Source organism: Micromonospora zamorensis (genome assembly GCF_900090275.1).
In the GTDB taxonomy this organism is placed as follows: Bacteria; Actinomycetota; Actinomycetes; order Mycobacteriales; family Micromonosporaceae; genus Micromonospora; species Micromonospora zamorensis.
The window spans coordinates 57,672-519,044 of the sequence record NZ_LT607755.1 but is presented as its reverse complement, the minus strand read 5'-3'; the positions used below and the strand labels follow the sequence as shown (position 1 = coordinate 519,044).

413 protein-coding genes, 6 tRNA genes, 1 other RNA gene and 6 pseudogenes (2 of these 426 running past the window's edge) are annotated in these 461,373 nt (G+C 71.0%); 159 read left to right on the top strand and 267 right to left on the bottom strand.

Translation table 11 applies throughout. From position 1 onward, the window contains the following. The 5 genes from gatB to ligA all read right to left on the bottom strand — a co-directional run. Positions 1-1,166 carry the 5' portion of an Asp-tRNA(Asn)/Glu-tRNA(Gln) amidotransferase subunit GatB gene (gene gatB / locus GA0070619_RS02370; protein ID WP_088946531.1) on the bottom strand. It extends 334 nt beyond the left edge of the window, so 1,166 of the gene's 1,500 nt are visible here — the first part of the coding sequence; the start codon lies at positions 1,164-1,166; its stop codon lies off the left edge, out of view. Positions 1,167-1,179: 13 nt separating this feature from the next. Then, on the bottom strand, positions 1,180-2,655 hold the full coding sequence (gene gatA, locus GA0070619_RS02365; RefSeq protein ID WP_088946530.1) for an Asp-tRNA(Asn)/Glu-tRNA(Gln) amidotransferase subunit GatA: 1,476 nt from the start codon (positions 2,653-2,655) through the stop codon (positions 1,180-1,182). Beyond that, positions 2,652-2,957: an Asp-tRNA(Asn)/Glu-tRNA(Gln) amidotransferase subunit GatC gene (gene gatC / locus GA0070619_RS02360; protein ID WP_088946529.1), complete on the bottom strand. Its 306-nt coding sequence runs from the start codon at positions 2,955-2,957 to the stop codon at positions 2,652-2,654. The genes gatA and gatC overlap by 4 nt, the downstream gene beginning before the upstream one ends. Positions 2,958-3,114: 157 nt before the next feature. Continuing rightward, a complete protein-coding gene (locus GA0070619_RS02355) occupies positions 3,115-5,697 on the bottom strand; it encodes a putative bifunctional diguanylate cyclase/phosphodiesterase (RefSeq protein ID WP_088951507.1) in 2,583 nt (860 codons plus the stop codon). 158 nt (positions 5,698-5,855) lie between these two features. Continuing rightward, positions 5,856-7,991: an NAD-dependent DNA ligase LigA gene (gene ligA, locus GA0070619_RS02350; RefSeq protein ID WP_088951506.1), complete on the bottom strand. Its 2,136-nt coding sequence runs from the start codon at positions 7,989-7,991 to the stop codon at positions 5,856-5,858. Positions 7,992-8,139: 148 nt separating this feature from the next. Here ligA and GA0070619_RS02345 point away from each other — a divergent pair, with 148 nt between their 5' ends. Beyond that, positions 8,140-8,703 carry a type II toxin-antitoxin system PemK/MazF family toxin gene (locus GA0070619_RS02345; RefSeq protein WP_231927239.1) on the top strand — a complete coding sequence of 188 codons (564 nt, stop codon included), beginning with the start codon at positions 8,140-8,142 and terminating at the stop codon, positions 8,701-8,703. 189 nt (positions 8,704-8,892) lie between these two features. On the opposite strand, the gene GA0070619_RS02340 is transcribed toward GA0070619_RS02345, so the two are convergent. From GA0070619_RS02340 to GA0070619_RS02310, 7 genes are all read right to left on the bottom strand, one after another. After that, positions 8,893-9,903, bottom strand: coding sequence for an ADP-ribosylglycohydrolase family protein (locus GA0070619_RS02340; RefSeq protein ID WP_172861963.1), 1,011 nt, complete (start codon positions 9,901-9,903; stop codon positions 8,893-8,895). Between the two features lie 30 nt (positions 9,904-9,933). Beyond that, positions 9,934-10,299 carry a VOC family protein gene (locus GA0070619_RS02335; RefSeq protein ID WP_172861962.1) on the bottom strand — a complete coding sequence of 122 codons (366 nt, stop codon included), beginning with the start codon at positions 10,297-10,299 and terminating at the stop codon, positions 9,934-9,936. A 36-nt stretch (positions 10,300-10,335) separates the two neighbouring features. Then, a complete protein-coding gene (locus GA0070619_RS02330; protein WP_088946526.1) occupies positions 10,336-11,340 on the bottom strand; it encodes a methionine synthase in 1,005 nt (334 codons plus the stop codon). 37 nt (positions 11,341-11,377) lie between these two features. Continuing rightward, positions 11,378-12,451: a tRNA 2-thiouridine(34) synthase MnmA gene (gene mnmA / locus GA0070619_RS02325; RefSeq protein WP_088946525.1), complete on the bottom strand. Its 1,074-nt coding sequence runs from the start codon at positions 12,449-12,451 to the stop codon at positions 11,378-11,380. Positions 12,452-12,519: 68 nt separating this feature from the next. Then, positions 12,520-13,695: a cysteine desulfurase family protein gene (locus GA0070619_RS02320; protein WP_088946524.1), complete on the bottom strand. Its 1,176-nt coding sequence runs from the start codon at positions 13,693-13,695 to the stop codon at positions 12,520-12,522. A gap of 101 nt (positions 13,696-13,796) precedes the next feature. Then, positions 13,797-14,450: a class F sortase gene (locus tag GA0070619_RS02315; protein ID WP_088946523.1), complete on the bottom strand. Its 654-nt coding sequence runs from the start codon at positions 14,448-14,450 to the stop codon at positions 13,797-13,799. Beyond that, the gene (locus tag GA0070619_RS02310) at positions 14,447-15,277 is read right to left on the bottom strand and encodes a DUF4397 domain-containing protein (protein ID WP_088946522.1); all 831 of its coding nucleotides are present in this window, start codon (positions 15,275-15,277) and stop codon (positions 14,447-14,449) included. Before GA0070619_RS02310 ends, GA0070619_RS02315 begins: the two co-directional genes overlap by 4 nt. Positions 15,278-15,507: 230 nt before the next feature. Here GA0070619_RS02310 and GA0070619_RS02305 point away from each other — a divergent pair, with 230 nt between their 5' ends. Then, positions 15,508-16,110: an RNA polymerase sigma factor gene (locus GA0070619_RS02305; RefSeq protein WP_088946521.1), complete on the top strand. Its 603-nt coding sequence runs from the start codon at positions 15,508-15,510 to the stop codon at positions 16,108-16,110. Then, on the top strand, positions 16,064-16,945 hold the full coding sequence (locus tag GA0070619_RS02300) for an anti-sigma factor (RefSeq protein WP_088946520.1): 882 nt from the start codon (positions 16,064-16,066) through the stop codon (positions 16,943-16,945). Before GA0070619_RS02305 ends, GA0070619_RS02300 begins: the two co-directional genes overlap by 47 nt. A gap of 96 nt (positions 16,946-17,041) precedes the next feature. Here GA0070619_RS02300 and GA0070619_RS02295 read toward each other — a convergent pair whose 3' ends face one another. The 4 genes from GA0070619_RS02295 to GA0070619_RS02280 all read right to left on the bottom strand — a co-directional run bounded on the left by GA0070619_RS02295 (position 17,042) and on the right by GA0070619_RS02280 (position 20,191). Beyond that, positions 17,042-18,001, bottom strand: coding sequence for an electron transfer flavoprotein subunit alpha/FixB family protein (locus GA0070619_RS02295; protein WP_088946519.1), 960 nt, complete (start codon positions 17,999-18,001; stop codon positions 17,042-17,044). Between the two features lie 15 nt (positions 18,002-18,016). Beyond that, positions 18,017-18,796 (bottom strand): electron transfer flavoprotein subunit beta/FixA family protein, encoded by a 780-nt coding sequence (locus tag GA0070619_RS02290; RefSeq protein ID WP_088946518.1) that lies wholly within the window; start codon positions 18,794-18,796, stop codon positions 18,017-18,019. A 187-nt stretch (positions 18,797-18,983) separates the two neighbouring features. Continuing rightward, positions 18,984-19,391 (bottom strand): hypothetical protein, encoded by a 408-nt coding sequence (locus GA0070619_RS02285; RefSeq protein WP_088951504.1) that lies wholly within the window; start codon positions 19,389-19,391, stop codon positions 18,984-18,986. A 2-nt stretch (positions 19,392-19,393) separates the two neighbouring features. Further along, entirely contained in the window at positions 19,394-20,191 is a 798-nt protein-coding gene (locus GA0070619_RS02280; protein WP_088946517.1) for a GNAT family N-acetyltransferase, read from the bottom strand. Positions 20,192-20,232: 41 nt separating this feature from the next. On the opposite strand from GA0070619_RS02280, the gene GA0070619_RS02275 reads away from it, so the two are divergent. From GA0070619_RS02275 to GA0070619_RS02265, 3 genes are read left to right on the top strand one after another with little or no spacing between them, the layout of a single operon-like run. Next, positions 20,233-20,625 (top strand): YidH family protein, encoded by a 393-nt coding sequence (locus GA0070619_RS02275; protein WP_088946516.1) that lies wholly within the window; start codon positions 20,233-20,235, stop codon positions 20,623-20,625. Continuing rightward, positions 20,622-20,927 carry a DUF202 domain-containing protein gene (locus GA0070619_RS02270; protein ID WP_088946515.1) on the top strand — a complete coding sequence of 102 codons (306 nt, stop codon included), beginning with the start codon at positions 20,622-20,624 and terminating at the stop codon, positions 20,925-20,927. Before GA0070619_RS02275 ends, GA0070619_RS02270 begins: the two co-directional genes overlap by 4 nt. A 27-nt stretch (positions 20,928-20,954) precedes the next feature. Then, the gene (locus GA0070619_RS02265) at positions 20,955-21,371 is read left to right on the top strand and encodes a PLD nuclease N-terminal domain-containing protein (protein ID WP_088946514.1); all 417 of its coding nucleotides are present in this window, start codon (positions 20,955-20,957) and stop codon (positions 21,369-21,371) included. 50 nt (positions 21,372-21,421) lie between these two features. On the opposite strand, the gene GA0070619_RS02260 is transcribed toward GA0070619_RS02265, so the two are convergent. Beyond that, complete coding sequence (locus tag GA0070619_RS02260) at positions 21,422-23,044, bottom strand: acetolactate synthase (protein WP_088946513.1); 1,623 nt, start codon at positions 23,042-23,044, stop codon at positions 21,422-21,424. A gap of 117 nt (positions 23,045-23,161) precedes the next feature. Then, a complete protein-coding gene (locus GA0070619_RS02255) occupies positions 23,162-23,935 on the bottom strand; it encodes an enoyl-CoA hydratase/isomerase family protein (protein ID WP_088946512.1) in 774 nt (257 codons plus the stop codon). 98 nt (positions 23,936-24,033) lie between these two features. Between GA0070619_RS02255 and GA0070619_RS02250 the strand changes: the two genes are divergently transcribed. The 3 genes from GA0070619_RS02250 (at position 24,034) to GA0070619_RS02240 (ending at position 25,738) form a co-directional block, all read left to right on the top strand. Further along, positions 24,034-24,513, top strand: coding sequence for a DUF6232 family protein (locus GA0070619_RS02250; RefSeq protein ID WP_088946511.1), 480 nt, complete (start codon positions 24,034-24,036; stop codon positions 24,511-24,513). A 377-nt stretch (positions 24,514-24,890) separates the two neighbouring features. Beyond that, the gene (locus GA0070619_RS02245; RefSeq protein ID WP_088946510.1) at positions 24,891-25,370 is read left to right on the top strand and encodes a DUF6232 family protein; all 480 of its coding nucleotides are present in this window, start codon (positions 24,891-24,893) and stop codon (positions 25,368-25,370) included. Further along, entirely contained in the window at positions 25,370-25,738 is a 369-nt protein-coding gene (locus tag GA0070619_RS02240; protein ID WP_088946509.1) for a DoxX family protein, read from the top strand. The genes GA0070619_RS02245 and GA0070619_RS02240 overlap by 1 nt, the downstream gene beginning before the upstream one ends. A gap of 52 nt (positions 25,739-25,790) precedes the next feature. Here GA0070619_RS02240 and GA0070619_RS02235 read toward each other — a convergent pair whose 3' ends face one another. Next, complete coding sequence (locus GA0070619_RS02235) at positions 25,791-27,389, bottom strand: dienelactone hydrolase family protein (protein WP_088946508.1); 1,599 nt, start codon at positions 27,387-27,389, stop codon at positions 25,791-25,793. A gap of 90 nt (positions 27,390-27,479) precedes the next feature. On the opposite strand from GA0070619_RS02235, the gene GA0070619_RS02230 reads away from it, so the two are divergent. Beyond that, complete coding sequence (locus GA0070619_RS02230) at positions 27,480-28,208, top strand: hypothetical protein (protein WP_088946507.1); 729 nt, start codon at positions 27,480-27,482, stop codon at positions 28,206-28,208. A gap of 24 nt (positions 28,209-28,232) precedes the next feature. Here GA0070619_RS02230 and GA0070619_RS02225 read toward each other — a convergent pair whose 3' ends face one another. Next, positions 28,233-28,691 (bottom strand): rhodanese-like domain-containing protein, encoded by a 459-nt coding sequence (locus GA0070619_RS02225; RefSeq protein WP_088946506.1) that lies wholly within the window; start codon positions 28,689-28,691, stop codon positions 28,233-28,235. A 76-nt stretch (positions 28,692-28,767) separates the two neighbouring features. Between GA0070619_RS02225 and ftrA the strand changes: the two genes are divergently transcribed. Next, a complete protein-coding gene (gene ftrA, locus GA0070619_RS02220) occupies positions 28,768-29,793 on the top strand; it encodes a transcriptional regulator FtrA (protein WP_088951503.1) in 1,026 nt (341 codons plus the stop codon). Positions 29,794-29,803: 10 nt separating this feature from the next. Here ftrA and GA0070619_RS02215 read toward each other — a convergent pair whose 3' ends face one another. Continuing rightward, the gene (locus tag GA0070619_RS02215) at positions 29,804-30,700 is read right to left on the bottom strand and encodes a ribokinase (RefSeq protein ID WP_088946505.1); all 897 of its coding nucleotides are present in this window, start codon (positions 30,698-30,700) and stop codon (positions 29,804-29,806) included. Positions 30,701-30,724: 24 nt separating this feature from the next. Next, positions 30,725-31,576: an ABC transporter ATP-binding protein gene (locus GA0070619_RS02210; RefSeq protein WP_088946504.1), complete on the bottom strand. Its 852-nt coding sequence runs from the start codon at positions 31,574-31,576 to the stop codon at positions 30,725-30,727. Between the two features lie 119 nt (positions 31,577-31,695). Here GA0070619_RS02210 and GA0070619_RS02205 point away from each other — a divergent pair, with 119 nt between their 5' ends. Together GA0070619_RS02205 and GA0070619_RS02200 are read left to right on the top strand one after the other, a co-directional pair. Further along, a complete protein-coding gene (locus GA0070619_RS02205; protein ID WP_088946503.1) occupies positions 31,696-32,697 on the top strand; it encodes an ABC transporter ATP-binding protein in 1,002 nt (333 codons plus the stop codon). Next, complete coding sequence (locus GA0070619_RS02200) at positions 32,694-33,707, top strand: ABC transporter permease subunit (RefSeq protein ID WP_088946502.1); 1,014 nt, start codon at positions 32,694-32,696, stop codon at positions 33,705-33,707. The genes GA0070619_RS02205 and GA0070619_RS02200 overlap by 4 nt, the downstream gene beginning before the upstream one ends. Positions 33,708-33,828: 121 nt before the next feature. Here GA0070619_RS02200 and GA0070619_RS02195 read toward each other — a convergent pair whose 3' ends face one another. After that, a complete protein-coding gene (locus GA0070619_RS02195) occupies positions 33,829-35,004 on the bottom strand; it encodes an ROK family transcriptional regulator (protein ID WP_088946501.1) in 1,176 nt (391 codons plus the stop codon). Between the two features lie 168 nt (positions 35,005-35,172). On the opposite strand from GA0070619_RS02195, the gene GA0070619_RS02190 reads away from it, so the two are divergent. The 4 genes from GA0070619_RS02190 to GA0070619_RS02175 all read left to right on the top strand — a co-directional run bounded on the left by GA0070619_RS02190 (position 35,173) and on the right by GA0070619_RS02175 (position 38,483). Continuing rightward, entirely contained in the window at positions 35,173-36,627 is a 1,455-nt protein-coding gene (locus GA0070619_RS02190; RefSeq protein WP_088946500.1) for a glycoside hydrolase family 3 N-terminal domain-containing protein, read from the top strand. Between the two features lie 134 nt (positions 36,628-36,761). Beyond that, positions 36,762-37,331: a hypothetical protein gene (locus GA0070619_RS02185; RefSeq protein ID WP_231927238.1), complete on the top strand. Its 570-nt coding sequence runs from the start codon at positions 36,762-36,764 to the stop codon at positions 37,329-37,331. Further along, a complete protein-coding gene (locus GA0070619_RS02180) occupies positions 37,328-37,822 on the top strand; it encodes a thiol-disulfide oxidoreductase DCC family protein (protein ID WP_172861959.1) in 495 nt (164 codons plus the stop codon). Before GA0070619_RS02185 ends, GA0070619_RS02180 begins: the two co-directional genes overlap by 4 nt. Further along, positions 37,785-38,483, top strand: coding sequence for a TetR/AcrR family transcriptional regulator (locus tag GA0070619_RS02175; protein ID WP_088946499.1), 699 nt, complete (start codon positions 37,785-37,787; stop codon positions 38,481-38,483). The genes GA0070619_RS02180 and GA0070619_RS02175 overlap by 38 nt, the downstream gene beginning before the upstream one ends. A 220-nt stretch (positions 38,484-38,703) precedes the next feature. On the opposite strand, the gene GA0070619_RS02170 is transcribed toward GA0070619_RS02175, so the two are convergent. After that, positions 38,704-39,366, bottom strand: coding sequence for a GNAT family N-acetyltransferase (locus GA0070619_RS02170; protein ID WP_088951500.1), 663 nt, complete (start codon positions 39,364-39,366; stop codon positions 38,704-38,706). Between the two features lie 171 nt (positions 39,367-39,537). Between GA0070619_RS02170 and GA0070619_RS02165 the strand changes: the two genes are divergently transcribed. Next, positions 39,538-39,732 carry a DNA repair protein gene (locus GA0070619_RS02165; RefSeq protein WP_088946498.1) on the top strand — a complete coding sequence of 65 codons (195 nt, stop codon included), beginning with the start codon at positions 39,538-39,540 and terminating at the stop codon, positions 39,730-39,732. A 133-nt stretch (positions 39,733-39,865) separates the two neighbouring features. Beyond that, a complete protein-coding gene (locus tag GA0070619_RS02160; protein ID WP_088946497.1) occupies positions 39,866-40,384 on the top strand; it encodes a hypothetical protein in 519 nt (172 codons plus the stop codon). A gap of 10 nt (positions 40,385-40,394) precedes the next feature. Here the strand turns inward: GA0070619_RS02160 and GA0070619_RS02155 are convergent, their stop codons facing one another. From GA0070619_RS02155 to GA0070619_RS02140, 4 genes are all read right to left on the bottom strand, one after another. Then, complete coding sequence (locus GA0070619_RS02155; RefSeq protein WP_088946496.1) at positions 40,395-40,856, bottom strand: hypothetical protein; 462 nt, start codon at positions 40,854-40,856, stop codon at positions 40,395-40,397. Positions 40,857-40,890: 34 nt separating this feature from the next. Further along, positions 40,891-44,193 carry an ALF repeat-containing protein gene (locus GA0070619_RS02150; RefSeq protein ID WP_231927237.1) on the bottom strand — a complete coding sequence of 1,101 codons (3,303 nt, stop codon included), beginning with the start codon at positions 44,191-44,193 and terminating at the stop codon, positions 40,891-40,893. Between the two features lie 291 nt (positions 44,194-44,484). Beyond that, on the bottom strand, positions 44,485-45,234 hold the full coding sequence (locus tag GA0070619_RS02145; protein ID WP_088946494.1) for a Clp protease N-terminal domain-containing protein: 750 nt from the start codon (positions 45,232-45,234) through the stop codon (positions 44,485-44,487). Between the two features lie 63 nt (positions 45,235-45,297). Beyond that, positions 45,298-46,317 (bottom strand): glycosyltransferase, encoded by a 1,020-nt coding sequence (locus GA0070619_RS02140; RefSeq protein WP_088946493.1) that lies wholly within the window; start codon positions 46,315-46,317, stop codon positions 45,298-45,300. A gap of 117 nt (positions 46,318-46,434) precedes the next feature. Here GA0070619_RS02140 and GA0070619_RS02135 point away from each other — a divergent pair, with 117 nt between their 5' ends. Beyond that, a complete protein-coding gene (locus tag GA0070619_RS02135) occupies positions 46,435-47,250 on the top strand; it encodes a DUF72 domain-containing protein (RefSeq protein ID WP_197699651.1) in 816 nt (271 codons plus the stop codon). A gap of 9 nt (positions 47,251-47,259) precedes the next feature. Here GA0070619_RS02135 and GA0070619_RS02130 read toward each other — a convergent pair whose 3' ends face one another. After that, entirely contained in the window at positions 47,260-49,095 is a 1,836-nt protein-coding gene (locus tag GA0070619_RS02130; RefSeq protein WP_088946491.1) for a glycoside hydrolase family 15 protein, read from the bottom strand. Between the two features lie 157 nt (positions 49,096-49,252). Between GA0070619_RS02130 and GA0070619_RS02125 the strand changes: the two genes are divergently transcribed. After that, on the top strand, positions 49,253-49,678 hold the full coding sequence (locus GA0070619_RS02125) for a VOC family protein (RefSeq protein WP_088946490.1): 426 nt from the start codon (positions 49,253-49,255) through the stop codon (positions 49,676-49,678). 52 nt (positions 49,679-49,730) lie between these two features. Here GA0070619_RS02125 and GA0070619_RS02120 read toward each other — a convergent pair whose 3' ends face one another. From GA0070619_RS02120 to GA0070619_RS02105, 4 genes are all read right to left on the bottom strand, one after another. Beyond that, positions 49,731-50,948, bottom strand: a complete 1,218-nt coding sequence (locus GA0070619_RS02120; protein WP_088946489.1) for an FUSC family protein — start codon at positions 50,946-50,948, stop codon at positions 49,731-49,733. Between the two features lie 64 nt (positions 50,949-51,012). Further along, the gene (locus GA0070619_RS02115; RefSeq protein WP_088946488.1) at positions 51,013-51,309 is read right to left on the bottom strand and encodes a DUF6582 domain-containing protein; all 297 of its coding nucleotides are present in this window, start codon (positions 51,307-51,309) and stop codon (positions 51,013-51,015) included. A gap of 124 nt (positions 51,310-51,433) precedes the next feature. Continuing rightward, positions 51,434-54,109 carry an RICIN domain-containing protein gene (locus tag GA0070619_RS02110; protein ID WP_231927236.1) on the bottom strand — a complete coding sequence of 892 codons (2,676 nt, stop codon included), beginning with the start codon at positions 54,107-54,109 and terminating at the stop codon, positions 51,434-51,436. 628 nt (positions 54,110-54,737) lie between these two features. Further along, complete coding sequence (locus GA0070619_RS02105; RefSeq protein WP_088951499.1) at positions 54,738-57,722, bottom strand: glycoside hydrolase family 3 protein; 2,985 nt, start codon at positions 57,720-57,722, stop codon at positions 54,738-54,740. A 305-nt stretch (positions 57,723-58,027) separates the two neighbouring features. On the opposite strand from GA0070619_RS02105, the gene GA0070619_RS02100 reads away from it, so the two are divergent. Beyond that, entirely contained in the window at positions 58,028-61,147 is a 3,120-nt protein-coding gene (locus tag GA0070619_RS02100) for a hypothetical protein (RefSeq protein ID WP_157743880.1), read from the top strand. Between the two features lie 66 nt (positions 61,148-61,213). Here the strand turns inward: GA0070619_RS02100 and GA0070619_RS02095 are convergent, their stop codons facing one another. Next, on the bottom strand, positions 61,214-62,584 hold the full coding sequence (locus GA0070619_RS02095) for a serine hydrolase domain-containing protein (RefSeq protein WP_088946485.1): 1,371 nt from the start codon (positions 62,582-62,584) through the stop codon (positions 61,214-61,216). A gap of 53 nt (positions 62,585-62,637) precedes the next feature. On the opposite strand from GA0070619_RS02095, the pseudogene GA0070619_RS02090 reads away from it, so the two are divergent. Then, positions 62,638-62,952, top strand: a pseudogene (locus tag GA0070619_RS02090) (XRE family transcriptional regulator); the annotation flags it as partial. 6 nt (positions 62,953-62,958) lie between these two features. Here the strand turns inward: GA0070619_RS02090 and GA0070619_RS02085 are convergent. From GA0070619_RS02085 to GA0070619_RS02075, 3 genes are all read right to left on the bottom strand, one after another. Next, a complete protein-coding gene (locus tag GA0070619_RS02085) occupies positions 62,959-63,630 on the bottom strand; it encodes a YdcF family protein (RefSeq protein WP_088951498.1) in 672 nt (223 codons plus the stop codon). Between the two features lie 207 nt (positions 63,631-63,837). Then, positions 63,838-63,913, bottom strand: a tRNA-Lys gene (locus GA0070619_RS02080). 55 nt (positions 63,914-63,968) lie between these two features. Next, entirely contained in the window at positions 63,969-67,052 is a 3,084-nt protein-coding gene (locus tag GA0070619_RS02075) for a VWD domain-containing protein (RefSeq protein WP_088946484.1), read from the bottom strand. A 250-nt stretch (positions 67,053-67,302) separates the two neighbouring features. Between GA0070619_RS02075 and GA0070619_RS02070 the strand changes: the two genes are divergently transcribed. After that, the gene (locus GA0070619_RS02070) at positions 67,303-68,967 is read left to right on the top strand and encodes a Na+/H+ antiporter (RefSeq protein WP_172862160.1); all 1,665 of its coding nucleotides are present in this window, start codon (positions 67,303-67,305) and stop codon (positions 68,965-68,967) included. A 3-nt stretch (positions 68,968-68,970) separates the two neighbouring features. On the opposite strand, the gene GA0070619_RS02065 is transcribed toward GA0070619_RS02070, so the two are convergent. Beyond that, positions 68,971-71,652, bottom strand: coding sequence for a DUF4132 domain-containing protein (locus GA0070619_RS02065; RefSeq protein ID WP_088946482.1), 2,682 nt, complete (start codon positions 71,650-71,652; stop codon positions 68,971-68,973). After that, complete coding sequence (locus tag GA0070619_RS02060) at positions 71,652-71,960, bottom strand: hypothetical protein (RefSeq protein WP_172861958.1); 309 nt, start codon at positions 71,958-71,960, stop codon at positions 71,652-71,654. Before GA0070619_RS02060 ends, GA0070619_RS02065 begins: the two co-directional genes overlap by 1 nt. A gap of 209 nt (positions 71,961-72,169) precedes the next feature. Between GA0070619_RS02060 and GA0070619_RS02055 the strand changes: the two genes are divergently transcribed. Next, positions 72,170-73,768: a sigma-70 family RNA polymerase sigma factor gene (locus GA0070619_RS02055; protein ID WP_231927235.1), complete on the top strand. Its 1,599-nt coding sequence runs from the start codon at positions 72,170-72,172 to the stop codon at positions 73,766-73,768. A 90-nt stretch (positions 73,769-73,858) separates the two neighbouring features. Here the strand turns inward: GA0070619_RS02055 and GA0070619_RS02050 are convergent, their stop codons facing one another. Further along, positions 73,859-74,590 (bottom strand): SDR family oxidoreductase, encoded by a 732-nt coding sequence (locus tag GA0070619_RS02050; RefSeq protein WP_088946479.1) that lies wholly within the window; start codon positions 74,588-74,590, stop codon positions 73,859-73,861. A 103-nt stretch (positions 74,591-74,693) separates the two neighbouring features. Here GA0070619_RS02050 and GA0070619_RS02045 point away from each other — a divergent pair, with 103 nt between their 5' ends. Then, positions 74,694-75,542, top strand: coding sequence for a LysR family transcriptional regulator (locus tag GA0070619_RS02045; RefSeq protein ID WP_088946478.1), 849 nt, complete (start codon positions 74,694-74,696; stop codon positions 75,540-75,542). A gap of 84 nt (positions 75,543-75,626) precedes the next feature. On the opposite strand, the gene GA0070619_RS02040 is transcribed toward GA0070619_RS02045, so the two are convergent. Then, a tRNA-Lys gene (locus tag GA0070619_RS02040) sits at positions 75,627-75,702 on the bottom strand. A 188-nt stretch (positions 75,703-75,890) separates the two neighbouring features. On the opposite strand from GA0070619_RS02040, the gene GA0070619_RS02035 reads away from it, so the two are divergent. Both GA0070619_RS02035 and GA0070619_RS02030 read left to right on the top strand, forming a co-directional pair. Further along, positions 75,891-77,162, top strand: coding sequence for a L,D-transpeptidase (locus GA0070619_RS02035; protein WP_088946477.1), 1,272 nt, complete (start codon positions 75,891-75,893; stop codon positions 77,160-77,162). Positions 77,163-77,412: 250 nt separating this feature from the next. Further along, on the top strand, positions 77,413-78,702 hold the full coding sequence (locus GA0070619_RS02030; protein WP_088946476.1) for a L,D-transpeptidase: 1,290 nt from the start codon (positions 77,413-77,415) through the stop codon (positions 78,700-78,702). A 117-nt stretch (positions 78,703-78,819) separates the two neighbouring features. On the opposite strand, the gene GA0070619_RS02025 is transcribed toward GA0070619_RS02030, so the two are convergent. Further along, positions 78,820-78,892, bottom strand: a tRNA-His gene (locus GA0070619_RS02025). A 112-nt stretch (positions 78,893-79,004) separates the two neighbouring features. After that, positions 79,005-79,595, bottom strand: coding sequence for an oligoribonuclease (gene orn / locus GA0070619_RS02020; RefSeq protein WP_088946475.1), 591 nt, complete (start codon positions 79,593-79,595; stop codon positions 79,005-79,007). Between the two features lie 72 nt (positions 79,596-79,667). On the opposite strand from orn, the gene GA0070619_RS02015 reads away from it, so the two are divergent. Beyond that, on the top strand, positions 79,668-80,957 hold the full coding sequence (locus tag GA0070619_RS02015) for a glycosyltransferase 87 family protein (RefSeq protein ID WP_088946474.1): 1,290 nt from the start codon (positions 79,668-79,670) through the stop codon (positions 80,955-80,957). 162 nt (positions 80,958-81,119) lie between these two features. Here the strand turns inward: GA0070619_RS02015 and GA0070619_RS34010 are convergent, their stop codons facing one another. The 3 genes from GA0070619_RS34010 to GA0070619_RS02000 all read right to left on the bottom strand — a co-directional run bounded on the left by GA0070619_RS34010 (position 81,120) and on the right by GA0070619_RS02000 (position 84,720). After that, the gene (locus GA0070619_RS34010; RefSeq protein ID WP_088946473.1) at positions 81,120-82,148 is read right to left on the bottom strand and encodes a hypothetical protein; all 1,029 of its coding nucleotides are present in this window, start codon (positions 82,146-82,148) and stop codon (positions 81,120-81,122) included. Positions 82,149-82,297: 149 nt separating this feature from the next. Then, the gene (locus GA0070619_RS02005; protein WP_088946472.1) at positions 82,298-83,038 is read right to left on the bottom strand and encodes a YcnI family copper-binding membrane protein; all 741 of its coding nucleotides are present in this window, start codon (positions 83,036-83,038) and stop codon (positions 82,298-82,300) included. A gap of 17 nt (positions 83,039-83,055) precedes the next feature. Further along, positions 83,056-84,720: a copper resistance CopC/CopD family protein gene (locus GA0070619_RS02000; protein ID WP_088946471.1), complete on the bottom strand. Its 1,665-nt coding sequence runs from the start codon at positions 84,718-84,720 to the stop codon at positions 83,056-83,058. A gap of 202 nt (positions 84,721-84,922) precedes the next feature. Here GA0070619_RS02000 and GA0070619_RS01995 point away from each other — a divergent pair, with 202 nt between their 5' ends. Genes GA0070619_RS01995 through GA0070619_RS01980 form a run of 4 tightly spaced genes read left to right on the top strand, consistent with a single transcriptional unit; the run spans position 84,923 to position 87,888 of the window. Continuing rightward, positions 84,923-85,513: a sigma-70 family RNA polymerase sigma factor gene (locus tag GA0070619_RS01995; protein ID WP_088946470.1), complete on the top strand. Its 591-nt coding sequence runs from the start codon at positions 84,923-84,925 to the stop codon at positions 85,511-85,513. A 32-nt stretch (positions 85,514-85,545) separates the two neighbouring features. Next, positions 85,546-86,070: a MauE/DoxX family redox-associated membrane protein gene (locus GA0070619_RS01990; protein WP_088946469.1), complete on the top strand. Its 525-nt coding sequence runs from the start codon at positions 85,546-85,548 to the stop codon at positions 86,068-86,070. Then, entirely contained in the window at positions 86,063-86,779 is a 717-nt protein-coding gene (locus GA0070619_RS01985) for a DsbA family protein (protein ID WP_088946468.1), read from the top strand. The genes GA0070619_RS01990 and GA0070619_RS01985 overlap by 8 nt, the downstream gene beginning before the upstream one ends. Further along, the gene (locus GA0070619_RS01980) at positions 86,776-87,888 is read left to right on the top strand and encodes a hypothetical protein (RefSeq protein ID WP_088946467.1); all 1,113 of its coding nucleotides are present in this window, start codon (positions 86,776-86,778) and stop codon (positions 87,886-87,888) included. Before GA0070619_RS01985 ends, GA0070619_RS01980 begins: the two co-directional genes overlap by 4 nt. Here the strand turns inward: GA0070619_RS01980 and GA0070619_RS01975 are convergent. From GA0070619_RS01975 to GA0070619_RS01960, 4 genes are read right to left on the bottom strand one after another with little or no spacing between them, the layout of a single operon-like run. Then, positions 87,872-88,630 (bottom strand): energy-coupling factor ABC transporter ATP-binding protein, encoded by a 759-nt coding sequence (locus GA0070619_RS01975; protein ID WP_088946466.1) that lies wholly within the window; start codon positions 88,628-88,630, stop codon positions 87,872-87,874. The two genes, GA0070619_RS01980 and GA0070619_RS01975, sit on opposite strands and share 17 nt — an antisense overlap. Continuing rightward, a complete protein-coding gene (cbiQ, locus tag GA0070619_RS01970) occupies positions 88,627-89,397 on the bottom strand; it encodes a cobalt ECF transporter T component CbiQ (RefSeq protein WP_088951497.1) in 771 nt (256 codons plus the stop codon). The genes GA0070619_RS01975 and cbiQ overlap by 4 nt, the downstream gene beginning before the upstream one ends. A 16-nt stretch (positions 89,398-89,413) precedes the next feature. Further along, complete coding sequence (locus GA0070619_RS01965) at positions 89,414-89,887, bottom strand: PDGLE domain-containing protein (protein WP_231927234.1); 474 nt, start codon at positions 89,885-89,887, stop codon at positions 89,414-89,416. Beyond that, positions 89,884-90,609, bottom strand: coding sequence for an energy-coupling factor ABC transporter permease (locus GA0070619_RS01960; RefSeq protein WP_088946465.1), 726 nt, complete (start codon positions 90,607-90,609; stop codon positions 89,884-89,886). Before GA0070619_RS01960 ends, GA0070619_RS01965 begins: the two co-directional genes overlap by 4 nt. Positions 90,610-90,936: 327 nt before the next feature. On the opposite strand from GA0070619_RS01960, the gene bcp reads away from it, so the two are divergent. The 4 genes from bcp (at position 90,937) to GA0070619_RS01940 (ending at position 92,735) form a co-directional block, all read left to right on the top strand. Then, on the top strand, positions 90,937-91,413 hold the full coding sequence (gene bcp / locus GA0070619_RS01955; RefSeq protein WP_088946464.1) for a thioredoxin-dependent thiol peroxidase: 477 nt from the start codon (positions 90,937-90,939) through the stop codon (positions 91,411-91,413). Positions 91,414-91,443: 30 nt separating this feature from the next. After that, the gene (locus GA0070619_RS01950; RefSeq protein ID WP_197699587.1) at positions 91,444-92,040 is read left to right on the top strand and encodes an HNH endonuclease signature motif containing protein; all 597 of its coding nucleotides are present in this window, start codon (positions 91,444-91,446) and stop codon (positions 92,038-92,040) included. Continuing rightward, positions 92,031-92,104 (top strand) — tRNA-Leu (locus tag GA0070619_RS01945). Before GA0070619_RS01950 ends, GA0070619_RS01945 begins: the two co-directional genes overlap by 10 nt. A gap of 103 nt (positions 92,105-92,207) precedes the next feature. Then, a complete protein-coding gene (locus GA0070619_RS01940; RefSeq protein WP_088951496.1) occupies positions 92,208-92,735 on the top strand; it encodes a GNAT family N-acetyltransferase in 528 nt (175 codons plus the stop codon). 4 nt (positions 92,736-92,739) lie between these two features. On the opposite strand, the gene GA0070619_RS01935 is transcribed toward GA0070619_RS01940, so the two are convergent. From GA0070619_RS01935 to GA0070619_RS01925, 3 genes are all read right to left on the bottom strand, one after another. Next, positions 92,740-93,729, bottom strand: a complete 990-nt coding sequence (locus GA0070619_RS01935) for an expansin EXLX1 family cellulose-binding protein (RefSeq protein ID WP_172861957.1) — start codon at positions 93,727-93,729, stop codon at positions 92,740-92,742. Positions 93,730-93,841: 112 nt separating this feature from the next. Then, positions 93,842-94,660 (bottom strand): MOSC domain-containing protein, encoded by an 819-nt coding sequence (locus GA0070619_RS01930; RefSeq protein WP_088946462.1) that lies wholly within the window; start codon positions 94,658-94,660, stop codon positions 93,842-93,844. A 4-nt stretch (positions 94,661-94,664) separates the two neighbouring features. After that, positions 94,665-95,498: a class I SAM-dependent methyltransferase gene (locus GA0070619_RS01925; RefSeq protein WP_088946461.1), complete on the bottom strand. Its 834-nt coding sequence runs from the start codon at positions 95,496-95,498 to the stop codon at positions 94,665-94,667. 119 nt (positions 95,499-95,617) lie between these two features. Between GA0070619_RS01925 and GA0070619_RS01920 the strand changes: the two genes are divergently transcribed. Then, complete coding sequence (locus GA0070619_RS01920; RefSeq protein WP_088946460.1) at positions 95,618-96,685, top strand: LCP family protein; 1,068 nt, start codon at positions 95,618-95,620, stop codon at positions 96,683-96,685. A 172-nt stretch (positions 96,686-96,857) separates the two neighbouring features. Continuing rightward, positions 96,858-98,333, top strand: a complete 1,476-nt coding sequence (locus GA0070619_RS01915; RefSeq protein ID WP_088946459.1) for a sugar transferase — start codon at positions 96,858-96,860, stop codon at positions 98,331-98,333. On the opposite strand, the pseudogene GA0070619_RS34005 reads toward GA0070619_RS01915, so the two are convergent. Both GA0070619_RS34005 and GA0070619_RS33230 read right to left on the bottom strand, forming a co-directional pair. Continuing rightward, positions 98,281-98,466 (bottom strand): annotated as a pseudogene (locus tag GA0070619_RS34005) (hypothetical protein); the annotation flags it as partial. The gene GA0070619_RS01915 and the pseudogene GA0070619_RS34005 sit on opposite strands and share 53 nt — an antisense overlap. 122 nt (positions 98,467-98,588) lie before the next feature. Further along, positions 98,589-98,713 (bottom strand): annotated as a pseudogene (locus GA0070619_RS33230) (GDP-mannose 4,6-dehydratase); the annotation flags it as partial. Between GA0070619_RS33230 and GA0070619_RS33225 the strand changes: the two are divergent. Beyond that, a pseudogene (locus GA0070619_RS33225) lies at positions 98,712-98,918 on the top strand (dTDP-4-dehydrorhamnose 3,5-epimerase family protein); the annotation flags it as partial. The pseudogenes GA0070619_RS33230 and GA0070619_RS33225 sit on opposite strands and share 2 nt — an antisense overlap. Before the next feature lie 35 nt (positions 98,919-98,953). Here GA0070619_RS33225 and GA0070619_RS01900 read toward each other — a convergent pair. From GA0070619_RS01900 to GA0070619_RS01860, 9 genes and pseudogenes are all read right to left on the bottom strand, one after another. After that, a complete protein-coding gene (locus tag GA0070619_RS01900) occupies positions 98,954-101,089 on the bottom strand; it encodes an acyltransferase family protein (RefSeq protein ID WP_088946458.1) in 2,136 nt (711 codons plus the stop codon). A 353-nt stretch (positions 101,090-101,442) separates the two neighbouring features. After that, a complete protein-coding gene (locus GA0070619_RS01895; protein ID WP_157743879.1) occupies positions 101,443-102,813 on the bottom strand; it encodes a hypothetical protein in 1,371 nt (456 codons plus the stop codon). A gap of 24 nt (positions 102,814-102,837) precedes the next feature. Continuing rightward, positions 102,838-103,209: a hypothetical protein gene (locus GA0070619_RS01890; RefSeq protein ID WP_088946456.1), complete on the bottom strand. Its 372-nt coding sequence runs from the start codon at positions 103,207-103,209 to the stop codon at positions 102,838-102,840. A gap of 618 nt (positions 103,210-103,827) precedes the next feature. Then, positions 103,828-105,309 (bottom strand): oligosaccharide flippase family protein, encoded by a 1,482-nt coding sequence (locus GA0070619_RS01885; RefSeq protein ID WP_088946455.1) that lies wholly within the window; start codon positions 105,307-105,309, stop codon positions 103,828-103,830. Continuing rightward, positions 105,306-106,736, bottom strand: coding sequence for a hypothetical protein (locus GA0070619_RS01880; protein ID WP_088946454.1), 1,431 nt, complete (start codon positions 106,734-106,736; stop codon positions 105,306-105,308). The genes GA0070619_RS01885 and GA0070619_RS01880 overlap by 4 nt, the downstream gene beginning before the upstream one ends. A gap of 1 nt (position 106,737) precedes the next feature. Continuing rightward, the gene (locus GA0070619_RS01875; RefSeq protein ID WP_088946453.1) at positions 106,738-107,934 is read right to left on the bottom strand and encodes a glycosyltransferase family 4 protein; all 1,197 of its coding nucleotides are present in this window, start codon (positions 107,932-107,934) and stop codon (positions 106,738-106,740) included. A 5-nt stretch (positions 107,935-107,939) separates the two neighbouring features. After that, the gene (locus tag GA0070619_RS01870) at positions 107,940-108,932 is read right to left on the bottom strand and encodes a glycosyltransferase (protein ID WP_157743878.1); all 993 of its coding nucleotides are present in this window, start codon (positions 108,930-108,932) and stop codon (positions 107,940-107,942) included. 89 nt (positions 108,933-109,021) lie between these two features. Continuing rightward, the gene (locus tag GA0070619_RS01865; RefSeq protein ID WP_172861954.1) at positions 109,022-110,170 is read right to left on the bottom strand and encodes a glycosyltransferase family 4 protein; all 1,149 of its coding nucleotides are present in this window, start codon (positions 110,168-110,170) and stop codon (positions 109,022-109,024) included. A gap of 181 nt (positions 110,171-110,351) precedes the next feature. Beyond that, positions 110,352-110,598: pseudogene (locus GA0070619_RS01860) on the bottom strand (sugar transferase); the annotation flags it as partial. Positions 110,599-111,193: 595 nt separating this feature from the next. Between GA0070619_RS01860 and GA0070619_RS01855 the strand changes: the two are divergent. Next, entirely contained in the window at positions 111,194-112,573 is a 1,380-nt protein-coding gene (locus GA0070619_RS01855) for a right-handed parallel beta-helix repeat-containing protein (RefSeq protein ID WP_088946450.1), read from the top strand. A 19-nt stretch (positions 112,574-112,592) separates the two neighbouring features. Here the strand turns inward: GA0070619_RS01855 and GA0070619_RS01850 are convergent, their stop codons facing one another. From GA0070619_RS01850 to GA0070619_RS01830, 5 genes are all read right to left on the bottom strand, one after another. Beyond that, on the bottom strand, positions 112,593-113,816 hold the full coding sequence (locus GA0070619_RS01850; protein ID WP_088951495.1) for a hypothetical protein: 1,224 nt from the start codon (positions 113,814-113,816) through the stop codon (positions 112,593-112,595). Between the two features lie 5 nt (positions 113,817-113,821). Continuing rightward, a complete protein-coding gene (locus GA0070619_RS01845; protein WP_157743876.1) occupies positions 113,822-115,303 on the bottom strand; it encodes a hypothetical protein in 1,482 nt (493 codons plus the stop codon). Next, positions 115,300-116,478: a glycosyltransferase family 4 protein gene (locus GA0070619_RS01840; RefSeq protein ID WP_231927233.1), complete on the bottom strand. Its 1,179-nt coding sequence runs from the start codon at positions 116,476-116,478 to the stop codon at positions 115,300-115,302. The genes GA0070619_RS01845 and GA0070619_RS01840 overlap by 4 nt, the downstream gene beginning before the upstream one ends. 3 nt (positions 116,479-116,481) lie before the next feature. Beyond that, entirely contained in the window at positions 116,482-117,555 is a 1,074-nt protein-coding gene (locus GA0070619_RS01835) for a glycosyltransferase (RefSeq protein WP_269458549.1), read from the bottom strand. Positions 117,556-117,751: 196 nt separating this feature from the next. Beyond that, on the bottom strand, positions 117,752-118,975 hold the full coding sequence (locus GA0070619_RS01830; protein WP_231927231.1) for a hypothetical protein: 1,224 nt from the start codon (positions 118,973-118,975) through the stop codon (positions 117,752-117,754). 247 nt (positions 118,976-119,222) lie between these two features. Between GA0070619_RS01830 and GA0070619_RS01825 the strand changes: the two genes are divergently transcribed. From GA0070619_RS01825 to hutH, 6 genes are read left to right on the top strand one after another with little or no spacing between them, the layout of a single operon-like run. Beyond that, entirely contained in the window at positions 119,223-120,074 is an 852-nt protein-coding gene (locus GA0070619_RS01825; RefSeq protein WP_088946445.1) for a MurR/RpiR family transcriptional regulator, read from the top strand. 16 nt (positions 120,075-120,090) lie between these two features. Next, positions 120,091-121,749, top strand: coding sequence for a urocanate hydratase (gene hutU, locus GA0070619_RS01820; RefSeq protein WP_088946444.1), 1,659 nt, complete (start codon positions 120,091-120,093; stop codon positions 121,747-121,749). A 53-nt stretch (positions 121,750-121,802) separates the two neighbouring features. Further along, positions 121,803-123,005 (top strand): allantoate amidohydrolase, encoded by a 1,203-nt coding sequence (locus GA0070619_RS01815; RefSeq protein WP_088946443.1) that lies wholly within the window; start codon positions 121,803-121,805, stop codon positions 123,003-123,005. Beyond that, on the top strand, positions 122,996-124,363 hold the full coding sequence (locus GA0070619_RS01810) for a formimidoylglutamate deiminase (RefSeq protein ID WP_088946442.1): 1,368 nt from the start codon (positions 122,996-122,998) through the stop codon (positions 124,361-124,363). Before GA0070619_RS01815 ends, GA0070619_RS01810 begins: the two co-directional genes overlap by 10 nt. Then, positions 124,360-125,556, top strand: a complete 1,197-nt coding sequence (gene hutI / locus GA0070619_RS01805; protein WP_088946441.1) for an imidazolonepropionase — start codon at positions 124,360-124,362, stop codon at positions 125,554-125,556. Before GA0070619_RS01810 ends, hutI begins: the two co-directional genes overlap by 4 nt. Then, positions 125,553-127,091, top strand: a complete 1,539-nt coding sequence (gene hutH, locus GA0070619_RS01800) for a histidine ammonia-lyase (RefSeq protein WP_088946440.1) — start codon at positions 125,553-125,555, stop codon at positions 127,089-127,091. The genes hutI and hutH overlap by 4 nt, the downstream gene beginning before the upstream one ends. A gap of 95 nt (positions 127,092-127,186) precedes the next feature. On the opposite strand, the gene rdgB is transcribed toward hutH, so the two are convergent. The 9 genes from rdgB to GA0070619_RS01755 form a co-directional block, all read right to left on the bottom strand. After that, entirely contained in the window at positions 127,187-127,804 is a 618-nt protein-coding gene (gene rdgB, locus GA0070619_RS01795; RefSeq protein WP_088946439.1) for an RdgB/HAM1 family non-canonical purine NTP pyrophosphatase, read from the bottom strand. A gap of 52 nt (positions 127,805-127,856) precedes the next feature. After that, entirely contained in the window at positions 127,857-128,582 is a 726-nt protein-coding gene (gene rph / locus GA0070619_RS01790) for a ribonuclease PH (protein WP_088946438.1), read from the bottom strand. A 66-nt stretch (positions 128,583-128,648) separates the two neighbouring features. Beyond that, positions 128,649-129,392: an MBL fold metallo-hydrolase gene (locus GA0070619_RS01785; protein WP_088946437.1), complete on the bottom strand. Its 744-nt coding sequence runs from the start codon at positions 129,390-129,392 to the stop codon at positions 128,649-128,651. A 224-nt stretch (positions 129,393-129,616) separates the two neighbouring features. Further along, positions 129,617-130,582: a PLP-dependent cysteine synthase family protein gene (locus tag GA0070619_RS01780; protein ID WP_088946436.1), complete on the bottom strand. Its 966-nt coding sequence runs from the start codon at positions 130,580-130,582 to the stop codon at positions 129,617-129,619. Positions 130,583-130,593: 11 nt separating this feature from the next. Continuing rightward, positions 130,594-130,986, bottom strand: a complete 393-nt coding sequence (locus tag GA0070619_RS01775; RefSeq protein ID WP_088946435.1) for a MoaD family protein — start codon at positions 130,984-130,986, stop codon at positions 130,594-130,596. 65 nt (positions 130,987-131,051) lie between these two features. Then, a complete protein-coding gene (locus GA0070619_RS01770) occupies positions 131,052-131,540 on the bottom strand; it encodes a M67 family metallopeptidase (RefSeq protein ID WP_088951494.1) in 489 nt (162 codons plus the stop codon). A gap of 52 nt (positions 131,541-131,592) precedes the next feature. Next, positions 131,593-132,093, bottom strand: coding sequence for a DUF2017 domain-containing protein (locus tag GA0070619_RS01765; protein WP_088946434.1), 501 nt, complete (start codon positions 132,091-132,093; stop codon positions 131,593-131,595). Then, the gene (gene clpS / locus GA0070619_RS01760) at positions 132,090-132,380 is read right to left on the bottom strand and encodes an ATP-dependent Clp protease adapter ClpS (protein WP_088946433.1); all 291 of its coding nucleotides are present in this window, start codon (positions 132,378-132,380) and stop codon (positions 132,090-132,092) included. Before clpS ends, GA0070619_RS01765 begins: the two co-directional genes overlap by 4 nt. A gap of 148 nt (positions 132,381-132,528) precedes the next feature. Beyond that, the gene (locus GA0070619_RS01755; protein WP_088946432.1) at positions 132,529-134,079 is read right to left on the bottom strand and encodes a P-loop NTPase family protein; all 1,551 of its coding nucleotides are present in this window, start codon (positions 134,077-134,079) and stop codon (positions 132,529-132,531) included. A 195-nt stretch (positions 134,080-134,274) separates the two neighbouring features. Here GA0070619_RS01755 and GA0070619_RS01750 point away from each other — a divergent pair, with 195 nt between their 5' ends. The 4 genes from GA0070619_RS01750 to GA0070619_RS01735 are packed head-to-tail and all read left to right on the top strand — an operon-like array spanning position 134,275 to position 140,178. Further along, positions 134,275-136,953 (top strand): LuxR C-terminal-related transcriptional regulator, encoded by a 2,679-nt coding sequence (locus tag GA0070619_RS01750; protein WP_088946431.1) that lies wholly within the window; start codon positions 134,275-134,277, stop codon positions 136,951-136,953. Between the two features lie 16 nt (positions 136,954-136,969). Further along, positions 136,970-138,256, top strand: coding sequence for a nicotinate phosphoribosyltransferase (locus GA0070619_RS01745; RefSeq protein ID WP_088946430.1), 1,287 nt, complete (start codon positions 136,970-136,972; stop codon positions 138,254-138,256). Between the two features lie 49 nt (positions 138,257-138,305). Continuing rightward, on the top strand, positions 138,306-138,887 hold the full coding sequence (locus tag GA0070619_RS01740) for an isochorismatase family protein (protein WP_088946429.1): 582 nt from the start codon (positions 138,306-138,308) through the stop codon (positions 138,885-138,887). A gap of 40 nt (positions 138,888-138,927) precedes the next feature. Then, a complete protein-coding gene (locus GA0070619_RS01735; RefSeq protein ID WP_088946428.1) occupies positions 138,928-140,178 on the top strand; it encodes an MFS transporter in 1,251 nt (416 codons plus the stop codon). 313 nt (positions 140,179-140,491) lie between these two features. Here the strand turns inward: GA0070619_RS01735 and ctaD are convergent, their stop codons facing one another. Beyond that, positions 140,492-142,252 (bottom strand): aa3-type cytochrome oxidase subunit I, encoded by a 1,761-nt coding sequence (ctaD, locus tag GA0070619_RS01730; RefSeq protein ID WP_088946427.1) that lies wholly within the window; start codon positions 142,250-142,252, stop codon positions 140,492-140,494. Between the two features lie 130 nt (positions 142,253-142,382). Beyond that, on the bottom strand, positions 142,383-143,489 hold the full coding sequence (locus tag GA0070619_RS01725) for an FAD-dependent monooxygenase (RefSeq protein ID WP_088946426.1): 1,107 nt from the start codon (positions 143,487-143,489) through the stop codon (positions 142,383-142,385). Positions 143,490-143,789: 300 nt separating this feature from the next. On the opposite strand from GA0070619_RS01725, the gene GA0070619_RS01720 reads away from it, so the two are divergent. Then, the gene (locus GA0070619_RS01720) at positions 143,790-144,911 is read left to right on the top strand and encodes a GH12 family glycosyl hydrolase domain-containing protein (RefSeq protein ID WP_088946425.1); all 1,122 of its coding nucleotides are present in this window, start codon (positions 143,790-143,792) and stop codon (positions 144,909-144,911) included. A 73-nt stretch (positions 144,912-144,984) separates the two neighbouring features. Here the strand turns inward: GA0070619_RS01720 and GA0070619_RS01715 are convergent, their stop codons facing one another. From GA0070619_RS01715 to GA0070619_RS01705, 4 genes are all read right to left on the bottom strand, one after another. Then, a complete protein-coding gene (locus GA0070619_RS01715; protein WP_088946424.1) occupies positions 144,985-145,575 on the bottom strand; it encodes a hypothetical protein in 591 nt (196 codons plus the stop codon). A gap of 159 nt (positions 145,576-145,734) precedes the next feature. Further along, positions 145,735-146,706 carry a golvesin C-terminal-like domain-containing protein gene (locus tag GA0070619_RS01710; protein WP_088946423.1) on the bottom strand — a complete coding sequence of 324 codons (972 nt, stop codon included), beginning with the start codon at positions 146,704-146,706 and terminating at the stop codon, positions 145,735-145,737. Continuing rightward, positions 146,706-146,858 carry a hypothetical protein gene (locus GA0070619_RS32635; RefSeq protein WP_172861953.1) on the bottom strand — a complete coding sequence of 51 codons (153 nt, stop codon included), beginning with the start codon at positions 146,856-146,858 and terminating at the stop codon, positions 146,706-146,708. Before GA0070619_RS32635 ends, GA0070619_RS01710 begins: the two co-directional genes overlap by 1 nt. Positions 146,859-146,984: 126 nt before the next feature. Further along, on the bottom strand, positions 146,985-147,773 hold the full coding sequence (locus GA0070619_RS01705; RefSeq protein WP_088946422.1) for an aldo/keto reductase: 789 nt from the start codon (positions 147,771-147,773) through the stop codon (positions 146,985-146,987). A 94-nt stretch (positions 147,774-147,867) separates the two neighbouring features. Here GA0070619_RS01705 and GA0070619_RS01700 point away from each other — a divergent pair, with 94 nt between their 5' ends. Continuing rightward, positions 147,868-148,911 carry a DNA polymerase ligase N-terminal domain-containing protein gene (locus GA0070619_RS01700; protein WP_088946421.1) on the top strand — a complete coding sequence of 348 codons (1,044 nt, stop codon included), beginning with the start codon at positions 147,868-147,870 and terminating at the stop codon, positions 148,909-148,911. 14 nt (positions 148,912-148,925) lie between these two features. After that, positions 148,926-150,116, top strand: a complete 1,191-nt coding sequence (locus GA0070619_RS01695; protein ID WP_088946420.1) for a threonine synthase — start codon at positions 148,926-148,928, stop codon at positions 150,114-150,116. 52 nt (positions 150,117-150,168) lie between these two features. Here GA0070619_RS01695 and GA0070619_RS01690 read toward each other — a convergent pair whose 3' ends face one another. From GA0070619_RS01690 to GA0070619_RS01675, 4 genes are all read right to left on the bottom strand, one after another. Then, positions 150,169-151,536, bottom strand: coding sequence for a pectate lyase (locus GA0070619_RS01690; RefSeq protein WP_088946419.1), 1,368 nt, complete (start codon positions 151,534-151,536; stop codon positions 150,169-150,171). A 241-nt stretch (positions 151,537-151,777) separates the two neighbouring features. Further along, entirely contained in the window at positions 151,778-153,577 is a 1,800-nt protein-coding gene (locus GA0070619_RS01685; RefSeq protein WP_088946418.1) for a glycoside hydrolase family 15 protein, read from the bottom strand. A gap of 48 nt (positions 153,578-153,625) precedes the next feature. Continuing rightward, positions 153,626-154,018 (bottom strand): cupin domain-containing protein, encoded by a 393-nt coding sequence (locus GA0070619_RS01680; protein ID WP_088946417.1) that lies wholly within the window; start codon positions 154,016-154,018, stop codon positions 153,626-153,628. Positions 154,019-154,288: 270 nt separating this feature from the next. After that, the gene (locus GA0070619_RS01675; protein ID WP_088946416.1) at positions 154,289-155,176 is read right to left on the bottom strand and encodes a sulfotransferase domain-containing protein; all 888 of its coding nucleotides are present in this window, start codon (positions 155,174-155,176) and stop codon (positions 154,289-154,291) included. Positions 155,177-155,267: 91 nt separating this feature from the next. Here GA0070619_RS01675 and GA0070619_RS01670 point away from each other — a divergent pair, with 91 nt between their 5' ends. Continuing rightward, positions 155,268-156,383 carry a beta family protein gene (locus tag GA0070619_RS01670; protein ID WP_172861951.1) on the top strand — a complete coding sequence of 372 codons (1,116 nt, stop codon included), beginning with the start codon at positions 155,268-155,270 and terminating at the stop codon, positions 156,381-156,383. 7 nt (positions 156,384-156,390) lie between these two features. On the opposite strand, the gene GA0070619_RS01665 is transcribed toward GA0070619_RS01670, so the two are convergent. Then, positions 156,391-156,672: an adhesin gene (locus tag GA0070619_RS01665; RefSeq protein WP_088946415.1), complete on the bottom strand. Its 282-nt coding sequence runs from the start codon at positions 156,670-156,672 to the stop codon at positions 156,391-156,393. 193 nt (positions 156,673-156,865) lie between these two features. Continuing rightward, positions 156,866-157,939 carry an NAD(P)-binding domain-containing protein gene (locus GA0070619_RS33730; RefSeq protein ID WP_088946414.1) on the bottom strand — a complete coding sequence of 358 codons (1,074 nt, stop codon included), beginning with the start codon at positions 157,937-157,939 and terminating at the stop codon, positions 156,866-156,868. Between the two features lie 109 nt (positions 157,940-158,048). Between GA0070619_RS33730 and GA0070619_RS01655 the strand changes: the two genes are divergently transcribed. Further along, the gene (locus GA0070619_RS01655; RefSeq protein WP_088946413.1) at positions 158,049-158,765 is read left to right on the top strand and encodes an MIP/aquaporin family protein; all 717 of its coding nucleotides are present in this window, start codon (positions 158,049-158,051) and stop codon (positions 158,763-158,765) included. Positions 158,766-158,831: 66 nt separating this feature from the next. Next, on the top strand, positions 158,832-160,415 hold the full coding sequence (gene dacB / locus GA0070619_RS01650; protein WP_088946412.1) for a D-alanyl-D-alanine carboxypeptidase/D-alanyl-D-alanine endopeptidase: 1,584 nt from the start codon (positions 158,832-158,834) through the stop codon (positions 160,413-160,415). A 45-nt stretch (positions 160,416-160,460) separates the two neighbouring features. Here the strand turns inward: dacB and GA0070619_RS01645 are convergent, their stop codons facing one another. The 3 genes from GA0070619_RS01645 to GA0070619_RS01635 all read right to left on the bottom strand — a co-directional run bounded on the left by GA0070619_RS01645 (position 160,461) and on the right by GA0070619_RS01635 (position 162,649). Beyond that, a complete protein-coding gene (locus tag GA0070619_RS01645; protein ID WP_172861950.1) occupies positions 160,461-160,790 on the bottom strand; it encodes a hypothetical protein in 330 nt (109 codons plus the stop codon). Between the two features lie 113 nt (positions 160,791-160,903). Continuing rightward, complete coding sequence (locus GA0070619_RS01640) at positions 160,904-161,857, bottom strand: hypothetical protein (protein ID WP_172861949.1); 954 nt, start codon at positions 161,855-161,857, stop codon at positions 160,904-160,906. Between the two features lie 198 nt (positions 161,858-162,055). Continuing rightward, positions 162,056-162,649 carry a pentapeptide repeat-containing protein gene (locus tag GA0070619_RS01635; protein ID WP_088946411.1) on the bottom strand — a complete coding sequence of 198 codons (594 nt, stop codon included), beginning with the start codon at positions 162,647-162,649 and terminating at the stop codon, positions 162,056-162,058. 98 nt (positions 162,650-162,747) lie between these two features. On the opposite strand from GA0070619_RS01635, the gene GA0070619_RS01630 reads away from it, so the two are divergent. Continuing rightward, the gene (locus tag GA0070619_RS01630; protein ID WP_088946410.1) at positions 162,748-163,980 is read left to right on the top strand and encodes a serine hydrolase domain-containing protein; all 1,233 of its coding nucleotides are present in this window, start codon (positions 162,748-162,750) and stop codon (positions 163,978-163,980) included. 320 nt (positions 163,981-164,300) lie between these two features. Here the strand turns inward: GA0070619_RS01630 and GA0070619_RS01625 are convergent, their stop codons facing one another. Both GA0070619_RS01625 and GA0070619_RS01620 read right to left on the bottom strand, forming a co-directional pair. Further along, positions 164,301-164,765, bottom strand: coding sequence for a PPOX class F420-dependent oxidoreductase (locus GA0070619_RS01625; protein ID WP_088946409.1), 465 nt, complete (start codon positions 164,763-164,765; stop codon positions 164,301-164,303). 42 nt (positions 164,766-164,807) lie between these two features. Continuing rightward, complete coding sequence (locus tag GA0070619_RS01620; protein ID WP_088951490.1) at positions 164,808-165,446, bottom strand: DUF6642 family protein; 639 nt, start codon at positions 165,444-165,446, stop codon at positions 164,808-164,810. A 304-nt stretch (positions 165,447-165,750) separates the two neighbouring features. Here GA0070619_RS01620 and GA0070619_RS01615 point away from each other — a divergent pair, with 304 nt between their 5' ends. Beyond that, entirely contained in the window at positions 165,751-166,524 is a 774-nt protein-coding gene (locus tag GA0070619_RS01615; RefSeq protein WP_088946408.1) for a D-Ala-D-Ala carboxypeptidase family metallohydrolase, read from the top strand. Positions 166,525-166,636: 112 nt separating this feature from the next. On the opposite strand, the gene GA0070619_RS01610 is transcribed toward GA0070619_RS01615, so the two are convergent. The 4 genes from GA0070619_RS01610 to GA0070619_RS01595 all read right to left on the bottom strand — a co-directional run bounded on the left by GA0070619_RS01610 (position 166,637) and on the right by GA0070619_RS01595 (position 170,752). Continuing rightward, a complete protein-coding gene (locus GA0070619_RS01610) occupies positions 166,637-167,068 on the bottom strand; it encodes a hypothetical protein (RefSeq protein WP_231927230.1) in 432 nt (143 codons plus the stop codon). Between the two features lie 145 nt (positions 167,069-167,213). After that, positions 167,214-168,533: an ATP-binding protein gene (locus GA0070619_RS01605; RefSeq protein ID WP_331716860.1), complete on the bottom strand. Its 1,320-nt coding sequence runs from the start codon at positions 168,531-168,533 to the stop codon at positions 167,214-167,216. Between the two features lie 201 nt (positions 168,534-168,734). Continuing rightward, positions 168,735-169,517, bottom strand: a complete 783-nt coding sequence (locus GA0070619_RS01600; RefSeq protein ID WP_088951488.1) for a response regulator — start codon at positions 169,515-169,517, stop codon at positions 168,735-168,737. Further along, on the bottom strand, positions 169,496-170,752 hold the full coding sequence (locus GA0070619_RS01595; protein ID WP_088946406.1) for a sensor histidine kinase: 1,257 nt from the start codon (positions 170,750-170,752) through the stop codon (positions 169,496-169,498). The genes GA0070619_RS01600 and GA0070619_RS01595 overlap by 22 nt, the downstream gene beginning before the upstream one ends. A gap of 132 nt (positions 170,753-170,884) precedes the next feature. Here GA0070619_RS01595 and GA0070619_RS01590 point away from each other — a divergent pair, with 132 nt between their 5' ends. Genes GA0070619_RS01590 through GA0070619_RS01575 form a run of 4 tightly spaced genes read left to right on the top strand, consistent with a single transcriptional unit; the run spans position 170,885 to position 173,920 of the window. Further along, a complete protein-coding gene (locus GA0070619_RS01590) occupies positions 170,885-171,781 on the top strand; it encodes an ABC transporter ATP-binding protein (protein ID WP_088946405.1) in 897 nt (298 codons plus the stop codon). Further along, positions 171,778-172,572 (top strand): ABC-2 transporter permease, encoded by a 795-nt coding sequence (locus tag GA0070619_RS01585; RefSeq protein ID WP_088946404.1) that lies wholly within the window; start codon positions 171,778-171,780, stop codon positions 172,570-172,572. The genes GA0070619_RS01590 and GA0070619_RS01585 overlap by 4 nt, the downstream gene beginning before the upstream one ends. Before the next feature lie 2 nt (positions 172,573-172,574). Continuing rightward, a complete protein-coding gene (locus GA0070619_RS01580) occupies positions 172,575-173,324 on the top strand; it encodes a YqeB family protein (RefSeq protein ID WP_088946403.1) in 750 nt (249 codons plus the stop codon). Between the two features lie 32 nt (positions 173,325-173,356). Next, on the top strand, positions 173,357-173,920 hold the full coding sequence (locus GA0070619_RS01575; protein WP_088946402.1) for an SOUL family heme-binding protein: 564 nt from the start codon (positions 173,357-173,359) through the stop codon (positions 173,918-173,920). Position 173,921: 1 nt separating this feature from the next. Here GA0070619_RS01575 and GA0070619_RS01570 read toward each other — a convergent pair whose 3' ends face one another. From GA0070619_RS01570 to GA0070619_RS01560, 3 genes are read right to left on the bottom strand one after another with little or no spacing between them, the layout of a single operon-like run. Further along, a complete protein-coding gene (locus GA0070619_RS01570) occupies positions 173,922-174,923 on the bottom strand; it encodes a hypothetical protein (protein ID WP_088946401.1) in 1,002 nt (333 codons plus the stop codon). A gap of 48 nt (positions 174,924-174,971) precedes the next feature. Then, positions 174,972-177,386, bottom strand: coding sequence for an ABC transporter permease (locus GA0070619_RS01565; protein ID WP_231927229.1), 2,415 nt, complete (start codon positions 177,384-177,386; stop codon positions 174,972-174,974). Further along, positions 177,380-178,144 (bottom strand): ABC transporter ATP-binding protein, encoded by a 765-nt coding sequence (locus GA0070619_RS01560; protein ID WP_172861947.1) that lies wholly within the window; start codon positions 178,142-178,144, stop codon positions 177,380-177,382. Before GA0070619_RS01560 ends, GA0070619_RS01565 begins: the two co-directional genes overlap by 7 nt. A 169-nt stretch (positions 178,145-178,313) precedes the next feature. On the opposite strand from GA0070619_RS01560, the gene GA0070619_RS01555 reads away from it, so the two are divergent. The 4 genes from GA0070619_RS01555 (at position 178,314) to GA0070619_RS01540 (ending at position 181,728) form a co-directional block, all read left to right on the top strand. Continuing rightward, positions 178,314-179,471, top strand: a complete 1,158-nt coding sequence (locus GA0070619_RS01555) for a sensor histidine kinase (protein ID WP_231927228.1) — start codon at positions 178,314-178,316, stop codon at positions 179,469-179,471. After that, entirely contained in the window at positions 179,468-180,136 is a 669-nt protein-coding gene (locus GA0070619_RS01550) for a response regulator (protein ID WP_088946398.1), read from the top strand. Before GA0070619_RS01555 ends, GA0070619_RS01550 begins: the two co-directional genes overlap by 4 nt. Before the next feature lie 31 nt (positions 180,137-180,167). Beyond that, entirely contained in the window at positions 180,168-180,707 is a 540-nt protein-coding gene (locus tag GA0070619_RS01545) for a DUF1697 domain-containing protein (protein ID WP_088946397.1), read from the top strand. Positions 180,708-180,777: 70 nt separating this feature from the next. After that, positions 180,778-181,728: an NADP-dependent oxidoreductase gene (locus GA0070619_RS01540; protein WP_088946396.1), complete on the top strand. Its 951-nt coding sequence runs from the start codon at positions 180,778-180,780 to the stop codon at positions 181,726-181,728. Between the two features lie 48 nt (positions 181,729-181,776). On the opposite strand, the gene GA0070619_RS01535 is transcribed toward GA0070619_RS01540, so the two are convergent. Further along, positions 181,777-182,754: an MBL fold metallo-hydrolase gene (locus tag GA0070619_RS01535; protein ID WP_088946395.1), complete on the bottom strand. Its 978-nt coding sequence runs from the start codon at positions 182,752-182,754 to the stop codon at positions 181,777-181,779. A gap of 154 nt (positions 182,755-182,908) precedes the next feature. Next, positions 182,909-183,823 (bottom strand): serine hydrolase, encoded by a 915-nt coding sequence (locus tag GA0070619_RS01530; RefSeq protein WP_088946394.1) that lies wholly within the window; start codon positions 183,821-183,823, stop codon positions 182,909-182,911. A 51-nt stretch (positions 183,824-183,874) separates the two neighbouring features. Between GA0070619_RS01530 and GA0070619_RS01525 the strand changes: the two genes are divergently transcribed. After that, positions 183,875-184,840 (top strand): LysR family transcriptional regulator, encoded by a 966-nt coding sequence (locus tag GA0070619_RS01525; protein ID WP_088946393.1) that lies wholly within the window; start codon positions 183,875-183,877, stop codon positions 184,838-184,840. Between the two features lie 100 nt (positions 184,841-184,940). Beyond that, on the top strand, positions 184,941-185,792 hold the full coding sequence (locus tag GA0070619_RS01520) for an aldo/keto reductase (RefSeq protein ID WP_088946392.1): 852 nt from the start codon (positions 184,941-184,943) through the stop codon (positions 185,790-185,792). Between the two features lie 114 nt (positions 185,793-185,906). On the opposite strand, the gene GA0070619_RS01515 is transcribed toward GA0070619_RS01520, so the two are convergent. Beyond that, a complete protein-coding gene (locus tag GA0070619_RS01515; protein ID WP_231927227.1) occupies positions 185,907-186,191 on the bottom strand; it encodes an MmyB family transcriptional regulator in 285 nt (94 codons plus the stop codon). A 14-nt stretch (positions 186,192-186,205) separates the two neighbouring features. Here GA0070619_RS01515 and GA0070619_RS01510 point away from each other — a divergent pair, with 14 nt between their 5' ends. After that, the gene (locus GA0070619_RS01510) at positions 186,206-187,192 is read left to right on the top strand and encodes an aldo/keto reductase (RefSeq protein WP_088946391.1); all 987 of its coding nucleotides are present in this window, start codon (positions 186,206-186,208) and stop codon (positions 187,190-187,192) included. A gap of 25 nt (positions 187,193-187,217) precedes the next feature. Here the strand turns inward: GA0070619_RS01510 and GA0070619_RS01505 are convergent, their stop codons facing one another. Then, complete coding sequence (locus GA0070619_RS01505; RefSeq protein ID WP_088946390.1) at positions 187,218-187,733, bottom strand: GNAT family N-acetyltransferase; 516 nt, start codon at positions 187,731-187,733, stop codon at positions 187,218-187,220. Between the two features lie 144 nt (positions 187,734-187,877). On the opposite strand from GA0070619_RS01505, the gene GA0070619_RS01500 reads away from it, so the two are divergent. The 3 genes from GA0070619_RS01500 to GA0070619_RS01490 are packed head-to-tail and all read left to right on the top strand — an operon-like array spanning position 187,878 to position 190,327. After that, the gene (locus GA0070619_RS01500) at positions 187,878-188,432 is read left to right on the top strand and encodes an NADPH-dependent FMN reductase (RefSeq protein WP_172861946.1); all 555 of its coding nucleotides are present in this window, start codon (positions 187,878-187,880) and stop codon (positions 188,430-188,432) included. A 27-nt stretch (positions 188,433-188,459) separates the two neighbouring features. Further along, entirely contained in the window at positions 188,460-189,473 is a 1,014-nt protein-coding gene (locus GA0070619_RS01495) for an ATP-binding cassette domain-containing protein (protein WP_088946388.1), read from the top strand. After that, positions 189,470-190,327 carry an ABC transporter permease gene (locus tag GA0070619_RS01490; RefSeq protein ID WP_088946387.1) on the top strand — a complete coding sequence of 286 codons (858 nt, stop codon included), beginning with the start codon at positions 189,470-189,472 and terminating at the stop codon, positions 190,325-190,327. The genes GA0070619_RS01495 and GA0070619_RS01490 overlap by 4 nt, the downstream gene beginning before the upstream one ends. A gap of 87 nt (positions 190,328-190,414) precedes the next feature. Here the strand turns inward: GA0070619_RS01490 and GA0070619_RS01485 are convergent, their stop codons facing one another. Beyond that, positions 190,415-191,320 (bottom strand): AraC family transcriptional regulator, encoded by a 906-nt coding sequence (locus tag GA0070619_RS01485; RefSeq protein ID WP_088946386.1) that lies wholly within the window; start codon positions 191,318-191,320, stop codon positions 190,415-190,417. 157 nt (positions 191,321-191,477) lie between these two features. Between GA0070619_RS01485 and GA0070619_RS01480 the strand changes: the two genes are divergently transcribed. After that, positions 191,478-191,783 carry a putative quinol monooxygenase gene (locus tag GA0070619_RS01480; protein ID WP_088946385.1) on the top strand — a complete coding sequence of 102 codons (306 nt, stop codon included), beginning with the start codon at positions 191,478-191,480 and terminating at the stop codon, positions 191,781-191,783. Positions 191,784-191,833: 50 nt separating this feature from the next. After that, positions 191,834-192,802 (top strand): alpha/beta hydrolase, encoded by a 969-nt coding sequence (locus tag GA0070619_RS01475; RefSeq protein ID WP_088946384.1) that lies wholly within the window; start codon positions 191,834-191,836, stop codon positions 192,800-192,802. Positions 192,803-192,852: 50 nt separating this feature from the next. Here GA0070619_RS01475 and GA0070619_RS01470 read toward each other — a convergent pair whose 3' ends face one another. Continuing rightward, complete coding sequence (locus GA0070619_RS01470) at positions 192,853-196,221, bottom strand: ATP-binding protein (RefSeq protein WP_088946383.1); 3,369 nt, start codon at positions 196,219-196,221, stop codon at positions 192,853-192,855. A 124-nt stretch (positions 196,222-196,345) separates the two neighbouring features. On the opposite strand from GA0070619_RS01470, the gene GA0070619_RS01465 reads away from it, so the two are divergent. Both GA0070619_RS01465 and GA0070619_RS01460 read left to right on the top strand, forming a co-directional pair. Beyond that, positions 196,346-196,798 (top strand): helix-turn-helix domain-containing protein, encoded by a 453-nt coding sequence (locus tag GA0070619_RS01465; protein WP_088946382.1) that lies wholly within the window; start codon positions 196,346-196,348, stop codon positions 196,796-196,798. Beyond that, entirely contained in the window at positions 196,791-197,159 is a 369-nt protein-coding gene (locus GA0070619_RS01460) for a DUF4180 domain-containing protein (protein WP_088946381.1), read from the top strand. The genes GA0070619_RS01465 and GA0070619_RS01460 overlap by 8 nt, the downstream gene beginning before the upstream one ends. Before the next feature lie 4 nt (positions 197,160-197,163). On the opposite strand, the gene GA0070619_RS01455 is transcribed toward GA0070619_RS01460, so the two are convergent. Further along, positions 197,164-197,799, bottom strand: coding sequence for an 8-oxoguanine DNA glycosylase OGG fold protein (locus GA0070619_RS01455; RefSeq protein WP_088946380.1), 636 nt, complete (start codon positions 197,797-197,799; stop codon positions 197,164-197,166). A gap of 190 nt (positions 197,800-197,989) precedes the next feature. Here GA0070619_RS01455 and GA0070619_RS01450 point away from each other — a divergent pair, with 190 nt between their 5' ends. Beyond that, positions 197,990-198,832, top strand: a complete 843-nt coding sequence (locus GA0070619_RS01450; RefSeq protein WP_157743874.1) for a YwqG family protein — start codon at positions 197,990-197,992, stop codon at positions 198,830-198,832. Between the two features lie 102 nt (positions 198,833-198,934). Further along, on the top strand, positions 198,935-199,816 hold the full coding sequence (locus GA0070619_RS01445; RefSeq protein ID WP_088946378.1) for a fibronectin type III domain-containing protein: 882 nt from the start codon (positions 198,935-198,937) through the stop codon (positions 199,814-199,816). A gap of 157 nt (positions 199,817-199,973) precedes the next feature. On the opposite strand, the gene GA0070619_RS01440 is transcribed toward GA0070619_RS01445, so the two are convergent. Both GA0070619_RS01440 and GA0070619_RS01435 read right to left on the bottom strand, forming a co-directional pair. Further along, positions 199,974-200,276, bottom strand: a complete 303-nt coding sequence (locus GA0070619_RS01440; RefSeq protein ID WP_197699584.1) for a PHP domain-containing protein — start codon at positions 200,274-200,276, stop codon at positions 199,974-199,976. After that, a complete protein-coding gene (locus tag GA0070619_RS01435) occupies positions 200,273-201,373 on the bottom strand; it encodes an FAD-binding oxidoreductase (RefSeq protein WP_231927226.1) in 1,101 nt (366 codons plus the stop codon). Before GA0070619_RS01435 ends, GA0070619_RS01440 begins: the two co-directional genes overlap by 4 nt. A gap of 219 nt (positions 201,374-201,592) precedes the next feature. Here GA0070619_RS01435 and GA0070619_RS01430 point away from each other — a divergent pair, with 219 nt between their 5' ends. The 4 genes from GA0070619_RS01430 (at position 201,593) to GA0070619_RS01415 (ending at position 206,465) form a co-directional block, all read left to right on the top strand. Beyond that, complete coding sequence (locus tag GA0070619_RS01430; RefSeq protein WP_088946377.1) at positions 201,593-202,111, top strand: flavoprotein; 519 nt, start codon at positions 201,593-201,595, stop codon at positions 202,109-202,111. A gap of 112 nt (positions 202,112-202,223) precedes the next feature. After that, positions 202,224-203,741, top strand: a complete 1,518-nt coding sequence (locus GA0070619_RS33210; RefSeq protein WP_231927225.1) for a helix-turn-helix domain-containing protein — start codon at positions 202,224-202,226, stop codon at positions 203,739-203,741. Beyond that, positions 203,738-204,292: a GNAT family N-acetyltransferase gene (locus GA0070619_RS01420; RefSeq protein WP_088946376.1), complete on the top strand. Its 555-nt coding sequence runs from the start codon at positions 203,738-203,740 to the stop codon at positions 204,290-204,292. Before GA0070619_RS33210 ends, GA0070619_RS01420 begins: the two co-directional genes overlap by 4 nt. 391 nt (positions 204,293-204,683) lie before the next feature. Then, positions 204,684-206,465: a DNA methyltransferase family protein gene (locus tag GA0070619_RS01415; RefSeq protein ID WP_157743873.1), complete on the top strand. Its 1,782-nt coding sequence runs from the start codon at positions 204,684-204,686 to the stop codon at positions 206,463-206,465. Positions 206,466-207,646: 1,181 nt separating this feature from the next. Here GA0070619_RS01415 and GA0070619_RS32105 read toward each other — a convergent pair. Continuing rightward, entirely contained in the window at positions 207,647-208,165 is a 519-nt protein-coding gene (locus GA0070619_RS32105) for a hypothetical protein (protein ID WP_157743872.1), read from the bottom strand. 734 nt (positions 208,166-208,899) lie between these two features. Continuing rightward, the gene (locus GA0070619_RS01410) at positions 208,900-211,338 is read right to left on the bottom strand and encodes an ATP-binding protein (RefSeq protein ID WP_157743871.1); all 2,439 of its coding nucleotides are present in this window, start codon (positions 211,336-211,338) and stop codon (positions 208,900-208,902) included. Between the two features lie 287 nt (positions 211,339-211,625). Here GA0070619_RS01410 and GA0070619_RS01405 point away from each other — a divergent pair, with 287 nt between their 5' ends. From GA0070619_RS01405 to GA0070619_RS01395, 3 genes are all read left to right on the top strand, one after another. After that, the gene (locus tag GA0070619_RS01405; RefSeq protein ID WP_088946373.1) at positions 211,626-214,709 is read left to right on the top strand and encodes a DEAD/DEAH box helicase; all 3,084 of its coding nucleotides are present in this window, start codon (positions 211,626-211,628) and stop codon (positions 214,707-214,709) included. Between the two features lie 76 nt (positions 214,710-214,785). After that, positions 214,786-215,154 carry a VOC family protein gene (locus GA0070619_RS01400; protein WP_088946372.1) on the top strand — a complete coding sequence of 123 codons (369 nt, stop codon included), beginning with the start codon at positions 214,786-214,788 and terminating at the stop codon, positions 215,152-215,154. 21 nt (positions 215,155-215,175) lie between these two features. Next, positions 215,176-215,613, top strand: a complete 438-nt coding sequence (locus tag GA0070619_RS01395) for a VOC family protein (protein WP_088946371.1) — start codon at positions 215,176-215,178, stop codon at positions 215,611-215,613. 67 nt (positions 215,614-215,680) lie between these two features. Here GA0070619_RS01395 and GA0070619_RS01390 read toward each other — a convergent pair whose 3' ends face one another. Next, positions 215,681-216,895 (bottom strand): hypothetical protein, encoded by a 1,215-nt coding sequence (locus GA0070619_RS01390; RefSeq protein WP_157743870.1) that lies wholly within the window; start codon positions 216,893-216,895, stop codon positions 215,681-215,683. A gap of 161 nt (positions 216,896-217,056) precedes the next feature. On the opposite strand from GA0070619_RS01390, the gene GA0070619_RS01385 reads away from it, so the two are divergent. Continuing rightward, on the top strand, positions 217,057-217,752 hold the full coding sequence (locus GA0070619_RS01385) for a hypothetical protein (RefSeq protein ID WP_088946369.1): 696 nt from the start codon (positions 217,057-217,059) through the stop codon (positions 217,750-217,752). Positions 217,753-217,823: 71 nt separating this feature from the next. On the opposite strand, the gene GA0070619_RS01380 is transcribed toward GA0070619_RS01385, so the two are convergent. The 3 genes from GA0070619_RS01380 to GA0070619_RS01370 form a co-directional block, all read right to left on the bottom strand. Next, positions 217,824-218,954, bottom strand: coding sequence for an epoxide hydrolase family protein (locus tag GA0070619_RS01380; RefSeq protein ID WP_088946368.1), 1,131 nt, complete (start codon positions 218,952-218,954; stop codon positions 217,824-217,826). Positions 218,955-219,083: 129 nt separating this feature from the next. Then, entirely contained in the window at positions 219,084-219,611 is a 528-nt protein-coding gene (locus GA0070619_RS01375; RefSeq protein ID WP_088946367.1) for a WapI family immunity protein, read from the bottom strand. Between the two features lie 45 nt (positions 219,612-219,656). Further along, positions 219,657-220,817 carry a hypothetical protein gene (locus GA0070619_RS01370; RefSeq protein ID WP_088946366.1) on the bottom strand — a complete coding sequence of 387 codons (1,161 nt, stop codon included), beginning with the start codon at positions 220,815-220,817 and terminating at the stop codon, positions 219,657-219,659. 160 nt (positions 220,818-220,977) lie between these two features. On the opposite strand from GA0070619_RS01370, the gene GA0070619_RS01365 reads away from it, so the two are divergent. Continuing rightward, positions 220,978-222,540 carry a gluconokinase gene (locus GA0070619_RS01365; protein WP_231927224.1) on the top strand — a complete coding sequence of 521 codons (1,563 nt, stop codon included), beginning with the start codon at positions 220,978-220,980 and terminating at the stop codon, positions 222,538-222,540. 24 nt (positions 222,541-222,564) lie between these two features. Here GA0070619_RS01365 and GA0070619_RS01360 read toward each other — a convergent pair whose 3' ends face one another. Then, a complete protein-coding gene (locus GA0070619_RS01360) occupies positions 222,565-222,849 on the bottom strand; it encodes a putative quinol monooxygenase (RefSeq protein ID WP_088946364.1) in 285 nt (94 codons plus the stop codon). Between the two features lie 154 nt (positions 222,850-223,003). On the opposite strand from GA0070619_RS01360, the gene GA0070619_RS01355 reads away from it, so the two are divergent. Next, a complete protein-coding gene (locus GA0070619_RS01355; RefSeq protein ID WP_157743869.1) occupies positions 223,004-224,299 on the top strand; it encodes a serine hydrolase in 1,296 nt (431 codons plus the stop codon). Positions 224,300-224,303: 4 nt separating this feature from the next. Here the strand turns inward: GA0070619_RS01355 and GA0070619_RS01350 are convergent, their stop codons facing one another. From GA0070619_RS01350 to GA0070619_RS01305, 10 genes are all read right to left on the bottom strand, one after another. Further along, positions 224,304-225,074, bottom strand: coding sequence for a hypothetical protein (locus GA0070619_RS01350; protein WP_157743868.1), 771 nt, complete (start codon positions 225,072-225,074; stop codon positions 224,304-224,306). 91 nt (positions 225,075-225,165) lie between these two features. Next, positions 225,166-225,924, bottom strand: coding sequence for a MerR family transcriptional regulator (locus GA0070619_RS01345; protein WP_088946361.1), 759 nt, complete (start codon positions 225,922-225,924; stop codon positions 225,166-225,168). A 50-nt stretch (positions 225,925-225,974) separates the two neighbouring features. Further along, on the bottom strand, positions 225,975-228,296 hold the full coding sequence (locus GA0070619_RS01340; protein WP_231927223.1) for a putative bifunctional diguanylate cyclase/phosphodiesterase: 2,322 nt from the start codon (positions 228,294-228,296) through the stop codon (positions 225,975-225,977). 188 nt (positions 228,297-228,484) lie between these two features. Further along, positions 228,485-230,686 carry a trypsin-like serine protease gene (locus tag GA0070619_RS01335; protein ID WP_088946360.1) on the bottom strand — a complete coding sequence of 734 codons (2,202 nt, stop codon included), beginning with the start codon at positions 230,684-230,686 and terminating at the stop codon, positions 228,485-228,487. A 282-nt stretch (positions 230,687-230,968) separates the two neighbouring features. Continuing rightward, positions 230,969-231,202, bottom strand: a complete 234-nt coding sequence (locus GA0070619_RS01330) for a zinc-ribbon domain-containing protein (RefSeq protein ID WP_088946359.1) — start codon at positions 231,200-231,202, stop codon at positions 230,969-230,971. A gap of 123 nt (positions 231,203-231,325) precedes the next feature. Next, complete coding sequence (locus GA0070619_RS01325; protein ID WP_088946358.1) at positions 231,326-231,607, bottom strand: hypothetical protein; 282 nt, start codon at positions 231,605-231,607, stop codon at positions 231,326-231,328. Between the two features lie 140 nt (positions 231,608-231,747). Then, a complete protein-coding gene (locus GA0070619_RS01320; RefSeq protein ID WP_088946357.1) occupies positions 231,748-232,617 on the bottom strand; it encodes an SRPBCC family protein in 870 nt (289 codons plus the stop codon). Next, the gene (locus tag GA0070619_RS01315) at positions 232,610-233,167 is read right to left on the bottom strand and encodes a winged helix-turn-helix domain-containing protein (protein ID WP_088946356.1); all 558 of its coding nucleotides are present in this window, start codon (positions 233,165-233,167) and stop codon (positions 232,610-232,612) included. Before GA0070619_RS01315 ends, GA0070619_RS01320 begins: the two co-directional genes overlap by 8 nt. Positions 233,168-233,267: 100 nt before the next feature. Beyond that, positions 233,268-234,611: a class I SAM-dependent methyltransferase gene (locus GA0070619_RS01310; protein ID WP_088946355.1), complete on the bottom strand. Its 1,344-nt coding sequence runs from the start codon at positions 234,609-234,611 to the stop codon at positions 233,268-233,270. Further along, positions 234,608-236,005, bottom strand: a complete 1,398-nt coding sequence (locus GA0070619_RS01305; protein WP_088946354.1) for an FAD-binding oxidoreductase — start codon at positions 236,003-236,005, stop codon at positions 234,608-234,610. Before GA0070619_RS01305 ends, GA0070619_RS01310 begins: the two co-directional genes overlap by 4 nt. A 93-nt stretch (positions 236,006-236,098) precedes the next feature. On the opposite strand from GA0070619_RS01305, the gene GA0070619_RS01300 reads away from it, so the two are divergent. From GA0070619_RS01300 to GA0070619_RS01290, 3 genes are read left to right on the top strand one after another with little or no spacing between them, the layout of a single operon-like run. Then, positions 236,099-236,569, top strand: a complete 471-nt coding sequence (locus GA0070619_RS01300) for an aminoacyl-tRNA deacylase (RefSeq protein WP_088946353.1) — start codon at positions 236,099-236,101, stop codon at positions 236,567-236,569. A 39-nt stretch (positions 236,570-236,608) separates the two neighbouring features. Next, on the top strand, positions 236,609-236,893 hold the full coding sequence (locus tag GA0070619_RS01295; protein ID WP_074317101.1) for a DUF427 domain-containing protein: 285 nt from the start codon (positions 236,609-236,611) through the stop codon (positions 236,891-236,893). Positions 236,894-236,939: 46 nt separating this feature from the next. Then, entirely contained in the window at positions 236,940-237,644 is a 705-nt protein-coding gene (locus tag GA0070619_RS01290; protein WP_088946352.1) for an RICIN domain-containing protein, read from the top strand. Positions 237,645-237,674: 30 nt separating this feature from the next. On the opposite strand, the gene GA0070619_RS01285 is transcribed toward GA0070619_RS01290, so the two are convergent. Continuing rightward, a complete protein-coding gene (locus tag GA0070619_RS01285; protein ID WP_231927222.1) occupies positions 237,675-239,030 on the bottom strand; it encodes an MFS transporter in 1,356 nt (451 codons plus the stop codon). A gap of 1 nt (position 239,031) precedes the next feature. Here GA0070619_RS01285 and GA0070619_RS01280 point away from each other — a divergent pair, with 1 nt between their 5' ends. Beyond that, positions 239,032-240,039, top strand: coding sequence for a GlxA family transcriptional regulator (locus tag GA0070619_RS01280; RefSeq protein WP_088946351.1), 1,008 nt, complete (start codon positions 239,032-239,034; stop codon positions 240,037-240,039). Between the two features lie 111 nt (positions 240,040-240,150). Here the strand turns inward: GA0070619_RS01280 and GA0070619_RS01275 are convergent, their stop codons facing one another. Genes GA0070619_RS01275 through GA0070619_RS01265 form a run of 3 tightly spaced genes read right to left on the bottom strand, consistent with a single transcriptional unit; the run spans position 240,151 to position 244,059 of the window. Then, positions 240,151-240,615 (bottom strand): hypothetical protein, encoded by a 465-nt coding sequence (locus GA0070619_RS01275; protein ID WP_088946350.1) that lies wholly within the window; start codon positions 240,613-240,615, stop codon positions 240,151-240,153. 28 nt (positions 240,616-240,643) lie between these two features. Then, positions 240,644-242,596, bottom strand: coding sequence for a vWA domain-containing protein (locus GA0070619_RS01270; protein ID WP_088946349.1), 1,953 nt, complete (start codon positions 242,594-242,596; stop codon positions 240,644-240,646). Positions 242,597-242,598: 2 nt separating this feature from the next. Continuing rightward, complete coding sequence (locus GA0070619_RS01265) at positions 242,599-244,059, bottom strand: sigma 54-interacting transcriptional regulator (RefSeq protein WP_088946348.1); 1,461 nt, start codon at positions 244,057-244,059, stop codon at positions 242,599-242,601. A 209-nt stretch (positions 244,060-244,268) separates the two neighbouring features. On the opposite strand from GA0070619_RS01265, the gene GA0070619_RS01260 reads away from it, so the two are divergent. Together GA0070619_RS01260 and fxsT are read left to right on the top strand one after the other, a co-directional pair. Then, positions 244,269-245,543, top strand: coding sequence for a TIR-like protein FxsC (locus GA0070619_RS01260; RefSeq protein ID WP_172861944.1), 1,275 nt, complete (start codon positions 244,269-244,271; stop codon positions 245,541-245,543). Then, positions 245,527-249,579: an FxSxx-COOH system tetratricopeptide repeat protein gene (fxsT, locus tag GA0070619_RS01255; protein WP_088946346.1), complete on the top strand. Its 4,053-nt coding sequence runs from the start codon at positions 245,527-245,529 to the stop codon at positions 249,577-249,579. The genes GA0070619_RS01260 and fxsT overlap by 17 nt, the downstream gene beginning before the upstream one ends. Here fxsT and GA0070619_RS01250 read toward each other — a convergent pair. The 8 genes from GA0070619_RS01250 to GA0070619_RS01215 all read right to left on the bottom strand — a co-directional run bounded on the left by GA0070619_RS01250 (position 249,548) and on the right by GA0070619_RS01215 (position 257,688). Then, positions 249,548-251,458 carry an HEXXH motif domain-containing protein gene (locus GA0070619_RS01250; RefSeq protein ID WP_157743867.1) on the bottom strand — a complete coding sequence of 637 codons (1,911 nt, stop codon included), beginning with the start codon at positions 251,456-251,458 and terminating at the stop codon, positions 249,548-249,550. The two genes, fxsT and GA0070619_RS01250, sit on opposite strands and share 32 nt — an antisense overlap. Next, positions 251,455-252,630 carry an FxsB family cyclophane-forming radical SAM/SPASM peptide maturase gene (locus GA0070619_RS01245; protein ID WP_088946344.1) on the bottom strand — a complete coding sequence of 392 codons (1,176 nt, stop codon included), beginning with the start codon at positions 252,628-252,630 and terminating at the stop codon, positions 251,455-251,457. Before GA0070619_RS01245 ends, GA0070619_RS01250 begins: the two co-directional genes overlap by 4 nt. A 23-nt stretch (positions 252,631-252,653) precedes the next feature. Then, positions 252,654-252,827 carry an FxSxx-COOH cyclophane-containing RiPP peptide gene (gene fxsA, locus GA0070619_RS01240; RefSeq protein ID WP_088946343.1) on the bottom strand — a complete coding sequence of 58 codons (174 nt, stop codon included), beginning with the start codon at positions 252,825-252,827 and terminating at the stop codon, positions 252,654-252,656. Positions 252,828-253,101: 274 nt separating this feature from the next. Beyond that, positions 253,102-254,178, bottom strand: a complete 1,077-nt coding sequence (locus GA0070619_RS01235) for a hypothetical protein (RefSeq protein WP_088946342.1) — start codon at positions 254,176-254,178, stop codon at positions 253,102-253,104. A gap of 76 nt (positions 254,179-254,254) precedes the next feature. Then, positions 254,255-254,905, bottom strand: coding sequence for a response regulator transcription factor (locus tag GA0070619_RS01230; RefSeq protein ID WP_088946341.1), 651 nt, complete (start codon positions 254,903-254,905; stop codon positions 254,255-254,257). Further along, a complete protein-coding gene (locus tag GA0070619_RS01225) occupies positions 254,902-256,149 on the bottom strand; it encodes a histidine kinase (protein ID WP_088946340.1) in 1,248 nt (415 codons plus the stop codon). The genes GA0070619_RS01230 and GA0070619_RS01225 overlap by 4 nt, the downstream gene beginning before the upstream one ends. 55 nt (positions 256,150-256,204) lie before the next feature. Then, on the bottom strand, positions 256,205-256,711 hold the full coding sequence (locus GA0070619_RS01220) for a hemerythrin domain-containing protein (RefSeq protein WP_088946339.1): 507 nt from the start codon (positions 256,709-256,711) through the stop codon (positions 256,205-256,207). Then, positions 256,708-257,688 carry an aldo/keto reductase gene (locus tag GA0070619_RS01215; protein ID WP_088946338.1) on the bottom strand — a complete coding sequence of 327 codons (981 nt, stop codon included), beginning with the start codon at positions 257,686-257,688 and terminating at the stop codon, positions 256,708-256,710. The genes GA0070619_RS01220 and GA0070619_RS01215 overlap by 4 nt, the downstream gene beginning before the upstream one ends. Before the next feature lie 70 nt (positions 257,689-257,758). On the opposite strand from GA0070619_RS01215, the gene mgrA reads away from it, so the two are divergent. After that, a complete protein-coding gene (mgrA, locus tag GA0070619_RS01210) occupies positions 257,759-258,754 on the top strand; it encodes an L-glyceraldehyde 3-phosphate reductase (RefSeq protein WP_088946337.1) in 996 nt (331 codons plus the stop codon). A gap of 28 nt (positions 258,755-258,782) precedes the next feature. Here mgrA and GA0070619_RS01205 read toward each other — a convergent pair whose 3' ends face one another. Beyond that, positions 258,783-259,700, bottom strand: a complete 918-nt coding sequence (locus GA0070619_RS01205) for a lytic polysaccharide monooxygenase auxiliary activity family 9 protein (protein WP_088951483.1) — start codon at positions 259,698-259,700, stop codon at positions 258,783-258,785. Between the two features lie 124 nt (positions 259,701-259,824). Here GA0070619_RS01205 and GA0070619_RS01200 point away from each other — a divergent pair, with 124 nt between their 5' ends. Beyond that, positions 259,825-259,947, top strand: a complete 123-nt coding sequence (locus tag GA0070619_RS01200; protein ID WP_030490864.1) for a 50S ribosomal protein L36 — start codon at positions 259,825-259,827, stop codon at positions 259,945-259,947. A gap of 133 nt (positions 259,948-260,080) precedes the next feature. After that, the gene (locus GA0070619_RS01195) at positions 260,081-260,341 is read left to right on the top strand and encodes a YciI family protein (protein ID WP_088946336.1); all 261 of its coding nucleotides are present in this window, start codon (positions 260,081-260,083) and stop codon (positions 260,339-260,341) included. A 73-nt stretch (positions 260,342-260,414) separates the two neighbouring features. On the opposite strand, the gene GA0070619_RS01190 is transcribed toward GA0070619_RS01195, so the two are convergent. Further along, positions 260,415-260,487 (bottom strand) — tRNA-Ala (locus GA0070619_RS01190). Positions 260,488-260,574: 87 nt separating this feature from the next. Continuing rightward, positions 260,575-261,165 carry a YqgE/AlgH family protein gene (locus tag GA0070619_RS01185; protein ID WP_088946335.1) on the bottom strand — a complete coding sequence of 197 codons (591 nt, stop codon included), beginning with the start codon at positions 261,163-261,165 and terminating at the stop codon, positions 260,575-260,577. Between the two features lie 320 nt (positions 261,166-261,485). Here GA0070619_RS01185 and mdlC point away from each other — a divergent pair, with 320 nt between their 5' ends. Beyond that, entirely contained in the window at positions 261,486-263,081 is a 1,596-nt protein-coding gene (mdlC, locus tag GA0070619_RS01180) for a benzoylformate decarboxylase (RefSeq protein WP_088946334.1), read from the top strand. A 9-nt stretch (positions 263,082-263,090) separates the two neighbouring features. On the opposite strand, the gene GA0070619_RS01175 is transcribed toward mdlC, so the two are convergent. The 10 genes from GA0070619_RS01175 to pruA all read right to left on the bottom strand — a co-directional run bounded on the left by GA0070619_RS01175 (position 263,091) and on the right by pruA (position 271,915). Then, positions 263,091-264,047 (bottom strand): hypothetical protein, encoded by a 957-nt coding sequence (locus GA0070619_RS01175; RefSeq protein ID WP_088946333.1) that lies wholly within the window; start codon positions 264,045-264,047, stop codon positions 263,091-263,093. A gap of 39 nt (positions 264,048-264,086) precedes the next feature. After that, entirely contained in the window at positions 264,087-264,632 is a 546-nt protein-coding gene (locus tag GA0070619_RS01170) for a hypothetical protein (RefSeq protein ID WP_231927221.1), read from the bottom strand. Positions 264,633-264,803: 171 nt separating this feature from the next. Beyond that, positions 264,804-265,481 (bottom strand): hypothetical protein, encoded by a 678-nt coding sequence (locus tag GA0070619_RS01165; RefSeq protein WP_088946332.1) that lies wholly within the window; start codon positions 265,479-265,481, stop codon positions 264,804-264,806. 73 nt (positions 265,482-265,554) lie between these two features. Continuing rightward, positions 265,555-265,930: a transfer-messenger RNA gene (gene ssrA / locus GA0070619_RS01160) on the bottom strand. 104 nt (positions 265,931-266,034) lie between these two features. Further along, positions 266,035-266,514: an SsrA-binding protein SmpB gene (smpB, locus tag GA0070619_RS01155; protein WP_007455863.1), complete on the bottom strand. Its 480-nt coding sequence runs from the start codon at positions 266,512-266,514 to the stop codon at positions 266,035-266,037. A 151-nt stretch (positions 266,515-266,665) separates the two neighbouring features. Beyond that, entirely contained in the window at positions 266,666-267,541 is an 876-nt protein-coding gene (gene ftsX, locus GA0070619_RS01150) for a permease-like cell division protein FtsX (RefSeq protein ID WP_088946331.1), read from the bottom strand. 67 nt (positions 267,542-267,608) lie between these two features. Beyond that, on the bottom strand, positions 267,609-268,289 hold the full coding sequence (gene ftsE / locus GA0070619_RS01145; protein WP_030331491.1) for a cell division ATP-binding protein FtsE: 681 nt from the start codon (positions 268,287-268,289) through the stop codon (positions 267,609-267,611). A 118-nt stretch (positions 268,290-268,407) separates the two neighbouring features. Further along, complete coding sequence (gene prfB / locus GA0070619_RS01140; RefSeq protein WP_088946330.1) at positions 268,408-269,529, bottom strand: peptide chain release factor 2; 1,122 nt, start codon at positions 269,527-269,529, stop codon at positions 268,408-268,410. Positions 269,530-269,593: 64 nt separating this feature from the next. Next, positions 269,594-270,109 carry a PadR family transcriptional regulator gene (locus tag GA0070619_RS01135; RefSeq protein WP_088946329.1) on the bottom strand — a complete coding sequence of 172 codons (516 nt, stop codon included), beginning with the start codon at positions 270,107-270,109 and terminating at the stop codon, positions 269,594-269,596. A 177-nt stretch (positions 270,110-270,286) separates the two neighbouring features. Beyond that, positions 270,287-271,915 carry an L-glutamate gamma-semialdehyde dehydrogenase gene (gene pruA, locus GA0070619_RS01130; protein WP_088946328.1) on the bottom strand — a complete coding sequence of 543 codons (1,629 nt, stop codon included), beginning with the start codon at positions 271,913-271,915 and terminating at the stop codon, positions 270,287-270,289. 383 nt (positions 271,916-272,298) lie between these two features. On the opposite strand from pruA, the gene GA0070619_RS01125 reads away from it, so the two are divergent. After that, positions 272,299-273,390, top strand: a complete 1,092-nt coding sequence (locus tag GA0070619_RS01125) for a hypothetical protein (protein WP_231927220.1) — start codon at positions 272,299-272,301, stop codon at positions 273,388-273,390. Positions 273,391-273,408: 18 nt separating this feature from the next. On the opposite strand, the gene GA0070619_RS01120 is transcribed toward GA0070619_RS01125, so the two are convergent. Then, on the bottom strand, positions 273,409-273,918 hold the full coding sequence (locus tag GA0070619_RS01120) for a DUF6912 family protein (RefSeq protein WP_088946327.1): 510 nt from the start codon (positions 273,916-273,918) through the stop codon (positions 273,409-273,411). A 206-nt stretch (positions 273,919-274,124) separates the two neighbouring features. Here GA0070619_RS01120 and GA0070619_RS01115 point away from each other — a divergent pair, with 206 nt between their 5' ends. Both GA0070619_RS01115 and GA0070619_RS01110 read left to right on the top strand, forming a co-directional pair. Beyond that, positions 274,125-274,352 (top strand): helix-turn-helix domain-containing protein, encoded by a 228-nt coding sequence (locus tag GA0070619_RS01115; protein ID WP_088946326.1) that lies wholly within the window; start codon positions 274,125-274,127, stop codon positions 274,350-274,352. 234 nt (positions 274,353-274,586) lie between these two features. Beyond that, positions 274,587-275,180, top strand: coding sequence for an Rv3235 family protein (locus tag GA0070619_RS01110; RefSeq protein WP_088946325.1), 594 nt, complete (start codon positions 274,587-274,589; stop codon positions 275,178-275,180). Positions 275,181-275,422: 242 nt separating this feature from the next. On the opposite strand, the gene secA is transcribed toward GA0070619_RS01110, so the two are convergent. Then, on the bottom strand, positions 275,423-278,350 hold the full coding sequence (gene secA, locus GA0070619_RS01105) for a preprotein translocase subunit SecA (protein ID WP_088946324.1): 2,928 nt from the start codon (positions 278,348-278,350) through the stop codon (positions 275,423-275,425). Between the two features lie 168 nt (positions 278,351-278,518). Here secA and GA0070619_RS01100 point away from each other — a divergent pair, with 168 nt between their 5' ends. Both GA0070619_RS01100 and GA0070619_RS01095 read left to right on the top strand, forming a co-directional pair. After that, positions 278,519-279,670 (top strand): GNAT family N-acetyltransferase, encoded by a 1,152-nt coding sequence (locus GA0070619_RS01100; RefSeq protein ID WP_088946323.1) that lies wholly within the window; start codon positions 278,519-278,521, stop codon positions 279,668-279,670. After that, entirely contained in the window at positions 279,667-280,779 is a 1,113-nt protein-coding gene (locus GA0070619_RS01095) for a GNAT family N-acetyltransferase (RefSeq protein WP_088946322.1), read from the top strand. Before GA0070619_RS01100 ends, GA0070619_RS01095 begins: the two co-directional genes overlap by 4 nt. Before the next feature lie 59 nt (positions 280,780-280,838). On the opposite strand, the gene hpf is transcribed toward GA0070619_RS01095, so the two are convergent. From hpf to efeU, 8 genes are all read right to left on the bottom strand, one after another. Further along, a complete protein-coding gene (gene hpf / locus GA0070619_RS01090) occupies positions 280,839-281,483 on the bottom strand; it encodes a ribosome hibernation-promoting factor, HPF/YfiA family (RefSeq protein ID WP_088946321.1) in 645 nt (214 codons plus the stop codon). 247 nt (positions 281,484-281,730) lie between these two features. Continuing rightward, the gene (locus tag GA0070619_RS01085; protein WP_088951481.1) at positions 281,731-282,405 is read right to left on the bottom strand and encodes a ComF family protein; all 675 of its coding nucleotides are present in this window, start codon (positions 282,403-282,405) and stop codon (positions 281,731-281,733) included. A gap of 37 nt (positions 282,406-282,442) precedes the next feature. Further along, a complete protein-coding gene (locus GA0070619_RS01080; protein WP_088946320.1) occupies positions 282,443-284,260 on the bottom strand; it encodes an LpqB family beta-propeller domain-containing protein in 1,818 nt (605 codons plus the stop codon). Then, on the bottom strand, positions 284,257-286,011 hold the full coding sequence (mtrB, locus tag GA0070619_RS01075) for an MtrAB system histidine kinase MtrB (protein WP_088946319.1): 1,755 nt from the start codon (positions 286,009-286,011) through the stop codon (positions 284,257-284,259). Before mtrB ends, GA0070619_RS01080 begins: the two co-directional genes overlap by 4 nt. Before the next feature lie 12 nt (positions 286,012-286,023). After that, positions 286,024-286,713: an MtrAB system response regulator MtrA gene (mtrA, locus tag GA0070619_RS01070; RefSeq protein ID WP_030331519.1), complete on the bottom strand. Its 690-nt coding sequence runs from the start codon at positions 286,711-286,713 to the stop codon at positions 286,024-286,026. A 182-nt stretch (positions 286,714-286,895) separates the two neighbouring features. Next, positions 286,896-288,173 (bottom strand): iron uptake transporter deferrochelatase/peroxidase subunit, encoded by a 1,278-nt coding sequence (gene efeB / locus GA0070619_RS01065; protein ID WP_088946318.1) that lies wholly within the window; start codon positions 288,171-288,173, stop codon positions 286,896-286,898. A gap of 25 nt (positions 288,174-288,198) precedes the next feature. Continuing rightward, positions 288,199-289,332, bottom strand: coding sequence for an iron uptake system protein EfeO (gene efeO / locus GA0070619_RS01060; protein WP_088946317.1), 1,134 nt, complete (start codon positions 289,330-289,332; stop codon positions 288,199-288,201). A 23-nt stretch (positions 289,333-289,355) separates the two neighbouring features. Beyond that, positions 289,356-290,258 (bottom strand): iron uptake transporter permease EfeU, encoded by a 903-nt coding sequence (gene efeU, locus GA0070619_RS01055; RefSeq protein ID WP_231927219.1) that lies wholly within the window; start codon positions 290,256-290,258, stop codon positions 289,356-289,358. Positions 290,259-290,428: 170 nt separating this feature from the next. On the opposite strand from efeU, the gene GA0070619_RS32630 reads away from it, so the two are divergent. After that, positions 290,429-290,587: a hypothetical protein gene (locus GA0070619_RS32630; protein ID WP_172861943.1), complete on the top strand. Its 159-nt coding sequence runs from the start codon at positions 290,429-290,431 to the stop codon at positions 290,585-290,587. A 74-nt stretch (positions 290,588-290,661) separates the two neighbouring features. Here the strand turns inward: GA0070619_RS32630 and ahcY are convergent, their stop codons facing one another. The 13 genes from ahcY to GA0070619_RS00995 all read right to left on the bottom strand — a co-directional run bounded on the left by ahcY (position 290,662) and on the right by GA0070619_RS00995 (position 305,313). Further along, positions 290,662-292,161, bottom strand: a complete 1,500-nt coding sequence (gene ahcY / locus GA0070619_RS01050; RefSeq protein WP_088946316.1) for an adenosylhomocysteinase — start codon at positions 292,159-292,161, stop codon at positions 290,662-290,664. A gap of 278 nt (positions 292,162-292,439) precedes the next feature. Continuing rightward, the gene (gene manA / locus GA0070619_RS01045) at positions 292,440-293,603 is read right to left on the bottom strand and encodes a mannose-6-phosphate isomerase, class I (protein ID WP_088946315.1); all 1,164 of its coding nucleotides are present in this window, start codon (positions 293,601-293,603) and stop codon (positions 292,440-292,442) included. A gap of 3 nt (positions 293,604-293,606) precedes the next feature. Further along, a complete protein-coding gene (locus tag GA0070619_RS01040) occupies positions 293,607-294,596 on the bottom strand; it encodes a cation diffusion facilitator family transporter (RefSeq protein WP_088946314.1) in 990 nt (329 codons plus the stop codon). 67 nt (positions 294,597-294,663) lie between these two features. Next, positions 294,664-295,860 carry an SIS domain-containing protein gene (locus GA0070619_RS01035; RefSeq protein WP_088946313.1) on the bottom strand — a complete coding sequence of 399 codons (1,197 nt, stop codon included), beginning with the start codon at positions 295,858-295,860 and terminating at the stop codon, positions 294,664-294,666. Continuing rightward, positions 295,857-296,042, bottom strand: a complete 186-nt coding sequence (locus tag GA0070619_RS01030) for a Trm112 family protein (protein ID WP_030490836.1) — start codon at positions 296,040-296,042, stop codon at positions 295,857-295,859. Before GA0070619_RS01030 ends, GA0070619_RS01035 begins: the two co-directional genes overlap by 4 nt. A gap of 61 nt (positions 296,043-296,103) precedes the next feature. Continuing rightward, complete coding sequence (locus GA0070619_RS01025; RefSeq protein WP_088946312.1) at positions 296,104-297,489, bottom strand: phosphomannomutase/phosphoglucomutase; 1,386 nt, start codon at positions 297,487-297,489, stop codon at positions 296,104-296,106. Between the two features lie 70 nt (positions 297,490-297,559). Continuing rightward, entirely contained in the window at positions 297,560-298,618 is a 1,059-nt protein-coding gene (locus GA0070619_RS01020; protein WP_157743866.1) for a hypothetical protein, read from the bottom strand. Positions 298,619-298,848: 230 nt separating this feature from the next. Then, entirely contained in the window at positions 298,849-299,514 is a 666-nt protein-coding gene (gene nfi, locus GA0070619_RS01015) for a deoxyribonuclease V (RefSeq protein ID WP_231927533.1), read from the bottom strand. A 137-nt stretch (positions 299,515-299,651) separates the two neighbouring features. Beyond that, entirely contained in the window at positions 299,652-299,945 is a 294-nt protein-coding gene (locus GA0070619_RS01010; RefSeq protein ID WP_088946310.1) for a hypothetical protein, read from the bottom strand. Positions 299,946-300,123: 178 nt separating this feature from the next. Then, positions 300,124-300,375: a hypothetical protein gene (locus GA0070619_RS32100; RefSeq protein ID WP_157743865.1), complete on the bottom strand. Its 252-nt coding sequence runs from the start codon at positions 300,373-300,375 to the stop codon at positions 300,124-300,126. 34 nt (positions 300,376-300,409) lie between these two features. Beyond that, entirely contained in the window at positions 300,410-304,546 is a 4,137-nt protein-coding gene (locus GA0070619_RS01005; protein ID WP_088946309.1) for a toxin glutamine deamidase domain-containing protein, read from the bottom strand. Positions 304,547-304,561: 15 nt separating this feature from the next. Further along, positions 304,562-304,894 carry a hypothetical protein gene (locus tag GA0070619_RS01000; RefSeq protein WP_088946308.1) on the bottom strand — a complete coding sequence of 111 codons (333 nt, stop codon included), beginning with the start codon at positions 304,892-304,894 and terminating at the stop codon, positions 304,562-304,564. Next, the gene (locus tag GA0070619_RS00995; protein WP_088946307.1) at positions 304,891-305,313 is read right to left on the bottom strand and encodes a YbaB/EbfC family nucleoid-associated protein; all 423 of its coding nucleotides are present in this window, start codon (positions 305,311-305,313) and stop codon (positions 304,891-304,893) included. The genes GA0070619_RS01000 and GA0070619_RS00995 overlap by 4 nt, the downstream gene beginning before the upstream one ends. Positions 305,314-305,392: 79 nt before the next feature. Here GA0070619_RS00995 and GA0070619_RS00990 point away from each other — a divergent pair, with 79 nt between their 5' ends. Then, entirely contained in the window at positions 305,393-306,634 is a 1,242-nt protein-coding gene (locus tag GA0070619_RS00990) for an SUKH-3 domain-containing protein (protein WP_088946306.1), read from the top strand. Positions 306,635-306,644: 10 nt separating this feature from the next. Here GA0070619_RS00990 and GA0070619_RS00985 read toward each other — a convergent pair whose 3' ends face one another. The 6 genes from GA0070619_RS00985 to GA0070619_RS00960 form a co-directional block, all read right to left on the bottom strand. Then, on the bottom strand, positions 306,645-307,316 hold the full coding sequence (locus GA0070619_RS00985; RefSeq protein ID WP_088946305.1) for an RlpA-like double-psi beta-barrel domain-containing protein: 672 nt from the start codon (positions 307,314-307,316) through the stop codon (positions 306,645-306,647). Positions 307,317-307,374: 58 nt separating this feature from the next. Further along, on the bottom strand, positions 307,375-308,052 hold the full coding sequence (locus tag GA0070619_RS00980; protein WP_088946304.1) for a M15 family metallopeptidase: 678 nt from the start codon (positions 308,050-308,052) through the stop codon (positions 307,375-307,377). Further along, positions 308,049-309,179: a D-alanine--D-alanine ligase family protein gene (locus GA0070619_RS00975; RefSeq protein ID WP_088946303.1), complete on the bottom strand. Its 1,131-nt coding sequence runs from the start codon at positions 309,177-309,179 to the stop codon at positions 308,049-308,051. Before GA0070619_RS00975 ends, GA0070619_RS00980 begins: the two co-directional genes overlap by 4 nt. Then, positions 309,176-310,201: a threonine ammonia-lyase gene (locus tag GA0070619_RS00970; protein ID WP_088946302.1), complete on the bottom strand. Its 1,026-nt coding sequence runs from the start codon at positions 310,199-310,201 to the stop codon at positions 309,176-309,178. Before GA0070619_RS00970 ends, GA0070619_RS00975 begins: the two co-directional genes overlap by 4 nt. Positions 310,202-310,273: 72 nt before the next feature. Next, complete coding sequence (locus GA0070619_RS00965; protein WP_231927218.1) at positions 310,274-311,338, bottom strand: sensor histidine kinase; 1,065 nt, start codon at positions 311,336-311,338, stop codon at positions 310,274-310,276. Continuing rightward, positions 311,335-312,000, bottom strand: coding sequence for a response regulator transcription factor (locus tag GA0070619_RS00960; protein ID WP_088946301.1), 666 nt, complete (start codon positions 311,998-312,000; stop codon positions 311,335-311,337). Before GA0070619_RS00960 ends, GA0070619_RS00965 begins: the two co-directional genes overlap by 4 nt. A gap of 238 nt (positions 312,001-312,238) precedes the next feature. On the opposite strand from GA0070619_RS00960, the gene GA0070619_RS00955 reads away from it, so the two are divergent. The 3 genes from GA0070619_RS00955 to GA0070619_RS00945 are packed head-to-tail and all read left to right on the top strand — an operon-like array spanning position 312,239 to position 315,411. After that, positions 312,239-313,522 (top strand): GAF domain-containing protein, encoded by a 1,284-nt coding sequence (locus GA0070619_RS00955; protein WP_088951479.1) that lies wholly within the window; start codon positions 312,239-312,241, stop codon positions 313,520-313,522. 39 nt (positions 313,523-313,561) lie between these two features. Further along, positions 313,562-315,067, top strand: coding sequence for an aldehyde dehydrogenase (gene adh, locus GA0070619_RS00950; RefSeq protein WP_088946300.1), 1,506 nt, complete (start codon positions 313,562-313,564; stop codon positions 315,065-315,067). Then, the gene (locus tag GA0070619_RS00945; RefSeq protein WP_370452959.1) at positions 315,067-315,411 is read left to right on the top strand and encodes a DUF779 domain-containing protein; all 345 of its coding nucleotides are present in this window, start codon (positions 315,067-315,069) and stop codon (positions 315,409-315,411) included. The genes adh and GA0070619_RS00945 overlap by 1 nt, the downstream gene beginning before the upstream one ends. Before the next feature lie 140 nt (positions 315,412-315,551). Here GA0070619_RS00945 and GA0070619_RS00940 read toward each other — a convergent pair whose 3' ends face one another. From GA0070619_RS00940 to GA0070619_RS00905, 8 genes are all read right to left on the bottom strand, one after another. Further along, positions 315,552-316,343: a G5 domain-containing protein gene (locus GA0070619_RS00940; protein WP_088951477.1), complete on the bottom strand. Its 792-nt coding sequence runs from the start codon at positions 316,341-316,343 to the stop codon at positions 315,552-315,554. 257 nt (positions 316,344-316,600) lie between these two features. Continuing rightward, positions 316,601-317,410 (bottom strand): ABC transporter permease, encoded by an 810-nt coding sequence (locus GA0070619_RS00935; protein WP_231927217.1) that lies wholly within the window; start codon positions 317,408-317,410, stop codon positions 316,601-316,603. Further along, positions 317,407-318,315 carry an ABC transporter permease gene (locus tag GA0070619_RS00930; protein ID WP_088946299.1) on the bottom strand — a complete coding sequence of 303 codons (909 nt, stop codon included), beginning with the start codon at positions 318,313-318,315 and terminating at the stop codon, positions 317,407-317,409. Before GA0070619_RS00930 ends, GA0070619_RS00935 begins: the two co-directional genes overlap by 4 nt. Then, complete coding sequence (locus tag GA0070619_RS00925; protein WP_088946298.1) at positions 318,312-319,466, bottom strand: ABC transporter ATP-binding protein; 1,155 nt, start codon at positions 319,464-319,466, stop codon at positions 318,312-318,314. The genes GA0070619_RS00930 and GA0070619_RS00925 overlap by 4 nt, the downstream gene beginning before the upstream one ends. Before the next feature lie 5 nt (positions 319,467-319,471). Beyond that, positions 319,472-320,656, bottom strand: coding sequence for a polyamine ABC transporter substrate-binding protein (locus GA0070619_RS00920; protein WP_088946297.1), 1,185 nt, complete (start codon positions 320,654-320,656; stop codon positions 319,472-319,474). A 231-nt stretch (positions 320,657-320,887) separates the two neighbouring features. Beyond that, the gene (locus tag GA0070619_RS00915) at positions 320,888-321,082 is read right to left on the bottom strand and encodes a DUF397 domain-containing protein (protein WP_088946296.1); all 195 of its coding nucleotides are present in this window, start codon (positions 321,080-321,082) and stop codon (positions 320,888-320,890) included. Further along, positions 321,073-321,816, bottom strand: coding sequence for a Scr1 family TA system antitoxin-like transcriptional regulator (locus GA0070619_RS00910; protein WP_088951475.1), 744 nt, complete (start codon positions 321,814-321,816; stop codon positions 321,073-321,075). The genes GA0070619_RS00915 and GA0070619_RS00910 overlap by 10 nt, the downstream gene beginning before the upstream one ends. A 376-nt stretch (positions 321,817-322,192) precedes the next feature. Then, the gene (locus GA0070619_RS00905; protein ID WP_088946295.1) at positions 322,193-322,564 is read right to left on the bottom strand and encodes a DUF3499 domain-containing protein; all 372 of its coding nucleotides are present in this window, start codon (positions 322,562-322,564) and stop codon (positions 322,193-322,195) included. A 153-nt stretch (positions 322,565-322,717) separates the two neighbouring features. Here GA0070619_RS00905 and GA0070619_RS00900 point away from each other — a divergent pair, with 153 nt between their 5' ends. Next, positions 322,718-323,167 (top strand): metallopeptidase family protein, encoded by a 450-nt coding sequence (locus GA0070619_RS00900; RefSeq protein ID WP_074316962.1) that lies wholly within the window; start codon positions 322,718-322,720, stop codon positions 323,165-323,167. Between the two features lie 159 nt (positions 323,168-323,326). On the opposite strand, the gene GA0070619_RS00895 is transcribed toward GA0070619_RS00900, so the two are convergent. The 6 genes from GA0070619_RS00895 to GA0070619_RS00865 all read right to left on the bottom strand — a co-directional run bounded on the left by GA0070619_RS00895 (position 323,327) and on the right by GA0070619_RS00865 (position 329,950). Continuing rightward, a complete protein-coding gene (locus GA0070619_RS00895) occupies positions 323,327-323,584 on the bottom strand; it encodes a WhiB family transcriptional regulator (RefSeq protein ID WP_007455784.1) in 258 nt (85 codons plus the stop codon). A 458-nt stretch (positions 323,585-324,042) separates the two neighbouring features. Continuing rightward, positions 324,043-324,372 carry a phospholipase gene (locus tag GA0070619_RS00890; protein WP_088951474.1) on the bottom strand — a complete coding sequence of 110 codons (330 nt, stop codon included), beginning with the start codon at positions 324,370-324,372 and terminating at the stop codon, positions 324,043-324,045. Positions 324,373-324,392: 20 nt separating this feature from the next. After that, a complete protein-coding gene (locus GA0070619_RS00885; protein ID WP_088946294.1) occupies positions 324,393-325,790 on the bottom strand; it encodes a DUF4331 domain-containing protein in 1,398 nt (465 codons plus the stop codon). Positions 325,791-325,841: 51 nt separating this feature from the next. Then, positions 325,842-326,120 (bottom strand): hypothetical protein, encoded by a 279-nt coding sequence (locus tag GA0070619_RS00880; RefSeq protein ID WP_088946293.1) that lies wholly within the window; start codon positions 326,118-326,120, stop codon positions 325,842-325,844. Positions 326,121-326,282: 162 nt separating this feature from the next. Continuing rightward, on the bottom strand, positions 326,283-328,793 hold the full coding sequence (locus tag GA0070619_RS00870) for a bifunctional FO biosynthesis protein CofGH (protein WP_088946291.1): 2,511 nt from the start codon (positions 328,791-328,793) through the stop codon (positions 326,283-326,285). 161 nt (positions 328,794-328,954) lie between these two features. Next, positions 328,955-329,950 (bottom strand): hypothetical protein, encoded by a 996-nt coding sequence (locus GA0070619_RS00865; protein ID WP_088946290.1) that lies wholly within the window; start codon positions 329,948-329,950, stop codon positions 328,955-328,957. A gap of 98 nt (positions 329,951-330,048) precedes the next feature. Between GA0070619_RS00865 and cofD the strand changes: the two genes are divergently transcribed. After that, positions 330,049-330,996, top strand: a complete 948-nt coding sequence (gene cofD / locus GA0070619_RS00860; RefSeq protein WP_088951473.1) for a 2-phospho-L-lactate transferase — start codon at positions 330,049-330,051, stop codon at positions 330,994-330,996. Beyond that, entirely contained in the window at positions 330,993-332,078 is a 1,086-nt protein-coding gene (locus tag GA0070619_RS00855; protein WP_088946289.1) for a coenzyme F420-0:L-glutamate ligase, read from the top strand. Before cofD ends, GA0070619_RS00855 begins: the two co-directional genes overlap by 4 nt. 12 nt (positions 332,079-332,090) lie before the next feature. On the opposite strand, the gene GA0070619_RS00850 is transcribed toward GA0070619_RS00855, so the two are convergent. Both GA0070619_RS00850 and GA0070619_RS00845 read right to left on the bottom strand, forming a co-directional pair. Continuing rightward, entirely contained in the window at positions 332,091-333,089 is a 999-nt protein-coding gene (locus GA0070619_RS00850; protein ID WP_088946288.1) for a winged helix-turn-helix domain-containing protein, read from the bottom strand. A gap of 283 nt (positions 333,090-333,372) precedes the next feature. After that, positions 333,373-334,419: a hypothetical protein gene (locus GA0070619_RS00845; RefSeq protein ID WP_088946287.1), complete on the bottom strand. Its 1,047-nt coding sequence runs from the start codon at positions 334,417-334,419 to the stop codon at positions 333,373-333,375. A gap of 54 nt (positions 334,420-334,473) precedes the next feature. Here GA0070619_RS00845 and GA0070619_RS00840 point away from each other — a divergent pair, with 54 nt between their 5' ends. Then, positions 334,474-335,076, top strand: coding sequence for an NUDIX hydrolase (locus GA0070619_RS00840; RefSeq protein ID WP_088951472.1), 603 nt, complete (start codon positions 334,474-334,476; stop codon positions 335,074-335,076). Here GA0070619_RS00840 and GA0070619_RS00835 read toward each other — a convergent pair. After that, complete coding sequence (locus GA0070619_RS00835) at positions 335,045-336,136, bottom strand: mannose-1-phosphate guanylyltransferase (RefSeq protein WP_088946286.1); 1,092 nt, start codon at positions 336,134-336,136, stop codon at positions 335,045-335,047. The genes GA0070619_RS00840 and GA0070619_RS00835 overlap by 32 nt on opposite strands. 63 nt (positions 336,137-336,199) lie before the next feature. Next, complete coding sequence (locus tag GA0070619_RS00830; RefSeq protein WP_088946285.1) at positions 336,200-337,345, bottom strand: glycosyltransferase family 4 protein; 1,146 nt, start codon at positions 337,343-337,345, stop codon at positions 336,200-336,202. Positions 337,346-337,497: 152 nt separating this feature from the next. Between GA0070619_RS00830 and GA0070619_RS00825 the strand changes: the two genes are divergently transcribed. Next, a complete protein-coding gene (locus tag GA0070619_RS00825) occupies positions 337,498-338,187 on the top strand; it encodes a TIGR03089 family protein (RefSeq protein ID WP_088946284.1) in 690 nt (229 codons plus the stop codon). A gap of 25 nt (positions 338,188-338,212) precedes the next feature. On the opposite strand, the gene GA0070619_RS00820 is transcribed toward GA0070619_RS00825, so the two are convergent. Both GA0070619_RS00820 and GA0070619_RS00815 read right to left on the bottom strand, forming a co-directional pair. Further along, positions 338,213-340,222 (bottom strand): acetoacetate--CoA ligase, encoded by a 2,010-nt coding sequence (locus GA0070619_RS00820; RefSeq protein WP_088946283.1) that lies wholly within the window; start codon positions 340,220-340,222, stop codon positions 338,213-338,215. Positions 340,223-340,364: 142 nt separating this feature from the next. After that, the gene (locus GA0070619_RS00815; RefSeq protein ID WP_088946282.1) at positions 340,365-340,883 is read right to left on the bottom strand and encodes an acyl-CoA thioesterase; all 519 of its coding nucleotides are present in this window, start codon (positions 340,881-340,883) and stop codon (positions 340,365-340,367) included. Between the two features lie 23 nt (positions 340,884-340,906). On the opposite strand from GA0070619_RS00815, the gene GA0070619_RS00810 reads away from it, so the two are divergent. Further along, on the top strand, positions 340,907-341,578 hold the full coding sequence (locus GA0070619_RS00810) for a hypothetical protein (RefSeq protein ID WP_088946281.1): 672 nt from the start codon (positions 340,907-340,909) through the stop codon (positions 341,576-341,578). Positions 341,579-341,632: 54 nt separating this feature from the next. Here GA0070619_RS00810 and GA0070619_RS00805 read toward each other — a convergent pair whose 3' ends face one another. Further along, the gene (locus GA0070619_RS00805; RefSeq protein WP_414855651.1) at positions 341,633-342,931 is read right to left on the bottom strand and encodes a multidrug effflux MFS transporter; all 1,299 of its coding nucleotides are present in this window, start codon (positions 342,929-342,931) and stop codon (positions 341,633-341,635) included. Positions 342,932-343,252: 321 nt separating this feature from the next. Between GA0070619_RS00805 and GA0070619_RS00800 the strand changes: the two genes are divergently transcribed. The 6 genes from GA0070619_RS00800 to GA0070619_RS00775 all read left to right on the top strand — a co-directional run bounded on the left by GA0070619_RS00800 (position 343,253) and on the right by GA0070619_RS00775 (position 349,282). Beyond that, positions 343,253-343,807, top strand: coding sequence for an RNA polymerase sigma factor (locus GA0070619_RS00800; protein WP_197699583.1), 555 nt, complete (start codon positions 343,253-343,255; stop codon positions 343,805-343,807). After that, the gene (locus tag GA0070619_RS00795) at positions 343,804-344,601 is read left to right on the top strand and encodes a zf-HC2 domain-containing protein (RefSeq protein ID WP_172861939.1); all 798 of its coding nucleotides are present in this window, start codon (positions 343,804-343,806) and stop codon (positions 344,599-344,601) included. The genes GA0070619_RS00800 and GA0070619_RS00795 overlap by 4 nt, the downstream gene beginning before the upstream one ends. A gap of 34 nt (positions 344,602-344,635) precedes the next feature. Beyond that, positions 344,636-345,436, top strand: a complete 801-nt coding sequence (locus GA0070619_RS00790; RefSeq protein ID WP_088951469.1) for an ABC transporter ATP-binding protein — start codon at positions 344,636-344,638, stop codon at positions 345,434-345,436. Then, positions 345,433-346,818: a hypothetical protein gene (locus tag GA0070619_RS00785; protein ID WP_088946279.1), complete on the top strand. Its 1,386-nt coding sequence runs from the start codon at positions 345,433-345,435 to the stop codon at positions 346,816-346,818. Before GA0070619_RS00790 ends, GA0070619_RS00785 begins: the two co-directional genes overlap by 4 nt. Beyond that, positions 346,815-347,429 carry a hypothetical protein gene (locus GA0070619_RS00780; protein WP_088946278.1) on the top strand — a complete coding sequence of 205 codons (615 nt, stop codon included), beginning with the start codon at positions 346,815-346,817 and terminating at the stop codon, positions 347,427-347,429. Before GA0070619_RS00785 ends, GA0070619_RS00780 begins: the two co-directional genes overlap by 4 nt. Positions 347,430-347,653: 224 nt before the next feature. After that, entirely contained in the window at positions 347,654-349,282 is a 1,629-nt protein-coding gene (locus tag GA0070619_RS00775) for a GAF domain-containing sensor histidine kinase (RefSeq protein WP_231927532.1), read from the top strand. A gap of 3 nt (positions 349,283-349,285) precedes the next feature. Here GA0070619_RS00775 and GA0070619_RS00770 read toward each other — a convergent pair whose 3' ends face one another. Continuing rightward, complete coding sequence (locus GA0070619_RS00770) at positions 349,286-349,924, bottom strand: response regulator (RefSeq protein ID WP_088946276.1); 639 nt, start codon at positions 349,922-349,924, stop codon at positions 349,286-349,288. 202 nt (positions 349,925-350,126) lie between these two features. Here GA0070619_RS00770 and GA0070619_RS00765 point away from each other — a divergent pair, with 202 nt between their 5' ends. Both GA0070619_RS00765 and GA0070619_RS00760 read left to right on the top strand, forming a co-directional pair. Next, positions 350,127-351,095 (top strand): Acg family FMN-binding oxidoreductase, encoded by a 969-nt coding sequence (locus tag GA0070619_RS00765; RefSeq protein ID WP_247667668.1) that lies wholly within the window; start codon positions 350,127-350,129, stop codon positions 351,093-351,095. Positions 351,096-351,256: 161 nt separating this feature from the next. After that, positions 351,257-351,850: a DoxX family membrane protein gene (locus tag GA0070619_RS00760; protein WP_088946275.1), complete on the top strand. Its 594-nt coding sequence runs from the start codon at positions 351,257-351,259 to the stop codon at positions 351,848-351,850. 88 nt (positions 351,851-351,938) lie between these two features. Here the strand turns inward: GA0070619_RS00760 and GA0070619_RS00755 are convergent, their stop codons facing one another. Next, positions 351,939-353,108: an acyl-CoA dehydrogenase family protein gene (locus GA0070619_RS00755; RefSeq protein ID WP_088946274.1), complete on the bottom strand. Its 1,170-nt coding sequence runs from the start codon at positions 353,106-353,108 to the stop codon at positions 351,939-351,941. Between the two features lie 251 nt (positions 353,109-353,359). Between GA0070619_RS00755 and GA0070619_RS00750 the strand changes: the two genes are divergently transcribed. Both GA0070619_RS00750 and GA0070619_RS00745 read left to right on the top strand, forming a co-directional pair. Further along, positions 353,360-354,787 carry a UDP-glucose dehydrogenase family protein gene (locus GA0070619_RS00750; RefSeq protein ID WP_088946273.1) on the top strand — a complete coding sequence of 476 codons (1,428 nt, stop codon included), beginning with the start codon at positions 353,360-353,362 and terminating at the stop codon, positions 354,785-354,787. Between the two features lie 150 nt (positions 354,788-354,937). After that, a complete protein-coding gene (locus GA0070619_RS00745; RefSeq protein ID WP_088946272.1) occupies positions 354,938-359,833 on the top strand; it encodes an SCO7613 C-terminal domain-containing membrane protein in 4,896 nt (1,631 codons plus the stop codon). Positions 359,834-359,941: 108 nt separating this feature from the next. Here the strand turns inward: GA0070619_RS00745 and purE are convergent, their stop codons facing one another. The 6 genes from purE to mca form a co-directional block, all read right to left on the bottom strand. Continuing rightward, positions 359,942-360,433, bottom strand: coding sequence for a 5-(carboxyamino)imidazole ribonucleotide mutase (gene purE / locus GA0070619_RS00740; protein WP_088951467.1), 492 nt, complete (start codon positions 360,431-360,433; stop codon positions 359,942-359,944). A gap of 26 nt (positions 360,434-360,459) precedes the next feature. Continuing rightward, on the bottom strand, positions 360,460-361,635 hold the full coding sequence (locus tag GA0070619_RS00735) for a 5-(carboxyamino)imidazole ribonucleotide synthase (protein ID WP_088946271.1): 1,176 nt from the start codon (positions 361,633-361,635) through the stop codon (positions 360,460-360,462). 122 nt (positions 361,636-361,757) lie between these two features. Continuing rightward, on the bottom strand, positions 361,758-363,851 hold the full coding sequence (locus GA0070619_RS00730) for a thioredoxin domain-containing protein (RefSeq protein WP_088951466.1): 2,094 nt from the start codon (positions 363,849-363,851) through the stop codon (positions 361,758-361,760). A 166-nt stretch (positions 363,852-364,017) separates the two neighbouring features. Then, positions 364,018-366,549, bottom strand: a complete 2,532-nt coding sequence (locus GA0070619_RS00725; RefSeq protein ID WP_088946270.1) for a putative bifunctional diguanylate cyclase/phosphodiesterase — start codon at positions 366,547-366,549, stop codon at positions 364,018-364,020. A gap of 179 nt (positions 366,550-366,728) precedes the next feature. Then, on the bottom strand, positions 366,729-367,022 hold the full coding sequence (locus GA0070619_RS00720) for a hypothetical protein (RefSeq protein WP_088946269.1): 294 nt from the start codon (positions 367,020-367,022) through the stop codon (positions 366,729-366,731). A gap of 48 nt (positions 367,023-367,070) precedes the next feature. Continuing rightward, a complete protein-coding gene (gene mca, locus GA0070619_RS00715; RefSeq protein WP_088946268.1) occupies positions 367,071-367,952 on the bottom strand; it encodes a mycothiol conjugate amidase Mca in 882 nt (293 codons plus the stop codon). A 203-nt stretch (positions 367,953-368,155) separates the two neighbouring features. On the opposite strand from mca, the gene GA0070619_RS00710 reads away from it, so the two are divergent. Further along, entirely contained in the window at positions 368,156-368,596 is a 441-nt protein-coding gene (locus GA0070619_RS00710; RefSeq protein ID WP_088946267.1) for a DUF4307 domain-containing protein, read from the top strand. A gap of 156 nt (positions 368,597-368,752) precedes the next feature. Further along, positions 368,753-369,250: a transcription elongation factor GreA gene (greA, locus tag GA0070619_RS00705; RefSeq protein WP_088946266.1), complete on the top strand. Its 498-nt coding sequence runs from the start codon at positions 368,753-368,755 to the stop codon at positions 369,248-369,250. 61 nt (positions 369,251-369,311) lie between these two features. Here the strand turns inward: greA and ilvA are convergent, their stop codons facing one another. The 5 genes from ilvA to GA0070619_RS00680 form a co-directional block, all read right to left on the bottom strand. Continuing rightward, positions 369,312-370,532: a threonine ammonia-lyase gene (ilvA, locus tag GA0070619_RS00700; protein ID WP_088946265.1), complete on the bottom strand. Its 1,221-nt coding sequence runs from the start codon at positions 370,530-370,532 to the stop codon at positions 369,312-369,314. Continuing rightward, positions 370,529-371,428 carry a DUF4328 domain-containing protein gene (locus tag GA0070619_RS00695; protein ID WP_088946264.1) on the bottom strand — a complete coding sequence of 300 codons (900 nt, stop codon included), beginning with the start codon at positions 371,426-371,428 and terminating at the stop codon, positions 370,529-370,531. Before GA0070619_RS00695 ends, ilvA begins: the two co-directional genes overlap by 4 nt. 44 nt (positions 371,429-371,472) lie before the next feature. Beyond that, positions 371,473-372,882 carry an amidase gene (locus GA0070619_RS00690; RefSeq protein WP_088946263.1) on the bottom strand — a complete coding sequence of 470 codons (1,410 nt, stop codon included), beginning with the start codon at positions 372,880-372,882 and terminating at the stop codon, positions 371,473-371,475. A gap of 12 nt (positions 372,883-372,894) precedes the next feature. Next, positions 372,895-374,037, bottom strand: a complete 1,143-nt coding sequence (locus GA0070619_RS00685; RefSeq protein ID WP_088946262.1) for a cystathionine gamma-synthase — start codon at positions 374,035-374,037, stop codon at positions 372,895-372,897. 101 nt (positions 374,038-374,138) lie between these two features. Beyond that, positions 374,139-375,188, bottom strand: a complete 1,050-nt coding sequence (locus tag GA0070619_RS00680) for a hypothetical protein (RefSeq protein WP_157743863.1) — start codon at positions 375,186-375,188, stop codon at positions 374,139-374,141. Positions 375,189-375,306: 118 nt separating this feature from the next. Between GA0070619_RS00680 and GA0070619_RS00675 the strand changes: the two genes are divergently transcribed. The 4 genes from GA0070619_RS00675 to GA0070619_RS00660 all read left to right on the top strand — a co-directional run bounded on the left by GA0070619_RS00675 (position 375,307) and on the right by GA0070619_RS00660 (position 378,289). Then, the gene (locus tag GA0070619_RS00675; RefSeq protein WP_088946260.1) at positions 375,307-375,729 is read left to right on the top strand and encodes an HIT family protein; all 423 of its coding nucleotides are present in this window, start codon (positions 375,307-375,309) and stop codon (positions 375,727-375,729) included. A gap of 75 nt (positions 375,730-375,804) precedes the next feature. Continuing rightward, complete coding sequence (gene msrA / locus GA0070619_RS00670) at positions 375,805-376,467, top strand: peptide-methionine (S)-S-oxide reductase MsrA (RefSeq protein ID WP_088946259.1); 663 nt, start codon at positions 375,805-375,807, stop codon at positions 376,465-376,467. 386 nt (positions 376,468-376,853) lie between these two features. Continuing rightward, the gene (locus GA0070619_RS00665) at positions 376,854-377,783 is read left to right on the top strand and encodes a ribonuclease Z (protein WP_088946258.1); all 930 of its coding nucleotides are present in this window, start codon (positions 376,854-376,856) and stop codon (positions 377,781-377,783) included. Further along, complete coding sequence (locus GA0070619_RS00660; protein WP_088946257.1) at positions 377,780-378,289, top strand: GNAT family N-acetyltransferase; 510 nt, start codon at positions 377,780-377,782, stop codon at positions 378,287-378,289. The genes GA0070619_RS00665 and GA0070619_RS00660 overlap by 4 nt, the downstream gene beginning before the upstream one ends. Before the next feature lie 145 nt (positions 378,290-378,434). On the opposite strand, the gene GA0070619_RS00655 is transcribed toward GA0070619_RS00660, so the two are convergent. Together GA0070619_RS00655 and GA0070619_RS00650 are read right to left on the bottom strand one after the other, a co-directional pair. Continuing rightward, positions 378,435-379,805: a cystathionine beta-synthase gene (locus tag GA0070619_RS00655; RefSeq protein ID WP_088946256.1), complete on the bottom strand. Its 1,371-nt coding sequence runs from the start codon at positions 379,803-379,805 to the stop codon at positions 378,435-378,437. A 71-nt stretch (positions 379,806-379,876) separates the two neighbouring features. Continuing rightward, positions 379,877-380,233, bottom strand: coding sequence for a YkvA family protein (locus GA0070619_RS00650; protein WP_088946255.1), 357 nt, complete (start codon positions 380,231-380,233; stop codon positions 379,877-379,879). A 150-nt stretch (positions 380,234-380,383) separates the two neighbouring features. Here GA0070619_RS00650 and GA0070619_RS00645 point away from each other — a divergent pair. The 3 genes and pseudogenes from GA0070619_RS00645 to GA0070619_RS00635 all read left to right on the top strand — a co-directional run. Continuing rightward, positions 380,384-381,462 (top strand): annotated as a pseudogene (locus tag GA0070619_RS00645) (SGNH/GDSL hydrolase family protein); the annotation flags it as partial. Next, positions 381,454-382,242, top strand: a complete 789-nt coding sequence (locus GA0070619_RS00640) for an SGNH/GDSL hydrolase family protein (protein WP_414855650.1) — start codon at positions 381,454-381,456, stop codon at positions 382,240-382,242. The pseudogene GA0070619_RS00645 and the gene GA0070619_RS00640, both read left to right, overlap by 9 nt. A gap of 77 nt (positions 382,243-382,319) precedes the next feature. Next, positions 382,320-383,582, top strand: coding sequence for an acetyl-CoA C-acetyltransferase (locus tag GA0070619_RS00635; protein WP_088946252.1), 1,263 nt, complete (start codon positions 382,320-382,322; stop codon positions 383,580-383,582). Between the two features lie 2 nt (positions 383,583-383,584). Here the strand turns inward: GA0070619_RS00635 and GA0070619_RS00630 are convergent, their stop codons facing one another. The 4 genes from GA0070619_RS00630 to GA0070619_RS00615 form a co-directional block, all read right to left on the bottom strand. Beyond that, on the bottom strand, positions 383,585-383,905 hold the full coding sequence (locus GA0070619_RS00630) for a hypothetical protein (protein ID WP_088946251.1): 321 nt from the start codon (positions 383,903-383,905) through the stop codon (positions 383,585-383,587). 46 nt (positions 383,906-383,951) lie between these two features. Beyond that, positions 383,952-384,710, bottom strand: a complete 759-nt coding sequence (locus GA0070619_RS00625; protein ID WP_088946250.1) for a Bax inhibitor-1/YccA family protein — start codon at positions 384,708-384,710, stop codon at positions 383,952-383,954. A gap of 309 nt (positions 384,711-385,019) precedes the next feature. After that, on the bottom strand, positions 385,020-385,835 hold the full coding sequence (locus GA0070619_RS00620) for a Bax inhibitor-1/YccA family protein (RefSeq protein ID WP_088946249.1): 816 nt from the start codon (positions 385,833-385,835) through the stop codon (positions 385,020-385,022). A 108-nt stretch (positions 385,836-385,943) separates the two neighbouring features. Continuing rightward, positions 385,944-386,024 (bottom strand) — tRNA-Leu (locus tag GA0070619_RS00615). Between the two features lie 101 nt (positions 386,025-386,125). Between GA0070619_RS00615 and GA0070619_RS00610 the strand changes: the two genes are divergently transcribed. Beyond that, positions 386,126-387,985, top strand: a complete 1,860-nt coding sequence (locus GA0070619_RS00610) for a hypothetical protein (protein WP_172861938.1) — start codon at positions 386,126-386,128, stop codon at positions 387,983-387,985. 83 nt (positions 387,986-388,068) lie between these two features. On the opposite strand, the gene GA0070619_RS00605 is transcribed toward GA0070619_RS00610, so the two are convergent. The 13 genes from GA0070619_RS00605 to GA0070619_RS00545 all read right to left on the bottom strand — a co-directional run bounded on the left by GA0070619_RS00605 (position 388,069) and on the right by GA0070619_RS00545 (position 400,063). Beyond that, positions 388,069-389,400, bottom strand: coding sequence for an NAD(P)/FAD-dependent oxidoreductase (locus tag GA0070619_RS00605; protein WP_088946248.1), 1,332 nt, complete (start codon positions 389,398-389,400; stop codon positions 388,069-388,071). Positions 389,401-389,502: 102 nt separating this feature from the next. Next, on the bottom strand, positions 389,503-390,063 hold the full coding sequence (locus GA0070619_RS00600; RefSeq protein ID WP_414855649.1) for a hypothetical protein: 561 nt from the start codon (positions 390,061-390,063) through the stop codon (positions 389,503-389,505). Between the two features lie 103 nt (positions 390,064-390,166). Continuing rightward, positions 390,167-391,609 (bottom strand): DUF58 domain-containing protein, encoded by a 1,443-nt coding sequence (locus tag GA0070619_RS00595; protein ID WP_088946246.1) that lies wholly within the window; start codon positions 391,607-391,609, stop codon positions 390,167-390,169. Continuing rightward, on the bottom strand, positions 391,609-392,616 hold the full coding sequence (locus GA0070619_RS00590; RefSeq protein ID WP_088946245.1) for an AAA family ATPase: 1,008 nt from the start codon (positions 392,614-392,616) through the stop codon (positions 391,609-391,611). Before GA0070619_RS00590 ends, GA0070619_RS00595 begins: the two co-directional genes overlap by 1 nt. Next, a complete protein-coding gene (locus GA0070619_RS00585; protein WP_088946244.1) occupies positions 392,616-393,200 on the bottom strand; it encodes a hypothetical protein in 585 nt (194 codons plus the stop codon). The genes GA0070619_RS00590 and GA0070619_RS00585 overlap by 1 nt, the downstream gene beginning before the upstream one ends. A gap of 57 nt (positions 393,201-393,257) precedes the next feature. Further along, positions 393,258-394,043 carry a DUF4129 domain-containing protein gene (locus GA0070619_RS00580; RefSeq protein ID WP_088946243.1) on the bottom strand — a complete coding sequence of 262 codons (786 nt, stop codon included), beginning with the start codon at positions 394,041-394,043 and terminating at the stop codon, positions 393,258-393,260. 19 nt (positions 394,044-394,062) lie between these two features. After that, entirely contained in the window at positions 394,063-394,803 is a 741-nt protein-coding gene (locus GA0070619_RS00575; RefSeq protein ID WP_414855620.1) for a uracil-DNA glycosylase, read from the bottom strand. After that, positions 394,796-395,482, bottom strand: coding sequence for a dienelactone hydrolase family protein (locus GA0070619_RS00570; RefSeq protein WP_088946241.1), 687 nt, complete (start codon positions 395,480-395,482; stop codon positions 394,796-394,798). Before GA0070619_RS00570 ends, GA0070619_RS00575 begins: the two co-directional genes overlap by 8 nt. A gap of 199 nt (positions 395,483-395,681) precedes the next feature. Next, a complete protein-coding gene (locus GA0070619_RS33725) occupies positions 395,682-396,410 on the bottom strand; it encodes an LppU/SCO3897 family protein (RefSeq protein ID WP_269458545.1) in 729 nt (242 codons plus the stop codon). Between the two features lie 130 nt (positions 396,411-396,540). Next, positions 396,541-397,578: an HAAS signaling domain-containing protein gene (locus GA0070619_RS00560; protein ID WP_088946239.1), complete on the bottom strand. Its 1,038-nt coding sequence runs from the start codon at positions 397,576-397,578 to the stop codon at positions 396,541-396,543. Then, positions 397,575-397,907, bottom strand: coding sequence for a PadR family transcriptional regulator (locus GA0070619_RS00555; RefSeq protein WP_074316865.1), 333 nt, complete (start codon positions 397,905-397,907; stop codon positions 397,575-397,577). Before GA0070619_RS00555 ends, GA0070619_RS00560 begins: the two co-directional genes overlap by 4 nt. A 160-nt stretch (positions 397,908-398,067) precedes the next feature. After that, on the bottom strand, positions 398,068-399,000 hold the full coding sequence (locus tag GA0070619_RS00550) for a Ppx/GppA phosphatase family protein (protein WP_088946238.1): 933 nt from the start codon (positions 398,998-399,000) through the stop codon (positions 398,068-398,070). A gap of 22 nt (positions 399,001-399,022) precedes the next feature. Further along, complete coding sequence (locus GA0070619_RS00545; protein WP_088946237.1) at positions 399,023-400,063, bottom strand: ArsR/SmtB family transcription factor; 1,041 nt, start codon at positions 400,061-400,063, stop codon at positions 399,023-399,025. A gap of 98 nt (positions 400,064-400,161) precedes the next feature. Between GA0070619_RS00545 and GA0070619_RS00540 the strand changes: the two genes are divergently transcribed. After that, positions 400,162-401,052 (top strand): CE1 family esterase, encoded by an 891-nt coding sequence (locus GA0070619_RS00540; RefSeq protein ID WP_231927216.1) that lies wholly within the window; start codon positions 400,162-400,164, stop codon positions 401,050-401,052. Position 401,053: 1 nt separating this feature from the next. Here the strand turns inward: GA0070619_RS00540 and GA0070619_RS00535 are convergent, their stop codons facing one another. Genes GA0070619_RS00535 through eno form a run of 4 tightly spaced genes read right to left on the bottom strand, consistent with a single transcriptional unit; the run spans position 401,054 to position 404,127 of the window. Next, positions 401,054-401,590 carry an amino-acid N-acetyltransferase gene (locus tag GA0070619_RS00535; RefSeq protein ID WP_088946236.1) on the bottom strand — a complete coding sequence of 179 codons (537 nt, stop codon included), beginning with the start codon at positions 401,588-401,590 and terminating at the stop codon, positions 401,054-401,056. Next, positions 401,587-402,144 (bottom strand): DUF501 domain-containing protein, encoded by a 558-nt coding sequence (locus GA0070619_RS00530; protein ID WP_088946235.1) that lies wholly within the window; start codon positions 402,142-402,144, stop codon positions 401,587-401,589. Before GA0070619_RS00530 ends, GA0070619_RS00535 begins: the two co-directional genes overlap by 4 nt. Before the next feature lie 28 nt (positions 402,145-402,172). Further along, complete coding sequence (locus GA0070619_RS00525) at positions 402,173-402,811, bottom strand: FtsB family cell division protein (protein WP_088951463.1); 639 nt, start codon at positions 402,809-402,811, stop codon at positions 402,173-402,175. Between the two features lie 32 nt (positions 402,812-402,843). Further along, a complete protein-coding gene (gene eno / locus GA0070619_RS00520; RefSeq protein WP_088946234.1) occupies positions 402,844-404,127 on the bottom strand; it encodes a phosphopyruvate hydratase in 1,284 nt (427 codons plus the stop codon). A 213-nt stretch (positions 404,128-404,340) separates the two neighbouring features. Here eno and GA0070619_RS00515 point away from each other — a divergent pair, with 213 nt between their 5' ends. After that, positions 404,341-405,033, top strand: coding sequence for a hypothetical protein (locus GA0070619_RS00515; RefSeq protein ID WP_088946233.1), 693 nt, complete (start codon positions 404,341-404,343; stop codon positions 405,031-405,033). A gap of 135 nt (positions 405,034-405,168) precedes the next feature. Here GA0070619_RS00515 and GA0070619_RS00510 read toward each other — a convergent pair whose 3' ends face one another. From GA0070619_RS00510 to mfd, 4 genes are all read right to left on the bottom strand, one after another. Then, a complete protein-coding gene (locus tag GA0070619_RS00510; RefSeq protein WP_088951462.1) occupies positions 405,169-406,788 on the bottom strand; it encodes a DUF885 domain-containing protein in 1,620 nt (539 codons plus the stop codon). A 99-nt stretch (positions 406,789-406,887) separates the two neighbouring features. Beyond that, positions 406,888-407,898 carry a nucleoside triphosphate pyrophosphohydrolase gene (locus GA0070619_RS00505; RefSeq protein ID WP_088946232.1) on the bottom strand — a complete coding sequence of 337 codons (1,011 nt, stop codon included), beginning with the start codon at positions 407,896-407,898 and terminating at the stop codon, positions 406,888-406,890. A 2-nt stretch (positions 407,899-407,900) separates the two neighbouring features. Continuing rightward, the gene (locus GA0070619_RS00500) at positions 407,901-408,749 is read right to left on the bottom strand and encodes a hypothetical protein (RefSeq protein ID WP_157743862.1); all 849 of its coding nucleotides are present in this window, start codon (positions 408,747-408,749) and stop codon (positions 407,901-407,903) included. A gap of 76 nt (positions 408,750-408,825) precedes the next feature. Next, on the bottom strand, positions 408,826-412,482 hold the full coding sequence (gene mfd / locus GA0070619_RS00495) for a transcription-repair coupling factor (RefSeq protein ID WP_088946230.1): 3,657 nt from the start codon (positions 412,480-412,482) through the stop codon (positions 408,826-408,828). 546 nt (positions 412,483-413,028) lie between these two features. Here mfd and GA0070619_RS00485 point away from each other — a divergent pair. Then, positions 413,029-413,943, top strand: a complete 915-nt coding sequence (locus GA0070619_RS00485) for a cyclase family protein (protein WP_088946228.1) — start codon at positions 413,029-413,031, stop codon at positions 413,941-413,943. A gap of 75 nt (positions 413,944-414,018) precedes the next feature. Here the strand turns inward: GA0070619_RS00485 and GA0070619_RS00480 are convergent, their stop codons facing one another. Further along, positions 414,019-415,059: a S66 family peptidase gene (locus tag GA0070619_RS00480; RefSeq protein ID WP_088946227.1), complete on the bottom strand. Its 1,041-nt coding sequence runs from the start codon at positions 415,057-415,059 to the stop codon at positions 414,019-414,021. A gap of 71 nt (positions 415,060-415,130) precedes the next feature. Here GA0070619_RS00480 and GA0070619_RS00475 point away from each other — a divergent pair, with 71 nt between their 5' ends. Both GA0070619_RS00475 and ppc read left to right on the top strand, forming a co-directional pair. After that, complete coding sequence (locus GA0070619_RS00475; RefSeq protein ID WP_088946226.1) at positions 415,131-416,183, top strand: hypothetical protein; 1,053 nt, start codon at positions 415,131-415,133, stop codon at positions 416,181-416,183. Between the two features lie 129 nt (positions 416,184-416,312). Beyond that, the gene (gene ppc, locus GA0070619_RS00470; protein ID WP_088946225.1) at positions 416,313-419,099 is read left to right on the top strand and encodes a phosphoenolpyruvate carboxylase; all 2,787 of its coding nucleotides are present in this window, start codon (positions 416,313-416,315) and stop codon (positions 419,097-419,099) included. A gap of 70 nt (positions 419,100-419,169) precedes the next feature. Here the strand turns inward: ppc and GA0070619_RS00465 are convergent, their stop codons facing one another. Next, complete coding sequence (locus GA0070619_RS00465; RefSeq protein WP_088946224.1) at positions 419,170-419,991, bottom strand: hypothetical protein; 822 nt, start codon at positions 419,989-419,991, stop codon at positions 419,170-419,172. Between the two features lie 54 nt (positions 419,992-420,045). Between GA0070619_RS00465 and rmuC the strand changes: the two genes are divergently transcribed. Both rmuC and GA0070619_RS00455 read left to right on the top strand, forming a co-directional pair. Next, positions 420,046-421,206 carry a DNA recombination protein RmuC gene (rmuC, locus tag GA0070619_RS00460; protein ID WP_088946223.1) on the top strand — a complete coding sequence of 387 codons (1,161 nt, stop codon included), beginning with the start codon at positions 420,046-420,048 and terminating at the stop codon, positions 421,204-421,206. A gap of 149 nt (positions 421,207-421,355) precedes the next feature. Next, on the top strand, positions 421,356-424,652 hold the full coding sequence (locus GA0070619_RS00455; RefSeq protein ID WP_088946222.1) for a S8 family serine peptidase: 3,297 nt from the start codon (positions 421,356-421,358) through the stop codon (positions 424,650-424,652). A gap of 66 nt (positions 424,653-424,718) precedes the next feature. On the opposite strand, the gene GA0070619_RS00450 is transcribed toward GA0070619_RS00455, so the two are convergent. Continuing rightward, positions 424,719-425,162 (bottom strand): hypothetical protein, encoded by a 444-nt coding sequence (locus GA0070619_RS00450; RefSeq protein WP_088946221.1) that lies wholly within the window; start codon positions 425,160-425,162, stop codon positions 424,719-424,721. Positions 425,163-425,202: 40 nt separating this feature from the next. Next, positions 425,203-426,189 carry a 4-hydroxy-3-methylbut-2-enyl diphosphate reductase gene (locus GA0070619_RS00445; protein ID WP_088946220.1) on the bottom strand — a complete coding sequence of 329 codons (987 nt, stop codon included), beginning with the start codon at positions 426,187-426,189 and terminating at the stop codon, positions 425,203-425,205. Between the two features lie 143 nt (positions 426,190-426,332). On the opposite strand from GA0070619_RS00445, the gene xseA reads away from it, so the two are divergent. After that, the gene (xseA, locus tag GA0070619_RS00440; protein ID WP_088946219.1) at positions 426,333-427,547 is read left to right on the top strand and encodes an exodeoxyribonuclease VII large subunit; all 1,215 of its coding nucleotides are present in this window, start codon (positions 426,333-426,335) and stop codon (positions 427,545-427,547) included. 45 nt (positions 427,548-427,592) lie between these two features. Then, positions 427,593-427,814, top strand: coding sequence for an exodeoxyribonuclease VII small subunit (locus tag GA0070619_RS00435; RefSeq protein ID WP_030328827.1), 222 nt, complete (start codon positions 427,593-427,595; stop codon positions 427,812-427,814). A gap of 40 nt (positions 427,815-427,854) precedes the next feature. On the opposite strand, the gene GA0070619_RS00430 is transcribed toward GA0070619_RS00435, so the two are convergent. Further along, the gene (locus GA0070619_RS00430) at positions 427,855-428,706 is read right to left on the bottom strand and encodes a hypothetical protein (protein WP_088946218.1); all 852 of its coding nucleotides are present in this window, start codon (positions 428,704-428,706) and stop codon (positions 427,855-427,857) included. Between the two features lie 209 nt (positions 428,707-428,915). Beyond that, positions 428,916-429,563, bottom strand: a complete 648-nt coding sequence (locus tag GA0070619_RS00425) for a DUF4245 domain-containing protein (protein WP_088946217.1) — start codon at positions 429,561-429,563, stop codon at positions 428,916-428,918. 159 nt (positions 429,564-429,722) lie between these two features. Here GA0070619_RS00425 and glpX point away from each other — a divergent pair, with 159 nt between their 5' ends. After that, on the top strand, positions 429,723-430,754 hold the full coding sequence (gene glpX, locus GA0070619_RS00420) for a class II fructose-bisphosphatase (protein ID WP_088946216.1): 1,032 nt from the start codon (positions 429,723-429,725) through the stop codon (positions 430,752-430,754). Between the two features lie 2 nt (positions 430,755-430,756). After that, on the top strand, positions 430,757-431,722 hold the full coding sequence (locus GA0070619_RS00415) for a DMT family transporter (protein WP_374223726.1): 966 nt from the start codon (positions 430,757-430,759) through the stop codon (positions 431,720-431,722). Positions 431,723-431,784: 62 nt separating this feature from the next. On the opposite strand, the gene GA0070619_RS00410 is transcribed toward GA0070619_RS00415, so the two are convergent. From GA0070619_RS00410 to GA0070619_RS00385, 6 genes are all read right to left on the bottom strand, one after another. Next, positions 431,785-432,753 (bottom strand): NAD(P)/FAD-dependent oxidoreductase, encoded by a 969-nt coding sequence (locus GA0070619_RS00410; protein ID WP_088946214.1) that lies wholly within the window; start codon positions 432,751-432,753, stop codon positions 431,785-431,787. A gap of 105 nt (positions 432,754-432,858) precedes the next feature. Then, positions 432,859-433,512: a rhomboid family intramembrane serine protease gene (locus tag GA0070619_RS00405; protein WP_088946213.1), complete on the bottom strand. Its 654-nt coding sequence runs from the start codon at positions 433,510-433,512 to the stop codon at positions 432,859-432,861. Positions 433,513-433,626: 114 nt separating this feature from the next. Beyond that, complete coding sequence (locus tag GA0070619_RS00400; protein ID WP_088946212.1) at positions 433,627-434,307, bottom strand: aggregation-promoting factor C-terminal-like domain-containing protein; 681 nt, start codon at positions 434,305-434,307, stop codon at positions 433,627-433,629. A 274-nt stretch (positions 434,308-434,581) separates the two neighbouring features. Further along, a complete protein-coding gene (locus GA0070619_RS00395; RefSeq protein WP_088946211.1) occupies positions 434,582-435,997 on the bottom strand; it encodes a PhoH family protein in 1,416 nt (471 codons plus the stop codon). 412 nt (positions 435,998-436,409) lie between these two features. Then, positions 436,410-436,745 (bottom strand): hypothetical protein, encoded by a 336-nt coding sequence (locus tag GA0070619_RS00390; RefSeq protein ID WP_088946210.1) that lies wholly within the window; start codon positions 436,743-436,745, stop codon positions 436,410-436,412. 31 nt (positions 436,746-436,776) lie between these two features. Next, positions 436,777-437,121 (bottom strand): hypothetical protein, encoded by a 345-nt coding sequence (locus tag GA0070619_RS00385; RefSeq protein WP_088951461.1) that lies wholly within the window; start codon positions 437,119-437,121, stop codon positions 436,777-436,779. Positions 437,122-437,385: 264 nt separating this feature from the next. Here GA0070619_RS00385 and GA0070619_RS00380 point away from each other — a divergent pair, with 264 nt between their 5' ends. From GA0070619_RS00380 to otsB, 3 genes are all read left to right on the top strand, one after another. After that, on the top strand, positions 437,386-437,829 hold the full coding sequence (locus tag GA0070619_RS00380; protein WP_088946209.1) for an XRE family transcriptional regulator: 444 nt from the start codon (positions 437,386-437,388) through the stop codon (positions 437,827-437,829). A 162-nt stretch (positions 437,830-437,991) separates the two neighbouring features. After that, the gene (locus GA0070619_RS00375) at positions 437,992-438,345 is read left to right on the top strand and encodes a hypothetical protein (RefSeq protein WP_088946208.1); all 354 of its coding nucleotides are present in this window, start codon (positions 437,992-437,994) and stop codon (positions 438,343-438,345) included. Positions 438,346-438,412: 67 nt separating this feature from the next. Then, positions 438,413-439,237 carry a trehalose-phosphatase gene (otsB, locus tag GA0070619_RS00370; protein ID WP_088946207.1) on the top strand — a complete coding sequence of 275 codons (825 nt, stop codon included), beginning with the start codon at positions 438,413-438,415 and terminating at the stop codon, positions 439,235-439,237. A 35-nt stretch (positions 439,238-439,272) separates the two neighbouring features. Here otsB and GA0070619_RS00365 read toward each other — a convergent pair whose 3' ends face one another. The 4 genes from GA0070619_RS00365 to GA0070619_RS00350 form a co-directional block, all read right to left on the bottom strand. Further along, the gene (locus GA0070619_RS00365; protein ID WP_088946206.1) at positions 439,273-440,043 is read right to left on the bottom strand and encodes an isoprenyl transferase; all 771 of its coding nucleotides are present in this window, start codon (positions 440,041-440,043) and stop codon (positions 439,273-439,275) included. A gap of 31 nt (positions 440,044-440,074) precedes the next feature. Next, positions 440,075-441,217 (bottom strand): NAD(P)/FAD-dependent oxidoreductase, encoded by a 1,143-nt coding sequence (locus GA0070619_RS00360; protein WP_088946205.1) that lies wholly within the window; start codon positions 441,215-441,217, stop codon positions 440,075-440,077. Between the two features lie 488 nt (positions 441,218-441,705). Then, positions 441,706-442,563 carry a hypothetical protein gene (locus GA0070619_RS00355; protein ID WP_088946204.1) on the bottom strand — a complete coding sequence of 286 codons (858 nt, stop codon included), beginning with the start codon at positions 442,561-442,563 and terminating at the stop codon, positions 441,706-441,708. A 37-nt stretch (positions 442,564-442,600) separates the two neighbouring features. Next, entirely contained in the window at positions 442,601-444,445 is a 1,845-nt protein-coding gene (locus tag GA0070619_RS00350) for a phosphoenolpyruvate carboxykinase (GTP) (RefSeq protein ID WP_088946203.1), read from the bottom strand. A gap of 438 nt (positions 444,446-444,883) precedes the next feature. Here GA0070619_RS00350 and GA0070619_RS34000 point away from each other — a divergent pair, with 438 nt between their 5' ends. The 3 genes from GA0070619_RS34000 (at position 444,884) to GA0070619_RS00335 (ending at position 446,967) form a co-directional block, all read left to right on the top strand. Further along, positions 444,884-445,420: a GtrA family protein gene (locus tag GA0070619_RS34000; protein ID WP_088951460.1), complete on the top strand. Its 537-nt coding sequence runs from the start codon at positions 444,884-444,886 to the stop codon at positions 445,418-445,420. Positions 445,421-445,483: 63 nt separating this feature from the next. Continuing rightward, positions 445,484-446,188, top strand: coding sequence for a GtrA family protein (locus GA0070619_RS00340; RefSeq protein ID WP_088946202.1), 705 nt, complete (start codon positions 445,484-445,486; stop codon positions 446,186-446,188). After that, complete coding sequence (locus GA0070619_RS00335; protein ID WP_088946201.1) at positions 446,185-446,967, top strand: MaoC/PaaZ C-terminal domain-containing protein; 783 nt, start codon at positions 446,185-446,187, stop codon at positions 446,965-446,967. Before GA0070619_RS00340 ends, GA0070619_RS00335 begins: the two co-directional genes overlap by 4 nt. Before the next feature lie 45 nt (positions 446,968-447,012). Here GA0070619_RS00335 and GA0070619_RS00330 read toward each other — a convergent pair whose 3' ends face one another. Further along, positions 447,013-447,585: a PH domain-containing protein gene (locus GA0070619_RS00330; RefSeq protein WP_088946200.1), complete on the bottom strand. Its 573-nt coding sequence runs from the start codon at positions 447,583-447,585 to the stop codon at positions 447,013-447,015. A gap of 174 nt (positions 447,586-447,759) precedes the next feature. Next, positions 447,760-448,635, bottom strand: a complete 876-nt coding sequence (locus tag GA0070619_RS00325) for a biotin--[acetyl-CoA-carboxylase] ligase (RefSeq protein ID WP_088946199.1) — start codon at positions 448,633-448,635, stop codon at positions 447,760-447,762. Between the two features lie 84 nt (positions 448,636-448,719). On the opposite strand from GA0070619_RS00325, the gene GA0070619_RS00320 reads away from it, so the two are divergent. Beyond that, positions 448,720-450,303 (top strand): acyl-CoA carboxylase subunit beta, encoded by a 1,584-nt coding sequence (locus tag GA0070619_RS00320; protein ID WP_088946198.1) that lies wholly within the window; start codon positions 448,720-448,722, stop codon positions 450,301-450,303. 160 nt (positions 450,304-450,463) lie between these two features. Here GA0070619_RS00320 and GA0070619_RS00315 read toward each other — a convergent pair whose 3' ends face one another. The 4 genes from GA0070619_RS00315 to GA0070619_RS00300 form a co-directional block, all read right to left on the bottom strand. Then, positions 450,464-451,318, bottom strand: a complete 855-nt coding sequence (locus GA0070619_RS00315; protein ID WP_088946197.1) for a hypothetical protein — start codon at positions 451,316-451,318, stop codon at positions 450,464-450,466. Continuing rightward, positions 451,311-451,811 carry a SigE family RNA polymerase sigma factor gene (locus tag GA0070619_RS00310; RefSeq protein ID WP_088946196.1) on the bottom strand — a complete coding sequence of 167 codons (501 nt, stop codon included), beginning with the start codon at positions 451,809-451,811 and terminating at the stop codon, positions 451,311-451,313. Before GA0070619_RS00310 ends, GA0070619_RS00315 begins: the two co-directional genes overlap by 8 nt. A gap of 62 nt (positions 451,812-451,873) precedes the next feature. Next, a complete protein-coding gene (locus GA0070619_RS00305; protein WP_088951459.1) occupies positions 451,874-452,857 on the bottom strand; it encodes a ketopantoate reductase family protein in 984 nt (327 codons plus the stop codon). A 122-nt stretch (positions 452,858-452,979) separates the two neighbouring features. Further along, positions 452,980-453,723 (bottom strand): M50 family metallopeptidase, encoded by a 744-nt coding sequence (locus tag GA0070619_RS00300; protein ID WP_088946195.1) that lies wholly within the window; start codon positions 453,721-453,723, stop codon positions 452,980-452,982. Between the two features lie 100 nt (positions 453,724-453,823). Between GA0070619_RS00300 and GA0070619_RS00295 the strand changes: the two genes are divergently transcribed. Together GA0070619_RS00295 and GA0070619_RS00290 are read left to right on the top strand one after the other, a co-directional pair. After that, on the top strand, positions 453,824-454,369 hold the full coding sequence (locus tag GA0070619_RS00295; RefSeq protein ID WP_088946194.1) for a Uma2 family endonuclease: 546 nt from the start codon (positions 453,824-453,826) through the stop codon (positions 454,367-454,369). 126 nt (positions 454,370-454,495) lie between these two features. Beyond that, on the top strand, positions 454,496-455,248 hold the full coding sequence (locus GA0070619_RS00290; protein WP_088946193.1) for a GH25 family lysozyme: 753 nt from the start codon (positions 454,496-454,498) through the stop codon (positions 455,246-455,248). A gap of 82 nt (positions 455,249-455,330) precedes the next feature. Here the strand turns inward: GA0070619_RS00290 and GA0070619_RS00285 are convergent, their stop codons facing one another. Both GA0070619_RS00285 and GA0070619_RS00280 read right to left on the bottom strand, forming a co-directional pair. Continuing rightward, the gene (locus GA0070619_RS00285) at positions 455,331-455,558 is read right to left on the bottom strand and encodes a hypothetical protein (RefSeq protein ID WP_088946192.1); all 228 of its coding nucleotides are present in this window, start codon (positions 455,556-455,558) and stop codon (positions 455,331-455,333) included. A 65-nt stretch (positions 455,559-455,623) separates the two neighbouring features. Then, the gene (locus GA0070619_RS00280) at positions 455,624-457,648 is read right to left on the bottom strand and encodes a serine/threonine-protein kinase (protein ID WP_088946191.1); all 2,025 of its coding nucleotides are present in this window, start codon (positions 457,646-457,648) and stop codon (positions 455,624-455,626) included. Between the two features lie 90 nt (positions 457,649-457,738). Between GA0070619_RS00280 and GA0070619_RS00275 the strand changes: the two genes are divergently transcribed. The 4 genes from GA0070619_RS00275 to GA0070619_RS00255 all read left to right on the top strand — a co-directional run. Next, positions 457,739-457,933, top strand: coding sequence for an acyl-CoA carboxylase subunit epsilon (locus GA0070619_RS00275; protein ID WP_088946190.1), 195 nt, complete (start codon positions 457,739-457,741; stop codon positions 457,931-457,933). Positions 457,934-458,022: 89 nt separating this feature from the next. Next, complete coding sequence (locus tag GA0070619_RS00270) at positions 458,023-458,481, top strand: hypothetical protein (protein ID WP_088946189.1); 459 nt, start codon at positions 458,023-458,025, stop codon at positions 458,479-458,481. Positions 458,482-459,931: 1,450 nt separating this feature from the next. Continuing rightward, entirely contained in the window at positions 459,932-461,032 is a 1,101-nt protein-coding gene (locus GA0070619_RS00260; RefSeq protein ID WP_088951457.1) for a S8 family serine peptidase, read from the top strand. Positions 461,033-461,180: 148 nt separating this feature from the next. Further along, positions 461,181-461,373, top strand: partial view of a Maf family protein gene (locus tag GA0070619_RS00255; protein ID WP_088946188.1) — the beginning only. Its footprint extends 476 nt past the window's final position; only the first 193 of its 669 coding nucleotides appear in the window; its start codon is at positions 461,181-461,183; its stop codon lies off the right edge, out of view.

Here is a 461,373-nt window from a genome sequence, read left to right as displayed (position 1 = left end):
GGAGTGGCACCGATCTCGGCCAGCTCCACACCGCTCTCGTTGGCCCGGCGGGACAGCTCACCCAGCCACCACTTGCGGGCCGCCGCCGGGGTGGTGCCAGCGGCCACGGTGGCCTCGATCAGCTCGACCGCGCCGGCGTTCAGCACCGACTGCATGTCCAGGTCGGAGAGCCCCCACTGCTTCTGGAGCCGACGCCGGTGCACCCGGGGCAGCTCCGGCAGGGCGGCCTTCAGCTCGGCGACCCACGCCGGGTCCGGGGCGATCGGCACCAGATCCGGCTCCGGGAAGTACCGGTAGTCGGTGGCCGTCTCCTTCGAACGTCCCGGGGTGGTGTCGCCGGTGTCCTCGTGGAAGTGCCGGGTCTCCTGCGTGATCCGGCCGCCCGCGTCGAGCACCGACGCCTGCCGCAGCATCTCCGAGCGGACCGCCCGCTCCACCGACCGCAGAGAGTTGACGTTCTTCGTCTCCGTACGGGTGCCCCACTCCTGCCCCGGCAGGTTGAGCGAGGTGTTCACGTCACAACGCAGCGAACCCTCCTCCATCCGCACGTCCGAGACACCGAGGGTGCGGATCACGTCGCGCAGCTCGGTGACGTACGCCTTGGCCACGTCGGGGGCGAGCGCGCCGGTGCCCGGGATGGGCTTGGTGACGATCTCCACCAGCGGGATGCCGGCCCGGTTGTAGTCGACCAGCGACTCCGTCGCGCCGTGGATGCGGCCGGTGGCACCACCGACGTGCAGCGTCTTGCCGGTGTCCTCCTCGAGGTGCACCCGCTCGATCTCGATCCGCACCGTCTCGCCGCCCACCTCGACGTCCAGGTAGCCGTCGACGCAGATCGGCTCGTCGTACTGGCTGATCTGGAAGTTCTTCGGCATGTCCGGGTAGAAGTAGTTCTTCCGGGCGAACCGGCACCACTCGGCGATCGAGCAGTTCAGCGCCAGGCCGATCCGGATGATCGCCTCGATGGCCGCCTTGTTGGCCACCGGCAGGGAGCCGGGCAGGCCCAGGCACACCGGGCAGACCCGGGTGTTCGGCTCGCCACCGAAGTCGGTCGGGCAACCACAGAACATCTTGGTGTTCGTGCCCAGCTCGACGTGGGTCTCCAGGCCGATCACCGGTTCGTAGCGTGCAACGACCTCGTCGTACGCGGGCAGTGTCGTCGTCATCAGGGCTCCTGCCTCACAGTGCCGGTGGCGTGAACGTGCCGATTGCGGACTCCAACGCGGCGGCGACCCGGTACATCCGGTCGTCGGCCATCGTCGGGGCCATCACCTGCAGGCCGACGGGCAGCCCTTCGGAGATGCCACAGGGCACCGAGATGCCCGGCCCGCCGTACAGGTTCGTCGGGATCGTGTACAGGTCGGCCAGGTACATCTGGTACGGGTCGGCGGTCCGTGCGCCCATCGGGAACGCCACCGACGGGGTCGTCGGCGAGATCAGCGCATCGACCCGCTCGAACGCGGCGGTGAAGTCCCGGGTGATGAGCGTCCGGACCTTCTGCGCCTGCCCGTAGTACGCGTCGTAGTAACCCGACGACAGCGCATATGTGCCGATCATGATGCGACGCTTGACCTCCGGGCCGAAGCCGGCCTCGCGGGTCAGCGACATGACCTCCTCCAGCGACCGGTTGCCGTCGTCGCCGACCCGCAGGCCGAACCGGACGCCGTCGAACCGGGCCAGGTTGGAGGAGCACTCGCTCGGGGCGATCAGGTAGTACGCCGGCAGCGCGTACGCGAACGTCGGGCAGGACACCTCGACGATCTCCGCGCCCAGCTTCGCAAGAGCGTCGACCGACTCGCGGAACGCGGCCATCACACCCGGCTCGGCGCCCTCGCCGACGAACTCGCTGACGATGCCGAGCCGCACACCGGTCAGGTCGCCGGTCGCGCCGAGCTTCGCCGCCGCCACCACGTCCGGCACCGGCTGCGGGATCGAGGTGGAGTCACGCGGGTCGTGCCCGCCGATCACCTGGTGCAGCAGGGCCGCGTCGAGCACGTTACGGGCGCACGGGCCCGGAGTGTCCAGCGACGAGGAGAAGGCCACCAGCCCGTACCGGGAGGTGCCGCCGTAGGTGGGCTTCGCACCGACGGTGCCGGTGACCGCGCCGGGCTGGCGGATCGAGCCGCCGGTGTCCGAGCCGATCGCCAGCGGCGCCTCGTACGCGGCCAGCGCGGCAGCGCTGCCACCGCCCGAGCCACCCGGGATCCGGCTCAGGTCCCACGGGTTGTGCGTCGGGCCGTACGCCGAGTATTCGGTGGAGGAGCCCATCGCGAACTCGTCCATGTTGGTCTTGCCGAGCATCACCGTGCCGGCCTCGCGCAACCGCTGCACGATCGTCGCGTCGTACGGCGGGCGCCAGCCCTCCAGGATCTTCGAGCCCACGGTGGTCGGCACGCCCCGCGTGGCGAGCACGTCCTTGACCGCGACCGGCACACCCGCGAGGGGGCCAAGCTCCTCGCCGGCGGCCCGGCGCTCGTCCACCGAGCGGGCCGCGGCGAGCGCGCCGTCGGTGTCGACGTGCAGGAAGGCGTGCACCCGGTCGTCGACCGCGGCGATCCGGTCGAGGTGCGCCCGGGTCACCTCGACGGCGGAGGTCTCGCCCCCGGCGACCAGGGACGCGATCTCCGTCGCGGTCATTCTCGTCAGGTCACTCACGAGGCCACATCCTCACTCAGGATCCGCGGTACGCGGAACCGCTGGTCCTCGGCGTCGGGTGCGCCCGACAGCGCCTCCTGCGGGGTCAGGCACGGCGTGACGACGTCCTCGCGGAAGATGTTGGTCAGCGGCACCGAGTGCGAGGTCGGCGGAATGTCCGCGGCGGCGACCTCGCCGACCTGAGCGACCGCCTGGAGGATCACGTCGAGCTGGCCGGCGAACATGTCCAGCTCCTCCTCGGTGACGGCGAGCCGCGACAGGCGCGCCAGGTGCGCGACCTCCTCGCGGGAGATGGCGGCCATCCGTGCCCCCTTCTGATGTCCTGCTGGTCGGGCGGTGTGCCGGCCGCGCGACGGGTGGAGCGTGACGCGCGGTGACCGGAGCGAGTCTATTGTTCCGCTCCGGTGCCGCGTCCCCGACTCCCCCTCCGGCAGCCGGAATGCCATGCCGGCGGAGGGGTCAGCGGGTGGGGCGGCGGCCGATGTCCGACTGCGGGGGCCCGCTCGGGCGCACCGGCCGGTACCGGGCCAGCCAGGTGACCAGCTCCTGGGCCGGCATGGGCCGAGCGTAGAACCAGCCCTGGGCGGCGTCGCAGCCGGCGGCGTGCAGCATCCGCCAGGTCCGCTCGTCCTCGACGCCCTCCGCGACCACCCGCAGGCCCAGCGCGCCCGCCAACTCGATCATCGATCGGACGATCGCCGCGTCGTCGGCGTCCTCGGCCATGCCGAGCACGAACGACCGGTCCACCTTCACCTCGGACAACGGCAACCGGCGCAGGTGTTGCAGCGAGGAGTAGCCGGTGCCGAAGTCGTCCAACGAGATGGCCACCCCGATCCGGTGCAGTTGGGAGATGGTGGCCAGCACCCGGCGCGGGTCGGCCATCAACGCACCTTCGGTGATCTCCACCTGCAGCCGGTCGGCAGGCACCCCGTAGCGGGCCAGCCGGTCGGCGATCTGGTCGGCGACGTCGCCGGTGTGCAGGTCGCGCACGCTCACGTTCAGCGCCGCGCGCAGGCCGATGCCGGCCGCCGACCACTTGGCGAGTTGCTCCACTACGTCGTCGACCACCCGCCGGGTGAGCAGTCGCATCACCGCGCTCTGCTCGGCGACCCGGATGAGTTCCTCCGGGTCGACCATGCCCCGCCGGGGATGCCGCCACCGCAGCAGGGCCTCGACACCGACCACCTCGCCGGTCGCGATGGCGATCTGCGGCTGGTAGTACATGGTGATTTCCCCGGCGTCTTCTGCCGTGTCACCGTCCGCGTGCGCCCACCCCGTCGATTCGACCGGGTGGCCCGGGCCTCCTGTCCCGATGTCACGCCGCCGTCCGAGGCCGCCGTTGCCCCGCGCGGGGACCGTGCTCCCGTTCGGTGACCGGCGGCCGTTGCCGGCTCCCGCGCGTCGCTCCCGGGTCAGGCCCGAGCGGGTCCCGGTGACCGTGGAACGGGAGCCACGGCCCCGGATCGGGTCGGCGCCCGTCGCGATCCGGTTGATCAACTCATCGGCGTGCACCAGCTCGGCGTCGTTGCGCCGACGGCGCCCCCACCACCGGTTGGTGGTCGGCGGTGCCGTGGCGACCGCCGGTGCCGGGTCTGCGTGGGGTGCGGCCTCGGCCGGGGACCCGACGGGCAGCGCCGCGCCGTCACCGCCGCGCACCTCCGCCGTCGCCGCAAGGGGTACGTCGACAGCCCCGTCGGCCTGGTCCGCCGGGTCGGTGTCGAACAACTCGCTCGACGGGCTGGATTCCAACACCCGGCGCAGGTCGGCGAGGAGGCCGAGGCGCTCGGCGGAATTGTGGTCGGACTCGGGGGCGTAGACGGCCACCGTGTCGTTGCGGTGCTTGGCGTCGTACATCGCCACGTCGGCGTGGCGCATCAGGGTGGCGAAGTCCTCGCCATGCTCGGGGAAGAGGGCGATCCCGATCGAGCCGCCCACGTCCAACGGCAGCCCGTCGAGTGGCACCGGCTCGGCCAGCGCCTGGACCACCTGGTCGGCCAGCTCCCTGGCCTGACCGACGTCGGTCAGGCCGGTCATCACGATGGCGAACTCGTCGCCGCCGAGCCGGGCGATCATCTGTGGTCGGGGCTGCACGTCGGTGAGCCGGGCGCTGACCTCGACCAGCAGCCGGTCGCCCACGGCGTGCCCGAGCGCGTCGTTGACGTTCTTGAAACGGTCCAGGTCGATCAGCAGCAGCGCCAACTGCCCGTCGGGTTCGCCGCGGGCCGTCCGCTCGGCGTGCAGGTGCACCTGCTCCGCCACCTCGGCCAGCAGCGCCTTGCGGTTGGGCAGACCGGTCAACGGGTCGGAGGCGGCGAGGTGCTGCTGCTCGACGGTCAGCCGGGCCATCCGGTAGACCGCGAAGAGCGGCACCAGCACCAGCGGGATCAGCGCCGCGCTGACCCGCGCGGCGGCAACCAGCACCGGGGCGAGCAGCAGCAGTGAACCGGTGGAGAGCAACTCGAAGCCGAGGCCCCGGCGCAGCGTGGGCCACCACCGGTCGCCGAAACGCAGCCGCACCGCCCAACTGACCAGCCCGTAGTTGACGACGAACCACGCCAACGTGGCACCGCCGACGGCAACGACGTCGGTCCAGTGCAACCGCCCGCCGGAGAAGATGGTGCCCGAGCCGAGCTGGATCACCCCGTACGCGGCGGCGAGGGCGCACACGTACTGGCCGACGTTGAACGCCGTCCGCCAGGCTGCGTGCCGCATCCGCCAGCCCGAGACGATCACCCCCATCGCCTGCACCACCACCGCGGGGCCGAGGCCCCACCCGAGCAGGATCGCGAAGGTGAAGCAGGTGGACGGGAACACCGCGGAGGTCTGCCGACGCCCCGGCGGGACGAACGGCCGGGCGTCGCAGACCACGGCGAGGGCGGCCATCGTCCAGAACGCCACCGGCAGCCGGGACACCTCGTCCGGGAGGGACGCGAGGGGTACGGCGGCGGTCAGCGCCGCGACCACCAGGATGCCGACGACGAAGGTGGCGAACGGTGTGGCCCGTCCCGGCGGGAGCGAGTTGCGTGGATCCGCGACCTCCACCACACCTCCCGACCGACAGTCGGCGTGCCGGTGCGGTACGCCGTGACCCAATGAAACGCCCTCGGCCCCCAGTTTCCCGGTATGACAGTCACGAATCGGTCGTAGTCGTAATTAAGTTGGTATACGCGGTCAGTCGCCGCCGCAGGCCGCGACCGGGATCACCCGCCCGGCTGGGCGACCTCCCGCGCGGCGTCCGGGCCCGCGTCCAGCAGCAATCGGAACCCGTCCTCGTCCAGCACCGGCACCTTGAGGCTGGCCGCCTTGTCCGCCTTGGACCCGGGGTTGTCCCCGACGACCACGAAGCTCGTCTTCTTGGAGACCGACCCGCTGAGCTTGCCGCCCCGGCTCTGCACGGCCTCGGCGGCCTGGTCGCGTGAGTAGCCGGCAAGCGTGCCGGTCACCACCACTGTCAGCCCCTCCAACGGGCGCGGCCCCTCGTCGACAGCCTCCTCGGCCATCCGTACGCCCGCCTCGGCCCACTTGCGGACGACCTCGCGGTGCCAGTCCACCGCGAACCACTCCCTGATGCTGGCCGCGATGGTCGGCCCGACCCCGTCGACAGAGGACAGCTCCTCCTCGCTGGCCTCGTCGATGGCCTCCATCGAGCGGAAGTGTCTGGCGAGCGCCTGCGCGGCGGTGGGGCCGACATGGCGGATGGAGAGCGCCACCAGCACCCGCCACAGGTCACGCTCGCGGGCGACGGCCAGGTTGTCCAGCAGCTTGGCGGCGTTGCTGCCCAGACTGCCGTCCTTGTTGACGAAGAACGGGGACCGGGACAACTGCTCGGCGTCGAGCTGGAACAGGTCACCCTCGTCGGCGATGACCTGCGCGTCCAGCAGGGCCGCAGCTCCCTTGTAACCGAGCGCCTCGATGTCGAAGGCCCCGCGACCGGCGAGGTGGAACACCCGCTCGCGCAGCTGGGCCGGGCAGCTACGGGTGTTGGGGCAACGGATGTCGACGTCGCCCTCCTTGGAGGGCGCGAGCGGGGTGCCGCAGGCCGGGCAGGTGGTGGGCATGACGAACGGTCGGGCGTCGGCGGGCCGCAGGTCGACCACCGGGCCGAGGACCTCGGGGATCACGTCGCCGGCCTTGCGCAGCACCACCGTGTCGCCGATCAACACCCCCTTGCGCTCCACCTCACGGGCGTTGTGCAGGGTGGCGAGCGCGACGGTCGAGCCAGCCACCCGCACCGGCTCGAGGACGGCGAACGGGGTGACCCGCCCGGTGCGGCCCACGTTGACGTCGATGTCGAGCAGCTTGGTGGTGACCTCCTCCGGCGGGTATTTGAAGGCGATCGCCCACCGCGGCGCGCGGCTGGTCGAGCCGAGCCGACCCTGGATGGACACCGGGTCGACCTTGACCACCACTCCGTCGATCTCGTGCTCGACGTCGTGCCGGTGCTCGGCGTAGTACGCGATGTATTCGGCCACGCCGCTCAGATCCGGGACGACCCGCCACCGGTCACTGGTCGGCAACCCCCACGACCTGAGCGCCGCGTACGACTCGGACTGGGCCGTGGGCTGGAACCCACGGCGGGCACCGATGCCGTGCACCACCAGCCGCAGCGGCCGAGAGGCCGTGACCCGCGGGTCCTTCTGCCGCAGGCTGCCCGCCGCGGCGTTGCGCGGGTTGGCGAACGGCGCCTTGCCCTGCTCCACCAGGCCCGCGTTGAGGTCGGCGAACGCGGCGACCGGGAAGTAGATCTCCCCCCGCACCTCCACCAACTCGGGCACGTCCGGGAAGTCGTCGGACGGGGTGAGCTGGCCGGGCACGTCCCGGATGCTGCGGACGTTGGCGGTGACGTCCTCACCGGTGCGGCCGTCACCCCGGGTGGCCGCGCGGACCAGCCGGCCGTTCTCGTAGGTCAGGTTGATCGCCAGCCCGTCGACCTTCAGCTCGCACAGGTAGGGCACCGCGCCACCGGCGTCCCGCTCGACCCGCTCGGCCCACGCCGTCAACTCCTCGTCGGCGAAGGCGTTGTCGAGGGAGAGCATCCGCTCGGCGTGGGTGACCGGGGTGAAGTCGGTGGAGAACGTGCCGCCCACCCGCTGGGTCGGCGAATCCGGCGTACGCAATGCCGGGAACTCCGCCTCCAGTGCCTCCAGCTCGCGCAACTGCTTGTCGAACTCGGCATCGGTGATGATCGGCGCGTCCAGCACGTAGTAGCGGTATTGATGCTCGGTCAGCTCCTGGCTGAGCGTGGCGTGCCGCTCGCGGGCCTGCGGCGTGGGCTCGGCCCCGGCCGCCGCCTCCTGAGCCGGGCTGACCTGCTGACCGATCTGTTCCTCGGACACACCGCCACCTTCGGACACGCCTGCGACCTCCCTGATCACGCTACTCCGGCACCGTATCGGGCCGGTGGGACAATCCGTCGCCCACCCGCGCCGGGTTGGCGGGCGGCACGGGCGGCGGCGTGCGAGGATCGCCGGACGGTGCGACCCGGTGGGTCGCCGAGAGGCGGAGGTACGAATGCCCGAGGCGCTGCTCTGGGCGGTGGCGATCCTGCTGGCGGTCGCCGCCGGCTGGGCGTGGAACAGTTGGCGACACCGGGTGGCCAACCGCCGTCCGGGCACCCGGCCGGGTCGAGGCGGCCGCCCCGGCCGTCGTTCCACGGCACCGAGGCCACGCGGCGCCGATCGACCGGCCACCAAGCCGCGCTCGCGCGACACCGGACGGCCGGCCGGTGCTCCGGCACCGGGCGACATCTGGTGGGCCGACGTGCCGTACGCCGACGGCACCGGATCGAAGGTACGTCCCTGTCTGGTGCTGCGCGCCGACTCCCGGGGCGCCGACGTCCTGAAGATCACCAGCCAGGACAAGAGCGACCGGGACGACCACGTGCGGATCCCCACCCGCGACTGGGACCCCGGCGCGGAGCACGACAGCTACCTGAGCCTGACCGAGCCGATCCGACTCAACTCGGCGGCCTTCGAGGACCACGCCGGGCGTTGCGACGCCGACCTGTGGAAGAAGGTCCGCAGCCTGCGTCACCTGCCCACCCCCTGACCAGCCGCTGCGTCGTCGCTGCCTGGTCGCACTGGCCACGAGAGTGATCGACTCGGGTTCCTGAAAAGCGCGGCGTCCGAGACCGTGGGACACCCCGACTTCCAGGAACCCGAGTGGATCATGCCCGCTGGGCAGGGCCGGGCGGGGCCCAGGCAGGGCGGGGCCGGAGCAGGGCCGGGGCCGGGCGGGTCAGTCCCAGGCTTCGGCGAGGGTGGCGAGTTGGTCCGCGTACTCGATGCGATCGGCCCACCCGCTCGGCCAGGCGCTCATCCCGGCGGCCGCGCCCACGAACGCGCCGGCCAGGGCGGCGATCGAGTCGGAGTCGCCGGCGGTGGTCGCGCCCCGGGCCAGTGCCGCGACCGGGTCGTCGGCGTGCCGTACGGCGCAGAGCAGCGCGGTGGCCAGCGCCTCCTCGGCGACCCAGCCCTCCCCCGTGGCCCGGCACGGGTCACCGCCGTCGTCCGGCTGGTTCAGGGCGTTGGTCAGTCGGCCCAGCACTGCCAGGCACTCGTCCCAGCCGTGGGCGATGAACTCCTGCGGGGAACGCGAGTCGGCGCGCTGCCAGAGGTCACCCAGCCACCGCTCCCGGTAGATCAGGCGTTGGGCGAGCGCCCGCTCGGTGAGCAGCGCGGGAAGCTCGGGCAGCGTGGCGCCCGCGCGCAGCGCGAAGACCGCGTACGCGGTCAGCTCGCTGGCGGCCAGCCCGGTCGGGTGCCCATGGGTCAGCCCGGCCTGCAGCTGGGCCAGGCCGGCGAGCGTGTCCAGGTCGACGTCGAGCAGCCCGACCGGGGTGACCCGCATGTTGGCGCCGCACCCCTTCGACCCGATGACGGTGGCGTCCTGCCAGCGCACCCCCCGGGTCAGCTCGGCGCAGGCGCGCAGGCAGGTCATGCCCGGGGCGCGGTTGTTGTCCGGGCTGACCGCCCAGGCCAGGAAACGCTGCCGCAGCAGTGGCTCCACCGCCTCCGGGGTGAGCGAGGGCGCCTCGTGCAGCGCCCAACCCACCGCGAGAGCCATCTGGGTGTCGTCGGTGACCAGTGCCGGCTCGCCGGACAGCTCCCGTGGACCGGTCGGACCATAACGGTGCTGGATCTCGGCGACGGTCAGGAACTCGGTCGGCTTGCCGAGCGCGTCACCGTAGGCGAGGCCGAAGAGTGAGCCGGAGGCGCGCAGCGGAGAGGTAGGGATCACGGCGGCCATGATGCCCGGCCGCCGCAACCCCCGTCAGGCTCAGTCCCAGCAGAGGCAGAACGGGTGGCCGGCCGGATCGGCGTAGACCCGGAAGCCCTCGCCCTCACCGGGCAACCGCCGAGCACCGAGCGCGAGTGCGGCCTTCTCCGCACTCTCGATGTCGTCCACCGTCACATCCAGGTGGAACTGCTGAGGACGCTCCGGGTCCGGCCAGGCCGGCGGCCGTAGGTTGAGTGCCTGCTGGAAGGCGAGACGCGGCTGGTGACCGGGCGGCCCGCCCAGCACCACCCAGTCGTCGTCCGTGTCACCCTCGGCGAAAGGCACACCGAGCAGCTCGGAGTAGAACGCTGCCAACGCCCGCGGGTCCGGGCAGTCGATCACCACTGAACGTAGCTGTCCAATCATGACCGTCATCCTGCCCACCGGGTACGACAGAAAACCTCAGTCTTCGGCGAGCCGCCGACCGGCCTCCCGACAGGCCGCGAGCACCGCGCGCGCGTACTCCGGGGTGGCGTCGGCGAGACCGCAGGCCGGGGTGATCACCACCTGCTCGGCCAGCTGCCGACGAGGGAAGCCGAGGCGGTCCCAGACCTGGCGTACGCGATCGGCGATCTGCGCGGAGGTCGGCGCGCCACCGGCCGACGGCGGCCGGGTCGGTGCGGCCCCGGCCAGCAACCCGAGGCCGGCGTCGATCGCCTCGCCCAGCGGGTCCAGTTTGGTGACCAGGTCCAGGTCAAGGGCGACCGCGACGGCGCCGGTGGAGCGGATCAGCTCCAGCGGCACGTCCGGGGCGCAGCAGTGCACCAGCGTCGGCACCCCGACCGCCTCGACGACAGTGCGCAGCAGAGCGGCAGCGTCCACCGGGTCGACCGCCCGGTACGCGCCAAGCCCGCTCTCGGTCGGCACCCGCCCGGCCAGCACGGTCGGCAGCGACGGTTCGTCCAGCTGGAGCAGCACCGACGCCTGGGGCAGCCGTCGGGCCACCGCCGCCACGTGCGCGCGCAACCCTTCGGCGAGGGAGCCGGTCAGATCGCGGACCGCGCCGGGGTCGCGCAGCAGACGGCCACCGATCGGCAGCTCCAGCGAGGCGGCCAGGGTGAGCGGACCGGCGGCCTGCACCTTGATCGGCCCGGCGTACTCCTCGGCCTGCTCGGCGAGCTGGTCCAGGTCGCGTTCCATCAGGTCACGGGCCCGGCGCAGGTCGCGGCCCGGGCGTGGGGCGACCCGCCACCGCCCGGCGTACACCTCGACGGGCAGCTCGACGAGCAGCCCGGCGGACCGGCCGATCATGTCCGCGCCGGGACCACGGGCCGGCAACTCGGGCAGGTGGGGCAGCTCGGGCAGCTCACCGAGGATCACCCGCTGCGCCTCGCCGATGTCGGTGCCGGGCAGCGAACCAATTCCGGTTGCCGCGCCGGCCGGCCAGGGCCACGCCTGATCTGTCACGGCCGAAGGCTATCCCGCGAACACCCAGGCCGTGCGGTCAGCCGGTGATGGTCGCGGAGCCGAGGACCACGTCGCCGGCCGGGTCCGCCCGGTACGCGACCACGGCCTGACCGGCGGCGACGCCGCGTACCGGCTGGCGCAGCTCGGCGTGCATCGTGTCGCCGTCGAGGGCGACGGTCGCCGGCACCACGCTGCCGTGGGCGCGTAGCTGCACCTCGCACTCCACCGGGGCGTCCGGGCGTGCGCCGCCGGTCCAGACCGGACGGACGGCGCGAACCTCGGACACCTCCAGCGCCTCGGCGGGGCCGACGGTCACCGTGTTGGTCTTCGGGGTGATGGAGAGCACGTAGCGCGGTCGGCCGTCCGGGGCGGGCCGGTCCAGGTGCAGGCCGCGACGCTGCCCCACCGTGTACGCGTACGCGCCGCTGTGACTGCCGACCACCGCGCCGGTGCTCGCGTCCACCACGTCGCCGGGCGCCTCGCCGAGCCGACCGGCCAGGAAGCCGCGGGTGTCACCGTCGGCGATGAAGCAGATGTCGTGCGAATCCGGCTTGTCGGCCACCGCCAGGCCACGCTCGGCGGCCTCCGCGCGGACCTGCGCCTTGGTCGAGTCGCCCAGCGGGAAGATCGACCGGTCCAGCTGCTCGCGGGTGAGCACGGCCAGCACGTACGACTGGTCCTTGGCGATGTCGACGCTGCGGCGCAGCAGCCCGTCCGGGCCAAGCCGGGCGTGGTGACCGGTGACCACCGCGTCGAAGCCCAGGGCCACCGCCCGGTCCAGCACCGCCGCGAACTTGATCTTCTCGTTGCAGCGCAGGCAGGGGTTCGGCGTGCGACCGGCGGCGTACTCGGCGACGAAGTCGTCCACCACGTCCTCGTGGAAGCGGTCGGCCATGTCCCACACGTAGAAGGGGATGCCGATCACGTCGGCGGCCCGCCGCGCGTCCCGGGAATCCTCTAGGGTGCAGCAGCCCCGCGCCCCGGTCCGATAGGTCTGTGGGTTGCGGGCCAGGGCCAGGTGCACGCCGGTCACGTCGTGCCCGGCCGCCACCGCCCGCGCCGCCGCCACGGCCGAGTCAACCCCGCCCGACATAGCCGCCAGAACCCTCACCAGCCCACTCCCTTCCCCGTCCCCACGACAACCCTATCCACCAGCTCGGAAAACCCCCCGGAGCCGGGTCAGCGGGGGGTGCGGAGGGCGGCAGCTCGGCGGGCTCGGTCCACCGCCGCCGGGAGGGCCGCCACCACGGCGTCGATGTCGGCCTGGGTGCTCGTGTGACCCAGGGTGAAGCGCAGCGAGGAGCGGGCGCGGTCGTCGTCGGCACCCATCGCCAGCAGCACGTGCGACGGCTGGGCCACCCCGGCCGAGCAGGCCGACCCCGTCGAGCAGGCGATCCCCTGCGCGTCGAGCAGGAGCAGCAGGGCGTCACCCTCGGAGCCCGGGAAGGAGAAGTGCGCGTTGCCGGGCAGCCGGTCGGTCGGGTCACCGTTGTAGATCACCTCGGGCACCGCCCGACGGACCCGCTCGATCAGGTCGTCCCGGAGCGCGGCCACGCGGGCCGCGTACTCCTGTTGGCCCTTCACCGCCGCCTCGACGGCGACCGCGAAGGCGACGATGCCGGCGGTGTCCAGGGTGCCGGAGCGTACGTCGCGTTCCTGCCCGCCGCCGTGCAGTAGCGGCGTGGCCGCGACGTCCCGGGCGAGCAGCAGCGCACCCACCCCGGTCGGGCCGCCCAGCTTGTGCCCGGTCACGGTCAGCGCGGCGACGCCACTGGCGGCGAAGTCGACGGGCACCTGACCGACCGCCTGGATGGCGTCGGTGTGGAACGGCACACCGTGCTCGGCGGCGACGGCGGCCAGCTCGGCGACGGGCTGGATGGTGCCCACCTCGTTGTTCGCCCACATCGCGGTGACGACGGCCACCCGGTCGGCGTGCGCGGCCAGCTCGGCGCGCAGATCCTCCGGGTCGAGCCGACCGGCGGCGTCCACGGGCAGCCAGCCGATTTCGGCGCCCTCGTGCTGGGCCAGCCAGTCGACCGCGTCCAGCACCGCGTGGTGCTCGACGGCGCTGGAGACCACCCGGCGGCGGTCGGAGCCGGCTCCCCGGCGTGCCCAGAAGATGCCCTTGACCGCGAGGTTGTCACTCTCCGTGCCACCACCGGTGAAGATCACCTCAGACGGCCGGGCGCCGAGGACAGCGGCCACCCGTTCGCGCGACTCTTCGACCCGGCGACGGGCACGGCGACCCGCCGCGTGCAGGGAGGACGCGTTGCCGACCTCGCGGGCGGTAGCGACGTACGCCTCCAGTGCCTCATCGAGCATCGGAGTCGTCGCCGCGTGATCCAGGTAAGCCATCACCGTTCAGCCTACGGCCGACACCTCAGGCGCCGAATGCCGGAGGGGACTCCGCCGACGGCCGGGGTGGGAATCCCCACCCCGGCACGTCGTGGTCCTCGTCAGGCGGGCACCGCGGTGACGACGATGTTGTCGCGGTACTTGCGGGCCTTGGCGTCGAACGGCCCACCGCAGGTGATCAGGGTCAGCCGCGGCTTGCCGTCCCGGGCGAAGTACCGGTCCAACGGGATCTTGGTCTTGGCGTACTCCTCCCGGGCGACGACCCGGTACTGCCGGGCCTCACCGTCGCTGCCGGTCGCGGTCAGGGTGTCGCCCTGGTCCAGTTCCCGCAGGCGGAAGAACGCGCCCTTGCCCTGCTTGGCGCTGTCCACGTGACCGGCGATGACCACCGAGCCGGCGTCCGTTTCCAGGCCGGGGCCGTAGCGGTACCAGCCGATCTGGTCGACGCTCGGCGGCACCTCGAACTCGTTGGTCCGTTCGTTGATGCCGACCGCGTTGACGGTGGCGGTGACGTCGATCCCCGGGATCACCAGCCGGACCGGCGGGACGATCGCCGCGTCGGCCGGCAGCTCACCGACGGTCACCGGGACCGAGGGAGCGCTGGTGGCGGTCGCCGGAGTGCTGGCCAGCGTGCTCGCCTCGTCGGCGCCCACGTTCTCGGCCGGTTGGGAGCCGCACGCCACCAGGGTGGAGACGGTGAGCGCGGCAACGCCGGCGGCCAGGGCCGCCAGCGCGCCGCGGTTGCGCACCGTCACTTGCGACCGGTCCGCGCGGTCGCCATCCGCACCCCACCACCGAGCAGCAGGAGTACGCCGGCACCGGTGAGCGCGTACCACCAGGTGTTCACGCCCGTGCCGGCCTGACCACCGTCACCGCTCGGCACGCCGCCGGGAGCGGAGTGCAGGCCGGTGATGGTCTGCGCCACCACGTCGAGCGTCTTGCCCTCGGCGGAGCCGATCGCGTAGACGATCGTCGCGGTGCCCTCCTTGAGGTTGAGGTCCGCCGGGCCGATGGCCACGGTGTCGGTTCCGGCCAGCACCACGTCCGCCTTCACGTTGCCCGCGTCGACGTCGCCCTTGGCCTCGTTCGGGTTGGTGAGCCCCTTGAAGACCGGGGTGCCACCGGCCCGCACGTCCACCTCGGGGGCGGCGGCGGTGTGCCGGACGATGAGCCGGGCCTTGCCGGCGGCGACCTTCGAGACGTCGTTCACGAACGGCGTGATCTTCGGCTGGCCGGCGGCGTCGAGGTGGGCCGCGATGCTGATGTTCGCCCCGCCCGGGACGGCCGCGTTGTCGACCTTGAGGATCGCGCTGCCGATCGGCTCGCCGGGCTTGGTGAGCGCGATGTCGTAGTCGCCCTCCTCCAGGTTCAGCGGGCCGGCGACGTCGCCGGGCTTGAAGTTGTCCAGCGTCTTCTTGCCGTTGACGTAGACGTCGACCGGGGTGTCCGGGATGCCGTGCACGACGGAGACCTTCGCCGTGGCGGCGTACGCGGGGGTGGCGGTGAGCGCGCCGACGCCGGCGAAGGCCAGCGCGGCGACGGCGCCGCCCGCGGCGACCCGACGGAAGTACGAAAGCTGCATGTCTGCCTCCTGCTGATTACTGCTGATTCGTCAGGCCTTGCTTGCAGAAGGGGTTACGCCGGCTCTCCGACGGGTGGATGCGCTCGGGCGCACTTTTCTTTTTCCGGCCTCGATCGCATCCGGACCGGGCCTGGGACACGAAGAGCAGGTGAGATGACATCGACCGGGAGAGTGGGGCGGGGACTGTGGCAGCTACAGTCGGGTATGCCCCATCGAAGGCGAGCCGCCCGATGACGGCCATACGACAGGAACCGGACCCTCCGGTGGACGACCTCGATCTCCGCTTCCGGGCGGGCGACGACGTGGCCCTCCGCGAGGCGTACGACCGGTACGGTCGCGCCGTGCTCCATCTGGCCACCTCCATGCTGGCCAACCGCAGCGACGCGGAGGACGTGACCCAGGCCACGTTCGTCGCCGCCTGGCTGGGTCGGGACACCTTCGACCCGGCCAAGGGATCGCTGATCGGCTGGCTGCTCGGCATCGGCCGGCGAAAGGTGATCGACCGGATGCGCGCCTCCGCCCGGGAGACCCGGGTGGTGGAGACGGTCCGCCAGCTGCCCGAGCCGGCGCCGACCGGCCCGGACCCGGATCGCGTGGTGGATCGGCTGGTCATCGCCGACGAGCTGGCCCGTCTCCCGGACGACCAGCGACGCATGCTGGAGTTGGCCTTCTACGACGACCTGACACACCAGCAGATAGCCGCGGTGACCGGAGTGCCGTTGGGCACCGTGAAGAGCCACATCCGGCGCGGCATGGCGAGCTTGAAACGCAGATGGGAGGTGGACGGTGCAGCACCTGGACCACGACCGGCTGGTCTTTCTGGCACTCGGTGAGAGCGAGGCGGACAACGCCGAGAGCACCCACCTCGGCACCTGCGCGCTCTGCCGTGCGGAGGTGGCGACCTTTCAGCAGGTGGCCGGGCTCGGCACCGAGACGCAGGGCCTGGCTGACCTACCCGACCCGCCGGAGCACATCTGGCAGGGCATCGCCGCCCAGGTCAGAGCGGCCGAGGCCCAGCAGGCCCAGGCCGAGACCCGTTGGCAGCAGGTCCCTGGGCAGGGCGTCGGCACCCTGACCGGGCAGACCAACGACACGCCGTTCGGACGGGCCACCGGCACGACGGCCACGCCATCCGCCGGCACGACGGGCGAGCAGGCCACCGGCACGACGGCCCGGCCGACGGTCACCCGGCTGGATTCGGCGCGCCGGTCCCGTCGGGGCTCTGGCTGGTCACGCTGGGCGGCCACGGCGGTGACCGCGGCAGCCGCCGCGGCGGTCGGTGTGCTGGGCACGGCCTCCGTGCTGCGGCCGGACGACCCGACACCGGCTCCGACGCAGGTGGTGGTGGCGAGCGCGCCGCTGGCGGCGTACGGATCGACGCCACCGGCGGCCAAGGGCGACGCCCGGGTTCTGCGGGACGGCCAACTGCATCTGCATGTGGCGAATCTCCCGCGCGTCCCTGGGTACTACGAGGTCTGGCTCATCAATCCGACGACGATGGAGATGTTCTCTGTGGGCACCCTGGGTGGCGGTTCGGACGCGCTGCTGCCCCTGCCCCCGAATGTCGACCTCACGAGCTATTCGGTGGTCGACGTCTCCGCCGAGCAGTACGACAACAACACCCGCCACTCCGGCGACAGCCTGCTGAGGGGCACCCTGACGGGCTGATCGGTGGGCCGGCTCAGCTCCCCGGCCCGCCGATCAGCTCCCACCGACGAGAAAGTGGCCGCCCCCATCGGGGGCGGCCACCGTCTCATTGCCCTGTCACTTGCGCTTGCGGATCTCCTCGGCGGCCTGCGGGACGATCTTGAACAGGTCGCCCACCACGCCGAAGTCGGCCAGCTCGAAGATCGGCGCCTCGCCGTCCTTGTTGACCGCGACGATGGTCTTCGAGGTCTGCATGCCGGCCCGGTGCTGGATGGCACCGGAGATGCCGAGCGCGACGTAGAGCTGCGGGGAGACCGTCTTGCCGGTCTGGCCCACCTGGAACTGGTGCGGGTAGAAACCGGAGTCGACGGCCGCGCGGGACGCGCCGACGGCGCCGCCGAGCAGGTCGGCCAGCTCCTCGACCAGCTTGAAGTTGTCGGCGTTGCCGACACCGCGACCGCCGGAGACGACCACGCCGGCCTCGGTCAGCTCGGGGCGGGAGCCCTTCTGCTCGGCGACCCGCTCGACGACCTTGGCCAGCTTGTCGGTGTCGGTGACCGACACGGTGAGCTGCTCGATCGCCGGGGTGGCGGCGGCCGGGCTCGGGGTGACCGAGTTGGGTCGCACGGTGACCAGCGGCAGGCCCTTGGTGACCTTGGCCTTGACGATGGTGGAGCCGGCGAAGGCGACCTGGGTCGCGGTGCCGTCGGCGTCCAGGCCGACCACGTCGGTCAGGATGCCGTTGTCCAGCTTGACGGCGAGGCGGGCGGCGATCTCCTTGCCCTCCTGGGCCGAGGCCAGCAGCACGGCTGCCGGCTGCACCCGCTTGACCAGTTCGGCCAGCACGGTGGCCTTGGGGGCCACCAGGTAGCCGTCGATCTCGTCACCCTCGGCGGCGTAGATCTTCTCCGCGCCGTACTCGCCCAGCTTGCCGCTCAGCGCCTCGGCGGCGCCGGCGCCACCGAGCACCACCGCGCTCGGGGTGCCCAGCTCACGCGCGAGGGTGAGCATTTCCAGGGTGACCTTCTTGACGCCGAATTCCTTGGTGGCTTCGACGACGACGAGAACCTCAGACATGTCAGAACCCCCCTCTCACACGAACTTCTCGGTGGCGAGGAACTCGACCAGCTTGACGCCGCCCTCGCCCTCATCGGTGATCTTGGCGCCGCCGGAGCGCGGCGGGCGCTTGGTGTGCTCGACGACGGCACTGGTGGCGCCGTCGAAGCCCACCTCGGCGGGAGCGACACCGAGCTCGGCCAGCGAGAGCGTCTGCACCGGCTTCTTCTTCGCGGCCATGATGCCCTTGAAGGAGGGGTAGCGCGGCTCGTTGATCGTGTCCCAGACGGAGACCACGGCCGGGGTGGAGGCGGTGACGACCTCGTAGCCCTCCTCGGTCTGCCGCTCGACGGTCAGCGTCGCGCCGTCGACGGTGAGCTTGCGGGCGCCGGTGAGCGCCGCGACGCCCAGCCGCTCGGCGATCATGTGCGGCATGACCTGGACCCGACCGTCGGTGGACTCCGCGCCGCAGATGACCAGGTCCGCATTCAGCTGACCGAGGGCTGCGGCGAGCACCTTCGAGGTGGCGATGGCACAGGAGCCGTGCAGGGCGTCGTCCAGCACGTGGACGGCCTTGTCCGGGCCCATGGAGAGCGCCTTGCGGATCGACTCGGTCGCCCGGTCCGGACCCATGGTCAGGATGGTGACCTCGCCGCCGTGCGCCTCCTTGATCTTCAGCGCCTCCTCGATGGCGTACTCGTCCATCTCATTGATCACGTTGTTCGCCGAACCGCGGTCGACGGTGTTGTCGTCACTGCGCAGGTTGCGGTCCGCGCCCGAATCAGGCACCTGCTTGACGAGTACGACGATATTCATCGCGCTTCGACGACCCTCCTGTGTGGTGTTGCTATTTGCTCGCCCGGTCTGGGGCGCAGCGTCGCGCGTCGGTCGACGCCAGGTCAACCGGGGGCTGCTGTGCAGTTGCCCACGGCGCAATGTTACCTGCCAGTAGGTTGCGCTCCCGAGGCACCGAGAGTGACACAGCTCACCGACGCGCGGTCGTTCAGGTCGGCTCGGAGAGCGCCACCCGGATCTGGTCGATGGCCGCAGCCTCGGACGCTGCGATCCCGTCGTGCGCCCGGGCCACCCGGTCCGCAGCGGTCAACACCACCGAGCGGTACGCCTCGACGTCCGCCGGTGACTTGTCGCGCAGGATCAGCACTGCCTGCCGCAACGCCGGCAGCACCACCGACTCGATCTCCAACTGTGAGTCCCGGGGAAGCCACGGCAGCGGACCGGTGGTCAGCGCCTCCTTGACCGCCCCGCTGGCGTCGGCGAGCGCGCCGGACGCCGCGATGCTCTCCCGGATCACCCCCAGCACCCCGGGATCGGCGTTGGAGACCAGGAAGACGGCACCGAAGGCACCGGTCTTGATGGTCAACCGCTCCTCGTCCGTCAACCGCTGCTCCATGATCACGGAGTGTAGACGTACGGGGTGGTGGTGGTGACCGCGACGAGGCCGAGCCGCTGCAGGATGGGCCGGCTGTCCTCGGAACAGTCGACCTGCATCAGCGTCCGGTCCCGCTGGTCGGCCAGCCGCGCGCGGTAGGTGACCAGCGCCCGGTAGATGCCCTTGCGACGCCACTGCGGGAGGGTGGACCCACCCCAGAGGCTGGCGAAGCCGGTGTTCGCCGGGAAGCGCACCCAGCCGGCGCTCACCACCCTGTCGTCCACCTCGGCCACCACCACGGTGATCGAGTGCGGGTCGGCGTCGATCTCCTTCGCCAGCCCCCAGACCAGGTGCGAGCGGTCCTCCTGCCAGACCTCCTCCTCCATGGCGGCGATCCGCTCCAGGTCGGCGCGGGAGGTCACCTCACGCAGGCGTACCCCCTCGGGGATGACCGGCAGCGCGGCGGCCAGCGGCGCGACCGGCCCGACCACGACGGTCTCCCGGTCCTCCGCGACGAAGCCGGCGGCGCGCAGACGGTCCGCCAGGTCCGCCGGTTCGTCGTGCTCGTTGAGCTTCCACTCCGCCGACTCGCCCCGCTCACGGCACAACCGCACCTGCCGGGCGATCAACTCGTCCAGCGCGTCGCCGGTCAACCCGCCCAGATCGCGGTAGGTGATGAACCCACCGGCGTCGAGCCCGGTGATCCGGACCAGCGGCCCGTCCCGCTCCACCGTCACCCCGGCCGGAACCGGGTCGGGGATCTCCGGGCGGAGCTGGTTGTCGTAGGCGGTACGCAGCGTCAGGATGTCGAGATCAGTCACCGGCCCAGGCTAAGCGGGATGGGAAGCGGATAATCGGCTCCGTGTGGGAGGCGATCAGGCGATGGTTCGACCCGGCGGAGCTGCGCTCGGTCGGTGAACCACCGGACTACCGGTTCTCCCTGGCCAACGAACGGACGTTCCTCGCCTGGCTGCGCACCGGGCTGGCGCTGGTCGGCGGCGGGTTGGCCACCGCGCAGTTCCTGCCGCCCCTGCCGATGAGCCACCTGCGGGAGGTGATCGCGGTAGCGCTGCTGCTGCTCGGCGGCGCGGTCGCGATCCGTGCCGTGGACCACTGGGCGCGTACCGAACGGGCCATCCGGCTCGGTGAGGAGTTGCCCGCGTCCCGGTTTCCCGCCATCCTCGCCCTCGCCGTCGGTGCCGGGGCGGTGCTGCTGGTGGTCGCCGTCCTGGCACGGGCGATCGGCGGGCCGTGAGCACCGGCCGCGACCCGGGGCTGCAAGCGGAGCGGACCCGGCTGGCCTGGCGGCGCACCCTGCTCACGGTGACCGTGGTCACCGCGCTGGCGGTCCGGCTGGCGTCGGCCGGAGGCCCGGTCGGGGCACTGGTCGCCGGCGTCACCGTCCTGCTGTGGGGCGCTCTGCTGGTGCTCTGCTGGCCCCGGGGCACCGGCACCGGTCCGGCCCGCACCGGCGGCCGGACACTGCCCCTGGTCGCGCTCGGCACCGTGGGGCTCGCACTACTGGGAGTGCTGCTGGTTCTTCGCGGACTAGGGTGACGCGATCCGGTGAGTCATCATGGGTGCATGGCCCGGCTTGGCGTACTCCTCTTCCTGGTGCAGATTGTCCTCGCCGTCTGCGCGCTGATCAGTTGTCTCTCCGCCGAGGAGGGCAAGATCCGTGCCCTTCCCCGGATCGCCTGGGTGCTGATCATCCTGTTCTTCCCGCTGGTCGGCTCGATCGCCTGGTTCATCGTCGGCCGGCAGCCCAGCTCCGGCGCCAGCAAGGGCTGGCCCGGCGGCACCTCGTCCCCCGAGCGGCAGCGCCCCCGGCCGGTCGCGCCGGACGACGACCCGGAGTTCCTGCGCTCCGTGCAGGACCGGGCCAAGCAGCAGGACCAGGAGCTCTTCCGCCGCTGGGAGGAGGACCTGCGCCGACGCGAGGACGACCTGCGCCGACGCGACGGTGACCCGCCCCGCGAGGGTGACCGACCGGAGGTGTGAGCGCGCCGCCGCCGCCGCCCGGGCGGGGCGACGGCGGCGCCGGGTGCGACTCAGGCCAGGTTCGACGACCGGGGGTACGCGTCGGTCGGGTCGGTGAGCACGTTCACCAGGTACGGCACTCCAGCGTCGAACGCCCGCTTCAGGGCCGGACCCAGGTCGGCCGCCTTGGCGACCGTCTCCCCCGCGCCGCCGAGCGCGCTGACCACCGTGTCGTACCGCAGCTCCGGCTGGAGGTCGGCGGCCACGTCGTAGCCGTACATGGCCCGCATCGGGTGCTTCTCCAGCCCCCAGATGCCGTTGTTGCCGACGACGATCACCACAGGCAGCTTCTGACGGACCAGCGACTCGACATCCATCAGCGAGAAGCCGGCCGCGCCGTCGCCCATCAGCACACAGATCTGCCGGTCCGGGTGACTGACCCGGGCACCCATCGCGTAGCCCATGCCGGTGCCCAGGCAGCCGTACGGGCCCGGGTCCAACCAGGTGCCGGGCTGGGCCGGCTCCAGGTAACGCCCGGCGTACGACACGAAGTCACCGCCGTCGCCGATGGTGATCGCGTCGGGGGCCAGCACGCGCCGCAGCTCGCCGTAGATCCGGGCGGGACGGATCGGGTCGGTCTCGGCGGCCATCTCCGCGGCGTCCCGCGCCTTCGCCGCGTCCTCGGCGACCCGCAGGTCGCCGATCCAGTCGGAGTGGTCGGTCCGGTCGCCGGCGTGGTCGGCCAGCGCGGAGAGAATCAGACGCAGGTCGCCGGCGGGGGCGACGGCCGGCTGCACGTGCGTCGCCCGCTGGCTCGGCGCGTCCACGATGTGCACCACCTTGGCCTCGCCGAAGTCACCGAAGCTGAGCCGGAAGTCCAGCGGGGTGCCCACCACCACGACCACGTCGGCGCCGGAGAGCGCGGCCCGGCGGGCCTTGGCGAACGCGAGCGGGTGCTCCGGCGGGAGCGAACCCCGCCCCATGCCGTTGGTGAAGACCGGCACCTGCAGTGCCTCGGCCGCCTCGCGCAGTGCGGCGACCGCGTCGCCCGCGTACACGTCGGAGCCGGCGATGATGACCGGTCGCTGCGCCGCGGCGATGAGCATCGCGGCGCGGCCGACCTCCTCCGGGTCCGGTACGACCGGGTCGACGCCCGTCACGGCGGGCAACTCGACCTCGGCGACCGAGAAGACCGTCTCCAGAGGAAAGTCGAGGAAGGCCGGGCCGCGGTGCGGGGTGAGCGCGGCGTGCAGCGCCGCACCCACCGCGCGCGGGATGTCGTCGGTGCTGAACACCGTCTCGGCGTGCTTGGTGACCGGGGCGACCAGCGGCAGGTGGTCCATCTCCTGGAGGCTGCCGGAGCCCCAGCGGAACGCGGGCGCGCGGCCACCGAGCACCAGCACCGGCGAGGCGTTGAAGAAGGCGCTGGTCATGCCGGAGATGCCGTTGGTGACACCGGGCCCGGCGGTGAGCACGGCGAGACCGGGCCGGCGCTGCAGCTTGGCCACCGCCTCGGCGGCGAAGACCGCGGACTGCTCGTGCCTGACGTCGTAGATCGGGAAGTCGGTCTTGTGCGCGGCGTCGTAGAGCGGGAAGACGTGCCCGCCGGAGAGTGTGAACATCTCCCGTACGCCGTGCGCGCGTAGTGCCGCGAGCGCCAACTCGCCGCCGTGACCCTCGATCCGCTCCGTCATCGCCGCTCCTTCTCGTCGCTCATGACCGAAGCCACACGCTACTGGCCGGTAGGCACAATGTGAACAATTCTCGGCTCGCCGTCGGGGCCGGCGGCGCGAGCCGCCGGCCCCACCCGGTCAGCGGCCGGTGAAGTCCGGCTTGCGCTTCTCGACGAAGGCCGCCATGCCCTCACGCCGGTCGTCGGTCGCGAACAGCGCCGCGAAGAGCTGACTCTCCCAGGCCAGACCCGAGTTCAGGTCCATGTCCAGGCCGCCGTCGACCGCCAGCTTCGCCGCGCGCAGCGCCTGCACAGGACCCGTCAGGTACGGGGTGATCAGCGCGACGGCCGTGTCGTACACCTCGGCGGCCGGGGCGACCCGGTCGGCCAGACCGATCCGCAGCGCCTCCTGCGCGTCCACCATCCGGCCCGACATGATCAGGTCCTTGGCGCGGGCCGGGCCGACCAGGCGGGCCAGCCGCTGCGTGCCGCCGGCACCGGGGATGATGCCCAGCTTGATCTCCGGTTGGCCGAGCTTGGCGTCCTCGGCGACGACCCGCCAGTCGCAGGCCAACGCCAGCTCGCAGCCGCCACCGAGGGCGTACCCGGTGATCGCGGCGACCACCGGCTTGGGGATCCGGGCGATCGCACCGAGCGCGCTGGACAGATTCGCCGCACGGTCGGCCATGTCGACATAGGACATCTCGGCCATCTGCTTGATGTCCGCGCCGGCGGCGAAGACCTTCTCCCCGCCGTACACGATGACGGCGCGGACCTCAGGATCGGCGGTGGCCGCCGCGGCGGCGGCGCGCAACTCCTCCTGCACCTGGGTGTTGAGCGCGTTCATCGGCGGCCGCTCCAGCCGGATCGTGCCGATGCCGTCCTTGGTCTCCAGCCGAACGAACTCGCCCACGCTGCCCTCACTTCCTCGTCGAAGTCGCGTGCCAACCTTACGACCCGGCTCGTTTGGGTAAGTAGTGTGGTGTCAGCCCCGTGGGCGGGAGTCCAGCCATGACGACGTACTACGACGACAGGTCGGTGCAGGTCACCTCCACCACCGTCCGCGTCGACGGCCGCGCCTACGCGCTCGCCGACATCACCATGATCTGGCACCGCCGGGGCACCCGCTCGTGGCGCGTGCTCGTCGGGCGGGGCGCGATCGGTGCCGCACTCGCCGGTCCGCTGGTCGCGGCGGTGCTCGGCATCGGCGTGGCCGTCTGGCTGCACCGCTCACCGACCGTGACGATCGCGATCGTCGGCGCGTCGGTGCTGGTCGGGTTGGCCGTCGGGCCTGTCGCCGACTTCCTCTTCGAACACCTGGACCGCTCGTACTCCCGGGGCAGCCGCCAACTGGAGATCTGGGCCCGCTGGCGCGGCCAGCCGGTGCGGCTGCTGCGCACCGGCGACGCGCTGCGCTTCGGGCAGATCTACCGGGCGGTGCAGCGCGCGGTCGAGCACAGCCAACCGGGGCGCCCCGTCACCCGCCGCTAGCCATCCCTGGTTCCGTTCACGTCCCGCCCGGCCAGCCCGATCGCCGCCGGCGGGACCAGCGGCGCGACCCGCGCTCCCGCGGTCGCCTGCGTCAGCCTGGTCGCTGCGAGGGCAGCGGTATACCGGCGGACCCTTTGGAGCTGATGTCGCAGACGAATCGGTCCCCACGAGGCCCCGGAGCGGCCGTGCGGCTATCCAGCGATCGGAAGATCCGGCGCGCGCGACGAGGCGCGATGACCCAAACGATTCAGGTCCATAGGAACACCGAAGCATCACTCCAGACCCCTCGATTCGACCCCCGTCGAGCTCTCGGTGACGAGGTCGAGCGGGGACGGTCCGAGGGAGGCGAAGTTGCCGGCCGGTGGTTAGGCTTAGTGATGACCCTCTATTACCGGGACGACGCGGTGCAGGTGACCTCCGAGTCGATCCGGGCGGGTGGTCACGTGATCGCCCTGTCCGACGTGACGTTCGTGTGGCACGCGCGCGGGCAGAAGACCCTCGCCGTACGCGGCCGGGTGCTGGGTCGCGGTGTCCTCGTCCTGCTGCTCTCGCTGCCGCCGCTGATCGCCGTGGTCTGCGTGCTGTCACTGGCCTGGTCCGCGCAGGACCGGGGCAACTGGAAGCTGGCGCTGATCATCCTCGCGGCCTGCGCGGTGGGGGCCCTGGTGTCGCTGCCGTTCCTGGAAATCCCGTTGGGTTGGCTGGACCGCTCCTACGAGCGCGGCAGCCATGTGCACGAGTTGTGGGTGCAGCACCACGGTCGGGAGGACCTGCTGCTGCGCACCCCGGACGCGCTACGGTTCGGGCAGATCTACCGGGCCGTGCAGCGCGCCGTCGAACAGCAGGGGGACCATTGATGAGCAACCGCCGCGAGGCCGCCGCGCTGGCCGGGCTGCTCGCCGTGGCCGGCGTTACCCACCTGGTGCGCCCCGGTTTCTACGACCCGATCGTGCCGGGCGCGCTGCCCGGCCCGGCCCGATTCTGGACGTACGCCAGCGGGGTCGCCGAGCTGGCGGTGGCGGCGGCGGTGGCCAACCCGGCCACCCGACGGGCCGGCGGTCGGGCCGCAGCCGCCCTCTTCGTGGCCGTGCTGCCCGCCAACGTGAAGATGGCGGTGGACTGGCGGCACCGCCGCCCGACGAAGCGGGCCATCGCGTACGGCCGGGTGCCGATGCAGGTGCCGCTGATCTGGTGGGCTCTGCGCGTCGCCCGCGCCGGCCGGTAGGCCCCGGGCCGGTCAGCTCGACGGCAGGCTGGTCAGCTCAGCGGCAGGCCGGTCAGCTCAGAGGCAGGGTGGTGGCGAGCGGCCAGCCCACCAGTGCGGCGCCCAACACGGCCGGCAGCCAGCGCGGGCCGGCGTAACGGCGCAGCACTGTCGCCCAGGCTGCCTGCCAGCCGAGCAGCAGCGCGAACAGCGGCACCACCAGCACGACGAAGCCGGGTGCCAGACCAACCATCGTCGATGCGGTCAGCACGACAACGGTGACCGCGACGACCAGCAGGTGTCGCCCCGTCCGCCCGGCGGCGACCAGTTCGACGCCCAGCAGGAACAGCAGGCAGGCGCCCGCGACCAGCGGAAGCAGCCACCAGCGGGCGCCGACCGGCAGCGCCGAGGTCAGGCCCAGGTGGATCGGCAGGGCGACGGCGAGGACGGCGTACCCGGTCAACGCCAGCGTCGTGACGGCGGTTCGTGCCGTCGCCCGCCGGGACGCCGACACGGGCGTGCCGGGCGGTGGTTGCGATACGCCGAACCAGCCCGGCAGCCAGCGCTGACCCGCGACCAGCAGAACGCCGGTGAGCAGCAGGAAACCGGCGACGTGACCGCCGACCGCCAGCGGCAGACGGGCCGTCGGCAGCACCGCGGCGACGGCCGCGCCGACGACGGCCGCCAGCGCCGCCAACCCGAACAGCAACAGACCACCGAACGGCACCTGATCCCCCGACAGCGCTGGGCTGTCGGTCTGCGCCGGGGCGTCGGGTTCCCGGCCGGAGGGTGGGTCGGTCGGTCGGCGGCCGGTCGCCCGGCGCGGCAGGAGCAGGGCCGCCAGCGGGACCACGCCGATGCCGAAGGCGAACACCAGCAACGCCGCCCCGGCGAGCCGGGCGATCGGTCGCGGCCGGGTGGTGCCGTCGCCGCCGGGCAGCCAGTCGGCGATCTCCCGGTGGGTACGCGCGGCGAACAACACGGAGATGTGCTCCACGCCGGGCACCACGACCGCTGATCGCCGGCCCGTTGACGCGCCACGTCGGGCGGCGTCGTCGGCCGCCCTGCGGAAGGCGGGAAACTCCGCGCCTCCCACGATCAGCAGCAACTCCGTCGGCCGGCCCGGGGGCAGCTCGCCCGCCTCGGGCAGCGAGATCGCCACGGTCCGGGCGATCTCCGGATGGCCGGTGGCGTACCGGGTGACGGCGCCGGCGCCCATCGAGTGCCCCACCAGGACGATTCCGTCCGCGTCGACGTCCGGCCGGGAACGTAGGTAGCCGACGGCGGCGTCCAGGTCGGCGTCGAGCGTGGCGGCGGACGTGTTCGAGCCCGCGCCGGGCAGCCGAGCCGGGTTGGCACCGTGTCCGGCGAAGTCGAACAGCAGCGCGACCGCTCCGCGCCGGGCGACGGTGTCGGCGATCGGGCGCATCAGCTGGGCCGAGCCGGCGAAGCCGTGCGCGATCACCACACCGGGTCGCCGGACGCCGGGCGTCGGCGGACCGGCGCGTACCTCGGTCATCGGCACCCCGCCGACGCTGACCTGCCGGGCCGTGAGGCCGGCGTCCGCCCGGACCAGCACCAGCGTGCCCAGCCCGGCGGCGACCGCCGCCAACACGGCGAGCAGGACGGCGATGCGGGTGCGGGGTGGGCGGTGCGGCGAGGGTGCCGACATGCCGGCACCCTACCGCCGCGCGCCCCTCCCGAGCGCCCGCCGACTGAGGCCGTCGGGCGGTTGTGGTGCGGCCGACGCACACTTGATCCCATGGCGATTCCCCTCCCCACCCCGACCGCCGTGGTCGGCCTGACCCGATCCGCTCTCGACCAGGCACTCGGCTCGGCCGCCTCGTTCGCCGCCGTGCCCGCCCGCGCGTTCGCGGTGCTGGACGGGGTGGAAGCGCTGCTGGCCCGGATCAACGGCGTGGTCGACCGCATCGAGACGACCCTGGACCGGACCGATCAGGTGCTCACCGACGCCGAGGAGGCGGTCCGTGAGGTGGCCGTCATCAGCGCCGCCGCGACCACCGCCATCGACACCGCCACCGAGGTGGCCACTGCCGCCGCCGTGGTGGTCGCCGACGCCGACCGCGTCGCCCGGACCGCCGCCACGGTGGTCGCAAAGGCCGAGGGCGTGGCCGGCCGGGCCGCCGTCACCGTGGGCACCGCGACGGAGGCCGCCGCCACGGCGGCTGAGCTGCTGGCGGCGTACGAGCCGGCGCTGCGCCGGGCCGCGCCGATGGCGGCGAGGTTCGTCGAGGAGCTGAGCCACGAGGAGATCAGCGCGGCGATCCACCTGATCGATGAGCTGCCCAAACTCAAGCAACACCTGACGGCCGACATCCTGCCGATCCTGGCCACACTGGACCGGGTCGGGCCCGACCTGCACGACCTGCTCGACGTGACCCGCGACCTCAAGCTCGCCGTGGCCGGCATCCCCGGGCTGGGCATGCTGCGCCGACGCGGCGAGAAGCTCGCCGACGAGCCCGTCGGCTGAGCCCTCCCCGCGTGCGTGCGGGGATCAGCAGTCGCAGGTGATCGTCGCGGTCGGCGCGGTCAGGTCGTCGACCGGGCGCCGGGTCAACCCGGTCTCCGTCACCACCGGCAGCCCCTCGCGTACCCAGTACTCGAACCCGCCGAGCATCTCCTTGACCGGGTAGCCGAGCAGGGCGAACTCCAGCGCCGCGCGGGTCGCGCCGTTGCAGCCCGGCCCCCAGCAGTAGGTGACCACCGCCGAACCGGACGGGATCAGCTCCGCCGCGCGGGTCGCGATCTCGGCGGTGGGCAGGTGCACCGCGCCCGGCAGGTGCCCCTGCGTCCACGCGGCCACGCCCCGGGAGTCGACGACCACCAGAGCTGTCGTACGCGCAGACAGGTCGGCGCGCACGTCGCTGACGTCGGTCTCGACGCTGAGGCGGGCGCGGAAGTGGGCGACGGCGGTGGCCGGATCGGCCGGCGGAATGGCGAAGGTGAAGGTCATGCACTGATCCTCGCCAGTCCGCGTGGCCGCAGCGAGTGGCGGAGACGACGTCCTGCGCTAACATCCCGCCATGCCGATGCGGCCCACCACGACCACCGGCCCGCGCCTGCTGCCGACGCCTCGACGGCCGGCAGCCGCCCACCGCGTGGCAGTGCTCGCGTACCCGGGAATGTCGGTGTTCGAGACCGGCATCGTCACCGAGGTGTTCGGGCTGCCCCGACCCGAGTTCGACGTCGACTGGTACGACCTGGTGGTCTGCGCCGAGCGGCCGGGGCCGGTGCCGGTGGTCGGCGGGGCGAGCCTGCACACCCCCTACGGCCTGGCCGAGCTGGCGGAGGCGCGGACGGTGATCGTGCCCGGCGTGCCGGACGTGACCGGTGACCCGTCACCCGAGCTGGTGACCGCGCTGCGCCGAGCGCACCGACGCGGTGCCCGCATCATGTCGATCTGCTCGGGCGCGTTCGCGCTGGCCGGCGCCGGGCTGCTCGACGGCCGGCGGGCCACCACCCACTGGCAGTACGCCGAGCTGCTGGCGCGGCGCTACCCACTCATCGAGGTGGACCCGGACGTGCTCTACCTCGACGACGGCGACCTGCTCACCAGCGCCGGCAGCGCCGCCGGGCTGGACCTCTGCGTCCACGTGGTCCGGCGCGACCACGGCGCGGCGATCGCCAACGCGGTCGCCCGGCGGCTGGTGATCCCGCCACACCGCGACGGCGGGCAGGCCCAGTTCGTCGAGGCGCCGGTGCCCACCGACCCGGACGACGACCGGATCGCCGGCAGCATCGACTGGGCACTCGCCCATCTCGCCGAGCCGCTGAGCGTGGCGCAGCTGGCCGGGCAGGCGCACATGTCGCCCCGCACCTACCTGCGGCACTTCGCCCGGGCCACCGGGACCAGCCCGATCCGCTGGCTGATCGACCAGCGGGTCCGCGCCAGCCTCACCCTGCTGGAGGAGACGGACGCCCCGGTCGAGCAGGTCTCCCGCTCGGTGGGTTTCGACACGCCGGTCACCTACCGGCACCACTTCGGTCGGCTCATGCTGACCTCGCCGTCGGCGTACCGCAGGGCCTTCCGGACGGGCGCGGGCCGGCCGGCGTGACGCGGGTGGATCAGACCGGCGCGTACAGCTCGTCGATCTCGGCGCGTTGCGGGAGCGCCACCGACGCACCGAGCTTGCGTACGCAGGCAGCGCCGGCCGCCGACGCCCAGCGCACCGCGTCGACCAGATCACGTCCCTCGCCCCAGCCGACGGCCAGCGCGGCGGTGAACGCGTCACCGGCGGCGGTGGAGTCGACCACGTCGACGCGTACCGCCGGCACGTGCACCTCGGCGCCGTCGCGGTCGACGTACCAGGCGCCCTCGCCGCCGAGAGTGAGCACGGCCCGGGGGGCCAGGTCGAGCAGAGCCCGGGGCTCCTCCCGACCTCGGCCGGCAAGTGCCTGCGCCTCGCCCTCGTTGACGACCAGCAGGTCCACCGATGCGAGCAGTTCGGGTGGGAGGTCCCGCGCCGGGGCGGCGTTGAGGATGACCCGGGTGCCGGCGGCGCGGGCGGCCACCGCCGCGGCCGTCACGGTCTGCACCGGGATCTCCAGTTGGGCGACCAGGACGTCCGCCGCGCTCACCGTGGCCAACTCCTCCTCGGTGAGGCCGACCAGCGCGTCGTTGGCGCCGGGGGTCACCATGATGGCGTTCTCCCCCTGCGCGTTGACCATGACCAGCGCCACCCCGGAGGTGCCGTAGACCACGCGCAGCTGGCTGGTGTCCACCCCGGCGGCGGTGATGCGGGCCCGGAGGGTGACACCGAAGGCGTCCGAGCCGATCGCGCCGAGGAAGGCGCAGGACGCTCCGGCCCTGACCGCGGCGACGGCCTGGTTGGCGCCCTTACCGCCGGGCACCATCACGAAGTCGGTGCCGAGCATGGTCTCGCCCGGTCGCGGCAGCGCGGGTGCCATCGCGACCAGGTCCATGTTGGCGCTGCCCACCACGGCAACCCGGGTCTGCGGCACTGTCGTCTCCGCCCTGGCCGACGCTCAGGCGGCCCGGGCGGTGTAGCGGTCGCCCCGGCGCTCGACCACCAGCGGCAGGCCGAAGGTCTTGGAGAGGTTGTCGCCGGTCAGCGTCTCGCCGAGCAGGCCCTGGGCGACCACGCCACCCTCGCGCAGCAGCAGCGCGTGGGTGAACCCCGGCGGGATCTCCTCGACGTGGTGGGTGACCAGCACCATCGCCGGGGCGTCCGGGTCGTACGCCAGCTCGGCCAGTCGGGCGACCAGGTCCTCCCGACCACCCAGGTCGAGGCCGGCGGCCGGCTCGTCGAGCAGCAGCAGCTCCGGGTCGGGCATCAATGCACGGGCGATCTGCACCCGCTTGCGTTCACCCTCGGAGAGGGTGCCGTAACGGCGCTCGGCGAGGCCACCGACGCCGAGTTGGCTGAGCAGGGCCAGCGCCCGCGCCACGTCCCCGCGCTCGTAGCTCTCGCGCCAGCGGCCGACCACGGACCAGGCGGCGGTCACCACCACGTCGCTGACCTGCTCGTCGGCGGGCAGTCGCTCGGCCAGCGCGGCGGTGGTCAGGCCGATGCGGGTGCGCAGCTCGTTGACGTCGGTGCGGCCGATCCGCTCGCCGAGCACGTGCGCCACACCGGTGGTGGGGTGCAGCCGGCCGGCGGCGAGGTTGAGCAGTGTGGTCTTGCCGGCGCCGTTGGAGCCGAGCACGACCCAACGCTCGTCCAGCTCGACCCGCCAGGTCAGGTCCTGGAGGAGGGCGGTGCCAGAGCGGCGTACACCGACGCCGTCGAGGCTGACCACCAGATCCGGGTCCACAGGAGCGGCGGCAGGCGCGGCGCCGGCAGCGCCGGGGATCAGGTCAGTCACCGCTCCATCCAACCACGCAGCGTCGGGGCGCCCCCCATGGGCGGCGCCTCGGCAATAGGGTGAAGCGCCGTGTCGTTGATCACCAAGTCCGGAGGACGGTCCATGCCCCGTCGAGGTACGGAGCCGCGCGGATGAGCGCGGTCATCGAGATCGAGGGTCTGCGCAAGACCTTCCACAGCATGCGCAACGGCCGGCGGGTGGCGGTGGACGGGTTCGACCTGCTGGTGGAGGCGGGCCAGGTTCACGGCTTCCTCGGCCCCAACGGTTCCGGCAAGACCACCACCCTGCGTGCCCTGCTCGGGCTGGTACGCGCCGACAGCGGCCGGATGAGCGTGCTGGGCGAGCCGTCGCCGGAGCTGCTGCCCCGGGTGGCGGGCCAGGTGGGTGCCATCGTGGAGAGCCCGCAGTTCTTCGGCAACTTCACCGGGTACCGCACCCTGCGGTTGTTGGCCCGCGCCGGCGGCGTACCGGTCTCGCGGGTGGACGAGGCGCTGGAGCTGGTGGGCCTGCGCGATCGGGGTGACGAGCGGGTGAAGGGCTACTCGCTGGGCATGAAGCAGCGTCTCGCGGTGGCGTCCGCGCTGCTGAAGGACCCGCGGTTGCTGATCCTGGACGAGCCGGCGAACGGGTTGGACCCGGCGGGCATCCGGGAGATGCGGGACCTGATGCGGTCGCTGGCGGCGAGCGGGGTGACAGTGCTGGTGTCCAGCCACATCCTGGGTGAGATCCAGCTGATCTGCGACCACGTCACGATCATTTCGCAGGGACGTCGGGTGGCGACCGGCCGGGTGGACGAGGTGCTGGCGGGCTACGACCGGCACGAGTTCCTGGTGCGGGTGGCCGACCCGGAGCGCGCGACTGAGCTGCTGCACGCGGCCCAGCTGACGGCGGTCGTCGATGGTGAGGCACTGGTGGTGAGTGGGACGAGCGACCCGACGGTGATCAGCCGGGTGCTCGGCGAGCAGGGGCTGTGGGTCGGCGAGCTGACGCCGCTGCGGCCGGATCTGGAGAGCGTCTTCCTTGAGCTGACGGGTGCGCACCCGTCGGTGCCCCGCCAGGTCGACGACTCGGCGCTGCCGTACGCCGGTCAGGGCGATGCGGTGATCGATCTCGATCGGGGAGTGGACGCGTGAACCTGGTTCGTGCCGAATTGGAGCGACTGGCCGCCCGTCGCTTCGTGCAACTCATGGTCGTCCTGCTGGCGTTTGCGTTCGCGGTGACGGCGGCTACCACCCTCGCGGGTTCCCACAAGCCGAGTGCGAGTGAGCTGAACTCGGCGCGCGCGCAGGCCACCGAGGCCCGGCAGAGCATGGAGACCGCGTACCAGGAGTGCCTGGCCCGCCAGGGCGGCTCGCTGCCGACGGAGGACAGCGGGTTGTACCTCCCCGCCGACTGCTCGGAGATCGACCCGATCCGGCAGTCCCGGCTGCCGATCGCCGCCGACTTCCTGCCGGGGGTGTTCAGCTTCGCCCAGCAGGCGCGGCCGCTGGTCTTCTTCCTCATCGCGTTCCTGGTGCTGTTCGGGTTCCTGGTCGGTGCCTCCTACATCGGTGCTGACCTGAACTCCGGCGGTGTGGTGAACCTGCTGCTCTGGCGGCCACGCCGGTTGACGGTGCTCGGGGCCAAGTTGGGCACCCTGCTCGGCACGGTGCTGGTCCTGGCCCTGTTGGCGTCGGTGGCCTACCTCGCCACGTTCTGGGTGATCGGGCAGACCGCCGGGCTGCCCAGCCAGTTGAGCGGTGAGTTCTGGCGCGAGCTCGGTGCGCTGCACGGACGTGGTCTGGTGCTGGTGCTGCTGACCACCGCGGCGGGCTTCGCGATCGCCACGCTGGGTCGGCACACCTCGGCGGCTCTCGGCGCGCTCGCCGCGTATGTGGTGGTCTGGGAGTTGGGCGCCCGGCTGGTCCTGGAGATCATCGACGCCCCGCAGTCGGACCTGTTCATGCTCTCCAGCTACATCGGCGCGTGGCTGAACGGCGAGGCGCGTTTCTACGACCCACGGATCTGCACGGGCAACAGCGTTGGCACCTGCGAGGGGTTCTACACCCTGACCTGGTTGCCGTCGCTGTTGGTGCTGCTCGCCATCACCGGCGGAGTGACCGCGGCGGCGTTCGCCGTGTTCCGCCGACGCGACCTGATCTGAGGTTTCGCCGGGTCGCCCGTCCACTCGCGGGCGGCCCGGTGAAACCAGGGCGTCGACGGCAAGGGCTTGCAGCAGGCCGACCGGCGGTGAAATATTTCTTCACGTGACCGCCGCAGCGGGCTCAGCCGACGGTGGAGCCGAACACCTCGTCGCGCACGGCGTCCAGCGCGGTGCGCAGCGCGCCGCGCAGGATCGGCTCCTCGGTCAGCCCGGTCGGCACCACCCGAGGTTGCACCAGGGTGATCGCCGCGACCTCGTGCTGCACCCGGTCGGCGAGCGCGGCGCCGCCGGCCTGACCCACCTCGCCGGCAAGCACGACCAGCGGCGGGTCGAGCACCACGCAGGTGCTGGCCACACCGAGCGCGAGCCGGCGGGCCAACTCGTCGAGCATCGGGCCGCCGTCGGCGCCGGCCGCGACGGCCGCGCGGACCGCCTCGGCGGCGTCGGCGTCCGGGTACCCGTGCTCACGGGCCACCGCGCGCACCGAGTCCGCGCCGACCAACTGCTGGAAGGCCGGCTTGGCCCGACGGGAGACGTCGCGCGGAATGGGCGCGCCGGGCACCGGCAGGTAGCCGATCTCACCGGCCGCACCGCTGCTGCCGTGGTGCAGCCGGCCGCCCAGCATGATCGCCAGGCCGACACCGGCTCCCACCCAGACCAGCACGAAATCCGCCAGGCCCTGAGCGGCGCCGGACTGCGCCTCGGCCACCGCGGCCAGGTTGACGTCGTTCTCGAAGACCACCGGGGTGTCCAGGTCGTCGCGCAGCGCGGCGAGCAGGCCGCTGTGCCAGCGCGGCAGGTTGAAGGCGAAGGTGATGTCGCCGGTGCCGGGATCGACCAGGCCCGGCGTGCCGAGCACGATCCGCCGTACGCTGCTCAGCTGCGCCTGGGCACTGCTGGCGGCCTGCACCACGGCGTTGTGCACCACGCCCACCGGGTCGTCGGTGTCCCTGGTCGACTGCTCCACCCGGCCGATGACGGCGCCGGTGATGTCGGCGCAGGCGGCAACCACCCGATCCGGTCCGACGTCGACGCCGACCACGTGCGCGCTGCTCGGACGGACGGCGTAGAGCTGGGCGTTCGGCCCCCTCCCGCCGGCCTGCTCGCCGACCCGGGCGACGAGGCCGCGTTCCTCCAGCCGCTCGACCAGCTGGGAGGCGGTGACCTTGGACAGCCCGGTCAGCTCGCCGAGCCGGGCCCGGGTCAGCGGACCGCGTTCGAGGAGCAGTTCCAGCGCGGCACGGTCGTTGAGCGCCCGCAACAGGCGGGGGGTGCCGGGTAGCCGGGTCGCACTCATGACACGTCCTCTAGTTTTAGTAAACTTTGCTAACTGTAAACCGACCTGCGAACGGGTAGCCGTAGCGTAACGGCCACCCGAAGGTGGGGCGCTCGGCCGACTCGGCAGGGCGAACACCCCCACCGGTACGACGTTCCGTACCCGCCGGGCACCGAAGGGGGAGATCACGTGGGGCTGGATCCAGGACTGCGCCGGCTGGCGCTCGGCACGCTGCTGGCCGCGTACCCGGGGCCTGCCCCGCCGGACTGGGCGGTCGACCTGCTGGCCGACGGGCTGGCCGGACACACGCTGTTCGGCACCAACGTGCACGACCCCGCGCAGGTCGCGGCGAGCACCGCCGCGCTGCGCGCCGGCCGGCCGGACGCGCTGATCGCCATCGACGAGGAGGGCGGCGACGTGACCCGGCTGGCACACGCCACCGGCAGCCCGTACCCCGGCAACGCCGCCCTCGGCGCGATCGGCGACGTGGCGCTCACCCGACGGGTCTACCAGTCGATCGGCGCCGAGCTGGCCGCGCTCGGCATCACCGTCAACCTCGCCCCGACGGTGGACGTCAACACCGCCGACGACAACCCGGTGATCGGCACCCGGTCCTTCGGGGCGGACCCGGTGCGGGTGGCCGCCCACTCGGCCGCCGCCGTGACCGGGTTGCAGGCCGCCGGCGTCGCCGCCTGCGCAAAGCACTTCCCCGGGCACGGTGCCACCGTCACCGACTCCCACCACGAGCTGCCCACCGTGGACGCCCCGCTGGCCCTGCTGCGGCAGCGGGACCTGCCGCCGTTCGCGGCGGTCGTCGCCGCCGGGGCCCGCGCGGTGATGACCGCGCACATCCGGGTGCCCGCACTGACCGGCACCGACCCGGCCACCTTCAGCCGGGCCGTCCTGGTCGACCTGCTCCGCGCCGAGTACGGCTTCACCGGCACCGTCATCACCGACGCCCTGGAGATGAAGGGCGCCGCGGTGGCTGCCGGCGGCGTCGGGCCGGCCGCGGTCCGGGCCCTGGCCGCCGGCGCCGACCTGCTCTGCATCGGCGCGAAGGTCGACGCCCAGCTCGTCGAGCGGGTCGCCGCCGAGATCGTCGACGCCCTCACCGACGGCCGGTTGGCGACCACACGGGTCGAGGAGGCAGCCGGCCGGGCCGCCGACCTCGCCGCCTGGACCCGGGCCGCCGTCGGGTCGACGGCCGCCAGCGACACCGAGCTGGGGTACGCGGCAGCACGCCGCGCGGTCCGGGTGGACGGCGTGCTCAACGGCCTGGACCGAGCACTGGTGGTGCAACTGCACACCGAGTCGACGATCGCCGAGGGTCGGGTGCCGTGGGGTCTCGGTCCACACCTGAGCGGGGTGCAGGAGCTGCGGGTGATCGCCACCGAGACCGACCCGTCGAGGCTGGGCGAGCTTGCCGGGGACCGGCCCATCGTGCTGGTCGGGCGGCACCTGCACCGGCTGCCCGGCGGTCCCGAGCTGATCGCCGGCCTGGCCGCCCAGCATCCGGTGACCGTGGTGGAGATGGGGTGGCCGGCACAGTGGCGCCCGCAGGGCGTACGCGCCTTCGTCACCACGTACGGCGCGAGCCACGCCAACGGTCGGGCGGCGGCCGAGGCGCTCGGTCTGACCGGCTAGGCCATGGCGTCTTCCGGCCGGGCTCCAGGCCCGGCCGGGTCGGCGCGCCGCAGCGTCCGCCTCAGTGTCCACAGTCACTGGTCGCCTTTTCTTGAACATGTTCAATATGTGCCCTAGGCTGACGGCGTTGGTAGTTGAACACGTTCAAGAAGGGCGTCCACATGGACATCAAGGTCTGGATGTACGTGATCTACCTCGCGGTCAGCGTCGGCCTGACCATCTGGGTGGCTCGAGCACTGTCCCGCAACGGGCAGGTCTTTCTGGAGGAGGTGTTCGCCGAGGAACGGCTCGCCCGAGCGGTCAACAGTCTCCTGGTGGTCGGCTTCTATCTGCTCAACCTCGGCTACGTCACGGTGGCGATGAAGCACCCCGACCCGGTGGAATCGACCAGCCAGGCCATGGAGGAGTTGTCTCTCAAGATCGGCTTGGTGCTGCTGGTGCTCGGCGCGCTGCACTTCTTCAACGTCTTCGCACTCGGCCGTTACCGCCGGAGCCGACTCCGCCAGCTCGCCACCCACCCCCCGCTGGCCCCGATCGGTCGACTCCCCATGCCCCCCATCCAACCCGGGGCGCAGCTGGTCGGCGCGTACCCGGCAGGACCCCACCCGACCGGCGCGTACCCGGTAGGACCCCAGCCAACCGGTCCGCGGCCGGGCGGACCGCAGCCGGGCACCGGACCGACGAGCAACCCGCCGACCCGATGACCATGCCCCCGACCGATGGCGTCGGCCGGCTCCCGGACCCCACCGCTCACGTCGGCGGTGGGATGCGGGGGTTCACCGTCCTGTTCGATGCGGCCTGCCCGCTCTGCCGGGCCGCCCGCCGCTGGTTGTCGTCCCGCGCCCAACTCGTACCCCTGGAGTTCGTGCCGGCCGGGTCCGCCGAGGCCCGGCGGCGCTTCCCCGGCCTGGACCACGACGCGACGCTGCGCGACCTCACCGTGATCGCCGACACCGGCGAGGTGTACGCGGGCGACGGCGCCTGGTTCGCCTGCCTCTGGGCACTGGCCGACCATCGGCCCATGGCCGAGCGGCTGGCCCGGCCGGCCCTGCTGCCCCTCGCCCGGCAGACGGTGGCCGCCGCCTCGGCGATCCGGGAACGGATCCGCGACCCGTCGGCCGAGCCGATCGACGAAACGGCGGGATACGGTGGCCCCGATGACCGAGCAGCCTGCGCAGACGACCACTGCGGGTGACCCTGCCACCGCCCGAGGCGAGCAGACCCGGCAGCTGATCCGGGACACCGCGATGCGGCTGTTCCGCGAACGCGGCTACGCCCAGACCACCATGCGGGCGATCGCGCAGGAGGCCGGCGTGGCGGTCGGCAACGCCTACTACTACTTCGGTTCCAAGGACCACCTGATCCAGGAGTTCTACGCCCAGTCCCAGGTCGAGCACCGGGCCGCCGCGCAGCCCGTGCTCGACCGGGAGGAGGCGTTCGGTCCGCGGCTCGCCGGAGTGCTGCACGCGGGGATCGACGTGTTGACGCCCTCGCACGAATTCGCGGCGACCTTCTTCAAGACGGCGGCGGAGCCCACCTCCCCGTTGAGCCCCTTCTCGGCGGAGTCCTCCGGCCCCCGAGAGGCGGCCATCGACCTCTTCGGCGAGGTGTTGACGGGCTCGACGGCCAAGGTCGACGCCGAGCTGCGCCCACAGCTGCCCGAGCTGCTCTGGCTCGCGTACATGGGCGTGATCCTCTACTGGGTGCACGACCGATCGCCGGGCCAGGCCAAGACCCGCCAGCTGATCGACGGAGCCGTACCACTGGTCGACCGGCTCGTGGCGCTGTCCCGGCTCCGGGTCCTGCGGCCGGTGACCCGACAGGTGCTCGAGCTGATTCGCACGCTCCGTCACTGAGCCGGCCGGCACCGCTCGACCGCGAATAAGCAGGTCAAGTCCGCTTTTCGACACTCCGAACCGACAGCTCACCCCTTGCCGAGCGCCTGATCGATACGTAGCGTGATCGACATGTCCCGGCCCGCGCAGAGCGCGACCGGCACACCCGGAACCGGGGCCTGGGGGGAGGTTGCGGACCGTGGATCCGGCCCGGGGTCCACGGTCCGCGCCCGTTGTGAGCTCAGCGCGGATAGACCCCGTAGGCGCGCCAGCCCCGGTCCGGGAAACCGGCCGCGTCAGCGACCCGGGCGGAGGCCTGATTGTCCCGCTCGTGCAGGTACGTCGGCACCGCCCCCTCGTCGAGGACCCGCCGCGCCGCCTGCGCCACGAGTCGGCGGGCGAGGCCGCGACCCCGGGCAGCAGGCGCGGTGCCGATGGCCAACTCGTGCCCGTACGCGTCATGCCGTTTGATCCCGGCACCGGCCAGGTAGCTGCCGTCCGGGTCACGGACCACCAGCACCTGCCGGTCGAAGAGCCGCAGCCAGGGCGGCAACCCGGGAGCCGTCGGCTCGGTCCACTCCCCCACGTCGGGAAGCGGCGCGGGGGCCACGCTCCACCGGAAGGGGCCGTCGTGCACGCACCAGTCGGGCAGCCCGACGGCCTCCGGCAGCGCGGCGAGCAGCCGATCCGGTGTACGCCGGACCAGCGAGCGGATCGCCGCCACCCGATCCGGCGCCACGGAGAGCACTGCGCTCCGCCCGGTGTCCACGGCGAGCGCGGGGCGCAGTCGGCCGTCCCAGGCCGGCCTGGTCCGCCGATGCGAGGCGACCACGTGCAGCCCCGGCCCGGCCGGCCACTGGCCGAGCCAGGTGGCCAGGTGCAGCTGGAGCCGCCGGTCGAGCATGCAGACCTCCCCCGTCACCCCGGCCGTCGTGGATCACCGTACGCCGGGCGGCCGGGCCGGGCGGACGAACCGTCAGGGCCGGAGCCGGACGAACGCCGGGGAACCAACCTCACCTATCGACCGTCATATGTATTTCCATACCTGGACACCTTTATTTGGGACGGTAGGCGCATGCCGATTCAGCCGAACGACCACTACCAGCAGGACCCCGAGCGACTCTGGCAGGCAGCGGAGAGCGTTGGCGGCGTCCCGCCCCAGCCGCGCTACCGGAACCCCCGGGCGATTGGCCGCGGCACCCTCTCCTGGTCCAGGCTGAACAAGCTGTCCGTCGGCAGCTCCGGCAGGCACCGCCTGAACAACCACTGACACCGGTCGAAGGGCCGCTGACGAGTTCAACCCGACGGCGACACACCGGGGAGGTCCAGCGAGGGCTTTCGCACACCTGTCGGGTAATTTCTTGTGGTCCGCCATCCGGCCAACGACAGGAGAAGCTCCGCGCATGGGCAAGAAGACGATCCACGTCTCCGACTTCAGCGGCACGGTCCTACAGCAGGACGACGAGGTGGTCCGCGTCGTCGTGCTGGAGCACCCGGACCTGGTCGCCGGGCCCGTGCAGTTGGACGCCACCCCGACCGAGGTGGAGAACCTCGACGACGCCGCCCTGGACGTGGCGGTGGTGGAGATCCACGACCGGCACGGCGGCGGCGAGCCCCGCCGGGTGGTGTTGACCGCCAGCGAGTTCGACGCGATGGCCACCGACGTGCCGATGGCGCAGCTGTTGAAGACCGCCGAGCGGGTCCGCCCGCCCAAGGCCCGCAAGAGCACCGAGAAGATCGACTACGGCACGCTGGAGCACGCCGGCAAGCCGCACCGGGGACGGGTCACCGAGGATGAGGCCCGACTGGTTCGCGAGCAGCTCGACGAGGTCAACAAGCGCCTCGCCGACGCGGGCGTGCGCCAGATCGACCCCGCCGACCCGGAGCACGCCCTGCGCTACGGCTTCCCTGACGTTTCCTGACCCAACGGCGTCAGCAGGCCTTCTTCGCCCGATCACGGAAGGCGGTCTCGGTGACCGCCTTCCGCTTCGTGCCGCCATCGCTGACGAGAACCTGATCCGGCCCGAGCCCGGTCACCTCGGCCAGGGTGAAATCAATGGAATCAGCATCGTTCTGATCGCCGTGGGCGGTGACCGCATACTCGATGTCGGGCTCGAACGCGGCGAGTGACTGCTCGGCCACATTCCAGCCTGGCGGTGGCTGCAACAGGGTCACCGCCGCAAGCTGCTCGGTGCCTGCACGTTCGATTGCCCATTTCGCGGGCGGCGCGGGCTCTTCGGTGAAGACGGCGATCCTGGTCGCCGTGAAGACGGCACACTCCGCCACCACCAGAACCGGCTGTCCGTTGACGACTCGTAGCGCAGTCAGCGGCTTGTCTGCCGGGGTGCATGCAGCGAGCCCCGCCAGGGCGGCGAGCGTCACCAGGACGCCCACCGCCCGGACCCTTGCTCTGGTCAACAGTTCTCGCCTAACACCAGACGATGATCCAACACTTGGACCAGTCAATGATTGGCTTGCCGTATGTCCAGTATGCGCCCTTGTACGGGTTGGCTCCGATCTCCCAGGGGTTGCCATCGCCGTCGGTTCCCGTCAGGAGGTAGGAGGCAGCTGTTCCGAGGTAGTACAGGGTGAGGAACTGAGTCGGCGGTAAATATTGCCACTGGTCGGAATGCCGCGCCTCGTGTTCGAGGAGGTCAGGGCCGTAGGTGCTCGCGTCCACGCCCGCTGCTCGCAGTCTGGCCCGCTCTGCGGTCTCGTCCTCCAGTAGTTCGTCGAAGATTCTGCGGGAGTCCGGATAGAGCAGGTAGTCGCCAACCGTGATCGGGCGACCATTCGGCGTGTCCACATCGGTGCAGATGATCTGCTTGGCGCCGGTGAAACAGTTGCCGCCCCAAAGTGCCAGCGCCGCCTGAGCCAGGGCGTTGTTGCCCAACAGCTGGTTCCCCAGTCGCCTGGGGTCCTCCCCGGTCGGCTGGTCCAGGCGCGGCCCCTCGGGCGGCCCACCCGGGCTCTGGGCCGCCTCCTGTCGCTGCAGAGCGACCGCAGCGGCCAACGCCGCCGAGGCCTCCGCGGCGGCCTGGTCCGCGCTGCGTCCGGCGGCCAGCGCCGAGGCGCGGGCACGGTCCGCGGCATCGTAGGCGGCGCTGGCGTAGGAACTCGCCCGCGCCGCAGCGTCGTTGGCCTGGGCGGCCGACGCGGCGGCGTTCCGTGCGCTCTGCCTCGCGGAGGCGGCCGCCGCCTTGGCGATCTGGGCCGACTGCGCCGCCTGGATCGCCGATGCCGCTGCCGCCTGAGCCGACTGGAGCGCCTGCGTGGCATAGCCGGCAGCCTGGTTGGCCGCCTGCTGGGCCTCCTGTGCGTAACGCGCCGCGTCCTCGGCAGCCTTCCGGGCCACCGCCGCGACCCGTGCTGCCTCGGCGGCGTCCTTGCGCGCGTTGGCGGCGTAACCGGCCGCCTCGGCGACCAGGCCACGTACCCGCGCCACGTGGGTGACCGCTTCCAGGTCACGTCGCTGCGCCCGGAACTGCCCGTCGGTGAGGAAGTCCTTCAGGAACGCTCGTGACCCTTCCAGTGCCACCTGCGCGGCCGACTTCACCTCGGGGCCACCGGCGGACATGATCTGGCCGACCTTGATCCGGTCGTCGATCTCGGCCGCGGCGTACTGCCCGGTCATCAGGAACGCGTGCCGGTCGGCCTCCGTGCCGTTGAGCGCCGCCTGTCCCCTGGTCTTCATGGTCGGCCCACCTGCGGTGATCAACTGGCCGATCTGGATGCGGTCGTCCTGCTCCTTGCCCACGTAGTTCCGGGTTCCGAGGAACTGCACGACATCATCGTGGTCCCCGGCCAGAGCTGCCTTGGCCGCGTCGAGAAGGGCCGGCTTACCCAGGGCACCGATGTGCCGTACCCGCGCGCGGTCGTCCTCGTCCGCCGCCACGGCTCGGCCGGTGGCAAGGAAGGCCCGCAGGTCAGCCTCGGAACCCGCGAGGGCCTCAGCGGCTGCCTTCTGGGTCCACTGACCACCGGTGCGGGCGAGTCGCGCGGCCGCGAGACGGCCGCTGGAGAGGACGGTCGCCGAGGGCGCCCCCGGCGCGCCTGCCTCGGTCAACCACTGCCGCGTCTGCGCGTCCAGTCGGGCCTCCTCGGCCGCGTCGTCCGCAGCCTGGGCCAGCTCCGCCTGCTCGGCGAGCCGGGCTTCCTTCGCGTCCTGTACGCCGTACTCCGTCTGGGCCGCCAGCCGCTCCACGTCCGCAACCCGCGCGGCCTCCTCCACCGCCGTGGCCTGGGTCGCCGCCGCCGTGGCGGTGTTGGCCGCGGCCAACGCACCGGCCGCGTGCTGGGTCGACTTGGCCGCTGCGGTAGCGGCGTCACCGGCGTGCGCCGCGGCGTCGTCGGCCGCGGCCGCAGCCGCGGTGGCGTGCGCTGCCGCGTCCATCGCCGCCTGGTACGCCTGGTTGGCGGCCTGCGCCGACTGCCGGGCGAACCGCTCCGCCTCGTTGGCCGCACGGGTCGCCGCAGCGGCGTTACGTTGCGCGGCCGCAGCCGCGGCGCGGGCCCGCGCCGCCTCCGCCGCCGCCACGTTGGACTGCCCGCCGGCGGCGGCAGCGGCGGATGCCGCTGCTGCCGCATTCGCCCCGGCGTTGGCAGCCGAGACCGCTGCCCCACTGGCAGCCAGCGCCGCATTGCCCGCCGCCTTCGAGGCGTCGGCCGCCTTGCGCGCGTCCGTCGCGACCTTGCGCGCCGTTGCGGCGGCCTGGCGGGCCGCCTCGGCCTTGTTCGCATCGGTTGCCGCCGCAGCGGCCGCGCCGAACGCCTTGGATGCCGCCTGGCCGGCCAGGGTCGCGGCCGAGGCGGCCCGGGATGCGGCGTTCGAGGCGAGTCGGGCGGCATTGTTCGCTGCCCTCGCCGCGCTGACCGCCGTCCGTGCCGCGTCCGCAGCGCGTGCCGCCGCGTCGGCCGCCCGGGCCGCAGCCCGTGAGGCCCGCTCGGCGGAGTTCTGTGCGGCCTGGGTCTCGGCCTTCGCGCGCTCGGCGGCCTCCTTGGCCAGCCGGGAGGCTTCGACCGCCTGAGCCGAGGCGATCTTGGCGGCCTCGGTCTCCTCGGCCGCCAGCTCACCCGCCTCCTTGGCACGGCTCACCAACAGGGACAGCGAGCTGACCTCCTGGTCGCGTGCCCGCGCCACGTGTTGCCCGGCGATGAGGAACTCGCGCAGGTCCTGCCCGGTGCCGCCGTTGAGGGCCTGCTGGCCGGCCTCCCGCACGCCCGGGCCGCCAGCGGAGATGATCTGCGCGATCCGAATCCGGTCGTCGAGGGTCCGGGCCTGGTCAAGCCCGAGGTAGAAGAACTTGAGGATGTCCTGCTGACTCCCGTTGAGCGCGGTCTGACCAGCGGCCTTGACCTGCGGCCCGCTGACGGCGATGACCTGACCCAGCTTGATCCGCAGGTCGATGTTCATCGGTTCCTCGTAGCCGCTGTCGAGGAAGGCCCGGACGTCCTCGGGTGAGCCGGCCAGGGCAGACTCGGCGGCGGCGCGAAGGGTGCTGCCGCCAGCCGCCTGATACTGCGCTACCTGCACCCGGTCGTCGTGCGCGCGAGCGGCTACCAGCCCGGTGTCCAGGAAGGCCCGCAGGTCCGCGTCCGAGCCGGTCAACGCCAGCTCAGCGGCGCGGGCGACCTCTGGGCCGCCGGTCAGCAGAAGGTCGACGCAGCGCTGCCGGTCGGCCGGAGTCGGTGGGTCGGCATGCGCTGGCGCGGCGAACATTCCGCCCGCCACGGTCAGTACGACAGCGGCCGCCAGGGCACGCCGTACTAACTGTCTAAAGGATTTCCTCAACTTGCTCCCCCGTTCACGAATGCCCATGCGTCGATTCGCGCTGGCTACCCGAGGCTAGGGGAGGGCCGTCCGGCGTGCGGACCCGTGACGGCATATACAACTTTCCGGACTTACAACCCGGATCGGCGCCGTCGACGAGCAATCCCACGCCGGCCCCATGTCGCACATTGGGGGGAACGCCGCGCCGCCCGGCGAGAACATCGGCACTCGCGGGACGGCGCGGGATGGTGGCTACTGGGCGTCGTCGCCCTTCGAGGCGGCCTTGACCACCGCGGCGAGGGCGGTCGCGAGGTCGGCCTCGACCGACGGCTTCGTCAGGCCGAGGTTGGTGAGCACACCGGCGCCGTCCTCCTGCTCCAGCAGGGCGAGCAGGATGTGCTCGGTGCCGATGTAGTTGTGCCCGAGGCGCAACGCCTCCCGGAAGGTCAGCTCCAACGCCTTCTTGCCGCGCGCGTCGTACGGGATGAGGTCCGGGACCTGGTCGACCCGCGGCGGCAGGGCCGCGCCGACGGTTTCCCGCACCGCCTCGGGAGTCGCGCCCCGACCGGCCATCACCCTGGCGGCCAGCCCTTCCGGCTCCGCCAGCAGACCCAGCACCAGGTGCTCGGGCCCGATCTCGGCGTTTCCGCTGGCCCGGGCCTCCTCCTGCGAGGCGATCACCACGTTGCGGGCCCGGGGGGTGAACCGGCCGAAGCCGTCGTTCGGGTCGAGCGGCGACCCGTCGGTCGCCTTCGACACGAAGCGCTTCTGGGCGGCCTGCTTGCTGACTCCCATGCTGCGGCCGATGTCGGTCCAGGAGGCGCCCGAGCGCCGAGCCTGGTCGACGAAGTGACCGATCAGGTGGTCGGCGATCTCGCCGAGGTGGTCGGCGGCGATGACCGCGTCGGTGAGCTGGTCGAGGGCGTCGGTGTGTGCCGTCTTGATCGCCTGGATCAGGTCGTCGAGCTTGACCCGACTGCTCATCTGGGTAGGTTCCGTCATGCGTCAACCATAGGTTGACGCAGCCTCATCGTCAACCCTGAGTTGACGATCTAGTTTCTGCGCTCACGCTCCCGAGCCGGCGTACTCCGGTAGTCGCTCGGCCACCGTCGCCGGCGACGGCATGCGGGCGATCTCCTCGGCGACCACCCGGGCCGCGTCGCGGTGCTCGGCGTTGCCGTGCTGCGGCAGCAGACGGTGCGTCCGCTCGGCGACGGCGTCCGCGTTCACCTCCTCGGGAAGCAGCCGCACTGCGACACCGGCGGCGTCGAGGGCGTCGGCGTTGGCGAACTGGTCGGCACCCTGGGGCAACACCACCTGCGGTACGCCAGACGCGAGCGCACCGAGGGTGGTGCCGCTGCCCCCGTGGTGCACCACCACGTCGACGAGCGGCAGCAATTCCGCCTGCGACACCCAGGGGTGCACGGTGACGTGGTCGGACAGCTCGCCAAGCTGCTCCGGAGGCACCCGGCCCGCCGCGACGACCACCTGCGCGTCCAGCGTCGCCAGACCGGCGATGACCGTGCGGAACAGCTCCGGTGTGCCGAAAGCCGTACCGAGGGTCAGGTAGATCAGCGGCCGGGACGTCCGACGGCTCACCCACGCCGGTAGCGGGGTCGGTGTCGAGAACGGGACCGGTCGCAGCTCGATCCGACGTTCGGTGGCGAGGAAGTTCGCGTCCTGGAGCGAAGGCGGGCAGATGTCGAGGTGCGGTCGGCCGACTACCTCGGTGTTGCGGGTGGGAAGGTCGAGGCCGATGCCGTCGGGGAACATCCGCCCGAAGCCGTGCCAGAGGCCCGGGATGCCGGCCCGATGAGCGGCGACGGCCGCCCCCGGCAGCCCCCACTCGTGCACCACCAGATCGGGCCTCAGCCGCGCCAGTTCCGGTTCGAGATCCTCGACGTACACCTCGTAGAAGGCGTCGCCCGGGCGGAACGGCCGCAGGCCGTTCGCGGCCAGCGGCGCGTGCACCGCCGGGCCGGCGGCGAAGTGCACCTCGTGACCGGCGTCCCGGGCGGCGATCGCCAGCGGGATCAGCGGATAGGTGTGACCGACGGACGCAAGACTGGCGAACAGCACACGCATGGCGCCGGACGCTACCCGTCGCTCGGGTCGCGTCTGGTGGCGCGTATACGGTGGCTGCGGTCAGGGCGCGGTTCACTGGCGGAAAGGGCGGTCATGCGTCTGCACGTGGGGTGCGCGATGTGGAGCCACCGGTCGTGGCCGGGTCACCGGCTGCCCTCCGCGGAGCGCCTGCGGCACTACGGCAGCTGGTGCGACGCCGTTGAGGGCAACACGACGTTCTACGCGACCCCCGCCCGGGACACCGTGGAGTCGTGGGCCGCGCAGACCGAACCCGAATTCCGGTTCGTCCTCAAGCTTCCGAAGGTCATCACGCACGAACGTCGGCTCACCGACGTCGGCGAGCCGTTGCGCGCCTTCCTGGACGCGATCGAGCCGCTCGGCCCGCGTGCCCACGCTCTCTGGATCCAGTTGCCCGGCTCGTTCGGTCCCGCCGACGTTGCGACCCTGACCCGCTTCCTGGCCCGACTTCCCCGATCACACCGGTACGCGGTGGAGGTGCGCCATCCCGCGTTCTTCACCGACGACCGCGCGACCCGCCTGCTGGAGGCGACCCTCACCGCCGCATCCGCCGAATGGATCCCCTTCGACACGACCACCTTCTTCGCGAGCCCACCGACCAACGACGCGGAGCGGGACGCCTGGACAAAGAAGCCCCGGGTGCCGCTGCGGTCGCTGGCGCTGACGGACCGGCCGATCGTCCGCTACCTCGGCCGCGACGACTCGACGCGCACCGTCGAGGGGTGGCGACGCTGGGTCGACGTCACAGTGGCCTGGCTGCGGGAGGGTCGCTCACCGACGATGTTCGTCCACACCCCGGACAACGCCGATGCGCCCGTGCTCGCCCGCCGGTTCCACGACGAGGTACGCGCACGCGTACCCGAGCTGGACGCGCTGCCCGAGCCGATCCCGGTCGAGCCGCTGACGCTGTTCTGACCGGGCGGGTCAGCACTGCTCCTTGTCGAGCAGGTCGTCGAGGTGGGCAGCAGTGCTGATCAGCGAGAGATGGCTGAACGCCTGCGGGAAGTTGCCGATCTGCTCACCGGTCGGGGCGATCTCCTCCGAGTAGAGACCCAGCGGGCTGGCGTAGGTGAGCATCTTCTCGAAGGTCAACCGGGCGTCGTCGAGCCGACCGGCCTGGGCGAGCGCCTGTACGTACCAGAAGGTGCACATGTTGAAGGTGCCCTCGGTGCCGGCGAGGCCGTCCGGGGAGGCCTTCGGGTCGTAGCGGTAGACCAGGCTGTCGGAGGCCAGTTCGGCGTCCATCGCCCGCAGCGTCGACTCCCACATCGGGTCGGTCGGCGAGATGATGTTCAGCCCGGGCATCGCCAGGAGCGAGGCGTCCAGGATGTCGGACCCGTAGTGCTGCACGAATGCGCGACGCTCCTGGTTGAACCCGCGGGTCATGACCTGCTGGTAGATGGCGTCCCGTTCGGTGGCCCACCGGGCGGTGTCGCCTGGGCGCCCTCGGCGGTGCGCGATGCGGATCGCACGGTCGAGTGCGACCCAGGACAGCACCCGCCCGTAGGTGAAGTCCTGCCGGCCGGACCGGGTCTCCCAGATGCCGTCCTCGGGCTGGTCCCAGTGCTCGCAGAGCCAGTCCACCAGAGCCGCCGTCTTCTGCCACCCCTCGTACGGCGGGATCAGCCCGCTCCGGTCCGCGAGTTCCAACGAGAGGAGCGCCTCGCCGTAGATGTCGAGTTGCAGTTGGCCGGCCGCGCCGTTTCCGATCCGCACCGGAGAAGAGCCCCGGTATCCCTCCAGGTGACCCAACACCTCCTCGTTGAGGTCCGGTGAGCCGTCGATCCGGTACATCACCTGAAGGGGCAGGCCGCCGTCCCGGGCCTCGCGGATGCGCTCGTTCAGCCAGAACAGATACTTCTGGGCCTCGTCGGTGAAGCCCAGCCGCAGCAGCGCGTGCACGGAGAAGGACGCGTCCCGGACCCAGGTGTAGCGGTAGTCCCAGTTCCTCTGCCCGCCGATCTGCTCCGGCAACCCGGCGGTCGGTGCGGCGACCAGGGCGCCGGTCGGCGCGTACGTCATCAGCTTGAGCGTCATCGCCGACCGCTCGACCACCTCCCTCCAGCGGCCCTTGTAGCGGGAGCCGCCCACCCACCGCCGCCAGTAGTCGCGGGTCTCGGCGAGCAGGTCGCACGCCTCCTCGGTGCTCATCGCGCGGGGCGCGTGCGGGCAGGCCGTCTCCAGGACGACCCCGCCGATGTCACCCGCGTGCAGGGTGAACGACGCGGACACGCCGTCCGCGTCCCGCCGGATCCCCGTCGCGTCGAATGTCCGTTCCGAGTCCTTGAACGCGGCGAGGGTGAGGGTCAGAGTCGGGCTCCGGAAAACGTCGCCCTCGGGGTGCACCTCAAGCTCGTACGGGTCACGCCCGTAGTTGAACCGTGGACGGCAGTCGAAGCGGAACCGCATGCTCCCCCGGACCATCCGCACCAGCCGGATCAACCGGTGCTGGTCGGTGGCGCGTTCGCCGGTGACGGGCATGAAGTCCAACAACTCCCCCACGCCGTCGGCGCTGTGGAAGCGGGTGATCAGGATCGGCGTACCGGGTAGGTACAGCTGCTTGCTCGTGTAGTCGATGCCGTCGGGCGTGAGCCGGAAGTGGCCGCCCTTGTCATGGTCGAGCAGCGCAGCGAAGACGCTCGGTGAGTCGAAACGGGGCGCACAGAACCAGTCGACCGCGCCGTCCGCGCTGATCAGCGCGGCGGTCTGCAGGTCACCGATCAGACCGTGCGCCTCGATCGCCGGATACGTCGCTTCCACGTTGGTCCCCCGCCGCTCGTGATGGCAACGGCGGCGACTACCCGGGGAAGTCGCGGGCTACACGCGAACTCCTCCGAACCCGCTGGTCATTGCGGAAGCAAACCTTCCGCAATCGCCGATAGCGTCCTTGTTGACGACATCGACGAAGGGACACCTGATGAGCCTGCGAGGATTCGCCACACTCAACATCTGGGCCGACGACGTGGAGGCGGCAACCGCCTGGTACGCGAACTTCCTCGGGGTCGAGGCGTACTTCATGCGCCCGGGGCCCGACGGGCGCCCGGCCTACACCGAGTTCCGGATCGGCGACTACCAGGCCGAGTTGGGCATCATCGACCGCAGGTACGCGCCGCCCGGGGCCGCGACGGGGCCCGGCGGCGCGGTCATGCACTGGTGTGTCGACGACCTCGACGCCACCGTCGAGCGGCTGCTGGCACTGGGGGCCACGGAGTACCAACCGATCACTCCGCACGGCGACGAGGGGTTCGTCACGGCAGCGGTGGTCGACCCGTTCGGCAACGTGCTGGGCGTCATGAGGAACCCGCACTACCTCGACGTCCTCGCGTCGCTGAAGGCGACGTGACGCACTGGGCTTTCCCGACGCGGCGGCGGTGCCCGCCGCAGGCCCCGCCTGCTCAGTCCCGACCGGCCCGATCCAGTGTCTGCCGTACCAGCTCTCCCGCCTCGTCGGTGCCCATCGCGCTGGCCATGAGAAGGTCGTGGGCGGCCGTGTGGAACTCACCCGCGGCGATCATTCCTGAGTAGCCCAACCGGTGGGTGTGCGGACGGGTGGGATCCCGCGCGGGTTTTCCCTGCGCCTTTCCGACCAGCTCGACAGCGGTGATGATCTGCCGGCGCGCGTCCTGAGGGTCCGCACGCTCGGGGGTGGTGACGCGTCTCAGCGTCTGCACGCTGGTGGCCAACAGGTCGATGGCAGCCGCGAACTCATCCGGTATCGGCTCATCGTCCCGGAGAGCCTTGGTGAGTCTCCTCGCGACGGCCCGACAGCCGTACAGGCTGCGCTCGAGATGGTGGATGGCCCGGGTGTAGTGGGCCAGAATCTTGCGTTGGTGCCACCGTAGTGGCGCCAGTCGCACCACTTCCTGGGCAGCCCCGAGCCCCTCGTCCAGCGCGGTCATCCGTGATCCAAGAATCCGCAGACCGGTCAGACTCTGCTCGGCGCCGCCAAGGTCCCGACGACGCAGCGCCGCGGCCAGGTTGTGCAGGGCGGCGATGGTCGGGTCGAGGACCGGTTCGGCCAGCCGCTGCACCGTCCGCTGCGGGTGGATCGGCACCAACAACAGGCCGACCGCCAGACCGATGAGCCCGCCGACTGCAGAGTCGACGAAGCGAGGGACGGACAGCTCACGCACGGGCGGTTCCAGGGTGGCGATGAGCACCGCGGTGCCGCCGGCCTGGGCGAGCAGGGATCCACCGCCCTTGAGCAGCACGGCGACGATGATCGCCAGCACCACGACCAGACCGGTCTGCCAGGGCCCGATGCCGAACATCGACATGAGTGCGTCGCCGACAGCGAGGCCCAGGACCACCCCGACCAGCAGCTCGACGGTGCGCCGCAGGCGCGTGCCCATCGACGCGGCCACGATGCCGACCGCGGTGGTGGGCGCGAGGACCGGGGAGGGATTGTCCAGGAACTGGGCTCCCACGAACCAGGCGAGCGACGCCGCGACGCCGGCCTGCACGGCGAGCAGCCCGAAGAGGCGGAACCGCCAGACGCGGGCCTTTACCGCGTGTCGTAGCCGCGCGCGCAGGCCGGCGACCGTCCGGTCGGTCCGGGACGCCTCACCCGATGCCGGGTCGGAGTGGGGTGCCGGCTCCTGATTCGCGGGCATTCGCGCCGCTTACCCGCCGAAGGCGAACCTATCCGGCGGTAGCGCCATCTCGCGTGGGGTTGCCTCAGTGGGCGGGATTCGGCGTGTGCGGCAGTCGACCGAGTTGGCGCCAGTCGGTCTCCGCGACGTCGACGCCGTAGTGCTTGGCGGCGGCGAGGATGTTCTGGAAGGCCAGGTCCCGGTCCGCGTCGGTGACGCCCTGCACCTGGTCGAACCGTGCGATGGCGTTACGGACGTGACCCGCGTCGGTCATGGGTTCCTTGCGCTCCTTGGGGAACGCGAAGACGGTCTCCGGCAGCTCGCGCTTGTCCTTGCTCGACAGGCCACCGTGCTTCTCGTGGGGTTTCCAGGTTGAGGTCATCGCCCACCATTACCCACTCGTTGTCCGGCAGCACCTCCGCTCACCGGAGAGAGGCTCCCGCTTCAAGGAAGGTTCAAGTAGCCCGGGGCCAGGCCCGTGTCGGCCTGGCCCCGGGTCCGGTCGGTCAGCTACGCAGCGTCCACTGCTGGTTCGCGCCGCCGTTGCAGGACCAGAGGATGAGCTTCGTGCCGTTGGCGGTGGCGGCGCCGAAGGCGTCGAGGCAGAGCCCGGACTGGGCGTTCGTCACGGTGCCGTTGGTGTTGACGTTCCACTGCTGGTTGAGCCCGCCGTGGCAGTCCCAGATGATGACCGCCGTGCCGTTGGCCGTGCCGGCCCCGGAGGCGTCCAGGCACTTGTTGCCGTACACGGTCAGCTGCTTGCTGGAGGTGTGGGTCCAGCGTTGGTTGGTGCCGGTGGAGCAGTCCCAGAGTTGCGTCTGGGTGCCGTTGGTGGTCGAGGCGTTGGGCACCTCGACACAGCGGCCGGACTGGCCACCCACGAGCTGTCCGTTGCCCGTACCGCTGCCCCCGCCCTGCTGCTGCCGGACGATCGCTGTCGACTCGGCCGACCGGTTGCCCTGTGCGTCGACGACGTAGAGCCGGTACTCGCCCTGGGTGGCCGGCACGGCGATGGACGTGGCGGTGCCGGCTGCCCTGGTCATGGTCGCCCCGGCGGTGAAGGTGGTCGTGCCGTACGGGGCCAACCAGACCGACCTGGTGGCGTCGCCGATGCTCCGGATCGGGATCGACGCCGTGGCACTGGTGACGAACGTGCTGGCCGGCAGCACGTAGTTCGGTGCGGAGAAGGTGCTCGCCGGGATGATGTCCCGGTACGCGTCCTCAAGGCCGGAATTCGTGGCGATGCCGTACGCCGCCGCCGGCCAGACATAGTCGGAGGAGACGAGGATGTCGCCGATCGTGCTGTTCGGCAGGTTCTTGTTCGAGACCTTGTTGATCGGGCCGTAGATCTGCGTGATGCTCAGATCGTGCTTCCGCCCGAAGTCGTCTGAGTTGATCATCCAGGTGACGTTCTTGTCGATACTCAGCACGTTGTCGCGGAACGTGATGAACGCCGACCCCTCGTCCGGGTGCAGCCCATACTTGTGACCCGACGGGACGCCCTGGAGATAGTTGTTGGTGATGGTGGTCCCCGGCTGACTGCCCAACGTGTAGATCGGCGCGGTGTCACTCAGCCGCTGCACCGTGTCGATGATGTGGTTGTAGCTGATGGTGTTGTTTCTCGCCGTCGTGGTCGGTCGGTTCGGCACGATCGAGCCCGACGATCCGTCGAAGTTCCACCAGCCCCAGCCGAGCGTGATGCCGGACCACGGGGTCTTCTCGATCCGGTTGCGCTGGATGGTCAGGGTGTCGGCGAGATACGCCGAGATGGGGCTGTGCCCGTTGAACAGCACGGCACTGTCGTACAGATAGTTGTTCTTGATGTCGATGTTCTTCGGCAGCCCCTCGACCTGTGCGGAGAACTTCTCGCGGTTGGTCGAGGTGCCGTCTCCGATGTAGACGTGCTGCGGATGGCCCACGGTGATGGCGGACCCGGCGATGTCGTTGGTGTGGTTGCCGATCAACTGCGTGCCCTGCACGTCGTTGATCATGTTGATCCCGTCGGCGCCGGTGTGCTGGATCCGATTGCGTTGCAGGAGGATCCCGTCCGCGTTCTGGATCTGGATGATGCCGGGCGTCACATCCACGTTCCGGTAGTGGTAGACGTGGAAGTTGCCCTTCGCGTACACCTGGGCACCGAGGTTGCCCTGCTGCGCCTGCTTGAAGGACGCGCCGGCGACGTTGAACAGGTTCCAGTCGGAGTGCTGCACCGTCAGCCCGGAGAACGTGATGTTGCGCGCGTGGCTGCTGGTCGAGGTGCCGGCGACCCGCAGCAGGTTGGTGACGTTGTTCGGCGCGTAGACCGTCGCGGTCGACATGTTGTCGGCACTGGCCTTGTAGTAATAGACCGTCCGGGTGCCCTTGTCGAAGTAGAACTCACCGGGCGCGTCCAGGAACTCGTAGGCGTTCATGAGCTTGTGGGTGCCGCCCACCTGGGCGTTGCCGTTGAACGCGCCCTGGGCGATGGCAGCGCCCGGTTGCTGGAAGAGGGCGACCCGGTTCGCGCCGTCGGAACTCGTGGTCACCTGGCGGACGCCCACGATGGCCGTGGTCCAGGTCGTGCCCGTCTCGATCTCGATGTCGTCCTGGTTGCGGGCGATGGCCGGGAAGTCGTTCAGGCTGTATTTGGCGCCGTCGCACTGCGACCCCGACTCCCAGGCCCACGCGGCCTGGTTGGCCGTGATGTTGTACGTCCCGTAACAGCCCGCCGAGCTGATCGTCTTCGACGCCATGTACGCGCGCTTGTCGTTGACGTAGAGCGCCCGCAGCTTGTTGGAGCGGTCGAGCGGGGCCTTCCAGATGTTGCCGCTGTGCTGGGTCCACCCGGTCACCTGGACACCGCCGTCGAGAACCGGCTTCTCGTTGGGGTAGGCGCCGTAGATGACCCGGTAGCCGTTGGTGCCGGAGTCACCGGCACCAAATTCGACAGTGCTGCTGATCGGATAACTGCCACCGCGGAGATGCACGTTGATGTCGCCGGTCATGTTCGCATTCACCGTACGGACGACGTCCCGTGCGCGTTCCAGACTCTTGAACGGCGATTGGATGGTGCCCGGATTGGTGTCATTTCCGTCCGGGGCGACATAGTAGGTCGCCTGGACTGCGGCGGAGGCCGGTAGCTGGTTTGTCAGCACGGCCGGCAGCGTGGCGGCGACAAGCGCCGCCACCGCCAACACTGACATTCGAGCGGTGGATATGGCTGACTTCACGTCTGTTCCTCTCACTGGCCGTCGATGTAGTGCCCAAAGTGCGTATCGAGCGACGAGTACGGAACAGCGACGCCACTAAGGGCCGGCGGGGACTTCCGTCGCCCCGACCGCACTCTTTGTTAACCGCCCCGAAATTCTTACTGGGAGCGTAGGTCACACGTCTGACCAATGCAACAGGCAATTGGAGGGCGTCTATGCCGAAATTTCCGCTGAACCGTCGCGAGTAGATCAGGGCCCCCGGGGCCGCCGGCCAGGGGGCGCAGGTGGGGTGGCGCTCCTTTGGAGCTGAATCGCCTACGACATCACCGCCACGGGTCCTCTCGCCTGATTCGTTTGCAGCATCAGCTCCATAGGCACCGCAGATACTGAGCCCCGCCCCCGCCCACGCTGGCGGTCATGGGACTCTGAGCGGCTCACCCCCGGGCCGGACCGGCGATCCACCCACCCTGGCCCCGATCAACAGGGCCCTGGTCGTCGCCTACCGGGGTTCAACGTCGGCGTCCTCGCGGTGGCGAGCCCGCTGAGCGCCAGGGACGTCGGTCCCGGGCTCGGGGCAACGGCCCGGGGTCGGGTCGATGATCGACCCGACCCCGGTCGCCGGTCACCTGATGGAGAAGTCCGCCACGCGCAGCGCGGAGTCGAACACCAGGTACACGTCCTGCTTGCCGGCGGCCCCGGCCAACTCGGTGCTGGTGCTGACGTACCGGTAGTCGTCGCCGGTGCTGGGCACGGTGGCCGTGCCGAGCAGTCGGCCGGTGGGCGATCCCAACCGGACCTCGACGGCGCCCGCTCCCGCACCGGCCCTGGCGAAACTCGCTGTGAAGGTCCGCGCGCCGGGACGCAACGCCGAACCGTCGAAGGAGATCCACTGACCGGCGGCGGTGGCCCCGACGGCCGTACCCCGGACCTTCGTCTCGTCGACGAGCCGGACCCCGGCATACCGGTCGAAGTTCTCCGCCCGGGTGGGCCGGGACAGGTCCCGGGCCGGGATCGTCTCACCGCGCACCCGCACCGCGGTCCGGGCCCGGATGTCCTGCGCGGACGCCCCGACCATCACGTCGTAGGTGGACGACTCGACCACCCACCGGCTGCGGGTGACGTCCCAGTGCGCCAGGTCGGCGGCGGGCAGTCGGAGCGTCACGGTCCGGGTCTGCCCGGGCGCGAGTTGCACCCGCTGGAACGCCTTGAGCTGGCGGATCGGGGTCTTGTCCCGCGAGGTGCGCTGATGGGTGTAGAGCTGGACCACCTCGGAACCGGCCCGGGCGCCGGCGTTGGTCACGTCGACGCTGACCGCGATCGTGCCGTCGGCCGCGACCGAGTGGGCACCGGTACGCAGCTGGCCGTACCGGAAACGGGTGTACGACAGCCCGTGGCCGAACGGGTAGAGCGGCTTCGCGCGGTTGTACAGGTAGGTCTGGCCGGACGAGATGATGTCGTACTCCAGCAGGTCCGGTGGCAGTTGTGAGTCCGAGCGGTACCAGGTCTGGGTGAGCCGGCCGGACGGGTTGCGGTCACCGAAGAGGACGTCGGCGACGGCGTGCCCGGTCTCGGCGCCCGCGTGGGTGGTCCAGACCACGGCAGGCACGCGCTCCTGCTCGGAGGCGATGGTGACGGGGTAGCTGCTCTGGAGCACCACAACGGTACGCGGGTTGGCTGCGGCCACGGCCTTGACCAGCGCCGACTGGCCGGCGCTCAGGGCCGTGGAGGTACGGTCGTGTGCCTCGCGGCCGTTGATGAACGGGTTGCTGCCGACCACCAGCACGGCGGTGTCGGCCGCCGTCGCGGCCGCGACGGCACGGTCGATCCCGCTGCTGACCACCTCACGACTGAAATGGGTCGCGTCGGCCGCTGTCGACGCGCCGAGAGTGAGGGCACCGTCTGCACCGACCGTCACGTACCGGTCGGGGCCGAACCAGCTCTCCTTCGTCTCGTAGCCGACGTAGCGCAGCGCCACCGTGCCGTCGGCCTGCGGCTCCAGCTTGAACTGCTGCTGGACGTACCAGCCGTTCGGCTGCTCGTCGCGGGTGACGAACGGCCCCCAGTTGTAGCCGAGGTAGCGGCCGTTGGCGGCGTTGCGCAGGGTCACCACGTCCTGGCCCCAGTCCACCACGTCGAACTGGGCGGCGAGTTCGGCGCTGGCACCGGTGGCGGCGACCGGGTCGGCGTCGGTGGTGCCGGTGGCCGTGACGTACCGGCCGGTCGCCGGGTCCTTCAGGGCGATCCGGTCCGCCCCGTCGAGCCCGCTGACACTGGCGGAATCGCCCAGCCGCTCGCGGATGCCGTCGAGCGCAGTCACCTCGTACGGCAGATCGCCGCCGTACCAATCGGAGTAGAGGGTGTCGGCCAGCGGCCCGAGCACTGCCACCTTGCGGGTCCGGGCGGGGTCCAGTGGAAGCGCCTGGCGCGCGTTCTTCAGCAGCACCATTGCCTCACCGGCGGCCTGGCGGGCGAGTCGTTGGTGTTCGGGGCTGTTGATGACGTCCGGGGTGATACCCCCGAACCGGCCCCCGCCCGGGTCGAACTCACCCAGCCGGAGCCGCACGTTCAGGGTCTCCCGGATCCGGGCGTCGATGTCCCCCTCGGTGAGCAGACCGGTGGCCAGCGCCTGCTTGATGGCGGTGACGGTCGGCTGCGCGTTGGTGTCGTCGGTGATGAAGCTGTTCAGGCCGGCCTTGACGATCGCGGCGTTGCCCTCGGGGAGGGTGGCGTAGTAGCCCTGGGAGCCGATGAGGTTGTTCGGCGCCCAGGCGTCAGTGACGTTGAGCAGCGGCTGATCGGTCCAACCGCGGACCTCGGTGGCCAGGTCCGGATCCACTGTGGCCGGACGACCGTTGACCAGGTTGTACGACGCCATCACCCCGGTCGCCGCGTCGGCGGCGATGGCCGGTTTGAAGGCGGCGCGGTCGTACTCGTTGAGCACCCGTGGTGGCACGTTCGACGAGGTCACGTCACGCCGGACCTCGTTGTTGTAGGCCAGGTAGTGCTTGAGGGTCGGCGCGCTCTTCAGGTGGTCCGGGTCCCCGCCGGTCATCCCCGAGCCGTACGCGGTGGAGATGGCCGCGGTGAGCGTCGGGTCCTCGGAGTAGCCCTCCTCGTTGCGGCCCCACCGGGGGTCGCGCAGCAGGTTGACCACCGGTGCCCAGAGGTTGAGACCCCAGACCCGGGGGTTCTGCGCGTGGTAGCCGCGCGCCTCGTCGCCGACGGCGGAGCCGACCTGCCGGATCAGGTCGGTGTTCCAGGTGCTCGCCATGCCCACCGGTTGCGGGAAGACGGTGCCGCGAGCCTTGACGACCGCGCCGTTGTTGTCGATGTCGGTCGACCAGGCGACGCCGTGCAGGGCCTCGGTGCCGGTCTTGAACAGGCCGATTCCCAGCCGGGGGATGGCTGGCTGGTACTGGTGCAGCATCGAGATCTTCTCGTCCTGCGTGAGCCGCCCGAGCAGGTCGTCGACCCGGGCGCTCACGGGCAGATGCGGGTCCCGGAACGGGTAGGTGGGTTCGGCGAGTGCGGTGCCGGGGACCGCCGGCAGGGCCAGAAGGGTGAGCGCGAGCACGGTGAAACCGCGCCGAAGGCGCCGGTTGCGCATGTGGATCTCCTCGTGTCGTTCGGCAGACGCCCAGCGGGGCGCCGAGACCGACGTGACCAGGCTCGACACCCGGCTGACGGGCCTGAACGACGGGTCGTCGAAGCGCTTCGACGATGTGGCCGCGTCATCACGGCCAGGATTGTGGTGATCCCCGCAACCATAGATGCGCGCCTATTGGCGGGGCAAGGTCGGCCCGGCGGGAGGTTCAACGTCGGTTGGCCGACGAGTGGCCTGAGATCGGCGGCTGACCCGCACGCGTCAGCGCGGTTTCAGGGCCCTTTCCGGCTGCTCAATACGTTCGCGACATGACAATCAAACGTTCCACGCGTACGAGGCGCGGGACTGCGGTGGTGGCGATGATCGCAGTCACCGCGGCAGGTGTGCTGTTCGGCGAACCCGCGTCGGCCGATCCCGTCCCCGTCCCCATCCCTCAGGCGGCGCTCACCGATCGCGCCTTCGGTCAGGTCGCTGAGATCCACTTCCGGGGCGCCGATCGGATCAGGGCCGTCGTGCTGTCGGCCGAGTTCGTCCAGTGGCACCGGCTGCACCCGAACGCCACGGCCGGGCAGGCACAGACCCAACTCACGGCGCGCAAGCAGCTGCTCGACAGCTCGCTGACCGCGTACGACGTGTTGGTGCCCGAGCAGGACCTGCTGCTCAGGTCCGTCGACATCCTGCTCGGCGCGCCCGGCGGCGACACCCGGACCTCGCCGGAGATCACCGGGCTGGTCGGGGCCGTGATCGGAAAGACCGTCGAACCGTGGGACACCCGCGAGGAACTCGCCTCCGGCGCCCTGCGTACCGCCCAGTGGCTGCGCGGTCGTGACGACGGCCTCGCCGCCGTCTGGTCCGCGGTCCGACAGGCGGGGGCAGGCAGTGCTCCGGTCGCCACCGCCTGGAACACAGTGCTCGGTGCACCGGTCGGGGTGGACGTGACCAGCACCTACGAGGAGCTCACGCAGGATCCCGGGCTTTCGCACGTGGACCTCGACGCGATCCTGGCGCTGCGGGACGACCCGGTGGCGTACGTCGCGGCGGCCAAGCAGCAGCTCGCCTCGCTGCACGCGCAGCTGCTCGGGCTGAGCTTGGAGATCCGTCTTGAGATCGGCGAGAACAACCGCAAGTGTCCGCCGGAGGGGCCGCCGAGCGCCGAGTGCACCGCGGCGGCCAGGAAGGCCGCCGAGGACCGGGACAAGGCGCGGCAGCAGACGATCTCCGACGTCAAGGCCGGGGTGGGTATGGTGTCGACCATCATCGGGTTCGCCGACCCCGACGCCGGCAAGAAGTCCAAGGTGATCGGCGAGGCGGTCTTCACCACGATCAGCGCCATCTCCAAGTACGCGGCGGCGATCGCGGGCCGCGGGCTGGCGGGGTCGATCTTCAGCACCGCGACGTTGGCGATGACCGGCAACGTCTTCGGTGCCGTGATGTCGATCGTCGGGCTCTTCGGCAGCAGCGGACCGTCGCTGGATGCGCAGATCCTCGCCCAGGTCAAGGCACTGCGCGACGAGGTGCGGGCCCTCGGCGACGAGATGCGCGCCAGCTTCGCGCGGGTCGAGGCCCAGATCAACACGGTGTACGCGAACATGATGGCCCAGTTCGACAAACTGAACGCGGCGATCGCCGGCAACACCGCGCAGATCACCCTCGTGCAGCAGCAGGTCGCCCAGCTCGGCCTCCGCCTGGAGGACATCGCCGCAACGGTCCTGGCCGCGATCGGCGACGCCACCCTGCACGACGCCCGCGCCGACATCAACCAGTACATCGGCTACCTGGAGAACTTCGGCCAACCGATCCCCACGTACGGCGAGTTCGTCGGCCCGGAGAACGAGTTCCACCTGACCGCCACGCAGTTGGCCAGCGGCAGCGCCTTCGTGGTGCCCAGGACCGACGCCGACAACCCGGCGCTCGACCCGACCACCGTGCTCAACAGCTTCGGCGAGGCCCGGTCGATCAACTACCTGGCTCGGGTGGCCAGCGGGCGTGACCCGTCGATGGTCGAACCGGCGACGCCGGTCGGCAACCCGACGGTGTGGAACCTCGGCGCGCAGGCGTACTCCATGTTGATGCTGCAGAACCCGACGTACGCCGCCCAGGTCAGCACCAGCCGCGCGGCGCAGATCGAGGCGGAGGGCACCCGCATCGCGGACCTCGCGGCCAGCTTCGGTCGGCCGGTCGACGGCAACGCCAACAGCCTGATCAGGGGCCTGATCGACGAGTACGTCGCCGCCACCAACGAGCTGTCGACCGCGCTGGCCGCCTTCCGGACCAACGAGATCCAGGCCCGCTGGGAGCCCGACGCCAATGGCGTGCAGGTCAAGGTGCTCAAGAACTACGACCTGTTCTGGGACACGGACAAGCCGCTCGCCCCGGCACCAACGAAGGTCGACGAGGCGACGGTGCCGGCGTGCGACGGCTCCCGGCAGATCGACCGACCCAGCAACGTCCGCTACCACCTGATGTCGAACATGGTGCAAACGCTCCAGTACGCGTACACGCCGCGCCTCGGCGAGCCGCCGGCGGGCGTACGGGAGTTGCCCGAGGTCGGCTACTGCTACACGCCGAGCTGGGTCCACACCCGGACGACGGACAACGGAGGCGTGATCCGCTCCTACGGCAAGCTGCGGTTGCAGATCCACAGCCGGTTCCGGCTGAACTCGTCCACGGCCTGGCAGAACTCACGGACCGCCGACTACACCTGGCCCGGCGAGCAGGTCTACCACGTCTACTGCGAGTTCTTCAGCTGCAACAACGAGACCACCCCCGAGCAGGCCCTGACCCAGAAGTGGCCCTCCGGCCGTTACGCCTTCGCGAGCGCCGCCACGGCCATCAACAACACGGCCCTGGACACCTCGCTCACGCCGACCCTGCGCGGTTTCCTGCAAGCCCGACAGAAGTCCCTCTACGACCGCGTACGCGAGCTGAGCACCCAGGTCAACGGGCCGGTGCCCACCGCGCTGAAGAAAATGAACACGTCCGCGCGGCTGCTCCAGGCGTACACCCGGTTGGGTCTGCCCAACGCCCTCGACTCGGACGACGTGTTGTCCGCGAACCTGTTCGGCCAGTACCAGATTCCGGTGAACATGCCGACGGACGCCAAGATCGGCAACGCCTACGCGAAGGCGGGCGGGAACTACGCGCTCTGCGGGCCCGCACCGTGTTCGCCCGACACCAGCCGCCCGCTGCGCGACCAGGTCAGCCTCAAGCTGCCCTGCGAGCCCGCTGTCGACTCGTCCAACCTGCCCGGTGACCCCCTCGGCGACTGCCTGATCACCAGCGCGCGGTCGCGTGCCAACGCGCTCACCCAACGGTACGAGACCTGGGCGGACCAGATGACCGCCGGGCTGCACCGCGAGCGGGTGCCGTGGCTGAACGACACCCTCACCGGTCTGCGCATCACCACACGCCTGACCCACGCCAACTGACACAAGCGTTGCCGGCGCCTCCGGGCGCCGGCAACGTGCCGGTTCATCGACGGGGCTCCCCAGCAGTCAGTCGTTGCGTACGGTCCGGTTGCTCGCGGTTTGCGTGACTCCTTCCTGCCGCAGCTCCAGGACGCGATGGTGGTCGTCGGTCTGCACGAACCGGACCTCCAGATCGAGCCCCGGGTGCAGGTAGCGACCGCCCGGCTCCGCCAGCAGGACGACCGGCTCCTGGGCGGCCGCGGAGAAGGTCAGGTGGCCGTCGCTGACCGCGATGTCGATCGGGTAGTCGTCGCGCAGGACGTAACGGCCCGCCACGTCACCAAGCGGTTCGTCGGTGACATCGGTGGCGTAACAACGGTCGCCGGCGGCACGGATGCTGGCCAGCAACTCCCACCCATCCTCGGAACTGGTCATCGCGGCGACCGCGGTGCCGCTGTCGGGCCAGACGTAGGAGAAGCAGGTATAGCCGACGTTCTGCCCGGTGTGCCCGAACCGTCGGCAACCGGCCTGGTCGGCGAGCTCGGTGCCGAGCCCGTAGACGCCGCCAGGGATCTGCGGTGTCCACATCTCGGTGGCCAGGTCGCGGCTGAGCAGCTTCGAGTCCCCCGAAGCCGCCCGGGCGATCTCCAGGTCGAGCCGAAGCAGGTCGGTCGGGGTGCTCCACAACCCAGCTGCCGCCGTCTCCGGCTGCACCCGCCAACCGCCGGGCACCCCGGCGCCGCCCCCATGATGGCCACGAGCCACCGGATGCTGTCGCTGGTGCGGAAACTGCTGGTCGAAGCTGCTGTCGGCCATGGCCAGCGGTTCCAGGACCAGCGATCGCATGAGGTCCTCGAACGGGGTCCCCGTCACGTCCGCCATCAACTGCTGGAGCACCGAGTAGTGGCTGCCCGAGTACCGGAAACGGCTGCCCGGCAGAAGGGTCGACCGAACCGGTGGGGTGGTCGTGGAGCCGCCGCCCTCCAGGACCTGCAACAGCGAGGGGGCGCGATCCGCGGCGTAGCCGCGATACCAGGTGTCGGACAAACCGGCGGTGTGCGCCAGCAGTTGTCGTACCGTCACCCGAGTTCGCTGACCCGCGCGGTCGAGCAGTTGCCACGAGGTGAGGTACCCGCTGATGTCGGCATCCAGATCCAGCACACCGTCCTGAACCAGCAGCAACGCCCCGAACGCGGCGACATGCTTACTGATCGAACAGGCCGCGAACGCGGTGCCTGCGGTCACCGGCGTCGACGCCTCACCACCCGTGACGCCGTAGCCGGTCGCCCACAGCCGCCCGCTCACGTGCCCGACGGCGATGCTGACCCCCGGCACCTGGTAGGTGCGCATCAGATCGGACAACGTCGCCGTGTCCGGCGAGAGCCGCCCCGAAGACACGTGCCGGTCAAGTTCGCCCAGCAACAGGGCCCATTCCTGCGACAGATCCACGTCCTCCACGGCATCGATTCTCGACCACCCGTGCTGCCCGATCAACGCAGCGGTGAACAGCGACGACAGTGGCGATGGAACTCGGCGACGTGCAACGCGCCATCGCCATCGGCGCCCCACTCGACACCAGCACCGTGCCCGTAGAGCGGCAGGTCCGGCACGCCATCGAAACCGCCCGAGCCCTTGCCCGGTGGAACCGCATCGACGACGCGCTCGCGGCGCTCCTGCAGGCCGAGGTCATCGGCCCTGATCAGGTGCGCTACCACCAGCTCTCCCGCGACCTCGTCCGCGACATCCTCACCCGCCCCCGGCCACCTCGACTGGCCGTTGAACTCAGCGACAGGATGGGCGTTCGGTCGGGAGGACCGCGCTGGTAGCTGGGCTCAAATCAGCCGGCTCGTGTAGCCAGCCGCGACCAGGCGCTCGAAGGCCGCCCGTACCTCGTCCGGCATCTCCTGCGGGATCGCCAACCCGCGCTCCGCGTACACCTCGATCCGCTGCGTGTCGCCTACCAGCATGTCCACCACCCGTCGAGGGTCACCGATGCTGCTCACGTAGTCGTCCAGTTCGAGTGGGTTCGACGCGCACACCACATCGACCTCCGGCCACATCAGCCTGCAGGTGGCGTAGGCCCGACGCTGTTGGTAGGGCCGAGACATGATCAGCACCGACTTCACCGGGATCCGGTGTTCGGTCAGGAGCTGACGCGAGTACTCCAGGTTCTGGGCGGTGTTCGTGGCACGCGGCTCCACGAGAATCGCTTCCGGGGGCACACCCTGCTCAACGGCGTACTCGCGGTAGTGCACTGCTTCTCCACGCGGGAACCGCTCGACGGTCGTCGGGGCGTTCGCGCCGGTGAACACGATCCTCGGGAACAGTCCCTCGTGAAACAAGCGCGTCGCGATGACGGCCACGCCGAGATCGTGACTGCCCAACCCGATCCCCACGTCGCACGGGCGCAACTCGTGACGCATGTCGTGGTAGCGCCACAGCGTCTCCACGTCCGCCCGGATCGCATCAGGGATCGCCGCGGCCGACGCCATGCGTGGGTACATCAATGACACCACAATCTATTTCGACCAAGCCCTGCCATGTCCACAGGGTAGGGGCCGCCGCGCGAGTGCCGAGGCGAGGTGCGAGGGCGAGCCGCCGCAGACCATCGAAGAGTCAGAGCCGGCTGTCCATCTGCTCGACGCGCCCCAGAATGTCCACCCACAGATTTCAGGGCCGGTCGTCGTGACCGGCCCTGGAGGTGTTACTGCTGGTGCGCCGCCAGGGACTCGAACCCCGAACCCGCGGATTAAGAGTCCGCTGCTCTGCCAGTTGAGCTAGCGGCGCTCGCCGGCAACGGGACGAGACGGTAGCACGCCCCGGACGCGGCCCCGAACAAGCATTACCGCAGCGTCAGCGTGACCTGCCCGGTCGCGATCCCGGACGGGTCCACCACCAGGGAGTACGTGCCAGAGGCCGGCAGCACTGTCGGCGCGATGTCGCCGGCCCCGTTGACCACGCAGCCGCTGGTGATGGGGCTGCCATCGGGGGCGCGTAGCTCCAGCACGCCGCACTGGTCGGGTAGGTCGGAGGCGGTCGCGGTCAGCCTCACCGACGTGCCGGCGTTGGCGGTGAACCGGTAGGTGGTGACCGCGCCGGGTTGGTCGACGGTGGCGACGACCTGCGGCCCGCCGACGGTGATCGTCGCCGCCCGGTCGCGGCTGCTGACGAGCCGCAGTGTGGTCGCGCCGGTGCCGCGTCCGCTGGGGTCGACCACCACGGTGTACGTCCCGTCGGCGGGCAGCAGCGTGCCGTCGATCTCGCCGACGCCGTTGATCACGCAGCCGCTGTGCAGCAGCCGGCCGTCGGTGTCGCGCAGTTCCAGCGGGGAGCACTGGTCGGTCAGTGTGCTTGTGGGCACCTCGACGAAGACGCGCTCACCCTGCCGCCCGGTGAACCGGTACCGGGCGCGTGCGCCGGGCTGTTCCAGTGTCGCGGTGACCGCCGGGCCGTTCGCTTGCAGCGTGCCGTCGACGTCGCGAGCCGCGTACACCAGGATGGCGGCTCGTCCGGTGTCGCCGGGGGCGGCGGTGACCCGCACGGCGTAGTTGCCGGTGGCGGTGAGGTCGACGCGGTCGATGTAGCCGACGCCGTTGATGGCGCAGCCGCTCGCGATCTCCCGGCCGGTCGGGTCGGTGAGCGTGTACGGCGAGCAGCGGTTACCCATCCCGGGCGCGGTGGCGTCGACGAAGACGACGTCGCCGGCCCGGCCGGGGAATGTCAGCGGCTCCCCGCCGGGGGTCAGGCTGGCGGTCGCCACGGGTACGGCGGTGATCGGCGTGTTGGCGGGCGGGGCGACCCGCTCGGTGGTGGCGCCGGCCACCGCGAACTCGGGGCGACCGCTGACCGCGACGTCGAAGACGCACTCGGCGAGCTGGGCGGGGGCGGTGACGCCGGCCCACCGGCAGACCTGCTCGGCGGTGGCGCGGCGGGCCGGGTCTAGGTCGCCGACCGTGACCTCCCGTTCGGGGAAGGCGCGGTCGGTGAACGTGCCGGTGTCCTGCCCGTCGTCGTAGTGCAGCAGCGAGCGGTCCGGGGTGACCCGCCAACTGTCCGCGTACGTCGGATAGAGCTGCGCGAACGGCACCGGCTGGGTGAGCGCGGTCCCGGAGGAGGGCGCGATGTCATCGGTCGGGTCGCCGTCGAAGTCGCCGAGCAGGCCGCGTACCTTCCCGGCCCGGCCGTCGGCGAGCTTGATCAGGACGCGGTAGCCGTAGTGGCCGATCTGGTCCACCGCAGCCGCAGAGCCGTCCGGCCATGTCACGTCGTACCCGTTGGTGGGTCCGGTGTCGGAGGGGCGGCGGGTGAGGGCACCGCCGCCGGGCAGGTCGGTGCGTTCCGGCGGCCCGGCCAGTGGCGCGCCGTCGACGTGCACCCGGGTGCCGCCGTCGGTGAGCGTGAGCGCGACCCGGTGGGCGCCGATCCGGAACGCGACCGCCGAGTTGACCGAGGCGGTCCGGGTGCCGGCCATCGGCGCCTGTCGCACCTGCACCTCCAGCGGGTCGTTGCCGGTGGCGGTGACCAGCGTGAACTCGCCCACCGCCTGGAAGTCGTAGGCGACCCGGTCGAATGTGACCAGGTGCGGGTCGCCGTTGCTGCCGCCGCAGTTCGCGCCCTCCTCGCAGAGCTTCACCGGACCCTTCGGCGGGGGCGTCTTCTTCGCCGGTTTCTTGCACTCGTCGAGGTTCTTCGGCAGCGGCTTCCCGTCGTACTCGGTGCGCGGCGGCAGGCCCTTCGCCGTCCGATAGCGGTTCTCCGCGAGTGTCGCCTTCACCTCGGCGGTGCGGATGCCGGTGCTGCCGCAATCGCCCTGCGGAACCTTGCTCCGGGAGATGTCATCGGCGTGGTTGAGCTCGTGGTAGAGCGCGGCACAGGGGTCCCGGGTCACGCCGTCGCCGTACGGGTCGACGGAGGTCGGATTCCAGGTGACCGTCGAGGAACCCTTCCCGTCGGGGCTGTCCGGGGTCTCGAACGCGCCCGAGCCACCGGGGGTCGGAATGATCCGCACCCGGGGGGACTTCTTGTCGCGCAGCCGCGGCAGCACGCCGGACGGGTCCCCTCCGGGCCCGGCGAACCCCTTCAGGCAGTTGTCGACCGCGCCCTGGAAGTCGACGCCGCTGACCGGCACGCCGCCGGTCGGGTCCACCGCGTAGTCGGCCCGGGCCGGTCGGGAGCCGCCGACGACCAGCGCGCCGACGGACACCAGCAGCAGGGCCACAGCGGCGGCGCTCGGCCGGCGGCGGCGTGCCCGCAGCAGCACCACCACCAACGGGACACCGAGCAGCGCCAGCAGCAGCCCTCCGCCGGCGAGCCACAGCCAGCGCTGGCCGGTCACGCCACCGCCGTCGCCAACGGTGAAGGTGATGGTCCGCAGCGTGGTCCCGCCCGCGCAGACGCTGGTCGCGCCGGTCACCGGCAGTGGCAGGTAGCCGGCGGTCACCTCGTACCGGCCGGGGGCGCCGACCGGCCAGAGCGTGTCCAGGCCACCGCCGTCCGGGGTGGCGGCCACCGAGCGGAGCACCACCGCGTCGGGCGTGTCACCGTCATGCAGGCGTACGCCGGTCAGGCTCACCGTCGTGGTCGCACCAGGCTCCACGGTGGTGAGGCCGGCGGTGGCGGCAGCACCGATGCCGTCGTCGTGGAAGCTGCGGGCCAGCGTCGGCGTGAGGTCGCGCCCGTCGAGGCGTACCCCGGTCACCTGGACGGTGCCGACGGCGCTGGTCGGCAGCGCGCACGCCGCGTCGGTGGTGTTCGTGACCGTGAGGTCGAGGCGGACCTGGTCGCCGGCCCGGTAGTCGGCCTGGCCGGGCCGCATGGCCAGGCCGAGGCCGCCGTCGGCGGGCGCCGCGGCGGCGCTCACCGCGCCGGCCGCCAGGGCGGTCAGCAGTACGGGAAACGTGGCCGCGAGTCGCACCGTCCACCTCATGGTGCGGACTGTAGGGGCGCGACGGCCGGTCTCCGCACGCTCTGTCGGGGACCGGTCCCAGCCGGGGCGCGGTGGCCGTGTCCAGCAGTCCGCCAGGCCCGGTTGATCAAGCGGGTACGCTCGTTACCGCTGCATGCTGCGCTGCCCGGCGCCAAAACGGTGCCGAACGGCCGGCTCGGCCGCGAGCCGCAGTGGATCCGAGGAACCTCGCGCCGCTCCAGGGGGAAGTAACCAGGTGAGCACCCACTCGATGTTGTTGTTCGTGCTCGCCGCTGTCGCGGTGATCGTCGTCGTGCGGTGGGTGGCGGCCCGCACCGGCCTGCCGGCCGCGGCGCTTCTGCCGCTCATCGGCATCGCGTACGCGTTGCTCCCCGGGCCCAACATCGGTCTTGATCCCGACCTGGTGCTCATGATCGTGCTGCCGCCGTTGCTCTACAGCGCCGCACTGGACTCCTCGCTGTTGGACATCCGCCGGAACCTCCGCATCGTGGTCAGCCTGTCCGTGGTGCTGGTGCTCCTCACCGGGGTGCTGGTCGGCATCGGTTTCCACCTTTTCGTCGCCGGGGCGACGCTCGCTGCCGGGATCGCGGTCGGCGCCGCCATCGCGCCGCCCGACCCGGTGGCCGCCCTGGCGGTGGGCCGCCGGGTCAACCTGCCGCCGAAGATGGTCACGATCATTCAGGGCGAGGGGCTGCTCAACGACGCCACCGCGCTGACGATGCTCAGCGTCGCGGTGGCCGCCGCCGTGGGTGGTGAGTTCTCGTTCCCGTCCGCCGTGGGCCAGTTCGTGCTGGCGGCGGTCGGCGGGGTCGCCGTGGGAGCGGCCGTCGCCTGGCTGGTACGTCTGGCCCGACCGTTCACCGCGGACCCACTGTTGTCGAACGCCATCTCGCTCGCGACACCGTTCGTGGCCTACCTGTTGGGCGAGGAACTGCACGTCTCCGGGGTGCTCGCCGTGGTGATCGCCGGGCTGATCGTCGGCCACAAGACACCCCAGCTCACCTCTGGCGCCGCCCGGCTGCAGACCAGCGCGGTGTGGCGGCTGGTCGACTTCCTCCTCGAAGGCTTCGTCTTCCTGCTGATCGGCCAGCAGCTTCCCGAAGTCGTCAAGGGCCTGCGTCAGTACGACACGTCGACCATCGTCATCGCCGTCGCGGTGTCGGTCGGCGTGGTGCTCCTGCTGCGCCCCGCGTGGCTGGTGATGACCCAGTCCCTCCCCCGGTCGTTGCACACCCGGCTGGGCGGCATTTCCGAGCAGGACGACCCGGACGAACCCGGGACTGCCCGGCAGATCGAGCGCGCTGACCGCAACGCCCGCCGACTCACCTCCCGTGAAGTGGTGGCACTGAGCTGGTCCGGCACCCGTGGCGTGATCAGCCTGGCCGCGATCTTCACCCTGCCGCTGACCACCGACAGCGGCGCACCCTTTCCCGACCGTGACCTCCTGCTGTTCTGCACCTTCGTGGTAGTCCTGGTGACACTCGTCGGGCAGGGCATGACGTTCGCGCCGCTCGTGCGGATGCTGGGCCTGCGCGCCAACGAAACAGACCAGGCCCGCGTACGCAACGAGGCCCGCTCGGCGGCGGTCGAGGCCGCCCTGGCCCGCCTCGACGAGGTTGCCGCCGCGGAGCCGGACAGCACGGTGGCCGTCAACACCATCCGTACGCAGCTGCTGGCCCGACTGGCGCGCTACCGCGGGCGGCTGGACCATCTGGAGCAGAGCGGCTCATCCGAGATGCCCACCTCACCGGAGTACGAGACGGCGCTTCGTGTCCGGCGGACAACCATCGACGCGCAGCGCGAGGAACTCGTGCGCTGGCGCGACTCCGGCCGGCTGCCGGATGAGGAGCTCCGCGTCCTGGAACGGGAACTCGACCACGAGGAACTGCTGCTCCCGAAGCGGACCTCCAGCTGACCGTCACCGCGCCAACTGGCGCAGGATCACCGGGTCCTTGATCTTCTCGTCGGCGGCCAGCAGCAACGCCTTGCTGATGATTTCGCCGAGCCGGCTGTCGCCCTCGAAGGGCAGGTACATCTCCGGCTGCTTCGCCTTCGCCGAGTCGGGGATGATGCACAGATACCGGTCCTCCGGGGCGATCAGGATGTTGCCCGAGCCGCAGTGGATGCGGTAGGTGTGCAGATCACCCCGCACTTCGAGGAACCGGTCGGTGAACGTGCACCGGTCGGCGATCGCCAGCCGGGGAATCAGCTCGGCCAGCACATCCCGGCGCGTCCGAGCGGGCGGGCTGAGGTCGCCGAAGCTGTTCTGCGACCAGTAGTCGCGGTACCGGCCCTGGGGACCACCGTCGTACCAGTTGGGGTCGTTGCCCACCCCGGCCGCGGCAACGAACAGGTCGACGTCGCGCATCACCTCGCTCAGCACGACCGCCGGAACCTCCTCCAGCGGCACCGGCGTGCGTTCCCCCCGGAGGAACACCAGTTGGTCGGTCCCCATCGTGTCGAACATCAGGTCGTCGCCCTGATCCTCGATCCCGGCGATGTGCAGCACGGCGCGCAGCTCCCAGTCCGGAAGAGCCAGCCAGGGGTCCTGGTAGCTGGCGCCGTCGTTGCGGTGTCGAACGTGCGACCAGCCGCGCCGGGACAGCAGCGCGATGAGACGGTGCTGGCGCACGATGTGCGCGGCGAAGCGGTTGGAGTACGTGCCGGTGGCCCGCTCCGCGTCGGTCAGCAGGTACTGCTCGCGGTGCGCCTGCTTGAACGGCTGGGTGATCGTGTGCCGGGCCAGGAAGTCCCGCCAGGCCAGGACCGTGGTCGGATCGTCGACCGGGTGCCACAGCCGCACCGTGGCGTCGCAAGCGGGCTCGAACACCGTGTCGTCCACGGTCCGCAGGGCGTCGGAGCCCCAGCAATAGGCAACGCCGTCGACGGTCCAGATCAGCCGTCGGGCCAGGGTCCGGGCCAGCGGGTGGTCCAGGAACCGTTCTTGCCACTGCTCGACGGTCCACGCGCGGTCGCGCCGCAGCAGCCCCTCAAGGCGGTCGCGGGTCCCGATCAGCGTCGCGCCGATGTCCGCGACTGTCGCCTTCAGCTCCTTCAACTCCTCGCCGTGGTCCTTGCGCACCTGAGCCGGAGGAGTCTTGACCACCTTGCCGTCGGAGTTGCGCCACACCACTGTGGCGTCGACACCGCGCACCTCGACCTCGTACGAGCTGTCACCCAGCTTGTCCGCGAGTGGCAGCCCGAAGCCGGGCAGCGCCATCTCCTCGACGTCCTCACGGCCGATGCCGAGCGCCTCGGCGTGCGTGGTCAGGCCCTTCTCGACGATGCGGAGCGTGCTCTTGTAGGTCAGCCGCGACGCCAGCCTGGCGAGCTGCGCGAGGGCGGCGGGGTGATCGGTGTCGACGAGCACCGCGACCGCGACGTTCGCCAGCTTCGGGCTCGACGGACCGTGCCCGGGAACCTTGCGGGCGGCCCGTTCCGCGATGTGGCCGAGACTGCGCAGGGTCTCCTCCGACGGCGGGCACATCGCTCGCGCCCAGAGCAGGCCCCACAGCACCCCGACGTTGTGCCGGTCGACCAACCGGGGCGGGTAATCGTCGACGTGACCGGGGCAGCACGTGGTCATGCCCAGCGGCAGACTGCGCGGCAGACCCACCAGCGGAAGCCAGTCGTCGAGCCGCTCGGTGAACTCGTCGACGCCGACCGCGTCGAGCAGAACCCGGGCGCTCTTCTGCCAGACGGCCGTCGGCCGCGCCTTGTCCGCGCCGAGCAGGCAGTGGGCAAGCAACGTCTGCCACCCGGATCGGCGCCCCTCCGGCATCGCCTCGATGTCCGCGACGGCCCGGTCAGCCCACTGCTCACCGACGTTGACGAGCGGCCACATCGCCAGGTCGTCCTCACCCATGAGGGAGTATGCGCGCTCGATCCGCGTCCGACGCCACGTCGCCAGCGCCGCCGGATGCGAACGCCCGGCGAGGTGCTCGGCCTGTAGCGACTCCCGGGTGAAGCTCACCAGCGACGTGCTCCACCGACCGAATCCCAGCCACGCCTGGCCGCCCAGCCGGTCCAGCCAGGCGGCGCCGTTCAGCCCACCGCCCGAGAGCAGAACACGGATGAACGTGGTCAGCCCATCCCTGTCCTGCCCGGGCACGACCAACGCGTCGAACACCCTCTGCCGGACCTGCACCGGTTGCGCGGCCAGGATCTGCTCAACCCGCTCCCACATCTCGCGGCAGGCGGCCCCCCATGAGGATTCCCTGGTGATGTTGTGGTGGCGTGGCAGGCTTCCGATCACCGTCATCGCCGCGGCGACACGACGCTCGTGATCCGCCTCGGCGCCGTCCAGCGCCTCGGCACCGTCCAGCGTCGCGATGGCGGAGCTGAGCAGCTCCGCCTGGCACGTCGCCTCCGGCAACAACTCGATCTGCGGCGAAGCAAGGTCGTACGGGCCGTTCGGATCGTTGAGCGCGGCGAGCAGCGTCCGGCTCGTGCTGGCCGGCGCCCAGCCGCACACCACGGCCACCTGATCGACGAAGTCCCGCTGATCAGTGTCGTTGAGAGCGTTTTCCCAGCGCTCGGACCGCCTCCTGAAGGCGGTGACCACGTCGCGCAGCGCCTGCTCCGGGTCGAACGTGTCCATCAGCCACCCACCAGCGGGACGAGCTTGAGGAACGTGACCCGGGAGCCTGCGTGCAGGTGGACCGTGTCGTCCAGGCTGGTGACCTGACGGTCGTCGACCAGCACCACGAAACCGTTGCGGCCGAACGCCTTGAGCGTCGCCCGGGTCCGTTCCTCCGGATCGACGCCCGCGCCGGACTCGGCGACTTCCAGGACCACTCGCCGGCGGATCAGCTCGTCGAGACGGACTGTCTCGTCGAAGATTTCCATTGTCCACTCGGCAACGCTCGGCCCACCGGTCGCTTCATCGGCGATTGTGATCATCGGCATGGCGGAGACCGTAGCGTGGACCCCGGACATGCTGGGTGACGCGGAAGCGATCAGCGCCGCGACCTGGAACGCCTGTCGTTGGCCGACCGCCGGAGCCCCGTACCGTCAGGGCGTTTCGACGGTGACGACGCCAGTTTGTGTGACCTGGACGGGTGCCAACCAATCTCCCACGGTGTACGGCGATTTTTCGTGAAGGCGAGGTTGTGAGCGTGACCGATCACGCGTACCCGAACAGGACTGACCTGTCGGCGGTGGTGGACGCGGCACGCCGCGGGGACCAGGCGGCGATGGACGAGCTGGTCTCGCACTATCTGCCACTGGTGTACAACATCGTGGGTCGGGCACTGAACCGATCAGCGGATGTGGACGACGTGGTGCAGAACACGATGTTGAGCGTCGTGCGAGGGCTGGCGGGCGTACGCGATCCGGGTGTCTTCCGGTCGTGGCTGGTGGCCGTCACCATGAACGAGGTCCGTGCACACCAGCAGTTCCGGCACACCACACCGGCACCGCCGGAGGACATCGACAACCTGATCGACCCGGGATCCGACTTCGAGGACCTGACCCTCACCCAGCTTCGCCTGTCCGATCAGCGCCGCGAGGTCGCCCTTGCCACGCGCTGGCTGGACGACGACCACCGCCACCTGCTGTCCCTGTGGTGGCTGGCCGAAGCCGGTCACCTCTCCCGCGCCGACCTGGCCGAGGCCCTGCAACTGGACCCACATCACGTGACCGTCCGCGTGGCCCGCATGAAGGCGCAATTGGACACCGCTCGGCTGGTGGTGCGAGCCCTCACCACGCGACCCGGCTGCGGCGGCCTGCTCGACATGGCGTCCGACTGGGACGGCCGACCGGCGCCGGTGTGGCGCAAGCGGCTGGCGCGGCACATTCGGACCTGCGCGCACTGCCCGGATGCCACGTTCGATCTGGTACCGGCCGAACGGCTGCTGGCCGGCATGGCGCTCACGCCGTTCCCGCCCGACCTCGCCTCCCGCGTCACACATCAGGTGCACGGCATCACCGGCGCGCAGCAGGGCATCTCGTCGGCGGGCGCGTCACACGGCGTCGCCTCGGCGGGCCCGTCACACGGCGTCGCGTCGGCGGGCACACGCGCGAAGATCGTCGGGTTGCCGCAGCAGGCCCGCGTCGCGGTCCTGTCCCTGCCCAAGGCCCTGGTCGGCGCGTTCGCGGCCGTCGCCCTGGTCGGAGGGGCGGGGATCGTCGTCGCCGGTTACAAGGCCGGGCCGAGCCAGCAACCGGCGAGCGTGACAGCCGCCCAGCCCTCGACCGCGATCACCGCATCCGCCTCCGAGACACCCGGGTCCGCACTCGATTCACCTTCCCCGACGGCGCTCGACGCGTCCCCGACCACCTCGCGCCCGGCCTCCGCCCCCACCAAGTCGCCGGCGCCAACCAAGTCACCGACCAGGCCGCCGACTCCGACCAGGTCGCCGACCAAGCCTGCCAGCACGTCCACCGGCGTGTCTGCCGCGGAACAGCGTCTGCTGGTGCTGCTCAACGAGCGGCGCCGCGCGCTCGGACTGCCCGCTGTCGAGCTGCGCACGACGGAGCAACGCGCTGCGGAAACCTGCGTGAAGCAGAACCTGGATACGGGCGCCTTCGAGCACTGCGGCCATGAGGTTCTGTGGGCGTCCTCGGGCAACTCATCCCCCGAGCAGATGATCAACGCTTGGTTCAACAGTCCCGGGCACAAGCAGGCGCTGACCTACGCCAGCTCCCGTTTCGCCGGCCCCGCCATCGTCTTCAACGGCACCCGTCAGATCGCTGCCATCAACATCGATTACTGAAGCTCTCCGCAGGTGAGAGTGGCGCAGCGTCGACTGCGCGCCCGGCCCGAAGCCGATCGGCGTCGGGCCGGGCGTGAGAGCCGCGAGCCGTTACCAGGGCACCACACCGGCGTCCTCGAAAAAGCCGCCGGTGGGGCCCCCGTCGGGCAGTGTGGCCAGGCGGATGGCGGTCGCCGCGCCCTCCTGGGGAGTACGCACGCCACGGAAGCCGTTGAGGTCGGTGGCGACGAAGCCCGGGCAGGCGCAGTTGATGAGGATCTTCGTGTCCGCCAGTTCCCGGACGTACTGAAGGGTCACCGCGTTCAGGAACGACTTCGAGGGCGCGTAGGCCACAGAGACCGGACCTGTGGTGGTGTCACCGTCGGGGCCAGACTGCCGGGTCAGAGAACCGACGCCGCTGGACATGTTCACGATGCGCGGTGAGGTCGAGCGGCCGAGCAACGGCAGCATCGCGTTCGTCACCCGGATGACGCCGATGACGTTGGTCTCCACCACAGTGCGGAGGACGGCCAGATCGGCACTGCTCGGCTGCTGCTGTCCGCCGCCGGTGATCGCGGCGTTGTTGACCAGGGCATCGAGGCGTCCGGCGTGTTCGGCGATCAGATCGGCTGCGGCGGCGACACTACGGTCGTCGGTGACATCCAACGGGACACCGAAGGCGTCGACGCCGGCGTCCCGCAGCCGTGCCACCGCCGTGTCCCGCCGGGTCTGGTCGCGCGCGCCGACACCCACGCTCCAGCCCAGCGCACCCAGGCCTGCCGCAATCTCGTACCCAATGCCCTTGTTGGCCCCGGTGACCAGGGCAATCTTCTTGTCACTCATGTCTTCGACTGTGGGTCACGGCCCGCGAGTCGTCCAAGACCACCTGAGTCATGGGCGATACCCGGAAGGTATCGCCGCCTCCGTTGCGGGCTAGGCTGGACACGTGGAGACACGAGAGCTGCGGTACTTCGTCGCCGTGGCCGAGGAACTGCACTTCGGCCGCGCGGCGCAACGCCTGGGCATGGCCCAGCCGCCATTGTCGCGGGCGATCAGTCAGCTCGAACGCCGTCTGGGTGCCACCCTGCTGAAGCGTGACAGCCGCTCGGTGACCCTGACCGAAGCCGGTGCGGTCCTGCTGCACGAGGGACGAGCAGCGCTGGACGCTGTGGAAGCTGCCGAACATCGCGCCCGACGCGCAGCTCTCTCCGTCACCGGTCACGCCAGCGTCGTCCTCGCGACCAAGGCCGGAGCGTCCAGCGAGTTGCTCGCGAAGCTGCTGCACGCCTACTCCACCGAACCCGGATCGGTCGACGTCGACGTGGTGCTGTGTGGCCCCGGCGAACAGGAACGACTGTTGCGGACCGGCCGTGCCGACGTCGCGATCCTTCACCACCCGTTCGACGACCTGACGGGGCTCGACACCGAGGAACTGCTCACCGAGGGCCAGGTCGCCATCCTCCCGGCCGGCCATCCCCTCACCACTCGCGAGAGTGTGCAGCTGAGCGAGGTGACCGAGCTGCCGGACCTGCCTCTACCGCGCTGGCCGGCGCATGACGGCACCTATCCCGACGGCCCCGGTCCTGAGGCCCAGAGCCACTCCCAACTTTTCCAGCTCACCGCCCTTGGCCGGACCTTGCTGGTCGTGCCCGAGTCCGCCCGATCCCAGCTGAACGAAGATCTCGTCGCCGTGCCGATCGTGGACGCGCCGGAAGTCACCACAGTCATCGCCTGGCCTCCGCACAGCCGTTCCCGAGCTGTCGCCGATCTTGTCAGGGCCGCACTCCGCCTCTAGCCGCCGATATCGCGCCTCGTCGCACCGGCGTACGCGAAAAAGGCCCTGACCGGCAGGGATCTGCCAGGTCAGGACCTTCATCGTTGGTGCGCCGCCAGGGACTCGAACCCCGAACCCGCGGATTAAGAGTCCGCTGCTCTGCCAGTTGAGCTAGCGGCGCTCGTTCGGCAACGGAGAGAACATTAGCACCCCCGAAACCCGGGCTCCAATCCGGTTACCGGGCTCCCCCCTTCGGTCGAGCTTTGCCGGCAAAAAGCCCCAAACCGGCCAGCCGGCTCAAGGCAGGGACGTGGGTTGCGGCGTCGATGCGGCACGATGTCCGCCAGGTACGCGAGAACAGAGGTGGGGATGACACGGTTCACGCGAGCCGGGGCGGTGGTGGGCGCTCTGGCTCTGGTGGCGTCGCTGGCACTGACCGGGTGCGGCGACGAGAAGAAGCCGGAATTCGTTGGCGGGACGTCGCCGGCGGGCGCGGGTGCCGAAGCTGGCTCGTCCGCGCCCTCGGCACCGACCACCCCGAGCACGCCGAGCGGACCGACGCTCACGCTGAGCCCGGCCGACGGCACGAAGGACCGGCCGGCGAGCACGGAGATCAGCGCGAAGCTCCCGAACGGCGGAAAGGTGTCCGCGGTCACGCTGACGGCGGACGGTGGGGGCTCGGTGGAGGGCAAGCTGCGCACCGACGGTTCGGCCTGGGTGCCGTCCGCCCCGCTGAAGTTCGGCACCCGCTACACCGCCACGGTGACGGCGAACGGGTCCGACGGCACGAGCAGCCAGGGCACCAGCAGCTTCACCACGATGGCCAAGCCGAAGTCGACCATCGGGTCCGGCCTGTATCTCTTCGACGACAAGAGCTACGGGGTGGCCATGCCGGTGGTCGCCGAGTTCCACCCGGGCATCCCGAAGAAGGACCGGGCGGCGGTGCAGAAGCGGATGTTCGTCCGCACCGACCCGCCGCAGCCGGGGGCATGGCACTGGGTCGGCAACGGCACGCAGGCCTACTACCGGGCCCCGGAGTACTGGAAGCCCGGCACGACCATCACCGTGCGGATCGCCCTGGCCGGGATGCCGCTGAGCAACGGCAAGTACGGCGACATGGACCGTAAGGCGACCGCGAAGATCGGCCGGTCCTTCGAGATGAAGGTCGACAACGCCAACAAGAAGATGCTGGTGTACGAGAACGGCGCGCTGGTGCGCACCATCCCGGTGAGCCTGGGCAAGAAGAGCACGCCGTCGTCCAGCGGCACGATGGTCGTGATGGAGAAGAAGGAAGCCACGACCTTCGACACCCGCGACGACCCGGACCCGGCCAACCGCTACGTCACCGACATCCAGTTCGCCCAGCGGCTCACCTGGGGTGGCGAGTACATCCACGCCGCACCGTGGTCGGAGCACGTGCAGGGGCGGCAGAACGTCTCGCACGGCTGCGTGAACGTGTCGATGGTGAACGCCCGGTGGTTGTTCGAGAAGACGCGGATCGGTGACCCGATCACGGTGAAGGGCACCGAGCGCAAGATCGCCGCCGGCAACGGCTGGACGGCGTGGAGCCTGAGCTGGTCGGCGTTCATCAAGGGCAGCGCACTACCCGTACCCAAGGGTGGGGCCGGCCCGGCGCTCTGAGCCGCCCGGCATCGATGCGCCGGCCCTGCCGATGGCCGGGCCGGCGCGTACCCTTGCATTCCCGCGCTGCGACGACGCCGCGGCGACCCCTCAGTCCCGGTACGGAGACGAGCCAGGCTCACGAAACGCCGGATATTAGCAAAAATCCGGCATCATCGTCGGCGTGTTTCGGTTCACCCTCCGCAACCGGGGCCGGCTCTGGCGCGTCAGTAGGAGACGATGGGGCAGCGACCACGACTGTGAGGGAATCATGCGAGCTAGCCAGGACCAGCTGATCAGGCGCGGTGGGCGACGCCGCGTGTTCGCGGCAGGGCTCCTCGCCGTGGCGCTGGCCTTCACCTCCGCCTGCACCGACGGCGACGGCGGCAAGCCGTCCTCCTGGCAGGGCGGCGACGAGGCTCCGGCACCGAAGGCGGCGGCGACCATCAGCGAACCGGCGGCCGATGCCAAGGACGTGCCAGCGTCCACCGGCATCACCTTCACCACCAAGGACGCCGTGAAGACCGCTGTCGAGCTGAAGGACGCGGCCGGCAAGGCCGTCGAGGGCACCCTCGCGGCAGATGGCAGGACGTGGCTGCCGGCCGGCGCACTGGAGTACGGCACGGCCTACACGGCGACCGTCACCGCCACCGGCGACGACGACCGTCCGGCCACCGCGACCAGCACCTTCACCACGATGGCCAAGCCGAACAACCAGGTACGGGTGACGAGCTTCCTCGGCGACAACCAGGTGGTCGGGGTCGGCATGCCGCTGATCGTGAAGTTCAGCCGGAACATCCCGGAGGACTACCGCGACGACGTGCAGCGCCGCATGACGGTGACGTCGACGCCGGCGCAGGAGGGCATCTGGCACTGGGTCAGCCCCACCGAAATCCGGTACCGGCCGAAGGAGTTCTGGAAGGCCGACAGCAAGATCTCCTACCGGGTGCAGGCCGGCGGTCTGCCGATGGGTGAGGGCTGGTACGGCCGCGCCGACCTCAGCGTGGACGTCAAGATCGGCGCTGCGACGGTCATGACGGTGGACAACAAGACCAAGCGGATGACGGTGACCCGCAACGGCTCCGTGATCAAGACCATCCCCGTCAGCCTGGGCAAGAAGAGCACCCCGTCGTCCAGCGGCACCATGGTCGTGATCGAGAAGCTGCGCAAGACGGTCTTCGACACGTTCGAGGAGCTGGGCCCGGAAGAGGGCTACCGCACCAAGATTGACTTTGCGCAGCGCCTCACCTGGGGTGGGGAGTTCATCCACGCGGCGCCCTGGTCCGAGGGCCAGCAGGGCAGCGTGAACGTCTCGCACGGTTGCGTGAACGTGTCGATGGCCAACGGCGACTGGCTGTTCAAGAACACCCAGATCGGTGACCCGATCACGGTCAAGGGCACCGAGCGCAAGCTGCAGAACGGCAACGGCTGGACCGACTGGAACATGAGCTGGGACGAATACGTCAAGGGCAGCGCCCTGCCGTACGAGCCTCCCGCGGACCCGGACACCACGCCGACGCCGGACGGCGCGGTCACCCCGTCCCCCACGCCGACCGCCTGACCCGAACGACGAAGCCCTCTCCCACGCGGAGAGGGCTTCGTCGTGGATGCCCCTATCGGGCCCCTGGAACGACTCAGGCCCCCTCCGAGGAGGGGGCCTGAGCAGCACAACCAACTGGGTGACTGATGGGAATTGAACCCACGACAACCGGGACCACAACCCGGTGCTCTGCCAACTGAGCTACAGCCACCACGCCGCCGTCGCCCGGTCGATAGCCCCGGGCGGGGTGCGGACCAATAATAGCCACATCGCGGCGTGCCTCGTCCAGCGGGTTCCCCGGTCCCCGTACGAGCCGCCGCGGATCAGAGTTCGGCGGCGATCGCCTTGGCGGTCTCGACGTCCGGGCCGGGCAGCGGCACGAAGACCGTACGCCGGTAGTACTCCAACTCCCGGATGCTCTCCCGGATGTCGGCCAGCGCCCGGTGCGCGAGGCCCTTCTGCGGCTGGCCGAAGTACACCCGCGGGTACCAGCGACGGCAGAGTTCCTTGATCGACGACACGTCGATCAGCCGGTAGTGCAGGTGCGCGTCGAGTCGGGGCATGTCCCGGGCGATGAAGCCCCGGTCGGTGGCGATCGAGTTGCCGCACAACGGCGCCGTACGCGGATCCTTGACGAAGGTGCGGACGTAGTCCAGGACCAGGTCCTCCGCCTCGGCGAGGGTGACCGCCGAGCGGCGGACCTCCTCGGTGAGGCCGGACTTGGCGTGCATCGTCTGGACGATCTCCGGCATCGCCTCCAATGCCGCCTCATCGGCGTGGATCACCACGTCGACACCGTCACCCAGCACATTGAGGTCGGGATCGGTGACCAGTGCCGCAACCTCGATCAGTTTGTCCCTGCCAAGGTCCAACCCGGTCATTTCACAGTCGATCCAGACAAGGAGATCAGCCACCGGGACAGCCTACGCGCAGCCCACGACCCGCGGCTGCGCGCTCTCGGCCGACCGGACCGCTAGGGTTTCGGGGTGCCAGCAGAACCCGTCGCACCGCCCGCCGTCACGGACGACGATCCCGGCGGCCGTACGGTCCGTCGCCTGGTCGCGGTGGTGGCTCTTGTCGCCGTGCTGCCGGCGCTCTACCTGCGCGGCCTCGTGCACAACTTCTTCGACCTCAAGATTTACATGTCGGCCATGGACTGGTGGCGCGTCGGCCACCCGCTCTACGACTACGTCCAACCCGACCGGGTGCAGGGCGAGCTGTACTTCACGTACCCGCCGTTCAGCGCGCTGCTGCTGTGGCCGTTCGGTCTGCTGCGACTCGGCGCCACCGTGACGATCTTCACGGTGCTCACGGTGGCGGCCGTGGTGCTGACCACCCGGTGGGTGGTGATGCCGCTCATCGACCGGCACCACCTGCCGCGAACGTTCACCCTGGTCGTCGCCGTGCTGCTGGTGCTGGCTGTGGAGAGCACCCGCGAGACGATCACCTTCGGTCAGATCAACATGCTGCTGGTCGTACTCATCCTGGCCGACCTGCTGTACGCGGTGCCGCAGGCGCGACGCTGGGCCGGGGTGGGCGTGGGGCTGGCGACGGCACTCAAGCTCTTTCCCGGCATCTTCATCGTGTACCTGTTGGCCACCCGGCGGTGGCGGGCTGCGGCGGTGGCCAGCGCGACCGCGGCGGCGGCGACCCTGCTCGCGGCGGCGATCGCCCCGAGCGACTCGTGGCGGTTCTGGACGCACGAACTGTGGGCCACCGATCGGGTGGGGCGCACCGACTACGTCGGCAACCAGTCGCTCTTCGGCCTGCTCAGCCGGTTCACCGCGCCGGCGAAGCCGGACCAGCTGCTCTGGCTGTTGTTGGTCGCCGTGGTCGCCGTCTACGGGCTGTGGCGGGCCGCCCGCGCTGCGCGGGCCGGTGACGCGTTGACGGGCCTGACGCTGACCGGGCTGGTCGGCTCGCTGGTCAGCCCGATCACCTGGACCCACCACATCTACTGGTTCGTTCCGGCGGTGGTGCTGCTCGCGGACGCGGCGTTGAGTGCCGACCGGCCGGACGAGGCACGCCGGCGTCGGTGGTTGGCCGGGCTCGCGCTGGGCATCACCGCGGTGATCGTCTATGGCGTGGTGACGTTCCAGGCCTGGGGCGTGGAACCGGTCCGCACCGAGAACCCGGCGGACTTCGTCGTGCAGAACGCCTACGTGCTGATCAGCGTGCTGCTGCTGGTGGTCCTACCGGTGCCCGCGCGGCGCGCTGAGGAAGACTCAGGCCACCGCGAGGAAAAATCGCGCCAAATGGACAGATCTCCCCAGTAGCCGCCATCAGCGCTAATCTGACCTCATCTACCTCAAGCGTCGCTCAGGTAGCACCGATCCCCCGGTGAGGGTGGCCCTCCGCGTCGGCAGCGCGGAGGGCCACTCGCCGTTTCGTCCCCCGCCGGCCAGGGTCACCACCAGCGGATCCCATCGGCCGCGTAATCAGCGGCCGGGCACCACAGGCGGGGCGTCCACCGGCCGGGTCGCCACCGGCGGGACCTCCACCGGCTGGTCCGTGGCCTCCGTACCGGCCGGCGGCCACGCGAGACTCAGCGTCACCTCCGGTGGGCGCGGCAACCGGGCCGGTTCGTCCAGGTCGGCGAGGGTGACCGGCCGGGACGGTTCGGTGCCGATCGCCGAGCGGAGCCGCTCCCCCGCACCCGAGCCGACCGGGGTGAGCTGCCGGACGGCCGGCAACGGCGGGGTCGAGCCCGGCTCCCGGGAGCCCAGGCCACTCAGCGAGGTGACACCGAGCCGGCCGGCGAGCACCGGCACCTGATCCGGCTCGACCACGAAGATCACTTCACGCGGGCGCAGCGGCCGCAGCAGGAGCAGCACCGCACACACCACCAGCAGGACGCCCACGGCCAGCAGACCCCAGGTGGCCGGCCCGGTCCACCCGGCGCGCAACTCGGCGCGCAGGTCCAGCGCCAGATCCGCCCCGCCGTCGGGGCGCATCACCACGAGGCTCATCGGCTCACCGGCCAGGTCCCCGACACTCCACTCCAGCGAGCCGATCCCCTCGCGTACCCAGAAGGGCCGCCCCAGCGGCGTGACCGCCTCAGCTGCGGTCGGGGTGCCCACGGCCGGACCGGCCGCGTCCAGCCGGACCGGCAGCGGGCCCTGGGCCAGCGCCACCCGGCGAACCGAGGCGTGCGGCGCCGACTCCAGCCAGCGGCGTACCTCAGCGGTGGGCGCCAGCCCGACGAAGGCCGGGCCGTCCGCGGTGCGGGCGTCCAGTCGCAGCCGGGTCTGCGCGGTACGCGCGAACGGCGCCTCCTGCCGCAGCAACCGGTCGAGGTCGGTGACCACGACCGCGTGACCGGGCGTGCGGACCGTTTCGAAGCGGGCGGCGAAGGCCCCGTCGGGGTCGGCGTGGCGGGTCACCAGCCACAGCGCGCCTCCGGCGAACAACGCCGGAATCCCCACGACCAACAGCAGCACTCCGGCGATCATCCGCACGAACCGCATCCGCACCGTCCCCCTCCGTAGCCAATTACCCGGCCGACCTTACCGACGCAGACCGTCTGATCAGCGGATATCCACGGCACGGGCGGTGCCGACTCCAGAAAGCGCACTGGCCCGCCGGATGGTCCGGCGGGCCAGCGGTGTGACGGGGGTCAGGACTTGGCGACCGGCTCCCGACGGGTCCGCGTGAACGCCAACCCGCCCAGCACCAGGCCAGCCAGACCAGCGACGAGACCGGCCACACCGAGGCCCACCGCGAGGCCGTTGCCGTCCTCGTCGTCGTCGTCATCGTCGGGTGCCGCGACGGCGGCGGCGGAGGCCGGTGCGGCCGAACCACCCGGCGCGGCGGCGGTCAGGGTGAGCACCGGAGCCGGGCTCTCGGGCTCCTCGCCGCCCGGTGCCTGCTCGTCGATCCAGCGCGAGATGTTGCCGTCGGAGTAGGTCTGGAGGGTCTTGAAGACCATCGACTCGACCTTCGGCAGCGGCCCCATCGAAACGGGGAACTCCTGGAACTGGCCCGGCTTCACCCCCGCGTCACCGGTGGCCGTCCAGGTGATCTTGGAAACCGCCTCGGTGAGCTGGCTGCCGTGCACCTCGATCGGCGGGTCCACCTTGCGCTTCTCCGTCGCGACCGTCCAACCGGGGACCGGCATCGTCGACACCGAGCCGACCGGGGCGTTCTCCGGGAGGACCACCTCCAGCTTCGTGGTGGAGGCGGTGTCACTCTCGTTCGGCACCCGGAACGCCACCCGGGCGTAGCCACCCTGAGTCGCCTCCTTCGGGTTCACCGTCACGTGGGCGGACGCCGGTCCGGCGAAGCCGAGCACAGCGGTGGCGGCGGCGGTGAACGCCAGTGCGGCAGCGGCGGTTGCGGTACGCCGGATTCGGGTCATGGGTTTCGCGGACCTCTCTAACGGATCGGCACGGTGGCGGTCACCGTGGCCTGGTCGATGTCGGTCGTTCGGGCGGTGATCTTCAGTTGCCAGTCGCCGGCTGCCGGCAGGCTGATGTCGCCGTAGGCGTGGTTGTCCGTCAACGGCAGCAGCGGGACGTCGATCGGTTCGATCCCGGCCGAGGGCAGCGCGGCAGTCGCCTTCCACTCCACGACCGGCAGCGGCAGGTTGTCCTTGCCGTACGCGTACAGGTGCACCGAGTTGTTGCCCCGCTGGGCCGGGCTCACCTCGATCTGCATCTCGTAGAGCGGGCTGGACAGCCTGGTGCTGAACAGGCCGGCCTCGGTGCTGGACGGCCCGGCGACGGCGGTGCGGGCGGGCGTGGTCTGCACGAGCGTGGCGGACAGGCCCAGCACCACCACGGTGACGGCCAACTCCACCCAGACCGCCCGGCGTACCGGCGCCGGTCGCTGCGCGGCGACACGCCGACGGACCAACTGCCGGGAGTACGCGGCCACGGCGATCACCAGCGCGAACAGCCCGATCTTGGCGAGCAGCAGCCGCCCGTAGGTGGTGTCGAACAGCGCCTGCGGGGTGGCCACCTCGATCAGCGCCTGGACGGTGCCGGCCAGCAGCAGCGCCGACACGGCGAGCGCCGCCCAGCGCGACCAGATCGGCAGGATCGCGCTCAACTCCCGCTCGTCGGCCTGGCGCAGCAGGAAGCCGGCGAGCATGAGCAGACCGCCCAGCCAGACGGCCATGCTGCCCAGGTGCACCGCGTCGACCACCACGGAGACCGCCGGCGCCGGGGAGGCGGCCGGGTGCCCGGCCAGGGGCCAGGTCAGCAGGGTGGCGCCGCCGAGCACGGCCAGGATGATCGCGTCGGCGCGGCCGGTCGGTCGGGCCAGCAGCGGCCGGAGCAGGAAGACGGACGCCGCCAGCAGACCGAGCCGGACCAGGTGGGCGGCGCCGAAGGCGCTGCCGAACACGCTGCCGAAACCCTCGCCGGTGACGTCGAAGAGGCCACCGCCGGCGGTGTAGGGCACCTGCAACCACAGGTCGGCGAGGGTGGCGACGGCCACCAGACCCAGGCCGGTCCACGCCAGGCGGGTCGGCCCCCGGCGGGAGAGCCGGCGGGGCCAGAGCGCGGCGAGCACCAGCGCCGGCCCGACCAGCAGCACCAGGCCGGCGTAGCCGAGGAAGCGGGCCACCTTCACCGCCGTACCCACCACCGGGTTGGCGCGGCTGTCCGAGCCGGAGTCGACGGGTGGCGTCGAGGGTGCGCCGACCGAGTAGGTGAACGCCCCGGAGACCGGGTGGCTGTCGGCGGAGATCACCCGGAAGCTGACCAGGTAGGTGCCTCGGCCCCCGGCCGGGTCCACCGGAATGGTCACGACACCGCCGGCGAAGGACGGCTCACCCCGGTCGGCCCGGGCCCCGTCGGGCGCGATGACCCGGATCTTGCCGGGAACCTTGCGGACCGACTCGCTGAACGTCAGCACCACCTCGGACGGCCCGCTCGGCACGATGGAGGAGGCGGCCGGGCTGCTGCTCTCCAGCACCGCGTGGGCGCTCGCGGAGGTGGCCGGCGCGATCAACAGGGCGACGACGGTGACCAGCAGGCCGGCGGCTGCGGCCAGCCGGGCGAACCAGCGGCGGGGGGCGACAGTCATGCCAGCCATGGTCGCCGACCGGTGTGGATCTCGGCGACCCGAGTCGGGCGAAGGGCTCAACTCTGCTCAGCCGCCAGTGCCGCGCGGGAGGGATCGCGTGTCATGAGCAGGTAGTCGGCTCGCGTTGGGAAAAAGTTCCCGACGTGGTGCAGAACATCCAAGGGCCGAAGGACCCTGACGCTGCGACGGGCGCCGCGTAACCTGGTTTTTCGTGATCCCCGTCCCGCGTGACACCGGTGCCGCCGGTCCGGCAGAGCCGGCCGGCGACGTCGCCCGGGACCCGGCCACCGAGTGGGCGCTGATCGCCCGCGACGGTGACCCGAGCGCCCAGGCGGCGTTCGTCCGGCTGACCCAGGTCGAGGTCTGGCGGTTCGCCGCCGCCCTGGTCGACCCGGACAGCGCCGACGACCTGACCCAGGAGACGTACCTGCGCGCGTTTCGGGCGCTGCCCGCGTTCGAGGGTCGCTCCAGCGCCCGCACCTGGTTGCTCGGCATCGCCCGGCGGGCCTGCGCCGACCACCTGCGCACGGTGATCCGCCGTCGGCGGCTGGACGAGCGCCTGGCGGCGAACGCGTACACCGACCGCCCCTACCCGGACCCGGCCGGCCAGCTCGGGGCCGCCGACCTGGTCCGCCGGCTCAGCGCCGAGCGGCGTGCCGCCTTCGTGCTCACCCAGTTGCTCGGCCTGTCGTACGCCGAGGCCGCCGCCGTCGAAGGGGTGCCGGTGGGCACCATCCGTTCCCGGGTCGCCCGGGCCCGCGACGACCTGGTCGAGGCGGCCGGCGACGCGCTGACCGGCTGAGCGCGGAACTTCCGGCGGAGACGGGACGACAAATGAGCGTGACTGCACCTCCCTCCGGGGCTGGCCGTTGGCCTGTCGTCCGGCCCTGGCTCGGCACGGCGGCCCGGCTCGGCCTCGCCGCCGTCTGGCTCGTGGCCGGCGCGTCGAAGGTCGGCGACCTCGCCGCCTCCGGGCGTGCCGTCAACGCGTACCAGGTGATGCCGTACGACGTGGCGAGCGTGATCGGCGCGGCCCTGCCCTTCGTCGAGCTGGCGCTGGGCGTGCTGTTGCTGCTCGGGCTGGCCACCCGGCTCGTCGCCGGGGTGTCCGCCGCACTCCTGGTGGTCTTCATCGCGGGGATCGCCTCGGCCTGGGCGCGGGGGTTGGCCATCGACTGCGGCTGCTTCGGCAGCGGTGGGCAGTTGGCCGAGGGACAGGCCCCCAGTTACCTCCCGGAGATCCTTCGGGACCTGGGATTCTTGGTACTGGCCGGATTTCTGCTGATCTGGCCACGTACGCCCATCTCGGTGGACGGATGGTTGTCCGGCGAGCCCGTTGTGGAGGACGAGGATGAGTAGTCGCAAGGGGCAGCGGGACGCCGCCCGGGTGGTCCGCGAGCAACTCGCCCGAGAGCGGCGACGCAGGCGCACGATCTGGGTCTCGGCCGCGGCCGTCGTCGTCCTGGTCATCGCCGGTGTCATCGGCTGGGCCGCCTGGTCCAGCCAGCGCTCCGACGAGTTCACCACCCCGCCCGGCGCCAACGCGGCCGGCACCGGCATCGTCACCGGCGGCGGGCCGGTCACCGTCGACGTCTACGAGGACTTCCTCTGCCCGGCCTGCAAACAGTTCGAGCAGACCAGCGGGGCGACGCTCGAACAGTTGGTGGCCGAGAACAAGGCGAAGGTGGTCTACCACCCCGTCGCGTACCTGAACCGCTTCTCGACCACCGAATACTCGACCCGGTCGTCGGCCGCCTCCGGCTGCGCCGCGGCGGGCGGCAAGTACCACGAGTACGCCAAGGCGCTGTTCGCCCAGCAGCCGCCGGAGGGCAGCGCCGGGCTCACCGACGACCAGCTGATCGACATCGGTGTCGGCGTGGGCCTCGACCGGGGCTCCTTCGGCACCTGCGTGAAGGACAAGACCTACCGGACGTGGACCGAACACGTCACCGACGACGCCAGCCGGAGCAACGTCACCGGCACGCCGACCGTCAAGGTCAACGGCAAGTCGGTCGACAACCCCACCCCGGACGCTCTCACCGCAGCCGTGGCGGCGGCCGGCAAGTGATCCGTACCCTGCTGGCCCGGGCCGGCCTGGTCGCCACCGCAGCCTGCGCGGCCACCCTGCTCACCGCGGCGCCCGCCGCCGCGCACGGCGCGGACGCACCCGACGGCACCGACTACCGCACCCGGACCACCGGGGTCGCACCGGCACGGCCAGGGCTGGAGGTACGCGTCGTCGAGGCGGGCGCCCGACTGGAGCTGACCAACCGCACCGGCCGCGCCGTCGAGGTGATCGGCTACTCCGGCGAGCCGTACCTGCGGGTCGGCCCGGACGGGATCTTCGAGAACAGCCGCTCCCCCGCCACGTACCTGAACCGCACCATCACCGGGGACACCGCGCTCCCGGCCGAGGCCGACCCGGCCGCCCCGCCGAACTGGCGGCGGATCGACGACGGGCCGACGGCGCGCTGGCACGACCAACGCGCACTGTGGCAGGAGTCGGCACCACCGCCGGCGGTACGCGCCGCACCGGACCGGGAGCACCGGGTCCGCGACTGGACGGTCCCACTGCGCGACGGCGCCGACCCGGTGGTCATCGGCGGCACGCTCGACTGGGTGCCGCCGCCGGACGCGTACACCTGGTGGACGGTGACCATCGTGGGCCTGCTCGCGGTGGGCGCGCTCGGCCTGGTCGCCGCCGCCGCGCCGGCCGGCGCCCGCGCGCTGTCCGCCGTCGGCGCGTTGCTGGTCGTCGGCGGCGCACTGACCGTCGTGTACCCGGTGGGGCGGGAACTGGACGCGGGCGCGCAGGGTGTCGGCGGAGTGCTGGTCGGGCTGTTGTCCGGGCAGATCTGGTCGCTGCTCACCGGCCTCGGCGCGGTCGCCGCCGGTTGGTACGCGCTAGCCCGCCGCCCGGCCGCCGACTTCGCGGTGGCGCTGGCCGGGGCCTGCCTGGCGCTCTTCGGCGGCGCGGCGAACGCCGCCGTGTTCGCCCGGTCCATCGCCCCGGTGCCCTGGTCGCCCGAGGTCGCCCGCGTCATGGTGGCGGTGGTGCTGATCACCGGTGCCGGCGCGACGGCCGCAGGAGTCCTCCGCCTGCACGCCGCCTCCCGGGCCGCCACCGCAGCACCCCGGGCCGACGACGCCGAACGCGGAGCTACGGCCGCGGGGTGAAACCGTAGGGAAGTTCCAGGCGGTGGCGGGCCAGCAGGGCCTCGTCACGCAGCAGGTCTCCGGTGCGGGCGTCGGCGACGATCCGGCCACCGTCCAGGATCACCGAGCGTTCGCACAGCTCCGCCGCGTACGGCAGGTCGTGCGTGACCATCAGCAGGGTCACCGGCAGGTCGCGCAGGATCTCGGCCAGCTCACGGCGGGCCGCCGGGTCCAGATTCGACGACGGCTCGTCGAGCACCAGGATCTCCGGGTGCATGGCGAGCACGGTGGCCACCGCCACCCGGCGGCGCTGCCCGAACGACAGATGCTGCGGGGCCCGCTCCCGGTGCTCACTCATCCCCACCGCCGCGAGCGCCTCGTCCACCCGCGCGGCCAGCTCCGCCCCGCGCAGGCCCAGGTTCGCCGGCCCGAACGCCACGTCCTCCGCCACCGTGGGCAGGAACAACTGGTCGTCCGGGTCCTGGAAGACGATGCCCACCCGGCGACGCACCTCGCCCAGGGTGGCGCGATCCGGCGTCACGGTCAGCCCGCCGACGCTCACGCTGCCCTCGGTCGGGGTGAGGATGCCGTTGAGATGCAGCACCAGCGTCGTCTTGCCGGCCCCGTTGGGCCCGAGCAACGCCACCCGATCGCCGCGCGGCACGCTCAGGTCCACCCCGTGCAGGGCGACATGCCCATCCGGGTACGCGTAGCGAACGCCACGAACGTCCAGCGAGACAGCGGTCTGCACGACACCGATCATGACAGCACGACGGCGGTGGCGGCGATGGAGGCCGCCAAGACCGGCACGGTGGCCGCGACCAGCCACTGGCCGGTGGTCGCCGCGCCCTCGCTCTGCCACACGGCGGGCATCCGCCCGGTGTAACCCCGCGACAGCATCGCCAGGTAGACCCGCTCACCCCGCTCGAAGGCGCGCAGGAACAGCGCCCCGATCCCGGCGGCGAAACCGCGCAACTGCCACAGGAAACGCGGGTCGTCACCCCGGGAGATCCGGGCCACCCGCATTCGCCGCGCCTCGCCGATCAGCACGTCGAGGTAGCGCAGCATGAACGTGGCGATCTGGGTGAACACCTGCGGGCAGTGCAGCCGGTCCAGCCCCACGATCAGGTCCCGGGTCGTGGTGGTCGCGGCGAGCAACAGCGAGGCGAGCACGCCCAGGGTGCCCTTGGCCACGATGTTCCACGCGCCGTGCAGGCCGTCCTCGGACAGCCGCAGGCCCAGCACCTCGACCCGGTCGCCGCTGCCGAGGAACGGCAGCGCCACCGCGAACAGCACGAACGGCAGCTCGATCAGCGCCCGGCTCAGCAACCACCGCGGCCCCACCCGGGCCAGCGCCGCCACCACCGCCACCAGCAGGGCGTACGCGCCGAAGGCCCAGAACGCCGTACGCGGGGTGGCCACCACGGCGATGGTGAAGACCACCATCGCCACGATCTTCACCTCGGGCGGGAGCCGGTGCACCGGCGAGTCCGACTCGCGGTACAGCACGTGCCCGTGACCGGCACCCATCTGCGCGTACCCCTGCTCAGCTGGCCGCGTCGGCGCGGCGCCGGACATCGTCGGACGTCGCGGGGTCACCGTCGGTCGGGGTGGTGCCGTCGGTCGGCGTGGTGCCCTTGGTCGGCGTGGTGCCGTCGGTGGGCGTCGTGCCGTCGGTCGGGGTTGTGCCCCGGCGGCGCAGCAGCCAGAAGCCACCAGCGCCGATCGCGAAGGTCACCAGCACCCCGAGCACCCCGGAGAGGCCGGTGGAGACGAAGCTGTTCCGCACGCCGCGCACGCCGTAGTCGGCCAGCGGGCTGTCGGCCAGCTCGTGGTCACGGGCCTGCTGGGCGGGGCAACTGCCGCCGACGATGTTGTCGTCGGCGTCGACGGTGCAACCCTTGAGCAGGGACGAGTCCAGCCCGTCCGGGTGGGACGAGGCGTAGTTGCTCACCACACCGGCGAGCAGCAGGGCGACCAGCAGGCCACCGGCCAGGAAGGCCCAGGAACGGTTCTTCATCGGGCACCTCCGGCGACCGGGACAGCGGGGGCGGCAGGGGCGGCGGGCGTGCGCAGGGAGCGCAGCGCGTACACCAGGTCGGGGCGCACCTTCGCGACGGTGAGCACTGTGGTCGCGGTGATCAGGCCCTCGCCGATGCCGATCAGCAGGTGGACGCCCGCCATCGTGCCGGCCAGGCCGGTCAGGTTGTTACCCAGGTCGGTGGTGCCGCCCAGCCAGTACTGCAGGACGAAGCCCTGCGACGCGACCACCACGCTGAGCGTGGCGGCGACGAACGCCGTCACGGCCAGACCGGCCCGCGTACGGGGCAGCACCCGCAGCAGCACCGCGATCAGCACGTACGCCGCGGCGGTGCCGAGCAGCGCCATGTTCGTGATGTTGAGGCCGAGCATCGCCACGCCGCCGTCACCGAAGATCAGTGCCTGCACCACCAGCACCACGGCCACGCAGAGCGCGCCGACCCACGGGCCGACCAGCATGGCGGCGAGCGCGCCACCGAGCAGGTGGCCGCTCACGCCGGCCGTGAAGATCGGGAAGTTGAGCATCTGGACGGCGAAGATGAACGCCGCCACCAGGCCCGCCATCGGGGCCAGTCGGTCGTCCAGGTCGCGCCGACCGCGCAGGACGCAGACGGTGAGCGCGGCAAGGGCCAGCGCAGCGAAGATGGCTGCGACCGGACCGTCGATGATCCCGTTCGAGATGTGCATCGCCAGTGTTTCCACGCGACCTCCCACGCGTCCGCAGCCCCGACCGGGGCGGCGTGGGTCAGCCTATTTCCCAAACCTCGTTGTTGCCAGAGTCTTGCAACAACGGATGAGCTTGATCACCTTCCAGGTCAGGTGCGGCGTCGGCGCGTCCCGGTGATCGGTTCGGCTTCCGTGAACGTCGGGGTGCCCGCTGGGTGATCGACTCGCCTTTCTTGATGTCGGGGTGTCCGCGGGTCGGGGATGCCCCGGTTTCCAGAACCACGAGTCGATCTTCACCCGCCGGCGCGGACCCGCGCGGCTCGCCGATGACGGCACCGGCCAACCCAGCGGTATCGTCGGGCCATGACCGCGCCCGACCGTCTCTCCGCCGGTGACCCCGCCCCCGAGTTCACCCTCGCCACCGACACCGGCGACCAGCTCTCCCTCGCCGACCTGCGAGGCCGCAAGGTCGTCCTGTACGCCTACCCGTCGGCGATGACCCCCGGCTGCACCAAGCAGGCCTGCGACTTCCGCGACTCGCTCGCCTCGCTCCAGGCCGCCGGCTACGAGGTCGTCGGCATCTCCCCGGACAAGCCGGAAAAGCTGGCGAAGTTCCGCGAGCGCGACGCGATCACCTTCCCGCTGGTGTCCGACCCGGACAAGGCGGTGCTGACCGCCTACGGCGCGTACGGCGAGAAGCAGCTCTACGGCAAGACCGTCACCGGCGTGATCCGCTCGACGTTCGTGATCGACGCCGACGGCAAGATCGAGCGGGCGCTCTACAACGTCAAGGCCACCGGCCACGTCGCCAAGCTCCGCCGCGACCTCGGCCTGGACTGATCTGTCGTACCGGGCCGCTACGTTCCGTCAGTGGTTCGATACAGATACACGCCCGAAGCGTTGGCCGCCGCTGCCGCCGCCGCGCGCAACATCACCGAAGTGATGCGGTTGCTCGGCGTTCGCGTCAGCGGTGGCTCGCACGCGCACATCAGTCGGCAGCTCAAGAGATTCGGCATCGACACGTCGCACTTCACCGGCAGCGCGCACAACCGGGGCGTGCGTTGGCGGCGACTGTCCCCCACCGAGTTGCTGGTGGTGCTCCCCGAGGGTTCTCGCCGGATCCCGGGCATCCGCCTCAAGCGCGCCCTGGCGACCATCGGCCTTCCTGACAACTGCGAGGTGTGCGGCACCGGCTCGACGTGGCAGGGCGCCAAGCTGACGCTCCACGTCGATCACATCAACGGCGACTTCCTCGACAACCGGCCACACAACCTCCGACTACTATGCCCCAATTGTCACAGCCAGACCTCCACGTACGCTGGTCAGCGACGGCCTGCGCTCGTCGAGCCCGAGGTGGTCTACGATCCTGATGCGGTGACTCCGACCGGCTTTCGGATAGGCAGGCGGCTGCCTCGTCGACAAGAATGGCCGTGGACGCTGGTCGAGTTCAGCTTCAAGGGGCCGTAGCCCAACGGCAGGAGGCATGCGGTTTAGGTCCGCACCAGTGCGGGTTCGAATCCCGTCGGCCCCACCCCATCGCTGGCCTGACAAGGCGGCGCAGCTCGACGGCGTCGATTGTCGGGCGCGTCACTGTCGTGGGTCGCGGGCCTGGTCAGCGGGTCAGGATGGCGGGCGTGAGTCTGCACTTCGTCCTCGACCCCGACCTGACCCCGCAGCTGCGCGCCGAGATCGTCGACCTCTGGGCGGACGTCAGCAACGCCGGCGGCGCGGTCGGTTTCGTGCCGCCGGTCACCGCCGCTGACGTTCACGTCCTCGCCGACCCGACCTTCGCCGGTATCGCCGACGGTCCGGACCGGCTGCTGGTCGGCTACTCCGGAGACCGGCTGGTGGCGGTACTGATCTTCAGTGACAACCGTTTCCCGCTCAAGGCGCACTGGTGTGTGTTGAAGCGGGTGATGGTCCACCCGGACACTCAGGGCGCCGGCTACGGCGCCGCGCTGATGGTCGAGGCGGCCCGGTTGGGGCGGGAGTTCGGCCACGAGGCGTTGCACGTCACGGTGCGCGACGGGTTGGGGTTGGACACGTTCTACGCCCGTCTCGGTTATCGGGAGATCGGCCGGCTGCCGCGCGCGTTGCGGGTGGCGCCCGGTGACGACCGCGACGAGATCCTGATGTGGCTCGACCTGACGCCGGTCGACTGAGCGGTCAGCCTGCGCACCAACGGGCGTTCACTCCGGCCGGCTGGGTGGTCGGCGTACCGGTGGTTGGTGTGCTCGCCTTCGCCACCTCGACCGGACGGCGGGCCGGGGTCGGCGTGACAGCGGGTCGACTGCCGGGCGGCCGGACCGATGTGGAGGCGCGCGGGGTGGCCGCCACGGCCCCGCGCCCGTACATCCGGACCACACTGTTCTGCACCTGACCGGGTGCCAGGCGGACGCCGCCGACGGTGGCCCGGTTTCCGTAGACGTCGCTGGTGCGGATGCTGAACGGGCCGGGCCCGGCACCGGAGTCGATCAGCCAGTAGTTGTAGTCCTGCCGGGCGGCCGACTGCCACACACCACTGTCGCCCTGCCGGACTTCGACGGACCGCAGCGGGTTGCCGTGGTTCCCGACCCGGAGGGCGAACCACCACTGCGACGCGCCCTCCTTCATCCGGAAGGTGAGCGGTCCGGGCAGCGGCGGGTTGACCACGGCGCGGTAGGTGACGGGGACGAGGCCCTGGACCGGGTCGGCGATCCGGGCGAACGCCTCGCGGGACAGATCGAGGTGCCCGGGCGCGCACTCCGGGCACTGGTCCATGATCAGCACTCGAACGGTGCCCTTCGGGCCGGTCACGTCGAGGAATCCGCCGCAGGCGGCAGCCGCGGAGTATTCGCTCGGGCCGAGCGCCACGTAGAGCCGGTTGGCCGGGGCGGCGGGGTTCGAGCAGTTGCCGCCGGCACCCTTCGAGTCGTAGAAGGTGGCCTTGCCGCTGTGTGTGGCGTTGCCGGTGGGTGGCGCGGCGGCGAGCGGCAGGGCGGCGGCGCAGGCCGGGGCGGAGCCGGACCGCAGGGTCAGGGTGAGGCCGAGCGCCGCCGCGACAACGGTGACGCCGGTCGCCACCAGCCAGGGCACCGGACGGGACGACGACGCGGGCCGCTCCTCGGGAGCATGGTCCAGGTCGATGGTGATGTCGACAGCGCTCTCGTCCGTCACGACGGCGATGCTGCCGGACCCGGGCGCGGGCGGACAAGCCGGCTAAGCCAAAGCTAAGACAGCATCGACGGACGGTGATCGCCGCGTTCCGGTCGTGGGTCGGGCCCGCCCGTCAGGTCGCGAGGACGACCGGGGCTCCCACGGTCAGGGGTCCACTGTCGATCGGCACCAGGTGCAGTCCGAAGAGGAGCTTCTGCTGGACGTTGCGGTGTCGGCCGAGTGTGCGCAGCGGTTCCTTCGTGCGTACCCCGGTCTCCTGGTCCGTGGTGGTCACCACGCACCGGTCGCACGGCCCGGCGGCGCGAAACCGCAGGTCACCGATGTGCAGCGACCGGCCGGCCCAGTCATCCTCGGCCCAGGACGGTGCCCCGTCGACCACCAGGTTGGGCCGGAACCGGGTCATCGGCACCGGTTCCTCCCCCGCCTCGGCGAGCCAGCCGTTGAGGGCGTCGAGGGAGGCGGTGTTGGCCAGCAGCAGCGGGTAGGCGTCGGCGAAGCTGACCTGGTCACCGGTGTCGTGTTCACGGTCCCCGGCGGCCAGGTGGCGGGTCGGCTGACCCAGCCAGACCAGCCGGACCGGTCGGCCGAGCAACGCGCCGAGCCAGTCGTCGGCCGCCGCGCCGGCCAGCAGCGCCGGGACCGGGAGCTTGCGGCTGCGGAAGGTGCGCACCGCGACCGGTGCACCGTCGGCCGGTTCGGGCACGTCGAGGTCGGACTGCCCGTCGGCGCTCAGCACCAGACCCCCGGGGCGCACTGTGGCGCGCAGGCCGACCAGCCGGGTGGTCTCGCGTTGGGTGACGCCGACGCCGTCGGCGTCCACGACCATCCAGCGTCGGTCGCCGGCCAGGCCCCACGGCTGCACGAACGCGCCGTCGTGGTCGAGCCGGTGGCAACCCTTGACGGGGTACGTGTGAATCGAGGTCAGCCGCACCCGGTCACCATGCCACGCCGATGCCGTCTCCCGGGTACCAGTGGTTGGCGGGGCTCTCCCGGTAGGCGAGGAACCGCCGGCCGGTGCGCTCGGCGTGCTCGGCGAGCACATTGGTGCTGGTGACGTTGTCGGTGAGCAGGATGGCGCCGGGGGCGAGCTTCGGCTCGACGGCGTCGAACTCGCGTTTCTCGTGGGCGCGACTGTGGTCGCTGTCGTGCAGGAAAAGGTCGACCGGGCGGTCCAGTGCGCCGATCGAGGCGATCGAGTCGCCGATCACCAGGTCGACGACCTCCGACCAGGGCTCGCTGGCGGCCAGGTAGCCGGCCTCGGGGTTGATGTCCAGCGACGTGACCCGACCCGGGTGACCCTCCTGCGCGTTGCGGAGCAGGGCGGACGCCAGGACGCAGGTGCCCAACCCCTTGTCGACGCCGGTCTCCACCACGTGTGCGGGACGGGTGGCGCGGACGATCGCATACCACCCCACGCGTCGGGCGTAGTGGACGTGTTTGTCGGCGAGACCGCGGCGGGTGGCGGTGGCGGTGGCCCGTTCGATGTGGTGCCGCAGCACGTCGTCGGACTCGATTTCGGCGACGTAGCCCCGGACCTGCTTGACCGGGATGTCGCAGACCACGCTGACGAACCAGGCCAGGTGGTGACGGCTGAGCTTGGTCAGCTCGTACGTGTAGTTGTGATGTTCCCGGGAGGTGACCAGCCACCGAGCCGAGATGCGCAGCACCTTGGCGTCGTGGCGGGCGACCCGGGCGAGCCGCTTGGGAAATGCGGCGACGGGGGCGAGCGGGGTACGGGCGATGGCCCGGCGCATCTGCGTGGCGTCCACCGCTGCTTCATACCAGGTTCGGGCGAACGTCTGGGCGGAAAGTCTTTTGGTCAGGATCTGAAACCATACGGCCCAGACGGGGGCACGTGAGCGTAACCCGCAATCAGTAGCATCGCGGCATGCAGTATCGCCAAGAGTACGCGGAGCCCGAGACCCAGCTCATCGCGGCGCAGCAACCATCGGAGCCGACCAAGCAGGCGCGCAAGAAGCGTCCGCGGTGGCAGAAGGTCGCTTTGATCACCTTCGTGGTCCTGGCATTGCTCGGCGGCGGCGGCATGATCGCCGGTGGGTTGTACTTCCGGTCGATCAACTCCGGCATCGAACGCGTCGACGCCTTCGAGGGTGTACCCGAGGCCGAACGCCCGCAGGTGGGTGAGGCGGGCAAGGGTGCCATGAACATCATGATGCTCGGCAGCGACTCACGCGATCCGGACAACGAGTCGGGCTCCCGCACCGACACCATCATCGTGGCCCACCTGCCGAAGGACCGTTCCAGCGCCCAGCTCATCTCGATCCCCCGGGACACCTGGGTCAGCGTGCCGAAGTCCGCGACGGGCCGGGGCGGTAAAGAGGCGAAGATCAACGCATCGTTCGCGTGGGGTGGCGTTCCGTTGATGGTGCAGACGGTGGAGAAGTTCACCGGCGTACGCATCGACCACGTGGCGATCGTCGACTTCGGAGGCTTCAAGGAGATCGTCGACGCGCTGGGCGGCATCAACGTGGACGTGGAGAAGGGCTTCACGACGCTGTACGGGCTCAACGGCCACCGGACGTTCAATGCCGGCAATCAGAAGATGGACGGGGCGACCGCGCTCGACTACGCACGCGAACGCCACGCCTTCGCCGACGGCGACTTCGCGCGGATCCGGCACCAGCAGCAGGTGATCAAGGCGATCCTGGACAAGGCGGCGTCCGGTGGAACGCTCGCCAACCCGGCCAAACTCAACTCCTTCGTCAAGGCGACGGCGGACGCGGTCGCCGTGGACAAGTCGCTGAACCTGCTGGACCTCGCGTCCGAGATGCGTGATCTGCGCAGCGGCAACCTGACGTTCCTCACCTGCCCCACAAAGGGCACCGGGATGATGGGCAACGAGAGCGTGGTTCTGGCCGACAAGCCGAAGGCCGCCAAGGTCTTCGAGGCGGTCCGCAACGACAACGTTCCGGAAATCCTGTCCGCCGCAAAGTAGGAGTAGGAACTGGCTTGCCGGCCATGGTGGCGCGCCTCGGCCGATCGTAGAGTTCGGTCGCCTTCTGGTCGGGATGCGTGACCGAGGGCTTTCACGGGGAGGTCCACTAGTGTCAGGCCAGCCGGCGACAAGCCATTCGTCCACGCCATCATTCGGCGGGGAAGAAATTGATATGCCGGGCGACGGGGCCCGCCTGTACGGCGGCGCCCCACCCGTCCCTCAGGCCCGGGAGCCGGAGGTTCGGGGCGACGCCAAGGTCGAGGTGCCCGGCCTTGGCACCACCGCCGTTCTGCCGTACGCCAGGTCCCGCACCTCGTCGCGGACCCGGTGGCTGCGGGCCTGGATGATGATCGCGCCCGTCGACGCCGTCGCGCTGCTCGCTCCGCTGCTGCTGAGCCAGAGCTACTGGCGCGGGACCCTGGCCAACGCCGCCCTGACGGTGACCCTCTTCGCAGTCGGTGGCCTCTACCGGCCGCGCCGCCACGTGAGCATCCTCGACGAGCTGCCAAGTCTCTCCGGGCGCCTGCTGGCCGCCGCCTCGTTGGTGGCCATCATCGGGGCGGAGCGGCACGCCTCGGTCGCGTACATCGGCGGGTTCATGAGGGACGTCGCGCTGTCGGCGCTGCTCGTGATCCTCGGGCGCGCGGCCAGCAGGGCGTTCACCGTCCTGTCCCGCAAGCGTCGGTGGGCGGAGCACAACGCGCTCATCGTCGGCGGCGGCCCGGTCGGCCTCGAACTCGCCAGGCTGCTGCGCCGCTACCCTCAGTACGGTCTGCGGTTCGTCGGCTGCGTCGACGCTTCGTCCCGTCAGGGCAACGCCGCGCTTCCGCTGAGCGGGACGCTGACGGACCTCGAACACCTCGTCCGGCTGACGGAGTGCGAGGTCCTGATCATCGCCGACCCGGACTGCCACGAGTCCACGCTCATGGAAACCCTGCTACAGCCCCGCAGCTCGCGCTGTGACCTCTGGGCCGTACCGCGCCTGTGGGGTTCACGATCGCACAGCGGTTACCCCGACCACATTGGCGCCTTCCCGATCGTCAAGATCGGTGACATCTCGCTGACCGGCCCGCGGTGGGCCATCAAGCGGGCGTCGGACGTGCTGTTCGCCGCGGTCGCTCTCCTCCTGTTGAGCCCGGTGCTGCTGCTCTGCGCCATCGCCACGTTCATCGACGGTGGCCGTGGAATCTTCTTCTACCAGGAGCGGATCGGCCGGTACGGTCAGCCGTTCAAGGTCATCAAGTTCCGGTCGATGCGTCCGGTGAACGAGCAGGAGTCCCAGACCAACTGGTCCATCGCGCACGACAACCGGGTCAGTCCGATCGGCCGGTTCATTCGCCGGACCTCGCTGGACGAGCTGCCCCAGTTGTGGAACATCCTGCGCGGCGACATGAGCGTGGTCGGGCCTCGGCCGGAACGTCCGTACTTCGTCGAGAAGTTCTCCGCCGAGTACCCGAACTACGCGGCACGTCACCGCGTCCCCGTCGGGCTCACCGGCCTCGCCCAGGTCAGCGGCCTGCGGGGCGACACCCCGATCTCCGACCGGGCCCGGTTCGACAACTACTACATCGAGAACTGGTCGCTCTGGCTCGACATCAAGATCGTTCTGCGTACGGTGGCCGAGGTATTCCGCGCCGGGGGCCGCTGACGGCAGGCCGAGGGGACCTCGGACGGTACCGCGTCAGCCGGCGTCCCGGACGGGGCGCGGGCCGGCGGAACCGGTCGCTGGTCGTCGGCCGGATACGGTCGGGATCCAGGTCGCGCAGAGCGAACACGGCGCGGGTGAGGCCGTACCAGGTGGTCTCGCCCGACGCGGTGCCGTGATAGACGCCCGGAGCGGCGCGGCCGGCTGGTCATCCACCACGTCGAGCCACTCCCGCTCGCCGGCAAGCCGCAGCATCGTCGCGACGACGGTGGGGTCCGAGCCGGCCTTGGACGCCGAGTACGGGGAGTTCGGCGACAGCGGCCAGGCCTCGGTCCAGGAACCCTCGTCGTGGATCCGTACACCTCGTCGGTGGAGACATGCACGCCCACCTTCGGGCAGCGGGAGGCGGTGCGACTCGACGACGTCGACCGGCGTGCCGTCTACCTCAGCGAAGGCCTGGGGCATGGGTTCTGCGCGACCGACGACGCCACCCTGAGCTACCTCTGCTCCACCGCGTACAACCCGACAACCGAGCACGCCGTGCACCCTCTCGACCCGCAACTGGCGATCGACTGGCCGGGTGGATCGCGCGCGGCAGGTCGGCTCCGGTGTGTCAGCGAACGTTACGAGGCGCCAATGACACGGTTGAACTCGGACCAGAGCCTCGGTGTGAGCGTCTCGGCATACTGCCACGTAAGGTGGTTCGTGTCTCTATAGACAATGACGTTGCCCGCGACACCATAACAGTACGTCTTGTCACAGAACCCGTCGCTGAGATCGATCACGCGCACGTTCGGGTCGCCCGCGTTCAATGCGCTCTGCACGAGTTGGTCGTACGGCAACGCCGCTTCGCGCGGAAGCGCGCACTTGTGCAGATTATTCATGTTCGCACCCACGCATTCAGGGATAGAGACCAGATTGGTAGACGGCGTATCCCGGATGACAACGACTTTCTTTCCGGAGGAGGTGATCTTCTTGAAGGCAGATCCGAATGCCTCATCCGCTCGTTCGCGACCGTCCTGCCCGTCGTGGGAGGGAAGGAACTTGTATTCCAAAGTGTTCGCCGTGACAATTACGGCGTCGAGCCCGTCATCCTCGATGAGACGCCGCGTCACCTCCTGCCCCCACTCGGCACAGTTTCGCCAGTACTCCATCGAATGGCTCGGGAGATCCCGCACTCCTTCGGCGAGGGCGCAGGACGTCTTGAAGAATGTCGTCGCATGCCAGCGTCCTTGACCCGCCAGATTTTCGATGGCGCCCAACCACTGCAGCGCATGCGAGTCGCCGACGAAGGCCACTCTCACCGCAGAGTCTCGCTGCCCGAACTCGCAGGTACGAATCTCCTTGGTGTCAACCCAGTTGGAGCAACGTTCGTATTCGGGGTTGGACTGGTCCTTGACCGCAAGCGAGGCCGGCATGATCGGCCCCTCACCGAAGACGGTGGGGCACGAGGTGCCGTCATCGAACACCGCGGCGCCATAGCACGGCCTACCGACCGCGCTCGCGAACCTCTCCTCTGCGATGTCGATCCGTACGTCCACGATCGCCCAAGCAGCCACGGCCGCCGCCAGCATCGTCGCGACGCCTCCTGCGGCAATCGCCAGTGATGGCCATCGTCTGGAGCGGAGGAAGTTGTTCTGCCGGATGGGGGTTTCGAACAGGTGGGTGGTCAGCCAGGAGATGACGATCGTCGCGGCCAGGATCGTCAGCCGCAGCGGCATCGACAGATCCTGCTGTATCGCGATCGGCACCAGTATGAGCAGGGGCCAATGCCACAAATAAATGGCGTACGAGATGTCGCCGAGCGTTGTCGCTGGACGCCGACCGAGCCACCACGACACGGAGACCGGTGAAGGCCGCCGTGCTCCCAGAATGACCGCTGCCGCACCGAGGGTCGGCAGTAGTGCGGCGTGGCCCGGGAACGATGTCGTCTTTGTATAGAAACAGGCGGAAAATATTATCGCGCCGAGACCGAGCCAACCGAGCACGATGCGAGACTTAACCCACCGATTCTCGTCGAGAACGAGCAGAGCGCACATCGCACCGATGGCGAACTCCCAGACTCGAGTGGGGGTGACGAAGTATGCCAGGTTCGGCGCGGCTGCGGTCTCGTACACCGAATAGGCAAGGGATGCGATGAGCAGCAGACCCAGTGCCACCATGACCGAACGCCGGCGAGCGACCTCTGAAACGCCAGCCCGAGAACGGGTGACTAGCCACAACGTGGCTATGATCAGCAAGGGCCAGACGGCGTAGAACTGCTCCTCGACTGAGAGCGACCAGAAATGTTGCACCGGGCTGTCCGCCGCATCCTGCAGCAGGTAGTCGGTCTCATTCCGGGCGAGCTGCCAGTTCTGGACGTAGGCGGCGCTCGCTACGATCTGCTTGAAGGTATTTCCCCATCGCCCGTCGGGGAGGATCAGGAGAGACGCGACGGCTGTGCAAGCAAGTACCAGGAGCGATGCTGGGAGCAGTCGCAACGCCCGGCGTGCGTAGAAAGACCGCAGAGCGATCCTCCCGCGGTCTTTCGCCTCACGCCACAGGTGACTGGTTATCAAGTACCCGGAAATCACAAAGAAAACATCAACGCCGACGTAGCCGCCGCTCAAGCGGTAGGGCCACAGGTGGTAGAGAACAACCACTCCAACCGCGACGGCCCGGAGCCCCTGAATGTCGGGGCGGAACCGATCGACTTGCGTCGGATGTGGGTGTGCCGCGCTCGTCTCAGTTCTTCGGGTTTCGGCGAGCGCTAGTTCCATCGTTCTCCGTTCAGGGCAGGCTGACGCGGAGCGGACGCTAGCGCAGGTCGCCTGGATCGGCAAGCGTGGGGCATGAATCTGGCATACCGCTCATCTTGTCAATTTGGTGAAGGTCATTAGAAATCAACATCGAAGTAATCGAGTATGGTGCCGGGCGCGGCCGCTAAATGTAGTCGATGATGCGGAGGCTGGCAGGACGGTGCCCCCGCGCCTCGGACGCCGTCTTCACCGTCCGCACGTACGCCACAGCCGCCACGGTAGCTCGACCCGTCTAGTGCGTATCTCCCGCCACAACACTTAAGGTCACAGCCCCGCAGACCCCAGAATCAGCCAACCGTGAGCCAGGTCGGTCGTCACGATTGGTGAAATGCGCCTCCGGCCTTGGCGGAAGCGAGATGGTGAGCAGCGTGGGAAGCGTCCACCGCGCTGACGGACGTTTCGACACGGCGCCGGACGGTGCTCACGCCCCAGCAGGCGGCGCTCACACACGCCATGAGGATGAGTGGCAGGCTGACCCGGTCGACCGAGGATCCAAGATGCCAGGAGAGGTCGTAGGGGGTTACGAGATACGTCAGGACCAGGCTGGCTGCGTACGCGACATTGACGGCCCACAGCCAGAGGTCGGAGCCGATTCCCAACTCGCGGCGTGTCGGCCGGAGGAAGAGCGCACCGAGCAGCGCTACCCCGAGCGCGAGTGCGACGGCGGCACCGCTGACGCGCGCCATCGCGATCAAAATCTGCGGGAACCGATCGAGCATCACCGGATCCCCGGCCAGCAGTTGGCGGAACTGACCGCCGGCAAGGAGATCGGATTGGGCACCGAGGAACCGGGCGATCACGCTCCAGGACAACCCCGCGGCGACGGGCAGCCAAACCTGCCACGCCACACGCAGATTGCGACGTTCCTTGAAAGTCGCCACGGCAGCCAATACGACGACCATCACAAAGCCTTCGTTCTTGGACAGACCGGCAACGGTCAGCAGCAGCAACGGGAGCGCGGGACGGCTCAGGCCGTTCGCCACGAACAGCAACAGCACCGCCCCGGCGACAAACGCGGCCGCCCACAATGCGTCGCTGTATCCGCCGGCCACGTTCTGCCCGGAGACTGACCAGGAGGCAAGGCCGACACCGACGCCAGCCAGCCGGGACACTGCCACGGGAGCCTCGCCGGTGGCCCGCCGAACGGCGTAGGCGAGCATGGCGATCGACGAAAAGGTGACGAGCGCGGAGACGAACTGCGCGACATGGAAGTCGTAGCCAGGAAAGACGGCCCACACCGCGGCAACCGGTGCTGAGGGCAGGGGTGGGTAGTCGGTGTGCGAAAAGGCGTACGGCGGGTTCACGATGGCCGCTTGGGCGACGTCGCTCCCCTTCGTGAAGTACGCGGCATGCAGCCACCAGATGGAGTGCGCGTCCCACTTCATCGGCAGGTCCAGCACCAGCAGCAGCGGGGGCAGCAGGGGCCCGACCAGCCACAGGACATCGGCGCGTGACCCGTACGGCAGCGGCTCGATCACGCGTTTACGAAGGACGGGGATGAGCGCGTACTGCCCCAGCAGCAATGCCACGGTCCAGAGCAGCAACGGCCCGCCGACCAGCAACATGATGATCGTCGCCGCAGTGGTGGTGAGCGCGGCGATCAGCGGTGCGATCAACGCCGCGAGCAGGGGTTTGCGGGTGAGCACAAGGGCGAGCGGAAAGCCCACGGCCACCACCAGCAGCACCGCGACAATCGGAGCCATCGCTGGTCACACTCTTTCAATGACGAGGCGGATGCCACTACCGTCGGTGGCGTTCTCGTCGTCGACGACCGTGACTACGACGTCAGCCTGGCTCCGATCGTCGACCACGACAACGTCGTAGATAACAGCTAGTTCCATGACGCGCTGGTACCGCCAGTCGTCTTCGGGCGTGCGGACAATCTGGCCACTGAACATGCGGGTGCCTGCGGGTACTTCGTGACGAAAGGCGGTCCGCAGCGCCTCGAACTTCGGGTCGGTCTGACGCACCGGTCCGGATCCAATGAGCAACCGGAGGCCCGACTCGGTCGCGTCGAGCGCGCCGGCGCTGCTCAGCACGAAGACGACCAGCACCAGGGCGACGACGAGCGGGCGGATCACGAAGGTTCCTGTACATGCCAGCGGACGTCGGCTGGCGGCTCCGCCCAAGGCTGTATCGCCGCCACGCTCCTCAACGTCGCCGTCATCTGTGACGTCAAGTCGCACGGCATTCCCCCGCTCTTGTGGTCGGAGCGACGTTACCGGGCCGCATCCGACAACCATCGGCCTCCTTGGACGATTGCCAGTCATGACGCGGCGCGGAGACCGTCGGGCGGCAACCCGCGGCTACAACGCAGGAGAAGGTAAGGGCCGGAAAGGACATTTCGCCGTCGACGCCTGCAGGCTGACGCTTGCCGTCCTGATCCTCAGTGGCCACGTGCAGCACCGCGACGACATCCGGCCCATTGTGGTGGTTGCCAGCGCGGAGCCGTGGCCGAGGACGGCTGGCTCGGCCGGCGGATCCGGATTGGGGCCGTCGTCTTCCACGCGGTCAAGCCGTGCCGCTGCGGGTGACCAACGGCAGGTCAGGCCGGCGGCGGGGGTGAAGTTGTTGCGGCCCTGCCACCCCGGGAGGGGTGAGGGCTAGTGCCAACCACTCCTCCCGCGTCGTCGACCTGATCACAGTCCCTGGCCGCGACCAAGGCCGACCTGCTGATCCGCTGCAAGAACAGCCGCCGCCTACCGATGATCCACCGCCACCGCGACGGGAGAGTCCGGCTCGGCAAAGCCGCCTCCCTGGTCAGCCGGCTCGGCGGAGGCGCTCCCGGCCGAGCGTGGATGTAGCAGGCCCCGGCGGAACGCCATAACCATCACGAGTAGGAACAGGGCCACGGCGATGGCGGCCTGCACCAACGCTCGCTGCGCCGGGTCACGAAGCAGGAAGCCGACCAGCAGGACCGGCAGCGCGACAGCGGCAGCGACCGGAACACCGGAGAAGACGGCAGCGAGGGTCCGCGCCGGACGCAGCCCGAGCGTCCGCGAGCCGACGGTCGACATCGCCGGCGCCAGAGCCAGGGCGATCAGGGCGTACCCGGTCGCGATCCCGACCGCACCCCAGTTCGCCGCAACCAGATAGACCGGAAGGCTGACGGCGAACATCGCAACAGTCAGGAGAAAGTACGGCTTCACGGCGCCGACAGACCACATGGCCGGCCGGACGAAACCGACGGAAACCTGGGCGGCGCCGACGACACAGAGGATCTGGGTCACCGGGACGGCCGACCCCCACTGCTCGCCGAGCACCACCGGCACAAGCCACGGCGCCACAAAAAAAGCCATGGTCAGGGTGGGCCAGATCGCGACGCTCAGCGACTTGGTCCGTGACAGGAGCACCGGACCGAGGCTCTGACCGGCGCGATGCCGCTCCGAGAACTCCGGCAACGCCACCCGTACGATCACCTCGCCGAGGAACTGGACGGGCGTCACGAGGAACCGCACACCGACCGAGTACACCGACAACTGGGCGGCCCCGGCCATCCAGCCCACGATGATGGAGTCGATGTTCCTGCTACTCACCGCCAGGGCGTCGGAGCCGAAACTCTTGGAACTGAAGGACCAGAGCTCCCGGAAGCTCTCCCGATCCCACCGCGGCCACGGGAACGGTCCCGACAGCCAGATCCAGGCGATGGTGAGGGCCACATCCGCGGCAAGGACCGACACCACGTACGCGAACTCCCCAAGACCCAGGACGAGTGCGACCACGCAGCAGACGAGCGAGATGAGCGCGACGCCGGTCTCGGCCATGCCGATCAGGTGCTGCCGCTGCTCCCGATAGAGGCGCGACTGCGATACCAGACCGATCGACCGGATCAGGGGCGCCACGCTGAGCATGCAGAAGAGCAGCATCGTCGTCGAGCCGAGCGGGCCTGCCAGGCCGGCGAGGCACGCCGCGACGGTGCCGACCGCGAAGAGGGAACCGCAGGCCCAGCTCATCAGGGCCGCGGTACGGAGGTGGCGTGAGGTTAGCGACGGGCGTTGGATGATGGCGGAGACGAGGCCGAGGTCGACGCTGAGTGACACGTACGTCATGAATACGGCACCGGCCGCGATCGGTGCGAACTTCGTCGGCCCGAGGATCCGGGCGAGCATTAGGGCGACGACAATCCGCGACAGTTGCGAACTAGCCAGCCCGATGCTCGCCCACGCGACCGCCCGCCTCATGCCGTGACCCGCTCGCTACGGGTCCCTGCTCTCGATGGGCCCAATAGCCACCGCTTCCCGAGGGCGTGTCGAACCGGAATCCGTCCGGTCGGGAGCGTCAGGTTGGGTCCGTCGTTGCGGAGCATGTGTGGTACTCCGAGCAGCGCGCCCAGGATAAAGGCCTGTTCCCAGGCGTAGATGCTGGAGAAGTACGAGGCGGCTGTTACGGAAAGGGCGAGAGCCGCGGGACCGACCATGAAGTACCCGGCCCGCCAGGCGTCAGCGACTCTCCGGCCGATGGCCAACCATATGGCGATCAGCGCCAGCACGCCGGCCGCCCCGAAATAGACGCCCAAGAGGCTCGGCATGGTCTTGGGCGAGAAGCCGTAGCTGCCGTCGGCGTTGAGCTGATCGTTCAGCTCGGTGAAGTCCGAGGGTGAAAAGCTGTCGTCGAACTGGTCCATGGAAGCCCGGACGTAATTGGGCAACCATTCCAGCGGAGCGGAGAATCCCATCCCGACCGGATGGTCCAGCGCGGCGTCCATGCTGGCGTCACCCCACACCGAGCGCACGGCGTCCGAGCTGGAGTACGACATGCCGGCCCACTGGGGCGCGGTGACCAGAGCACCCAGCCCGAATCCGCCGAGTAGCGTCACGACCACGAGTACGCCGCCCGGTGCGACGTTCGCCCAGCGTCCCACTCGGGGCACCAACCAATGCAGCAAAATGGCTCCGAAGATGGCCGCGCAGAAAGCCATCCCAGCCACCAGCGTTCCCCGGCTCGGCATGAGGTACGCCAGCACGCCGGCCACCACGCCGATGCCGAGCGCCCACGCCTTGTTTCGGACCCGGAGAGTAGCCGTGGCCAACGCGACCAGCACTCCGGCACCGAGGGCGGAGGCCTCGAAGCGTCCCCCTCGGGCACGCTGGTTGAGATTCTCGATCCCGTGCAGGAACCACACGTCGTTGCGAGGGATGACGCCGAGCAGGTCCAACGCGCCGAACAGCACGAGCGTCCCGAGGCTGACCAAGCCGAAGAGTGTGATCAGTGAGGGCCGGTAAGCCGCGAGTCTCCCGGCGACGACCATGATGGCGAAGAAGACCGCGATCGGGATCCCGACAGCGAGGGCCTTGAAGTAGAGATTGACGCCTTTGCTCTCGCTGGGAAGGACGAAAAACGTGATCGCCGTGACGATCACGCCCGTACCGAAAAGCACGATGAGGGCTCTCGGCCACATGCTGTCCCGGTCCTGAGGCAGCAGGAGGGCGCAGAGCAGCAACGGGACCCAAGCGAGACTCGCCCCGAAGGTTCCCGCGAGCGCCCGGAGCGGGGCGATGTCGTCGAAGGCGACGAGAACACCGGCCACACAGACAAGCACCGTGATGACGGCGTGCCGGCGTTCGCCCAGTCCGAACCACCGGCCGCCGCTTCGCTCCCCGTTACGCACGCTACGCCCCCGCCACGCTCGGGCGCGCGGCGTGCTCGGCGACCGCCGCGTTCAGCAGCGCACCCACGGATGCCGCCGAATACGCGTCGCGGCGGGCCACCAGGCTGTCCTTCGCTTCACGCCAGGCACGATCGTCGCTGAGAAGCGTGGCGATCCGTTCTGCGAACGCTTCCGGTGTGTCGGCGAAACTGAGCGCCCCGCTCAACGCACTGAGACCACGTCCTCCCACCGTCGTCGTCACGACCGGGATCGCCCACCGCATAGGGTCACCCAGTTTCAGATTGACGCCACTACCGGCGAAGACGGGGTTCACAAAGACGCGACTAACGGCGAGGAACTGGTTGATGTCCTCAGGACTGACGACCAGCGTCACGTTCGGGGTGGCGGCGGCGGACCGGATAAGTTCCGCCACCGGCCGTCGTCCCGCGATCGTGAGTGTCGCGTCGGGCACCCGGGCCAGCACCTTCGGCCACGTCTCGGCCAGGAACCACTGAAGGCCCTCGATGGCATGCGGGATGTCGAGAGAGCCGATGAAGGTGACGGTCCGGGCCCGGTGCACGTTCAGGTCGAGCCCGTCGGAGATCGGCACGTCGAACATGATGGGCGGGATGATCGTATGGGGGATGCCGCCGAAACGCGGTGCGACGTCGTCCGGTGACATGAACCAGATCTTCGTGATCGGGAAGTCGCGGACGGCGCGGAAAAACTTCCGGATCCGGACGTACTCCGCGAGCAGGTACGGCGCCCGCACCCCCTTCGCCGCTCGCAACAGGTCCCGGAAGTACCGGACCTCGTCGTTGTGTGCCCGCAGCACGACGGGCAGCGGACCCAACTCCTCCCTCAGCCGGAACGCCACCGGAAGGGTCCACTCGTGGTGACTGACGATCAGGTCAGGCTTCCAGCTGCGGACCTCGGCGAGGCTGCTGTCGTCCTCGAGACGGCTGGACACCTGGTACGGCAGGAGGGGGTTGCTCAAGGTAGCGCGAACCAGGGTCCTCCGCGGGACCGGTACAAAGGCGTTGACGAAGTCCTCGTTCGCCGACCGCGTGCCGGGGGTCAGGTCCTCCTCGTGATGGAAGCCGAGCACAAAAACCTCGTGACCGGCGGCCCGCATCGCCGCAACCTCGTTGCGCATCGCCACCCGTCCGCCATGTACCGCGGGGAGCGGGAGGTCGTCGCAGATGTGCAGGACCCTCATTTGGCCTACGCCTCCCCGCGCTGACTCTGGGCACTTGCCGTTTCACGCTCAACCGGGAAATCGGCGCCGACCGGCCGGCCGGCCGCGTTCCGCTCGCCCCTGAACGGGGACGACGGGGGTTTTCCACCGATCCCCTTGCGCCCGTCCTGCAGCCCGCGCCACGCCCAGAGGATCCCGCTCAGCCGCCGGTTCCGGATCGCGATGGCGCAGGTACGGACGAAGTCCAGCAGGCTGAACCGGAGTCGCAGGTCGAAGTAGTGCGGAAAGATCGAGAGGAACAGGATCCGATTGCGGACGCGGAGGTATGGCGTGTAGTTGCCCGGCTCCTGGGCGCATACCGCATTGGGCACGAGGCGCACCGTCCACCCCTGCAGGCGCAGCCGCAGCTGAAACTCGACCTCCTCGAAATAGAGGAAAAAGTCCTCCCGCAGGTGGCCGACCGCCTCAAGCGCGCTCTTACGTACCAGCAGGAAGGCTCCGTCCGCCCAGGCAACGTCGAAGTCCGGTTGGCCGACCCATTGGCTGGCCGCGGCGCGGTACCCGCCGTGATAGGTACGCCCCTTGGCGTCGAGCATCCCGCCGGCGGAGAACACCTGTTCCGGGTTCGACCGGAAGAGCAGCAGCGGCGCGGCGACTCCGGCCTCGGGATGTGCCTGCAGGCAGCGCAGCAGACTCTCGACCGCGACCGGCGACGCGGACGCGTCCTGCGTCGCCAGGAGGACGTGCTCGGATCCGGAGTTGTGCAGGTAGCGAAGCCCGGCGTTGACTGCCGCGGCGTAGCCCGGGTTTCCCGGGGAGTTCACCACGTCAACACCGACCGCCCTGAGCGCGGCGGGTGCGGCCGCAAACTCCCCGCTGTTGTCGACGACAACGACGTGCCGGGGAGCGTGCGACCAACCGCGGATCTGGCCGACCAGCTCGGTCACCTGGGCCACGTTCCTGTAGTGAACGATGACTATGTCATAGCCCGGCTCGCTGCCAGGGCGCGAGTCAGCCATCCTCGGTTCTCCTCGATTTCCGAAACTAGGCCGCGTCACGGTGTGAGACGGCGGGAGGTAAGGCCATGGCCGCGGGGATTCCATCGCGCTCATGTCGTGCTGAGTTGATACAACTCTGCCAAGGCGCTGCGCTGAGCTGCGAGGCTGAACCTTTCACGAACCTCCCGGCGGCACGCTTCCGCGAGTTGGTCGAGACCACCGGTGGCCAAAAGGTCCTGGACTGCTGTTGCCGCCTGGCGCGCGTCCTCGACAAGAGGTATCGAAGTGATATCGGCCACGCTCGGGATACGGCGCGCCACGACCGGGACTCCTACGCTCATTGCCTCAAGGAGAGCGAGCGGGGCCCCTGCTTCATAATGTGCGCCGTGCACGAGAACGACTGCCCGTTCCTTGATGAACCGCATCAGGGCGTCGCGGTCCATCCAGCCCGTAACCGTTACTCCAGACTCTTGCAGCAGGCGGGTGTACTTCTCGTCGCCGGCACCGATCCAGAAGAACCGTAGCGGCCTGCCGTCCGGCCCGACGGTACCGGCCAACCGCTTGGCCGCCTCGGCGAAGAACGCAGGGTTCTTCTGGGTGCAGACACGGCCGACCGTGACGACCGCATCGGGCGTCCTCGGCTCGACCTGCTCAGGAACCGGAAGGAAATGGCGGACGATGGTGATCTTCGAACCGGGTATCCCGAGCCTCTTGAGTTGATCGGCCTCGTGGCTGCTCACGGCGCCATAGGCATCCGCCCGCCCACGCAGTGCCCATTCCATCGCACGCGTCCAAGATCGCACCTCATACCAACGTTTGGCGCTGTACGCGAGGGCGTGCGGACTGTAAACGATGCGCGCGCCGGACGGGCGCTTGGCCGTGCGTACCGCTACACCAGCCCAGGAAGAGTGGCAGTGAATGACTTCGGACGTGCTCTCCAGACGACGGTAACGCCGCGAGAGTTCGCCGAGGTTTTCGAGGATCGTGACCTGCGCGAAGGGATCCATGATCTGGCTTGAGACCACCTCGTCCCGGGCAGAGACGAGTGCCTCGTGCTTCAGCTCAGGCAGGGAGGCTGCATACTGCGCCATCGCCGTCGCGACTCCGGCGCCGAAAGCCTGGGTCACATGGAGAACGGCCGGCTGCGAGATCGCGTATCGCGCTGTTACGGCGTCGTTGACCGCGGTGCCGAGCGCCGTGTCGCCACCGGCTCGGGGCCCCGTGCCACGCACGCTTTGTTGCTTCAACAGGCCAGACACGGGCAGAGAGTACTGCACTACGGAACCTCCAGTCCTAGCGGTACGTGTTGCCGTGGCCGACCCGATCGGCCTCGTTGCGTGAGCCAGTATCGAACTGACTGAACGCCTTCCGAACTCCTCACACCCGAGATCGTCGTGCACCATGCCGAACCTGACGCACCGAGCGCCCCGGTGGAACCGCTCAGCGACCACCACCACGGAAGACCTCCGCGACCGTCCGCAGCAGCACTTTGATGTCCAGCCAGAGCGACCAGTTCTCGACGTAGTAGTTGTCGAACCGCGCCCGGTCGGAGATCGGGGTGTCGCCGCGCAGGCCACTGACGCTGCGCGAGCCCGGTGAGCCCGACGGGTACGCGGTGGCGAGCCGCGTAGGTCGGGTACTCGGCCGAGAACTTCTCGACGAAGTACGGCCGCTGGCATTTTCTACCGGAACGCTGCGTGACCCGCAATCGCCCGATGGGCTCTATGCACGGCCCCGGATCCGTTCTGCCCACCGCGTCCCGGTTGGTGGAGCCGCCGCCTTGCCGACGGCTACCGGCCGGGCAACGAAATTGCATGCCGTCAGGTGTGTTCTCCCCGGTGGGCGTGACGCTGCTGCACGAGGGTCAGCGACCTGCGCAAACCGGTCCAGCAAGCCCGAAGACGGCGAATCGGCACCGATGGAGACAGCGGCGGCGTGACCCACCCCGGCGCTCGCTCCTCATCCGGGCACGGGCCCCCAGAACAAGATCAGACCAAACAGGACATTCGCGGACTACTCCGGGGGCCTGCCGTCCTGGAGAAGAGAAGCACGAGGCTCGGAGAGCACGCCACAACCTCACTGTCTCTCCCGGCTCGCCTTGGCCGTTCGAGTTGTCCAGCAGTTGCGTCCCAGCCAAGGCGGAGTGGCTCCAAACAATGGGATTCCCTTGACCGCCTGCCATGCGGTCGCGGACCGGGGCCTGTCGCGTGGGCGGGCACTGCCTGTCCGGCCACACCCTCCACGTGGGATCATCGTCCACCGAGGCAGGCGGAGGGGGAGCCATGGCCGACGAAGGCAGGGCCGTACGACTCTACGCTGCGGCTGTCACGCGACGCACCGCCCTGCTTCGGGGTGGCGCGGTCGCCGCCGGGGTGGGTACCGCAGCGCTGGGTGGCGCCGCCGCCGCGAACGGTCTCTCGTCCGGCGACGGCGCGGTGACCAACGTCCACGACCACGGGGCCCGGGGCGACGGCGCGACGGACGACACCGACGCGCTCCAGGCCGCCATCGACCATGTACGCGCCAGCGGTGGAATCGTGTTCTTCCCGCCCGGCGTTTACGTGACACGCCGGCTCACCCTGTACTCGCGGGTGCACCTGCGCGGCTCCGGCGGCGACTCGACGATCCTGCGGCTGCGCGCCGGCGCGAACTCGGCGATCCTCGAGTCAGAGAACTTCGCCCGGCTCACCGGCACCGCTCCCGAGGCGGGCATCACCCTGTTCAGCGTCCGCGACCTGACCCTCGACGGGAACAAGAGCCAAAACCAGAGGGCCGGCTACGGATTGCGGGTCTACGGCTACGGCTACGAGCTCACCGAGGTGATCGTCTTCAACTGCCGCAACGACGGCATTGTCAGCGAGTGGGGGCCGACCGGCGCGCTTCCCACGCCGTCGCATCAGATGGAGGCCCGGATCACGGCCGTGCGTACGCACGACAACGACGGCCACGGCGTCAACTTCCAGGGTCCCCACGACTCGATGTTCCTCAACTGCCTGGCCTTCGAGAACGGGGCCGCCGGCTTTCGACTCAGCGGCGAGTCCAAGGGAACGCTGATGGTCAACTGCCACGCCTGGGGCATCCGGCAGGACCTCGCGTTCGACCTGGCGGCGACCGGCATCGGCTGCATGAACTGCTACGCCGACCTGAACGGTGGGGTGGGCGTACGGATCTCCCGAAACGACTGTCGCTGGCTGGGCGGAGTGGTGCTCGGCTACAACAACATCGATCCCCACCCGGAGATCGGCGTGCAGTTCGTGCCGGGGGTCCAGCCGGACGAACCATCTGGCTGCCTCGTCGAGAGCAAGGTCATCAACTGCGGCACGGCAGCGGTGGATTTCGGGGCCGACCGGGGGCTGTCGACCGTACGGATTAGTCTGTCGCAGCCCGGCGTCAGGGACGAGGACGGCCAGGTGGTCCCCGGATCCGGCCAGGGCTGGATCGGCACACCAGCCCGCACCACGCAGGTGGAGATCACCCAGGGCCTTGGCCATCCGGAGAAGAACCTGGTGATCCATCCCGCCTTCGACCTGCGGGCCCAGACCGACCCCGCCCCTCCGGGTGAAGACTCGGTGCGCCTGTTCGCCCGCACCGTCGACGGTCAGACCCAACTCTGCGCGAGGTTCCGCAACGGGGCAATCCAGGTGTTGGCAAGCGAATCGTGACCGCTCGCCTGGGCAGAGGCTAGGAGCCCACCGAGCTGGCGGCGGGAATGTCGGCTCGGTCGGCGGGGCCACTCGGCGGTGTCGGCCGGGTCAGCCGCATCCGGCCGAGGAACCAGCACACCACCAGAGCCTCGCACAGCAACAACTGCAGGGCTAAGCCGCCCACCGCGTCGACCCAGACGGCCGACGCGGCGAGCCCACCGAAGGCGATCGCCCGGGAGCCGACCGCGGAGATCAGGAACCGCCGAGACGGCGACCAGATCATGTGTCGCGTCGCCAGCCAGGTGGCCACCGCCAGGACTGCCTTATATCCGCAGTAGACAGCCACGACTGTCGTGCCGACCGCGGCCAGATCGGCGGCGAGCAGGTCGCGGAGCCGTTCGCTGGCGAGCACCGTCGCCGAGACCAGCAGCAGCGCCACGACCGCGGCGGCACGGGTGCCGGTCCGCCAGCGCGTGTCCCGACCGGCGATGATGTCCTCGCGGGTGCTCGCCGACAGCGCGACGTGGAACGGCCCGAAGGCCAGGTCCAGGGCGCGCAGCACGACAACGGCGGTCTGGCCGGCCACCGCGCCGGCGATGGACGGGAGAGCCAAGGCGTAGGCCAGGTCCACGATGGCCGCGCCGCAGTACGCGGAGCCGACGCGGACACTCGCCCACAGCCCGGGCCGGGTCAGGCCCGGTACCGCCCGTGCGGCGGTCAGCAGCACCCAGGCGAGGACGGCCACCTGGGCCGGCACGGCGGCCACGTCGACGCGGACACCCGTCGCGGCGAACGCCAGCCCGGTGAGGATGGTGCCAACCGCCACGAGCTGCAGTATCAGATTCGCGCGCTGCGACGACCGGCGGCGCGCGGTGGACCAGAACAGCGCCTCCAGCGGTAGCTGTAGCACCACCGGCGCGATCATGAACAGGCGGTCGCCAATGCTGATGCCGGGTAGCGCGACGGAGGCGGCGAGGAAGGCAGCCATGGCGACGGGCAGCATCGTGACCGCGGCGACCCGGCGGGCCCAGGATTCCGGGGACCAGTTGTCGGGCACCAGGCCGGCGGAGAGGGGCCGGCCCACCAGCGACTCCATCAGCGTGTATGGCAGTGCGAGCAGCGTGCCCTGAAGCGCGACGAGGGCCAGCCGCTCGGTGTCCGCCCAGGAAGCCAGGAGGAAGATCACGACGCTGCTCAGCCGAGCGAGCGCCTGCACCGACAGTTGAGACTGCTGCAACCGCCGCCCCAGGCCGAGGGCCATCCGGATCATCGGGCAGTGGGCCGATCGATCGTCGTCGGGATGGTCGGCGGCACTGCCGGTTCCGCGGTGGGCTCGGCCGTCGCATCCGTCGCACCGTCGGGCGGCAGGCCGGCGGCGTCGAGGTGCCGCCCGTACGCGGCGAAGATGCCCAGGCACATCATGCCCCCCGGGTACTCCCACGCCTCGATGACGAGGAAGGAACAGGCGAGACCGGCGAGCAGGGCGACGAGGAGCACCGACCCGGGTCGTTCGGCGGTACGCCGCCACAGTTTCCACAGCAGGTACCCGGTCACCGCCACCAGGGCCACTCCGAGCACCGGGCCGAACTGCAGGGCGACGCTGACGAAGTAGTTGTCGATGAAGATCTGCTGGCTGCTGGTCACCCGCGAGGTCGTGGCGGCACCGACGCCGCCGATGCCCAGCCCCCACAGCGGGAGGTCGGTGGCGAGGAGCTTCGCCCACACGTCGAACCGTTGGAAGAGGCTGCTGGCGCCGGCCATCCCGAGCGCCACGAAACCGGCCACGACGGCTGCCACCACGCCCAACCCGACGATCCGGGCCCGTCGACGTCCGGCGGCGCCGCCCGACCGGTTGAGCACCACAGCGGCGACCAACCCGCCGGCGACCAGGAACGCGCCGGAACGACTGGTGCTCAGAACGAGGCAGAGGACGCTGGCGGCCGCGCCAGCGTGCCAGGACAAGCGTTTCGGCCGCGCCATCGGCGTCAGCCACAGCGCCACGTAGCCCAGCAGGTACGCCCCGGCGAGCATGCCGAGTTCGGCGTTGAACGAGGTCAGCCCGGGCACCCGGAAGGTGTCCCCGATGTACCTCACGGCCGTGTCCTCCTCGAAGCCCCACTGCACGAGGCGGGCGGGTCCGACCGCGAGCTCGCCGACGCTGGCCACCGCGTTCGCGATGAGCACCCACGCCAGCACCGTCATCAGGGGGAGCACCTGCCGCCGGGTGAGCGAGCAGAGCACCACGAGCAGCAGTACCGGCAGCACGGTGAGCCGGACACCAACCAGGGTCTGCGCCACACCGTGGTGGGCGAAGCCGATCAGACTCCAGACCCCGACGGCGAGCAGCGCGGCGCTCGCCCCGATGAGCTGGCGACGAGTCCAGCGATGCAGCACGACGGTCAGCGTGAACAGCACGCACACCACCACCGCGGCGGAGAGCCCGAGGGCATAGTCCCGCCCACCGAAAGCGTCGCCGACCACCCCCTCCGCGCCGAGGAACCACAGGCCCAGCGGAGTGTTGAGCACGACCAGCGCATAACCGAGGCCGACCACCGGACTGACCGCGAGGAGGGCGAGCAGCGCCAGGAAGATCGGCAGCAGCGGCGACAGACCGGTCAGCAGACAGGCCACCACCGCGAGGAGCAGGATGACCGTCCCGGCGACGGCCAGCCGCCTGGACAGGCGTACGCCGATGAGCGGCAGCCCGCGGGGCGGGGCGACGGCTGGGCCGACGATCCATGACATCATCGCGTGGTCACCCTGATGGAGGACCGCCCGTCGGCCGGTGCCGCCATGACCGACTCGTAGCTCTGAATGATGGTGTCGACGTGCCGATCCCAGTCGAGCCGGCGCCCGTCCTCGATGGCCGAGGCAGTCATCGCGTCGTACTCCCCGTCCGGCATCGAGGCCGCGCGCCGCAACAGCTCGGCCAGTTCCTCGGGCTCGCGAAAGAGCAGAACGGACCCGTCTGAGGCCATCGGCGGGGCGGCGATCGAGTTGGCGATCACTGGGCGTCCCGCAACCAGCGCCTCCGCGCAGACCAGGCCGAATGTCTCCGCGCCCCGGCTGGGAAACACCAGCCAACCAGCCGACGCGAAGGCAGCCTCCTTGCCCGCCTCGTCGAGGTGGCCGAGGTACCGGACCGACGGCATGTCCTCGGCCAGCCGCTCGACCTCGGCCCGCAGGGGGCCGTCACCGCCGATCAGCAGCGTCCCCCCGGTCGGCGAGCCCGCGTCCCGCCACGCTTCGAGCAGCAGGTCGAGGCCCTTGTGCGCGGCAAGAGCACCGAGGTAAAGGAAGACGTTGCGGCCTCCGTACGGCATCTCCCGGCAGCGGGGCGGCGTCGGCATCGCCAGCGGCACCACCCGGTCGGTGACCCGGCGGACCCCGGGGGCGCTACCCAGGACACGCCGCCGGGTCCGCTCGGAGGGAAAGAGCAGCACGGCCGGACTCAACCGCCGCATCACCCAACCCGAGCGCAGACGCAGCAGCCGGTCGAGGCCCGGTGAACGGCCCAGGTTGCCGAGCGCGTTGTTCGGATCGCAGACGGCGTGGTCGTGGACCGAGTGCACGCTCGGGTACGCGCGGACCAGCCTGCCGACCGGCAGGGTGCCGAGACCCTGCCAGTTGTGCACGTGCACCACGCCTGGCGCGAAGTCACGCAGCGCGTCGACCCGCAGCCCGGTCGGGTCGACCAGGTCGCCCAGGTGCGTCAGGACCTTGCCGGTGCGCGTACCGGGCTGGCCCAGCCGGGCCGCGACCCGGGGCCGGATCGGGACGTCGTCCGGCAGGCTGTGCGCTGACGGGCCGCTGAAGACGCGCACCTCGTGCCCGCGCTGCATCAGCGCGGCGGAGAGGTTCCGGACGTACTGTTCGGCGCCACCACGGATCGCGAACGACGAGTGGACCATGGCTATCCGCACGACTCAGACCTGCCTAGGGATGGATCGGGTGGCCGGTGCCTGGCGGTCGTGCCCGTTGTCGGCCGCCAGCAGGTCGGCGAGGTGGAGCGTCGCCTCCCGCCAGGATCGCCCGGTCGCGCCGGCGGGCGGACGGGGAGCACCGGTCGCCTCGGTCACGGCCCGCACCAACGCCCCGGCCGTCCAGGTCGTCATGCGGACGGCCCGTCCGTCGGTCGCCTCGTGCAAGGCGGGGTCGGGTGAGATCACGGTTGGGGTGCCCAGCCGCAGCGCCTCGGCCGCGGGCAGCCCGTACCCCTCGAAGTGGCTGGGCATGAGAAAGGCGGCGGCGCCGGCGATCGTGGCGGCGTAGTCGTCGTCGGACAGCTGGTCGAGCAGGAGCACCCGGTCGGCGGCCGGGGACGCCGCGACCGCCGCCTCGAACCGTTCGATCCGCTGCCCGCTGGTGAGCACCGCGAGCACGTGGCCGGAAATGTCGGGCAGCGCCTCGACGGCGAGTTCGACCCCCTTGTGCTCGGCGTGCCCGGCAACCACCAGGTACGGGCGGCCGGCGGCGGCGGCGCGTACCTGTGCCTGCGGCCCGCCGGGGGCGACGTGCACGTCGCTGCCGGGCTGCCAGACGACCGTCCGGTGCTCCGGCACGCCGTAGACGCCGAGCAGATCGTGTCGGGTGCGCGCGCTGACGCACAGCAGCCGTCGCGACCGGTTGATCGCCGTGCCGTAACTGGCCCGGCGGTACTGCCGCACCGCGGACGGCAGCCCGTGCGGCCAGAGCTTGAACGCGAGATCGTGGACGACGGTGGTGACCGGCAACCGACTGCCGAGGACGGCGATCGACGGGCTGAGCGAGAGAACGGTGACCAATCCGGCCTTCGTCCTGCTGGTGGCCTTCCGCAGGGCGTTGGTGGCGGCCGCGAGGGCTCGGGCACGATCGCCGGCCTGGCGGCTCACCACGTCCACGTCCGCCGCCGACCCGGCCGGTGGGTCCCAACCTGACGGTACGGCCACCAGCCGGAGGCGCCCAGAGGGCCAGTGCCGCGTGATCTCGGTGAGCACGCGGGTGATCCCGCCGGGGCCCACCCCGCTGCAGTCCACGACCGTGGTCGGGTCGGCGGGTCTCCTGTGCGGCCCACCTCGCCATCCGGGGCGGTGTACAGCTTTGCCGGGATGGTTCGCCGCTGGCTTGGCCGGACGGACGTCATCCACCGATGTCATGATGTCTCGCTCACGTCGATGCTTCGCAACAGCTCGACCGGGGCACCGGCCGGAGCCACGGTCAGCTGTTGCGGCGCCAGAGGTCCCGCAGTGCGTCCCAGTTGCCGGCGATGCCGGCCTCGCAGAGCGTCTCGATGTAGAAGGCGCCATCGATGTTATCCAGGTCCCACCAGACACCGCAGATCGTGCGTCCATCCTCGGTCCCGAAGGCGTACTCGACGTAGCTGCCGGCTGCGCCGGTCACGCCGCCGGCCGTGCGGGTCGCCTCGTGCAGCCCCGGTGCCAATGCGCCGCCGGCGAGGTTGAGTTGTTGGCGGTACGCACGCGCCGAGTCCTTCTGTGCCCTTTGTGGATAGAGCGCGAAGTGCACGGATGCGCCGCCGTAACGGCAGAAGACATGCCGTTCCTCATCGGCCGGCAGCGCTGGGCCACCCACCTCACCGTTGGCCGCGCAGCCGCCGATCTTTGCCAGCCAGGGCCCGGCCAGGGGCGCCAACTCGCCCTCGAACTTGGTCTTGTTGATGGACAACTGCGTCGCCTCGTACGGCGCGAGAGTCGCTTCGGCCGGCGGTTTCGGCTCCTCGGCTCCACCGCCGCTGCCACTGTGGCCAACGAAGAATCCCGCAGTGCCAGCGACCAGGGCGAGCACCAGCGCACCGGCGATCAGGATCCAGTTGGGCCGTTTGGGCTTCGGGGCCACCGGAGCGATCCGCCGGCCACCGGAGGTGGAGATCGGATCGAAGGGCGGGACCGTTGCGGTAGTGGCGGCAGCGTCCGGGGAGTGCGGGGCGGCGGAGACCGGCCCCGTCAACGGCGATGCGGGCGAGGCCGAGACCGGCTGGGGGGACCCCGATACCGGCTGCCCGGAGACCGGGGCCATGTGCATCGCCCAAGGGAGTTGCGGCATGGGCACCCCCAACTCCGGGGCTACGGCAGCCGACTTCGGTGGCCCGCTGACCTGTTGCGGCACGCCGGACACCGGCGGGGCAGCGTCGGGGGATGCGGAGGAAGGCGGGGCCGAGGCGGGGGGTGCGGAGGCAGGCGGGGCCGAGCTGGGTGGTGCGGAGACCGGCAGGTCGGGCACCGGCTGGTAGTTCATGCCGAGGGTCTGGAAGAGCCGCTGAGGCGCGTGCCCCTCGTTGGCCTGGTAGGCCACCCAGGGGTGGGCGGCGGACAGGTCGGCGGCCGCGTAACGGTGGCCGCCAGCGGCCTGCGCCAAAGCATTGGCCGCGTTGCCGAACGCGTCGCGCCAGCGCTGGTCAGACGCGGCGACGCCGTCCAACACGGCGACGGTGGCAAACTGGCCCTGCCCATCCACCGCGGCCCAGGCCTTGCCAACCTGACATGCGCCCAGCAAATGGGTGTACCTGTATGGGCTCTCCGGCTGCATCCCACTCCTCTGCTCAACCGCCGTGCGGATCCTACAGAGCCCGCGCCACCTCAGCGGCCCGCCGGTAGGCCGGCGACAGCGACCTGGACGGGTGGTTCCGCAACGCTTGCCGATTGAAAGTTTTGATGCATAGAGTCACGCCGTGAATGAAGAAGCGGCTGCGGCGTCGGTCGAGCAGGTGCTCGACCTGTTCGACGGGGTGCGGCTCACCCCCACCCAGCGCCGCATCGCGCACTGCCTTGTGCAGCACGCACCCGCCGTGGCGTACCTGTCCGCCGCCGAGGTCGCCGAGCTGGCCGGGGTCAGCCAGCCGTCAGTCACCCGGTTCGCCGTCGCACTTGGCCACGACGGCTACCCCGCGCTGCGCCGCAGGCTGCGCGACCTCACCGTCGCAACGCCAACCGGATCGACGGACGGCGGAAACGAACTCCAGCAGGCGGTACGCGCGGAGATGGGAAACCTGGACCGGCTGGCCGCTCAGCTCGCCGACCGGGACCGGATCGCCGAGACCGGGCGACTGCTCGCCGAGAGTCGGCCGCTGCCGGTGCTCGGCCTACGCGCCGCCGCGCCACTTGCCGCGTACTTCGCCTACTTCGCGGCCAAGGTGCACCCGGACGTACGGGTGCTCGACGACGGCGGCAGCCTGCTCACCGACCGCCTGGAGCAGGCGGCCGAGGCAGGTGCGTCCGCCGTGCTCGCCTTCGTGCTGCCCCGCTACCCACGGGAGACCCTGGACGCGCTGCGCGACGCCCGCGCCGCCGGGCTGACCGTGGTGGCGATCACCGACTCACCGGTCAGCCCGGCCACCGAGCACGCCCACGTGGTGCTGCCCGCCGCGGTTGGCGCGCAGCTCGTCTTCGACCTGCACACCGCCCCGATGACCCTGGCCATGGTGCTGTTGCAGGCGATCTGCGACGCCGCGCCGGCCGACACCCAGCGCCGACTGGAGGCGTTCGAAGCCTCCGCGGCCCGCCGACAGTTGTTCCTCGGTTGACCGGAGGAGATCAGAGATGACCCAGCCCATTCGTGCCGCACGGGGCAGCCAGCTCACCACCCGCGGGTGGCAGCAGGAGGGCGCCCTGCGGATGTTGATGAACAACCTCGACCCCGAGGTGGCCGAACGCCCCGACGACCTGGTGGTCTACGGCGGCACCGGCAAGGCGGCGCGGGACTGGCCGTCGTACCACGCGTTGGTCCGCACGCTGACTGACCTGCGTGAGGACGAGACGATGCTGGTGCAGTCGGGTCGCCCGGTCGGGGTGATGCGTACGCACGAGTGGGCACCCCGGGTGCTGCTGGCCAACTCGAACCTGGTGGGCGACTGGGCGACCTGGCCGGAGTTTCGCCGGCTGGAGCAGCTGGGCCTGACCATGTACGGGCAGATGACCGCCGGTTCGTGGATCTACATCGGCACCCAGGGCATCCTCCAGGGCACCTACGAGACGTTCTCGGCGGTGGCCGCCAAGCGGTTCAACAGCACTCTCGCGGGGACGCTGACGCTGACCGCCGGCTGTGGTGGGATGGGCGGCGCGCAGCCCCTCGCGGTCACCATGAACGGCGGCGTCTGCCTGATCGTCGACGTGGACCGCACCCGGCTCGACCGTCGGGTGCACGACCGCTACCTGGACGAGGTCGCCGACTCCCTGGACGACGCGGTCGCGCGGGTCCTCGCCGCGAAGCGGGATCGCCGGGCACTGAGCGTCGGCGTGGTCGGCAACGCCGCCGAGGTCTTCCCGGAGCTGCTCACCCGTGGCGTCGAGATCGACATCGTGACCGACCAGACCAGCGCGCACGACCCACTGGCGTACCTGCCGGTGGGGGTGGACCTGGCCGACGCCCGGGACTACGCCGCGGCGAAGCCGGCCGAGTTCACCGACCGGGCCCGGGCGTCGATGGCGAAGCACGTCGAGGCGATGGTCGGCTTCCTCGACGCCGGAGCCGAGGTGTTCGACTACGGCAACTCGATTCGCGGTGAGGCGCAGCTCGGTGGCTACCAGCGCGCCTTCGACTTCCCCGGTTTCGTGCCCGCGTACATCCGGCCGTTGTTCTGTGAGGGCAAGGGGCCGTTCCGGTGGGCGGCGCTCTCCGGCGACCCGGCCGACATCGCGGCCACCGACCGGGCGATCCTGGAGCTGTTCCCGGAGAACGAGTCGCTGGCCCGTTGGATCAAGCTGGCCGGCGAGCGGGTCGCCTTCCAGGGCCTGCCGGCCCGGATCTGCTGGCTCGGTCAGGGCGAGCGGGACAAGGCGGGTGTGCGGTTCAACGACATGGTCGCCTCCGGCGAGCTCTCCGCGCCGGTCGTGATCGGCAGGGACCACCTGGACACCGGCAGCGTCGCCAGCCCGTACCGGGAGACCGAGGGCATGGCCGACGGCTCCGACGCGATCGCCGACTGGCCGCTGCTCAACGCCATGGTCAACACCGCCAGCGGCGCCTCGTGGGTGTCCATCCACCACGGCGGTGGGGTGGGCATCGGCCGGTCGATCCACGCCGGGCAGGTCTGCGTGGCCGACGGCACCGCCCTGGCCGGCCAGAAGATCGAGCGGGTGCTCACCAACGACCCGGCGATGGGCGTCATCCGGCACGTCGACGCCGGCTACGAGAGCGCCCGCGAGGTCGCCGACCGCACCGGGGTCCGTGTGCCGATGACGGAAGGCAGCCCGGCGTGAGTGCGAGGAGTGCAGCGCAGCGGAGCCCCGCAGTCGCGAACAGCAGAGGTGCCATGAGCGACGACCTTGCTGCCCGGTTCCGGGAGTTGTGGGACGAGATCGCGCCGGTCGGGCGGGACACCGACAGCGGCGGCTACCTGCGGTACGCCTTGACCGCCCCGGAGATCGAGCTGCGCGGCTGGTTCCGCGCACAGGCTGAGCAACGTGCCATGCCGGTCACCGAGGACGGCAACGGCAACCTCTTCGCCCACTGGGGTGACCCGGAGGGCGAGGATGCCGTGCTCACCGGCAGCCACTTCGACTCGGTGCCGCACGGCGGGGCGTACGACGGGCCGCTCGGCATCGTCAGCGCGTTCCTCGCCGTGGACGAGCTGCGCGCCGCCGGGGTGACCCCGGACCGGCCGCTGGTGCTGGCGGCGTTCGTGGAGGAGGAGGGTGCGCGCTTCGGCGTACCGTGCCTGGGGTCGCGGCTGCTCACCGGGGCGCTGCCGCCAGAGCGCGCGGCCGGCCTGCGCGACGCGGCCGGGGTGAGTTTCGCCGAGGCGCTCGGCGACAAACCGGCGGGCGCCCGCCCGGAGTTGCTGGGCCGGTTCGGCGCCTTCGTGGAGTTGCACGTCGAGCAGGGCCGCGCGCTCGTCGACACCGACGCGCCGGTCGCGGTGGCCAGCGCGATCTGGCCGCACGGCCGGTGGCGCTTCGACGTCGACGGCGAGGGCAACCACGCGGGCACCACCCGGATGGCCGACCGCCGCGACCCGATGCTGACGTACGCGTTCACGGTGCTGGCGGCCAACAAGGAGGCCCGGCTGCGCGGCGCGCACGCAACAGTGGGTCGGGTCTCCGTCGAACCCAACGCCACCAACGCCATCCCGTCGCGGGTGACCGGTTGGCTGGACGCCCGGGCCGCCGACCCGGAGACCCTCGCCGGTCTGGTGGAGGCGGTGCGCGGCAAGCTCGCCGAGCGGGCGCGGCGCGACGGTACGGCGGTGACAGTCACCGAGGAGTCGGCGACCCCGCTGGTCGCCTTCGACGGCGGGCTGGCGCAACGGCTGGCCGCGCTGCTCGACGCGCCGGTGCTGCCCACCGGTGCGGGGCACGACGCCGGTGTGCTCGCCGGGCACCTGCCCACCGCGATGCTCTTCGTGCGCAACCCGACCGGGGTGTCGCACTCCCCCGCCGAGGCGGCCACCGACGACGACTGTGCCGCCGGGGTCCGGGCGCTGGCCCGGGTGTTGAAGGAGCTGACATGCCTGTGACACCGACCCGCTGGCTCGCCGAGTACGCCTGGCTGCCCGAGCACGCCGAACCCACGCCCGACGTGCTGATCGAGGTCGAGGACGGCCGGATCAGCGCAGTGACGCCACTGACGCCCGAGAGTCAGCCACCGGCCGGGGTCGAGGTGCACGCCGACGCGGTGCCGCTGCCCGGCCTGACCCTGCCCGGCCTGTCCAACGTGCACTCACACGCCTTCCACCGAGCGCTGCGCGGACGCACCCACGGGGGTCGGGGCGACTTCTGGACCTGGCGGGACCAGATGTACGCGGTGGCGGACCGCCTGGACCCCGACACCTACCTCGCCCTGGCCCGTGCGGTCTACGCCGAGATGGCGCTCGCCGGGATCACCTGTGTGGGCGAGTTCCACTACCTGCACCACCGGCCCGACGGCGGCGCCTACGACGACCCGAACGAGATGGGCGCGGCGCTGGTCGAGGCCGCCGCGCACGCCGGGATCCGATTGACCCTGCTGGACACCTGCTACCTGACCTCCAGCGTGGACGGTCAGGCGCTCGCCGGGCCACAGCGGCGGTTCGGCGACGGCGACGCGGCCCGCTGGGCGCAACGGGCATCGGCGTTCCAACCGACGGACTCCCACGTCCGGGTCGGCGCGGCCGTGCACTCGGTGCGGGCGGTCCCGGCCGACCAGCTCCGCACGGTCGCCGACTGGGCCCGGGAACGGCGAGCACCTCTGCACGTGCACCTCTCCGAGCAGCCCGCCGAGAACGACGAGTGCCGGGCCGTGCACGGGCGTACGCCCACCGCACTGCTCGCCGAGCACGGTGTGCTCGGGCCGGACACCACCGCCGTGCACGCCACCCATCCGACCAGCGCCGACCTGACGCTGCTCGGCGACAGCCGGACCGGGGTGTGCCTCTGCCCGACCACCGAGCGGGACCTCGCCGACGGCATCGGCCCGGCCCGCCTGATGGCCGACGCGGGGATCCGGCTGAGCCTGGGCAGCGACAGTCACGCGGTGGTCGACCTGTTCGAGGAGGCCCGGGCGGTGGAGCTGGACGAGCGCCTGCGGACCCGCCGACGCGGCCACTTCGCGCCCGTCGACCTGCTGACGGCCGCCACGTCCGCCGGGCACGCCGCGCTGGGCTGGGCCGACGCCGGGAGGATCGCCGTCGGCGCCCGCGCCGACCTGGTGACGGTACGGCTGGACACCGCCCGCACCGCCGGAGTGCCGCCGGTGGGTGTGTTCTTCGCGGCCTCCGCGGCAGACGTCGAACAGGTCGTCGTCGACGGTCGGGTGGTGGTGGCCGAAGGCCGGCACCTGAGCGTGGACGTGCCGGCCGAGCTGTCGGCGTCGATCGAGGCGGTCACGCCTTCATGAGCAGCATGCTGGTCGACAACATCGGGGAGCTGGTCACCAACGGTGCCGGTGAGGGCCCGCTGGGCATTCGCCGGGACGCGGCAGTGCTGGTCGAGGAGGGCCGGGTGGTCTGGGTCGGGCCGTCCGCGTACGCGCCGGCGGCTGACCGGCGACTCGACGCCGGCGGGGCGGCCGTGCTGCCCGGCTTCGTGGACAGCCACGCCCACCTGGTCTTCGCCGGGGATCGCGCCGCCGAGTTCGCCGCCCGGATGGCCGGTGAGCCCTACACCGGCGGCGGCATCCGGACCACTGTCGGAGCGACCCGGGCCGCCACCGACGACGAGCTGCGGGCCACCGTGCGCCGGCTGCGCGGGGAGGCGCTGCGCCAGGGCACCACGACCATGGAGATCAAGAGTGGGTACGGGCTGACCGTCGCCGACGAGGCCCGCTCACTGCGGATCGCCGCCGAGTTCACCGAGGACACCACCTATCTCGGCGCGCACGTGGTCCCCGCCGAGTACGCCGACCGCCCGGACGACTACGTGGGGCTGGTCTGCGGGCCGATGCTGGCCGCCGCCGCGCCGCACGCCAAGTGGATCGACGTGTTCTGCGAGCGGGGTGCCTTCGACGTGGACCACGCCCGGGCGATCCTGGCCTGCGGGCAGGCCGTCGGGCTCGGTGTGCGGGTGCACGCCAACCAGCTCGGCCCCGGACCGGGCGTGCAGCTCGGCGTGGAGCTGGGCGCGGCCAGCGTGGACCACTGCACCTACCTGTCCGACGCCGATGTCGACGCGCTCGCGTCCTCCCTGGTCGACTGCATGTGCCATGAGGGTCCGCACACCAGCACCGTCGCGACCCTGCTTCCCGGCGCGGAGTTCTCCACCCGCTCGCCGTACCCGGACGCCCGCCGGCTGCTCGACGCCGGTGTCACGGTGGCGCTGGCGACGGACTGCAACCCCGGCTCCTCGTACACCTCGTCGATGGCGTTCTGTGTGGCCCTGGCGGTCCGCGAGATGCGGATGACCCCGGCGGAGGCGGTCTGGGCCGCGACCGCCGGTGGCGCGCGGGCGCTGCGCCGCGACGACATCGGTGTCCTCACCCCCGGCGCACGGGCCGACCTCGTGGTCCTGGACGCGCCGTCCTACCTGCACCTGGCCTACCGGCCCGGTGTCCCCTTGATCCGCCAGGTAATGCGCAACGGAGTAACGCCATGACGACCGTGACCATCCAACCCACCGGAATCTCCGCCGACGACGTTCTCGCGGTGGCCCGCGGCAGCGCCACGATCGTCCTCGACCCGGCAACCATCGACGCGATGGCGACCAGTCGGGCCATCGTGGACGGCATCGAGTCGTCCGGCCGTCCCGTCTACGGGGTCTCCACCGGGTTCGGGGCGCTGGCCAACACCTTCATCGCCCCCGAGCGACGGGCTGAGCTGCAACACGCGCTGATCCGGTCGCACGCCGCCGGGGTGGGTGCCCCGATGCCGCGCGAGGTGGTCCGGGCCATGATGCTGCTGCGGGTCCGGTCGCTCGCCCTCGGCCGCTCCGGGGTCCGGCCGCTGGTCGCCGAGGCCCTGATCGACCTGCTCAACCACGACATCACCCCGTGGGTGCCGGAGCACGGCTCGCTGGGCGCCTCCGGTGACCTGGCGCCGCTGGCGCACTGCGCGCTGGTGCTGCTCGGTGAGGGCTGGGTCCTCGGCCCGGCCGGCGAGCGGCAGGACGCGGCCGACGCGCTGACCGCCGCCGGGCTCAAGCCGATCGAGCTGGCCGCCAAGGAGGGGCTGGCGCTGATCAACGGCACCGACGGCATGCTCGGCATGCTGCTGCTGGCCATCCACGACGCGGCGCACCTGTTCGCCATGGCCGACGTGACGGCCGCGCTGGCCATCGAGGCGATGCTCGGCTCCGAGCGACCGTTCCTGCCCGAGCTGCACGCCATCCGGCCGCACCCCGGCCAGGCCGCGTCGGCGGCGAACATCCACCGGCTGTTGCAGGACTCCCGGGTGATGGACTCGCACCGCGACGACCTGGCGCACGCCGTGCAGGACGCGTACTCGATGCGGTGTGCCCCGCAGGTGGCCGGCGCGGCCCGCGACACCCTGGACTTCGTCCGCACGGTCGCGGGTCGGGAGCTGGTGTCCGTTGTGGACAACCCGGTGGTGCTGCCGGACGGGCGGGTCGAGTCGACAGGTAACTTCCACGGCGCGCCGCTCGGCTTCGCCGCGGACTTCCTGGCCATCGCCGCGGCCGAGGTGGGCGCGATCGCCGAGCGTCGGGTGGACCGGCTGCTCGACGTCACCCGTTCCCGGGAACTGCCGGCGTTCCTCTCCCCCGACGCAGGGGTCAACTCCGGGCTGATGATCGCCCAGTACACGGCGGCAGGGATCGTCGCCGAGAACCGTCGACTGGCCGCCCCCGCCTCGGTGGACTCCCTGCCCACCAGCGGCATGCAGGAGGACCACGTCTCGATGGGCTGGGCCGCGGCCAAGAAGCTGCGCACCGTGCTGGACAATCTCACCAGCCTGCTCGCGGTGGAGCTGCTGGCCGGCGTACGCGGTCTGCAACTGCGCGCCCCGCTGGAGCCGTCAGCGGCCGGGCGGGCGGCCGTCGCGGCGCTCGGCCCGGCGGCCGGCGAGCCCGGCCCGGACGTGTTCCTCGCCCCGGTGATGGAGGCGGCCCGCGCCGTTGTCGCCGGGCGGGAGTTGCGCGCCGCCATCGAACGGGAGGTCGGCCCGCTGGGCTGACCTCCGCCGGGTCGCTGTCGTCCGCCGCGGGTCAGGCGGCGGACGGCAGCACCTGGTGCGCCCCTCAGGCGGCGGGCGGCAGGACCTCGCGCCCGTCAGTTGGCGGGCGGCAGGACCTTGGCGATCAGCTTGGCCAGCTCGCGCAGCGCCTTGCCGCGGTGGCTGATGGCGTCCTTCTCCGCAGGGGTCAGCTCGGCGTTGGTCCGGTCCTGTCCGTCGCCCAGGAAGATCGGGTCGTAGCCGAACCCACCATCGCCGCGCGGGGCACGCAGCACCCGCCCGGACTGCCGGCCGTCGACGAGATGCTCCTTGCCGCCGGGCAGCACCAACGCCACGGTGCAGACGAACGACGCCGCCCGCTGCTCGTCGGGCACGTCGCCGATCTGGTCCAGCACCAGCTGAAGGTTGGCCTGGTCGTCGCCGTGTCGGCCGGACCAGCGGGCGCTGAACACCCCCGGCATCCCGTTGAGCGCGTCGACCGCGAGGCCGGAGTCGTCGGCGATCGTCGGGAGCCCGGTCTGCCGGCACCCCTCCCGCGCCTTGATCAGCGCGTTCTCGCCGAAGGTAAGACCGGTCTCCGGCAGCTCCGCGTACTGCTCGACGTCGTCCAGCCCGAGCAGGGCGATCCGGTGCGCGCCGAGCGCGCCGTCCAGGATCCGCTGAAGCTCCACCAGCTTCTTGCGGTTACGGGTGGCGAGCAGGACCTTGTTCATGCTGAGACACCTTTGTTCGCGACTGCGGGGCTCGCAAGCTCACTCCTCACGCTCACCCGAGTGCCTTCCGCTGGGCTTCGGCCAACTCGGCGCAGCCGGCGACGGCCAGGTCGAGCAGGGCGTCGAGCTGGTCGCGGGCGAACACGCCCGCCTCACCGGTGCCCTGCACCTCGACGAAGTCGCCCGCGCCGGTGCACACCACGTTCATGTCCACCTCGGCGGCGACGTCCTCCTCGTAACAGAGGTCGAGCCGCGCCTCGCCGGCGATGATGCCCACGCTGACCGCGGCCACCGACCGGTGCATCACCTTCTCCGGCTTACCCGCCAACGACTTCCGGGCGGCGAGCCAGCCCACCGCGTCGTGCAGCGCGACGTACGCGCCGGTGATCGCCGCCGTGCGGGTGCCACCGTCGGCTTGGAGCACGTCGCAGTCCAGCACGATCGAGTTCTCGCCGAGAGCCTTGAGGTCGATGCTGGCCCGCAGGCTGCGGCCGATCAGCCGGGAGATCTCGTGGGTGCGACCACCGACCCGGCCCTTGACGCTCTCCCGGTCGGAGCGGGTGTTGGTGGCCCGCGGCAGCATCGCGTACTCGGCGGTGACCCAGCCGAGCCCGGAGCCCTTGCGCCAGCGGGGCACCCCCTCGGTGACGCTCGCCGTGCAGAGCACCCGGGTGCCGCCGAACTCGACGAGCACCGAGCCCTCCGGATGGGTGCTCCAGCCTCGGGTCAGGGTCACCGGTCGGAGTTGAGAGGGCCCTCGCCCGTCAGGTCGCGCCATACCTGCACCCTATGCGGTGCGACGGTCCACCTCCGTCGGGGTGTCCCGCCGGCAAGGCGCGGGAGGTCAGACGTCGTAACTCGCGCCGGGCCGGACCACGTCGATCGGTCCGGTGTACGCGGCGGCGGCCGACTCCAACGTGTGCGCCTCGCTGCCCCAGGCCGCGACCAGGTGGGTGAGCAGCAGCCGACCCACCGCGGCTTTGGTCGCCGTCTCGCCGGCCTCCCGGCCGGTCAGGTGCAGATCCGGTGGGTTGTCCACCCCGTCGAGATAGCTGGCCTCGCAGAGGAAGACGTCGGCGTTCTGGGCCAGCCGCAGCAACGCGTCGCAGGACGCCGTGTCCGACGAGTAGCACAGGGACCGACCGTCGTGCTCCAGCCGCACCCCGTACGTCTCCACGGGGTGGTTGACCCGGTCGACGGTGACAGTGAACGGGCCGATCGGGAAGGTGCCCGGCTGAAGGGCGTAGAACTGGTACACGTCCTCCACGGTGCCCTCGTCGCCGTAGGCGGCACTGAGCCGGTCCGGTGCGCCGGAGGGCGCGTACACCGGAAGCGCCGGGTAGGGGCCGTCCGGGGCGTACCGGCGGACCACCACGTACGTCACGGCGTCGAGGATGTGGTCACAGTGCAGGTGGGTCAGCAGGATCGCGTCCGGGGCGTGCAGCCCTGCGTATCGCTGGAGGCTGGACAGCGACCCGGAGCCGAAGTCGACCAGGAGCCGGAAACCGTCGGCCTCGACGAGGTAGGCCGAGCACGGTGACTCCGGGCCGGGAAAGCTGCCGGCGCAGCCGAGGACGGTCAGTCGCATCGAGTTGTCTCGCTGTTACTGTCAGTAGCATCCGTGGCGGCCGTCGCCCCAGCCATGATCTCTACCGACGCGTGCGTCACGCTGCGCAGCCTACGCCGGGGTGCCCGGCAGCAAGAATGATCCAACCGAAGTTGTCACGAACGTGACACCTGCTCACGGTGCCGTGGACAAGGCACGGGCCGCCGACACAGATCGGCGGCCCGTGCCCGGGAAGACCACGTCGGTCAGGCCCAGAGCTGCCCCTCCAGGGCGTCCTCGGCATCCGACAGCGTGCCCCCGTACGCGCCGGTGGACAGGTACTTCCATCCGCCGTCGCAGACCACGAAAGCCACGTCGGCGCGCCGGCCGTCGCGGACCGCCTCGTGCGCCACCGCGAGCGCGGCATGCAGGATGGCCCCGGTGGAGAACCCGGCGAAGATGCCCTCGACCTCCACGAGCTGCCGGGTACGCAGCACCGCGTCCCGGGTGCCGACCGAGAACCGCCGGGAGAGCACCGAGGCGTCGTACAGCTCCGGCACGTACCCCTCGTCGATGTTGCGCAGGCCGTAGACCAGCTCGCCGTACCTCGGCTCGGCGGCCACGACCTGAATGCCGTCGACCTTCTCCCGCAGGTAGCGCCCGGTGCCCATCAGCGTGCCGGTGGTGCCCAGCCCAGCCACGAAGTGCGTGATGGTGGGCAGGTCGTGCAGCAGCTCCGGCCCGGTCGTCTCGTAGTGCGCCCGAGCGTTGGCCTCATTGCCGTACTGGTAGAGCATCACCCAGTCGGGGTGCTCGGCGGCGATCTGCTTGGCGGTGGCGACCGCCTGGTTGGAACCACCCGCCGCCGGCGAGAAAATGATCTCGGCGCCGTACATCCGGAGCAGTTGGACCCGCTCCGTGGAGACGTTCTCGGGCATCACGCAGACCAGTCGGTAACCGCGCAGCTTGGCCACCATCGCCAACGAGATGCCGGTGTTGCCACTGGTCGGTTCGAGGATGGTGTCACCGGTGCGGAGCCGTCCGGCCTCCTCCGCCGCACGGACCATGAACAGCGCCGCGCGATCCTTGATGCTGCCGGTCGGGTTCCGATCCTCCAGCTTGGCCCAGAGCCGCACCGGCGGCGCCCCGTCGGGCACCGTCGGCGAGAGCCGGGGCAGGCCGACGAGCGGCGTACCCCCGCAGGCGTCCAGCAGACTGTCGTACCGCGCCATGGCGGACGACCTCAGCGAGCCGCGACGGCGCTGCGCTGGCTGATCGCCGCAGCGGCGGCGCCGTGCGAGCTGATCGCCGCAGCCGCGGCGCTGTGCGAGCTGATCGCCGCAGCCGCGGCGAAGCCGAACGCGCCGCCGGCCACGGCCGGCAGGATGGTCACACTGTCGCCGTCGGAGAGCTTGGCGTCCAGCGCACCGAGGAAGCGGACGTCCTCGTCGTTGACGTAGACGTTGACGAAGCGGTGCAACGTGCCGGTCTCGGTGATCAGGCGGCCGCGCAGACCGCCGTGGCGGGAGTCCAGGTCGGTGAGCAGATCGGCGAGGGTGTCGCCGCTGCCGTCGACGACCTTGGCGCCGCCGGTGTAGCTGCGCAGGATGGTGGGGATGCGAACCTCAATGGCCATGATGTCGAGCTCCTCGATCGGGTGTGCCTACGGTGACGGGACGAACGGGTGCGGGCGCTGACGGGTCAGCGGTCGGAACACTCGTAGTCGACCGTCGCCGGGCTCTGCCCGAACATGTAGGACTGGACCGCATGCGGGTCGACGCCCGCCTCCACGACCTGGACCGGCTCCTCGGCCACCACACCGTCGACGATCCGGAAGGACCGGATCTCCTCCGAGTCGGGCTCACGGGTCGAGACGAGCAGGTAGTGCGCGCCCGGCTCGCCTGCGAAGGAGACATCCGTCCGTGACGGGTATGCCTCGGTGGCGGTGTGCGAGTGGTAGATGATCACGGGCTCCTCGTCCCGGTCGTCCATCTCCCGCCACACCCGCAGGTGCTCCATCGAGTCGAACTCGTAGAAGGTCATCGACCGCGCGGCATTGTCCATCGGGATGTGCCGGGTGGGGGTGTCGCTGCCGACGGGACCAGCGACGACGCCGCACGCCTCGTCGGGGTGGTCCCGCCGCGCGTGGGCGACGATCGCGTCGATGATCGACCGGTCGATGCTCAGCACGAGCACCAGCCTAACGCCTGATGAGCACGGGCCGAAGTGGTGCCGGTCACGCTTAGTCGATCAAGGCGTTGAGCAGCGACTCCTGCAAATATCCGAGGTACGCGTAGACCGACAGTTGGAACACCCTGCTGGAGGCCGGATCCTCGGCGACCGCGTCGTCCAGCTCTTCGCCCAGGTCCGTACCGTCCTTGATCTCCAGCCGGACGCCCATCGCGAGCCGGGCGTCGTTCAACGCCCGCAGCCACGCCTCGGCCGCCTCGGCGTCCAGCCGCACCTCACCGCCGGCCTCGTCGGGAAGCGCGGCGAGGATCGCCCCGGCCTGATCGATCTTCGCGGTCTTCAGGTCGCCCTCGGTGTAGCGGCGGAACTCGGCGGTGCCTGGGGCGTCCTTGGGATAGACCGCCGGGAAGAGCCGACCGACGACCGGGTCGGTGTGGTCGAAGCCATCGGTCAGCAGGCCGACCACCTCGGAGGCGACCTTGCGCAACACCCGCACCTCGTCGACGGCGAAGGTGGCGACATAGCGGCCGGACTGGCGACGGAACATGCTCATGATCTGTCCACCGTCGCCCACAGCCCGTACGCGTGCAGCTGCGACGCGTCGTGCTCCATCCGCTCCCGGGCACCGGTGGAGACCACGGCCCGGCCCTTGTGGTGCACGTCCAGCATCAGCTGCTCGGCCCTCTCCCGGCTGTAGCCGAAAAGCTTCTGGAAGACCCAGGTCACGTACGTCATCAGATTGACCGGGTCGTCCCACACGATCGTCACCCACTGCCGGTCGGACGCCGGCACCTCGTCAGTGTCCGGCGTCTCGACCGGTGCAACCTGCGGAGCCGCCATGCCCCCCATCGTGCCACCGGTTTCCCGGAACCGAGGAACCGGAACGCCGGCCCGGCGTGGATCGCCCACCCCGGGCACCCCTGACTCGCCCCGAACGCCGTCGGGCGCGCGGTGCGAGGCGGACCCCAACCGAGGGGTCGCCACGCCGTCAGGCGAGCAGGATGCCGTGATCGACTGCATCGGAGAGCACCGCGCCCAGCGAGAGGCGGATCACCTCGAACCGTCGGGAGATCTCCCGGGACAAACCCAGCTCGACCTCCCGCACCGCCCGCTGGGACCAGGCCCGCGCCGCGCTGTGGTCGTTGTTGCCGGGCGTACGCCACTGCTGCCAGCAACCGCCGGAGAGCGCCACGGCGACCGGCGGGAGCACCTCGGAACGGGCCGCCGCCGGGTAGCTGGACAGGGCGTCGATCGCCTCCGGGCCGGTCAGCCCGGCGACCCCGGCTGTGCTGGTGATCAGCAGCACCTTGTCCAGGTCCTGGCCGGGCCGGTCGTCGACCAGGCCGTACTGCACGGCGGTGGCGATCCGCCGGTGCACGCCCTCGGTCGGCGGCGCGCCGAGCACCCGGCTCGCGGCGTCGGTGATGATGCCGCGCACGGCCTGGTCGCACTGCGCCGTGGCCAACAACGACAACGCCGCCATCTCCCGGTCGAGCAGATCCGGCAGACCGGCGCAGCCGACCCCGAACACGATCTCCTGGACCGCCCGCAGGTGGATGTTCGCCAGCTCCAGGGCGAGGTGCTGGCGGATCCGCTGGGAGCACGAGCGGGTCTGCCGGTCGAGCCGCTCGGACCAGTCGCCGGGGTCGGCGGCCACCGCGATCCGGTCGTGCTGACCCGGCAGCACCGGCGGGTTGACACTGGCCCGTTGCAGTCCTTCCCGCGACGACCAACCCACCAGGGCCCGCCGCAGATCGGCGGCGGAGTCGGCGTCGTCGACCGGGAACCACCGCGCGCCGGCCAGCGCCGGCACCGCCGCCAGCAGCGCCGCCCGGTGTGCCGCGACGGTCACCGCAGCCGCGGTGGCCTCCGTCGCTCCGCTCCCGGCTGGCGGGACGGACGCCCCCGCGTCCTCCGTAGTCGCCGCGCCGTCCGCCAGCGGGGCCCAGCCCGCCGCGCCGGGGGTGACCGCGAAGACAACCTCCACCGAGGTCGGGGCGACCTCGGCGAGCAGGTTCAGCTCCGTGGCGGTGAACGCCTGGTCGGCGGCGATCACGAAGAGCAGCGCACCGGCACGGCCCACCGCTTCGAGCAGCACCCGGTTGCCGGCCACGCCGAGCGTGGCGGTGTCCGGAACGTCGATCAGGGTGAAGTGCCGCAGCAGCGGCTCGGGCACGCTCAGCTCGACCCGCCGGGGCGGACGGGCCAACGCCGGACCGGCGGCGTCCCGGTCCGCGCCGTACGAGTGCGGTTGACGGTAACCGGGCACGAACGCCGCCCGGGTGGGCACCTTGGCGTTGCGCACCACCAACCAGCTGCCCGCCGGCACGGTGAGCATCACCGGGTCGAGCTTGAGCAGAGTGGCGAGCACGGCGCGCCGCTCGGCACCGGCCGGGCCGACGGCGACCACGCCGAGCGGCTCCTCCGGTGCGGGACCGGTGACGCCGACCCGCGTGGGCAGCGGGCCGCAACTGGGCAGGTCGGTCGGGCCGGTCATGTCGTCCGGCGAATCGACCGAGGGGAGAGGGCCCTGCTTCATCAGGTGCCTCCCGTTGCAGGTGACCGGTTGCCCGGTCGCGTGAACATTCCAGTGGAGCAACCCCGGATGTCGAAGACTACGGGCGAGCCGACGACCGGGCGGAACACCTCCGATACTCACCGGTAATTGTGCCGCTACTCAACTTCGTTCGGTGACGGTGCGGGCGCGCACGGAATTCATCGATATGCTGCCCGGATGAGTCGATGGGAGTTCGTCGGCCGAACAGATGAGCTCAACCGCCTGCTCGCGGCGGTGACCGGTGAGGCCGGCCGGGGGCTCTTCTTCAGCGGCAGCGCTGGCATCGGCAAGAGCCGGTTGCTGCGTGAGGGCGTGAACGCGTTGCCCACCGACCGGTTCGCGATCTGGTCCATCGCGGCCAGTGCCACCACGGCCGCGCTGCCGTTCGGCGGGCTGGTGCAGGTGCTCCCCGCCGAGCAACCCCAGGGCCTCTCCCCCGCCGGCATCCTGCGCTGGGCGCTCAACCTGCTGCAACAGCAGGCGGCCGGCCGACGCATCGTGCTCGCCATCGACGACGCCCACCTTCTCGATCCGCCCTCGGCGGCGCTGGTGCACCTCGTCGCCCGCGCGGAGAACGCCACAGTGCTCGGCACCCTGCGCGACGGCGAGCAGATCCCGCTGCCGATCCGTGCACTCTGGACCGACGATCTGGTCGAGCACGTCGAGCTGACCCCGATGCCACCGGAGGAGACCGCAGGCCTGCTGGCGGCCATCCTGGAGGGCCCGGTCGACGCCGGCTCCGCCGACCGGCTCGGCCAGCTGTCGGCCGGCAACCCGCTGCTGCTGCGCGAGCTGGTGCACGCCGCCACCGGCAGCGCGGAGCTGAAGCGCACCTACGGCATCTGGAAGTGGACCGGCCGACTGGAGCTGGCACCGAGCCTGACCGACCTGATCGACACCCGGGTCGGCAAGCTCACCGACGGCGTCCGCGCGGTCGTCGAGCTGGTGGCGTTCGGCGAACCACTCGGTCTGCACCTGCTCAAGCAGGCCGCCGACCAGGCAGACGTGGAGACCGCCGAGGAACGCGGTCTGATCAGCGTGATCCAGCACGACCGGCGGACCAACGTCCGGCTGGCCCACCCGCTCTACGGCGAGGTGATGCGCCGCCGCTGCCCGGTCAGCCGCACCCGCCGCCTTCAGGCGCACCTCGCGGAGCTGCTGGAGCAGGTCGGCAAGCGCCGACGCGACGACCTGCTGCGGGTGGCGGTCTGGCGACTCGACTCGGGCACCGCACAGGACCCGGCCATGCTGCTCGATGCCGCGGTGCAGGCCTTCACCCGCTACGACGTGCCGCTGGCCACCCGCCTGGCGCGCGCCGCGCTCAACGCCGACGGCGGCTCCGACGCGGCAGAGCTGCTGGCCACCATCCTGATGTTCGCCGACCGGCCGGAGGAGGCGATCGGCGTCCTCGACGCGGTGCCACCCGAGCCCGGCGACGAACGACGACTCTGCCGCTGGCTGACAGTGCGCGGGATGGTGAGCTACTGGGGGTTGAGCCGCCAGTCCACGGTGGATGAGCTCGCCAGCCGGGTCAAGCAGCTCGGTGACTCCGCGGACCAGTCCCGGGTGCACGCCTTCGAGGCGATCATGCGCCTGCACGGGCTCGACACGACGAAGGCGGTGCGGCTCAGCCAACGCGTACTGGACCGGCCGGCGGCCGGCGTCGCCGCCCGCGAGCTGGCCCGATCCACCATCGCGTACGTCCAGGCCGCACAGGGCCAGCTCAACCGCAGCGGTACGGCGATCGCCCAGGTGCACTCCGCCGCAGGCAGTTGGCGCACCGACATGCCGTACCTGCAGTTGGCACTGGAACTGGCCCGGGGCACCAGGCTCATGCTCACCGGTGACCTGGCCGGGATCGACGCGATCGTCGCCGACGAGTTCGCCGACCTCGCCGGTGCCGGCGACTTCCGGCTCGGCACCGGCTACCTGGCCATCCTCCAGGCGTACGCGGCCCGGATGCGTGGGCAGAGCGACGCGGCCATGCGGACCTCCCTGGGTGCCTGCGCGGTGCTGGCCACCAGCCGGGTCTACGCCGGTCTGGCCCAGGCCGAGCGCGCCCAGTCGGCGGCCCTGCGTGGCGACTCGGCGCAGGCCACCGCGGCGATGGCCGAAGCGGACCGCACCCATGCGCCGGGCATGGCGGTGCTCTACCCGTGGCTTGAGCAGGCCCGGGGCGCGGCGCTCGCCGCATCGGGCGACCTGCCGGGCGCGGTCAAGCACCTCGACGACCTGGTCGACCGCCTGCGATCGGATGGTTTCGCCGGGCACGAGGTGCACGTCCTGCACGATCTGGTGCGGCTGGACCAGGCGGGCATGCCGGTCGGTCCCACCTGCTCCGACGGTGGCCGCCGCACCGTCGCGCAGCGCCTCGCCGAGCTGTCCGAACGGGTCGACGGGGCGCTTCCGCCGCTGCTGGCCCGGCACGCCCACGCGGCGGTGACCGACTCCGCCACGGATCTGCTCGCGGTCGCCGACGACTATGCCGCGTTGGAGCTGACCGTGTTCGCGGCGGAGGCCACCTCCCAGGCCGTTCAGCGGTTGCGCCGGCAGCACTCGCCCGCGGCCAACGATGCCCGCGAGCGCCTGGCCGGGCTGCTCGGGCGTTGTGATCTGATCCGCACACCGGCACTGCAGGCGGGCGCGCCGGTGCTCACCGAGCGGGAGTGGCAGGTGGCGCGCCTCGCCGCGCACGGCGCACCCAGCAGGGCCATCGCTGAGCGGCTCTACCTCTCGGCCCGCACCGTGGAGAACCACCTTCAGCGCATCTACGCCAAGCTCGGCGTGACCGGTCGCGCCGAGCTGTGGGCCGCGCTGCGCTCGATCCCGGGCCACGACGGCGGCGACGCGGGCTGAACCTTAGGCTGGGGCGGTGAGCACCCACCGCCCCGCGCTGCTGACCGACCACTACGAGCTGACGATGGTCAGCGCGGCACTGAAGGACGGCACCGCCGACCGCCGGTGTGTCTTCGAGGTGTTCAGTCGCCGGCTGCCGAGTGGCCGCCGCTACGGCGTGGTCGCCGGCACCGCCCGGCTCATCGAGCTGATCCGCGACTTCCGGTTCGACCCCACCGAGGTCGACTTCCTGCTGCGGACCGGGGTGGTCGACGACGCGGCCGCGGCCTGGCTCACCGACTACCGCTTCACCGGCGACATCGACGGGTACGCCGAGGGTGAGCTGTTCTTTCCGGGCTCGCCGATCCTCACCGTCTCCGGCGGCTTCGCCGAGTGCGTGGTGCTGGAGACGGTGGCGCTCTCCGTGCTCAACCACGACTGCGCCGTGGCGGCAGCGGCGGCGCGGATGGTGACCGCGGCGCGGGGCCGGGCGCTGATCGAGATGGGGTCGCGTAGGGCACACGAGGAGGCGGCTGTGGCCGCGGCGCGGGCCGCGTACCTGGCCGGGTTCCGGTTCACCTCCAACCTCGCCGCCGGTGAGCGCTACGGCATCCCGACGGCGGGCACGGCTGCGCACGCGTTCACCCTGCTGCACGACGACGAGCGGGCGGCGTTCGCCTCGCAGGTCGCCACGCTGGGCAAGGACACCACGCTGCTGGTCGACACGTACGACATCAGCCAGGGCATCCGCAACGCGATCGCGGTGGCCGGCCCGGAGCTGCGGGCGGTACGGATCGACTCGGGTGACCTGGCGGTGATCGCCCAGCAGTCCCGGGAGCTGCTCGACTCGCTGGGCGCCACCGAAACCAAGATCATTGTTTCCGGTGACCTCGACGAGTACTCGATCGCCGCGCTGGCCGCCGAACCGGTGGACATGTACGGCGCCGGCACGGCCGTGGTCACCGGCTCCGGTGCGCCGACCGCCGGGCTGGTCTACAAGCTCGTCGAGGTCGAGGGACGCCCGGTGGTGAAGCGCTCCGAGCACAAGGCCACCATCGGCGGCCGGAAGGTCGCGGTCCGCCGCCACAAGCCGACCGGCACCGCCACCGAGGAGATCATCGTCCCGCAGGGTGTGCCGGACCGGAAGCCCAACGACCGGATGCTCCAGCGCTCGTACGTGGTGGGGGGCGAGCCGGTCTCGCTACCCTCTCTCGACGAGTCACGGGAGCACCTGCGCGAGTGCCTGATCTCCATCCCGTGGGAGGGGCTGAAGCTCTCGGCCGGCGACCCGGCGGTGCCGGTCACCGTCGTACCCTCCGACTGACCTCGACCCAGATCGCCCGCGCAGGCCGGATCACGAGAGGAACCCCCGAATGGCCAACGCTCTGATCATCGTGGACGTGCAGAACGACTTCTGCGAGGGCGGCTCACTGGCCGTCGCGGGCGGCGCGGGGGTGGCCTCGGGCATCTCCCGGCTGCTGGCCTCCGAGCCGGACCGGTGGTCCCACGTGGTCGCCACCAAGGACTACCACGTCGACCCGGGTGCGCACTTCGGCGATCCGCCGGACTTCGTGGAGTCCTGGCCCCGGCACTGTGTGGTCGGCACCAGCGGCTCCGAGTTCCACCCCGAGCTGGACACCGGCCGGGTCGAGGCGATCTTCCACAAGGGTGAGCACGCGGCGGCGTACTCCGGTTTCGAGGGGCACGCCGACGACGGCGAGTGCCTGGCCGACTGGCTGCGCCGGCACGACGTCGATCAGGTCGACGTTGTCGGCATCGCGACCGACCACTGCGTCCGGGCGACCGCGCTGGACGCCGCCCGGGAGGGCTTCGCCACCACCGTGCTGCTCGAGTTGACCGCCGCCGTCGCTCCGGCGACCACCGACGTGGCGCTGCGCGCGATGGACGGTGCCGGGGTGACCCTGCACGGCGAGCCTGTGATCAGGGCCGCATGAGGGCGTAATTGGTTGGCCATCGGGCCGCCTCCGGTCGAGGATGTCGCCGGAGGTACGGACCCACGTGAACATGAAGCCTTACCGGCAAGCGCTCGCCCTGCCCGGCCTGCGGTCGCTGCTGCTGGTCGCCGTCCTTGCCCGCATCCCGCTCACCGCGACCGGGGTGACGCTGACCTTCCACGTGGTGTTCGATCTTGATCGCGGTTACGGGGCCGCCGGTCTGGTGGGCGCGGCCGTCACCGTGGGCGCGGCGATCGGTGGGCCGCTGCTCGGCCGACTGGTGGACCGTCGCGGCCTGCGCCCGGTCCTGGTGGTCACCGGCACCGCCGAGGCGATCTTCTGGTCCACCGCGCCCACGCTGCCGTACCCCCTGCTGCTGCCGGCCGCCTTCGTGGCCGGCTCCCTGGCCCTGCCCATCTTCTCCGTGGTCCGTCAGTCCATCGCCGCGCTGGTCCCGGAGGCGCAGCGCCGCCCGGCGTACGCGCTGGACTCCATGTCGGTCGAGCTGTCCTTCATGATCGGGCCGGCGCTTGCGGTGGCCCTGGTCACCGCGATCTCCGCGCAGACCACCATGTACCTGGTCGGCGGCGGCATCGTCGCCGCCGGGATCGCCCTGTGGGTGGTCAACCCACCGATCCGGGGAGCCGCCGAGCCCAGCGGCCCACCGCGGCGGGTGCCTCGCCGGGAGTGGCTGACCCCCCGACTGCTCGCCGTGCTGGCGCTCAGCGCCGCCGCGACCCTGGTGCTCGGCGGCACCGACGTGGCGGTGGTCGCCGTGCTGCGCGCCAGCGGCGAGGTCGGCTGGACCGGCGCGGTGCTGGCCATCTGGGCGGTCGCCTCGCTGTTCGGCGGGTTCGCCTACGGAGCCGTGAACCGCTCGTTCTCCCCGTTGGCGCTGACCGCCGCACTCGCCCTGTGCACCATCCCGGTCGGGCTGGGCGGTGCGCACTGGTGGCTGCTGTGCCTGGCGCTGATCCCGGCCGGCGCGCTCTGCGCGCCGACCATCGCGGCCGGCTCCGACGCGGTCAGCCGCCTGGTCCCAGCCGAGGTACGCGGTGAGGCGATGGGCCTGCACGGGTCGGCGGTCACCGTCGGCATCGCGATCGGCGCGCCGCTCGCCGGCGCGGTGATCGATGCCAGCTCGCCACTCTGGGGCTTCGTGGTCACCGGAGCGCTCGGCGCGCTGGTCACCCTCGTGGTACTCCCGATCGAGCTACGCCGCCGCCGCACCGCTGACGCGGCCAACCCCGCGCAGCCCGTCGAGGCCGACCTCGCCCCCACCGCCCGCTGACGGCTGCACCCACACCGCGGCCGCAGCGGTGAGCTGCGCCCGATCAACTGCCACTGGCGGACCGCTGGTGGCACCCATGCTGCTGCCCGCTATACCTCTGAGTCATAAATATGCCCCAGAGGTATAGCGCTCTTCAGCACCTGCGGGGGCCTGGAGATGCCCGCTGCCAAAACGGCCCGATCAGCCAGGCCAGGCCGGACACGCCAGGTACGACCAGGCAGGCCAGGTCTGGGCAGGCCTGTTCGGACATGGCGACGGGCGCCGCTCCCGGTGGTCCCGGGGGGCGGCGCCCGTCGTACAGCTGGGTTGAGCGTCAGTGCCGGTCGATGTCGCTGCCGGTGTCCTCGCGGTAGCTGGCACCGCCGTCCGACTCACTGGTGAGCGGCTTGGAGCCGCCCTCCGGCGGGCCGGCCAGGCTCTGGCCGCCAGCGGCCAGTTCCGGGAACTTCTCGTCGAACGCCGGCCGCTCGGAACGGATGCGGGGCATCCGGTCGAAGTTGCGCAGCGGCGGCGGGCTGCTGGTCGCCCACTCCAGCGAGTTGCCGTGACCCCAGGGGTCGTTCACCTCGACCACCGGGCCGGTCTTGTACGACTTCCAGCAGTTGTAGATGAAGGGCAGCGTGGAGATACCGGTGATGAACGCACCGATCGTGGAGATCATGTTCAGCGTGGTGAAGCCGTCGCTGGGCAGGTAGTCGGCGTACCGACGGGGCATGCCCTCGTTGCCGAGCCAGTGCTGCACCAGGAACGTGGTGTGGAAGCCGATCATGGTGAGCCAGAAGTGAATCTTGCCCAGCCGCTCGTCGAGCATCCGGCCGAACATCTTCGGGAACCAGAAGTAGATGCCGGCGAACACCGCGAACACGATCGTGCCGAAGAGCACGTAGTGGAAGTGCGCCACCACGAAGTACGAGTCCGACACGTGGAAGTCGATCGGCGGGCTGGCCAGCAGCACACCGGTGAGACCACCGAAGAGGAAGGTGACCAGGAAGCCGACCGCCCAGAGCATGGGCGTCTCGAAGCTGATCTGGCCCCGCCACATGGTGCCGATCCAGTTGAAGAACTTCATACCGGTCGGCACGGCGATCAGGTAGCTCAGGAAGCTGAAGAACGGCAGCAGCACCTGACCGGTGGCGAACATGTGGTGCGCCCAGACGCTCATCGAGAGCGCGGCGATCGCGACGGTCGCGGCGACCAGACCCTTGTAGCCGAAGATCGGCTTGCGGGAGAAGACCGGGATGACCTCGCTGATGATGCCGAAGAACGGCAGCGCGACGATGTAGACCTCGGGGTGGCCGAAGAACCAGAACAGGTGCTGCCAGAGCATCGGCCCGCCGGTTGCGGGGTCGTACACGTGGGCGCCGAGGATGCGGTCCGCGGCGAGCGCGAACAGCGCAGCGGCCAGCAGCGGGAAGACCAGGATCACCAGGAGGCTGGTGACCAGGATGTTCCACGTGAAGATCGGCATCCGGAACATGGTCATGCCGGGCGCGCGCAGGGTCAGGACCGTGGTGATCATGTTCACCGCGCCGAGGATGGTGCCCAGGCCGGAGATGGCCAGACCCATGACCCACATGTTGGCCCCGACGCCGGGCGAGTGCTCGACGCTGCTCAGCGGCGCGTACGCGAACCAGCCGAAGTCAGCGGCACCACCCGGGGTGATGAAACCGGCCGTCGCCATCGTGCCGCCGAACAGGAACAGCCAGTAGGCGAAGCTGTTGAGTCGGGGGAAGGAGACGTCGGGTGCGCCGATCTGGATCGGCACGATGTAGTTCGCGAACGCGAACACGATCGGCGTCGCGAAGAACAGCAACATGATCGTGCCGTGCATCGTGAAGAGCTGGTTGTACTGCTCGGGCGACAGGAACTGCAGCCCGGGTCGGGCCAGCTCAGCCCGCATGATCAGGGCCATCAGGCCGCCGATCATGAAGAACGCGAACGCGGTGACCATATACATGATCCCGATTTGCTTCGCGTCCGTGGTTCGCAGCAGCCGCGCGATGGCCGACCCCTTGACCGGCTCCCGGACCGGCCAGGGCCGGGTCACGACCGGCTTGGGTGCGACGGTGGTCACGAGTGGCCTCCGGTTCTCGGTTGTCCCGCTCGGCACACGCTGGTTATCGGCGGGCCGTCATCCGCAAGGAGGATAGTCCCCGGCAGGTCGCAGCGCCGCGTGGGGTGGCGTGACACGATCTACTACGGGCCTACAGCGGGCCGAGCAAGAGCCGGTAGTGCTCCCCGAAGATGCGGCCGCCGCGTCCGCGCAGCAGGGGGTCGCGCAGCGCCGGCGGCACGTCCCTGGTGCGGTTGCGGTCCCGGGTCCGGTCGCGCACCCAGCGCGTACGCGGCCGGCGACGACTCTCGTACGCGACCAGGGCCGCGTCCACGCTGCCGGCGGCACGCAGCGACTCGGCCAGCACCACGGCGTCCTCCAGTGCCATCGCCGCGCCCTGCGACAGGGTCGGCGCGGTGGCGTGCGCGGCGTCACCGATCAGCAGGACGCGACCCCGGTACCAGCGGCCCAGCTCCACCTCGTCAGTGATCCCGACGTGCACCTCGTCGAGCGCCGCCAACACCTCGGGCACCGGGCCGCGGTAGTCGGCGAAGAGTTCGCGCAGCCGGGCCAGTGGCTCGGCCGGCTCCTCGGTGCCGGCCTCGTCGGCGTACAGGTGCAGTCGCCCGGCACCGATCGGCACCATCAGGAACCCGGAGCGCTGGCCGAGCAGGGCGGTCCACTCGGCGACCGGCGGGCCGTCGCGGAGCACGGCCCGGTAGACCACCTGCCCGACGGGGCGCGGCGGCCCACCGAGCGCGGCGAGGGCCCGCACCGAGGAGCGCGGCCCGTCGGCGCCGATGACCAGGTCGTACTCGGTGGTGGTGCCGTCGGTGAAGGTGACGCCGACGGCGCCCGGGAGCAGGTCCAGGGTGCGCACCTCGGCCCCGTGGCGGACGGCGCCGCCGGCGCCGCTGAGCAGCACCCGGTGCAGGTCCGCCCGGGGCAGCGCCCGGCATTCGCCGACGCCGGCCCAGAGGGTGTCGAGGTCGACGTCGCAGAGCTTCGCACCAGCGGCATCGAAGAAGTGCTGCCGGTGGATCACCTGCCCGAGTGGACGGACCGGGTCGTGCAGATCGAGCCGGTGCAGTGCGCGGGCGGCGTTGCCGGGCAGGTAGAGGCCGGTCTCGGTGGACTCCCCGGGCGGCAGCCTGTCGGTGACGTCCGGCCGGAAGCCCGCCAGGCGCAGTGCCCGGGCCACGGCCAGACCGGCGATGCCCGCGCCGACGACGAGGATGCGCAGGGGGGAGCCACCCATGGTGGTGTACGCCTCCGGAGGGGGAGCGGAACGCGTTGGAGGCAACACGCTACTCGGAGCTATTCGCCCACACCAGGCCCCAATCGGCCGGCTCGGCGGCGCTCGTCGGCGGCGCGCGTCGCTTAGCTGGCCGTCAGGCGACAGCCGTCCGGGGGGTGGTGGCAATCCTCACAATTCACCAGTTTGACGCGCGCGGTTGCGGATGAGTTTCAGACATGTGAATGTGTCATTGAGCGTGGGAGCGCTCCCGCACAGCCCCACCACATCCGGCGCCCGGCACGCGCCGAGTCAAGGAGCGTCATGAAACGTCAACTTCGAGCCCTGGCCGCCGCCGGTCTGCTGCTCGGCAGCTCGCTCGTCGCCGTGGCCCTCGGCGGCAACGCCTCCGCCGACACCCAGATCTGCGAACAGTACGGCTCGACCGTCATCCAGAGCCGGTACGTGGTGCAGAACAACCGCTGGGGCACCACCGCCCAGCAGTGCATCAACGTCACCGGCAGCGGCTTCGAGATCACCACCCTCAACGGCAGCAGCCCCACCAACGGCGCACCGACTGCGTACCCCTCGGTGTTCTTCGGTTGTCACTACACCAACTGCTCCCCCGGCACGAACCTGCCCATCCAGGTGAGTCAGATCAGCAGTGCCACCAGCAGCATCTCCTACCGGTACGTCAGCGGCGCCACCTACAACGCGTCGTACGACATCTGGCTGGATCCGTCACCCAAGCGGGACGGGGTCAACCAGATGGAGATCATGATCTGGCTCAACCGGCAGGGCCCGATCCAGCCCATCGGCTCCGTGGTCGGCACGACGAATCTGGCCGGTCGGACCTGGGAGGTCTGGCGGGGCAGCAACGGCTCCAACAACGTCATCTCGTACGTCGCGCCGTCGGCGATCTCCAGCCTGAACTTCAGCGTGCTGGACTTCATCAACGACGTCCGTAACCGGGGCGCGATCACCAACTCCTGGTACCTGACCAGCATCCAGGCCGGCTTCGAGCCCTGGCAGGGCGGCGTCGGCCTGGCCGTGACGTCGTTCTCGGCCTCCGTCAACGGCGGCGGCAACCCCACCACCCCGCCGCCGACCACCCCGCCGCCGGGCAATGCGGCCTGCGCGGTGAAGTACACCGCGAACTCGTGGAACAACGGCTTCACGGCCGACGTGCAGATCACCAACACCGGGTCCAGCGCGATCAACGGTTGGACGCTCACCTACAGCCTGCCCAGCGGCCAGCAGGTGACCAACGCCTGGAACGCCACGGTGAGCCAGAGCGGGTCGACGGTGACCGCCCGCAACGCCGGCCACAACGGGTCCGTCGCACCCGGTGGCACGGCCAGCTTCGGCTACCAGGGAACGCTGAGCGGGTCGTACTCGTCCCCGACCAGCTTCTCGCTCAACGGGGCCACCTGCTCAAGGAACTGAGGGGCATCACCAGGCTGCGGGGGCGTGACCTGAACGGTCACGCCCCCGCGGCGTCTGTCAGTGCCGGACCTGCTCAGGCGGCCGGCGGGATGGTCCGCGTCCGGGACAGTTGGCCGAAGCTGGTAGCTGGATCGTCGTAGGTGCTGCCGAACCCGCTGCCGGAGACGGTCGTCCACGCGGACGTGCTGATGTGCACGCTGCCGTCCTCACCCGTCCACCGCTCGCGCCGGAGCGGCTCATCGAGAGCCACCCAGGTGACCTTGAGGGTGGTGCTGCCCGTGCTTTCCTGCCGCTCGCCGCAGATCTCGTCCCCGTCGACGAAGTCGCAGTGCTGCTGAGACTCCTGATAGGGCACCGTCGCGGTGAGGTTCGCACCCGTCAGCGAGAACGAGAAGCGGGTGACCGCCACGTCGTACGCGCGGCGGGAGACGCTGTCGCAGCCGCGCACGCCGTCGGTGACGGCGCAGACGCTCTTCTGCCACTCGACGTCGACGACGGTGTCGCCGACCGCTGGCCGGGTCACGTCGACGAACATGCTGCCATCGCCGTCGAAGTGGGCGTGCGCGGTCCGGTTGACGGTGTCGGCCTGCGCCGGGCCGGCGACCAGCGTGACCGTGGCGGCGGCGGTGATGCCGACGGCCAGGACGGTGCGAAAGCGAATCACTGTGCTCCCTTACTGAGGTGGAGTGATGATCTTAGATCAATCCACCGACATCCGGCGCACGGTTCTGATCCACTCGGAGTTCCCGGAAGGCGGGGCGTCCTCGCACCCGGACACCCCGACTTCCGGGAAGTCGAGTCGATCAAGCGCGGGCGGCCGAGGTCAGACCCGGGTGAGGCGTACGGCGTCGGCGACAATCAGACCCGTCGCGCTGCTCCACCGGCTCACGCCCACCCGGTTGGCGTCGCCGGCCGGCAGCGTGAACGTGCCGAGGGACCGCCACTGCCCACCGGTGGCCCGCTGGTCGACGATGATCGTCCGGTTGCCGGTCGTGGTGGAGACGACGTACGGGGTGGCACCGTTGTAGCCGGAGGTCGCCGGCCACCACGCATCGACGCGGTAGTTGGCCGTCGCCGGGACGTTGAACCTGTACCAGGCGACGTCGCTGGCCGCGACGGGTTCCGCGTAGCGGTAGTCGGCGCCGTACCGCTGCCCGGAGTACGTCGACACACCCCAGTTGGCGCTGGCGGTGAACCGACCGGAGGTGGTGTTGTCCACGATGGAGGACCACGCCGGGGGGTTCCCGCCGCCCGACATCTTCGCCGCCACGTCGGCGCGCATGACGTTCAGGTCGATGAAGGACGGGTCGATCTTGCCGCTGGTGCTGGTCTCCCGGTGCCCCCGGGCGTAGCTGCTGTCCCGGCCCAGCCGGGTGAGCACGGCGGCGGTGGCGGCGATCGACGCGTTGTACTGCGCGGCGGTCATCTCCTGGTTGACGCCGTTGTAGTCGATCTCCCACCCGATCATCAGGGTGTTGCCGTCCCCGGCCGGGATCGGCCCACTGCCGCCGCTGGTCCCGGCGTGGTTGCAGCGGCCGGCGGAGATGACGTGGAAGACACCGTTGTAGTCGACGAGCGCCTGACAGAGCGGGCCGGCCAGATCCGACCGGCCGTTGATGCAGATGCCGAGCGCCGGGTGCGGGTTACTGGCGCTGGAGGTCGCGGCGGTGTGGTGCCAGAGCACCCCGATCGGGTCGAAGGAGCCGGGCCGCATCCGGTTGAGCCAGTCGCCCTCGACGACGACCTGGACCCCGGCACCGCGCAGCACGTCCACGAGCCAGGGAATGGTGGCCATCAGGCGTCCTGGAGCAGGTCGGCGAGGCACTCGGCCTTCGGCGCGGCGCTGGCCGGGGCGGGTCGGGCGACGACTGTCAGTGCGGCGACAACCAGGGCGGGGATGCCGAGCACCCCTCGGCGGTGCAGACGGATGGACGGTGTGCGGGCCATGGCGATCCTCCAGCGACAGGGGGACACGAACGGATCGACGATCGTGATGACGGGACGCTATACCGTCACGTACGTCGATGTCGATACCCTTCATTGCCGAGTCACGGAGTGAAGAAAACCGCCGGTTCAGACCTCGCCGAGCGCGTCGATGTCGCGCATCTCCTCCGCCGTCAGAGAAAAGTGGAAGACGTCGAAGTTCGCGGTGATCCGCTCCGGGGTCACCGACTTCGGGATCACCACGATCTCGTGGTCGATGTGCCAGCGCAGCACCACCTGCGCCGGGGAGACACCGTGCGCGCCGGCGATCCTGGTCAGCACCGGGTCGCTCAGGTCGCTGGTCTTGAACGGGCTGTAGCCCTCCAGCACCACGCCCCGGTCCCGGTGCTCGGCGTGCCGCTGCCGGTCGTACAGCGACGGGCTCCACCGGATCTGGTTGACCGCCGGGTTCTCCTCGGTGGACTGGATCAGCTCGTCGATCTCCGCGGTGCTGTAGTTGCTCACCCCGACCGCCCGGACGAGGTTCTCGTCCCGGGCGGCGAGCAGCTCCCGCCACAGCGGGATGCTGTCCGCGGCCGACGACGGCGGCCAGTGGATCAACCAGAGGTCCACCTGGTCGACCCCGAGCGCCTCCAGGCTGGCCTCCAACGTCGCGCGCTCCCGGCCCACCCGGTCCGGCGGGAGCTTGGTGGTGATGAAGACGTCCTCCCGGCGCAGCCCGCTCTCGCGCACCGCCCGGCCGACCTCGCGCTCGTTGCCGTACATGGTGGCGGTGTCGAGGTGCCGGTACCCGGTGTCGAGCGCGGCCAGCACGGCGTCGTAGCCCGCCTGGCCGGTGGCCTGCCAGGTGCCGAAGCCGAGCAGGGGCATCCGCACGTCACCGGGGAGCAGGGCGGTGGGCTGGTCGGTGTGGTCCATGAGGTCCGTTCTACCCCGCCGCGCCCCCGGCCGCCGAGCGAACCGGACACTCCGGCATCCAGCGCGGTGGTCCGGTTTATCGGAGAATGCGGGTGTGACCGACCGGCTGGAGGAGTACCGGCGACGACGGGACGCGGCCCGTACGCCGGAGCCGGTGCCGGAGCAGAGCCCCACGGCGGCCGGCACCGACACCGGCCGCTTCGTCATCCAGCAGCACCACGCCCGCAGCCTGCACTGGGACCTGCGCCTGGAGCACGAGGGGGTGCTGGCCTCCTGGGCGGTGCCGCGTGGCCTCCCCCGCGACCCGGGCCGCAACCACCTCGCCGTGCACACCGAGGATCACCCGATGGAGTACCTCGACTTCTCCGGCGAGATCCCGGCGGGCGAGTACGGCGGGGGCCGGATGCTGATCCACGACCGGGGCACCTACCGGTGCGAGAAGTGGCGCGACGACGAGGTGATCGTGACGCTCTCCGGTGACCGGACCGCCGGTCGCTACGTCCTGTTCGCCACCGGCGGCCGGGACTGGATGGTCCGACGTACCGACGCGGCGCCGCCGGGTTGGACACCGATGCCCGACCTGGTCCGCCCGATGCACGCCACGCCGGCCGCCAGGCTTCCCCGCGACCGCGCCGCCTGGGGGTACGAGCTGCGCTGGGACGGGGTCCGGGCGATGGCGTACGTCTCCGGCGGGCGGCTGCGGTTGCTCTCCGAGACCGACGAGGACATCACCGGCGGCTATCCGTGGCTGCGGGCGATGGCCGAGGCGCTCGCGCCCACCGAGGCGGTGCTCGATGGTGTGCTGGTGCGCATCGACGGTGCCGGCCGGGTGCGTCCGGTCCGTCAGAGCACGGGCAGCCGGGTTCCCGCAGGCGCGCAGTACCTGATCGTCGACCTGCTCTGGCTGGAGGGCGTCAGCAGCGTCGACGTGCCGTACGCGCAACGCCGGGAGCTGCTCGATGGGCTGGCCCTGGCCGGTGCGCACTGGCAGACTCCGCCGTGGTTCCCCGGCGCGGGCGACGAGGCCCTGCGCGCCGGGCAGGAGCAGGAGCTGCCGGGCGTGGTCGCCAAGCGGCTGGACTCGGTCTACGAGCCGGGGCGGCGCAGTCGACGCTGGCTGAGCGTCGACGCGGTGTGACGGCGAGGAGCGACGTGTACCTGACCCACCTGGACTGCCCGCGCTGCGGCAAGGAGCACGCCGCCGAGGTGTTGCAGAACCTCTGCGAGTGCGGTTCCCCGCTGCTCGCCCGCTACGACCTGCCTGCGGTGGCGAAGGCGGTCACCCCGGAACGGTTTCCGCTGCGCCCGGCCGACCTGTGGCGCTACCGGGAGCTGCTGCCGGTCGCCGACCCGCGGCACGTCACGACGCTCGGCGAGGGCTGGACGCCGCTGCTGCGCACCCCGGCGTACGGCGCCGAGATCGGCATCACGGACCTGATGGTCAAGGACGAGGGGTTGATCCCGACCGGCTCGTTCAAGGCGCGCGGGGCGGCGGTCGGGGTGAGCCGGGCCCGTGAGCTGGGCGTCGAGCGGATCGCGATGCCCACCAACGGCAACGCCGGGTCGGCCTGGGCCACGTACGCCGCGCGGGCCGGAATGGGCGCGACCATCGTCATGCCGCTGGACGCTCCGAGCATCTGCCGTCGCGAGTGCGTCGCCGCCGGCGCCGATCTGCGCCTGGTGGACGGGCTGATCAGCGACGCCGGTCGGCGGGTCGCCGAGCTGATCGCCGCGTCCAACGGGTCGATCTTCGACGCCGGCACGCTGCGCGAGCCCTACCGGCTCGAGGGCAAGAAGACGATGGGGTACGAGATCGTCGAGCAGCTCGGCTGGCAGACGCCGGACGTGATCATCTACCCGACGGGCGGCGGTGTCGGCCTGATCGGCATCCACAAGGCGCTGCACGAGCTGCGCGAGCTGGGCTGGATCGGCGACAAGCTGCCCCGGCTGGTGGCGGTGCAGTCGACGGGCTGCGCGCCGATCGTGCGGGCGTTCGCCGCCGGTGAGGATCGGGCGCAGCCGTGGGTGGACGCGCACACTGTGGCGTTCGGCATCACCGTGCCGACGCCGCTCGGTGACGAGCTGATCCTGGCGGCGCTGCGAGAGTCTTCCGGCACGGCCGTCGCCGTCGACGACGCGGAGATCCTTGCCGACCTTCGGGACTTCGCCGCTCGGGAGGGGCTGCTGCTCTGCCCGGAGGGGGCGGCCTGTCTGACCGCGGCCCGACACCTGCGCGCCGGTGGGTGGATCCGGGCCGGCGAACGGGTGGTGGTGCTCAACACCGGCGCCGGGTTGAAGTATCCGGACACCGTGGACGTGTCCGGCGTACCCCTGATGGGTTGAACGCGCGAGCACCCCGCGGACGTGGTGGTCCACAGGGTGCCGGCGTGTCGATCTACTGGTAGGTGATGTCCGAGGGTGAGTAGAGGCAGTTGACGCCGTCGGCGCCCTCGCCGATCTCGGTCGGCTCGCTGCCCTTCGGCACACCCTTGTACTTGACGCAGATGGAGGTCTCCCGGTCCGGGTCGCCGATGATGGTGATCCGGCTGAACCGGGCGGTGTCACCCCAGTTGGTGTTGATGCCGGCGATCGCGTCGGTGTCCCGGACGATCACGTTGTCGATCACCACGTGCCGCTGGTACGACGTCGAGCAGTTGCCGCAGGCCCGGTAGAGCTTCCCGGCGTTCTCCACCCGGAAGTTCTTGATGTAGACGGTGCCCGAGCCGTTGTGCTGGAAGACCTTGTCGCTGGCCGAACGGGCGCCGCCGCCGTCGACCGTGTACGTGGTGCCGCCCCGGAAGGTGGCCGCGTCCTCGCCGACGTCCTCCCACCAGACGTTGATCAGGGTGCAGTTGCCCTCGCAGTGCACGCCGTCGCCGGCCGGCGCACCGATGATCACGTTGCGGAGGGTGGCGCCGGCGGCCAGCTCGAACATCGGGTCCTGGCTCTCGCTCTGCCCGCCGTCGCCGATGCCGTAGTAGCGCTTGAGCCCGCCGTCGAACGTGCCGGAGACGGCGATCGTGGCGTCGACCTTCTGGCTGCCGGTCGGCGTCGGCCAGCCAGCCGGCGGCGGAGTGGTGGTCGGTGGCGGAGTGGTCGGCGGCGGCGTGGTGGTCGGTGGCGGCGTGGTCGGGGTGCCGCCACCGGACGAGTCGACAGTCACGTCGTCGAAGCCGCCACTGGCGTACGCGGTGACCAGGCCGATGCGGCCCGCGCCGGTAAGGCTGTTGCTGCCGGAGGCGATCTGCGTGCCGTTGACGAAGCCCCGGATGGTGCTGCCGCTGGTCTCGATGCGCAGGGTGTACCAGGTGCCGGTGCCGACGCCCAGCGCCGCCGAGCCGATCGCGGTGACGCTGCTGCCGTTGACCGCCTGGAGCTCGGCCCGACCGGAGCCTAGCAGGGCCAGCCGGTACATCTTGGTGCTGCTGGTGGACCGCGCGGCCAGGCCGACCAGGGCGCTGGAGGAGCCGAAGCTCGCCGGCCTGACCCGGGCCTGCACGGAGTAGTCGGTCCAACTGGTCTGGCCGGCGAACTGCCGGGCCAGCTCACTGCCGGCGTTGGACTGGTTGAGCACGCCTGAGCCGTCGACCGTCCAGGTGCCGCCCGACTTGGACCAGCCGGAGGTGTTGCCGTCGTTGAAGTCGTCACTGAAGACGGTGGCCGCGAAGGCCGAGGTCATGCCGGCGGTGAGGGCTGCCGCGGTCACGCCGGCGCCCACCGCCAGGAGTAGTGGTCGGCGGCCGGAGAGTCGTCTCTTCTGCACAGTTGTCCTCCTTGACGCATGTGGTGGCGATCCCTCGGCGCCCACTCGGGGACGTGTCGGCACGGCATTCGGCCGTTGCCTGGGATCGGTGCGCGCCCCCGTCGGATGCCCGGACCGAAGCGGGGTGAAGCGGGATCAAAGGCCCTGGGAAAGGGCTTTCCCGCTCCTTCGAGGCTAGGACTGCGCACGCATCGACGTCAATGCCTGGCGTTTGCAGGTCTGTTGCAGGATTTCGGGGTGATCAGTAACTGTCCGGCTTGGTCAACCGCCACGCCGCATTGATCAGCCCGATGTGCGAGAGCGCCTGCGGGATGTTGCCGAGCTGCGCACCGGTGGCCAGATCGATCTGCTCGCTGAACAGGCCCACGTCGTTGGCGTACCCGACCACCCGCTCGAACAGCGCCTCGGCCCGCTTCGACTCACCCGCCATCACCAGACACTCCACCAGCCAGAACGAGCACAGCAGGAACCCAGCCGGGTCCGTCGTCCACCGCCGCAGCAGGCCCTCCTCGGTGCCCAACTCCCGCTCGACCATCGCGATGGTCGAGCGCATCCGCGGGTCGGTGGCCGGCAGGAAGTGCGTCACCGGCAGGGCGAGCACCGAGGCGTCCAGCTCCGCCGACCCGAACGCGCCGGTGAACGCCCCGATCCGGTCGTTCCACCCCTCGCGCAGCACGGTGTCGTGGATCTCGTCGCGCACACGGGCCCAACGACCAGGATCGGCCCGATCTCCGAGCCGGTCGGCGAGCCCCACCGCCCGGTCCATCGTCAGCCAGCAGGACACCTTCGACGAAAGGTAGTGCCGCTCCTCGTCCCGGGTCTCCCAGATGCCCCGGTCCGGCAGGTGCCACGTCGCCGCCACCTGCTCGGTCAGCCCGAGCACCATCTCCCGCAACTCCTCCTCGAACGTCGCGCCGAGATAGTCGCGCAGCCGCCACACCGCCGACACGACCTCCCCCGGCACGTCCAGCTGCCGCTGCCGCCAGGCGTCGTTGCCGATGCGGACCGGCCTGCTGTCGCGGTATCCGCTCAGCTGGTGACAGTGGTGCTCGGAAAGGTCGCGCTCGCCCTCCACGCCGAAGAGCACCGGCACCGGTTCGTCGCCGATCCGGCCGATCGAGCGGGTCGCCCAGGCGAACAGCCGGGACGCCTCGTCGGGGCAGGCCGCCACCCAGAGGGCGCGCATCGTCAACGAGAAGTCCCGCAGCCAGGAGTAGCGGTAGTCGTAGTTCCGGTCGCCGCCGATCTGCTCCGGCAACGACGTGGTCAGCGCGGCGGCGACCGCGCCACTGCGGGCGTACGTGAGGCCGGTCAGCACTGTCGCGCTGCGCCGCACCAGCTCGGGATACCGACCGGAGTACCCGTGCGTCTCCCGGTACGCCTCCCACGCCCGCGTGGTCTCGGCGAGCATCGCCACCGGGTCCATCCGGACCGGCGGATCGCCGTAGACCTCGCCGAAGGCCACGTCCATCCCGACCACCTGGCCGGCGGACACCTCGAACTCGTGGGTCACCCGGTCGCGGCCCGCCCGCAGCTGCAGCCCGTTGGCGCGCAACACCAGCACCACCGGGCCCGCGCGGGCCAGCACCCCACCGTCGGCCTGCTCATGCAGGTACGGCGTGAGCAGGCCGTACTCCGGGCGGGGTGCGAAGTCCAGGCCCATCCGGACGCGGCCGGACAGCCCTTCCACCACCCGGATCAGCACGGCGGGTGAGTTTCTGCCCAGCTCGTGGGCGCGGGCGCCGATCTCGGCGGCCAGGGCATCGGTGACCGCCACGCTGCCGTGCGGCGTGTGGTGCACCGTCCGCAGCACCAACGTGTCCGGCCGGTACGCGCGTTCCACCCGGAACCTCGGGCCGCCGACGCCGACCGGCGCCAGCTTGAAGTGCCCGGCGCGCGGGTCGAGCAGCCGCCCGAACACGGAAGCTCCGTCGAAGCGGTGCGGGCACCACCAGTCGATCGAGCCGTCCTTGCCGACCAGGGCACCCGAACGGGAGTCCGAGAGGAACCCGTAGTCGGAGATCGCCGGCTGCTGCTCCACCCGCCGCGGTTACCCGTGGCGGCCCGGATCAGGCCGCCGCCGGGCCGGTCAGGCGGTCGGTGGCTCGTCCTTGCCCGCCGCCTCGGCCGCGTCGGCCTCCTCCTTGGTCTTGTGCACGGCCTGGTCGGCGTGCTCCGGCGGACCGTAGACCGTGTACAGCACCAGCGGGTTGGGGCCGGTGTTGACGAAGTTGTGCTTGGTGCCCGCCGGCACGACGACCAGGTCCCCCGCGACGACCTTCCGCTTGGCGCCGGCAACGCGAGCCTCACCGATGCCACTGACGAAGGTCAGGATCTGGTCGATGTCCTCGTGCACCTCCTCGCCGATCTCCCCACCGGCGGGGATGGTCATGATGACCAACTGGGTGTGCTCACCGGTCCACAGCACCCGCCGGAAATCCGGGCTCTTCTCGGCGACGGTTGCGATCGTGAAATGTTCCATGCCCACGCTCATACCCCGTTCTGCGGCGCGCCACGCCGGGACTCGCGAATGGTGGAATTCCCCACGGTCGGCAGGTTTGGATCCGGGCGGACCGGGGATCGACAACGCGGACCGGCACGAACAGCCGGTCGAGCCAGGTCCCCGCCGGCGTACCGCCGAACGGCTGCGGTGGTGGGAGACGGCCAGAGCGCGGCGACGCTCGACCACGGTCGAGCGGCGCCGCGCGCTCTTGTGAGCCGCCCCGTCTCCACGATCGACGAGGGCCGGGCCCTAGCGGTGCAGCCAGGTGAGCAGGTCGGGTGGGGCCAGCGCCGAGACCCGCTCCTGGTAGCGGGCCCGCGCGGCCGCGTCCAGCAGGTCGCGCCCCTGGCCCGAGCCGCCCTGGCGGAAGAAGGCACGGCGGTCGCGCAGCACGCCGAGCGTGTCCGGGGCGAGCCGGTCGGCGCGCTCCCGCATCCGCCCGAAGGTGGCCGCCTCGACCAGCTCCGGCCAACGCTCGGCGGCGACCGGGATGCCCCACCGGTCGGCGAGCCGCCGCATCTCACCACCCAGGTCGGCCAGCAGATCGTCGTAGTGCACCAACTCGACGTTCGGCTCGTGTCGACGGGCCCAGGCGTCACGCAGGTGCAGCATCACCCCGGGCAACGAGTCCAGGTCGGTACGCGGATCCACCTCCCGGTCGACCCAGCTCGGCAACCACTGCTCCACCGGAAGGCGCTTTCTCGGCGGCCCGGTCGGGGCGGGCTGGCCGGTCAGCTCGGCGAGGCGTACCCGGTCGAGGTTGCCGGCCTGGTGGTAGAGGGAGACGGCCATGTCCAGCGGATGCCGGGCCACCACCACGTAGTGCACCCGGGGGTCGAGCGGCACCCCGTCCAGGGGGGTGTGCGTCTTGATGAACCGCCGGTGCGGCTGCGCGGCCAACCGGTCGTACACCGCGTCCTGCGGCTCGGCCAACCAGTCCAGCCACGGCGACAGCACGTTCAGCGGCGCCGGCAGCTCCGGGGTGCCCAGCACCAGCAGCGCGCAGATCATCTGCATCCAGGTCGTGCCGCTCTTGGAGCGGGTGCTGATCACGATGTCGCCGTCGCGGAAGGGAAATCCGACCCACCGGGCGCTGTCCTCGTCGTCGGAGCGGTAACGATGGGCTGGCGTGGGCATCGGGAAATCGTAGTCGCGCAGCCGACAGCGGAGCAGCCGAATTACGACTCCACGGCCTGTGAGACATGCGCATGCCTGGCTAGATTGAAGTATGGTGCCCGCCCACGGGAGCCGGGCGGCGGAACCGGTCTACCGCCCCATTCTCGCCTGCCGACGAGGCGAGCTGGACGCTCTGAGCCACCTCGACTCCACAGCCGCCGCACTGGTCGCCCCGATCCTGGAGATCGGCACGATCGACAGGTCCACCATGGACACTCTCCGCCGGCTACCGCCCGGACTCCTGCCGGCCGTCGACGTCAGCGCGCTGCCCGACACCCCTGCGACAGAACTGGGCCGTTGGGACGTACCGCTGATGCCGGTGATCGGGCTCGCGGAGAGCGACCACCGGCTGGCCGCGCACGGCGCGGCGGCGCGGACGCACGGCCGGCGGGCGCTGGTCCGCCTGCGGGCCGGTCAGGACCGGGCCGGGCCGGACGGGAGCACGACCGCCGTGGAACGGGTCTGGCGGTGCACCGCTCTCGCCCCCGAGGAGTGCGACCTGCTGGTGGACGCGGGAGACGTGTGCTGCCCGGCGGATGTGCGGTCAGCCGAGCCTCGGGTGCGTCGCCTGCTGGACTGGGCGCGCCGGCACGCCTGGCGGTCCGTGACGGTGGCAGCGGGCGGGATGCCACCGACGTTGTCCCGGCTGCCCACCGACGAGCCAATCCGGCTCGACCGCTGGGACTGGCAGCTCTGGCAACGGCTGGCCGACGTCGGTGTCGACTACGGCGACTACGGGGTACACCCGGCCGTGCCCGGCACCGGCGACCCCGGTGACCGGCTGCCGACGGTGCGATACACCGACGACGGCAGCTGGTGGGTCTACCGCTGGGCGCGGCGAGGTGGCCGCAGCGAGGAACGGTTCGCCGACCTGTGCCGCACGCTGGTGTCCGCGCCGCACTGGCCAAGCACCGGCGCGGCCTTCTCCTGGGGCGACCACGAGCTGCTGCGCCGGGCCCGTCGGGGCGCCGGCGCCGGCTCGGCCGCCAACTGGGCGGCGTGGAGCACCTCCCACCACCTGGCGTACGTGCTCGCGACGCTGTCGCGCCCGGTTGCCGGCCTTGACGATGCCGGAGCTGACGAAGACGCCCTCCGCCCGGACGACGACATCGCGCCGAGCTGGCGCCCCCGGCCGGGTCCGCCGCAGCGGGGGCGAACGCCTCGGTGAAACCGTGCTACTGCCTCTCGGTGAAGCCGAACTGGATGATGCCCTCGTCGTCGACGGTGGCGTCCACCGACGCGTCGCCGAGCAGCTCGGCGGCATCCTCGTCCAGGAAGATCCGGGCGCCCTGGTTGTCGACCACACGGTCGCCCTGCGCCGGCTCGGGCACCAACTCCACGGTGAGCGAACCAGCCTCGGTGTCGGCGGCGATGCGGACCCCGCCGTCCTGGGCGACGTCCTGCTGGTTGGCGAGGTCACGGATGACGAGCACAGCGTTATCGGTCATGGTGAGCATGAGCGGAACTCCTCGTGGATTCTCGGCTCGCGGTCGGATGACGGGCAGACCGGACAGTCGGCCCGCGTACGAGCACACGTGGGAGGCGACAGGAGGGGCGAGCGGTCATCGCCGTCGCATCGGATCGGGGCAGCTGACGGCCCCGTCACCTCCACCGTGCCCGCTGGTCGGCGATCCGTCAAATAGAGCCAGGTCAGTCGAGAGCGGGGGCCGGGGCCAGCAGTGCGCGAATCTCGTTGACCGCCGCGCGGCCGGCCCGGTTGGCGCCGATCGTGCTGGCCGAGGGGCCGTACCCGACCAGGTGAACGCGCTCGTCGGCGACCACCCGGGTGCCGTCCATCGTGATACCGCCGCCCGGCGCGCGCAGGCCCAGCGGGGCGAGATGGTCGATGGCGGCGCGGAAGCCGGTGCACCACAGGATCACGTCCGCCGACACGTGTCGGCCGTCCGCCCAGGCCACCCCGTCGGGTGTGATCCGGTCGAACACGGGTAGCCGGTCGAGGACGCCCCGCTCACGCAACCGGCGTACCTCCGGGGTGACCGGCAGCCCGGTCACGCCCACCACGCTGCCCGGTGGGCGGCCGGCCCGGACCGCCTCGTCCACCCGGGCGACAGCGGCACGGCCCAGCTCCGCGCCGAACTCCTCGTCCCGGAACTCCGGCGGCCGGCGGGTGACCCAGGTGGTGGCTGCGGCGACGGTGGACACCTCGCCGAGCAGTTGCACGGCGGAGGTCCCGCCACCGACGACCACGACCCGCAGGCCGGCGAACTCGGTCGGGCCCCGGTAGTCGGCGGTGTGCAACTGCCGGCCGCGAAACGAGGACCGACCCGGGTAGTGCGGCCAGAACGGCCGGGTCCACGTGCCGGTCGCGTTGATCAGCGCCCGGGCGATCCACCGGTCCTGGTCGGTCTCCACGTCCAGCCGGCCGTCCGGCCGGGAGCGCACCGCACGTACCCGCACCGGCCGTCGCACCGGCAGCTCGAATGCCCTCTCGTACGCGGCGAAGTAGGCGCTCACCTGCTCGGCCGCCGGGCGCTTGGGCTCGGCGGGCGGGAGCGGCAGCCCGGGCAGGTCGTGGAAGCCGTGCACCCGGTCGAAGACCAGTGTGGGCCAGCGGTGCTGCCAGGCCCCGCCCGGCCCGTCGTCGCCGTCGAGGATGACGAAGCCGCTGCCGGGCGGGAAGCCGGTCCGGCGCAGGTGGTAGCCGGCGCTCAGGCCGGCCTGACCGGCGCCGATCACCACGACGTCCGCGGAGTGGGTGTCCACGCGGTGTACAACGCTGCGCCCGGCACCGCTGTGCCCGCTTTCGACCGTCGCGCCGATCACAGACCGCCATTCCGGCGACTGTCACCTGACCTGCGCTTACGCTGAGCGAATGAGCGACTTCCGTCGGTACGCGGCAGAGTTTCTCGGCACCCTGCTGCTGGTCTTCTTCGGAGTGGGCAGCGCGGTGGCCGCGCGGGTTCAGGGCGGCGTGGTGGTGGTCGCGTTGGCCTTCGGCTTCGTGATGCTCGCCCTCGTCTACACGATCGGCCCACTCTCCGGCAGTCACGTCAACCCGGCGGTGACGCTCGGTGTGCTGCTGTCCGGCAAGATCTCGGTGGTCGGTGCGATCGCGTACTGGATCGCCCAGTTCGTCGGCGCGACGGTGGCCGCCTTCCTGCTCTGGGGGCTGACCCGCTGGGGCGACGTCGCGGACCAGACCGGTGCACTGGGCTCGAACGGGTACGGCGCGCACATCAACCGGGGCGGCGCGGCGGTGCTGGAGATCGTGCTGACCTTCCTCTTCGTCCTGGTCGTCCTGGTGGTGACCAGCCGAAGCGAAAATCCGGGGACCGCCGGGGCGGCCATCGGGCTGGCCCTCGCCGCCACCCAACTCGTGGGCGTGACGCTCACCGGCGCCGCGGTCAACCCGGCCCGAGCGTTCGGCCCGGCGGTCTTCGAGGGCGGTGTGGCCCTGCGGCAGCTCTGGGTGTTCATCGTCTTCCCGCTGCTCGGCGGTGCGCTCGCCGCCCTGGTCGCTCCAATGGTGATGGGGGCGCAGCGGCACTACTGGGGTGGGCACGAGAAGTCGGTCGGCCGGCCGACGTAGCTCACGTGGCAGTAACTTTCGCGCGCTGCTCTTCTCCGGCGAATACCTTCGTGGCAGCATCAGCGCATGCATCGCCGTCACTTTCCCCGAGCCCTCGCGCTGCTCACGCTGGTCGCCACCGTGGCCACCGTCGGCGCGCCCGGTGCCACGGCCGAGTCGCCCACCCCCGCGACGACCCGACTGCACGCCACCATCGACACGATCCTGGCCGACACCCGACTCGCCGGCGCTCAGGCGTCGGTGGTCGTGGTCGACACCGGCACGGGACAGACGCTCTACGACCGCAACGGTGACCGCAGGCTGGTCCCGGCCTCCAACACCAAGCTGATGACCTCGACGGCGGCCCTGGAGCTGCTCGGCCCGGGGCACCGCTTCACCACCGACGTGCGCACCAGCGGCAAGCGCCGCGCCGGCCTGCTCTCCGGCAACCTCTACCTGCGCGGTGGCGGTGACCCGACCATGCTCGCCGCCGATTACGACGCGCTCGCCGCGCAGGTCGCCGCCGACGGCGTACGGGTGGTCGCCGGCAACCTGGTCGCCGATGACACCCGCTACGACCGCACCCGGCTCGGCCCCGACTGGACCTGGGACGACGAGCCCTACTACTACGCCGCGCAGGTCTCCGCGCTGACCGTGGCCCCGGACACCGACTACGACGCCGGAACCGTGATCGTGCAGGCCGCCCCGGCCGGTCGGGCCGGTGCCCCGCCGGTGGTCAGCACCACCCCGGCCACCGGGTACATCCGCGTCGACAACCGGGCCGAGACGGTCGCCGAGGGCGAGACCTCGATCTCGATCGAACGCGAACACGGCAGCAACACCGTCGTGGTGACCGGCCAGATCGCCGTCGGTGACGAGCCTGCCAGCGACTGGGTGACCGTCTGGGAGCCCGCCGGCTACGCGGCCGACGTGTTCCGGTCGGCGTTGCACCGGCACGGTGTGCGGGTGCTCGGCCGGACCGTGCTCGGCCAGCCCACACCGGAGACGGCCGACCCGGTGGCCCGGCACGACTCGATGAGCCTGGGCGAGCTGATGACGCCGTTCCTCAAGCTCTCCAACAACGGGCACGCCGAGGTGCTGACCAAGGAGATCGGCCGGGTGCTGTCCGGCGAGGGCACCTGGGCGGCCGGGTTGACCGCGATCAGCGAGTACGTCGCCGACACCGGAATGGACACCGGTCGGCTGCGTCAGCGCGACGGCTCGGGGCTGTCCCGGCGCAACCTGGTGCCGGCTACGGAGTTCGTCGACCTGCTGGCCGCCGTGCGCGCCGAACCGTGGTTCGAGACCTGGTACGCGGCCCTGCCGATCGCCGGGCAACCCGAGCGGTTCGTCGGCGGCACCCTGCGTAGCCGGATGGCCGGCACCGCGGCGGCGGGCAACGTGCACGCCAAGACGGGGAGCCTGACCGGTGTCTCCGGACTCTCCGGCTATGTCACCAGCGCCGACGGCCGCCTGTTGGCGTTCTCGATCCTGTTGAACAACTACCTGACGGCGTCGGTCAAGTCGCTGGAGGACCAGATCGCCGTTGCCCTGGCCGGGTTCCGCGAGGATGCTGCGACGGCGGCGCGGATGGCACCGCCAGCGGTGCCGGAGACGCCGCGGACCCCGGAGGGCGTCGAGTGCTCCTGGGTCAAGCCGATCACCTGTTGAGCTGTGGCCGGGAGGCACTGGTGTGCCTCCCGGCCGGGCGCGCGCTCAGGCCGGTCGGTCCGGTGGGGGGACCACCGCCGTGGGGTCGCCACGCTCGATGAGCGCGTCGATCTCGGCGGCCCGCAACCCGCGCAGCGCCAGCACCCGGGTGCCCCAGCGGTGCAGGCGGCACGGGTGCGGGCTGGCATCGTTGCGGCAGACCACTCCCCCGGACCACCGCCGGGGGGCGTGCACCACCACCGCCCGCACCGCGAACTGGGTGTCCTCGCCCGTCACGTACGGCGGCAGGGGGATGTCGCGGAGCACCTCCCCGGACGCTTCACCGGCACCGGACGAAGCGGCGCCACGGACGCGGTGGGCGGTGCTACTGCTCATCTCCGCTGCCTCCACACTGGATGGTCGGGTGGGAACAGCAGAAAGTTACGACCATATCGACGGTCCGCGACGGACAAACTGTCCCGCTGTGCCATCGCGCAGCGGTCGGCTGGTCAGCGCACCGCCACGGCCTGGAGGCCGACGTTGCCGCAGTGTGAGGTGAAGACCTTCTCGACGGTCCAGGTCAGGAGCAGTTTGGCGCCCTTCGGCACCGTGAACCGGACGGTGAACTGAGCGCTCTTACCGGTGTACGGGTCCTCCAGCACGGCGGTCCTGACAGCTCCGCCGGTGGACAGTCGCGCGTCCAGGCGCCCCCGGGCCATCCACGTGCCGGCATAGAGCTGGACCGTGCGCGACTCACCGCTGCCGGCGACGGCGAGGCGGAAACCGTTGCCGGCGCCGCAGGTGTAGACGCCGTTGGAGCTGTCGCTCGCCGACCGCTGGGACGAGCCGTCGGACCAGCGGACGTGCTCCTGGTTGCCGTCCCAGCCGACCCGCCTGCCGGCACCGCCCTCGTCGGCGATCTCCCCGGAGCCGGCCCGCTTGCGGACCGTCGAGGTGCCGCCGCGCTCCCCCCAGTGCATCCAGTCCCGGGCGCCCACGGCGGTGAGGTCGACCTCGGCGGGCATCTCTGCCTGGGTGACCGACAGCGCCGACGCCTCAGGTGATGGCGGCGGTGGGGCCGGTGCGCTGGCCGACGGTGTCGGCTCGGGCGAGGGTGGACGCTGGCGCGGACGCAGGCCCGGCATCGCCGGCCCCGCCTCACCGGTGCGCCCGTCGGTGGCCGGGAGACCGGGGGAACGGGCGGCGCCCGCGGTCACATCGCCGGAGCGACCACCCTGGCCGTCGCCGGGCTCCGGGTCCGACCGGCTGCCGAGGTAGGCGACCAGCACCACCAGACACGCGAGTACGGCCGCACCCTCCACCGCCCAACGTCGCCGCCGCCGGACACGGGCGACACGGCGCAGCACGGCGAGGGTCTGCCCGAAGGTGCCGGCGCCCGAGCGGTGCTTCGGCGGCGCGTCCCCGGCACCCGGATCCGCCCGCGTGCGGTCTTCGTCCGACACCGACCCCTCCAACTCCACCACCCGGCCGCCGTCGACCGCCGCGCGTCATACCGTCCACTGTGGGCCGTTTCGCGTTCGTACCGGCGTGGACGACACGCTAGATCCGGACTGCCTGACGTGTCCAGCCCGCAACCGGACGCTGCCGGACAACCCGCCCGCGCGAACCGGCACTTCGGCAGGCCACGAACGCCGCTCGCGTCAGCCGATCCGGAAGCCGAGGAGTTGCGCGATGACCACGGCCTGCCCGACGTCGATGACGGCTCCGGCCCGCTCGACGGCCGTCGGGTCGAGCGCGGTGAGATCGCTGCCGCGCAGGTCGGCGCCGCCCAGCTTGACGTTGAGCAGCTGCGCGCCGGACAGATCGACGCCAGCCACGGTGGCCCCGGTGAGATTGGCCCGGGTCAGGTCCACCTCGCGCATCCGCACCCCGGTCAGCCGAACACCCCGCAGGTCGGCGCCGGGCAGGGCGACGAAGGACCAGTCACCGCCGTCGACGGTCAACGGTCGCAGGTCGCACTCGAAGAAGGTGCTGCCGACCAGCTTGCAGCCGGTGAACTCGGCCTCGAAGAAGTTGCACCGCCGGAACACGCAACGGGTGAAGGCCGAGTCGACGTGCCGGGACGCGTTGAACCGCACGTTGCCGAACGTGCACCCGGTGAAGACCGCTCCACGGCTCACCGCCTCGGTCAGGTCCACGTCGAAGAACTCACAACCCACGAAGTGTCGGTCGGTCAGCTCCTCGCCATACCAGTCCTCGTTACGGTAGGTCACGTCCTCGGTCAGCTCCGGCATCCGGCCAGGCTAGTGGCCAGCAACGACAGCCGCGCAGCCGACGTGGCCCGCTGTGACCCCCTTCCGGTACGGGCGAACCGGCGAGTAGGTTCGGCGACGTGAGTGTGGCTCGGAGCAAGGACCCGGATCAGATCGGTTTCGACCCGGCGCGGTTGGCGCGGATCGACGAGCACTTCGGCCGGTACGTCGACGACGGCCGGCTGGCAGGCTGGCAGGTGGTGGTCACCCGTCGCGGCGAGGTGGCGCACTCCTCGACGTACGGGCTGCGGGACCGGGAGTCGGGCGCACCCGTCGAGGCCGACACGCTCTGGCGGATCTACTCGATGACCAAGCCGGTCACCTCGGTCGCGGCGATGATGCTGTGGGAGGAGGGCCGGTTCGAGCTGACCGACGAGATCAGCCGCTGGCTTCCGGAGTTCGCCGACCTACGGGTCTACTCCAAGGGGTCGGTGCTCAAGCCGTACACCGTGCCGGCGACCGAGCCGATCCGCGTCTGGCACCTGCTCACCCACACCGCCGGCCTGACGTACGGCTTCATGCAGACCTCGGTGGTCGACGGGCTCTACCGGGCCGAAGGCTACGACCTGTACCCGCCGGCGGACGTCGACCTGGCCGGCGCCTGCGCGGTCTTCGGGAAGCTGCCGCTGCTGTTCCAGCCCGGTTCGGCCTGGGGCTACTCGGTCGCCACCGACGTGCTCGGTCGGCTCGTCGAGGTGATCTCCGGGCAGAGCCTCGACGCGTTCTTCGCCGACCGGATCTTCGGCCCGCTGGGCATGACCGACACCCGCTGGTGGGTGGAGGGCGAGGAGGCGGACCGCCTGGCCGCGCTCTACGTCCCGGACCCGCGCAACGGGCGGGCCGTCCGCTACGACAGCCTCGGCTCGCTCGCGTTCAACAAGCCGGCACTGCTGTCCGGCGGCGGTGGCCTGATCTCCAGCGCCGCCGACTACCACCGCTTCACCCAGATGTTGCTGCGCGGCGGCGAGCTGGACGGGGTTCGGCTGCTCGGGCCGCGCACGGTGCGGTTCATGACCCGCAACCACCTGCCCGGCGGGCAGGACCTGGGCACCCTGTCCACCGGCGGCTTCGCGGAGTCGACCCTGGACGGGATCGGCTTCGGCCTGGGCTTCGCGGTGACCGACGATCCGATCCCCAGCCGGGTGCCGAGCAGCGTCGGCGAGTACTACTGGGGTGGAGTGGCCAGCACCGCGTTCTGGGTGGACCCGACCGAGGAGATCACCGCGCTGCTGTTCACCCAGCTGATGCCGTCGAGCACCTACCCGCTGCGCTCCCAGCTGCGCCAACTCGTCTACGCCGCCCTGCTCGACTGAGGCGGTACGACCGCCGCGCCGCTCGGCCCTGACCTCCGCGGACCCGGCGGCAGCGACGCCGGGAGGTCAGGCCGCCGACCCGACCCGTGTGTCGCCGCCGCTGTAGAGCTGCCCCAGATTGGGGGCACGCGGCGGCAGCTGTCCCGGTAAGCACGCCGCACCCCAAGCACGGCCGGCGACCTGCCGCCTCCGGCCGCCCCATATCCGGGGCAGCTCTACAGCACGGCGGCCCCACCCCATGACCTCCGCCTCGGGTGTCCGCGGTCGTCGGTGGTCGAGGTGGTCGGGTCGCCGCGCTGGCCTACCGGGCGCGATCGACCTCAGTCGGCGAGGCGGGCGGGGAAGCCGCCGGTGGCGATCGGGCCCCAGGCGTCGATGGTGACCCGGATCAGCGACTTGCCCTGGCGCACCATCGCCGCCCGGTAGTCGTCCCAGTCCGGGTGTTCGCCGGAGATGCTGCGGAAGTATTCGACAAGCGGCTCCAGCGCCTCGGGCAGGTCGAGCACCTCGGCGGTGCCGTCGATCTGCACCCAGGGGCCGTTCCAGTCGTCGCTGAGCACGCACGCCGAGACCCGCGGATCGCGGCGGATGTTGGTCACCTTGGCCCGCTCGGGGTAGGTCGAGACGACGAGCCGGCCCTGCCCGTCGATCCCCGCCGAGACCGGGGAGGACTGCGGGCGACCGTCGGACCGGGTGGTCAGCAGCAGCACGCGGTGTCGCGGCCGGAGGAAGTCGAGCAGGCTGTCCCGGTCGACCCGGGTGTTCCGTGCGATGCTGCGCGCCATTCCTCGTTCCTACCAGGGTGCGGGCGGGGCGGCGGCAGCGGGTCAGCGGGGCCGGGCCGTGGAGCGGTGCACCGCCTGGGTGGGCACCCGGGGGCGGCTGGACGGGCGCCAGGCCCGGCCATTGGCGTAGATCACCCGAAAGCCGAGGTACGACGCCAGCGGCGCCCAGTGGGCCGAACCCATTCGCAGCTCGGCGGCATTGTGCCGCTGGCCGTTGGCGAGCACGTCGAGGAGGACGGTTTCGAAAGCCGCCGATTCGACCCAGTCGACTTCTCGGGTGAAACCGCAGATCAGAGCAGCTCCGGTGACCTCGAGGAACTCGCGCAGGACCGCGTCGGAGGCCCGCAGGACGGAGCAACTGCCGAAATAGAGTCGCCGCCCCTCGGCCCGGCCGGCCATCAGGTCGGCCACCTCGTTCAACTCCACGGACTGCCAGTCGGTGAGGCACAGCCGGCTCGGTTCGCCGTGCATCGCGAAGAAGCCGACCCGGTGGTCCGCGTACTGCTTGAGCAGCCAGCGGTCCAGGAAGTAGAACAACTCGTCGCGGGTGGCCGCGTCCTTGTGGATGAAACGGATCTTGCCGAGCCGCTCCAGCAGCTCAAGGGTGGGCAGGACGGAGCCCCGCTCGTTGAGGTCGCGGTGCCACTGACCCTCGACACAGAAGACGCCACCGCGTGCCACGTGCACCTCCGCCAGTCCACAGCCCGAGGCTGACGTTACCGGCCGCCAGCAGCCAGGGAACATCACCCTCGGTGTGGCAGATTGCGACGTTCGGTGCGCTTGATCCCGCAAGGGCCGATCGGCGATCAATGGCTGTTTCGCAAATCAGCCTAATTCCCAGCCAATACCCAGGGACCGCAGATTGTGAGGACGATTCTCGTTAATCGCCTCCAACCACACCGATAAGTGTCAAGGTGGAGATCGCGGGACTTCTCGGTCGATGTCCCGTGGCCACCCCATTCGCTCTCCTATCGGGAGGACTTCTGTGCGCGTAAACACCTTGAAGCGTGCTGCCATCGCATTCGCCCTGGCGTTGCCCGGGGCAGCGATCGCTGCGGTGGTCGCCGCGCCAGCGGCGTATGCGGACGGCTGCTACACGTGGAACCGCACCCTGGCCCAGGGGCGCTCCGGCGACGACGTCCGACAGCTGCAGATCCGGGTCGCCGGCTGGGCCGGCAACCGGAACATCGTGGAGAACGACGGCCGCTACGGACCGAAGACGGCCGCCGCGGTCAAGCGGTTCCAACAGGCGTACGGGCTGCGCGCCGACGGTGTCGCCGGCCCGCAGACCTACGCGAAGCTGTACCAGCTCCAGGACAACGACTGCACACCCGCGCACTTCAGCTACAACGAACTCGACAACGGGTGCGGCGGAAGTGGGTGGAGCGGCGGTCCGCTGTCGGCGGCCCAGACCAAGCAGAACGCGCTGCGCACCATGTGGAAGCTGGAGGCGCTGCGCAAGAGCCTCGGCGACAAGCCGCTCAACGTGTCCAGCGGATACCGCAGCCGCGCCTGCAACAACCAGGTCGGCGGCGCGTCGGACAGCCAGCACCTGTACGGCAACGCGGCCGACGTCACCTCACGGACGTCGTCGCTGTGCCAGGTCGCCCGCGGCGCCCGTAACAACGGCTTCAGCGGGATCTACGGGCCGGGTTACCCGGACCACGACGACCACGTGCACGTCGACTCGCGTCGGGAGAACAACAGGGACAACAGCTCGAACACGACGAACTGGTCCGCGCCGGACTGCGGGATCTGAGCCGGCGACGACCGACTCATCTGTTGGGCGCGACGTCGGCCCGACGCGGAGGGGGATCTCCGCGTCGGGCCGACGTGGTGTCGCCCCGGGTCGGGTGGGCGGAGGGGTGCGCTCAGCTCGCCCGGGGCCAGCGCGGCGCGGTGACGGGGGGAGTCACCGGCCGGCCAGCAGCGGTGGGCCGTACACCCGGTGGGACGACCCGCGCGGCCTGCTGCCGCGCCGGCAACCCACCGGTACGCCCGGCCGGCGCCTGGTAGCCGGTCGTCGCCGGCCGGCTACCGGCGGGACGTGCGGGAGACGGCCCGGTCGCCGTGAACGGGAACGGTACGTGCACGAACGGATTGCCGTGCCGGATCAACGCCTCGATCTGGCGTTCGTTGAGCCCGTGTGTCTCCAAGACCCGTCGCCCCCAGCGGTGCAGGCGGCACGGGTAGGAGGCGCCGTCGTTGCGGCACAGCGGCCCGGTGGGCCACTCCTCGGCGGTGTGCACGACCACCGCCCGCACCGCCAGCCGGACATCTTCCGGGGTCAGCGATGCCGGCATCGGCACCTCACCCAGTACCTGATCGATGGGATCCGTCGACTGCTCACCAACTCGCACGGCAGGCCTCCCGCAGTTCGGCAGCGGTACGGCGGACCCACCGCACCGACATCCTCGGCCATGGGTACGGCCGGCACCGGACGAAAGTTCAATTCTGGTACGCGGTAAGCAGATCCTCCGGCGACAGCACTCGGATCCCCTCGACGACGGTGCCGCTGCGCGACACGGCAACGGCCGGCACCGCGTCGTCGGCACCGGGCAGCCGGGACCGATGCAGCAGCAGCCGACCCAGGTCATGCGCGTCGAAGGGCCGGCTCTCCTGCCATTTGATCGAACCGACGAAACTGATGCGCTGAGCGACGGGCCCCCGGTCAGCGCCAACCAGGTCGATCTCCGGGTCGTTGGTCCGGGTCCAGTAGCTGCCGATCACCGCTGCCTCCTCCGGCAGGTGGTCGCCGCTCAGCCGGCGCAGCGCCTCTCGGACGACAGGTTCAATGGCCCGTCCCCGCCAGGACGCCCACGACCGGACGATCCGGTCCAGGGTCAGGTCACCTCGCCCGCGCTCGATCTCGGACAGGTGAGATCCCAGGAATGACAGCCAGAAGCGCAGGTACGGGTCGGCCACCGCATAGCGGGTTTCCCGCGACGGCTTGGTCGACAGCGGAACGGCGACCTCCACGGCCCGCTTCTGGGCCAGCAGGCGCAGGGCGCGGTTCAGGGACGCCTGTGGAAGATCCCCCGCAGCGCGGGAGATCAGCGAGAAGGTCCGCTCACCGCTGCCGATGGCCCGCAGCACCAGCCCTGCCTGGGACTGGGGCGGAAACTCCGCCGCCAGTGCTCGCTCGCCGCTGACCAGCAGAGCGGAGGTCGAATCCCGTACCGCCTCGCTCAGATAGTCGTGGACGGATGCGCCGTTCGGCCACTCGTCGAGGATCAGCGGCAGACCGCCGGACACCAGGTAGGCGTCGAACGCGTCGGCGGCGGACAGGTCGAGCATGTCGCGGACGTCGGCTGGGCTCAGCGGCGGAATGACCATCTCGGTGGCTCGCTGGTGGAACGGCCGGCCGTAGTCGTTCAGGGCCTCCATCATCGCCAGATCCGAGCCGACGCAGATCAGCAGGACGGGCCGCCGGGACAACTCGCGATCGAAGACCTTCTGCAACGTTCCCTCGAAGCCCGGGTCACTCGCGATGAGGTACGGCATTTCGTCCAGGACGACGACGCTCGGTCGGTCGGACGGCAGCGCGGCGGCGAGCAGGGTCAGAGCGGCGTCCCACGTCTGCGGTTGCTGCTCACGAAGGATCTGCGCCCCCGGCAGCGTCGAGGCGGCCGCCGTTTCCACGAAGAGTGCGAGGTCGGCTGCGACGGTCGGCTGCGCGGAGGCGGTGAAGAAGAGATACGGCACGTCGGCCCGCTCGACGAACTCCTCCACCAGTCGGGACTTGCCTACCCGCCGGCGACCGCGCATGAGAAGGGCCCGCCCAGGCCGACCAGCACGACCACCTCGTTGCACCCGAGAAAGCATGCCGCCGAGGAGGTGGAGTTCACGGTCCCGTCCGACAAAGCCATCCACGATCACTCCTGACACAACCAACAATGGAACAACCAAAAATGAGTGTAACCTCATCCGTGTTGGTATGCCTGGCCATCTGGCCCAGCGAACGGCTCGTCAGACCAGGCCGGCGTCGTGCACGAGCAGGGCCACCTGGACCCGGTTGTTGAGGTCGAGCCGGGTCAGCAGCCGGGAGACGTACGCCTTCACCGTCGCCACGCTCATGAACAACTCCCCCGCGATCTCCGCGTTGGTGTGCCCGCGGCCCAGGGCGACCGCCACCTGCCGCTCCCGCTCGCTGAGCCCGGTGAGCAACCGCAGCGCCCGCTCCCGCCGCGGGTCGGGGCCGGCCGGGCCGGGGGTGGCGGCGGTCACGTGGGCGATCAGTGTGCGGGTCACCGTCGGGGACAGCGTCGCCTCACCGGCCGCCACCCGGCGCACGGCGTGCACGATCTCCGCCGGCGGGGTGTCCTTGAGCAGGAAACCGGCAGCCCCGGCGCGCAACGCCCGCAGCACCTGCTCGTCGGCGTCGAAGGTGGTCAGCACCAGCACCTCCGGCGGGTGTGGCTGGGCACGCAGGGCCTCGGTGGCGGTCAGCCCGTCCACCCGGGGCATCCGGATGTCCATCAGCACCACGTCCGGGGCGTACGCGGCGACGGCGGCGGGGACCTCACCGCCATCGGCGGCCTCGCCGACCACGGTCAGGTCCGGCAGACCGCCGAGGATCATCGAGAGCCCGGCCCGGACCAGCGCGTCGTCGTCCACGATCAGCACGCGCACCGGCGACACTGCCGACTGCGGCACCGCCGCACCGGAAGGGCCGGCCACACCGGAGGCGTTGGCGGCGCCGGAAGGGCCGGTCACGCCGGAAGGGCCGGTCACGCCGGCCACGGCAGCCAGGCGGCCAGCCGGAAGTCGCCTGCGTCGTCGCGACCGTAGGCGAGCTGGCCACCGGCGAGGGTGACCCGTTCGCTGATGCCGACCAGGCCGGTGCCGGCGCCGGGCAGAGCGTCGCCGGCCGGTGCGCCGACCGGCCAGCGGTTGCCGATCGCCACGGTCAGGCCGCTGCCCGGGCCGCCCGCGACGTCCACGGTGACCGCCGCGCCGGCCGCGTGCTTGCGGGCGTTGGTCAGCCCCTCCTGCACGATCCGGTACGCGGCCCGGCCCAGCGCCGCCGGCACCTCCCCCGGGCTGGCGACGCTGTCGCTGACGTTGACGCGCACCCCGGCTGCCCGCGATTCGGCGATCAGGGCCGGCAGGTCGGCGAGTGTGGGTTGCGGCGGCTCCGGGGAGTCGCCGTCGTCGCTCTCGGCCCGGAGCACCCCGATCACCTCCCGCAGGTCCTGAAGGGCGGCGTGGGCGCTGCCCCGGATCACCCCGGCGGCCCGGGCCACCTCGTCCGCGGGAGCGTCCGGGCGGAACTCCAGCGCCCCGGCGTGCAGGCTGAGCAGGGAGATCCGGTGGGCCAGCACGTCGTGCATCTCCCGGGCGATCCGGGTGCGTTCGAGGTGGCGGGCCTGGGCGACCCGGAGCTGCTGCTCGGCTTCGGCCCGCTCGGCCCGATCCCGCAGCGACACGATCAACTGCCGTCGGGCCCGGACGAACATCCCCCAGGCCAGCACGGTGAGAGTGATCACCACACCCCAGGCGACGGTGGCCCAGTAGGGCATGACCGGATCCGGACGAGTCCAGCTGTAGACCAGGTTGGTAATGAGACCGACGCCGGTCACCGCCACCGCGACTGCGGTGCGCCGGTGCACCACCACGGTGAAGTAGAAGATCAACAGCGGGATGGAGGCGGCCATCGAGAACAGGTTCAACGGCAGGGTCGCCACCATCAACCCGAGCGGCCACCGCCTCCGCAGCCAGAGCAGCCCGCAGCAGACCAGCCCGATCAGCGCGTCCACGCCGACCATCCAGTCGTGCGGCAGCGCGACCGCCGTCTCCGGGTTGGGCGACAGGGCGTCCGCCGTGGAGTACAGCACCCAGAGCAGGCTGATCAGGAAGGCCAGGGTGTCGACCGCCCAGTCCCGGGTGGTCCGCCGCGGCCGGCGGGTCGCCGTCTCCGGGCTGGTCGCGCCGGCCAGTGCCCCGGGCAGCAGCCAGGGGTGTTCCGGCACGGCGAGGCTGGTCACGGCACCATGCTAGGCAGCCGAAGGGCGCCACGACCAGCTACCAAAGTCGAGACCCGCCGGTCGACCAAGGTCGGTACGGCATCGACCGGCGGCCGCAGCGGATGGCCGGGCGGCGCGGGCAGGCTCGACCACATGATCACCGTGGAGAACCTCACCAAGCGATACGGGCCACACCCGGCGGTGGACGACGTCTCGTTCCACTGCGAGCCGGGGACCGTCACCGGCTTCCTCGGCCCCAACGGCGCCGGCAAGTCGACCACCATGCGCATGATCTGCGGGCTCACCGCGCCGACCGCCGGCCGCGCCACCGTCTCCGGGCGCCCCTACCGGGAGCTGCCCAACCCGGGGCGCGAGGTCGGGGTGCTGCTGGACGCCTCCGCCCAGCACGCCGGGCGGACCGGCCGCGAGGCGTTGACGCTGTCCGCGTACACCATGGGTTTGGACCGGCGCGAGGTCGCCGCGAAGCTCGACCTGGTCGGGTTGAACGCGGTGGCCGCGAAGCGCCGGGTCCGGGCGTACTCGTTGGGCATGCGCCAGCGCCTCGGCCTGGCGCATGCGCTGCTCGGTGACCCCCGGGTGCTGATCCTCGACGAGCCGGCGAACGGCCTGGACCCGGAAGGGATCTTCTGGATGCGCGGCCTGCTGCGCGACTTCGCCGACCGGGGCGGCACGGTGCTGCTCTCCTCCCACCTGCTGCGCGAGGTGGAGGCGGTCGCGGACCGGCTGGTGGTGATCGGGGGTGGCCGGATCGTGGCCCAGGGCAACAAGAACGAGCTGCTGGCCGGCGGCGGCACTGTGGTCCGGGCCCGCGACGGCGCGGCGTTGCGCCGGGCGCTGGAGGTGGCCGGGCTCAGCGCCGCCGACAGCTCGGAAGGACTGCTCGTGCAGGCCGACGCCGAGGCGGTCGGCCAGGCCGCCGCCGATGCCGGCGTCGCGCTGGCCGAGCTGCGCCCCGCCAGCGGCGGTGGCCTCGAACAACTCTTCCTCACCCTGACCGCCGGCGAATCCACCAAGGAGGCCGTCCGATGACCACCACCGCGCCCGCCGCGAGCGCCGTCGCGCCCCAGCAGCACACTCCGGTACGCCGACCGCCGCTGCTCCGGCTCACCGTCGTGGAGCTGCGCAAACTCGTCGACACCCGGGCCGGCCGCTGGCTGCTGATCACCATCGGCCTGATCGCCGCAGTGGTCGTCACCCTCCAGTTGATCTACGCGGACGACGCCGACCAGACGTTCTCCAACTTCTTCGTCCCCTCGCTGCTGCCGGTGGGGGTGCTGTTGCCCGTGCTCGGCATCCTCTCGATCACCAGCGAGTGGTCGCAACGGACCGCCCTCACCACGTACGCCCTGGTGCCCCGCCGGGAGCGGGTGGTGACCGCCAAGCTGGTCGCGGTCATGGTGGCGGCACTCGCTTCGGTGCTGGCCAGCCTCGCCCTCGCCGCCGTCGGGACGCTGGTGGCCTCCGCCATCGGCGGCGCCGGCACCTGGCAGCTCGACGGATCGCTGATCGTGAACGCGGTGATCCTCCAGGTCACCAGCGTGCTGATGGGCGCCGCCTTCGGTCTGCTGCTGCTCAACCCGCCGGTGGCCATCGTCGGCTACTTCCTGCTGCCCACCATCTGGGGAGTGCTGGGCGAGATGGTCCGGCCCCTGCGCGGCCCCTCCGAATGGCTCGACACCAGCAAGACGATGGAACCGCTGTTCAGCAGTGACGCCCTCACCGGGGGGCAGTGGGGACGGATCGTGGTATCCCTGCTGGTCTGGATGGTCCTGCCACTGGCCGCCGGGCTGTTCCGGACGCTCCGCCGCGAGGTGTCCTGACCATGGACATGGCCGGCTACCGACCACGCACCGTGGTCAGCGGCGGCCCGGTGGAGCTGGCGGTCATGTGGGGCGGCTTTCCGCTGCTCGGCGCGGGCGTGGGATGGCTCCTCGCGGCAACGACGGGTTGGCTCGCCCGGCTGCCCTGGGTGCCGTTCGGCGATCTGATCGAGTGGCTGGACCGGCTGCCCGAGCCGCAGGCCACCGCAGGCACGATCGCGGTGGGCGTCCTGGGCGGTCTGGTCATCGCCGGGATCGGCACCGTCGAGCGGCTGATCGTCACCGTCGACCCGGCGCAGGTCCGGCTGCGCCGCTCCGACCAGGACCGGACCGTCGCACGGGCCGACGCACGGGTGGTCTTCCTCACCGACGGACACCTGGTGCTGCTCGACGCCGACGGCGCGGAACTCGTCCGGGAGCCGACGGACCTGCCGGCCAGCCAACTGGCTGCGGCCTTCCGGACGCACGGCTGGGGTTGGGCGGACGACGACCCGCACCGGTCGGCGTACCGGCTGTGGGTGCCCGACCTGCCCGGCCTGCCCGCCGGCGCGGACGCACTGCTGCGGGCCCGCGAACGGGCGATCGAGCGGGACCGCCGCGACGACGCCCGGGAGCTGCGCCGGGAGCTGGGTCTGATCGGTGTGGTGCTGCGCGACGAGAGCAAGCGGCAGTACTGGCGGCTGACCGCGCGAGCTGTCGCCTCGGGGCCGGAGCAGTCGACTTCGGCCGAGCGGGAGCCGGACGGGCGGTAGCGTCTGTCCCAGCAGACCCTGGGAGCCGCGCGATGACCGAACAGCAGCCGTACCGGGTGGTGTCCCGACACCCCGGCTTCGAGCTGCGTCGGTACCCGGCCCACCTGGTGGCCGAGATGCAGATCCAGGCGTCGTTCACCAGGGCGCCGATCGAGGCGTTCCGGCCGCTGGCCGCGTACCTCGCGGGTGCCAACCGGGCTCGGCACCCGATCGGGTCGAACACGCCGGCGACGTCCGCGTCCGACGGCTCGGAGAAGATCGCCATGACGGTGCCGATGGTGCAGGTGGAGGGTGAGTGGCCGGGCGCGTACCTGCTCCAGTTCGTCATACCGGCCACCTTCACCGCCGCCACAGTGCCCGAGCCGGTGGACGCCCGGGTGCGGATCCGCGAGATTCCGGCGCAACTGGCTGCGGCCATGCGCTTCTCCGGCCGGTGGACGGAGCAGGCGTTCAGCCAGCGGGCAACCATGCTCGGCCGGTCGGTCACCGCCGCCGGGCTGCAACCCACCGGCGCGATCCGGTACGCACGCTTCGACCCGCCGTGGAAACCGTGGTTCCTGCGCCGCAACGAGGTCGTGCTGCCGGTCGTCGAGTGAGCTACCGGCGGTCAGTGACCGCCGGGCGGGCCAGCAGCAGGGCCATCGCGAGCCCGGAGAGCAGCCCGCACAGCGAGACCAGCAGGTCGGAGTCGGCCGCGTTGATCGGGCTGTTGCCGGCCAGCTCGGTGAACGTCGCCCCGATCGGCAGCAGGATCATCATGGGGATCGCGGTGGCCAGCAGGAATGCCATCGGACCCAGCAACGCGGCGAGGGCGGCCAGCGCGTGGTGCCGCCAGATCGGCCGACCGCCCGGCCAGTCCCAGGCCAGCAGGGTGACGCCGGTGAGCAGCACCGCACCGAGGGCCGTCTCCGGCAGGAGTCGCGTGCCGGGCCCGACGGCCCGGACCAGCCCGACGCCGACCAGCGCCGCCACGGCGAGGCCGGCAGCCAGCCCGACGCGGGCCCGGCTACGTGCCGGGGCCGCCGCCAGCGCTGCACCGACGGCCAGAACGACCAGCAGCGCCGCCGTGGCGAGGGCGCCCTGGTTCAGCTCCGGCTCCCGGTCGGTCGGTGACTCGATGCCGGCCGCCACGAGCGTCAGCACCCCGGCCACACAGGCCGCGCCGGTCAGCGTCCTCCGCTCGGCGGCTGACGGCGCCTCACCGCCCTGGGCTGACGGCGCGCCGCGCTCCCGCCACCACAACGCAGCCGCGAGCGCACCGAGCACGGCGCAACCGCCGACGGCGAGCAGCACCGTCGCCCGGACACCGATCGGGTCGACCCGGTCGATCGCCACGTCGGCGGCGACCCAGCAACCACCGAGCAGCACCGCCCACCGACTCCACCGCAGGCGCCCCCGGCCGGCCAGCACCAGTCCGACGACCACCGCCATGATCGCCATGAACCGCAGGTCGCGGGCCCAGTAGGCGTTGTTGCCCGGCAGCCTCTCCGACCACGGGCCGATCGGCTCGGTCAGCGGTTGCAGCACTGTCACGCCGTACGCCCAGAGCACCACGGCGGCGGCGGAGAGCAGCAGCCCGACCGGACGCGCGAATCGCATCCATGGACGGTAGCGGCCCGGCCGCTTCCTCGGGGGGCGGGGACGCGGTCATCCGGCGACCCCGACCGAGGACCGCGCGGGGCGGTGTCGCAGCGACCGCCACGTCGGCAGCACGCTCGCCAGCACCGCGAGCAGCAGGCACAGCCCCAACACCCCGGCGACCACCGACCACGGCACCACCAGGTCGACGGGGGCACCGACCTGCTCGGCGAGGCCGGCGCGGATGCTGAGCAGACCGACGAAGGCGACAGCCCCACCGAGCAGCGCACCGATCAGCACCACCAGTGCGGATTCGGCAGTGACCAGCCAGACGACCTGTCGCCGGGTCGCACCGGCCATCCGGATCAGCCGTAGGTCCGCGGCCCGGCCGGCGGCGGCCAGCAGCAGCGTGTTCGCCACCGCGATGGCCCCGTAGCCGGCCGACACACCGATCAGCAGCAGCGTGAAGAGCCAGACGAGTCGGTCCTCGGCGGCGTCCGCCTCGGCCGCCCAGGTGGTGACGTCGACGATCCGCGCGCCGACCGGAGGAGCGATCCGGTCCCGGACGTACACAGTGGACGTCAGCGCCGACGGGTCGTGCGTACGCACCACCGCCCGGGGCACGAGCAGGTCCCCGGGGAGCGAGGCGTCGGTGACCACGGCGACGACGCGCAGCGACACCAGCGTCCCGTCGGCGAAGACCACCGCGTACGGCTCGGACGGCCGCAGGTTCGCCGAGGCGGTCACCACCACGGTGTCGTCACCGCGCAGGTCGTCGAGGGAGCCGGCGACGACGGTGAGCGCCCGGTTCGCGGCGGCGAAGCCGGCCGGGTCCACACCCAGCGCGGTCAGCGGCCGGTCCGCCGGCGCTGTTCCGGGATCGGTGCGGAAGACAGTGGTCGGCAGGAGGGCGGTGCCACCGGTGGCGGCGACGGCCTGGTCCGACAGACCGGGTGCCCGGTCGGGCAGCACGATCCAACCGGCGTTCACGTTGTCCGCCCGTCCTGCCGCGTAGGCGGCGGTGGTGGTCCGCACCATCCCGGACACCAGCACCGCGAAGGCGACGGTGAGCAGCACCGGGGCGGCAGTGGACGCGGTCCGCCGCGTCGCGGTCAACGCCCCGCCCCGGACCAGCATCCCGATCGCGCCACCACGTCGCCGCACCGGAGACCGCAGCAGTCGCACCACCGGTCCGACCACCGCCGGGGAGAGCACTGTTGCGCCGGCCACCAGCGCCATCACCGCGTACAGGGCGTACTGCCCAGCGACGCGGGCCTCGTCGGCTGTCGCCGTCCCGACGCTGAGGGCGACGCCCACCGCGACGAGCAGCGCGCCGGTGGCGACGCGCAGCCGCCCGATCGGTCGCTGCTCCACCGCCGCCTCGCGCAACGCCTCCAACGGTCGAACCCGCGCCGCACGCCGGGACGCCGACCAGACGGCCAACAGCGAGATCACCGGCCCGGCGACGAGCGAGAGCGCCACCGGCCAGGGCTCGTACCCGACCCGGAAGGTCGATGGTTCGAAGCCGGCGTCGACGAGAAGCCAACCGAGCAGCGGCGCGAGCCCTCCGCCGACCAGCAGGCCGACGATCCCGCCCGAGGCGCCGACGACGAGCGCCTCGCCGTACACCATGCGGCGGACCTGCCGCCCGGTAGCGCCGACGGCGCGCAGCAGGCCCAGCTCACGGCGGCGTTGCGCGATGGTGAACGCGAAGGTGGAGGCGACCACGAACACCGTGACGAACCCGGCGAGGGCCGCCGTGGCGGTGAGCACCTGCATGCCGATCCAGCGGGTGCGGGCGTCGTTGCGCGGCTCCAGCACGCCACGCGCGTCTCCGGTGAGCACCCGTCCGTCGGTGCCGACGATCCCGCGAGCCGCCGTGGCGACCCGCCCCGGGTCGGCGTCCGCCGCCAGCACCAGCCCGATGGCCCGTACGCCGGGCGCGAACGTCGCGGCGACCTCGTCCGCGACATGGACGCCGGGCCTGTCGACCAGACCGGTGACGGTGTACGACTCCGCACCCACAGCCGTCAGCAGGGTGACCGGCGCGCCGGTGCGCAGCCCGAGCGCGCGGTCGACGACCACCTCGCCGGGCCTGCGCGGCGGCTCGCCGGCCGTGAGGCGCAGTCCACCGAGCTGGGCGCTGGACCAACCGTGCCCCTCGTGGGTGTCGCTGGCCGCGGGTCGACCATCGATGAGCGGCTGGGCGTAGAAGGTCCGGTCCGGCACCGCCGCCGCGACACCGGGCAGGGCCGCCAGCCGGCCGACGAGTCCCGCCGTCGCGGTGGCGGACCAGGGCCGGGTCGGCACGAACGAGTCGGCCGACGCGCCCGCTTCGGGGCTCTGCACCACGACCGCCGCCCGCGCGAGCCGGTCCGGCACCTGTGGGCGCCCGGAGGCGAGGAGCAGGGTGGCCGCCGCGACCAGCGTGACCCCGATGGCCACGGCCACGAACGCGCTGACCGACCGCCGGATGCTCACCACGACGGCCCCGCGGCCGTCTCCGCAGGAGCCGTCTCCCGTTCGGCGATCCGGGCGGCGACCACCGCCGCGGTGATCCCGCCCTCCAGCTCGTCGACGACGCGGCCGTCGGCGAGCAGCAGGACCCGATCGGCGTACGCGGCGGCGGCGGGATCGTGGGTCACCATCACGACGGTCTGCCCGTGGTCGTCGACGAGCCCACGGAGCAGTCGGAGCACCTGTCGGGACGCCGCGCTGTCCAGCGCCCCGGTCGGCTCGTCGGCGAAGACCACAGCCGGGCGGGTGATCAACGCGCGGGCCACGGCGACGCGCTGCTGCTCGCCGCCGGACAGCTCACTCGGCCGGTGCCCGGCCCGGTCGGCCAACCCGACAGCGTCGAGCGCGGCGACGACGTCCCGAGCCGGCGGGCGGCGGCCGGCCAGGCGCAACGGCAACTCGACGTTCTGCGCGGCGGTCAGCGTGGACACCAGGTTGAACGCCTGGAACACGAACCCGATCCGGTCACGCCGCAGCCGGGTCAACTCGTCCTCGCCGAGGTCGTCGAGGCGGGTGCCGTCGATCGTGACGGTCCCCTCGGTCGGGCTGTCCAGCCCCGCCGCGCAGTGCAGCAGGGTGGACTTCCCCGAGCCCGAGGGGCCCATCACCGCCGTGAAGGTGCCGCTCCCGAAGCTGGTCGTCACGCCGTCGAGCGCCGCCACCCGCCGGGTCCCGGTGCCGTACACCGCGCGCAGCCCCGTCAGGGTCACCGTGTCTGTGGTCATGACCGCCACGGTGCCCGGTGCGCGGCGTGCAGCGCGTCGTGCCGGCGCGGGCACTTTCCAGCCCTCCCCCGGGTGGAGGCGAGGGCCCGGAACCGCCAGTACGTCGTCCTGCGGGATGACCGCCCGTGGGTGGACGCGGCCGACCCGGCTGGCCGCTACCGTCTGGCAGGTGACCGCTCCCCTGCTGACCCGGCGGCTGCGACCGGTGGACCTGTACATCGTGGACGCCGTGCTGGCCGTGGCGGTCGGTGGGCTGCTCTGCCCGTACGCGGCGCTGGAGTCGCCGCTGCACGGTGGGGTACGCGAGCCGCTCTGGGTGTCCGTGCTCGTCGGGATGGTCCTCGGGCTGCCGTTGGCCGTCCGGCGACGGTGGCCGATCCCCGTCGCCGTCGTGATCAGCGGCAGCACCGCCGCGACCCTGGTCACCGGTGTGATCCCCAACTTCGCCGCTGCCGCGCCGGCGGTCGCCATCGGTCTGTCCTTCTACACGGTGGCCGTGTCGACGACCACGCGCCGCTCGCTGCTCAGTGCCGCCGGTTGTCTCGCCCTGGTGAGCGTCGCGCTGGTGCTGACGGCTGGCGATCTGTGGTCACGCACCGGTGCCGTCGTCTACGCCACCGTCATGATCGCGCCCGCCTGGGTGATCGGCTGGCTGCTCCGCGAGCGACGCGCCCTCGCCAGCCGGCAGAGTGACCAACTGGTCCGTCAGGCCGCCACCGAGGAACGACTGCGGGTGGCCCGTGAGCTGCACGACGTGGTGGCGCACACGCTGAGCCTCATCGTGGTGAAGGCGGCCGTCGCCAACCACGTCGCCGAGGCCGACCCACGGGAGGCGGGGGCCGCCCTGCGGGTGATCGAGGAGACCGGCCGCACCGCGCTCACCGACGTCCGTCGGGTGCTCGGCGTCCTGCGGGAGGGCACCCCGTACGCGCCGACGCCCGGGCTGGACGAGTTGCCCGTGCTCGCCAAGCAGGCGGCGATCGGCGGTGTCGACGTCCGGCTCGACGTCCGGCGGGAGGAACCGGCCGGCGCGGTCCCGGAGTCGGTGGGCCTCGCGGTGTACCGGATCGTGCAGGAGGCGGTGACCAACGTGGTGAAGCACGCGGCGCCGGCCGCCTGCCGGGCTACGGTGACCGTCACCCCCGACGAGGTGCGGGTGGAGGTGACCGACGACGGTCGGCGTCCGGTGCTGATCGGCGGGGAGGGGCACGGGTTGATCGGCATGCGGGAACGGGTCGCGTTGCACGGTGGGGAGTTCCGGGCCGGGCCACGCTCCGATGGCGGCTTCGCGGTGACGGCCAGCCTGCCCTACCGGGTGGCCACGTGATCCGGGTGCTGATCGCCGACGACCAGGCGCTGCTGCGCGGCAGCTTCCGGCTGCTGGTGGATCTCGCCGGGGACTGCACGACTGTCGGCGAGGCGGGCACCGGTGTGGAAGCCGTCGCGTTGACCGAACGGTACCGTCCGGACGTGGTGCTGATGGACGTCCGGATGCCGGAGATGGACGGCATCGAGGCGACCCGGCGGATCTGCGCCGACCCGGCGACGGCCGGCACCCGGGTCATCATTCTGACCACGTTCGACCTGGACGAGTACGTCTACGGGGCGTTGCGCGCCGGAGCCAGCGGCTTCCTGCTCAAGGACACCCCACCGGCGGACCTGCTGACCGGGATCCGGGTGGTCGCCGCCGGTGAGGGGCTGCTCGCGCCGACGGTGACCCGCAGGCTGATCGACGAGTTCGCCCGGCAGCCGGAGCCGACCCGGCCGCTGCCCCGGCAGCTCGACGGGGTGACCGAGCGGGAACGGGAGGTGCTCGCGCTGATCGCCCGGGGCCTGTCCAACGCGGAGCTGGCCACGCACCTCAACCTCAGCCAGGCCACCGTCAAGACGCACGTCGGGCGGCTGCTGACCAAGCTGGCCGTACGCGACCGGGCGCAACTGGTCATCGTCGCGTACGAAACGGGACTGGTGGGACCGGGCGGCCTACGCTGAGCCGGTCGGCCGCGAACCCCCAGGAGGAGCCATGACCCGGTACGTCGCCCTGCTGCGCGGGGTCAACGTCGGCACCACCAGGCTGGCGATGGCCGACCTGCGTCGGATCGTCACCGGCCTCGGGCACGAGGACGTCAAGACGTACCTGCAGAGCGGCAACGTGGCCTTCGGCAGCACCGTGCGCGACGCGGAGAAGCTGGCTGCCGGCATCGAGCGGGCCCTCGCCGACGAGCTGGCGTTGACGGTGCCGGTGCTGGTGCGCAGTGGCCGGGAACTGGCGGCGGTGGCCGGCGGCAACCCGTACGCCGACCGGGAGGACGACCCGACGAGGCTGCTGGTGGCCTTCCTCGCCACCCCGCCGAAGAAGTCCACGGTGGACGCGCTGACCGTGCCCGGTGGGGAGAACGTGTCGTTCACGGTGACCGGCCGGGAGGTCTTCCTGCACTTCGTCGACGGCGGTTACGGGCGGTCAAAGTTCACCAACGCGTACCTGGAGAAGAAGCTCGGCGTGGTGTCGACCAGCCGCAACTGGAAGTCGGTGCGGGCCCTGGCGGAGATGACCGCCGCCTGACCCCGGCGCGTCTGTCCGCGGGTCGGGTGAAAGAGCCGCCACCGGCGGGTTCGGCAGGCAGTCTGGGAGGATGCGCGCAATCCAGCAGGACCGCTACGGCGGGCCGGAGGTGCTCCGTCTCACCGAGGTGCCCGACCCGGAGCCGATCCCGACGGAGGTGCTCGTCCGCATCGTCGCCGCGGGCGTCAACCCGATCGACGGCAAGACCCGCTCCGGGGGCGGGTTCGCCCCGGTCGTCGGGCCGCCGCCGTTCATCCCCGGCTGGGACCTGTCCGGGGTGGTGGCTGAGACCGGGTACGGGGTGACCAGGTTCCGCCCCGGCGACGAGGTCTACGGCCTGGCGTTCTTTCCCCGCCGCGCGGGCACGTACGCCGAGTACATCAGCGTGCCGTCCCGGCAGCTGGCCCGGAAGCCGGCCACGGTCGGGCACGTCCCGGCCGCCGCCCTGCCGCTGGTCGGGCTGACGGCCTGGCAGCTCGTCGAGGCCGCCGACGTGCAGCCGGGCCAGCGGGTGCTCATCCACGCCGCGGCCGGCGGCGTCGGTCACCTCGCCGTGCAGATCGCGAAGGCCCGGGGCGCGTACGTCATCGGCACGGCTCGCACCGAGCGGCACGCGTTCCTGCGCGAGTTGGGCGCGGACGAGACAGTCGACTACACCACCATCCGCTTCGAGGACGCCGTCGACCAGGTCGACGTGGTGGTCGACCTGGTCGGCGGGGACACCCGGGTGCGTTCGTTGGATGTGCTTGGCCGCGGCGGGTTGCTGATCCCGGTGCCGCGCGGTGAGCCGGACCCGACCGGACCGGCGGCCAGGCGGGGCATCCGGGTGCTGCCGATCATCGTGGAGCCGGATCACGTCGGGCTGGCCGGGTTGGCCGCCATGGTCGACGCCGGCGCGCTGCGGGTCAGCGTCACGGCGACCCGGCCGCTGGCCGAGGCCGCCGACGTGCATCGGGCCATGGAGGCCGGTGGTGCGGTCGGCAAGACCGTCCTGGTCGTCGATCCCGCGCTGGCCGGCTGACCGGGTGGGGGTCGCGACGGCCAGGCCGCGACCGCCCACCCGGACCGGTCAGAAGTGGTACGCGGTCTCGTACTCGGGCACCAGCACCCGGCTGCGCGGCGAGATCCGGCGCACGGCCGCGATCATGTCGTTCAACCGGGTGCGGTCGGTCGGGGCGACCGGCGGCGGGTTCTGAAGCGCCGTCTCGAAGTTGTCGAAGTGCACCGGCACCACGACCTTCGGGTAGTCGAGGCCGGCCAGCAGACGCGGCAGGTAGTCGCCGGTGGTGGTGGCGTTCTGCAGGGCCACCATCGCCACGTCGGGCGACAGGCCGGTGAGGTTCCGCTCGGCGACGTCGCTGGCCCCGGTGAAGTACACCGACGGGCCGCCGTCGACCCGCAGCAGGTAGCCCAGCGTGTCGCCCTCCGGCAGGTCCGCGATGGTCGCCGGCTGCGCGGGCTGGCTCACCCGCACCCCCGGAAAGGCCAGGGAGTACGACGGGTTGCGGCTGTGCAGCGAGCCGACGACCTCGACGGTGTGGTCCCCGAAGTCCAGCACCTCCCCACCCTTGACCGGGCTGAGCTGCGTCGACGGCACCCCGTAGGCCAACCCCAGGTGGTACGCGGTCAGCGTGCCGAACACCCGCGCGCCGGTGCGCTTGGCGATGTGGGGCACGTCCATGAAGTGGTCCCAGTGGGTGTGCGTGACCAGCACCGTCGTGGCCTTCTCGACGCGCGGGTCGATCGCGTCGGCGCGCACTGTCAACGGGGTGTCGGTCCTGAACGCGCCGGTGAACAGCCCGGTGTCGATCCGGCTGAGGAACGGGTCGACGAGAACGGTGCGGTCAGCGATGTCGACGCGCCAGCCGGCTGTACCCCACCAGCGGAAGCTGACCGCGCCCCTGCGGCGGGCGGTCGGGGTGGGTGCGGCGGCCGGCGTCGCGGCGTGGACCGGGGTGGCGGCGCCGGCGGCGAGCCCGCCGGTGGTCACCAGGGCGGTGGTGGCGGCGGTGTCGCGCAGGAAACGTCGGCGGTCGAGACTGGGCATGCGGCTCTACTCCCCGTGGTCGGGCGGTTGGTCGACCACGAGCCAACCAGCGCCACCGGGCTCCGGTCCAAGATCGAAGACGACCGGCTCCGATACGTCAGCGGATATCGGGCCAGCTCAGGTGCGGCACGCCGAGGCTGCGGCGGGTGCGGAATCAGTCGCCGCGCAGCGCCTCGACTGCCGTCCGGGCGGCCTCCCCCATCGCCAGGTCCACGTCGATCCGCCGCGAGGCCAACCGGTCGGCACGGGCGAAGACGGCGATCGCGTACCGGCCGCCGTCGGGATATTCGGCAACCCCGGCCTCCAGGTGCAGACCGGGCAGGGTGCCGGTCTTTCCGGAGACCCGGACGCCCGGCGGGAACCCGGCGGCCAGCCGGGTCCAGAAGATCTGCCGGGCCATCCAGGTGCGGACCATCGCGCAGGCGGCAGGCGACCCGGCCTCGTCCCGCCAGATCAGCGTGAGCAACCGGGTGATCTCCCGGGCGGTGCTGGAGGTGGTGTGCTCGGGGTCGAAGACCCGCATCGCCCGGACCCGTTCCTCCGGCAACGTGGGGAAGATCCGGGCGAACTCCGCCTCCGTGCGTGCGCCCACGTCGGCGAGCATCAACTCGACCAGGTCCCGAGGGCCGCCGAGGACGCGGGTACGGCTCAGCCCCAGCTCGGCGGCGAGCATCGGCAGCAGGTCCGGGCCGACCCTGCGCAGCAGCAGGTCGGCGGCGGTGTTGTCGGTGACCGACATGGCGAAGTACGCGAGGTCGCGCAGCGACACCTCGGCGTCGTCGGTGCAGCCGGCCAGACCCCACCCACCGAGCCGGTCGTCGGCGGTGACCAGGACCCGTTCGGTCGGGTCCAGTTGACCGGCCTCGACCTGCCGGGCGAACTCCAGCACCAGCAGGACCTTGAAGATCGAGGCGATCACCACCTGGTCGTCGGCCCGCACCCCGATCTCCGGAACGCCGTCGGCGGTGCCGCCGGGGGTCGCGTCGGTGGCGTCCACGTCCACCACGTGCAGGCTGGCCGTCACCCCCACGGCGGCGAAGATGGCCTCGATACGCGCGCTGACGTCCACGCCAGCACGGTATCCAGCGGCCCTACGCCAGCGCTGGCGTAGGGTCCGGCCGTGGATCTGCTCCGGCACCTGCGGCACTTCGTGGTGGTCGCGCACGAGCTGCACTTCGGGCGGGCCGCGGAGCTGCTCGGGATGGCCCAGCCGCCCCTGAGCCAGTCCATCCAGCGGCTGGAACGGGAGCTGACCGTCGAGTTGTTCGACCGGTCCCGCCGCCAGGTACGCCTCACCACCGCCGGCGAGCTGCTGCTCGGCGAGGCGGAGGACCTGCTCGCCGGCGAGGGTCGGCTCCGCAACCTGATGGGGCAGGTCCGGGCCGGTGAGCTGGGCGTACTCCGGGCCGGGGTGCCACCGGAGACGCCCGCGGTGACGCTGCGCGCGCTGCTGGACGGGCTCACCACCCGGGCAGCCGGCCTGGACGTGGAGCTGCACGAGCTGACGACCGCCGAGCAGGTGCGGATGCTCGCCGAGCGGACCCTCGACGTGGGGCTCGTGCACCACCCGGTGGCGGCGGACGGGCTGCGCTTCGGCGCCCCGGTGGACGTACCCCTGGGGGTGTTGCTGCCCCGCACCTCGCCGCTGGCCCGCGACCGGGAGGTGGCACTCGCGTCGCTGGCCGGTCTGGATCTGGTGGCCGCGCCCCGGGCTACCGCTCCCGGCTGGCACGACCACCTGCTGGCGGTGTGCCGGCAGCAGGGTTGGCGACCTGCCCGGGTGCGCCCCGCCCGCAACCCGGAGTTCCTCTTCGGCCTGGTGCTGGCCGGCGGCGGTGTGGCCGTGGAACCGGCGACGGTGGCGCGACGGGAACCCCGCGTCGCCTGGCGACCGATCGCCGGCGCGCCGCTGGCCAAGCGGACGTCGGCGGCCTGGCCGGACCGGTCGGCGCACCCGGCGGCGTCGATGTTCGGGCAGCTCGCCGCCGAGGTGCTGGCCGACGCCGAGCCCGCGCCGCCCGCGCCGGCCGGAACCTCGCCGCCGGCGGCACGGCCCTGGCCTGTGCTCTTCGACACGACCGGGTGAACAGTCCCGGCGTTGCGCTCGTCACCTCGGTTTGGGCGGTGCACCGACCGCACACCCGGGTATGGATGACAGGCAACGAAGATGACGCGAAGGAGCCGCAGTGGCAATCACCATTCCCGACATCAGCCTGAACGACGGCACCACCATTCCGCAGCTCGGCTTCGGGGTGTTCCAGATCGAGCCGAAGGACACCGTCGCGGCGGTGACCACGGCCCTTGAGACGGGCTACCGGCACATCGACACCGCCGAGATGTACGGCAACGAGGCCGAGGTCGGCGAGGCGGTCCGGATGTCCGGCCTCGACCGGGGTTCGGTGTACGTGACCAGCAAGCTGAACAACGGCTTCCACCGCCCCGACGACGCCCGCAAGGCGTTCGACTCGACGCTCGCGGCGCTGAAGATGGACCACATCGACCTGTTCCTGATCCACTGGCCGTTGCCGACCCTGTACGACGGCGACTACGTCTCGACCTGGAAGGTGCTGGAGGAGTTCCAGCGCGACGGCCGCGCCCGCTCGATCGGCGTGTCGAACTTCCAGGTGGCGCACCTGGAGCGGCTGGCCGCCGAGGCGGACGTCGTGCCGGCGGTCAACCAGATCGAGGCGCACCCGTACTTCACCAACGACGAGGTCCGCGCCTACGGCCGCGAGCACAACATCCTCACCGAGGCGTGGTCGCCCATCGCGCAGGGCAAGGTGCTGGACGACCCGACGGTGGTCGACATCGCCGGTCAGCTCGACCGGACCCCGGCGCAGGTGGTGCTCCGCTGGCACGTGCAGCGTGGCGACATCATCTTCCCGAAGTCGACCACGCCGAAGCGGATCGAGGAGAACACCCGGATCTTCGACTTCGAGCTGGACGACACGGCGATGGAGCGGATCACCGCGCTGAACAAGGGCGAGGCCGGGCGGCAGGGCGCCAACCCGGACACCTTCGCCTACGTCCCCCGCTGACCTGAGGCCGCCGCTCGGCGGGCGGGTCTCCTGAATGCGTGATGCCTCAGAGTCATCTTGATGACCTGAGGCATCACTCTGTTCCCGGCGGATCAATCACGCTGTTCCCGGTGCTCAGGAGCCGACGCGCTCGGCGATCCGGCGGAACACCGCGTGGGTCGACGACCCGGGCTCGGGAACGTAGACGATCATGCGCTGGTCGGTCTCCGGCACCAGCAGGACGCGGCACTCGAACTCCAAGGGCCCCAGCTCGGGGTGCGGCACCCGTTTGACGACCGGTCGGCGTTCCTCGACGTCGTGCTCGGCCCAGAGCCGGGCGAACCGGGGTGAGGTCCCGCGCTTGACCTGGAGTGCGCTCCAGCCGGCAGGGTGACCCGTGCGCCCACCGGTAGGGCGCACGAGAGGAGATCCCCATGCGGTACCGCACGATCGGCGCTGACCCGGCGACCCGGCGCGAGGTCAGCGTGCTGAGCCTCGGCGCGATGCTCTTCGGCAGCGCCACCGACGAGGCCACCTCGTACGCGATCCTCGACCGGTACGTCGAGGCCGGTGGCACGTTCATCGACACGTCGGACAACTACGCGTTCTGGGTGGACGGCGGGCAGGGCGGGCAGAGCGAGGAACTGCTCGGCCGTTGGCGGCGCAGCCGGGGCGTCGGTGCCGAGATCGTCATCGCCACCAAGCTGGGCGCTCGACCGCTGGCCCCGGGGACCAGCTACCTGGACAACGCCGAGGGGCTTTCCGCCAAGGTGATCCGCGAGTCCGCGGAGCGCAGCCGGGAACGGCTCGGGGTGGAGCGACTGGACCTGCTCTACGCACACATCGAGGACCGGACCGTGCCGCTCCAGGAGACCGTGGAGGGCTTCGCCGAACTGGTCGCCGAGGGCACGGTGGGCCTGCTGGGCGCGAGCAACCACCGGGCCTGGCGGGTGGAGCGGGCCCGGGCGTTGGCCGCCGCCGCAGGCCTGCCGGGGTACGAGGTGCTCCAGTACCAGCGCAGTTACCTGCCGAACCGCACCGACCTGATCAGCGAGTTGGACCCGGACGGCGAGCCGGGTGGCGTCAGCGGTGACCTGCTCAGCTACCTGCGTGCCGAGCCCGACTTGACCCTGGTGGCGTACTCGCCGCTGCTCAAGGGGGCGTTCACCCGGGCGGACAAGCCGCTCAGCTCGGCGTACGACCTGCCGAGCGCGCCCCGGCGACTGGCCGCGCTGCGGGAGGTGGCCGGGCAGAGCGGCGCGACGGTCAACCAGGTGGTGCTCGCCTGGCTGCTGGGCGGTGAGCTGCCGTCCATCCCGCTGGTGGGCGCCTCGTCGGTGGCGCAACTGGAGGAGAGCCTGGCAGCGGTCGAGCTGGAGCTGACCGCCGAGCAACGGCACCGCCTCGACACCACCTGGTGACCGGTCACCGGCCGCCCCGCCGACCTCAGCTTGCGGTCGGTGGGGCGGTCAGGTCGAGCTGCCAGTCGTTGGCGCGCATCAGCTGCCCCGGCGGGTATTCGAAGTCCGTCTCGCCGAGCAGTGTGAAACCGGCCTTGCGGCAGACCGCGTTCGAGGCGGGATTGTCGACCGAGGGGTAGGCGTGGGCGTAGCGCCGGTCCTGCCGAGCGCGCAACACGTCGATGACCGCCCGCACCGCGACGGTCGCCAGCCCCTGCCCCCGGTGAGAGGGCAGCACCGCCCAGCCCAGCTCGTAGACCGGTCGGTCGTGCCAGTCGCGGCCCCAGTAGCCGACACTGCCGGCCCGCACGCCGTCCGGCAGCACCAGCGTGAACATCGCGCCCTGTCCGGTCCCGGCGAAGTGCACGTACCGGTCGTGCCGGGCGAGCACCTGCTCGTCGGTCTCCGGGCCGCCGGTGTGCTTGCGGGTGTCCGGTGAGTTGAGCTCCCGCAGCAGGTCGAGGTCGTCCTCGTCCCACGGTGCGATGCGTACCTGTGCCATGCCCACTCCCCTGTCCGTCGACCACAGTCAAGCCGACCCCACTGACATTCCGCCCCGAAACGCCGCCCGCTAGATCCGATCTAGCGGGCGGCGTGCTGCTTTCTCGCGCCGAAGAGGTGGAACCGACAACTCGGGAGGGGGATGATGACACCGCTCAGGATCGCCGTGATCATCGGCAGCACCCGGGAGGGGCGGGCCGGCGACCGGGTCACCAGCTGGTTCACCGAACAGGCCGCGCGGCACGACGACCTGGCGGTGACCGTCGTTGACCTGACCGAGTACGACTTCCCGGCCAGCTACCCCGCCGAACCGACCGCGTCGATCCGGGCGTTCGTCCGCGAGGTGGGTCGAGCGGACGCGTTCGTCGTGGTCACCCCCGAGTACAACCACAGCTTCCCCGCACCGCTGAAACAAGCCATCGACTACGCGTACGACGAGTGGCAGGCCAAACCGGTCGGTTTCGTGTCGTACGGCTGTCGGTCCACCGGCCGGTACGCGGTCGACCAGCTCCGCACCGTCTTCACGGCGCTGCACGCGATGACGGTGCGTGACGTCGTCGGGATCGACCTGCTCGGCGGCGAGCCGACACCGCAGTGCACCGACGAGCTACGCCGGGACGCCAGCGTCCTGCTCGACCAGCTCCGCTGGTGGGGTCTGGCCCTGCGCGACGCCCGGGCGGCTCGACCGTACGTCTCCTGAACACGTCCAACACGAAAGGTAAGGATCATGAGTAGACGCACCACCGGCCTGGCCATCGAGGCCGAGGGGCTCACCCGCTCGTTCGGGGACACCCGGGCTCTGGCCGGGATCGACCTTCAGGTGCCCGCCGGCACCGTCTACGGTCTGCTCGGCCCCAACGGGGCGGGCAAGACCACAGCGGTCCGGGTGCTCGCGACGTTGCTGCGCCCCGACGGCGGTTCGGCCCGGGTCTTCGGCCACGACGTGGTCACCGAGGCCGACAAGGTCCGGTCCCGGGTCAGCCTCACCGGCCAGTACGCCTCGGTCGACGAGGACCTGACCGGTACGGAGAATCTGGTGCTCCTCGCCCGCCTGCTCGGTCTGCGCAAGCCGGCCGCCCGGGAGCGCGCGGCGGCCCTGCTCGCCGCGTTCGGACTGACCGAGGCGAGCGACCGCCAGGTGAAGAAGTACTCGGGTGGGATGCGGCGGCGCATCGACATCGCCGCCAGCATCCTGAACACGCCCGACCTGCTCTTCCTCGACGAGCCGACGACCGGCCTCGACCCGCGCAGCCGCAACCAGGTGTGGGAGATCGTCCGGGCGGTGGTGTCGCACGGCACCACGGTGCTGCTGACCACCCAGTACCTCGACGAGGCCGACCAGCTCGCCGGTCGGATCGCGGTCGTCGACCACGGCCGGGTGATCGCGGAGGGCACCCCGGGTGAGTTGAAGTCGTCGATCGGCTCCGGCACCGTCCACCTGCGACTGCGCGATCCCGGCCAGCGGCCGGAGGCGGAGAGGGTGCTCCGGGAGGCGCTCGGCGTGCCGGTGCAGCTCGCCGCCGACCCGGTGGCGTTGACCGCCCGCGTCGGTGAGGCCGGCACCGACCTCGACGCCAGCGCCCAGGCCTCGCGCGCGCTCGGCGAGCTGGCCCGTGCCGGCATCGTCGTGGACAACTTCTCCCTTGGCCAGCCGAGCCTCGACGAGGTCTTCCTGGCCCTGACCGATCACCCCGCCGTGCCGGCCGGCGAGCCGGACAACGAGCTGGAGGCAGCCCGATGAGCGACACCACGACCACCACGACCGAACGGGCGCCGTCCGTCTACGTCCCGTCCGCCGACGCGCTGGCGACAGTGCTCGCGCCCGGCACCCGACCGCCCCGACCCAGCGCGCTGGGCGCGTCGCTCACCTTCGGCTGGCGGGCCATGCTGAAGATCAAACACGTGCCGGAGCAGCTCTTCGACGTCACCGCGTTCCCGATCATCATGGTGCTGATGTTCACGTACCTGTTCGGTGGCGCCCTCGCCGGCAGCCCGCGCGAGTATCTGCAGTTCTTCCTGCCCGGCATCATGGTGACCAGCGTCGTGATGATCACCATGTACACCGGCGTCGGCCTCAACACCGACATCGAGAAGGGCATCTTCGACCGGTTCCGGACACTGCCCGTCTGGCGTCCGTCCGCCCTGGTCGGCATGATCTTCGGCGACGTACTGCGCTACATCCTCGCCGCCCTGGTGATCCTGGGCCTGGGGCTGGCGCTCGGCTTCCGGCCCGCCGGCGGGGTCGTCGGCGTGGCCGTCGGGATCGGGTTGCTGGTGGTCTTCTCGTTCGCCTTCTCCTGGGTGTGGACGTTCTTCGGGCTGATCCTGCGCAGCGAGAAGTCGGTGATGGGCGTCAGCATGATGGTGCTGTTCCCGCTGACGTTCCTGAGCAACGTCTTCGTCGACCCGAGCACGATGCCCGGCTGGCTCCAGGCGTTCGTGAAGGTCAACCCGGTGACGCAGCTGGTCGCGGCTATCCGTGGGGCGATGAGCGGCGATTCGGACCCGTCGGCCACGATGTGGTTGCTGGTCTGGAGCGCCGGCTTCCTGGTCGTCTTCGGCACCCTGACCATGCACCGGTACAACCGCCGCTGACCCGGCCCCGACCCGTTCGACGGGCGCCGCCACGGCTGTGGCGGCGCCCGTCGGCTGTCGTCTGGGCGCCCAGGTGAACGCTGACGGTCAGACGACCGCCGGCACCTCGGCTCGGATGGTGCCCCGCAGGCGGGTGGCGTCCTGGCTGGGAGGCGCGCCGAACTGACGACGATATTCGCGGCTGAACTGTGACGGGCTCTCGTAGCCAACTCGGATGCCCACCCCGGTGACGTCGTTGGGGTGCGTGGCGAGCAGGAGCCGCGCCTCCTGCAGTCGGATCTGCTTCTGGAACTGGATCGGACTCATCGCGGTCACTGCCTGGAAGTTGCGATAGAACGCCGACACGCTCATTCCGGTCAGCCGTGCCAGATCCTCCACCCGGAACGGCTGCGCAAAGTGGTCGCGGATCCACCGGACCGCCCGGGCGATGTGACTGAGGCTGCTGTCGGCCAGACCGAGCTGCCGTACGGCCGCACCCTGCTCCCCGGTGAGCAGCCGCCACAGGATCTCCCGCTTGATCAGGGGCGCGAGCACCGTGACGTCCCTGGGTCGGTCCAGCAGGCGAAGCAGTCGGATCACCGCGTCGCCGAGCTCGTCGGGAGCGTCGCTGACCAGCAGCCCCGACGGCGTCGGCCCAGCCAGGGGCGGAAGGTCGCCGGGCGCCGCCTGCAGCAGCAGCTCCGCGACCATGGCCGGGTGTAGCACCAGCCCGAACCCCAGAGCCGGCGCGTCGGCGCTTGCCTGCGTGAAGCGGCCGGTGACCGGCAGGTCGACCGACGCGACAAGGTACTGGCCGGCGCGGTACTCGTACACGCGGTCGCCCAGCGCCATCTGTTTGGCGCCTTGAGCGATGAGTGCCAGCACGGTGCCCGACATCGACGTGGTCGGTGCCGTCTGCTGATCGACCCTTGAGATCAGCACCCCCTCGATGGTGGTGCTCATGTCCGGTCGCGCGTGCCGGGCCAGCAGTGCCCGCAGCTCGTCGAGGTCCACGACCCGATTGAAACACAGGACCGATCCTCGCCACAACGAGAGGATCAGGCAAGTGTTAGCGAGCATCCTTCTAACGTTTCTGCTGGTAAATGCGCTTCCATAGGAGTGTCAGTTTCCCAAAGAGCGCAGCGCAGCTCGACGATTAGGAGTATCCACGATGTCTGTCCACCACGGGTTCCAGGCCACCATGACCGCTCAGCCGGGCAAGGCGGACGAGCTGATCCAGTTGTTGCTGGACGCACCGTCCCTGCCGCACGACGACTGCGTGGTCTTCCTGGTGTCCCGCTCGGCGTCCGACCGCGACGTCGTCCACGTCATCGAAGGCTGGACCAGCGCCGAGGCGCACAGCGCGTTCTTCGCCGGCGAGCAGGCGCAGGCCCTCGTCGCGAAGCTTCAGCCGCTGCTGGCCGGCGACTCGGCGTACACCGACGCGGTGCCGGTCGGCGGCAAGGCGACCTTCTGAACCGGCGACCGCACCGATCAGCCCTGACCGTGTCAGCGAAAGGATCCGCGATGAACCTCCCCCGACCCGGCATCGACCCCGAGTTGCTCGTACCCCTGGCCGAACTGCCGCCGATGCCACCCCTCGGCCCCGAGGTGATCGAGCAGCTGCGCCACTTCCCCCAACCGTCGATCGACAGCCAACTGGAAGGCCGTGCGGTCGAGCGGCGCGAGGTCACCGTTCCCGCCAGTGACGGGACGCCGATCCCGCTGTCCATCCTCAGCCCCACCGATCGCGCCGCCGGCGCTCCCTGCGTCTACTGGATCCACGGCGGCGGAATGATGTGGGGCGACCGCTTCTCGAACATCGATGTCCCGCTGGAATGGCTCGACCGGTTCGGCGCCGTCGTGATCACTGTGGACTACCGGCTGGCGCCGGAGGCAACCGGTACGACGCTGGTCGACGACTGCTACCAGGGCCTGCTCTGGGTCGCCGAGAACGCCGTGGACCTCGGCATCGACCCGGCTCGCATCGTCGTGGCCGGCGCCAGCGCCGGGGGTGGCCTGGCGGCAGGAGTCACGCTGATGGCTCGCGACCGCAACACCCCGACCATCGCCGCGCAGTTGCTGTCGTGCCCCATGCTCGATCACCGCAACGACACCACCTCCAGCCGTCAGTACAGCGGGCTGGACGGCGTGTGGACCCGGGAGATGAACGAGTTCGGGTGGCGCAGCGTCCTCGGCGGGCACACCGACCAGAACGTCTCCGCGTACGTCTCACCCGCGCTGGCGGACGACCTGTCCGGTCTGCCGACCACCTACATCGACGCCGGGACCGCCGAGGTCTTTCGCGACGAGGACGTCAGCTACGCGACCCGGATCTGGGCCGCCGGTGGCCAGGCCGAGTTGCACCTGTGGGCCGGGGGCTTCCACGGATTCTCGGCGCTGTTCCCCGAGGTCCGCGTGTCGGCCGCGGCACGGCGCGCCCAGACCGACTGGCTCGCCCGGGTCCTGGACCCCAGCCCCGACCTCAAGGACTGAGCCGCGGGGCCCGTGGTCGGCGCTGACCAACCGACGCGCCGACCATGGGTTCAGAGCCGCCAGCGCACCGGCTCGGGCGGCAGGTAACGGCAGGTGCTGCCGGTCGAGACGGCCTCGCGCAGGTGGCCGGCGAGGGCCGGGTGCCGCTCGTCGAGCTTGCGCAGTGAGTCCCTGATTCGCGCGGTCACCGTCTTACGGGCCCGCTCGGCCTCGTCACCCAGGCGGCGGCTCCGACCGGCCAGCCCCGCCGCGGCACGTAGCTCGTCGAGCAACGCACCCCGCTCGGCGTCCAACGCGGCCACCTTCCGGTCGTCGTCGCGGGCGGCGGCCCGGTCGATCTCCTCGTCGAGGCGTGCCAGGTGCCGCCGGTAGCGGGCCTTCGCCTCGTCGTCGAGGACCGGGTCGGCGCCCATCCGCCGGGCGGCGACCAGCTCCGGCCCGGCAGCCGGGTCGAGCAGCTCCACTGCGGGCACGTCGCTGCCCGGTCGGCTGAGCAGCAGGTGCAGGTCGTGCAGACCCTTGGCGTCGGGCAGATGCACCACGACACCGGCGTACGCGAGTTGCCAGACCGGCCCGTCGCGCCGAAACTCGTACCCCTCGCCGGCTGGGGCGACCGCCGTGGCCTGACCGGGCGCGAAAGCCTGGCCTGGCCCGGCGTTGGCCGGCCCGACACCCTGGCCCGCCGCCGTAAGCTGGCCTGGCCCGGCGGCGGCCGGCGCGACGGCTTGGCCCGGCGCAACGGCCTGGCCCGGCGCGACGGCCTGGCGTGCGGTGGCGGTCTGCTCGGCCGCTTCGGTGGGGGTCGGTTCGGCGAGCCGGTGCAGCACCTGCGTCATGCCCAGAGCCGTTGCCTGTTGGACGGTGGTGGCGCGCAGCGCGGCGAGTGTCGCGGCGTCGCCCGGGTGGCCCCGGCCGGCGAGGGCGTCCACGAGGCCGGCACGGGCGATGAGCGACCAGGTACGGGCACCCAGCCGGTCGGCGGACTCACGGGCAGCGGTGAAGCCGGCGATGGCGTCGTCCCAGCGTTGCTGGGCGGCGTCGATCATTGCCAGCCAGTGGTCGACCGGGCCGCTGACGTCGCAGCCGAAGAGCGCCACCATCCACTCTCCCCGGTGCGGGGCGAGTGCGGCCCGTGCGGCGTCACAGCGCTGCGGGTCGGCGGACGCGGCGGCGGCCTGCGCGCGTAACCGTAGCCAGATCGGCGACACCGGGCGCGGATAGCGGATGGCGGCGTCCTCGATGCCGGCGGTCAGCCGGACCGCCGTCTCGCCGTCGCCCCGCTCCGCGGCCGTGATCGCCCGCAGCAACTCCTGGTAGGGGTAGTCGATCGGGGCCAGCGCGTCCAGCAGGGTGTCGGCCTCGGCGAACCGACCCTGGAGCAGCAGCCGGGACCAGCGCAGGTGATGGCCCATGAACCCGAACTCGGCATGGCCCGGGTCGGAGAAGTCGCTGAGGACGGTGAACCGCTCGTCGGCCTCGGCGAAGTCACCCCGGAAAGCCGCGATGATCCCGCTGTCGATGGCCGCCGAAATCTGGTGCCGGCTGAGGTCGCCGTGCCGGTCCGCGCCGACGAAGGTGGTGAGCTCTTCGTTGAAGTGCGGGTCGCCCAACTCCAGTAGCGCCACCCAGCGCAGCGAGGTGGCCCACAGCTCGGTCTCCCGGTCTCCCGTGCGGCGGGCCACGTCCCGGATCTCGGCGGTCAGCGCGGCGCGGGCCGCCGCGGTGCCCAATCCCCAGGTGGTGTCGTGGCGAGCCCAGAGGCTGAACGTCAAAGCCTCGTCGTCCTGCCCTCGCCGGGCGATCGTCTCAGTGGCGGTGATCAGGTCGGCGACCAGCGCGCCGACCGACGCGTCGGCGTCCGGTTCGCCGATCAGCTTCCGGTACGCGTCGCGCACCAGTTCCGCCGCGTCGATCGGCTGAATGGCCTCCACCTGGCGGGCCCGGTTCACGATGAGGGCGACGCGGGCCAGCAGCACCGGGTCGTCGAGTGTGCGAGCCAACGCCCCGGCCTCGGCGAGCAGTGCGGCGGACTCCTCCCGGCCGGCGTGGTGATATTGCGCCTCGCCGAACTCGATGAGGATCCGTACGCGTTGCTCCCGGTCCTCGACGACCTCCAGCGCCCGGCGGAAGTGCACCGCCGCCTCGTCGGCTGCCAGCCGGACGAACGCGTCCCGCCCGGCGGCGACCAGCAGCGTGGCCACCCGCGCGCGGTCGAGTGCGGGGCCGGCCAGGTAGGCGTGGCGGGCGAGGTCGGCCGGGACCAGCTGATCGGTGAGCTCCCGCAGGTCGTCGACCGCCCGGACGACCGCGCCGTGCCGCGCCTGCCGCTCGTCGGGGGACAGCCCGTCGTAGATGGTCTCCCGGACCAGGTCATGGGCAAAGACGAACCGGCCGCCGCCCCTGGCGACCACCAGCCGGGCGGTCACCGCACGGTCGAGCAGCCGGTCGGCCTGCGCCACCGGGGCGGCGCCGCAGGCCGCCAGGACCTGGCGGTGGAACTCGCGCCCCAGCACGGCCGCGACGGTGAGCGCCTCGACCACGGCCGGCGGCAACTGGGCCAGGCGGCGGCGCACCGCTTCCCGTACGCCGGGTGCGATCGTGCCGGCCGCGTCGTCGGCGTGCCATAGCCGGGCGGTCTGCTCGATGAAGAACGGGTTGCCACCGGTGCGCCGGTGCACCTCGTCGACGAGGTCGGCGTCGGGTTCCCGCCCGGCGGTGCGTGCCATCAGCGCGGCCACCTCGTCGCGGGCGAGGCCGGTGAGGGTGATCGTGGTGGCCTTCGTGACCAGCGGCATCAGCAGGGGGCGCAGCGGGTGTTCGCCCGACTCGACCTCGGCGTCGCGGTAGGTGCCGACCAGCAGCAACCGCTCGAACCAGGTGTGCTGGGCGGCGAAGCTCAGCAACCGCAGTGAGGCCGGGTCGGCCCAGTGCAGGTCGTCGAGGACGACCACGACCGGCCGCTGCTGGGAGACCGCGACCAGCGCGGCGGTCACCGCGTCGTACAGCGCGAACTCTTCCTGGTCGGCGCTGTCCGTGTCGACGCCGGCCCAGCTGGTGAGCCGGTCGGCCTGCTGCTTGCTGGGGTCGGCCTCGCCGAGCAGTGCCGCGAGGGCCGGCTCGGCGTCCGGCCGTGCCACCGCCCAGTCGTCGGCGGAGCGCCGCAGGCCGCGCAGCACCTGCACCCACGGCCAGTAGCCGGGGGCGCTGTCGGAATCCCAGCAGGCGGCGCCGAGCACCAGCGCGCCGCGTTGCCGGGCCTCCCGGGCGGCCGACGTCACAAGGGTCGTCTTGCCGATGCCCGGCTCACCGGTGACCAGGACCAGACCGCCGTGGCTGGTGGCGGCGCGGTCAAATTCGGCGCGCAGCAGACCTGCGGGGTGATCCCGCCCGATGATGGCGTCGCCGCGCCGCGCGTCCATGGTTTCCAGACGGTACTGGAACCGTCCGACAGCGCGAGCGAGTTAGCCGGCCGACCCTCTTTCTTGATCTTGAAAGCGCACCCACCTGTTCCTAACCTTCCCTATCTGAGTAAGATGGGGAACGATGACGGAAGACATGTACTCAGTTGAGCAGGTCGCCGACCGGCTTGGGCTGCACGTGCGGACGGTGCGCAGCTATATCCGCTCGGGCCGGCTGCGCGCGGTGCGGATCGGCAAGCAGTACCGGATCGCCGCCAGTGATCTCGACGCGCTGACCGGTCAGGCCCCGGTCGCGCCCAGCGTCGCCCGGCAGGCGGAGGTGTCGAGCATCGTCCAGATCGACGGCGTCGACAGAACCGCCGCCGACCGGCTCGGCACGCTCGTGCTCACCAGCGCCAACACCGGCCACGACCAGGCCAACCCGCTGCGGGTGCAGACGGTGTACGACGAGCAACGCCACCGCATGAAGATCATCGTCCTGGGTGACCCGGCCTCCACCGCCGAGTTGCTGCACCTGCTCGACGCCGTGCTCAACGCCGACAACGGCCTGCTCGACCGGGAGGTCAACGATGCCTGACGAGATCCAGGAACGCGCCGGAGTGCCGGTGCTGGTCTGTGACCCCAACGGCCCGCCGCTGACCACCGAGCAGGACGCGCTGGACCTGATCGGGGCGGCGTTCCTCGGCGCCCAGGTGGTCGCCGTGCCGGCCACCCGACTCGACGCACGCTTCTTCTCGCTGGGCACCCGCTTCGCCGGCGACGTGATGCAGAAGTTCGTCAACTACCGGCTGCGGCTGGCCGTCGTCGGCGACATCTCGGCGCAGCTCGCGGAGAGTTCCGCGTTGCGCGCCCTGGTGCACGAGTCGAACCAGGGTGGACACATCTGGTTTCTCCCCGACCTCGACGCGCTCGACGCCCGCCTCCGCGCGGCGCGATAGCCCATCACCCGCCGCCGGCAACCGTCATCTCCACCTCGTCCGCCTCGACCGCCCTCACCTGGGCCTGCTCGGCCGCCCACCGCAGGTAGGCCAGCCACTCCTCGGACGACCAGCCGTTGCGCCGGCCGACACCCGCCTCGGCGGGGAGCAGGCCGGCCACGACACGGTCCAGGATCAGGGGCTGCACGCCGCCCACCCCACGCCGGTAGCCGATGAAGTAGAGGACCTTCGTGAACAGGCCCGGCCCCAACCAGGGCAGGCGAGCATGGTCGGGGTCGCCGAAGCGGCGGTACGCCGTGCACAGCGCGTCCTCGTCGGGCGTTGGCGTGGACAGCTCTTCCAGCGCGTACGCCAGGCGTTTGCCCTCCGGGTCGGCGTCGAGCGACCTGGTGGCGCGCCACGGGCCGTACCCGATGGGTCCGTAAGCCCAGACCAGCACGGCGGTCAGCAGTTGCCGTGGGCTCGCGGAGCCGGCCCGGTACGCCTCGGCGACCGCGAAGACGTCGCGCCGCCCGATCTCCCCGCTCGCCGGCAGGGGGTCGGGCCACGCGTCCGGTGGTAGCCCCGCCCGCCACCTGTCCATGTTGACTCTGACCGGAGCCCGCTCCCCCGGTAACACCACACCCTCGGCCGCCTGCATGGTCGCCTCCCCAGATCGCGCGCTCGCGGAACTCCGTGGTTCGGACGCTATGGTCGGGCGCTCCCGCATACCGCCCGCCGACGGCAAATCGCGGTATCGACTGCATGGTGCCTGCCTACTGGGCCGCCAACAGCGACACCGCATCGCTGCGGGATCGAGAAACGTCGCACGGTTGATCTACGGTGCTCCCGTGCTTCCCCGAAACGTGAAAATCATCGATCAGGTCCGCGCCGAGGCGCTCCGCCGCGGCATCCCCGCCGCCGACGTGGAGCGCTGGCTGGAGCTCGCCCGCCCGTCCGCCTTCCTGACACAGGGGGGTGACGGGCCCGCCGTGGGCGCCATCCGTGGACCCTTGATGCTTCCGGCCGACGCCCAGGACCCCGAGTATCCCTTGATCGCCACCATCGACTGCGCTGCCCTTCCGGCAGACGTGACCGACCTTCCACTACCGTCCGACGGCCAACTGCTGCTGTTCGGCTGGCCCGAGGAAAGCGGCTGGGGCGAGGTCAGGTACGTGCCGGCAGGCGTGGCGGTCGAGGAGCGAGAGCAGTATCCGCCTGGCTTCCCTCCAGACGACGAGGAGTGCGCCGAGGTCTATTACTTGATCGGGCAGGGCGATCTGCACCTCACTGTCGACATCTCGCTGCCCTACGTCAAGACGATCCCGGGGCCCCCGTACTCTCCGCCACTGCCGGGAGATCCCCCGTTCGAAGAGCTGACCGAGGTGTGGAAGGAAGTCCTGGATAAGGCGCCGGACGGCCCGTTCTCCCCTGGAGGCTGGACGTCGCCGCTGCTGTTGGGCGGCTACGGCACTGAATGCAACGGTTTCAACCCCGCGTGGTTGGCGGCGTCCGACCAGGACGGGTCGGTGCGAGGGGTTGATGGGCCACCCGACCATGGTGACTGGGTTGTGCTGGCCGAGTTCCACGGCGGCAGACAAGGCGGCGCGAGCATCCACTGGGTGATCCAGCGTGCCGACCTGAAGGAACGACGCTTCGACCAGGCCAGTGTCCTCGTCTACTGGAATCCGTGAGGCCGGACGAGCACTGACGGAACAGGTGATTCGGCGGGCGCTCAGCCACCAGCCAGTGGGATCATTCATCGACGCTGATGAGTGTCACCTACGATTCGTGTCATGAGTGCCCGCCGTGTCGCCGCCGTCGTCGCCCTCGCCGCGCTGGCGAGCCTGCTCGCCGTCAACGCCGCGAGCGCGGACGGCCCGGCCATCAGCACCCCCGGCAACCCGGTGGTGGTAGCCAACGAGCCGCACCAGCTCACCCTCAGTTGGGCGCCCTCGACCTGGATCGGCGATCCGGCGGCGGAGCAGCCGATCAACTACGAGGTGCAGGCACCGCTGGGCCCCAACACGTACCGCTGGCTCGGCACCACGCTCGACACCACCATCACGCTGACCGATCTCGCACCCGGCACGACGTACCGGATCGCGATTGCCGCCCGCGCGCTCGGCGGCTATTCCGACAGCTCGCCCGGCATCACCGTGCGCACCGCCAGCGGCCGCGCGACGGTCAGCTACCTCAACCTGGACTGGTCCCCGACGAACAACCAGATCCAGCACCTCCTCAAGGTCACCAACACCGGCACCGGGCCGCTCGACCTGAGCGCGGTGAGGGTGCGCTACCACCTGCGCTTCGAGGGCGGCAACACCTCACTGGTGCCGAACTGCGACTGGGCCGCACTGGGCTGCGACCGGATCCGGCAGACCGTGCAGTTCTTCATCCCGCCGGGCGGGCCGTCCGCGTTGTCGACGCCGGCGCCAGGCAACCCGATCCCGGGCACCACGACCCCCGGCTGGGTGGAGCTGACCTTCACCGGCGGGATGCTCGAACCTGGCGCGTCGACCGGGCCGATCCAGCTACGGCACCACCGGCACAGTTGGAGTGACATCGAAGAACGCGACGACCCGAGCTGGCTCGCCGCCACCAGCCAGTGGACCGAGAACGACAAGATCACGCTGGACGTCGACGGGGTACGCGAGTTCGGCGACCTCTCCTCCTGACCGCGTCCGGCGACCGGCGAGAGCGGTGCCCGGCCGGCGATGCCCTGACGAGCGGTATACCTGTGAGTCATATTTATGCCTCACAGGTATCAACCACTTCGAGCAAGGTGCCACCACAAGCTCCCCGAGCCGCTGCCGCGCTGCCGTATCCAGCAGGTCACGCATCCGCGATGTCCGGCTCGGCGATCGTGAGCGTGGAGCGGGAGCGCCCGTGCGCGAGCCTGGCCCACTGGGTGTGCCAGGTGCGCAACGCGTCTTTGATGCGGTGGTTCTCAGCTCGGACGAGGTCGAGTTGGCGGCCCTGTTCGTGCAGCTCGTGAGCGAGGCGACAGAGCAGCGCCTGCACGTGCTCCGGCTGATAGCCACGGCGGCCGAACCGGGTGCGGGGCAGGTCCAGCGCGGCGATCCGGTCGGGGGTCAGCGGCCCGGTCAGGGTGTGTCGACTGCGGTAGACCGTCATCGCGTCACGGGCAGGTGGATGCGCGCGGCGGGGACACCGAGGGCGAGCAGTCGTGACCGGGCACCGGCCAGCATCGTGGGTGGGCCGCAGAGGTAGATCTCCTGGCCGGGCCGGTGGTGGTCGAGGGCGACAGTCAGGGCCTCACCCCGTTCGGCGGGTTCGGCGCAGGGGTCGTCGGAGAAGGCCGGCACGATGGTCAGCCAGTCGTGGGCGCATTGCAGCTTGTCGAGGCTGACCGAGTCGTACAGGTCGGTGAACGTGCGCGCGCCGACGACCAGCGTCACCCGCCGGCCGTCCGGTGCGGCGGCGACCTGCTCGACCAGGGAGCGCAGCGGCGCCAGGCCAGTGCCACCGGCGACGAGCAGCAGATCGTTCGTGCACGCCGGGTCGAGGCGCAGACCGGTGTCGACGGGTGGGCCGAGCCAGAGCAGCTCGCCGGGGCGTACCTCATGGACCAGGCGGTGGGAGACGGTGCCGGCGGGTACGGCGCGGACGTGCAGCTCGACGGTGCCGTCGGCGCGTGGGGCGTTGGCCGGCGAGAGCCAGCGCCAGTGCCCCGGCAGGCGCGGCGTGCAGACCGGCACGGCCTGACCTGGTTGGAAGGGCAGTCGCCGCCAGGGACGTACCGTCAGGATGGCGATGTCGGGCGACGGCCGGTCGTGGCCGATCACCTGGACGTGCCGCCAGGCCCGGCCGTCGCCGGCCTGCGCGGCGGCGCGCCGCACGGCGTGCGTGGCGCGGCACAGGGCGCGCTCCGCGGCCAGGGCGAGCTGCGGCGTCCACAGTGGTCGGGCGTGGCGGGCCACGGTGGCGAGCAACGCGTCGCCGATGGTGGTGGCGTGCGGGAGCAGGTCGAAATGACGGTACGCGCGGCCGAGCACCAGAAGCAGCGCCGCCCGGCTCGCCGGGTCGTCCCCGCCGACCATGAGGCGGCCCAGCGCGGTGAAGAACAGTGGCGCGTCGCGGTGTGGGAGCAGGCCGGGTCGGCGGTCTTCGAGTGTGCACCAGAAGTCGCCGGCGGCCCGCACGTCGACCGACGCCCAGGCGGCGGCCAGGCTCACGCGAGCCGGAGGGTCGTCGTCAATCAGGGTGGGCATGCCGGCTCCGAAACGTTGACGGATCGAGAGGCACCGGGGCGGGCGGGACGCGGCTGCGCCGTTGAGGGCCGGCGCAACTCCGAAACCAGCACCCGCCCCGGGCCATGGGTCGACTCTCGCGCTTGACCAGGCAATACGGCATGTCACAGTGATCGTCGACGGCATGCGCGGCCCGTATGCGGTCAACCAGGCGCCACCCTGGTCGGGCAGACTGCGGGCATGATGGAACACCCGGTGCTGTATCTGGTCGTCTGCGCCGCGGGTCCGGCGGAATACATCGACGAGCTGGTCGATGTGCTGATCGCCGACGGGTGGCGGGTGTGCATGATCGTCAGTCCTACCGCCGCTCCGTGGCTCGACCGGGAGGCGTTGCAGGACAAGACCGGCCATCTCGTACGCGTGGAGTGGCGCATGCCCGGCGACCCTGAGCCGCACCCGCCGGCCGATGTGGTGGTGGCCGCCCCGCTCACGTTCAACACAGTGACGAAGTGGGCGCTGGGCATCAACGACACCCTGGCGCTCGGGGTCCTCAACGAGTCGCTGGGCGCAGGACTGCCGATCCTTGCCTTCCCACACGTCAAGGCGGAGTTGGACGCCCATCCGGCGTACGCCGGTCACCTGGCGGTGCTGCGCGCTGCCGGCGTTGTCGTCGCCAAGGGGAAGGTGCTCAATCCGACGGACGAGAAGGATCGTTGGGCCATGGTCATCGAGGCGCTGCGGTTGCTTCGCCCAGTCTGAGCATCTGCTCCCTTGTTCGGCAGTCCTTGAGATATGCGTCGTGCGTATACCAGCGCTCCACGCAGCGTGTTCAATGGATACGCTCGATCAGGCGAGACGGACGGAGCCGCCGGTGACCCACGCGAACTGTCCTCGGTGCGGCGGACGGCTGGCCCGGGACAACCACAGCGGACGGTGTACGCCGTGCCAGGCCGCCGAGCGGGATCGGTTGAGCGCGCCGCCGGTGGTGCCGGCGAGCTTCTGGGAGCACGAGCCGGTGCGGCGGGCCCTGGCGGAGCGGCATCTCGGGCGGGTGATCAGGGCGTATCGCTGCCATCCGTACCACGGGCGGGTCGCCTTGCCGCAGGCCGTGGTGGCGGGGTGGTTGGGGATCACGCAGGCGCAGTTGAGTCGGGTGGAGAACGGGCCTCCGCTGGTGCACCTGGACCGACTGTCGCACTGGGCGCAGGTTCTGCGTGTGCCAGCAGAACGTCTTTGGTTCCGCCTCCCTGATCAAGCTTGCTGGAGCGATCCGAGCCTCGTCGCAGACGGCATCGACCGCGCAGATGGTGAGGATCAGCCAACCGAGCAAGGCGGGCGGGCCGCCGCGGCGGTTAGCGTGGAGGAGGCATCAAGCCAAGGGGGTGGCGCTACGGACCGCCGACGATTTAACGTACTGGCCGCGCTCACGGGACTCGCTGCGAGCGGTAACACGTACCTGCTCGCAGGGCCCTCCGAGGTGCCCAGGACCATCGGCATGGAGCAGGTGCAGCTCGCCAGCTCCCTGGTCGACGACCTCCGGCGGGCAGACGCGGTAGCAGGCGCAGACCTGCTCTGCGACGTCGCCATCCAAGTGCACACCAAGCTGTCGGCTTGGGCGGCGCGGGCCAACTACAGCAGAGAGGTCGGCGACGCGCTCCAAAGCGCCCTGGCCGATCTCTCCATCGAGGCGGCCTGGCTGGCCATCGACGCCGAGCGCCGGCCTGAGGCGAGGCCGTACCTCAATGAGGCAATCACTCGTGCCCGAATCGCGGATGACCCGCGAGTGGAAGTTCGCGCCCTCACGCATCTGTCCCTACTGATCCGCGAGAGCCAACCTGGCGAGTCGCTGCACTGCGCCGAAGCGGCTTTACGGGTGTCCGCCGGGTGGGCCACACCTCGACTCACCACGTTGCTGCACCTGCGCAGAGCGCACGCTTACGGCGTTCTCAGGGATACCAGTGGTTTCAGTCGCGAGATGACCAAGGCGCGCCGGGAGTTGGACCGAGGCACTCACGAGGATGACCAGGGTTTCGTCCACTTCGTGAACCACCAAGAGTTGATCGGGATCGAAGGGCTCTCTTATCTGGCCCTCGACAGGCCCGAGCGCGCTGTTCAGTCGTTGCGTGCGATCACGACCAATCCGTCACCTGGACATCGACGAAACCAGGTCTACTACGCGGTGCGGCTCTCGGAGGCGGCATACCGGCAGGGCGACGTCAACGAGGCGGCACGTGTCGCTCTGGACGTCCTGCCCGCCGTGACCCAGATCAACTCGAAGCGGGTGAGTCAGCATCTTGCGCAGGTACGCCGGAATCTGGCGGCGCCACGGCAGGCAACCGCGACAACCCGTCAGTTCGTCGACGCCTACGACCAGGCGGTGAGCGTGTGATCGAGGGCTTGCGACTTCGTCACCACAACGCCGACGAGGCGAAGGGAATCCTCGATCAGCTTGTGGACCTCTACCTGGAGGTCTACGCGGGCGGCGGCGAGTTCTACAGTGAGGACCGCTACCGGCGCCAGCTCTCCCTGCACATGCAGCGGACTGGCTGGGAGCTGGTCACCGCAACGGTTGACAGGGTTCTGGTTGGCTACATCTACGGCTTTCCTCTACCTCCACAGACGCGTTGGTGGGACGGCATCCACGAGCCTGTGTCGCCAGGGTTCACAGAGGAGGACGGGACGCGCACCTTCGCCGTCAGCGAACTGCTGGTGCACGCCGCCTGGCGACGCCAAGGCGTCGCGAGGGCGCTACATGACGAGCAAGTCGCGAGCCGGGCTGAGCCGCGAACCACGCTCTTGGTCCGTCCTGACAACGTTGGTGCTCAGACCGCATACCGGTCCTGGGGCTGGAGCAAGGTAACCAAGCTCCACCCGAACTGGGAAGGGGCGCCGATTTTCGATGTCCTCGTTCGCACTCCTCAAATCCGCTCCTCTCCTTAGCTCGTTGCGGCAATCCTCGCTCGCTAACATGCAGAGCGCCACGAGCTATAGCGGCTGACCCAGGACGGCAATAGCGGTTGGAGCGCCGCGCTACGACCCGGAAGTGATCAGTTCTGCCGGTCGCTCGACGAGCTGCAGAGACTATTGAATCGAAAGTTTCGCCAAGATCGGTAGCGTTGTCGAACTCAACGAAACGGCCATGTCTATCAGGCAACTCACCAATACTCCCCAGATCCAATTAACGGACAGCCGAAAGCAGGTCTAGCGATCACTCACCCGAAGAGATCCGGTCACTGGAGGGGCTGGGTCGCCGCGAGAGGCACCGGGGCCCGCCACCCGTAGCCACGAGCGCAGGACGTTCCGTGACTGGGGCATGCACTACGATACTCACGTGTCACGCCTCCCCGCCGGCCTCTCCAGACTCATCGCCGAAGTCATCAGCTGGATCGACGCCAATAAGGCTCAAGCCCTCCCGTCTGACACGGTGCCTGGCGCATCCGCCGAAGAACTCCAACGACTTGCCACCCTCGGGGCCGTTGCCAGGGCCCTCGCCACAGACGCCGTACCCAAATGGCCAGCAAGCCTCGCTCGTTGGGCACAGGCACCCGACGTAGAGTTCCCAGCAGAGCTGACCGCCGCTTCCAAAGAAGCGATCGACGCGGAGGGTTTCGATTTCCTCGCGAAGATATATGAGTTATTGGTGAGCGGGCGAAATAGACGCCGCCTCGGGACTTTCTTTACCCCGCCGCCAATTGTCACATACATGGTTGGGCAGGCAACAGCGCTTGGCAAGGAGCAGCCAGCATGCGTCGTTGATCCAGGAGCTGGTGTAGGTGCATTCACTACTGCTGCGCGAGACACGTGGCCAGACGCCCAAATATTGTCCGTTGATTTAAACGTTGTCACACTGGGTCTACTCGCCACCCGTGACGCAGTGGAGAGAAGTAGTGACGACAGTCGCTCACCACGCAATAACGTTGAATTGATACATAAAGACTACCTTGCATGGCTTAACGACGACTGGCCAGAGGCAACGCCTCCGCGTCTAATCCTAGGAAATCCACCGTACACAAGACACCAGGAGATGCCCGCGGCAAGCAAAGCTGCCGCCAGAATTGCAGCCGGCGCACTAATCACCAGCGGCCTAGCCGGACTTTCCGCTTATTTTGTCGCTGCCACGCTTCTCAGTCTAGGAAAAAGCGACAGAATGGTTTTACTGCTTCCAGGATCCTGGCTGGAGACGAGATACGGTCGAGAGATTAGGGAATGGCTGTGGTACTCCCGCCGCCGCCGTGTCGAGCTGGACCTTTTTCCAAGCCAGGTCGAGGTGTTCCCTGGGACCCAGGTGACGGCAATGATCCTCTCGGTTGGTCCGGAACGCCGTAGCAAGCAGCCATTCATGGCAAGAACAGTGGACCTTCGAACTGGCAGCGGAGGCGTCGCAGTGGAGCGACTGGCAGAGGTGCGGCCCGAAAGGGACGCATCGTGCCCGTCAACGTTTACCCGCTTCCTCGGGACGCATCAAAAACCGCAACAGCACGACATCTTAAACCTGGGAAGCGTTGCTAATATCCGGCGAGGTGTTGCGACTGGGGCAAACCATTTCTTCTTCTTATCCGATTTGAAGAGACAGGAACGAGGTCTCACAGAGAGGGTGCTTCGCCCCGCTCTCGTAAAAGCTGCACACTGCCCAGGCGCGATTCTGACAGATGTCGCGCATAAAGCGCTTGACAGCAGCGCCCTGCCTCGCTGGCTACTCGATTTAAATGGCTGCAACATTGAGCACGAGGACGCGCTGAAGGCCTACCTCGAAGAAGGGATCGCGGCCGAGGTGCCCCGCGCTCATCTAGCAATAAAGCGGCGCGTCTGGCATACAGTAGAGGTGGTTCAACCCCCGGACATCTTCATCGCCCCAGTCGGCAAGGGAAATCATCGAGTAATTGTCAACGAAGTTCGAGCAGTCGGAAGCAACAATCTCTACGGAATCTACTTGAAAGAAAACGCACCGTGGAATGCAGAGTATCTGGCTAATTGGTTAATGGGGCCAACGGGTCAAGCCTCACTCAGAGCACTTGCTAGAGAGTACCAAGGGGGGTCGTCGAAGATCGAGCCCAAATCGCTCCGGTCACTGGAAGTTCCAGAAAAACTGCCCCCGCCGCCTACTATCGCCTAGCGACCCCGGTAGCTACTTCCGACACATCAATTGGCTAGGGGCTTCCAGTTGACCAAAGACTCATACCTAGCAATTTTGAGCGAGCGCGAGGCAATTCGATGGGTGCTGACGAACAACAAGCTTGCATTCACTTCCGCTGCCTCCCACAAGGAGGCCAAGGCACTTAAGCCAATGGATGAGATGTTCCTATACGTCACGCGAGGAGCCTGGCACAATCCAAAAAGGCATCGAGGGCAAATCGTTGGCTACGCGTCGGCAACTTCGAGACAGCTTCAGTTTGCCGAGCCACTTTGGATTCAAGGTCGAGTGTTTTTGACATACGTCGATATCCGCGTTGAGCGTTTAGTTGGATTGCATCAGGGCTTAGACCTACAGCCGCTAGCGAAGGAGTTAGAGGCTTTCCCCAAACCATTGGCGTGGTACACCTACTTACGCCGCTCGCTCCTACCGCTCACTAAAGCAGACGCAACTACGCTCAGGCGACTCATCCCTGGGTATGCCGACGCGCCAGCGAGCATATACGCCACATACTTCTGATGCTTAAGCGTTGCCGGGCCGCCTCTGTCGTGGAGCCAGGTCTAAAACACTGGTGATTCGCGCTCCGGGATCAATATCCACAGCTTGGATATCAAGAATACACCGAGCGATCTCGTTTACGTTGGCCCCTTGCGCTACTAACCATCTCGCAAGGTCAATCACCGTACCAGCTGGCACACCTACCTCTCTTGCGACCCTTTTCGCATCCCTATCGTGCGCAAGAAGTGTGTGCCCATTGGCATGCGCATAAAGAATACTCTCGGCCTCGCCCAGGTTTGCCTTAGGGTGGGTCTTTGCCCTTACTCCTTTCAACGCCGCTTTCTGCAGCTCAAGCTCCTTCAATCGAGCAAGCAAGGCATCCAACTTCGGGGTGTCTGCCACCTCGACGGGCGGGGCAGCGATTAACCAGCGAGCAGCCGGGCCACCATAGTACTGAGCTGCTTTTCCTTTAGCGTCGTAACCTTTGGCATGACGGGCCAACTCTTGCCGGACCGAGTCGACCCAATGAGTCCTGCGCCCCCATCGACGCTTGACATGATCCCTCAAAGACTTTGAATGACCCAAGCAGAGTAAGGGCCCGGTGTCCGCAACGTACTGCCCGTCTTCTGTGACCACCGGCGAATTGCGACGGACTTGGTCATTAATCATCGACCACCTCCCATTGCAGCATCGATCCCATTCTCTTGACCTAGAGAATCGCCTTTCAGCTCCGATGAATGAAGGCGCCAACGATCGGATGAGACGACTAGGGCTAACAGCTCGGGATCCTCGCCATCAAGGCGACTGCGTCCGGCCCAGGCTTCGTCGGCATATGGCGGCCAATCGTCCGGCTGAAGCCGCACCGCGTCTAGAGCGCTAATCGGATCAGGAGCTATGGAGTAGTCAGACTGGACTTCCAATACCGGATCGATGACAGAGACCCTTTCAAGCCGTCGACCATGGATCGAGGAGGCGGCAGCGGCAACCGCTTCGAGATCGTGGTCATCCTCTAGGTCGAACTCACCTAGAAGCTGTTCAACAACATAGCTAACTCCCGCGCGCCACCAACGTCTGCCCATGAAAGACATAAGCGGCCCCTGGTATTGGGTTGCTCCGATCATCTGGCTAAGCCTGCTCGCAGAGGAGAGAACCTCCTCTGCGGCATCGACCGTTACTCCGAGCATGACAGCGACCTTCTGTATATCGATTAGGAAGGTCGGATAGGGAAGAACTCGCTGGAGAAACCAGCGAAGCCACGCCCGTCCCGCAGTACGCTGCGCGACCACATGCTGTGGTGGCCTACATTGTTCTACCTGCCAGCATGCGTCTTCAGCCCAAGCGGTCGTAGGTAGACCTAGCCATCTAAGTCCTGGATCTCCGGTTCCCGCACTCCAGTCGCTTGGCAACCTTGCGGTAGCTAATGCCAACTCGGCCACCCGCTGCGCCGTCGAAGGCGTTTCTCCACTACGCACGCTTGACTTGTCGAAAACCCACTCGAGATTGTATTGCGATGCTAGTAGATGCTGCCGGGCTGCAGAGGGAAGTCCAGCACCAATCTTATCTACCTCACCTGTCCTCAGCACGAATGCTACGGCGCTCGGTGGCGGGCCTTGCCGATCGCCGCTGCCCTCGACCCGTGACCTAAGCACAGACGTTAGGCTTAGACCATCAGGGACCTTGAGGGCGATCGGCACGGAATCTTGGTTGCGGCCTGGCCAGTCATCAAGATATTGGTCTACGACTACAGTTGTCGCTTGGCGAAGGATTGACTCTTCTAGCTCATCCGGCGGCAAGTACATGGCGTCGACACCTAGATCCTGCAGCACCTCAGAGAAAGCCGTCTGGTCCTCGTCATCAATGATGAGAACTAGAGGGGGAGCGGCGTCATGTGCCGGCATAGCAGACGGGTTATGTAGGCTCATCGGCGCTCCTGGGGGTCAGGCAGATCTATACGTATACTCGTGGCATAGCCAGTCGGTGGTTCGACGAAGTCGATGTCACCGCGGTAGTCTTCAACAAGGGCCTTAGTAATCGGAAGCCCTAGGCCAAGCCCTTGCCCCAAGACTTCGTCAACGTCGGTTGTTGTTGTTTCAAAGGGGAGGAACCAACGATTAGACTCGCTCAAGTCGACAGCGACACCAGTGTTGTGGATTAACAACGTAATCCCTCGTCGACCAAACTGCCGCCCTTCGACCCTGATCTTGCCGGGTGAACCCGCATTCTTGACAGCGTTTGTTAGGAGATTCGTAAGAAGAACGCCCAGTTCTGCGGGAAAAATAGGAGGGGACAGGAGATCCTCGGGCAACGCATCGTCAATGACGACTTTGCGCTGCACTAATTGATTGTGCAACAGTCTCTCAACCACCGCCAGCCGCTCCTTTATCTTTTGCCGGGAGCGACGGCGGCGAGGATCTGTTATTAGAACATCGGTGAGGTAACTGCTTTGACGGGCCAGCGAGTGCGCGAGCTCGTCGAGTGCTTTTACAACTCTTCTTACCCGCTGAGCTCCGCTCCTTGATAATTCTGGATCTGACAGAAGAGGCTCAAGTAGTTGACGAACAGTGCCGGCCTGCCCCAGCATGCCGTTGACGTCGTGGACAAATGCGCCAAGTTGTAAACCAACACTAGCAAGAATACGCAGGTCTGGCTGCAAGCTCTGGAGGCGTTCCAGCTCCGTCTCGACAACCCGGAATCCCGCGAGCAGCTTCTTAAGTTCGATTGACTCTGCGACAGGGTAATTCGAACCGCGCAGATTTTGGGCGACAGTGCGGGCGTCGCGAATTACGGCCTCGGCCCGAACATGCACCACAACGGGGGTCAGTGCATCGGAAGTGCGGGTTGGATTGCCTTCCCGCCCCTCCGAACTCCACCCGTTCCCAGGCGCATCCGTCTGCTCTTCCTCAGGCTTAACGATTCGCGGCGACGCGGTCGGGCCGGTCGTCGGGGTATCGGCTGCATCGGTCTCCGCGTCACAAACTGCGTCAGCGTCAGCCTGCGCTCGCTCGCGCTCGGCGACCCGATTTGCCACCGCCCGCCGGACCCTGACACTAAGACGGATTCCAGTTTTGACAAGGTCGACGAGCGACTGGAATGTCGAGTCAGGCACAAACCCTTCCCGATTAACGAGGCTCTTCAAACCGCCACTGTTGTCTTCGGTAAGGAAAACTGCGCCGAAGTAGCCGAGGTTGCTAGTAGCAGCCAGAGCCTCTTTCTTATCCTCTTCCAACGCGTCACTGGCGTCTTGGTCGATATCAATCTCATAGAATCGCGGACCGGTCCGGTAATCCCGGTCGATCCCTAGCCAATCATCCCCATGCTCACCGTAGGGCAGTACGCGAAAACCTTCCAGGTAAACCCGGACGCCGCTATTCGACCGGACAAAGCCAGCCAGTGGCCCTCGTCGGGTGGAAGAGTTCGGATGAGTGAAAATGCGGGCCTGGAATCGGGGCCTTTCTGATCCGGGATCCAGTTTTTCGAAGTAATAAGAACGGGCTTCCGGTTCTTGCTGTGCATACGACTTCAATGGAGAGATTTTGTAGCGCACGGCCTCGCCAAGGCCGTCGATTTCAATTAGCCATCTAAAATTTGATCCTGCCTGTGACCACAGGTCATCTCCGACATCTAAGTCACCGCTGTACGTGACGTTAAAGCCCGGGTCTTTCCGGTCTCTCACGTCCCGTACTAGCGGTCTCTGGATGATGCTTTCGCCCACTATTGCGCCCGGCGGCCAATCTGGATCCCTGAGCGCTGAAGGCGGCTGGGCCGTCCGGAGCTCACCCACAAAAGTTGCAAGCTGACTGCTGCTCCATTTCGATCGGAGTCGGCCAAGCTCGACAGAGGTGCCGCCATTTCGTGCGCCTCCCGCATTTTCGACGACCTCAGTTGCAATGCCGCCCTTGAGGTCGTCTAACGTCGCCTGCGACTCAATCACATCCCAGTCGAGGAATGCAGAGACTCCAAAGTTGTTCCCCTCGCCGTGGACCTCTGCACGGGGCACACTTACAACCTCGAGTGTCGACGCGAGTTTATGAGCAGCTAGGCGGCCGATGCCCTTTTGGCCCGTATATCGCCGACCATACTTGGGCGATCTACGAAATTCGCCCTCTTTGTCGCGCCCGGCAATGCGCAAGAATGCACTATGGAAGCGGTCATACGTCATGCCGTTGCCATTATCTACAATCCGGATGACAGCGTCTTCCGAGTTGAGTTTATCGGCATGAAGAATCACTTGCGAAGCGTCTGCGTCATAGGCGTTCTTGATTAGCTCTAGGAGCGCGGTGCTGTCGCGCCCAACAAGAAGCTCACCCAGTTCGCGCAGTAGGTGGGTATCAACGGTGAACCCTGTAACTGGACCCACCTCCTTGCTAGCTGGATTCTTGGCTCGACGATCGTAATATGTTGGGCTACCTGCGACCACTCTGCTAGCCAAAGCCGGCCGGATCGGAGCAGCCCCTCGAGGCTACATCGTGGGGGACATCAGTGGGAGCCCTGCAGCGCCTAGCCTTGGCCACCAGGCGCGCATCCAACTCAGAGGTCTTTTACGATTGCCAGTCCAGATGCATACTTGACTTCACTCGAATTCACTGTCGAGAAGCTGACAAGCCAAGGATTGCTCCATCGTTGTGCCGTAGGTACGGTCCGCTGATGACGGATCTTGAGCGGGGGCTTTACGAGCACCTGATCACCCGCGAGCTGGCCGACCGCCTCCAGCACGTCGATCCCGCCCTGGTCCAACACCACAAACTCGACCCCGCCGACGCTCACCGCACCCTCGCCCGCCACATCGCCACCCTGGCTGCCCGCGCTCTCCAAGCAGTTCCCAACAGTGACGACAAGCTCCACCACCAGATCGCAATGGCGAACCAGATCGCCGAGGCCATCGCCGCCCTGAGTCCAATGGCAGCGACCGAACAGGACCAGGTGACCGACGCCAAGCACCTGCTCCACGCCATCGCCGCCCCACCAACACCGCCCGCGCTACCAGCCTTCCCGCAGCGCCCCACCACTCCCCTCTCCACCGGCGCGCTGCTGGTCAACGGCCGCCACCAGCCCCACATCGGCCACGAGGTCAACCACGAGATGGCGTCGGCCGAGAGCGTCGACCTGCTCTGCGCGTTCATCAAGTGGTACGGCCTACGCATCGTCGAGCCAGCCATCCGCGAGCTGATCGCCCGTGGCGGCAAGGTCCGCGTCATCACCACCACCTACCTCGGCGCCACCGACCAAAGAGCCCTCGACCGACTCGCCGAGCTGGGCGCCGAGATCAAGGTGTCGTACGAGACGAGGACCACCCGCCTGCATGCCAAGGCGTGGCTGTTCCGCCGCAACAGCGGCACCACCACCGCGTACGTCGGCTCGTCCAACCTGTCCAAGACCGCGCTGGTGGACGGCGTGGAGTGGAACGTCCGCATCTCGAACATGGAGCAGCCGCACGTCATCGACACGTTCACGGCGACGTTCGAGGACTACTGGAACGATCCGGCGTTCGAGGCGTACGACGCGGCTAGGGACGCCGAGCGCCTACGGCACGCGTTGAGCGGGGAGCGCCGCGACGATGCGCCGAACGGGATCTCGAACCTGGACGTGCGTCCGTACCCGTATCAGGCCGAGATCCTTGCCGACCTGGACGCCGAGCGGCTGGTGCACGGGCGCTGGCGCAACCTCGTGGTGATGGCGACCGGCACCGGCAAGACGGTGGTCGCCGCCCTCGACTACCGCCGGCTACACAAGGCGGGACGAGCAGACTCGCTGCTCTTCGTCGCTCATCAGGAGCAGATCCTGCGGCAGAGCCTGTCCACGTTCCGGCAAGTCATGGGCGACGGCAGCTTTGGCGAAGCCCTCGTGGCAGGCGAGAAGCCGAACGGCTGGAAGCACGTCTTCGCCTCCATCCAGTCGCTGCACCGACGGGAGGTCGACCCCGAGGCGTACGACATGGTGATCGTGGACGAGTTCCACCACGCGGAGGCACCGACGTACGCGCGGCTGTTGGATCGGCTGCGCCCTCGCGTACTCCTGGGCCTGACGGCGACCCCCGACCGGGCCGACGGCGGCGACGTGCGCCGGTGGTTCGACGGGCGCGCGGCCGTTGAGCTGCACCTGTGGGAGGCGTTGGAGCGGCAGTTGTTGGCTCCGTTCCAGTATTTCGGGCTGCACGACGACGTGGACCTGTCGCAGGTGACCTGGAAGCGCGGGCAGGGCTACAACCTGGCAGAGCTCAACGGCCTCTACACCGGCAACCACGCGCGAGCGCGGTCGGTGCTGCGAGCGGTCAGCGACAAGGTGGACGTCGGGCGGATGCGGGCGCTCGGGTTCTGCGTGAGCATCGGGCACGCGGAGTTCATGGCGGATTGGTTCAAGCAGCACGGTGTCGAGGCGGCGGCGGTGACCTCGCGGGCCGGCACCGATCGGGCGGGGCTGTTGCGGGACTTCAAGGCCGGCAAGCTGCGGGTGCTCTTCACGGTGGACCTGTTCAACGAGGGGGTCGACCTCCCGATGGTCGACACGATCCTGATGCTGCGGCCCACCGAGAGCGCCACGATCTTCCTGCAACAGCTCGGCCGTGGCCTGCGCTTGGACGACGACAAGCCCTGCCTGACCGTGCTCGACTTCATCGGCGGGCAGCACGCCAACTTCCGCTTCGATCTGCGGTGGCGTGCCCTGACCGGGGTGAGCCGGCGGGCGATCACCGAGGCAGTGCGCGATGACTTCCCGAGCCTGCCGAGCGGCTGCCACGTCGAGCTGGACCGGGTGGCGAAGGAGGTCGTGCTCGCCAACCTGCGATCAGCGTTGCCCACCTCCAAGGCCGGCCTGGTGTCTGAGCTGCGGCAACTCGGCGACGTCAGCCTGGCGACGTTCCTCCGCGAGACCGGCCTGGAGATCGAGGACGTGTACCGGTCGGCCAGCATCGGCGGCTGGACCGGGCTGCGGCGGCTGGCCGGCATCGAGACGTCTGCGCCCGGCCCGGACGACCGGGAGCTGGGCCGGGCCATCGGTCGCATGCTGCACACCGACGACATCGACCGGCTGGAGCTGCTGACCCGGGTCGCGGCGGGACCGCCCGCGCCAGGTCAGCAGGTGTACGCGGGGAACGGCCGACTGCTGGACATGCTGCACTTCAGCCTCTGGGGGCCAACCGCACCACTAGCGACAAGCGACGAGCGGCTGGTCCGACTCTGGAAGGATCCGGCCCGCTGCGCCGAGTTGCGCCAGGTCGCCGAGGTGCTGCGGGACCGCATCCACCGGGTCACGCCCACTGCCGCTCTGGGTGCGGTGCCGTTGCGGGTGCACGCCCGGTACAGCCGCAACGAGGCGTGCGCCGCCTTCGGGATGACCAACCCGGGATCGCTGCGCGAGGGGGTGAAGTGGTTGCCCGACGCCCAGGCCGATCTGTTCTTCGTCACCCTGGTCAAGTCGGAATCGCACTACTCCCCCACCACCATGTACGCCGACCGGGCCATCACCGAAACGCTGTTCCAGTGGGAGTCGCAGAGCACCACCTCGTCGGCGTCGGCAACCGGGCAGCGCTACACGTCGGGCGGCTCGACGGTGCACCTCTTCGTTCGTGAAACCCGGATCGCCGACCGCGACCTGGGCGCACCGCCGTACCTGTACGCCGGCACCATGACGTACGAGTCGCACACCGGTGACCGACCCATACGCGTCCTGTGGAAGCTCCACCACGCCCTACCCGCCGACGTATACGCCACCGCTCGAACGATCGCTGCTTAGTGCCATCGGCGGCCTGGTGTCACACCCCGCCGTTAGCGTGACGTCCGCCCTGAACCCGTGACTGGAGGAACCCGCGATGATGGATCATCTGTCCGTGCAGGTCCGCGACGTGACAGCCAGCGCCGCCTTCTACGACGCGGTGCTCGCCCCACTCGGCGGTCGCCGCCTGTTGGAGTTCCCGAACGTCGTCGGCTACGGCACGGATCGCCCCGAGTTCTGGCTCGGCCCCACCGACACCTCCGGCGAAGCTCGGGAGCTGCACCTGGCCTTCACCGCCGATGACCGCACCACCGTCCAGGCGTTCCATGACGCCGCCGTCAAGGCCGGCGCGGAGGTCCTGCATGCGCCCCGCGTCTGGCCGGAGTACCACCCGACGTACTTCGCCGCGTTCGTCCGCGACCCGGATGGCAACAACGTCGAGGCTGTCTGCCACGCCCCTGAGTGATCACGCGTTAGGTTGAGGAGCATGGAGCAGCGCATCAGCCTCGTCACCCTGGGCGTCTCGGACGTAGCCCGTGCAAAAGCGTTCTACGAGCAGCTCGGCTGGCACGGCCAGGAGGTCGAGGAGACGGTCTTCCTCCAGGCCGGCGGTCTGGCCCTCGTCCTCTGGAGCAGGCAAAAGCTGGCCGCCGACGCCGGCATCAGCGATCGGCGCACCGACGGCTTCGGCGGGGTGACCCTGGCTCAGAACGTCCGCTCGCGGGAGGAGGTCGACGAGCTGATGGCGACGGCGACCAAGGCTGGCGGCACGGTGACCATGCCGGCGAGGGAGACGTTCTACGGCGGCTACGCCGGCTATTTCGCTGACCCGGACGGTCACCTCTGGGAGATCGCCTGGAACCCTGGCTTCACCCTCGCCGCGGACGGCACCCTGACCGTCCCCGACTTCAGCGCCATGGACTGACCACACCCAGACGACCACACGCCGCACGAAGCATGCCGGCACTAAAGCGCGCGAGCACGTACACCGATCAGGGTGCCGGAGACGGGCAGAGCAACGGGTCCAGCAACGGAAGTTGAAGAGGATCCAGGCAGACCTTCAGCAGACCAGGTGACGGCGTCCCACTCGGAGTGGGCGAGGCCGGCGGCGTCGGTGGGGCCGGCGTGGGCGGACCCGTGGTGGGGACCGGGCCAGGTGTCGGCACCGAACTGGCGGACGGTGCCGGGACGACGGACGGCGTGACGACCGGCGGCGGAGCCAGCGCGGCAGACGGTCCCACGACCGTGGAGACAGCCACCGGTCGGTTCGGGGCGGCATTCGGCCTGCTCTGCGCGGCACCGCTGACCGATCCGGTCCTGGCCTTGGGCGCCACCGGCCCGACGGGACGTACCGAAATGAGGGCGGCCTCCAGGGCGACGATCTCCGCCCGCTGCACCGGAGCGGTCTGCTCCGACCGCAGGACGCGAGGCCCCACAGCACCAGGCCCCAGAGCGCCAGGGCCCAACGCACCGGGACCCAGAGCGCCGGGACCCATCGTCGCGAACACCACCGCCGCGACCGCGGCAGCACCGAGCGCCCGGCGGTCGGGTCGTACCGCCGTCAGCGGTGCCTCGTCAGGTGATACCAAGACAGAGGGCGAAGGCCGGGCGGCCCGGTGGGCGGCCAGCAGAGCGTCGACCTGCGCGGTGACGGTGGCACGGTCGTCGGCGACCGCGAGGGTGAGGTAGAAGCGGAAGTTCACCACGGCGTTGGCTGGGACGAGCAGCCCGGCGAGTCGACTGTGGTCGGGCAGCAGGGTGACCGGCACGTCGGGGTGGTGCGCGGGGCCGACCAGGTCGGCGTACCGCCACTCGCGTCGGCGCTCTCGGCCGGCGAAGGCCACCCGGTGGCTGGTCACGACGGCCATGCCGGTGTCGACGACCCGCAGGCCCGCCGGCAGCGCTTCGCCCGACACCTCCGCGAAGGCACAGGGGCCGCCCGGGGTGGGCAGCCCGGGAATGTGCCGGGCCTCGGCCTCGACCAGCTCGGCGACGGGGAGGACGCGGAAGACGAGTTCGTCATCGTCGAGCTGCACGGGGAGGCCGGTGCGTGGCTGCGTACACCCGAGGAAGCTGGCGGCTTCGATGCGGAGCCGGGCCAGGTGGTCGTCGCGGCGCAGCCAGGCGTCGGTGGCGTCGCGGTACGCGCGCTGCCGGCGCTCGTTCTCGCGCTCGGCCCAGGCGATCCGCCAGGGAGCGCTGGCCACAGAGGTCACGGTCACACGCGGTACAACCGCTCACGTACGTGACAGGCAACGCGGGCGAGATCGATGCATCCCGTTGCGCCCGAAAGGAGAGTATTGACGGACACCAGCGTCGGTGCCCGGGAGTTAGCCTGCCCGGGACCCCCTGGCCGAGGAGCTTCCTGATGCTTGATGACATGCGCGTGCTGCGTGACGCGGTACGCGACTATCGCCTCGCGGCGGCGGCGGCCGGCCTCGACTGGCCCGACCAGCCCGAGTCACCGGCCGGACAACCGCCGGAGCAGGTCCGCCGGATCTTCGGCGTGGAGCACATCGCGGAGCAACTGACCTGGTTGCAGGCGCAGCGATGGCCCGACCATCAGTTGCTGCCCAACGTCGGATGGCGGATGCCATGGCCGGAGGGCGGGGAGGCACTGGACTATCTGGGGTTGTCGATCGGCACGCCGTTCCCTTGGCGGCAACAACTGCCGCTGTTCTTCTTCGATGCCCTCCTCTACACGTTCGTCCTGGCCGGCGACCACGAGGGTGAGATCTGGCGCTACGAGATCTCGCCCGACGCCTGGGACTCGGTCCGTGCCGCCACCAGCCTGGCCGCGCTGTTCAACCAGTGGACCAGGGGGATCTCCGCCGGGGTGGTCGTCTACGACGAGCACAGCAAGTGGCTCCTGGTCGACGACCTGGGCTCCGCTCCCGGTCTCGACCCGCTGGCGTTCCCGGTGACCCCGGTGGAGGAGACGCTGCTACGAGCGCGGCAGCGCGAATGCGGGGTCAACATGGCCATCGTTGAGGACGGCTTCCCGTACAACGAGGAACTGTCCGACGCCATCGACGCCGCCAAGGCGTCGCTCGGCGGCGCGTAGCCCGGTGCCGGCGGCCGCTCAGGGAAATCAGAGCAGCCGCCGGGCAGGACAGGACAGGCGAACTACAGCAACTACGCGCGCAGCGAGGTGAAGAACTGCCTCATCTCACTGGCCAGCAGATCCGGCTCCTCCAGCGGCATGAAGTGCCCGCCCCGGCCCGGCTCGCTCCAGTGCCGGATGTCGGTGCAGGCCCGCTCGGCGATCTCCCGGGGGAAGTTGGCCATCGAGGGTTCGGTGCTCACCGTGAACGCAGCCGGCACGGTGATGTCGGGTCGTGGCGTGTTGTGGCCGAAGTCGGCGTACTGCCGGAACGACGACCCGATCGTGCCGGTGACCCAGTAGAGCGTGATGATGGTGAGCAGGGTGTCGGTGTCGATGCTGTTCGCCAGGTCCCCGTGGTTGTCGCTCCAGTCGCGATACTTGTCGACGATCCAGGCGGCCAGCCCAGCGGGTGAGTCGGCGAGCGCCGCCGCGAGGGTGTCCGGGCGGGTGCCCATGATGGCGCTGTAGCCGCCGTCGGTCTCGTCGTACGCGGCTTCGGCGTTCAGGTACGCCTGCTCGGCCGCCGACAGTGGACGGGCGTCGAAGCTGGCCGGGAACGGTGGATGGATCATGTGGATGCCGGCCACCTGCTCCGGATGGAGGGCACCCAGCCAGCCTGTGACCACTCCCCCGACGTCGCCGCCGAAGGCGCCGTACCGCTCGTAGCCGAGCACATCGGTCATCAGCTCGTGCAGCGTCCGAGCCAGCAACGCCCGGGTGACCGGCTCGTCCGGAACCTCCGAGAAGCCGAAGCCTGGCAGCGAGGGCACCACCACGTCGAAACCGCCGCCGGCAGGGCTGGTCAGCCGGTCGACCAGCGGCAGCATCTCGACGAAGCTGCTGGGCCAGCCGTGGCTGAGGATCAACGGCAACGGCGCGGGCGTACCCGCCGGGCGCGCGGCCCGGACGTGCAGGAAGTGCAGCTTCCGGCCGCCGATGACGGCCAGGTGCTGGGGGTACGCGTTGAGCTCGGCCTCGCGGGTTCGCCAGTCGAATCCGTCGTGCCAGTAGGACACCAGGTCCCGCAGGTAGTCGGGGTCGACGCCGCCCTGCCACGGCTGGTTGCCGCTGCGGTCGGTGAATCGGGTACGGGCCAGTCGGGCCCGCAGGTCGTCGAGGACCGCATCGGGCACGTCGATGCGGAAGGAAGAGACAGACATTGGTCCTCCGATAAGGAGGGCGCTCCCCGACGCGGAAGGTCAGCTGAGGGGGACGGCCGAGAGGAGCGCCCAGGAATGACGATGGGTGGTCACCGGGCTCACCTCCTCTCGTGGCTGACGAAGATCACTCTAGCCTAGTGGGTCGGGGAGCCGGCCCCGGGCTGGAAACCGTGACCGGGTCCGTGGCGGGTACGCCTCGCAGTGTTCGGCCCAGTGCTGGGCGGCGGTGGCGAGGGCGTCGGCGGACACGGTGAGGACCAGCGGGTAGATCGCGGTGGACGGGCGGCGCATCCACGGTGGCAGCGACTCGGCGGAGAACTCCACGATCAGTTCCAGCCGGCGGCGGCGCAGCACCCGGCTGCGCAGGGCCAGGTTGGGTTCTGTGAAGCGGACCAGCGCCGGCGGCGCGCTCAGCCCGAGGGCGGCGGTGGCCTGCCCGTGCAGCCAGCCGCCGAGGGCGCGGGCCTCCTCGACCATCAGGCTCGGGTAGTGGTGTGACCAGGTCTGACCGTCGGCGGTGCGGGCGTCCACCTCGATGAGCAGCCAGTCGTGCCAGCCGGGCGTGGGCCCCTCGGGGTCGTCGGGCGGGTCGATGCCAGGCTGGTAGCCGACGGGGCGTATCCGCACCCGAGCGCCATCGTCAGACCGGATCTCCACTCGATCATTCTGGCCGACCGAAGCAGACTTTCGCCCCCAAATCGGTCACTTGGCGACGGTTCGCCGCACGCCACCGTGCTCCGCGCAGGCATTGGGCCGGCCGCCGGTCAGGCTCACCGAACCGTCCCGACACTGCACGAGGTAACCCCGGCCGGACCAGAACTGCGGAACGCAGTCGAACCAGTCGCACACCTCGGCGGCCGGCTTGCGGATCCGCGTCCCCCCGCAATAGTCGTACCCCAGCGGGTTTTCCGGCGCCCCACAGCGCGGGCCCTGAGACGCGCTCGGTGACGGCCGTGGCGACCTGGTCGGCTTCGACGGCGGGGTGACCCGCACCGGCGACGGGCGGATCAGCGCGGGCGCCGCGCTGTGGGTGGGTGGCGCGCTCTGGGTGGGTGCCGGGGTGGCGGCGGCGGCGACCTCCGCGCCACCGGTCGGGTCGGACGGGTCCGACTCGATCAGCGCCGCCGGCACCAGCAGCGCGATGGCGGCGGCCACCGCGAGGGTCCGCCGACCACCCGGCACCCGCGCGGTGAACCGGGCCTGCGCGGGGGTGTTCACTGCCGGCCGGAACGGCTTGAGCTGGGCGTGCTCGGCGATCAGCTCGTCGAGCTGGGCGAGCACCGCGGCGCGTTGTTCGATCGCGTCGGCGAAGGCCAGCGTCAGCTTGAACCGGAAGTCCGGCGCGGCGTCGGTGGGCAGCAGCAACCCGGAGGTGAGCCGCCGGTCCAGCGCCTGGATCAGGGTGACCGGGGCCGCCGGGTCGTGGGCCAGCCCGGTGATCCGGCCGTACGCCCACTCGCGCCGGCCTCGCCCACCGAGCAGCACCAGTCGACGGCTGGTGATCACGGCCATGCCGGCGTCGGTGACGCGTACGCCGTCGGGGCGGCGCGGGCGCAGCGGCCCGGTCTGCGGGGCGACAGTCAGGTCGGGCGCGGGCAGCACCGTGGTGTGCCGCACCTCGACCAGTTGCGCCGCGGGCAGCGCCCAGAGCACCACCTCGTCGGCGGCCAACTCCAGCGGCAGTCCCGCACCGGCCGCCGCCGAGCCCTGGAAGTCGGCGGCCAGGACGCGCAGCCGCCGTAACTCGTCGTCGCGTCGCCGCCACGCCGCTTCGGCGCCGCGGTAGGTGCTGACCCGCCGCACGTTCTGCCGGTGCGCCCACCGGTAGCGCCAGGTGGAACCCGTCGATTCAGTCTTTGCCACGCCGACTCCTTCGCCGCGCAGGCCACCAATCTGGGGTGTCATGGGGATTAACAGGCGCGGCGCGGCGCTCGGAAACGCCGAAACGGGCGAACTGTCCGATCGGCGGAGCAACCAACACGATAGGGCGATACTGTTGCGTCGATTCATGTATACCGAGGGGGTGACGGTAGTGCCGCCAGCCACCCTGCCTGGGGTCGTGGTCGGGGTGGACATCGGCACCACCAGCACCAAGGCCGTCGCGTACGACACCGACGGGCGGCAGCTCGCCAGCCACTCGGTCGGCTACCCGCTGGACGACCCCCAACCCGGGTACGCCGAGCAGGAGCCGCAACTCATCCTCGACGCCGTGCTGAAGTCGATCAGCATGGTGGTGGCCGAGCTGGTCGAGCCGGTGGCCGGGCTCTCGTTCAGCTCCGCCATGCACAGCCTGATCGGCCTGGACGCGGCCGGCAACCCGCTCACCCCGTCGATCACCTGGGCCGACTCGCGCGCGACCCGGCAGGCGGAGCGGCTGCGGGCGGTGCCGTCCGGGCTGGCCCTGCACCGTCGCACCGGCACGCCGGTCCATCCCATGTCACCGCTGCCCAAGCTGCTCTGGTTCGCCGAGCAGGAGCCGAAGCTCTTCAAGAGCGTCGCGCACTGGGTGGGCATCAAGGACTGGGTGCTGCTGCGGCTCTGCGACGCGCTGGTCATCGACCACTCCATCGCCTCGGCCACCGGCCTGATGGACATCCACACACTGGAGTGGGACAGCGAGGCGCTGACCATCGCCGGCATCACCGAGGAGCAACTCCCCCAGCTCGTCGCCACCACCGCCGTGCTGCCCAGCCTCACCCCGCAGGTCGCGGCCGTGACCGGTCTGCCGGAGCGCACCCCGGTGGTGGTCGGCGCCGGGGACGGGCCACTGGCGAACCTGGGCCTGGGCGCGGTGCACCCGGGGATGGTGGCCTGCTCGATCGGCACCAGCGGCGCGATGCGCGTGATGGTGGAGCGGCCGGGCGTGGACCCGCTGGGTGGGGTGTTCTGCTACGCGCTGACCGAGCACCGCTGGACCGTCGGCGGCGCGATCAACAACGGCGGCATTGTCCTCAAGTGGGCCGGCGCGGCGCTCGCCCCGGACCTGGGCGAGCACGCCGAGGAGGAGCTGGTCGCCCTCGCCGCCCGCGCGCCGGTCGGCTCGGGCGGGCTCATCATGCTGCCGTACCTGCACAGCGAACGCGCGCCGCACTGGAGCGCGCTGCCGCGCGGCGCGTACGTGGGGTTGACCCACGGGCACCGCCGCGAGCATCTGATCCGGGCGGCGCTGGAGGGGGTCTGTCAGCAGCTTGCGCTGGTGCTCAGCTCGGTGCGCTCGGCCGGCAACGAGGTCCGCGAGATCCGGGCCGGTGGCGGTTTCGCCCGCAGCGGCCTGTGGCGGCAGATGCTCGCCGACGTGCTCGGCCTGCCGGTGAGTTTTCCGGCCGCGCACGAGGGGTCGAGCTTCGGCGCGGCGCTGCTCGGCATGCAGGCGCTGGGGCTGATCCCCAGCATCGACGTCGCCGCCGACCTGGTGCGGATCGAGGAGACGGTACGCCCCGATCCGGCCGCCGCCGCCACCTACGCGGCGCTGCTGCCGCTCTTCGCCGAGCTGTACGACGCGCTGGTGCCCGCGTTCACCTCGATGCGCCGGCTGGCGCCCAGCCTGCCCGCGGAACCCGAGCCCTCGGCGGGACCGCCGATGTGACCCTCCGGCCGTGGGTGACCCGGGTCAGGGTGCCTCGACGCCGGAGATGAGGTAGCGCTGCACGTCGGCGTCGAGGATCTCCACTTCCTGCGTGTCACTCGGCCCGGAGCCCCGGAACGCGGCCAACTGCTCCGCGGACTCCCAGCGTTCGTAGACGTGGATCCGCCCCGGCTCCAACGGGTCGGCCGCGAGCAGGAAGTCGAGGCAGCCGGCGGTGGCGCGCGCCTGCGCGATGACCTGTTCGCAGTCGGCCAGGTAGGCCTCACGTGCGGCCGGTTCGACCTGCAGACTGCCTGCAATGATCAACATGGGGACCTCCGGGGTCGGTGCCGCTGATGAGGCTGATGCCTGTGAGTCATTTTTATACCTGTGAGTCATCACGCTCGTGCGGACATCGCCGCCCGGACGGGTGACGCCGGTCCCGCTGGCCTCACCAGCCTCCGGCGCTTCATATCGTGCAAACGTGAGAAAAAGCGACAAGAAGCGCTCATCTTCCCTGCTGGGGGCCCCTGTCCGCGTACCCCTGAAGTGGCTGGCGGCGACGGTCGCGCTTGCCGTGGTCGCGACGACCGGGCCGGCCACCGCGGACGGTCAGGGCCACGAGCCCGGTGTGGAGCCGACGCCGGAGCGGGCGCCGACCAGCGAGGTGTCCTGGTTGTCGTTCCCCGGCGGGGTGTTCGCTGTGGACTCGCTCGGGCACACCGTGCGCTACCGCGCCTGCGACGGCGACACCGGCCGGGTCGCCGACCCGGGCATGCGGGTCGCCGCCGGGGTGGCCAGCGGCGCTGTCGTCGTCGGGGGCACGGCCTACCGCTACCGGGTGCCGCTGGTTGGACGCGCCGAGGGCACGCTTGAGGTGATCCAACAGCACCGGTCGCCGACGACGCTGACCGGCGTGGTGGTCACCAGCCCGCAACCGCCCACCGACCCGATCGCCGGAGCCCGGCTGTTTCCGCTCAGCGGGCAGCTCGCCCGGGTGGTCGCCGACGCGAGCCTCAACCCGGCCGGGGTCACCGTCCGCGACCTGTCCGGCCGGTACGGCGACCAGCAGATCGCGGTCAACGGCTCGCTGCGCCCCAAGGCCGCCAGCGTGATCAAACTGTGGATCCTCGTCGAGCTGCTCCGCCGGGTCGACTGTGGACAGGTCGCCCTCGACGACGGCGTGCTGGTCACCCCGGAGGACGTGGTCGGCGGCACCGGTCAGTTGCAGTTCGAAACGTTCCCGCAGGTGGTCACCCTGCACCGGCTCGCTCGGTACCTCATCAAGTACAGCGACAACGTGGCCGCGAACGTGCTGATCACCTACCTGGGTGGGTTCGCCCCGGTCAACGCGCTGATCGACTCGATGAACCAGCGGTCCACCATCCTGGCCCGCCGGATGCTCGACAGTGCGGCCGCCCAGCGTGGCGAGGAGAACTACACCAGCCCGGACGACGTGGTGTCCCTGCTCGGCGCCGTCTGGGACGGCGAGATCCTCACCCCCGCGTCCCGTGACCTGATGATCGGGTTCATGCGGGAGCAGACCCTGAACACCAAGATCCCGGCGGCGTTGCCACCCGGGGTGCCGGTGGCCCACAAGACCGGTGACCTGCCGGACGCCTCCCACGACGTCGGCTACTACCTGATCCCCGGCACCGAGACCGCCGTCGCGTTCCTCACCGCCGGGCCGATGGCCACCGGCGACGAGACGGTCCGTCGGATGGCCCGTACCGTCTACGACTTCGTCGTCACCCCCGGCGAGGGGGCGGTCGAGGAGTGAGCCGTCAGGCGCCGGGGATGTTCGCCGGCGGGTCCTCGCCAACCAGGTCGACCGCCGGCGGGTCGGCCGACACCGGCGACCCGAAGTCCGAGTACGTCAGGTCGAGCTGTGCGGTCTGCGACTGCTCGCTGGCCAACTCGATGCGGTAACGCACCAACCGCCCCTGCTCGTCGACGGCCGCCGTGAACGGCACCGCCCCGGCCCGGTCACCGAGCACCTTGCTGACCCCGCTGCCCAGCACCGCGCCACTCTCGCGCAGGTCCAACGTGCCGGCGAACTCCCGCGTGGCCGTCTGCCGGACCCCGGCCGGCGCGGCCAACGTGCTGGCCAGCCGGGTGTTGTCCAGGCCCTGCTTGGCCGCCGGCTTTCCCGCGGCGCCGACGTGCCACCAGGTCTTGCCGTCCCAGACCGGCACTCGGCGGTCCGGGGCGGTCACCCGCACGTAGACGTCCGGCCCGGTCGTCAACCGCTCGATCTTCACCTCACCGGTGGGCACCTTCAGCGAGGTGGTCTCCAGACCACGCTTCGCCTTCGGGTCCCACAGCAACACCGTGGCGTCGCCGTCCGCGCCGCCGGTGCCCACTGTCAGCTTGTACGGCTGCTCGTCGGCCTTCGCGGCGGCAGCCTTCAGCACGGCCACCGGGTCGGTCGGGCCGGCCGACGCCGCCGGGCGACCCGCGTCCGGCTCGTCGCCGCCAGCCACCAGGGCGTACGCCCCGGCGCCCACCGCCACCACGAGCACGGCGACAGCAGCGATCAGCTTCGGCTTCTGCACGGTCATCTCCCCCGAGCGGCACGCCGCCGGCCGGTCGCCGATCGACGCTCACCGCGGTGCGGTCCGGCCAGACTAGCCGGACCGCCCGACGTCACGCGCGGCTGATCGCGTTGGCGTGGATCGCCTCGTTCAGGTACGCGGCCAGCCCCGGGGCGATGCTCTCGTAGTGCGCGGTGAACCGCTCGTCGGCCAGGTACATGTCGGCCAACCCGGTCTGCATCTCGTACGAGCACTCGTAGAACCAGCGGCTGATGATCTGCCGGTGCTCCTCGGCCAACTCCATCGCCTCCGGGCCGTCGGCCGGGGCGCCCGAGGCCATCACCGCGACGATCCGTCGACCCCAGTCCTCGTTCTCCGCCTTGATCCGTAGCCAGTCCTCCTTGCTGTAGCGGGAGGCCCGCCGGTTCGACTCCCGGTACGCGTCGGTGTCACCCCAGCGCTGCTCCGCCTCGGCCTGGTGCTCCTCCGGGTCGACGTCACCGAAGACCTCGAACCGCTCTTCCGGAGTGAGTTGGATGTTCAACTTGCTCGCCTCCATCGCGAACTCGATCGCCGTGACCATCTCCTGCAACCGCTTCATCCGTACCGTCAGCAGCTCGTGCTGTCGGCGCAGGTGGGCGGCCGGGTCGGCCGCCGGGTCGTCGATGATCGCGGTGATCTCCTCAAGCGGGAAACCCAGCTCCCGGTAGTACAGGACGAGTTGCAGCCGTTGCAGGTCCGCCTCGTCGTAGCGGCGGTAACCAGCCGAGGTCCGTCCGCTCGGCGAGAGCAACCCGATCTCGTCGTAGTGGTGCAACGTCCGGATCGTCACGCCAGCCAGCTTCGCCACCTGACCCACCGTGTACGCCATGGTTCCCCTCCCTTCCGGGAACCAGGCTCCCGCCTGCCGCTACGTGAGGGTCAAGCCCGATTCTGGCCCACCATGGCCGGGCCGTCCGGCCGCCCGTACAGATAGCCCTGACCGCGCGGGCACCCGATCGCGGTGACCGCCTCGTGCTGGCGCTCGGTCTCCACTCCCTCGGCGACCACCGTCAGGTCGAACGCGCCAGCCAGCCGGGTGATCATCTCCACGGTGGCGTACGCCCGGTCGTCGGCACCCAACCGGGCCACGAACGAGCGGTCGATCTTCAGCTCGGTGGCCGGGATGCGGTGCAGGTAGCTCAGCGACGAGTAACCGGTGCCGAAGTCGTCGATGGCGATCCTGATGCCCAGCTCCCGGATCTGGTGCAGCCGCTCCAGCACCGCGTCGGTGCCCTCGATCAGCGCCGACTCGGTCAGCTCCAGGGTCAACGCCCGCGGCGCCAGCCCGGCGGCACTGGTGGCCGCGGTGACAGTGGCGATCAGGTCCGGCCGGCGCAGGTGCGCCGCGGCGATGTTCACCGCGACTGTCGCCTCCGGCACCCGGCCCCGCCAGGTCGCGGCGGCCCGGCACGCCTCGTGGATCACCCAGCGGTCGATCGGCAGGATCAACCCGGTCTCCTCGGCCAGCGGCAGGAACCTCGCCGGTGGCAGCATCCCCAGGCGCGGGTGCCGCCAGCGCACCAACGCCTCGGCGCTGCGAACCGCGCCGGTGCACAGGTCGACGATCGGTTGGAACTCCAGGTGCAGCTGCTCCTCGTCGACCGCGCGGCGCAGATCGGCGATCAACTCGGCGCGGGAGACGGCCGACTCGCGCAGCGCCGGGGTGCACGTCCGGTACGCGGACTTCCCAGCCGCCTTCGCCGCGTACATGGCGATGTCGGCGTCGCGCAGCAGGTCGGTGTGCGAGGCGTGCTGCGGGCCGTACTCGGCGATGCCGATGCTCGCCGACGGGTGCACCCCGACGTCCTCCTCGTCGCCGGAGGGCCGCAGCGCGTCCAGCAGCCGCTCGGCGAGCCGCTCCGGTGAGACCGGTCGCTCGCCGTCGACCAGCACCGCGAACTCGTCGCCACCGAGCCGGGCGATGATGCCGTCGTCGCTCACGGCAGCCCGCATCCGGGCCGCCAACCCGGTCAGCAGAGTGTCGCCGGTGGCGTGCCCGAACCGGTCGTTGACCTGCTTGAACCCGTCCAGGTCGAGCAGCAGCACGGCCACCGGTCGACCGTCGCGCAGGGCCAGGCGCAGCCGCCGGTTGAACAGCAGCCGGTTGGGCAGCCCGGTGAGCTGGTCGCCGTACGCGAGCCGGCGCAGCCGGGCCACCAGCCGCAGGTTCTCGTTGGCGGCCAGCCCCTGCCGAACGGCGAGGGCCGCGAGCAACGCCATCATGGTGACGAAGACCAGCTGCGGGGCCTGCCCGGTGGGCCGACGGGTCAGCACCACCGCGATGATCGCCCCACCCACCGGCAGGTACGGCAGCGCCACCCGCCACCAGGGCGGCAGCGGCGACCCGGCGGCGTCGTCGGTGCCGTCGCAGTCCGGTGGTGGCGGATTCCGGGTGGCCAGGCCGATCAGCAGGTAGCTCAGTGGCCAGCACAGGTCGATCGGGTGACCGGCGGCGTAGTCGGCACGGACGACCAACGACACGTAGACGACGTCGGCGACGACCCGCAGGGTGAGGCTCGCCGCGAGCACGCTCATCGGCCGCCACATCGGCCGGGCCGGGCCTGCGACGGCGACCAGGATGGTGAGCTGCATCAGGTCGAACATCGGGTAGAGCAGCCCCAGCGTGCGCGCCGGGTCGGCCAACTCGGCGGCGGCCACCCCGCGGAACACCAGCACCCAGCCGATCGGCACCAGGGCCAGCGCGACGATCACCCCGTCCAGCAACGTGCGGGCCCGCCCCACCGCCGTCCGGGGCGCCGACGGCGAGCTGAGCAGCGCCGCCGTTCCGGTGAGGATGCCGGCGGTGAAGACCACCCCGATCAGCGGTGTGTGCGGCAGGTCGCCGCCGACGAGCCGCTGCGTCGTCCAGATCGCCCTGCCGAGCGCGGCGAGCGCCATGGTGACGGCGAGCAGCGTCCAGAACCGGCGCAGTGGTGCCGGATGCCGGCGGGCCACCCCGACGCACGCGAGCGTCGCCCAGCCGGCGACCAGCATCCCGCCGAGGTCACTGACCAACGCGGCACCGGGCAGCGCGGCAACCAGCCAGCACGCCTCCACGACCAGAACCACGCCGACGGCGATCAGGCCACCACGGGCCGTCCGGGACGTCGCGAAGGCCGGCCGGTCAGCGGGGTCGGGACGCGTGGGCGGTGCCGACGCGGTGGACACCGCGACGGCCTGGCTCACGTCCTGCGGTGACACGGTGAACGCTCCGGCTCTCTCTCGTGGTGCACCCTCGACACCGAGGACCGGTCCCAGCAAACCTGGAAAGCCTAGCCAGCGGCCGGATGACCCGCCAGAGCCGAACGGCAGGCCCGCGAATGACAAAAGGTGCGGGCCACCCGTCACCGGGTGGCCCGCACCGTCACTGCGGTTGGGTGGTCAGCACGTCACCATCGGCGGGTGCTGTCCGGCCACGAGTCGTACGGCAGAGCCGAGAGCAGCGGATCCCAGCCGGTGCTCGCGCTGCCGGCGGGCACGTAGGCCGTGAGGTCGGTGCCGCTGCCGTTGTACGGGCTGGCATCCAACCAGCCGGTCACCACGCCGTTCGCGTCTCGGCGGTAGTAGTGCCCGCCGCCAGGGGAGAAGAGCGATGTGACGCCGCCCCAGCCGCTGCTGGCCGGATCCACGCGGCTCCACGGACCCGTCGCCGGGATGGTGTACGCGGCGAGGATGCCCCCGCTCGTCGTGGCGAGCAGCCGACCCTGGCCGGTGGCGGCCAGTGAGGGCACCCCGAAACCGCTGTCGATGACTATCGTGTTGCCGGTGATGTCGGCCGAGGCACTGGCCGGCTTGGCCTTCGTCACCGTGTACCGGTGCAGGACACCGCCGGCCTGACCGAACAGCGAGCCGAAGCCGTCGTACACCAGGCGATCGTGGGTCCACCCGCCGCCGATGCGCTCGGCCGTACGAGTGAAGGTCAGCGGGTCGGTGCCGGTGATGTCCACCCGGTACAGATTGCCGTTGTTGGTCACCAGCAGCGTGTCCGAGTTGAGCGTCGCCATCGCCTTCGGAGCGAACCCGAGGGTCTGCGCCGACACCGTGGTGACCCGCTTCTCGCCGGTCACCGGGTCGAAAGCGGTGTACGACAGCCGTCCGTCCGGCTTTGCGCCGAAGACCGACACCAGGCCGGTCCAGGGGCGGGCGGAGAGCAGGACCTGGTCCCACCCGCTGGTGCTGACCGGGTCGTTCGGGAAGGCAGCGATGTCGGACCCGCTGCCGTTGAACGGGTTGGCGTCGCGGTAGCGGTCCAGCCGACCGGCCGAGGTGCGGGCATAGTAGACACCGCCGCCGGGCGACAGCAGGTGCGTCGGCGCTGCCCAACCGGTCTTGGCCAGTTCGCCGACCGTCCACGCATTGGCACCGTTGCCGTAGATGCGGTACGACAGCAGCCGCCCGTCCGCGAGCGTGCCCATGATGCGGCCGGCCCCGGGCGAGGTGATGGTCTTCTGCGCGAAGCCGGACGAGACGAGGGTGGTCCGGTTGAGGTCGGCGCCGCTGGTCGGCCTGGCCTTGGTCAACGTCCGGCGGTACAGCTCGTTCGTGTTGCCGTTGATGTAGTAGAGCGAGCCGTAACCGTCGTAGGTCAGCCGGTCGTACGGTGAGAAGCCGGTGGCGATGTTCGTGGCGGTGAAGGTCAGCGGGTCGAACCCGGTGACGTCCACCCGGTACATGGTGCCGCCGGTGTCGGTGATCAGGATGGTGTTCTCGTTCAGCGTGGCCATCGCCTTCGGAGCGAACCCGAGGGCGGCGGCGGAGGTGCGGTTGGCCCGCAGGTCGCCGGTCGCCGAGTCGATGACGCTGTAGGTCAGCCTCCGGTCGGCCTGCACCCCGAAGATCTGGACGTCCGCTGTCGCCTCACCGATCCAGGCGGCGAGGTCGTCGACCCGGGTGGCGGTCGCACCGTCACGTGTCTCGACCTCGCCGAGGCAGCCCTTCTGCCAGGACGACGCGACGACAGCCACCAGCGTGGCGACGCCGCCGTTCTCGCGGAACACCGGGGCACCGGCGTCACCCCGGCACAGGGTGGCGCCGCTGGACGCTCCGCTCAGACCCACCGTGGTCGCGGCGACGTTGTCCACAGTGAAACTGCCCTGGTGCAGCCGGTCGGGAACCCACTCGGTCGACGTCCGGCCGTACCCGGTCGCGGTGAGCGTCTCGGCGGCGGCCGGCGCGGTGCCGGCCAGCGTGACCGGGCCGACGTCGGTGACCGGCGTGGAGAGGCGGGCCAGCACGAGGTCGCGATCCGGGTGCGGTGTGAGCGACGCCACGCCACGCTGCTGACCGGTCGTGCCGCTCAGGTCGGTGCGGCCGACCAGCACGGTGCTCGGCTGACTCGGCGGGCCGGACCCCACGGCCGTTGAGCCCGTGGTGAAGCAGCTCTTCGCCGTCACCACCCAGTTCTCGTTGATGAGCGCGCCGGAGCAGGCGAGCTCGGCGCCGAAGCTGATTTTGACGTTGAAGCGGTAGGTGCCGTCCGGGACCGGCTGGGCGCCGGCGACGGCGTGAGCTGAGCCGCCGCCCAGCAGGCTGGCAAGGACTGTGGCGCCGAGCAGGGCTGCGCCCCACCGACGCCTTCGGTGTGCTGACAAGTGGACCCCCGCGTCCGTGGCGTGATCGCCCTCGGGTGGGCGATCAGCAGATCGACCGGACTGACGGTAATCGATAGCGGGGAATGCGGTAAACCCCGTCAGCGGCCGGCGGAGCGGTTCCAGGGAGATCGGGGCAGGGCGGTGCCGGCCACTGGGCGGCGTGCGCGGCGGCGTCTGCGCCGGCCGGGGGTGCAGGGCGGGCGGGCAACGGTGTGCACTGCCACGTCGACCTGCGGCGTCGGTCGGCCGATCAGCCAGCAGAGGAAACGTTCCATCGGGAGATCAGCCGACCGGGAGGCGCTCAGCGTCGGACCTGGAGATGTCGTACTGCGCCCCGCAGAACGTGCACTGCTGCGCATACCGGGTGCGGATCGGAATGAGCGGTATGAAGAACAGGGTGAATTTCGTCGAGCGGCGGGTGATCACCTGCGCGGCCTGGTTGCCGCAGTGACGGCAGACCTGCTGCACGACACCGGACCGGTCGACCTTGGTACGCAGACCAAAGATGAAGAACATCGCCCGCCAATACCCACTTCACCCCGAGAACTCACCAGATCCGGCCGGCGAATCAGGACAAGCATCGCCGCGGGTGCACAGGATCGTGATCGAGGCGAGGCACTCAGCTGCCGGGCGCCGCCCTCAGTGCCAGGGCCGGCGCTGGTCCAGCTCGCCCGCCAGCCGGCGGAGAAAGTCGCGGAACCCCTGCTCGCTGTGCGACGTCTCGATCTCGTCGGTGAGCGGACCGTCGTACTGCTGCGCCTGGACGATCGCTTCGGCGTACACACCCGGGCCGTCCCCGAAGTAGCGCCGCTCGACCATCGCTGCGGCCATCTGACTGGCGGAGTCGTCGTCCAACTGAGGGGTGAACATCAACCCGTACAGGATCTGGTTGATGACGCCCTTCCAGTTTTGGCTGTCCATTCCATCCACCCTTTCCGACGGGTCAGTTCAACCGGGTACGGCCATCGAAGCCGAAGAGCGGAGACCCGTCGCTCGGTCCCTCCACCTTGGACGCCGATGGCTCGGTCTGTCCAAGGTGGAGGTGACCGGAGACGTCGAAGTCAGCTGGCCGGCTGGGGCTCCAGGCCGGGGATCTCGGCGGGGAGCCAGATCGGCTGCCAGTCCGGCACCTCGTGGAAGCGGCGCAGCTCGGCCAGCCCGGAAACCGACCCGGTCCAGGCCGCGTACGGCGGGTTGGTCTCGTCGAAGCCGCTCTGCACGAACGTCAGCGTGGTCCGGCCACCGGACTCGGCCAGCTCCCAGCTGGTGACGCCGACCGGGCCCCAGTCGACGGACATCTTCCGGCCCGGCTCCAGGTCGACCACCTTGGCCGCGTAACCGGCGTCGAACCCGCCCATGGCGTACCGGCCACCGACCCAGGGCTCGATGCCGATCGGGTAGCCGAACCAGGCGCTGGCCTGCTCGGAGTCGGTCAGCGACTCCCACACCTTGTCGGCCGGGGCCGCGATGACCAGCTCACCGCGCAGGTCGGCGGAGGTGAAGTCGGTGCGGGGCAGCAACGGCCGGCCCTCCAGGTGGGCCGCCAGGTTGGCGATGCACAGCGACCAGTACGTCTGGAGCACGCCCCGGATGCTGGAGCCGCTCATCGCCTCGGCGAAGTCGAAGTGGCTCTGGGTCAGCGTCAGCACGGTGCTGTCCGTGCCCTCGGCGGTCAACTGGAACTCGGTGGTGGTCTCCACCCCGTCGAGCAGCCAGCTGAAGCGCAGCGTGTCGTCGTCGGCGTGCAGCAGCCGCTGATGCGGGGCGTCACCCTCGGGCGTGTAGCGGCCCCAGAACTCGTACCTCTGGGGCAGCTCGACCTCGGCGTCCTCGGCCAGCCAGAGACGCAGCTCGGCCGGGTCGGTCAGGGCCTCGCGGACGCGCCCGACGGGGGCGGAGAGACGGGCCTGGACCTTCAACGGGTCACTCATTGTCATTTCCTTTCGGATAGCAGGCGACGGCGAGCTTGAAGGCGTCTCCTTCACTGCCGCCGTAACGGGCGAACAGGTCCTGAAGTGCGGTTTGCAGGTCGTGCAGGAACTGCTGGCGAAGCTCGGCCGGCACCCGGATCTCGCCGGAGACGCCGATCGAGGGCAGCTCGGGGGCGGCCCGGTCCAGGGCCGCCACGTCGGCCTGGACCTCTTCCATCAGGTCGAGCAGGTAGCCCAGGCTCAGCTCGTCGCGGGCCCGGCGCAGCCCGATCCGGCCGACGAGCCGGGGCGACAGCCAGTAGGACCGGGCGGCGGCCTGGTAGATGCCCTCGGTGATCCCGCGGACCTTGCGCTCGTTGACCAGCTCGACCAGGCCGGCCGCGACGAGCTGCTTGACGTGGTAGTAGACGCGCTGTGGCGTCTGGTCGAGTCGGGCCGCGACCTCGGTGCAGGTGCGCGGTTCGGCCAGTTGTCGCAGCACCTCGACGCGCTGCGGCTTGAGCAGGACTTCGGCCTGCTCGATCTGCTCCAGGTACAGGACATCTCTCATGGCAAAATCAGTTTGTACGTACAAAACTTGTTTGTCAATCGGTTCGCGAGAAGCCGCGCCGACTTTCTCGACGCGGCTTCAGGCAACGGTCAGCAGGTGATCAGGGCAACCAGTCCGGTCGCAGCGGATAGCCGTTCACACCGTCCGGCCCGTTGTGCGTGGCCAGCACCTGGTGCAGCTGGATGCCGTTGCGCTCGAACGCCATCCGCGACCCGGCCATGTACAGCCCCCACACCCGGGCGGTGCCCGCACCCACCTCGGACACACAGAAGTCCCAGTGCTCGACCAGGTTGCGACACCAGGCAGCCAGCGTCAGCGCGTAGTGCTGGCGCAGGTTCTCCTCGTGGTGCACCTCGAAGCCGGCGTCGTGCACCTCGCTGATCAACCGGCCCGGACCAGCCAACTCGCCGTCCGGGAAGACGTACCGGTCGATGAACGCGCCGGAGCGGTGCGGCGCCCGATTGTCCGCGCGGGTGATGCAGTGGTTGAGCAGGCGGCCGCCCTGCCGCAGTCGACTGCGCAACGCCCCGAAGTAGGCCGGGTAGTTGCGCACCCCAATGTGCTCGGTCAGTCCGATCGAGGAGACGGCGTCGAACTGCTCCGGCGGCGCGTCCCGGTAGTCCAGGTGTCGCACCTCGGCCAGCCCGGTCAACCCCTCCCGCTCGATCGCAGCCTGCGCCCACTGCGCCTGCGCCTGCGACAGGGTCACCCCGAGCGCCTTGACGCCGTACTCACGCGCGGCGTGCCGCACCATGCCACCCCAGCCGCAGCCCACATCCAGCAGCCGCATGCCCTTCTTGAGCCCCAGCTTGCCGGCGACCAGGTCGTACTTCGCGGCCTGGGCCTGCTCCAGCGTGTCGTCCGGAGACCGGTAGACCGCGCAGGTGTACGTCATCGACGGGCCGAGCACCTTCTCGTAGAAGGCGTTGGAGACGTCGTAGTGGTGGGAGATAGCGGTGCTGTCGCGCACCCGGGAGTGCCGCATCCCGTTCATCACCCGCTTCCAGCGCGGCAACGCCTCCTGCGGCGGTGCCGGCGGCGGCATCAGCCGCTCCCAGCCCAGCCCACGCACCAGCGCCAGCCCCTCGGCCAGCGACGGTGGGCGCAACCGCAGCTCGTCCTTGAGCACCCGCAACGCCTCGTACGGGTCGCCCGGGTGCACACCCTGCAACGCCAGGTCGCCACTGACGTAGGCCCGGGCCATGCCCAGGTCACCGGGCGCGGTGAGCAGATAGGACAAACCCCGCTCGGATTGGATCGCCAGGGTGATGCCCGCGTCGGACGGGCCGACGGAACTGCCGTCGTACCCGGTGATCCGCACCGGCAACGGCCCCGAGGTGACCGCGCGGATGACATCCGCCACGGTCGGACCCGTTTGCCGGCCCCCCGCCGGTGGGGTGGCGGGGACGCTCGCCGCCCCCTGATCTCTGTCGGTCAGGCTCATGCTCGTGCTACCGCCTTTTCGTACAGTCCCGTCAGCCGGTGGTCCGGGTCGTAGCGGTCTTTCACCGCGCGCCACGTGTCGCCGCCGTAGAGGCGATCGAAGGCGTCCCGGTCGTAGTACGCGTCGGAGTAGAGCGACTTGTGCCCGCCCGACTCCGACACCCTGCGTTCGATCGTGCGGTTGACGTCGCCGTCGGCGGCGCCCGGCGCGATCGGCACGCTCCCCCAGAACCCGATGTTGACGTAGTCCTGCCCCGGCCGGAGCGGATACAGCGGCCAGGACCGTGCCGAGCCGGGCCCCGCCGGCTCACGCAGTCGCAACGGACACAGCCACACCGGGTTCATCCCCACTGCGCTGGCGAACCAACGCACGAAGTCAGCCGTCTCACCCAGCGGGATCTCCACGTCCTGCACGACCCGCTCCCGGGCCGGTTGCCCGCGCAGCCGGTCGATCCGGGCCGCCACCTGGTGTCGGTGCTCAAGACGGACCAGCCGGTGGTAGAAGTCGCTGCGCCGGTAACGCGCCGGCCAGAACCTGCGCATGACCGGGTGCTGCGCACCGAACGCCGCCGAGCACCAGAACCAGTCGGTGTCCCAGCGCCAGAGATAGTCGTGCGCGGTGAGCACGTCGCGGGTGCGCTGGCGCAGCGACCGGTAGTAGATCGCCTGGCCGGTGTAGTCGCTGGGCGGGCCGGCCGCGTCGGTGAACGTGGCCAGCACCAGGTACGCCTCACCGGGGCTGAACATCACCCCGTCCATCGCGTCGACCGGCTCGCCGGCCCAGGATCGGGTCGCGGTCACCTCCGCGATCGCGTCGGTGAGGGCCTCCAGCTGGGTGAACCGGACGTTGCGCAACGCCACGTACCGGCCGACGGGTTGCAGCTCGATGCGCAGCCGGGTGGCGTAGCCGAGGCTGCCCAGCGAGTTGGGGAACGCGGCGAACAGGTCGGCGTGCTCCCCGTCGGGTCGGGCGGTGACGATCTCGCCGGAGCCGGTGAGCACGTCCAGCTCCCGGACCGACTCGTGCGGCAGGCCGTTGCGGAACGAGGTCGACTCGATCCCGAGGCCGGTCACCGCACCGCCCAACGTGATGGTGCGCAACTGTGGCACCACCAGCGGCATCAGCCCGTGTGGCAGGGTCGCGTCGACCAGGTCCTCGTACGTGCACATGCCCTGCACGTCGGCGGTGCGGCCGGTCGGGTCGACCGACAGCACGCCGTTCAGGCCACTCACGTCGAGCCCCGGAGTCCGGGGAGCGGACCGGGGGCGGAACAGGTTGGAAGTGCGTTTGGCCAGCCGGACAGGCTCGCCCGTGGGCACCGCGGCGTACGACCGTCGCAGCGTGTCCACCGCTTGATCATGGTCAATGGGGTGATCCACACGCTCAGCGCGCATGTGATCACCTTACGCTCGCGTTCCAAAATCCGTGGGACGTCGACGATGGGAGTTTCCCGTCCGCTGACCGGCTGGGCCGTTACCGTGGCGGGCATGCCATCGCCCGCGATCGCCGCCCTGGAAGCAGCCCAACTGCCATATCGGCTGGTCAGCCGCGGTGAGGCCGGCAGCCTCGCGGAGGCTGCCGCGGCCCAGGGTGTGGCCGTCGCCGATGTGGTGAAGACGATCGTGGTCCGCCGGAGTGCGGACGATCACCTGTTCGTGCTCACCCCCGGGGACCGGGTCGTCTCGTGGCCCAAGCTGCGCGCCCTGCTCGGGGTGCAGCGGCTGTCCATGCCCGACGCGGCGGGCGCACTGGCCGCCACCGGTTACGAACGCGGCACCATCACCCCGTTCGGCGCGAGCACGGCCTGGCCGGTGATCGCCGACGAGCGACTGCGCGGCCGGGAGATCAGTCTCGGCGCCGGTGAACGCGGCCTCGCCATCGCCGCCGACGCCGATGCAGTGATCGCCGCCCTCGACGCCACAGTGGCCGACGTCACCGACCCGCAGCCGACCCGCTGAGCGCTGCCGACGTCACTGCCACGGCCTAGTGTTGGAGACATGCCAAAAGCCGTGTGGAACGACCTGGTCGTCGCCGAGAGCGACGACACCGTGCTGGTGGAGGGCAACCACTACTTCCCCCGCTCCGCCCTGCGCGACGACCTGATCCGGGAGTCCGCGACGCACACCGTCTGCCCGTGGAAGGGCACCGCCTCGTACTACACCCTTGAGCACGAGGGCAGCACCAGCGCGGACGCCGTCTGGTATTACCCGGAGCCCAAGCCGGACGCCGAGATGGTGCGTGACCGGGTGGCGTTCTGGAAGGACGTCCGGGTCGTCGACTGACCGCCGGGCTGGCTCCGGCGCGCCGCCGTGGGCGAGGATGACGCGTATGTCCGCGCCCCACGAACGCCCCGACCCCGCCGGCACCGTCTACGGCGGGCGACAGGCACACCGCCCCGGGCCGCTGGCCGACCCGCTGCTGCGGGTCGCGGTGGCTGTCGGGGTCGTCGGCGCGCTCCTCGGGGTGGTCTTCGCCACCGGGCTGCTCGACGGGCAGGACGAGCAGCCCGTGCCGGCGACGGTCGGCGCGTCGTCCAGCGCCGCGGCGCCGACCGACCCGGCGGCTGACCCGAGCGCACCGGCCGAGCCATCACCGACCCCGTCGGCGACCCCGGCCGGGCCACCCACCGGGCCCCGGGTGCTCCGGGGCGCCTCCGGGCTCTGCCTCGGGCTCGACGGCGACGGCGAGAAGGCCGGCGCCCAGTTGGCCGCGTGCAGCGGCGGCCCGGAGCAGCAGTGGGTGGTCAACCCGGTCGGCGCGGACGTGCTGACGTTGACCAACGCGGCCCACGGGCAGTGCCTGGACGTCGAGGGCGGCAGCCGGGACGACGGCGCACGGGTGGTGCAGTGGCCCTGCCACGGCGAGGCCAACCAGCAGTGGCGGCTCACCGCGACCGGCACCGGCCCGGTGCTGCTGGTCGCGGCGCACAGCGGCAAGTGCGCGCAGGCCGACGACGACGGCGTCGAGGCGGGCGACGAGGTCCGGCAGCGGCCCTGCGACGGCCGGCCGGCCCAGCAGTGGACCGTGAGCTGACCGACCGCGGTCGCTGCCGCCGGCACGGCCTCAGCCTCGGAAGCTCCACGCCTTCGGGGCGGTCGCGGCGGCCAGCACGGCCTCCGGCACCGGCCGGCCCGGTCGCCGACGCAGCAGCAACGACAGTCCGGCCGCGCCGATCGACAGCGCGCCCGCCACGTACCAGGCCATCGCGTAGTCGCCGAGCCGGTCGCGGACCAGCCCCGCACCGGTCGCCGCGACCGCCGCGCCGAGTTGGTGCGCGGCGAACACCCAGCCGAACACCACCGCTCCGGCGCCACCGAAATACTCCCGGCACAACGCCACGGTCGGCGGCACGGTGGCCACCCAGTCCAGGCCGTAGAAGACGATGAACACCAGCATGCTCGGCTCGGCGGTGCCGGAGAACAGGCTCGGCAGCACCAGCAGGGACGCCCCACGCAGCGCGTAGTACATGCCGAGCAGCAACCGACTGTCCACCCGGTCGGTGAGCCAGCCGGAGGCGATAGTGCCGACGATGTCGAAGAGCCCAACCAGGGCGAGCAGCCCGGCCGCCGTGGTCTGGGCCATGCCGTGGTCGTGCGCCGCCGGCACGAAGTGGGTGCCGACCAGGCCGTTGGTCGTCGCGCCGCAGATCGCGAACCCCCCGGCCAGCAGCCAGAACGGGCGGGTCCGGGCCGCGGTCGCCAGCGCGCCCAGCGCCCGGGCCGCCGCGCCGCCGGTCGCCGGGGGCGCCGCGACGACCTCGTCCGCCCCGTAGGCGGGCAGACCGAGATCCGCCGGGTGCTCGCGCAGGAACCACACCACCAGGGGTACGACCGCCAGCGCGGCTCCGGCCACGACGAGTGCCGCCGTACGCCAGCCGTGGTCGCGCACCAGGATGGCGATCAGTGGCAGGAACACCAGTTGTCCGGCGGCCCCGCCGGCGGTCAGCACCCCGGTGACCAGGCCCCTTCGCCGGACGAACCAGCGCCCGGTGATGGTGGCCACGAACGCCAGCGCCATCGACCCGGTGCCCAGGCCGACCAGCACACCCCAGCAGAGCAGGAGCTGCCAGCTGGCGCTCATGAAGACAGTCAGCCCGCTGCCCGCGGCGACCAGCAGTAGCGCCACCGAGACCACCCGGCGGATGCCGAACCGGTCCATCAGGGCGGCGGCGAACGGCGCGGTCAGCCCGTAGAGCAGCAGGTTGACCGAGACGGCTGCGGAGATCGTGGCCAGTGGCCAGCCGAACTCCTCGTGCAGCGGGTGCAGCAGCACCGACGGGGTGGCGCGGAAGCCGGCAGCACCGACCAGCGCCACGAAGGCGACGGCGGCGACCAGCCAGGCGGGATGCAGACGGCGGTTCTTGAACACGGCACCAGTCTGGGCGGGGCCGTACGGCACGACGAGTGGCCGGAAAGCCATCATGCGCAATAATCGGGCCATGACCGTTCGCCCGCACCGGATCGCCGTACTCGCCCTGGACCACGTGGTCGGCCTGGACCTCGGCACCCCCGCGCAGGTCTTCAGCACCGCCCGGGCCGCCGACCAGACGCCCTTTTACGACGTGCGGGTGTGCACCCCGGGCGGGCGACCGGTGCGCAGCACCGCCGGCTTCCAGGTGGTCCCCGACCATGGTCTGGAACTGCTCGACACCGCCGACACGGTGATCGTCCCGGGCATCCACGACGGCACCGCGTTGATCTCGGGCACCGTCGAGCCGGAGGTCGCCGAGGCGCTGCGTGGGGCACACGAGCGGGGTGTCCGGATCATGTCGATCTGCACGGGAGCGTTCGTGCTGGCCGCCGCCGGGCTGCTCGACGGGCGTCGGGCAACGACCCACTGGGCGTACGCCGAGCGGTTCCGCAGCCTGCACGGCCGGGTGGACCTCGACCCGGGCGTGCTCTTCATCGCCGACGATCAGGTGCTCACCTCGGCCGGGGTCGCCGCCGGCATCGACCTCTGCCTGCACGTCATCCGCCTCGACCACGGCAGCGAGGTGGCCAACCGGGCCGCGCGGCGCTGCGTGATGCCGCCGTGGCGCGACGGTGGCCAGGCGCAGTACATCGAGCGGCCGGTGCCGAAGGCCACCGACACCAGCACCGCGAGCGCGCGGGAGTGGGCGCGGCAGCGGCTGCACGAGCCGATCGCGCTGCGCGACCTGGCCGAGCAGGCGCGGATGAGCGTGCGCACCTTCACCCGGCGCTTCCGGTCCGAGACCGGCCTGAGCCCGGCCCAGTGGTTGCTGCAACAGCGCACCGACCACGCGCGACTGCTGCTGGAGACGACCGACCTCACCGTCGACCAGATCGCCCACCGCTCGGGTTTCGGCACCACCGCCGCCCTGCGCCAGCAGCTCCACCAACGCATCGGCGTAGCGCCCTCGACCTACCGCCGCACCTTCCACCCGCGAAGCGAGCTGATCGGCGGCTGATCCCGCCAGGCACCCCCGCCGCGCACCCGGCGCCTGAGTGGTCCTGCCGCCGCGGGCCTAAAGCCACCGCCCAGGGCATCGCAACTTTGAGCGCGATGCCCGACGCCCGCTTCAGGAGCGGAGCAGGTGCAGCTGGGCCTGGTGTTTGGGCAGGTGGACCCGGGTGTGCAGGTCGAGGGTGCGGGACCACGGCAGCGACTCCTCGACGATGAGGTCGAAGCCCTCGCGCAGGTGAGTCTCGACCGGGGTCTCCGCCGCCAGGCCGAGCTGGTCGACCAGCCCGCACAACCGGTCGCTGGTGCCGTGCAGCAGAGCCGTGAGACCCCGCAGACCACCCTGCTCGGCGGCCAGCGCGTCGAGCTGCGGACGGTGGAAGTCCTCCTCCATCTCGTAGTAGGCGAACGGCGACCCGGCCAGCAGCGCCTCGGTGGCCTGGATCATCAGCTCGTCGTTGGCGACCAGATGCGCGACGATCTGCTCGGCGCTGAGCTGCCCCTCCGGAGCCGGACCGAACCCGCCAGCGTCGACCTCCGCGAACAGCGCACCGTAAGCCCGCCGCATTCCCCCGCTCTCCATTCCCCCAGTCAACCCGCCCCGCCGGGAGTTAGCGGCGGGATTGGCGGGAGCGAAGGTAGTCGGAGACCACGTACTCGCCGAGGTCGTCGGTGTCCGGCGTGAACATCCGGCCTCGACTGCGGCGGGCCACCGCGTCCACGAAACGCCGCAGGCCCGGGTCGTCGCCGAGCATGAACAGGTTGAGCGTGGCGCCGTAGCGGCTCAGCCGGTCCACCTCGCGAACCGTCGCCTCGATCGTCTCCGGCAGCGGCGGCCAGTGGAACAGCGCCTCCCCGTCGTCCGGGTCGAGGTGGGCGGTCGGCTCGCCGTCGGTGACGACCAGGACCACCGGCTCGGCGTCCGGGTGTCGGCGCAGGTGCCGACCAGCCAACCGCAGCGCGTGCTGGAGGTTGGTGCCCTGTTCCCCGTCCGGCTCGACGGCGGCCAGCTCCTGCTGGGTGAGCGTCGTCGCCTCCCGGCCGAAGCCCACGATCTGCAGGGCGTCCTGCGGGAAACGCGTCTCCATGAGGTGCGCCAGCGCCAGCGCCGTCTGCTTCATCGGCCCCCAACGACCCTGAGAGATCATCGAGTACGACAGGTCGACGCAGAGCACCACCGCCGCCGAGGCCCGCTTCTCGGTCTCCACCACCTCGAAGTCGTCCACCGCGAGCTGCACCGGGACCGTCGGCCCCGCCCGGCTGACCGCCCGGGTCAACGTCCGGACCACGTCCAACGGCTGCTCGTCGCCGTACTCCCAGGGTCGTGACGCACCGCTGACCTCGCCGGCGGCCCCCGCCGAGCGCAGGTCGTGCTGGCCGCGCGGCCCGGCGGTCAGGTCGGAGAAGACCCGTCGCAGCGCGGTCCCGCCGAGCCGGCGCAGCGCCTTCGGGCTCAGCGTGAGCCCTTCGGCGTCCCGGCTCACCCAGCCCTGCCGGCGAAGCTCCCGCTCCAGATCGCGCAGTCGGCGGACGTCGTCGGCGGCGTCCCGTCCCAGCGTCCGGGCCACCGCGTCGACGTCCACGTCGTCCAGGGTCGCCCCGGGGTGTTCCTGGTCGAGCTGGTCCAGCAGGTCGTCCAGGTCACCGATCTCACCCAACGCGCCGGCCGCGTCGGCGTAGTCCAGTGGCTGGTCACCTCGGACCCGTTCGCCACGTCCCCAGCGCAGGTCGGGCCGCAGTGCCCGCAGGTTCGCGTCGAGCGCTGACAACTCCCCGGAGAGGCGGTCGCCGAGCGACTGCTGCATCAGACCGGCCAGCTCGGCGCGCTGCCGGTCGGAGAGCGAGTTCATCAGCCGCTCACCGGCCGCCGAGCGGCGGGCCAGCACGTCGATCAGCTCGTCGACCGTCTCCGGCTTCTCCGGGAAGAAGTCGCCGTGTCTGCGCATGAACTCGGCGAACGCGTCGGTGGTGTCCTCCGCGCGACCGTGCCGGGCAAGCAGGTCGTTCAGGTCGCCCATCATCTCGGCGAGCCGCTGCTGGGCGGCCGGGTCGGCGGACGCGCGCACGGCGTCGCGCAGCCCGGCGAACCGCTGACCGAGCACGTCGTCGCGAAGTTGGTCGAGGATCTGCTGGTACGAGCGGCGGGCGTCGTCGCTGGCCCACTGGTAGCCGGACAGCTCCTCCACCGCTCGGGCGGTGGAACGGGGCAGGTTGTCCAGCACCGACTCGGCGAACCGCGCGGCGTCGTCGTCGCGCCCGCGCAACTCGTCCCGCTCGGCGGCGAGAGCCTGGTCGAGCAGAGCCTGGGCCCTGGTCACCGCGCCGTCCAGGTCACCGCGACGCAGCGCCTCCCGGCGCAGCCGCCGAGCCCGGGCAGCCAGGTCGTCCAGCCCACCCCGCCCCTGGGGGCCACGGCGCAGCAGGTCGCGCAGCGCCTCCCGCAGGCTTCCGCCGGCCAGCACCTCGGCGCCGACCGCGTCCACCGCCTCACGCACGTCGTACGGGGGTGCGAGCGGGTCGGGCCCGCCGTTCCACTGCCCGTACCGGAACCGGTTGCCGGCCACGGTCAGCCCCGGCCGCCGTAGACGGTGCGCCCGGAGTCGGTGACGTCCTTGCCGAGCCGGCGGGTCAGGTGTAGCCCTTCCAGCACGAACTCGACGGCACCCGCCGCTTCCTCCGGGGTGGGCGCGTCGCCCAGGCCGAGCCGGTCGAGGACCTTCGCCAGGCCGGGCACGGTGCCGACCTGGCGCAGCAGCTCGGAGGCACTGACCAGCTCTCCGGTCTCGATCGCCGCGCCGTCCTCGACGAGCGCCGTGAAGCCGGACAGGTCCAACCCGGCCAGGTGCGCCCGGAACGTCTCGGCGGTCGCGGTCCGCAGCAGGTGGGCGAGGATCTCGATCTCCCGCCCCTCCTCGCCGCTCTCGAACTCGACCTTGCCGCGCAGGGTGCTGGTCACCGACACGGCGTCGCCGACCCGGGCCACCGCCGCCTCGGGCCGCCCGTCCGGGGTGGTGGTGGCGGCGAGCAGACCGGCGCGGCGCAGCGCGGCGCCGGCGACCGTCTCGGCGGCGGCGATGGCGAACCGGGCGGAGACCCCGGAGCGCGGGTCCACCGACGGCGACTCCCGCACCGCGCGGGCGAAGCGGGCCAGCACCTCCAGGACGTGCTCCGGCACGGCGGCGACCAGGTCGGCCTCCTGCCGGATGAGGTCCAGCTCCAAGTCCAGGTCGACCGGGTAGTGGGTGCGGATCTCCGCGCCGAACCGGTCCTTGAGCGGCGTGATGATCCGGCCCCGGTTGGTGTAGTCCTCCGGGTTGGCGCTGGCGACCAGGAGCAGGTCCAGCGGAAGCCGCAGCTGGTAGCCGCGGACCTGGATGTCCCGCTCCTCCAGCACGTTGAGCAGCGCCACCTGGATCCGCTCGGCCAGGTCGGGCAGCTCGTTGACGGCGAAGATGCCGCGGTTGGTGCGCGGCACCAACCCGAAGTGGATGGTCTCCGGGTCGCCGAGGGTGCGGCCCTGGGCGATCCGGATCGGGTCCACGTCACCGATCAGGTCGCCGACGCTGGTGTCCGGGGTGGCGAGCTTCTCGCCGTAGCGCATCGAGCGGTGCAGCCAGCCGACCGGCTGGTCGTCACCGGCCTCGGCGACCTGGGCACGGGAAGCCGGGGTGAGCGGGTGCATGGGGTGCTCGTTGAGCACCGAGCCGGGGATGACCGGGGTCCACTCGTCGAGCAGCGCGCCGAGTGCGCGGATCAGTCGGGTCTTGCCCTGGCCGCGCTCACCGAGCAGCACCATGTCGTGCCCGGCGAGCAGCGCCCGCTCAACCTCGGGCAGCACGCTGTCGTCGTAGCCGACGATGCCGGGGAAACGGGCCTCGCCGGAGCGCATCCGGGCGAGGAGGTTGTCGCGGAGTTCCTGCTTGACGGTGCGGTACTGGTGACCGGCCGCCCGAAGCGCGCCGAGCGTGCCGGGCAGGTCGGCCGGTGGAACCGGGATTACCGGGGTAGGCGCAGTCACCCGACCCACGCTAGCTCACCCCGGAGTCGACCTACGCCAATACGGAAAGTGATATCCGAGACGCCCTCTTGATGCGCCGATCGGCGGGCTGTGGCACGCCGTCTCCGCCCCTATACTCACGGTTAGCTCCGCCGTTTACGGCCGCCGAAAAATGGCCGTGGCCGACGGGGTCACGGCCCGGCCATCCGATGGTCAACCTCTCCCGGCGCGGAGGTGCGGTGCTGTACTTCTTCCTCAGTTACGCGAGGGGCGACGAGGACGCACTGGTCCAACGTCTTTACGAGGATCTCAGCGCAGAGGTACGGCTGATCGCGGGTCTGCCCCGCGACGAGCGGGTGGGTTTCGTCGATCGCACCATCCTGCTGGGCGAGCGGTGGCCGCAGCGGCTGGTCGAGGCGCTGAGCACGTGCCGATCCTTTCTCGCTCTGATGACGCCGAGATATTTCCAGAGCGAGCCCTGCGGCCAGGAATGGCGGATCTTCGCCGACCGCACTGCCCGCTACGACCAGCAGAACGGGGTGGACAGCTCGCTCCTCAAACCGCTGATGTGGATCCCGGCCCGACCCGGCCGCATCCATCCGGTCGCCTCCCCGCTGCAATATTCCTCCCACAGCCTGGGCGACCTCTATCAGCGGCTGGGGGTCCGGCAGCTGATGCGACTGCAACGGCACAGCGACGACTACCGCACGTTCCTCTTCGAACTGGCCAATCAGATCGTGTCCAGTGTGGAGGAGCATCCGCTGCCGGAGGGCCAGCGCACTATCGACCTGCGCGCCACGCCCAGCGCCTTCCACCAGGCGCCCGGGCAGCTCGCGGCGGACGTCGACCAGTTCGCACCGATGCTGGTCCACTTCATCGTCGCGGCGTCGCACCGGGACGAGATGAGCACGGTACGCCAACACGTGACCACGTACGGCAACCGCGCGTTGGACTGGGCACCGTACGGGCCGCCGCTGCCCGACCCGGTCGTCGACTACGCCCGTGAGATCGCGGCCGACCACAGCTACCGGTCAACGGTGGTGGACCTGACGGAACTGGCCCGGCGCGCCGAGCAGGCCGCCCGCTACAACCAGATCATGGTGCTGATCGTCGACGCCTGGCTGACTCGCCTGCCCGAGCAACGACAGTCGCTGGCCGCCCACGCCACTGCCGCCCTGCGCGACGGTGGCACCACGGCGGTGCTGATCCCGAGCAGCCGCGACGACACGGAGACCCGGGAGCACTGGCAGTCACTGTCGCGCGCGTGTCGGGAGATCTTCGACGACCTGGCCTCGGACGACGAGCTCTACCGGTCCAACATCCTCACCCACCGCGCCTTCCAGGAGGAGCTGCCGGAGGTCCTGGAGGTCGCTCGTAACCGGGTGTTCAGCCGAGGAGCGGTGCACCGGCCCCCCAGCCTCACCACGGACACCCGACCACCACGCATCGACGGGCCCTGGGGCGCGGAGAGCGACGACACCACACCGGAGGACGGCCGTGACAACGAGCGCTGACCCGGGCATCACCGGCGATGGTGTCGAGGGTCGAATCATTACGTTCTACTCGTACAAGGGTGGCACCGGCCGCACCATGGCGCTCGCCAACGTCGCCTGGATCCTGGCGGCCAACGGCTACCGGGTGCTCGCTGTCGACTGGGACCTGGAATCCCCCGGTCTGCACAAGTATTTCCATCCGTTCCTCCTCGACAAGGATCTGCGGACGTCGACCGGGATCATCGACATGGTCCGCGACTACGCCGAGGCGGTCGTTCGACCGTTGGAGGAGACGGAGGACGAGGACTGGCTCGGCAGCGCCGCCGACGTGCTGCACCACGCCGTCTCGCTGCACTGGGATTTCCCCGCTCCCAACTCGGCCGTCCGGCCTTCTGCGGGTCCGACTCCAAAGGGCAGCCTGGACCTGTTACCCGCCGGCCGACAGGACACGGCATACACCAAGGCCGTGAGCACCTTCGACTGGCAGGCGTTCTTCGAGAAGCTGGGCGGCAACAGCTTCCTCGACGCACTGGCCACCAGCATGCGGGACAACTACGACTACGTGCTGATCGACAGCCGGACCGGCGTCAGCGACGGGGCGGGCATCTGCACCGTGCGGCTGCCCGACGCCGTGGTCACCTCCTTCACGCTCAACGACCAGAGCATCGACGGAGCTGCCGGCGTCACCCGCTCCATCATCCGGCAGCGCGGCGACCGACCGGTCCGAATCCTGCCGGTCCCGATGCGTGTGGACAACGCCGAGCAGCTCAAGTTGGAGGCGGGCCGGGACCACGCGCGCCGCCGCTTCGCGCCCCTGCTGCCCCGGACTTCCGTAGAGGAGAGCGACCGGTACTGGGGTGAGATCGAGATCCCCTACCAGCCCTACTACGCGTACGAGGAGATCCTGGCGGGGTTCGGCGACCGGGCCCACCATGAGGGCACCCTGCTCGCCGCATACGAACGACTGACCAAGGCGATCACCGAGGACTCGGTCGACAGCCTGCCAGCCATGGAGGATCGGCTGCGCCGTCAGTGGTTGGCCAAGTTCGAGAGGCAACGCATCTCCGGTGCCGCACCGGACGTCTTCGTCAGCTACGTCTCCCTCGACCGGTCCTGGGCCGAATGGGTCCGCGACGAGCTCCGTTCGGCCGGGCTGCGTACGGTGATGCGAGAGGTCGACTTTCCGGCCAGCCCTGTCGAGGGGACGTCGACGGCCGTCGGTTTCAAGGACGCGGCCCGGCTGGTGGTGCTGCTGTCCCAGGAATACATGCAGTCGTCGAACGCCAGCGAGTTGTGGTCCCAGGCCACCAGCTACGAGTCGGGCAGCGGCGGCAACTTCCTGGTGCCCGTCCGGTTGGACAATTCCCGGGCGCCTGCGGTGTTCCTGGAACGCGTTCCGGTGGACCTGGTGGGCGCCACGCAGGAGGAGGCCGCCACCCGTCTGCTTGAGGCCCTGGACCATCCCGCCCGCCCGGCGACCGACCCGGAGGGTGCCGGGCAGCGACGGCGGTTCCCCGGCAACGAGCCACCGGTCTGGCGGGTGCCGTTGCCGCGTAACGTCCAGTTCGTCGGCCGCAGCCGACTCCTGGAGGAGATGCGCGACTGGCTGTCGTCGGCCGAGGCCCGGCACACCCCGCTCGCACTGCACGGCCTGGGTGGCGTCGGCAAGAGCCAGATCGCCCTGGAATACGCCTACCGCTTCCGCGCCGAGTACGACGTCGTCTGGTGGATCTCCGCGCAGCAACCGAGCGTCATGCGGCTCGCTCTGGCCTCGCTCGCCGACCGGCTGGCGGACAAGGCGGACACACCCCTCGGGGGCAACGTCGCCGAGCGGGTCCAGTGGGTGCTGGACGCCCTGCGCCGGGGTGACCCCTTCCGGCGGTGGCTGTTGGTGCTCGACAACGCCGACGACCCCGCTGAGTTGCACGACCTGATGCCGCAGGGGCCTGGCCACGTGCTCGTCACCACCCGCAACCACGTCTGGGCGCGGCACGCCCGCAATTTTGAGGTGGGTGCCTTCGACCGCGCGGAGAGCACCGCGTTGTTGCGTCGGCGAATCCCACGCCTGCCCCTGGCTGATGCCGAGATGGTCGCTGACCGCCTGGGCGACCTGCCGCTCGCCGTCGAGCAGGCGGGAGCATGGCTCGCCACCACTGGCGAGTCGGCCGTCCAGTATCTTCAGCGACTGCGCCGGTATCTGCCAGGCATGCTCTCCGACGAGCTCCCCACCGACTATCAACAGACCGGCGCGGAGCCGTGGCTCGTCTCCCTGGAGAGCCTGCGGGAGCGCAATCCGGCGGCGGCGAAGCTGCTGGAGGTCTGCGCCTTCTTCGCCGCCGAGCCGATCCCGATGTCGCTGCTCTACGACGACAGTTTCATCAACGTGCTTCTCCCCTACGATCCGTCGGTACGGGATCCCCTGCTCATGGGGCGCGCGCTGCGGGATGTCGGCCGGTACGCGCTGGCGCGAATCGACAGCGTGCGCGGCGGGCGCGGGCGCACTCCGGACCGCGGTGACGACGGCAACCAGACCAGCCTCCGCATGCACCCACTGGTGCAGGAGCTGATCCGGGAGTCCATGTCCGACGAGGCCAAGGCGGAGAACCGGCGTCACGTGCACGCGATCCTCGCCGCCGCCAACCCGAAGGACCCCGACCAGCCCCGCAACTGGCCGATCTACGCGGATCTCTGGCCCCACCTGCTGCCGTCGAAGACCCTCAACTCGCCCCAGCCGGAGGTCCGACAACTGTTGCTCGACGTGGCCCGCTACATGTGGACACGGGTCGACTTCGCCACCTGCTCCGAGCTGGCCGAGAAGGCGATCGAGGCGTGGCGGGCGGAGCATGGCGCTGACGACCCGCCGACCCAGATGATGCGCTTCCACCTCGCCAACGCGCTGCGCCTCGAGGCGCAGTACCAGGCCGCGTACGACATCGATCAGGACGTGTACCAGCGGCTCTCCGACACGCTCGGCGAGGACCACGAGTACACGGTGATCGTCGCGGGCAGCCTCGCCGCGGACCTGCGCGCGCTCGGGTTCTTCGAACGGGCGCGCGAGTTGGACACCCGCACGGAGGAGTTGGCCCGTGAGGTGTTCGGCGAGGAACACCCACGGGCGTTGATCGCCGCGCACAACCTGGCCCTGTCGCTCCGGCTGGTCGGCGATCTGCGTGGGGCGTTGCGGCTCAACGAACGCACCCTGGCCCGCCGCCGCGACACGCTCGGTCCGATGCACCCGTACACCCTCTTCTCCGAAGGGCAGTACGGCCGCGACCTGCGCGACACGGGCGACCTCACCGAGTCCCGCAGGGTCCTGGAGGCAGCGGTGGAGGCGGACCGGGAGGTGCTCGGTGAGGAGGACAGCGAGACGCTACGGGTAGCCAAGAACTACGCGGTGACCCTCCGGAAGTTGGGCGAGTTCGAGCGGGCCCACGCGTTGAGCGCGGACGTGCTGGTCCGTTCCCGCCGTCGGCACGGCCCCGATCATCCGGACGTGCAGGCCGCCGCGATGAATCTGGCCTGTGACGAGTCCGCTCTGGAGGACGACGCGGGCGCGCTTCGCCGGGCACGGCCGGTGTACCGGTGGTATCGGGACGCAATGGGCGAGGACCACCTGTTCACCCTGGCGTACGGCAACAACCTGGCCATCTTCCTCCGGAAGGCCGGGGACCTGGAGGCGGCCTTCACGCTGTCCGACGAGGTCGTCAACCGTTTCACCGAACGGGTCGGGGCGGACCATCCGTACACGCTGGCCGCGAACATCAACCTCGCCAACTGCTGGTACGTGCGTCGGGAGTTCGCGGCGGCCCTCGCCGCCGACCAGGACTGTTACGAGCGGGCGCAGCGCATCCTCGGGCCGTCCCACCCGGACACCCTCGCGGTGGCGAACAACCTGGCCACCAGTCTGAGTGTCGCCGGAGACCACCGAGGTGCCCGCGCTCTGCGTGACGCGGTGATGCCCCTCTTCCGCCGCGTCCTGGGTGACAGCCACCCGAACACCATCGCCCTGGTCGAGGCGAACCGCCTCAACTGCGATCTGGAACCGCCACCGACGTAGTCGACGACGCGCCGTCATGCTCGATGCCCGCTGCCGCCACGCAGGTGACCGGAGCCAGCCAGCGGGCCAGTTCGAGTGGATCCTCCGGGTGCCCGGCCGCGCGCAGCCGCAGGTACACCGCACGGCACAGCTCCGGGTCGGCGCCGCCGGTCTTCTGCGCCGCAGTCAGGCGCTGCTCGGCGAGGGCCAGGCCGACCCAGGCGGAGAGCTGCTCCGGATCGGCGCACACCTGCCCGCGGTAGCTCTCGCGGGCGGCGAGGTCATCCCCGGCGGCGAGGGCCAGGTCACCGTCGGACGCCATGGGCAGTGCGTCGACGAGGCGTTCCGCGCCGGTGCGCAGCCGCATGAACCGCTCCGGATCGCTCAACCGCAGCCGCACCAGGTCGAGCCGTGGGCTGAGGCTCAGCCATCGGCCGTCGGCCGGTTCCACCCGCAGCGTGACGATGGCGGCGGGGCACGGCAGGCCGGCCGCGCGGGCGGCGGCGAGCTGGTGGACGGCGTCCGGGTCCGGCCGGCGGTTCCGCAGTCGCCAGACCGTCCAGTGGTCCTCGGCGGCCTCCCTGGCGAGCTCGGCCGCCCCCGGGTCCACCGGGTCCCGCCAGTCGTCGATGACCCGCCGCAGACCGGTGACGAATTCGCGGCCGGCCGCGGTCAGACGGCCGAAGGACTCGATGTCGGCGCAGGTGCGGGACACGCGGTCGCGCCAGCGGGCGAATTCCACCTCGGCCAACCGGGCTGGGCCACCACTGCGTAACGCACGACGCCCCCGCCAGAACTCGGTCACCGCGATGAAGGCGTAGACACCCTGGAGGACGGCGCCGAGAGGACGCGGATCGTCGCGCCAGGGGGCGTAGTAGTAGCGCCGGTCGTCACGGTCGTAGAGGGGCTCGACGTCGATCGTCGCTCCGAGCTTGGCGTGCTGGAACTCGTGCAGCAGGCCGAGCGCGAACGCCTCCCCGTCGATCGGACGGGTCATCGAGACCGACCCGAAGGCGTCCATGCTGGTGACGTTGACCCCGGCGCTGACCGAATCGGCCAGCAGCGGCACGAGGCAGCGCAGGCCCTCGGCGATCGCCTCGGCGTGCCGACGGTGGTGACGCACCAGCATCGGCCAGGCCTCGTCGAGCAGCCGTTGCCACTCGGAAACCTCGGCGGGTGTGAGCCGGTCCGCGGCGCACAGCTGGTGCCGGTCCCGGTACGGGTCGAGATCGTCGAGAGTGATCCGCAGCGTCAACCCGTCTGCGGTGCTGCACAGTCGGTGCAGGCCGGACCAGCCGTCGGTCTCCGCACCCGGCCCGGCGTCCGGCGGAGGAACCAGCGACACCGTGACCGGCCCGACCAGGAGGTGCAACCCCGCCCGTTTGATGGTCACCCGCTGCGCGTCCCCCACCCGCGCGAGCCCGAGCGTGGGCAGGTAGACGACCCCATCGCGCGGCGTGACGCTGAGCTCGAAGTCCATTCCGGCCCGGAGGGCCGCCACCGCGGCGATCGACCCGAGCGGGGTCAGCTCGGCTTCGACGGGCCACTCGGGTGCGGCCTCCACCACCAACCCGCCGGTCGTCCGGCCGACTGCCGCGGCGGACGCCGAACCGGACGGCATCGGCGTACGCAGTCGCCGCAGCGCGGTGGCCAACCAGGCACCGGTGTGCGGCAGGGCCAGCACCGCCGGCCCCGCCTCGGGCGACCGGTCCGCCGCCGTGGCCCACAACGCGAAGTGTCGGGCGGTCTCCTCCGAATCGGCGGTGTCGAGGAGCGCGCGCAGCTGAAGCATGCGTTTGCTCACCTGACCGTCACGCAGCAGACGGATCGTCCTCCGGTCACCGAGGCCAGCCGCGAGCGCCGCGAGGTCGTCGGGGGCGAGCCGGTGGTATCCCGTCACGACCGCTCCCGGGGCATGGCTGCCAGGTCCGCTCGCAGGCGTCGTTCCACATGGGCGATGAGCAGCAGAAGATCGGGGCAGTAGACGGACGGGTTGGTGAAGCTTCCCTCCCGGTACCGATGGGGATAGTTGCCGGCACCGCAGACCCGGTGCACGGGGCACGCTCGGCAGGAGGCGGCGAGGGCCTCAACTCCCACCTGGCGGGCGACGACGGCGGGGTGCCGCAGCACATCGTCGAGGGAGTCGGTGAAGACGGTCAGGTCGGTGCCGACCGCGCCGGGGTAGGTGGAGCGCAGGGTGTCGACCTGCTCGTACGCCCCGTCGGTGTTGATCACCACTGCGGCCACCGGGCTCAGCCCGAGGGACTCGGTCCGGCTCCGCCCTCCGAACAGCAGATTGATGAGTTCTTCGAAGAGACGCACCCGGGTCAGCCGGGGCGAGGTGTCGTACCAGGCATCGAAGGCGGCGGCCAACCAGGTGCCGTAAGGGCTCGGGCCGTCACCCCGCCGCGGCGGCGCCTCCCAGTTGGCGTGCGGGAGCAGGAAGTCCACCATCGGCGGCCGGTACGACACCAGCGTCTCGTAGGTCTGTCGCGGATCGGCGGCGAGGTCCACGACGCAGAGCACACCCGCGTACGAGTCGGGCCGTTCGGCGAGCAGGCGCAGGGCGCGGTCGACCTCGTCGTAGCTGCTGCGGCCCGACGCGTACCGCCGGTGCCTGTCGTTCGACGTCCGGTCCCCGTCCAGACTCACGCCCACCCGCACCCGGGCGTCGGCCAGCAGGGAGAGAGCGTGTGGAGTCAGGAGGGTGCCGTTGGTCTGCACGCTGACCTGGGCCTGCGATGGCGCGACCGCCTCCCGGAGCCGGTCCGCCATTCGGACCAGGTTGGGAGCGCCGACCAGGAGCGGTTCACCGCCGTGCAGGACGATCCGCACATCGGTCTGGTCGTGGGCGCGGACGTGTTCACGTATCCGCTGGCAGGCGTGGTCGAAGATCGCCGGGGCCATCAGCAGGGGGTCGGAGAGGGCGCTGCGGTCCGCCAGTTCGTACATGTAGCAGTAGTCGCAGGCCAGGTTGCACCTGCTGTGGACCTTGAGAATGAACTCCGAGAACGGGACGGGCCGCGGGCGGGCGGCGACGCCGCCCTCGGCTACCGTGACGGTCCCCGTCATGCCGCGCCCGCCGCCCGGCATCCTCACATCGCCGAGTTCCACCCGGCGACCGCCTCCTGGGGGCGGTCGATCTCGTCGAGGATTCGGCGTAGCGAGTGGGCGAACACCGACTGGTCCAACTCCTGAAGATCAGCCAGGCTCACGTCACTGAGGTCCACGAGGGTGCCCTGCGGTGCGCCATCGGTCGTATCCATCATGATCCGTCCACCCGCGAAAAGGACTCGCGCCCGAGTGAGCAATGAATTGTGCGGAAACCGTCGGGCCGAGACCCGTCACGTAACGCCGACCCCGCCGACGAACCGGGTCATCCTAGCGGCCTCACGCTGATTGCGCGGTGGGTCGGGCGGGTCATCCGGTTCAACGCCACAGTGCGGTCCGCAGACATTGTTCTCGGCCATCCGGCCATCCAAAATCCGGCGTCCGGGCGGGAAGGACCATCGATCCGGTGACCGGCCGCGGCGACATGTCGGATCAACCCCGACCGCAGCGCCGGCAGGCTCCGCGGCGGCGCAGGTGGTACGCGTACGTGGCGACGCCGAGCGCCACGCCCCACAGCGGCCAGAGCAGCATCGGCGCCCCGGTCAGGCTGAGCCCGCCGGTGAGTTCCCAGAATTTCGGGTTGCTGAGCAGTCCGAACGAGGCCGCGGTCACCGCGATGGCGACGAGGGTGGCCGGCACCACGGCCAGCGTCACCGGCACCCGACGACCGGCCAGGCCGAGCATCCAGCGGGGGAACCGCTCGCCCCAGCGCTGCACCAGCCCGAGGGTGAGGATCGCGCCGACGGTGGCGAACGCGCCCAGCCCGAACCCGGCCCACACCAGCCCGCTGTCCTGCATCTCGGTGAGGAACTCCCGGGAGATGCCGAGCGGGATGCCGGCCGCCCAGGCGAACCGGGTCAGCGCGTACGTGAACGGGATGACGGCGGCGGTGCCGGCGGCCCACCGGCCCCAGCGGGCGGCGGCGGCCGGGGTGGTCCACCCTCGGTCGGTGTGGTCGCGACCGCAGCCCACGCAGGCTGCGGCGGTGCGGCGCTGCCAGGCGAGCACCGCCCCGGCCAGCAGCAGCCCGCCGGCCAGCGCGGCGAACCGGGCGAACAGCGCCCAGTTGAAGATGTCGGCGTAGTCGACCGGCGGCCAGCCGAACGGCGCACCGACGATCAGTATCGGCAGGTAGCCGAGGATCACCAGCACCCGGACGTCCGGCACGACCACGGCGAGGACGAACGCCACCGCCCAGCCGTAGCCGGCGAGCAGCGTCCGCAGCGGGCCGGGTGGGCGTACGGCGGGGCGGCTCATGGCCAGTGCGGCCACCGCGGCGGTCAGCAGTACGCCGGCGAAGAGCGGGGTGGCCAGGTCCACCGGCACCAGGCGCAGCAGGTTGACGTCGCCGCCGTTGCGGTCGTTGGCGCCGAACGGGTAGCCGGCGCCGGTGAGGGTGCCGACCAGGGCGAGCACACCCCACAGGCCGAGCCAGCCGGCGGCCAGTGGGGCCAGCCGATCGGGCCAGCGGGAGTCGGATCGAGGCGGGGAGGCAGTGATCGTTGTCATGCTCACAGCCTCGACAAACGACAGCCGGATTCCCTCCCGGCCGCCGGTGAACCCGCTCCCCCGGTGGAGGGACCGTTCAGCCGGACGGGGTGACGAAGCCGGACTCGTAGGCGGCGATGACCGCCTGCGTACGGTCGCGGACACCCAGCTTGGCCAGCACGTTGCCGACGTGCGTCTTGACCGTCTCCACACCGACCACCAGGTGCGCGGCGATCTCCGGGTTGGACCGGCCGGTGGTCATCAACCGCAGCACCTCGGCCTCCCGGTCGGTGAGTCGGGCGGCGCGCAGCTGGTCGCCGCCGGCCGGCCCGTACGCCCCGACGAGCTGGCGGATGGCGGCCGGGAAGAGCAGCGACTCCCCCGCCGCGACCACCCGGACGGCCTCCACCACCTCGGCGGGCCGGGCCCGTTTGAGCAGGAAGCCGGAGGCCCCGGCGCGCAGCGCCTCGTAGACGTACTCGTCGTTGGCGAACGTGGTGACGACCAGCACCCGGGGTGGGTCGGCGGAGGTGGCCAGCAGGTGTCGGGTGGCCTGGATGCCGTCGATGCCGGGCATCCGCACGTCCATCAGCACCACGTCGGGTCGGTGCCGGGCGACCAGCGGCGGCACCTCGGCGCCGTCGGCGGCCTCGGCGAGCACGCTCAGGTCGGGTTGGGCGTCGATGATGGCCCGCAGCCCGATCCGGATCAGCTCGTCATCGTCGACGATGAGCACGCCGGTGGTCATCGGGTCTCCTCGTAGGGCAGGCGGGCCCGGATCAGCCAGCGGTCACCGTCCGGCCCCACGGTGATGCCGCCGCCGAGCAGCAGCACCCGCTCCCGCATGCCGTCCAGGCCTCGGCCGCCGCGCCCCGGGTGAGCCCGCTCGGGGCGGCGGCGCACCCCGTTGACCAGTTCCAACTCCAACGCCCCCGGGTGCAGGTCCAGCCGCAGCGTCACCGGCCCCTCGCCGTACCGGGCGGCGTTGGTCAGTCCTTCCTGGACGATCCGGTAGCCCTCCCGGGAGACCGCCGCGGGCACTCGCGCCGGGTCGCCGACGCGATGCGCGTGCACGGCCAGCCCGGCCGCGCGGGCGTCGGTGACCAGTCGGTCCAGGTCGGCGAGGGTACGCTGCGGCGCCACCACGGGTCGCTCGTTGCCGCCTTCCCGGAGCAGCCCGAGCACGTGGTCCAGTTCGTCCATCGCGGTCCGTCCGGTCTCCTCGATGGCGGTGAGCGCCCGCCGGACGAACTCCCTGTCGGTGTCGAGGACCTCGCGGGCGGCACCGGCCTGGAGGGTGGCCACGGTCAGGGCGTGACCGATCGAGTCGTGCAGCTCCCGGGCCAGTCGGTTGCGTTCGGCGAGCCGGATGGCCTGCGCCTCCAGGGCGGCGATGCGCTCCGCCGGGGCGGGGCCGAGCAGCACCGGCGCCATCGAGCCGGCGAGTGCGCCGAGCCCGGCGACCGCGTAGCCGAGGCCGACCAGCAGGGCCACCCCGCTCACTGTCAGCCAGCCGCTGTCCCGCCCGTCCAGCGGCCCGAACCGTTCTCGGCTGATCAGCTCGGTGCCGATGCCGAACTGCTGGGCGATGAACGCCAGCGCCATCGGCAGGGCGCTGAACAGTGCGACCATCACCAGCGCGCCGACGATGAGGTGGGTGGCGATCCAGAGCGCGCTGCGCAGCCGGGTCTCCCGGTCGGCCGTGTGCCCCGGCGCGGGTTCGGGCAGGTCGATGCCGAGCAACGCCCGTACGGCGGCGATCTCCAGAGCCCGGCTGCCGTCCAGCAGCAGCGGCACCACGGCGATCAGCGCCGCGATCACCAGCAGCGCGTAGACCAGTGGGCGGGGGATCTCCGAATCGGCGAGCAGTTGGGCGAAGGTCACCACGAGGACCCCGTACGGCAGGGCCAGCACGCCGCCGAGCAGCAGGAACACGCCGCGTCGCCAGGTGGTGCCGGCGACCAGCGGGGTCAGCACCGCTCGGAGGGTCACCTCGTCATTCTCATGCCGGAACCAGGCTCGGCGACTCCCCCATGCCGGGGAGATCTCAGCGGTGGTCGGCCACGTACTGCTGCGGGTCCTTGTCGCGGAACGGCAGGTTGCGGCCGTTCTTGTGCTCACCGTAGAAGGTCAGCCAGCGTTGGCCCAGCTCGGCGCGGAGTTCGGTGCTGGCGTGCCGGCGGAAGTCGGGCAACGCCTCGTCCTCCTCCTCGGCGAGGTGCTCGCTGTTCTCCCGGCGGGCGGTGCCGACCGCCTCCCACCACTGCTCCGAACCGACCGGGTGCAGTTTCGCCTCGGCGATGGCGTCCCGGATCTTGTTGTGGTCGCCGATCGCGTCGGCGGTCTCGTCCTCGCCGTCGTCGCCGTGTTTGACCAGGTGCGGGTAGAGGATCGCCTCCTCCGCCTCGGCGTGGATGTCCAGGTGCAGGGCGAGAGCGTCCCAGATGGCGAGCATCTCCTGCTCGTCGCGGGCGTCGTCGAGGCGGGCGAAGCCGCGCCGGAAGGCGGCGTGGTCGTCCAGGATCAGTGCGGTGATGTCGTCCACTGTGCTCACTTCTCCGTTGGGCTGGCGAACCGGGCACGCACCATCGCCGGCATCGCGGCGAGGCCGGTGACCGGGCGGAAGCGCTTCGCGGTCTCGGCCAGTGCCGCGTACTCGTCGTCGGCGAGGTCGATGTCCGCGGCGGCGGCGTTGCGTTCCATCTGTTCCACCCCGGAGGCCCCGGGAATGGCGAGCACGTTCGGGTGGCGCAGCAGGTAGGCCAGCGCGATCTGACTGGGGGTGGCGTCGTGCGCGTCGGCCACCTGCCGCAGGGTGTCGATCAGGACCGCGCCACGTTCCAGGTTTTCCGGCAGGAAGTACGGGTTGGCCCGCCGGACCGCGCCGCTCGGCGGGTTCTTCGCGTCGTACCGGCCGGAGAGGAAGCCCTGCGCCAGCGGGCTGTACGCGATGACCACCCGACCGGCCTGCCGCGCGTACGGCAGCAGGTCCTGCTCGGGTGCGCGGTCCAGCATGCTGTAGCGGACCTGGTTGCTGAGCACCCGTCGGCCGAGCGCGGCCTCGGCGACCTGCCAGCGGCGCAGCCCGTAGTTGCTGACCCCGACCTCGCTGACCAGCCCGACGTCCTGCAACGCCCGCATGCCGCGCATGGTGGTGTGGTCGGCGACCAGCGGGTTGGGCTGGTGCACCTGGTAGAGGTCGATGCTGGTGACGCCGAGCCGGGCCGCCGAGGCTACCGCCCGCTGCTGCACCACGGCGGCCACCGGCAGGACCGGGAAGATCTTGGTGGCGACCACCATCTTGGGCCGGTCGTCGCCGAGGGCGGCACCGAGGATCCGTTCGCTGCGCCCAAAGCCGTAGATCTCCGCGCTGTCGAACACCGTCACGCCCAGCTCCACGGCCCGCCGGACGATCTGCGCCGCCTGCTTCTCGAAGGCCGGGCCGTAGCCCCATTCCCGGGAGCCGAACTGCCAGGTGCCCAGCCCGATCTTGGACAGCGGTTTGGGAGTGTCGAGAGCAATGAAACGCATGGCGTCGAAACTACCCCGATGTCCTGGTTCACACGCGCGATCCCCGCCAGCGCGGGCCAGAGCTAGGCTCATGATCGTGACCTACCTCGCCGCGGATGACCGCTACGACTCCATGACCTACCGGCGCAGCGGGCGCAGTGGCCTGCGGCTGCCCGCCGTCTCCCTCGGGCTCTGGCACAACTTCGGCCCGGACCGCCCCTTCGAACGGCAGCGCGACATCGTCCGGCGCGCCTTCGACCTGGGCGTCACCCACTTCGACCTGGCCAACAACTACGGTCCACCGCCCGGTTCGGCGGAGGAGAACTTCGGCCGGATGCTCGCCACCGACCTGAGGGCGTACCGGGACGAGCTGGTCATCTCCAGCAAGGCCGGCTACCTCATGTGGCCCGGCCCGTACGGCGAGTGGGGCTCCCGCAAGAACCTGATCTCCTCGCTGGACCAGTCGCTGGGCCGGATGGGGCTGGACTACGTCGACATCTTCTACTCGCACCGGTTCGACCCGGACACCCCGCTGGAGGAGACGATGGGCGCGCTGGACGCGGTCGTCCGCTCCGGCAAGGCGCTCTACGTCGGCATCTCGAACTACAACTCCGAGCAGACCGCGCGTGCTGCCGCGATCCTGCGCGACCTGGGCACGCCGCTGCTGATCAACCAGCCTTCGTACTCGATGCTCAACCGCTGGACCGAGTCCGACGGCCTGCTCGACACGCTGGAGCAGGTCGGCGCGGGTTGCATCGCGTACAGCCCGCTTGCCCAGGGCCTGCTGACCGATCGCTATCTGGGCGGCATCCCGGCGGACTCCCGGGTGCGCACCAGCGTCTTCCTCAACGAGAGCGACCTCAGCGAGGAGAAGATGGCCACCATCCGAGGGCTCGGCGCGGTCGCCGAGCGGCGCGGTCAGTCCCTGGCGCAGCTGGCGCTGGCCTGGGCCCTGCGCGACCCGCGGATGACCAGCCTGATCATCGGGGCGAGCAGCGTCGAGCAGCTGGAGACCAACATCGCCGCGCTCGACAACCTCGACTTCACCGCCGACGAGTTGGCCGAGATCGAGCAGCACCTGAGCTGAACGCCGCCGGGCTCCGGGCGGGATCGGGTCACCAGATCCGGCGCCGCCCGGCCCGGTGGTTGCGTACCTCGCACTGCCGGCCCACGGGTGCGGCGGCGCCGCGACGTCGCCGGCTCGCGCCGATCAGCAACAGCAGCAGGACCAGCACGACGGCGGCGCCGGCCAGCACGGGCCACCGGCTGCCGAGGTTGGTCACCGACGCCACCGGCACGCCCGGGTCGGCCGCCGCCGCCACCGCCGACTCGGAGGCGACGGGCCGACTCGCAGCGGTACGCGGAGCAGCCGCCGCGCTCTTCGTCGCGACGGCCTTCGACGAGGTGGCCCTGGCACCACGGAACACCACGTCGGAGCAGGAGTAGTAGGTGTCCGGGGTGCTGGAGTTCTGCCAGATCGTGTAGATCAGGTGCCGACCGTCGCGGCCCGCCGGCAGCCGACCCGCCAACTGGTACGCCCCGGCCCGCACCGGCGGGTCCTTCATCGTCAGAAACGGGCGCGCTTCCAGATCCGCCCAGGTCAACGGTGCACGCGGGTCGTAATCGGGCTTGGTGACGTAGAGCCGGAAGGTGCCCCGGTGCTCGATCGTGGTCCGGTACGTGAAGGTGAACTTCGCGCCGGTGGTCAACTCGGTGCTCGGCCAGTCGGTCCGGGGCAGATCCAGCCCTCGGTACGCGGACAGCCCACCGCTGCACAACTCACCGTCCGGGATCCGTTCCCGGTCCCGACCGTTGATCGCCGCGACGCGCACGTTGTCCCATTCGCGTACCGCCGCACCCGCCTGGACCGCCGCCCGGCAGGCGCTGGTGGCCGCGTACCGGCCCTCGGGCCCGCAGGCAGCCGCCCGACTGACCGGGTTGGTCGGGGCGCCGTGCGCGGCGGCGGGCGTGGCTGCCAGCGGCACTGTCGCGGCAACGACCAGCACCATGGCGAAGAGCCGGCGTACGGGCATGAGGATGACCTCCACCCACTGGTACGGCCAGCGGGCGGCAAAGGTTCGACGGCTGGCCGGCGGGAATCCGGCGGGTGGGTGCGGCGTTTCGATACTCGGAACCGCTTGCACCGAGGAGGCAGACATGAAGGTACGTAGCTCGTTGCGTGCACTGAAGCAGAAGCCGGGTTCGGTGGTGGTCCGCCGTCGCGGCCGGGTGGTCGTGGTGAACCGCGCCAACCCGCAGTGGAAGAGCCGCCAGGGCTGATCCAGCCCGCACCGGACATACAGTCGACAAACGCCCTGACCGGGTCATCCGGTCAGGGCGTTTCGCGCGTCCGTGCGGCGGCGGCGCATCGACTAGGGTCCTTTCCGAAAGATCGGCCCCAGGAGGAGGAACCGTGTTCATCGTGGAGCTGTCCTTCGGCGAGGAACCCGACCGGCTCGCGGCCCGGCCGGCGCACCGGGAGCGTCTCCAGGCTCTGCGCCAGGAGGGCCGGTTGGTCATGGCCGGGCCGTTCCCCGACGACTCCGGCGCGGTCTTGATCTTCGACGTCCCGAACGCCGAGGCGCTCGCCGCGACCCTCGCCGAGGACGCTTATTACCGCACGCCCGGTGTGACGATCATCAGCCAGCGGGAGTGGTCACCGATCGTGCGCTAGGCGCCCATCCAGGCCGCGCCGCAACGGAAAACGCCCTGACCGGTTGGTCCCCGGTCAGGGCGTTTCACAAGGGTGGAGCCGAGGGGACTCGAACCCCTGACCCCCACACTGCCAGTGTGGTGCGCTACCAGCTGCGCCACGGCCCCTTGCTGTTGTCCCGGTCGCCCGGGCACTGGGAAACTATACACAGACCGGCCCGCATGGTCATCTCGCGGGGTCCCCGCCGAGCCGGGTCAGTTGAGCGCCACGTCCGGCGGGAAGTGTGCGACCGCGGCCATCATCCCGCCCTGCCGGCGCAGCACCATCGGCCACAGGTCGTCGGGCCGGTCGACGAAGGCGTCACCGGGCAACGCGTCCAGCAGAAACCACGACCCGTCGGCGATCTCCTGCTCCAGCTGGCCGCTGCCCCAGCCGGAATAGCCGGCGAAGACGCGGATGCCGCCGATGCTCTCCCGCAGCCGCTCCGGGTCGACCGAGAGGTCGATCGTGCCGACCGCCCCGGAGACCTGGTGGAAGCCCTTCAGCCGGCGCATCGGGTGCCGCATGCGGGCCAGACAGATGGCCGAGTCGGGCTGCACCGGGCCGCCCTCGAAGAGCACCGCCGGGTGCCGGGCCAAATCACTCCAGTCGCCGAGCACCTCGGCCACCGGCACCTCGGTGGCGCGGTTCAACACCACGCCGAGCGCACCGCCCGGCTCGTGGGCGACCAGCAGCACCACCGTACGGTCGAAGTTCGGGTCCTTGAGCGCCGGAGTCGCGACCAGCAGCCGCCCGGTCATCGACTCCATGGCTCGTCCGCCGATCGCCTGGCCCTCTCCCTGCATCCCACACACCCGTCAACCGTGAGCCCGCGCCGGGGATCGGTCATCTGCCGGATCCGCCCGGTGCGCCGGGATCAGCCGCGCTGTCAACGCCATGCCTGGCACCATAGCCTGCGTCCCGGGTGCTGGCTAAGGTCTGAACGGCGGGTGATCGGACAGTTGAGACGGAGTGTCAATGACCCGACCGCGAACCTCCTGGTGATCGAAGGATCCGGACCACCACGGCGGGGAAACGCCCGAAAGGTCCGTCACATCCCGATAGATTCGGCTGATCGGGAGGGCGACCGTGATCGTCCCTGCCCGCGACACGGAGGCGGGTGGCGATGGCAACGGTCCGGGACGCGACGTACGACGTGCTCCGCACCCTCGGCATGACCACGGTCTTCGGCAACCCCGGCTCCACCGAGGAGCCCTTCCTGCGGGACTTCCCCGCCGACTTCCACTACGTCCACGCGCTGCACGAGGCGACAGCGGTGGCGATGGCTGACGGGTACGCCCAGGCGACCGGGCAACCCGCCCACGTCAACCTGCACACCGCACCGGGCACCGGCAACGGCATGGGCAACCTGGTCACCGCTTGGCACAACAAGACCCCGCTGATCGTCAGCGCCGGCCAGCAGACCCGGGAGATGCTGCTTCTCGAACCCCGCCTGGCCAACCGTCGACCCACCGAGCTTCCCCAGCCGTACGTCAAGTGGGCCTACGAGCCCGCCAGGGCGCAGGACATCCCCGCGGCGGTGCTGCGGGCGTACGCGACGGCGGTGCAGCCACCCGCCGGGCCGGTCTTCCTCTCGCTGCCGATGGACGACTGGGCCCAGACCGCCGACCCGCCGCCCGCCCCGCGCTCGGTGGCCACCCGGTTCGCGCCGGACCCCGAGCGGTTGGACGAGTTCGCCCGGATCCTCGCCGGCAGCCACAACCCGGTGCTCGTGTACGGGCCGGGGGTGGACCGCTCCGGGAGTTGGTCGACGGCGGTCGCGTTGGCCGAGCGGCTGGCCGCACCGGTCTGGTCGGCCCCGGCCACCGAGCGGGCCGTGTTCCCCGAGGACCACCCCCACTTTCGCGGGGTGCTTCCGTACGCGATCGGTCCGCTGGCCGAGGCACTGCGCGGGCACGACACGGTGCTGGTCGTCGGTGCCCCGGTGTTCCGCTACTACCCGTACGTGCCGGGCGGACACCTGCCCGACGGCGCCCGGCTGCTGCACGTCACCGACGACCCCGACGAAGCCGCCCGTGCCCCGGTCGGGGACAGCCTGCTCGGGGACCCGGGGCTGACCCTGGCCGCGCTGGTCGAACGGGTGCCGACGGCCGACCGGCAGCCGCCGCCACGGCGGGACGCGCCGGCACCGCCCGAGGTCACCGCTCCCCTGAGCGCCGACGCCCTGTTCGCGGCGCTGGCCGCGCACTGGCCGGCGGACGGCGTGCTGGTCCAGGAGTCACCATCCAATCTGTCCGCGCTGCGCCGTCAGCTCAAGATCAGACGCCCGGCGTCGTACTTCACGATGGCCAGCGGGGGCCTCGGCTACGGCCTGCCCGCCGCGATCGGGGTGGCACTCGCCGAGCGGGACACCGGGCGCGGGCGACCCGTGGTGGCGGTGATCGGCGACGGCTCGTTCCACTACTCGGTGCAGGCTCTGTGGACGGCCGCGCGCCTCGCCCTGCCGGTGGTGGTCGTCGTCCCGGTCAACCAGCAGTACGCGATCCTCAAGGCGTTCGCCGAGCTGAAGGACACTCCCGGGGTGCCCGGCCTGGACCTGCCGGGTTTGGACATCATCGCGATCGCGGCCGGCTACGGCTGCGCCACCGAGGTGGTGGAGACCCCCGACCATCTCGGCACGGCACTCGCCGCCGGGCTGCGCGCGGACCGACCCACGGTGCTGGCCGTGCCGATCAGCACCGACGTGCCCAGCATCCTCTGAGCCGGCCGGTCAGCGCGAGGCGATCGACAGGGCGGCGCCGGTGGACACGTCCAGCACCGGCCGGGCGCCCAGCGGCGCCGCGAGGGTGACGGTGACCGGTTCCATCTTGAGGATGGCGATGCACTCGCCGGTGCTCCGGGTGACACTGCCACCGACCACCACGACGTCCGGCCGTTCCCACACCAGCGGTGTGATCGCGGTGTCACAGGCACCGACGCCGAGCCGCACGGTCAACCGGGCACCGTCGACCGCCGCGAGGTCCTGAGCGGACACCAGCCCGTCCGGCAACGGCCCGGCAGGCGCGGTGGGCACGGGCACCCGCTTGACCGCCGTGGGTGCGACGGCGAGCCGGGCCACCGGCGCGGCCAGCTCCTCGACGGTGAACAGCCAGGCCGGGACCTGCGCCTCACCCCGGCTCGTCCGGACCGGCACGGTGCCCAGGGTGACCCCGGTGACGGTGAGCGGGAGGCAGGCGGTCTGCGCCGTGCTGGTGGCCCAACCATCCGGCCCCGGTTCGACGGTGGGCCCGCCGGGGCTGGGCAGGCCTGGCCGCTTCGGTCGACCCGGGCAGGGCAGCGGGTCACCCTGGTCAAGCTCCCGGTACGCCTCGGCGGCGCTGACCAACGGCAACGTCAGCCGGCCGTCCGGGAACCGGATCTCACCGCCGACCCGGGTTGGCGGAATCGGGACCTGCGCGCGGTACCACCCGGCTCGGAAGGCCGCCTCGGTGTCCGGTGTGAAGCGCGGGTCACCAGTGAGCACTGTCGGTCCCTCCAGGGGGACGTACCCCGTGCGCCAGTCGGGGCCGGGCTGCCACGCCTCGGCGACCCGGGCGGCCCGCTGGTCGAAGGCTTCGGCACGGTGCGGCGTCGGGTCGCTGGGCCCGTCGGCCGGGCCGGCGCCGGTCTGGGCGCAGCCCGCCACGAGCAACAACGGGAGTACGAGCAGCAGGGTCGGTCGACGCATGCCCGGTTCGACGCGCCCGTCGACTCTCCGGTTCCCGGCTCAGGTCTCGCCACCCAGATCCGTCTGGTACGCCTCCCAGAGCAGATTGGCGCCGCGACGCCGATGCCGGGCCAACCTCCGCAGCAGGTGCCCGGCCCAGTGCCGCAGCTCGTCCGGGTGCGTCTCGGGCTGCTCGGCGCTCCGCTGGACCGCCAGGATCGCGGCGACGATCGCCGCGTGTTCCCGGGTGAGCAACCGCACCCCGTGGTGAAGCCGCGGCGACTGGGTGAGCAACTCCCGGTAGAGCCCGGCGGGGCCTTCGGTGATCCGGACGTGCTCGGCGAAGCCCTGCCCCACCGGACGCAGGCGCAGCAGGACCTCGTCGCGCCAGCAGGGACCGGTGGCGGCGACGGCCCGACCCAGCGCGTGCACGTCTCCGGCGAGCCCGGCCGGGCGTGGCTCACCGGGCAGCCCGACAGAAGGTGGCTCACCCGGCAGCCCGACGGTGGGTGGCTCGACGGGATGACCGGCGGGATCTGGCTCGGCGGGGTGACCGGCGCGCGGCCGGACGACGAGTGACGGCTGCTGGACCGGACCGGTGACCATGGCACCTCCCGCGCGGCGCGCTGCTATCCCATACCGCGATGGTGAGCCTGCCCGGCCCACCGTGTCCAGGGCCGCGGAACGGCTCATCTGCCCCTTTCACCCCACCGGCCTCACCGGCACCACTGGCGGGCTCCGAGACTCCACAGGCGTCCCTGGGAGGGGACAGGCCAGCTACTCAGCCAGTGGGTGCGCGGCGAGACGGCGCAGCTGGTCGGCGACGGTGTGCGCGTCGTCGCGCCCGTCGACCGGACGGCCCGTCGTGATCGCGTCCGCCAACGCCCGCAACTCGGGCGGGGGCAGGCTGCCCAGGCCCATGCCGCGCAGCGGGATGATGACCCGCCGGTTGCTCGCCCGGTCGGTGGCGACGATGGCCCGCAGCCGCTGTCCGATCATCGGGGTGTCGTCCTCCCCCGTCCCGCGATACGACAGCTTCGCGGTGTCGATCCGTGCGGTGGCGAGGTCGACGGTGCGGGTGGTGAACGCCCCCCGCACCCGGGCCCGGCTGCCCTCCAACCAGGCGGCCGTGCGGAGCACCCGCAGCACGAGGTAGACGCCGAGCAGCAGGAACGGCAGGCCGCACAGCCCGACGACCGGTACGGAGTTGGACTCCGCGCCGGCACCGGAGTCCCGCAGCGCGGGCGGCAGCATTCCCGGCGGGAGATCGCGGGCCTCCTCGTAGGAGGCGAACGCGTCCCCCGGACCGGTCAGCCGACGGAGCAGCCCGCCCGCGATCAGGGGCAGCGCCACGAACGCGGCACCGATGGTCGCGACGAAGACGCCGGACAGCACCGCCACGGTGCGCTGACCGGGTGACGCGCCGACCGACAGGCGCAGCTCCTGGTTGGTCACAGGAGGCAGCGTAGAACGCCCCTGGACACAACGAAGCGCCCCGGCTGGTGGGCCGGGGCGCTTCGCTTCGAGGTGGTGGAGGTGCCGGGAATCGAACCCGGGTCCTTCGCCGGTTTGTCAGGGCTTCTCCGAGCGCAGCTCGCTGTGCCTCTACTCGGCCCCACCGCTCACGCGAGCAAGTTGGTGTGACGGGCCCAGTCGCTGATTAATCTCGCCGCACGGACCCCGCGACCGGGTCCGATTGGCCAGCCTCCTAGCTGATGCCGGCTACTGGGACGAAGGCGTTCCCAGGCCGACAGACTTAGCTACTCGCCTCAGGCGGCGAGAGCGAAGTCAGCGCGATTTTGCTTGGCGCTTATAAGTTTCCGACGACCGATTCTCGAGACGACGTCGGCTTCCTCGGCTCGCTTCCCCTGTCGCTGCGTACGAAGTCGAAACCAGTCACCCCCTCGACAGGCCGCCGATGTGGCGGCACTGACAAGACTAACGCCTGCCGCAACCGCTTTCATCCCGAGGCCCGGGCCGGCGCGCCAGACCGGACAAACGGGATGAATCAGTCGTCCATCCCTTTACCCCGCCGGCCGGACACCCGGGCGATCTCCCGGTCCGCGTCCCGCTTGGCGAGGTCCTGACGCTTGTCGTACGACTTCTTGCCCTTGGCCAGCGCAATCTCGACCTTGGCCCAGCCGTCGGAGAAGTAGACCTGCAACGGGACGATCGTCAGACCGCCTTCGCGGGTCTTGCCGAGAAGCTTGTCGAGCTCGCCCCGGTTGAGCAGCAGCTTGCGCGTACGCCGGGGCTCGTGGTTGGTCCACGTGCCCTGGGTGTATTCCGGGATGTGCATGGAGTGCAGGAACAACTCGTTGTCGCGCTCCTGTGCGAACGCGTCGACCAGCGACGCGCGCCCGGCCCGCAGCGACTTGACCTCGGTGCCGGTCAGCGCCATGCCCGCCTCGTACGTGTCGAGGATCGCGTAGTCGTGGCGCGCCTTCTTGTTGGAGGCGACCACCTTGCGCCCCTTTTCCCGTGGCATCGGTGCCACCCCCTCTCCTCCGTCGCCCGTGGCCGGGCTCACCCCGGCCGGACAACCGATCATGCTACCCGAATAAGAAGGACCCTCCCGCGCCGTTTATTTCCGGCTGCGGGAGGGTCCTCGGGAGACGACGGGACGACCCGTCCGGTGCCTAGACCCGCAGGTAGAAGCGCAGGGTGATCCAGGCGGTGGCCGCGCTGACCAGACCACCGACGCCGGCCATCAGCGGGAAGATGAACAGGATGTCGCCCCAGCTGATCGGCGAGAGCAGACCCTGCAACGCGCTCAACGACCCGTCGAAGAGCAGATACTTCGCCGCGACCAGGGCGACCAGACCTAGCAGCGAGCCGATCAGGCCGGCCACCACCGCCTCCAGCACGAACGGCGCCTGGATGAACCAGTTGGACGCACCGACAAGCTTCATGACCGCGACCTCACGTCGCTTGCTGTACGCCGCCACCTGAATGGTGTTCGCGACCAGCAGCAGGGCGGCGATCGCCATCACGATGGCGGCGGCCAGCGCGATGTTCTGGATCGAGGTGAGGATGTTGAAGATCTTGTCGAGGAGTTTGCTCTGGTCGACGATCTCGTCGACGCCGTCGGTCTCCTTGTACTGGTCGTAGATGTCGCGGTACTGCTCCGGGTTGTTCAGCGTGATCCGGAAGGACTCGGGCAGCTGGTCCGGCTTGACCGCGTTCACCAGGTCCGGCGCGTCCTGGTACATCGTCTTGAAGCGCTCGTACGCCTGGGCCTTGTCGACGTAGATGACCTCCTTGACCAGGGGGTCACCCTCCAACTTGCCCTTCAGCTCGGTGCGCTGCGGCTCGCTCACCTCCTGGTTCAGGAAGATCGCGACCTGGATGTTCTTGAAGTAGAGGTCCTTCATGTCGTCGACCTGGCGGTACAGCAGACCGCTGGCGCCGAGCATGGTCAGCGAGACCGCCATCGTGATGATCATCGCGATGGACATGGTCACGTTGCGCCACAGTCCGACCAATACCTCGGACAGGACGTATTTCACGCGCATCGGGGGTTCCTCCGGGTCTCCGGCATGAGGTGTTCGTCGTCAGGCTGCGCAGGGGTGGAGCGCCGGCTCACCCGTAGACGCCGCGGGCCTGGTCACGGACGATGCGACCGCTCTCGATCTCGACGACGCGGCGGCGCATCTGGTTCACGATGTTGGAGTCGTGGGTGACCATCACGACGGTCGTGCCGGTGCGGTTGATCCGGTCCAGCAGACGCATGATCTCGATCGAGGTGTCCGGGTCCAGGTTTCCGGTGGGCTCGTCCGCCAGCAGGATCAGCGGACGGTTCACGAACGCCCGGGCGACGGCGACCCGCTGCTGCTCACCACCGGAGAGCTCGTGCGGGTAGCGGTGCTCCTTGCCACCGAGCCCGACCAGCTCCAGCACCTCCGGCACGACCCGGCGGGCAACCGCCTTCGTCTTGCCGATCACCTCGAGGGCGAACGCCACGTTCTCGTACGCGGTGCGGTTCGGCAGCAGCCGGAAGTCCTGGAAGACACAGCCGATCGAGCGTCGGAAGTGGGGTCGCTTCCAGGAACGCATCGACGTGACGTCCTTGCCGTTGACCACGACGCGGCCCTTGTTGGGGGCCACCTCGTGCAGCAGCATCTTGATGATTGTGGACTTGCCGGAGCCGGATGGACCGATGAAGAAGACGAACTCGCCCTTCTCGATCGAGACGGACACGTTGTCGAGCGAAGGCCGGGACGCCTTCGGGTACGTCTTCGTCACTTGCTCAAGCTGAATCACGGGTGGTGAGTCTACGCGGTGTAACAACTGAGCCAAGCCCCACGCCCCGCCGATCCGCCACGAGTCGTCGAATCAGGCCTCTACCTGGAGATCGATGACGCGCTCCGCCCGCGAGCCGTCACGCACCGTCGTTGGCGAGTTGACGCTGCTTGCGCCAACGGATGCCGGCCTCGATGAATTCGTCGAGGTCGCCGTCGAAGACCCCGCTCGGATTGCCGGTCTCCTGCTCAGTTCGGAGATCCTTCACCATCTGATACGGGTGCAGGACGTAGGAGCGCATCTGGTCGCCCCACGAGCTGGTGCCGCCGCTCTTGAGGCCGGCCATCTTCTCTTCCTCCTCCTGGCGCTTGCGCTCCAGGAGCCGGGCCTGGAGCACCCGCAGCGCGGAGGCCTTGTTCTGCAACTGGGACTTCTCGTTCTGGCAGGTCACCACGATGCCGGTCGGGATGTGGGTCAGCCGGACCGCCGAGTCGGTGGTGTTGACGCTCTGCCCACCGGGGCCGGAGGAGCGGTAGACGTCGACGCGTACCTCGTTCTCCGGGATGTCGATGTGGTCGGTCTGCTCGGTGACCGGCAGGACCTCGACGCCCGCGAAGCTGGTCTGCCGACGGCCCTGGTTGTCGAACGGGCTGATCCGGACCAGCCGGTGGGTGCCCGACTCGACGCTGAGCGTGCCGTAGGCGTACGGCACCTTCACCGCGAAGGTGGCCGACTTCAGGCCCGCCTCCTCGGCGTACGAGGTCTCGTAGACCTCGGTCGGGTAGCCGTGCCGCTCCGCCCAGCGCAGGTACATCCGCAGCAGCATCTCGGCGAAGTCCGCCGCGTCCACGCCACCGGCGCCGGCCCGGATGGCGACCAGCGCCTCCCGGGAGTCGTACTCGCCGGAGAGCAGGGTGCGGACCTCCATCTCCTGGATGGCCTTGGTCAGCCCGGTGATCTCACCCTCGACCTCGGTGAGCACACCCGGGTCGGATTCGGCCTCGGCCAGCTCCAGCAGCACCCGGGCGTCGTCGAGCTGGGAACGCAGACTGCCCAGCTTGCTGATCTCGCCGTTGACGTACGACAGCTGTGAGGTCACCTGCTGAGCCTTGGCCTGGTCGTCCCAGAGGTCGGGGGCGGACGCCTCCTGCTCAAGGCGGGCCTTGTCCTCGTGGAGGCGGTCGAGGTTGAGGACGGCCTCGATGTTTCGCAGGGTCGCGTCGAGTTCCTTGAGCTGTTCGGCGTAATCGGCAGCGGTCACGACAGATAAGGGTACTGTGCCGCAGGCCGCCCAGCTCGTTCTGGATGCGCGAACTGGCCGGAGGTCACCCGACTGGGGCGGTCTTCAACCACGACAGGGCCGCCCGGTGGTAGGCGACGGCGAACTCCAGCGCGCTGGCGTCGTACGTCTCGCCGTCCCGTTTGGCGTTCTTGACCTGTTCCCGGACCTGGGCGAGAGCCTCGGTGTGGTATTCGTTGGCCGAGGCGTACAGGCCCTTCAGTTGACTGGCCGAGTGCAGGTTGCCGAACGCCATCCGCAGCGCGATCGGGTTGCGGATGGTGTCCCGCCCCGGGTTCTCCGCGAGCCAGCGGGAAAACGTCCGTTTCCCACTGGCGGTGAGTGAATACGGCTGGCTCATCCGCGGCCCCGGCTTACCGAGACGCACGAAACCCCGCTCGGCCAGCACCGGCAACTCGCGGTAGACCTGGCTGCGGGTCATCGACCAGTACGGCGCCAGACGGCGCTCAGCGGCGGCCATCAACTGACCGCCTGTCATCGGGCCCTCGTGGAGGAGCCCGAGCAGGGCCGCCGCCGTAGGGTTGACTCCGGAATCCGCCATGCCCACTACGCTGCCACTTTGCGCACGCGGCGTCCAGGATTTGCCAGTTTGCCACCCAACAGGACTTCCTAAGTGCACTGTCGGCGACAGACTGTCCGTTGAGGACTTTCGATGGATCAGGACCCTCGGCCGACCCACCGGCGGCTCCGCGCACCGCCGGCGGGTCGTCGCCGCAGGTCAGCCCATGTGGGGGTACGTGTGGTCGGTCGGCGGCACGAAGGTCTCCTTGATCGTCCGCGGTGACACCCAGCGGACCAGGTTGAGCCAGGAGCCCGCCTTGTCGTTGGTGCCGCTGGCCCGGGCGCCGCCGAAGGGCTGCTGCCCGACCACCGCGCCGGTCGGCTTGTCGTTGATGTAGAAGTTGCCGGCCGCGTACCGCATGCGCTCGGCGACCGCGTCGACCACCCGGCGGTCGGTGGCGAACACCGAGCCGGTCAGCGCGTACGGGGCGATCGACTCGGCCTGCGCCACCACGTCGTCGAAGCGGGCGTCGTCGAACACGTGCACGCCCAGGATCGGCCCGAAGTATTCGGTGGTGAAGGTCTCGTGGGCGGCGTCGCCGCACTCGAAGAGCGTCGGCCGGACGAAGTAGCCGACCGAGTCGTCGGCGGTGCCACCGGCCAGCACCCGGCAGGAGTCGTCACGGGCGATCAGCTCCAGCGCCGCGGTGTGCCGGGCGAAGGCCTTGTCGTCGATCACCGCGCCGCCGAAGTTGCTGAAGTCGGCCACGTCGCCGTAGGTCAGCGAGTCGGTGGTGGCGGCCAGCCGGTCGCGCAGGCCACCCTCCCAGATCGAACGCGGCACGTACGCCCGCGAGGCCGCCGAGCACTTCTGACCCTGGTATTCGTAGGCGCCGCGGATCAGCGCGGTGTGCAGGGCGTCCACGTCGGCACTGGTGTGCGCGACCACGAAGTCCTTGCCGCCGGTCTCGCCGACGAGGCGCGGGTAGCCCCGGTAACGGGCGATGTTGTCGCCGACGGTCCGCCACAACTGCTGGAAGACCTTGGTCGAGCCGGTGAAGTGGATGCCGGCCAGGTCCGGGTCGGCGAGCACGACGTCGGACACCTCCTCGCCCCGGCCGGTGACCATGTTGATCACGCCGGGCGGCAGGCCGGCGGCCTCGAACAGCCGCATGGTGAAGTGCGCGGCGAACTGCTGGGTCGGGCCCGGCTTCCAGATCACCGTGTTGCCCAGCAGGGCCGGCGCCGACGGCAGGTTGCCCGCGATGGCGGTGAAGTTGAACGGGGTGACCGCGTAGACGAAGCCCTCGAGCGGGCGGTGGTCGAACCGGTTCCAGACCCCCGGCGAGGACGCGGGCTGCTCTTCCAGCAGGCGGCGGGCGAAGTGCACGTTGAACCGGAGGAAGTCGATGAACTCGCAGGCGGCGTCGATCTCCGCCTGGATCGCGGTCTTCGACTGACCCAGCATGGTGGCGGCGTTGAGCGTGTCGCGCCACGGCCCGGCGAGCAGCTCGGCGGCGCGCAGGAAGATCGCGGCGCGCTCCTCGAACGGCAGCGCCCGCCACATCGGGGCGGCGTCCTTGGCCGCCTTGATCGCGGCGTGGGCGTCGTCGTGGGTGGCGTGCCCGGTCACGCCCAGCACGTGCGCGTGCCGGTGCGGCTGCACCACGTCGATCGAGTCACCGGCAGCCATCCGCTGCTCGCCAGCAATGGTCATCGGCAGGTCGATGCGCTCGGCGGCGAGCTCGGTCAGCCGCCGCTGGAGCCGGTCCCGGTCGGGGCTGCCCGGCTCGTAGTTGCGAACCGGCTCGTTGCGCGGCTCGGGAACGGAGAACACGGCATCCATCAAGGCTCCTGGCGATCTCGACAGCAGTGGCGAAACCGGACCCGCAGGCACCGACCGGACGGCCGGACACCGGACGCTACCCGGGAGGGCCGAGCAGCGGCGGGACCTCCCGTGATTCTCCCACGAAGGGCTGCACGCCCCACTTCCGCCACCGCCCTCGCCAAGGACCGACCCACCCCTCCTCCCCTTACCGATCGAGCTCGATCCGACGACCCGCCCGTACACCGGCAGCCCTTCACCCACCCGTCGAGTGACCGCGTCGCCTGCACACCCGGGGAGCCCCGCCCCGGCGTACTCCCTCGCGGTCGTCCCGGGGCGGCGGGTGACCCGGCGGGCCCGCGTACCCTGAATGGTCGGTGACCTGCCGCCTCGAAGGGGAGACGATGACCAAGCAGCCCGGCCGCGTCCCGGCCGCGGAGTCGGACGACCCGTCGGCCGACGCGGCCAGCCCCAGCAGCCGGCCGCTGCCCGCCCCCGGCGCGGCGATCCTCGCGGTGCTGGCGCTCGGGTGGCTGACCGCCATGCTCTGGTCCACCCGGGAGGCCACCACCTCGGCGGCCGCCGGGGTCACCGCGATCAGCCTCTCCGCGTTCGCCCTGCCCGGCGTGATCTCGGCCGCGCTGGTGGCCGGCGCGGCCGTCGCGCTGGCCGCGGGCAACCTGCTGTCCCGCCGGTACGGCGACTGGGCCACCCTGCGCTTCGCCGGGGCGATCGGTGGCGGGATGCTCGTCGGTCTGGCTGCCGCGCTGGCGATCAACCTCACCTACTTCGACACCGCGACCACCAACGTGATCGCCGGCACCACGGCGGCGGCGGCGATCATCGGTGGCGCGGTGGCCGGCGCACGGTCCGCCCCGGCGGTCGGCGCTGTGGTGACCGCCGCGCTGGGCACCCTGATCTTCGTGGTCGCGTTCAGCCGCGCCCGGGACCCGCTGTTCGACCTCTTCGGGGCCGGCGACAGCCAGGAGTCGGTGGTCAACGCGGCCAAGTGGGTGTCCCGCACCGAGTCACTCGTCGCGGGGCTACTCGCCGGGCTCCTCGCCTTCGGCTACCTGACCTGGGCGCGGCGTCGGGCCCTCCGCCACGACCCAGCGGCCCCGGCGCTGCGCTGGCCGGCGTACCTGCTCGCCGGCGCCGGCCCCGGCCTGCTCCTGCTGCTCGCCGAGATGATCATCCGGATCGGTGGCCGGTCGCTGCTCGACCTGGCCAGCGCGCTCAGCGAAGCCGACGCGGTGGCGCAGACCTCGCTGGGCACGTCGCGGGTGGACAACGGAATCTGGGTGCTCTTCGTGGGGGCGCTGACCGCGCTCATCGCGTTCGGCCGCACCCTCGGCCCGGCCCACACCGACGACGAACCCGACGACAGCCCCGAGCCCGTCGCGGCCCGGGTCGACCCCGAGGACGACGAGGCCAGCCCGGCCGAGACGTTCGGCACGTTCGACGCGGACCCGGCCAAGGCCGACCCGTCCCGCTGACGTCGTCCGGCGTCCGGCTCAGCTGACTGCGCGCAGCAGCAGGTCCAGCTCCGTCACGTCGTACCACTCCAGCTCGTGGTCCTCAGCGCCGTCGACGGCGAACTGGGCATCGGGGTCGCCAGCGGCGGCCTCGGTCACCACGTCGGCCGCCGCCGTGACGTCCTCGACCGCGTCCGCTCCATCCACGTGGATGGCCGCGATGGCACCAACCGGCACGGCGTCGGCCAGCGCCACCATGCTGGAACCCAGCTCACCGTCGCCCCGCCCGACCGCGCCGGCCGGCAGGTCGACCGAGACGACGACGCGGCGGCGGGGCGCCGTCGGGTCCTCCCGGAGCAGGTGCAGCGCGTCCTGGGCGGCCCGCGTGAACGCGACGTACTCCAGCTCCTCCTCGTCGCCCTCGGCGTACCACTCACGCAGCGCCGGGGTCACGGCATGCGCATCGTCGGCAGCCAGCCCCTCCTCACGCAGCCGGGTCAGCATCGGTACGGTCGCCGGCACGTACACCCGGACAAGCTCCTCGGTCACCGGTCGTCTCCCCGCTTCGTCCACCACCGGCGGCCGCCGGCACGGGCGCAGATCATGCCGCACGCCGTGACCGTCATACACCCCGCCTCCGGTCGGTGGAAGTTCCCGGCCGGTGTGTCCGGCTGGCCACTCTGACGGCCCGGCGCTGGGCGGCACGGGCTGTCGGTGGCAAACTGAGCCAAACGACATCAACCCCGGGAGTTCCTGTGGAGCCGAGGTTCCTGCTGCTCTCCGACGTAGCCACCGAGCTGAACGTGTCGGACTCGCAGGTCTACCACATGGTGCGCAGCGGTGAACTGCCCGCGATCAAGATCGGTGGACGCGGCCAGTGGCGCGTCGAGCGCGCGCGCCTGGAGGAGTACATAGCGCGCAAGTACGACGAGACTGCGGAGTGGGTCCAGAGCAACCCGCTGGTCGATCGCGACCCGGAGTAGCAGCGGCTGGTCCCCCGGTCTTAGCGCCCCCACTCACCCGTTGGCGCTTGATCCACTCCGTTTCAAGGAAAGCGCGGTGTCCCGGCCGTGCGGATACCGCGACTTCGGCAAACCCGAGTGGATCAAGCCGTGCGCTCGGCAGGGTCGTCGCTCAACCATTGACCGAGGCCTCTTTATCCCTGAGAATTGGATGAGTCGAAGGCAAACGAAGGCAAACGCAAGATCAAGGGGGCCATGATGAGCCAGGCGCAACCCGGCCCTCACCGACCACCCGTGCGGCTGCGCCCAGTCCCACCCATCGACCCGCCATACGCCGACGAGGCCGACGGGTCGTACTGGCCGGCACCCGTCCACGGCCAACTCGCCCTTGACCTGTTCGCCTCGACCCGGCCAGACCCGGTCCGACCACCCGAGCACCGGGGCGCACTCCGCCCGGTGCCGAGCCGATCCACCACCCACCCGGTAACGCCGCTGCCACCGGCGACCGCCCCGGAAGCCACCCGAGCCGCGCATCGCTTCGTCGGCACCTGCCTGGAGGTGATCAACGGCTACCGGTCCCCCGCGCAGGTGCGGGCACTGCTCGACCCGCCCCGAGCTAGTGACCTGCTGACCGAGTTGGCCCGCGCGTCCGGGCGGACCGGCGCACCTCGCCGTCGCGCCAACCGACCGGTCGTCCGGCTGCTGCGCCTACGCGTCTGCGAACCCCGCGAGGCCGCAGTGGAGGCGGCTGCCGTCCTCACCGGTGCGGGCGGCCGAAGCTGGGCAATGGCGCTCCGCCTGGAGCATCGTCGGGGCCGGTGGCTCTGCACCGCCCTGCACGTCCTCTGACCGCACCAGCAGGATCGCGCTGAGCCGGATCGGACCGCGCCAGCCAGGCCAAGCCGGACAAAACCAGGCCGGATTGGCTTGATCAACTCGGGTTTCAGGAAATCGGGCCATCAACCTGACGCTGACACCCCGACTTCCTGAAGACCGAGATGATCATCGCCACGCGGACCGGGGGCGTGCGGCCGGGAGACGACGAACGGGTCCCGGCCTGATGGCCGGGACCCGTTCGTCAGTGCTGTCGGTCAGTTGCCGCCGTTGGGGGCGCCGTGGCAGCGCTTGTACTTGCGGCCAGAGCCACACGGGCACGGCGCGTTGCGGGACGGGCCGTTGCTCGCCTCGGCCTGGTTCGGTGCAGGCCGGCGGGAAGCGGCGGACGGAACCGCCGGGCCGCGAAGCCCGGAGGCGGGCCGCTGCGGGGCGGACGGCGCGGTCTGCCCCGGCGCCGCCGGAGCACCCGGGGCCGGTCGGCCCACGCCGAGCGCCGGAGCCTGCTGCTCGGCCTGTTCGACGGCGACCGCGCCGGGGCTGGCCTCACCGTCGATGGTGGGAGCGGAGTATTGCAGGCCCTGCCGCTGCGGAGCGCGGTTGAGGCCCTTGGCCCGGATCTCCACCGGCTTGTCGAGCAGCGCGACCTCTTCGGAACCCTCCTCAGGCTCCGGTTCGGTCACCTGGACGTCGACGTTGTAGAGGAAGCCGACCGTCTCCTCCTTGATGCCTTCCATCATGGTGGCGAACATGTCGAAGCCCTCGCGCTGGTATTCCACCACCGGGTCGCGCTGGGCGTACGCCCGGAGGTTGATGCCCTCCTGGAGGTAGTCCATCTCGTAGAGGTGCTCGCGCCACTTGCGGTCGATGACCTGGAGCAGCACCATCCGCTCGAGCTGGCGCACCCCCTCGGTGCCAACCTGCTCCTCGCGCCGGTCGTACGCGGCGTTCGCGTCCTCCTTGAGGCGGGAGACCAGGAAGTCCGCGTCCATGCCGGCACGCGAGCCGCCGGCCTCCTCCTCAAGCTCCTCGATCGTCACGCCGACCGGGTAGAGCTGCTTCAGGCTGGACCAGAGCTGCTCAAGGTCCCAGTCCTCGCCGTAGCCCTCGGAGGTGGCGCCACGCACGTACGCCTCGACGGTGTCGTCGATCATGTTGCGGACCTGGTCGGAGAGGTCTTCACCGTTGAGCACCCGGAGCCGCTCGGCGTAGACGACCTGGCGCTGCTTGTTGAGCACCTCGTCGTACTTGAGCACGTTCTTGCGGATCTCGGCGTTCTGGCCCTCGATCTGGGCCTGGGCGCTCTTGATCTGCCGGGTGACCATCTTCGACTCGATGGGCACGTCTTCCGGGATGTTGAAGCGCTCCATCACGGCCTCGACCGCTCCGGCCCTGAAGCGCCGCATCAGCTCGTCCTGGAGGGACAGATAGAACCGGGACTCGCCCGGGTCACCCTGCCGGCCGGCGCGACCGCGCAGCTGGTTGTCGATCCGCCGGGACTCGTGCCGCTCGGTGCCCAGCACGTAGAGGCCACCGGCGGCGGAGACCTCGTCCGCCTCGGCGTCGCAGGCCTGCTTCCACGTGGGAAGGACCTCCTCCATCGCCTTGGCGTACTCTTCCTCGTTTTCCAGCGGGTCGAGGCCACGCTGGCGCAGCTCGTTCGCGGCGAGGAACTCGGGGTTGCCGCCGAGGAGGATGTCGGTGCCGCGGCCGGCCATGTTGGTGGCCACGGTGACCGCGCCCTTACGCCCGGCCTGGGCGACGATCTCGGCTTCCCGGGCGTGGAACTTGGCGTTCAGCACGTTGTGCGGGATGCCGCGTCGGCGCAGGAGCTGAGAGAGGATCTCGGAGTTTTCCACCGAGACGGTGCCGACCAGCACCGGCTGGCCCATCTGGTGCCGCTCGGCGATGTCCTCGATGACCGCGTTGAACTTGGCCTTTTCCGTCTTGTAGATGACGTCCGGCCGGTCTTCGCGAACCATCGGGCGGTGGGTCGGGATCGTCACGACGCCGACCTTGTAGACCTTGTTGAACTCGCTCGCCTCGGTCTGCGCCGTACCGGTCATCCCGGACAGCTTCTCGTAGAGGCGGAAGTAGTTCTGGAGGGTGATCGTGGCCAGGGTCTGGTTCTCCTGCTTGATCTCCACCCCCTCCTTGGCCTCGATCGCCTGGTGCATGCCCTCGTTGTAGCGACGGCCGTGCAGGATGCGACCGGTGAACTCGTCGACGATCAGGACCTCACCGTCGCTGACGATGTAGTCCTTGTCGCGCTTGTAGAGCTCCTTGGCCTTGATGGCGTTGTTGAGGTAGCCGACCAGCGGGGTGTTTACCGACTCGTACAGGTTGTCGATGCCCAGCCGGTCCTCGACCTTGGCGACACCCCGCTCGGTCACGGCGATGGTGCGCTTGGAGTGGTCGACCTCGTAGTCGCCCTCACCGTCGGTGCCGGGCTGGAGCCGGGCCACCACGCCGGCGAACTCGCCGTACCAGCGGGCCGAGTGCTCGGCCGGGCCGGAGATGATCAGCGGGGTGCGTGCCTCGTCGATCAGGATGGAGTCGACCTCGTCGACCACTGCGAAGTTGTGGCCGCGCTGGACCAGCTCTTCCTTCGACCAGGCCATGTTGTCGCGCAGGTAGTCGAAGCCGAACTCGTTGTTGGTGCCGTAGGTGATGTCGCACTCGTAGGCGGCCTTGTGCTCGGTGGCCGGCCGGTTGGGCAGCACCACGCCGACGGTCAGCCCGAGGAACTCGTGCACCCGGCCCATCCACGCCGCGTCACGCTGGGCGAGGTAGTCGTTGACCGTGATGACGTGGACGCCCTTGCCGGAGAGCGCGTTGAGGTAGACGGCCATGACCGAGGTCAGCGTCTTGCCCTCACCGGTCTTCATCTCGGCGATGTTGCCGAAGTGCAGCGCCGCGCCGCCCATCACCTGGACGTCGTACGGGCGCTGGCCGAGCACCCGGGCGGCCGCCTCACGGGCCACCGCGAACGCCTCCGGCAACAGGTCGTCGAGGGTCTCCCCCTCGTCGAGCCGCTCCCGGAACTGTTCGGTCATGCCGGCCAGTTCCTCGTCGGTGAGGTTGACGTAGTCGTCCTCGATCGAGCTGACGGCATTGGCGATGGCCTTGAGCCGCCGCACCATGCGGCCCTCGCCCGCGTTAAGGACCTTTTCCAGAATCGACACGGATCAACGCTCCCCTAGACAGTCTCGAACCATCGTAGGCGCTGCATCGGCCCGATGGTCACTGGTGGCGGTGCGCGACCCCGCCGAACCCGACATAACTCGCGTCCTGCGCACGCTCCAAACGTTATCCGGTTACGCCGTCGGCGAACGCTACGGCAGGATGCACGAGTGGAGCCCGTGGAGATCATCGAGGACGGCGTGCTGCTGCGGCCCTGGCGGGAGGCGGACGCCGAGGCCGTGCACCGAGCATGTCAGGACCCGGACATTCAGCGCTGGACAACCGTACCCCGCCCATACCGCCCGGAACACGCTCACGGTTTCGTCACCGAGGTGAGCGGACAGGCCTGGGCGGAAGGCACCGGAGCCCCCTTCGCGGTCTGCGACCCGGCCACCGGCGACCTGCTCGGCTCGTGCGGGTTGATCTCGATCGACCAGGCCGGCACCGGTGAGGTGGGCTACTGGACCGCCCCCTGGGCGCGCGGCCGGGGAGTGATGGTCCGGGCCACCCGGGCGCTGGCCCGCTGGTCCTTCGACAGCCTCGGGCTACGCCGGCTGATCTGGCACGCCGAGGTGGGCAACCACGCCTCCCGGCTGGTCGCACTACGCGCCGGCTTCCGGGTCGACGGCCGGCTGCGGATGGCCCACCCGACGCCGCACCGTGGCGCGGACACCTGGATCGGGTCGCTGCTGCCCGGCGAGGTGCCTGCACCCGGGTCGACCGGGCCGGCCGGCCCGGGCACCCTCGCCGCCCGGCGGGCCGCCGTCTTCGGCCGCCCGCAGCCCGTCCTGTTCGCCACGGCCGGCGCCGGCGAGATACGCCTGCGCCCCATGGAGGAGCAGGACCTGGACGCCGTGGTGCAGACCTGTCAGGACCCGGAGACCGTCCGCTGGACGACGGTGCCGGACCCGTACGACCGCGCCGACGCACAGGGTTACCGGATCCACGGCCAGGACGCCTGGGCCCGGGGAGACGCCGCCCACTTCGTGATCGCCGACGCGGACGACCGGTACGCGGGCTCGCTCGACCTGCGGCTCTCCCCCGCCGACGCGCTGCTGGCCGACGTGGGCTTCATGACCGCCCCGGCGGCCCGTGGCCGCGGGTACATGCCGGCCGCGCTGGTCGCGCTCAGCGCCTGGGGTTTCACGACGCTGGGCCTGGCCCGGATCGAGTGGAAGGCGAACGTGGGCAACACCGCCTCCCGCCGGGTGGCCGAGAAGGCGGGCTTCACGTTCGAGGGAACGGCCCGGGCCGGCGTGCAGCACCGCGGCGAGCGGGTCGACGTCTGGGTGGCCTCGTTGCTCAGCAAGGACCTGACATGAGCCTTGAGCAGGTCGTCGAGGCGTTCGGGGTGCGACTGCGGCCATTCCGCGCCGAGGACATCGCCGACGTGGTCGACGGCTGCGCGGATCCGCTGACCCAGCGGTTCATCTCGGGGCTGCCGTCGCCGTACACCGAGACCGACGCCCGCTGGTGGATCGACGCCGGCGCCCCCGCGGCCTGGGCCGGCGGCGGCGCCGCGTACGCCATCGCGGACCCGGCCACCGACCGGCTGCTCGGCACGGTGGGACTGAGCAATCCGGTGCCCACCCGGGGCCAGGCCGAGATCGGGTACTGGGTGCGGGCGGAGGCGCGCGGGCGCGGGGTGGCCGCGGCGGCGACCCGCGCGCTGAGCGAGCACGCGTTCGCCGCCGGGACGGCCCGACTGGAACTGCTCACCGACGCGGAGAACGGGCCGAGCCAGCGGGTCGCGCTGGCCGCCGGCTTCCGCTACGAGGGTTCGCGGCGGTCGGCCGGTTGCAACCGGAACACGGGGCGGCACGATCTGCTGGCCTGGGTACGCCTCGCCGGGGATCCGCCCGGCCCGACCGCCCGGCTGCTGCCCGATCTGCCCGACGGTGTGCTCACCGATCAGGTGGTGGCGCTGCGCCGGCTCGCGCCCGGCGATGCGGAGCTGATGTACCGGCTGCACAGTCGACCCGAGGTGGTAGCGAACCAGGCGCCGCCCGTACCGCCGACGCGGGAGGCGATCGAACGGCGCTGCCGTCTCGCGGAGAGCGGATGGCTGACCGGCGACATCGCCCGACTGCTGATCACGGACGTGGCCAGCGGGGAACCGGCGGGCAGTTGCGGGCTGTCGTACACCGACGTGGCCAGTGGCGAGGCGTCGGTCGGCTATGCGCTGCTGCCGGACTGGCGCGGCCGGGGGTACGCGACGCGGGCGATCCGACTGCTCGCCGGCTGGGCGTTCGGCCCGGCCGGGATGGCGCGGCTGACCGCCGGCACGGTGCCGGACAACACCGCGTCGCACCGCGTGCTGGAGCGGGTCGGGTTCGAGCGCGAGGCCCTGCAACGGGGCCGTCTGCCCGGGCTGGCCGGCACCCGCCTGGACGACCTGACCTTCGCGCTGCTGCCCACCGACCTCCGTTGACGGATCAGGGAGTTGTGGCGGGGGCTTCCCCACCACAACTCCCTGATCAACGCGTCTCGTTACCGGTCGGTGGCGAGGGAGATGATGCCGTAGTCGTACGCGTGGCGCCGGTAGACGACGCTCGGGCGGCCGGACTCCTTGTCCTGGAACAGGTAGAAGTCGTGCCCGACCAGTTCCATCTCGAACAGCGCGTCGTCGATCGTCATCGGCTCCGCCGGGTGCACCTTCTCCCGGGCGATGTGCCACGGCTGCTGGTCGTCGTACTCCTCCTCGACCCGCTCCGCGACGGCGGTGCCGGCGCGGGCGCCGTCAGCCGGCGCGCTCAGGGCGGGGGCCACCAGGTCCGCGACCGGCAGGCCCGCGGTGGCCTCGGCGACGGAGATCGGCGTCTGCCGACCCCGGTGTACGCGGCGACGGTCGGCCGCGCGGCGCAGCCGGGTGTCGAGCTTCGCGATGGCCGCGTCGAGCGCGCTGTAGAAGTCGTTGGTGCACGCCTCGGCCCGAATGACGGGGCCCCGGGAAATGCAGGTGATCTCCACCCGCTGGCAGTGGTCGGCTTGGCGCGGATTGCGCTCGTGAAAAAGCTCGACATCGACACGAATAAGTTTGTGGTCGTAGCGTTCGATCTTTGCGAGTTTCTCGGCTACGTGCACCCGGTAATGGTCCGGTACTTCGACGTTTCGGCCCTTGACCACGATGTCCACGTGACCTCCCTTGTTCGGACGGTCTTCGATCCGGTTACCCGGTCGCGCGCCGTGGGGAGACCCGCTGGCGTCGACCGGTTGGTACGGCTACGCCTCCTCTCACCGCCGGGGGCGGGGTGGAACGAACCTCCTACCCCCGACAGCGAAACGCTAACTCCTGTTCGCTCGACAGTCACCCCATGTTGCCGAGACGGCCCAGGATTTTTCGCAGCTCATACACCAACGGGTGAAACGGAAACACGATCGGTTACGACTGGTGTCTTTTCTCGGTCGCCGCGAGTACCGCGGCGACACTCGGTGCCCACCCGGTCGCGGTCAGCACCCTGGTCGCGGCGGCCAGGGTGACGCCGGTGGTGACGATGTCGTCGAGCAGCACCACGACCGGGGCCGCGGCTGCGGCACGGGGCCAGCCAGGCGCGGCGGAGCGGGGCTGGAACGCGGCCTCGGCCGCGGCCGCCCGCCCGGTGCTGTCCAGGGTCACCGAGTCCGGGCGGGGCAACGCCCGCAGCGGACGATGCACCTGCGCCGCCCAGCCGCCCCGGTTGAGCCGGGCCGCGCAGTGCCGGGCGAGCCGGTCCAGGTGATCCCCGTACCGGGAGCGGGCTGCCGCCGCCGTGTCCGGGACCGGGACCAGCGCCACCGGACGGGCCACGCCGACCGCCGCCGCGACAACCTCGGCGAGCAGGGCCCCGAGTGGGCGGGCCAGACCGTGCCGGCCGTGTTCCTTGTACGCCAGCAGCGCCTCGCGCAGCGGGCCCGCGTACGGGCCGAGGGCGACGCAGGACGGCAGGCCCGGCGGGGCAGGTGTGGGGCGGACCGATCGTGGACGCAGCGCGTCCAGTGCCTCGACGCAGGCCGGGCAGACCCCGTGCCGCAGGTCGGCCCGGCGCTCCCGACAACCCGCGCAGGTGGCGGGCAGCACCAGGTCGGTGAGGTCCGCCCAGAGCCCGCTCACCGTGTCAGTAGAGGAAGAACGGTGCCGACGGGTTGCTCGGTCGGACGCCGGCCGGCACCGGGGCAATGTCCCGCACGCGGTCCGGCTCGATCCGCTCGAACGGGCTGCTGCGGTAGGCCACCCCGTTCGCCTCGTACATGTAGGCCCCGCTGGGGACCCGCACGACGCGGTTGGTCGGGTATGCCGTCAGGTGGTTGACCTTGGCACCCACGTCGGTCCGTAGGGGCGTCTCCACGGCGCCGTCCACGCTGATCTCGTAGATCGCCTGTTGGCCTGCGGACCCCGCCACCACCAGTCGGTCCTCCCTGCCCCAGTCGACCGCCGTGAGGCCGGTCAGCGAGGTGGCCAGTTGCCTCGGCGGCCCGACGGAGACGCCGCCGCCGTCCAGGTTGACCGCGGCGACGTAGAGCTTTCCACCGGCGATCACCGCGACCCGCTGACCGTCCAGCGCGGCGGCCACCGCTGTGACGTCAGCGGTGGGCAGGTTGAGCGGCACCGGATACATCCGCGCCGCCTCGTCGAACCGGTAGAGCTGTCCGTCGGCCACGACCAGGCCGCGATCGGCACGAGAGTCTACGGTACGCAGCCAGACCGGTCGGCTCATCGAGGAGTATTCGGTGCCACTGCGGTTGATGACCGACACCGGCGCGACACCCGTGCCCACGGCGAGGCGGTACCGGCCACTGCTGCTGCCGTTGACCACCATCCCGGCGAGGACCCGCTGATCCCGGGCCAACGCGAGGCCGGCGGAGACGATGTTGCGGTTGACCTCGGGCGCCAGCGGCACCATCCCACTGAGTTCGCCGTCGAAGTCGAGCGGGTGGACGGCGCCCTCGTACACGCCGAACCGCTGTGGGCTCTGGGCGTTCGGGTAGAGCTGCTGGGAGTTGCGTCGTTCGTTCAGGTCCTGCACGGGCTGCGAGTTGTTGCGGATCTTCAACTCCAGCTCGCCCGTCAGGTCGCCCAGTGACCAGGCGAGCTGGGTGATCAGCTGGTCGATGCCGTTCTGGTCGTCACCGGACATGTCCAGGTTGACCTCCCACCGGTTGTTCGCGCCGGTGGCATTGTTGATCAGCTCGGTGCGGTCGGGCAGCCCGACGACACCCGGGCGCAGCCAGTCGGAAGGGCCGCCGACCAGCCACTTCACGACCTCGTTGACCCGGCGCTCGTTGGGCACCGCCACCGGCCGGTAGCGCTGGTCGGGCACCAGCCGGCTGCGGTCGGAACTCCAGAAGTAGATCGTCTCCTCCTGGAAGTACTGCTTGAGGGCGACGTCGCTGAGCAGCAGCACGTTCGGCGGGTCGAGGACGTAGAGGCCGGCGCGCTCGTCATTGGCGCCGCCGTCCAACGCCGCGCTGCGCAGCCCGAACTCGTATTCCGACTCGGTCGCCACGGGCGGGGCGAGGGTGCCGTTGGCCCGCAGCACACCGAGCTGCTGCACCGTGATCTTCACAGTGGTGGTCGAGTCGCTGTTGAGGGTGTAGACCGCCTCGCGCAGCCGGACCACGTTCAGCGCGACCTCGCTGCCCTTCTTGTCCTGCAGACGGGACTTGTCCTCCGGGGCGACGAACGCCTTGACCCGCTCGTACGCCCGGTCCGGCTCGCCGGCGGCGGCGGACAGGAAGTTGCGCAGGAACACCTCGTTGTCGCTGCCGCCGGCGGTCCGCGTCGGCGGCTCACTGCGCCGGACGTCGAACCCGCCGGCCCCGGTCACAGCCCCGCCCTTGCCGTCCACCCGCACGTCGGACCCGGCCGGGATGCCGCAGCCGGCACCGAGCAGCACCACCACACCGAGTGCCCCAAGCAGAGAGGGCCGTCTCATGAGCGCACCTCCGCCCGCTGTCCGTCCCCGGTCGGCGCCGGGCCGATCGCCACCGCCCCGCCGGTGCCCGGGCCGATGGCCAGCGGGCCACCGTCGCGAGGGCCACCGAAGGGCAGCGCGGCGTCGGCCGGCACCAGCCGCAGCGGCGAGGTGGTCAGCCGATCGCCGGCGCGGGCCGGCAGAGTGAGCCGGAACTGCGCGCCCTGCCCGGGAGCACCCCACGCCTCCAGCCAGCCGCCGTGCAGACGGGCGTCCTCCAGGCTGATCGACAGGCCAAGGCCGGTGCCACCGGTCTGCCGAGCCCGGGACGGGTCCGCCCGCCAGAACCGGTTGAACACCAGCTTCTCCTCGCCCACCTTGAGCCCCACACCCCGGTCGCGGACGGTGATCGCCACTGCGGTCTCGTCGGCGCCGAGGGTGATCAGCACCGGACGGGCCTCGCCGTGCTCGACGGCGTTGCCGACCAGGTTGCGCAGGATCCGCTCGACCCGGCGCGGGTCGACCTCGGCGATCACCGGCGCGCCCGGAAGGTCGAGCTCGATCGGGACGCCCACCCGCTCGGCCAGGCCGGCCAGCCGGTCGACCACCCGGTGCACCACCGGCACCAGGTCGGTCGGCTCGGAATCCAGCATGGCGAAACCGGCGTCGAACCGGCTGATCTCCAACAGGTCGGTGAGCAGCTCCTCGAACCGGTCCAGCTCGGCTTGGAGCAGCTCGGCGCTGCGCGCCACCGCCGGGTCGAACTCGTCGCGCTCGGCGAAGATCAGGTCAGCGGCCATCCGGACCGTGGTCAGCGGGGTACGCAGCTCGTGCGAGACGTCCGAGGTGAAGCGGCGCTGCAGCCGGGACATCTCCTCCAGGCGCAGGATCTGCCGTTGCAGGTTGGTGGCCATCTGGTTGAACGAGGCGGCCAGCAGGGCGAGGTCGTCCTCGCCGTTGACCACCATCCGCTGGTCGAGCAGCCCGGCGGAGAGCCGCTGGGCGGTGCGCGCGGCGACCCGGACCGGATTGACCACCAGTCGGGTGACCAGCGCCGCGAGCAGCCCGAGCAGGATCACCAGGGCGACCCCGGTGGCCACCACTGTGGCTCGGGCGTCGGCGGCGGTCTTGTCCTGCCCGGTCAGCGGCACCAGATAGTAGAGCTCGATCTGGCCGAAGCTGGTGGGCACCGGCGACCCGTACACGAGGTATTTGGTGGACTTCCCCGTGAGCCGGCCGGTGCGGATCTGGCTGGCGACCTTGCCGTCGGCGACCGCGGCCCGCAGCTCCGGGCTGATCAGCTGTTGGACGTTCGCGGAGGGCGCGGTGCGCGTCTGGATCTCGCTGGGATAGTCGTTGGCCGTGATCGCCACCACCACCCCGCTGGTCTGCTGAGGGTCGCCACCGGCGAGGTAGTTGACAGTGCCGTCGATGGTCTCCTGGAGCTGCGCCTCCTGCGGCTGGCCGTAGAGCGAGACCTGCTTGGCGGCATAGCTGGCGCCGCCGGTCACCCTCTGCCGGACGTCGCTGCGGGCGCTGTCGAGCAGGATGGTGGTGATCTTGTCGGCGATCAGGAACGCGAAACCGCCGACCAGCAGACTGGACGCGACCAGCGTGATGGTCACGACCCGCACCTGGAGCGAGCGCCGCCAGGTCTGGTGCACCCGGGCCACCACGCGGGCGACCCGGCCGCTCACCGCACGCCAGACCTCCCCGCCGGCGCTGGGCCGGCGGGCAGGCGTGCTCGGGGAGGGTGGGGGCGTGGTCGACACAGTGCGACCAGGCTATCCGGTCCCCGCCTTGTAACCCACGCCCCGCACGGTGAGGATGATTTCCGGTCGCTCCGGGTCCGGCTCGATCTTGGCCCGCAACCGCTGGACGTGCACGTTGACCAGGCGGGTGTCGGCCGCGTGCCGGTAACCCCAGACCTGCTCCAGCAGCACCTCACGGGTGAAGACCTGACGTGGCTTGCGGGCGAGCGCGACCAGCAGGTCGAACTCCAGCGGAGTCAGCTTCACCTCCTCGTCGTTACGACTGACGGTGTGCGCGGGCACGTCGATGGTGATCTGGTTGTCGGGCGGCCCGATGGTCAGCATCTCGGGGGCCACGTCCTCGCCTCGGCGCAGTCGGGCCCGCATCCGGGCGACCAGCTCCTTGGGCTTGAACGGCTTGACCACGTAGTCGTCGGCACCGGACTCCAGGCCCAGCACCACATCCACGGTGTCGCTCTTCGCGGTCAGCATGACAATCGGCACGCCGGACTCCGCCCGGATGGACCGGGCGACGTCGATACCGCTCATACCGGGAAGCATCAGGTCAAGCAGCACGATATCGGGACGACTGTCACGAAATGCGGCCAACGCCCGCTCGCCGTCCGCTACGAACGAGGGCAGGAAGCCCTCACTACGCAGCACGATGCCGAGCATCTCGGCGAGCGCGGGGTCGTCGTCGACCACCAGTACGCGGGCTCTCATGGGATTAATATTGCATCCTCATTCAGTTCGGTGGGACCGGCGTCTGCCGGTAGATGCGCCACGTGCTGCGGCGCCGGGCGCACGGATGGGTCCCGGGCCTGGCTGCCACCATGATCCCCCTTCGGCGCCGCCCGGCGCCACCGCAGCCCGGACCGATTCCGCTGTCGCCATCTCGACGACGGTCACCCGAAGAGGGCGCGCCCCCAGTGGTCGCCGCCGTCGCGTACCCCGGGTGGGCAGGCGAACACACCGCTGGAGACGTGCCGCAGGTATTCGTTCATCACGTCGTGCCGGGCCAACTGGGTCTGGATCGGCACGAACTGGCGGCGCGGATCGCGCTGGTAGGCGATGAAGAAGAGGCCCGCGTCGAGCCGGCCGAGGCCGTCCGAGCCGTCGACGAAGTTGTAGCCCCGGCGGAGCAACTGGGCGCCGCTGTTCCGGCTCGGGTGGGCCAGCGTGACGTGGGCATGCTCGGCGATCACCGGCTTGCCGTCCGTGCCGCGCGCCGCGAAGTCCGGCTCGTCGAACTCGTCGGCCCGACCGAGTGGGGCACCGCTGCCCTTGCTCCGGCCGACGATCTCCTCCTGCTCGGCGAGGGAGGTGCGGTCCCAGGTCTCCACGAGCATCCGGATCTTGCGGGTGACCAGGTACGAGCCCCCGGCCATCCAGTCCGGCCCGTCGCCCGGCTGCACCCACAACTGGTCGCGCAGCAGGTCGGTGTCCTCGGCCTTGAGGTTGGCCGTGCCGTCCTTGAAGCCGAACAGGTTGCGCGCGGTGGCCTGGTCGCGGGAGGTCGACGAGGTACGCCCGAAGCCGAGCTGCGACCAGCGGACGCTCACCACGCCCATGCCGAGCCGAGCCAGGTTACGGATTGCGTGCACCGCCACCTGCGGATCGTTGGCGCACGCCTGTACGCAGAGGTCGCCACCGGAGAGCTGCGGCTGCAACGCGTCACCCGGGAACTTCGGCAGCTCGGCCAGGGCCGCGGGCCGCCGGTCGGCGATGCCGAAACGGTCCCGGCCGTCGGAGTCGCGAAACAGCGTCGGCCCGAAGCCGATCGTCAGGGTGAGCTGCGAGGGGGGCAGCCCGAGCGCCTCGCCGGTGTCGTCCGGCGGGGCCTCCGGCATCCCGCCGACCGCGCCGAGGATCCCGGCGTCCCGCCCCGCGGTCATCCGGGCGGCGGCGGCCGTCCATTCCTCGAGCAACTCGATCAGCCGGGCCCGGTCCTTGGTGATCACGTCGAAGGCGACGAAGTGCAGCCGGTCCTGTGCCGGGGTGACGATGCCGGCCTGGTGCTCACCGTGGAACGGCACCGCCCCGGCCGGGTGGTCGCTCGCCGCGGCCGGGCCATGGGAGCCGTTCAGCAGTGCCCCCGCGCCGGCCGCCACTCCGGCGACCCCCGCCACCCCGGCGCCGGCCAGGGTGATCGCCCGGCGTCGGGTGAACCTGCTTCCGCTCATCGACTCGACTCCCTCTGCCATCCGGTCACTTCGCGACGGCCGCGGCGACCTTGCTGATCGGCTCGGCGAGCGCGTTGATCCCGTCGGAGAGCTCCTTGAGCTCGGCCTTGCTCAACGCGGTGTGCAGCTTCCACCCGTCGCCGTCGCGGTGCTTGCCGAGCAGCGCCTCCACGTTGGCGAACTCGGTGTCCAGCTGCGTGACCAGCTCCGGTGCGCGCTGCTGGAGCGCCGGGCGGAGGGCGGACACGGCGGCCTTCGAACCCTCCAGGTTGGCGGCGAAGTCCCACAGGTCGGTGTGCGAGTAGCGGTCCTCCTCGCCGGTGATCTTTCCGCTGGCCACCTCGTCGAGCAGTTCCTTCGCGCCGTTGGCGAGCTGGAGCGGGGAGAGCTTCTCGGCGTTGGCCTTGGCCACGATCTCCTTGACGTCGACCAGCAGCCGGTCGGCGATCGGGCCGTCCTTGCTGATGTCGCCGGACTGCCAGAGGTCCTTCTCGATCCGGTGGAAGCCGGTGAACTCCATCCCCTCCTCGATGACCTCCTCGCGGCCGTCGATCTTGGGGTCGAGGTCACCGAAGATCTCGGCCACCGGCTCGATCCGCTCCCAGTAGGTGCGGGCGACCGGGTAGAGCGCCTTGGACCTGACGACGTCGCCGGCCTTGACCGCGCCGACGAACTCCTCGGTCTTGTCGAGGAGCGCGGTGGTCTGGCTCTTGACGTAGCGCTGGTAGTTCTCGGTGGCGTCACCCAGCGCGGCGTCGGCGGTGAGCGGCTGCGCCGACCCGCTGACCTTGAGCGCGCCCCGGATGCCCTTGCCGCTCATCCCGGGCTTGCAGGCCGTCTGGTACGTGCCGGCCGGCAGCTCCACGTGCAGCTCACGGCTGAGCCCGGGGGCGATGTTCTCCACCTCGCCGAGCACGCGGTCGCCCTCGGCGTACACGTAGAACTCGGTCACCTTCGCGCCGGAGTTGGTGATCTTGAAGGTGGCGGTGCCGGCGCCCAGATCGGTAGTGCCGACCTCGCAGGCGGTGTCGCTGGCCTTGACCACGATCGGTCCGCCGGTCGCGGCCGAGTCACCCTTGTCGGAGTCGGAGCAGGCGGCCAGACCGGCCGTCGCCAGCACGCCGGCGGCGGCCAGCGCGAAGAACTGGGTGGTACGCATCTGAGCTGTCTCTCCTCGTGGAGTCAGGCACGCTGCGGCGTGGACGCCGCCTCGGCCTCGGCCTCGGTGCCGGTGTCGGCCCCGCGCTCGGTGACGGTGGTGGTCGCGGCGGGTGCCGGCGTACGCCGGGCAGGCCGCAGGAAGAGCAGGAGGACCGGTACGGCGTACCCGACCCAGGCGATGGTCTCCAGCACGGTGGGCGCGGGAGTCACGTTGAACATGCCGGCGAGCAGGGCGGCGTACCAGGTGCTCGGGTCGAGCGTGCTGGTGATGTCGAAGGCCAGGTCGTTCAGGCCGGGCAGGACGCCGGCCTCCTGGAAGTCGTGCACGCCGTACTTGAGGATGCCGGCGGCGACCAGGATCAGCAGCGCACCGGTCCAGGTGAAGAACTTGCTGAGGTTGATCCGCAGGGCGCTGGCGTAGAGCAGCACGCCGAGCACCACGGCGGTGACGATGCCGCCGATCAACGCGAGCAGCGGTCGACTGTCGCCGGCCGCGCCCTGGGCGGCCGAGTAGAAGATCAGTGCCGTCTCCAGGCCCTCGCGGATCACCGCGAGGAAGGCCATGCCGGCGACCGCGAGGGACCCGACGGCCAGCGCCTCGGTGAGCTTGCCCCGCAGCTCGCCGGCGATGGTCCGGGCAGCCCGGCGCATCCAGAAGATCATCCAGGTGACGAAGACGACGGCGGCGACGGAGGTGATCGCCTCGAACAGCTCCCGGTCCTCGGAACGGGCCAGCAGCGAGGTCGACGTGTACTCGATCAGCCAGCCGAAGAGCACCGAGAGCACGACGGCCAGACCGACGCCCGCCCAGACCTGGGGCAACCGGTCCCGACGCTGCGACTTCACCAGGAAGGCGACCAAAATGCTGACCACCAGGGTGGCCTCCAGGCCTTCCCGAAGGCCGATCAGGTAGGTGGCGAACATCCGGGCTCCGAGTTGATTAGGCACGCCTCAACTGACTTAGGGCAGGCATACCTTCCTCCCGCTCGGGGCTGGCGTCAAGTCGATCGCGACAAGCTCACTCGCCCTGTTGACCAGCCTCTTCGGCCTCGGGAGGGCGGGCCACCCCGGTCGACTGTGGGAGGATCCCCGCCGTGAAGGCATTCCTGCCGTGGCTGACGGTGCTGGCCGTTGTGCTGCTGCTCAGCGCGTTGCGCCTGCGGGCCCTGGCCACCGTGGTGTCGGTCGGCTGGCTGGCCTGGTGCGTCTGGACGTGGTTCCGCCCCACCCGCCGCGGCCCTCGGTCAGGCTGAGCCCGCCGGCCCTGATGCCGGAAACGACGAAACCGGGCCGGCTGCGAACAGCCGACCCGGTCCCGAATCGTCGATCAGTAGCGGTAGTGATCCGGCTTGAACGGACCCTCCGTGGAGACACCCAGGTACGCGGCCTGCTCCTTGGTGAGCGTGCTCAGCTTGGCGCCGAGCGCGCCCAGGTGCAGCCGGGCCACCTTCTCGTCCAGGTGCTTGGGCAGCACGTAGACGCCGATCGGGTATTCCTCGGTCTTGGTGAACAGCTCGATCTGGGCGATCGTCTGGTTCGCGAACGAGTTCGACATCACGAAGCTCGGGTGACCGGTGGCGTTGCCCAGGTTCAGCAGGCGGCCCTCGGAGAGCACGATGATCGCGTGCCCGTCGGCGAAGCGCCACAGGTCGACCTGCGGCTTGATGTTGACCCGCTCGACGTCGGAACGCTTGGCCAGACCGGCCATGTCGATCTCGTTGTCGAAGTGGCCGATGTTGCCGACGATGGCCTGGTGCTTCATCCGGGCCATGTGCTCGTTGGTGATGACGTCGAAGCAGCCGGTCGCGGTGATGAAGATGTCCGCCTGCTCGACCACGTCGTCCAGGGTGGCGACCTGGTAGCCGTCCATCGCGGCCTGCAACGCGCAGATCGGGTCGACCTCGGTCACCACGACCCGGGCGCCCTGGCCGCGCAGCGACTCGGCACACCCCTTGCCCACGTCGCCGTAGCCCATCACCACGGCCATCTTGCCGCCGATCAGCACGTCGGTGGCCCGGTTGAGGCCGTCGATCAGCGAGTGCCGGCAGCCGTACTTGTTGTCGAACTTGCTCTTGGTCACCGAGTCGTTGACGTTGATGGCCGGGAAGAGCAGGGTGCCCGCGCGGTGCATCTCGTAGAGCCGGTGCACGCCCGTGGTGGTCTCCTCGGTCACGCCCTTGATGCCGGCGGAGATCCGGGTCCAGCGCTGGTTGTCCTCGCCGAGCGAGCGGTGCAGCACCTCGAGGATGACGCCGTACTCCTCGGAGTCGGCGGACTCGACCGGCGGAACCGCCCCGGCCTTCTCGAACTCCGCACCCTTGTGCACGAGCAGGGTGGCGTCGCCGCCGTCGTCGAGGATCATGTTCGGGCCCTGCCCGTCCGGCCAGGCGAGCACCTGCTCGGTGCACCACCAGTATTCCGGGAGGGTCTCGCCCTTCCACGCGTACACCGGCACGCCCGCCGGAGCCTCTGGGGTGCCCTCCGGGCCGACGACGATCGCCGCGGCGGCGTGGTCCTGGGTGGAGAAGATGTTGCAGGACGCCCAGCGCACCTGCGCGCCGAGCGCGACCAGCGTCTCGATCAGGACGGCGGTCTGGATGGTCATGTGCAGTGAGCCGGTGATCCGCGCGCCGGCGAGGGGCTGCGCCTCGGCGAACTCCCGGCGAATCGACATCAGGCCGGGCATCTCGTGCTCGGCGAGCTGAATCTCCTTACGCCCGAACTCGGCGAGCGACAGATCCGCCACCTTGAAGTCGCCTTCGGCGAGCGTGCTCGGCCGGGCCTCGGACGGCGTACCGCTGGCGGACGCCGGGAGGGTGCTGGTCATGAAAGCTCCTGTCGAACGATGTCTGCGCCGACCTTCCACCTTACGCGCGCCAGCGACGGGCATCCGGGGACGGGCTGCGGACAGCGCACGGGGCGGTCGGTGATGGACGGATAACCGCCCACGTCCCGCCCGCCCCGTGCATCCCCCCGGTTTGGTTCCCCCGCACGTTCTCGGACCGTCGTCGCGATAACGCTGCGTACTCATAGAGTCACACTCAGGCAGGGCAGCGTCAAGCTATTCCGGGAAAGTCGGACTTGTGTCGTTGCCGGACGAGCCTGTCAGCGCAACCCAGAGGTCGCCACGTACGCCTCACCGGCACCGCTGACCCGCAACGGCTCGCCGGCCGCCGTGCCGATCGCCGCCTCACCGGACGCGAGCGTCACCGCACCGGCGCCATCGTCCACGGTGATCGAACCGCCACCGCAAAGCACCACCCGGGGACCGGGCAGCGTCAGCGTGACCGAGGGCACCTCCGCACCGACGCGTACCCGATGCAGCGCGAAGTCGTCCACCGGCACGGGCCAGCAATCCACACCCGGGCCCACCGGCTGGGCGGCCCGCACCGGATCGTCGAGCACCTCGAAACGCAGCACCCGCAGCAACTCGTCGACGTCCACCCGCTTCGGGGTCAGACCACCGCGCAGCACGTTGTCGCTTGCCGCCATGATCTCCACCCCGCAGCCGCTCAGGTAGGCGTGCAGGTTGCCGGCCGGCATCCAGATCCCCTCGCCCGCGACCAGTCGTAGGTGGTGCAGCAGCAGTGCCACCAGTGCACCCGGATCGGCCGGGTATGCCTTGGCCAGCCGGCGGACCAGGTCCGCGTCCGGGCCGTCGGCCGACGACGCCAGCACGGCGCCCAACAACTCGTCGCGCTGCTCGACCGGCCAGCCGAGCAGCGTCCGGACCGCCGTCTTCAGCCCCGCCGGCCCGGCCCGCAACGCCTCGACCACCGGCGCCAACTGCGGTACGCCGAACGCGGCGAGCGCCTCCGCCGACTCCGCCGGGTCCCGGAAACCGCACAGCGCCTCGAACGGCGTGAGCGCGACCAGCAACTCCGGTTTGTGGTGCGGGTCGGAGTAGTTGCGCTCCCCCTCGGGGCGCCCGGCCTGCGCCGCGAAGCCAGCCCGGGCCTGCTCGGCGTCCGGATGAGCCTGGAGGCTCAGCGGAGCGTCGGCCGCGAGGACCTTGAGCAGGAACGGCAGACGACTGCCGAACCGCTCGGACACCCGCTGGCCGAGCCACTGCCCCGGCTCGTCCCGCACCAGGTCACAGAGGCTCACCCGGAGGCCGGAACGGACCACGCTGGCCGGGGCGCCCGGGTGGGCGCCCAACCACAGCTCCGCCTCCGGACCCTCGCTGGGCACCGACCTCCCCTGGAGGAGAGCGATGGCCGAACGAGACCCCCAGGCGTAGTCGCGGATCGGTCCGTACAGTGGCTCCACCAGTCAGCCCCCGGACCGCTCGGCCTCTGGCTGCGGCGCGGCGGTGTCAGCAGCGGTGCCGGTGCCGGCTTCGGCGGCGGCGACGCTGTAGATGTCCGGCTCCAGGTAGATCACCCGGGCGGTCGGCACCGCGGCGCGGATCCGCGCCTCCACGGCGTTGATGCCACGGGCCAGGTCCTGGGCGCTCTCGCACGCCGGCACGCCGATCTTCGCGGCCACCATCAGCTCTTCCGGGCCCAGGTAGAGCGTCTTCATGTGGATGATCCGCTCCACCTCGGGGCCTTCGGTGACGGCGCGCTCGATGGCGGCGACGTCGGATGCCTCGGCACCCTCACCAAGCAGCAGACTCTTCGTCTCGATTGCCAGCACGATGGCGATGAGCACCAGCAGCACGCCGATCATCGCGGTGCCGGCGGCGTCCCACTCACCGTTGCCGGTGATCAGCGTCATGGTCACACCGAACAGCGCGAACACCAGACCGACCAGGGCGCCGAAGTCCTCCAGCAGCACCACCGGCAGCTCGGGCGCCTTGGCCCGGCGGATGAAGCGCACCCAGGACTGGTTGCCCCGGACGTGGTTGGACTCCTTGATGGCGGTCCGGAAGGAGAACGACTCCATGATGATCGCCGCCACCAGCACGACGATCGGCACCCATTGCCACTCGGTGATCCCGTGCGGATCCGACCACTTGTGGTACGCCTCGTACAGGGCGAACAGGCCACCGATGCTGAACAGCACGATGGACACGATGAACGCGTAGATGTAGCGCTCCCGGCCGTACCCGAACGGGTGCTCCGGGGTGGCCGCCCGCTTGGCCCGCTTGCCGCCGAGCAGCAGCAGTGCCTGGTTGCCGGAGTCGGCGACCGAGTGGACCGACTCGGCCAACATCGACGACGAGCTGGTCAGCAGGAACGCGACGAACTTGGTGATGGCGATGCCGACGTTTGCCAGCAGGGCGGCGACAATCGCCTTCGTCCCACCGTTGGCGCTCATGCCACCGCTCCGCTTCGACGTACGAAGCCAACCGGTCCGCGCATGATGCGCCGCCCATTGCGTTCGTTCACTGGTTCGACAGCTCCTTCATTTCGGTGATGGCCGGCACGGCCATCGGGTCCAGCCCATGGGCCAGGGCAAGGTAGATCGAGGCAAAATCCGGGACCGCGATCAGCGAGGCCAGCCGCTCCAACGCGGAGCCACCCTCGGCGGTCACCACGTCGCACCGCACGCCACGGCGCTCGGCGAGGGTCTGCACCGCGTCCGCGCGGCGCTCCTCGACGGCGAAGGGCTCGTCGGTGTCGTCCTCGGCGTTGAGCCCGCCGTCGCGCAACAACACCAACCGCAGTCGGGTGCCCTCGCCGTCGTCCTCGGCCGGGTCGGCGAAGATGTCCCGCTCCCCCTCGGCCAGACCGCCGAAGACGCCGTCGAGCAGCCCGACCCGACCCCGACCGGCCTCACCGAGCGCCCCGGTGACCACCGGGTAGCGGGCGTTGGCCGACAGGGTGTCGCCGAACCGGCGGGCGGCCACGGTGGCCAGTGGGGACGAGCCCCAGACGATCGGGATCGAGCCGGCCAGGGCCAGGGCCAGCGACTTCGCCGGGTTGACGAAGGACTCGGCGGCGGACCGGCAGCGGTCGGCATCCGCGTCGAGCCGGGCCGCGGTCTCCGCCAGGTCCGCCTCGTTGACCTTCACGAGCCCGAGGGAACGGGCCGCGAGCAGCACCGGCACGGTGAGCGCCCAGAGGCTGGCCCGGGCCGGAGCACGCCGGGGCACCGGAATGAACGGCGCCCGGGCCTGCTCGGCGATCGACTGCAACTGCGAGTCGGGGGCACCCACGGCGACCAGCCGGGCACCACGCCGGTGCGCCGCCTCGGCCGCGCCGAGCGCCTCCGGGCTACGACCGGACGCGCTCACCGCGATCACCACGTCGGCCGCGCCCACCCAACCGGGTACGCCGGCACTGCGGTGCCCGATGATCGGGACCGGGCAGCGCGGCCCGGCGACCGTGGCCAGCACGTCTCCGGTACGCCCCGCCGTGCCGATGCCGGCGATGACCACGGCTCGGGGCCGCCCGTCGTCGGCGAGCACCGCCAGGTTCGCCTCGGCAGCCAGTGCGGCGCTCTCGCGGACCTGCGCACCGGCCGACGCCGTGTGCCGGAGCATGCCGCCCGGGTCGTGCTCGGCCAGCGCCTCCGGGTTGTCGAGCAGGGCTTCATCGGCATCGCGACGTCCGCTGACCCCGGCCGTACCGTCGATCACGACGGCTGCCCGGGGCCGCCGCGCGCCTCGTCCAGCAACAGCACCGGCACGTCGTCGCGGACCTCGAAGATGCGACCGCACTCCGTGCAGGTCAACGTCTGCGCCTCGGCGTCGTAGGTGAGCGGGGCGTGGTGCGTGTCCGGACAGGCGAGAATCTCGAGCAACTGCGGATCCAGGGCCATGGCACGGCTCCTTCCACGTGTGCGGCTTCACCGGCGGCGGTGCCGACCGGCGCAGGCGATCTTATCGGCGAACGCGGTCCAGCACGTCGTCCCGGAGCGAGACCATCCGATCCCGGGTGGGCGCCTCGACGTTGAGCCGCAGCAGCGGCTCGGTGTTGGAGGCGCGCAGGTTGAACCACGCGCCGTCGGGGAATCGCAGGGTGAGACCGTCCATCTCGTCGGCCACCGCGTCCGGGTACGCGGCCCGCACCTCGGCCACCGCCGCCGCCTGGTCGGCCACCGTCGAGTTGATCTCGCCCGAGGCGACGTAACGCTCGAACTCGCCGGCCATCACGGACAGTGGCAGCGACTGCTCACCCAACGCGGCCAGCGTGTGCATCGCCGCGAGCATTCCGGTGTCGGCGAACCAGAAGTCACGGAAGTAGTAGTGCGCGGAGTGTTCGCCGCCGAAGACGGCATTGGTGCGGGCCATCTCCGCCTTGATGAAGGAGTGCCCGACCCGGGCGACGAGCGGCTGCCCCCCGTGCTCACGGATGATCTCCGCGACCGCGCTGGAGGTGATCAGACCGTGGATCACGGTGGAGCCCGGGTGCTTGGCCAGCTCACGTGCGGCGACGAGGGCGGTGATCGCCGACGGCGAGACCGGCTCGCCGCGCTCGTCCACCACGAAGCACCGGTCGGCGTCACCGTCGAAGGCCAGCCCGATGTCGGCACCGTGCTCGACCACCGCGCGCTGGAGGTCGACCAGGTTGGCCGGGTCCAGGGGGTTGGCCTCGTGGTTGGGGAAGCTGCCGTCCAGCTCGAAGTAGAGCGGCACGATCTCCAGCGGCAGCGGCGACAGGGCGGCGTCGCCCAGCACGGTGGGGACGGTGAAACCGCCCATCCCGTTACCGGCGTCCACGACGACCTTCAGCGGCCGGATGCCCGAGAGGTCGACCAGCTTGCGCAGGTAGGCGGCGTAGTCGGGGAGCATGTCACGTCGCTCGACCGGCTGGGTCGGCTCACCGGCCGGACGGGCCTCGCCCGAGTCAAGGAGGGCCTGGGCCCGGTCCCGGATCTCCGTCAGGCCGCTCTCCTGGCCGATCGGCCGGGCACCGGAGCGGCACATCTTGATGCCGTTGTACTGCGCGGGGTTGTGACTGGCGGTGAACATCGCACCGGGCAGGTCGAGCGAGCCGGAGGCGAAGTAGAGCAGGTCGGTGGAGGCGAGCCCGATCTCGATCACCGAGCGCCCCTCGGCCCGTACGCCGGCGGCGAACGCGGCGGCCAGCCCGGGCGAGGTGGCCCGCATGTCGTACCCGACGACAACCGCGTCGCCCGGCTCGTCGGTGGAGTTGAGCAGCTGGGTGAATGCGGCGCCCAGTGCCTCGGCGGCCCGCTCGTCCCACTGGTCCGGCACCGTCCCTCGGACGTCGTACGCCTTCACAATCTGGGACAGATCAGACACGTGTTCCGCTCCTTGGCCGCAAGTTGGACACCGGTCCTGAGCCTAACGGAGGGTTCGTGTCTCGCCCCGCTCAGCCCGGGAGCCGGGGAATGAAGACAGTGTGGCCGCCCTCGTCCGTCGGCGGGTCCCCGGGCAGCGGTCGAGTTCCGGGTGTCCCCGGCATCGGCTGCGTCGGCTCCGGGACCGCACCGGCACCGCCGGGGCGCGCACCGTAGACCCCACCGGTGGCGGGGCGCGGGGACGGCACGGCACCCCAGCCGGCGGCCGGTGGCTGCTGGCCGTACACCTGGCCGGGGCGACCGGGCGCGGCCGGCGACCCACCGCCGGCGCGGTAGGTGGTGCCGCCGGGGTTGCCCGGCAGCATCTCGGGCGACTGGTCGGACGGCTTGCGGTCCTGCCGCGAGCGACGCACCAGCAGCACGATGAGCAGCAGACCGACCGCGACCATCACGATGCCGAAGAACATCACCACCGAACCTCCTCCGGACGACTCCGCGGCAGTCGCCGTGGTGTTCGGGGCACTCGACACCACACCCGGGGCGGCCGGGTTCACCGCCTCGTCGACGGTCGCGACCTCGGACGGGCTGGGGGTGGGCGTCGGCTTCTTCGACGGCGTCGGCGACGGGGTGACCCGCGCGCCGGCCACCTTCGCCGTGTCGCTGCCCCGACCCAACTCCTGACCGATGGCGCTGACACCCGCGCCGCTGACGACGAGTTGACCACCCGGGACACCCGCGGCGAACGCCACCCGGTATCGCACGGTGATGCCCTTGCCCTTGCACAGGGTCGGCTTCGTCGGCGACGTCGGCACGGTGGCCACCGTGCCGCCGCCACCCGAGACGCCCACCGGCAACCAGCGCCCGCCCGCGTTGACCTCGACCTTCACCTGGCTTGGCTCAAGACCCTCAAGACGCAGACCCAGCGCGGTACGCAGCAGGACGCACCCATTGGTGCGCTTGCGCACCGCGACGTTCACCCCCTGCGGGGAACCGCCGGCGGCGAAGCTGCTGGCCGCACCCACCCGGACCGAGTCCTCGTCGGCCAGCGCCGGTGACGCACCGAGCATCACCAGGCCGCCCACCAGACCGCAGACCGCCGCGAGCTGTGCCGCGCGTCGACGCACCGTCATGATCACCTCGCCGTTCTCCCCGGGTGGGGTCCGCGGGTCAGGCTACTACCGGCCCACCTACCCCATCGGTCATAGAGCGGCCCGGATGTGTGCGGCGTTACGGTTTACGGCCCGGCCCGCCGACCTGCAAAGAAGGTCGGCGCGGGTCCGACCGGAGCGCGTTCCGACCGGCCCGCCGGGCGCGATCAGTCGGCGTGCTCGATGGGGTCGGTTCGGCGCGCTCGGCGCGGTCAGTCGGTCTGTTCGGCGATGGCGAGGGCGTCGCGGCTGAGTCGATCGGCGGTGCGGGTGGTCTCCGGCAGCCGGTAGCGCGGGGCCAGCGCGAGCACCTGCGCTGTCGCGTTCTCCAGGCTCATCCGATGCCCGACGCTGACGAAGACCGGCTTCACCCCGTCCTGGGTGCGCAACACCCGGCCGACGACGTCACCGCCGTCGCACAGCGGCGACCACGCACCCCGCTCGGCGGCCGGCGGATCCCACGTCCCGACCAGCGGCGTCTTCCCCACCCCGATCGCCGGCAACCCGGTGACCACGCCAAGGTGGCAGGCCAGCCCGAACCGTCGCGGATGGGCCAGACCGTGCCCGTCGCAGACCAGCAGGTCGGGCAGGACGCTCAGGCGGTCCAACGCGGTGAGCAGCGCGGGCAACTCACGAAAGGCGAACAACCCCGGCACGTAGTCGAACGCGGGCTCTCCCACGCTGACCGCGGAATCCACCACCTCCAACGTCGCGGCGTCCAGCACCGTCACGGCCGCCGCCAGGAGGTCACCACCCTGGCCGTACGCGACGTCCAGGCCGGCCACCGTCGCGGGCGCGCTGGGGCCCGGCCCGACCAGGTCGACCAATGGCCGCAACTCCTCCTGTACGGCCACCGCCTCCGCCACACTGCCCGGCACCACCACACGGCTCAGCGCCGCTAGCCCCAGCGCCGCTGCCCGCCCCGGCACCGCGCCCGGGCGTGATCCACTCGACTTCATGAAAATCGGGCTATCCGAAGGACCCGGATGCCCCGATTTCACCAAACCGGAGTCGATCACCCTCGGCGCGAGCCATCGGCGTGAGCCACGGTGGCGTCGTCAGTCGAGATGTTGCCCTGACCCGCGTCCGTGGAGCTGACCTCTCGCCCCGCCGCCCCGCCGACGGGGTCGCCACCGGTCCGACGTCTGGTCGCACCGAAGGTGACCGCGAAGACAACCCCGAGGGCGACACCGAAGGCCACCCCGCCCTTCGAACCGAAAACGGGAATGCCGACAGCCAGACCGATCATGATGCCGACCGGCCATGCCCAGAGGTTGGGCTTGGTGTTCTCCGTACCGGGTCTCGCCATGCGTCGATGTTATTCGGCTCTGCCACTTCCCCGCCCGCGCCGCCTGCCTTCCACGAACTGCCGCGCCACGTCAATGCGACCGGCGGCCTGCTCGCCGAGGCAGAGGTGCCGCAACACGTACGACAGAGTCAGCTCGCCCCCGCCTCGGTAGCCAGCGGTGCGATCACGCGTCTGCTCATCACTGACCAGGTGGCCACGGACCGCCGCCGCTGGTACCAGACGCGAACATGGCGCGGATGCCGTCCTCATCAGGCAGTGCGCTACCACCGCTGATTGCCTCGGCGACCCGCTCGGCCGTCACCCGATCGGCGGTTTCAAAGCGGTCACCGTTTCGATAGTCGTTGACGAAGCGCGCGACCAGATCAGGATCGAAGGCCCAACCTCCGGCGCGGTGATCCCAAAGAATTGCCTTTCCTGCACCCACATCCATCACGAAAAGCCCAGCCGGCCCTCCCGCTCTTTCGTCATTCCGGTAGATTACGTAATACGTCAACAATTTCTTTCTCCAACTTGACGGCGACGTCCCCTGCTACTGGAAAATCGTGAGAACTTAGCCCCAACTCCTGCACCACTTGCGGGAAGCTGACCCCTTGGCGGTCAAGCCACGATTGATACTTCTGCCAAGCATCCCCGTTTCGGCTCAACCACTTGGCGAAGCTTGCGTCCTTGGTCGGAAAGTGATCTTCCAAGTCGGATGGAACATGCTCTGACATCCGGCGCTCACGGTTCGTGGTAAGCATCCGCAGGAACGCCTGCACATGCTCCTCCGGCCTGCTCGAGGCACGGCGCAGGATCTCGTAGTCATCATGAGTCTCGACCCATGCTGCCCGCGAGTCGCTTGTGTGCAGTTGCAATTCGATGAGGAACCCGTCGGCAGATCGGAGAGTGCAGTTGAAGCCATAGAACCTGTTACCTGCCCGCCAGAAGTTCTTGAGTTCCGACCGTGGGACAGAAAAACCAGCTTCCACGAGGCCCTCAAGCACCAACTGGACAGCATGCCGATAGTTCTCCCGAGGTGGCATCTCGAACAAGAACCGCAGAACATCGTTCACCGTCTCCGAGAATTCCTCGACTCCGATGGCCAGACCCCGCGCCTCGTCAATGAACTTCCGCGCCAACGAATCCAGCCCTTTGACGCGAAAAGCGCGATCGCGCAACTGGATCGGCTCGTTGAGGCCCATAGCCTCAGTCACGTTCCGCCCGACCTGCGCCAGAGTCTCCTCGACTCGATCAGCGATCGCGAGTGCGCGAGCACGAAGATCCGTCAAACCCGCCAACTCGGCTGCGGTGAGCTGCGCCGACTCAACGCTTGGAGGATGGGGCTCAACCGCTTTGGCCACAGCGTCGCCCGGCGTGACCGGGTGCTGCACCGAGCCCGGGCCGTCCAGCAACAGGTACATCCGGTTGATGTACGGGTCACCGTGGCCGCCGTTGTCGTCCGTCGACGGATGGTCCGGCAGGTCGGGCCGCTCACTGAACCTGCCCCGGGGCAGCCCGCCGAGCGGCATCGGTCGCCCGTCCCCGCTCAGCACCAGCGCGTCGATGCCCACCACGTCGGGATACAGGGGACGGTCCTGGACCACCCCGTTCTGCGGGTCGACGTAGAGCACGGTGCCGTTCTGGTTGAGCGCCACCCAGGCGTGGGAACCGCCGTGCGGCCACTCGGTGACCACGAATGCGTAGCTGCCGTGGCCTCCCAACAGCAGTTGGTCGCGCAGGTTGCGGTAGCCCCGGTCGGCGGCCTGCCGTGCCTGCTCGGCGTACGGACGCTGGCCGGACGGCGGGGCGAGGAGTTGCTGGAAGCGCCCGCCGGTGACGTCCTCCACCCGGCCCGGGCCGCCTGCCTCGCCGCGGATCGGGCGCCGGATGTCCCCGTCCAGGTAGCCGTCGAAGGTACGTGGTGCCGACACTCGTGGCCGCCCGTGCACCCAGGTCTCGAACAATGACAGTGTGCAGTCCAGGCAGTTGATGCCTCGGGTGGCGTCGGCTGCGGGACCTCCGTCGTTCAGCAGTCGGAACCAGCCGCCCCGTCGGGGGTCGGCGGTGCGGGTGATGCTGCCGTCCCACTCGCGGGGCATCTGCCGTTCGACGTCGACCTGGTGCAGGGCGAGCGGTGGGCGCAGCCCTCCGGGCCGCCCATATGGCCGGGAATCGTCGATCGGCGGGGGCACGTCGTCGCCGGTGAGCCGGGACGGCCCGGCAGTCTCCACCGCGCCGAGCGCGAGCGCGCCGACGTCCCTGTTCGCGTGCTCGAAGGTGCCGGCGCCGAGATCCACGACCGGCGGCGCCGTGGTGCCGGCCAGCACCGCATCCGCGAGGTCACGCCATTGGGCGTACGCGCGTGTCTCGTCGTTCGCGGCCCGCTGCCAGCCGTCGGCCCACTGTCGGTGACCTGCTTGGTGCAACTGCCGGGCGTAGGTGGCGTACTCGACCGCCCGGCGATCGTGCTCCGCGGCCCGGGCGCGCAGTCGGGTGGCCTCCGCCTGCCGGCGGTTGTTCTCGAAGCCGATCCGTTGCGACTCGTAGTGGCCCTGGTAGCGCCGCCGCTCGGCGGCTTCCGCCTCGGCGGCCCACTGCGCCGCGTACCAGTCGTCGGGGTCGATCGCTGGCACGACCGGATCGCCGAACACCACCTCGACGGGGATCGACGCCCTGCCTCTGGCGGGATGGTCGGGTGGGCGCGCCTCCCGTGTCGGGGCGCGCGATGGCACGGCGGATCGGCCCACCACCGTCGGTGTGACCGACTGGCGGTTGGTCGTGCTTGGGCCACCGAAGGTGACCGGCGTTGTCGGGCCGACGGTGGTCGTCGGTGGTGACGCGCCGGTCGACGGAGACCACGTGACCGGGCCAGCGGTGGAGGTGTGCGGCGAACTGCCGGGCGTGACACCGGTGGCCGGTCCGCTGCTCGGCTCAAAGGTCCAGGCCACAGGTGCGGCCACCGGCGAGAACCGCGAATCGGTGCCCACCGACGAAAGCGTCGGATCAGCAGCCACCGACGAGAGCCTCGGATCAGCAGCCACCGACGAGAGCGTCGGGTCGGCCGCGACCGGATGTGCCGCGCCCGCCACCTTCGACAGGGGCCCATCCGTCGACGGCGTCGGCTCGGACGGGCGCAGCGAGCGGTCGGCGGCGTCCACGTCGGACACCACGCCTACCGAGGATGGTGACGACACGTGCAGCTCGGCAACCGCGGGCAGGTCGGAGGCGTCGACGGGCGGCAGATCGGTCACCCTTGACGGGTGAACGCCCGGCTCCGTCGGCATCTCGGCGCGTACCGGCGTCAGCTGGTCAGGTGAAGTGGCGGCGACTGCCGTCGCCTGCACCGGCACCACCGGCGACGAGATCTCCCCCGAAGGCACAGCACCCGACGCAGAAGGCACACCGCCAGAAGACGCCGCACCCCCGGAAGGCGCCCCACCTGAAGACGAGGCCGCGCCCGAAGAAGACGCCCCATCCAAAGACGAGGCCGCGCCCAGGAAAGCAGCCCCGCCCGAAGAGGACGCCGCCCCCGAGAGAGCCGAATCCCCCGACACCACCGCCGGCATGGACGGAAGCGACGGGCTGGCGAATGACGCCCCGGCGAGGGCGCTGGTCTGCGCGTCGAGTCGTGCCCGTAACGCGTGGTCGGTCTGGCCGGTCGCCGAGCCGGTGGCCCCGGACGCGGCAGCGCGTGCCACGTCCTCCACGGAGGTGAGGCCCTGGCCGGTGGCCAGGCTGGCAGCACTGTCGGCGAGCACCTCGCCGGTCATCTCCCGCCCCAGGTGCTCCCCGACCCGGGCCGCCCGCCCGGTGGCGTGCCGGCCCAGGCCGGCAAGTGGAGCCACGGCCCCGCCGGCGAGCCCGCCGACCGCCGATGCGCCGAGGTCGGTCATGTCCAGGCCGTGCGCCCGCCCGGTGGAGTTCTGGTACGCCTGGGTGGCCAGGGTGACGCCGCTCTCCTCGGCGGCCTCCTCCAACCCTCCACGGGTGGCCCGCTTGGCGAGCCCTCGCACGCCACCCCGGGTGACCTCCTTGGCGGCCCGTTCGCCGGCCTCCTTGAGCCCGTGTCTGAGGGACTTGCTGGCCAGTTGACCCATCAGCCGCTTGAAGATCTGCTGGATCAGCAGCCGGGTAGCGGTCATCGCCGCGCCGGCGGCGGGGGTTGCGGCACCGGCGGTCAGCACCGCCGCGACCGCCACCGAGAGCAACTCGATGACCAGGATGCCCAGCTCGATCCAGACTTCCAGCTTGGCGCCCTCGATGTCGCAGCCGCACTCCTCGACCAGCCGGCCCAGGTCGGCGGTGACCGCCAGCAGCACGGGGAGCGGGGCGTCGGCACCCTCGGCGATCCCCCGCCAGGCCGCCACGAACGCCGCGTCGACGGCCCCGACCCCGCCATACCCGTTGTGCACCTCGGCAGCGGCCGTGGCGGCGTCGGTGTGCGGGCCGGCAAGCACGGTGGCGACCTCGTACCACTGGTCGGCGACGTCCCAGACGGCCCGCTCGTTGCCCTCCGGCCACTGCACCCCGACCACCCAGTCCAGGGCCTCGTAGATCCAGCCCGGAACGTCCCAGGGTGCGTGGTCGAGGGGGTGCGGGATCGGGCTCGGCAGCACGCTCATCGGGATCGTCGGCCGTCAGCGCTGGTCGGTGACCCGACCGAACCGGGCGGCGCTGGCCCCGTCGGTCTGCACGCTCGCGTCGACCGCCCGGACCACGTCGCCGCCCAACTCGGTGAGCTGATGCCCGACGCCCGCCCAGGCCCGCAGCACGGTCTGCTCGATCGCGCGGTAGTTGCGCTCGAACGCGGCGCCGATGTCGTCGCGACCCCATGGCCGGGCACCGCTGGCGGCCTCGATCGCACCGCCTTCCGCTGCTCGACGGGCCGCGACCGCCTCGCCGGCGAGCGCCAGGTCGGCACCGCCCCGACGCGCCCGGGACGGATCGAGCCAGAGCTGCCCGTCGGTCATGCCGTCCCCTCACGCCTGCCGAGCACGGCGTCGGCCCGGCCGAGCAGGGCCGCGTAGTCACCGGTGCGCAGGAAGTCCATCGAGCCGGAGTTGGCCGGCACGGCCTCGGCGACGAGGTCGCGGGTGGCGTCGGCGGCGGCGGTCGCGGCGGCCCGAATCGTTTCGGTGATTTTTCGGCCGAGCGCCCCGGCGTCCCGCTCGCGGTAGACGGCCGGCGTCAGCTCGACCTCGATGACCTCGCCTCGGGCCCCCACCGTGGCGGTGACCTGCCCGTCGGCCGACCGGCGGGTCACTCGCAGCTCGGCGAGCCTCGCCTGCAGGGTGTCCAAACCGGACCTGAGCTGCTGATATTGCCCGTACACGTCGTCGAACCGGGCCCGTAGCTCGCGGTTGGCGTGTCGGTCCACATGTTCGCTCACCGCCGCCCCTCCCGTCACCGTCGGTAGAGCAGCACCATACCGGCTGCCATCGATCCGTGTAGTCCGGTAGTTTCAGTGCGTGATCGACCGTCAACAGGCCGAGCAGCTCGCGGCCACCTGGGCCCGCCGCGACTCGCAGCGCCTCGGGCACGAGTGCACAGCGATGGTCGACGAGTTCGACCTTGGCTTCGTCATCACGTCGGTCGTGCCCACCGAGGTGCGTACGGTCCCGGGGGACCTGCCGACGACGGTCATCGACAAGCAGACCGGCAAGGTCACCACCTGGCCGCGGGTGCCGAGCGACGTGGTGGCGGATCTGTACCGACGCAGCCGTCCCACCGGGCCGGCCTCTCCCCGCACCGTCGACCCGTCAAGTCTGCTGGCCCGGGAGATCCACCGGGCAGCCACCCCGAACACCGCCGCCCATCTGGCGCTCGACGGGCGGATCTGGACCGCCCAGGGCACCAGGGCCGACGTCCCGCTCAACCATCACCCGCTGGTCCGCGACTACCTGGACCAGCTACCCCCTGGCGACCTGGTCCGGGGCGGGGAGTCGCACGCCGAGCTGATCGTGGTCTCCGACGTCCTGCACGAGTACGACCACCGCCGGGCCGCCGAGGGCATCGCGCCGATGGGTCGGGCCGAGGCGGCGGCGTTGCTGGAGGGCGCCCGGTTCGAGATCTTCCGGCTCCGGGAGCCGGGTGATCCGGCTGGTGGCCCCGCCGAGCTGCCCTGCGACTCGTGCATCACCTTCCTGGTGCGCGCCAACGTCCTGCCGGAGTCGGCTCGGGCGTACACCGAACCCTGGCGTGCGCCGGCGGCAACCGACCCCGATCCTGGGCGCTTCCCGGCGGAGGTCGCCAACGCGCTGGTCGCGGCCGGGTGGCGACCGCACATCGGGGACCAGATCATGGCCGCCGCGGCCGTGCGGGACGTCACCGCCGTGTCGGGGCTGACCCATCAGCACACGGTCTTTCCCGCGGCCGTGGAGGCGCTGACCGCGTTTCCCAGCCTGGTCGGCGCGCGGCGCGGGCGGGGCGAGCAGGTGTGGATCTCCCGTTTCGACATCCGCCCGCACACCATCGCCCACACCGCCGACACCCTCGCGGACTTCGGCGCTGTCCTCGGCGTACGCCTCTTTCCGATCGGCACCGAGCAGCAGGACAGCATCCTCGCGGTGGACGAGCGTGGCCGGGTCTTCGCGCTCGATCAGGCCGGCGAGTGGTTCCTCGGCGACTCCATCGACAGCGCGTTGACGACTCTGCTGCTGGGCCGCGCACCGGCCCGGGTCCGCGACGACGGCACCTGGCAGGCCGACTGAGGCTGGAGCGTCAGCGGATGACCTCGACCGTGTTGCGGCGGATGAGGTTCTTGCCCGGCTCCCGGATCTGCGCCATCGCGGCGTCGTTGAGCAGCACACAACTGCCCGACGGGCCGGTCACCGTCACCGTCGTCACCCGGTTGTTGTCCAGGTTGGTCACGCGCAGCCGGGTGCCCACCGGGAACTGTCCACTGGTCGCCGCCGGTGCTCCAACCTCGGCGAAGAAGGTGATCGGCCCCGAGCAGACCGAGCTGGGTGCCGGGCCGGGTGCGCCGGGAGACGCAACGCCGGGACGGACCGTGCCGGCAGGTGGCTGCCCGACCGGCGCCGCTCCGTCCAGCCGCTCCACCACGTTGCGGCGGATCACGTTCTTGCCCGGCTCCCGGACCAGCTCCATGGCGGCGGCGTTGAGCAGCACACAGCTACCCGACGGGCCGGTCACCGTCACCGTGGCAGCCCGGTTGTTGTCCAGGTTGGTCACCCGCAACCGGGTACCCACCGGGAAACGGTCGCTGGTGGCCGCTGGCGCACCGCCCTCCGCCGAGAACGTGACCGAGCCGGAGCAGACGGACGACCGTGCCGGGGTGGTGCCGGCGAACCCGAAGCTGGTCCCCACCGCCACACCCGCGGCGGCGACGACCGCCACGGTCGCCGCCAGCACGTGCCTGCGCTGCACCCTCATCGCCGTCACTCCCGTCCTCGGTGGTGTCCTTCACTCACCTGGTACGGACGGGAGCGCCCTACCGTTCAGCCGGGACGGGTATCGATCGTGCGGCGGCCAGGTCCACCGGCCCGTACCGGGTGCGCGGCGCACCGGTGATCAGCGCCCAGTAACGGTCCCCGTACGACCAGTGCCACCACTCGGTCGGGTAGTTCACCATCCCCGCGCCGCCGAGAGCGTCCACCAGGATCCGCCGGTGTCGGCGGGCGGTGCGACCGATCGTGGGTGCGTCGGTGAAGCAGGCGTCTGCACTGTCCTCCGGGGTCGCGTCGATAGCCGTGCCCAGGTCCAGCTCCACCCCGTCGTCGGTGCACAGGGTCACGTCGACCGCCCCGCCGGTGCTGTGCGGGGCCACGTCGACCGGCGAGACGAACTTGGTGGTCTCCCGGTGCAGTCGCTGCGGGGGCCAGTCCGGGTGCCGTCGGCGCAGCTCGTCCCGGTAGCCGGTGAAGATGGCCAACTGCGCCTGGTACGGGCGGTAACCCTCGACGACCAGCAGGCGCATGCCGGCGGGCAGGAAACGCTGCGCGGCCAGCAGGCGGTCCACGACTCCCGCGCGCAGCCTGGCGTACGCCCCGGCGGGGTCGGTCGCGCGGCCGTCGAGGCGCAGCTCCGGCAGCGCACGCAGGTCCACCAGCGGGTCGCCGTCGTCGGAGCTGGGCACGGCCGCCACCCGGGGATCGGAGAGCAGGATCATCGGGCGTTCCCCACCGGGGTCGACGGCCGTTCCGCGTGCCGGACACGGGCCAGCTCGACGAGGCGGTCCACCACCTCCCGGTAGGCGACGCCGACGGCCGCCCACACCTTCGGGTACATCGAGTGCGCGGTGAAGCCAGGCATGGTGTTCAGCTCGTTGACGTACACCTCACCGGTCGTCTCGTCGTAGAAGAAGTCCACCCGGGCCAGGCCCCAACCGCCGATCGCGGCGAACGCGCGCAGCGACAGCTCCCGAACCCGCGCGGTCACCTCGTCCGGCAGCGAGGCGGGGACGATCATCGGATCGCTGTCGCCGAAGTACTTCTGCTGATAGTCGAACCATCCGCCGGCGACGCGTACCTCGCCCACCGCCGACGCCTCGGGGCGCCAGCCACCGAGGACCGCGCACTCCAGCTCCCTGCCGGTGACCCCCTGCTCGACCATGACGAGCTGGTCGTGGCGCAGCGCCTCCTCCACGGCGGCGGCCAGGTCGTCACCCTCACCGACGCGGGAGATGCCGATCGACGAACCCATGCTGGCCGGCTTCACGAAGAGCGGCCGGCGCAGCCCGACGACCAGCTTCTCCGGGTCGTCGACGGCCCGGTAGGTGTGCGCGTCGAACGCGACGTACGGGGTGACCGGAACGGCCTCGGCGCGCAACGCCCGCTTCATCGCCACCTTGTTCATGCCGACTGCCGAGGCGAGGATGCCGCACCCCACGTACGGCACGTTCAGCGCCTCCAACAGCCCCTGCACCACACCGTCCTCACCGAACGGGCCGTGCAGCACCGGGAAGACCACGTCCAGCTCGGCGTGCACCGCGCCGGGGGCGTTGCCGGCGCACACCTGCACGACGCCGGGACGCGGACCGGCCCGCAGCTCGACCGACGGCCCGGACACCACCAGGCGGTCGTCGATGGCCCGCGCACCGGCCGGCCGGTCGCGCAGCTCGGCCAGCAGCGCGTCGGGCAGCAGCCGAAACCCGCCGCTGCGGGTGACACCGATGGCGACAGTGCGGTAGCCGCCGCCGGCGAGCGCCCGGGCCACGCCGAGCGCGGACGCGCAGGACACCTCGTGCTCCGCCGACGGTCCACCGAACAGGATTCCGATCCGAACAGGCGCGCTCACGCCGCCATCCCCTCGACAGTCGTCACCGCGGCGGACCGCTGGGTGGACAACCGGGCCACCACTGATGCCTCCACGTTCCCGCCGGTCAGCACCACGCCGACCGTCCGCCGCCGACCGGGACCCACGCGCTCGTCACCGGCCAGCTGGAGCGCGCCGGCCAGGCCGGCCGCACCGGACGGCTCGGCGAGCACCTTGAGCTCCATCAGGATCAGCCGGAACGCCGCCCCGATCTCGTCGTCGTCGACCCGGACGACCCCGCGCAGCACGTCGCGCACGATGGCGAACGGCAGCTCACCCACACAGGACGGCCGCAGCCCGTCCGCGATCGTGGGCGCCGGTGCGACCGGGACGCGAACACCTGCCGCCAGGCTGCGGGCGAGCGAGTCACAACCGACAGGTTCCACGCCGTACACCTCGATGCCCCTGCCGGCGGCGGCCAGGCACGCGCCGGCCACCCCGCCACCACCACCGACCGGTACGACCAGCGCGTCCAGCGGTGTGCCCGCGCGCTCGGCCTCCTCGATCAGCTCCAGGCTGGCCGTGCCCTGCCCGGCGATGACGTCCGGGTGGTCGTACGCGTCGACGACCGGGTGACCGCTCTCGTCGCTGAGCCCGTCGACCACCGCCACCCGCTCCGCGACGTCGGTGCCGGCGAGCACCACCCGCGCCCCCGCCGCGCGGGCCCGGTCGACCTTCGTCGACGCCGCGTCGACCGGCAGCACCACGGTGGCCGTGAGCCCGTGCTCCCGGGCCGCCAACGCCACCGCTATCGCGTGGTTGCCGGTGCTCTGCGCGATCACCCCGGTGTGGCCGGAGGCGGCGAGCCGGCTGACCGCCCGCAGCGCGCCCCGCATCTTGTACGAGCCGCCGTTCTGGAGGTTCTCGGCCTTGAGCAGGATCCGGGCCCCGGCCAGACCGTCGATCACCGGGGACCGCAGCACGGGTGTGCGGACCACCCGGCCGGCCAGCCAGCGGGCGGCCTCCTCGACATCGGCCCGAACCTGGCCAACGGTGTGTGACATCGTCTTTCTCCTTTCGGGCACACCACAGGCGGGATCCAGCGGTAGGCGGGACCCCGGGAGGTGGGTGGAGCGCTAGGTCACATTGGGTAGTTGGACGTCGACCCGCAGACCGCCGTGTTCGGCGGGCCGGGCCGCGATGATGCCGTCGTGCGCCTGGGTGATCGAGCGGGCGATGGCCAGCCCCAGGCCGGCGCCTCCGCCCTGCGAGGTGCGGTCCCGGGCGAGCCGTCGGAACGGCTCGAAGAGACCGGCCACCGCCTCGGCCGGCACCGGCTGACCGGTGTTGACCACGGTCAGCGCGGGCGCGCCGCTCACCGCGACGGTCAGCGAGCCGCCGCGCCGGTTGTACTTGATCCCGTTCTCCACCAGGTTGGTGACCAGGCGTTCCAGCAGCACCCGTTCGCCGACGACGACCCGGGGCGCGAGATGGGTGTCGATGGTGACGCCGGCCTCCCGGGCGCGGTCCTGATACCCGGCGAGCACCGCCTCGACGATCGTGTCCAGCCGCTGCGGGATCCGCGAGCGCAGGCCCTGGTCGCTCTCGCTGAGTGCGAGCAGTCCCTCGATCAGCCGCTCGTTGCGCTCGTTGGTCTCCAGCAGCTGGCTGGTCAACAGCTCCAACTGCTCACTGGTGAGCGCCTGGGCCATGCCGACCTCGATCAGCGTCCGCTGCACCGCCAGCGGCGTACGCAGCTCGTGTGAGGCGTTCGCGGCGAACCGTCGCTGCCCCTCGTATCCGGCGGAGACGCGTTCCATCATCTCGTCGATCGCGCGGGAGAGCTGGGCCAGCTCGTCCCCGCCGCGGGGCCGGATCCGGTGACCGAGGTTCTGCGGGCCGAGGTGCCCGATCGGTCCGACGAGGTCACGGACCGGGCGCAGGCACCAGGCCGCACCGAACCAGAGCGCCACCAGTGCGGTCACGGTGACGAGCAGCACGGACAGCAGGGGCAGCACGAACGCCCCCGGGCGCACGTCGGCGCAGGTCGAGATCAGACCGGGCACCGGCAGGTCGCAGAACTGCTGTCCCCAGGTCCAGGTCACCCCCGACACCCACCTGCCCATCGTCGGCAGCAGCGGCCCGGCGAGCAGTGCCAGCAGGCCCACGAGCAGCACCCGACGTCGGGGCGTCCAGGTCACGCCGTCCCACCGATGCGGTAGCCGGCCTTCGGCACGGTGTGGATGACCGCCGGGTCGCCGAGCTTCCTGCGCAACGTCATCACGGTGACCCGTACGGCGTTGGTGAACGGGTCGGCGAACTCGTCCCAGGCCTGCTCCAACAACTCCTCGGCGCTGACCACCTGCCCGTCCGCGCGCAGCAGCACGTGCAGCACCGCGAACTCCTTCGGGCTCAGCGCGAGCGGGCGGCCGTCCCGGGTGGCCACGTGTCGGCCCACGTCCAGCACCAGGCCGTCCTGGGCGAGCACCGGTGGCAGTGCCGGCGCGGACCGTCGACCGAGGGCCTGCACCCGGGCGACCAGCTCGGCGAAGGCGAACGGCTTGGTCAGGTAGTCGTCCGCGCCGAGACCGAGACCCTCCACCCGGTCCCGGATGCCGGCCGCGGCGGTGAGCAGCAGCACCCGGGTGCCGACCTGTGAGTCGGTGATGCTGCGGCAGACCTCGTCACCGGTGTGTCCCGGCATGTCCCGGTCGAGCACCGCGACGTCGTACCGGTTGACCCCGATCCGCTCCAGCGCGCCGTCACCGTCGTAGCAGACGTCGACGGCCATCGAGAGGCGGCGCAGCCCTTGGGCCACCGTGTCCGCCAACAACCGTTCGTCGTCCGCCACCAGCACCCGCACGTGTCTGCTCCCCCGAGTTCCGCTTGCCCGGCATACCGTCGCAGGCCCGGGTTAAGGGTTCTGTAAGGACCCGCGAAAGCCATCCTCCACGGCAGCGACCAGCGGACAAACCATTGCAACCCTCGCCGTGCCGGCTTCGTCCCGCGCCGCGCCGTCTGCGCCCAGGGGTCCGGCGGGCCACGATGGTTGGCGATCGAGGGTGAGCTGCGTCACGATGGGGGCCGAGGAGGTCGCCCTGATGGCTGACCCGTGGCTCGCCCTGGAGTTCGGCGTCGATCCGGCGGAACGGATCGCGCAGGTCGGTGCCGCCCACGAAGCCTTCCTCACCGCCGGCGCCGCGCCACACCGGGTGCGGGACGTGGTGCGCCGCTCCTGGGAACGCTCGGCACGACTCGACCCCGAGGCCACCCCACCTGTCGACCTGGCCGACGACGTCCTGGCCGCGTACCGGGCCGTTCACCCGTTGGCCCGGGTGCTGCCGCTGTTCCGGGACCTGCTCGGCGGCATCGCCCAGGACGGCGCGCACCTGATGGCGGTCTGCGACGCGGACGGGCGACTGCTCTGGGTCGAGGGGCATCCGGGCGTGCTCCGGCACGCCGAACGGATGAACTTCGTGCCCGGCGCCCGCTGGGACGAGACGCACGCCGGCACCAACGCGCCCGGCACCGCGCTGGCCGTCGACCACAGCGTGCAGATCTTCGCCACCGAGCACTTCAGCCGCCCGGTGCAACGCTGGACGTGCGCGGCCGCGCCGATCCACGACCCCGCCACCGGCCGGCTGCTCGGCGCGATCGACATCACCGGCGGGGACCACCTGGCCAATCCGCACAGTCTGGCCCTCGTCCGTGCCACCGCCCGGGCCGCCGAGGCGCAGCTCGCCGCCGGCCAACCGGTGGAGCCCGGCGTCACCACGGTGACCGCGCTCGGTCGCGACGAGGCGGACCTGCGGGTGGACGGCCGGCGGATCCGACTCGGTCGCCGGCACAGCGAGTTGCTGGTGCTGCTGCTGCACCACCCGGAGGGACGCACCGGCGTTCAGCTCGGCCTCGACCTGTACGGCGACGACCGGCTGCACCCGGTCACCCTGCGCGCCGAGCTGTCCCGGTTGCGCCGGGTGCTCGGCCCCGAGCTGCTCGACTCCCGCCCCTACCGGCTGCGCGGCACCGTCCGCGCCGACTTCACCACCCTCGCCCACCGGCTGGACCAGGGCGATGCGGCGGGCGCGCTCGACGCGTATTCCGGGCCGTTGCTGCCCGGCTCGGACGCGCCGGGAGTGACGCGACTGCGCCGGCTGATCGACGGTCACCTCCGCGCGGCCGTGCTGGCCACCGCGGACCCGGCGCTGCTCGCGGCCTGGACCGCGACGCCCGCCGGCGCCGACGACCTGGTCGTGTGGCAGGCCCTGGCGCGGGCGTTGCCGCTGGGCGCGCCGCGTCGGCCCCTCGCCCTCGCGCGCATCGACCAGCTCGCCAGGGAGTACGCGTTGGAGCGCGCAACGTTCCTGCAACGTCCGCGAAACTAGCCTTCCCGCCGTCATCCCCCATCGACGGCGGAGGTCACCATGACGCGCTACGACGCGCCCACCCACTGGCAGTCCCGTTACGACCACTACATCGGCGGCGAGTACGTCAAGCCGCACGGCGGCACCTACTTCGAGAACCCCACCCCGGTCACCGGGCAGACCTTCACCGAGGTCGCCCGCGGCACCGCCCCCGACGTGGAGAGGGCCCTGGACGCCGCGCACGGCGCCGCCGACGCGTGGGGGCGCACCTCGGTGGGCGAACGGGCGTTGATCCTCAACCGGATCGCCGACCGCATGCAGGAGAACCTGGAGTCGCTGGCCATCGCCGAGAGCTGGGAGAACGGCAAACCGGTCCGGGAGACCCTCGCCGCCGACATCCCGCTCGCCATCGACCACTTCCGCTACTTCGCCGGGGCGATCCGGGCCCAGGAGGGCTCGCTCGGCGAGATCGACGACGACACCGTGGCGTACCACTTCCACGAGCCGCTCGGCGTGGTCGGGCAGATCATCCCGTGGAACTTCCCGATCCTGATGGCGACCTGGAAGCTGGCGCCCGCGCTGGCCGCCGGCAACGCCGTGGTGCTCAAGCCGGCCGAGCAGACCCCGGCGTCCATCCACTACTGGCTGTCGCTGGTGGCGGACCTGCTGCCGCCGGGCGTGCTCAACATCGTCAACGGTTTCGGCGTGGAGGCCGGTAAGCCGCTGGCCTCCTCGGCCAGGGTCGCGAAGGTGGCCTTCACCGGTGAGACCACCACCGGGCGGCTGATCATGCAGTACGCCAGTGAGAACATCAAACCGGTCACCCTGGAGTTGGGCGGCAAGAGCCCGAACATCTTCTTCGACGACGTCAGCGCCGCATCCGACGACTTCCTGGACAAGGCCCTGGAAGGCTTCACCATGTTCGCGCTCAACCAGGGTGAGGTCTGCACCTGCCCGTCCCGGGCGCTGATCCAGCAGGGCCACTACAGCGACTTCCTCGCGGCGGCGGTTTCTCGCACCGAGCAGATCGTGCAGGGGCACCCCCTGGACACCGACACGATGATCGGGGCGCAGGCCTCCAACGACCAGCTCGAAAAGATCCTGTCCTACCTGGACATCGGCCGGCAGGAGGGTGCCCGCGTCTTGACCGGCGGCTCCCGCGCAGACCTGGGCGGCGACCTGTCGGGCGGGTACTACGTTCAACCGACCATCTTCGAGGGCGACAACTCGATGCGGATCTTCCAGGAGGAGATCTTCGGCCCGGTGGTCTCGGTGACCTCCTTCGCCGACCTCGACGACGCCGTGAAGATCGCCAACGACACCCTGTACGGGTTGGGTGCCGGCGTATGGACTCGGGACATGAACACGGCGTACCGGGCCGGGCGGGCCATCCAGGCCGGCCGGGTGTGGACGAACTGCTACCACGCGTACCCGGCGCATGCCGCGTTCGGCGGGTACAAGCAGTCCGGCATCGGCCGGGAGAACCACAAGATGATGCTGGAGCACTACCAGCAGACGAAGAACCTGCTGGTCAGTTACTCCACCAAGAAGCTCGGCTTCTTCTGATGCCGGTCGTCTCCGTCACCCCCGCCGCGGCCGAGCTGATCCGGTCGCTGCGGGGGCGACACGGCCCACTGATGTTCCACCAGTCCGGCGGCTGCTGCGACGGCAGCGCCCCGATGTGTTACCCGGCGGGCGAGTTCCGTACCGGCTCGTCCGACGTCCTGCTCGCCTCGCTGACCGTCGACGGGGTGCCGGAACCGGTCGAGTTCTGGATGTCGAAATCCCAGTGGGAGCTGTGGAAACACACGACGCTGACCGTCGACGTGGTCCCGGGCAGAGGCAGCGGCTTCTCCCTGGAAGCACCGGACGGAGTCCGCTTCCTCATCCGCTCCCGCCTGGCCGCCTGACGGGCGGGCCGGGCTCGGGGGCGCTCGCACCGGAAAGCGTTATACCTGTGGGGCATAAATATGACTCACAGGTATAACGCTCCACACCCCGTCTCTGTCGCGCGAGATGACAGTGCGTGATCGCAGGCCATGCCGCGGGATCAGTCGCAGGCTGTGCCGTCGCCGTCTCGGTCCAGGTCGTAGATGTCGCTGCCGGTCACTCTGATGGGCCCGCGGACGAACGCGGGGCCGTTACCGCTGCCGCCCGCGCAGTCGACGTCGCTGGCGATCGGGACGCAGCCGCTGTAGTTCGGGTCGCACTTCGACTGCGCCTTCTTGGTGCCGACGGCTACGACCTGCGTGACCGGCTGCTTCGTCACTGTGGACTTGACCAGCTTCCTGGCCGTGCGCACCCCGTCCGTGGTGGTCACCTCGTACGTCAGGGTCCGTACGCCGTTCACGCCCTTGGTCCGGACGACGCGCTTGCCCTCGGCGAGGGTCGCGTCCTTGACGGTCCGCTCGGTGTAGCGCACGGCGGCTCGCTCCGTCTCGGTCGTCACCCGGACGACCGGCGTGGACGCGGCGCGAGACGGGGACACGGCGTCGGCCGGGGTCGGCGAGGCCGGCACCGCGTCGCTGGGGTCCAGCGTGGCGGATGGGGCGGCGAGCGGCGACGCGGCCTGGGTGTCAGCACCCTCGGTCGGCTCGGCGGGCGCCGCCACGATGGGCTGCTGCGCCTCGGCGGCCGTGCCGGTCCTGGTCGGCTCCGGATCGCCGGCCAGCGCGCTGATGATGGCGGTGCCGGTGCAGCAGAGCAGCAGGACCGACAGGGTCACCGAGCCGAGGATCACGGCGGCCCGGCGGGCGGGGCTGGCCCGGCGGAACCAGTTCGGTCGGGGCGCCGGACCGGACGACGGCGCGTACGGCGGGCCAGGATTCGGCGGTGGTTGCATCGTCACGGCGATGAGTGTCGTCGCAAACACTGCGCGCAATATCATCCGTCGCGTTGGTCACCTGCGCCGTTCGCCGCGCACCGGTGATCCATGGGCGCTTCCTCGGGCGACGAGACGACACCTGGGACAACCCTCCAGGTCGGCCGGCCGGGGCCGATCGTGCGGCTGCATTCGCCAACAAACGTCGCAAATCCCCACCCACCGTGCCGTCGCACGGTCGGTCACCGGCGGGCGGCAGTGGATGTGTCGAAATGCCGTCAGCGGGCGGGCTCGGAGGTGCGACGGGCCCGTCGACCGCGCAGCGAGCTGAGCCCGACCAGCAGCAGCGCGACCGCGAACATCGCGGTACCGATGACGTTGACCTGTGGTGGGATGCCCCGCTGGGCGGCGCCCCACACGTACATCGGGAACGTGACAGTGGTGCCGGCGTTGAAGTTCGTGACGATGAAGTCGTCGAAACTCAGCGAGAAGGCCAGCAGGGCAGCGGCCACAATGCCGGGCAGCACCAGCGGCAGGGTGATCCGCCGGAAGGTCTGCCACTCGCTGGCGTAGAGGTCCATGGCAGCCTCCTCCAACCGCCGGTCCATCCCGGCCAGCCGTGCCTTCACGGTGACCACCACGAACGACACACAGAACATGACGTGCGAGACCACGACGGTCCAGAAGCCCTGCGGCACCCCGGCGGACACGAAGAGGGCGAGCAGCGACGTGCCCATCACCAACTCCGGGGTGGCCATCGACACGAAGACCAGCACGTTGATCGCGGACCGGCCCCGGAAGCGGTGCCGCACCAGCGCGAACGCCATCAGGGTGCCGAGCACCGTCGCGACCACGGTGGCGAGGAAACCGATCTGCACGCTGCGGACCACCGCCTCGCACATGTCCGAGGTGGCGCACGGCCGACGCCAGTTGTCCACTGTGAACTCGTTGAAGTCGTACGACAGCCGGCTCGACGGGCGGTTGAACGACAGGGCGGCCACCACCAGGATCGGCAGCGCCAGGTAGCCGAGGACCAGCAGTGCCACGATCATCACCCAGCGGTCGGCCAGCCATCGCCAGAGTCTCACCGCACCGCCTCGGTGCCGGCCCTGCGCAGCCAACCGAAGACCATCGCGAGGATCGCCGCCATCAGCAGGACCGACAGCGCGGCACCCTGCGGGTAGTCCAGCCGGACCAGGAACGCCGAGTCGACGACGTTGCCGACCATGTACTCGTTCGGTGTGCCGAGCAGCTCCGCGTTGATGTAGTCCCCGCTGGCCGGGATGAAGAACAGCAGCGCGCCGGCGACCAGGCCGGGCATGGACAGCGGCAGGGTGACCCGGCGGAACGCCTGCACGGGGCTCGCGTACAGGTCGCCGGCCGCCTCCAGCAGCCGACGGTCCAACCGCTCCAGGCTCGCGTACAGCGGCAGCACCAGAAACGGCAGGAAGGTGTACGTCAGGCCGAGCACCACCGCGAACGGGGTGGCCAGCAGCCGACCGTCCGGGGCGAGCAGGTGCACGTCGCGCAGCAGGCCGACGAGCACCCCGTTGTCCGACAGGATCGTCTTCCACGCCAGCGTGCGGACCAGGAAGCTGGTGAACATCGGCGCGACCACGCACACCAGCAGCAGGTTCTTCCAACGACCGGCCTTCTGCGCGATCGCGTACGCCAGCGGGTAGCCCAGCAGCAACGCCAGCAGCAACGCCAACGCGGCGTAGCCGAACGAGCGCAGGAACTGCGGCCAGTACGCCTGCAACACGTCCGGGTAGTTGCCGACTGCCCAGGTCATCGCGTACCCGGTGGAGAGCGAGCCGCCGGGGTCGTAGAGGCTGGCTGCGGCGAGCTGCCCCAGCGGCACACCAAAGAAGATCAACAGCCAGGCCACACCGGGCAACACCAGCAGGTACGGCAGGAGCCGGCGCCGCCCGGACCGGGCTGCCGGTGGCGCGGGCGGCGGCTGCCCCGGTCCGGTGGGAGCCAGCAGGGTCACGACGACGCGCCCACCGGCTGGTCCGGCACCACCGGGACCGGCCGTTCGGTGTCGGCGGCGTCCCGGGGCAGCAGGAACGCGTGCCGTGGATCCCAGCACGCAACGGCCGCACTGCCGACCGCGATCCGCGTCGACGTCCCCGTGTTGGCCGCGAACACCGACAGCTCGGTGCCCGAGCCGGTGCGCAGCAGGTACTGCGTGCTGACCCCCAGATAGGAGGCGTCGGTGACCACACCGGTGACGTGCTGATGGCCCACGGGCACCTGGTCGGCGGAGCCGACCAGAAGCAGCTTCTCCGGGCGTACCCCCAGGTGGACCGGGCCGTGGTCGGCCCGGGACCGGCCGGCGGGCACCGAGAAGCGCGCGCCGTGCGCCGTCACCACGACGTCGCCGCCGCTGACACCGCCGGCCTCGCCGGCCAGCAGGTTGGACCGGCCCAGGAAGTTCGCGACGAACGCGGTGGCGGGAAACTCGTAGATGTCGGCGGGTGCGCCGAGTTGCTCGATCCGGCCGGCGTTCATCACCGCGACCGTGTCCGCCATGGTCATGGCCTCCTCCTGGTCGTGCGTGACGTGCACGAAGGTGATGCCGACCTCGGTCTGGATGCGCTTCAGCTCGATCTGCATCTGTCGGCGCAGCGTCAGGTCGAGGGCACCCAACGGCTCGTCGAGCAGCAGCACCTGCGGCCGGTTGACCAGCGCACGGATCAGCGCGACCCGTTGCTGCTGACCGCCGGAGAGCTGGGCCGGGCGGCGGCTGCCGTAGCCGTCGAGCCGCACCAGCGACAGCATCCGGTTGACCTCGGCGTCGACCGGGCGGATGCCGCGTCGACGCAGCCCGAACGCCACGTTCTCGAAGACGGTGAGGTGCGGAAAGAGCGCGTAGCTCTGGAAGACGGTGTTGACCGGTCGCTGGTGCGGACGCAGCCGGCCGATGTCCCGGTCACCGAGCAGCACCTGACCGCTGGTCGGCTCGTCCAGACCGGCGATCATCCGCAGGGTGGTGGTCTTGCCGCAGCCGGACGCGCCGAGCAACGCGAAGAACGAGCCCTGGGCGATCGTCAGGCTGAGGTCGTCGACCGCGGTGAGGGTGCCGAACCGTCTAGTCAGGTTGGCCAGGCGCAGATCGCCGGCGGGTGTTTCACGCGCCATCCTCGTCACGCCCCGATGACCTGCTGGAACTTGCCCTCGTACTCCTTCTCCTGCTTCTCGTCCAGGGCCATGAACAGCGTGGACTTCGACAGCAGGGCCTCGTCGGGGAAGATCAGCGGGTTGGCCGCCAACTCGGGGTCGATCTTCTCCATCTCGGCCTGTGCGCCCTTGACCGGGCAGATGTAGTTGACGTACGCAGCGAGCCTCGCGGCGACCGCCGGCTCGTAGTAGTAGTTGATGAGCTGCTCGGCGTTCGCCTTGTGGGTGGCCTTGTTGGGCACCATCATGTTGTCGCTGTAGAGCATCACCCCGGAGTCGGGCGCGACGAACCTGACCTTCTCGTCCGCGCCGGAGAGCTGGACGACATCGCCGGACCAGCCGATGCAGGCGGCGATGTCGCCCTTGGCCAGGTCGGGTGCGTAGTCGTTGCCGGTGAACCTGCGGATCTGCCCTGAGTCGACAGCCTTCTTGAGCGTGGTGAGCGCGTCGTCGAACTGTGCGCTCGTGAAGTTGGCCGGGTCGTGCCCCGCCGCACCGAGCAGCAGGCCCATCGTGTCGCGCATCTCGCTGAGCGCGGTCACCCGGCCCTTGAGGTCGGGGCGGGTGAGCAGCTCGTCGACGGTCCGCAGCTCTTTGGTGACGTTGCCGTTGTACGCCAACCCGGCGAGGCCGGACTGCCACGGGATGGAGAGCCGGTTCTCGGTGTCGAAGGACCGGTCGAGCAGCGACGACAGCAGGTTGGCCCGCACGTTCGGGATCTTCGCCGGGTCGAGCTTCTGGATCCAGCCGAGCCGGCTCATCCGGGCCGCCATCCAGTCGCTCAGCACGATGATGTCCCGGTCGGTGCTCTGGCAGGCGGCGAGCTGGTGCTGCACCTTGCCGAAGAACTCGTTGTTGTCGTTGATGTCCTCGGTGTAGGTGACCGCGATGCCGGTCTTCCGGACGAACTCGTCAAGGCTGGGCCGCTTGGACTCGTCCTTCTCATCCACGTCCAGGTACTGCGGCCAGTTGGAGAAGACGAGCTTGCGCTCGGTGCCGGACAGGTCCTCGCTGACGCAGCCGGCCTCGGTCTGCTGGGCGCCCTTGGTGCCGCAGCCGGCAAGGCCGCTGCCCAGGGCCAGCAGGGCAGCCGAACCGAGAGTGCCGCTGAGTAGTCCACGCCGGGATAGGGGCCGGAGGGGAGTACGCATCACTTTTCCTCAGGGGTCGGTGCCGTGGACGACTGACACGATGACAAACAGGCGGCACCGGAAGAGCATCGGGGCCAATGCGTCACTGCCCGTGCAGGCGTCGGCCACGCTCAGCTTGATCCACTCGCGTTCCAGGAAGTCGGGGTGTCTCTGCGCCGGGACACCGCGCTTTCCAAGAACCCGAGTGGATCAGCGGCTGGGGTCAGCGGCCAGGGATCAGCGGCCAGGGGATCAGCGGTCGGACCGACGGACAACGTCGACGAAGGACGACCAGGCGGCCGGCGCGAAGGCCAGGGTGCCGCCGTCGCGGTCCTTGCTGTCGCGCACCAGCACCCGACCGGGCAGGTTGTCGGCCACCTCGACGCAGTCGCCGCCGTTGTTGCTGCTGCGGGTCGCCGTGCGCCAGCGGGCGTCGGTCATGTCCATGTCGTGGCCACTTCCCTGATCAGCTCGATCGACCTGCGTTGGGGTAACGCCTCACCGGTGACGCTCTCCCACCTCCGACCCAGGCTAGCGACGTCGACGGGATCGGTCACGACCTGACCACGGAGCTGGTTGTCGAGATACGCCAATTCCGTCCCGTCGGGCAGGCGGCCCAGCACGAAGGGACCCGCCAGACCGGTGTGCCACGGACTCTCGGCCGGGATGACCCGGACCTGCACGTGCTCCCACTCGGCAACCGCCGCCAGGTGGGTCAACTGCCCGGACATCACGGCGCGGTCACCGACCAGCCGGCGCAGCACCACCTCGTCGATCACCGTCACGAGCTGCGGCGGGGCATCGCGGCCGAGGACCGCCTGCCGTTCGAGGCGGCTCGCCACGATCAGATCCACCTCGGACGGTGGGAGCAGGCCACCGGTGCCCAGCACCGCGCGAGCGTACCCCTCGGTCTGGAGCAGGCCCGGCACGAGCAGCGGCTGGTAGGAGCGGATCGAGGTGGCATCCTGTTCAAGCTCGGCCCACGGTCGGAACCACGGCAGGTCACGGCGGCGGAACGGCTCCGGCCAGAGGTCGGCCGCGTCCCGACGCAGCACCTGGGCCACCGCGACCCGGGTACGCGAGTGCGGAATGCGCCCCGCGGCAAGCCACCGCGCGGCCGTCTTGGGGTCGACGCGAACCTTCTCCGCCAGCGATTCGACAGTCTCCCCCGCCTCGGCCATCGCCACCCGCAACGCCTCGTTCGCCACCGGACCCTCCTGCCCGCCAGGCGTACACGGTGACTTGGCTCGGTGCACGCTGCGGCGCATGCTAACCACGCTGAGTGCCGATGTCTGCGGCCTACCGGCGTGTGGCGGTCGGACGTGTTGGAACGCTTCCCCGGCGCCCCCCGAACGCCCCCAAGGCGTCCCACAAGGTCCCAACCCGCCCCGCGCCACGCGCCCCCAACCCACCCCACCCCGCCCCGCCCCGCCACACTGGTTGATCAAGAGGTTTCGGTCACCAAACGGCGCGTTTTTGACGCAAACCTCTTGATCAACCCCGCAGGGCGGGGCCCGGAGGGCGGGGCCCGGCCGGAGGGCGGGCGGAGCCCGGCAGTTAGTGGTTGGGGGGGATTACGCGGAGGTGGCCTCGCCGGCCGGTCTGGTTCGGGTTCTCGTGGTGCTGACCCGGGTCCGGGGGGCGAGGGGCGGGGGCCGGGCGGGCGGCTTCGCGGACCGCCTCGGCCAGCGCCACCAGATCGTCCGTGGTGGGCGGCGGCGGCTCGAACTCACCCTCGTGCCGGACCACGTCCCAGCCGCGGGGTGCGGTCAGGCTGCGGGCGTGCGGCTCACACAGGTCGTACGTGTGCGGCTCGGCGAACGCCGCCAGCGGCCCTACCACCGCTGTCGACTCGTTGTAGACATAGGTCAATGTGGCGACCGCTTGCCGGGGGCAGCCGTTACGGGAGCAGCGCCGTGGTGACCTCACAGGCGGCAGGGTATCTCCATTACCGGGTCCGGCGCATCGCTTCGCGTTGCGACACGCCCGTCGTGGTGATCACACTTGCCCGTCCTGGGCGCGCCGCGCCAGGCGAGCGGCGCTGCCGCTGGCGAGCCCGGCGCGGGCGCTACCCTTTGCCTCATGACGAGCCCGGAACACCGCCGCCCCGGCTCCGGCCGGCGTGCGCACCGTGACCGGCACGGGCGCGGCCTGCGCGGGCGGCTGGTGCCGGCCACCGTGCCGCTGGCGCGGACCAAGGCCGAGGTCTTCGACGACCTGGTCCTGGACACCGTGGAGACGCTGGAGCGTCGGTTCGCCAAGGAGCTGGCCGGGGTCGAGTTCGCCGTCGAGGACGTCCCGCCTGACCTGAACGTGTACGACTCCGATGTGCTGGAGGACGGCGAGGTCCCGCTGGCCCGGCTGCTGCCCGGCCGCCCGGGCCGGCAGGAGGTGCCACCGCGGATCGTGCTGTACCGGCGACCCCTGGAGTTCCGGGCGATGGACCGTGAGGACCTCGCCGATCTCGTGCATGACGTGATCATCGAGCAGGTGGCGAACCTTCTCGGGGTCGACCCCGACGAGCTGGCCTGAGCGGTCCCCCCGCGAGTCAGGCCGAGGGCTCCCCGCGAGCGCAAAGCCGAACGCGCCCCGCGAGTCGGGCCGAGCGCGCCCCCGCGCGCCGGACCGTGACCCGATCAGGCAACCTGCCGGGCGAGTCGGGCGGCCCCCACCGCCCCGACCTCGCACCGCTCAGGCGGCCCGCCGCTTCAACTTGCGCCGCTCCCGCTCGGAGAGCCCACCCCAGATGCCGAACCGCTCGTCGTGACCCAGAGCGTATTCAAGGCATTCCGTCTTGACCTCGCAGCGCGAACAGATCCTCTTCGCCTCGCGGGTCGAGCCGCCCTTCTCGGGAAAGAACGCCTCGGGGTCGGTCTGCGAGCACAGCGCTCGCTCCTGCCACTCCGGCGCGTTTCCGAGCAGGTCGGCCACCTCAAGCTGGCCGTCCATCAAATGCCTCCTTGTCGCGCACCGGCGTCATCGCCGCTGCAACCCCCCACGCGAAAGGCGTGCTTGTCCGTCCGGTCCCGTTTTGTTGCGTTCCGTGCGAACAACCCCATTCAAATTACACGCGTGTAATGCGTGCGCCGTCAAGCCAAACTTGATAATGGAGTCGCCCTCCCGACACCCCCGGACGACCACTCGGACCGTCCAGCCTCGCAACCTGCCCTATCGATTCAGACCCCGGCCGAGTAACGCCCTCTCCGGCGAGTTGCCCGACTTTTCTGCCGTGGCGCTTCCCTGACGAGCCACCGCCAGGACGGCGCCAGCCGCCATCACCGCAAAGCTGATCTTGGTGGGGGACAGGTTAACGCGACACGGCGCAGACTGCCCGTCGAGCTGCGGGCAGCACATGCGCCCCGTCCACAATGTGGACGGGGCGCTGTGGAAAAACCGGTGCGGCGAGGTCAGCTGGCGACCCCGAAACCGCTGCTGGGCCACACGAACTCGGTTATCCCTCCACCATGGACAGAAACCGTGCCGGCGGACGTCTTGTCGTCCCACCAGACGGTATAAATTCCGGACGGCAGATCGGGATAGACCGCTGTGTGGAACGAGCCGTCCCGCACCCGGCGCTCACGCACCGCCGAGTGGACCCGCCGCTCGCCCTCGCGGCTGATCTCGATCTCCCGACCGTGCAGATCCGGGCTCGTGTAGACGATCAGGGCACCGGTGTCGCCGCCCAGATCGAGGACGACGCTCCCGGTCTCCGACGGCCCGTACGCGTGCTCGTGCATGCTCCGCTCCCTCACGCCGGTCAGGACGCCGCCGGCGACGGGTTGTTGAACCCGTCGTACGGCGTACCGAGGTAGGGGAAGTTTCCGAGGAACGGCGCTGTCACGTCGGCGGCGCTCAGCCCCGGGGTGACAGCGGCGGCCGCCGCGTCCGGGCGGAACGTCCTGTCCACCAGCGGGACGGTCACCCCGGCGATCGCCCGCAACGCGATGCTCACCACGTCGTCGCCGACACGCCGACCGTTCGGGAAGCCGGCCAGGTCGCCACCGAGCACCCCGAACCGGTCCGGCTGCCGGGTCGGCGGGATCGCGGTGTTCAGCCGCAGCATGTCGGCCTGCACGTCGCCGGTGGTGTTGGTGAAGCCGTCGATCAACCCGGCTGGTATGCCGGTGAGCAGGATCGCCACCAGGTCGGCGCGCGCCTTCCTGGCCTTGGTGAGCTTGTCCAGGTTGGGGAAGACGTCCGGGTAGAGCGCCGGCAGCAATGCCGCCAGCTCCGGCTGCTCGACGAACTGCGCGAACCGCTTGTCCTCCGACGGCGGCAGCGAGTTCCACAGGTCCTTCTTGGACATCGGCACGATGACCTCGTTGAACAGTGGATTGCCCAACCGGGAGACCTGGGTGAACGGGCCGGTGGCGGTGTCCGCAGCGCCCCGGTCGCCGAGCACCCGCACCTGCCGGCGCGACGCCGACGTCCACACCCCGATCACCGAGGCCCGGTCACCCGCGCCGTAACGGTTGGCACTCCGGCGGACCCGGTCCAACGGCACCTGCACGGCGATGCTGTGCACGTTCATCCGGTCGGTGGCGTTGACCGGCTCCCCCTCGGCCTTGAAGATCTTCTTGCCGGCGACGTGCAGCTGCTGGAACGGCCGCAACGTGCCGAGGTCGAAGATCGCCCCCAGGTCGACGAAGAAGCCGTCCGCACGCTGCCCGGCGAAGACCCGCTCCCCGGTGGAGAGCGAGTAGGTGGCTTGCCGCACCAGCTCGGAGTACTTCGGGGTGGACAGCGGGCCGACATTGCACGGCGGGCAGGGCAGCTTGTGGGCCAGCCGGTGCTCCCGGCCGTCGGCCACCCGGGTCAGGCTGTAGAACTGCCGCCGGTTCCAGTTCCTGCTGTCCAGCGAATCGATCGGGCCGGTGTTGTAGAGAAAACTGTTCGGATTGGTGATCTCGGTGGTGAATTCGAACCGGTAGGTGACATCCGGACGGCCGTCGCCGTCGTTGTCGATATGGATCTCATAGCGCACGTCGTCGCCGAACTCGAAGAAGTTCGGGCCCCCGGAGGGGAGCTGCAACGGTACGTAGTTGGCGATCAACGTGACCGTGTCGCGCTTGTCGGGGCTGACGAACGCGTACAGGTCGGAGCTGTCGGCGACCGGATCCTTGGCTATCTCCGGGGCCTCGCGGTGGGAAGACATGGCGGACCAACCTCACTGGGCGGGGACAGGGTGGCAGGGCGGGGTGCCGGGTCAGCGCCGGGCGGCGCGCCGCAGCCGGTCCGCCAGGCTACGGTCGCGTACCTCGACCCGGGCCTCGCCGACGAAGATGTCCATCGTTCCGGAATCGGCGTCTCGCAGGTGCACGACGATCGGCTCGTCGGCTCGCCCGGCCGCGCCGGGAGCGTTCTGCGCGGCCGACAGGCCCGGCACGGTGAGCGCGGCGGCGCCGAGGGTGGCGCTGGCCGCGGCGGTCAACGTCTGCCGGCGGGTCAGTCGCGGCCACTGCCGCTTCCGCTGATCACTGGTCATGGGCAGCCTTTCCGGCGGCGGCGCGTACGCGCCCGCGGAGACGGACGGGTCCGGTGCCGTCTACCGACGCCGCCGGGCCCCGTGGGGGACACCGGCGGCGGTCCTCGCCGCGACCGCCGCCGGCACCGCGTGGTACGGCCGGCGGCGGGGAAAGGTTCGACGTCAGGGCCGGGCGTGACCGTACGCGGTCGAGCGCTTGCGCGCCGGCCGCCCGGCCGCCGTCGCGATGGCCCGCAACTGCTCCTCGGTACGCGCCGACCCGTTGCCGGAACCGGCCATCCGGGAGATGGTCTCCTCCATCAGCGTGCCGCCCAGGTCGTTGCAGCCACCCTGGAGCATCGCCACAGTGCCCTCGTCGCCCAGCTTCACCCAGGAGCACTGGATGTTGTCGATCCGGCCGTGCAGCAGCAACCGGGACATCGCGTGGACCACCCGGTTCTCCCGCCAGGTCGGCCCGGGCCGGGCGATCCCCGCCAGGTAGATCGGGGCGTTGGTGTGCACGAACGGCAGCGCCACGAACTCGGTGAAGCCACCGGTGCGGTCCTGCACCCCGGCCAGCACCCGGAAGTGCGCCAGCCACTGCCCGGGGTGGTCGACGTGGCCGTACATCATTGTGGAGCTGGACCGGATGCCCAGCTCATGGGCGGTGCTGACCACGTCGACCCAGGCGGCGGCCGGGAGTTTGCCCTTGGTCAACACCCAGCGCACGTCGTCGTCGAGGATCTCCGCGGCGGTGCCCGGGATGGTGTCCAGCCCGGCCTCGCGCAGCTGGGTCAGCCAGTCGCGGACCGGCACGCCGGCCTTCGCGGCGGCGGTGACGATCTCCATGGGCGAGAACGCGTGCACGTGCATCTCCGGCACCCGCGCCTTGATCGCGCGAACGATGTCGGCGTACCCGGTGACCGGCATCTTCGGGTCGATGCCGCCCTGGAGGCAGACCTCGCTGGCACCGAGGGTCCACGCCTCCTCGGCCCGGTCGGCGACCTGGTCGACGGAGAGCCGGTACGCGTCGGCGTCGCGTTCACGCTGCGCGAAGGCACAGAAGCGGCAGCCCACGTAGCAGACGTTGCTGAAGTTGATGTTGCGGTTGACCACGTAGGTGACGTCGTCGCCGACCGCGTCCCGGCGCACGTCGTCGGCGAGCCGGCACAACTCGTCAAGTGCCGGACCGTCCGCGCCGAACAGCGCCACAGCGGCGTCGGTGTGCGCGGGCTCCAGCAGCGCGGCGGGGTCGTCGGCGGCCAGCCGCAGCCCGGCCCGCAGATCGTGGTCGCCAGCGGCGGCGGCCGGGCCGGCGGTCACCTTGGTGGCGACCTCCGCCCAGTCACCGTAGACGCTGTCGAAGTCGCCCCGCCGGTCGTCGGTCCGACCGGTGGTGTCGATGGTGGTGTGCAGGTCGGTCCGCCCGCCGAACACCTCCTCCGGCTCCTGCCAGGGGTGGCCCTGCGGCATGGCCGACTCCACCGCCATGCCGGACGTCGGATCGGCCAGCGCGTTCACGTGCGGCAGCAGCCGAGGGTCGAGCCACGGGTCGCCGGCGCGCACGTACTCCGGGTAGATGGTCAGCCGCTCCCGCAGCGTGAACCCGGCCAGCTCGGTGTGCCGGGCCAGCTCCTCGATCTGCGGCCACGGGCGTTCCGGGTTGACGTGGTCCGGGGTGAGCGGGGAGACGCCACCCCAGTCGTCGATGCCGGCGCGCAGCAGCAGGTCGTACTCGCCGGCGATGAGGTTCGGCGGGGCCTGGATCCGGGCCTTCGGGCCGAGCAGCAGCCGGGCCACCGCCACCGTGGCCGCCAGGTCGTGCAGCTCCGCGTCCGGCATGCCGCGCATCGCCGTGTCCGGCTTGGCGCGGAAGTTCTGCACGATCACCTCCTGGAGGTGGCCGTACTCCCGGTGGGCGCGGCGGATCGCGAAGATCGCGTCGACCCGCTCCGCGGGGGTCTCCCCGATGCCGATCAGGATGCCCGTGGTGAACGGCACGCCAACCCGGCCGGCGTCGTCGAGCACCCGCAGCCGGACCGCGGGCTCCTTGTCCGGCGAGCCGAAGTGCGGGCCGCCCGGCTCGGACCAGAGCCTGGTCGCGGTCGTCTCCAACATCATGCCCATGCTCGGCGCGACCGGCTTGAGCCGTTGCAGCTCCGACCAGGACAGCACCCCGGGGTTGAGGTGCGGCAGCAGGCCGGTCTCCTCCAGCACGGCGACCGCGCAGGCACGCAGGTAGTCCAGTGTGGAGTCGTAACCGCGCTCGTCCAACCAGCTGCGGGCCGCCGGCCAGCGCTCCTCCGGCCGGTCACCCAGGGTGAACAGGGCCTCCTTGCAGCCCTGCGCGGCACCCGCCCGTGCGATCGCGAGGACCTCGTCGCGGTCCAGGAACGGCGCCGGCAGCCGGTGCGGCACCGTCGCGAACGTGCAGTAGTGGCAGCGGTCCCGGCAGAGCCGGGTCAGCGGGATGAAGACCTTCTTGGAGTACGTGACCACGCCCGGCCGCCCGGCCTCACGCAGACCGGCGTCCCGGATCCCCCCGGCGACCCGGAGCAGCTCGTCGAGCGCGTCACCACGAGCGGACAGCAGCGCGGTCGCCTCGTCGACATCCAGCGCACGCCCGGTCGCGGCCCGGCCCAGGGCCCGCCGCACGCTCGCGTCGCTCGGACCGGAGTGGGTGCGATCAACCATCCGCTCAGCCTATGCGCAGCGCGAGCCCGGCCCACCAGTCCCGGCCCGCACCGTGGGAAACGGCACGCGTTCGCCCTCTTGATCACTTGATGCTCAGCAGTTCAGCAGACTCGCTGACGACTACTGAGCATCAAGTGATCAAAGAACCCGTCGGGCCCCGGTCAGCGGGGGTGGTCGGGGTTGTCGCCTGGCTTCAGCTGCTGGGTGCGGTCGTTGTCCGCGTCGCCGGGGCGGGAGATGGCCTCGGTCGGGTCCGCCGACTGGCGCGGGATGGTCTGGGTGGGGTCGGCCGACGGCGGCTGCCCGAACGGCGGCGCGGCGGGCGCAGGCGGCGCGGACTGGGGGGCAGGGTTCGCCGGAGGCGCGGACTGCGGGAACGACGGCGCGGACTGCGGTGCCTGGAACGGCGGCGCGGACTGCGGGTGCGGCGGTCCCGACTGCGGGAACGGCGGGGCCGACTGCGGTGCCTGGAACGGCGGCGACGGCTGACCGTACTGGCCGGCCTGCGGGTAACCACCCGGCTGGCCCGGCTGCGGGTAACCACCCGGCTGGCCGGGGGCGGGCCAACCGCCCTGCGGCTGGCCACCGGGCTGCCCCTGGCCCGGCCAACCACCCTGCTGCTGCGGCCAGCCTGGCTGCGCCTGGCCGTAGACACCGGGCTGGGGCTTGGGCCGCGGCACGTAGTAGTGGGCGCGCCAGACGGTGTAGACCACCCACGCGGCGACCGCGAAGATCACCATCCAGGCGAACCGGGTGAGCACACCGAGGAGCGCGTCCAGGACCTCGGCGTCGGCCAGGCGGCCGACCGTCCAGATCAGCATGGTCAGCGTGCCGAAGAGCGCGCTGACCGCGTACTCGGCGAGGGCCACCTGAGTGATCAGCTTCGCCTTCGGCAGCACCGGTGAGACGTGCGTGGCCAACAGCACGGCCAGCAGTGGGAGGACCACCGCCTCCACCCCGATGAACGCGTAGAAGGCGCTGCCCGCGCGGTCGGTGAAGGAGCTGTAGTCGTTCGGGGCGATCAGCCGGAGCAGGCCCACGAAGAGGAACACCGCGTTGGCGCCGAGCAACGCGAGCGCAGCGAGTTCGCGTAGTGGCTTGGTCAGCTGACGGGCCTGCGTCGCGTCGGTCGACGCGGGCTCGGCGGGGCTGGTCACGAGGTCCCCCTCGGGGCATGAACGGACAGGGCGCACGTGAGCCTAGTCTCTAGGGCCACCGGCGGACCGGAGGCGTCACGTGCGCGAGGATGGTCGACATGCGCATCGTGGTTCTGGCCGGCGGCATTGGCGGCGCCCGGTTCCTGCTCGGCGTCCGGGCGTACGCCCGGGAGGTCGGCGCGGAGGTGACCGCCGTGGTCAACGTCGGCGACGACCTGTGGCTGCACGGGTTGAAGATCTGTCCCGACCTGGACAGCGTCATGTACACGCTCGGCGGCGGCGCCGACCCGGAGCGGGGCTGGGGTCGGGTCGGCGAGAGCTGGACGGTCAAGGAGGAGCTGGCCGCGTACGGGGCGCAGCCGACGTGGTTCGGCCTCGGCGACAAGGACATCGCCACCCACCTGGTGCGTTCCAGCATGCTCAACGGCGGCTACCCGTTGAGCGCGGTCACCGAGGCGCTGTCCACCCGTTGGGAGCCGGGCGTACGTCTGCTGCCGGCGACGGACGACCGTCTGGAGACCCACGCGGTGGTCGAGGACGAGCAGGGCCAACGGGCGATCCACTTCCAGGAGTGGTGGGTGCGGTACCGCGCTGACATCGACACTCAGCGCTTCGTGTTCGTCGGCGCGGAGACGGCGAAGCCGGCACCCGGCGTGTTGGAGGCGATCGGCTCGGCCGATCTGGTGCTGGTCGCGCCCAGCAACCCTGTGGTGAGCGTCGCGCCGGTGCTGGCCGTGCCGGGGCTGCGTGCGGCGGTGGCCGACAGCCCGGCGCCGGTGGTGGGTGTCTCACCGATCATCGGCGGCGCTCCGGTGCGGGGCATGGCCGACCGCTGCCTCGCCGTGCTCGGTGTCGAGTGCAGCGCCGCCGGAGTGGGCCGCCTGTACGGGGGCCGACCGGACGGCGGCCTGCTGGACGGGTGGCTGGTGGCCGAGGAGGACGCCGGCGCGGTGGTGCCCGGGGTGACGGTCCGCGCGGTGCCGCTGCGGATGACCGACGAGGCGGCGACTGCGGCCATGGTCCGCGCCGCGGTGGAGTTGACGTGAGGCTGGAAATCCTGCCGGTGCTCGGCATCGGCCACGTGACCGAGGGTGACGACCTGGCTGCGGTGATCGCGACAGCGGCGCCGTGGCTGCGCAACGGCGACGTCCTGGTGGTGACCAGCAAGATCGTCTCCAAGGCGGAGGGGCGGCTGGTGGACGTCCCGGCGGACGGTCCGGAGCGGCTGGCCGCCCGGGACGAGGCCCTGGCCGGTGAGACCGCCCGGGTGGTCGCCAGCCGGGGGCCGACCCGAATCGTGCAGACCCATCACGGCTTCGTGATGGCGTCTGCGGGGATCGACGCGTCGAACGTGGACAAGACCCAGCTGGTGCTGCTGCCTGTCGATCCGGACGCGTCGGCGCGGGCTCTGCGCGAGGCGCTGCGGGAGCGCTACGACCTGGATCTGGCCGTGATCATCAGCGACACCATGGGCCGGCCCTGGCGCAACGGGCTCACCGACGTGGCGCTCGGGGTGGCCGGAATGCCGGCCACCCGGGACCACCGTGGCGAGGTGGACCCGTACGGCAACGAGTTGCAGTTGACCCAGATGGCCGTGGTGGACGAGCTGGCGGGCGCCGGCGAGCTGATCAAGGGCAAGTGTGACCAGGTGCCGGTCGCGGTGGTCCGGGGCTACCTCTCCACGACCACCCCGGATGACGCCGATGGTGCGCGGGCGCTGATCCGCGACGCCGCGCAGGACCTCTTCTCGCTCGGCACCGCCGAGGCCCGTGCCGCCGGGCTCACCGACGCCGCCACCCTGGCCGACGCTCTCGGCCCGACGCCGGCCGACCTGGCCGCGGTGCGGCGGGCGATCGACGCGGTCGCCGAGGTCGTCGCCCCCGGCACGGTCTTCACCCTGGTCGACGAGGCGGAGGTACGCGCCGGTCTGGTCGCGGAGATGCCGGGCTGGCCGGAGGGCGCCGCCCTGGTGCTGGGCTCGGCCCCGACGCCCGTCGAGCCGATGGGTCTGGTCCGCTTCGGCGCCGACCTGCACCGACTGCGCGTCGCCCTGGCCGCCGAGGGTGTCGGGTCGACCCTGTTGCCGCCACCGCCGGGCAGCCCGGCGAGCGCCGCGCTCGCGCTGTGAGAGACGGCCGGGTCAGGCGTCCAGCATGGCCCGGCCGAGCGGCGTCAGCGTGTGCAGCACGCTGTTGCGCTCCCGGTGGCTGACCAGCAGGCCAGCGTTGCGCAGCACCGTGGCGTGCTGGCTCGCTGCCGCCGGTGAGATGTTGAGCTGACGGGCGACCTCGCCGGTGGTGGAGCCCTCGTCGGTGGCCTGCAACACCGCCGCCCTGGTGCGGCCGAGCAGCGCGGCGAGCGAGTCGCGGGGAGCACCCGACGGGATCGCCGCGACGCGGTCGGCCGGTGCAAGCCCGCCCAGCCGGTCGACCGGGTAGACGAGCACCGGTGGCAGCGCCGGGTCGAGCAGTGCGACCGGCGTGCTCGCGCAGAAGAACGACGGCACCAGCAGCAGCCCTCGGCCGTCGAGGTGCATCTCCCGGCTGTGCGGGTAGTGGCGGACCTCGAGCACCCTGTCCTCCCAGCGCATGGCCGGCCGGAGGCTGGTGAGCAGGCCCTCGACACCGCCGTCGAGCAGTGCCCGGGCGCGGCGGGCCCGGTCCGCCGCCACCGCGGCCTGGATCCTGCTCCAGTACGGGTTGATCGCCAGCGATCGGTACTGCTCCATCGACTCGGCGAGGTGGTGCAGCACCGCCACCTCGCCCCGGGCCAGCGCGGCGGCCGAGGAGGGCAGCTGGGTCTCGGCGGCCAGCACGCTCAGGTCCCGGTGCAGCAGCTCGGTGGGGGTGCGGCGGAGCGCGTCCAGCCCGGCCTCGAAGCCGTCGACGCTGTCGTACGGGGTGAGGAAGTCCGGGAAGTAGCCGCGTGGCGGGTTCAGCGCGAACAGCAACCGGAGCTGCTCGGAGGCGACGTCCTGACGCAACGCCTGGGACACGGTGCGCCGCCAGTTGGCCGTCAACGGGTCGCGGTTGCGGCCCTGCAGCACGTGCAGGCTGAGGACCAGCTCCCAGATCGGGTCCGCAGCCGGCGCCAACCGGGTCCGGAGGATGTCCTCCCCAGAAAAGTGGATCTTCAGCATGGAGCACTCCTGAGTCCCCGGCAGGGGGATGCCGGATGACCGTTCGACTCTACCTGGACGGCACTAATCTCCATCTTTAAGCCTGGGCTGAAAAACCTCGACGTCAACGGGGCGGGTTCGGCATGCTCTCAGTGCCCGAACAGGTGCCGGCGCGTCCTCGACGCTCCCGGCGCCAGGGCGCCGGGCCATGGGGAGGCCCCGGTGATCGGGCGGCACCACGAGGGTCTGCGGCCCTTGCTCCGCAGAGGTGCCGTCCGGTCATCCCGCCCCCGCATCATCCCGCTCAGCCGACCCAGAGCGCGACCCGGTGGTCCTCGTCCGTGACGTAGAACGGCCGCCCGTCCAGCTCGGCCACCCCCTCGACGTGGTGGAACGGCGCCAGGTCCGCCACCAGCTCCCCGCCGAGCCGGCACGCGTCGTCCGATCCACGGTCCGGGAGACGGAAGCGGACGTGTCGGGAGGTGACATCACCCCCACCGGGGTGGTCGTCGAGCAGCACCGATCCCTTGCCCAGCGCGTCGATCGAGCCGATCACGGCCGCGTACGCGCCGTCCGCCGTCGGGGTGATCGCCCGGAAGCCGGTCAGCTCCCCGGGCGGGGTGACCCCGGTCAACACGTACGTGCGCAACGCCCGTGGCCACGAAGGCTCCGCCGTGAACATGCCCGGCACGTCGGCCACCTCGACCAGGATCGGCTCACCGGCCTCGGTGACCGGGAAACGCAGACCGAGCAGCACCGTCCCGGCCGGGGTGAAGGCCGCCGCCTCCACGTTCAACGGCAGGTCGTCCGGGGTGAGGCGACTCACCCAGCTCTTCTCCCGGGCGGTCCCCCTGGCCAGGGTTTCCACGATGAACCGGGCCCGCACCCGTTCTCCCGGAGGCAACAGGACCAGCGGCGACCCGGCCAGGGCGTCGTTCACCGCCCGGTGCAGCCGGAACGAGTTGCGCACCACGTGCACCGGGATCGGCCCGGCCGCAGCGTCGTCCTCGCGGAACCGGGCCACGAAGGCACGTCGGGGGCGCAGCGGGCCACCCTTCGAGCCGAAGTGGGAGCCGAAGACGTACACCCAGCCGTCGTGGTGGGCGAGCGCCTCACCGTCCTCGGTCCGCCCGTTCTCCGCACCGGCGTCCGCCAGCACGTGCCGGGCCGTCCACTCGCCGTCGTCCAGCTCCAGCAGCAGGGCGAGGCAGCGCTCCACCGGCCCTTCGTCCAGCACGGTCCAGAAGCCCCGCCGGGCGCCGTACGCGCGCAGCAGGGGTGCCGACCGCACCGGCAGGAGATCACTGGCCTCGTTGCCGGCCACCACGAATTCGACGAGTCGCAGGGTCACCGGGCCAGCGTACGAAGCACCCGCTCGTACAGTGACGGGGTGCCCGACACCGCGATCACCGGACCGACCGCCCACCCGACCGACCCCGAGACGTACGCGACGCTGCACGCCGACGCCACCGCGCTTCTCGAAGGCTGGCAGCCCACCAGCCCGGACGCGGCCGTAGCGCGGGACCGGACCCTCCGCCTGCTCGGCGCCGGCCCGATCGCGATGAGTCGGCAGCACCGACCCGGGCACGTCACCGCGAGCGCGCTGGTCCTGGACGCCACCGGCTCGCGGGTGCTGCTCTGCCTGCACGTCAAGTTCGGGCTTTGGGTGCAGCTCGGCGGCCACTGCGAGCCGACTGACGAGACCCTGGTCGCCGCCGCGCTCCGCGAGGCCACCGAGGAGTCCGGGATCGCCGGCCTGCGCATCGACCCGGTGCCGATCGACGTGGACGTGCACCAGGTGCAGTGTCAGGGCGGGTCACTGCACCACGACGTCCGGTTCGCCGTGTTGGCCCCTCCCGCCGCCGTGGAGCAGGTCAGCGACGAGGCCGAGGAGCTGGGCTGGTTCCCGCTGGACCAGCTGCCCGAGCCACTGGCCGGCGGGACCGTGCAAATGGTCGCGCCGGCCCTCGCAGCCCTCAGACGTAGCCCTCTTCGCCTCGCGCCTTGAGCTCGTCGACCAGGGCCTTGACATCCTGGGCCCGGTCGCGGGGGCAGACCATGACCGCGTCCGGGGTGTCCACGACGATGAGGTCGCGCAACCCGAGGACGGCCACCAACCGTCCCGACTGCGGCACGACCACCATGTTGGCGCTGTCGCGCAGCAGCACACCCGGCTTGGCGTCGGTGCCGAGCACCACGTTGCCCGCGTCGTCGGTCGGCAGCACCTCGCCGAGGGTGTGGAAGTCGCCGACGTCGTTCCAGCCGAAGTCGCCCGGCACCGTCGCGACGCGACCCGCCGTGGCCGCGCCCTCCATCACCGCGTAGTCCACGGAGATCTTCGGCAGGGTCGGCCAGATCGCACCGAGGACCTCGTCCTGCTCCGGGGTGCCCCAGGCGGCGGCGATCGCTGCCACACCGGCGTGCAGCGCCGGCTGCTGGCGGGCCAGCTCGGCGAGGAAGACGTCCACCCGCCACACGAACATGCTCGCGTTCCACAGGTACCGGCCCGAACGAACGTACGCCTCGGCGACCTCGGCGCCCGGCTTCTCCTTGAACTCGGCCACCGGCCGCCACGGCGTGCCCTCGGTCGGGTCGCCGGTCTCCAGGTAGCCGTAGCCGGTCTCCGCCCGCGTGGGGGTGATCCCGACGGTCATCAGCATGCCCTGCTCGGCCCCGCGAACCGCCTCCTGGACAGTGCGGACCCAGCTCTCCGGGTCGCGGATCAGGTGGTCGGCCGCGAAGCTGCCCATCACCGCGTCCGGGTCGCGTACCGCGATCACGGCAGCGGCCAACGCGATCGCCGCGCAGGAATCTCGGGGGGAGGGCTCGACCAGGATGTTCTCCTCCGGCAGACCGGTCAGCTGCCGAGCCACCGCCGCGACGTGCGCGGCACCGGTGACCACAAGGGTCCGATCCGGTGTGGTCAGCGGGGCGAGCCGTTCCACTGTCGCCTGGAGCAGCGAGGCGCTGGTGCCGGTGAGCGGGTGGAGGAACTTGGGGTGGCCGGCGCGGGACAACGGCCACAACCGCGTGCCGCTGCCACCTGCTGGAATGACCGCATAAAGCATCCGCACATCATGCCCGACGTGCCTGCCGGGAGTGGCATGGGTCACCAGCCGGGCCCCGGAGGGTCAGGAACTGGCGCGACTCCAGGCGGCGATGTGCACCTCGGCGCTGGACTCCCAGGTGAACTCCTTCGCCCGGTCGAACCCCGCCTTTGCCAGCGACAACCGCCGCTGCTCGTCGTCGAGAAGGGCGGCCAGGTCGGTGGCGATCTGCTCCGGGTCCTCGGAGGTGTAGGCGACCGCGTCGCCGCCCACCTCGGGCAGTGAGAGCCGAGGAGTGGTCAGCACCGGGGCGGCGCACGCCATCGCCTCCAGGATCGGCAGCCCGAAACCCTCGCCGTAGGACGGGTAGGCCGCGACCAGCGCGCCACCGAGGAAGCCGGGCAGGTCGCCGTAGCGCAGGTAGCCGGGGCGCAGCAGGCGCAGGTGCGAGGGGACCTCGGCGACAGCGCGGTCGATGTCGTCGTCGTGCCCCTGACCACCAGCGATCACCAGGGCCGGCGGGTCGACGCGGTCGGCCACCGCGTGCGCCCAACCACGGATCAGGTTGGGGACGTTCTTCCGTGGCTCCTTGGCCCCGAGGAAGGCGACGTAGCTGCTGTTGCCCAGCCCCAGCCGGGCCCGCACACGGGCCTTCTCCTCCTCGGTGGGCGCGTGGAAGGCAGCCTGGTCGACACCGTGGTAGGCCACGTCGATGCGTGTCGGGTCGGCGTCGAGCAGCCGGATCAGCTCGTCCCGCGTGGCCTTGCTGGGCACGATCACCCGGTTGGCGCGACGCAGCGAGGTCTTGATGGCACTGCGGAAGAACGTGCGGCGGGACTTGTCGTAATGCTCCGGCTCGGTGAAGAACGTCGCGTCGTGCACGGTGACCGTGACCGGGCACCCGGCCCGCAGCGGGCAGGTGTAGAAGGGCGAGTGCAGCACGTGCGCGCCCACCTGCTGCGCGAGCAGCGGCAGGCCGGTCTGCTCCCACGCGAGCCGGGCCGGGCGGTGCGCCACGGCGGCCGGAGCGGGAATGATCTCCGCGCCGGGCAGCATCCGGGTGTAACGCTCCAGGTCGGTGCGAAGACTGACCACCGCCAGGTCCACCCCCGACCCGCACACCTTGCCGAGGGCTCCGAGCAGACCGTCGACGTATCGACCGACACCACCACGGTCGGCGGGGACACTCGTGGCGTCGATGAGCACGCGGGGCGGGCGACCGGCGGTCACGGGGCGACTCCTTGCACTGGCGTCTGTGGGGAACAACACTCCGGGGGTCAAGCCTACGCCGGGGCGCGGCAGCGGCGCTGACTGCGACCCGACGGTACGCCGACTTGTCATCGTCAACGAGTACGGCCGGCGGGGGCGTATCGTTCGCGCCGATGGCCGACAACATTGCCCGGGTGTTCGCCGACGCGATCGCGACCGACCCGACCAGACCGCTGCTCACCTGGTACGACGATGCCAGTGGTGACCGCACCGAACTTTCCGGCACCACCCTGGCGAACTGGGTGGCGAAGACCGCCAATCTCCTCGTCGACGAGGTCGGCCTCGTTGCGGGCACCCCGGCCGGCGTGCTGCTGCCGCCGCACTGGCAGACCGCGGCGGTGCTGCTGGGTTGCTGGTCGGCCAAGTTGAACGTGGTGGACACACCGGGTGACGTGGACGTGCTCTTCGCCGCCGCCGACCAGCTCGACGAGGCGCAGTCCTGGTCCGCCGACGAGCGGTACGCCCTCGCGCTGGCCCCGCTCGCCGCCCCGCTGCGGCAGGTGCCGCCCGGGTTCGCCGACTACGTGGTGGAGGTCCGCCGACACGGCGACCACTTCACCCCGCAGCCCGGTCCGGGCCCCGCCGACGCGCGGCTGCTGACCCGCGCCGAGGCCCGTGCCGCGGAGTTGGGCATCGAGCCCGGCGCGCGGGTCCTGGTCGACGCCAGCCGCCACCCCGACCCGGTCGACTGGCTGCTGGCCCCCCTGACCCGGGCGGCCACCGTGGTCCTCTGCGCCAACCTGGACCCAGCCCGGCTGACCAGCCGCCAGGCCACCGAAAAGGTCACCCAGACCCTCCCGTAACCGGCCCGCCCGGCGGGCCGGGCTGTCAGGCGTGCGTGTTGTCTATTGCTCGGCGTTGGGCCAGGGCGGCGAAGGCCGTCAGGGACTCGGGGTTGGCCAGGGCGCCCTTGGCCGCGGCCTGGTCGACCGGGACGCCGGTGAGGATCTTCTTGACCGGCACCTCCAGCTTCTTCGCCGACAGGGTGCGGGGCACCGAGCGCACCTGGTGGATCTCGTCGGGCACGTGCCGGGGTGAGAGCGCGGTCCGCAGTTCGCGACAGATCCTCGCGCGCATCGGGTCGTCCAGCTCCAGACCCTCGGCCAGCACCACGAAGAGCAGCAGCTCACCGGCGCCACCCTCGTCGTCCTCCAGGTGCACGACGACCGAGTCGAGCACCTCGTCGAGCCCCTCGACCACCGAGTAGAACTCGGCGGTGCCCAGCCGCACCCCACCGCGGTTGAGCGTGGCGTCGGAGCGACCGGTGATCACGCAGCCGCCCCGCTCGTTGATGGTGATCCAGTCGCCGTGCCGCCAGACGCCCGGGTAGACGTCGAAGTACGCCTCGCGGTAGCGGGTGCCCTCCGGGTCGTTCCAGAAGCCCACCGGCATGCTCGGCATCGGCTCGGTGATGACCAGCTCACCCAGCTCGCCGATGACCGGGGTGCCATCGGCGGAACGTGCCTCCACCTTGGCGCCCAACGCGCGGCAGGCGATCTCGCCGGCGTAGACCGGCAGCAGCGGCACGCCGCCGACGAAGCCGGTGCACACGTCGGTACCACCGGAGAGCGACTGGAGCTGGAGGCGGTCGCCGACCGTCTCGTACACCCATTCGAAGCCCTCGGCGGGCAGCGGCGCACCGGTGGAACCCACCCCGCGCAGCGCCGACAGGTCGGCGACGTCCCGGGGCACCAGCCCGGCCTTGCGGCAGGCCAGCAGGAACGGCGCGGAGGTGCCGAAGTACGTGGTGCCGGTCTCCGCCGCCAGCCGCCACAGCCCACCCAGGTCGGGCTCGGCCGGCCGGCCGGGCTCCGCCCGGACCGCCGGGTTGCCGTCGAAGAGCACGATGGTGGCGCCCACCGCCGGCCCGGAGACCAGGAAGTTCCACATCATCCAGCCGGTGGTGGTGAACCAGAAGAACCGGTCGGCCGGGCCCAGGTCGTGGTGCAGGGCGAGCATCTTCAGGTGTTCCAGCAGGATGCCGCCGTGGCCGTGCACGATCGGCTTGGGCAACCCGGTGGTGCCCGAGGAGTAGAGCACGTACAGCGGGTGGTCGAACGGCACCGGCGTGAACGTCGACGGCTCGTCGGTGGGCGCGGCCAGCTCAGCCCAGCCCAGCACGCCCTCGGGCAGGGGGCCGGTCGGGTCGAGGTAGCCGATGCTGACGGTGTGCCGCAGCGACGGCAGGGCCGCCCGGATCGCGGCGACCTCGGCGCGGCGGTCCACCGGCTTGTCGCCGTAGCGGTAGCCGTCCACGGCGACCAGCACCGTCGGCTCGATTTGCTGCCACCGGTCGGTGACACTGCGGGTGCCGAACTCGGGCGCGCAGGACGAGAAGATCGCGCCCAGGCTGGCGGTGGCCAGCAGCAGGACGTACGTCTCGGGGATGTTCGGGGCGTACGCCGCCACCCGGTCACCGGCGGTGACGCCGAGCCGGCGCAGCCCGGCCGACACCCGGCGGACCTGCTCGCGCAACTCCCCGGCGGTCAGCGTGACGGGCGCTCGGGTCTGCCCGTGTGCGATCACCACCGGGTCGTCGTCGAGCCGCCCCGGCATCCGCAACACGTTCTCGGCGTAGTTGAGCGTGGCGCCGGGGAACCAGCGGGCGCCGGGCATCCCCCGCTCGGCCAGGGTCGCGGTCGGCGGGGTGTGCGCGACCACCTCGAAGTGGTCCCAGATCGAACGCCAGAACGCGTCCAGATCGGTGGTCGACCAGCGCCACAACGCGTCGTAGTCGGCGAAGTCCAACCCGCGGTGCTCCCGCAGCCAGCGCAGGTAGCCGCCGATCCGGGAATGCTCGCGTACGTCCGCCGGCGGCGCCCACAGCATGTCACCCACTGCTTCACCCTCCCCTGGCCCGGCACGACATTGTGAATGGGCCGTGGCGCCATCTTGCCCTACCTCGAAGCGCCATTCTGCGCACCGGGTGCGCCAACCGACGCGTGCCCACCCCACACTGCACCCGCCCACCTCATGTGGGTCAGCCCGCGCGGTGTGCCTGGATGGCGCGACGGCGGGCGAGGCGGTGGGCCCGGCGGATCTCCGCCTCCTTGTACCGGCGCTCGTCCTCCGCCGTCTCCGGCAGCACCGGGCGGACCACCCGCGGCGCCCCGCCCACGTCCACACCGACGAACACCAGGTACGCGGTGGCCACCCGAACCGCCGCGTCCTCGGCCGAGTCCCAGCGTTCGGCGACCACCCGTACGCCCACCTCCATCGAGGTCTGGCCGGTCCAGTTCACCTGCGCGTGGGCGTGCACGAGGTCGCCGACCCGGACCGCCTCGGAGAAGACGATCTCGTCGATCGCCGCGGTGACGGCCGTTCCGCCGCTGTGCCGGGCCGCGGCGGCACCCGCCACGTCGTCGACGAACTTCATCAGAACCCCACCGTGCACGGTGCCGTACAGGTTCACGTCCACGGCAGTCATGATCTTGCTCAGCGTGACGCGCGAGTACGACGTCGGCTTGCCGATCGGTGCGGCGGAGAGGTGCTCAGTCATGTCGAAAACGGTACGGTGCGCGGATGCGACATCTCTGGAGCTTCCTCGCCGGGCTGGTGGTGGCGCCCATCACCTGGGTGCTGGTCACACTGGGGCAGGACGGGTCGAGCCGGACAGTCGACCGCTGGGTGGAGACCGGCACGTTCAACACCGCGAACCTGATCGAGCCGGCCGTGTACCTCGCCGTCGGCGGAGTCCTGCTGGGCCTGGTAGGCACGCTGCGCTTCTCGCCGCTGGGCCCCCTGGCGGCCGGGTTGCTGCTGGTCACGCCGTACGTCGGAATGTTCGTGGCACCCTTCGCGGTGCGGGACGCGATCCCGCACGAGTGGAAGATGCTCGGCGATCCGTTGCCGCTGCGGCTGCCGGTGGAGAACGGCACGCTGTTCGTGATCGGTCTGCTGCTGCTGATGGCGACCTTCAGCGGGCAGCGGTGGCGGCAGTGGCCACGCGCGGCGACCGAGCCGGCCGCGACACCGACCCCCGTGCCCGACGGAGGCCCCCGCAACGACGACTTCACATTGACCGACTGGCCGTCTCCCACGCCCGCTGAGCGCGACACCGCGCCCCTCACTCTCGGTTACCCGGGCGATTCGACACCGACCGAGCCGCTGCCGCGCCGCGTCGGCGGCGAGTCGCCCTGGTCCGCCCCGCCGCGCGGTCAGTCACGCCCCGAGGACACCACCGAGATCCGCTGAAATCGTCGGGCGGGCCGGGTGACCGGCCCGCCCGCTGTCTGCCCGCGGCGAGCCCTAGTGCAGCGCGACCGCCAGGTCCGGGTCGACAGTGCCCAGGCTGGCGCGGGGCACGACGAAAAGCATGACCAGCAGCGAGGCGGCCATGCCGCCGGCGATGACGACCGCCATCGGCACGCTCCCGGTGCCGAACAGGCCCGCCAGTGGCGCCGACAACGCACCGATGCCGAACTGCACGGCCCCGAGCAGCGCAGCGGCGGTGCCCGCCGCCTCGCTGTGCCGGCTCATGGCCAGCGCCGGGGCGTTCGGCATTGCCAGGCCGGTGGCGGCCAGGACGAGCCACAGCGACGCGAGCAGGGTGCCCAGACCACCGAAGCCGGTCGCGGCGAACATGACCAGCAGCAGCCCCGCCGCTGTGCCGGCGATCAGGGCGCTGACCAGGATCTGCTGCGGGGTGAAGCGGCGCAGCAGCCGGACGTTGAACTGGGTGGCCGCGATCAGGCCCACCGCGCCGGCCCCGAAGGCCAGGCCGAACTCCTGCTCGTCGAGGCCGTACTCCCGCTGGAGAACGAACGACGACCCGGAGACGTACGCGAACAGGGCCGCCATCGCCAGCCCGGCGACCAGCACCAGGCCGACGAACGCCCGGTCGTTGAGCAGCCCCCGGTAGTCGCGCATGGTGGCGGCGATCCCTCCGTGTCGCCGACGCGCCACCGGAAGGGTCTCGGGAAGCTTCAGCGCGGCCACGACGATCAGCAACGCGCCCAGCACCGCCAGCGCCGCGAAGACGCCCCGCCAGTCGGTCCAGCTCAACAGGCCGCTGCCCAGGGTCGGCGCGAGGATGGGCGCCAGACCCATGACGAGCATCAGCCGGGAGAAGATCCGGGCGAAGGAGGCTCCGCTGAACAGGTCACGGACGACGGCCGTCGCGACCACTGTGGCGGCCGCCACGCCAAGACCCTGGAGTACGCGCAGCGCGCCGAGCACTTCGATGTTGGGCGCGAAGACGCACAGCACGGAGGCCACGATGTGCGCGACCAGCCCGGCCAGCAGCGGCACCCGTCGTCCGACCACGTCGGAGAGCGGCCCGATCAGCAACTGGCCCAACGCCAGGCCGACCAGCGTGCCGGTCAGGGTCAACTGCACAGCGGTCTCGGTGGTCTGCAGCCCGGTGGTGATGGCGGGCAGCGCGGGCAGGTACATGTCGATGGTCAACGGCCCGATCGCGATCAACGCACCGAGCACGAGGACGAGTTGTGCCCGTTGACGGTTGGTCATCAGGTCACCGGGCAGGACCTCCTCGGTGGGGTCTCCCACCTTGGTGCCGGGGCCGGTCTTGTCCACCAACTGCTTCATCATCTCGGTCTCTCTGCGGAAGCGGGTGCGTCGTCACGTGCGGTGCTGGGGCGTCACCGCGTCCACAGATCTCGGCGGGCGCGGTGCGGGGTGCCCGCCAATGGAGGCGAGGAAGTGACGAGGCAGGGGTCGTGGTGGGGGTGGCCGGGTGCGGCGATCACCCGAAGGTGATTCTCTCGCTCGCCAACGCCCCGCAGGCGAACGACGTTCCCGGTGTGTGGGGTGTCACGCCGCGCCGGTCGGGCACGGACACGGCGGAACTGTGACGACGGCCACAGCCAGGACAGAACCGGAGCGGGGGTACGCGTCGTCTTGCCTGACGTGAGACGAAGTCTGGACGGACTCGACGAGGGCGAGCTGCTCCGCCGGGTTGCCCGGGGTGACCGGCGCGCGTTCGACGCGCTGTACCGGCGTACCTCCCCCTGGCTGACCACCCGACTGCGTCGGCGCTGCGCGGACGAGGACATGGTGGCCGAGGTGTTGCAGGAGACGTACCTGGCGGTCTGGCGCTCGGCCGGCAGTCAGGCGCAGTCGTCCTCCACCTCCGGCAGCGCCGTCGGCTGGCTGTGGACGATCGCCGCACACCGGCTGATCGACGCGTTCCGCCACCGGGCCCGACGCGAGCGGATCCCGTCGGTGCAGACCTTCGAGACCGTGGCCCCGGCCGCCGAGGACGAGGCACTGGCCGGCGGGATGGACGCCAACCTCGAACGGGCCCTGCACGCGCTACCCCCCGAGCTACGCCAGGTGCTCCGCGCGATGGTCCTCGACGGGTTGACCGCCCGGGAGACGTCGCTGCTGCTCGGCATGCCGGAGGGGACCGTGAAGACCCGCGCGCGACGAGCCCGCATCGCACTCCGGGAGGCGCTGTCATGACCACTCATCCCACGCCCGCTCTCATCTCCCGGTACGCGTCGGGTGGCGCCGGCGTCGACGACACGACCGTCTGGGCGGTGGAGGCACACCTGGAGGTCTGCGCCGAGTGCCGGGCGGTGCTGACCGGTGCCGTCGACCCGGGCACCCGGGACCTGCTGGACCGGGTGGCCGACGAGCTCGCCGCCGGGATCACCGCCGGCCCCGGCCCGGTGCGTCGTCGGCGGCGCAGGCGTACCGGGGTCGCCGCACGGGTCCTGCCCTGGCTGGCCACCGCCGCCGGGCTGATGCTGGCCGCGGTGCTGTTCGAGAAGACCTTCGCCAGCCTGCCGTCGCTGGTGCTGCTGATCGCGCCCGTCGCGCCGCTGGTGCCGGTGGCCGCCGTCTGGAGCCGGCGACTCGACCCGGCCTGGGAGCTGACGGCCACCACTCCGCGCACCGGCCTGCCGCTGCTGATGCGCCGCACGTTGGGGGTGCTGACCGCGGTCGTACCGGTGCTGGCGGTGGCCGGCTGGAGCACCGGGCACTCCGTCGGCCTCTGGTTGCTGCCGGCGCTGGGCTTCACCGCCGGGACGTTGGCGCTGGGCACCGTGGTGGGCGTCGACCGGGCCGCGCTCGCGCTGGCGGTCACCTGGTCCGCGGGTGTGGTGGCGCCGAGCCTGGCCGGCGGGCAGCTCCCGACCGTCCTCACGGGCAACAGCCTGCCCGGGTGGGCGGTCACCACCGTGATGTTGACGGCCGTGCTGCTCGTCCGGGCCCGACGACGGCCGCGGGAACTAACCAGGACCTTCCGATGACGACACCGAGCCAGGACCGAATGGAGACCTCATGATGCGTACGGTCAGCGTGGCGGAGACCAGGCCGTCGACCCACCCATGGGCGGTGCACGCCGAGAAGTTGCAGGTCCGGGCCGGCCGACACCTGGCGGTCAACGAGCTGGACCTGACGTTGGGCACCGGTGTGCACGGGCTGCTCGGCCCCAATGGCGCCGGCAAGACGACGTTGATGCGCGCCCTGGCCACGGTGGTCAAACCGTCCGCCGGGCGACTGACCCTGCTCGGCGAGGACGTCACCGCCGGCGCGGACCTGCGCCGGGTACGACGTGGCCTGGGCTATCTGCCGCAGCACTTCGGTTTCTACCCGCGCTTCACGGTCCGGGAGTTCGTCGAATATCTGGCCTGGCTCAAGGAGATGCCGAAGACGGTCATCCCCGCTGCGGTGCAGCGGGCCATCGAACGGGTCGGCCTGGCCGATCGCGCCGACTCCCGGATGAAGACGCTGTCCGGCGGGATGCTGCGCCGCGCCGGTATCGCCCAGGCGATCGTCAACGACCCGGAGGTGCTGCTGCTCGACGAGCCGACGGTCGGCCTGGACCCCGAGCAGCGCCTCGACTTCCGCGAGCTGTTGCGCGACATCGGTCTGGACAGCTGCGTGCTCGTCTCCACCCACCTGGTCGAGGACGTCGCGGTGGCCTGCACCGACGTGGTGCTGGTCAGCGAGGGTCGGCTGGTGTGGCAGGGCAGCGCCAGCGAACTGGCCCAGCAGGGCGGCACCGACGACGCCGGTGACAGCGCCACCGAACGCGGCTACTCGTCGCTGCTGCGCGCCCACCGGGGCCGGGTGTCAGCATGACCGGGCGCATCCTTCGCATCGAGCTGCGCCGTTCGGCGGCGCTGAGCATCGGCCTGCTGTCGCTGGTGGCCGGCACGGTGCTGCTGCTCACGTCCACCCAGTTCTTCGTCGGGCGGTGGATGCAACTGGCGATCTTCTCGCGGTCGATGCTCATGGTGTCGCTGCCCTTCGCGCTGGCCGGCGGAGCGTGGCTGGGTCAGCGTGACGCGCGTTACCGGGTCAACGAGTTGTTCGCCAGCACCGTTCGGCCGCGCTGGCAGCGCGTCGTCCCGACCGCCAGCGCGCTGGCCGTCGCGGTGGCGACCGCGTACGTCCTGGTGTTCCTCATCGCGGCCGGATGGGTGGTCCCGACGGCGGGATACTTCCCGGCCAGCGCGGTCGTCGTCGCCGCGGTGGGCGTCCCGGCGCTGGTCGCCGCTGGTTGGCTCGGCATGGCCGCCGGCCGCGCCGTGCCCCGGGTGGTCACCGCGCCCATCCTCGCCGTGGTCGGCTTCGTCCTGGTGGGGTTGGTCCCGGACCTCGTCACGATGGCCCACACCGACGCGAGTTTCACCAGGGTCCGGCCGGAGCCGTCTGCGCTGCTGCTCGTACCGACCTTCAACGGCCTGGACGACTTCCAGACGATCGCGACCCGGGTCAGCGTGCTCCAGACGCTGTGGCTGGTGTCCCTCGCCGCGACCGGGCTGCTGCTGCTCGGCGCGGTCCGCCGCCGCGCCATCGCGTTCGCCGTGCTTCCGGCGGTGCTCGGCGGCGCGGTCGCGGTACCGCTCCTGCCCGTCGGCGGAACCCGCGGAGCGGCGGTCGTCGACCCGGTCGCCATCGAGCTGGTCTGTGACGACCACGGCCCGCAGGTCTGCGTGGCACGGGCGCACGCCGCGTTGCTGCCCGACGTCGTCGACCCCGCCCGCCAGGCACTCGGAATGATGGCGGCGAAGCTGCCCAACGCACCCGTCCGGGCGGTGCAGTCCCGACAGATCGCCTACTGGGGGCAACTGGGCGCGAGCACGACACCGACCCGGCACGCCGACGACACGATCGTCTTCGACACTCCCGCGATCGACCCCGACGGCCGCGCCGACCTGTCCGACGGCTACTTCCTGCCGTCACTGCTCGAGGCCGCCTGGCGGCAGGACTGCGGCGACCAGCCGGAGACCGACGAATTCCTGGCCCGGACGGTCGCCACGGCCTGGCTGAGCGGTCAGCCGCCAGCCCCGCAGCGCTGGTGGGAACCGGCGGACATCGAGCGGGTGCGGAGCGCCTACCAGGCGCTGGTGAGCTTGCCGCAGGCCGAGCAGCGAGATCGGATGGCGGCGGCCCGCGCGGCGGCGATGGACTGTCGCAGCGACGGCCTCCTGGCGATCCTGGCGGAGAAGAAGCCATGAGATGGTTCCGGCTCCACCTGCGGTCGCGCCGCGTCCCCCTCGCGCTCGGCAGCGCGGCGGCGCTGATCACGCTGGCCTGGGTGTTGTCGCTGGTCTACACGGACTCGACCACCATCAACGCCCGGACCGCGAGCCTCACCATCATGTTGGCGGTGGTCGCGTTCGGCGCCACCCTCAGCGGCGCGGACGACGCCCTCGACCACACCGCGTCGGTCAACTGGCCGCTGCGACGTGCCGTGCATCTGTTCCTCGCCGGTGCCGCGATCACCGCCCTGCTGTCGCTCAGCACGCTCACCGACGCGCGTTACGAGCCGCTCGCCCTCGTGCTGCGCAACACCGCCGGCCTGCTCGGGCTGACCGCCCTCGGCACCGCCCTGGTCGGCGCCGCGCTGTCGTGGATCGCCCCGCTGATCTGGACCCTCATCGCGGTCCTGCCCGTCATGGGCCCCAGCAGGGACGTGCGGACGCAGGTCGCCAGTTGGCTGATCCAGCCCGCCGGCACCACAGCCGCCACCGTCTGCGCCACCGTGCTGGCGGTGACGGGCCTGCTGGCGTACGCGCTGCGGGGCGGCCCGCTGCGACCCGTCACCGAGACAGCGCCCGACCGGTGAACGACGAACCCGTCGGTGGTCCGGCACGCCGGACCACGGGTGGCGGTTGCCCGGTCACCTGACCGGCGGCAATCGCGTCCGTTGGCTGCCCGTAGCATCAGGGGATGGATGCCTCGCACGTTGCTGACGACGGGCGCCACACGTCCGAGGACGACCAGCGCGACGTCCCTCTGCTGGGGTTGAGTCCGCTGTCCCGGGTGCGTCTGGACGAGTTGTTGCAGGAGATGCTCGTACGGGTCGGCGAGGTCGTCACCAGTCGTGAGCGGCTGCGTGCTCTGCTCGACGCGGTGGTGGCGATCGGCTCCGACCTCGATCTTCGCACCACATTGCGCCGCATCGTCGAGGCCGCGTGTGAGCTGCTCGACGCCCGCTACGGCGCGCTCGGTGTGATCGGCCCGGACCGGCTCCTGACGGAGTTCATCACCCACGGCATCGACGCCGAACTGCACGCCCGGATCGGCGACCTGCCGCACGGTCGGGGTGTGCTCGGCCTGCTGATCGCCGACCCGCGACCGGTGCGGATGCCGGACATCACGAAGCATCCCCAGTCATACGGTTTTCCACCGAACCATCCTCCGATGCACAGTTTCCTCGGTGCTCCGATCCGCATCCGGGATCAGGTCTTCGGCAACCTCTACCTCGCGGAGAAGCGGGGAGCCGCCGAGTTCACCGAGGATGACGAAGAGATCGCCGTCGCGTTGGCGGCCGCTGCCGGCGTCGCGATCGAGAACGCCCGGCTGTACGCCGTCGCCAACCGTCGTGAGCGTTGGCTGGCCGCCACCGCCGAAATCACCAGTGTGCTGCTGGGCGAGGTCCGCCGCACCGACGCGCTGGGCCTCGTCGCCCGCCACGCCCGCGAGGTCGCGGACGCCGAACTGGTGCTGGTCCTGCTCTACGACGAGGAGGTCGGCCAGTTCACCATCGAGGTCGTCGACTCGATCGACGGCGCGGCTCCCCCGCTGGTCGGCACGGTGCTGCCGGCCGCCGAGACCACCTTCGCCGCCTCGGTGACGGACCGCCGGCACACTGTCGTCGAGAGTCTGGCCAAGGCGGCACCCTGGCTCGCACCGGTCACCGACGGCCCGGCCGTCGTGTCCCCGCTGTCGGCGGGCGAGACCCTGCACGGCGTCCTGGTCGTGGCGTACCCGGCCGGTCAGGTGCGGCAGAGCGACGACGACGTGCCACTGCTGGCCAGCTTTGCCGCGCAGGCGGCGCTCGCCATGGAGCGCGCCCGGGCTCAGGAGGAACGGGAACTCCTCGTCGTCCTGGAGGACCGTGAGCGGATCGCCCGTGACCTGCACGACGTGGTGATCCAGCGGCTGTTCGCCACCGGGCTGCAGTTGCAGAGCAGCGCGCCGCTGATCGCCCGGCCCGAGGTCAGCCAGCGGATCAACGCCGCAGTCGACGAGCTCGACTCCACGATCCGGGACATCCGGCGAGCCATCTTCGAACTACGGACCCCGATGAGCGCGGCCCTGCGGACCGAGATCCGCGACGCCGTGGACGCCGCCGCCAGGTCACTCAGGTTCCGCCCGGCACTCGAGATCTCCGGGCCGATCGACAGTGCCGTGCCGGACGCCGTACGCCCGGACCTGCTCGCGGTGCTCCGGGAAGCGTTGTCCAACACGATCCGACACGCGCACGCGAGCCAGGTCAAGGTGCTGGTCGAGGTCAGCGGGCCACGGCTCACCCTCACCGTCGACGACGACGGGGTCGGCACGAGCCCCGACGCCGCCCGCGGTGGCCTGGTCAACCTGCGCGAGCGTGCCGCCGGCCTGGGTGGTGAATTCGCTGTGGAACCCGCCGAACCCCGCGGGACGCGCCTGTGTTGGAGCGTCCCGCTCGGCGACTGACGGTCAGGGGTGCGGGCGGAGGAGCCGGGTGGCCAACACCGCAGCCTGCGTACGCCGTTCCAGCCCCAGCTTCGCCAGCAGGCTCGACACGTAGTTCTTGACGGTCTTCTCAGCGAGGAACATCTTTCCGGCGATTTCCCGGTTGGTCAGCCCCTCGGCGACGTACCCCAGGATCCGGCGCTCCTGCTCGGTCAACATCTCCAGCTCGCGCGGCTGCTCGACCCCGTTGCGGATGCGCTCCAGCACCCGCTGGGTCACCGCCGGGTCGAGCAGCGACTGACCGGCCGCCACCCGGCGGACCCCGTCGACGAGGTCGGTGCCGCGGATCTGCTTGAGCACATATCCGTCAGCTCCCGCCATGATCGCCGCGAACAGCGCCTCGTCGTCTTCGTACGAGGTGAGGATCAGACCCCGGATCGACGAGTCGACGGTGCGTACGTCCCGGCACACGTCGATGCCACTGCCGTCGGGCAAGCGTGCGTCGAGGATCGCCACGTCCGGCCGCAGTGCCGGGATGCGCGCCGTGGCCTCCCGTGCCGACCCTGACTCACCCACCACTTCGATGTCGCCGGCGGCGTGCAGCAGGTCGGTCAGACCACGGCGGACGACCTCGTGGTCGTCGAGGAGGAACACACGGATCATCTCCCCTTTCTACAGGTGCGGCTCCGGTGGACACAGGGCCGAAGGTCCCGTCACCCGCGGGTGGACAGGGACCGGGGGCCCGCACCCTTGGGACGTCCGGCCCTGCCGGTCCGGCCCCGGCTGACGCGATGGTGAGGGCTGGGTCCACACCAGGACCTGGCCGGGCTGACCTGCATCTCTGCGCCGTGAAGGATGTGCCGCGATGATCAGCACCACGTTCACACCTGCCGGGCTTCGCGCTGCGGTGGCCGCAGCGATTCGGGCGCCGTCGCTGCACAACAGTCAGCCCTGGCGTTTCCGACTCTCCGACGGTGGCATCGAGGTGCGGATCGATCCGGACCGGCTGCCGCAGGTCGGTGACCCCAACCGCTGGGCGGCACGGCTCAGTTGCGGCGCCGCCGTGTTCAACCTTCGCCTGGCGCTCGCCGTCGCAGGCACTCCGGCGGAGGTCCGGCTCCGTCCGCATCCACATGATCTGGATACCGTGGCCCTGCTGGTCCCAGCCCGGCCACGGCCCGCGACTCCGGCCGAGCAGGACCTGTATTCCGCGATCCCCCGACGGCACAGCAACCGCAGGCCGTTCTGGCCGAACCCGGTAGCGGCGGACGCACGGTGGCGTCTGATCGAGGCCGCCCGGGCCGAGGGCGCATGGCTGGAGATGGTCATTGGAGCGGGCGCGGTCCAGACGGTCGCCGAGATCGCCCGCAGCGCCAACCGGGTGCTGGAACGCGACTGTGCCTACCGGGCGGAGCTGACGCGGTGGATCCGCACCTCGCCCGCCGTTGACGGCATCCCGGTTGAGGCGGGCGGGCCGGTCCCCGAACCGCAGGACCTGCTACCCCAACGGGCCTTCGGGGTGCGCACCCGCGCGCCCGGCCGGGACTTCGAACCTGAACCACTCGTCGCTGTGCTCGGTGTCCAGGGCGACAGCGCCACCGACCAGATCACCGCCGGCCAGGCGCTGCAACGCGTGCTCCTCACCGCCACCGACAGCCGCCTCGCCGTCTCCATGCTGTCCCAGCCCATCGAGGTACCCCGAGCCCGCGAGCAGCTGCGACTGGCCCTCGGCAGGTACGGCACGCCTCAGATGGTCATGCGGATCGGGTACGGGCAACCGGGTGGGCCTTCCGCCCCTCGCCGCGACGTCGACGAGACGATCGACCTCGCCTGACCCCAGGACCCCGATCTCGTGGGAGCAGGACAGAGGTCCCACCGGACAGGGATTTGGTCCCGTCACATCGATGCCCTGTGGTCCTACTGGCACCGCGCCGGTTGCCGTGAACTGTAGTTGAGCGCCGGTCGACCAGGCTGGCGGCAAAGATGGAGGATGCCATGAACGCCATCGTCCCCCCGCGTCTCGACCGGACTCCCCGCAGCGCGTCGGGGACCGAGCCGGCGGCAGGCACCACCGACACGCCGGCCACCGGTGGCGGCACCACCGCCCGGACAGTGGCCAGGTACGCCTGGTTCGCCGCCCGAATCGGGATGGGCTTCACCTTCCTGTGGGCATTCGTCGACAAGCTGTTCGGCCTGGGCTACGCGACCCCGGACGGTAAGGGCTGGGTCGACGGCGGCCACCCCACGAAGGGCTTCCTCGCTGGAGCGGAAGGGCCTTTCGCCGGCTTCTACCACAACCTCGCCGGCACCACGTTCGCCGACATCGCCTTCATGGTCGGCCTGGCCGCCATCGGCGTCGCCCTGCTGCTGGGCATCGGGATGCGAATCGCCGCCGGAGCCGGCGCGCTGATGCTCATCATGATGTACACCGTCGTGCTGCCTCCCAAGACCAACCCGATCATCGACGACCACCTCATCCTGGCTGCCCTGCTCATCGGGATCGCCGCCGCCGGAGCCGGCGCCACCTTCGGCCTCGGCCGCTGGTGGGCCAACACTCCCCTGGTCCGGAGACTGCCCTGGCTCACGTAGTCGCCACGGACGAAGGCCGGCACCGCCAAGGCGGTGCCGGCCTTCGTCATGTCACGTCAGTCTGTGCGGAGCCAGGCGGGAGAAGAACCTAGACGAGACCGTTGAGCAGCTGCCGAGCCATGACGATGCGCTGCACCTGGTTGGTGCCCTCGTAGATCTGCGTGATCTTGGCGTCGCGCATCATCCGCTCGACCGGGTAGTCCCGCGTGTAGCCGTAGCCGCCCAGCAGTTGCACCGCGTCGGTGGTGATCTCCATGGCGGCGTCCGAGGCGAAGCACTTGGCTGCCGCGCCAAAGTAGGTCAGATCCGCGTCGCCACGCTCCGACTTGCCGGCCGCCGCGTACGTGAGCTGCCGGGCAGCCTCCAGCTTCATGCCCATGTCGGCGAGCATGAACTGGATGCCCTGGAACTCGGCGACGGCCTTGCCGAACTGCCGGCGCTCGGCCACGTACCCCTTGGCGTAGTCGAGCGCGCCCTGCGCGATCCCGACGGCCTGCGCGGCGATGGTGACCCGGGTGTGGTCCAGGGTCTTCATCGCGGTCGCGAAGCCGGTGCCCTCCGCGCCGATCATCCGGTCGGCGGGGATCCGCACGTTGTCGAGGTAGACCTCGCGGGTCGGCGAGCCCTTGATGCCGAGCTTCTTCTCCGGCGCGCCGAAGCTCACCCCGGCATCGGACTTCTCGACCACGAAGGCCGAGATGCCCCGGGACCGCGCGGACGGGTCGGTGACGGCGAAGACGGTGTAGAACTCCGACACGCCGGCGTTCGTGATCCAGCGCTTCACCCCGTTGAGCACCCAGTGATCCCCGTCACGCACCGCCCGGGTGGTCATCGACACCGCGTCGCTGCCCGCCTCCGGCTCGGAGAGGCAGTACGAGAACATGGCCTCACCCGCCGCCACCGGCGTCAGGTAGCGGCGCTTGAGCTCCTCGGAACCGGACAACAACAGCGGCATCGTGCCAAGTTTGTTCACCGCCGGGATCAGCGAGGAGGACGCGCACGCCCGGGCGACCTCCTCGATCACGATGGCGGTGGCCAGCGCGTCGGCGCCCGCGCCGCCGTACTCCTCGGGAATGTGCGGTGCGTGGAAGTCGGCCCCCCTCAGCGCGTCGTAGGACGCCTTGGGGAACTCTCCGGTCTCGTCGGCCTCGGCGGCGTGCGGCGCCACCTTCGCCGTGCAGACCTCCCGGACCGCGTCCCGGATCGCCACGTGCTCCTCGGGCAACCGGTAGACGTCGAACGACTCGCCTGCGGCCATGTCGGCCCCTCCCCTTCACCGCTATCATGCGCAGTCTGTGACGACTCCTGACCGCCGACCGCGCAGACTGAAGACTAGCGACTGCAGTTCAGGTGATGTTACCGGCGCGTAGGCATGGGCCATGCGGGTGCACCCACGCCGCTGGGCGATGATGGAGGACAGACAGTGAGCCACCCCTTCGGTGCCCCGCTTAGGCGCCCCGGCAGAATGCGACGCGACGACGCGCCGCCAGTGCGAGCGGAGAAACAGGCGTGACGATCCCCTATCCCACCATCCAGCCGGCCCCCGCCATCGCCGCGGTGACACCGCCCTCGGGCGCTCCTCGGCCGCGGGTGACGTTCCTGGGGACTGGCTACCTCGGTGCGACGTACGCCATCTGCTACGCCGAGCTGGGCTACGACGTGCTCGGTTTCGACGTCGACGCGGACAAGATCGCGATGTTGAACGCCGGTCAGGTGCCCATCCACGAACCCGGCCTGGACGAGCTGCTGCGGCGCAACCTCGCCGCCGGACGCCTCCGGTTCAGCACCGACATCGCCGAGACCGCCGAGTTCGGTGACGTGCACTTCATCTGCGTGGGCACCCCCCAGCGGGCCGACGGGATGGGCGCCGACCTGTCGTACGTCGAGGCGTCGGTCACCAGCCTCGCGCAGCACCTGACCCGCAAGGCACTGATCGTCGGCAAGTCCACAGTGCCGGTCGGCACCGCGGACTGGGTGGAGCAGCTCGTCGGCAAGCACACCCCCGGCGACCTTGACGTCGAGGTGGCGTGGAGCCCCGAGTTCCTCCAGGAGGGCTTCGCCGTCGACGACGTCCTGCGCCCCAACCGCATCGTCGTCGGCGTGAAGAGCGAGTGGGCCAACGGCATGCTCTACGCCGCGCACAAGGGCGTGTTCGACCTGGCCGCCACGGAGGACCGCGAGGTGCCCCTGGTGGTCACCGACTTCGCCACCGCCGAGCTGGTCAAGGTCGCCGCGAACGCCTTCCTGGCCACCAAGATCTCCTTCATCAACGCGATGGCCGAGGTCTGCGAGGCGTCCGGTGGCGACGTCACCCAACTGGCCCGCGCGATCGGGTACGACCCGCGGATCGGCAACCGGTTCCTCCAGGCCGGCCTCGGCTTCGGCGGCGCCTGCCTGCCCAAGGACATCCGCGCCTTCCAGGCCCGGGCCCAGGAGTTGGGCGCCGGCGAGGCGCTGCGTTTCCTGCACGAGGTCGACCTGATCAACCTCCGCCGCCGTACCCGCGTGCTCAACCTCGCCGCCGATCTGCTCGGCCGCCGCTCCGGGCCTGCCGGCCCGGACTTCTCCGGCACCCGGATCGCCGTGCTCGGTGCCACGTTCAAGCCCAACACCGACGACGTCCGGGACGCCCCGGCGCTCGCCGTCGCCGCGCTGCTGCACAAGGCCGGCGCGGAAGTGCACGTGTACGACCCGCAGGGCACCGAGAACGCCCGCCGTGCGGTCCCCGAGCTGACTTACGAGGCCGGCATCAACGAGGCGGTCGCCGGCGCCGACCTGGTCTGCGTCCTCACCGAGTGGGCCGACTTCCGCAACGCCGACCCGGTCGCCCTTGGCGAGCTGGTCAACGGCCGCAAGGTGGTCGACGGCCGGAACTGTCTCGATTCGGCACTGTGGACCCAGGCCGGCTGGGAGTACCGGGGCATGGGTCGCCCCTGACCGCACGCCCTCAACCGGCCGGCCACCGAGCATTCGGTGGCCGGCCGGTGTCGTTGTTTGCCCCGGACCCGCCGACAAGAGTCGAAATCCGCGCCAGCTTTGGGCATGCTGCGACAGTGGAAGTCCACAGTGCGGGTGGAGGGGTGTGTCGTGGCGACCTTTCAATGCTCCTCGTGCGGCCGGGAGATCAAGCCGGCCGTCCGATGCCCGCACTGTGGGGCTGATCAGCCGCAGTGGGTCGAGCACCTGGCGGACATCGAGCGTTCGATCGCGGAGATGAAGGCCCGCGACGCCGCCATCGCCCGCGAGCAACGGCAGATCGCCGCCAAGATGCAGGCCGCGCTCTTCCAGCGCGACATCCTCGCCCACGCCGGCGAGGAGCGACTCAAACAGGCCACCCGGCCACGTCGGGTGCTGCGCCGCCGTGCCGGCCGGCGGCCACCGACCGCCACCAACGGAGCGCCACCCCGGGTGCCCCGGCAGAACACCCCGCCCACCCCGGAGGACCCGCCGCCGCCCCCGCCCCGGGCGAGGTGGCTGGACGCGGACGACCCGGAGCACCCGCCGGAGGCGTCGTCGCGCGAGGTGCAGAACATCCCCCTCGGGCTGGGCGCGCTGCTGCTCGGGGTGGCCGCGGTGGTCTTCGCCGCGGTGGCGACCAGCTCGATGGACGCGGTGGCGCGGCTCGGCATCCTGCTCCTGGCCACCGTGCTGATGTTGCTCGCCCCGCCGGCACTGGCCCGGCGCGGGCTCACCTCGACCGCCGAGACCATCGCCGCGGTCGGCCTGCTGCTGGTGCCGCTTGCCGGCAACGCCCTCTGGGCGGTGGACCGGATCGGCACCGGCGGCGGCTCCGCCACGGTCTTCAGCGGGGTGATCTTCGCGGTCACGGCAGCCGTCGCATTCGGCTACGCCCGTTTGACGGGCCTGCGGGCACCCCGTTTCGCCACCGTCCTCGCCGCGCAGCCGGTGCTGCCGCTGCTGGCGTACGACCGGATCACCGGGCCGGGCGGCTGGGCGCTGGTGCTGACTCTGGTCGCCCTCGTCGACCTCTGGCTGGCCCGTTCCGGCGTGGCCCTGGAACGCCCCGTCCGGCAGGACCTGCCGGTGCCGGGCACCCCGTCGGCGCCCCGCCAGCGCAGCGCTGAGAGCCGACCGGAGGGCGACCCGGAGGAGGCCGGCGAGCTGATCGACGCCAGCGCGGGTTCCGCCGACACCCTGCCGCTGCGCCCGGTGCCCGGGCTACGCGAGCTGACCTGGTTGCTGCACGCGGTGGCGGTCGCCGTCGCCCTGGCGTACGCGGTCACCGCCCTGCTGCGGGCGCAGACCGTGCCGACCGCGACCGGCGCCGGGATGGTGCTGCTGCTGGCCGCCGCGGTCGGGCTGGCCGGCGCGCTGGTGCTGCGTCGACCACCGCTGCCCGACGTCGCGGCCGGCATCGTCACCCTGGCCGTGATCGGCGCACTCAGCCGAATCGCCTCGGTGGCGCTGCCCGACCGGGCGTTGCTGCTGATCGCGCTGGTCATCACGGTGACCGGGCTGGCGGTGCGCGCCGTCCCCGAGACCGCCCGGCGTGGCCCACAGATCGCCTCGGCGGTGGCGCTGACCGTCAGCGGTGTGGTGGTCGCCGGAGGCGCGCTACGCGCCGGGGTGGCGCCGGTCCGGGCTTCGCTGCCCGCCTGGGGTGCCGACCTCAGCCGGTACCCGGCCGAGCTGGCCGCCGCGGTCGGGCCGAACACGTGGCAGCTCGCGGGCGCCGCATTCCTGCTCACCATCGCGGCGGTGCTGGCGCTGCCCCCGGAGATCCGCCGCGAGTTCGCGGTCGCCGGCGCGGCGCTGACCGCACTCGCCGTTCCCGCCTCGTTAGGTCTCGGCTGGGCGGCGGCACCCTGGCCGATGGTGGCCACCTCGATCGGCATCGGCGTCATCGGGCTCTCCGCCCGCACCGACCGAGCCGCGGTGGCACACGCCGTCGGTGCGGCCGTGGTGGGCCTGTTCGGCGCCGGCGCCAGCCTCGCCAGCCCCACCCTCACCGCCGCGGTCCTGCTCACCCTGTTCGCGGCCGGCACGCTAGTCGCCCTGGCACCCCGGGTCCGGATCGCCTCGGCCGCCTCCGACACCGTCACCGCCTGGGCGGCCGGAGGCGCCGCGTTCGCGCTACCCGGGGCCGTGGCCGCGTTCGTGGCCGCCACCATGCCGACCGACCCGACCCCCACCCCGGCCAGCCTCCGGGAGGTCACCGTCCCGGTCCTGGCCGCCAGCTTCCTGGCGGTCTGCGTGACCCTCGGCTACGCCGCCGTCGTGCAGGTCTCCCAGCGCCGCATCCCCGCGCCGCTGTCGGTCGGCACCGGGTTGGGCGCGCTGGTGGTCACCGCCGCCGCGTTCGGCGCACCCGGAGCGACCGTCGCCGACGCCTGGGTCGGCGCGCTGCTGCTGGTCGCGGCGGTGTTGCTCTTCCTGGCCCCGTCGATCGACGCCGGCCGACGCGCCGACCTCACCCTGGACGGCTCGGACCTGGCCGCCGCCGCGGTCACCACCGCCCTGATCGCCACCCTGGTGCGGATCGGTGCGGTGCTCGCCCCGGGCGGGCAGTTGGCGGTGGCCGCCGCACTGGTCCTGGTGGTCGCCGTGGCAGCACGCACCATGCCGGAGGAGTGGCGACGCGGGCCGATCCTCGGCCTCGCCGTCGGCGGTGCCCTCATCGGCGTACTCGCCGGCTGGTCCGCGGTGCGCGGTGGCGTCGGTGTGCTCGCCACACCCGGTCCGATCTGGAAGGGCGACCTGATCGGTTGGCCCGCCGCGCCGGTCGGCGGCTCCACCTGGCAGGCGCCGGTCGCGCTGGCGCTGTTGGCCGTCGCGGCAGGCATCCTGCTCCCGCCGCCCTGGCGGTGGGACGTGTCCGGCGTGGCGGCGGTGCTCGCCACGATCGGCGCGCCGGCCGCGTTCGACCTGGCCTGGTGGTCGCCGGTCCTGATCGGCGGGATGGTCGCCACCGTGTACGGCATCGCCGCGGTTGCCACCGAGGAGGCCCGCGCGGCCCTGTCCCGGGCCACCGTCGCCGGGGTGGTCGCGTTGCACGCCGCCGGAGCCGGCCTGGTCCGACCCTGGACCACAGCGTTGGCCCTGGGCAGCATCGCGCTGATCGGCGTGGTGGTGGCCGCGCTGGCCCGTGTGCTGGCCGGCCCGCAGGTGACCGACATCGAGACCGAGGGGATGCCACCGCACCTGGCGCAGATCGGCGGTGCGGCGATCGGCGCCGCGTTGCTGGCCCTCCCCGGCTCGGTGGCGGCGCTGGCCGCCGAATTCGACCACTCGGCGGAGGTGGTGCTGACCGCCGCGCTGGCCGCGTCCAGCCTCGGCCTGGCCGCCGTGGCCGCGGTCCGCCGGGAGGTGCCGCAATATCTGCCCTGGGTCAGCGCGGCGGTGGTCGGCGGTGCCAGCATCAGCGCCCTCGCCGCCATCCCCACCGGCCTCGCCGCGGGCGTCTACGCGGCCGCCGCCGCCCTGCTCGGCGTGCTGGCCGAGCTGATCCGCGCGGCCACCGTGCCGCCCACCGGCGCCGCCCAGCCGGTCCGGCGTTGGGCGGTACGGCTCGACGGGGCACTCCGTCGACTGCCGGACGACCCGGAGCGACGGCGGTGGCGGTTCAACCCGGCCGCCGGCGCGTTGGCCGCGGCGGCCCTTCCGACCGCCCTGGCACTCGCCTCGATCACGCCCGCGCTGGTCACCGCCCTGGTCGAGCCGCACCGCACACTGACCAGGATCTGGCAGGGCCCGCCACCGGAGCTGCTCACCCCACCGCCGGACGTGGTCAACCCGACCCACGTGCTGACGGCCCTGCTGCTCACCGCGACCGCCGCGCTGGCGGCCACCGGGTTCAGCGGTGGGCGTCGTTCCCGGGCCGTCCCGGTGGTGCTGCCCGGAGCAGCCGTCACCCTGCTGATCGCGCCCACCGCGCTGGGCTGGGGCTGGCCGGCGAGCACCGTCGCCGCGCTCTCCGTCTTCACCATCGCGATGCTCGGTCTCGCGCTGACCCCACCGCCGCCGCTGGCCGAGCGGGCCCGCTCGCTGCGGCTGGCCCGGGTGCTGGTGTTCGCCATCGGTCTGGCAGGTGGCAGCGCCGGGCTCGCCGGCAGCCTGGCCGACCGGCAGTTGACCCTGTTCACCCTCGGCAGCGCCGTCGGGGTGGGCGCGGTCGGTGCGTTCTTCGGCACCACCCAGCGGGCACGCATCCTCGGCTGGCTCTTCGCCTCGCTCATGGCGCAGCTCTTCGTGCTCACCGCCGGCCTGGTCGCCGGGCTGGCAGCGGTCTGGTCCGCGTTCGGGGTGCTCGCCGTCGGAGCGGTCCTGCAGGTGCTCGCCGCGACCCTGCCCCGGCTGCGCCGCCCCGAGGCGCAGCGCGAGGCCTCCACAGTCGAATGGAGCGGCTACGCTGCCGCGCTGATCGCCCTGGCCCTCGCCTTCGACTCGCCCCGACACATCGCCGCCCTGCTGGCGGCCTGGGGTGCGGTCCTCGGGGTGGCGGCGACCCGACCCGGTCGTCGGCCGGTGGAACGCCGCATCCTGTTCTGGGCCGTGGTGGTCTGCGAGATCACCGCGTGGTGGATCCTGATGCGGGTCGCCGACGTGGCGCTGCCCGAGGCGTACACGCTGCCGTTCGCCGCCCTGGCCCTGCTCGTCGGGGTGTTGGAGCTGCGCCACCGAGCGGACCTGAGCAGCTGGGTGGCGTACGGGCCGGCGCTGGTCGCCGCCTTCGTACCGACGCTGGCCATCGTGCTGGCCACCGAGTCCAGCACGCTGCGGCAGATGCTGTTGTTGCTCGGCGCGGTCGCGGTGCTGATCTTCGGCTCGTCCACCCAACAGCAGGCACCGGTGATCGTCGGCGCGTCGGTGACCGCGATCACCGCGATCCACGCCCTGTTCAGCCTCGGCCCGTGGCTCGCGCTCATCCCGGTCGGCATCCTGCTGCTCGTGCTCGGCGCGAGCAACGAGCGCCGCCGCCGCGCCCAGGAACGCCTCCAGACCGCGCTACGCGGCATGAGATGAATCGGAGGGTCACGGCGGCCTGGGTGAGTGGGCGCGGCGAGTGGTCCAGGTGCGCGATGTGTGGATTGGGTGCGGTGGCCCGGGCCGGGTGCGTGGGTCTGACGCGAGCTACGGGAGGGTTGCCTGGAGGGCGGCTTCCTTGCTCGCCACCAGCTTCTCCAGGTCCTCCTGGTAGGTCGTCATCCTGGCGCGCAGGCCGTCGTCGCTCGCGCCGAGGATCCGTACGGCGAGCAGGCCGGCGTTGCGGGCGTTGCCGATCGACACGGTGGCCACCGGGATCCCGGCCGGCATCTGCACGATGGACAGCAGCGAGTCCATGCCGTCCAGGTGCTTCAGCGGCACCGGCACACCGATCACCGGCAGTGGCGTCACCGAGGCGACCATGCCCGGCAGCGCGGCGGCACCTCCAGCCCCGGCGATGATCACCTTCAGGCCCCGGTCTGCGGCGTCCCGCCCGTACTCGATCATCGCGACCGGAGTCCGGTGCGCCGAGATCACCCGCACCTCGTACGCCACGCCGAAGTCGTCCAGCACCTCGGCGGCGGCCCGCATGGTCGGCCAGTCCGAGTCGCTGCCCATGATCAGCCCGACCGTGGTCACTGGGGTCTCCTTCTCGACCGAGGTGGTCACTCGTGCCCCTCACGCAGCCAGCGCGCGGCCCGCGCCGCGCGTGCCCGTACGTCATCCAGGTCGTCGCCGAGCACCGTGACGTGCCCGACCTTCCGGCCGGGTCGCACCTGCTTGCCGTACAGGTGCACCTTGGCGCCCGGCTCGGCGGCGAAGAGGTGGTGCAGCCGCTCGTCGATCGACATTCCGCCCGGCTCTCCGCCGAGCACGTTCGCCATCACCACCACCGGCGCGGTCAGCGAGGTGTCGCCCATCGGGTAGTCCAGCACCGCCCGCAGGTGCTGCTCGAACTGCGAGGTGCGGGAGCCCTCGATGGTCCAGTGCCCGGAGTTGTGCGGCCGCATGGCCAGCTCGTTGACCACGATCGCGGGCCGACCGGCCTCGTCGCGCACCTCGAACAGCTCCACGGCCAGCAGGCCGATCACGCCGAGCGCGGTGGCCAGGTCGATGGCGAGCTGCTGGGCGGAGACCGCCAGCTCCTCGTCCAGGCCGGGCGCCGGGGCCAGCACCTCCACGTTGATGCCGTCCCGCTGCACCGTCTCGACCACCGGGTACGCGGCTACCTGACCGAACGGCGACCGGGCGACCTGCACGGCCAGCTCCCGACGCAGCGGCACCCGCTCCTCGACGATCAGCCGGGTGCCGCCGGCGAGCAGCGTTGCTGCCAGCTCGCCGGCCTGGGTCGCGTCGTCGACCATCCACACGCCCCGGCCGTCGTAGCCGCCGCGCGCCGCCTTGAGCACCACCGGCCAGCCGACCTGCTCACCGAAGTCGACCAGGTCGGCGGGCTCGCCGACCGGCCGCCACAGCGGGTTGGGGGCGCCCAGCTCGGTCAGGCGTTCCCGCATGACCTGCTTGTCCTGGGCGTGCAGCAACGCGTCCGCCGGCGGGTAGAGGGTCACCCCTTCCGCCGCCAGCGTGCGGATGTGCTCCGAGGGCACGTGCTCGTGGTCGAAGGTGACGACGTCGCAGCCCTTGGCGAAGGTGCGCAGGGCGGCCAGGTCGGTGTGGTCGCCGTACTGGACGTCGGCGGCGACCAGCGCCGCGCCGTCGTCGGGGGCGGTCGCGAGCACACGCAGTGACTGGCCGAGGGCGATCGCGGCCTGGTGGGTCATCCGGGCCAACTGGCCGCCACCCACCATGCCGACAACAGGCAGACCGGTACGGGAATCCATAGCGCGGCCAGCCTATCCGGGCCATCGGCACGCCCACCCGGAGGGCCGGCACCCGCGCCGCCGACCCGGTCCCGAGACGGGCGGTGCCGGGAGCGCGGGCATTACAGGGCGTGGCGGGGCGCTCAGCTGAGCTCGGCGACCAGCTCCTCGACCGAGGTCACCGGCCGCTGGCAGACGAACCCCCGGCAGACGTACGCGGCGGACCGCCCGTCGACCAGCGGACGGTCGGCGAGCAGCGGCACACCGGGCTGGTCCGGTTGCCCGGCGACGACCACGGCCCCGGGCGGGGCGTGCCGTCGAGCCGCGGCCACCAGGGGATCGCCAGCCGGGTCGTCGGTCACCACGGCGATCTCGTACGGCCCGGAGAGCAACGCCTCACCGACCATGGCGGCGTAGCCGGTGAATCGGGGGTGCTTACCGACGATCGGCGCGACAGTGGCGAGCGCCGCCTCGGCGGCCTCCCGGTAGCGCGTCTCCCCGGTCAGCGCCGAGTACGCGACCAGCCCGGCGATCAACGCCGACCGGCCGGACGGGGTGGCGTTGTCGGTCGGGTCAGCGGGCCGGGCCACCAGCCGTTCCGCGTCGTCGGCGGTGTCGTAGAAGGCACCACCGGGCGCGGCGAAGTGCGCCAACGCGGTGTCCAGCAGCTCGCCGGCCAGCGTGAGCCAACGGCCCTCGCCGGTGAGCTGGTGCAGCGAGCAGAAGGCCTCGGCCACGCAGCCGTAGTCCTCCAGGACGCCGGCCGGCTCGCCGACCTTGCCGTCCCGGGAGACCCGGCGCAGCCGGCCGTCCACCAGGTGCACGGTGGCCAGGTGCTCGGCCGCGTCGCGCATCGCGCCGTCGGCGACGATCGTCACGCCGTCCATCAGGTTGGCGTCCTCGTCCTGCGGGGACGCGTACAACGCGGCCACCTGGAGGAACTCGACGATGGCGGTGATCGCCAGGCCGTTCCAGGCGGCCACCACCTTGTCGTCGCGGGCCGGCTGCGGCCGGGTGTCCCGGGCACTGAGCAGCCGCCCGACGACCTGCTGCCAGCGGGCCCGCACCTCGGGTGCGGCGTCGTCGACGTCCCGGGCGAGCTTGAGCACGCTCATGCCGTGCTCGACGCCCTTCTTTCCGTCCGGAGTGCCGTCTTGCGGCGCGGAGGCGGAATGAGGGGCGAAGGTCCCCTCGTCGGTGACGGCGAAGAGGTCGGTGGCCCAGCGGCCGGCCTCCTCACCCAGCGCCTCGACGAGCTGCGCGGGTGTCCAGGCGTAGGTGAGCCCCTCGACGCCCTCGGTGTCGGCGTCCAGCGCGGACGCGAAGCCCTCGCCCGGTCGGTGCAGCTCGTCGGCGAGGAAGCGGGCGGTGTCCCGCGCCACCCGCCGGGCCAGCGGGTCACCGGTGAGCCGCCACAGCTGGGTGTAGAGCCGCAGCAGCAACGCGTTGTCGTAGAGCATCTTCTCGAAGTGCGGAACCGTCCAGTGCGCGTCCACCGAGTATCGGGCGAAGCCGCTGGCGAGCTGGTCGTAGATGCCGCCACGGGCCATCGCCTCGGCGGTGTGCCGGGTGATCTCCAGGCTGCGCGGGTCGCCGGTGCGCTGGTGGTGGCGCAGCAGGAAGAGCAGATTCATGTGCGGAGGGAACTTCGGGGCGCCCCCGAAGCCGCCGTTCGTGGCGTCGTACTCGCTGGCCAGCCTGCCGGCCGCGGCGTCGAGCAGCGGCGCGTCCAGCGGGGCGGTGGGGCCGCCCACGGCCTGCGCACCGCCGATCGCCTCGACCACCGCGGCGCCCTGGCGCACGACCTCCTCGCGCTGCTCCCGCCAGGCGGTGGTGACCGACTGGAGCAACTGGACGAAGTTGGGCCGCGGGAAGTAGGTGCCGCAGAAGAACGGGGTGCCGTCCGGGGTGGCGAAGACCGTCATCGGCCAGCCACCCTGGCCCGTCATCGCCTGCGTCGCGGTCATGTAGACCGCGTCCACGTCCGGGCGCTCCTCCCGATCCACCTTGATCGACACGAAGTTGTCGTTCATCAGGGCGCCGACCTGCTCGTTCTCGAACGACTCGTGCGCCATGACGTGACACCAGTGGCAGGCCGCGTAACCGACCGAGATGAGCACCGGGACGTCCCGCCGTTTCGCCTCGGCGAACGCCTCGTCCGACCAGGGCCACCAGTCGACCGGGTTGTCCGCGTGCTGGAGCAGGTACGGGCTGGTGGCGTCGACGAGTCGGTTCACGCCCACGACCATAACCAGCCCCGGCGCGGACCGCGCGGGCTCCACCCGGATGGTCCGGCGGCCGGAGCCTCAGGCTCGGGTTGCGGCGGCCCGGGCCGGCACCCGTCAGCCCTTCTTCAGCCGGAGCACCGCGGTGTCGGCGTCGGGACCGACTAGTGCGGGACGGTCAGGAGGCGCCGTCGGCGCGCAGCCGGAACACGTTCGACTCCGCCGAGTCGCGCAGCGTACCGAGCACCGCGCCGATCTTGTCGGCCGGCATCGGCTTGAAGAAGTGGTAGCCCTGCGCGGAGGTGCATCCCAGCTCGGCCAGGGCCATCCGCTGCTCGGCGGTCTCGACCCCTTCGGCGACCACCCGCAGGCCCAACTCGTGGGCGAGCCCCACTGTCGTCCGTACGATCGCCGCCGCCTCCGGCGAGTCCGTCATCCGGATCACGAACGAGCGGTCCACCTTCAACTCGTCCACGGCGATCCGGGTGAGGAAGGTCAGCGACGAGAAGCCGGTGCCGAAGTCGTCGACCGCGAGCTGCACGCCCATCGACCGGAGCGTGGCCAGCACCTCGTCGATGACCTCCAGCTCACTCATCACCACCGTCTCGGTGATCTCCAGAACGAGCCGGTGCGGCGGCACCTGGTGGCGGCGCAGCGCGTCGGCGATCTCCGCCGGCAGCCGGGGGTCGAGCAGGCTGCGGGCCGACAGGTTGACCGAGATCGGGACGTCCAGCCCCTCACGCGCCCAACTGGCGGCCACGCTGAGCGCCTTGTCCAGCACGTACCGGGTGAAGGTGCCGAGCTGCTCGCTGTTTTCCACCGGCCGGATGAAGTCGGCCGGGCTCAGCCACCCGCGCCGGGGATGCTGCCAGCGGATCAGCGCCTCCACGCCGGTGGGCGCACCCGTGGCCAGGTCGACCGCCGGTTGCAACGCCAACACCAGCTGGTCGTCGACCAGGAGCGCCTCGCGAAGCTCGGCCAGCAGGGCGAGCTGGTCGGTGCTGGCTGCGTCCCGGGTGCCGTCGTACACGGCGACGTTGCCGCCGCCCTCCTTGGCCTGGTACATCGCGATGTCGGCCCGGCGCAGCAGCTCGGTCAGGTCGGCGGTGCCGGCGTCGGCCACCACCACCCCGACGGAAACCTCGATCGACATCCGTACGCCGGCCACCTCGGTCGGCGCGGCCAGCCGTTCGGCGATCTCGCGAGCCTGGCGCAGTGCATGGGCCATCGGCGCGGCCCGGTCACCGAGCACCGGCACCGCCGTGAGCAGCATGGCGAACTCGTCGCCACCGAGCCGACCGAGCAGGTCACCGGGGCGGACCAGCGCGTCGAGCCGGTTCGCGGTCAGCCGCAGCAACTGGTCGCCCGCGGCGTGACCGAGGGTGTCGTTGACTTCCTTGAACTGGTTGATGTCCAGCAGGAGCAGCGCCACCGGGTGATCGTGCGCGAGCTGCCGCAGCGACTGGTCGCCCTTGCCGAGCATCGCCGCCCGGTTGGCCAGCCCGGTGAGCGGGTCGTGCACCGCCTCGTACGACGAACGGGCGGTCACCAGCCGCAGCTCGCGGTGGGTCGCGGCGTCGTGCAGCGCGGCGGCGAGCGCGTCGCCGAACGCGGCCACCGCGTCGCGCTCCCGCGCGGTGGGCGGGGCCGAGCGGGGGAACCGCACCCGCAGCCGACCGACCGGTGCGGCGCCGACCGACAGTGCCCGGCTCAGCTCGTGCTCGTCGGGCTGCGACTGGTCCGGTGGGTCCGTCTCGCGGTCGACCAGTTGACCGCCGGCGTCGCCCCGGTACCGGTGCCACCGGCCGTCGGCCCGCGCCACGTCGACGTCCACCAGCTCGGCGTTGAACAGCGTCAGCCCTCCGGTGACCGCCGCGGTGGCCACGCCGCGCTCGTCGAGCTGGTTGAGGGCCGCGGTGGCCTCGGCGAACGCTCTCCAGGTGCGGCGCTCCTGATCGGAGCGCAGCCGGTAACCGTAGGTCTGTTGCAGCAGCCAGAGCAGCGGCGGCAGCAACAGCAACCAGCGCGGGTCGAGTTCCAGGAGGGCGACCACGACGAGGCCGACCGCCACGTTGCCGACGAACATCAACAGCTTGCCGCGCAGCGCGGCGAGCAGCGGCGGCCCGATCGGCAGGCCGTGCCGCAGGCCCAGTGTCACCCCGCCCAGCCAGGCGGTCACCAGGAGATAGGTCACCGACCCGGCGATCAGGGCCAGCGCGAGCTTCGGGGTGGGCGGGGCAAGCAGCGGTCGCCCGAGTGCGGTGGTCACGGAAACGGCCAGTGCCGACGCGGCGGCCAGCGACGCGGCGATCCGGACGAGCTCCAGGACCGGGCGGCGGTCGTTGTGCAGCGAGAGCATCGTCCAGGCCAGCCCGGTGCCGAGCAGCGTGGCGGACGGGAGCCAACCGGCGGGAGCCAGGTAGAGGCAGACGATCAGCGCGGCCTCGCCCCAGGTGATGCTGACCATGCCCGCGGACGAACGGAACCGCAGTCGGGCGAGCTGGGCGAGAGCGAGGACGGCGACGGCGATGCCGAAGCGGGCCGGACCGCCGAGGGGGTCATCGACCGGCAGCCTGACCGGCAGGGTCAGCCCGACTGCGGCAGCGGCCACGGCGGTCAGCGCGACGGCGGCGGTGAGCACGAGCAACCGGACCGGTGTGCCCCGCACCCCGAGCCGGTCGAACGAGTCACCGGCTGGACCGGAGGTCATCGACCTCCCCCGTCAGCCGACCGACCGAGGTTACGGTGGGCGGCCGCTGCTGTGCTGGTCATCGGCGCCCCCTCCCGCACACGGCTCGGGGACTTTTGGTCCCCCCGGCGGAAGGCTAAGCCAAACCGGGTGGCCGCAACAGGGGGCGACCAACCGGTTCGGCGTGATTCATGCGCGGACTACCCGTTCCGCTGCTGCTGGTGCCCATTGGGAGCGGGCGTGGATGAATCACGCCCCCCGGTCCCGTCTGTCGGATCGACGACTGCCGCATCGGCCCTGGTCGGGTCGGTCGGCCCCGCCTGCTGCGGAAACCGGTCGGGCAGGCGGCGCAGCCGAGCGTTCATGTTGCGGATCAGCAGGATGGTCGCGGTGGCCAGCAGCAGGATGAGGAACAGGCCCATCGGCCCGGCCAGACCACCCGTGCGGGTGTCCCCGAAGTTGTTCTCCGCGAGCACCTGGGCAGCGGTCAGCATGGCGTTCCTCCGATGTGCGGTTGGTAACCAGGGTAGACCCGACGGAAATCAGCGTGCGTGGGCCGTCTCCCGTACGCCGGCGAAGAGGTCCGACTCGGGCAGTGGGCTGTCGACCATCGAGCGGGCCAGCTCGTAGTCCTCGGTCGGCCAGGCGCGCTGCTGCAGCTCCATCGGAACCTGGAACCAGAAGCCGTCCGGGTCGACCTGGGTGGCGTGGGCGCGCAGCGCGTCGTCGCGAACCGTGAAGTAGTCAGCGCACTCCACCCGCGTGGTGATCCGAGGGCCCTTGTCGGGCCGGTCCTCCCACCGCTTGAGCCACTCCTCGTAGGGCGACTCCCGACCGGCGGCCAGCACGCCCTCGTGCAGGGCCATGATCTTGCCCTTGGAGAAGCCGATGTCGTAGTAGAGCTTCAACGGCTGCCAGGGCGCGCCCAGCTCCGGGTAGCGCTCCGGGTCACCGGCGGCCTCGAACGCGGCCATGCTCACCTTGTGGCACATGATGTGGTCCGGGTGCGGGTAGCCGCCCTCTTCGTCGTACGTGGTGACGACGTGCGGACGGAACTCACGCATCAGCCGCACCAGCGGCCCGGCGGCCACCTCGACGTCCTGCAGGGCGAAACAACCCTCGGGCAGCGGCGGCAGCGGGTCACCCTCGGGCAGGCCGGAGTCGACGAAGCCGAGCCACGCCTGGTCGACGCCGAGGATCGCCCGTGCGGCGTCCATCTCGGCACGCCGGATCTCGGCGATGTTGGCCCACACGTCCGGCCGGTCGAGCTTGGGGTTGAGCACACTCCCGCGCTCGCCGCCCGTGCACGTCACGACCAGGACGTCCACCCCCTCTGCGACGTACTTCGCCATCGTCGCTGCGCCCTTGCTCGACTCGTCGTCCGGGTGCGCGTGCACGGCCATGAGACGCAGTTGCTCTGCCAACTTCGGCGCTCCTCGTCTGTGCCGGACGGTGGACCCGACCGGGCTCGACCGGCTGACCTGCCGGGATCTTTCCTCACCGCACCCCAGTCGTCGGTCAGCAGCGCGGGCATGACCTGCCATTCCTGCCGCTGGACCGGGTGGGAGGATGGGACTCTGTCATTCTTGCTGATGCCGCCGACAACAACGCCAGGAGATACCCGCCGGTGACCGAGACGCACGCCACAATTTCACGAGGTGCTCCGGTTTTCCCGGCCGGGCGCTACGGCCGCCGCCGCGCACCGGGCGGACGGCGGCGACGCACGTTGCTGGCGGCGGTGGTGCTGCTGGCGCTCGTGGCCACGCTGACCGTGATCTCCGTCCGGCTCTACCGCCAGTACGGTGACCCGGTCTATGACGCCCAGGTGATCACCTACACCGACATCACGGACAATCAGGTGCTGGTCGACTTTCGGGTGACAGTGCCGTCGGGCGGATCGGCGGTCTGCCTGCTGCGTGCCCGGGACCGCGCCGGCGCCGAGGTGGCTCGCGAACAGGTCACGGTGACCGCCGAGCCCGGCAGCCGGCACGTGACGACCCGGCACCGCCTGGCCACCACCGCACGGCCGTTCATCGGCGAGGTCATGCGCTGCCGACCGGTGTCCTGACCTGCCATAACAGCCCCGGCCACGAGGGCCGGGAAGCACCTACGCGCGGTGTCGGATCCGGGCACCGGCGGTGATGGCCGACACCCTGTGTCGTACTGCACTGGTAACTTGGTAGTTCACCTGTCAGCCAGCCACGCACAACTGAGGAGAACGCCTGTGTCCACTGGCAACGAGGCGCCCGCCACCTGGCTGTCGCAGGACGCGCACGACCGCCTCCAGGCCGAGCTCGACGAGCACATCGCCAACCGCCCGGCCATCGCAGCCGAGATCAACGCTCGGCGCGAGGAGGGCGACCTGCGGGAGAACGGCGGCTACCACGCCGCCCGCGAGGAGCAGGGCAAGGCCGAAGGTCGCATCCGCTACCTCCAGGAGCTGCTGCGCACTGCGCAGGTCGGCGAGGCGCCGACGGCGGACGCGGTCTCGCCCGGCATGGTCGTGACGATCTACTTCGATGACGACGCCGACGACACCGAGACCTTCCTGCTCGGTTCGCGGGAGATCGCGGCCACCACCGACCTGACCGTCTACAGCCCCGAGTCGGCGCTCGGCAAGGCCATCCTGGGTGGTCGGCCCGGGCAGACCTGCACCTACACGGCGCCGAGCGGCGCCGACATCAAGGTGACCGTGGTCAGCTTCGAGCCGTTCTCCGGCTGATCGGCGGCGGCCCTACGAGCCGCTCCCCAGCACCGCTTCCGAGGCGTGGCACCCACCGGTGTCACGCCTCGGCGGCGAAAACCACCTGGTAGCCGCTGGCCCGCAGGGCGCTGATCAGCGTGTCCGAGTGCTCCACGCCCCGGGTCTCGACCGACAGCGCCACCTCCACCTCGCCGAGGCCGAGGTGTGGGTTGGCCCGCTGGTGCTCCACGTCCACGACGTTGGCCCGGTGCTCGGCGATCTGGCTGAGCAGCGACGCGAGTTGTCCCGGCCGGTCCGAGCAGCGCACTGTCACCCGCAGGTAGCGACCCGCGGCGGCCAACCCGTGCTCGATCACCCGCAGCATCAGCAACGGGTCGATGTTGCCGCCGGACAGCACCGCGACCACCGGCGTCTCCACCTCGACCACGCCCGCCAGCAACGCGGCGACGCCGACCGCCCCGGCCGGCTCGACGACCTGCTTACCGCGTTCCAACAGCATCAGCAGGGCCCGGGAGATGTCCTCCTCGGAGACCGTGACGATCTCGTCGACGAGTTTGCGCACGTGGTTGAAGGTGATCTCCCCGGGCCGACCGACTGCGATGCCGTCGGCGATGGTGGAGAAGGTGGGCAGCCGGACCGGCTCCCCGGCCACCAGCGAGGGCGGGAACGCCGCCGCCCCGGCGGCCTGGACGCCGATGATCCGGACGTCCGGTCGCAACGCCTTCGCGGCCACCGCCATGCCCGAGATCAGCCCGCCACCACCCACCCCGGTGATGATCGTCTTCACTTCCGGGCACTGTTCGAGGATCTCCAGCGCCACCGTCCCCTGACCGGCGATCACGTCGGCGTGGTCGAACGGGTGGATCAGCACCGCGCCGGTGCGCTCGGCGTACGTGTGCGCGGCGACCAGCGACTCGTCGACGGTGTTGCCGGCCAGCTCGACCTGCGCGCCGTACCCCTTGGTGGCGGCCACCTTCGGCAGGGGCGCGTTGACCGGCATGAAGACGGTGGCGTGCGTGCCGACCAGGCCGGCGGCGAGGGCCACGCCCTGCGCGTGGTTGCCCGCGCTGGCCGCGACCACGCCCCGCTCCCGCTCCTCGGCCGACAGCCGGGAGATCCGCACGTACGCGCCCCGCACCTTGTACGAGCCGGCACGCTGCACGTTCTCGCACTTGAGCCAGGTCGGCCCGCCCAGTGCCGCGCTGAGCGGACGGGAGGGCTCCAGCGGAGTGGTCCGGATGACGCCGGCGAGCAACTCCCGTGCGGCCCGCACGTCGTCGAGACTGACCAGTTCCGTCATGCCCCGATCGTGCCACCCGCTTCCGGAGTCCTTTGCGGCGCACCGACCGGGCCCGGCCCCGGGGCGAAACCAGGCGGGACCGACCCGGCCGGCCAGACCGGGGCGTTCGGCCAGACCGGGGCGTTCGGCCACGCTGGCACCGCGCGGGCGACGCGGGCCTCCTGGGCTGCGGAGATCCGCTGGATCAGCAGGTACAGCGCCACCGCGGCGATCACGCAGGCCACTGCGGGCACGGCGTTGCGCAGGAGCGAGTCGCGGTAGTAGTCGCCGTACGCCTGGTAGTCGCCGTTGGTGGATGGTGTCTCCGGCAGCTTGTCGTACGCCCGGCTGTCGAGGCGGCTGACCACCCGCTCGCCGATGCTGAAGACCAGCCAGGCACTCCACCAGACGGTCACCAGGGTCGGGGTGAAGCGCCGCCAGAGGCTGTCCCGCGCCACGTTGGCGATCACCCGGACCGGCATCACGAGGTTCGCGAAGGGCACCAGCCAACCGGCGATCGCCCACCCTGCACCGAGCGTCGGCAGCGCACCTGGGAACGCCTCGATGTTCTTCCGCGCCCGCCAGGTCCAGATGATCACAAGCACGGCGGCGGTGAGGTACGCGGCCACCATGGGCAGCGACAGCACCACCTGCACGATCAACGCGGCGAGCAGCAGCTCATGCTCGTTGTCGACCCGGGCCTGCCGAGCCAGGGCCATCCCCACCAGCGGGGAGAGCGCCACCGCCAGGTACAGCACGGTGGTCGCGCCGACCGCGATGCGGGCGGCCAGACCGAGCCCGCGCACCCGGTAGGTCGGCAGCCCGGGAGTGACGGCGGGCTGGCCCAGCGGTGTGTAGCACCGCTGGCATTCGTTGTGCTCGGGGGACGTGGCGCCCCCGCAGGTCTGGCAGTGCATGAGAGCCCCCGGTCCGCGCGTTGATGCGCGCACACCGTAGACGATCATGCGGTGGCCGGCGACCCCGTTCCGACGCGGGGATAGCCGGGGGCGTGGCGCGCCCACGGGGCGGCCATCTCGAACTGGCCGGCCACACCGAGCAGCAGCAGCTCCGAGCCGGGCGGACCGACCAGTTGCACGGCGACCGGCAGGCCGTCCGGGCGCCGACCCACCGGCACCACGACCGCCGGCAGGCCGGCGATGTTCCACGGAGCGGCGTACGGGGCGTACCGGATGTTGGCTGTCATGTTCGCCCGCCAGGACCTCTCCGACCAGCGGGCCGCCTCGGGCGGCGCGGTGGCCAGCGCCGGGGTGAGCAGCAGGTCGACCGAGTGGTCGGTGAAGAAGTCGACCGACCGTTGCCGCCACGCGGCACGGTCGGCCTCCCGCACGTAGCCGCGGCGCTGCGCCCACTCACCCAGCGCGACGTGCCGCCGGGTACGCCGTTGCAGGCCACGCCGGTCCAGCCCGGAGGCCCGGACGTCGGTGGCGGCGGCGGCGAACCAGGTGGCGATGCCCTGCAGGCCGAGCGCGGTGGGGTAGACCGGGTCGGCGGGGACCGTGTCGTGCCCGGCGGCGGCGAGAAGCCGGCCGGCGGCGGCGACCGCGTCCCGGTTCGGCGCGTCGGGTGCGACACCGCGCACCGGCGAGCGCAGCGAGACGCCCACCCGCAGCCGCTGCGGCGGGACCAGCTTCTCGGGACGCCGGCCGGCGAGCACCGAGAAGCCAACCGCCGCGTCGGCGACGGTGCTGGTCAGCATGCCGTGCTCGGTGAGACCGAACCAGTCGTCCGCGCCGAGCTGGCAGGGAACCACGCCGCGACCGGGCTTGAGCCCGACCAGGCCGCAACAGGCCGCGGGGATCCGGATCGAACCGAGGCCGTCGTTGCCGTGCGCGATCGGCACCAGCCCGGCCGCCACCGCGGCGGCCGCGCCACCGGAGGACCCCCCGGGAGTACGCGTGCTGTCCCACGGGTTACGGGTCACCGCGCTGTCGTCGTCGGTGAGTGCCCACAGCCCCAGCTCCGGCATGCGGGTCACGCCGAGGATGACCGCGCCGGCACCGCGCAGCCGACGCACCACCTCGTGGTCGGCCTCGGCGACGTCGCTGCGGGCGGCCGCCGACCCGTTCCAGGTGGGCAGGCCGGCGACCGGAGTGTTCTCCTTGACCGCCACCGGCACCCCGGCCAGCGGCAGGTTGGCCAGGTCCTCCTGCTCGTCGACCTTCTCCGCCTCGGTGATCGCCTCGCCGCCGCGAACGGCGCGGAACGCGGCCAGTTCGCGGTCGGCTCGGGAGATGTACTCGAGGTGGTCGGCGACGACCTGGGTGGCCGAGACGTCACCCCGGCGTACGCCCCGGGCGATCTGCTTGGCGGTCGTCCCGACCCAGGTCGCCTTGATGTCCTGCACGGCCATCCTCCCCAGCGGTCAGCCCAGCGCCTGCTCCAGATCGGCGAGCAGGTCGTCGACCGTCTCGATGCCGACAGACAGTCGCACGAGATCGCCGGGAACTTCAAGCGGCGAGCCGGCAGCACTTGCGTGTGTCATCCGACCCGGGTGCTCGATCAGGGACTCCACGCCGCCCAGCGACTCGGCGAGCACGAAGAGCTTGGTGCGGTTGCAGATCTCGACGGCGTGGTCCTCACCACCGGCGGCGCGGAACGAGATCATGCCGCCGAACCGGCGCATCTGCTTCGCGGCCACCTCGTGACCGGGGTGCGAGGGCAGCCCCGGGTAGATCACCTGGGCCACCTTGGCGTGCCCGTCGAGGTACGCGGCGAGCCGCTCGGCGTTGTCGCAGTGCCGGTCCATCCGTACCCCGAGGGTCTTGATGCCGCGCAGCGTGAGCCAGGCGTCGAACGGGCCGTTGATCGCGCCCATCGCGTTCTGGTGGTAGCGCAGCTCCTCGCCGAGTGCGGCGTCGGCGACGATGAGCGCGCCACCGACGACGTCGGAGTGCCCGCCGATGTACTTGGTGGTGGAGTGCACCACCACGTCCGCGCCGTGCGCGATCGGCTGCTGGAGGTACGGCGAGGCGAAGGTGTTGTCGACCACCAGCAGCGCGCCCGCGTCGTGCGCGACACCGGCCAGGGCGGCGATGTCGGCGATGCCGAGCAGCGGGTTGGTCGGCGTCTCCAGCCAGACGATCTTCGTGCGGCCGGGCTGCACCGCCGCCCGGATCGCGTCCGGGTCGGAGACCTTGGCCGGGGTGAACTCCAGGCCCCAGCGCTGGGCGACCCGGGCGAAGAGCCGGTACGTGCCGCCGTACGCGTCGTCCGGGATCACCACGTGGTCGCCCGGCTGGCACACGGCGCGCAGCAGGGTGTCCTCCGCCGCCAGGCCGCTGGCGAAGGCGAGGCCGACCGGCCCGCCCTCCAGCGCTGCCAGGCACTCCTGGAGCGCGTCGCGGGTCGGGTTGCCCGAGCGGCTGTACTCGTAGCCGAGCCGGGGCGCGCCGACGGCGTCCTGCGCGTACGTGCTGGTCTGGTAGATCGGTGGGATCACCGCGCCGGTACGGGCCTCAGGGTCCTGGCCGGCATGGATGGCGAGCGTCTCGAAGCCGTGGTTCATGCTCGTGAGGCTAATCCCCCGTCCCGAGGACTGGAACGGAACCCGCGCTCCCAGGCGGGGGCCGGACCAACCGGCCCGGCCCCCGTGCTTCCAAGGCCCGGTCAGGTGGCCGGGACAGGCAGGACGTGCAGGGTGGCCGGATTGGCCCCGGTCCAGTCGTAGGAGACCGCATAGACCCGGGCTCCGTTGGGCGCCCAGGCCAACGCGCCCGGGCTGAGTTCGTCGCCCAGCTCGAACTGGGCCAACGCGGTGCCGTCCGACCGGAAGAGGAACACGTCCGGCGCGTAGCTGGCGTCCGCTCCGGCGGCGATCCGGCTGCCGTCGCGGGACACCTCGACGGCATTCGGGTACGCACCGGTCTGGTAGGTCGCCGAGGGGATGCTGATGTCGGCGAACGGGAACGCCTGCACCTCGTACGGGGCACCGGAGGCGGTGTAGAGGGTGGTACCGGTCGGGTCGAGGGCGATGTCCTGCAGGTTGCTGCCGATCGCCGTCCAGTCGTTCGCCCGTAGCAGGGTCAGTGCTCCCCCCGCTCCGATCGCGTACGCGTAGACCGACGCCGGGCTCAACCCCGCCTGCCCGGCCAGCAGCACCGAACGGTTCTGGCTGGCAGCGGCCAGCAGCGGAGCGCCGTAGAAGTCCTGGGTGGTGGCCATCCCCGTGGTCACCCGGGCCGGCTGGCGTCCCAGGTCGATCCGGCCGATGTTGCCACCCCACTGGTCGCAGCCGTAGCCGAACCACAGGTACCGGCCGGTCAACGCCAGTGACGACGGGCACTCGCCCACGCCGGTGTCGTAGCGGGCCGACTCGATCAGGGAGCCGGTGTCGAAGGCGGCGATGGCGTTGGCGCTGGGCAGCGCCACGTAGAGGGTCTGCCGGTCGGCGCTGAGCAGCAGGTCGGTGGGGCCGGGCAGGTCGGCCAGGGTGCCGACGAGAGCGCCGGTCGCGCTGGTCACCACGACGTCGGTGGAGGAGCGGCCACCGCTGACGAAGACCCGGTCGCCGGCGGACACCACGTCGGCCACCTGGGTCAGCGGCAGCGGGGTGGCGGTCGGCGTGGCAGCCGCCACGGCGGGGCCCGGGAACGCGCCGGTGAGCAGCCCGGCGGTCAGTGCCGCCAGGGCCACGGTGGCGCCTCTTCTGATCTGCAAGGTTCGTCCTTTCGGAGCGCAGGTCACGCCTGCACTGATCGAGTGCGATAGATGAGTACCACAGGCGGTGCGGGCGTGGGGGGCCCGCGCGTCGCCGGCCGCCGCCTAGCCTGGGCGGATGAGCGGGTGCGTGTTCTGCGGGATCGTGGCGGGTGAGGTGCCGGCCTTCAAGGTCGCCGACACCCCGGACGGGGTGGCGTTCCTGGATACTCGGCCGGTGTTCAAGGGGCATGTGCTGGTGGTGCCCCGGGTTCATCTGGTGGCCCTCGCCGAGTTGCCGTCCAACCTGCTGCCGGGCTACTTCGCGCTGGTCCAGCGCCTGGCGGTGGCAGTGGAGACCGGTCTGGGGGCCGGTGGGACGTTCGTGGCGATGAACAACAAGGTGTCCCAGTCCGTCCCGCACCTGCACACCCACGTGGTTCCACGGACCAAGGGCGACGGGCTGCGGGGCTTCTTCTGGCCGCGTACCCGCTACGAGGACGACGCCGACGCCCGGACGCACGCGGACCGGGTCGCCGCCGCACTCCCGGCCGGGGCCTGACTCACACCGGCGCGGGTAAGGAAGGTGGACCCACCGGTGTTACACGCTGGGAGAGGTACGAGAGGAGATCCCCACGTGTTTTTGCGCCGTATGAACGCCGAGATGGTTTCGCCCGACCAGGCCCTGCCGGGCCGTCCGATCGCCATGCCGGTCGCCGACCGCCACGAGGTGCTGGGCACCCCGCTGAAGGGCCCGTTCCCGGAGGGCCTGCAGGTCGCGGTCTTCGGCATGGGCTGTTTCTGGGGCGCCGAGCGGCTGTTCTGGACGCTGCCCGGTGTCTACACCACCTCCGCCGGCTACGCGGGTGGCGTCACCAAGAACCCGACGTACGAGGAGACGTGTTCCGGCCGGACCGGGCACGCCGAGGTCGTCCAGGTGGTGTACGACCCCAGCAAGATCACTTATGAGGACCTGCTGAAGGTCTTCTGGGAGAACCACGACCCGACCCAGGGCATGCGCCAGGGCAACGACGTGGGCACCCAGTACCGGTCGGCGATCTACACGACCACCGACGAGCAGCGAGCCATCGCGGAGTCGTCCCGGGACGCGTTCCAGCCGATCGTGACGCGCGCCGGCAAGGGTGAGATCACCACGGAGATCGCCCCGCTCGGCAGCTACTACTTCGCCGAGGACTACCACCAGCAGTATCTGGCGCCGACCAAGAACCCGAACGGCTACTGCAACCACGGCCCGAACGGGCTGAGCTGCCCGGTCGGCGTGGCCCGAGTCGCCGGCTGACCACCGCCACCTGCACCAGCGTGATGCCCGGCCGCCGATGAGGTGGCCGGGCATTCCCATCTGACCGTGTGATCGAAATCCGTTGCCGAGCCCGCCGGGAACTCGATAACGTGGCCGTACACGTGAAGGGAGGTGGTCCAGACTTGTATAGCAATCGGACTCGTGAGGTGGCTGTCAGCTAGCCGCTGTCCTCGACAGTGATCGGCCCGCCGCGAGGTGGGCAACAGCACCATCGTCGAGACCGTGTGGCAGCGGTGCGGCGAATCCACGACAGCCACCCGACCCCCGGGGTGCCGGCCAAGTCCAGCCGGCCCGCGCAACAGCGCGGAGCGCCCCGGGGGTCGCTCCATATCCGGAGGCCCGGCGATATATCCGGAGGACCGGCGATGTCCATGCGCGAGCTGGTGGTGCTCGGGACGGCCAGCCAGGCGCCGACCCGTCAGCGCAACCACAACGGGTACGTGTTGCGCTGGGACGACGAGGTGATCCTCTTCGACCCGGGTGAGGGCAGCCAGCGTCAGCTCCTGCACACCAGTGTCACCGCCACCGACCTGACCCGGATCTGCATCACCCACTTCCACGGCGACCACTGCCTCGGCCTGCCCGGCACCATCCAGCGACTCTCCCTGGACCGGGTGCCACACCCGGTCGCCGTGCACTTCCCGGCCGGCGGGGCCGAATACTTCGCCCGACTCCGGCACGCGACCTCCTTCTACGAGACCGCCGAACTCCAGGTCACCCCGATCGAGACGGACGGCCAACGGATCGCGCTGAGCTGCGGCACGTTGGAGGCACGCCGACTGCGGCACCCCATCGAGACGTACGGCTACCGGCTGGTCGAGCCGGACGGCCACCGGATGCTGCCGGAGAAGCTGAGCGCGTACGGCATCGCCGGGCCGGCTGTCGGCGAGCTGATCCGCGTCGGGCACCTGGACCTCGACGGACGTCGCGTCACTCGCGACGAGGTGAGCGAGCCCCGGCCGGGGCAGCGGTTCGCGTTCGTGATGGACACCGGCCTCTGCGACGGGGTGTACGCCCTCGCCGAGCACGCCGACCTGCTGGTCATCGAGTCGACGTTCCTGGAGTCGGAGGCCGCGCTCGCCGCCGAGGTCGGCCACCTGACCGCGGCGCAGGCCGCCCGGGTGGCGACCGAGTCCGGTGTACGCCGGCTCGTGCTCACCCACTTCTCCCAGCGCTACTCCGACCCGCGCCGGTTCCACGACGAGGCACGCGCGCACTTCGACGGTGACCTGATCATCGCCGAGGACCTGACCGTGGTGCAGCTCCCACCCCGCCGGGTAGCCTCGGCCGGATGACCGTCACGCTCCGCCCAGCAACCGGTGACGACCTGATGGCGGTGGGCGCCCTGCACCAACGCTCCCGGGTCGCCACGTACTCCTCGTTCCTGCCGGCCGAGGCGCTGGCCGACCCGACGCCGGAGGCGATGGGGCGCTACTGGGTCGAGCGGTGGCAATGGGAGCGGGACACCCACCGGATGTTCGTGGCCGAACGGGCCGGGACGCTGGCCGGGTTCAGCTACCTGGGCCCGGACGACGAGGACGACCCCGCCACCGGGCTGCTCAACGCGATCCATCTCGACCCGGTCGAGCAGGGCCGGGGCGTCGGCCGCGCGCTGATGGTGGACGCGCTGGACGCCATGCGGGCGCGAGGATGGCAGCGGGCGGTGCTCTGGGTGCTCCGGGACAACTCCCACGCCCGCGCCTTCTACCAGCGCGGCGGCTGGACCCCGACCGGAGCGGAGCGTGAGGAGCAGATCGGCCTTGCCCCCACACTCCAACTGCGCTACGCCCGCCCTCTCTGAGCAGTCCTCGCCGGCGCCTTTGCTCTGCTTACCAATAAGCACCAGCGGTGACCGTGACCGTGGGTGGTGCGTATGCGTATGCAGAGCAAAGGGCGCGACAGCGTGGCCCGGTGCCTCGCCCGCAGGCGGGGCACCGGGACGGGACTCAGTGGGCGCCGAGGTGGGCCAGGAGGTCCTGGCGGGTGAGGACGCCCTTGGGCTTGCCGTCGACCAGGACGAGCGCGGCGTCGGACTTCTCCAGCAGGCCGACGGCCTCGCTGACCGGCTGACCGCCCCCGATCATCGGCAGCGGGTCGCCCATGTGCCGCTCGATGGTGTCGTGCAGGTGGGCCTGGCCGGTGAAGAGCGCGTCGAGCAGGTCCCGCTCGGCGATCGAGCCGGCGACCTCACCGGTCACCACCGGCGGCTCGGCCTTGAGCACCGGCAGCTGCGAGACGCCGTACTCCCGCATGTAGTCGATCGCGTCGCGGACCGTCTCGGTCGGGTGCACGTGCACCAACTCGGGCAGCCCGCCCGGCTTGCTGGCCAGCGCGTCGGCCACTGTCGGCTCGGCGCCGGAGTTGTCGAGGAAGCCGTACCGGGCCATCCACGAGTCGTTGAAGATCTTCGAGAGGTAGCCCCGGCCGCCGTCCGGCAGCAGCACCACCACCACGTCGTCCGGGCCGGCCTTGCGGGCGACCTCCAGCGCGGCGACCACCGCCATCCCGCAGGAGCCACCGACCAGCAGCCCTTCCTCGCGGGCCAACCGCCGGGTCATCTCGAAGGACGCCTTGTCGGACACCTCGACGATCTCGTCGGCGACACCCTGGTCGTACGTCTCCGGCCAGAAGTCCTCGCCGACGCCCTCCACCAGGTACGGACGGCCGGTGCCCCCGGAGTAGACCGAACCTTCCGGGTCGGCTCCGATGATGCGCACCCGACCCTCGGAGGCCTCCTTGAGGTAGCGCCCGATGCCGGAGATCGTGCCGCCGGTGCCCACGCCGGTCACGAAGTGGGTGAGCCCGCCCTCGGTCTGCTTCCACAGCTCCGGGCCGGTGGTCTCGTAGTGCGAGCGCGGGTTGGCCGGGTTGCTGTACTGGTTGGGCTTCCAGGCGCCGGGGATCTCCCGGGTCAGCCGGTCGGAGACGTTGTAGTACGAGCGCGGGTCCTCCGGAGCGACAGCGGTCGGGCAGACCACCACCTCGGCGCCGTATGCCCGGAGCACGTCCTGCTTGTCCTGGCTGACCTTGTCGGGGCAGACGAAGACGCACTTGTAGCCCTTGAGCTGGGCCACCAGGGCCAGCCCGACGCCGGTGTTGCCGCTGGTCGGCTCGACGATGGTGCCGCCGGGCTTGAGCAGGCCGGCGGCCTCGGCGTCCTCCACCATCCGCAGCGCGATCCGGTCCTTCACCGAGCCGCCCGGGTTGACGTACTCCACCTTGGCCAGCACGGTGGCCTGGATGCCCTCGGTGACGTTACGCAGACGTACCAGCGGGGTGTTGCCGATCATGTCGACGACGTTGTCGTAGTACTGCACGGTGTGCCCTTCGTTGCGGCGCCGGCGACCGCGGCCGGGCAGACGTTTCCTCGCGTCCAGCGTACGTGCCGTCAGGGCACCAGCCCCCCGGGGATGACCGAGCTGCGGCGGGCTTCCCACTCCAGGAAGCGATCGGTCTCGGCGAGCACGCTGCCAGCCAGCCAGGTGATCATGACCGCGTCGTCGGCGAGCCCGAAGATCGCCAGCGGGATCTCCGGCAGCAGGTCGATCGGCGAGACGATGTACGCCGTGGCGGCGGTCATCAGGGCCAGTCGCAGGCCGCCGTCGTACTCCCCCTTGGTGGTGGCCCGGATCATCCGGGGCAGCGCGGCCAACCGCGTGCCCAATGACGGCCCACCACGGGCCCCAGCCGCCAGTGCCCGCGCGAGGGCCGTGAACGCCGCGCTGCGCTTCAGTGTCTTCCCCATCGTCGCGCTCCTCTCCGCCGGATCAGCGTGGCGGGTCGGCGCAAGTCGGCCGGCCTCTCCTGGACAGATACCCCGTCGCGTCGGTTTCCAGGCACTGGAGTGGCGTCGCGACGACAGCGGCGTGTCGGACCGGCGCGATAATGTCGTGGTATGGGGGTGGCTGATTCCGTCGTACCCGGCGGAGAGCACTGGCGGCAGGCCCGGCGGTTCGCCCGCCTGGCGGCCATCGGGACGGGTGCCACCGCGGCGGCCGCGGTGGCGACCGGCGGCGTGCTGCTCGGCCAGGCCCGACAGGCCCGACGCACCATCCCGATGGCCGAGGCACCGCCGCCACGCTGCGACGGGACGTACGGCGCGAAATTCCCCGGCCCTGCACTCACCATGGTCGTGCTCGGTGACTCCTCGGCGGCCGGCTACGGGGTGCACCGTCGCCGGGAGACACCTGGCGCACTGCTCGCCACCGGCCTGTCCCGTCGGCTGCACCGACCGGTGCGACTGCACCGCTTCGCGGTGGTCGGTGCCATCTCCTCGGCGCTGCGGCACCAGGTGGAGGCGGCGCTGGAGTGCCGACCCGACATCGCGGTGATCCTCATCGGCGGCAACGACATCACCAACCGCACCCCCCGTGGGCTGGCGGTGCGCTACCTGGTCGAGGCGGTGCACACGCTGCGCGACGCCGGCTGCGAGGTGGTCGTCGGCACCTGCCCCGACCTGGGCGCGATCCGCCCGATCCAACCGCCGCTGCGGTGGCTGGCGCACCGGTGGAGCCGCCAACTCGCCGCGGCCCAGACGGTCGCGGTGGTCGAGGCCGGCGGTTGGACGGTCTCCCTCGGTGATCTGCTCGGCCCCCGGTTCACCGCCGAGCCGACCCGGATGTTCGCCTGGGACCGGTTCCATCCCTCCGCCGAGGGGTACGCGATGGCCGCTGCAGCGCTCCTGCCGACGATGCTCTCCGCGCTCGGCGCTGGGCAGGAACGACGGGCCACACCGACCCGGGGCGAGGGCGTACGGTCGCTGCCGGAGGCCGCGCAGCAGGCGGCCCGGCACGCCGGCACGGAGGTCAGCGGCACCCAGGTCCGGGGCCGCGACCGAGGGCCGGCGGGCCGGTGGGCGCAGTTGCGCCGGCGGGCGTTCTTCGGTGTCGGTGCGGTGCCGCACGGGTCCGCCTCGGACACCTCGACAGTGGAGGGACTGGCATGAACGAGCGCAGCGAGCGGGGCGTGATCTCCGGCCTCGCCGGCCGACTGGGTCGGGCGGCGGCGTTCTCGCTGCTCACCGGCACCGTGGGCGGTGCCGCCGTCCTGGCCGGCGAGGCGTTCGTGGCCCGGCACCGGCGGTACGCCCAACCGGAGCTGGGGCTGGCCCTGCGGGCCACGATCGGTCGGGCTGGCGCCCCGCCGTTGCGGCTGGTGCTGCTCGGCGACTCGTCAGCGCTGGGCGTGGGTGTCGACCGGCTTGAGGACACCATCGGCGGGCAGTTGGCCAACCTGCTCGCCGAGGGCCCGACGGGCCGGCGGGTGCACCTGTCCAGCGTCGGCGTCTCCGGGTCCCGTTCGACCGACCTGGCCACCCAGGTGGCCCGGGCCCTGCTCGGTGAGCGGCCCGACGTGGCGCTGGTCCTGATCGGCGCGAACGACGCCACCGGGCTGCGCCGGCCGGTCGACGCGGCGGCCTATCTCGCTGCCGCGGTGCACCGCCTGCGAGAGGCGCGGGTCGAGGTGGTGGTGGGCACGTGCCCCGATCTCGGCGCGGTGCGTGCCATCGCGCCTCCGCTGCGCCAGGTGGTCGGCTGGTCCGGGCGACGGATGGCCCGTGCGCAGACCACGGCCGTGCTGGACGCTGGCGGCTCGGTGGTCGACCTGGGCACCGAGACCGGGCCGGTGTTCCGGGCCGATGCGGGGACGCTCTGCCACGACGGCTTCCACCCCTCCGCCGACGGTTACCGGGTGTGGGCGCACGCGCTGCTGCCCGCCGTCGCCACCGCCGCGACGGTTGCCACCCGGCGCTAGATCGTTCCCGGTCAGGGTGACATTTCCCGCCGCGCCGGCTTCTTCCGCGCATGTTACCGGCGGGTTAACGTTGGTCCATGCCGATTGAGTCGTCCCGCGACGCCGTCATCGTCGCCACCGCCCGCTCCCCCATCGGCCGGGCGCACAAGGGGTCCCTGCGCGACGTCCGTTCCGACGACCTCGCCGCGACCATCGTCCAGGCCGCCCTGGACAAGATCCCCCAGCTCGACCCGACCACGATCGACGACCTCTACCTCGGGTGTGGCCTGCCCGGTGGCGAGCAGGGCTTCAACATGGCCCGGGTGGTGTCCACACTGCTCGGTCTGGACACTGTGCCCGGCGCCACGCTGACCCGCTACTGCGCCTCGTCGTTGCAGACCACCCGGATGGCGATGCACGCGATCCGGGCCGGCGAGGGCGACGTGTTCGTCTCCGCCGGCGTGGAGATGGTCTCCAGCTACGCCCGGGGCAGCTCCGACGGGCTGCCTCCCGAGGCGCAGGCCCTCGTCGGCGGCGGCTGGGAAAACCCGCGCTTCGGCGCGGCGGCCGAGCGCTCGAAGCGCCGCGCACAGGGCGGCGCCGAGGTGTGGACCGACCCGCGTGAGGCCGGTGAGCTGCCCGACATCTACCTGACCATGGGGCAGACCGCGGAAAACCTGGCCCAGGTGCACGACGTGAGCCGCGCCGACATGGACGAGTTCGGCGTACGCAGCCAGAACCTCGCCGAGAAGGCCATCGCCGACGGCTTCTGGGCCCGGGAGATCACCCCGGTCACCACGCCGAACGGCACCGTGGTGAGCACCGACGACGGTCCCCGTGCCGGCGTCACGCTCGACGCGGTCTCCGGTCTCAAGCCGGTGTTCCGCCCGGACGGCCGGATCACCGCGGGCAACTGCTGCCCGCTCAACGACGGCGCGGCCGCCGTGGTGGTGATGAGCGCCCAGCGGGCCGAGGAGCTCGGGCTCACCCCGCTGGCCCGGATCGTCTCCACCGGTGTGACCGCCCTGTCGCCGGAGATCATGGGCCTCGGCCCCGTCGAGGCGTCCCGCCAGGCCCTGAAGCGGGCCGGCATGACCATCGACGACGTCGACCTCGTGGAGATCAACGAGGCGTTCGCCGCGCAGGTCATCCCCTCCTACCGCCAGTTGGGCATCCCGGAGGAGAAGCTGAACGTGATGGGCGGCGCGATCGCGGTCGGTCACCCGTTCGGCATGACCGGCGCACGGATCACCGGCACCCTGCTCAACGCCCTCGAGTGGCACGACAAGACCATCGGTCTGGAGACCATGTGCGTCGGCGGCGGCCAGGGCATGGCCATGGTGCTCGAACGGTTGAACTGACCTCAGAGCGCGCTGCGGGTCGCCGCCACCTCGGCGGCGGCCCGGGCCAACGCCTCGGCCCCCGGGTCGGCGGCCACCAGGTCCGCTGTCACCACCCGTAGCTGATCGGGCAGGGCAAGGTCGTTGTCGAGCCGGGGCACGACCCGACGCGGCTCTCCCTCGGCGTCGGCGGCCAGGTTGGCGATCTCCTGCACCAGACGATGCACCAGGTCGGCGCGGGACACGTTGCCGGCGGTCGCGATGGCCGACCAGCGCGGCTGCTGCCAGTGCACGATCTGACGGACCAGCAACTGCATGGCCTTGTCCAACTCCGCTGCGCTCATCGCCGCCGAGTCTACGGCCGGCACCGACCGCGCCTGGTCGGCCCGGTCAACGGCGCAGGTAACTGAGCAGCCGAAGCAGTTGCCAGTAGAGGAACACCAACCCGGTGAGCAGGCCGAACGCGCTCAGCCACGCGTACCGGCGGGGTCGACCGTCGCGCACCGAACGCTCGACGAGGTCGAAGTCGAGGATGAAGCTGAACGCCCCGGCGATGATGGCCACCACCGAGAAGGCGTACGGCAGCCAGCCGACCTCCCCGCTGACGCTGTAGACCTCCAGCCCCGGTCGCCCGGAGATCAGGTACGACACCAGGTTGACGACGCTGAGCACGGCGATGCCGAGCAACGTGCCGATCACCAGGCGGGCCAGCCGGGGCGTCGCCCGGATCACCCGGGCCCGGTAGAGCGCCGCCATGCCGAGGAAGACGCCGAAGGTGCCGGCCACCGCCTGCACCACGATGCCCGGATAGACCTGCTCGAACGCGCGGCTCGCCACCCCCAGCAGCAGGCCCTGGAGCAGGGCGTAGCCGACGATCGGCACCGGGTTGGTGATCCCCCGCAGCGAGATGACCAGGACCAGCGCGATCGAGGCGAGGGCGCTGCCGGCCAGTGCGGCACCCAGCCAGGCCACGTCGGGGATCACCACCCAGGACACCGCCGCGGTCGCGCCGGTGACGACCAGCAGCCCGACGGTACGGATCACCACGTCGTCGACAGTCATCGGCTCGACGTCGCGGGAGCCGAGCACCCGGGTCTCCACCCGGCCGGTCTCGTCCAGCCGGTTGAGCACCGGGTTGTTGCTGCGCACCGCCGCCTCCTTCGCCCGCGTACCCCAGGGCGTGTGTCAAAGCCCCTGGCCGGCCTGCGACGGGCCCAAACGACGACCGGCCGCGTTGGGAATTGGCCCGGATACAACACCGGTATCCGGGCCAATTCCCGCCTTGCCGGACCGCCGCCTGGACTCCGCCTCGGCTCGACCGAGGCTTTGACACACGCCCTTGCAGTCACTCTGCCCCGGGCGGCCCCGCGCTGGCGGCGAAACGGCGGGCCCGGTGCGAACGACGGCGCCCGCCCCCGCAAGAGCGGGAGCGGGCGCCGGTCGGCAGAGCGGACGAGGTCAGTCGTCGCCCTGGAAGTAGCTCAGCAGGCGCAGGATCTCGATGTAGAGCCAGACCAGGCTGACCAGGATGCCGAACGCGGCCACCCAGGAGTAGCGCTGCGGCAGGCCCATCCGGACGCCGTCCTCGATCTCCTTGAAGCTGAGCACGAAGCTCAACGAGGCGACCACGATGCAGACCACGCTGAAACCGATCGCCAGCGGGCTGCCGTCACGCAGGCCCGTGTTGACGCCGAACATGGCCAGCACGAAGTTGATCAGCATGACGGCGAAGAGGCCGACCATCACCGCGATCATGCCCTTGACGAAGGCCGGGGTGGCCCGGATGACCTTCGCCTTGTAGAGCATCGCCATCAGGAAGAAGATGCCGAAGCTGGCCACGGCGGCCTGGAGCACGATGCCGTCGTAGCGCGTCTCGAACGCCTTGCTCACCATGCCGACGAAAACGCCCTCGACGAGGGCGTACGCGATGACGAGTGCCGGGTTGGCCATCCGGGAGAACGAGATGATCAGGCCCAGGACCAGGCCGACCACCGCCGCGCCGATCCAGGCGATGCTGACCAGCGAGTCGGGCACGAGCACCCAGGCGGCCGCGGCGGTGATGCCGAGGATGCCGAGCAGAGCGACCGTCTTGACGACCACGTCGTCGACGGTCATGGGCGCCACGGTGGGCGGCGCAGCCGGGTAACCGGCCTGGGACGGGTACTGCTGGGGAATGCCGGGCTGTCCGTACGGCCCGGCCGGGGCGTACCCGGCGGAGCGCTCCCGCTCGGCCGCTTGGCCGAGCCGGGCGAGCACCGGGTTCGAGGTCTTCACTGTCTGGCCTCCCTCAGGGGGTCGTTTGCACGTGAACGTGCCCTCCAAGAGTAAACGGCGCAGCCAAGTCCTGGTGATCACGAATGAGAATGCGTGGGAGCCGACCGGTGCCCGGGGCGGGGGTCGAACCCGCACGCCTTTCGGCAGCCGCTTTTAAGGCGGCCGTGTCTGCCTTTCCACCACCCGGGCGGGTGGCACCGGCGCGCCGACACGCACGATGCAATGTCACCGTAGCGGGTCTGCGGCGACCCGACGTACCCCGTGGGGCCGGTCACATTAGGGTCGATGCCGTGAGCAGCGCAGCCCCCACGGCCCCCGACGCCGCCCCTGAGCAGGCCTTCCGCCTCGCCGATCAGGTCAACCGCCGGCCCCGGGCCGTTCGGCTCCTGGCCGCCGTCCGTCGGCACCGGCTGGATCTGCTGGCCGCTCTGGTCTGCGCGGTGCTGGCCGGCTGGGTCACCCACGGGTTGTGGCCAGACCCGGCTGGCCGCACGCTGGCCCTCAATCCGGAGGACCAGGCCCTCTACGAGTGGTTCCTGGCCGTCGACGCCCGCGCGCTGCTCGGCGACTTCGGCCTGCTCACCGACCGTCTCAACGCGCCCGACGGCGTCAACCTGATGGCCAACACCACGGTGATCGCGCTGGGCATCGTCTTCGCGCCGGTCACCCTGCTGCTGGGCGCGCCGGTCACCTTCGCGCTGCTCGCCGCCGCCAACCTCGCTGGTACGGCCTTCGCCTGGTACCTGCTGTTCCACCGGACGCTGCGCGCCCGCCGGCTCGCGGCCGCGCTCGGCGGAGGGCTCTGCGGGTTCGGCCCAGGCATGATCTCGCAGACCAACAGCCACCTGCACATGACCGCCCAGTGGCTGGTGCCGGTGATCGTCTGGCTGGTGGCCCGACTGCTGCGGGCATCCGACCCGGGGCCCACGACTCTCGACCGAACCGGTCGCGACCGGTCGCCCGGGCCGGATCGCCGGCGGATGCTCACCTCGGCGGCGGGACTGGCCGCCGCGGTCACCGCGCAGGTCTTCATCGGCGAGGAGGTGCTCTTCCTCGCCGCCGTCACGCTGCTGGTGATGGCGATCAGCTACGCCGTGGCGGACCGGGACCTGGCCCGGCGGGCGCTGCCCGGCTTCGCCGGCGGGCTGGCGATCGCCGCCGGGCTCGCCCTACTGGTGCTCGGCTACCCGCTGTGGTTCCAGTTCGCCGGCCCGCAGGGGGTCGCCGACGGGATGTTCACGCCGGCCTACTTCTCCGCCGACCTGAGCAGCTGGTGGACGATCTCCCCCCTGTCGGTTGCCGGCAGCGACCAGTCCGCCCGGCTGACCACCGGCCCGGCCGAGTACAACACCTTCCTCGGCTGGCCCCTGCTGCTGGTCGCTGCGGTCTGCGCGATCTGGGCCGGGCGACGCCGACTGGTCCTCGCCTGCGTGGTGGCGGGCCTCGTGATGGGTGCGCTCTCGCTCGGCCCGGAGGTGGTGCTCGGCGGCACCAGGACAGCGCTGCCCGGCCCGTACGCCCTGATCGGCGGGCTGCCGGTGGTGGACGGCGCGTTGCCGATGCGGTTCGCGCTGGCGTTGCTGCCGATCATCGCGACGCTGGTGGTGCTGGCGGTCGACCGGGCTCTACGCGGCACCGGCCGGGCACGACGGCTCGTGCCCCTGGCCGTCGGCGCGGCACTGCTGCCGATCTTCCCGACCCCGCTGCCGACCGCCGAACGGCCCGCCGTGCCGGAATTCGTCAGCGGCGGCCACTGGCGGCAGTGCGTACGCCCCGGCGGGGTGCTCGTCCCGGTGCCGCTTCCGACGCCGAAGGAGCCCTGGCCGATGCGCTGGGCGACCGCTGCCGACGCCGCCTTCGGTCTGCCGGAAGGGTTCTTCATCGGCCCGTACGGGCGGGGCGGCACCGCGGCGATGGGCACCTTCAAGCAGCCCACCTCCGCGCTGCTGGCGGACGTCGCGCGGCGCGGTGACCAACCGGCCATCGGCGACGAGCAGCGCCGCCAGGCCGCACGGGACGCCCAGTTCTGGGGTGCCTCCTGCATCGCGTTGGCCGACGACGCCCCGCACGCCGAGAGTCTGCGCGCGACCCTGGAGCAGCTGTACGGCCCCGCCACCCGGATCGCCGACGCGTGGATCTGGCGCGTCTGACGCCACCTGCGGCCGGACGTGCTGCGGCCGGACGTCAGAAAGGGCCCCTCCCGACCGGGAGGGGCCCTTTCGCAGACCTGAGATCAGACGCGCGGCGCGCCGACCGGCTGGGACGCCTCGACGAACTCCTCGCGCGGGTCGTGCAGCTGCCCGAGGGCCACCACCTCACGCTTGAGGAAGAACGCCAACGACCAGTCCACGACCACCCGGACCTTGCGGTTGAACGACGGGATCCGGCTCATGTGGTACGTCCGGTGCATGACCCACGCCGGCCAGCCGGTCATCTTGATCCCGTACACCTGGGCGACGCCCTTGTGCAGGCCGAGGCTCGCGACGCTGCCGACGTGCTTGTGCTTGTAGTTGACCGGCTCGCGGCCCCGGATCACGGCCGTGATGTTGTCGGCCATCCGGGCGGCCTGGCGCACCGCGTGCTGGGCGCTCGGCGAGCAGAAGTTGCCCGGCTCCTTGGTGAGGTCCGGCACGGCGGCGCAGTCGCCGGCGCTCCACGCGCCCTCGACCACCTGGTCGCCGTCGACCACCTGGAGAGTGGGCAGGCAGGTGATCCGCCGACGGTCGTCGCGCGGGAAGTCGGTCGAGTCCAGCATCGGCGACGGCTTCACGCCGGCCGTCCACACGATCGTGTCGGACCGGAAGCTGTCACCGTCGGAGAGCTTGACCACCCCGTCGACGCAGGACTCGAGCCGGGTGTCCAGCCGGATGTCCATGTTCCGCTTCATCAACTGCTGGACGGTGTAGGCGCCCATGTCCCGGTCGACCTCGGGCAGCACCCGCTGGGTGGCCTCGACCAGCACCCAGCGAACCTCGTCCTGCTTGAGCTCCGGGTAGTAACGCAGGGCGTCGCGAGCCATGTCCTCCATCTCGGCGAGCGCCTCGATGCCGGCGTACCCACCGCCCACGAAGGTGAAGGTCAGCGCCGCACGACGGACGTCCGGATCCGGCGTGGCCGCAGCCACGTCGAGCCGGTCCAGTACGTGGTTGCGCAGGTAGATCGCCTCGCCGATGGTCTTGAATCCGATGCCCTGCTCGTGCAGGCCGGGGATCGGCAGAGTGCGGGAGACCGAACCCGGCGCCACGATCACGTGGTCGTAGGTGATCTCCCGGGCCGGGCCGCTGATCGGCTGCACGGTGGCCACCTTGCGGCCGTGCTCGATCCGCGTGACAGTGCCGGCCACCATCTTGCAGCGACGCAACTCCCGCCGCAGGGGCACCACGGAGTGCCGCGGGGAGATGTTGCCCGCCGCTGCCTCCGGCAGGAACGGCTGGTAGGTCATGTGCGGCTGGGGATCCACCACCATGACCTCAGCCTCACGGGAGCTGAGCTTCTTCGACAGGCGCAGCGCCGCGTACAGACCGACGTGCCCGGCACCCACCACAAGGATCCGCTTCGGATTCACGTTGTCTATCTTTCCCCGGCCGGCTCAGGTAATCCCGCTCGCGGCCCCCATCTGTGACGGAGCACAACCCATGTGACCTGCGTAACCCTCAGGTCGCAACGGTCACCGCCGTCGCAGGAGCCAGCCCAGCAACGCTGCCGTACCCACCGCCAGCAGCAGGCCAAGCACCGTGACCCACTGGTATCCGGCCTCCCCACCGGTGTCCCCGGCCTGCAACAACAGCACCCCCAGCACGGCGGTGCCCAACAGGACGGCCGCCGTCCGCAACAACCAACGGGTGATCATCTCTGGGTCCACCACCGCGTCGTAGGGCAACAGCGCGGCCAGCGCGCAGAGGGTGTGCGCCAGATAGAGCAGGGCCGCGAGGACGAGAAGGCGCCAGAGGGCGACCGGGCGGCCGTACCCGTCGGTGGCGACCAACCAGCCACCGATCGTGACCAACGCCGTGAACGTCGCCCAGACCCGGCGCGGGCCGAAAGCCGGCAACAGGGCGGCAACAGTCAGGAACAGGATCGGCCGACCGGACAACACCTCAGCGGGGAAGGCGAGGACGAACCCGGCAAGCACGGTGACGAAGATCGCGGCCCGAACCAGCAGTGGAGCGGCGCTGATCCGGCTGACCGCATTCTGAAAGGACCGGACCCGCCCGGCGACAACGTCGATCATCTGCGCCTCCGCTCGTTCGCGACTGCGGGGCTCGCAAGCTCGCTCACCGCGCCCCTCCGTCCGTTCGCGACTGCGGGGCTCGCAAGCTCACTCCTCGCGCTCACCGGCCACCCACCCTTGGGGCCGTCGCCAGCCGGGCCACGTCCCGCAGCACCTGGTCCAGGCTGCCGGCGCCGGCCCAGCGCACCACGGGGACGCCGTGCTCCCGGAGCTGCCCGATCATGATCTCCCGGTCCAGACGCCACAGCCGGTACGCCACCTCGGCCCAGCCCCGGTCCTTCGGTGACGACAGGTCGGTCGGCAACGTGTCGACAGCCACCACGAACCGGCCGGCCCGAGTCAGCCGGGCGAGCATCTGCGCCGACCGTTCGTCCAGCAGCGGGGTGAGCACCACCACCAACGCGTCCGAGGAGAGCAGTTGCGGGCCGAACACCTGGTCGTACGGCTCATGGGAGGACGACGTCACGCGTACGTCGAGCAGCCACTCCAGGACGGTCAGGTACTGCCGTCGCCCGGCCGCCGGTCGCAGCCGACGGGCTGACGGGCCGTACTCCAGCAGGGAGACCCTGTCGCCACGGTGCAGGTAGTGCTCGGCGATCGCGGCGGTGGCCCGGACGGTGGTGTCCAGCACCGAGGCGGCGCCGTCCACCCCACCGGAACGGCCGGCCTCGGCCAGCACGTCGAGCAGCACCACCACCTCCGCGTCACGGTCGGAGAGGGTGGCCGCCACGTGCAACTGCCGGGCCCGTAACGACACCCGCCAGTCGATACGGCGCAGCCGGTCCCCGGGACCGAATCTGCGTACGCCCGCCAGCTCGCCACCCTCACCGGGCCGCCGTGAGTGGTGCGCCCCGACCAGGCCGGCGGCGCGGGGCATCGCCTCCACCGCCTCGAACGGTTCGGTACGCGGGTACACCCGCACGCGGACCGGCTCGATGATCACCGCGCGGGAGACCAGCAGCCCGCCCGCCGTCGCGACCCGGGCACCGGCCGGGCCGACCGGATGCCGGCCCCACCGCAGCGCACGGCCGACCAGTTCCAGGTCCACCGCCGACCCGGTGGGCACCGACGTCACGAACGGCCGATCGGCGGCGGAACGACTCGCGCCGCTGGCCGGACCCTGGCTGCCGGTCGGCGTCGTCGCTGCGGGTGGCGCGTCGGCGGCGGCTCCGTCCCGGGCGAAACCGGCCCGGAAGATCCGCAGCCACGGCGACACGCGGGTACGCAGCACGACCAGGTCGTAGTCGACAGTGTCCGGGTTGCCGACGCTCACCGCCGCCGTCACGTCGCCACCCTCGACCAGCGGCCCGTCGTCGCCCGGGGTGATCCACACCTGCGGCAGCGCCGTGGGGCGTCGGCGCAGCGCGTACGCGGTGCCCAGCGCGAACGGGGCAGCCAGCACGATCAGGTCGACCCGCCCCAGCAGCACCCCCGCCACCAGCAGCAGACCGGCGAGCAGGACCGCCCGGCCGAGCGCCGGGGTGGGTGCCCAGCCGGCAGCCGGTTCCGGCTCGGTGGATCTCGGCACGGTCGGTCCGGTCATCAGTTCCGGGGCCCGCCGGCGGCGTAGCTGGGCAGGGCGCCGCTGGCCGGGGCGGGAGTCGCTTCCAGCACCTCGCCGACCACGAACGCCGGGTCGACCCGGCGCAACCACATCTCCGGGCGCAGGGTGATCCGGTGGGCCAGGGCAGGTGCCGCGACATCCTTGACGTCCTCCGGCACCACGTAGTCGCGTCCGCCGAACACCGCGCGCACCCGGGCCAGCAGCAGCAGCGCCAACGATCCGCGAGGCGAAGCGCCGACCAGCACCGACGGGTGCTCCCGGGTCGCCGCGGTGAGGGACACGATGTAGTGGCCGATGGAGTCCTCCACCACCACGTCCTCCAGGGCGGCCTGCATGGCCCGCAGCGTTGCCGCGTCGACGACCGCCTTGATGTCCGCCTCCTCGCGGCGACGGCTCATCCGACGGCGCAGCACCTCCCACTCCTCTTCGTGCTGCGGGTAACCGAAGGAGACCCGCAGCAGGAACCGGTCGAGCTGGGCCTCGGGCAGCGGGTACGTGCCCTCGTACTCGATCGGGTTGGCAGTGGCCAGCACGTGGAACGGTTCGTCCAGCTTGTAGGTCACACCCTCCACCGAGACCTGCTTCTCCTGCATCGCCTCCAGCAGCGCGGACTGCGTCTTCGGCGGCGTCCGGTTGATCTCGTCGGCGAGGAGCAGGTTGGTGAAGACCGGGCCGGCCCGGAAGGTGAAGTCCCCGTTGCGCTGGTCGTACAGGAACGAGCCGGTGACGTCGGCGGGCAGCAGGTCGGGGGTGAACTGCAACCGGCGGAAGTCCAACCCGAGCGCCTGGGCGAACGAGCGCGCGGTCAGCGTCTTGCCCAGCCCCGGCAGGTCTTCCAGGAGCACGTGCCCGCCCGCGAGGATGCCGGCGAGGACCAGCTCCAACGCGTCCCGCTTACCGACCACGACGGTGCCGACCGCGTCCAGGACCGCCCGAGCCAGATGGCCGACCTCGGCGGGGGCAATGGTCCGGTCCACGTCGTTCATCAGATCTTCTCCAGTTCGGCGACGATCACCGCGAGGTCGCGCGGCGACGGGGTGCGGCGAGGCGGGGTCTCCAGGAACGTCCAGAGCCGGTCGCCCAGCAGGGCGCGGGCGCGGGCCGGATCCGACTCGCGGGTGACGCCGTGCTTCAGGCGCATCCGCTCGTCGGCCAGTTCACCGATGCGGGGCAGGACCACCCCGCTGAAACGTTCGGGTCGGGTGTTGGACCAGTCCAACGGCCATTCCCAGCGATTGATCGCGCCGCGCAGCGCGTCCCGGGCACCCCAGTTGTAACTGCCGTCCTCCTCACCCGACACGTTCCGGGAACCGGCTGGCGGCGGGGGTGGCGGCGCGAGCAGGGCGGTGACCCGGCGGACGGCCAGCACGGCCAGCACCCCGGCGATCAGCACGGGCAGCGAGACCTGGAGGCCGACAGCGCGCAGGCCGACGAGCAGCACCGCGACCACCGCGGCGGCCCACGCGAGCGAGCGCAGCACCGGGCGGATCCGGGAACGGCGCGCCTGGGGGCCCGCCGGCGCCGCCTCCTCCTCGAACGCGAGCAGGTCGTCGATGCTGGTGCTACTCATGCGCTGCACCTCTGGTTCGCGACTGCGGGGCTCGCAGACCCGGCTCACTCCTCGCGCTCACGGGGTCACCACCGCGGTGAGTTCGCCGCGCAGTCGGCGCAGCGCGGCGCGCGCCTGGTCGCGGGTGCGTTCGTCGACCGGGCGGGTCGCGTACCGGGCCTCCCGGTAGACGTGTGCGAACTCGTTCAGCACATCGGTGCTGACGATCGCCGGCACGCCGGCCGCCGGGTCACCGTGCAGCAGCCGGCTGACCAGGTCGGTGGGGGTGTCCCCGGCGAGCCGTGGCACACCGGCCGCAGCGGCGGTCTCCTCCAGGCGTACCCAGCAGGCGATCACCGCCACCCGGGGGTCGGTGTCCCGGTCGTCGAGTTCCACCAGGCCGGCGTCGAGGGCCGCGACCACCTCCCGGGCGGTGCCCTCGGCGCTACGCCGGGCCCGCTGCGTGGGCAGATTCCGGGTGGTGCGGCGCAACGCACCCCGGATCAGGATCCAGGTCAGGTAACCGAGGGCGGCGAAGATGGCGAGCCCGAGCAGGACCATCGCCACGGTGGCGATCCACTGCGGTATGTGCGCCTGGGTGGCCTCACCGGCGTCGCGCGGCTCGACCGGAATCGACGGCGGCGGCTCGGCGGTCGGGTACTCGGGCACCCAGGGGACGTTCTCCGCGGCTGGCGGGATCCGACTGGCCCCGATCGACGAGTTGGCGGACGCCAGCGCCGCACCGACGAGCAACGCGGCGACCGCGCCGACCGGCCACCACCGGCGAAGCAACCCGAGGGCCGGGCGCAACACCCCCTGCTCGGCGGCAGGGGACGGCGTGGGCGGGCGTGTTCCGTCTGTCATCGCCACCGCCCCACGCGTCTCAGTCCACCCCGGCCAGCTGTTTAGCCTGGCCGAAGACATCGTCCAGCATCTCTGGTGTAAGCCGCCCGGTGAAGGTGTTCTGCTGGCTGACGTGGTAGCAGCCCAACAGGTCCGGCGCGTCCGTGCCGGACCAGTGTGCCCCATGACCGAACGCCGGTCGCGGGCTGGGCGGGCGCAGCGCGTACACCTGACGGAGCACCGGCCACCACGCGGCCCAGGCGAACGCGCCGAGCGCGATCACGACGCGCAGCGTGGGACGGATGAGCGTGACCTCCCGGTGCAGCCAGGGTGCGCACGTGTCCCGCTCCTGCGGCGTCGGCTTGTTGTCCGGCGGCGCACATCGGACGGCCGAGAAGATCCGGATGTCCCGCAGGGCGAGCCCGTCGGCGGCGGCGACGCTGGTCGGCTGGTTGGCCAGCCCGGCCCGGTGCAGCGCGGCGAACAGCACGTCGCCGGACCGGTCACCGGTGAAGATCCGGCCGGTGCGGTTGCCGCCGTGCGCGGCGGGCGCCAGCCCGAGGATGGCGATCCGCGCGTCGGCGGTGCCGAAACCCGGCACCGGCCGGCCCCAGTATTCCTGGTCGCGGAAGGCGGCCCGGCGGGTGCGGGCCACCTCCTCCCGCCACCGGACCAGCCGGGGGCAGGCAAAACAGTCGCTGACACCCGCGTCGAGGTCCGCCAGGTCGGGCGCCCGCGCTGCGCGGGCGACCACCTCCTCGGGGGTACGCGACTCAGCCAAGCTTGGCCCGGAAGAGTTCCAGGGTGCGAGCCCAGGCGCTGGACGCGGCGCGCTGGTCGAACGCCTCCGGCCGGTCGTCGTTGAAGAAGGCGTGCGAGGTGCCCGGGTAGTCGTAGAGGTGGCAGTCACCGCCGGCCTCCTCGATGGCCCGACGGGCGGTCTGTAAGCCCTCGGCGGCCGAGGTGCCGTCCTCTTCGGAGCAGTGGATGACCGCGGCCTTGCCGGCATAGTCGGCCCAGTCGGGGCGCATCGACTCCCACGGCAGCACGGGATAGAAGCCGGCGGTCGCGACGATCCGCTCGGAGATGGTGGCTGACCAGAGGGCGAGGCTGCCACCGGCGCAGAAGCCCACGGCACCGACCTTACCGGTCACCTCCGGACGCCCCGCGAGATAGTCGGCCGCACCGGCGATGTCCTTCGCCGCCTCGTCCATCCGCATCGCCATCAGCAACCGCTGCGCCTCGTCCGGCTCGCTGGTCGTCTCACCGTGGTAGAAGTCGGGCGCGAGGGCGACGAAACCAGCCTCGGCGAACCGGTCCGCCACCGACCGGATGTGCGGGACGAGGCCCCACCACTCCTGGATGACGATGACGGCAGGGCTGGCCATGCCGCTGGCGGGTATCGCGAGATACCCCTCGCTCATGCCCCCGTTGCTGCGGTAGCTCACCATTTCGCCCATGGGCCGTCCTCCTAGCGGTCAGTCATCGTTGGCTGGTCGCCCAGTGGTCCTACGTGCCGGTAGCCTGCCACGCCACGCGGCCGTCCGGAAGACGCCGGAACAGTGGCATTCACCTCCTGTTCGCCGGCCGGTGACTGCGGGTACGCCGACGGCGGCGGGGTCTGCTCCCGCCGCCGTCGATGCTGGCCTGGCGCGCCGGTCAGGCCTTCTTGGTCAGACAGAGCACGTAGCCCGACTTGCCCGGCTCGACGCTGGAGAAGATGTAGCCCTCTTCGTCGTTCTGGAAGAACGAGTCGCAGGCGGTGCCGGCCTTGGCCTGCGCCTCGCTCTGGTCGTTCACCCGACCAACCACGGTGTACGCCGCGTCGGTCGAGGTGCACTCGACGACCTTGGCGCCGTCGACCTTCTCCTGCCCGGTCCCCGTGACCTCCGGCAGCTCGGCGATGCAGTCGCCGGCCTTGGCGTCGGCGGTCTCGTCCTTGTTGAAGTAGCCGCCGATCGCCGAGGCGAGGCCGAACTTCAGACCGGCGACGACGACGATCGCGAGGATCGCGCCGACGATGCCCAGAGCCTTCTTCGTACCGGACTTCTTCGCCTCCGGCTCGGCCGTCGCCGTGGCGGTCGCGGGCGGCACGGCCGCATCCGACGTGGCCGCCTGCGGGTCGGCCGCACCCGGCTTGGCGGCCTGCGGGTCCGCCGCCTCCGGCTTGGCGGCCTGAGGGTCCGCCGCCTCCGGCTTGGCCACCTGCGGGTCCGCCGCCTCCGGCTTGGCGGCCTGCGGGTCGGCCGTTCCCGGCTTCGCCTCCGGCGGCTCGGCCGCATCTGACGTGGCCGCCTGCGGCTGGGCCGGCGTCGGCTGCGGCGTCTCGACGGCCGGCTGGGGTGCTGCGGCGTCGGGCGCGGAGGGCGGTGCGACCTGGTCTGGCACGGGGGGTCCTTCCGAGGGGTTGATGAGCAGACGACACCGTAACGATCATTGATTTACGGTGCCGTCCCGCTCGCCTCGTCCGTTCAGTTATTTCCCAGCTTCAGCAGCATGATCCACTTCACACCGCGACTCAGCTCGTCGGAGTTGGAGCCGGTGCGTCGCTCGGCGTCACGGTGCTGCCGGCCGTGGGCTGGCCGGTGGGCGTCCCGGTCGCCGTCGGCGTCCCGGTCGGACCGGGTGTGGTGCTCGGGTCCGGCGTGCCGCTCGGGTCCGGCGTGGTCGCGGGCGGCGTGGGAGCGAGGGGCGCGCCCGGGGCCCGGGGCCCGAACGGCGCCTGCTCCGGGCAGTACGGGTACGGCCGCAGCAGCGGGTTGCCGTACTCGTCGATGCGGCCACCGCAGTCCGGGTAGCCCAGCCGGATCGGGTTGCCGTTCTGGTCGAAGAGCCGGGCGTTCTCCACCAGCCGGCCCTCGCTGTCGTAGACGAAGACGTCCCGGATCTGGCCGTACTGGCTGTCGACCGAGGTCTGGTCGTAGTAGTAGTCACGGCCGAGCCGGTCCTCGGTGTTGACCAGTGCGGCCAACGCGAAGACCACCAGCACCGCGCTGCCCACCTGCACCGCCGAACGTGGCCAGCGGGTCAGCCGGGCGGACTGGCGGCCAATCCAGATGGAGGCGAGCACGAAGCCGACCAGCATGATCAGGCCGGCGAGCAGCTCTCCACCGAACCGGGGCAACAGGTTGTAATAGTTGCCGCCGGTGGAGATGACCGTGACCAGCATCGCCGCCAGGTAGCCGCGCAGCACCCACCAGCCCGGGCGCAACAACCGGAGGAAGTCGCTCGCCGTCTCGTATCCCAACGGTGGGCCCAGTCGGGTGTCGACAGTGCGCAGGCGGCTGCGGACCCCGACCAGCGCGGCGGCGACCCGCTGGTCGAGATTGCGCCCACCGCCCCCGGCGGCGGCGCCGGCCGCGGCGCGCAGCTCGGCTGCGTACGTCTCGGGCTCGCCCAGCCGCTCGACGAGAGTGCCCTCGGCCTCGGCCGCGACCTCGGTGAGGTGGTCGGCGAGATCCTCGGTCAGCTCGTCGCGTTGGGTGCTTGGCAGGTCGGCCAGAGCGGCCCGGACCCGCGCCACGTAGTCGGTGATCTCCTGCTCCGTGACGGTCATGCCGCCATCCCCCGATCGTCGAGCAGACTGTCCATGGTGGTGGCGAACGAGCGCCAGAGCTTGCCGGAGCGGGTCAACTGGTCACGCCCCGCGGCGTTGAGTGAGTAGTACTTGCGGTGCGGCCCGGATTCGCTCGGCACGACGTACGTGGTGAGCAGGCCGGCGGCGAAGAGGCGGCGCAGCGTCCCGTAGACCGAGGCGTCGCCGACCTCCTCCAGGCCGGCCTCGCGCAACCGGCGCAGGATGTCGTAACCGTAGCCGTCCTCCTCTCGGAGCACGGCCAGGACGGCCAGATCGAGCACGCCCTTCAGCAACTGTGTGGTGTCCACGCATTGCAGACTAGTGCGCAATGCGCAGTAGCGTCAACGATTCCGCCCCGACACGCAGGCGAGGGGGCACGGCCCTACCGAAACCTTGATCGACTCGACTTTCTGGAAATCGGGGTATCCGCCCTGCTGGGACACCGCGACTTTCAGGAAACCGAGTCGATCAGGTGGCCAGGCTCCAGGCGATGCCGTCGAGGATGTCGTGCTCGGAGGCGACCACCGACGGCATCCCGGCCCGCTCCATGATCACGCGAAGCACCAGCGCGCCGGCGCCGATCACGTCGGCCCGGCCCGGGTGCATCACCGGGTTCGCCAACCGCTGCTCACGGGTCTGACTCAGCAGGTCCGCTGTCACCTGGGCGACCGCCTCGTACGACACCCGGGCGTGGTGGATGCGCTCCGGGTCGTACTCCCGCAGGCCCTGCGCGAGGGCGACGACTGTGGTGACCGACCCGGCGAGACCGACCAGGGTTGCCGCCTCGCGGCCGGGCACCACGGCGAGCGCCCGGTCGACGGCGGCCGCGATGTCGGCCTGCGCGGCGGCGACCTGCTCGGGCGTCGGCGGGTCACCGGGCAGGTGTCGCTCGGTCATCCGGACGCAGCCGATGTCCACCGAGATGGCCGCGCGCACGCCGGCGGCCCGGTCACCTACCACGAACTCGGTGGAGCCTCCGCCGATGTCGACGACCAGGAACGGCGCCTTCGCGTCGGCCGGGAGCCCGCGCACCGCGCCGGTGAACGACAGTCGGGCCTCCTCGTCGCCGGTGACCACCTCGGGCTCGACGCCGAGGGTGCGCTGCACCATCGCGGTGAAGTCGGCGGCGTTGGCGGCGTCGCGGGAGGCGGAGGTGGCACACATGCGGACCCGCTCGGCGCCAAACTTCTCGATGTCGGCGGCGTACGACGCGAGCGCCACCCGGGTCCGTTCGATCGCCTCCGGTGCCAGCCGACCGGTGCGGTCCACACCCTGGCCGAGCCGGACGATCTCCATCCGGCGGGTCAGGTCGACCAGCGGCGCCTGCGGCCCGGCCGACTCCCCGGGCAGGTCGGCGACCAGCAGTCGGATCGAGTTGGTCCCGCAGTCGATGGCCGCCACTCGCGTCGTCACGGCAGCAACCTTACGGCAGGGCGGGCGGCCACCCGGCTGCCTGGGCGGCCGACGGACCCGCCTCGAACGAGTCGCCCGGCAGGCCCCGCAGCAGGTTCGCGCCGAGCGCCGTCAGGTGGTGTCGCACGGACCCGCCGTCCCGCTCGCTGGCCACCAGGCCGGTGGCCCGCAGCGCGGTGGCGTGCTCCGAGGCCGAGGAGAGGCTGATCCCGACGGCCCGCGCCAGCACCGTGGTGGTCATCCCGCCGTCGGCCGCGAGTTGGCGCAGGACCAGCGCCCGGGTGGCGCCGAGCAACCGGCCGAGGGGATCGCCCTCGGCGGTGGCCGCGCGCGGAGGCATCAGCGCCGGGTAGACGAGCAGGATCGGGCGATCCGGCTCGACCAGCACCCGGGGCCGGGGGCCGGCCAGCGGGGAGGGCAGCAGGATGAGCCCGTGGCCGGTGCCGGGCAGTTCGCCGTCCCACCACGTCCGCACCTCCAGCACCGGCTCCCGCCACCGGATGGCCGGGTGCAGGCCCGCGAAGAGGCTGGCCAGGCCGTGCTGCGCCAGCCGTTGACTGGCGCAGGTCACCTGCTGGCGGTACGCGGACACCAGATCGAGCCAGTGCGGCGCGAGGACGGCGTCGAACCAGGTGCGGACGGCCCCGCCGAACAGGTCGAGCATCTCCGGGTCGGCTGCGGCGAACCGCCGCCGCAGCGGGGTGGCGGCCACGTCCGCGTACGCCGCGCCGACCTCGGCGCGTACCCGTCGTGCCGGGGTCGCCTGAATCGCCTCCAGACCGGCGGCGACCGACTCCACACCGGCGAAGGGGGTGACGAAGTCCGGCAGGCGCCCCCGTGCCGGCAGCAGGTGCCGCAGAACCGCGGTGGCGGCCTGGGCGGCTCCTGTGCTCTCCAGCGCTGCCGCCCGCTCGGCCAGCGTCGGCGCCATCGCCGCCACCGTCGGATCCCGCAGCCACTGGCCGGCCAGCAGCGCGGTGCCAACCGGGTGCAGCCGGGCACCGAACCGCACCCGGCAGAGATCCGCCGGCCCGAGATGGAGGCGAAGCATGAGAAACAGCCTGCCGTCCTTCGCCCAGGACCGAAAGGGTTGATCCACAATCCGACGCCCTCCAGGGTGGACGGCGGGGTCGACGGGGGGTGGCCGGCGTGCGGCGGACGGTGGCAGTGTTGACGGGGCTCTGCCTCATGGTCGTGGCCGCAGCTTGTGGTGAGCGGGGGCAACCCTCGTCGGCCCCGACCGCCGCTCCCTCCGCGTCGACCGAACGCCCGGCGGCGGGCGACCACGAGCTCACCCTGACGCACAACGGAGTCGAGCGCACCTATCTGCTGCACGCACCGCCCGGCTACGACCCGGGCAGGCCGTCCGCGCTGGTCATCGCGCTGCACTTCTATCCCGGGACCGGCTCTGCGATGCGGGAGCTGGCGGGCCTGGAGGCCAAGGCTGACAAGGACAACGTGCTGGTCGCGTACCCCGACGGCGTGGGCGGAGGCTTCAACGCGCTGGTCTGCTGCGGCAGCCAGGACGACGTCGGGTTCCTCACCGCTCTCACCGGTCACCTGGTGCAGACCTGGCACGCGGACCCGAACCAGGTCTTCCTCACCGGCATCTCCAACGGCGGCGACATGAGCTTCCGGGCGGCGGTGGAGAGCACCGGCACGTACGCCGCGATCGGGGTGGTCAGCGGCGGTTACAGCGGGAAGCTGACCACGGCCGACAGCTACGTGCCGAAGAGCCCCGTTTCCGTGATCACCTTCATCGGCGGCCAGGACCGGTACGCGTCGACCTTCCAGACCGGCATGCAGACCTGGCAGCAGCGGCTCTCCTGCCGGCCGAGCCCGAAGGCGGCCGGGGTGCCGGGTGTGACGCACACGGTGGCGAGCTGCGCGGACGGCAGCGAGGTCAGCGTCTACACCCTGCCCGAGATGGGCCACAGTTGGCCGGGGGCGACAGCCGGTCAGCTCGCCGCGTCCTCCGCCGGGCTGTCGGCCACCGACCTGATGTGGGAGTTCTTCGCGACGCACCCCCGCAAGGCCTGACCTACAGGCGCAGCAGCATCCGGGTGTTGCCCAGCGTGTTCGGCTTGACCCGCTCCAGGTCCAGGAACTGCGCGACACCCTCGTCGTACGAGCGCAGCAACTGCTCGTACACCTGGCGAGGCACCGGTGCGCCGTCGATCTCCTGGAAGCCGAACGCGCCGAAGAACCGCGTCTCGAAGGTGAGCGCGAAGATCCGGGCCACGCCCAGCTCCCGGGCCGCGTCGATCAGCTCCCCCACCAGCCGGTGCCCGATCCGCTGGCCCCGGCAGGACGGGTCCACAGCGACCGTGCGGATCTCGGCCAGGTCCTCCCACATCACGTGCAGCGCGCCGCAGCCCACCACGACGCCGTCGTCGGCGCGGACCGCCACCCGGAACTCCTGCACGTCCTCATACAGGGTGACGGTGGCCTTGCTCAGCAGCCGACGGTCGTCGGTGTAGGTGTCCACCAGCCGCCGGATGCCCCGTACGTCCCCGGTGCGGGCCCGCCGCACCACGATCTGACTCTCGGACGCCGAGGACTCGGCCGGCGCGTTCATTCGCCCGCCGGGACGTCCACGCACGGACCGGCCGACCACCACGGCTCGACCAGCGCCAACGTCTCGTCGCCGAACGGGTTCACGCCCGGGCCGGCGCCCAGGGCGTGCCCCAGGTGCACGTGCAGGCACTTCACCCGGCCCGGCATCCCGCCGGCCGAGATTCCGGCGATCTCCGGCACCTCACCGACCGCCTCCCGGCGGGCGAGGTAGTCCTCGTGCGCGGCACGGTAGTGCGCGGCCAGCTCCGGGTCCGTCGTCAGCCGGTCCGCCATCTCCTTCATCAGCCCCGCCGACTCCAGCCGGCTGCACGCCGCGGTGGCCCGGGGGCAGGTCAGGTAGAAAAGCGTCGGAAACGGGGTGCCGTCGGCGAGGCGGGGGGTCGTCTCCACCACGTCCGGGAGGCCGCACGGGCATCGGTGGGCGACCGCCCGGGTGCCCCGGGGCGTCCGGCCGAGCTGCGCGGCCACCGCGGCCAGGTCGGCCTCCGTGGCCGGCTCCCGCTGCGGCAGAGGTACGGAATCCGCCGCCGGCTCCGACGGTGGTACGACAGTCACGGTCTCTCCTGGTGCGTCGATCGGTGGATCACTTGCCCGGCTGCTGGCTGTCGGCTGCCTGCACGCTCGACCAGAGCGTGTCGTACCAGGTCGACGGCTCCGCCGGGGCGGCCGAACCCGCCGACTTCCCGGCGTCCCGGGCGGCGCCCTCCGGGTCGTGCAGCACCACCATCATCTTCTCGCCCGGCTCGCCCATGAAGAACCGCTCCCGAGCCTGCGTCTTGATGTACGCCGGGTCGTTCCAGTTGGCAGCCTCGGCCTCGAGTTTGGCGATCTCCGCCGCCTGCACCGCCTGGGCCGCCTCCATCCGCTCGATGTCGGCCTGCTGGTCCAGGTAGACCCGGACCGGGTACGTGTAGGCCAGCGCGAGCGCGATCAGGACCGCGAACAGCACTGTGGCCCGGCCGGTGAAGCGACGGGGGTGGGGCGCGGCGAGCCGCTTCACGCCTGCGCCGGCGGCGGTACGCCGAGCGGCGGCCGGACGATTCGCCGAGCGAACGCCCTCGGCGCCCCGGGCAGCACCCGGCGCCCGACCAGCGGCGCGGGGGTCGGCGCGTACGCCGGCCTCCCGGACCGATCCCCGCGTGGCGCGGCCACCACCCGGCCGACCGGACTGACCCGGTCGGCGGGCGGGACGCTGACCACCCGGTGTGCGGCGCTGCTGCATCGTCACACCCCTCCCCCGAGGCTTCGCGCGTCTCAGGCCGAACGGTAGCGCGGGAACGCGCCGGCACCGGCGTAGCGCGCCGCGTCGGCCAGCTCCTCCTCGATCCGGAGCAGCTGGTTGTACTTCGCGACGCGGTCCGAGCGGGCCGGCGCGCCGGTCTTGATCTGGCCGCAGCCGGTGGCCACCGCCAGGTCGGCGATGGTGGTGTCCTCGGTCTCGCCGGAACGGTGGCTCATCATGCACTTGAAGCCGGCCCGGTGGGCCAGGTCCACCGCGTCCAGCGTCTCGGTCAGCGAGCCGATCTGGTTGACCTTGACCAGGACCGCGTTCGCCGACTTCTCCGCGATGCCGCGGGCAATGCGCTGCGGGTTGGTCACGAACAGGTCGTCGCCGACGATCTGCACCCGGTCGCCGATCGAGGCGGTCAGCGTCTGCCAGCCGCTCCAGTCGTCCTCGGCCAGCGGGTCCTCGATCGACACGATCGGGTAGTCACCGGCCAGCTTGGTGTAGTAGTTGCTCATCTCCTCGGCGGACTTCGCGGAACCCTCGAAGGTGTAGGTGCCGTTGTCGAAGAACTCCGTGGCTGCCACGTCGAGCGCGAACACGATGTCGGTGCCCAGCCGGTAACCGGCCTTCTCGACCGCCTCGGCGATCAGGTCCAGGGCCGCCGCGTTGGTCGGCAGGTTCGGGGCGAAGCCGCCCTCGTCGCCGAGCCCGGTGGACAGGCCCTTCTTCTTCAGCACCGACTTGAGGGCGTGGTAGACCTCCGCGCCGGAGCGCAGCGCCTCACGGAAGGTGGGGGCGCCGATCGGGGCGACCATGAATTCCTGGATGTCGACGTTCGAGTCGGCGTGCGCGCCACCGTTGAGGATGTTCATCATCGGCACCGGCAGGAGGTGCGCGTTCGGGCCGCCCAGGTAACGGAAGAGGCTCAGCTCGGCGCTGCCGGCAGCGGCCTTCGCCACCGCGAGGGAAACCCCGAGGATGGCGTTCGCGCCCAGCTCCGACTTGCTGTCGGTGCCGTCGATGTCGAGCATCTTCTGGTCGATGAGCCGCTGCTCGCTGGCCTCGTACCCGATGATCTGGTCGACGATCTTGTCCTCGACGTTGGAGACCGCCTTCTCCACGCCCTTGCCCTGGTAGCGGTCGGCGTCACCGTCGCGCAGCTCGATCGCCTCGAAGGCGCCGGTGGAGGCGCCGGAGGGCACGGCCGCGCGGGCCACCGTGCCGTCGTCCAGGCCGACCTCGACCTCGACCGTCGGGTTGCCCCGCGAGTCGAGAATCTCCCGGGCGACGATTCCCTCGATGGTTGCCACTGAGTCGCTCCTCGTTGTTGTGATCCGGTCCGTGGGTGGGCCGCGACGGTGCGGCTGAGGCAGGTGTTGAACGCAGCGTATCGGGCGGCGCGAACGGGCACGGCGTCGCCCGCGCACCCGAGTCGGCCCGCACTGACGGACATTCCCGGATTTCCGGGCGTCAACCGGCAACGGGTTTGCGCTGCGCGGACCGGATCCACCAGGCTGGTCGCCATGCCCGCCGCCTCGACCACCCTCCGCATGCTCGCCGTGTCGGTCATCGCGTCGCTCACGGTCACCGGCTGTCAGACATTCGAGGACGCCGGAGTCGCCATGAGTCGCTCGGAACTCGTCAACGACCTCGCCGCCCGCCTCGACCGCGCGCTGGAGTTGACCTACTCGGCCGACTACCAGTTGCCCGGCGGCCAGAGCGCCGCGATCGTGCAGGCGCAGGACCCGGCCCGCTCCGCGTACACCTACCCCGGAGGTCGACTGACCGTCACCCCCGAGGCCGTCACCCGGTGTACGACGACCGGCACCCGCCCGCAGTGCACGCTCGTCGCCCCGCCCACCCCGGGTGGCAAACCCACAGTGACCCTCTTCGGTGAGGCCAACCAGCAGGGTCTGGTCACGCCGCCGGTGGTGATCGGGCTGCTGACCGCCGCCGCGCTCGACCCGCAGGCGGTCATCAAGCAGAGCGACACCACCGTCGCAGGGCACCACGCCGCCTGCGTCGAGGTGCAGGACTCGTCCGGCGACTTCACCGCCTGCGTGACCACCGAGGGCGTGCTGGGCAGCTTCACCGGACCGGTCGACGGCAAGCCGATGGAGCTGGCGCTGAGCCGCTACTCCGCGACCGTGGACAAGGACGCGTTCGACCCGCCGGCCGGCGCCGGCGTCGTGGACCGCCGCCCAGGCGGATCGTGACCGCGGTCCGCAGCTCTCAAGATCCGCACAAGTTCGGGGAAGTTGCTGCCTCCGGGACGCTGGAGGCAGCAACATCCGAGAAGTTGTGCGGATCTTGAGGCGGGACGCGGTGACCGGCGCGGGCGCCGGTGTTGCTCAGACCCCGAGCAGGGTGCGCAGGTGGCGCGGGGGCGGGCAGTCGTGGGCGAGCATCGCGTCGTGCCAGTCGCGCACCGACACGCCGTCCGGGCGGGCGGCGGCGATCTCGGCCATCTCGCTGTACCCGACGAAGTAGGTGGAGAGCTGGGTGGAGGTGAGCAACGACCGGCGCCACTTGCCGGCCGCCTCGCCCTCCTCCTGGAAGCCGCGCCCGGTCATCAACGCCATCGCCTCGGCCTCTGGCAGGTCGTCGGCGTGCACCAACTGGTCGAGCAGGGCGTTGATGGTCATCCGGAGCTGCATCTTGAGCTGCTGCAACCGCACCGGCAGACCGCCGTAGCCGAGGCCGGTCATCAGCTCCTCGGTGTAGACCGCCCAGCCCTCGATGAACGGGCCGGACTCGGCCAGCGCCCGGACCCGGGTGCCACCGACGTAGCGGCGGGCGTGGGCGAGCTGGAGGAAGTGCCCCGGCATCGCCTCGTGCACGGTCAGGTTGCGGATCATGTGGTCGTTGTACTCGCGGTAGAACGACTCCACCCGCTGCGCCGGCCAGTCCGACGGGGTGGGCGCGATGCAGTAGAAGGTGGGCACCGCCGCGGTCTCCAACGGGCCGGGCGCGTCGCAGTAGGCCACCGCGACACCCCGGGCGAACTCCGGCATCTCCTGGATCACGCACCGGTCGTCGACCAGGGTGACCAGGTCGTGCGCGCGGACGAAGTCGGTCGCCTCGTCCAGGGTCACCCCCGCCAGGTCGACGATCGTCGCGTCGTCCGGGTGCTCGGCGGCGAGCACGTCCAGCGCCCGGCGGACGGACGCGTCGTCGGCCGGGCCGCCGACCAGCTCGACGGCCGCCTCGCGGATCTCCGCGGTGACCCGGTCCAGGTTGGCCCAGGCGCGGCGCTGGATCTCGGCGGCGCCCAGCTCGGTGTCGAGGGTGTGCCAGAGCCGGGCCTCCCAGCGGCGGCGGCCCAGCCGCGGGTCCCGCCCCGGGCCGGCGTCGGCGGCCAGGCCGGCGCGCAGCCACGCGACGAACTCCTCCAGCGCGGCGATCGCCGCCGTGGCCGCCGGCTCGACCCGGTCGAGGGCGCTCGGGGCCTGGGCGAGCAGCGGCGGCAGCTCGTCGCGGATCAGCGCGGCCGTGCCGGCGAACTGGCCGACCGCCGTCTCCGCGTGGATCCGCGGCATGTCCCGCAGCGTCGCACGGGCGGTGGCGAGGGCGTCCGGTACGGCGGCGAGCCGGCCGGCCAGCTGGGTCAGCCGCACCTCCGCCGGGGCGTACGGGCGGGCCAGCAGCGGGTGCAGGAGCGCGCCGGGATTGTGGCGCAGCGGATCCCACTCGTGCGACCGGATCTCGGTCAGCTCGAACAGCTCCCGGTCCACGAATGAGCTGAGCAGCGCGTGGTCGACCTGCTCTTCCACGTCGAGCGAGTCCGGGTCCAGTTCGGACAGGGCGTTGGCCGCGTCGGAGAGCATCGCCCGGTCGGCGGCCAGCGCGTCGACGGACAGGTCCGGCAGCCGGTCGTCGAACCGGTGGTCCCCGGCAGCGGTGGCAACCCCCGGCCGTGACTCCAGCAGTGCCTCGACAACCCGCTCAGCTAGTACCCCAAACGCCTCCACCCGGCCCACCCTACCGACCGGCCCACCCACTGCCACCTGTTACGTCGATCATGAAGTTATTGCCGTCGACCTCGGCGTGTCGTGGCAACAACTTCATGATCAACGCGGATCTGGGGGCTCGGGGGTGGGGGTTTCGGCGGGTGGGCTTTCGGCGGTTCGGATGGCCTCCGCGTAGGCCAGGGTGGCGCGGCGCAGGGCCGCCTCCGGGTCGATGCCCGCCTCGCGGGCCGCCGCTACCGTGGCCAGGAGGCTCGCGCCCAACCTTGCTTCGGCGTCCACCTGGGTGGCGGCCAACGGCGGTGGGACCTCGATGCCCCTACGGGCGGCGCGCTTCAGGATCTGTGCGGCCAGGGCCAGGGCGGGCTGGCTCAGGGCCACGCCGTCCAGCACCGAGTCGCGTGCCTTCTCAGCACGCTTGATCCGCTCCCAGTTCTCGGTGATGTCCTCCAGAGTGCCCGCCTCGGCACCCGCGAAGACGTGCGGATTGCGCCGGATCATCTTGTCGACCAGGCCACCGGCCACGTCGTCGATGGTCCACCGCTCGTCCTCGGGCAACTCCTCGGCGAGCCGCGCGTGCAGCACCACCTGCAACAGGACGTCACCCAACTCCTCGCGGAGCGCGTCGGTGTCGTCGGCGCTGATCGCGTCGTACGCCTCGTAGCTCTCCTCCAGCAGATAACCGGCGAGGCTGCGGTGCGTCTGCGCGCGTTTCCACGGGTCGCCGCCCGGGGAGGCCAGCCGGTCCATCACGGCCACCGCGTCGAGCAGTCGGGCGCCCGGCGGATCCCACGAGCCGTACATCAGCTCCATCTCGGCCAACCCCGGCTGCCGGGCCAACCGCAGACCCAACTCACGGGCCAGCGCCTCGTCGCCCGCCGGACCGGCCAACCACACCACAGTGCCGTGCGTGGCCACCGCATCCAGCAACGGCTGCGTCGCCGGCCCGTCCACCACTGTGACCTCGGCGCCCGCCTGGCGCACGGCCGTGACCAGCTCGGTCTCCGCGCCGGTCAACACCGGGTGCTGGCGTACGACATCCCAGGCCGCGGAGGTCAGCAGGCCGGCGGGCAACCGGGGTGAGGTGACCAGGAGGACGATCCGTGCCGTCATGCTCAGCTGGCCGTGCCCTCGCCGCTCGGGGGCGTGGCCGCGTCGCTCGGGGCTGTTGCGTCGTCGCTCGGGTTGGCGCCCGACGGAAGCGGATCCGGGGTGGAGATGTCGGTGACGGTGCCCGACTTCTCCAGGTAGGGAAGGCTGTACCTGCCGAAGCCCCCGTTCGGCACCTGGAGCAGGGCCGGAATCTCCAGCGCGGAGTAGCGCGGGTTGAGCGAGACGTCCTCCCGCTCCACCTCTGCCTCGAACGCCGCGCTGAGGGCCACCACCGCGGCCACCTGCGGGGCGATGGCCGGATCGGCGAACGCCGAACGCTGCTGCTCGACCGTCCAGCCGGCCGGGGCCACCTCGCCCTCCACCATCTTGGCGTAGACGACCGACCGCAGCTCGTCGGTCAGCTCGGCCGGCGGCAGACCCGCCTGGAGGGCGAGGAAGAGGTTGTACCAGTCAGCGGCGAGCTTCGCGTACTCGGAGCCAGGAGCTCCGAAACTCTTGCCCAACTCGTCGGCTTTGAGCTGGTCCTGGACCGGGATCTTCTTCTCCGCGACGATCCGCTTGGCCAGGTCGATGCCGACGAGCAGGTTGAGCATGTCCTGTGGGGTCGCGTCGATCCGGAGCATCTCCGGCGAGGGAGACGCGGACGGCCCGTTCTGCTGCTGGAACGCCGCCCGGGCGGTCGTCTCGTACTTCGCCTGGGCCTCGGCGTGGATCTCGTCGACCCGTTGCACCGAATAGGTGGTGTCACCGACGTACGCGGCGACCCCCGGTGCGGACTTACCGCAGGCAGCGAGGGAGAGGACACCCAGGGCCGCGACGCTGGCGGCGGCGATCACACGGCGAGCACGCATGCCCGTCACTCTCTCATGCCCTCTCCCGTGCTGTGACGGCCCCCACCTCACCGAGCTTCCAGTTCACCGCGGCGCGTCACCCGGCCGCACCTGACCCGGCCGCGACGGCGAGCGGAGCGGGGGCACCGAGCACATCGGAGAGCAACTGCGCGCACCACTGCAACAGCGCCTGGTCACGCAGCGGCTCCCCGCCGATCCGACGGGTGCTCGGCCGAGGCACGCTGACCTGGTCGGTGGCCTGCTTGTAGACGGCGTCCGGGTGGTAGCGCTTGAGCCGCATCTGCTTCGAATCCGGCAACGGCAACGGGCCGAACCGCACGTGCTTGCCCTGCATCGACACGTCGGTGAGGCCGTACCGGCGGGCCAGCAGGCGGAACCGGGCCACCTCCACCAGGTTCTGCACCGGCGCCGGCGGCTCGCCGTACCGGTCGGTCATCTCGGCGACCACCTCGGTCAGCCGCTCCTCGTCCCGCGCCTCGGCGAGCTTGCGGTACATCTCCAGGCGCAGCCGCTCCACGCTCACGTAGTCGTGCGGCAGGTGCGCGTCGATCGGCAGGTCGATCTTGACGTCGGGCTCGTCCTCCGACCGCTCACCCTTGAACGCGGAGACCGCCTCGCCGACCATCCGCACGTACAGGTCGAAGCCGACGCCCTCGATGTGCCCGGACTGCTCACCGCCGAGCAGGTTGCCGGCGCCCCGGATCTCCAGGTCCTTCATTGCCACGTACATGCCGGCGCCCAACTCGGTGTGCTGCGCGATGGTCGCCAGCCGCTCGTGGGCGTGCTCGGTGAGCGGCTTCTCCGGCGGGTAGAGGAAGTACGCGTACGCCCGCTCCCGGCCCCGGCCGACCCGGCCACGAATCTGGTGCAGCTGGGCCAGGCCGAGCAGGTCGGCCCGCTCCACGATCAGCGTGTTGGCGTTGGGGATGTCGATGCCCGACTCCACGATCGTGGTGCAGACCAGGACGTCGAACTCCTTCTCCCAGAAGCCGACCATGACCTTCTCCAGAGCGTCCTCACCCATCTGGCCGTGCGCCACCGCGACCCGCGCCTCGGGCACCAGCTCCCGCAGTCGCCGCGCCGCCCGGTCGATCGACTCGACCCGGTTGTGCAGGTAGAAGACCTGCCCGTCGCGGAGCAACTCGCGGTGGATGGACGCCGCCACCTGCCGGTCGTCCTGCGCGCCGACGAAGGTGAGCACCGGGTGCCGCTCCTCCGGTGGAGTGGCGATGGTGGACATCTCCCGGATGCCGGTGATCGCCATCTCCAGGGTGCGCGGGATCGGGGTCGCCGACATGCTCAGCACGTCGACCGACGCGCGCAGCGTCTTCAGGTGCTCCTTGTGCTCGACACCGAAGCGCTGCTCCTCGTCGACGACCACCAGGCCCAACTGCTTGAACCGGGTCGCGGTCTGGAGCAGCCGGTGGGTGCCGATGACGATGTCGACGGTGCCGTCGGCGACCATCTCCAGCGTCCGCTCGGTCTCCTTCGGGGTCTGGAACCTCGACAGCTGCCGGATCTCCACCGGGAACTGGCTCATCCGCTCGGCGAACGTGTTGTAGTGCTGCTGCACCAGCAGCGTGGTCGGCACCAGCACCGCCACCTGCTTGCCGTCCTGCACCGCCTTGAACGCCGCCCGGACCGCGATCTCGGTCTTGCCGTAGCCGACGTCGCCGCAGATCAGCCGGTCCATCGGGACGGTCTGCTCCATGTCCCGCTTGACCTCGTCGATCGCGGCGAGCTGGTCCGGCGTCTCCTGCCAGGGGAAGGCGTCCTCCAACTCCCGCTGCCAGGGGGTGTCCGGGCCGAACGAGTGGCCCTTGGACGCCTTGCGGGCTGCGTAGAGCTGGATGAGCTGCGCGGCGATCTCCCGCACCGCCTTACGGGCCCGGGCCTTGGACTTCTGCCAGTCCGAGCCGCCCATCTTGTGCAACGTCGGCTGCTCGCCGCCCACGTAACGGGAGAGCTGGTCGAGCTGGTCGGTGGGGACGAACAGGCGGTCGCCGGGCTGACCACGCTTGCTGGCCGCGTACTCGATCACCAGGTATTCGCGGCTGGCCCCGTTGACGGTGCGCTGCACCAGCTCGACGTAGCGGCCGATGCCGTGCTGCTCGTGCACGACGTGGTCGCCGGCCTTCAGCTCCAGCGGGTCGATGGTGTTGCGCCGCCGGCTCGGCATCTTGCGCATGTCCCGCGTCGAGGTGCCCCGACCGCCGGTCACGTCGTTGCCGGTCAACAGCACGAAACGGGACGCCTCGTCGACGAACCCGCTGCTCAGCGCACCGCAGGTGACCACCAGCTCACCGGCGACCGGCGCCGTCGGCACCTCCTCGGTCAACCGGGCGCCCAGCCCGGCGTCGCGCAGCACCTCCACCGCCCGTTGGGCGGGGCCGTGGCCCTCGAAGACCAGCGCGATCGACCAGCCCTCGCCGGCCCAGCGCTTGAGGTCGTCGACCACCCGGCTGGTCTCGCCGTGGTAGAGCGGGGCCGGCTGGGCGGCGAGGGTCACAGCGATGGCGTCGTCCGGGGTGACCGCGGCCTGCTCCGGCGCGTCCTCCCAGGGCTGCCGGGTCTCCGCGGTCTCCGCCTCCACGAGACCGAACGGGGACAGCGTCCACCACGGCTGGCCGAGTTTGCCGGCTGTGGCGCGCACCTCACCGAGAGTGCGGAAGGCGGCGGCGCCGACGTCCACCGGGGCCTGGCCGCCGACCGCAGCGGCGGCCCAGCTGGCCTGGAGAAACTCCTCCGAGGTACGCACCAGGTCGTGCGCCCGGGTGCGGATGCGCTCCGGGTCGCAGAGCAGCACGTGGGTGCCGGACGGCATCGCGTCCAGCAGCAGCTCCAGCGAGTCGGGACCGACCAGCACCGGCGCCAACGACTCCATCCCCTCCACCGGGATGCCCTCGGCCAGCTTGTCGAGGATCTCCGCCAACTCGGGGTGCTGCTCGGCCAGCGCGGCGGCCCGGTCACGGACCTCCGGGGTCAGCAGCAACTCCCGGCAGGGCGGTGCCCACAGCAGCGGAACCTGCTCGATGGTCCGCTGGTCGGCGACGGCGAAGGTGCGGATCTCCTCCACCTCGTCGCCCCAGAACTCGACCCGGGACGGGTGCTCGTCGGTGGGCGGGAAGACGTCCAGGATGCCGCCGCGCACGGCGAACTCGCCGCGCTTGGTGACCAGGTCGACCCGGGCGTACGCCATGTCGATCAGCCGGCGGGCGACCTCCTCCAGGTCGGCCTCCTCACCGGCGGCGAGCTGCACCGGCTCCAGATCGCCGAGCCCCTTGAGCTGCGGTTGGAGCAGCGAACGGACCGGAGCCACGACCACCCGCAGAGGCCCGGTGCTCCCGTGCGCGTCGGCAGCCTCCGGGTGCGCCAACCGGCGCAGCACGGCCAGCCGTCGGCCCACCGTGTCCGAGCGTGGCGACAGCCGCTCGTGCGGCAGCGTCTCCCAGGAGGGGAAGACCACCACCTGCTCCGCTGGCAGCAACCCACCCAGCGCGGCGGCCAGGTCGTCGGCCTCCCGGCTGGTGGCGGTCACCGCGAGCACGGGTCGCCCGGCCCCACCCCCGGTGCCGTCGGGGTCGGCCGCGACCGCAGCGACCGCGAATGGGCGCAATGCCGCAGGGGCGGTGATGTCGAGGCCGTCGACCTGGGCGGCACCGGAGCGCGCCAGGTCACGCGCCCGGGTCAGCCCGGGGTCGGCCAGGGCGGCGGAGAACAGACCGGTGAGCAAGGGAATCCTTCCCGGGGATCGACGCACACGACGGCGGCCCCTCGTCCAGCCGGACGGGGGGTGCACGACGACAAGCCTATCCCCGTCCACCGACACACACCCCCTTCCGCTCAGGTCCACGCCGCGCGGCGCGCGGCACCCCACCCGCGCACCCCCTCGACCCAGGTCCACGCCCCGCACCCAAGCCCGCGCACGCCGCCTTCGCCCAGGTCAGCGCCCCACACCCCCACGGCCCACACCCCCACGACCCGCACCCCGCGCCGCGCACCCTCAGCCCAGGCCCGCGCCTCACGCCCCACACCCCCACGACCCGCACCCCGCGCCGCGCACCCTCAACCCAGGCCCGCGCCACGCCCGCGCGGGCCCGTGAACCACCCCAAGATCCACGCAACTTCGGGGAAGTTGCTGCTTCCGGGGCGCGGGAGGCAGCACTTTCCCTGATGTTGTGCGGATCTTGGGGCGGGAGCCCGAACCCGGCAGCCCGAGGCGGTCGGAAACGGGAGATAGATCTTGACCGGCGGGCTTCTGACATGGTCGGGTTTCGGGGTGGATGAGCAGTGGCGGGCACAGTTCGACGCGGAGGGGAGCTTCGCCAACGGCGGCGGGCTGCGCACCGAGGGGTTCCGGCTGGACATCCCCGGTCAGGAGATCAGCGACGACGACCTGGCGGCGTTGTTCGTCCGGCACCTTGGGTTGCTGATGGTCGCCGAGGTGCGGATCAGCGCGAAGACGATCATCGAAGAGCCGCACAAGGGCGGCCGGGGCGTTGCCGTTGACCGGCCGGCGCCCGCCCGCAGGCTGGTCGAGCTGAGCCACGTGATCAGCGACGGGATGATCACCCTGCCGGGCTGGCCGGGGCCGCGGATCACCGACTGGCTGACGTTCGCGGCATCCCGCGAGCGGTACGCGCCGGGCACCGAGTTCCACGTGGCGCGGATCGACCTGATCGCCAACACCGGCACGTACGTGGACACTCCCGCCCATCGCTGGGCGGGCGGCGACGACCTGACCGGGGTGTCGCTGGACAGCCTCGCCGACCTGCCCGGGGTGGTGGTCCGGGTGCCGGCCGGCGTTCGGGCCGTGGACCGGTTGATGCTGGCCCCGTACGAGGTGGCCGGGCGCGCGGTCCTGCTGCACACCGGGTGGGATGCGCACTTCGGCACCGAGCGGTACGGCGCGCCGGAGGCGCCGTACCTGACCGGGGACGCAGCCCAGGCGCTGGTTGACGCGGGCGCGACCCTGGTCGGCATCGACTCGATCAACATCGACGACATGAGCCCGGCGGCCGGAGGTCAGCGCCCCGCGCACAGCGCGCTGCTCGCCGCCGGCATCCCGATCGTGGAGCACCTGACCGGCCTGGACGCGCTGCCCCCGACGGGGTTCCGGTTCACCGCGGCCCCACCGAGGGTGGCCGGCATGGGCACCTTCCCGGTCCGGGCCTTCGCCGTCGTCAACCCCTGACGCCACCGACCGCGGCGGCAACGCGCAGCCGTCAACCCCTGACGCCACCCGCAGCGGCAACGCGCGGTCGGCCGGTCAGTAGCGCACCGAGATCCTGCGCGCCACGGCGTCCACCCGGATCTCCCCGCCGTACGGGATGATCAACTGCGGGTCGGTGTGGCCGAGGTCGACGTCGAAGACCACCACCGCGTCCGGGTTGTACTGCGCGAGCGCGCGGGTGATCGCCTCCCGCTGGGCGTCGCCCCACGCCTGCCGTTCCGGCACCGACAGGGGCTTGTTGAAGTCCCAGGCCTTGGGGCGACCGACGACGATGGCCGGGAAGGCGGCGAGCAGGCCCCGCTCCCCCATGTTCCGCACGATCCGGAACACCTCCTGTGCGCCGGGCATCTCCTGGGAGGTCTCGACGAGAAGCACTGACCCGTCCAGCTCGGCGGCGGTGGGCACCCGGTCGGTGGCCAGCAACCAGTGCAGGATCTCCAGGTTGCCGCCCCAGGTGCGCCCCCGCACCTCCCGCTGCGGGCCCTGCCAGCGCCAACCCGCGCCGGGCAGCATCTCCGGCTCGTGGGCCAGCGTCTCCGGCTCGTTCCACGGGTTCGGCCGGTCCCCCCAGTCATGGGCGGGCGTCAACTCGTACCAGTCGGTGGTGAACAGGGCCGCGCGCAGCGAGGCGAAGGTCAGCGGGTGCGGCGAGCCTGGCCGGCCGAGATGCACCAGCACCGACCCACCGTGGTAGGCGACGATGCCCAGCCGGTAGAGGTGGTTGAGCACGTTGGTGTTGTCGGAGTAGCCGAAGTAGGGCTTGGGGTTGGCCCGCAGCACGTCATTGTCGAGGTGCGGGGTGACCGTGATCAGGTCGTCGCCGCCGACAGTGGCGAGCACCGCGGTGATGCTCGGGTCGGCGAAGGCTGCGGTCAGGTCGCGGGCCCGGTCGCGCGGGTCGGCCCCCAGGACCCGGGTGGTCGGATACTCCACCGGCTCCAGGCCGAGTTCCTCGCGCAGCCGGCGCAGCCCCAACTCGTACACGTGGGGGAAGACGGCTGGCAGGCCGGCGGAGGGTGAGACGACCGCGACCCGGTCGCCAGGCCGGGGTTTGGGCGGGTATTTCAGCGACACCATGATCGAACGCTAACGGTCCGGCCAACCGATTTCCGCCCTGCCGATCACAAAACCGGCCATAGGCTCACAACGTGGACACCGCATCGCAGGGCCGAGACCGGGACTGGGCGCCGCGCAGCATCGGGTTGCTTCTCGGCACCCTGGTGCTCGCCACCGCGTTCATCGCGGCCTACGTCGGCGCACTGCACCAGCCCACACCCCGCGACCTACCGGTCGGCGTCGCCCTCGGCGACCAGCGCGCCCAGGCGACGCTCGACGCCGTGCGCGGTCAGACCAACATCATCAAATCCGTCGGGTACGACGACGCGAGCGCCGCCGAGCACGGGCTGCTCAGCCGCGCGGTGTACGCCGTGCTCAGCACCGGCCCCGACAACGGCCTGCTCCTCACCATCGCGAGCGCCTCCGGTCCCTCCGCCACCAGCGCGATCAAGGAGGTGCTCACCACCGCCGCCACCCGCAGCGGCACCCCGCTACAGGTCGTCGACGAGGTGCCGGTCACCTCGGCCGACCCGCGCGGGGTGGTGCCCTTCTACCTGAACGTCGGCTACGTGCTCGGCGGCTACCTGGCCTCGACAGTGCTCGGGATATCCGCCGGCACCACCCCACGTACGGTGCGGCGGGCCGGACTGCGCATCGCCGCCCTGGCGGTCTACAGCGTGCTGCTCGGCATCGCCGGCGCGGTCGTGGTCGGACCGGTGCTGGACATCTGGCACCACGACGTACCGACGATCGCCGCGATCGGCGCGCTGGCCGTCTTCGCCGCCGCGATGTTCGCCAGCGCCATCCAGGGCTGGCTCGGCGTCGCGGGCACCGCGCTGGTCATCCTGCTTCTGGTGGTGCTCGGAAACCCCGGCTCCGGTGGCATCTACGCGCCCGAGTTCCTGCCCGGCGTGCTGCGCGGCATGCACCGGTGGAACATCCCCGGCCTCGCCAACGACCTGAGCAAGGCGGCGGTCTACTTCGACTGGCGATCAGCCGGCTGGCCGGCCTTCGCCCTCGCGCTCTGGGCGGTGCTCGGCGGGCTGGGTCTGCTCGGCGCGAGCCTCGTCCGCGGTCGCCGGGCCGTCACCTCCGACTCCGGCCCGACCCGCCCCGGCCCCGCTCCCGCCGGCGACGGTGGTTGAGATCACGTCCGAAAACACCGTTCCAGGGGCACTGGATCGCCCGGGGGTCCTCCAGACATCCGGTGCACGCGGATACCATCCAGTGAGTCGGACAGCGCTGTCCTTCGTACCCACGTAAGGGAGCGCACCGTGACCGATCAGCATGACCACGACGGCCCGGACGCCGCGCTGCGTGCCGACATCCGCCGGCTCGGCACCCTGCTCGGGCAGACCCTGGCCCGCCAGGAGGGTCGCCCACTGCTCGACCTCGTCGAGGAGATCCGCGCCCAGGTCCGCACCGACGCACCGGCGGCCGCCCAGCGCCTCGGCGGGCTCGACGTGACCACCGGCACCAAGCTGGCGCGCGCCTTCTCCACCTACTTCCACCTGGCCAACATCACCGAGCAGGTGCACCGCGCACGGGATCTGCGCCGCCGCCGAGCGGTGCAGGGCGGGTGGCTGGACCAGGCGGCCAAGATGATCGCCGAGCGCGGGGTGCCCGCCGAAGAGATCGCCAACGCGGCCCGCCGGTTGGCGGTCCGACCGGTCTTCACCGCGCACCCCACCGAGGCGGCCCGCCGCTCGATCCTGTCCAAGCTGCGGGCGATCGCCGACGAGTTGGACACCGAGACCGCCAACGCGATCCTCTACGGCGCCAGCGACGAGGGCCCCGCCAACCGTCGCCTGGCCGAGCTGCTGGACCTGATGTGGCAGACCGACGAGCTGCGACTCGACCGGCCGGACCCGACCGACGAGGCCCGCAACGCCATCTACTACCTGCGCGACCTGTACGCCGAGGCCGCCCCGCAGGTGCTCGACGACCTGGCCGACACGCTGCGCACCCTCGGGGTGGAGACCTCACCGACGGCACGGCCGCTGAGCTTCGGCACCTGGATCGGCGGTGACCGCGACGGCAACCCGTTCGTCACCCCGGCGGTCACCCGTGAGGTGCTGACCATCCAGCACGAGCACGGCATCGCGGCCACCGAGAAGGCCATGGACCACCTGATCAACGAGGTGTCGGTCTCCCGCCGGCTGCGCGGGGTTTCCCTGGACCTCTCCGCCAGCCTCGCCGCCGATCTGGACGCGCTGCCCGAGGTGGCGACGCGGTTCCGGCGGGTCAACGCGGAGGAGCCGTACCGGCTCAAGGCGCGCTGCGTGAAAGCGAAGCTCGCCAACACCCGGCAGAGGCTGCGCCAGGGAACCGGGCACGTGCCGGGTCGGGACTACCGGGGCTCCGCCGAGCTGATCGCCGACCTGGATCTGCTGCGCGCGTCGCTGGCCCGCAACTCCGGGCAGCTCACCGCCGTCGGCCGGCTGGCCTCCACCATCCGTACGGTGTCCGCGTTCGGCCTGCACCTGGCCACGATGGACGTCCGGGAGCACGCCGAGGCGCACCACGCGGTGCTCGCCCAGCTCTACGAGGCCGTCGGCGAGGTCTCCGACTACCCGGCGCTGACCCGCCTGGAGCGCACCAAGCTTCTCGCCGACGAGCTGACCGGCCGCCGGCCGCTGTCCACACTGGACACGGCGCTGTCCGAGCCGGCCCGTAAGACGTTCGACGTGTTCAGCACCATCCGGGAGGCACAGGACCGGTTCGGCTCCGAGGTGATCGAGTCGTACATCATCTCGATGACCCTGGGTGTCGACGACGTGCTGGCCGCCGTGGTGCTGGCCCGCGAGGCCGGCCTGGTGGACGTGCACAGTGGGCGGGCCCGGGTCGGGTTCGTGCCGCTGCTGGAGACCCCGGCCGAGCTGAACGCCGGTGGTGAACTCCTCGACGAGCTGCTTTCGCTGCCCGCGTACCGGGCGTTGGTGAGCGCCCGAGGCGACGTGCAGGAGGTCATGCTCGGCTACTCCGACTCCAACAAGGAAGCCGGGATCACCACCAGCCAGTGGTCGATCCACCGGGCGCAGCGCGCGCTGCGTGACGTGGCGGCCCGGCACGGGGTGCACCTGCGGCTGTTCCACGGCCGGGGTGGCACGGTCGGTCGTGGCGGCGGGCCGACGCACGAGGCGATCCTGGCCCAGCCGTACGGGACGATGGACGGCGCGATCAAGGTGACCGAGCAGGGTGAGGTGATCTCCGACAAGTACACCCTGCCGTCACTGGCCCGGGAAAACCTGGAGCTCACCCTCGCGGCGGTGCTCCAGGCGACCCTGCTGCACACCGCACCGCGGCAGCCGGCCGAGATGTTGGAACGCTGGGACGCGACCATGGACGTGGTCTCCGAGTCCGCGTTCCGCTCCTACCGGTCGCTCGTCGAGGACCCGGACCTGCCGGCGTACTTCTGGGCGTCCACCCCCACCGAGCTGCTCGGCGCACTCAACATCGGCTCCCGGCCGGCGAAGCGCCCGAACACCGGCGCGGGCCTGTCCGGTCTGCGGGCCATCCCGTGGGTGTTCGGCTGGACGCAGACCCGGCAGATCGTGCCGGGTTGGTTCGGCGTCGGCTCCGGCCTGGCCGCCGCGCGTGAGGCCGGACTGGCTGACGTGCTGGCCGAGATGCACCGTAACTGGCACTTCTTCCGCACGTTCCTGTCGAACGTCGAGATGATGGTGACCAAGACCGACCTGAGCATCGCCCGTCGCTATGTCGAGACGCTGGTGCCGAAGAAGCTGCACCCGATCTTCGAGCAGATCGAGCAGGAGTACGAGCTGACCAAGCGGGAGCTGCTGGCGGTCACCGCCTCACCGGCCCTGCTGGAAAACTCGCCGGTGCTCCAGCGCACCCTGGCCGTCCGCGACACCTACCTGGAGCCGCTGCACCACCTCCAGGTGGCGCTGCTGCGGCAGTACCGGGAGTCCGGGGCTGCCGGGCGGGCGGTGGCCACCGCTCCGGGTGGCCGACGTGCGCCGAGCGACGGCACCGCCCTGGAGCGGGCGCTGCTCACGACGGTGAACGGCATCGCCGCCGGAATGCGCAACACCGGCTGATTGACCCGAACGGCAAACAGGCCCCGGTCGCTACGACCGGGGCCTGTTTGCTCGCATCAGTGGAGGACGGTCAGAAGTCGCCGCCGCCGAAATCGCCGCCGCCACCAAAGTCGCCGCCACCAAAGTCGCCGCCACCAAAGTCGCCGCCCGCGTAGTCGCCGCCGCCCTGGTCGCCGCCGCCGCCGCCCTGGTCGCCGCCGCCGCCCTGGTCGCCGCCGTCCCCGCCCTGGTCGACGCCGTCACCGAAGCCCTCCTGGTAGCCGGCGTCGTAGCCGTAGCCGGGATCGGCGAAGGCGGGCGAGAACAGCGCGTCGGCGATCAGGATGCCGCCGAGCACACCGGCGCCGGCACCCAGCGCCGTCTTCCACCAGGGCGTCGAATACCACCCCGCCGGCACCGGCCGACCCTGATAACGCCCACCCGGGTAGTAGTAGGGCGTTTCCCGGCCGGGCTGGGGGCCGGCCCGGAACGTCTGCCCCTGCACGTCGACCTCGCGCTCCTTGGTGAGCTGGCCCACACCACGGGCGGCGGCCAGCGCCGGCACCTCGGGGCCCGGGTCGATGCCCAACGCGGTACGCGCCGCCCGGATGTACGCGAGCCCTTCCAGTGCGGTCTCCCGAGCCAGCGTGAACTGGTGTGGCGTACGCGCCTGCTCCAGCTGTGAGCCGGCCGCGTTGTAGCGCTCACCGGCGTCGGCCAGCGCCTGGCGGACCGCCGGCTCTTCGCCCTGCAGGTTCATCAACTGGCCGCCGAGACGCTCGTACCACCGTTGCGCCTCCGCGCGGGCGTCGCCGAGCTCGGTACGCCTGCGGGCGCCGGCCTGAGCGCGGATGAGCGCTGCGGCGCCCAGTGCGCCGACCAGCACGACAGCGAGGCAGAGCACAAGTTCCATGTCATCGAACGTACCCCCGGGTGTCACGTCATATCCGTCTGGCAAGCTCCGGTGATGGACGTCTCGACGCTGCTTGTGGTGATCGTGTGCCTCGGCGCCGGCGGGGCGGTGGGCTGGCTCGCGGCCCGGTCCCGCTCGGCGGCCGACATCGCCCGCCTCGATGCCACCCTGGCCGCCACCCGAGAGGGTGAGGGCCGGCTGGAGCAGTCCATGCGGGCCCTGAGCTACGAGGCGACCGCGCAGTCCCAGGAGGCGGTGGCCCGCGCGGTCGCCCCGCTGCACGACTCCCTGCGCCGCTACGAGCAGCGGGTGGCCGAGCTGGAGCACGACCGGGTCGACGCGTACGCCGAGCTGCGCGAGCAGGTGCGCTCGATGAGCGCCGTCTCCGGTGAGCTGCGCACCGAGACCAAACAGTTGGTGGCGGCGCTGCGGGCACCACAGGTGCGGGGTCGCTGGGGCGAGCACCAGTTGCGCCGGATCGTCGAGGCGGCCGGGATGCTGGAGCACTGCGACTTCTCCGAGCAGGTCACCGCCGACAACGACGGGCAGGTTGTCCGCCCCGACCTGGTGGTCCGGCTGCACGGCGGCCGGTCGGTGGTGGTGGACGCCAAGGCGCCGTTCGACGCGTACCTGACGGCCATGGAGTCCCGCGACGAGCGCGGCCGGGATACCCACCTCGACGCGCACGCCCGCCACCTGCGCGGGCATGTCGACGCGCTGGCCGCCAAGTCGTACTGGTCGGCGTTCGACAACTCGCCCGACTTCGTGGTGCTGTTCGTCCCCGCCGACCCGTTCCTCGACGTCGCCCTCCAGCGTGACCCGTCGCTGCTGGAGCACGCCTTCACCCGCAACGTGGTGCTGGCCACGCCGGCCACACTGGTCGCCCTGCTCCGCACTGTGGCCTACTCGTGGCGGCAGGAGGCACTGGCCCGCAACGCCCTCGCGGTGCACACCCTCGCCCGGGAGCTGTACGGGCGGCTCTCCACTCTGGGCGATCACGTCGGCAAGCTCGGGTCGTCGCTGGCCGGCGCCGTGACCGCGTACAACCGTGCGGTCGGCTCGTTGGAGGCGCGGGTGCTGGTCAGCGCCCGAAAGCTCGCCGAGCTGGGAGTGTCGGACGAGGAGTTGGCGACGCCCGCGCAGGTCGAGTTGGCGCCCCGGCAGCCGCAGGCGCCTGAGCTGGCCGACCCGGCCGGTGAGGTCTCGGCCCGCTAGTCAGTCATGTGACAGTGCGTGTGCACGCACGTCACGAAGTGGTCACAAGGGACTGGCCGGTAGTGACAGTGCTCACCGACACCCCGAAAGATTTTGCTCACCCACGTGCCCTGGTCCCTGAGGGCCCTGTTCTCTGGAGGAAAGAGAACGTGAGCAAACCCCGAAATCTGAGCCGGCGTACCTCGGCCGCGCTCTTCGCGTCGGTCCTGGCGACGAGCGCCCTGACCGTCGTGGGTGGTGCCGCCACAGCGGCCGCCGCTCCTGTCACCACACCGGACGCTTCCCCGGCCACCGCCGCCGAGACGCTGGGCGCTCACGACGCCAAACTGCTCGGTGAGGCCAGGGCCAAGAAGGCCCCGACCGTCACCCTGATCGTCTCCACCGAAAAGGGTGAGGCGGGCGATGTCGCCGACGCCCTCACCAAGCTCGGCGGCACCGTCAGCCAGCGGCAGGACAAGGTGGGCTTCGTCCTGGCCAAGGTCCCGACCGACAAGGCCCTCGCGGCGGCACGGCTCCCCGGCGTCTCGGCCGTCGACCTGGACGAGGTCATCAAACTGCCGGACCCGACCCCCGAGCAGACCACCACCGGCACCGCCGGCGCGCGGCAGGCCACGGTCGCGGCACCGGGCGAGGCCACCCGGGCGTCGAACCCGTACATGCCGACCAACGAGACGGGTGCGGCCGCGTTCACTGACGCCCACCCGGAGTGGGACGGCCGGGGCGTCACGATCGGCATCATGGACTCCGGTGTGGACCTCGCGCACCCGGCGCTCCAGCAGACCACCACCGGCGAGCGCAAGATCGTCGATTGGGTCACCGCGACCGACCCGCTGGAGGACGCGACCTGGCGTCGGATGCAGGCCGAGGTCACCGGCCCGTCGTTCACCATAGCGGGCGGCACCTGGACGGCACCGGCCGGCACGTACCGGTTCAACCAGTTCAGCGAGTCCGTCACCGCCGCCAGCGACGCACGGGGTGACGTCAACCGCGACGGCGACACGACCGACGTCTGGGGTGTGCTCTACGACCCGGCCACCAACAACATCTGGGTGGACGCCAACCAGAACCGCAACTTCACCGACGACGTGATGATGCGGCCGTACAAGGAGAAGTACGACGTCGGTTACTTCGGCACCGACAACCCGGCGACAGCGGTCGCCGAGCGGCAGCCGTTCGTCGTCGAGTTCCGCAAGAACGTGAACACTGAGCCGATCGGGCTTCCGGGCACCTACGACTACGTCAACATCGGCATCGTCGAGAGCACCCACGGCACCCACGTCGCCGGCATCACCGCCGCCAACGACATGCTGGGCAACAACGTCTTCGACGGCGCGGCCCCCGGCGCCAAGCTGGTTTCCGCCCGCGCCTGCTCCTGGGGCGGCGGCTGCACCGCGGCGGCTCTCACCACCGGCATGATCGACCTGGTGGCCAACCGCGGGGTCGACATCGTCAACATGTCGATCGGCGGGCTCCCGGGCCTGAACGACGGCAACAACGCCCGGGCGAGCCTCTACAACGAACTGATCGACACGTACGGTGTGCAGCTCGTGATCTCGGCCGGCAACTCCGGCCCGGGCCTCAACACCGTCGGCGACCCGTCCGTCGCCAGCAACGTGATCAGCGCCGCCGCCAGCATCAGCAAGGACACCTGGCTGGCCAACTACGGCTCGGTTGTGCGGAAGAAGAACGCGCTGTTCAACTTCTCCTCCCGTGGCCCGCGCGAGGACGGCGGTTTCAAGCCGAACATCGCCGCCCCCGGCTCGGCCATCTCCACCGCACCGACCTGGCAGCTGGGTGCCCCGGTCCCCGAGGCCGGCTACGCGTTGCCCCCGGGCTACGCGATGCTGAACGGCACCTCGATGGCCTCCCCGCAGACGGCCGGTGCCGGCGCGTTGCTGCTGTCGGCAGCCAAGGCCACCGACCGGGGCGTCAGCCCGGCGGCGCTGCGGCGGGCGATGTTCAGCTCGGCAAAGCCGATCGCCGACGTGCCGACGTACGCGCAGGGCTACGGCATGGTCAACGTGCCGGGTGCGTGGAAACTGCTGCGCCAGGGCGTCGAGACCCGGTCGTACGTCTCCGACGCGGCGGTCTGCACCCCGCTGTCCGGCCAACTGACCATCTGGGACGGCGTGAAGTTCGTGCCGAACCCGGGTCGGGGCACCGGCGTCTACAACCGCTGCGGCTCGGCCCAGGGTGGCCACAAGGTCGGGCAGAGCAAGACCTACCCGGTCAAGATCACTCGCACCAGCGGCCCGGCCGGCACCATCAAGCACAACATCACGCTCCAGGGCAACGACGGCACGTTCAAGGCGCCGAAGACGGTTGCACTGCCGCTCAACAAGGCCGTCACCGTCTCCGTCACCGCCAAGCCGACCGTTGAGGGCGCGCACGGCGCGATCATGAGGATCGACGACCCGGCCACGAACGTGGTCGACTTCGAGGTCTCCACTGTGGTCGTGGTCTCGAACGACGTGAAGAAGCCGACGTTCTCGTACGCCAACGAGGGATCGGTCGACCGGAACGGCTTCACGTCGTACTTCGTGACGGTGCCGGAGGGTGCCAAGGCGCTCCAGGTGAACCTCTCCGGGATCGCCACTGGCTCGCAGACCCGGTTCATCGCCATCAACCCGCTGGGTGTGCCGACGGAGGCAACCACCAGCACCGTCTGCTACACCAACTTCTCCGACGCCAACGTCTGCAAGCCCCAGGAGCGGGACTACCAGAACCCGCTTCCCGGGGTCTGGGAGATCGAGGTGGAGTCGCGGCGGACCTCCCCGGCGATGAACAACCCGTTCAAGCTCCAGGCGCGGGTGCAGGGCCTGACGGTCGAGCCGGCGCTGGTCGAGCTGCCCAGTGTCGAGGCCGGCGAGCCGACCCCGGTGAGCTGGGACGTCACCAACGCCTTCGGCCCGGTCTCGGTCAGCGGCCGCAGCGGCGCGCTGACCGGTGTGCGCACCGAGCGTCCGACCATCACCGAGGGTGGCCCCAACCAGGAGTGGACCGTCGAGATCCCGGCCGGGACGTCGACGTTCACCGCCCGGATCGGCAACCCCGCCAACGGGGGCTCCGACCTGGACCTGTTCGTCTACCGGGGTGACGCCGAGGTCGGCCGCTCCGCCGACGGCGACTCGGAGGAGGCGGTGACGCTGACCAACCCCACGGCCGGCACCTACCGCGTCGTGGTGGAGCCGTACGGGGTCGACGGGCCGGGCACCAGCACCGCCTACGACTACTACGACGCGTTCGCGTCCGCCTCGCTGGGCACGATCACCGCGCCGGCCGTCGCGGTGCCGCTCCTGCACGGCGAGTCGACCACCATCACCGGCACGGTGACGGCGGTGGCGGTTCCGGCCGACGGACGTCAGCTCTCCGGTGAGCTGGCGATCGTCACGAACGAGGGTGCGGTCGTCGGCCGCGGCACCGTCTCCATCGGCGCCGTGAACTGATCCGTCCGTAACACCGGAGGAGCCCGTCCCCGAGTTCGGGGACGGGCTCCTTCGCGTTCGGAGGTGTCAGGTCGGGCGGGCGGCCGTCACGACGAACGGGGTGCCCTGCTGGCAGGTGGTCATCATGCCGGGCTCGGCCCGACCGGTGACCTCGACCCGCGCACCGGGCGTCAGCACGTCACGCGGACCGCCGACGAGCAGGTAGCCGTCGAGCAGCACGCAGTTGGGCTCCACGCCGCCCTGCACGGTGCCGGTCAGGGTGGTGGCACCCACACCCGGGGGCGTGCTGGGGCCGCCGGGCTTCGGTGGCTTCGGAGTCTTCGGGCCCGAGGGCGGGGTGGGGTCGACGGTCGGCGGCAGGGCGGTCGGGTCGGGCGTGGGCTGGCTGGTCACCGGCTGCGCTCCCGTCGGGGTCGGGCTGGGTGTGCCGCCTCCGGTGTCCTGACTGCCGCAGGCACTCAGCGCCACGCAGACGGCCAGCACGGGAACGGCGAGCCGAAATGTCCTCATGGCTGATCTGACGTACGCCGGTCCGAGTTCGTTCCCGTGTTCAGCCGCGCGCCGCCGCGGCCTTCATGTCCCGCTTCAGCTCCTGCGGCAGCGAGAAGATCAGCCGCTCGTTGGCGGTGGTGATCTCCTCGACGTCGGCGAAGCCCCGTGCGGCGAGGTGGGTCAGCACGTCCTGGACCAGGTCGTCCGGCACGCTCGCGCCGGAGGTCAGACCGACCGTGGTGGCCCCCTCCAGCCAGGCGTCGTCGATCTCGTGGGCGAAGTCGACCAGGTGACCGGCACGGGCACCCGCGTCCACGGCGACCTCGACCAGGCGGACCGAGTTCGAGGAGTTCGTCGAGCCGACGACGATCACCACGTCGCACTCGGGGGCGATCTCCTTGACGACGTGCTGCCGGTTGGAGGTGGCGTAGCAGATGTCGTCGCTGGGCGGCGACTGGAGCAGCGGCAACCGCTGCTTGAGCCGGGCGACCGTCTCCAGCGTCTCGTCGACCGACAGCGTGGTCTGGGACAGCCAGACCACCTTCTCCGGATCGCGGACGGTGACCTTGTCGGCGCCGTCCGGGCCGTCCACCAGCTGGATGTGCGCGGGGGCCTCACCGGCGGTGCCGATGACCTCTTCGTGCCCCTCGTGCCCGATGAGCAGGATGTCGTAGTCCTCGGCGGCGAACCGCTTCGCCTCGTGGTGCACCTTGGTGACCAGCGGACAGGTCGCGTCGATCGCCTTCAGCGAGCGCTGCTTCGCCTGCTCGTAGACCTCGGGAGCCACGCCGTGCGCGGAGAAGATGACGGTGGACCCCTCCGGCACCTCCTCGTTCTCCTCCACGAAGATCGCACCCTGGGCCTCCAGGGTCTGCACGACGTGCTTGTTGTGCACGATCTGCTTGCGCACGTAGATCGGGGCGCCGTACAGCTTCAGCGCCTCCTCGACGGTCTGCACCGCACGGTCGACGCCAGCGCAGTAGCCGCGCGGCTTCGCCAGGAGCACGCGCTTGCCGGTCCGGGGAGTCGCCTCAGCCTCAGTCACCCGTCCATCGTACGTGCCGACTCCCCCACGGCCACCGGCCCACGACCCCCGGACTGACCCGGTGATCAAGAGGTTTGCGTCAGAAACGCGCCCGATGCTGACGCAAACTTCTTGATCACCGCGGGGGTCCGTAGGGTGAGCGGGTGACCGAGGGGGCGCGGAGCAGCGCGGAGGAGCCTTGGCCCGTGCGGGTGGTCAGCCAGAAGGTGGGGGCATGGATCGCCAAGCTGGGCTGGGTGTGGGTGGACGGGCAGGTGGCGCAGATCAGCCGCCGCCCCGGGGCCAGCACCGTCTTCCTCACCCTGCGTGACCCGTCGGCCGACCTGAGCCTGACCGTCACCACCAACCGGGACGTACTGGACGCCGGCGCGCCGGAACTACGCGAGGGCGCCCGCGTGGTGCTGCACGCCAAGCCGGAGTTCTACGCCGCCCGGGGCACGCTGAGCCTGCGCGCCGACGAGATCCGCCAGGTGGGGCTCGGTGAGCTGCTGGCCCGGCTGGAGAAGCTCAAGAAGCTGCTCGCCGCCGAAGGGCTGTTCGACCGGTCCCGCAAGCGCCGGCTGCCGTTTCTGCCCGGACGGATCGGGCTGATCACCGGTCGCGCGTCGGCGGCCGAGCGGGACGTGCTGACCAACGCACGGCGGCGCTGGCCGGCAGTGGAGTTCCGCACCGTCAACGTGGCCGTGCAGGGACCCGCCGCGGTGCCCGACATCGTCGCGGCGCTCAAGGTGCTCGACGCCGACGAGAGCATCGACGTGATCGTCATCGCCCGGGGCGGCGGCGGCATCGAGGACCTGCTCCCGTTCTCCGACGAGGCGCTCTGCCGGGCCGTCTTCGCCTGCCGCACCCCGGTGGTCAGCGCCATCGGCCACGAGACCGACGCGCCACTGATCGACTACGTCGCCGACCTGCGGGCCTCCACCCCCACCGACGCGGCCAAGCGGATCGTCCCCGACCTCACCGAGGAGGTACGCCTCATCGGCCAGGCCCGCTCCCGGCTGCAACGGGCGGTCCGCAACCTCGTCGACCGGGAGACCCACCGCCTCGACCTGCTGCGCTCCCGGCCGGTGCTGGCCCGGCCCCAGGTGATGGTCGACCAGCGCGCCACCGAGCTGACCGCGCTGCGGCAACGGGCCGGACGCTGCCTGGACCACCGGCTCGCCGCCGCCGACGACGAGCTGCGGCACACCCTCGCCCGGCTGCGCGCCCTCTCCCCCGCCGCCACCCTCGACCGGGGGTACGCCATCGTGCAGCGCGCCGACGGGCACGTGGTGCGGGCGGCGGCCGAGGTGGGCAAGGGCGACCCGCTGCGGGTACGGCTGGCCGAGGGCGAGCTGGCCGCCACGGTGGACGGCTGAGTGGCGACACAGTGACCTGGAGAGCGGTATGTGGAGATGGACGCAATGACTGACGACACGAAGGCCGGGCCGGACGAGCGGCTCAGTTACGAGCAGGCCCGCGCCGAGTTGGCCTCGGTGGTCGAGCGGCTGGAAGCCGGCGGCACGTCCCTGGAGGAGTCGCTGGCGCTCTGGGAGCGCGGCGAGGCGCTGGCGGTGATCTGCCAACGGTGGCTGGATGGGGCGCGGGCACGGATCGACGCTGCCCGGCAGGAGCCCGCTTCCTGACCGCGGGCGGGGCGGCCGGAGCCGCCCCCACCCACGTACGTCAGTTGAACAGGCTGTACAGCTCGGCCGGCGCCTCGACGACCTGGTCCGCCGGCGGCTTCTGCGCGGCGGTGGCGGTGCCGTAGTCGGAGTACGTCATCTTGATCTCCTGGGCGGCGGTCTGCCCGGCGGCCGGCAACTGCAACACCAGCTCGCTGAGGCGGCCCTGCGGGTCCACCTTCGCGGTGAACGGGACCGTCTTCGCCTGGGTGCCCAGCGCGGCGATCGTGGCGGCGTTCAGCGAGCCCGCCTCGGCGGCCTTGGTGACGTCGATGGTGCCGGCGTACGCGCCGGTGCCGGTGCTGCGTACCTCGGTGATGCCCTGGGTCAGCACCGCGCTGCCGGCCGGGTCGACCTTGTCGAAGTCGAAGCCGAGGTTGCGGTTGCCCTTGATCCGGGCCTGGTCCAGGTGCTGGTACTTACCGAGGTTGAGCTGCTTGATGGCCGGCAGGCTGTTGGCGGTGGGGCCGGTCAGCTCCAGCTTGACCCAGCTGTCCGGCTTGTAGTGGATCACGTCGAGCTTCATCGCCAGGTCGGACGAGGGCCCACCGATGGCGATCTTCATGGCCGCGCTCTGGCTCGGCTGGTGCACCTGCCCCTCCACCGTCGAGCCGACGGCGGTGAGGGCGAACCGGAAGTTGCCGTTGCTGATCTCCTTGGTGGAGTCGAGCAGTGCCTGCTTGGCATCGCCCGGCACGGGCGTACCGCTGGCCGCGCTCGGCGCGACGGAGGAGCTCGCCGTCGGGGACGCGGTCGATCCGGCGTTGCCGGTCGTCCCGTCGCCGCAGGCAGCGAGGGCGGGCGTGAACAGAGCGGCGGCTACCAGGCCGGCGCCGAGTCGTCGAACAGTCATGCGTGTCTCCCAAGAGGGTCACCCGACGACCTGGACGGCGCCGGAAACCGGGCGACGCAGCAGCACCGTCGGCTGCGCCGCGCGACCCGGGCCGAGCAGCGCGCCCGGATCACTCCCTCTCTGTTCCCTGTTGTCGGGTCGGACAATCACCCTTCTGTCCGGTTGCCCTTTCCGGGCTACCACCAGGGCCGTCGATCGACCGAGCCCGCTCAGCGCAGCGAGCCGGCCAGTTCGCGCAGTTCGTTGTCCCGGGCATCGCCGATCACGATCACCGTCCGGGTCGGTTCAAGCAGCACCAGCGCCTGCTGGTTTCCCCGGGCCGTGTAGAGCTGCCAGGTGCGCCCGCCCAGCTCGGTGGGGCCCTGGGGCTGACCCTGACTGGTCAGCTCCGCGGGGAGCAACCGCTCCGCCGGCACGTTGCTCTGCAGGAGTTGGACGCCCCGCCCCTCCGGCGTGAGGTAGCCGAGCCGCAGGTTCGCGCCGCCCTCGACGGTCTGGTAGCGGGCGCTGACCGTCGACCAGTCGGAGCCGAGGCCCTCCGGTTGGCTCACCGGAAACACGTTCGCCGACCGGGCCTGCTCGATCGCGGGTGCCGGATCGACGGTGGTGGGCTCGTCGCCGCCGAGAAATCCCCGGTAGAACGCCAGCAGGAGGGCGATCGGGATGAGCAGCACCAGCAACGAGATCGCCATGTCCTTCGGCGAGCGTTCGGACTTGCCGGACTTCAGCGGAGGCGGTGGCGTCGGATCGGTCGCGGCGGGTTCACCACCGGGGCCGCTGGGGACGTCGACCGGCGGCTGACCGTCGGGCGGCGTGCGGTCGGCGGGGACGCGGTCGGCTGGCTGTGCGGGTTCCACCCCACCATCTTCGCAGCCGCCCGACCGGCGGTATCCGGGCCATCACCGCCCCGCGCCGACCCCGGGTCGGCCATCGTGTGAGGATCAGCGACAAAGCCGGCAGTGGGGGCCTCCCCGACGTCGGTCGTCCCCGCACCGTCGCGAGGAGGAGTAGCCGTCATGACGAACACCAGGACGCGGATCCCACAGGATCTCGACCGAAACCTTGCCCTCGACCTGGTCCGGGTCACCGAGGCCGCGGCGATGGCCGCCGGCCGTTGGGTGGGCCGGGGTGACAAGGAGGGCGGCGACGGAGCCGCTGTCGACGCGATGCGCAAGCTGATCAACTCGATCCAGATGCGCGGCGTGGTGGTGATCGGCGAGGGCGAGAAGGACAACGCCCCGATGCTCTTCAACGGCGAACACGTCGGCGACGGCACCGGCCCGGAGGTGGACGTCGCCGTCGACCCGGTCGACGGCACCACGCTGATGAGCAAGGGCATGCCGAACGCCGTGGCGGTGCTGGCCGTCTCCGAGCGCGGCGCGATGTTCGACCCCAGCGCCGTGTTCTACATGGAGAAGCTCGCCGTCGGGCCGGTGTACGCCGACGTGATCGACATCAACGCCGGTGTGGCGGAGAACCTGCGCCGGATCGCCAAGGTCAAGGGCACCGACGTCTCCGAGGTGACCGTCTGCGTGCTGGACCGGAGCCGCCACGACGACCTGGTCGCGCAGATCCGCCGGACCGGGGCGGGCATCCGGTTCATCTCCGACGGTGACATCGCGGGCTCCATCGCGGCCGCCCGGGGCGAGTCGGATGTCGACGTGCTGATGGGCATCGGCGGCACCCCGGAGGGCATCATCTCGGCCTGCGCGTTGAAGTGCATGGGCGGTGCGATGCAGGCCAAGCTCTGGCCGCGCGACGAGCAGGAGCGGGAGAAGGCGATCGCCGCCGGGCACGACCTGGACCGGGTGCTGAGCACCGATGATCTGGTAACTGGCGACAACTGCTTCTTCGTGGCGACCGGGGTCACCTCCGGGGATCTGCTGCGCGGGGTGCGCTACCGGGCCGGCGGCGCGTACACGCAGTCGATCGTGATGCGCTCGAAGAGCGGCACCATCCGGGTGATCGACTCGTACCACCGGTTGGAGAAGTTGGCGCTCTACTCCGCGATCGACTTCGACGGTCGTCCGCTGGCCGAACAGGAGTGACCATCACCGACACAGCGACCCCACCGGTCCTGTCCGCCGCCCGCCGGATCACCGGTGTCGCGCTGGCATCGATCTCCGGGGTCGCGGTGGCGGTGCAGTCCCGCATCAACGGCGAGCTGGGGGAACGCCTGGCCGACGGCTTCGCGGCCGCTGTGGTCTCCTTCGGCGGCGGCCTGGTGGTGCTCCTGGTGCTGGTGCCGCTCACCCCCGGTGGACGGCGTGGCCTGGTCGCGTTGCGGGGCGCGCTCGCGAGGGGCGCGCTGCGGCCGTGGCAGTGCCTCGGCGGCATGTGCGGGGCGTTCCTGGTGGCCTCCCAGGGCCTGACCATCGGCTCGCTGGGCGTGGCCGTCTTCACCGTGGCGGTGGTGGCCGGCCAGAGCGGCAGCAGCCTCGCCGTGGACCGGGCGGGGATCGGACCGACGGGCCGGCAGCCGGTCACCCGACAACGGCTCGCCGGTGCGGTGCTCACCGTGCTGGCGGTCGGGCTCGCGGTCGGTGACCGACTCAAGGACCCGGGCATGTTGGCGCTGGCCCTGCTGCCCCTGATCGCCGGGGTGGGCACCGCCTGGCAGCAGGCGGTCAACGGCCGGGTCCGGGCGGCCGCCGACAGCGCGCTGACCGCCACGCTGGTCAACTTCTTCGTCGGCACGGTTACCCTGCTCGTGGCGTTCGCAATCGACCTCGCGGTGCGCGGCTGGCCGACCGGTCACCTCCCCACCGAGCCGTGGCTCTATCTGGGCGGGCCGATCGGCATCGTGTTCATCGCCATCGCGGCGGCCATCGTGCGCTTCACCGGGGTCCTGCTGCTCGGTCTGGCCACCATCGCCGGCCAGATCGTGGGGGCGGTCCTGCTGGACCTGGTCTCGCCCACAGCCGCCTCGCACCCCGGCCTGAACACCCTGCTCGGGGCCGCGCTGACCATGGTGGCCGTGCTGATCGCCGCGCTGGCACCGCCCGCCCGGCGCTGACCGCGAACCGCCAGGCGCCGTCTCGATCCGGACACGAGCCGGTCTTTCCTCGATACCAAGGGTCAGCCGGCGTCGGAGGAGTGCCCCGGGAAGAGGTGCGCGCTCGGGTCGATGGCCACGGCCGCGTTGTTGACCGCCGTGGCGGCCTCGCCGAAGCCGGTCGCGATCAGCCGGACCTTGCCCGGGTATTCGGTGATGTCACCCGCCGCGAAGACCCTCGGCAGGTTCGTCGCCATCGCGCTGTCCACCAGGATGTGCCGGCGGTCGAGCTGTAGCCCCCATTCGGCGAGGGGCCCCAGATCGGCGGTGAAGCCGAGGGCTGCCACCACGACGTCCACCGGCAGCGTCTCGGCCGCACCACCGCGTACGGTCACCTCGGCGCCGGTCACCGTGCCGTCCCCGATCAGTCGGCTGACCTCGGCGTTGACCACCACTCGCACCGGCAGCGACAGCACCCGGGCCACCGTCGAGGCATGCGCTCGGAACTTCTCCCGTCGGTGCACCAGGGTCACCGAACGGGCCAACGGCTGTAGCGCCAGCGCCCAGTCGAAGGCGGAGTCGCCGCCACCGACGATCAGCACGTCCCGGCCGGCCAACTCGGCGGGTTCGGTGACGAAGTAGACGATCCCCGAGCCGGGGGCGCCGTCGGCGCACGGCAGCGGCCGAGGACTGAAGCTGCCGAGCCCGCCGGTGACCACGACCGCGCCGCAGCCGAGCTGCTCGCCGCTGGCCAGGCCGAGCACCGGACGCCCATCGGTGTACGAGAGTTTCTCGGCGCGCGTGCCGAGCAGGTACTGCGGATTGAACGGGGCTGCCTGGGCGACCAGGTTGGCCACCAGGTCGCGACCCTTGACGGCGGGAAAGCCGGCCACGTCGAGGATCAACTTTTCCGGGTACATCGCGGTGACCTGGCCGCCCGGTTCCGGCAGCGCGTCGATCACCGCCACCGACAACCCCCGGAACCCCGCGTAGTACGCGGCGAAGAGACCGGCCGGGCCGGCCCCGATCACGGCGACATCGACCTCACGCATGGCGTACCGTCGCTTTCCGCTCACGGATCAACGCTTGCTGATCTCGACCGTAGGCGGGCGATGACGGTCCGGCAAGCACGTCCCAGAGGCGCGCCGGGGAATCGGTCAGGGCAGGCGGAGTGTGTCACCCGAGTAGTCCGGCCCGTCCACGGTCGGCCGCCGTCGGCGGAACAGGATCGCCGCGACCACCCCGCCGAGCAGCCCGAACAGGTGACCCTGCCAGGAGATGCGCTCGTCGGTGGGGAGGATGCCGACCAGTTGCCAGCCGTAGAGCAGGCCGACCAGGAGGAAGACGGCGAAGTTCCACCAGCTGCGCTCGACGATGCCCCGGGTGAGCAGGATGCCCAGGTAGCCGAAGATGACGCCGCTGGCGCCGACCACCACCGAGTTGGGTGAGCCGGTGAACCAGACGCCGAGGCCGCTGACCAGGATGATGACCAGGGTCGACCAGAGGAACCGGCGGGCTCCGGCGGCCAGGACGAACGTGCCCAGCAGGATCAGCGGGATGCTGTTGCTGTAGAGGTGGTCGAAGCCGTGGTGCAGGAACGGGGAGAAGAAGACCCCGTCCAGCCCGTCGATGCGTTGCGGGATGATGCCGGCGGTGGCGTCCAGGCCGAACGCGAGACCCTGGTCGACGGCCTCGATGAGGAAGAGGAACGGGACCACCGCACACATGGCGACGAAGGCTCGGCCGAGCGCGGCGTAGAACGCCTCGGTGCCGAACCGGAAGGGGTCGCCGCTTGACGGGTGCAGAGTCACCGTACAACTGCTATCAGCAAAATCGGCCTACCGCCACTCGCGTCCCGTCCGAGCAGCCCGGCGTACGCGCGACGGCGGGGCAGGTGGTCGCCCACCTGCCCCGCCGTTGAACCGTCAGTAGGTGTGGTTGTTCTGGAAGTAGGTCCAGGCACCGCAGGGCGTCTTGTACCTGCCCTTGATGTAGCCGAGCCCCCACTTGATCTGGGTGGCCGGGTTGGTCTGCCAGTCGGACGCGACGGAGCTCATCTTGTTGCCCGGGTATGCCTGAGGGATGCCGTACGCGCCGGTCGAGGAGTTGCGGGCCTTGTGGTTCCAGCCGCTCTCCTTGGTCCAGAGCTTCTCCAGGCAAGGGAACTCGGAGATGCCGAAGCCGGCGTCGATCGTCATGGCGCAGCCGGTCTTGCGGTTGCCGCTGTACTCCTCGCAGGACGCGGGGATCGGCCCGGTGTACGGCTTGGCGGGCGCGTTGGCGGCGGCCTCGCGCTCGCGCTTACGGGACGCCGCGGCGGCCTCGGCCTTGCGGGCCCGCTCGGCGGCTTCCTTGGCGGCCTGCGCCGCACGCAGCTTGGCCTGGTATTCGGCGGCCCGCTGCTGGGCGAACTTCACCTGGTGGGCCGACTGCCGCTCGCGCTGGTACGCGAAATCGGCCCGGTCGACCTCGACGCTGACCTGCTCGGTCAGGCCCTGTTGCTGGGTTTCACGGTCTTCGCCCAGATAGAAGCCGCCGGCTACGCCCACGGAGAGCAGCGCCACGGCGGCCGTTCGGGCACCCAACCGGCTCCACAGCCGACTCACGAAGTGGTCCCTTCCTCGGGGGCAAGGACGCGGCGCGGCCGGCCACAGGTGGGCCGTCAGCCGTGCCACGAGCGCCCCGACCGGTTGCCGGTCGCGCCGACGCACAGACCGCCGCCGATGCCGCCCATCCCAGGACGAACGATCATCAACGATGCTCATGGTGCGTGGACGCTCGTGGGACACGATTGCGCACAGTGAGGCTGATGGGAAACCAACCGGCCTGTTTGTGATCTGTGCCACAGCTAGAATGCGGACAAACCCCTACATAACGACATCAGATCGGGATGTCCTCCAGAAGATCCGTCACCATCGCGGCGATCGGCGACCGCTCCGAACGGCTGAGCGTGACGTGCGCGAAGAGCGGATGACCCTTGAGCGCTTCGATGACGGCCGTCACCCCGTCGTGCCGGCCGACCCGCAGATTGTCCCGCTGGGCCACGTCGTGGGTGAGCACCACCCGGGAGCCCTGCCCGATCCGGGACAGCACGGTCAACAGCACCCCGCGCTCCAGCGACTGGGCCTCGTCCACGATCACGTAGGCATCGTGCAGGCTGCGCCCGCGGATGTGGGTCAGCGGCAGCACCTCGAGGATGCCCCGCGAGGTGACCTCCTCCAGCACGTTCTCGTGGACCACCGCGCCGAGCGTGTCGAAGACCGCCTGGGCCCACGGCGACATCTTCTCCGACTCGGAGCCCGGCAAGTAGCCCAACTCCTGGCCGCCGACGGCGTACAGCGGGCGGAACACGATCACCTTCTTGTGCCGGCGGCGCTCCATCACCGCCTCCAGCCCGGCGCAGAGCGCCAACGCCGACTTGCCGGTGCCCGCCCGACCGCCCATCGACACGATCCCGATCGACTCGTCGAGCAGCAGGTCGAGGGCGATGCGCTGCTCGGCCGAGCGGCCGTGCAACCCGAAGGCCTCGCGGTCGCCCCGGACCAACCGGACCGACTTGTCCGGCAGCACCCGACCGAGCGCCGAACCACGCCCCGAGTGCAGCACCAGGCCGGTGTGGCAGGGCAGCCCGGCCGCCTCGTCGAGGTCGAGCGTCTCGCCGGCGTACAGCGAACCGATCTGCTCATCGGTCAGATCCATCTCGGACATGCCGGTCCAGGTCGGGTCGCTGGCCTGACCGTGGCGGTACTCGTCGGCGCGCAGGCCCACCGAGGCCGCCTTGACCCGCAGCGGCATGTCCTTGCTGACCAGGGTCACCTCCCGGCCCTCGCCGGCGAGGTTGAGTGCGACGGAGAGGATCCGGGCGTCGTTGCTCTCGGTGCGGAAACCGGGCGGCAACACCCCGTCGTCGGTGTGGTTGAGCTCCACCCGCAGGGTGCCGCCGACGTCGTTGGCCGGCACCGGCCGGTCCAGTCGACCATGTCGAACCCGCAGCTCGTCGAGCATCCGCAGCGACTGCCGGGCGAACCAGCCCAGCTCCGGATGGTGCCGCTTGCCCTCCAGCTCGGTGATGACCACCAGGGGCAGCACCACCTCGTGCTCCGCGAACCGGTGGAACGCCGCCGGATCGGAGAGCAGCACGGACGTGTCCAGGACAAAGGCCTGGCCGGCTGGTCGCGGCTCCTTCGGGTCGGCCGGCGCGGCGGCCGCCGTACGGCGGCTCCTGGTGGCGCGGCGGGTCGTGGCAGTCGCGGCCGGGGTCTGGTCGGCACCGGCGGTGGTACGGCGAGTCGTCACAGGCCTGCTCCGACGGATGGGCACCCGCCACCCGTGTTCCGCCTCCTCCGGTGCCCGGGGACACGGGGTCGGATGCGGAACCCCGTGCGCGAGGTCGCAGATCCGGGCGGACCGGCTGGCTCGGGAGAACCCCGTGCCATGCCTAGACGCTAGCCCCGCCGGACTCTTCCGGCTAGAGGTCGGACGTGGATCTCCCAAGTCGGGTGTGCGCACACCGGTTGGTCTGGCCCCTCAGCAGCGCGGATGCCGGCGGTGGACGCGGCGGAACCGGCCGGGATGCATGCCCCCTGCGCGCATCCCGGCCGGTGGGGCCACCGTCACCGGTCTGACGGGGCCCGACGGTGCGTGTCCGCCGCGGACGACGCACCGCGTTCGTGGCGTCGGTCGGCGGGTGTACGCCCGCCGACCGACCTCAACCGGTACGTCGGACGAGCGTGCCGGTCGGGTGCCGCCCGGTGATCGGGGCGGCCGGCGCGGTGAACGACGAGCCGGTGTACGTGGTGCCCGGGCGGGCGACGGTGCTGGCCGAGCGGGTCACGCTCGCCGGGGCGACCGACAGTGCCGAGGCGATCGCCGCCTGAGCGTCACGGCGACGCCTGTTCCAGGCGCCCCGATCACCGTCGAAGTAGCCCTGCCGGTAACCGAAGCGGTAGCCGATGCGGTAGCTGAGCTGCCCGTGCAGCCGGCCGGCCGCATAGCTGGTGGCACCGAGCACCAGGACGAGGAAGACCGCGAGAAAGGGGCTCATCGGGCAGCTCCGGCCCGGCCAGGACGGCAGGTCATCGCTCCTCCGGCTCGATGGTGGTGGGATCCGCGACGAGCAGCCGGTCCAGGTCGTCGGTGCTGACCTCCTCGACCAGCTCGACGCTGATCCGGCAGCCGTCCAGCACGACCTCGGCCACCGAGGACCTGCGGATCTCACCGCCGGCGTCGTAGACGCGAACGCTCAGCTCAGGGCAGCCGAGATGGGTACGCCAGGCGTTCCACTCGATGCGATCGCCGACGCTCAGCGACAGGTAGCGGCAGCCTCGGGCCAGGTAGAGCCGCCAGGGGGCGGTCAGCCCCGCGGCCACTCCCTCAGCGATCAGCCCGAAGGCCTGGGCGCGGGTGGCGAGCTCGGTCACCACACCCCCTTGGCACCGGAGGGGTGACGCATGTGAGCACCAATCGTCTCATGCACGAGACACACCGTAGATTGTCCCATGGGCGTGACAGTATCAGCTTTTCGTCCGCTTACCTTCGCCACTACGGGCATCTATTCTGCCCGCGTGGCACCCCTCAACAGTGAAGCTGAATCGTTTACCGGAAACCCGAAGATCCCGTCACGTCTGCGTGACAGCAGCGAGGCGGCGCGCGCGCCCGTCGCCGGCTGGCCGTACCGTCACGGGGTGACCGAGACGGCCAATGCGCGGAAGATCGCCTTCGCCACCTTCGTCCGACGCGCCCTGGACGAGGCACGGGCGACCCGGGCCTGGAGTGGCACCGAGGTGTCCCGGCGCACCGGCGTCTCCCGGCAGACCATCAATCGGTGGGTCCGGGGCGACTGGGCCAGCGACCCGGAAGCCGAACGGGTGGTCGCCTTCTGCGAGGGCCTCGGGCTGAATCCGGCCGCCGCCTTCGCCGCGCTCGGTTGGGACCGCACCACGGCCGGCCCTCGCACCGGTCAACCCGCCCCTCCGATGGACCCCGATGTCGAGGCGCTACTGCGCCGCCTGGTCGACCCGAACGTGTCGGACGCGGAGAAGTTCCACATCCGGGAAACCATCAGATATCTCGCATACCGCCCAACGTTGCCGGTCGATGTCCGAAAAAGGGGCAATCAAGCAGGGTAGTTCCTCAGATAGCGAAAGAACGCCTGGTCGGGTTCATTCGTTTACCTCCGGGGCAGGAACGGGCACGCTAGCGTCCCTATTCGTACTGCTTGGGCTCGTCATCGGCGGGGGGACGGGACAAGGCCGAACCTAGCCCTGCGGGACAGAAGGAGGGGTCTGTCCATGACCCTGAAATGGTTGGCAGTCGTGGTCGCAACGGTGTCGTTGACACTGTGGGCGACCGGCAACGTGGTGACCCTCGCGGTCGAAGGTGGGCAGCTTCCGCTGCTCGTCAATCTCTTTGCGCTCGTCACCGCCGGCACCGCGGTCATCCTGGCCGTCGTCGCCGAGCTGCACGAGCGCCTCGACAACCGGATCAGCGCCCTCACCGAGTTTCTGGTGGCACGGCTCAACGAGATCGAGAACCACACCGGCGATCGCAATACCGGGTTCGTGGAGGGCTACCTGTTGAGCCATGGCCAGGAGGCGGCGGTGGTGCCGTTCGGCCGGCGCGGACGAGGAGCCGCCGAACGCTGATCTCGTACCGCCGAACGGGTCCGCTCGGCCAGGAATGAGCCCCCATCGCCGGGGTACGCTGACGCGCGTGCCGCCGTTGAATCTGGGCAATCAGCAGCCGAGAACCCCGTTGAACGCCGACCAGGCCTGGCGGACCACCGCCAGCCGGGCGGCCGGGACCGTGCTCTTCTTCGACTTCGACGGCACGCTCGCGCCCGTCGACGACGATCCGACCGCGGTGCGCCCGGCGCCCAAGGTGCTGGCCGCGATCGAGGCGTTGGCCCCGATCGTGCAGCGGGTCGCGATCGTGTCCGCCCGGCCCGTCGAGTTCCTCCGGGACCAGCTCGGCGGGCTCACCGGCGTGGACCTCTACGGCCTCTACGGGCTGGAGCACAGCCACTGCGGCGGGGAAACCGTCACCGAGCCGGCCGCGCTGCCCTGGGTGCCGACCATGCAGGAGCTGGCCGACCAGGCCCGGGCGGAGCTGCCGCCCGGCACGCTGGTCGAGTACAAGCGGCTCTCCGTGGCGTTGCACTGGCGTACCGCCCCGCAGCTCGGCTCCACGGTGCAGCAGTGGGGGCAGGCGCAGGCCGACCGGCTGGGGCTGCGGGTGCAGGCCGGGCGGATGGTGCTGGAGCTCAAGCCCCCGGTCGACCGGGACAAGGGCATGGTGATCGGCGAGGCGATCAAGGGTGCGACCGGCGCCTGGTACTTCGGCGACGACGTCTCGGACATCAAGGCCTTCGCGGCGCTGCGCACCCGCGCCGCGGCCGACCCGGACTTCGTCGGTGTCTGCGTGGCCGTTGCCAACCCGGAGACCGGTCAGGAGGTGGCGAACGCCGCCGACCTGACGATCGAGTCCCCGGCTGCGCTGGGTGACTTCCTCACCCGGGCACTGACCCACCTGCCCTGACCGGTCGGGGCGGCGACAGCTCTGTCGCCGCCCGTTCAGACGCCGTAGCGGCGTTGTCTGGTGGCGTACGAGCGCAGGGCCCGCAGGAAGTCGATGTGCCGGAAATCCGGCCAGTTGAGCTCGCAGAAGTAGAACTCCGAGTGCGCGGACTGCCAGAGCATGAAGCCGGACAGCCGCTGCTCGCCGCTCGTGCGGATAACCAGGTCGGGGTCGGGCTGGCCACGGGTGTAGAGGTGCTCGGCGATGTGCTCGACGTCCAGCACCTCGGCCAGTTCCTCCAGCGTGCCGCCCGTGGCCGCGTGCTCCAGCAGCAGCGAGCGGACCGCGTCGGTAATTTCCCGGCGACCGCCGTACCCCACCGCGATGTTGACCTCCGCACCGCCGGTGCGCTCACGGGTGCGCTCCTCGGCGCCCTTGAGCGCCGCCGCGGTCTGCGCCGGCAGCAGATCGAGAGCCCCGACGATGCGCAGCCGCCAGGGGTTGCCCTCCTCCGCCAGCTCCACCGCCAGGTCCTCAATGATCTTGAGGAGTGGGTCCAGCTCACTCGCCGGACGGCGCAGGTTGTCGGTGGCCAGCAGATAGAGGGTGACGTGCCCGACGCCAGCCTGGTCACACCAGCCGAGCACATGCTTGATCTTCGCCGCGCCGACCCGGTGCCCGTCGTTCGGGTCGACGAAGCCCATTTCCTTCGCCCAACGGCGGTTGCCGTCGCACATCACCCCGACGTGTCGGGGCACCGGCTTACCCGCGAGCTTCGCCGTGAGCCGGCGCTCGTAGACGGAGTAGATAAGGTTCCGCAGCGTCATCACCTAGCAGCGTAGCGACCCTTCGACCAGATCACTGCCTCGGAGCCCCATCCCCGCCGGGCAGACCGATCCCGATCATTGCCAGCGTGCGAGCGGTGAGGCGTCCGTCACCCAGCCCCAGCTCGACCACGTCGTAGAACACCCGGTCGTCCCGGCGGGCAGCCCGGACCGCCGCATCCACCACCCGACGCCGCCGGGCCAACCACGCCGCGACCGAGCTGTGTCTCAGGTGGGTGCCGAGGCGGCGGCGCAACCCGTGGGCGTAGCGCTGGGCAGCCGTCTCCGGCGCCTGGGCCGCTGCCTCCCCGGCCAGCGCACCGGAGAGCAGCGCGTAGAAGATGCCCTCCCCGGTGAACGGATTGATCAGCGACATCGCGTCCCCGGCCAGCAGCGTGCGCCCCTGACCCGGTGACGGCCGGTGGGTGGAGAGCGGCAGGTGATGGGCGCGCAACGCGGTCACCGTCGCCAGGTCGGTGCCGGGCAGCAGCGCGGCCAGCCGGTCCAGCAGGTACGCCCGGCTCAACGGCTCACCGCGCAGCACCTCCCCGTACCCGACGTTGGCCCGCCCGTCACCGATCGGAAACGACCAGGCGTACGCCGGCCAGCGGGCTTTCGAGGTGACGATGAGCTGCTCGGACGGGCCGGGCAGCGCCGGAGCGTACCCCCGGATGGCCAGCGCCAGGTGCCGGTCGGGATTCTGCGGGTGGCCGAGCGCCCGACGGACCACCGACCCGGCGCCGTCCGCGCCCACCACCACCCGGCCGGACAACTCGCCGTCGAGCACCACCCGGTCGGCGCGCGCTTCGACCTGGCGCACGGTGTGCCGGCGCAGCTGGGCGCCGGCCGCCACGGCGGCCGCCACCAGACGCGCGTCGAAGACCTTTCGAGGCACTGTGTACGCGGGTCGGGGCAGCGCCCGGGCCACGGCGCCGCCGCCCGGCGCGATCATCCGCAGCGCGGGCAGCGGCGCGTAGCCCTCCACCGCCTCGGTCACCCCCAGCTCGGCGAGCACGTCCATCGAATGCGCGGCGATCCCGTCGCCACACGCCTTGTCCCGGGGAAAGTCGGCCCGGTCCAGCAGCAGCACACTGGCACCCGCCCGTCGCGCCGTCAGCGCGGCGGCCGCCCCGGCCGGCCCCGCTCCCACCACCACCACGTCGAACTCGTCGCTCACCGCGCCTCCCTCCGACCAACGCGGTGCGGCCGTGCCTGTCCCCGCACCGCCCCGACGATCCACCCGCGCCGCCCACGCCGACCGTTGTGACCGGCGCCACCCGCCATCCTGCCCTCTGTCCGCTCGTGCGGGCCGCACCCGCACGGCGCTGACTTCCTGCCGTGAGGAACGCGAACGCCGCCAGCGGCAGGCGCGAGCAGTCCAGGCGTGGCCAAAGGAAGGCCGCTCATGTCGGGAGGCATCAGCGCCGGGTAGGCGGGCCTACCTGTCCAACAGCCTGTAGACCTGCCCCGAATATGGGGCATCGGGCAGAGCCTGGGCGGCGTGGACACGGACGCGGGAGCGGAGCCGGAGCGGAGCGGGAGCCGGAGCGGAGCGGGAGCGACTTCAGCGCGGGTCGCCCCATATCTGGGGCAGCTCTACAGCGGCTGTCACTACCTGGTCAGAGCTGAGGAATGGCGCCAGCCGGGCGCGGGACGGCGCCGCCGTCAGGCCGGCGCGACGTCGTCCGCGCGGGAAGCGCGGCGCAAACCGTAGAGGGTCAGCCCAGCCGCGGCGAGCAGTGGGCCGCCGTCGCGGACCAGGCCGTCCACGCCCAACAGCCACCAGCACAGCGGCAGGTCCACCGCGAGTACGGCCACAGTAACGACGACCAGCAGCCCACGCGCCCAGTCCTTGCCCCGCATCAGGAACGCGGTGCAGAACAGCACTGCGTAGCTGGCGGCGATGCCGGCACCGAACCAGAGCAGCACGGCCGGCACCGCGGTCAGCCGCCCGTCCAGGATGGAACCCCCGGCCACCAGGGCCGGCACCAGCATCAGCGGGCTGTAGGTGAACGCCGCCACCCGGCTGGTCAGCAGCCAGGCGCTGGCCTGCGGTCGGCGTGGAGGGGTCTCCCGCCAGGAGATGCCGGCCCGGTCGATGACGAGGCGTGGACGGTGCCGGACCAGGTGCCCGGCCAACGCCGACGAGCGGTAGAGCAGCCAGACCACTGCGGCACAGAGCGCTGTGAGGATCGCGAAGCCGAGCAGGCCGGGCAGCGGCGGCACCCCCTGCCGAGGCACGATGAGCCGGCCGACGGCGAAGATCGTGGTGACCGCGAGGATCAGCCCGAACGGGCGGGCGACCGTCCGGCCCTTCCGGACGTGCCCGATCAACAGCAGGAAACCGAACGAGCGCAGCATGGCAAAGCCGGTCCGTACGGCCAGCCCGAAACCCTGCTCCGGGGCGTACCACCAGTTGAGCAGCTCGACCACGACGGTGGCCGCCGCCGTCGTCGCGAGCAGGATGGTGAGCACCCGGACGGCGGACGGCCGCCGGACCTGGGTCTCGGCGGCCGTCCTCATGGGATCCGATGTTGCCCGCAGGGGGCGCTCTTCACACCTACCGCTGCGGCTGTGCGGCGTCGAGGCGGGCGCGCAGCGCGTCCAGCTCGGCCCAGAGCACGCCCGGCAGCTTGTCACCGAACTTCTCGAACCACTCGGTGATCATCGGAAGCTCGTTGCGCCACTCGTCCGGGTCGACCTTCAGGGCGATCCGAACGTCCTCCGGGGTCATGTCCAGGCCCTCGACGTCCAGAGCGTCGGGTGCGGGAACCATGCCCACCGGCGTCTCGACCGCGTCGGCCGTGCCCTCGATCCGCTCGACGACCCACTTGAGCACCCGGGAGTTCTCCCCGAAGCCCGGCCAGAGGAACGAACCCTCCGGGTCCTTACGGAACCAGTTGACGTAGTAGATCTTCGGCAGCTTCGCCTCGTCGCCGTCGGTGCCCTTGCCCATCTCGATCCAGTGCCGGAAGTAGTCCCCGGCGTTGTAGCCGATGAACGGCAGCATCGCCATCGGGTCCCGCCGGACCACGCCAACGGCGCCGGACGCGGCAGCGGTGGTCTCCGAGGAGAGCGTGGCACCCATGTAGACGCCGTGCACCCAGTCGCGGGCCTCGGTCACCAGCGGGATGGTGTCCTTGCGGCGGCCACCGAAGAGGATCGCGTCGATCGGCACGCCGTTCGGGTCGAAGTACTCGTCGGCGAGGATCGGGCACTGGGTGATCGGGGTGCAGAAACGGCTGTTCGCGTGCGAGGAGAGGCCCTCGCTCTCCGGCGTCCAGTCGTTGCCCTTCCAGTCGATCAGGTGCGCCGGCGGCTCCCCCATGCCCTCCCACCAGACGTCACCGTCGTCGGTGAGGCCGACGTTGGTGAAGACGGAGTTGCCCCGGTCCAGGGTGCGCATGGCGTTGGCGTTGGTCTTCCAGTCGGTGCCGGGCGCCACACCGAACAGCCCGTATTCCGGGTTGACCGCGTAGAGGCGGCCGTCCGGGCCGAACCGCATCCAGGCGATGTCGTCGCCGATCGTCTCGACCTTCCAACCCGGGATGGTCGGCTCGACCATGGCCAGGTTGGTCTTGCCGCAGGCCGAGGGGAACGCGCCGGCGATGTGGTAGGTCTTGCCCTCCGGCGAGGTGATCTTGAGGATCAGCATGTGCTCGGCGAGCCAGCCCTCGTCCCGGCCCATCACGCTCGCGATCCGCAGCGAGTAGCACTTCTTGCCGAGCAGCGAGTTGCCGCCGTAACCCGAGCCGTACGACCAGATCTCCCGGGTCTCCGGGAAGTGCGAGATGTACTTCGTCTCGTTGCACGGCCAGGCGACGTCCTGCTGGCCGGGCGCGAGCGGGGCGCCGATCGAGTGCAGCGCGTGCACGAAGTCCGCGTCGTCACCCATCGCCTCGAGAACCCGGGCGCCCATCCGCGTCATGATCCGCATCGAGGCGACCACGTACGGGCTGTCGGTGATCTCGACACCGAACATCGGGGACTCGGCCTCGACCGGGCCCATGACGAACGGGATGACGTACATCGTCCGACCGCGCATCGAGCCGCGGTAGAGATCGGTCATCGTCCGCTTCATCTCCGGCGGCGACATCCAGTTGTTCGTGGGGCCGGCGTCCGCCTCGTCGACGGAGCAGATGTAGGTGCGCTCCTCGACCCGGGCGACGTCCGTCGGATCGGTACGCGCGTAGAACGAGTTGGGCTTCTTCTCCGGGTTCAGCCGGATGAGCGTTCCGGCCTCGACCAGCTCGTCGGTGAGGCGGCGCCACTCGTCGTCGGACCCGTCCACCCAGACCACACGATCGGGGGTGGTCAGTTCCGCGACCTCACGGACCCAGGCGAGCAGTTTCGGATGGGACGTCGGGGCCTGATCAATACCCCGCACAACAGCCGGAGCAACCATGACACATCTCCTTGTGGTCGACGCTGACCGATCTATGGGATGCACGAGACTCAGCGGCGCGATGCGTCGCCTTCGTGGAAACCTGGGATTGGCCTCAGCGTAAACCGGGCAGCCTTCCGAGTCAGTGGGACTGGTTGTGAAGAACTGCACAAGGTACGGCCACGCTGCGGCATCACGAGCTGATACCCGCTTTCCCGCGCAGTTTCACGCAAATCTTGTTGTGCACCCCGGCGGACGCTTGTTGCGGTCGGACCGTGACCTGCCCCGCCGACCGGTGCGTGGATTCCCGTTCCGGGGCGCGTCAGTCCTCCCAATTGGTTACGCTGCGTTCAACGGTTTCGCACAGGGTGATGGGCTCCTTCGAGCGACCACGCCTGCTCGCCGTTGCTACCCCTCTGACTGGTCGGCAACCGGTAGGCTCCCTCCGTGGCCGCCACGATGACCGGGGAGCAACCGGGACCCCGGCAGACCCGACAGGGTCTGGTCGGCAAACTGCTGGACCGCTTCGGCCACCTCGTCCGCGAGATGAGCAAGTTCGCCACAGTGGGCGGGATCGCCTTCATCATCGACTTCGCGCTCTTCAACTACCTGACGAGCAGTCGCGGCGTCGAGGAGTTGACGGCGAAGACCATCTCCACCGTGATCGCGGCCTCCGTCGCCTTCATCGGCAACCGGTTCTGGACGTGGCGACACCGTCAACGCAACAACCCGGCCCGTGAGTACGCGCTGTTCTTCCTGTTCAACGCGGTCGGCCTCGGCATCGCGGTGGCCTGCCTCGCGCTCAGCCGGTACGGGCTCGGCAGCATCTGGCCGTCCGTGTTCCAGACGCGTCTGGCCGACAACGTGGCCAGCTACATCGTCGGCACGGGACTCGGCACGCTGTTCCGATTCTGGTCGTACCGGCGGTTCGTCTTCGTCGAAGCGGGAACCCCGACTCTTCCGCAGGTGAAGCCCGAGCGTGACCACCGAGCGTGACCTGCCGCCCACCTCGTTCGGCCGGTGATCACCGGCCGCACCAACTGCCCTAAGGTGTTTCGCATGCGTCTTGTCCGTCTGCTGCCTGAGCGCTGGCAGAAGTTCATCCACGAGGCGCTCAAGTTCGGCATCGTCGGCGGCATCAACACTGTCATCAATTACGCGGTGTTCAATGCCCTTGCACTGACTGTTTTCGTCAATGGCCAGTTGAAGGCGACCGTGATCGCGACCATCGTCGCCACGATCACGTCGTACCTGATGAATCGGCACTGGACGTACCGGGATCGCCCGAAATCGGCACTTCGCCGGGAATACCTCCTTTTCTTCCTATTCAACGGTGCCGGCCTGCTCATTGAGCTTGGTGCCGTGGCCGCGGCCAAGTACGGCCTCGGCGTACACGGCCTCCTGGCACTGAACGTGGCCAAGACCGTCGGTGTCCTGCTGGCCACGCTGTTCCGGTTCTGGTCCTACCGAACCTTCGTCTTCCAACCCGTCGCACCGGTCGAGGAGGAGACGAAGCCCGACTCCACCTGGCACGGCATCCCGCGCGACGAGTGGGACACCATGGCGGAGATGGACCCGGTCGCTGAGCTCGCCGAGTCCGTGTCCGAGCTGGAGGAAGCGGAGTCCGTGCAACGCGGTGACCTACCGCCCGGCGCACCCACCCAGGGTCGGGCCACGCGGCCGGGCGTCAGCCCCGCCGCCGACCTGGACGCGGAACTCGCCGCGGAACTGCACGCCGGCACCCGCCGCTCGCCCCGCCGGTGACGACACCCGCCACGCGCTCCGGCACCGGGCAACCCGCCGAGCTGTTCTTCGAGGATCTCGTCCCGGGGCTCACCGTCGATCTCGGCGTGGTCACCGTGGACGGCGACGAGATGGTCGCCTTCGCCCGCCGCTTCGACCCGCAGTGGTACCACGTCGATACCGACCTGGCCGGGGAGAGCCGGCACGGTGGGTTGATCGCGAGTGGCTTCTACACGGTCAGCCTGTTCATGCGCGCGTACGTCGACCACCTGCTGTCCCGGGCTGCCGCGGACGCCTCCCCCGGTCTGGAGGAGCTGCGCTGGCTCGCTCCGGTGCGCGCCGGGGACCGACTCGCCGTCCGCGTCGACGTGATGGGCGCCCGGCCGTCCACCGCCCGCCCAGGGCTGGGCACCGTCAGCCTCACCGGCACCATGCTCCGCCTCGGCCCGGACGACCGGCCCGAGCAGGAGGTGCTGCGGACCCGCTTCCGCGGCTGGTTCGCCGCCCGACCGACCGAAGCCGAACCAGCCGGCCCGGCCGAACCAGCCGGCCCGGCCGAACCAGCCGGCCCGGCCGAACCAGCCGGCCCGGCGGAACCGGCCGAACCAGCGGGCCCGGCCGACCCACCCGAGGCGGATCTGCCCGAGGCTGACCGGCCCGACGACGGCCCGACCGGCGCCGACCAGCCCGCGAGAGACCCAGCCGAGACCAGCCCGGACGGGCCCGACCCAGCCGAGACCAGCCCGGACGGGCCCGAACAGCCCGAAGGCGGCCCGGCGAAGGCCGAACCACACGACTGACCCGCCCCGACTCCGGCCAGGGCGGGCCTCAGTCGGCGCGGACGATCAGGTCGTGGTGTCGCGCAGCGGCTTTCCCTCGCGCATGTCGGCGAGGATGTCGCGCATCTCCCCGTCACCCAGCGAGTGCTTGTCGTGCTGTGCCTCGACCAGCTCGTACAGGGTGGTCTGCACACGACCGACCCCCGGCACGTCGGCGAGCACCGACTGGCCGCGCTCGCCGGCCGACTCGATGGTCAACGTGCCGCAGCCGAGCAGCCGCTCGAAGAAGTGCTGGTTCATCGAGTGGTCGTTGATCCGGGTGAGTGGGAGGTCCCGCCGGTCCCGGGAGAAGACACCCTGCTGGAGCAGCACGCGCTCGTTGGTGAACAGGTAGTGGGTGGTCCGCCAGACCAGGAACGGCCACAGACCGAGCCAGAGCACCGCGACCAGGGCGATCACCCCGATCACGGCGATCGCGATCGACCCGCCGCTACTCTCGGGCAGCAGGAGCACGCCGACCACCACCGCGGCGATGGCCAGCACCAGCACCACGATCGGCCGGATCAGTGCCTTCCAGTGCGGATGCAGGTGCAGCACGACGTGCTCGTCCTTGGTGAGCACGTCTTCTGGAAACGCCACGGGGAACCTCCAACGCCTTCTTCTCGACGCGCAGACGGTAAACCCCCCAGGGCCCACCACAACATCCGCCACGCGGCCCCACCCCGCTCTTCCCGATCATGCACGTCGGGCCGGTGCCCTGCGGCTCTCGCCCGTCGCGCGTGGGCGGCGACCGCAAGATCGCGAGAGGGTGGATCAGCGCAGGTGGAGGACGTCGCCAGCGGCCAGGGTGCGGGTGGCCGCCGGGGTGGCCACCTGAAGCTGGCCGTCCCGGTCCACCCCGGTGGCGGTGCCGGTCAGAACCTCCCCGTCGGGGAGCAGGACGCGCACCTCACGACCAACCGTTCCGCACGCCGCCAGATAGGCGTCACGCAGGCCGCTGGCCACCGCGTCGCCGCCCGCCGAACGCCAACGCTCGTACCACTCGGCCACCGCGCGCAGCAGGGCCCGCAGCAACGGGTCCCGGTCGGTTGCCACCGCGCCGGCCAGCTGCAGCGAGGTGGCCGGCAACCCGGTCGGGTTGACCGGCAGCTCGTCGGCGCGCAGCGTCACGTTCAGCCCGATGCCGAGCACGATGGCCGGCGGTTCGTCGGGCGAACGACCCGGCACGACCTCGGCCAACACGCCCGCACACTTTGCGCCGTCGATCAGCAGGTCGTTGGGCCACTTCAGGGAGGCCTCCAGCTCGGCCAACCGGGCCACCGCCTCCACCAGCGCCACCCCGGCCAGCAACGGCAGCCACCCGTACCCCGTGGGTGTCACCGGCAGCCAGCCGCGGTCCGGCACGGCCTCGCCGGGTCGTAGCAGCACGCTGGTGGCGATGCCGGCGCGCGCCGGCGACTGCCAGACCCGACCGCGCCGGCCACGCCCGGCGGTCTGCTGCTCGGCGACCACGACCAGACCCTCGGGCTCGCCGGCCCGGGCGGCCTCGGCCACGTCGGCGTTGGTGGAGCCGGTCTCGGCGCGCAGCTCCAGCCGGGCCCACGGCCCGTTCGGCGCGATCAACGCGCGGCTCAGCCGGGCCGCCGACAGCGGCGGGCGGTCCAGATTGGTGTACGGGGAGCCCGACATTCCGCCAGCCTACGACGGTCGCCACGGCGGCACTGAGGCGTACTGCACAGCGGCACCGACCTGAACCATCGTTATATTCCCTGGGTGACTACCGAGACCGGGACCAACATCCACAGCACTGCCGGCAAGCTGGCGGACCTGGAGCGCCGGGTCGACGAGGCGGTGCACGCCGGGTCGGCCCGCGCGGTCGAGAAGCAGCACGCGCGCGGCAAGAAGACCGCCCGCGAGCGGATCGAGATGCTGCTCGACGAGGGCTCCTTCGTCGAACTCGACGAGTTGGCCCGGCACCGGTCCACGGCCTTCGGGCTGGAGAAGAACCGCCCGTACGGCGACGGTGTGGTCACCGGCTACGGCACGGTGGACGGCCGGCAGGTGTGCGTCTTCGCCCAGGACTTCACGGTCTTCGGCGGCTCGCTCGGCGAGGTCTTCGGCCAGAAGATCGTCAAGGTGATGGACCTCGCCATGAAGATCGGCTGCCCGGTGGTCGGCATCAACGACTCCGGTGGCGCGCGCATCCAGGAGGGCGTGGTCTCGCTCGGCCTCTACGGTGAGATCTTCTTCCGCAACGTGCGGGCCTCCGGCGTCATCCCGCAGATCTCTCTGGTGATGGGGCCCTGCGCCGGCGGCGCCGTCTACTCCCCGGCGGTCACCGACTTCACCGTGATGGTCGACCAGACCTCGCACATGTTCATCACCGGCCCCGACGTGATCAAGACGGTGACCGGCGAGGACGTCGGCATGGAGGAGCTGGGCGGGGCACGCACACACAACTCCCGCAGCGGCAATGCGCACTACCTCGCCAGCGACGAGGAGGACGCGGTCGACTACGTCAAGGCACTGCTGTCGTACCTGCCGTCGAACAACCTCGACGAGCCGGTGGTCCTCGAGGCTCTCGCCGACCTCACCGTCAGCGACGAGGACCGGGCCCTGGACACCCTGATCCCGGACTCGGCCAACCAGCCGTACGACATACACACGGTGATCGAGCACGTCCTCGACGACGGGGAGTTCCTGGAGGTCCAGCCGCTCTACGCGCAGAACATCGTGGTCGGCTACGGCCGGGTCGAGGGACGGCCGGTGGGCGTGGTGGCCAACCAGCCGATGCACTTCGCCGGCACCCTGGACATCGCCGCCTCGGAGAAGGCCGCCCGGTTCGTCCGCACCTGCGACGCGTTCAACATCCCGGTGCTGACCTTCGTGGACGTGCCCGGCTTCCTGCCCGGCACCGGCCAGGAGTGGGACGGCATCATCCGCCGGGGCGCCAAGCTCATCTACGCGTACGCCGAGGCGACCGTCCCCAAGGTCACCGTGATCACCCGCAAGGCGTACGGCGGGGCGTACGACGTGATGGGTTCCAAGCACCTCGGCGCGGACCTGAACTTCGCGTGGCCGACCGCCCAGATCGCCGTGATGGGCGCGCAGGGCGCGGTGAACATCCTCTACCGCTCCGAACTGGCCGGCGCCGACGACCCGGCGGCGGTCCGGGCCGAGAAGATCGCCGAGTACGAGGACACCCTGGCCAACCCGTACGTGGCGGCCGAGCGCGGGTACATCGACTCGGTGATCCCCCCGCACGAGACGCGCACCCAGATCGTCCGGGCGCTGCGGGTGCTGCGCACCAAGCGGGAGACCCTGCCTCCCAAGAAGCACGGCAACATCCCACTCTGAGCCTTTGTGGCGGCCCCTGCGGCCCCTGATCGCGCCTGATCGCGCCTGATCCGCGCAACTTCAGCGTTGTTGCTGCCTCCGGGCGCCGGGAGGCACCAACATCCCTGATGTTGCGCGGATCATCGCCGCATGTTGCTCGGGTCGAGCGCCTCGGTTGGGGTCAGCAGGCCGGGTTGGCGGCGGCGCACATCCGGGCTGCCGCCGCCACGGCGAGCTGGCGGAGTTTCGCCTCGGTGCCGCCATCTGCAATGCGGAGCAGCGAGACAGTGTCACCGACCCGGACGATGGCCAGGAGGGTCGGCGGCGGTGCATTGCCGAACGTCTGCCCGGTCTGCACGTCCCGAGCAGCCGTGAACGTGTCCCGCAGGATGGCGGCGTCGTCCCCCGCGAAGCCCCGCTGCACCACCGCCCACCGGTGGATCACCTCCACGGTGTGGGTGCTGTCCACCGTCTCCAGCTGTGAGACGCTTCGCCACTCGGCGCACGGCGCGACCAGGTCGTCCAGACTGGTGAAGAGCTGTCGAGCCGTCTGTGGTTCCAGCCTGAAGAGATCCTGCATGGCCAGGGCGTCGCCCGGCACCAGGACGCCCTGGGTGGCCTTCCGCATGAGGGTCTGTGAACGGGACAGGATGGACATCTGCCAGCCGTCCGATTGCCCCTGGCTCGTCCGGCAACGGCCGAGCGTATCGTCCAGCCGGACCGGCTCGCCCAGCCCTGCCTGGCTGAGCTGCACGTAAACCGGCTCCGGCAGGTCGGTCGGCTGCAGCAGGGCATCGGTGGTGATCTCGTGCCGGGTGGGCGAGGCGGAGGCGGCCGGGTGCACCGATGGCGGGGACGTCCTCGGCGCGGCGACCGCCACGGCGGAAACCCCGGCGAGGGCCAGCACGACGGTGGACACCACGATCCTGCGCTGGCTGCGGCGACGGGCTCGGGCGCGGATCTCCTCCGGGCTGGGCCAGCGCACGTCGAGCAGGTCCCGCCGGACGTGTTCGACGAAGGTCGGTTCGTCACGCATCGGTGGCCTCCTCCAGGTCAGAGACGGCGAGCAGACCGGCGAGCGCAGTGCGCCCCCGGGAGAGTCGGGCCTTGACCGTGCCCACCGGGGCCGCGGTCTCCCGTGCCACCTCGGCGACCGGCATGCCGACCAGGTAGTACAGGGCGATGGCGACGCGTTGCTCCTCGGGTAGCAGACGCAGCGCGGCGACCACCTCGACGGTGTCGGTGCCCGGGCCGGGAACGGTCTCGACGGCCCCGTGTCGCAGGTACGCGCGAGCACGACTGCGCAGGCTGCGCCACCGGCTGACCGCGATGCGGCTGGCCACGACCCGCACCCACGCCTCCGGGTCGTCGTACCGGCTCACCGTCGACCAGCGCTGCCACGCCCTGATGTACGCCTCCTGCACGGCGTCCTGCGCCTCGCCCCGGTCGCCGGTGAGGGCGTAGACGAACCCGAGCAGCCGTTGACGGCTCCCCCGGTAGAACTCGTCGAACCCGTCGACGTCCGGCACCCGCTACCTCCCCGTGTCGCTCGCAGGGAACACGCGCCGGGCAGGGTCGTCGGTTGCCCCGATCAGGCGATCATCTTCTCCAGCTCGACGAGCGGGAACGCGCCAGCCGCGATCCGCTCGCGGACCGCCCGGCGTACGGCCCGCTGGACGGCGACGTTGACCGGGGTCGCCACGCCGTGCAGCCGTCCCAGCAGCGCGATCTCGCCGTTGAGGTGGTCAACCTCGGTCGAGCCGGTGCCCCGGGCCAGGCTCTGCCAGGTGGAGCCACCCGAGCGGGCCTCGCCGTCGACCGGGCGCTGCCCCACCAGGTCACCGCGTTCGGCCTTCTCCTCCTCCGGCGAGGTGTGCACGATCCCGGCGGCGGCGAGCGCGGCGACACCTTCGGCGCGTACCCGCTCAACTAACGCGTCCGGGATGCCCTGCCCGAGCAGCGCCTGGAGGCCGTTGCCGAGGTTGCTGAGCAGCTTGCCGTACTTCCAGCGCAGCACGTCCGCGCGCACCGGGGCGACGAAACCGGCGGCGTCCAGATCCGCGGCGATCGCCCGGTCGGTGTCGTCGGCGCCGCCCGGGTAGCGACCGATGTGGAGCATCCCGGGGTGCGGGTAGCCGTTGGCGACAACCACGCCCGGGTCCAGATGGGTGGCCGGCAGCCAGACACAGACCGGGTGCACGTCGGCGAAGAGGCGTAGCGCCGCTCGCTCGTTCGCCACCCCGTTCTGGGCGGTCACCAGCGGCAACCGCTCGCCCGCCGTACCGCCGCCGACCACCGGGGCGTCCACCCAGGCGGCCAGCGCACCGGCGGTGTCCTGCGACTTGACGGTGAGCACCAGCACCGTGTCCGAAGGCAGTAGCCGCTCGTCGGGCCCGTCCACGGCGGTGAGCCGGGCGGTGACCTCACCGTCGGGCTGCCGCAGGGTCAGACCCCGCGCACGAATCGCGTCCAGGTGAGCGCCCCGGGCCACCAGTGTCACGTCCCTGCCGGCCTCGGCGAGCCGTACGCCGATGGTCCCGCCTACCGCACCCGCGCCAATGATCACGTACCGCATGACGCCCATTCTGCCCGCCGCCACCCCTCCCGCCGTCGATCATGGAGTTGTGGTGCCTGGCTGCGGAGGTATTGCGGCGGCCCACCACAACTCCTTGATCGACCCGGACGGAGGCCGGGGGGTCAGAGCGTCAGGCCTGCATCGGTGAGGATCGGGCCGGTCAGGAGCAGGGCGCCTGTGATCAGGGCGGCCAGGTTGACCAGGGCGAAGACGGTCACCCAGAAGAACGCCGGGAACGGGGTCAGCCCCGCGAGCTGGTCGGCGTCGGAGGCGGGCATCCGGCCGCGCGACCGCAGCCGTTGCAGCTCCACCACCGGTCGCACCCCGCCGAGCAGCAGAAACCACACCCCGGCGTACGCGAACGCGGCCTGCACCTGCGGGGTGGCGTACCAGGAGACGGCGAACACCAGCGCGCCGGTGACCAGCAGCGACACCACGCCGAAGGCGTTGCGGATCATGATGAGCATGGCGAGCAGCAGCGCCACAGCGACCCAGAGCAGCAGGGTGATCCGGTTGCCGCCGAGCAGCCACGCACCGGCCAACCCGACCAGGGGCGGGGCGACGTATCCGGCGAGCAGGGTGAGGATCATGCCGGGGCCGGTGGGGCGCCCGGCGGAGAGCGTGAGCCCCGAGGTGTCCGAGTGCAGCCGGATACCGCGCAGCTTGCGGCCGGTGAGCAGGGCGACGAGCGCGTGTCCGCCCTCGTGGGCGATGGTGATGGCGTTACGGGCGATCCGCCAGGGCAGTCGGGTGGACACCACCACCAGCGCGACGGCCCCGGTGATCAGCACCAGCAGCGGGGGCGGGTCCGGCTGCGCGCCGAACAGCGTGTCCCACAGGTCGCCCAGCCCGTCGATCGACATCATGGGGCGCGAGCCTACCGGCGGCGTTCCGTGTCGCTCCCGAGGCACCGGCTCGTAGTGCCTGAGACGGATCGGGTGGCCATGAAGGCAGAGGTGATTACAGATGGGTTCGTTGTCCTTGGAACACCACATCGGACTCTGGACCGAGGCCGACTACTTCGCCCTGGGTGAAACCCCGGACCGGATCGAGCTGCTCGACGGGAGCCTGCTTCTGAGCCCGGTCCCGAGTAAGCGCCACCAGTTGGTATCGCGCCGGCTGGCCGACCATGTCGAGCGCGCGGCCGACGGCCTCGCCGTCTTCGGAGCGGTCAACGTGCGGCTCGGGGTGGATCGGATCGTCATCCCCGATGTGGTTGTCGCGGACACCGACGACGAGGGCACGGCGGTGGAGGCTGCCGAGGTGGTGCTCGTCTGCGAGATCGTCTCGCCCGGCAACGCCGCCGCCGACCGGCTGGTCAAGATGCAGCTCTACGCCATTGCGCGAATCCCCTGGTATCTGCTGGTTGAGCAGGACGGGGACGGTCACTCGTTGCGGCTGTTCCGGCTGGACGGTGAGCACTACGTCGAGGACCAGGTGGCAAAGCCGGGCGAGACTCTGACCGTCGTCGAGCCGTTCCGTTGGCAGCTCGACCCGGCCGCTCTGCGCTGAACCACCCTCTCCACGGCCACGGGGCCTTCACGACCCGCCGATGAAGCTTTTCTCTGCTCGCCTTGCGATCTAGGGCACTTACCTCCAAAGATGGTTGTCGATAGAGCGACATCCTTGGAGGCACTCATGGCCCGTACCCGATCACCGCTGCGCCGCGCACTCGCGGCCGGCCTCACCGTCCTCGCCACCGCGGCGGCGGCCCTGGTCGCGACCGCCGGACCGGCGGCCGCCGCCACCACCCCGGGCGTCGACGTATCCAACTACCAGGGCGCAATCAACTGGACCAGCGTCCGCAACGCGGGCATCCAGTTCGCCTTCATCAAGGCGACAGAGGGCACCAGCTACAAGGACCCGCGCTTCAACGCGAACTACGTCAACTCGTACAACGCCGGGGTGATCCGCGGGGCGTACCACTTCGCCCGGCCGAACATCTCCGCAGGCTCCACCCAGGCCAACTACCTGGCCTCCAACGGTGGCGCCTGGTCGGCGGACAGCCGCACCCTGCCGGCGGCCCTGGACATCGAGGGCAACCCGTACGCCGGCGGCTACTGCTACGGGCTCAGCACGACCGGAATGCGCAACTGGGTGCAGGACTTCCTGAACACCTACCGCTCCCGCACCGGCCGGTACGCGGTCATCTACACCACCGCCAGCTGGTGGAACCAGTGCACCGGCAGCTGGACCGGCCCGTGGGCGAACCACCCGCTCTGGCTGGCCCGCTGGTCGAGCACGCCGGGTGCCCTACCGGCAGGCGCGTCGGTGTGGAGCTTCTGGCAGTACACCAGCACCGGGGCCGTGTCGGGGATCAGCGGCAACGTGGACCGCAACTACTGGAACGGCGACCGGAGTCGACTGATCGCGTTGGCCAACAACACCTGACCGGGCCGTTGGCGGCAGCGGGATCGACGGTCACCACACGGTCGACAATCGGTCCGGCTGCCGCCACACACCGGGCTACGGGTCAGGCCCGCCGCCGGCTCAACGCCGGCACCACAGCTTCCTCACGGGCCAACGCGCCCCTGCGGGTGAGCCGCCAGGCGGCCACCCCGAAACCGGCAACGATCACGACGCCGAACAGTGCGATGAGCGCCGGAATCCCCATGGTGACCAGCAGCAGAATCGCGTCGCCGAGCGCGACGAGCATCCACAGTGCCAGCCGAGGCCGGGCGTCCCTCCGTCGGTAACCCATGTCGTGCCTCCCTCCGTCGTCGAAGGTCAATTACCCAGGACGGCGCAAGGTCATGCGAATCAGTTTCAGTCCTGACGGTCGGGCACGAAACCCTTGGCGATGCGGTCGAAGTTCGGCAGGTTGGCTTGCCAGTCCTTCTCCGCGATCTCCCACCGCAGGGCGTAGCCGCGGTTCTTGGCCGTCACGAACCCACGGTTACGGACGTGGATCCGCTGCCCGTCCCGGGTCTCCAGCCACTCCCAGTCCCCGCAGGTCTTCCAAAAGTCGCAGCCGACGATGCCGAGTAACTTGTAGTTGCCAACGAGGTTCTTGCGGTTCGGCTCCTGCTCCCGCCAGTCCGCGACCGCATCCTTCTTCGGGGAAGGGGTCCACTGCACGAGCAGCTTTCCCGGCCCGTTGGACTGGTTGAAGACGACCGTGTTGCCGTTGACCTGGCTACGCACCCAACCGTCGGGCATCGGCAGGGCGAAGCCGGCCGGGTCCCGGTGCAGCTTCCAGCCCGCCGGCAACGCGTTCGGGTCGACCGAGGGGGTGGCCGAGGCGGACGGACTCGGGGCACCGCTGGTGGGCGGCGGAGGCGCGGCAGCGGTGGTCGGTGCGGGCGCGGACGTCGCGGCGGCCCCGGTCGGGTTGGCCTGCGGGGTCTTGTCGTCACCCTTGCTGAGCAGCGGCACGATCACCACGAGGCCGACCAGCAGCAGCGCGACCAAGGCCCCGATCAGCACGTTGCGTCGGGTGTTGCTCGGCCTCGTACCGCCGTACGTCGGCACCGCCGCACGACCGGCCGGGCTCACCGGCGGCATGAGCGACGTCGGCGTCGACGGCTTGCGCTGTTCCGGAGCCACCGGCGGGCCGTCGACGACCGTCGGCTCGTCGTCGGGGGTGCTCGTGCCGTCGCCGGTGTTCGTCGTACTGTCGCCGGTCGTGTCGCCAGTGGCCGCGACCTTCGTGGTCGGCTCGGCATCGGACGGGCGGTCGATCGTGGCGGTCGGCTCGGCCGGCACCGCCGCGGTCGGGTCGGCGTCGTCCACACCGGACGGAACGACAGTCGTCGGCGTGGCGTCGGCGGCAGAGGTCGTGCCAGAGGCAGAGGTTGCGGCAGCGGCGGAGGTTGCAGCGGAGGTTGCGGCAGCGGCCGGCGGCGGCGGCGACACCGGCCGGTCGACACTCTCGGCAGGTCGCGGCGCCGGCACCACCGGCAGGCGCGGCTCGCGCGGGCCGTTCGGCCCCGGCCGGCGTACGCCATCGAGCAGTGAAATCCCGCGCGCCCGCTTGCCCCCGGCGCGGCGCAGCAACCGCTCCGCCACCTCGGCGGTGATCCGCTCGTTCGGGTCCTTGCGCAGCAGCCCGTTGAGCACGGCCTTGAGCGGGCCGGCGTTCTTCGGCGGCGGGATCGGCTCGGTGGCCAGCGCGGCCAGGGTGCCGATCGCCGACGGCCGAGCGTACGGAGACTTGCCCTCCACGGCCGCGTAGAGCGTCGCGCCCAGCGACCACAGGTCGGCCTCCGGCCCGGCGGTGCCGTCACGGGCACGCTCCGGGGAGATGTACGCCGGTGAGCCGAGGACCATGCCGGTGCGGGTCACATTGGGGTCACCCGGGATCGTGGCGAGACCGAAATCGGTCAACACCACCCGCCCGTCGTCACCGAGTAACACGTTGCCCGGCTTGACGTCGCGGTGCATGACGCCCGCCTTGTGCGCGGCGCTCAGGGCACCCAGCACACCGAGGCCGATCTCCACCGTCTGGGCCACCGACACCGGGCCGTCTTCGGCGAGAGTGTCCTGCAACGACTTCGACGCCACGTACTCCATGACGATCCACGGATCGCCATCGGTGCGCAGCACGTCGAAGATGCGGACGACATTGGCGTGGTTGAGCCGGGCGATGGCCCGGGCCTCCCGCAACGAGCGCTCCCGCATCTCGCGGCGCTCCTCGTCGGTGAGACCGGGCGGCGGCACCAACTCCTTGATGGCGACGTCCCGGTGCAGCACCTCGTCGCGCGCCTTCCACACCCGGCCCATGCCGCCCTGGCCGAGCGGCGACAGAAGCCGGTATCGGTCAGCGACAAGTTGGGGAAGCGCGTTCGACATCGGTGAGACGGTACCCGGACCCGCCGACGCTCACACCGCCGGCACGCCACTGTCCGCTTCCCGCAACTTCGCCCCGCGTACCCTGGCGTCATGTCTGCCGAAGAGCCGCTGATCCGGGTCGTCCGCGGCGTACCCACCGCCGAGGAACTGGCCGCCCTCGTGGGGGCGATCGTCGTCCGCTCCCGCCCGGCCACGGCCCCCGCACCGGCGACCACGTCCGCCTGGGCGCGCAGCGGCCGACCGGCCAGCTCCCGCGGGTGGCGCGCCGCAGGCCTGCCCCGCTGACCCGACCCGCCCGGGCGGGGGCTGCCAGGGGCACGCCCAGCCGTTACCCTCACTCAGAGAAGCGGTGCCGTCACAGGTAGGGAGGATCCATGATCCCCGAAGAGGGCCGGCCAGCGCCCTGGCTGCGCGGTTACGGCGGCATCGAGGCCGACATCAGCCAACTGCGCGACTTCGCCGACCGGCTCGCCGCCGAGGTCGAGAGCAACTACGCGCCACACCTGTCGTACATCGCCGAGGACATGTCCGCGAAGCTGCCCAACCCGTGCGACGCGTTCGTCGAGCTGGTCACGTTCCTGCACGCGCACCACGAGACGCAGCAGGCCACCGCCGACATGGTCTACGCCGTCCGGGGCGCCACCGGCCACCTGGCCGCCGCCGCCGATCGGGTCGCCACCCACTACGCCGACAGCGACGCCTTCACCGCCGCCCGCGTCGTCGACGTGCGACGGGCCCTCGCCGACCCGAGCACCGTCCTGCCCGGCCGCCCGACACCCATGCTGACCGACCCGACCGGCCCCGACGCCGAAGGACCGGTGGTGCTGCCGTGATCGAACGGGGCACCGGCCGCACCTCCGGCCTCACCGACTGGCAGCTCATGGACGTCAACAGCATGTGGGCCTGCCTGCACGACCACGACACCGCCAACCACTGGAAACAGGTCGCCGGCTGGCGCAAGGTCTGCGACCTGGCGCAGATCCACCTCGGCCGCCTCCAGGAATACCGGCGCGGGCTCGCCGAGGCCTGGCCACCCGAGACCAGCGCCGCCTCCAGCACGTACCTCGCCGAACTCGACCAGCTGATCGACAAGGTGCGGCGCACCCACGATGCAGCCGCCGCGAACTACACCGCCCTGTCCGCCGCCACCCAGGCCATCGGCACCACCCGCGCCGCGCTCGGCAAGATCTACGAGGAGTACGCGGCCAAGCTCCAGCAGAAGCAGGCGTACGACTCGATGGCCGCCGACCCGAAAGCCGTGATGGGCAACCGGGTCACCGAGGCACCCGTTACGGACGGCGAGCTGGAACGGCTGAATTCGCAGGCACGGGCCATGATGTTCAGCCTCAGCGGAGAACTTCAACAAGCCCAAGCGACGCTCCAAAAACCACCGCCGCCGCCTCTACGCCCGAGAAGAGATCCCTCAGACCCAGACGTCTATAGCGCCACCGCTCCAATAATTCCTCCGATTCTTCCGATGCCTATGCCCGCCCGTGCGGCCCCACAGCCACCGTCGCCCACTGTGGCGACTGGCCCGCTACCCACCCAGGCCACGCCCATAACGGGTCCGATACTTGGCGGCACCAGTGCTGGAGTGGTGCCACCACCAGCCAGTCTTGGAGCACCGGGCGCCGGAGTTCCCATCTCGCCGACCAGCATCGGGCTGTCACCGCCTCTGCCACCTGGTCCGATAATTAGATCCTCAGCTCCACCTCCAAGCGAAGGCTCCGGAGCAAACAGCCGTACGATCGGCGGAATAAGAGACGGAGTTCCGCACACGCCGCCGCCAACGCGAGCGATGCCGCCAGGTGGCCTTATTGGAGGGGCGCCCGGCATTGGTCTCGGCCAACCTGCATCCCCCACTAACTCGACACGAAGAGTTAATCCGATCGGGGGCGTGATTGGTGGCGGTGGTGCCGGCACCACGCCAACTGGTGGGGCGGGCTCTCGCCCAGGCGGAGGTCGCGGCCTACCCGGAGGTCAGCACTTGCCGCCAATAGGTGGCGCTCCCGGCTCTGGCGGCGCATCGAACCTTGGGCCTAGCTACCCACCCGGCCACCCTATGAGGCACAGGCAGGAACAGGACGAACACCGACACGCCTGGGATCCGGACCAGCCATGGGAGACTGAGAAGGGGGTAGAGCCTGTCGTCCGACCCCCCGAGGAACAGAGCCCGCCCGACCCTGGCCCAGCCATTGGCTTTAATCGGTAATGCACTACTACACACTGCCCTCGAAAATGCTGGCGGCCATCTCCGCAGTAGCAGTTTTCGCTTTTCATCCCATGGAAAGAAGCAGTCAGAACTCAAGCAACAACCCCAGCCAGGCCCAGCGAATCAGGTCGGATCAGTGGCACTTGGGCTACCTCAAGGCCCCCGACGCGCAGCTCCTCAGCCGGGGAGCAGGAGTAACTGTCGCGGTTCCAGATACCGGCGTCCAACCACACCCTGATCTACACCGAAATCTCCTTGTAGGGACTGACATCATCGCCGGCGGCGACGGCAACGGTCAGCAGGACCAGAACAGTCACGGCACTGGCATGGCCGGTCTCATCGCTGCTCACGGACAGGGGGCAGATCTAGGGGCCCTAGGCATCGCGCCGGATGCCCACATTCTGCCTATTCGAGACACGCCTGTTGACGGTCGGGGTGACCCTGAAAAATTGGCCGCCGGCATCGATTTCGCCGTACACAACGGGGCTGACATAATCAGCATATCTTCGGTGGGTGGCGCAGGGATCCCTTTACAACGATCCATCAAGGCCGCACTTGCAGCAAATGTCATAGTGGTGGCATCCGCTGGCAATGTCCCGCAAGACTCCGCAGTTGGTTATCCAGCCTCAGAAGACGGCGTTATCGCTGTTGGTGGAGTCGACCGGGATGGGAACCGCGCTGCTGTCTCCGTTACCGGACCGGAGATTGACGTGGTCGCACCTGCGGTCGACATCTACAGCACGAGCATCGACGGCAAGTACCGCAAAGGGACTGGGACCTCTGACGCGACGGCGATCGTGGCAGGGGCGGCGGCCTTGATCAGGTCGAAGTACCCCTATCTGCCCGCACGTGAGGTAGCGCACCGGCTCACTGCGACCGCCGTCGACAAGGGCCCGCCTGGGCGTGACGACGAGTACGGCTATGGCGTGATCGACCTGGTGGCGGCACTGACCGCAGACGTACCGCCGCTTGGGTTTGAGTCTGTGAGCGCGCCGGCCGGTGCTGGCCCGTCGACGACGGCGGCCGGGCAGCGGCCGGGTGATGATGGCAGCGGCGCGACGGCACGTGGCCTGGCCACTCTGGGCGTGATCGTGGCTACCGGGGTGGCTTGGGCGGTGGTGGCGCGGCGTCGGCGTCGCAGTGATGATCCGCCGCCCAGAATTAGTCGCTGATCGGTCTGCGGCAGGCTGATCGACTCGGGTTTCTTGATGTCGCGGTATCCAGGCCAGCAGGACACCGCGATTTCAAGGAACCCGAGTCGATCAAAGGCGAGCCCGAGTCTTGAGTCGTGGTGGAGGGCTTGCCGGTAACGTCGGGCTCGTGTCTGACTCTTTGCCGCTCCGCCTCGTGCTCGCTTCGGCGAGCCCTGCCCGTCGTAAGTCCCTCCAGGCCGCCGGCATCGAGCCGGACGTGCTGGTCAGCGGGGTGGACGAATCCCTGGTGGTGACCGACCGGGCCGAGGAGTTGTGCCTGGAGTTGGCGCGGCTCAAGGCCCAGGCGGTGCTGACCCGGC

Coding starts and splice junctions, on each gene's coding strand:
- GA0070619_RS01680 (WP_088946417.1), bottom strand. CDS start 154,018: ATGGAACATTTCACGATCGCAACCGTCGCCGAGAAGAGCCCGGATTTC.
- GA0070619_RS01850 (WP_088951495.1), bottom strand. CDS start 113,816: ATGGCCCTCGGCCTGGGGCGGCGGTTGCAGCAGTCTCAACTGTCGGTG.
- smpB (WP_007455863.1), bottom strand. CDS start 266,514: ATGCCACGGGAAAAGGGGCGCAAGGTGGTCGCCTCCAACAAGAAGGCG.
- GA0070619_RS01285 (WP_231927222.1), bottom strand. CDS start 239,030: ATGGCTTTCCGGCCACTCGTCGTGCCGTACGGCCCCGCCCAGACTGGT.
- GA0070619_RS01585 (WP_088946404.1), top strand. CDS start 171,778: ATGACCACCACCGCGCCCGCCGCGAGCGCCGTCGCGCCCCAGCAGCAC.
- GA0070619_RS00900 (WP_074316962.1), top strand. CDS start 322,718: ATGACGAGCCCGGAACACCGCCGCCCCGGCTCCGGCCGGCGTGCGCAC.
- GA0070619_RS01920 (WP_088946460.1), top strand. CDS start 95,618: ATGCAGTATCGCCAAGAGTACGCGGAGCCCGAGACCCAGCTCATCGCG.
- GA0070619_RS01885 (WP_088946455.1), bottom strand. CDS start 105,309: ATGAGGCGGGCGGTCGCGTGGGCGAGCATCGGGCTGGCTAGTTCGCAA.
- adh (WP_088946300.1), top strand. CDS start 313,562: ATGACGCGCTACGACGCGCCCACCCACTGGCAGTCCCGTTACGACCAC.
- GA0070619_RS01610 (WP_231927230.1), bottom strand. CDS start 167,068: ATGCCGGCATCGCTGACCCCGGAAGATGTCCGGCTGGCGGTGCGGGCG.
- GA0070619_RS01455 (WP_088946380.1), bottom strand. CDS start 197,799: ATGCAGGCGGCCGAGGGTGTGGTGTTACCGGGGGAGCGGGCTCCGGTC.
- efeO (WP_088946317.1), bottom strand. CDS start 289,332: ATGCGTACCACCCAGTTCTTCGCGCTGGCCGCCGCCGGCGTGCTGGCG.
- GA0070619_RS00815 (WP_088946282.1), bottom strand. CDS start 340,883: ATGACTGAGCACCTCTCCGCCGCACCGATCGGCAAGCCGACGTCGTAC.
- GA0070619_RS02320 (WP_088946524.1), bottom strand. CDS start 13,695: ATGGCTTACCTGGATCACGCGGCGACGACTCCGATGCTCGATGAGGCA.
- GA0070619_RS00545 (WP_088946237.1), bottom strand. CDS start 400,063: ATGCTTCGCCTCCATCTCGGGCCGGCGGATCTCTGCCGGGTGCGGTTC.
- GA0070619_RS01755 (WP_088946432.1), bottom strand. CDS start 134,079: ATGAAGCAGGGCCCTCTCCCCTCGGTCGATTCGCCGGACGACATGACC.
- GA0070619_RS01705 (WP_088946422.1), bottom strand. CDS start 147,773: ATGGACCACACCGACCAGCCCACCGCCCTGCTCCCCGGTGACGTGCGG.
- GA0070619_RS01575 (WP_088946402.1), top strand. CDS start 173,357: ATGACCGAACAGCAGCCGTACCGGGTGGTGTCCCGACACCCCGGCTTC.
- GA0070619_RS02060 (WP_172861958.1), bottom strand. CDS start 71,960: ATGCCGATGATCACAATCGCCGATGAAGCGACCGGTGGGCCGAGCGTT.
- GA0070619_RS01645 (WP_172861950.1), bottom strand. CDS start 160,790: ATGAGCAGTAGCACCGCCCACCGCGTCCGTGGCGCCGCTTCGTCCGGT.
- GA0070619_RS00940 (WP_088951477.1), bottom strand. CDS start 316,343: ATGCAACCACCGCCGAATCCTGGCCCGCCGTACGCGCCGTCGTCCGGT.
- GA0070619_RS01735 (WP_088946428.1), top strand. CDS start 138,928: ATGTCGCCGGAGGTACGGACCCACGTGAACATGAAGCCTTACCGGCAA.
- GA0070619_RS01290 (WP_088946352.1), top strand. CDS start 236,940: ATGTCCGCGCCCCACGAACGCCCCGACCCCGCCGGCACCGTCTACGGC.
- GA0070619_RS01470 (WP_088946383.1), bottom strand. CDS start 196,221: ATGGACGCGCGGCGCGGCGACGCCATCATCGGGCGGGATCACCCCGCA.
- GA0070619_RS00595 (WP_088946246.1), bottom strand. CDS start 391,609: ATGACCGGACCGACCGTGCCGAGATCCACCGAGCCGGAACCGGCTGCC.
- mgrA (WP_088946337.1), top strand. CDS start 257,759: ATGATCGTGACCTACCTCGCCGCGGATGACCGCTACGACTCCATGACC.
- GA0070619_RS00315 (WP_088946197.1), bottom strand. CDS start 451,318: ATGCGTGACGAACCGACCTTCGTCGAACACGTCCGGCGGGACCTGCTC.
- GA0070619_RS01710 (WP_088946423.1), bottom strand. CDS start 146,706: ATGGCCACCATTCCCTGGCTCGTGGACGTGCTGCGCGGTGCCGGGGTC.
- cbiQ (WP_088951497.1), bottom strand. CDS start 89,397: ATGGGTGCCGGTCACGGGCACGTGCTGTACCGCGAGTCGGACTCGCCG.
- GA0070619_RS01440 (WP_197699584.1), bottom strand. CDS start 200,276: ATGACGGTCTACCGCAGTCGACACACCCTGACCGGGCCGCTGACCCCC.
- GA0070619_RS00955 (WP_088951479.1), top strand. CDS start 312,239: ATGGCTGACCCGTGGCTCGCCCTGGAGTTCGGCGTCGATCCGGCGGAA.
- GA0070619_RS00780 (WP_088946278.1), top strand. CDS start 346,815: ATGAGATGGTTCCGGCTCCACCTGCGGTCGCGCCGCGTCCCCCTCGCG.
- GA0070619_RS01495 (WP_088946388.1), top strand. CDS start 188,460: ATGAGTAGACGCACCACCGGCCTGGCCATCGAGGCCGAGGGGCTCACC.
- GA0070619_RS01720 (WP_088946425.1), top strand. CDS start 143,790: ATGAAACGTCAACTTCGAGCCCTGGCCGCCGCCGGTCTGCTGCTCGGC.
- GA0070619_RS01965 (WP_231927234.1), bottom strand. CDS start 89,887: ATGAAGAACCGTTCCTGGGCCTTCCTGGCCGGTGGCCTGCTGGTCGCC.
- GA0070619_RS01990 (WP_088946469.1), top strand. CDS start 85,546: ATGAGCGTGACTGCACCTCCCTCCGGGGCTGGCCGTTGGCCTGTCGTC.
- GA0070619_RS00325 (WP_088946199.1), bottom strand. CDS start 448,635: ATGTCGGGCTCCCCGTACACCAATCTGGACCGCCCGCCGCTGTCGGCG.
- GA0070619_RS02115 (WP_088946488.1), bottom strand. CDS start 51,309: ATGACCTCAACCTGGAAACCCCACGAGAAGCACGGTGGCCTGTCGAGC.
- GA0070619_RS02000 (WP_088946471.1), bottom strand. CDS start 84,720: ATGGCTGGCATGACTGTCGCCCCCCGCCGCTGGTTCGCCCGGCTGGCC.
- GA0070619_RS02230 (WP_088946507.1), top strand. CDS start 27,480: ATGGCGATTCCCCTCCCCACCCCGACCGCCGTGGTCGGCCTGACCCGA.
- GA0070619_RS00635 (WP_088946252.1), top strand. CDS start 382,320: ATGCCGATTGAGTCGTCCCGCGACGCCGTCATCGTCGCCACCGCCCGC.
- GA0070619_RS02035 (WP_088946477.1), top strand. CDS start 75,891: ATGACACGGTTCACGCGAGCCGGGGCGGTGGTGGGCGCTCTGGCTCTG.
- GA0070619_RS01475 (WP_088946384.1), top strand. CDS start 191,834: ATGAACCTCCCCCGACCCGGCATCGACCCCGAGTTGCTCGTACCCCTG.
- GA0070619_RS00430 (WP_088946218.1), bottom strand. CDS start 428,706: ATGACTGTTCGACGACTCGGCGCCGGCCTGGTAGCCGCCGCTCTGTTC.
- GA0070619_RS01635 (WP_088946411.1), bottom strand. CDS start 162,649: ATGCCGGAGCTGACCGAGGACGTGACCTACCGTAACGAGGACTGGTAT.
- GA0070619_RS00590 (WP_088946245.1), bottom strand. CDS start 392,616: ATGAACGACGTGGACCGGACCATTGCCCCCGCCGAGGTCGGCCATCTG.
- GA0070619_RS01900 (WP_088946458.1), bottom strand. CDS start 101,089: ATGGAACTAGCGCTCGCCGAAACCCGAAGAACTGAGACGAGCGCGGCA.
- GA0070619_RS00355 (WP_088946204.1), bottom strand. CDS start 442,563: ATGAGGACGGCCGCCGAGACCCAGGTCCGGCGGCCGTCCGCCGTCCGG.
- mdlC (WP_088946334.1), top strand. CDS start 261,486: ATGGCAACGGTCCGGGACGCGACGTACGACGTGCTCCGCACCCTCGGC.
- GA0070619_RS01175 (WP_088946333.1), bottom strand. CDS start 264,047: ATGCGTCGACCGACCCTGCTGCTCGTACTCCCGTTGTTGCTCGTGGCG.
- GA0070619_RS00535 (WP_088946236.1), bottom strand. CDS start 401,590: ATGAACGCGCCGGCCGAGTCCTCGGCGTCCGAGAGTCAGATCGTGGTG.
- hutU (WP_088946444.1), top strand. CDS start 120,091: ATGACCCAGCCCATTCGTGCCGCACGGGGCAGCCAGCTCACCACCCGC.
- GA0070619_RS02240 (WP_088946509.1), top strand. CDS start 25,370: ATGAGCAACCGCCGCGAGGCCGCCGCGCTGGCCGGGCTGCTCGCCGTG.
- ftrA (WP_088951503.1), top strand. CDS start 28,768: ATGCGGCCCACCACGACCACCGGCCCGCGCCTGCTGCCGACGCCTCGA.
- GA0070619_RS00650 (WP_088946255.1), bottom strand. CDS start 380,233: ATGGGGAAGACACTGAAGCGCAGCGCGGCGTTCACGGCCCTCGCGCGG.
- GA0070619_RS01380 (WP_088946368.1), bottom strand. CDS start 218,954: ATGTCTGTCTCTTCCTTCCGCATCGACGTGCCCGATGCGGTCCTCGAC.
- GA0070619_RS00515 (WP_088946233.1), top strand. CDS start 404,341: ATGCCCGCCGCCTCGACCACCCTCCGCATGCTCGCCGTGTCGGTCATC.
- GA0070619_RS00945 (WP_370452959.1), top strand. CDS start 315,067: ATGCCGGTCGTCTCCGTCACCCCCGCCGCGGCCGAGCTGATCCGGTCG.
- GA0070619_RS00775 (WP_231927532.1), top strand. CDS start 347,654: ATGCTCGTACGGGTCGGCGAGGTCGTCACCAGTCGTGAGCGGCTGCGT.
- GA0070619_RS00450 (WP_088946221.1), bottom strand. CDS start 425,162: ATGAGGACATTTCGGCTCGCCGTTCCCGTGCTGGCCGTCTGCGTGGCG.
- GA0070619_RS02005 (WP_088946472.1), bottom strand. CDS start 83,038: ATGACCCGAATCCGGCGTACCGCAACCGCCGCTGCCGCACTGGCGTTC.
- GA0070619_RS00850 (WP_088946288.1), bottom strand. CDS start 333,089: ATGCTGAAGATCCACTTTTCTGGGGAGGACATCCTCCGGACCCGGTTG.
- efeU (WP_231927219.1), bottom strand. CDS start 290,258: ATGTTCGCCACCTACCTGATCGGCCTTCGGGAAGGCCTGGAGGCCACC.
- hutI (WP_088946441.1), top strand. CDS start 124,360: ATGAGCAGCATGCTGGTCGACAACATCGGGGAGCTGGTCACCAACGGT.
- GA0070619_RS00480 (WP_088946227.1), bottom strand. CDS start 415,059: ATGGTGTCGCTGAAATACCCGCCCAAACCCCGGCCTGGCGACCGGGTC.
- GA0070619_RS02160 (WP_088946497.1), top strand. CDS start 39,866: ATGGGCAAGAAGACGATCCACGTCTCCGACTTCAGCGGCACGGTCCTA.
- GA0070619_RS00835 (WP_088946286.1), bottom strand. CDS start 336,136: ATGCTTTATGCGGTCATTCCAGCAGGTGGCAGCGGCACGCGGTTGTGG.
- GA0070619_RS00765 (WP_247667668.1), top strand. CDS start 350,127: ATGATCAGCACCACGTTCACACCTGCCGGGCTTCGCGCTGCGGTGGCC.
- GA0070619_RS34000 (WP_088951460.1), top strand. CDS start 444,884: ATGACCGGGGAGCAACCGGGACCCCGGCAGACCCGACAGGGTCTGGTC.
- GA0070619_RS00785 (WP_088946279.1), top strand. CDS start 345,433: ATGACCGGGCGCATCCTTCGCATCGAGCTGCGCCGTTCGGCGGCGCTG.
- GA0070619_RS01435 (WP_231927226.1), bottom strand. CDS start 201,373: ATGCCCACCCTGATTGACGACGACCCTCCGGCTCGCGTGAGCCTGGCC.
- GA0070619_RS00365 (WP_088946206.1), bottom strand. CDS start 440,043: ATGACGCTGCGGAACCTTATCTACTCCGTCTACGAGCGCCGGCTCACG.
- GA0070619_RS01110 (WP_088946325.1), top strand. CDS start 274,587: ATGATGAGCCAGGCGCAACCCGGCCCTCACCGACCACCCGTGCGGCTG.
- GA0070619_RS01300 (WP_088946353.1), top strand. CDS start 236,099: ATGCCATCGCCCGCGATCGCCGCCCTGGAAGCAGCCCAACTGCCATAT.
- GA0070619_RS00275 (WP_088946190.1), top strand. CDS start 457,739: ATGTCTGCCGAAGAGCCGCTGATCCGGGTCGTCCGCGGCGTACCCACC.
- GA0070619_RS01915 (WP_088946459.1), top strand. CDS start 96,858: ATGCCGGGCGACGGGGCCCGCCTGTACGGCGGCGCCCCACCCGTCCCT.
- GA0070619_RS02105 (WP_088951499.1), bottom strand. CDS start 57,722: ATGCGCAACCGGCGCCTTCGGCGCGGTTTCACCGTGCTCGCGCTCACC.
- GA0070619_RS02195 (WP_088946501.1), bottom strand. CDS start 35,004: ATGAGTGCGACCCGGCTACCCGGCACCCCCCGCCTGTTGCGGGCGCTC.
- GA0070619_RS01030 (WP_030490836.1), bottom strand. CDS start 296,042: ATGGCCCTGGATCCGCAGTTGCTCGAGATTCTCGCCTGTCCGGACACG.
- GA0070619_RS02110 (WP_231927236.1), bottom strand. CDS start 54,109: ATGTCAGTGTTGGCGGTGGCGGCGCTTGTCGCCGCCACGCTGCCGGCC.
- GA0070619_RS00895 (WP_007455784.1), bottom strand. CDS start 323,584: ATGGACGGCCAGCTTGAGGTGGCCGACCTGCTCGGAAACGCGCCGGAG.
- GA0070619_RS00725 (WP_088946270.1), bottom strand. CDS start 366,549: ATGACCTCCGGTCCAGCCGGTGACTCGTTCGACCGGCTCGGGGTGCGG.
- bcp (WP_088946464.1), top strand. CDS start 90,937: ATGACCGCGCCCGACCGTCTCTCCGCCGGTGACCCCGCCCCCGAGTTC.
- GA0070619_RS02165 (WP_088946498.1), top strand. CDS start 39,538: ATGCCGATTCAGCCGAACGACCACTACCAGCAGGACCCCGAGCGACTC.
- cofD (WP_088951473.1), top strand. CDS start 330,049: ATGCGCATCGTGGTTCTGGCCGGCGGCATTGGCGGCGCCCGGTTCCTG.
- GA0070619_RS00880 (WP_088946293.1), bottom strand. CDS start 326,120: ATGACCAGTGATCAGCGGAAGCGGCAGTGGCCGCGACTGACCCGCCGG.
- GA0070619_RS01985 (WP_088946468.1), top strand. CDS start 86,063: ATGAGTAGTCGCAAGGGGCAGCGGGACGCCGCCCGGGTGGTCCGCGAG.
- GA0070619_RS02295 (WP_088946519.1), bottom strand. CDS start 18,001: ATGTCTGAGGTTCTCGTCGTCGTCGAAGCCACCAAGGAATTCGGCGTC.
- GA0070619_RS01230 (WP_088946341.1), bottom strand. CDS start 254,905: ATGACCACCGGCGTGCTCATCGTCGACGATGACGAGCTGATCCGGATC.
- GA0070619_RS02050 (WP_088946479.1), bottom strand. CDS start 74,590: ATGAGTGACAAGAAGATTGCCCTGGTCACCGGGGCCAACAAGGGCATT.
- GA0070619_RS01400 (WP_088946372.1), top strand. CDS start 214,786: ATGATGGATCATCTGTCCGTGCAGGTCCGCGACGTGACAGCCAGCGCC.
- GA0070619_RS02030 (WP_088946476.1), top strand. CDS start 77,413: ATGCGAGCTAGCCAGGACCAGCTGATCAGGCGCGGTGGGCGACGCCGC.
- dacB (WP_088946412.1), top strand. CDS start 158,832: ATGCATCGCCGTCACTTTCCCCGAGCCCTCGCGCTGCTCACGCTGGTC.
- GA0070619_RS01480 (WP_088946385.1), top strand. CDS start 191,478: ATGTCTGTCCACCACGGGTTCCAGGCCACCATGACCGCTCAGCCGGGC.
- GA0070619_RS32105 (WP_157743872.1), bottom strand. CDS start 208,165: ATGCTCGGAGTAACGGTCGATGCCGCAGAGGAGGTTCTCTCCTCTGCG.
- GA0070619_RS02340 (WP_172861963.1), bottom strand. CDS start 9,903: ATGGCCGCCGTGATCCCTACCTCTCCGCTGCGCGCCTCCGGCTCACTC.
- GA0070619_RS00685 (WP_088946262.1), bottom strand. CDS start 374,037: ATGAACCACGGCTTCGAGACGCTCGCCATCCATGCCGGCCAGGACCCT.
- GA0070619_RS01310 (WP_088946355.1), bottom strand. CDS start 234,611: ATGAGCCTGACCGACAGAGATCAGGGGGCGGCGAGCGTCCCCGCCACC.
- GA0070619_RS01810 (WP_088946442.1), top strand. CDS start 122,996: ATGCCTGTGACACCGACCCGCTGGCTCGCCGAGTACGCCTGGCTGCCC.
- GA0070619_RS02170 (WP_088951500.1), bottom strand. CDS start 39,366: ATGCTCGACCGGCGGCTCCAGCTGCACCTGGCCACCTGGCTCGGCCAG.
- GA0070619_RS00500 (WP_157743862.1), bottom strand. CDS start 408,749: ATGCGTGCTCGCCGTGTGATCGCCGCCGCCAGCGTCGCGGCCCTGGGT.
- GA0070619_RS00795 (WP_172861939.1), top strand. CDS start 343,804: ATGACCACTCATCCCACGCCCGCTCTCATCTCCCGGTACGCGTCGGGT.
- GA0070619_RS00435 (WP_030328827.1), top strand. CDS start 427,593: ATGACTGACGACACGAAGGCCGGGCCGGACGAGCGGCTCAGTTACGAG.
- GA0070619_RS01975 (WP_088946466.1), bottom strand. CDS start 88,630: ATGATCGGTGTCGTGCAGACCGCTGTCTCGCTGGACGTTCGTGGCGTT.
- GA0070619_RS00885 (WP_088946294.1), bottom strand. CDS start 325,790: ATGTCTTCCCACCGCGAGGCCCCGGAGATAGCCAAGGATCCGGTCGCC.
- GA0070619_RS02265 (WP_088946514.1), top strand. CDS start 20,955: ATGGCCCGGCTTGGCGTACTCCTCTTCCTGGTGCAGATTGTCCTCGCC.
- GA0070619_RS00350 (WP_088946203.1), bottom strand. CDS start 444,445: ATGGTTGCTCCGGCTGTTGTGCGGGGTATTGATCAGGCCCCGACGTCC.
- GA0070619_RS01020 (WP_157743866.1), bottom strand. CDS start 298,618: ATGACGGTGCGTCGACGCGCGGCACAGCTCGCGGCGGTCTGCGGTCTG.
- GA0070619_RS02205 (WP_088946503.1), top strand. CDS start 31,696: ATGAGCGCGGTCATCGAGATCGAGGGTCTGCGCAAGACCTTCCACAGC.
- GA0070619_RS32100 (WP_157743865.1), bottom strand. CDS start 300,375: ATGGATGTGGGTGCAGGAAAGGCAATTCTTTGGGATCACCGCGCCGGA.
- GA0070619_RS01545 (WP_088946397.1), top strand. CDS start 180,168: ATGACCCGGTACGTCGCCCTGCTGCGCGGGGTCAACGTCGGCACCACC.
- GA0070619_RS01385 (WP_088946369.1), top strand. CDS start 217,057: ATGCTTGATGACATGCGCGTGCTGCGTGACGCGGTACGCGACTATCGC.
- GA0070619_RS00285 (WP_088946192.1), bottom strand. CDS start 455,558: ATGGGTTACCGACGGAGGGACGCCCGGCCTCGGCTGGCACTGTGGATG.
- GA0070619_RS01345 (WP_088946361.1), bottom strand. CDS start 225,924: ATGGCGTACACGGTGGGTCAGGTGGCGAAGCTGGCTGGCGTGACGATC.
- GA0070619_RS01040 (WP_088946314.1), bottom strand. CDS start 294,596: ATGAGCGCCAACGGTGGGACGAAGGCGATTGTCGCCGCCCTGCTGGCA.
- GA0070619_RS02100 (WP_157743880.1), top strand. CDS start 58,028: ATGACAATCAAACGTTCCACGCGTACGAGGCGCGGGACTGCGGTGGTG.
- GA0070619_RS00760 (WP_088946275.1), top strand. CDS start 351,257: ATGAACGCCATCGTCCCCCCGCGTCTCGACCGGACTCCCCGCAGCGCG.
- GA0070619_RS01205 (WP_088951483.1), bottom strand. CDS start 259,700: ATGCCCGTACGCCGGCTCTTCGCCATGGTGCTGGTCGTTGCCGCGACA.
- GA0070619_RS02305 (WP_088946521.1), top strand. CDS start 15,508: ATGACGGCCATACGACAGGAACCGGACCCTCCGGTGGACGACCTCGAT.
- hutH (WP_088946440.1), top strand. CDS start 125,553: ATGACGACCGTGACCATCCAACCCACCGGAATCTCCGCCGACGACGTT.
- GA0070619_RS01625 (WP_088946409.1), bottom strand. CDS start 164,765: ATGGCGCGCAGCATCGCACGGAACACCCGGGTCGACCGGGACAGCCTG.
- GA0070619_RS02180 (WP_172861959.1), top strand. CDS start 37,328: ATGACCATGCCCCCGACCGATGGCGTCGGCCGGCTCCCGGACCCCACC.
- GA0070619_RS00925 (WP_088946298.1), bottom strand. CDS start 319,466: ATGGCGCGTGAAACACCCGCCGGCGATCTGCGCCTGGCCAACCTGACT.
- GA0070619_RS01275 (WP_088946350.1), bottom strand. CDS start 240,615: ATGGAGAGCGGGGGAATGCGGCGGGCTTACGGTGCGCTGTTCGCGGAG.
- gatC (WP_088946529.1), bottom strand. CDS start 2,957: ATGGCCGCCATCTCCCGCGAGGAGGTCGCGCACCTGGCGCGCCTGTCG.
- GA0070619_RS01360 (WP_088946364.1), bottom strand. CDS start 222,849: ATGTTGATCATTGCAGGCAGTCTGCAGGTCGAACCGGCCGCACGTGAG.
- GA0070619_RS01725 (WP_088946426.1), bottom strand. CDS start 143,489: ATGGGTGGCTCCCCCCTGCGCATCCTCGTCGTCGGCGCGGGCATCGCC.
- glpX (WP_088946216.1), top strand. CDS start 429,723: ATGACGAACACCAGGACGCGGATCCCACAGGATCTCGACCGAAACCTT.
- GA0070619_RS00980 (WP_088946304.1), bottom strand. CDS start 308,052: ATGATCCTGCTCTCCGATCCCCGGGTGGCGGCCGTGCCCAGCTCCGAC.
- GA0070619_RS01200 (WP_030490864.1), top strand. CDS start 259,825: ATGAAGGTACGTAGCTCGTTGCGTGCACTGAAGCAGAAGCCGGGTTCG.
- GA0070619_RS00525 (WP_088951463.1), bottom strand. CDS start 402,811: ATGCAGCAGCGCCGCACACCGGGTGGTCAGCGTCCCGCCCGCCGACCG.
- GA0070619_RS00695 (WP_088946264.1), bottom strand. CDS start 371,428: ATGCACTGCCAGACCTGCGGGGGCGCCACGTCCCCCGAGCACAACGAA.
- GA0070619_RS00985 (WP_088946305.1), bottom strand. CDS start 307,316: ATGAGGGTGCAGCGCAGGCACGTGCTGGCGGCGACCGTGGCGGTCGTC.
- GA0070619_RS00580 (WP_088946243.1), bottom strand. CDS start 394,043: ATGACAGACGGAACACGCCCGCCCACGCCGTCCCCTGCCGCCGAGCAG.
- GA0070619_RS01245 (WP_088946344.1), bottom strand. CDS start 252,630: ATGACGGGGACCGTCACGGTAGCCGAGGGCGGCGTCGCCGCCCGCCCG.
- GA0070619_RS02250 (WP_088946511.1), top strand. CDS start 24,034: ATGACGACGTACTACGACGACAGGTCGGTGCAGGTCACCTCCACCACC.
- GA0070619_RS01330 (WP_088946359.1), bottom strand. CDS start 231,202: ATGTTCTTCATCTTTGGTCTGCGTACCAAGGTCGACCGGTCCGGTGTC.
- GA0070619_RS00770 (WP_088946276.1), bottom strand. CDS start 349,924: ATGATCCGTGTGTTCCTCCTCGACGACCACGAGGTCGTCCGCCGTGGT.
- rmuC (WP_088946223.1), top strand. CDS start 420,046: ATGGACGTCTCGACGCTGCTTGTGGTGATCGTGTGCCTCGGCGCCGGC.
- rdgB (WP_088946439.1), bottom strand. CDS start 127,804: ATGAACAAGGTCCTGCTCGCCACCCGTAACCGCAAGAAGCTGGTGGAG.
- GA0070619_RS01405 (WP_088946373.1), top strand. CDS start 211,626: ATGACGGATCTTGAGCGGGGGCTTTACGAGCACCTGATCACCCGCGAG.
- GA0070619_RS02245 (WP_088946510.1), top strand. CDS start 24,891: ATGACCCTCTATTACCGGGACGACGCGGTGCAGGTGACCTCCGAGTCG.
- GA0070619_RS01000 (WP_088946308.1), bottom strand. CDS start 304,894: ATGACCGACGGGCAGCTCTGGCTCGATCCGTCCCGGGCGCGTCGGGGC.
- GA0070619_RS34010 (WP_088946473.1), bottom strand. CDS start 82,148: ATGCGGTTCGTGCGGATGATCGCCGGAGTGCTGCTGTTGGTCGTGGGG.
- GA0070619_RS01325 (WP_088946358.1), bottom strand. CDS start 231,607: ATGGACAGCCAAAACTGGAAGGGCGTCATCAACCAGATCCTGTACGGG.
- clpS (WP_088946433.1), bottom strand. CDS start 132,380: ATGGCGGCTCCGCAGGTTGCACCGGTCGAGACGCCGGACACTGACGAG.
- GA0070619_RS02235 (WP_088946508.1), bottom strand. CDS start 27,389: ATGTCGGCACCCTCGCCGCACCGCCCACCCCGCACCCGCATCGCCGTC.
- GA0070619_RS01460 (WP_088946381.1), top strand. CDS start 196,791: ATGCCTGACGAGATCCAGGAACGCGCCGGAGTGCCGGTGCTGGTCTGT.
- GA0070619_RS00290 (WP_088946193.1), top strand. CDS start 454,496: ATGGCCCGTACCCGATCACCGCTGCGCCGCGCACTCGCGGCCGGCCTC.
- GA0070619_RS00410 (WP_088946214.1), bottom strand. CDS start 432,753: ATGCGTGAGGTCGATGTCGCCGTGATCGGGGCCGGCCCGGCCGGTCTC.
- GA0070619_RS01095 (WP_088946322.1), top strand. CDS start 279,667: ATGAGCCTTGAGCAGGTCGTCGAGGCGTTCGGGGTGCGACTGCGGCCA.
- fxsA (WP_088946343.1), bottom strand. CDS start 252,827: ATGATGGATACGACCGATGGCGCACCGCAGGGCACCCTCGTGGACCTC.
- GA0070619_RS01295 (WP_074317101.1), top strand. CDS start 236,609: ATGCCAAAAGCCGTGTGGAACGACCTGGTCGTCGCCGAGAGCGACGAC.
- GA0070619_RS02125 (WP_088946490.1), top strand. CDS start 49,253: ATGAGCCTGCGAGGATTCGCCACACTCAACATCTGGGCCGACGACGTG.
- GA0070619_RS00720 (WP_088946269.1), bottom strand. CDS start 367,022: ATGCTGACCGCTGCCCAGGTGCTCGCGGAGAACAACTTCGGGGACACC.
- GA0070619_RS00665 (WP_088946258.1), top strand. CDS start 376,854: ATGTCCATGCGCGAGCTGGTGGTGCTCGGGACGGCCAGCCAGGCGCCG.
- GA0070619_RS01510 (WP_088946391.1), top strand. CDS start 186,206: ATGCGGTACCGCACGATCGGCGCTGACCCGGCGACCCGGCGCGAGGTC.
- GA0070619_RS00630 (WP_088946251.1), bottom strand. CDS start 383,905: ATGAGCGCAGCGGAGTTGGACAAGGCCATGCAGTTGCTGGTCCGTCAG.
- GA0070619_RS00260 (WP_088951457.1), top strand. CDS start 459,932: ATGGAAAGAAGCAGTCAGAACTCAAGCAACAACCCCAGCCAGGCCCAG.
- GA0070619_RS00505 (WP_088946232.1), bottom strand. CDS start 407,898: ATGACGGCACGGATCGTCCTCCTGGTCACCTCACCCCGGTTGCCCGCC.
- GA0070619_RS00915 (WP_088946296.1), bottom strand. CDS start 321,082: ATGGACATGACCGACGCCCGCTGGCGCACGGCGACCCGCAGCAGCAAC.
- GA0070619_RS00920 (WP_088946297.1), bottom strand. CDS start 320,656: ATGCGTACTCCCCTCCGGCCCCTATCCCGGCGTGGACTACTCAGCGGC.
- GA0070619_RS01670 (WP_172861951.1), top strand. CDS start 155,268: ATGGTGCCCGCCCACGGGAGCCGGGCGGCGGAACCGGTCTACCGCCCC.
- GA0070619_RS01740 (WP_088946429.1), top strand. CDS start 138,306: ATGGCCAACGCTCTGATCATCGTGGACGTGCAGAACGACTTCTGCGAG.
- mtrA (WP_030331519.1), bottom strand. CDS start 286,713: ATGAGAGCCCGCGTACTGGTGGTCGACGACGACCCCGCGCTCGCCGAG.
- GA0070619_RS02175 (WP_088946499.1), top strand. CDS start 37,785: ATGACCGAGCAGCCTGCGCAGACGACCACTGCGGGTGACCCTGCCACC.
- GA0070619_RS01315 (WP_088946356.1), bottom strand. CDS start 233,167: ATGAGAGATGTCCTGTACCTGGAGCAGATCGAGCAGGCCGAAGTCCTG.
- GA0070619_RS02120 (WP_088946489.1), bottom strand. CDS start 50,948: ATGCCCGCGAATCAGGAGCCGGCACCCCACTCCGACCCGGCATCGGGT.
- GA0070619_RS01430 (WP_088946377.1), top strand. CDS start 201,593: ATGATGGAACACCCGGTGCTGTATCTGGTCGTCTGCGCCGCGGGTCCG.
- GA0070619_RS00305 (WP_088951459.1), bottom strand. CDS start 452,857: ATGCGGTACGTGATCATTGGCGCGGGTGCGGTAGGCGGGACCATCGGC.
- GA0070619_RS02140 (WP_088946493.1), bottom strand. CDS start 46,317: ATGCGTGTGCTGTTCGCCAGTCTTGCGTCCGTCGGTCACACCTATCCG.
- GA0070619_RS01560 (WP_172861947.1), bottom strand. CDS start 178,144: ATGACCACAGACACGGTGACCCTGACGGGGCTGCGCGCGGTGTACGGC.
- GA0070619_RS00295 (WP_088946194.1), top strand. CDS start 453,824: ATGGGTTCGTTGTCCTTGGAACACCACATCGGACTCTGGACCGAGGCC.
- GA0070619_RS00810 (WP_088946281.1), top strand. CDS start 340,907: ATGCGACATCTCTGGAGCTTCCTCGCCGGGCTGGTGGTGGCGCCCATC.
- GA0070619_RS00375 (WP_088946208.1), top strand. CDS start 437,992: ATGACCCTGAAATGGTTGGCAGTCGTGGTCGCAACGGTGTCGTTGACA.
- GA0070619_RS01655 (WP_088946413.1), top strand. CDS start 158,049: ATGAGCGACTTCCGTCGGTACGCGGCAGAGTTTCTCGGCACCCTGCTG.
- GA0070619_RS02260 (WP_088946513.1), bottom strand. CDS start 23,044: ATGACGGAGCGGATCGAGGGTCACGGCGGCGAGTTGGCGCTCGCGGCA.
- GA0070619_RS01135 (WP_088946329.1), bottom strand. CDS start 270,109: ATGGCGGATTCCGGAGTCAACCCTACGGCGGCGGCCCTGCTCGGGCTC.
- GA0070619_RS02335 (WP_172861962.1), bottom strand. CDS start 10,299: ATGATTGGACAGCTACGTTCAGTGGTGATCGACTGCCCGGACCCGCGG.
- GA0070619_RS02070 (WP_172862160.1), top strand. CDS start 67,303: ATGTTGTTGTTCGTGCTCGCCGCTGTCGCGGTGATCGTCGTCGTGCGG.
- GA0070619_RS01170 (WP_231927221.1), bottom strand. CDS start 264,632: ATGGTCACCGGTCCGGTCCAGCAGCCGTCACTCGTCGTCCGGCCGCGC.
- GA0070619_RS02145 (WP_088946494.1), bottom strand. CDS start 45,234: ATGACGGAACCTACCCAGATGAGCAGTCGGGTCAAGCTCGACGACCTG.
- GA0070619_RS01845 (WP_157743876.1), bottom strand. CDS start 115,303: ATGATGTCATGGATCGTCGGCCCAGCCGTCGCCCCGCCCCGCGGGCTG.
- GA0070619_RS00755 (WP_088946274.1), bottom strand. CDS start 353,108: ATGGCCGCAGGCGAGTCGTTCGACGTCTACCGGTTGCCCGAGGAGCAC.
- GA0070619_RS00300 (WP_088946195.1), bottom strand. CDS start 453,723: ATGATGTCGATCGACGGGCTGGGCGACCTGTGGGACACGCTGTTCGGC.
- GA0070619_RS01815 (WP_088946443.1), top strand. CDS start 121,803: ATGAGCGACGACCTTGCTGCCCGGTTCCGGGAGTTGTGGGACGAGATC.
- efeB (WP_088946318.1), bottom strand. CDS start 288,173: ATGAGCGGAAGCAGGTTCACCCGACGCCGGGCGATCACCCTGGCCGGC.
- GA0070619_RS00560 (WP_088946239.1), bottom strand. CDS start 397,578: ATGACCGTCACGGAGCAGGAGATCACCGACTACGTGGCGCGGGTCCGG.
- GA0070619_RS01665 (WP_088946415.1), bottom strand. CDS start 156,672: ATGCTCACCATGACCGATAACGCTGTGCTCGTCATCCGTGACCTCGCC.
- GA0070619_RS01875 (WP_088946453.1), bottom strand. CDS start 107,934: ATGAGGGTCCTGCACATCTGCGACGACCTCCCGCTCCCCGCGGTACAT.
- GA0070619_RS00660 (WP_088946257.1), top strand. CDS start 377,780: ATGACCGTCACGCTCCGCCCAGCAACCGGTGACGACCTGATGGCGGTG.
- GA0070619_RS00270 (WP_088946189.1), top strand. CDS start 458,023: ATGATCCCCGAAGAGGGCCGGCCAGCGCCCTGGCTGCGCGGTTACGGC.
- GA0070619_RS01280 (WP_088946351.1), top strand. CDS start 239,032: ATGCGCAATAATCGGGCCATGACCGTTCGCCCGCACCGGATCGCCGTA.
- GA0070619_RS01785 (WP_088946437.1), bottom strand. CDS start 129,392: ATGCGACTGACCGTCCTCGGCTGCGCCGGCAGCTTTCCCGGCCCGGAG.
- GA0070619_RS02065 (WP_088946482.1), bottom strand. CDS start 71,652: ATGGACACGTTCGACCCGGAGCAGGCGCTGCGCGACGTGGTCACCGCC.
- GA0070619_RS01185 (WP_088946335.1), bottom strand. CDS start 261,165: ATGCAGGGAGAGGGCCAGGCGATCGGCGGACGAGCCATGGAGTCGATG.
- GA0070619_RS01465 (WP_088946382.1), top strand. CDS start 196,346: ATGACGGAAGACATGTACTCAGTTGAGCAGGTCGCCGACCGGCTTGGG.
- GA0070619_RS01395 (WP_088946371.1), top strand. CDS start 215,176: ATGGAGCAGCGCATCAGCCTCGTCACCCTGGGCGTCTCGGACGTAGCC.
- GA0070619_RS01080 (WP_088946320.1), bottom strand. CDS start 284,260: ATGAGACGGCCCTCTCTGCTTGGGGCACTCGGTGTGGTGGTGCTGCTC.
- GA0070619_RS02290 (WP_088946518.1), bottom strand. CDS start 18,796: ATGAATATCGTCGTACTCGTCAAGCAGGTGCCTGATTCGGGCGCGGAC.
- GA0070619_RS02135 (WP_197699651.1), top strand. CDS start 46,435: ATGTGGAGCCACCGGTCGTGGCCGGGTCACCGGCTGCCCTCCGCGGAG.
- GA0070619_RS01005 (WP_088946309.1), bottom strand. CDS start 304,546: ATGAGCGTGCTGCCGAGCCCGATCCCGCACCCCCTCGACCACGCACCC.
- GA0070619_RS01535 (WP_088946395.1), bottom strand. CDS start 182,754: ATGCCCAGTCTCGACCGCCGACGTTTCCTGCGCGACACCGCCGCCACC.
- GA0070619_RS00805 (WP_414855651.1), bottom strand. CDS start 342,931: ATGAAGCAGTTGGTGGACAAGACCGGCCCCGGCACCAAGGTGGGAGAC.
- GA0070619_RS00570 (WP_088946241.1), bottom strand. CDS start 395,482: ATGGGCGAAATGGTGAGCTACCGCAGCAACGGGGGCATGAGCGAGGGG.
- GA0070619_RS02075 (WP_088946484.1), bottom strand. CDS start 67,052: ATGAGGTGGACGGTGCGACTCGCGGCCACGTTTCCCGTACTGCTGACC.
- GA0070619_RS01765 (WP_088946434.1), bottom strand. CDS start 132,093: ATGAGCATGTTCCGTCGCCAGTCCGGCCGCTATGTCGCCACCTTCGCC.
- GA0070619_RS01775 (WP_088946435.1), bottom strand. CDS start 130,986: ATGGCCATTGAGGTTCGCATCCCCACCATCCTGCGCAGCTACACCGGC.
- GA0070619_RS01750 (WP_088946431.1), top strand. CDS start 134,275: ATGAGTCGATGGGAGTTCGTCGGCCGAACAGATGAGCTCAACCGCCTG.
- GA0070619_RS01500 (WP_172861946.1), top strand. CDS start 187,878: ATGACACCGCTCAGGATCGCCGTGATCATCGGCAGCACCCGGGAGGGG.
- pruA (WP_088946328.1), bottom strand. CDS start 271,915: ATGGATGCCGTGTTCTCCGTTCCCGAGCCGCGCAACGAGCCGGTTCGC.
- GA0070619_RS00825 (WP_088946284.1), top strand. CDS start 337,498: ATGGCCGACAACATTGCCCGGGTGTTCGCCGACGCGATCGCGACCGAC.
- ftsX (WP_088946331.1), bottom strand. CDS start 267,541: ATGCGCGTGAAATACGTCCTGTCCGAGGTATTGGTCGGACTGTGGCGC.
- rph (WP_088946438.1), bottom strand. CDS start 128,582: ATGGCGCGACCTGACGGGCGAGGGCCCTCTCAACTCCGACCGGTGACC.
- GA0070619_RS01320 (WP_088946357.1), bottom strand. CDS start 232,617: ATGAGTGACCCGTTGAAGGTCCAGGCCCGTCTCTCCGCCCCCGTCGGG.
- GA0070619_RS00970 (WP_088946302.1), bottom strand. CDS start 310,201: ATGTCACACACCGTTGGCCAGGTTCGGGCCGATGTCGAGGAGGCCGCC.
- GA0070619_RS01235 (WP_088946342.1), bottom strand. CDS start 254,178: ATGACAACGATCACTGCCTCCCCGCCTCGATCCGACTCCCGCTGGCCC.
- GA0070619_RS01010 (WP_088946310.1), bottom strand. CDS start 299,945: ATGGCGAGACCCGGTACGGAGAACACCAAGCCCAACCTCTGGGCATGG.
- GA0070619_RS01780 (WP_088946436.1), bottom strand. CDS start 130,582: ATGGCGCGGTACGACAGTCTGCTGGACGCCTGCGGGGGTACGCCGCTC.
- GA0070619_RS00790 (WP_088951469.1), top strand. CDS start 344,636: ATGCGTACGGTCAGCGTGGCGGAGACCAGGCCGTCGACCCACCCATGG.
- GA0070619_RS01305 (WP_088946354.1), bottom strand. CDS start 236,005: ATGCGCGCTGAGCGTGTGGATCACCCCATTGACCATGATCAAGCGGTG.
- GA0070619_RS00280 (WP_088946191.1), bottom strand. CDS start 457,648: ATGTCGAACGCGCTTCCCCAACTTGTCGCTGACCGATACCGGCTTCTG.
- GA0070619_RS01490 (WP_088946387.1), top strand. CDS start 189,470: ATGAGCGACACCACGACCACCACGACCGAACGGGCGCCGTCCGTCTAC.
- ahcY (WP_088946316.1), bottom strand. CDS start 292,161: ATGACCAGCACCCTCCCGGCGTCCGCCAGCGGTACGCCGTCCGAGGCC.
- GA0070619_RS00735 (WP_088946271.1), bottom strand. CDS start 361,635: ATGGATTCCCGTACCGGTCTGCCTGTTGTCGGCATGGTGGGTGGCGGC.
- GA0070619_RS01855 (WP_088946450.1), top strand. CDS start 111,194: ATGGCCGACGAAGGCAGGGCCGTACGACTCTACGCTGCGGCTGTCACG.
- GA0070619_RS01215 (WP_088946338.1), bottom strand. CDS start 257,688: ATGCGTTTCATTGCTCTCGACACTCCCAAACCGCTGTCCAAGATCGGG.
- GA0070619_RS01540 (WP_088946396.1), top strand. CDS start 180,778: ATGCGCGCAATCCAGCAGGACCGCTACGGCGGGCCGGAGGTGCTCCGT.
- GA0070619_RS00870 (WP_088946291.1), bottom strand. CDS start 328,793: ATGGTTGATCGCACCCACTCCGGTCCGAGCGACGCGAGCGTGCGGCGG.
- GA0070619_RS02225 (WP_088946506.1), bottom strand. CDS start 28,691: ATGACCTTCACCTTCGCCATTCCGCCGGCCGATCCGGCCACCGCCGTC.
- GA0070619_RS01605 (WP_331716860.1), bottom strand. CDS start 168,533: ATGCGCGGTCGCCGGCGGGTAGGCAAGTCCCGACTGGTGGAGGAGTTC.
- GA0070619_RS00465 (WP_088946224.1), bottom strand. CDS start 419,991: ATGGAACTTGTGCTCTGCCTCGCTGTCGTGCTGGTCGGCGCACTGGGC.
- GA0070619_RS00890 (WP_088951474.1), bottom strand. CDS start 324,372: ATGCACGAGCACGCGTACGGGCCGTCGGAGACCGGGAGCGTCGTCCTC.
- GA0070619_RS00340 (WP_088946202.1), top strand. CDS start 445,484: ATGCGTCTTGTCCGTCTGCTGCCTGAGCGCTGGCAGAAGTTCATCCAC.
- GA0070619_RS00690 (WP_088946263.1), bottom strand. CDS start 372,882: ATGGCCGTGCAGGACATCAAGGCGACCTGGGTCGGGACGACCGCCAAG.
- GA0070619_RS00390 (WP_088946210.1), bottom strand. CDS start 436,745: ATGAGCCCCTTTCTCGCGGTCTTCCTCGTCCTGGTGCTCGGTGCCACC.
- GA0070619_RS01870 (WP_157743878.1), bottom strand. CDS start 108,932: ATGGCTGACTCGCGCCCTGGCAGCGAGCCGGGCTATGACATAGTCATC.
- GA0070619_RS01505 (WP_088946390.1), bottom strand. CDS start 187,733: ATGGCACAGGTACGCATCGCACCGTGGGACGAGGACGACCTCGACCTG.
- GA0070619_RS01580 (WP_088946403.1), top strand. CDS start 172,575: ATGGACATGGCCGGCTACCGACCACGCACCGTGGTCAGCGGCGGCCCG.
- ilvA (WP_088946265.1), bottom strand. CDS start 370,532: ATGACGGAACTGGTCAGTCTCGACGACGTGCGGGCCGCACGGGAGTTG.
- GA0070619_RS00585 (WP_088946244.1), bottom strand. CDS start 393,200: ATGAGTAGCACCAGCATCGACGACCTGCTCGCGTTCGAGGAGGAGGCG.
- GA0070619_RS01590 (WP_088946405.1), top strand. CDS start 170,885: ATGATCACCGTGGAGAACCTCACCAAGCGATACGGGCCACACCCGGCG.
- GA0070619_RS01445 (WP_088946378.1), top strand. CDS start 198,935: ATGAGTGCCCGCCGTGTCGCCGCCGTCGTCGCCCTCGCCGCGCTGGCG.
- GA0070619_RS01125 (WP_231927220.1), top strand. CDS start 272,299: ATGACCAAGCAGCCCGGCCGCGTCCCGGCCGCGGAGTCGGACGACCCG.
- GA0070619_RS02310 (WP_088946522.1), bottom strand. CDS start 15,277: ATGCAGCTTTCGTACTTCCGTCGGGTCGCCGCGGGCGGCGCCGTCGCC.
- GA0070619_RS00910 (WP_088951475.1), bottom strand. CDS start 321,816: ATGGCCGAGGCGGGGGAGACTGTCGAATCGCTGGCGGAGAAGGTTCGC.
- GA0070619_RS02085 (WP_088951498.1), bottom strand. CDS start 63,630: ATGTACCCACGCATGGCGTCGGCCGCGGCGATCCCTGATGCGATCCGG.
- GA0070619_RS01570 (WP_088946401.1), bottom strand. CDS start 174,923: ATGCGATTCGCGCGTCCGGTCGGGCTGCTGCTCTCCGCCGCCGCCGTG.
- GA0070619_RS01675 (WP_088946416.1), bottom strand. CDS start 155,176: ATGCCCACGCCAGCCCATCGTTACCGCTCCGACGACGAGGACAGCGCC.
- GA0070619_RS02285 (WP_088951504.1), bottom strand. CDS start 19,391: ATGGAGCAGCGGTTGACGGACGAGGAGCGGTTGACCATCAAGACCGGT.
- GA0070619_RS00675 (WP_088946260.1), top strand. CDS start 375,307: ATGAGCGGGTGCGTGTTCTGCGGGATCGTGGCGGGTGAGGTGCCGGCC.
- GA0070619_RS32635 (WP_172861953.1), bottom strand. CDS start 146,858: ATGGCCCGCACACCGTCCATCCGTCTGCACCGCCGAGGGGTGCTCGGC.